The sequence below is a fragment of the Pseudomonas lundensis genome (assembly GCF_015377145.2).
Taxonomy (GTDB): domain Bacteria; phylum Pseudomonadota; class Gammaproteobacteria; order Pseudomonadales; family Pseudomonadaceae; genus Aquipseudomonas; species Aquipseudomonas lundensis.
The window spans coordinates 3,545,934-4,002,658 of sequence record NZ_CP062158.2 but is presented as its reverse complement, the minus strand read 5'-3'; the positions used below and the strand labels follow the sequence as shown (position 1 = coordinate 4,002,658).

Here is a 456,725-nt window from a genome sequence, read left to right as displayed (position 1 = left end):
CGAGGTGTAACCTTCGCCCGCCGTCAGTTCACTGCGCAGGCTGGGCAGAGCACGTTGCACATACGTGCGGGTAGCGTTCCAGTCGCTGCCGTTTTTCGAGTCATAGCGCAGGGACGCTTGTTGGCGCAGGCGCCACATGCCCAGGTTCAGGCCACTGTTGAGCGCCACATAGCTGGAGTCCGAGTCCTGGGCATGACTGGCGCTGCGGCTGACGTGGTACTGGTTGGCGCTGTAGTTGATGAACCCGATGGTGTTGCCCACGTCCAGGTTCTGCGGTGACACATAGCCGCGCGGCACCTGCAGCATCAGGCTTTGCGGCATGCTGATGTCGAGGCGCAACTGAGCGAAATCGAAATGGCTGCTGGCGCCTTTGACCGTGTCCCCGAGCAACGGGCATTGGCTGCCGGGGGTGTCGGTGATCGCCGTGGCCAGCACGCCCGCGCCTTCCAGCAGCGCCCGTGGCAGGCAAGGTTGCACATCGCCCTGCGCCACGGCGACAAACTGCACCGGCACGCGCTCGACAAAACGGTCATTGAGGTACAGGTCGACCGTGTAGTGGCCGGGATCAATGGCGTTGATGGTGTTAAAGCGCGACAGGGAGCCGCCGCCAAACATCATGTTGTCGTCGAACTGGTAGTCGTCGCTGGTGCTGGCTGAATCGGTTTGAGCCTGTGCCGTGCCCGCCGTCAATGCGCCACACAGGATCGACGACGACGCCAGCAACATGGCCCACAACCAGCGGCTATGCGGGGCGCGGGTGCGGATCCGGCAGGGGATGTATTGAGCCACGGACATGTGTAGTTCCCGAGGTTACTGAACAGGCTGGTCGGTGGTGACGTCGGCGCCGTAATCGTTCACCAGCGTCAGGCGCAGTTGATTGCCGGCGCTGGCCCCTTTGACCGGCCATTGCACCTTGGAGAAGGGCGGGACCATCACGGCCTTGGCCACGTTGACCGGCTTGCCGCCCACCAGCAGGTTGGCCTGGCGGATAACCGCGTGATAACCGCTGTTGTTTTCAGCGCTCAGGTGCTGGTTCGAGCCGCTGCCTTGCAGGGTGAAGGTCATCGACCTGGCGATGTCTTCGGGGTTGCCGCGAATGCTTTGCGGGCGATAAAAGATCTTCATCCGGCTGCTCACGGTGAGCATCAGCTTGTTGGCTTCCATGTCGTGAGCCTTGAGCGCGGGCATTTGCATGAAGTTGATGTAGAACACCGACTCACGGTCTTGCGGCAGGTCCTTGCCGGTGTACACCAGACGCACGATTTGCCCGGCCTTGGGGTTCATCCGGAAAATCTGCGGGCTGGCGATAAAAGGGGCGTCAGCGGTTTGTGGGGTCGACGCCGGGTCGCCCTTATCCACCCAGATCTGCACCAGATTGGGGTACGCGTCATGGCTGGTGAGTTGCAGGGCTTTTTCGCGAATGGCGGCGGGGTAGATCACCCGCGTGCCGCTCATGACCACACTGGCCATCGCGCTCTGGGCAAGCGTTACGCCGATCAGTAAACCGACGGACAGGGCTAAGCGTTTCAGGCAGGTCATGGCCAACTCCTTCCGAAAGGCTGGGAAAACAGAAAAGGACAAGCGAGGTGCGGACCCGCCGCTTCGCAAGGCGCGAAGACGGCAGGTCAGGGGGTTACGCTTACAGGTAGTCGAGGGCGTATTGAGCCGACGCTGAAACGGTACCGGCCGTGGCAGCGCCGGTGCTGATGTAACGCGCAGCGAAGTCGTGGCTGGTGGCGGTTTCGTCTTTTTTCAGCACCAGGCCTTCAACCGACGTCATGCCGCTCAGGGTGATCGGCGTGCCACCGCTGGCATCCAGCAACTGGATTGCAACGTTTTGCGCCGTGCCGGTGTTGCCCAGGTTGCCACCCGTGTTGACGTTGGCACCCAGGAACGTGGTGCGAATGTTCAGGTCGCCCGTGGTGGGGGCGGTGCAACCCGTCACGGCGATGGTGAAAGGCGTTTCACCGGCGAACTTGCCTGCGGTGTCCAGATCACTGGATGCCACGGTGGGCAACACCACGATCGGGCTGCCAGCGTTACCGTTGACCGACACCTGGCACGTCTGGTCAGACACCTGGCCTTTGAAAGTGATGGTGTTTTGGCTGGCGGCGAACGAGATCGCCGGGAATGCCGTCATCGCGATGAGCAGAGCAGTACGCTTCATAGTAATAATCCTGATAACTGGAGATGAGGCTCGAGCCCAACCCATTCTTCGTGGAGTCGGTCAGGAGCAGATTCAGCCAGTGCAGGTTATCGGGGGCAGGGCCGGGCTTTAATCAGACGATTCTTAAAAGGCCGTGGCGGGCGATTGAGGCGGGGGATTTGCCCCAGGCAAAAAAAATGGCTGGCCATGCGGCAAGCCATTTTTCGGTACGGGTACACGGTCTTTATCAACAGGGGTTTGACGCGACGGTCACCTCTGAGGTCCAAGGGCAAGCGATCGCCCAAACAGCGAAAAACGCTCATCCGCTCACGCCTGTCGACTTCGTGTTCACAACGGTGTGGAGAGCGAAAACGGAATGCGCAGTTCCCCGACAGGCCCAGTATCGCGGCCGCACATTTCGTCGTGCACGCAGTGCTGCACCAGCACGCACGGAAATGCCGGCACGGTGTGCAGCACCTGCCGCAGGTGGGGGATTGAGCGCAGGTGCATCGGCTGGGCCGCCTCGTCAAGCAAGGTGAACTGGCCGTGATCCAGGCGGATTCGTGCCAGATAAACACCACCTTCGAGTGACAGCAGCTCCAGCTCGCGTATTTCGCTGTTGGCCGCATGTTGGGTGAGGGTGTGCAGGTTCATGCTTCACTCCTTGCCTACCAGGGCAGGCGTTGTCCATCGTAAGCAAAGAAATGGCCGCTGTCGGCCGGAGTCAACTGGTCAATCAAGGTCAGTAATCGGGCCGCGGCAACGTCTGCGGGACGGGCGCTGTCGCCGACGCGGAAAGGATGCGACAGCCCCGAGATGACCGTGCCCGGGTGCAGGCTGAGCAAGCGGCTGTGCGGACGAGTGCGCGCCAGTTCGATGGAGGCAGTCTTGACCAGCATGTTCAGCGCGGCCTTGGAAGCACGGTAGGCGTACCAGCCACCCAAACGGTTGTCGCCAATGCTCCCGACTTTTGCCGAGAGCATCGCCATAGCGCCGCGCGGTGCGAGCAGTGGTAGAAAGTCGCGCAACACGATGGCTGGCCCCAGCGTGTTGACTTGAAACACAGCCTGCAGCGCCTCGGGTTCGAGGGCGCTGATGCTTTTTTCCGGTTTGATCCCCTCGCGATGGAGTAGGCCGGCCGCGTGTACGATCAGGTGATACGGCGCTTCGGCTGCCAGTTCGGTGGCGGCGCTGGCAATCGTTTCGGGACGTTCAAGGTCCAGCTCGGGCACGGTATGGCGCCCTATCGCACGAACCCCGGCGCAGCGCGGATCTTGCCTCAGGTGTTCGCAAAACGCCGTGCCGAGGGCGCCGCTGGCGCCGATCACCAGCGCGCGATAGCCGTCGTCGAGGGAGGTCATGGTCACGACGTGGTTCATTGGCTCACCCCGGCGCCCTGACGGCGGAAGAATATCGTCACCTGACCCACCTCAACCCCGAACTTGGACATACGGGTGCGGTTGATTAACGTGTCTTCGTCCATCAAGTACATCCAGTCGTCCATGCTCATTTCGTAGGTCGAATCATCGACCGGCAGGTTCAGGCGGTACCGCCAGTGCAACGTGTTTCCGGCGATTTGGCCGTTGGCGATACCCACCACATCCTCGGCGCGGCCGCTCCAGCGTCCCTGGCCCTCGGGTGTGAGGGTCCAGACGCGGCGTTGGCGGGTGCCGTCGCTGTAGAGGAAGCGCTCGTCGAGAATCAGGTTGTTGCCCTCGCGACGGCTGACGATATTGACCTCGAAACGCTTGACCACCTCACCGCTGCGCTTTTGAAACATCCCCCAGGCTTTGACGGGCTGGCTGAAAAACTGCTCCAGATTCAACGCCGGTTGCTGATCCGCGTACCGGGCGACATCCACACCGGTACAACTGGTGATGCTGATGGCCAGCGCCAGTAACAGCAGTAATCGTTTCATTGCCTTTCTCCCTGAAGCACGCGGCTCACGCGTGCGAAGCATCGCGCCATCGGTGCGTTCGGTGGGCAGTCCCGGTAGAGGGTTCTGCGTCGGCCTTTTGGGTCAGTATCAACCCTCATCTAAATACTTGTACAAGGTCAATCGTCTTGTATAGGTTTTATTCAAGATAGGCCGAAAAAAATCAACTGACAATCCATCGGCAATCTTTTTATGCAGAGGCGAAAACCTCACCTTGCAGAGCACGAGGCTGCCTGCGGCTCACCAGTGCGGTTGGAGAATGGGCGATAGCGTCGGGCAAGCCATTCAAGAGGGCTTCTCAGGCAGAGGGCTATTAGCGCTGATGGAGTAGCGACTGTGCTGCGTAGGTGTTTTGAATGGGGTGCGCTGGAGTGGCGGGTGTCACGTCGATTCGAGTTCCTAACGAGGGAGGAACACGTGGGATGCACGGAGGGGGAGGTATGGAGAGAGACAAGGAGAAACCCCCAGACACAAGAAGGCCCGCACTAGGCGGGCTTCTTGTACTGTTTATAGACTCATGGAGACATCTGTAAACAAGCGTTTGGTGGCTACACAGGGACTTGAACCCCGGACCCCAGCATTATGAATGCTATGCTCTAACCAACTGAGCTATGTAGCCAATGGCGCGCATTATTCCTTCGAGCAGGGCATGTGTCAAGCAAATATCTTAAAAAATTCTTTGTTCAATCAACCGCTTAAGGATTTACGGCGTTTGGATGGCAATATCCTGTTAAAAAATGGCACATTGACCGACCTGCAAGTGCGCATTCACCTGATGTACGGAAAGTCTCATGGCCCTTAGCAACGCTCAAACAACAACAACGACTGCCTCACAAACGCCTCAAACCAGCCCGTTGGTGCTACGCATTATCGGTGCAGTGGCGCTGGCGCATCTGATCAATGACTTGATTCAAGCCGTTCTGCCTTCGATCTATCCGATGCTCAAGGCCAAATATGACCTGACCTTTACCCAGATCGGCCTGATTACCCTGACCTTCCAAATGACCGCCTCGCTGTTACAGCCCTGGGTAGGTTATTACACCGATCGCCATCCCAACCCGTTGCTCTTGCCTGCGGGCATGGTGTGTACGCTGGTGGGGATTTTGATGTTGTCCCAGGTCGGCAGTTTTCCCTTGATCCTCCTGGCCGCCGCGCTGGTGGGCATCGGTTCGTCGACCTTCCACCCCGAGGCTTCACGGGTGGCGCGTCTGGCCTCAGGCGGGCGCTACGGTTTTGCACAGTCTACGTTTCAGGTGGGCGGTAATGCCGGTTCTGCGTTTGGTCCTTTGCTGGCAGCATCGATCATCATTCCATTCGGGCAAGACAATGTGGCCTGGTTTGGCCTCTTTGCGCTGTTCGCCGTTGGCTTGCTGTATGCGATCAGTCGTTGGTATCGCAGCCACTTAAACCTGTTCAAGCTCAAAGCCGGGCAAAAGGCCACCCACGGGCTGTCTAAAAATCGGGTGTTGAGCGCGTTGGTCGTGCTTGGGCTGCTGGTGTTCTCCAAATATTTCTATATGGCGAGCCTGACCAGCTACTACACGTTCTTCCTGATCGAGAAGTTCGGCGTCTCCATCGCCAATTCGCAGATGTACTTGTTCCTGTTCCTCGGTGCGGTGGCGGCCGGTACGTTTTTTGGCGGTCCGATCGGCGACCGCATCGGGCGTAAAGCCGTGATCTGGTTCTCGATTCTGGGTGTAGCGCCGTTCACTTTGCTGCTGCCCTATGCGGACTTGTTCTGGACCAGCGTGTTGAGCGTCATCATCGGCTTTGTACTGGCCTCGGCGTTCTCGGCGATTGTGGTGTATGCGCAGGAATTGGTGCCAGGCAATGTGGGCATGATTGCCGGTATCTTCTTTGGCCTGATGTTTGGTTTTGGCGGGATCGGTGCGGCGCTGTTGGGCCATCTGGCGGATATTCACGGTATCGAATACGTGTACACCTTGTGCTCATACCTGCCGCTGCTGGGTGTGCTGGCGATTTTCCTGCCGCGGACCAAAAAGGTCTGATCCGCGCAGGTAATCAGCCTCAGCGCTTAAACAGTGGGTTTGTCGTTTTGGGTGGTGAAGCCAAACGTCAGCAGGGCACTTTCAACCGTGCTCATGTGTTGTAGGCACAGTTGCCACGGCGCGGACACCGCATCGGCCACTTCATTGGGCGCCACGGGAAGCAATACCGGGCGCTGGTTGTCGCTGGCGATGGCCGCGCAGCCTGACGCCACACTGGCCAACCGTTCGTGCAATGACGCTGGAGGCGGGCCCTGTTCCTTGCGCAAGGCATCGGCAAAGGCCTCGGCGAACAGCAGCGAGCTGGCGTACAGGCGCACGGCATGGCGTTCGTAGCGGCTGGCAATGTCTTTGACTTCCCGTGATACAAAGCGCCCGCGTAACGTCCAGCGCGCCGTATTACGGGCGCTGCTGATGCCGGTTTCCAGTGCAATCAGGCTGTCATGGGCGGCCGAGAAGATCAGCACGGCATTTTTGGCTTTGTTGGCGTCGTTCTCTTCCAGTGATTGCAGGCTTTTACCGAAACCTTTCGCCAGCTTTTCCAGCAAGTCCTTTGCCGAGCTGTCGATGATCCCGATGGGGTTCGGGGTCAGCAGGATCTGACTGAACACCAGCCCGACACCCGCGCCCACCAGCACGTCCATCATGCGCACAACACCGGCGCTTTCTGGCCCCACAGCCAGCATCAGCACGGCCGAGACGCCCGCTTGAATCGGTACGACAGCGCCCAGGCCATACAGCGCTGCAATGGCGATGGCGGAAAACGTGGCAAATCCGATCCGCAGCAGGGGATAGCCATCCGGCAGCCAAAGCGCGGCTTCCCCCACGATGATCCCGGTGGCCACCCCGACCATCAGTCCTACTGCCTGTTTGCCATGGCTGGGCAGGCCGGGCGCCAGGCACACGACAGCGCTGATGGCTGCAAACACCGGGTGTTCATGCCCCAGGAAATGCACCGCCAGAATCCACGCCAGCGCGGCGGCAATGGCTGAGGCCAGCGCATCACGCCAGCCGGAAGCCCAGCGGGTTTTGATTTTTTCGACCAGCGAATCGATAGAGCGAGTCAGGAAATTGGGGCGGGCGATCATTCAGGCTCCTGAAGTTGAACAATGGTGGTAATAACCATAGACCTTCGCGCGCCGATAGCGTGCGCCACGGTGCCGGCGTCCAACTCAGAGCCAAAAAAAACCGCGCCTGAGCGCGGTTTTGTACGTGTGGTGTTTACACGTTGAAGCGGAAGTGCAGAACGTCACCGTCTTTAACGATGTAGTCCTTGCCTTCCAGGCGCCATTTGCCAGCGGTTTTGGCACCGGCTTCACCCTTGTACTGGATGAAATCGTCGTAGGCGATGACTTCGGCGCGGATAAAGCCTTTTTCGAAGTCGGTGTGAATCACGGCGGCGGCTTGCGGGGCCGTTGCGCCTACTTTTACAGTCCAGGCGCGTACTTCTTTAACACCTGCCGTGAAGTAGGTTTGCAGGTTCAGCATCTGATAACCGGCACGGATAACCCGGTTCAAGCCCGGCTCTTCGAGGCCCAGCGCTTCCAGGAACATGTCCTTTTCTTCGCCTTCTTCCAGTTCTGCGATTTCCGCTTCGATCTTGTTGCAGACCGGAACGACCAGTGCACCTTCTTCTTCGGCAATGGCCATGACCACGTCGAGGAACGGGTTGTTCTCGAAACCGTCTTCAGCGACGTTGGCGATGTACATAACCGGCTTGGTGGTCAGCAGGTGGAAGCCACGGATGATGGCTTTTTCGTCTGCCGACATGTTCTTGATCAGGCTGCGGGCTGGTTTGCCTTCGGTGAAGTGGGCGATCAACTGCTCCAGCAGAGCCTTTTGAGCCACGGCTTCTTTGTCGCCGCCTTTGGCGTTGCGCGCCACTTTCTGCAACTGCTTTTCGCAGCTGTCGAGGTCAGCGAAGATCAGTTCAAGGTCGATGATTTCGATGTCGCGTTTCGGGTCAACGCTGTTGGAAACGTGAATCACGTTTTCGTCTTCAAAGCAGCGGACTACGTGAGCGATGGCATCGGTCTCACGGATGTTGGCCAGGAACTTGTTACCCAGGCCTTCACCTTTGGAGGCGCCAGCTACCAGGCCCGCGATATCGACGAACTCCATGGTGGTCGGCAGCACCCGCTCCGGGTTCACAATGGCAGCCAGCGCGTCCAGACGCGGATCGGGCATCGGCACGATACCGGTGTTCGGTTCGATCGTGCAGAAGGGGAAGTTCTCAGCCGCAATACCGGATTTGGTCAGGGCGTTGAACAGGGTGGACTTACCGACGTTAGGCAGGCCGACGATGCCGCAATTGAATCCCATGGTGTTTTCCCCGAGGAGTAGAGTCAGGCCTTCTGGCTGTGCAGGTTTTTCATCGCACGGTTCCATTCCCCGGCGAGGATATCCGGCAGCACGCCGAGGGCAAAATCGATGCTGGCATCCAGTTTTTCCTGTTCGGCGCGCGGCGCGCGACCCAGGACAAAATTGGAGACCATGCTGGCGACGCCTGGGTGGCCAATGCCGAGCCGCAGACGGTAGAAATTATTGTTGTTCCCCAGTTGCGCGATGATGTCACGCAGCCCGTTGTGACCTCCGTGGCCGCCGCCCAGTTTGAGCTTGGCAACACCTGGCGGGAGATCGAGTTCGTCGTGGGCCACCAATATGGATTCCGGCGCAATCCGGAAAAAACCGGCAAGCGCCGCAACGGCCTGGCCGCTTCGGTTCATATAGGTGGTGGGAATCAACAGACGAACATCCTGACCTTGATGGCTGAATCGACCGGTCAGGCCAAAATACTTACGGTCTGCAACGAGGTTAACCCCGTGCGCGGACGCGAGACGCTCAACAAAAAGGGCCCCTGCGTTATGCCGGGTCTGTTCGTATTCGGTGCCTGGATTTCCCAGGCCAACGATCAGTTTTATGGCGGTCACGACAAGGGCCCTTCTATGGAGTTGTGGATAACATCGCCGCTGACAGCAGCGGCGAAAACGGACAAAAAAGCGGGTTTACATGAGTAAACTTCGCGATCTTGTCCGCTTTACTCGCTGCGTGTTAGCTCGCGATGTTCCTCAAAACTCCAGACAGAGTAATGAATTACTCTGCTTCAGCTTCTGGTGCAACACGTGGAGCGTGAACGTTGGCTACTGCCAGGTCGTTACCGTGTGCCAGTGCTACGAACTCAACGCCTTTAGGAGCGGTGATGTCCGACAGGTGAATGATCGAGCCGACTTCGGCGTTAGCCAGGTCAACTTCGATGAATTCAGGCAGGTCTTTTGGCAGGCAGGAAACTTCGATTTCAGCAACAACGTGCGAGATCTCGCCGCCTTTCTTGATCGGAGCAGCTTCACCAACGAAGTGAACTGGAACGATTGCAGTCAGCTTCTGACCGGCAACAACGCGTACGAAGTCAGCGTGCATCACGTGGCCTTTGGCCGGGTGACGCTGCAGCGCTTTGATGATTACGTTTTGCTTGGTGCCGCCAACAGTCAGTTCGATAACGTGGCTGTAAGCCGCTTCGTTTTCGAGCAGTTTGGCAACTTCTTTAGCCAGCAGGCTGATGGATTCAGGGGCTTTTTCGCCACCGTAAACGACAGCTGGAACCAGGCTTGCGAGACGACGCAGGCGGCGGCTCGCACCTTTCCCCAGGTCGGAACGCACTTCAGCATTCAGAGTAAATTCGTTCATGTTGTATCTCCAAAATAACCACATCCGGCCTAGCGTTTGCGACCAGCGCTATGGACGGTATGGGCAAAAAAGCCCCGCCCCAACAGGCTGTTGGGGCGGGGCGCTTTTCGTCAACGAGGCATTCGAGAAGGGCAGGGCCCTTATCGGAACATCGCGCTGATCGATTCTTCGTTGCTGATGCGGCGAACCGCTTCAGCCACAACCGGTGCGATATCCAGTTGACGGATACGCGAACAGGCTTGTGCGGCAGCGGACAGCGGAATGGTGTTAGTCACCACCAGCTCATCCAGCATGGAATTTTCGATATTCTCGATTGCCCGACCCGACAGCACAGGGTGTGTGCAGTAGGCGAACACTTTGGCAGCGCCATGCTCTTTCAAGGCTTTAGCCGCGTGGCACAGAGTGCCGGCGGTATCGACCATGTCATCAACCAGAATGCAGGTACGCCCTTCGACATCACCAATGATATGCATCACTTCCGAGTGATTGGCTTTCTCACGGCGTTTGTCGATGATACCCAGATCAACGCCCAGGGATTTGGCAACAGCACGTGCACGCACGACGCCGCCGATATCCGGGGACACGATCATTAGGTTTTCAAAGCGCTGATCTTCGATGTCATCCACCAAAACTGGGGAGCCATAGATGTTATCTACAGGAATATCGAAGAAACCCTGGATTTGGTCAGCATGCAAATCAACCGTGAGAACACGGTCAATGCCGACAACGGTAAGCATGTCAGCCACAACTTTTGCGCTGATAGCCACACGTGCGGAACGCGGACGGCGATCCTGACGGGCATAACCAAAGTAAGGAATAACAGCAGTAATACGAGTCGCTGAGGAGCGGCGGAAGGCATCAGCCATCACGACGAGTTCCATCAGGTTATCGTTGGTCGGAGCACAAGTCGGCTGAATGATGAAAACGTCTTTACCGCGGACATTTTCATTAATCTCAGCGGTAATCTCGCCGTCGGAAAACTTACCGACAGAAATGTCACCGAGTGGGATATGCAGCTGACGTACGACACGCCGAGCCAGATCGGGGTTAGCGTTCCCCGTAAAGACCATCATCTTGGACACGCGCAGTACCTGAAGGCTGAGGGTAACCTGGATGAGTATAAGAAATGGCAGGGGCGGCTGGATTCGAACCAACGCATGGCAGGATCAAAACCTGCTGCCTTACCGCTTGGCGACGCCCCTGTATCTGTTGCTACGAGTACCGTGTACCCGTTTCCTTTGACAGATCTTGTAGCTTGCGATGCAACATCGAAACGTTGCTTCCTTTCGCTACAAACCCTGTAAGGGTGTCTGCAAGAAGGTGCAGGACTTTATCAGCATCTGCTTCGTTTGGGAAGGCCCCAAATATACAACTTCCAGTTCCAGTTAATTTTGCTTTGGTATATTTACCTAACAAATTCAAAGCCTTACGTACATCTGGGTAAAGCTCCGTTACTACTGCTTCGCAGTCGTTTCGGCTGTTTCCCTTGGGAACGGGGCGCACTTTAATGGGCAAAGAGTTACGTGTCAACAAAGGATGCGAAAAAATTTCTGCTGTGCTTACAGAGACTTGCGGGACGAGCACGACGTACCACGGTTCTTCCGGGTATTCGGGTGACAGTTTTTCGCCAACCCCTTCGGCGAAAGCGGCATGCCCGCGAACGAAAACCGGTACATCCGCGCCCAGGTTCAACCCCAGTGCCGCCAGTTGATCCTCGCTCCAGCCCAGCCCCCACAGATGATTGAGGCCCAGTAATGTGGTGGCGGCATTCGAACTTCCGCCGCCGATTCCGCCCCCCATGGGCAAAATTTTATTGATCTGGATATCGATGCCCAGCGTGCAACCTGATTGCGCCTGAAGTTGTCGAGCCGCTTTCACGATCAGGTTGTGGTCGTGCGGCACGCCTGCAAACTCAGTGAGGAGGCGAATCTCACCGTCCTCTCGCACTGAAAACGTCATTTCATCGCCATAGTCGAGGAATTGAAACAACGTTTGCAGTTCGTGATAGCCATCTTCACGGCGGCCGAGAATGTGCAGCATCAAATTCAATTTTGCCGGGGAGGGCAAAATCAGTGGATCGTTTTGCATGTCATTGTCCCAACTGACGGGGTTGCCAATCTTTCACCACCAAGGTGACGTCCAAATCTTTCCCGTGCAGTTTTACGCGCTCAGGGAGCCAGAAGCCGTTCTGCTCGACGTAACTCAGGTATTCGATTTTCCAGCCGTCCTGTTCCAGTTGGCCCAGGCGGCTGTCTGCATTCAAGGCAACGCGGCTTTTGCTGCCCGGCGCCGGCAAGCCGCGAACCCACCAGACCAGGTGCGACACGGGCAGGCTCCAACCCAGCTGTTCGCCGAGCAACTCTTCAGGAGAAGAGGCTTCGTAGCGGCCCTGATTGGCCACTTCCAGCGTGACATTGCCCGGGCGCCCGGTCAGGCGGGCAGCGCCACGGCCTAGCGGGCCTGACAAGCGAATGTCGTAATAATCCTGGCGTTGCAGCCAGAACAACGTGGCGCTGCCGGAGTCTTTCGGGGCGCGGATGCCGACTTTGCCGTTGATCTGCCAACCGTCGAGTTGGGTCAAATGCTGTTTATGTGCTGACCACAATGTCGGGCTGCCATGGCCTTCGACCGATTCACGGGCGCCAAACATGGAACAGCCGGCCAGCAAGGCGATCAGGCTAAAGGCAATAAGGTGTCGCAGGGTGCGATAACGCATGATTTAAAGAGTCTCGGATCCGGTCAAGCGCAAAACGGTTTTGCGCAGGATAGGGCTTTCTGGGTTGTCTTTAAGGAACTTGGCCCAGATTTGCCTGGCTTCACGCTGTTTGCCATTGGCCCAAAGCACTTCGCCCAAATGCGCGGCGACTTCTTGGTCCGGGAAGCGATCCAGCGCCTGACGCAATAACCGCTCGGCTTCATTCAAATTGCCGAGGCGGTAATTGACCCAGCCCAAGCTGTCGAGCACGGCAGGGTCGTCGGGGTTGATGTCATAAGCCTGTTGAATCAGCGCTTTGGCTTCGGCGTAACGTGTTGTCCGATCTGACAGGGTGTAACCCAGCGCGTTCAATGCCATGGCATTGTCAGGTTCGCGGGCGATGATGGCGCGCAGGTCCTTCTCCAGTTGAGGCAGGTCATTGCGCTTCTCGGCGAGCATGGCGCGCGAGTAGAGCAAGTTCAGGTCATCCGGGTACTGTTTCAGCGCTTGCTGAAGGACATCCCATGCGCGGTTTGTCTGATTATTCGCACTCAGCGTTTCTGCTTCGATCAAAAACAGCTGAATGGCGTAATCGGGTTGCTCGTCGCGGGCCGCCGCCAATTTGGCAGAGGCTTCTGTGCCGCGACCGTGGCTGATCAGGATGTCGGCCTGTCGCAGTTGGGCGGGCAAGTAGTCATTGCCGGGGCCGACTTGAGCGTATTCGATCAACGCGCCTTGGGGGTCGTTGCGCTCTTCTGCGATACGCCCGAGGTTCAAGTGCGCCGCGTCGACATGGCTGTCGCGTTCGATCAGCGTTTGCAAATACCCTTCGGCTTCATCCCAGGCTTTGCCTTCGAGGCACACCAGCGCCAGAGAAAAACGCAGTTCGTCGTCTTCTGGGTATTGCTGGACCAGGCTGGCGAATTGCGCCTTCGCTTCATCCATGCGGTTTTGCTCAACCAGCGCGCGGGCGTAGGTGAGCGCCAGGCGCTTGTCTTGCGGGTATTGCTGAATGCTTTTCTTCAGTAGCGGCAGGGCTTCATCACCGCGATTGAGGCTTTGCAGAATTCTGGCACGCAACAGCACGGGGGCGACTTCACCGGCTTGCGGCGGATTGTTCTCCAGTAACTTGAGTGCGCCTTCGGCGTCTCCATCCTGCTGCATGAGCAAGGCTTTACCGAAAATCAGCTGACCGTTGTCCGGATGCCGGGCGAGCAGGCTGTTGAAACTTTTCAACATGCCGCTGCGGGTTTCGGGGTCTGATTCAGAGGCTGACAACGCTAAAAAGTCGAAGTGAGTATCGCCTTTGGCTTGCAGGACTTTTTCCATGTACACGATGGAATCGTCGTAACGGCCGTTGCGCGCCAGCTGAATGGCGGCGGCGCGTTGGGCTTCAAGGTCGTCCGGTGCGTTTTTTGCCCAGATCAGCGACGTGTCGAGTGCGGCCTGATCGGCGCCCAGGTACTCGGCGATGCGAAATGCGCGCTCGGAAATGCCCGGGTCCTGAGTATTGATGGCCTGGGTCACGTAGTTGTCCAGCGCAATGTCCAGACGATTACGTTGCCCTGCCAGTTCGGCACTCAACAGGCTGTACAGCGTGTCTTCGCTGAAAGAGCTGTAGACCTTTGGCTTTTCGGGCACAGAAGTGGTGTCTTCAACCGCGGACGATTCATCCGGCGACGTGGGAGCCAAGGCCTGGCAGCCACTGAGGAAGACAAGAGCAAGGAGCAACGCGGAGGATCTATTCATATAAGAGAAGGGCGACTTACCTGCGGTCGGGGCATCATGACACATGCGAAAGGGCAAACCTAACGGCTGCGACTATCGATATCAGGATGCAGATGATGGCTAATTGGGCGTCAACAGACCTTAACTATAGAGACAATAGTCAGCAATGGTTGTTCTGAATCTGGCGAAGTAGGACAATTGCCGGCTTCTCGTCATCATCAGCGATCTTGAATGGCCTTCCTCGCACTCGGTATTAACCACAAGACTGCTTCAGTAGACGTCCGCGAGCGCGTGGCTTTTACCCCGGAGCAGTTGGTTGAGGCCTTGCAGCAGCTCTGCCGACTGACCGACAGTCGTGAAGCTGCGATCCTCTCAACCTGCAATCGCAGTGAGCTGTATATAGAGCAAGACCAGATTTCAGCCGATACCGTCCTGAAATGGCTGGCCGATTACCATCAGCTCGACCTTGAAGAATTGAAGTCTTGCGCCTACATCCATGAAGACGATGCTGCCGTTCGTCACATGATGCGTGTGGCCGCAGGCCTCGATTCACTGGTGTTGGGCGAGCCGCAAATTCTCGGTCAGTTGAAGTCGGCGTATGCGGTGGCGCGTGAGGCGGGCACCGTCGGGCCGCTGCTGGGGCGCCTGTTTCAGGCCACGTTCAACTCGGCCAAGCAAGTGCGCACCGACACGGCCATCGGCGAAAACCCGGTTTCCGTGGCGTTTGCCGCGGTCAGCCTGGCCAAGCAGATTTTCAGTGACTTGCAGCGCAGTCAGGCATTGTTGATAGGGGCTGGCGAAACCATCACCCTGGTCGCCCGACACCTGCATGACTTGGGGGTCAAACGTATCGTGGTTGCTAACCGTACGCTGGAGCGTGCCAGTCTGTTGGCCGAACAGTTCGGCGCGCATGCCGTGTTGTTGTCGGACATTCCTCAAGAGTTGGTGCACAGCGACATCGTCATCAGCTCGACGGCCAGTCAGTTGCCTATTCTCGGTAAAGGCGCGGTTGAAAGCGCGCTGAAGCTGCGCAAGCACAAACCCATCTTCATGGTCGATATTGCTGTTCCTCGCGATATCGAGCCAGAAGTCGGCGAGTTGGACGACGTTTACCTCTACACCGTCGATGACTTGCATGAAGTAGTGGCTGAAAACCTCAAGAGCCGCCAGGGCGCTGCTCAAGCCGCCGAAGAGTTGGTCAGCATCGGCGCCGAAGAATTCATGGTGCGTTTGCGTGAGCTGGCGGCCGTGGATGTGCTCAAGGCCTACCGCCAGCAAGGCGAACGCCTGCGCGATGAAGAGCTGCAAAAAGCGTTGAAAATGCTGGCCAATGGCGGCAACCCTGAAGACGTGCTGGCCCAATTGGCGCGCGGTCTGACCAATAAATTGCTGCACGCGCCCAGCGTGCAGTTGAAAAAGCTTTCCGCCGAAGGCCGCCTCGATGCGCTGGCCATGGCACAAGAACTTTTTGCCCTCGGTGAGGGCTCATCGCATAGCTCTGCGGATAAAAAATCGTAATGAAAGCGTCATTGCTTAATAAGCTGGACATCCTCCAGGACCGTTTTGAGGAACTGACCGCATTGCTTGGCGATGGCGAAGTTATCTCCGACCAAACCAAATTCCGCGCTTATTCCAAGGAATACGCAGAAGTTGAGCCCATTGTTGGCGCGTACGGCCAGTGGCTGAAGGTTCAGGGCGACCTGGAAGGTGCTCAAGCCTTGCTCAAGGACAGCGACCCCGACATGCGTGAAATGGCTGTCGAGGAAGTGCGCGAAGCCAAAGAGCGACTGATTGAACTCGAAGGCGACCTGCAGCGCATGTTGCTGCCCAAGGACCCGAACGATGGACGCAACGTCTTCCTCGAAATCCGGGCGGGCACCGGGGGCGATGAGGCCGCGATTTTTGCAGGCGATCTGTTTCGCATGTATTCCCGTTATGCCGAACGGCGTGGCTGGAGGCTGGAAATCCTGTCGGAAAACCCCGGTGAGCATGGCGGCTATAAAGAAGTCATTGCGCGGGTTGAAGGCGAGAACGTGTACGGCAAGCTGAAGTTCGAGTCGGGCGTTCACCGTGTTCAGCGAGTCCCGGCGACTGAATCCCAAGGGCGTATTCACACCTCGGCCTGCACCGTCGCGGTATTGCCTGAGCCTGACGAACAAGAAGCGATCGAGATCAACCCGGCCGATTTGCGCGTCGACACCTACCGTTCTTCGGGCGCGGGTGGTCAGCACGTCAACAAGACCGACTCCGCCATCCGCATCACGCACTTGCCGTCGGGCATTGTGGTGGAGTGCCAGGAAGAACGCTCCCAGCATAAAAACCGTGCGCGGGCGATGTCGTGGCTTTCAGCTAAATTGAACGACCAGCAAACCAGCGCCGCCGCGAGCGCGATTGCCAGTGAACGCAAACTGTTGGTGGGGTCGGGAGATCGCTCCGAGCGCATTCGCACCTACAACTTTGCCCAAGGCCGAGTGACTGACCATCGCGTCAACCTCACGTTGTACTCACTGGATGAAGTGCTCGCAGGCGGCGTCGAAGCCGTGATCGAACCGTTGTTAGCGGAATATCAGGCTGATCAACTGACAGCCCTGGGTGAATAAATGACCATCATTGCCAGCTTGTTGCGCGCCGCCCAATTGCCCGATTCACCGACGGCGCGTCTGGATGCAGAGCTGTTGTTGGCAGCCGCTTTGGGCAAGTCGCGCAGTTACCTGCACACATGGCCCGAGAAAATTGTCAGCAGCGAAGCCGCACTGACCTTTGCCGACTTCCTGCAACGCCGCCGTGCGGGCGAACCCGTGGCCTACATTCTGGGGCAGCAAGGTTTCTGGAACCTCGATCTGGAAGTGGCCCCGCACACGTTGATCCCGCGTCCGGATACCGAACTGCTGGTGGAGACGGCCCTGCAATTGCTGCCTGCAACCCCGGCCAGCGTACTGGACCTGGGCACCGGCAGCGGCGCCATCGCCTTGGCCCTCGCCAGTGAACGTCCGGCCTGGCAGGTCACGGCCGTTGATCGCATCCTCGAAGCCGTGGCGCTGGCAGAGCGCAACCGGCAGCGCCTTGAATTGAATAATGTCACCGTGCTCAACAGCCATTGGTTCAGCGCGTTGGCCGGACACCGTTTTGATTTGATCATCAGCAACCCGCCTTACATTGCGGCCGGGGATCTGCATCTGGATGAAGGCGACGTGCGTTTCGAGCCCGAAAGTGCGCTGGTCGCCGGTGCTGACGGGCTCGATGACATTCGTGAGATTGTCGCCGCAGCCCCGCACCACCTGAATGCCGGGGGCTGGTTGATGCTTGAGCATGGTTACGATCAGGCGCCTGCCGTGCGTGACCTGTTGCAGGGCGCGGGATTCGTTGAGGTTGAAAGCCGCAAAGACCTGGGCACTCACGAACGTATTACGTTGGGTCGCCTGCCGTGCTGACCGATCAGGAACTGTTGCGCTATAGCCGACAGATCCTGTTGCAACAGGTCGATATCGCCGGGCAGTTGGCCCTCAAAAACAGCCGTGTATTGATCGTCGGCCTTGGCGGGCTGGGCTCGCCGGTGGCGTTGTACCTGGCCGCGGCGGGGGTGGGCGAGTTACACCTGGCTGACTTCGACAGCGTCGACGTCACCAACTTGCAACGCCAGATCCTGCACGACACGGCCAGTGTCGGTGAGAGCAAGGTCGACTCGGCCCTGACCCGGCTTACCGCGACCAACCCGGCGATCACCCTGATTGCCCACCGTACGGCGCTGGACGAAGACTCATTGGCCGATGCAGTCGCCGCCGTGGATCTGGTGCTCGACTGTTGCGACAACTTTGGCACCCGTGAAGCCGTGAACCGAGCGTGTGTGGCGGCGCGCAAGCCGTTGGTGAGCGGGGCTGCGATCCGCCTGGAAGGCCAGTTGTCGGTCTTCGATTCGCGCCAGCCTTCCAGCCCCTGTTACCACTGTTTATACGGGCACGGCAGCGAAGATGAATTGACCTGCAGCGAAGCCGGCGTCATCGGCCCGCTGGTGGGGTTGGTGGGCAGTTTGCAAGCCCTTGAAGCCTTGAAGCTACTGGCCGGTTTTGGTGAACCGCTGGTCGGTCGACTGCTGTTGATTGATGCCCTCGGCACGCGTTTTCGCGAGCTGCGGGTCAAGCGTGACCCGGCGTGCAGCGTGTGCGGTTCAGCCCATGAGTGAAGCACCGATTGGCGTCTTCGACTCGGGCGTCGGCGGCTTGTCAGTGCTCAACGAGATTCACGCCTTACTGCCCAATGAGTCGCTGCTGTACGTCGGTGATTGTGGGCATATTCCGTATGGCGAGAAATCCCCGGAATTTATCCGCCAGCGTTGTGCGGTGATTGCCGACTTCTTTCAGCAACAGGGCGCCAAAGCCATCGTGCTGGCCTGCAATACCGCCACGGTGGCGGGTGTGGCAGATTTGCGACAACGCTATCCGCACTGGCCAATCGTTGGCATGGAGCCTGCCGTCAAGCCTGCTGCGGCCGCGACCCGAAGTGGCGTCGTGGGGGTTCTGGCCACCACGGGCACGTTGCAGAGCGCCAAATTCGCCGCCTTGCTGGACCGGTTTGCCAATGATGTGCGCGTCATCACCCAGCCTTGCCCCGGGCTGGTGGAATTGATCGAAACCGGCGACCTGCAAAGCCAGGCCTTGCGCTCACGGTTGCAAGGCTATGTCGAGCCGCTGCTGGCTGCCGGGTGCGACACGATCATCCTGGGGTGTACCCACTATCCCTTCCTCAAGCCTCTGCTCCGTCAGATGCTCCCGCCGTCGATCTGCCTGATCGATACCGGTGCGGCTGTCGCCCGTCAATTGCAGCGTTTACTCCGTGAACGTGGGCTTTTGGCCACTGGGCCGGCTCAAGAAACCCAGTTCTGGACAAGCGCCTTACCTGAACAGATGAGAAATATCCTACCTGCACTGTGGAATAAGTCTGGCGTTGTGCGAAGCTTTGCCCTGTAGAAAAATGTGTGTCCGTTCAAATGGGTTGAACTTTCACGTTGTGATCGGATTCATAACGCCTGCCTGATGGGGCACACAACAAATGACCTATGCATACGAAAATAGGATTTTCTTATGAAGCGCTTTTTAGGCTTGGCTGCTCTCGCAGCAACGGTTCTGGGGCACAGTTACACGGCACAAGCGGCCGGTATCGAGTTTGGGGTAGGGCATACAAGCCAATCGAGCATGACCTATCGCCTGGGTTTGAAGTCCGATTGGGACAAGAGCTGGCTACAAAGTGATGTCGGTCGCCTGACCGGCTATTGGGATGGTGCTTACACGTTCTGGGATGGCAAGAAGTCATCCAGCAGTAACAGCCTGTCGTTCTCCCCTGTATTTGTGTACGAATTTGCCGGCGAAACGGTGAAGCCTTACATCGAAGCGGGGATCGGCATGGCGTTGTTCTCCAAGACCGAAGTGGAAGAGCAAAAGCTGGGCACCGCGTTCCAGTTTGAAGACCGCATTGGTGTTGGCCTGCGTTTCAACGGTGGTCATGAAGTCGGGATTCGTGCGACGCATTACTCCAACGCCGGGCTTTCCAGTACCAATGACGGGGTTGAGAGCTACGCCCTGCATTACACAATGCCGCTGTAACCTCAGCGATACGCGGTGGCAATGCCTTGACGCTCGTTGAGGCATTCAACCTCACCCATTTCGAACTCGCGGCAAATCAGCGGACGCTTTTCGTAAATGGTGCACATCATGGTGTTGCGGTCCAGGGCTGCACACCAGCCATCGTCCAGGCGCAACATCACTTCGCCTCCCCAGTCATCGGTATCGATAAAACGCTCGGGCACACCCGTGTCTGTGATCAGCATCACTTCGAGCTGGCAACAGCACGCCGCGCAGGTCGAGCACGTGACGGCGGGTTCGGTTATTTCAGTCAACGGGATGGTGGTCATAGGCGCGCAGTGTAAGGCAGTGCCGCATCAAGGTGTGAAACAGCTGACAGCTGCACCTATCCGGCCGGGTGAGAAAATTTACCTGCCAGCCATTGCAGGGTTGGGAACAACGCCCCCCAAACAACCCCCAGCCCGATCAGGGTAGGCCACAGGCCCAATGGAAACGCCACGGCGTCCAGGCGCTGCCCTGCATAGTACGAAAGCGGACCTGCCACGGCGCCCAGCACTGCGCAAAGCCAGAGCGGTTTCGCGGTCCACGCCAGGCAATGATTCAAGGTAGTGGCCAACAGGGCCCACAGCAGCATCAGCCAGAACGGGATGATCTTTCCTGGACTGTCGAATGCAAACACGCCCGCGTTCAACAGAGCGCTGTCGATGACGCTGCCCAGCACGCACACCAGCAGCACCAGGCGGATGTCAGCTTTTATCCACAGCACTTGAATAACCAAGGCCGCGCCTGCCAGCAGGAGCCAGGCGCTGTGGCCGCCCAGCACGCAGGCAAACCAGCCGACCTGAAACAGCGCGGCGTTGGCCAGCGTCTTGTTAAGCATCGAGTCGGCCCAACAGCGGTTCGAGAGTGGCGCCCGGTTTGGCCAGCAGCAATTGCGCGGTGCCAATGCTGCGCTCCAGAAAGCCGCCTTCGCAGTAGCACAAGTAAAACTCCCACAGCCTCAGGAAGTATTCGTCGTAGCCCAACTCAGTCAAACGGCCATGGGCGCGTCGAAAATTCTCGCGCCACAGGTGCAGGGTTTTGGCGTAATGCAGGCCGAAGTCTTCCATGTGCATCAAGTTCATGTCGGTGTCCTGGCCGACGATTTCGAGCATCTTCTGCACGCTGGGCAAAGCTCCGCCGGGGAAAATGTAGCGCTGGATAAAATCCACACTGCGTTTTGCCTGCTCATAGCGTTGTTCGCGGATGGTGATGGCTTGCAGCAGCATCAAGCCGTGGGGCTTGAGCAAGTGGGAACACTGTTTGAAATAGCTGGGCAAAAAGCGGTGACCGACTGCTTCGATCATTTCGATGGACACCAGCTTGTCGTACTGCCCTGTCAGATCACGGTAATCCTCAAGCAGCAATGTCACTTGATCTTGTAGGCCAAGTGCATGGATGCGCGCGAGGGTGTAGTCGTACTGCTCCTTGGACAAGGTCGTGGTGGTGACTTTGCACCCGTATTGCTGAGCGGCAAACAACGCCATGCTGCCCCAGCCCGTTCCGATTTCCAGCAAATGGTCGTCGGCAGTCAGCCCGAGTTTCTGACAGATACGCGCCAATTTATTGAGCTGCGCCTGCTCCAGCGTGTCGTCGGGCGTAAGGAACTGGGCGGCGGAATACATCATGGTCGGGTCGAGAAACTGCTCGAACATCTCATTGCCCAGATCGTAGTGCGCGGCAATGTTTTTCTGCGAACCCTTGCGCGTGTTGCGATTGATCCAGTGCAGGCCCCGAATGAATGGGCGGCTCAGACGCGCCAGTCCTCCTTCCATGGCATCCAGCACTTCCATATTGCTGACCAGCACACGGATCACTTTTGTGAGGTCCGGGGAACTCCAGTAGCCATGGATAAAGGCTTCCCCGGCGCCAATCGAACCGTTGCTGGCGATCATGCCCCACACGCTGGCGTCGTGGATGTGAACCTCCGCCACAAGCCCCGCGCCATGGTCGCCGAATGTCCGGCGCTCGCCTTTTTCGACGACGGTCAGGTGGCCGTTTTTCAACTGGGCCAATTGGCGCATCACTCCGCGGCGCAATAGCGCGCTGGTCAGATTATGGGTACTCGACGATGACGATTTGCTCACCAGGCTAGGGCTTTTCATGGCGTTGTTCCTTGTTATGCGCAGTAGCAATGCGAAAGGCGCCATCGGCGGCCTGATGGGAAAAAATCGGTGTGCGCTTGAGAAAAAGCCGCACGGCTTGCCAGTAAATTGCCACGCACGTCTTCGCTGTCATCCATGGGAACTGGCGCACATAGCGATGCAGTCCCGCGCGGTCCAGCGACGTGCGTTGCAGATTGAGGGTGGCATCAAACAGTTTTAACTCACCTTGCCAGTCGGCCATGTGTACACCGAGGCGCGCGTCGGGAGCGCTGAAGCTCATGCGGTATTGCAGATCGCGCGGCAAAAACGGCGACACATGAAAAGCCTTGGCCACGGCGACGTGCTGAAAACCGTCACCTTGCGCCGGGAGAACATAGTGATAGCGCTCGCGCCAGGGCGTATTGGTCACTTCGCACAAGACAGCAGCCAAGGTGCCGTCCGCCTCAAAGCAGTAAAAAAAACTCACCGGGTTGAATGAAAGCCCCCAACTGCGCGGTTGCGTGAGCACGCGGATTGCGCCTTGCGGGGTGTGCCCCAACGCGATACCGACTTGTTGGCGCACCGCGTCGATCAGGCGCATGCCCGTCTGGGTGTACGTTTTCAGGTAATCGGTTTCACGGAAAGAGAAGGGCGCCAGTCGGCTTTTTCCGGCCAAAGGGGAGAGGCCCAAGACCGCCTCTTGTTCATCCAGGTCGAGATAAAGCAGCCCGATGCGGTAACGAAACGCATGGGCGGTGGGCGCGAAGCGCCGGTGGGCGATCCACCCGGTATACAGGGCGCTGTTCATAAGCGATGCCCGAAGGCGTTGGTCACACGTAATGCGCTGACCACACCATCTTCATGGAAACCATTGGCCCAGTAGGCGCCGCAAAAATAGCTGTTGTTCGCGCCCAGCAGTTCTTGCCAGCGCGCTTGTGCGGCAATGCCCTGCAAGCTGTATTGCGGGTGGGCATAGGTAAAGCTGGCCAGCACTGTTAGCGGGTCGATGGCTGAAGTTTGGTTAAGACTGACGCAGAACGTGGTTTCGCTCTGAATACCTTGCAGGATGTTCATGTTGTAGGTCACGGCAGCGCGTTTTTGTACGGCTGACCCCAGGCGATAATTCCAACTGGCCCAAGCGAGTTTTCGGTCAGGCAACAGGCGCGTATCGGTGTGCAGCACAACATCGTTGTCAGCGTAGGGCAGGGCGCCGAGGATTTCCTTTTCGGCCGTTGAGGGCTGGGCCAGCAAGGCGAGGGCCTGATCGCTGTGGCAGGCAAAAATCACTTTGTCGAATCGCTCAACACCGGCTGCCGTGTGGATCAGTACGCCTTGCTCGTAGCGCTCGACCTGAGTCACTGGGCAATTAAGGTGAATTCGATCAGCAAAGCCGGCACTCAGCGGTTTGACGTAAGCACTTGAGCCTCCTTCAATCACACGCCATTGCGGGCGATTACTGACGCTGAGCAGGCCGTGGTTCTTAAAGAAACGTACGAAAAATTGCAGGGGAAACGTCAGCATGTCGGCCAGTGACATGGACCAGATGGCGGCGCCCATCGGCACGATGTAGTGCTCAATGAAACGTTCGCCATAGCCGCGCTGTTGCAAATAGTCGCCGAGCCGGGTGTCAGCAGCGATACGCTGCTCGTCCAGGTCGCGGACGGCTTCGCGGTTAAAACGCAAAATGTCGCGCAACATGCCCCAAAAAGCAGGCGACAGCAGATTGCCGCGCTGGGCAAACAAGCTGTTGAGCGTATTGCCGTTGTATTCAAGCCGCGTGTCCGTATCGTGCACGGAGAAGCTCATTTCAGTGGCGTTGGAGCGCACCCCCAGTTGGTCCATCAGTTTGATGAAATTGGGGTAGGTCCAATCGTTGAAAACGATGAATCCCGTGTCGACCGCATAGGATTGCCCGTTGACGTCAACAGTGACGGTATGGGTGTGGCCGCCGACCCAGTCGCTGGCTTCAAACACCGTGATGTCGTGGGTCTTGTGCAGTAAATAGCCGCAGGTCAGGCCTGATATGCCGCTGCCGATAATCGCGATTTTCATGGGTGTGGTTGCTCGCCATTACGCGCAAGACGTTTGCCCAGCGCCACTTGCATGCGCTTGGGCAGGCTGGACAACAGGCGCAACAGCGCGATGAAAGGGGTTGGAAAGGCGATCTCCAGCGGGCGTTTCTCCAGACGCTGGGCAATATGGCTGGCTGCTTTGTCGGCAGACCAGCGCATGGGCATCGGAAAGTCATTTTTTTCAGTCAGCGGCGTGTCCACGAAGCCCGGGCTGACGAGGGTAACGTCCATCCCTTCATGGGCAAGATCCAGCCGCAGGGATTCCAGCAAGTAACGCAGCCCCGCCTTTGACGCGCCATAGGCGCCTGCCCGTGGCAGCGCCCAATAGGTGACGGAGCTCACAACGCCCACCAGATGTGGGCGCGAGCCGGCGCGCAGCAAGGGCAGCGCCGTCTCGATGCAATAACTGGTGGCCAATAAGTTGGTGCGTACGACGCGCTCGATCAGGGCGGCATCAAAGTGGTCGACGTCGATGTATTCGCAGGTGCCCGCATTGAGAATTACGGTGTCCAGCGCTCCCCAGGTCTGGGCAATGTGCATGCCGATCTCACGCACCTGAGCGCAGTCGGTCAAATCGCCGGGGACAACCAGAACTTGTCCGGGATAGCGCTCAGACAGGGCTGTAAGCGGTTGCGGGTTTCGTGCGCTGACGGCGAGCCGGGCGCCTGTTTCAAGCAGCACCTGAGCCAGATGCGCACCGATACCGCTGCTGGCTCCTGTGAGCCAGATTCTGCGCCCGTCAGTCATGACTCATCTCCAACATGTGCCTGGTAGGAAGATTTTTGAAGGCGCTGAGCGCGCGGTCGCGGCTTTGGCTCAAGTTCACGATAGGAGCAGGGTAGTTGACTGCGCCGAACAGGCCGCCCACTGAGGCCGGGTTATGCACCTGTTTTTTATTCAAATCAGCCAATTCGGGGAGCCAGTGTTTGATGAAGGTGCCTTCGGGATCGAAGCGCTCAGACTGACTCAACGGGTTGAAAATTCTGAAGTACGGGACGGAATCGGTACCGGTGGAAGAACTCCATTGCCAGCCGCCGTTGTTGGCTGCCAGATCGCCGTCAATCAAGTGCTGCATGAAAAAGCGTTCGCCTTCGCGCCAGTCAATCAGCAAGTTTTTGGTCAGGAACATCGCCACCACCATGCGCAGACGGTTGTGCATCCAGCCGGTTTCCAGCAGTTGGCGTATGGCGGCATCAATAATCGGGAAGCCGGTGCGGCCCTGTTTCCAGGCCGCCAACTCCTGAGGGGCCTCTCGCCACGGCAGAAATTCGGTCTCGGGGCGGAAGGCGCGATGCCGTGAGACGCGGGGGTAACCGACCAGAATGTGTTTATAAAACTCGCGCCACAGCAACTCGGTGATCCAGGTGGACGCGCCGGGGCTACCGCTTTCGAACTCGCCGTTGTTGCTCATGAGTGCTGCGTGCAGGCATTGACGCGGGGAAATTACGCCCGCCGCCAAGTAGGCGGAAAGCTGGCTGGTCCCCGGCTTGGCCGGCAGGTCGCGCTCATCCTTGTAATAGTGGATGTGTTCATCAGCGAAGCGCGCCAGGCGTGTTTGGGCTTCTTGCTCTCCGGCGGGCCACAGCGCACGCAGCGCGTCATCGGGCGTGGCAAACCCGTCGACTGCAGCAGGCACCGGGTCGCTTTGGATATTCAAGGGCGCTTGAACCGCAGGGGCGGCGAGTGTCTGCGGCAGGGCCATGTGCAAACGGTTGTAACAGACTCGGCGGAATTGGCTGAACACCTGAAAGTACGAGCCCGACTGGGTGAGGATGCTGCCCGGTTGAAACAGCAGTTGGTCGAGGTAGCTGTGGAAGGCGATGCCGTGGGCTTCGAGGGTTTGAGCCACCGCCGTATCGCGGCGGGTTTCATTGATGCCGTATTCCTGATTGGTGTGCAACGCTTGAATGCCTTGCTCTTGGCACAGCGTGAGGAGCACTGAAGGGACGTCTTCCCACGTGGCGGCGGTGCGAATCAAAAGAGGAATATTGAGCTGGCGCAAACGCTCGCTCAAGGTATGCACGTTGCGCAACCAGAAGTCGACTTTGCAGGCCGCGTCATCGTGCATCAGCCATTGTTGCGGGCTGATCACATAGACCGCCAGTGTGGGGCCACGCTCTGCGGCGGCGCTCAGGGCGGAGTTGTCCATGTGACGCAGGTCGCTTCGTAGCCAAAAAAGTTGCATGTCAGTTCCTTGAGCCCATTGCAGAGCGTTACAAAAGCCCGAGTTGGTTGAGACGTAGATGCGCTTCGACGGGGTCGTTGGCCAGGCACAGCCCTGCGATCTCGGTTGTGCTAACGGACAACACGTCGTAATGAATGCGTACCGCCGGACCGGCAATCAACGTCGGGCACTCGATGCCGTTGAGTAATTTGTTCAATGCCTGGGTGTTAATGGTCTTGCTGGAGTACAGCACCACCGCACGCGGCTCCAGCCGCTCAACCGCCAGGCCCAGCTCGCCCACCGGCAAAGGCGCATCGAACATTTCAACCGGGCAATGACTGCTGCTGATCAGCAAGGCGGTGAGCCACAGCTGGGGTTCGAAGGGCAGGTCCGAGTGGTTAACCAGCAGCACCGGCTCGCCTTTGAGCGAACGGTTGTTGTGATAAATGCGCGCGCCCAGCTTGCTGCGCAGCCAGGTGTGAAAGAACACCCGCTCCAGTTGGGCGCCGAACTGCCCTTGCCAGCGCTGTTCCAGTTCATCGAGCAGCGGCATCAACAGTCGCTCGCACAAGGGGCGTGTGGGGTAGAGCGACATGACTTGGTTGAAGCAATCATCGAGGCGGCGCTCGGCCAATTCACTGATGGCTTCAATCAGGGTATGACGCCATACCTGCCAGTCGCTGCCGGGTGCTTCGTCAGACGGACCGGGTGCATCAAGCAATGGCTTGATTTGGCTGACAGCCACGCCGCGGTTAAGCCACAGCACAATCTGCTGGATCCGCTGTATATGCTCTGTGGAAAACAGCCGATGCCCCTTGGCTGTGCGATGGGGCACGATCAATCCGTAGCGACGCTCCCAGGCGCGCAAGGTCACTGCGTTGACCCCCGTAATACGCGAAACATCACGTATGGGCAGCCAACCTTGTGCCAGTGCCTGGCTGTAGTCCGTATCAGGAGTATTGGACATAATCAGGTCGTCGTTCATGGTCAGATGGCATTGCGCAGGCTGAGGTTTTCCGGGTGCGGCTGCAGGTACACCTGACGCGAGATGTAGGGGTCCGGGTGCTGACGGAAGTGATGCTTGAGCAGGGTCAGCGGCACCACTAACGGCACGATGCCCTGCAAGTATTGGCCAATGATCTGCTGGATCTCTTGCTTGTCGGCACTGCTGATGGATTGCTTGAGGTAGCCGCTCAGGTGTTGCAGCACATTGGTGTGCGTGCGGCGGGTGGCACATCGTTTGAGGGCTTTCATCAGCTCGCTGAAGTACTGCGGTGCAATAGCGCGCGGGTCTTGTTTGCCAAGGCTGCCCAGTAAATTGCCCAGGGTTTTGTACTGGACCGGATGATTTGCCATCAGTTGATATTTATACCGGGCATGGAACTCGGTCAGGCTGCGCCGTGTGATGCCTTGTTTGAGCAGCGCTTGCCAGTCCCGGTAGGCGTAGACCCGGGTCATGAAGTTCTCGCGCAATACCGGGTCATTTAAACGACCGTCTTCTTCCACCGGCAGGTTGGGGTGCGCGTCACAGAAGGCGCGGGCGTATATGCCGCGGCCACTGAGTTCGGCCGGGCGGCCACCGTCCTGATAGACCTTGACCCGCTCCAGCCCGCAGGACGGGGACTTCTGCATAAAAATGTAGCCACAGATGTCGGTGTGTTCGGCCGCCATGTCCACCCCGTAGTCATGCAGGGGGCCGGTGACGTCCAGCGCGCTGTCGACACTGCCGACGGCCAGGGGCTGTTGCGGGTTGCCAATCAGACGGATGGGTTGACGGGGAATGCCAAGACCGATGGCCACCTCGGGGCACAGCGGCACAAATTCGAAATGTTCACTCAGGGCCTGGCTGCATAGGCGCGACTCTTTATGGCCGCCGTTAAAGCGAACTTCAGCTCCCAGCAGGCAGGCGCTGATGGCGATTTTCGGTTTGTCATGAGCTGAGACGGCGCTGGCCATGTGATGAACCTCCAAGAATTACTTGTACATCTTTTGTTTGATGTACAACTTAAGGTCATCATAGGCTTGATCTTGTACAAGTCAAATAGCTTGTACAAGTATTGGGTGTTTATGGGGGTATCGCATCCCGAGTAGGCTGCCCACGCCAAGGCCGTGTAGGCAGACGCCGCACGAGGCGGCGTCCGGGGAGCGTGTCCTGCGGGGCGTTATTCCAAATGCTCAAGCAACTTGCGGGCGGCGTCCTGGCCGCTGAGCCAGGCACCTTCGACCCGGCCAGACAAACACCAGTCGCCGCAGGCATATAAGCCCAGGTCTGAGTCTGCCAAAGCGCCCCATTCATGGGCCGTGGCGGGTCGTGCATAGAGCCAGCGGTGGGCCAGCGTAAAAATCGGGGCCGGTGTGGGGAAGTGCATCAACTCGGCAAAGGCGCCGTGCAGTTGCTCAATGACCGCTTCTTTGGGCAGGTCGAGGTTTTGTCGGCTCCAGGCGCTGGTGGCATGCAGCACCCAGGTGTCGGGCTGGTTGTCACGGCCCGGTTTGCTGCTGTTGCGTGCCAGCCAGTCCAGCGGGCTGTCTTGTACAAAACAGCCATCCATTTTGGTCGCCAGAGGGGTTTCAAAGGCCAGCGCCAACGCCCACGTGGGGTCCATCTTCACGCTGGCCACCATGCTGGCCAATTTAGGGGCCACGGCCAGTAACGCCGTGGCCTGTGGCGCGGGAGTCGCGATGATCACATGGCTGAAGGGGCCATGATCCTGACCATCTGCGTCTTGCAGGTGCCAGTGTGCCTCACCCTTGATCAGGTCGGTGATCCGGCAGGAAAAGGTCACGTGGGATTTGCCCAGCAGGCCGCGGGTGATCGCACTCATGCGCGGGCTGCCGACCCAGCGGGTTTGTTCGTCGGGGGAGGGAGTCAACTGGCCATGTTTGTGGTTGTACAGATGCGGTTCCCATTCACTGGCCCAGCCTTTGGCTTGCCAGCGTTGCACTTCTTCGACGAAACGTCGATCGCGGGCAGTGAAGTACTGCGCGCCCATGTCCAGGTTGCCTGCTTCACTGCGTTTGCTGGACATACGACCACCGCTGCCCCTGCTTTTATCGAACAGGTGCACCGTATGACCTGCTGTTTGAAGGGCGTGCGCTGCTGAAAGACCGGCAATGCCGGTGCCGATGATTGCGATGGGTACAGTCATAGTGGCCTCGATTCCTGTTTGCACAGACTACGCCGACGGTAATACCTGTACAAATCTATTTATTGGTATAAGTTTTAGCGTGCTCGCTGGGTCCATCTGGCCTATTCTTATACACAGCCGACGGCGCGACGAATTGGGGCTTTCTCTAAAAATAGACCAGTGCTTGCGATAAAACTTCCTGCGAGGTTGAACAGATGCACATATTGCTGACAGGCGGTACAGGCTTGATAGGGCGCCAGCTTTGTCGTCACTGGTTGGCCCAAGGTCATCGTTTGACGGTGTGGAGCAGACGCCCCGCGCAGGTGAGTGAACTCTGTGGAACAGGCGTCAGGGGCATCGCCACGCTCGAAGAGCTGGGGCAGGACCCCGTGGATGCCGTGATCAATTTGGCGGGGGCACCGATTGCGGATCGGCCCTGGACGCGCAAGCGCAAGATGTTGCTTTGGAGCAGTCGGATCACCCTGACCGAAACCCTGCTGGCATGGCTCGAAAGCCGCGAGCAGAAGCCTTCAGTGCTGGTCTCGGGGTCGGCAGTGGGGTGGTATGGGGATGGCGGTGAGCGCGAGTTGACCGAAGACGCCGCGCCGGTCAGTGAAGATTTTGCCAGTCACCTGTGCATCGCCTGGGAAGAGACCGCGCTGCGTGCGCAGGCATTGGGGATACGTGTGGTGTTGGTGCGCACCGGGCTGGTGTTGTCAGCCGAGGGCGGCTTTTTGTCACGCCTGTTGCTGCCCTTCAAGCTGGCGCTCGGCGGGCCGATAGGCAATGGTCGGCAATGGATGCCCTGGATTCATATCCAGGACCAAATCGCCCTGATTGATTTTCTTGTGCATGAGAATGCGGCAACCGGTCCTTATAATGCCTGCGCCCCGCACCCGGTGCGTAACGCCGAGTTCGCCAAAACCCTTGGCCGCGTGCTGCATCGCCCGGCCGTGATGCCCATGCCCGCGTTTGTATTGCGCGTATTGCTGGGCGAAATGTCGCAGTTGTTATTGGGCGGGCAGCGGGCGACCCCCGCACGCTTGCTCGAAGCCGGTTTCACTTTTCAGTTCACCGATTTGCGAGCGGCACTCGATGATGTGTCCGCCCGCCTCTGAAATAGGATGTTGCATGACCGACCACGCGCTGTTGCTGGTAAACCTGGGTTCACCGGCGTCTACGTCGGTAGCGGATGTTCGCAGCTACTTGAACCAGTTTTTGATGGACCCGTACGTGATCGACTTGCCATGGCCGGTTCGACGCTTGCTGGTGTCGCTGATCCTGATCAAACGCCCCGAGCAGTCGGCGCATGCCTACGCGTCAATCTGGTGGGATGAAGGTTCACCGTTGGTGGTGCTCAGCCGTCGTTTGCAGCAGGCCATGACCCGCGAGTGGAAGCAGGGGCCGGTGGAATTGGCGATGCGCTATGGCGAGCCGTCCATTGAAACCGTGCTGACCCGGCTGGCCGCTCAGGGCATCAAGAAGGTCACCCTTGCGCCGCTCTACCCGCAATTTGCGGACAGCACCGTGACCACGGTGATTGAAGAAGCCAAGCGGGTGGTCAAGGCTAAAAAGCTGCCGATTCAGTTCTCAATCCTGCAGCCGTTTTATGACCAGCCCGAGTATCTGGAAGCGATGGTGGCCAGTGCCAAACCGCATCTGGCGCAGGAATACGACCACCTGCTGCTGAGCTTCCACGGTTTGCCCGAGCGGCACCTGCACAAGCTCGACCCGACCGGTAATCACTGTTTCAAAAATGAAGACTGCTGCCAAAACGCGTCCCCTGCGGTGATGGCTACCTGCTATCGCGCGCAATGCCTGCGTACCGCTGAGTTGTTTGCGCAGCGAATGGGCTTGCCGGACGGTAAGTGGTCGGTGGCTTTTCAGTCCCGTTTGGGGCGCGCGAAGTGGATCGAACCCTATACCGAAGCGCGACTGGATGCGCTGGCCAAAGAGGGCGTGAAGAAAATTCTGGTGATGTGCCCAGCCTTTGTCGCCGACTGCATCGAGACGCTTGAAGAGATTGGCGATCGCGGTCGCGAGCAGTTTATCGAGGCGGGGGGCGAGGAGTTGGTGCTGGTGCCGTGCCTCAATGACAGCCCTGAATGGGCGGCTGCGTTGAATACGTTATGCGAAAGGGCGCCGCTGGCGCTGTGAAATAAAAAACCCTCTCCCGAGGGGAGAGGGTTGCAGGTGACGCAGGCCGGTTTAGATAATCGGCTCGTCACCTTTTTTCTTTTTCCAACTGTCGTTACCCGGCAGGAGCAGGTTCAGCGCTATCGCCACAATGGCGCACAGCGCGATGCCCTTGAGACCGAAGTCTTCAGGGCCCATCCCGGTGCCGATCAGCACACCGCCAATACCGAACACCAACGTGACCGAAACAATCACCAGGTTGCGTGCCTCGCTCAGGTCTACCTGATGACGGATCAGGGTGTTCATCCCCACCGCCGCGATCGAGCCGAACAGCAGGCACAAAATCCCGCCCATGACCGGCACTGGAATGCTTTGCAGCAGTGCGCCGAACTTGCCGATAAATGCCAGGCTGATGGCAAAGATGGCCGCCCAGGTCATGATTTTCGGGTTGTAGTTCTTGGTCAGCATCACGGCGCCTGTCACTTCGGCGTAGGTGGTGTTGGGTGGGCCGCCCAGCAGACCAGCAGCCGTGGTGGCAATACCGTCACCGAACAGGGTGCGGTGCAGGCCGGGCTTTTTCAGGTAGTCGCGACCGGTCACGCTGCCCACGGCAATCACGCCGCCAATGTGCTCAATGGCCGGGGCCAATGCCACCGGGACGATAAACAGAATCGCCTGCCAGTTGAACTCCGGCGCCGTGAACTGCGGCAAGGCAAACCAGGGGGCTGCGGCAATTTTGGCCGTGTCGACCACGCCAAAATAGAAGGCCAGGGCAAACCCCACCAACACACCGGCAATGATCGGAACCAGACGGAAAATCCCTTTACCGAACACCGCCACGATCAGGGTGGTCAGCAAGGCTGGCATCGAGATCATCATGGCGGTCTGGTAGTGGATCAGCTCGGTGCCATCTTCAGCGCGGCCCATGGCCATGTGCGCGGCAATCGGTGCCATCGCCAGACCGATGGAGATAATCACCGGGCCAATGACCACGGGCGGGAGCAGGCGATCAATGAAACCGGTGCCCTTGAGCTTTACCGCGAAACCGAGAAAGGTGTACACGAAACCGGCTGCCATCACGCCGCCCATGGTCGCCGCCAGGCCGAATTGACCCTTGGCGAGAATGATCGGGGTAATGAAAGCGAAACTCGAAGCCAGAAAGACCGGCACCTGGCGCCGGGTCACGATCTGGAACAGCAGAGTCCCGAGACCCGCCGTGAACAGCGCAACGTTAGGGTCCAGGCCTGTAATCAAAGGCATCAACACCAACGCGCCAAAGGCCACGAAGAGCATCTGCGCGCCAGAGAGGATCTGGCGCCAGAGCGGGTCGTTGAACTCGTCCTGCATGTTATGCGTCCTTTTGCTTGGTGCCGAAGATCTTGTCGCCGGCATCGCCCAAGCCCGGAATGATGTAGCCGTGTTCGTCCAGACGGTTATCGATGGACGCTGTGTAGATGGTGACGTCCGGGTGAGCGGCTTCTACCGCAGCGATCCCTTCGGGGGCGGCAACCAGCACCATGGCGCGGATCTCTTTGCAGCCGGCTTTTTTCAGCAGGTCAATGGTTGCAACCATCGAAGAACCGGTGGCCAGCATCGGGTCGATGATCATCGCCAGACGCTCGTCGATTTCCGGTACGAGTTTTTCCAGATAAGTGTGGGCCTGCAGGGTTTCTTCGTTACGGGCAACGCCGACGGCGCTGACTTTGGCGCCCGGGATCAGGCTCAGCACACCTTCGAGCATGCCGATGCCGGCGCGCAGGATAGGCACGACGGTAATTTTCTTACCGGCGATTTTCTCAACGTGGACAGGGCCGCTCCAGCCTTCAATCTCGTAGGTTTCGAGCGTCAAATCGCTGGTGGCTTCATAGGTCAGCAACGCGCCGACTTCCTGAGCGAGCTCGCGGAAGTTCTTCGTGCTAATGTCGGCACGGCGCATAAGGCCGAGCTTGTGACGGATCAGCGGATGGCGGATCTCACGGATAGGCATAGGGAAAAGCTCCGGGGGCAGGCAAAAAAACCGGCCTAGATTAATCTAATCCGGGGTGATGTCCTATAGACATAACAGCACGTTAGTCCATAAATGCTTGATCTGAGCCATGCGGATGCGTACCTTTGCCCGCTTTTCTTGAGCAACCCCCCCTGGAGAGCGTCATGTCTGCTGATCTCGAGCATATCCGTCAAGTCATGCGAGAGGCTGACTGCCTGTACACCGAAGCTGAAGTCGAGGCGGCCATTGCCCGTGTTGGCGCGCAAATCACGGCCGACATGGCCGAGATGAATCCAGTGGTTTTTTGTGTGATGAACGGCGGGCTGATTTTTGCCGGCAAGCTGCTCACGCATTTGAAATTTCCGCTTGAGTCGTCTTACCTGCACGCCACGCGCTACCGTAATCAGACCAGCGGTGGCGATCTGTTCTGGAAGGCCAAGCCGGAAGTGTCGTTCATGGACCGCCATGTGCTGATCATCGACGACATTCTGGATGAAGGTCACACCCTGAGCGCCATTGTGGATTTCTGCAATCACGCTGGCGCACGTCAGGTGCACACGGCGGTGTTGATCGACAAAGAACACGACCGCAAGGCAAGTGCCGGGCTCAAGGCCACTTACGAAGGCCTGCCGTGCATCGACCGCTACGTATTCGGTTATGGCATGGACTACAAAGGCTACTGGCGTAACGCCGCCGGCATTTATGCCGTTAAAGGTTTGTAAACAAGGACGTTGAAACCATGACTACCCCCAGCTTTCTCGATCAGACACTGTTTAACGAACTGGCCGAGAAGGCTGCCGGTAACCCTCGTGGTCGCCAGCACCACAACCTGCATCAGATGCAGGAGCCTTGTCATCGCATGGTGGTGGGCCTGCAACCCGCCACGTACATCCCGCCCCACTGTCACCTGAGCAGCGACAAGGCTGAAACCCTGTTGGTGCTCAGGGGCAAGCTGGGGGTGCTGATTTTTGACGGCAACGGTCAGTTGCTCGAAACGCGCGTGTTGATGGCCGGGGGCGAAAGCCTCGGCGTAGACCTGCCGCCGGGAGTATTTCATGGCCTTGTGGTGCTTGAGCCTGACAGCGTGATGTTCGAGTGCAAAGCCGGACCCTATCGCCCTGTCGGGGATGGCGAACTGGCACCTTGGGCGCCTCGCGAAGGTGAGCCTGAAGTGGCCCAGTACCAGGCCTGGATGCGCGCGCAGTTCGATTGATCCGGGCAATAATGGCTTTTCAATATTAGGTGTTGCTCCTGTCCCTGGCATAAGATTCGCGGTCTGACGATTGCAATCGGAATTGCTTGGCATGCTGGCTATTTTCCTTCAGACCCTGACCATCACTGCGCCCGTATTTGCCATGCTGTTTGTGGGGGTAGTGCTCAAGCGTGTCGGCTGGATCAATGACAGCTTCATCCATACTGCGTCGGCTCTGGTGTTTAACGTCACCATGCCGGCGTTGTTGTTTCTGGGCATTGTGCACGCGGACCTTAATGCCGCCTTGCAGCCTAAAGTCTTGGGCTACTTCACGGTGGCGACCCTGGTGAGCTTCGCGTTGGCCTGGGGCTGGTCGATCTGGCGGTGCCCACGCGAAGACCGTGGCATCTACACGCAGGGCGCTTTTCGCGGCAATAACGCGGTGATCGGGCTGGCGCTGGCCGCCAGTATGTACGGCGCCTACGGCATCTCGTTGGGGGCTGTGCTCGCGGCGCTGGTGATCCTGCTGTACAACACGTTGTCGACCATCGTGCTGGCCGTGTACAGCCCGGTGATCAAATCCGACCCGTGGAGCATCTGCAAAAGCGTGTTTCGCAACCCGCTGATTATCAGTGTGCTGGCAGCCGTGCCGTTTGCTGCATTCAAGATAGTGTTGCCCGGCTGGTTGCAGGCATCCGGGGAATATCTGGCTGCGATGACCTTGCCGTTGGCGCTGATCTGTATCGGCGGCACGTTGTCACTCGCGGCCCTGCGCAAAAGTGGCGATCTGGCCTTCAGCGCCAGCTTGCTGAAGATGATTGGCCTGCCGCTCATTACCACGTGGGGCGCATGGTTGTACGGTTTTCGCGGGCCGGAACTGGGCACGCTGTTTCTGTATTTCGCCAGCCCGACTGCCGCGGCCAGTTTTGTCATGGCGCGCGCCGCCAATGGCAATCATGAACTCGCGGCTGCCATCATCGTGATCACCACGGTGATGGCGGCGGTCACGACCAATATCGGGATTTTTGTCTTGCAGTGGGGCGGCTGGATTTAAGCGTCGTAGCTGTCGATGACTTCTTGCGCTGCCCGAAACGCATCAATGGCCGCCGGAACCCCTGCGTACACCGCGCAATGCAGCAGGGCTTCGCGGATCTCCTCTACGCTGCAGCCGTTGTTCAGCGCGCCGCGCACGTGGCCTTTGAGTTCCTGAGGGCACTTGAGCGCGGTCAGGGTGGCCAGGGTGATCAGGCTGCGGGTCTTGAGGGGCAAGCCTTCTCGGTTCCACACACCGCCCCATGCGTGCTCGTTGACGAAGTCTTGCAACGGCTGCGTGAAGTCAGTGGCGTTGCCCTGGGCGCGGTCCACAAATTCATCGCCCATCACCTGGCGGCGCATTTCAAGTCCGGTCTTTTTATTATTCAAGGGAAGACTCCTTAGTGTTGTCGACGCCACGCGCGCAGGGTACTGAACAGCACATACACCAGCAGCGCCGGCAGGATAAAAAACAGCATCAGGTGTTCGAGTTTTCCGGCCAGCGGCATGCCGGTGGTGAACGACACGACATGCAGCCCGTAGACGAGATACAACCCCAGAAGCAACACGCCTTCTGCCCGCGTGACGCGGTAGCCGCTGTAGAAAATGGGCAGGCACAAGGCCGCGACCCCGAGCATGACGGGCAAGTCGAAGGCCAGGGCGTTCGGTGAAACGGACAGCGGCGCGGGGGACACCAGTGCGGTGATGCCCAGCACGCCCAGCAGGTTGAAGACGTTGCTGCCGATCACGTTGCCCACGGCAATTTCACGTTGTCCGCGAAAGGCGGCAATCAGCGAGGTGGCCAGCTCCGGCAGCGACGTGCACACGGCAACGATGGTCAGGCCGATGATGCGCTCCGACAGCCCCAGCTGCGTCGCGACATCAACCGCGGCGCCTAGCAATAGCCGACCGGCAAGCCCGAGCAGGAGCAGGGCGCAGAGCATCATCAGCACATTGCGCAGCCAGGAATGCTGGGGTTGGTCGTGACTGACATGATGATGGCTGCCATGGCGCGACTGGCGCAGCAACAGGCCCAGGTAGCCTGTCAGGCCGCACAGCAAGATTACGCCGTCCAGCCGGTCGAGTTCCGTGTTGAGGGCCAGGGCGAACACCAGTGCGCTGGCAATCACCATCAGCGGGATGTCCAGGCGTACCAGCTGGCGAGAGACGCGCAACGGGATAATCAGTGCGGAAAGCCCCAGGGTGACCAGCACGTTGAAGATGTTGCTGCCGATCACGCTGCCGACGGCAATGTCCGGGGTGTCATTGAAGGCGGCTTGCAGGCTGACGGTCATTTGCGGGGCGCTGCTGCCCAGTGCGACCACGGTCAGGCCGATCAGCAATGGGCGGACTTTGAGCGTGGCTGCCATGCTGACGGCGCAGCGCACCAGCAGTTCTGCACCGGCGACCAGCAGGCCGAGACCGCAGAGCAATTGCAGCAGGTTCCATGTCGATAACGCGTTCAAGCCCAAATCGCAGCCACTCCCTGATTAATCGCTCAAGCCCTGGATTCGGACATTGGCGGTGCCGCTGCGCAGCATACCCAACTGCCGGGCGGCCTGGCGCGAAAGATCAATCAATCGGCCACGGGTGTGAGGGCCGCGATCATTGATGCGCACCACAACCGATTTGTTATTGCTCAGATTGGTGACCAGGACGCGGCTGCCGAACGCCAGTTGGCGATGGGCGGCGCTGAGGGCGTGCTGATCGAAAGGTTCGCCGCTGGCAGTACGTTTGCCATGGTGGCGGGCGCCGTAATAAGAGGCAACGCCGGTTTTGTCATAGCCGCGCGGGTCTATGTCGTGACTGGCACAACCCGCGAGCAGGCTCAGCAGGGCGCAGGCGCCGAGTAGCTGCTTCATGGGGGGGGAATCCTCGTAAGCGTATTAACCGGTGTAGCCGCTGACGAGGTGCCAGGCTGCGACAAGGCCGGGTGAGGCCTTCCCGATAAAGGGGGCTGCTTCGCAACCCCTCGCAGCCTGAGGCCTCGTCCGTGACCACAGGTATCGTGTGTAGCCGGTGCGTTAGCCTTCGAGTTTGCTCTTGAGCAATTCGTTGACTTGTTGCGGGTTGGCTTTGCCTTTGGAGGCTTTCATGGCCTGGCCGACAAAGAAGCCGAACATTTTGCCGCGCTTGGCTTCGTCTGCCGCACGGTATTGCTCAACTTGCTCGGCGTTGGCCGCCAGCACTTCATCCAGCACTTTTTCAATCGCGCCGCTGTCGGTCACTTGCTTGAGGCCGCGTTTTTCGATGACGTCGTCTGCGCTGCCTTCGCCGTTGGCCATGGCTTCAAGCACCACTTTGGCGATCTTGCCGGAGATGGTGTTGTCCTTGATGCGCTGCAACATGCCGCCCAGTTGTTCGGCCGTAACCGGCGACTGGTCGATGTCCAGGCCTTGTTTGTTGAGCAGGCTGCCCAGCTCGACCATGACCCAGTTGGCGGCCAGTTTGGCGTCACCGCTGATGCTGACCACTTTTTCGAAGTAGTCCGCTTGCTCGCGGCTGGAAGCCAAGACGCTGGCGTCATAGGTCGACAGGCCGAACTGCGACTGGAAACGCTCGCGCTTTTGCGGCGGCAGTTCCGGCAGGGTGGCGCGAACGTCTTCGATGAACGAGTCTTCGATGACGACCGGCAGCAGGTCCGGGTCCGGGAAGTAACGGTAGTCGTTGGCTTCCTCTTTGCTGCGCATGGCGCGGGTTTCGTCTTTGTTCGGGTCGTACAGGCGGGTTTGCTGAACCACCTTGCCGCCGTCTTCGATCAGCTCGATCTGGCGTTGTACTTCGCTGTTGATCGCCTTTTCGATAAAGCGGAACGAGTTGACGTTCTTGATCTCGCAGCGGGTGCCGAACTCGGCCTGGCCCACCGGGCGAATCGACACGTTGCAGTCGCAACGCAGCGAGCCTTCGGCCATGTTGCCATCGCAGATGCCCAGGTAGCGCACCAGGGCGTGCATGGCCTTGACGTAAGCGACTGCTTCTTTGGCGCTGCGCATGTCCGGCTCGGAAACGATTTCCAGCAGCGGGGTGCCCGCGCGGTTCAGGTCGATACCGGTCGAGCCGCTGAAGTCTTCGTGCAGGCTCTTGCCGGCATCTTCTTCAAGGTGCGCACGGGTAATGCCCACCCGTTTGACCGTGCCGTCTTCCAGTGTGATGTCCAAATGACCCTTGCCGACGATCGGCAATTCCATCTGGCTGATCTGGTAGCCCTTGGGCAGGTCCGGGTAGAAATAGTTTTTACGGGCGAAGACGTTGTGCTGACCGATCTCAGCGTCCACCGCCAGGCCAAACATCACGGCCATGCGCACGGCTTCTTCGTTGAGCACCGGCAATACGCCCGGCATGCCCAGGTCAACCAGGCTGGCCTGGGTGTTCGGCTCCGAGCCAAAAGTGGTGGCGCTACCGGAGAAAATCTTCGATTGGGTGGCGAGCTGGGAGTGAATTTCCAGCCCGATCACAACTTCCCATTGCATATGTTTCTCCTCAGAAGCCGGCAGGTGAGCGCGTGTGCCAGTCAGTGTTCAACTGGTACTGGTGAGCGACGTTGAGCAGGCGACCTTCCTGGAAGTAAGGTGCCAGCAACTGCACGCCCACTGGCAAGCCGTCGACAAAACCGGCTGGCATCGACAGGCCTGGCAGGCCCGCGAGGTTGGCGGTGATGGTGTAGACGTCTTCCAGGTAGGCCGAGACCGGGTCGCTGTTTTTAGCGCCGATTTTCCAGGCCGGGTTAGGCGTGGTTGGGCCGAGGATGATGTCGACTTCATTAAAGGCAGCCATGAAGTCGTTTTTGATCAGGCGGCGGATTTTTTGCGCTTGCAGGTAGTACGCATCGTAGTAACCGGCCGACAGCGCATAGGCGCCCACCAGAATCCGGCGCTGCACTTCAGGGCCGAAGCCTTCGGCGCGCGAGCGCTTGTACAGGTCGGTGAGGTCTTTCGGGTCTTCGCAGCGATGGCCGAAGCGCACGCCGTCAAAACGCGACAGGTTGGAAGACGCTTCTGCCGGCGCGATCACGTAGTACGCAGGGATCGCGTGCTGCATGTTGGGCAGGCTGATGGGCTTGATCACGGCGCCGAGTTTTTCGAGTTCTTTGATGCTGGTGTGCACCAGCTCCGCGATGCGCGGGTCGAGGCCCTCGCTGAAGAACTCTTTCGGTACGCCAATGCGCAGGCCTTGCAGCGAAGTGTTCAGGTTGGCGCTGAAGTCCGGCACGGGCTCATCGATGCTGGTGGAATCTTGCGGGTCGAAACCGGCCATGCCTTGCAGCAGGATGGCGCAGTCTTCAGCCGTGCGCGCCAACGGGCCGCCTTGGTCGAGGCTGGAGGCGTAGGCAATCATGCCCCAGCGCGAGACGCGACCGTAGGTCGGTTTCAGGCCGGTGAGGTTGGTCAACGCGGCGGGCTGACGGATCGAACCGCCAGTGTCGGTGCCGGTAGCGGCTGGCAACAGGCGGGCGGCTACTGCGGCGGCCGACCCTCCGGACGAACCGCCGGGCACGTGCTCGAGGTTCCACGGGTTTTTGACGGCGCCGTAGTAGCTCGATTCGTTGGCCGAGCCCATCGCGAACTCGTCCATGTTGGTCTTGCCCAGGCTCACCGCGCCGGCAGCGGCCAGCTTGGACACTACCGTGGCGTCGTACGGGGCCTTGAAGTTGTCGAGCATCTTCGAGCCGCAGCTGGTGCGCACGCCGAGGGTGCAGAACAAGTCCTTGTGACCGATTGGCGCACCCAGCAGGGCGCCGGTTTCACCGTTGGCGCGACGTGCGTCGGCGGCCTTGGCCTGCTCCAGGGCGAGGTCTTCGGTGAGGGTAATAAAGCTGTTGAGCTGCGGGTCCAGTTGGGCGATTCGCGCCAGCAGGGTTTTGGTCAGCTCTTCAGACGAAAACTTTTTATCGGCGAGTCCGCGGGCGATCTCGGCCAGAGTCATTTGATGCATGCAGGCTCTTCCTTTTACTCGATGACCTTGGGAACCAGATAGAGGCCGTTTTCGACCGCTGGCGCGATGGACTGGTAAGCCTCGCGGTGATTGGTTTCAGTCACGACGTCTGCACGCAGGCGCTGGCTGGCTTCCAGGGGGTGGGCCAGCGGCTCGATACCGGTGGTGTCGACAGCCTGCATCTGGTCAATCAGCCCCAAAATGCTGTTAAGGGCTTCGGTGGTGCGTGGCAGATCGGCATCATTCAGACCCAGGCGGGCCAAATGAGCGATTTTTTCCACGTCGGAGCGTTCAAGCGCCATGGGATTCTCCAGTGGAAAACAAGACGGATGCTATCCGTGTGTTAGATTGTCGGAACACTACCGCATTTCTACGGTCATATGGCCGCGATTGTGGGGGCTGGTGCTCGGAAAAGCGGCCAATTTAACATATTGGCGCCTTGCCCAAAATCCCTGTCGTTGTTAGAGTTTGCCGCACTTTTTTACCCACGCGTTGCCTAGGGTCCCTTTCCCATGTTCAAGAAACTGCGTGGCATGTTTTCCAGCGATCTTTCCATCGACCTGGGCACTGCCAACACCCTTATTTACGTGCGCGAGCGCGGTATTGTCCTGAATGAGCCATCGGTTGTGGCTATTCGGACACACGGTAACCAGAAAAGTGTCGTTGCCGTCGGCACCGAGGCCAAGCGCATGCTGGGCCGTACACCGGGCAACATTGCAGCCATTCGTCCGATGAAGGACGGCGTGATCGCTGACTTCAGCGTGTGCGAAAAAATGCTGCAGTACTTTATCAACAAGGTTCACGAGAACAGCTTCCTGCAGCCAAGCCCTCGGGTTCTGATTTGCGTGCCGTGCAAATCGACTCAGGTTGAGCGTCGCGCCATTCGTGAGTCGGCACTGGGTGCCGGCGCCCGTGAAGTCTTCCTGATTGAAGAACCGATGGCCGCTGCCATCGGCGCCGGCTTGCCGGTTGAGGAAGCTCGCGGCTCGATGGTGGTCGATATCGGTGGCGGTACCACTGAAATCGCGCTGATCTCCCTGAACGGTGTGGTTTACGCCGAATCCGTACGGGTTGGCGGCGACCGCTTCGACGAAGCGATCATCACCTATGTGCGCCGTAACTACGGCAGCCTGATCGGTGAATCGACCGCCGAGCGCATCAAGCAGGAAATCGGCACGGCCTATCCGGGCGGTGAAGTGCGTGAAGTAGACGTGCGCGGCCGTAACCTGGCTGAAGGCGTTCCACGTGCCTTCACTCTGAACTCCAATGAAGTGCTTGAAGCCCTGCAAGAGTCGCTGGCGACCATCGTTCAGGCCGTTAAAAGCGCGCTGGAACAATCCCCGCCAGAGCTGGCGTCGGACATCGCCGAGCGTGGCCTGGTGCTGACCGGTGGTGGCGCATTGTTGCGTGACCTCGACAAGTTGCTGGCCCAGGAAACCGGTTTGCCGGTCATCGTTGCCGAAGACCCGCTGACCTGCGTTGCGCGTGGTGGTGGCCGTGCGCTGGAAATGATGGATAAGCACACCATGGATCTGCTCTCCAGCGAATAATATCGGTGGTTGCAGTTCGAGGGTTATCACCAAAAGGTAGCACTTTGCTGTGCTGCCTTTTGGCGTTTATCTTTTGTCAATCTTCATCCAGGCCGCTTGAAGCCGTATGAATACATTGAATCCTTGCCCCGGAGGAGCGGCTTATTAAACCGCTCTTTTCCAAAGGCCCCTCTTTGGGCGTGCGCCTGTTGGTGCTGGTCGTGCTATCGGTCGCGCTGATGGTGGTCGATGCCCGTTTCACGTTGCTCAAGCCGGTGCGCAGTCAAATGTCGCTGGTGCTGATGCAGACCTACTGGATTACCGATCTGCCGCAACGTCTGTTCCAGGGCGTCGCCAGTCAGTTTGGTAGCCGGACGGAGCTGGTCGCCGAGAACGAGAAGCTCAAGACTGAAAACCTTCTGCTGCAAGGGCGTATGCAAAAACTCGCCGCCCTGACCGAGCAAAACGTTCGCCTGCGCGAGTTGCTGAATTCCTCTGCGCTGGTCAACGAAAAGGTTGAAGTGGCCGAGCTGATCGGCATGGACCCCAACCCGTTTACTCATCGCATCATCATCAACAAGGGTGAGCGCGACGGCGTGGTGCTCGGTCAACCGGTGCTCGATGCCCGCGGGCTGATGGGGCAAGTGGTCGAGTTGATGCCCTACACCTCGCGGGTTTTGCTGCTGACCGACACCACCCACAGCATTCCGGTACAGGTCAACCGCAACGGGCTGCGTGCAATTGCCAGTGGCACGGGCAACCCCGAACGCCTGGAATTGCGCCATGTGGCCGACACGGCGGATATCAAAGAGGGCGACCTGCTGGTCAGCTCGGGTCTGGGGCAACGCTTCCCGGCGGGCTATCCGGTCGCAACGGTCAAGGAAGTGATTCACGACTCGGGCCAGCCATTCGCTATTGTGCGGGCCGTGCCGACAGCCGCTCTGAACCGCAGCCGTTACTTGCTGTTGGTCTTCAGCGACAGCCGCACCCCTGAAGAGCGCGCCAACGACGCGGCTCAAGCCCAGGAAGCCGAAAACAACGGCGAGCCGCAGCCCATTATTCCGGCGACTGTGCCCAAGCCCGTGCCTGCATCCGTGCCCGCCGTGGCCCCGGCGCCCGCGGTCACCACGCCAGCAACGCCTGCGCCCGCCGCCGGAGCGGTCAAAAAACCTGCGCCCGTTGCAACACCCGCCGCAGCCACGCCGCCAGCCGCTGCGCCGGCCACCACCCGGGAGAGGCAATAATGGCGGGTATCCGTTCACGTAATGGCTGGATCATCTGGCTGACGTTTGCCATTGGCGTCTTGCTCAGCGTTTCGCCAATGCCGCAGTTCATGGAAGTGTTCCGTCCGCTGTGGCTGGCGTTGTTGCTGGCTTTCTGGGCGCTGTACATGCCGCACAAGGTGGGCATGGTCACCGCGTGGTGCCTGGGCCTGGTTGAAGACGTGGTTTACGGCACGCTGCTGGGGCAGAACGCTTTGATCCTGACCCTGATCACCTTCCTCGTGCTGTCCCTGCAACAGCGCCTGCGCATGTTCCCGATGTGGCAGCAAAGCCTGGTGTTGCTGGTCATCTTTGGCCTGGCCCAGTTGGCGCAATTGTGGCTCAGCGCCTTGACCGGGAACCGTCAGCCAACCCTGGCGCTGGTGCTGCCTGCACTGGTCAGCGCCTTGTTGTGGCCTTGGGTCAGCTACGGGCTGCGCGGGCTGGTTCGACGTTTCAAAATCAATTGATGGAAGCGTGAGCCATTTCCTGGTTTGCGCACACTGACAGGGAGATGTCTCGATGACTTCGCTTTATCTGGCCTCAGGCTCACCCCGCCGACGCGAGTTACTGACTCAAATCGGCGTGCCCTTCAGCACCGTCAGTGCTGCCATCGACGAAACCCCTTTGGTCAATGAGGCCGCCACGGCGTATGTCGAGCGGCTGGCGCGCGAAAAAGCGCGTGCAGGTTATAAGCACGTCATGGTGTCGTCTCCGGGCGATGCTTTTTGCGTGTTGGGCGCTGACACCGCCGTGGTGCTGGACGGACAGATTCTTGGCAAACCCGTCGACGAAGCCGATGCCTTGGCTATGCTCATGGCGTTATCTGGCCGCGAGCATGAAGTCTTGACCGCCATTGCCCTGATTGATGCAACCCGCTGCGAAACCCGTGTGGTGCGCAGCGCAGTGCGTTTCAGAAACATCAGCACACAAGAGGCTGCGCGTTACTGGGCCAGCGGCGAACCGCTGGATAAAGCCGGTGGCTACGCGATTCAGGGGCTGGGCGCGGTATTTGTGTCCGGGCTTGAGGGCAGCTATTCCGCTGTCGTGGGCTTGCCCGTGTGCGAAACCGCAGAACTGCTGGGACATTTCGGCATACCCTGTTGGCAAACCCTTTCCGTGCGCTAACTATTGCACCCATGAAACGTGGCACTACTGTGATGACGCCTGAACGAGACCCAGCCATGAGTGAAGAGATCCTGATCAACATCACGCCGATGGAATCGCGCGTGGCGGTGGTAGAAAACGGTGTTTTGCAAGAGGTGCATGTCGAGCGCACCCAGCGCCGAGGCATTGTCGGCAACATTTATAAAGGCAAGGTCGTTCGTGTTTTGCCCGGCATGCAAGCGGCATTCGTGGACATCGGCCTGGACCGTGCGGCATTCATCCATGCTTCCGAAATCTCCCTGCGTGAAGGTCAGGCGGTCGAAAGCATCAGCTCGCTGGTTCATGAAGGCCAAAGCCTGGTGGTGCAGGTCACCAAAGACCCGATCGGCTCCAAAGGCGCACGGTTGACGACCCAATTGTCGATTCCTTCGCGTTATCTGGTGTACATGCCGCGCACGGCCCATGTCGGCATCTCCCTGAAGATCGAAGACGAAGCCGAACGGGACCGCCTCAAACAGGTGGTCAGTGATTGCGTGGCGCAGGAAGGTATCAAGGAAGCGGGCGGTTTCATCCTGCGTACAGCGGCCGAAGGCGCGGGCGCGGATGAAATCCTGATGGACATTCGCTACCTGCGTCGCCTGTGGGACCAAATCGGTGCCCAGATCAAAACCGTCGGCGCTCCGACGGTCATTTATGAAGACCTGGGCCTGGCCTTGCGTACCCTGCGCGACCTGGTCAGCCCGAAGATTGAAAAAATCCGCATCGACTCCCGCGAAACCTTCCAGAAAACCACGCAGTTCGTGGCTGAGCTGATGCCAGAAATTGCGGACCGTCTGGAGCATTACCCCGGCGAACGGCCGATCTTTGATTTGTACGGCGTTGAAAGCGAAATCCAGAAAGCCCTCGACCGCAAAGTGCCACTCAAGTCGGGCGGCTATCTGGTGGTGGACCCGGCTGAAGCCATGACCACCATTGACGTCAACACCGGCGCGTTCGTGGGGCATCGCAATCTTGAAGAAACCATCTTCAAGACCAACCTCGAAGCGGCAACGGCCATTGCGCGTCAACTGCGTCTGCGCAACCTGGGCGGCATCATCATCATCGACTTCATCGACATGGAAGACGAAGAGCACCAGCGGCAGGTGCTGCGCACGCTCGAAAAGCAACTCGAACGCGATCACGCCAAAACCAACATCATCGGCATTACCGAGTTGGGGTTGGTGCAAATGACCCGCAAGCGGACCCGTGAGAGCCTCGAACAGGTGCTCTGTGAACCCTGCGTGTGCTGCCAAGGGCGGGGCAAGTTGAAAACCCCGGAAACCATCTGCTACGAAATATTCCGTGAAATCCTGCGCGAAGCCCGTGCGTATCAAGCCGAGGGGTATCGCGTGCTGGCCAGTCAGCGCGTGGTTGACCGGTTGCTGGATGAAGAATCGGGCAATGTGGCGGAGTTGGAAGGGTTTATCGGGCGTACGATCCGCTTTCAAGTGGAAACCATGTACTCCCAGGAACAATACGACGTGGTGCTGCTCTGAAGTTGCACGGGATGTCCGGATTTAAAAAGGGGGCTGCATTCAGCCCCTTCGATCATTACTGAAGGGGCCACCTGACATGGAGCGTCTGACACGCTTTTTTGCCGCGCTGACCCGCTGGGGATTAAGTCTTTGTGCGTTATTGCTGGTGCTGACGGCGCTCTACGTCAGCCTCGGGCGAGAACTCACGCCCCTGATTGCCGAATACCGCGCCGACGTGCAAACCAAGGCCCGCGATGCCTTGGGCATGCCATTGACCATCGGCAGCCTCGAAGGGCGCTGGCGCGGCATGGCGCCGGTGCTGCTGGCACATGACGTGATGGTGGGCGAAGGTCGCAGCGCCTTGCGCCTGGATGAAGTGCAAGTGGTGCCTGATGTCTGGGGCAGCGTGCTGGCCCGCGAAGTACGTATCGCCCACGTGCAGCTCAATGGCTTGCAACTGAGTGCGCGCCAGGACAAGGACGGGCACTGGACCCTCGAAGGTTTGCCAGTCCAGGACGACAAGCCTCTGGACCCCGAGCAGTTACTCAATCAGCTGCAAAAGGTTGCGCGTCTCTCCGTGCTCGACAGCCAGTTGACCCTGGAACCGTATAAAAAAGCGCCGATGACCCTGACGTATGTCGGCCTGACCCTCGACGTGGGGTCTTCCGATCAACGCCTGGATGCGCGGTTGACCTTACCCGATGGCCAGCCGGTTGCGCTGAGTGTCAAAAGCCAGATTCGCGCCAGCCAGTGGCGTGACGGCGCGGCGCAAGCGTATGTCAGCCTGCCGCAAAGTAATTGGGCCAAATGGCTGCCGTCCAGCATGACCCAAGGCTGGACCCTCAAGACACTCAAGGCCGGTGGTGAGTTCTGGTTCAATTGGGGCAACGGTACAGTGCAAAGCGCCACCGCCCGACTTAACGCCCCCACGTTCACCGGTGCCTACGCAGACCGCAAGCCAGCCACTATCGACAACCTGGCCTTGCATGCCTGGCTGGAACGCGGCGAGCAGGGTTACAACCTGGTGCTGGATTCCCTGGCCATGAGCCTGGGCGATACGCGCTGGGAAACCCGCGCGCAAGTGCAGCAGTTCAAGGGCACAGACACAGCGCAGGAGCGCTGGCACCTGCAAGCCGATCATGTGAACCTGACCCCGATCACCCCCTTGCTGGACGCGCTGGCGCCGTGGCCGGAGGGCGTGGCCAAAGTTGTCGATCAACTCAAGGCGACTGGCACGCTGCGCAATGTGCTGGTTGATTTTCGCCCTCACGTGAGCGGCGATCAAAAGCTCAGTTTCGCGGCCAATCTGCAGCAAGTCGGTTTCAACGCCACCCACGGTGCACCTGCGGCGCGCAATGTCAGCGGCCTGATCAGCGGCGACCTGGGCAAGGGCGAGCTGCGGCTGGACAGCAAGGATTTCATGCTGCACCTGGACCCGATCTTCGCCAAACCTTGGCAGTACCAGCAGGCCAACGCCTTGCTGACCTGGACCCTGAGCAAAGACACCTTCACCCTCATCGCGCCCTACATCAAGGTGCTGGGCGAAGAGGGCAAGATCGCTGCCGACTTCCTGATCCGCATCCATCTGGACCATTCGCAGGAAGACTACATGGACCTGCGCGTCGGGCTGACCGACGGCGACGGCCGTTTCACCCCTAAATACCTGCCTGAAGTCTTGAGCCCGGCCCTGACTGAATGGCTCAGCACCGCCATCATCAAGGGTGATGTGGAGGAGGGCTTCTTCCAGTACCAGGGCTCGTTAAGCCATGATGCAGTCGCGGCCGCGCGCACCCTCAGCCTGTTTTTCAAGGTGCATGGCGCCGAGTTGGCCTTCCAGCCGGGCTGGCCCCATGTACGGAATGTATCGGGTGACGTCTTCATCGAGGACAGCGGCGTGCGGATCATGGCCAGCAAAGGCCAGTTGCTCGACACCGAGGTGCGTGATGTCGCAGTCAATATTCCCCACGTTCCCAGCGGCAAGGTCAGTCACTTGCTGTTGCAAGGGGACTTTGCAGGCGGTTTGGGCGACGGCCTGAAAATCCTTCAAGAAGCCCCCATCGGCACCGCTGACACCTTTGCCGGTTGGCAGGGTGATGGCTCGCTCACCGGGCGGGTCGACCTGGATATACCGCTTGAGCACAGCGTCGAACCGAACATCGTGGTGGATTTCAAAACCGACAAGGCGCGGCTCAAAATCAGCGAACCGGAGCTTGAACTGACGCAGCTCAAGGGTGATTTCCGCTTTGACAGTGCCAAAGGCCTGAGCGGCAAAGGCATCACCGCCCGCGCATTCGACCGGCCGGTCAACGCGCAGATTTTTGCCGACGGCAAACCGGGCCGCATCAGTACTCGCGTGGTTGCCAATGGCCAAATCGCCGTAAAAACCCTGACCAGCTGGCTGAAGTTCAACCAGCCGATTCCGGTTTCCGGCAACCTGCCCTATCAATTGCAACTGACGCTCGACGGCGCGGACAGCCAGTTGCGTGTCAATTCCAGCCTCAAAGGCGCGGCGATTGATTTGCCCGCACCGTTTGGCCTGGCAACCAATGAAAGTCGTGACAGCGTATTTCGCATGACCCTGCAGGGGGCCGAGAAGCGGTACTGGTTTGACTACGGCAACCTGGCGAGCCTGACGTTCGCCGCGCCGGACGGCAAGCTTGAGGCAGGCCGCGGCGAGTTGTACCTCGGCGCCGGAGCGGCTTCGTTGCCGACCAGCAAGGGCTTGCGTGTCCGCGGCGTACTCTCGGAACTGGACGTGGCGCCGTGGCAGGCAGTGGTGGAGCGTTATGCGGGCAAGGATGTGGGGGGCAGCGCACAGCAATTGCTCAGCAGTGCGGATTTCAAAATTGGCAAACTGATTGCCATGGGCACCCAGCTCGACCAGGTCCGCTTGCAGATGAACCGCTACCCGGCGTCGTGGGGGATGAAAATCGACAGCAAACAGGCAGTCGGCTCGGTCACGCTGCCTGATGCGAAACACGCCCCGATTGCCATCACCATGCAGATCGTTCGGCTGCCGGCGACCGACCCTAAAGCTGTGGCTGATGAGAATGCCCCTGACCCTTTGGCATCGGTTGACCCGCGTAAAATTCCGGCGATGGACATCATCATCCGCCAGCTCTACCAAGGCCCAGACCTGATCGGCGCCTGGTCGCTCAATGTGCGGCCCACCAATCGTGGCGTGTTGCTCAACAACCTCAACCTGGGGCTCAAAGGCCTGCTGCTTGAAGGTTCGGGCGGCTGGGAGGGTTTTGCTGGCGCCAGCAACAGTTGGTACAAGGGCCGCCTGGGCGGGCGGAATCTGGCGGACGTGCTGAAAAACTGGGGCTTCGCACCGAGCGTCACCAGTGACAGCTTCCGACTGGACGTCGATGGCAACTGGCCGGGTTCACCGGCGTGGATTGGCCTCAAGCGCTTCAGCGGCACACTGGACGCGTCCTTGAACAAAGGCCAGTTTGTGGAGGTCGATGGCAGCGCGCAGGTGCTGCGCATTTTTGGGCTGCTGAACTTCAACTCCATCGGTCGACGCTTGCGCCTGGACTTCTCCGACCTGTTCGGCAAAGGATTGAGTTACGACCGCGTCAAAGGTCTGCTACAAGCCAATCGCGGGGTGTACCGCGCGAACAAGCCCATCACCATGACCGGCCCTTCAAGCAACCTTGAGCTGAGCGGCACGCTGAACATGGTGACCGACCAAGTGGATGCGAATTTGCTGGTGACCTTGCCCGTGACCAATAACTTGCCGATCGCGGCTTTGCTGGTGGGCGCCCCGGCCGTCGGCGGTGCGTTGTTCCTGATCAACAAGTTGATCGGTGATCAGGTGTCGCGCTTTGCGAGTGTGCAATACAGCATCAAAGGGCCATGGCAGGATCCGAAGATCACCTTCGACAAGCCATTCGAGAAGAAGTAAGCGCGACCGAGGAGCAGGGCATGTCGTTAGCAGTGATTCAAATGGTCAGTCAAAGCGATGTGCTGGCCAACTTGGCTCAAGCCCGGCGTTTACTTGAAGACGCGGCAGCCGGTGGCGCACAACTGGTCGTGCTGCCGGAGAACTTCGCGGCCATGGGGCGCCGAGACATGGCCGCCGTGGGGCGAGCCGAGGCGTTGGGCGAAGGTCCAATCCTGCCCTGGTTGAAACAGACCGCTTGCGACCTCAAGTTATGGGTGGTGGCGGGCACTTTGCCATTGCCGCCTGCCGGTCAGCCCGATGCCAAATCCCGTGCCTGTTCGCTGTTGATCAACGCAGACGGTGAACAGGTGGCGCGCTACGACAAGCTGCACTTGTTTGACGTAGACGTGTCTGACAATCGTGGCCGGTACCGTGAGTCTGACGACTATGCTCAAGGTGAGCAGGTGGTCGTGGCAGACACGCCGGTCGGCAAGTTGGGCATGACGGTGTGTTATGACCTGCGCTTCCCCGAGCTGTACAGCGAGCTACGTGCAGCCGGTGCCGAACTGATCAGTGCACCGTCGGCCTTTACCGCTGTGACCGGGGCGGCGCATTGGGACATCCTGATCCGTGCCCGGGCCATTGAAACTCAATGTTACGTGTTGGCGGCGGCACAAGGTGGCGTACATCCGGGGCCACGTGAGACTTTCGGCCACGCGGCCATCATTGACCCCTGGGGCCGAGTGCTGGCTGAGCAGGCGCAAGGTGAGGGCGTTTTGATCGCCCCACGCGATGCAGCAGAACAAGCGGCCATCAGGGCACGCATGCCGGTGGTCAGCCACCGGCGATTTTTTTCGCAGGGCGCACAGCGACCTGCCACGCAAGGCTAATTCAGGCCCATGGGTTCGGCACTCAAAGATGCTGAAGCACGGGCCAAGACGGAGTGAATATGAGCGAGTTGTTGACCTCAGTCAGCGAACACCTGTTGGCACCGGGCGGTGTCACCCTTGAGAGCCTGCAGACCGTGCTGGGTGACCTGGCCGGGCCGGGGATCGATGCGGCGGATTTGTACTTTCAGGGCCAGATTTCCGAATCCTGGGCACTGGAAGACGGCATCGTAAAAGAAGGCAGCTTCAATTTGGATCAAGGCGTAGGTGTACGCGCCCAGTCCGGCGAGAAAACCGGATTTGCCTACAGCAACGCCATCACCCTTGAGGCATTGGGGCTGGCCGCCCGTGCAGCGCGCTCGATCTCTCGGGCCGGTCAGCACGGCACCGTTCAAGCCTTCACCACGCAGGATGTAGCGCAGTTGTATGCGCCGGACAACCCGCTGGAAGTCATCAGCCGTGCGCAAAAGGTCGAACTGCTCAAGCGCGTCGACGCCGCCACCCGCGCCCTCGACCCGCGCATTCAACAAGTCACCGTGAGCATGGCCGGGGTGTGGGAACGCATTCTGGTGGCTTCCACCGATGGTGGCCTGGCGGCAGACGTGCGGCCGTTGGTGCGCTTCAACGTGAGTGTCATCGTTGAGCAAAACGGTCGTCGTGAGCGGGGCGGACATGGCGGCGGCGGGCGTACGGATTACCGTTATTTCCTGACTGACGACCGCGCCATGGGCTATGCCCGCGAAGCCTTGCGTCAGGCGCTGGTCAACCTCGAAGCCGTACCGGCACCGGCCGGTACCCTGCCTGTCGTACTGGGTTCCGGTTGGTCGGGCGTGTTGCTGCACGAAGCCGTGGGCCATGGTCTGGAGGGGGATTTCAATCGCAAGGGCAGTTCAGCCTACAGCGGCCGCATGGGCGAGCGTGTGGCTTCGAGCTTGTGCACCATCGTCGATGACGGCACCTTGCCAGGGCGTCGCGGCTCGTTGAGCGTGGACGACGAAGGCACCCCGACCGAGTGCACGACGTTGATCGAAAACGGCGTACTCAAGGGTTACATGCAAGACAAACTGAATGCGCGCTTGATGGGCGTGGCCCGCACCGGTAACGGTCGTCGCGAATCCTATGCACATTTACCCATGCCACGCATGACCAACACCTACATGTTGGGCGGCGAAAGCGATCCGGCTGAGATCATTGCCTCGGTGAAAAAGGGCATCTACTGCGCCAATCTGGGCGGTGGTCAGGTCGACATCACCAGCGGCAAGTTCGTGTTTTCCACCAGCGAAGCGTATTTGATCGAAGACGGCAAAATCACCCGTCCGGTCAAGGGCGCGACCCTGATTGGCAACGGACCCGAAGCGATGAGCAAAGTGTCGATGGTCGGTAATGACCTGTCGCTGGACAGCGGTGTAGGGACATGTGGCAAGGACGGGCAGTCGGTGCCGGTGGGCGTCGGTCAGCCAACCTTGAAGATTGATGCAATTACAGTCGGCGGTACGGGCAGTTGACGGGCTGCGGGCGGGTTGCAGGGCAACCCGCCCGCGTACGGGACTTAACGCAAGCCGCGTTGAGTCTCGTCCAACCCACGAATGTACTTGAACAATTTGCGGCTGGAAGCCGGGGCCTTGTTATGAGCCAGTTCGTGTTTGGCCTGACGCACGATCGAACGCAATTGCTGACGATCGGCTTCGGGGAACTCGATGACAAATTTTTCCAGTACATCGTCATCGCCTTCGATCAGGCGATCACGCCAGCGCTCGAGGCCGTGGAAACGTTCGTTGTATTGGCGCGAAGAGGCATCCACTTGATCGAGCATCGCCAGAATTTCGTCGATCGGTTGATCGCGCATCAGCTTGCCGATGAACTGGATGTGCCGCTTACGGGCAATATGAGCCGTATGTTTTGAAGCATCTACCAGTGCCCGGCGCAAAGCGTCGGTCAAAGGCATTTTGTTCAGCAAGTCAGGCTTGAGCGTCGTCAGACGTTCGCCCAGATCAACCAGAGCATGAAGCTCGCGTTTGACCTGTGATTTGCTTTTTTCGCCGTCGAAGGCGTCGTCGTAAGAATCAACCATGGTGGCAGTCCGCAAAGAAACGCCGCCATGATAACCAGTCGGGGGCCGCTTGTCCGGCCCGGTCGCTCGGCGGCTCTTCCGAAAACAGAATTTGAGTGGAGAAAACCATGAGTGCAGTAGAAAGCGTCGGCCCGCAGGCCTTGCCGGCACTGCAAGAGCAGGTCGAGCACATTATTGCCGAAGCCAAGCGTCAGGGCGCCAGTGCCTGCGAAGTGGCCGTGTCGCTGGAGCAGGGCTTGTCGACTTCGGTGCGTCAGCGTGAGGTTGAGACCGTTGAGTTCAATCGCGATCAGGGCTTCGGTATCACCCTTTACGTGGGGCAGCGCAAAGGTTCGGCGAGCACTTCGGCCACCGGTCCTGATGCGATTCGCGAAACGGTTGCTGCTGCGCTGGCGATTGCCAGCCATACGTCCGAGGACGAAAGTTCCGGCTTGGCCGACCCGCAGTTAATGGCCCGGGACCTGAAGGATTTCGATCTGTTCCACACGTGGGACATCACCCCCGAGCAAGCCATCGAAAAGGCACTGGCTTGCGAAGCGGCTGCTTTTGACGCCGACAGCCGCATTAAAAACGCCGACGGCACCACACTCAGCACCCATCAAGGCTGCCGTGTGTATGGCAACAGCAACGGGTTTATTGGAGGCTCGGCCTCTACACGCCACAGCCTGAGCTGCGTGATGATCGCCGAAGGCGACGGCCAGATGCAGCGCGATTACTGGTATGACGTGAACTGTCAGGGTGAGTTGCTGGCCGACGCTGCCGTCATTGGCCGACGGGCCGCGGAGCGCGCAGCTCGTCGTCTGGGCTCGCGCCCGGTGCCGACCTGCGAAGTGCCGGTGCTGTTTAGCGCCGAGCTGGCCGGAGGGCTGTTCGGCAGCTTTTTGGGCGCCATTTCGGGCGGCAACCTGTACCGCAAATCGTCGTTCCTGCTCGATGCCATGGGCCAGCAGATTTTCCCTGAATGGCTGACCCTGGACGAACGTCCGCACTTGATGCGTGCCATGGGCAGTTCGTCTTTCGACAACGATGGCCTGGCCACTTACGCCAAACCGTTCATCAAGGACGGCGAACTGGTGTCCTACATCCTCAGCACGTATTCCGGCCGCAAATTGGGCATGCCCAGCACGGCGAACGCGGGCGGCGTGCACAACCTGTTCGTGACCCATGGCGATGAAGACCAGGCTGCCTTGATTCGCCGCATGGGCCGCGGGTTGTTTGTGACGGAATTGATGGGCAGCGGCCTGAACATGGTCACAGGCGACTACTCACGGGGCGCGGCGGGTTTCTGGGTCGAAAACGGCGAAATCCAGTTCCCGGTGCAAGAGGTGACCATCGCCGGCAACATGCGCGATATGTTCAAACAGATCGTTGCCGTGGGCAATGACCTTGAGCTGCGCAGCAATATTCGCACCGGTTCTGTGTTGATTGAGCGGATGAAAATCGGCGGCAGCTGATTTCTCAACTGTTTTAAAAAAGGCGTATCACGGTTCAAGTGATGCGCCTTTTTTTATGCAGGTGAGCCATTGCGTCAGTCACTAGGCCATCCCGCCGGCATACGTCCGCAGAGCGCATTTCCCTTATAGTGTGCTCCTAACTTGGCGAAGTGCATCAAGGGGCCACAGCTATAAAAATCGGATGTTAGTTCAGTATCAATTTTGCAAACCGGTAACATCAACGGGACGGGGAAAAAGACGAGCCACAGGCTTATCCCGCACCATTTGTGCCCCTCTCGTGGTTCGCGAGCCTGTTCAACCTGGCGAGGATCGCTTTTTGGCACAATGACCGAAGCGCCTATGCATCCGGTCAATACACTTGTCATTGCAATGCATGCAATAAATCGCTTCATGTTCAATGGCTTACTTCAATTGGTTCAATGTCGTTTTCAGCGTTCTGATCGTGACCCAATGCCCTTGGAATCAGGTTCTTGGGCAAGATGAAGGCTTGGCGTTATTCGAGCAGCTCCCTCTTCTAATCATCCGAAAAGCAATCATTGATGCGTCGCTTATCAGGAAGTGAGAAGGGTGGTTTACGCCAAGAGTTAGCAGGTTTGAGTCGGGTTGTTTGACCTGCGAGAACATGAGCTTATCCTTAAGCAAATATGAAGTTTAAATAAAATATCCTGCGTATCCGATAGGGCGTAGAGCCTGTTTGTTGGCGCAACTTAACATGTATTTGCATCTAAGTAAGTGGGTTTATTATTTAAAGAGAAATATCCACAAAGTGCGCAAGAAGTTGCGCACTACTATTCAGGGATTCAACTGACTCATTGCAGTCCGGTTTTTCGTGTTTAACCTGTGCTCGCGTTTTTGAACCTCATGGGGCCGAGTTTTGCGTGCAAACTGAGCGCCTGCGCTTCCCCGCCTTGAAAGCGTGACGGACGTTTTTGTCCGGGAGGTACCTCCTTTCGCAGGCTTGTTTTGATAATCAATATCGCTTAATAATGAATCTCATTATCGAGCGAGCCTGGATCATGAGTTCTGTGTTGCACGAAAGCCCTTATCAGGAAAGCTGGCGCTGGATGAGTCGCCAGATCCGCTGCGGGCTGGCGCCCGATGAGCCGCGCCTGATTGAGCATTATCTGGCCGAAGGCCGTTACCTGGCCTGTTGCACGTCAACGTCGTCCTGGACGATTGCCCTCACGTCGTTCCGGCTTTTGCTGGACACCGCCACCGATACGGCGCTGCCTTGGCACTGGCGCAGTATGTGCCTTGACCATGCGTGGCGACCGCTGCGTGATCTCGAAACCCAAGCCTTGTGCGGATGTCGACTCAAACGCTGGCAACGCTGTGCCTGGCAATTGGCGACCTGTGAACTTGAACCGTCCATTTCTTTAATCGAACTGATGCAAGGATTTCACGATGAGTAATACCCGTATCGAACGCGACAGCATGGGCGAACTGCACGTGCCTGAGGCCGCGCTGTATGGCGCGCAGACCCAGCGTGCGGTGGATAACTTTCCCGTCAGTCATCAGCGCATGCCGGCGCAATTCATTCGCGCCTTGATTCTGGCCAAAGCGGCAGCCGCCAAAGCCAACGTGGCGTTGGGGCAAATCTCGGACGCTCAGGGCAATGCCATTGTCGAAGCGACGCAGATCCTGCTGGCGGGCGATTTCATGGAGCACTTCCCGGTGGACATCTTCCAGACCGGTTCAGGCACCAGTTCCAACATGAACGCCAACGAAGTGATCGCCACCCTGGCCACCCGCGTGCTGGGCGAAACGATCAACCCGAACGATCACGTCAACTGCGGCCAAAGCAGCAACGACATCATCCCGACCTGCATTCACGTCAGCGCCGCCTTGGGCTTGCATGAGCGTCTTTTTCCAGCGCTGACGCATCTGGTGGAGACCATTGAACGCAAGGCTTTACAGGTCCACAGCCATGTCAAAACCGGACGCACCCACTTGATGGACGCGATGCCGGTGCGCATGAGTCAGGTGCTCAACGGCTGGGCGCAGCAGCTCAAGGCCAATATCGGGCATTTGCAGGACCTGCAACCTGCGCTGCAATCCCTGGCGCAGGGCGGTACGGCAGTCGGTACCGGGATCAACGCGCACCCGCAATTTGCCGCGCTGTTCAGTCAGCAACTGAGTGCCTTGACGCACGTGCAGTTCACGCCGGGTGAAGACCTGTTTGCCCTGATCGGCTCGCAGGACACTGCCGTCTCGGTATCGGGCCAGCTCAAGGCCACAGCCGTATCGCTGATGAAAATCGCCAACGACCTGCGCTGGATGAACTCCGGGCCGCTGGCGGGATTGGGTGAAATTGAGCTGGAGGCGTTGCAGCCGGGTTCATCGATCATGCCGGGCAAGGTCAATCCGGTGATCCCGGAAGCCACTGCCATGGTCGCTGCGCAAGTCATCGGCAATGACTCGGTGATTACGGTCGCGGGCCAGTCCGGCAACTTTGAGCTGAACGTGATGCTGCCGGTCATTGCCCAGAACCTGCTCAGTAGCATCGAGCTGTTGGCCAATGTCAGCCGCTTGCTGGCCGACAAGGCGATCGCCACGTTCAAGGTCAACGAAGCCAAGCTCAAGGAAGCGTTGTCGCGTAACCCCATTCTGGTAACGGCCCTGAACCCGATCATTGGCTATCAACAGGCCGCTGAAATCGCCAAGACCGCCTACAAACAAGGGCGCCCGGTGATTGACGTGGCGCTTGAGTTCACCGACCTGCCACGCAGCCAGCTTGAGGTTCTGCTGGACCCCGAGAAGCTGACCGCAGGCGGCGTCTAACCCCCCGACACTGCTTTGGAGGTGCACATGGAACACTGGAAACGCACGATCGAAAGAGCCAATCGCTGTTTCGCTGAAGGCGAGCTGGTGGATGCGCGCGAGCACTACTTGCAAGCGCTGGCGCTGGCTCAAGTGTTGTTTGAGCGCTGGAGTGATGCTGACCAAGCAGTGGCGGCCTGCGTGATTTCGCATCACAACCTGGCGGACGTGCATTTACGCCTTAATCAGCCGGAAGAGAGCGTTGAGTACTTATGCTCGATTCATCAGCGGTTGCTGCAAACCGTCCAGAACCCACGACTTAAGCCTGAGCTGCGAGAAGCCGCGCTGCGTCAGAGCAGTAAAACCTATGTCGAGTTATTGAATTTCATCAGTGAGCATGGCGAGTACCCGCGCTCAGACCTGTTGCTCAAGCGCAACGTTACTCAATCCAGCCACGCATTCTCAACGGTCAGCGGCCAACCTTCAGGAGTCCATTGATATGACGTACACCTTGCCTGCACTGCCTTACGCCTATGACGCACTTGAGCCACACATCGATGCGCAGACCATGGAGATCCATTACACCAAGCATCATCAGACGTACATCAACAACCTCAATGCTGCCGTAGAAGGCACGGAGTGGGCGCAATGGCCTGTGGAAAAACTGGTGGCCAGTGTGCACCAGCTCCCTGAAAACCTGCGCGCAGCGGTTATCAATCAGGGCGGCGGCCACGCTAACCACTCGTTGTTCTGGGAGGTCATGAGCCCCAGCGGGGGTGGTAAACCCGATGGCGCGTTGGCAAAGGCCATGGATGAACAGTTGGGTGGGCTGCAAGCATTTAAGGACGCGTTTACCAAGGCTGCGCTGACCCGGTTTGGCAGTGGCTGGGCGTGGTTGAGCGTGACGCCGCACAAAACTCTGGTGATTGAAAGCAGTGGCAATCAGGACAGCCCGCTGATGAGCGGCAACACCCCGATTCTGGGACTGGATGTGTGGGAGCACGCGTATTACCTGCGTTACCAGAATCGACGGCCTGAATACATCAATGCGTTTTATAACGTGATTAATTGGCCCGAAGTAGCACGCCGCTACCAAGCAGCTATGGTCTAAGGCTACTCACAAGGATTCAGGCGGATATGGGCACGCAAATTTTGGCGGTCGGCGGCGTGCGAATGTTTCGCTATGCCCTCGGTACGCTGTTGCTGTTGGCGGGCACTGCGCTGTTGGTGGCCAAAGGATTGGTCTGGCTGGACCTCGAGCCCAAAATGCTCAGAGCCCTGCAAGGCGGGGCGTTGTGTGCGCTGGGTACGGCGCTGGGTGCTGTGCCGGTACTGGTGATTCGCAACATGCCGGTGGCGGTCAGCGATACGTTGTTGGGCTTTGGTGCCGGGGTCATGCTGGCGGCCACGGCGTTTTCGCTGGTTGTGCCGGGCATTGCAGCGGCTGAAAGTCTGGGGTTGTCTGCGTGGGCATCCAGCGGGCTGGTGTGTGCGGGCATTCTGTTGGGCGCCCTGTGTTTGTTTCTGGTGGACCTGAAAGTGTCGGGTGCCGGGCCGGACGTTATTGTCAGCCGTCCGGGTGAGCCCGTCATAGCACCGCGCATTTGGCTGTTCGTCATTGCGATCGTGGCGCATAACATTCCGGAAGGTATGGCGGTGGGCGTTTCGGCGGGCGGCGGTATGCCGGACGCCGACAGCCTGGCGATGGGGATTGCGTTGCAGGATGTGCCGGAGGGGTTGGTCATTGCCTTGGTGCTGGCGGGTGCGGGCATGTCGCGGATCAGGGCGTTCTTGATTGGTGCCGCGTCCGGGCTGGTGGAGCCGGTATTCGCGATGTTGTGTGCCTGGCTGGTGAATTTGGCCGAGCTTCTATTGCCGCTGGGGCTGGCGCTGGCCGCGGGAGCGATGCTGCTTGTGGTGACGCAAGAGGTGATTCCGGAATCGCGGCGTAACGGTCACGAAAAACTGGCGAGCGTTGGGCTCTGCATCGGGTTCTGCGTGATGATGGTCATGGACACTGCGCTGGGGTAGAGCCATGCGGCGCAGTCAGGTTCGCTGTCTCGGTAGGTACGAGGCGGCGAAGGATTGCGCAGCAAGCCTGGGTCTGTGAGCTCTCAATCACGCCCTCGGCAACCTCGCGGTAGCCGTTATTCACCTTCATCAAAGAAGTTATTGATCAGGGCCACCAGTGCATCCATGGCTTCCTGCTCCTGTTCGCCTTCGGTCTTTAAATGAATGGTCGTACCTTTGCCCGCGGCAAGCATCATCATGGCCATGATGCTTTTGCCATCGACCATGGACTCCGGCGTACGGCCTGCTCGCACCTGACAAGGAAACCGACCTGCTACCCCGACGAACTTGGCAGATGCCCGAGCGTGCAAGCCCAATTTGTTGATGATTTCGATTTCCAGAGCAGGCATCGCGGGGTAGATCCTTTCAAGTAAGGTCGCGGTGGCGAACCTGGACGTTTTTCAGGGTTTCTTGCAGGCACTTGCCCAGTCGTTCGGTGAGGTATACAGAGCGGTGATGCCCGCCGGTGCAACCGATACCGATGGTCACATAAGCACGATTGCTCGCGGCAAAACGCGGCAGCCATTTAAGCAGGTAGCTGGAAATGTCCTGGAACATCTCTTCAACATCTGGCTGGGCGGCCAAATAATCGGCCACCGGTTGATCAAGCCCCGATTGCTCACGCAACTCGGGTTTCCAGTACGGGTTGGGCAGGCAGCGCACATCAAAGACCAGATCGGCATCCACCGGCATCCCGCGCTTGAAGCCAAACGACTCCACCAGAAAGGCCGTACCGGGTTCGGGTTTGTTCAGCAGGCGCAACTTGATGGTGTCGCGCAGTTGGTAGAGGTTCAGGTTGGTCGTGTTGATCGTGAGGTCTGCCAGATCAACGATGGGGCCAAGCAGTTTTGTTTCATCGCGGATGGCTTCTGCCAGCGAGCGACTGGCGCTGCTCAGCGGGTGCCTGCGGCGGGTCTCGGAGAAGCGCTTGAGCAGGGTTTCTTCGTCTGCGTCCAGGTACAACACGTCACACTGAATATGACGGTTGCGCACTTCTTCGAGCAATTGTGGAAAGCGCGATAAATGGCTGGGCAAGTTACGCGCATCAATCGAGACCGCCACCAGCGGCTGTGCGAGTTCAGTGTGAATCAACGCACGCTCGGCCAGCTCGGGAAGCAAGCCTGCGGGCAGGTTGTCGATGCAATAGAAACCGTTGTCTTCGAGGACGGCGAGGGCGGTGCTTTTACCGGAGCCGGAGCGTCCGCTGACAATGACTAAGCGCATGATTAATGACCGTTCTGTACGTCCAGAACAACCTGATACAGCGCTTCGTTGCTTTGTGCACTGCGCAGTTTTTCCCGCACGTCTTTGCGATCGAGCATGCTGGCGATCTGCCTGAGCAGTTCCAGGTGTGCATCGGTGGCCGCTTCTGGCACCAGCAATACGAACAACAGGTCGACCGGCGCGCCATCGATGGCGTCGAAATCTATAGGGGCGTCAAGGTGGAGCAGGGCGCTCACAGGCGCCTCGCAGCCTTTGAGGCGACAGTGGGGGATTGCAATGCCGTTACCAAAACCGGTTGAACCCAGTTTTTCACGGGCAATCAGACTTTCATAAACATCCTGCATGTCGAGACCAGGCACTTCTCGGCTGATCAGGTTGGCAATGTATTCAAGGGCTTTCTTTTTGCTGCCGCCCGGCACGTTCACGTGGGAACGGCCGGGGGTCAGGATGTTTTCAAGTCGAATCATGGGTATGGGGTTTTAACGACCGGTCGCGCCTTGCAGCTGGCTGAGGGTCTTTTCCTTTTGCTTTTTCAGTTGGCGATCAAGCTTGTCGGCGAGCAGGTCAATAGCGGCATACATGTCGGTATGCTCAGCATTTGCGACAACTTCCCCTGGCCCTACGGGTATGTGCAGGGTCGCTTCGATTTTGTGGAGCAGCTTTTCTACGGTAAGAATCACACTCACGTTAGTGATTTTGTCGAAGTGACGCTCCAGCCGGTCCAGTTTTTCGCCGATGTAAGTGCGCAGCGGTTCGGTCACTTCCAGATGCTGTCCACTGATGTTGACTTGCATATAGTTTCTCCTTCGATGCCATTACATAAAGCGGCAGGCTGGCAAGCCTGCCACTGAAACGCAGTGGCCCGTTGCTTACATCAAACGCTTACGCTCGCTAGACGGCGCAATCCCAAGGGATTCGCGGTACTTGGCGACCGTGCGACGGGCTACCTGAATACCTTGTGCCTCCAGTAAACCAGCGATCTTACTGTCACTCAACGGCTTTTTCTGATTTTCAGCTGCGACCAGTTTTTTGATGATCGCGCGGATCGCCGTGGACGAGCATTCACCGCCTTCGGAGGTGCTTACATGGCTGGAGAAAAAGTACTTGAGTTCATAGATACCGCGCGGGGTATGCATGAATTTCTGGGTGGTTACCCGTGAAATGGTCGATTCGTGCATGCCGACGGCTTCTGCAATGTCATGCAACACAAGCGGCTTCATGGCTTCATCGCCGTATTCCAGAAACCCGCGCTGATGTTCGACAATTTGTGTCGCCACTTTCATCAGGGTTTCGTTGCGGCTTTGCAGGCTTTTGATGAACCAGCGCGCTTCTTGCAGCTGGTTGCGCATGAAGGTGTTATCGGCACTGGTGTCGGCGCGTCGCACGAAACCCGCGTATTGGGCATTGACCCGCAGGCGCGGTACCGATTCCTGATTGAGTTCTACCAGCCAGCGTTCGTTGTCCTTGCGTACGATGACGTCCGGTACAACGTATTCAGGCTCAGTGGACTCGATTTGCGAACCTGGACGCGGATTAAGGCTTTGTACCAGCTCGATGACCTGGCGCAGCTCGTCTTCCTTGAGCTTCATGCGGCGCATCAGCTGGCTGTAGTCGCGGGCGCCCAGCAGATCGATGTGGTCCGTTACCAACCGCTTGGCGTCGTCGAGCCAAGGCGTAGTTGCAGGCAATTGGCGCAGCTGCAACAACAGGCATTCGCCCAGATTGCGTGCGCCGATGCCGGCCGGTTCGAATTGCTGGATACGGTGCAGGACGGCTTCGATTTCATCGAGCTCAATGTCCAGTTCCGGGTCAAAGGCTTCGAGAATTTCTTCGAGGGTTTCGTCGAGGTAGCCCTGCGTGTTAATGCAGTCGATGAGGGTCACGCCAATGAGCCGGTCGGTGTCCGACATGGGCGCCAGATTCAACTGCCAGAGTAAATGGCTTTGCAGGCTTTCACCGGCCGACGTGCGTGTAGTGAAATCCCACTCGTCATCGTCGTTGCTGGGCAGGCTGCTGGCACTGGTCTGGTAAACGTCTTCCCAGGCCGTATCGACGGGCAGCTCGTTGGGAATGCGATCGTTCCATTCACCTTCCTCCAGGTTATCCACAGTGGTTGCGGACTCCTGTTGATAGGAGGGTTCTTGAATTTCGCTGGCGGGTTTTTGCTCGATGTTGTCGGCCAAGGGGTCCGAATTGTCGAAGTCTTCGCCTTCTTCCTGGCGTTCGAGCATCGGGTTGGATTCCAGGGCCTCCTGGATTTCCTGTTGCAGGTCCAGGGTCGACAATTGGAGCAGGCGTATGGCTTGTTGCAGCTGAGGTGTCATTGTCAGCTGCTGGCCCATTCTCAGGACTAGCGATGGTTTCATGGCAGGGGCTTAACACCTTATTCGCCGGCGCGCATGGCGCCATCCACTACAAGGGCGCGTGAGCGCCAAACATAAGCAAATTATATGCCTGAAACCGTAGCGTTTGCCTAGAGGCGTTTACAATTCGTCAGGCTGGCCGGAGCAAAATTGAAAACACCTTCAAGGCATGTACAAGCGTAAGGGCTTACAAGCGGAACTCATTGCCCAGATACACTTCTCTCACCAATTTGTTGGCCAGAATCGTTTCAGCGTCGCCTTCAGCAATCAGTTGTCCGTCATTTACGATGTAGGCAGTTTCGCAAATATCGAGTGTTTCACGAACGTTGTGATCGGTGATCAGCACGCCAATGCCTTTGGCCTTGAGGTGGTGAATGATCTGCTTGATGTCGCCCACGGAGATGGGGTCAACACCGGCAAAGGGTTCATCGAGCAGAATGAACTTGGGGGCGGTAGCCAGTGCGCGGGCGATTTCCACCCGGCGGCGCTCGCCACCCGACAGGCTCATGCCCAGGTTGTCGCGGATGTGGTTGATGTGGAATTCCTGCAACAGGCTTTCCAGCTCCTTGCGACGACCTGCTTTGTCGAGCTCCTTGCGTGTCTCAAGAATCGCCATGATGTTATCGGCGACCGAGAGCTTGCGGAAAATGGAGGCTTCCTGCGGCAGATAACCGATACCGGCGCGTGCGCGGCCGTGCATGGGTTGGTGGCTGACATCCAGGTCGTCGATCAGCACGCGACCCTGGTCAGCCTGCACCAGGCCCACAATCATGTAAAAGCAGGTGGTCTTGCCGGCGCCGTTAGGGCCGAGCAGGCCCACGATCTGCCCGCTGTCGATCGACAGGCTGACATCGCGCACCACCTGACGGCTCTTGTAGCTTTTAGCCAAATGCTGGGCTTTAAGAGTTGCCATTACTTGGCCTTCGCGTCAGTTTTTTTCTTCGGCTGGATCACCATGTCGATGCGCGGACGAGGAGCAGTCACGCTGCTACCGTTGGCGCGACCGGCGTTGGCCACTTGCTTGACCGTGTCGTAGACGATTTTCTCGCCTTCAGTGGTGTTGCCGTCGTTGATCACTTTGGCCTTGTCGATCAGGACGATGCGGTTTTGCGGTGCATGGTACTGAATGGTCACTGCGTAGGCTTTGACCGGAACCGGGTCAGTGGCTTTTTGCAGTTGTTCGAAGTAGGCCAGATTGCCGATCGAGGTCACGACGTCAATTTCGCCAGCCGCGTTGCGGGTGATCGTGACGGTATTGCCGGTAATTTTCATCGAGCCTTGCGTGATGATGACGTCGCCCTTGTAGGTTGCGACGCCTTTCTTGTCATCCAGCTGCGCTTCGTTGGCCTGAATACGGATAGGCTGTTCGGTGTCGTTCGGCAGAGCCCAGGCGCTCACGCTTCCCAGTGCTGCGCTCAAGCTGAGCAATAAAGGGAGGGTTTTAACGAGACTCATACTGTCCTCTTACGTTGGACAGCAGGTCCATCCTGCCGTCTTTCAAATATGCTTTCATTCCCTTGGCAGTGGTCACACCGCCAGCGCCGTCGATTCTAACGGCTTGCTCGGTCTGCGCATATTGCTTCTGTGGGAATACTGTCATGCGTGAGCTGGTGATAATCAGCTCGCGGTTGCGTTCGTCGGTGCGGGCGACACGTACCGAGTCGATCAGCTCGACCTCCGTGCCGTCCGGGTTGACCTCGCCGCGCTCACTTTGAACATGCCACGGGAACGTGGTTCCGCGGTACATCTGCAGGTCCGGGTTGGTCAGCAGCGTCACTTCGGAAGCCTTGAGGTGTTCAACCTTGTCGGACGTCATTTCATATTGCAGCTTGCCGTCCGGCAAATACTGAAGGCTGTGGGCGTTGATGGCGTAATAGTCGATCGCGTGCTCATCCACCGCCACGGCAGGTTTGTCGAGGAAGCGTTCCGGGCTGATATTCCAGTAGCCCACGGCTGCAAACAGCGCCGCAATGACACCGAATAACAGGAAATTGCGAATTTTTTTACTCAGCATAGAAAGCTCTATAAGTAGGCCGCGTGAGCGGCATCCAGACGGCCTTGGGCGCGCAGGATCAGTTCGCAGAATTCACGTGCGGCGCCTTCACCGCCGCGTGCCTGGGTAATACCGTGGGCGTGCTCGCGTACGAAACTGGCGGCATTGGCCACAGCCATGCCCAGGCCTACGCGACGGATAACCGGTAAATCCGGCAGGTCGTCGCCCAGATAGGCAACCTGTTCATAGCTTAGGTTGAGTTGGCCGAGAAGCTCGTCCAATACCACCAATTTATCTTCTCGACCCTGATACAGGTGCGCGATACCCAGGTTTTGCGCGCGACGCTCAACGACCGGAGTCTTGCGACCACTGATGATTGCCGTCTGAACGCCGGCTGCCATCAGCATCTTGATGCCCTGGCCGTCGAGGGTATTGAAGGTCTTGAACTCGCTGCCGTCTTCAAGGAAGTACAGCCGGCCATCAGTCAGTACACCGTCAACGTCGAAAACGGCGAGCTTGATGGCTTTGCCGCGTTTGAGCAAATCGTTGGTCATTACATCACTCCTGCGCGCAACAAATCGTGCATGTTCAAGGCACCGACTGGGCGGTCGTCCTTGTCGACGACAACCAGCGCGCTGATTTTATGGTCTTCCATGATTTTAAGGGCCTCGGCGGCGAGCATGTCGGCGCGGGCTGTTTTGCCGTGAGGTGTCATCACCGTATCGATAGTCGCGTTGCGGATATCGATTTCGCGATCCAGCGTGCGGCGCAAGTCGCCGTCGGTGAAGATCCCGGCCAGTGTGCCGTCCGCTTCAGTGACAACGGTCATGCCCAGCCCTTTATGGGTCATCTCCATCAGGGCGTCCCTGAGCAGCGTGCCGCGTACCACTTGAGGCAGTTCATCACCCGAGTGCATGACATTTTCAACTTTAAGCAGCAAGCGGCGACCCAGTGCACCGCCAGGGTGCGAGAAGGCGAAATCCTCAGCCGTGAACCCGCGGGCTTCGAGCAAGGCAATGGCCAGCGCATCGCCCAGTACCAGCGTGGCCGTGGTCGATGACGTAGGCGCCAGGTTCAATGGGCAGGCTTCTTGGGCCACGCGGGCATCCAGGCTAACGTCGGCAGCCTTGGCCAGCGGGGACTCGGGATTGCCAGTCATGCTGATGAGCTGGATGCCGAGGCGTTTGATAAGAGGGAGCAATGTGACGATCTCGGCGGTGGAGCCCGAGTTCGACAGCGCGAGGATGATGTCGTCGCGGGTAATCATGCCCATGTCGCCGTGGCTGGCTTCGGCCGGGTGAACAAAGAAAGCCGTGGTGCCGGTGCTGGCCAGGGTGGCGGCGATTTTATTGCCGATATGCCCGGACTTGCCCATGCCGACTACGACGACTCGACCCTTGCTCGCTAGAATCATCTCGCAAGCGCGTACGAAATCAGCGTCGATCCGGGGCAGTAAATCTTCTACGGCTTCCAGTTCGAGGCGGATGGTGCGTTGTGCAGATTGAATCAGGTCGCTGGATTGGCTCATGTTTGAAGTCGGGTAGCCTGAGAAAAGGCGGCGATTATAGCGGTTCTGAGCAATTCCCTCACGTGTGTTCGTCATGCTTTGTTGTCTCATGCAACAAAGCTCTACTGGACTTTAGGATGATTTACTCATTTTTCACTGTCCTTAACCTGAATGGGCACTCCTTCGGCCTTTGGCGGTCAGTAACAGCAGTGATATAGTTCGCCGCCAGTTCGGCCCGCTCAAGGAACGCGCGCTTCCTGAAAAGAAGCTTGATGTCCGGTTAGAGGCAGAGGCTGCATCGCAAGGAGTTTAGATGAGTGCCGATAACGCCTACGCGGTCGAGCTGAAGGGAGTTTCCTTCAAGCGCGGTTCGCGCAGCATTTTCAATAACGTCGATATTCGTATCCCGCGTGGCAAAGTCACGGGGATCATGGGTCCGTCCGGCTGCGGCAAGACCACCCTGTTGCGCTTGATGGGCATGCAACTGCGTCCCAGCAACGGCGAAGTGTGGGTCAACGGCCAGAACCTGCCGACCCTGTCGCGCAGCGATCTGTTCGACGCGCGCAAGCATATGGGCGTGCTGTTTCAGAGCGGCGCCCTGTTTACCGATCTGGATGTATTCGAAAACGTTGCCTTCCCGCTGCGCGTGCATACCGAGCTGCCGGAAGAAATGATCCGCGACATCGTGCTGCTCAAGTTGCAGGCGGTCGGGTTGCGCGGAGCCATTGACCTGATGCCGGACGAGCTGTCTGGCGGTATGAAACGCCGTGTGGCGCTGGCTCGCGCCATCGCGCTGGATCCGCAAATCCTGATGTACGACGAACCGTTTGTCGGCCAGGACCCCATTGCCATGGGGGTGCTGGTGCGCCTTATCCGTCTGCTGAATGACGCATTGGGCATCACCAGTATTGTGGTTTCTCACGATTTGGCCGAAACAGCGAGCATTGCCGACTATTTATACGTAGTGGGCGATGGTCAGGTGCTGGGGCAGGGTACGCCGCAAGAGTTGATGAATGCCGATAACCCGCGCATCCGTCAGTTCATGACTGGCGATCCCGACGGTCCGGTTCCGTTTCACTTTCCGGCGTCGGACTACCGAACCGATCTTCTGGGGAAGCGCTGATGCGCAAACAATCAATGTTGGACCGCGTCGGATTGTTCGGCCGGGCCGGGATCGACATGGTCTCGGTACTGGGGCGTTCGACGATTTTCCTGTTTCACGCATTGCTGGGGCGCGGCGGAATCGGCGGCGGGTTTGGGCTGTTGCTCAAGCAACTGCATTCCGTGGGTGTCATGTCTCTGGTCATCATCGTGGTTTCCGGCGTCTTCATCGGCATGGTGCTGGCGCTGCAAGGCTTCAGCATCCTGTCCAGCTATGGCTCGGAGCAGGCGGTGGGGCAGATGGTGGCCCTGACCCTGTTGCGTGAGCTGGGGCCGGTGGTGACCGCGCTGTTGTTCGCCGGTCGGGCCGGGTCTGCACTGACCGCTGAAATCGGCAACATGAAATCGACCGAGCAACTGTCCAGCCTGGAAATGATTGGTGTCGATCCGCTGAAATACATCATTGCGCCGCGGATGTGGGCCGGGTTCATTTCTCTGCCTGTGCTGGCCATGATTTTCAGCGTGGTCGGGATTTGGGGCGGTTCGTGGGTGGCGGTGGACTGGCTGGGGGTCTATGACGGCTCCTACTGGGCCAATATGCAGAACAGCGTGACCTTCACCGGTGACGTGCTTAACGGGATCATCAAAAGCATCGTTTTTGCCTTTGTAGTGACCTGGATTGCCGTGTTTCAAGGTTATGACTGCGAGCCCACTTCAGAGGGGATCAGCCGTGCCACTACCAAGACCGTGGTGTATGCCTCATTGGCTGTACTCGGGCTGGACTTTATTTTGACCGCCTTGATGTTTGGAGATTTCTGATGCAAAACCGCACCATGGAAATCGGTGTCGGCCTGTTCCTGCTGGCTGGCATCCTGGCTTTGCTGTTGCTCGCCCTACGGGTCAGTGGACTGTCCCCGACCGCCAGCAGTGACACCTACAAGCTGTATGCCTACTTCGACAATATTGCCGGCCTGACCGTGCGCGCCAAGGTGTCCATGGCGGGCGTCACCATCGGCAAGGTGACCGCGATCGACCTGGACCGTGACAACTTCACGGCCCGCGTCACGCTGCAGATCGAAAAAGACGTGGATAACCTGCCGGTGGATTCGACAGCGTCTATTCTCACGGCAGGCCTGCTGGGTGAGAAATACATCGGTATTAGCGTGGGCGGGGAGGATGAGCTGCTCAAGAACGGCGGAACTATTCACGACACCCAGTCGTCACTGGTTCTGGAAGACCTGATCGGCAAGTTCCTGCTCAATACCGTTAGCAAAGACGCCAAATAAGGAGTGTTTCGATGATTTCTCTCTTGCGCCGTGGCCTGCTGGTTGTTTTGGCGGCCGCACTTCCTCTGATGGCGAATGCAGCACCGGGGCAATCGGCCCACGACATCGTTCAAGACACCACCACACGTTTGCTGGCTGACCTGACGGCCAACAAAGAGCAATACAAACAAAACCCGAGCAAGTTTTACGATGCCCTGAACACTATTGTCGGGCCCGCGGTGGATGTGGAAGGCATCTCCAAAAGCATCATGACCGTCAAGTACTCGCGCAAGGCAACGCCAGCACAAATGCAGCGGTTCCAGGAGAACTTCAAGCGCAGCCTCATGCAGTTCTACGGCAATGCCTTGCTGGAGTTCAAAAACCAGGGCATCACTGTTAGCCCGCCCAAGAATGAATGCAACGATTCCACCGGTGATAAGAAGTGCGATCGCACTAGCGTTGACATGATCGTTAAAGGCGATAACGGCGCGACTTACCCGTTGTCCTACACCCTTAACAAGGTGAACGGCGAGTGGAAAGTACGTAACGTGATCGTCAATGGCATCAACATCGGCAAGTTGTTCCGTGATCAATTCGCCGATGCCATGCAGAAAAACGGCAACGATCTGGATAAGACCATTGATAACTGGGCTGGCGAAGTGGCCAAGGTCAAGCAAGAGACTGACAAGGCCATCGACAAATGAGTGAGGGTGCCGTGACCCTGGCCGGTGAAAGCGAGCTGCGCCTCAGTGGCGTGCTTGACTACCAGACCGGCCCCCGCTTACGTAAGGAAGGCCAGGCGCTGATCAAAAAAGCGCTGGCCAAATCCCTTGTGGTGGATTGCTCGGCCGTCACCAAATCCAGCAGCGTCGGTTTGTCGTTGCTGCTGTGTTTTATCCGTGACGCACAAGCCCTGAACAAGCCATTGAGCATTCGTGCCATGCCTGAAGACATGCGCGAAATCGCTCAGGTTTCGGGCCTGACCGAGCTATTGGCACATCATTAATCGCCATTTATAGAGAAGCCCCCCGTCAGAGTCCTGTTCAGCGGGGTTCGCAGGCGCGGGGCTTTTTTGTATGATGGCCGACCCGCGCGCGTTGGGCGCCGATTGAGGTTGAGCATGCAGGCCGTAGAAGTGAAGAGCTTTCTTGAGGGAAAGCTGCCTGGAACCCAGGTAGAAGTTGAGGGCGAAGGCTGCAACTTTCAGCTGAACGTGATTAGTGACGAACTGGTGGCCTTGAGCCCGGTGAAACGTCAACAAAGCATCTATGCCCATTTGAACCCGTGGATCGCTGATGGCAGCATCCATGCGGTCACTATGAAATTCTTCAGCAGCGCGGCCTGGGCCGAGCGCACCTGAGCCCCCTGAGCCCATTGGCGTCGAGATTGTTATGGATAAATTGATTATTACCGGCGGTGCCCGTCTAGATGGCGAGATCCGCATTTCCGGGGCGAAAAACTCTGCCCTGCCGATTCTGGCTGCGACCCTGCTGTGCGATGGCCCGGTGACCGTGGCCAACCTGCCGCACCTGCATGACATCACCACCATGATCGAGCTCTTCGGCCGCATGGGCATTGAGCCGGTGATCGATGAGAAGCTGTCGGTCGAAATCGACCCGAACACCATCAAAACCCTGATCGCCCCGTACGAACTGGTTAAGACCATGCGTGCTTCGATCCTGGTACTGGGCCCGATGGTTGCCCGTTTCGGTGAAGCTGAAGTGGCGTTGCCTGGCGGTTGCGCCATCGGTTCGCGTCCGGTTGACCTGCACATCCGCGGCCTTGAAGCCATGGGCGCGGTGATCGACGTTGAAGGCGGCTACATCAAGGCCAAGGCGCCCGAAGGCGGCTTGCGTGGCGCCAACTTCTTCTTCGATACCGTCAGCGTGACCGGTACTGAAAACATCATGATGGCCGCAGCACTGGCCAAAGGCCGCAGCGTTCTGCAAAACGCGGCCCGTGAACCTGAAGTGGTTGACTTGGCCAACTTCCTGAACGCCATGGGCGCCAAGGTCAGCGGTGCGGGTACCGACACCATCACCATCGATGGCGTTGAGCGTCTGCACTCTGCCACTTACCGCGTGATGCCGGACCGTATCGAAACCGGTACTTACCTGGTGGCTGCTGCCGTGACCGGCGGCCGTGTGAAGGTCAAGGACACCGATCCGACCATCCTCGAAGCCGTGCTTGAGAAACTCAAGGAAGCGGGCGCCGAGATCACCACCGGCGAAGACTGGATCGAGCTGAACATGCACGGCAAGCGTCCTAAGGCCGTCAATGTGCGTACCGCTCCTTACCCGGCGTTCCCGACCGACATGCAGGCACAGTTCATCTCGTTGAACGCCATTGCTGAAGGCACCGGCGCCGTGATCGAGACCATCTTCGAAAACCGCTTCATGCACGTGTACGAACTGCACCGCATGGGCGCCAAGATCCAGGTCGAAGGCAACACGGCCATCGTGACCGGCACTGAAACACTCAAGGGCGCGCCTGTGATGGCCACCGACCTGCGTGCGTCGGCCAGCCTGGTGATTTCGGCACTGGTGGCCGAAGGCGATACCTTGATCGACCGCATTTACCACATAGACCGTGGTTACGAGTGCATCGAAGAAAAACTGCAAATGCTGGGTGCCAAAATCCGCCGCGTTCCGGGCTAGTTTTTGGTAACAGGCATCAGGGCACACGGACTGTGTCCAGCCGCCAGGTGACGTAACGGTGTTGACGCGTTACCTTACTTGGCCTCGAATCGTTCAAGTCGAGCCTGATTATCAGGCTCGACGTTTGTCCGGCGCCGATTGCGCCCGGGCATAAGTACCCTGATAAGGACTTACGTTTCCCATGCTGACCATTGCATTGTCCAAGGGCCGTATCCTTGACGACACCCTGCCGCTTCTGGCTGAAGCGGGCATCGTGCCGACCGAGAATCCGGACAAAAGCCGCAAGCTGATCATTCCGACCTCCCAGCCAGACGTACGTTTGCTGATCGTGCGCGCCACTGACGTACCCACTTACGTTGAGCATGGCGCCGCCGACCTGGGCGTTGCCGGTAAAGACGTACTGATGGAGTACGGCGGTCAGGGCCTGTATGAGCCACTGGACCTGCGCATTGCCCAGTGCAAGCTGATGACAGCCGGTGCCGTGGGTGCCGTCGAGCCTAAAGGCCGCCTGCGCGTGGCGACCAAGTTCGTCAACGTGGCCAAGCGTTATTACGCTGAACAGGGCCGTCAGGTCGACATCATCAAGCTGTATGGCTCGATGGAGCTGGCACCGCTGATCGGTCTGGCCGACAAAATCATCGACGTGGTCGATACCGGTAACACCTTGCGCGCCAATGGCCTGGAACCCCAGGACTTCATTGCCGCCATCAGCTCTCGCCTGGTGGTTAACAAGGCTTCCATGAAAATGCAGCACGCCCGCATTCAAGCCCTGATCGATACCCTGCGCAAAGCAGTGGAATCCCGACACCGCGGCTGACTCACCCGCGCGTCTCCGGGCGCGCCCATCTATCCGTGTAAAAGCCAGAAATCTCAGGTACCCGCGCGGATGGCTTGGTAGTCTTGCGGTGCCTGAGCTGTGCAATATCCTGAATTCTAAGCATTCGCCAATTACCGAGGCCCTCGCTATGACCGCTCCCACTGCAATTCGCCGTCTCAACGCTGCTGATCCGGATTTCGCGCAGCATCTGGATCATCTGCTGAGCTGGGAAAGTGTGTCTGACGACTCGGTCAACCAGCGCGTGCTCGACATCATCAAGGCCGTGCGTGAGCGTGGCGATGCGGCGCTGGTGGAATTCACCCAGCGCTTCGACGGCCTGGAAGTGGCCTCGATGGCGGATCTGATCCTGCCTCGTGAGCGCCTGGAACTGGCCTTGACCCGCATCACTGCCGAGCAGCGCGAGGCGCTGGAAAAAGCCGCCCAACGCGTGCGCAGCTACCACGAAAAGCAAAAGCAGGACTCCTGGACCTACACCGAAGCCGACGGCACGGTGCTCGGGCAAAAAGTCACGCCGCTGGACCGTGCCGGTTTGTATGTGCCGGGCGGCAAGGCGTCGTACCCGTCGTCGGTGCTGATGAACGCGATCCCGGCCAAGGTGGCCGGTGTAACCGAAGTGGTCATGGTCGTGCCGACCCCGCGGGGTGAACTCAACGAACTGGTGCTGGCTGCCGCCTGCATTGCGGGCGTGGACCGGGTATTCACCATCGGCGGCGCGCAGGCGGTTGCCGCGCTGGCTTATGGCACCGAAAGCGTCCCTAAAGTCGACAAAGTCGTCGGGCCGGGCAACATTTATGTCGCCACTGCCAAGCGCCACGTGTTTGGTCAGGTCGGTATCGACATGATCGCCGGGCCGTCGGAGATTCTGGTGGTGTGTGATGGCCAGACCGACCCGGACTGGATCGCCATGGACCTGTTTTCCCAGGCCGAGCACGACGAAGACGCCCAGGCGATTCTGGTCAGCCCCGATGCCGCGTTCCTCGACAAGGTCGCCGCCAGCATTGCCAAACTGTTGCCGACCATGGACCGCGCCGAGATCATCAACACCTCAATCAATGGCCGTGGCGCGCTGATTCTGGTGGACGACATGCAGCAGGCCATCGACGTGGCCAACCGTATCGCCCCGGAACACCTGGAGTTGTCGGTTGCCGATCCCCAGGCGTGGTTGCCGCAGATTCGCCACGCAGGTGCAATCTTCATGGGTCGTCACACCTCAGAAGCGCTGGGTGATTATTGCGCGGGCCCTAACCATGTGTTGCCGACCTCGGGCACGGCGCGTTTCTCCTCGCCGTTGGGGGTCTATGACTTCCAGAAGCGTTCATCGATCATTTTTTGCTCCGAACAAGGCGCTTCCGAGTTGGGCAAGACGGCTTCGGTCCTGGCCCGTGGCGAGTCGTTGACCGGCCACGCCCGCAGTGCCGAGTACCGGATCATTGCTGACAAAAAGGGGCAATAAGCATGAGCAAATTCTGGAGTTCTTTTGTTAAAGACCTGGTGCCTTACGTGCCGGGCGAGCAGCCGAAACTGACCCGACTGGTCAAGCTCAACACCAACGAAAACCCTTACGGCCCTTCGCCCAAAGCCCTTGCGGCCATGCAGGCCGAGCTCAATGACAACCTGCGCTTGTACCCGGACCCGAACAGCGACCTGCTCAAGCAGGCGGTGGCCAGCTATTACGGCGTGCAGCCCCGTCAGGTGTTTTTGGGCAACGGCTCGGACGAAGTGCTGGCCCATGTCTTCAATGGCTTGTTTCAGCACGACCAGCCGTTGTTGTTTCCGGACATCAGCTACAGCTTTTATCCGGTGTATTGCGGGCTGTACGGCATCGAGTTCGAGTCCGTAGCGCTGGATGCACAGTTCCAGATCCAGCCGACCGATTACGCCAGACCCAATGGCGGCATCATCTTCCCGAACCCGAATGCGCCGACGGGTTGCCTGCTGGCGCTGGAGGCTATCGAGCAGATACTCAACGCCAACCCGGACTCGGTGGTGGTGGTCGACGAAGCCTACATCGACTTTGGCGGGCAGACGGCAATCAGCCTGGTGGATCGTTACCCGAACCTGCTGGTGACCCAAACCCTGTCCAAATCCCGCTCGCTGGCAGGTCTGCGGGTAGGGCTCGCGGTAGGGCATCCCGACCTGATCGAGGCGCTGGAGCGCATCAAAAACAGCTTCAACTCCTATCCGCTGGACCGCCTGGCGATAGTCGGTGCAGCTGCGGCGTTCGAGGATCGTGACTATTTCGAGCAGACCTGCAAGGCCGTCATCGACAGCCGTGAACAGCTGGTCGGGCAACTTGAGGGGCTGGGGTTTGAGGTGCTGCCGTCAGCGGCCAACTTCATCTTCGCCCGCCACCCGGAGCACGATGCCGCGGCGCTGGCCGCCAAGTTGCGTGCACAAGGTGTGATCGTGCGCCACTTCAAGCAATTGCGGATCGACCAGTTCCTGCGCATCACCATCGGCACGCCGGAGCAGAACGCAGCGCTGATTGAGGGGTTGTCAGGCGTTTAATCAGACAGTATTGCCGCTGCCCATGACGTGAGTGTCACCAGGGCAGCGGCCGTACGAAGTGCGTTTATTCCTGCTGCGGCGGCTGTTCCTGTGGTGGACGCAAGCCCACTTCGGCCGTCAGTTTCAGCTCTTTGCCATTACGCATCACTTGAATGCTGATTTTCTCCGACGGCTTGATTCGCGCCACCTGGTTCATTGAGCGACGACCGTCGCTGGCGGGGGCGCCATCGATGCTCAGAATCACATCACCCAGCTGCAGACCCGCTTTTTGCGCCGGGCCATCACGGAAAATCCCCGCCACGACAATCCCCGGACGACCGCTCAGGCCGAACGATTCGGCCAGGTCCGGGGTCAACGGTTGCACTTCAATCCCCAACCAGCCACGAATCACTTGGCCGTGTTCGATGATCGACTTCATGACCTCCATCGCCAGATTGATCGGGATGGCAAAGCCGATACCTTGAGAGCCGCCGGATTTGGTGAAAATAGCCGTGTTGATGCCGGTCAGGTTGCCATTGGCGTCCACCAGTGCGCCGCCGGAGTTACCCGGATTGATCGCTGCATCGGTCTGGATGAAGTCTTCGTAGTTGTTCAGCCCCAGCTGGTTACGGCCGGTGGCACTGATGATGCCCATGGTCGTGGTCTGGCCGACCCCAAACGGGTTGCCGATTGCCAGTGCAATGTCACCGATGCGCAGGCTGTCGGAGCGACCAATGGTAATGGCCGGCAGGTTTTTCAGATCAATCTTGAGCACCGCCAGGTCGGTTTCCGGGTCGCTGCCGATCACTCGGGCCAGGGTTTCACGCCCGTCCTTGAGGGCCACGACGATCTGGTCGGCGTTCAGCACCACGTGGTTATTGGTGAGCAAATACCCTTCGGGGCTCATCAATACCGCCGAGCCGAGGCTCGATTCCATGCGTTTTTGCTTGGGGGCGTTGTTGCCGAAAAAGTGACGGAACTGCGGGTCTTCAAACAAGGGGCGGGCGTTGCGGTTCACCACCTTGGTGGTGTACAGGTTGGCCACGGCTGGCGCGGCGCGCACCACCGCATCGGCGTAGGTGACCGGCCCTTGCTGCGCATAATTGGTTTGCGGCGCCTGTTGCAGATTAACGTCCAGACTCGGCAGCCCGACCCATTGCGGGTAGCGCTGAATAATCAGCAAAGCGATAAGAACGCCGGCCAGCAGTGGCCAGCCAAAGAAACGCAAAGCCTTGAGCATTGAACTAAGTCCTGAAGGTTGCAGAGCCACCATGACGGCCCATAATGGCGGCCATTATACGAGGGCTGCGCGCCTCTGAACGCTATATTTAGGAGTCTTTTATGGCCGTCGCCTTGAGCACGCTGGTCGAAGAAGCAAATCGATACCTCAATTGCGCTGCAATCAGCGATTACTGCCCCAACGGCTTGCAGGTTGAGGGGCGGCCGCAAGTGCTGCGCATCGTCAGCGGTGTGACGGCCAGTCAAGCCTTGCTGGATGCGGCTGTGGAGGCCGGGGCTGATCTGGTGCTGGTGCATCACGGTTACTTCTGGAAAGGTGAAGACCCGTGCGTCACCGGCATGAAGCAGCGTCGCCTTAAAACCCTGCTCAAGCACGACATCAGCTTGTTGGCCTACCACTTGCCGCTCGACCTGCACCCGGACGTGGGCAACAACGTTCAACTGGCGCGGCAACTGGACATCACCGTTGAAGGGCCGCTGGATCCCGACAATGCCAAAGTGGTAGGGCTGGTGGGCTCGTTGGCTGAGCCCATGACGGCGCGGGACTTTGCCAGACGGGTGCAAGACGTACTGGGGCGCGAACCACTGGTGATAGAAGGCAGCCCAATGATACGGCGTGTCGGCTGGTGCACCGGAGGCGGGCAGGGTTACATCGATCAAGCCGTCCAGGCCGGCGTTGACCTGTACCTCAGCGGGGAAGCGTCCGAGCAGACCTTTCACAGCGCCCGTGAAAACGACATCAGCTTCATAGCCGCCGGGCATCACGCGACCGAGCGGTATGGCGTGCAAGCGCTGGGTGATTACCTCGCCCGACGTTTTGCGCTGGAGCACCTGTTCATCGACTGCCCCAACCCGATCTAGCCGCTCACTGACAGGCGCGGTCGCTGCAGGTTTCTGACAGCCTGCAGCGCTTTTTCAGTGGCGCTGAGCCCAAACCCCGCGATCTATTCTTAGACTTTTTCGATCTAGTTGGCGCCCTCAATATAAGAAGGTGCTGTGCTAGCATTCTCCGCTCGAACACGGCCCGCAGGCCGTTCATAAGATAGCTTTCGTGAGTAGCCATGGTCGACAAACTGACGCACCTGAAACAGCTGGAGGCGGAAAGCATCCACATCATCCGCGAGGTGGCTGCCGAGTTCGATAACCCGGTAATGCTGTACTCGATCGGTAAAGATTCCGCCGTGATGCTGCACCTTGCTCGCAAGGCTTTTTTCCCTGGCAAGCTGCCGTTTCCGGTGATGCATGTCGACACGCAGTGGAAATTCCAGGAGATGTACCGCTTCCGCGACAAGATGGTCGCCGAGCTGGGCCTGGACTTGATCACTCACGTCAACCCGGACGGTGTGGCGCAGGGCATCAACCCGTTTACCCATGGCAGTGCCAAGCACACGGACATCATGAAAACCGAGGGCCTGAAACAGGCGCTCGATAAGTACGGCTTTGATGCGGCCTTCGGTGGCGCACGCCGCGACGAAGAAAAATCCCGCGCCAAAGAGCGCGTGTACTCGTTCCGTGACAGCAAACACCGCTGGGATCCGAAGAACCAGCGGCCTGAACTGTGGAACGTCTACAACGGCAACGTTAACAAGGGCGAATCGATCCGCGTCTTCCCGTTGTCGAACTGGACCGAACTCGATATCTGGCAGTACATCTACCTCGAAGGCATTCCGATTGTGCCGCTGTACTTCGCCGCTGAGCGTGAAGTCATCGAGAAAAACGGCACCCTGATCATGATCGATGACGAGCGCATCCTTGAGCACCTGTCTGACGAAGACAAGGCGCGCATCGTCAAGAAGAAAGTCCGTTTCCGTACGCTGGGTTGCTACCCGCTGACCGGCGCGGTGGAATCGGAGGCTGAAAGCCTGACCGACATCATCCAGGAAATGCTCCTGACGCGAACTTCCGAGCGCCAGGGCCGAGTCATCGATCACGATGGCGCAGGCTCCATGGAAGATAAAAAACGTCAAGGTTATTTCTAAGGGGTTGTCATGTCGCACGTATCTGATTTGATCAGCGAGGACATCCTCGCCTACCTGGGCCAGCACGAACGCAAAGAGATGTTGCGCTTTCTGACCTGCGGCAACGTCGATGACGGCAAAAGCACCCTGATCGGGCGCTTGCTGCACGACTCCAAGATGATCTACGAAGATCACCTGGAAGCCATTACCCGCGATTCGAAAAAAAGCGGCACCACGGGCGATGACATCGACCTGGCGCTACTGGTGGATGGCCTGCAAGCCGAGCGCGAACAGGGCATTACCATTGACGTGGCCTACCGTTACTTTTCCACGGCCAAGCGCAAATTCATCATTGCCGACACCCCGGGCCATGAGCAGTACACCCGCAACATGGCCACGGGCGCATCGACCTGTGATCTGGCCATTATCTTGGTGGATGCCCGTTACGGCGTGCAAACCCAGACGCGCCGCCACAGCTTTATCGCGTCGTTGCTGGGCATCAAACACATCGTGGTCGCCATCAACAAGATGGACCTCAAAGGGTTTGACGAAGGCGTCTTCGAGTCGATCAAGGCGGACTACTTGAAGTTTGCCGAAGGCTTGAAGATGAAGCCGAGCAGCCTGCATTTTGTTCCGATGTCGGCGCTCAAGGGCGACAACGTGGTGAACAGAAGCGAGCGTTCGCCGTGGTACACCGGCCAATCGTTGATGGAAATTCTTGAAACCGTCGAGGTGGCGGCCGACCGCAACCTGACCGACCTGCGTTTCCCCGTGCAATACGTCAACCGTCCCAACCTGAACTTCCGGGGATTTGCCGGCACGCTGGCCAGCGGCATCGTGCGCAAGGGCGATGAAGTGATGGTATTGCCATCGGGCAAGAGCAGCCGGGTCAAATCCATCGTCACGTTTGAAGGTGAGTTGGAGCACGCCGGGCCGGGTCAGGCGATCACCCTGACCATGGAAGACGAGATCGATATTTCGCGTGGTGACTTGCTGGTACACGCCGACAGCGTACCGCCGGTGACTGATACCTTCGACGCCATGCTGGTGTGGATGGCCGAAGAACCCATGCTGCCGGGCAAAAAGTACGACATCAAGCGCGCGACCAGCTACGTGCCGGGCTCCATCGCGAGCATCATCAACAAGGTCGATGTCAACACACTGGAAGAAGGCCCGGCCAGCGCGTTGCAACTGAACGAAATCGGCAAGGTCAAGATCAGCCTCGACGCACCCATTGCGCTGGACGGTTACGACAGCAACCGCACCACGGGCTCGTTCATCATCATTGATCGCCTGACCAATGGCACCGTGGGCGCAGGCATGATCGTTGCCCAGCCGGTCAGCCATGGCAGCACTGGCCATCATGGCGAGCTGGCTCACGTGACGACTCAAGAGCGTGCGCAACGCTTCGGTCAGCAACCGGCGACCGTGTTGTTCAGCGGCCTGTCGGGCGCGGGTAAAAGCACGCTGGCCTATGCCGTTGAGCGCAAGTTGTTCGACATGGGGCGTGCGGTGTTTGTGCTGGATGGCCAGAACCTGCGTCATGACTTGAACAAGGGGTTGGCACAAGACCGCGCCGGACGCACAGAAAACTGGCGTCGTGCGGCCCATGTCGCGCGCCAGTTCAATGAGGCGGGTCTGCTGACGCTGGCCGCCTTTGTGGCGCCGGACGCACAAGGCCGTGATCAGGCCAAAGCGTTGATTGGCGATGATCGCCTGATCACCGTGTATGTGCAGGCGTCACCTGCCGTATGCGCCGAACGTGATCCACAAGGGTTGTACGCAGCGGGTGGTGACAACATTCCGGGTGAGTCCTTCCCGTATGACGTTCCGCTCGATGCAGACCTGGTGGTGAACACGCAGGCGCTGACGGTTGATGAAGGCGTCAAGTTGGTGCTGGACCTGTTGCGTCAACGCGGCGCGATTTAAGCCGCACTGAAAAAGCCCGCTGCCGAGGGATCGGTGGCGGGCTTTTGTCTATCTGCTTGCGAATCAGCTTTTGGGGTATTCGCGATGCAACTCGCCCAGCAGGCGGTCTTTGTCTTCCCACAATTGATTGATCCAGCTCTGAAATGCCAATTTGTACTCGGCATCCTGATCGTAGTTGCGCCCCAGAAACTCAGCCGGAATGCTCAACTCTTCAAACACCACCACGACCTCGCGCACGTTGCCGCACAGCAGATCCCAGTACCCGGGGCGCCCGCCGGGGTAGTGAATGGTCACGTTGACGATGGATTTCAGTTGCTCGCCCATGGCGTCCAGCACAAAGGCAATACCACCCGCCTTGGGTTTGAGCAGGTAGCGAAACGGTGATTGTTGCTGCCCATGCTTGGCTTCGGTGAAACGCGTGCCTTCCACGAAGTTGAAAATGCCGACCGGCTGGTTTTTAAACTTCGCACAGGTTTTGCGCGTGGTCGCCAGATCGGCGCCTTTTTTCTCGGGGTGTTTGGCCAGGTACGCTTTGGAGTAGCGTTTCATGAACGGGAAACCCAACGCCCACCACGCCAAACCAATCACCGGCACCCAGATCAACTCCTGCTTGAGGAAGAACTTCAGCGGGCGGATGCGTTTATTGAGCACGTATTGCAGCACCATGATGTCGACCCAGCTCTGGTGGTTGCTGGTCACCAGGTACGAATGCTCGTAATCGAGCCCCTCCAGCCCCTTGATCTGCCAGCGGGTCTGCCCCAGCAGGTCCATCCAGCGTTTGTTATTGCTGACCCACGCTTCGTGGATATGGCGCATCAGCCAGTCGGTGCAGCGCTGGGCGGCTGCAAAGGGCAGGCACAGTTTGAAAATGGCCACCACGAACAGCGGCGTGCAGCACACGATGGTGTTGATCGCCAGCAGCAGGGAAGCAATCACGCCGCGTAACGGCGCAGGCAGGGAGTCCAGCATTTACACATCCATAGGTCGGTTGGCGGCTTGAATCGCCGTGAGGGCGATGGTGTACACAATGTCGTCGACCTGAGCGCCGCGGGGAAGGTCGTTCACCGGTTTGCGCAGGCCTTGCAGCATGGGGCCGAGGCTGACGCAATCAGCGCTGCGTTGCACGGCTTTGTGGGTGGTGTTGCCGGTGTTGAGGTCGGGGAACACAAACACGGTGGCGCGCCCGGCAACCTGACTGTTGGGGGCGAGTTGTCGAGCCACGTCCTCATTGGCTGCGGCGTCATATTGCAACGGGCCGTCAATCAACAGGGCATGTTGCGATTCGTGCGCCAGCAGGGTGGCTTCACGGACTTTTTCGACCTCTTCACCACTGGCCGAGTCGCCACTGGAATAACTGATCATCGCCACCCGCGGTGTAATGCCGAACGCTGCCGCAGAGTCGGCACTTTGCAGGGCGATTTCGGCCAGTTCAGCCGCCGACGGGTGCGGGTTCATCACGCAGTCGCCGTAGACCAGAACCTGCTCGGGGAAAAGCATGAAGAACACCGACGACACCAGCGTGCAGCCGGGTGCGGTCTTGATCAATTGCAGGGCCGGGCGGATGGTGTTGGCAGTGGAGTGAATGACCCCGGACACCAGGCCGTCCACTTCGTCCAGCGCCAACATCATGGTGCCGATCACCACCGGGTCTTCGAGCTGCTGTTCAGCCATCGGGGCATTGAGGCTTTTGGTTTTGCGCAACGCCACCATCGGCTCGACATACCGATCGCGAATCACGTCGGGGTCAAGAATTTCCAGCCCGTCCGGCAGTTCAATTCCGTGGGCCTTGGCCACCGCCCGGACTTCGTCAGGCTTGGCCAACAACACACAACGTGCAATGCCGCGTGCCTGACAGATCGCCGCCGCCTGTACGGTTAACGGTTCGCTGCCTTCAGGCAAGACGATACGTTTGTTGGCTTGCTGAGCACGCTGGATCAGTTGATAGCGAAACACGGCAGGGGTGAGGCGCATTTCGCGCGGCGTGCCGCAACGCTGGTGCAACCATTTGGCATCCAGGTGGCTGGCCACGAAATCGGTGATGATTTCCGCACGTTCGCGGTCATCAATCGGGATTTCCTTGTTCAGGTTGTTCAGGCGGTTGGCGGTGTCATACGAACCGGTACTGACCGACAGCACGGGCAGACCCGCTTGCAGGGCGCCGCGGCACAATTCCATGAGGCGCGGGTCGGGCTGGGTGTCGCTGGTCAGCAGCAACCCGGCCAGCGGCACCCCGTTCATCGCCGCCAGGCTGACCGCCAGAATGATGTCGTCGCGATCCCCCGGGGTTACCACCAACACACCGGGCTTGAGCAATTGCAGGGTGTTGAGCACGGTGCGGGCGCACAAAATGATTTTTGACATGCGCCGGGTCTCGTAGTCCCCGGCATTCAGCACGTTGGCACCCAGCAGATCGGCCACGTCACGGGTGCGCGGCGCGTTGAGTTCGGGCTGATACGGGATGCAGCCCAGCAACTTGAAGTCACCGGTGCGCAGCAGGGGCGAGTGTTCTTTAAGGCGCGCGGCGAAGTCTTCCATGCTTTCGTCAGTGCGTACCTTGTTCAGGATCACACCGAGGACTTTCGGGTCTTTGGGGCCGCCAAACAGTTGAGCCTGCAATTCGACACGGCCCGAGAGTTCGGTCAGCACTTCATTCTCGGGCGCCGACACCAGGATCACCTCTGCATCGAGGCTCTTGGCCAAGTGCAAGTTGACCCGGGCGGCATAGCTGGCGCTGCGGGTCGGAACCATGCCTTCGACGATCAGGACGTCTTTGCCGACCGCGGCTTGCTGGTAGAGGCTGATGATTTCTTCGAGCAGTTCATCCAGTTGGCCATCGCCCAGCATCCGCTCAACGTGCGCCAACCCCAATGGCTGTGGCGGTTTCAGCCCGTGGGTGCGGGCGACCAGTTCGGTCGAGCGCTCCGGGCCGACATCGCCGGGGTGCGGCTGGGCAATTGGCTTGAAAAAGCCGACTTTCAGGCCGGCACGCTCCAGTGTGCGCACCAGCCCCAGGCTGATAGAAGTCAGGCCCACACCAAAATCAGTGGGGGCAATAAAGAAAGTTTGCATGCGAGCTTCCTGACGTGAGCAGTGCAAGGGCACGCCCGCCGAACGGGTCATGTGCCTGAATCAATTGCCAAGATTAGCGCTATCCGCCGCTTGAGCACACCAGCCACACGTAAAGGGCTGACCTATTTTTGCGTCGCGTTGTTCGGGGTCAAGCACCCAGGCCCGTGATTGCCAGGGCGGTTGATGGCGCTGGTGTTGAGTGTGGCCACAGGACAGTACGACCACCCAATGTGCCTCTTCATCCTGACGCCATCCAATGATTGTTGAACTTTTCAAAGGTGTCCGTTGGTCTTGGTTGTGTTTCGTTGTGTTCGCTTTCGAGCGTTTGCTTGGTTAAACTTGCGCCCTCAATATTTTTGCAAAAGGTCTCGCCCCATGACGATCGCCGCCAATAAGGCTGTCTCCATCGACTATACCCTGACCAACGACGCTGGTGAGGTCATCGACAGCTCCGCCGGTGGCGCGCCGCTGGTTTACCTGCAAGGCGCAGGTAACATCATTCCAGGTCTGGAAAAGGCCCTGGAAGGCAAAGCAGTCGGTGACGAGCTGGAAATTTCCGTAGAGCCTGAAGACGCGTACGGCGAGTACTCCGCCGAGCTGGTCAGCACGTTGAGCAGCAGCATGTTCGAAGGCGTTGACCAACTGGAAGTGGGCATGCAGTTCCACGCTTCGGCGCCGGACGGCCAGATGCAAATCGTGACCATCCGTGACCTGGACGGCGACGACGTGACGGTTGATGGTAACCACCCGTTGGCTGGTCAGCGTCTGAACTTCAAAGTGAAAGTTGTTGCTGTTCGTGACGCGAGCGAAGAAGAAGTTGCTCACGGCCACGTACACGGCGAAGGCGGTCATCAGCACTGATGACGGCTGCTACGCTCTGTTGAGCGAGCCAGAGAAGGGCGCCTGCGGGCGCCTTTTTTCATCTGTACAGCCTACGGCGATCGGCATCCGGAGCGATTGCCTGAACCCGATCCCGAGATTTTGGAGTCCGTCATGAGTGCTTTTCACGACCTTACCCTGGACGCCCTCGACGGCAATGAATTGCCCCTGGCCGGCCTTAAGGGCCGCGTCGTGCTGGTGGTGAACGTGGCTTCCAAGTGCGGCTTGACGCCCCAGTACGCAGCGCTGGAAAACCTCTATCAGCAATACCGCGAGCAAGGCTTCAGTGTGCTGGGCGTGCCCTGCAATCAGTTTGCCGGGCAGGAGCCGGGCACCGGGGAAGATATTCAGGCGTTCTGCAGCCTGAACTACGGGGTGACTTTCCCGATGAGTAGCAAGCTTGACGTCAATGGCCCGGAACGTCACCAGCTCTATCGCTTGCTGGCAGGCGAAGGCGCCGAGTTCCCGGGCGAGATCACCTGGAACTTCGAAAAATTCCTGATGGGCAAGGACGGTCGGGTGTTGGCGCGGTTTTCCCCGCGTACGCCACCGGATGACCCCACGGTTATTCAGGCGATTGAAAAAGCGCTGGCTTAAGGCTTTTTCACCGCGACGGGAACCGGCACCGCCTGGGTGCCGGTCTGGCCGTGACACGCGCTGTACAGCAACCCCTCAAACTGCCTGATGATGGCGGGCCAGCCCTGACGGCTGGCATGCTGGCGCGCATTCAGGCGCACCGTACGCAGGGTTTCCGGGTTTTCCAGCAGCCAACACGCGGCTTGCGTCCACGCATGTTCATCCCCGGTCATGGCCAGCACGCCGTTATAGCCCTGGCGGATGTGCAAGCCCGCAGCGGCTTCGTCATACGCCACCACGCCCAGCCCCGACGCCAGGGCTTCGAGTACGACGTTGCCAAAGGTTTCGGTCATGCTCGGAAACAAAAACACATCCCCACTGGCGTAATGCTCGGCCAGCGCCTCCCCGCACTGCATGCCACAAAAGATCGCTTCGGGTAGCGAGGCTTCAAGGTGAGCCCGTTTGGGGCCGTCTCCGACGATGATCAATTTGAAACGTCGCGAAAGGTATTGCGCTTCCAATGCCTGCAAACCCCGCTTGAGCGCGCCGAGATTCTTTTCTGGGGCCAGCCGTCCCACGTGCAGCAACGCGATGTCGTCCTCACGCAGCCCCCAGCTTTGACGCAAGGCCTGTTGGCGCCTGGACGGGTTGAAGCGTCGGCTGTCGACCCCCCGGCTGAGCAGGTGCAGACGCTCAAAGTGCCTGCGCTCCAGCTCAAGACGCTGGCTGGTGCTGGGCACCAGCGTCAGCGCACAACGGTTATGAAACCAGCGTAAATAGTGGGTCAGGGCACGCGTGATGAAACCCCAGCCGTACGGATGGGTGTACTGCTGGAAGTTGGTGTGAAAACCGCTTACCACGGCAATTCCCAAACGCCTGGCTACCCGCAACGCACACAGGCCCAACGGCCCTTCAGTGGCGATGTACACCACGTCCGGCCGCTGTAGCTGCCAGCGTTTGCTCAAGCGCCGGGCAGAGGTCATGCCCCATTGCAAGCCGGGGTAGCGAGGGATTGGCCAGCCGCGGCATAGCATCAGGTGCTCATTGCTGCGCTGCGTGCCATCCACGTGTTGCCGCGGGCGTATCAGCTCCACGTGGTGATTCAGCGCGCGTAATCCTTCATACAGATGGCCAAGGGTATGGGCCACGCCGTTGATTTCGGGTGGGAAGGTTTCAGTGATGAGGGCGATGCGAAGGGCAGTGGTCATGACTCCAGTGTCGGGCGGAGCCATGACGTCGATGTTTCACGGTGATGATGGATTTATGAATCTGTCAGCGGCTCTGGAGCGCATCTTCCCCGCGTTCACGCACCCAGAACAGCGTGGCGCCGGCCACGGCGGCGGGCATCATCAGCAGGTTGACCACCGGGATCAGCAACACCAGGTAAACAATCCCGCCAAAACTCATGCTCTGCCAGCGCTTTTCACGCAGCCAGGCCAGCATCTCGTTCCAGCCCAGCTTGTGGTTGTCCGCCGGGTAGTCAATGTATTGGATGGCCATCATCCAGATCCCGAATACCAACCACAGGGGGGCGGCGATCAAGTTCAACACCGGGATAAACGACAGGACCATCAACGCCAGGGCGCGAGGCAGGAAATACCCCAATTTGCGCATTTCACGGGCCAGCGTACGCGGCACCATGGCGATCAATTCGCCCCAACTGAAGGCGGGAAAATCATCGCTGCCGCGCACCACGACTTCGACTTTTTCAGACAAAAAACCATTGAACGGGGCGGCAATAATGTTGGCCAGCAGGGTGAAAGTAAAAAACACCATCAGCGCCACCAGCACCACGAACAACGGCCAGAGCACGTAATTGAGAAAACTCAGCCAGTCGGGCAGCGAGGGCATCAACGTATCGACCCAGAGGCTGAACTGATGGCCGGCAAAATAAATCAGGCCGACGAATAGCAGCAGGTTGATCAGCAGGGGCAATAGCACAAACACGCGCAGGCCAGGGCTAAGTACCAGCTTGAGGCCTTCGCGCAAGTACTGCGGGCCAGAAAGAACAGGGGCGGGCATAGTGGGCTCCGGGCAGTGGGAAACCGGGCGACCTTAGCGGCTTTATAGACGCCGCGAAAGCCTTGGTTCGGGATCGACAATAACTGTTACAAAGGCGCCTTGAGGACGCCGGTGATCTCATTGAGACCTGCTATGAGCTGGATTGTTAAACCGTATTTCCTTAATCTCTGCCACCTCGATACGCTGCACCCACAATTTTTCAGGATCGACGCGTTTCAGGTCTAGCCTGTACACCTTCGCGATCCCTTTTTATTCCAGCCGTTCTAGCGGCGTTCCGACCCGGTGTGATGCGGGCGGTCATAGGAGTGAGTCATGTCTGAAGTACGTCATTCGCGAGTGATTATTCTGGGTTCCGGCCCTGCCGGTTACAGCGCTGCTGTCTATGCGGCCCGCGCCAACCTCAAGCCACTGCTGATCACGGGCATGCAGGCGGGCGGTCAATTGACCACGACCACCGAAGTCGACAACTGGCCGGGTGATGTTCACGGCCTGACCGGCCCGGCTTTGATGGAGCGTATGCGCGAACACGCCGAGCGTTTCGAAACCGAGATCGTGTTCGACCACATCAACGAAGTGGACCTCAAGAACAAACCGTTCACCCTCAAAGGCGACAGCGGCACGTTCACCTGTGACGCCCTGATCATCGCCACCGGCGCCAGCGCCCGTTATCTGGGCCTGCCGTCCGAAGAGGCGTTCATGGGCAAAGGCGTTTCGGCGTGTGCGACCTGCGATGGTTTCTTCTACCGCAACAAGCCGGTCGCCGTGGTGGGCGGTGGTAACACCGCTGTGGAAGAAGCACTGTACCTGGCCAATATCGCCAGCAAGGTGACACTGATCCACCGTCGTGAAACCTTCCGCGCCGAGAAGATCCTGATCGACAAGCTCAACGCCCGTGTGGCCGAAGGTAAGATCGAACTCAAACTGAACGCGACCCTGGACGAAGTACTGGGCGACAACATGGGTGTGACCGGCGCGCGCCTGAAAAACAACGATGGCAGCTTTGATGAAATCAAGGTCGACGGCGTGTTCATCGCCATTGGCCACACCCCGAACACCGCGTTGTTCGAAGGTCAGCTGGCACTCAAGGATGGCTACATGGTTGTGCAGGGCGGCCGCGAAGGCAACGCCACCGCGACCAGCATCGAAGGTGTGTTTGCGGCCGGCGACGTGGCGGACCACGTGTACCGCCAGGCCATCACATCGGCCGGTGCGGGCTGCATGGCAGCACTGGACACCGAGCGCTACCTGGACGGCCTGCAGAACGCCGAGTTCTGATAGCCGCCTGAACGACAGGGCTCAGTGGGGCTTTAACCCCCGCTGCCCGGTTTACCTCAATGCCCGCCTCTCACGATGCGGGCATTTTTGGTTGTACACGTTAAGACCAACCGTTCATGTGTTGTCCGACGCCTGCCGCTCGGTGCGATAGACCGCAGCGAAAATCTCGGTGATGTCATGCCGCGGGTATTGCTTCATCAGGGTGCGCACCTTGGCGCTGAGTCGCACCAAGGTGTTGCTGGGCTTGGCCCGTTGCTCCACGGGTAGGGGTTGCGACCAGTCGATCATGGCCTGAGGCAGGGCGCGGCGGCCAGTTTTGTCGATGCGCTTGATTTCCCACTCGACCAGGCGATTGGGCAGGGTCCAGAAGGTCATGACGTGGTAGACGTACCAGAAAAATGCGTACACCCAGCCCACCTCTTTCTCACGCAAACGCCGGTGCAGGCCGGCCCGGGCATTGCGGAAAGTGTGCAGCCCTTCATGGAGCGGATCGTTTGGGCCTTGCAGCCCCAGCGGGTCTTGCATGGCCTTGAAGTCATCCAGTTCGTATGCCATATAAGCGCGAACGGCCTCCCAATGGGCGATGCCCAGTTGCGACCCGGCACACTGGAATTCCAGAGTGACCCATTCACCCTCATGTTCAAAACCCATGCCCATGCCGTACTGGCGAGTGGCGCCGTATTGCGTGGCGCTGTGCGACTGAATCATCCACGCGCAGAGTGATTCCCAAGGCACAAACAACGGCTCGTTATCCCCTGCGAGCGTAAAACAGACTTCGCGTCGTTGCCGATTGAAGCGGGTAGGGATGACTTCGGTGAAGTGTTTATGGGCCTTGAGCCATACGAAAAGGCACATGGCGCTTGTGAAAAGCCACATCATTACGGCTATGGGCCAGCTAAAGTAGAAAACGTCCTCTATCACTTCCCTGATCAAATCGGGAGAAAAGTCGTTCAGGACTGCCAAAAATCCGCTAATCATCGGGAAACCAAAAGCGACGAAACAGGAGTACGTAAACGGAGCTCCTAACCACAACTGATACGAGAACACACTGGGGTTACCGCCGCCAAAGTCTAAATACACATCGTTGATGTCACTGATATACGGGCAGTACGGATGGGCATCAGTAGGAAGAGGTAACGGTGCCAGGTATGTCTTGCGACCCGTCAGGAAAGGTTCGATATCACCTGCTCGCGGCGGAGTGGGTGTAGGCGAGTCTTTTTTCTCTATGTGTTTTTTGGCCATGTCCCTATTCCTTTTCACCCGGCGCTGGCCGCTCGGCGCGATACACCGCAGCGAAAATCTCGGTGATGTCATGTCGCGGGTATTGCTTTATCAAGGTGCGCACCTTGGCGCTGAGCCGCACCAAGGTGTTGCTGGGCTTGGCTCGTTGCTCCACTTGCACGGGTTGCGACCAGTCGATCAGGGCCTGAGGCAGGGCGCGGCGGCCGTTTTTGTCGATGCGCTTGATTTCCCACTCGACCAGGCGATTGGGCAGGGTCCAGAAGGTCATGACGTGGTAGACGTACCAGAAAAATGCGTACACCCAGCCCACTTCTTTCTCACGCAAACGCCGGTGCAGGCCGGCCCGGGCATTGCGGAAAGTGTGCAGTCCTTCATGGAGCGGATCGTTTGGGCCTTGCAGCCCCAGCGGGTCTTGCATGGCCTTGAGGTCATCCAGTTCGTATGCCATATAAGCGCGAACGGCCTCCCAATGGGCGATGCCCAGTTGCGACCCGGCACACTGGAATTCCAGAGTGACCCATTCACCCTCATGTTCAAAACCCATGCCCATGCCGTACTGGCGAGTGGCGCCGTATTGCGTGGCGCTATGGGACTGAATCACCCATGCGCAGAGTGATTCCCAATGTACAAACAATGGCTCGTTATCCCCTGCGAGCGTAAAACAGACTTCGCGTCGTTGCCGATTGAAGCGGGTAGGGATGACTTCGGTGAAGTGTTTATGGGATTTGAGCCAGACGTAGAGACACATGGCAGTCATGAAAAGCCACATCATTATGGCTATGGGCCAGCAAGCGAAGAAAACGTCCTCTGTGAACTCTCTGGCCAGCTCGGGAGAATCGCCGAGCAGTGCTACCACAAAGCCGCTAATCATCGGGAAACCAAAAGCGACGATACAGGCGAACGTAAATGGAGCTCCCAACCATGTTTGATACGAGAACACGTTGGGATTACCGCCCCCAAAGTCTAAATACACATCGTTGATGTCACTGATATACGGGCAGTACGGATGGGCATCAGTAGGAAGAGGTAACGGTGCCAGGTATGTCTTACGACCCGTCAGGAAAGGTTCGACATCACCTGCCCGGCGTAACGTTTCAGGCACAGAGCTCAAATGCGATTTGTTTGGGTATTCACGCATCCGGGATTTCCTTTAATGCCAAAACGTCGACAGCCAACAAGGTCAGCGCAGGGGAGGGTAACGGGTGAGCGGCTGAGGGATAGCGACCTTCCTCAAAGGGGTTAAAGTGGATAAGGTGCGAGCGCACGACCGGTTGGCCCTGTTCATCCAAAGACATCAGCTGAAGTTCAAGTAACAGTTCTTCATGCAACTTGCCGTTAATGCGTTCAGGGTGATTCGGATAACTCAGGTTTAACCTCAGCCCCGGCGTATTAGGTGCGCCCGTTTCCACACGAAACAGCCCGGCCTGTACCGGTTCACTGAGTTCTTGCGCGTACTTTCTGGGGCGTCTGCCCCCGTCCAATACCGTGATAAAACGCCGGGCCCCAACCTTTAACCCATGAGGGGGCTGCCCGCCTAATGGCGCTTGAAAGTCTTGCAGGTTTAAACCCGGCAGATTGATGGTGATCTCCCCGACTTGAGTGGCCGGGAACCAGCCTGCCAAATACGAGCGTTCCGGGCGGCGCTTGACCTGAACGAAGGGGGCTTGCAGCAACGCTTGAAGGTGACTTTGAAAGCCGGCGAGGCTGAGGTTTTTTTGTTTGTCTGTTTCCAGCCCCCACGGTGTGCTTTGTAGCCACTGGTCGTGAGCGCTGGTGTTGTAGTGGTTGTACATCCAAGTTCCTGCAAGTTCGAGCAGGGTGAATAGTCCTCCTACAAGACTGAAGCGGAAAAACACCTGGGAAAGGCGAGCTCCGGATGTTATCCAAGCGGCTGCTCGGGCTGGGCCTTTAGCTGCTCTAGATACGTCGAGTATCGAGCCAACACTGTTAAAGAGACCATACGCATTAGTGGCGCCTAACCCGCTGGCACTGATTAGCTGTATCACTGCACCGTTTTGAGCGTCTCGGTTACCGCTTCGTACGGCTTCTACCCAATTGCCATGGTAAGTCCTGTAACTAATTATTGCTGAGATAAGGCCAAAAAAATACGTCCCAGTTCCCAAGCTAGCATGCAACTTTCCCAAAGTGACTTGTAAATGACTTGCAGAGGTCATTCTTAAACTGGCTTTTAATTTATCAATTTGAGCATTCAGTGCCGTGTCAAAAATTCCTTGAGCAGCAGCAAAGCCACTTGCACCGGTTGCTGCCAGAGAGCTTAAAAATGGCATCAACTTACGATCTTCCCGTGAAACACCTAATGTCTCTTTAAGTACCTGATTCAAATTCACCATCTGCGCGAAAAACAACAACAGCGCTGCCCCGTCCCCCAGCACATTCATCACCGGCGCACGGTGAACGCCTTCTTTAAAGTTGCTCATTAAACTTGCGACTTGGCGATGGCCTTCCGGGGCGAAAACGACGGTCATGCCTGCACGCCCGGGTGCCGATCCGAAGAGCCTTACATGTTCGTCTGGCAGTTCCGGGATGGGGCTGATGCTGGCGGCCAGTCGGGCCTCTCCTTGGGTCAGTTGCCCGCGCAGGGTGGTGATTTCGTGCAGTAGCTGTTGGGATTTAAGCGAGCGGTGGCCGTCAACGCGGTTGACCTGCTGACGCTTATGCTTGAGTTTCAACAGCCTTTCGCGCTGGTCCAGCACCTCTTTCAGGGTTTCGCGCAGGCTGTCCCGCTCGGCCGGGGTGGCAAAGTGAAAGGTTGCGCCTTCCGTTTTGGCCGCCTGCAAAATGCGCAGGGTCAATGCCTGGGGCAGGTCGCGAAACAATTGGTCGAGATCCGGCATGGTGTTGCCTTTGACAATGCCGTCAAAACTGGCAACCAGGGATTCCAGCCCGCGGTTCAGGGCCGGGCTCCAGGCGTGTTGTGCGGCATGGGCCACGTTGCGCGTGCTTTCTGGTAGCTCGTCCAGCGCTGGCAGGCGACCGCGTTCCAGGGTGTCCAGACGCGCCAGTTGCTCGGGCAAGTTGTTGTACACGGCCAAGCTGCTGGCAAGTAAAAAGGCGTACTGAACCCACAACGCCGTTTGTTCGCTAATGGGCAGGGTGTAGTACAACGGGAGAACGAATTGCGGGTTGCCTTCGAGGTAGGCCAGCAATTGGTCGCACGCTTCATCGCTGCGGCAAATATCTTTCAGGCAGGCGTATTCAAGTGAGAACGCGTGATCCACTTGCCCTGCCTGTTGGGCATCGAAGTACCAGGCAGCGTTGTGAAAGGCGCCGCGGGCTATCAGAGCAACCCGGTCAGCGGTGATGCTGTCCAGCACACGGTTCCAGCGCTCAAGCCCGTCACGATGTGCCTGCAGCTCGCGATCCATGGCGGGGCGGTCGATGAGTTCGTTCACGCCTCGCTGGCCGAACCGTGCGCCAAACAGGATGTCTTGGGTATCACGGCTGCGTTGTTTACCCAGGGTTATCAACGCGTCGAAATGGGCCTCGACAAACGCAGCAGGTGCTACGCGAAAATGCGCTCGCGTGTAATAACAGCGATCGATATCTTCAACGGCTCGCACCGCGAGCAATTGTAGGTCTGGCACATACGCTTGATACAGCGCTGCCTCCATCTCAGCCTCACGCCTCAGGGCTTCAAGGTCTGCTGGAATCGATGTGTTGGGGGGCGGCGTCATCAGTCCGCCTCGATTGAGGTACTCGTGTATCGCTTTGCCCGTCACCGCGCGCTCAGGCTCAGGCAGTTTTTTGAAATCCTCCAGCAGTGCCTGGATGGCCGGGTCATCGAGGGTGGCCGCGAATGTTTGCCAGTCCGATTCGGCCAACCAGGTGAGGGACTCGATGTAACACCCCAACAGGTAATTCCGCTCGTTGTGACCCTTTTGCGCTCCACCGTTGGCCCAGTCAGTGACCCAGCCTACGACTTCATCCTGATAATTGGCCAAGTCACGTAAAACGCCCAGGGTGTCATCCAGCACTAAATAGAGAATGTCATGGTGGTATTCCGGCGCCACGCTGCTGGCCAGGGTGCCCATGGATATCTGTTGGAAGCGTCGGGGCTGTTCCCACAGATAAGGCTGGCGCTCGTGTTCAGGGGTTTTGGCCAACTGGCGCTGGCGCTCGGCAAAAGCCGCGTGTTCGGCCAACGTCGCGGTCTGGTCAAGGTGCTGCTGGTGATAGTCCACATATTCAGTGGCCACTTCGGCCAGCCATTGCTCGGCCATTTGCGGGGTGAGCAAGTGCGTACCGCCCGTTTGGCAGTTCGTCAGGCCGGGATGCACCGCTTGCATAAAATGAGTGCGTTCTTCGGCCGAGTTGAGCACTTGCTGGCATTTTCTGGCCGTCCACTGCGTCTCGGCATACGTGACATGCAAGGTGCTGTGCCTGGACACAATCAAGTGAGGCGGGCCGATTGACGTCTGCCGCTCGTCTTCTGTGACGGTTGTGCTTTTTAGCAGCAACTGCGTGAGCAGGCCGTCAAGCAACCGGTATTCGGATAGTTCGCCTGTGGCACTGTCGATCACATACAGCCAGCCGTCACGGGGCAAACGTATCCCGAGCGGGCGGCTGCTCAGGCGGTACGGCATGGACAGGGCAGTGGCCGGGTCCAGCGCCGGGTTGTCTACCAAACCGTAGCGCAGTGGCACCAGTTGCAGGGTGGGCTTGCTAAGCGGACATACGCCGAGCGCGACCTTGGCGTCCAGTCGGCTTCGGTTGATGTTGTTGGGGTTTCGGCGAGGGATGCTATTGGCCATGTCTGAGGCTCCCGCAGGTGTGACGCCCGCGACGGTTAAAAGTCAGCCTCACTCAAGACTTATGCCAGCCTCCCCGCCGCCCTTGTAAACCGGCACTTTGCGCCGCAAGCCCGGTGGATCCCGGTGTTGTATGTCCGTCAATGTGCGCAAGTTGTTGCGCAGTGCTGCGCAAGTTGTTGCCCGATACGCCAGAAGGCGTTGTCTGCGCGGGCTGTAGCCTTGAGGTGGGGGCTTATCCGAAAGTCGCTGCGCAGCTTTCTGCGCAAATTGGCCTGTTTTGGCAAAACAGCGCTGGCACGCCGTTTTCTGTCCCTGCGCCGAGCGGTAAACACCCTCATCGGTGCCAGCGAACTTTGGGTGTATCATGTCGCGCAAACGCCCCAGCCGTGACGAATTCTGCCGATGCCCGATGTAACCAGCCCTGTTTTTCCTTCCGAACTGATTGCCCGGTTTGCGGCCGTGCAGCAGCATTTTCGTCAGGTCATCGTGCCGTTGTGGCAAGGCCCCGGCTGGAATGCCGAACTGGCGTTGCCCTATGAAGCGTTGAGCGCCGCCCATCAACCCCTGGCGCCTCAGCGTTACCGCGCCATGGCCTGCGCCCGTCAGTTGTATGTGTTTGCCAGCCTGATCGGTGACCCGGCCTTCCCGGGCGCGGCCGAGCGGGCAGCGGCGCTGTTTCGCTCGTTGCAGCAGCACTTTCATGACGCCGAGCACGGGGGCTGGTTCTACAGCATCGACCCGCACGGCGCGCCGCAGGATCAGCGCAAAGACCTCTACACCCATGCGTTCATCATTTTTGCCTGTGCCCATTACTGGGCCAAGGTGCGTGAGCCGCTGGTTGAATCGGTGCTCAATGCCGCGCTACAGGTCGTGGCTGAGCGGTTCAGCGATGGCGAGGGGTTGTATGAAGCCAGCCTGGACCGGGACTGGTCGCCGCTGGGCAGCGGGCCGCTGCAAAATCCGTTGATGCACCTGGCTGAGGGGTTTCTGGCCACGCTTTCGGTGCGTGACGATGTGCCCACCCGCCGTGCATTGCTGGCGCTGGCCGAGGGCATGCAAACACGTTTTATCGCCCCCGAGCATGGCGTGATGCTGGAAAAACCTCGTGGCGCGGCAGACAACTGGTTCGAGCCCGGGCATCAATTCGAATGGTATTTCCTGCTGCACTCGTCGACGTTGCTGCGCACCACGGCGCTGCACGGCTCGCTGGATCGTGCGTTCAGTTATGCCGAACAGGTCGGGGTGGATGCGCAGACAGGCGCGGTGTGCGGCATGTTGGGCAGTGATGGCCAATTGCGAGATGGTACTCAGCGAATCTGGGCACAGGCCGAGTATGTGCGGGCGCTGACATTGCGCAAGAATTGCCTTGAGCGTCTGCCACGCCAGTTGCAGGCGTTGCAGCAGCATTTCTTGCACCACGGGGGCTGGTACGAGTGCCTGGATCCGCAAGGGCATGTCAGCCGCGCCGACATGCCGTCAACAACGCCCTATCACCTGGCCACGTGTTACAGCGGCCTGGCGCAGTACTTCGCGTCAGTCGGCCCGATTTAAGCCTTGCGCGTCAGTGGCCGGGCGGTGAACTTCACCCCGGCCAGACCGTGAGCGATCAGCGCGCGAATGTTGCCGTGATCGCTGCCCTCGGGGGTCGCCAGGACTGAGCGGTAATGTTCGCCAAACGCCAGCAAAGTCTCCTGATCGCTCAACCCTTCGAGCAACGCCAGCCCCACTGTTTTGCACGAACCCTCGTTTTGCCCGGCCGCGTTTTCCACGTCGCCGTTGGTGAATGCCTGCGGCTGGTAATCGTAGTGCTCGGCGATGAACGCCAGGGTATCGGCAAAAACGTGTTCGCCGCTGTTCAGGCTGGCGCGCAGGGTGTTCAGGTCAGTCATGCTTTTTTCCTTGGGCAAACGCCGCCGCCTGTTCGGCAGAGGCTTCTTTCTGGTACTGGGCTTTCCACTCGGCGTAGGGCATGCCGTAAACCACTTCACGGGCGTCATCGAGGCTCAGCTCGATCTGGCGCTCATCGGCCGCGGCCTTGTACCACTTGGACAGGCAATTGCGGCAAAACCCCGAAAGGTTCATCAGGTCAATGTTTTGCACGTCCTTGCGGCTGTCGAGGTGGGCGACGAGGCGGCGAAAGGCGGCGGCTTCGAGTTCAAGGCGTTGCTGGTCAGTCATGTTGGGCTCCGGGCATAAGGGCAGGCCAGCTTAGCGGCTGGCGGCCAGGGTAATCGATACCGATTCGGCAAAACGCAGGGCGTGCGGTTTGTCGACTTCGACCTCGGCATACAACACCGCCGTATTGGCCATCACCAGATCCAGTAATTCCTGGGTCAGCCGCTCCAGCAGGGCGAAGCGGTTTTCTTCAACGTGGGCAATCACCGCCTTGGTGATGGTGCGGTAGTTGAGCGCGTGATCGATGTCGTTATCGCGCACGGCTTCTTGCGCCGCGTACAGGATGGTGAGGTTGATCAACACATCCTGTTTGTTGCGGATTTCGTCTTCATTGATCCCGATGAAGGTGCGCAGGCACAGGTCTTTGACGCGAATACGGGCCATTCCTGGCTGAAGTTGTGGCATTACGGCTTGCTCCGTCCAATCAGTTGCAAGAACTCCATGCGGGTGCTCGGTTCACGAAACGCGCCGAGCATGACCGACGTGTTCATGGTGGAATTCTGTTTTTCGACGCCGCGCATCATCATGCACATGTGCTTGGCTTCAATGACCACCGCCACGCCCGCTGCCTGGGTGATGCTTTGAATGGCATCGGCGATTTCCCGCGTCAGGTTTTCCTGAATCTGCAGGCGCCTGGCGAACATATCGACGATGCGGGCGACTTTCGACAGGCCGAGCACCTTGCCGGTCGGGATATACGCCACGTGGGCCTTGCCGATGAAGGGCAGCAAGTGGTGTTCACACAACGAGTACAGCTCGATGTCGGCGACGATCACCATCTCATCGCTGTCCGAGGCGAAAAGGGCACCGTTGACGATGTCCTCAAGGCTCTGGCCATAGCCGTGACACAGATATTGCATCGCCTTGGCGGCGCGTTTCGGGGTGTCGAGCAAGCCTTCGCGGTCAGGGTTTTCACCGAGACCCACCAGGATCTCGCGGTAATGCTCAGGCAACGATGTGCTCATGAAAATACTTCCTCGCGGACGGCTTATTTAAGATGCCGACCGCCGTTAACGGTCAGGGTGGTGCCGGTGACGTAGGGGTTGTCCAGCAGATAACGCAGGCTGTGGTAGATGACCTGCGGGCCGGGTTCTATGCCCAGCGCAGATTTGGCCAGCGCCTTGGTACGGTATGCCGCGTCGTCGTCCGGGTTGAACATCAACAGCGCCGGTGCGATGCCGTTGACTTTGATGCGTGGCGCCAGTTTAGCCGCGAATGACAAGGTCAGGCTGTCGAGACCGGCTTTGGTCGCGCAATAGGCAATGTGCTTGCTGCTGCCCTTGCGCGTGACATCGTCGCTGATATGCACGATGTCCGCCGGATTAGAGCGCTCCAGCAGTTCACTGCAATGCAGGTTGATCAGGTAGGGCGCAAGCATATGGACGCTGAACATCTGCGTGAAATCACTGGTTTGTGTGTCAGTTTTTTCGGGAAGCCAGGCCGAAGCGTTATGCACGATGGCACGCAGGGTGTCGGTGTGCTGTTTGAGTTGTTCGATAAACCCGAGGATGCCGTGCTCGGTCGAAAAATCCGCCTGAAGTGCCGTTGCCCCCAGATCCCTTAGCGTCTGCACGCCGGGTTTTTCAGTGCGGTAGCTGAAGATGACGTCGTAACCGTCGGCCAATAATTGCTGCGCGCAGTGCAGGCCAATGCGCTGGCCAGCGCCCGTGATCAAAATGGGGGCAGAGTGAGAAGGCATGGCAGGCTCGGGTCAGAAGAACAGGAGAGTGCAGCGGCGTAATGGCAAAACTATACCAGCGTCCACTGGACCACGGCCATGCCCAGGCGGACTCTCCTGTTTTGAGGGGGCGACTCAGCGGCTCTGCGGGGCGGCGGCGGTGCGCAGGCTTTTCTCAGGCGTGCTGTGCAGCCAGCCCGCCAGCAGGTGGGTCGACAGCGGAATAAACCAATACACCATCAACGGCGTCAGGGCCAACGTGCTGACCAACACGCGAGTCACCAGCCCCAGCTCGCCCAGCCACGGGCTCAGCACAACGTTGAACAGCAGCGATACCGGGAAAAAGGCGAGCCATATGGCGATTGCTTGCTTCCAGCGGGGCGGACGTTGCCCGGCTGCGCCAAACCAGCCATCGATGCCTTTGACGCGGTGCTCGTGGGGATGGGCAAACAGATCGCTGCCGCGCAGCAACCAGGATTTGCGCGAAACAGAATGTTCCCACGCGTTTAGGGTTGCTTCGTCGACAAAGCGGAAAATGATTTGGAATTCGTCGTCGCCGGGCGGCGGGGCCAGTACGCCCGATCCCAGATAGCCGGGGAAGTCCGTGGCCAATTGTTCGCCTTCGTGTAGCCAGGCGATCAGTTCCTGATAACGCCCTTGGGCGACACGGCGTGCAACCATCAAGGTGACTGGGGAGGTAGACATTGTGTATCTCCATCAAACGGATGCGGCCCGGGTAGGGCAGGCATTAAGGGCAGCGCCGGGATGGTGGGCTGCAAGGCCATCAAGCAAAGATTGTTCCCAAATCCGGGTCACACGCCATTTTGAACAGCCATGAATGCGAGTTAGACTCGCTTCTTTACCGTGAACGTGGCCCATTCCATGCCCGTGATTATTGATCGTGCGCCTGCAGTCTTGCCTGCGGCCGAGCCAGACATCGAAGGTCTTTACCCGATCCGCGAGGTCGCCCGCCTGACCGGCATTAACCCGGTCACGCTGCGTGCCTGGGAGCGACGTTATGGCTTGATCGAGCCAAAACGCACCGAAAGTGGGCATCGGCTGTATTCCATGACCGATATTGAGACAGTGCGTCAGGTTCAAGGCTGGATTGAACGGGGCGTTTCTGTCAGCAAAGTCGGTGAGTTGCTGGCCCGTCGGGCCGAGCTTGACCGCGCTGAGTCCACCCCGCAGGCGGATGAATACGCGCAGTGGCAATCACGCATCAGTGAGGCGCTCAATGCCTTTGATGAGCGCGAGTTAGAGCGGCTCTACGGGCAGATTTTTTCCAGCTATCCGCCGCAGATTGTGTTCAACGATGTGTTTATGCCGCTTTGGCAGCATTTGTTGCGTCAGCAAGACGAGTTTGGTCGTACCAGCGAGTGGCTGCTGCTCGACAGTTTCCTGCGCGGCCGTGTGCTGCAACGTCTGAAGATGCAAGGCGCAACCGAGCTTGCGCAGTGTGTCGTGCTGGTGGGTTTGCCAGAGCTGTGCCATGAGCTGCAATTACTGGTGACAGGCTTGTTGCTGGCGCGCAGTGACCGGGCGATCCGCGTGTTGGCTGTCGGGCAGCCGCTGAATGAACTGTCGTTGATTTGCGAAAAGGTCAATCCCCAGGCCCTGGTCCTGTTGGGTACACGCGCGCTGAGCCCTTCGCGGATCGAGCGTTTATTGCGTGTGGTACACGGCGTGAGTTGCGCGGTGTGGCTGGCGGGCGAAGCGTGCGAGTTGGCACACGACCATTTGCTGGACTCATCCATCGGTTGTCTGGGGTGTGAACCCGGCGTGATGAGTCAACGACTGGATGCGTATCTCAAGGGTGCCTGAGGCTAGGCATGCAAGGCGGGGTGGGCGAGACGGTGCTGTTGCAGGATGAACTGGCGCAGGCGTTCTGTTTCACCTGCATCGCGCTGGCTTAGACGGTAAGCGTATTGCCCCAGCTCGGTCTTGCGCTCCAGCGTGCCGCGCACGGCAATGCGCTCATAGCCGGTGGGGCTGAACCATTGGCAAAACTGGCGCGGCGGGCGACTGTCATTGCGCACATCAATCAGCATGCCCTTGAACGACACCTCACTGACCCACAGTTGGCCACTGCGCCCGCGAATATTCTCCAATGCAACCGGTTCAGCGAGCGTGAAACGCCACGGGCGAATCAGCGGCCCCTCTTCAAAAATGCTCGGCGCCCCCAATTGCAAGTGCTGCGCATGGAATTCATCTTCAACCAGACGCAGCGGGAAACTCATTTGCTGGTTGGCGATTTGAGCCTGGAGCGTCACTTGCTCATGGGCGGCCAGGCGCGTGAGCAGATCGCGAATTTGTGCCACACCGTTGAGCGTCAGGCTCGACGACGCATCCCGCTGATTGAGCAGCGGGTTTTGATGCATGGTCTGAATGAAATCCAACTCGTCCTGAGTCAGAAGGGCATCGTGTGACATGGTGAAACTCAGAAGCGGGTCAATAAAAAGTCGTAACTGTTTACAACAGACCATCGATTCTACATTTTGTTGAGGCCGCTCGTCGCCTTGAGGGTTTGCAGTTCCTGCCGGACCGCCGCTAACTCGACTTCCAGTTGCGCTACACGCTGCTCAGCTTTCACTTGTTGAGAGACATCCTTCTGCACACCAATGAAATACGTCAGCTGATCGCTTTCGTTGAAAACCGGGGTGATCGACAGCTCGTTCCAGAAGTGCGTGCCATCTTTGCGGTAATTGCGCAGCCGCTGACGGACCGGCTCGCCACGGGCCATGGCATCGCGGATCACTTGCAGCGCGACCTGGTCCCGATCACCCGCCTGCAAAAACCGGCAGTCCTGGTACAAAACCTCGTCACTGCTGTACCCCGTGAGTGTTTCAAAGGCTTTGTTCGCGTAAATCAGGATGGTGTCGTCCCCTTCAAGCTCGGCTACCACAATGCCGTCTTGGGACGCGTCAACCATGCGTTGCAGCAAACGTGCGTTGATCATCAAGCCGCTCTTCTGAAAGTGAGTGAATGGTTTCCGGACAAATGCGCCTGCAGGCCCTATGCATTCTAAGACAAAGGTACGAGCTGTCCACGTGCCATCACCGAAACGTGGCGTCACCTGCTAATATCCCAGCCTTTTAGTCAGTGACAGGATCAGATTGATGAAAGTCGCCATCCTTTGTGGCTCGGTGTATGGCACCGCAGAAGAAGTTGCCCGTCATGCCAAACAATTGCTGACCGATGCCGGGTGCGAGGTTTTGCTCAATTCTCGCGCAACCCTGGCCGATATCCAGGCATTTGCCCCCGAAGCCTTGCTGGCGGTGACCTCGACCACCGGCATGGGCGAGCTGCCGGACAATCTGGCGCCGTTATACAGCACCATCCGTGACCAACTGCCTGCGGCCTGGCGCGGCTTGCCGGGTGGCGTGATCGCGCTCGGTGATGAAAGCTATGGCGATACCTACTGCGGCGGCGGTCAACTGATGAGCGAGTTGTTCGCGGAACTGGGATTGCGTGAAGTGCAGCCGATGTTGCGCCTGGACGCCAGCGAAACCGTAACCCCGGAAAGTGACTGCGAACCGTGGGTCGAAGCCTTCATCAAAGCACTGACCCAGTAACCGGCCGTTCGCGCAGCAGCTCCAGCCAGGCTTGCGCTGCGCGAGACAAATACGCCCCTTCGCGCCAGATGAACGCGATGTCCCATCGCAGATCTTCAGGCGCGATGAGTTTTAGCCTCACCACGCCGGGGCGAACCAGCCCGCGTGCCACCACACTGGGCAGCAACACCACGCCCTGACCGGCGGCCACCAGCGCCACCAGAAAGTCCGACTGCCCGCTGCGGCCCCCCTCCTTGGGGGTAAAACCCAATTGTTGACAGGCCTGCAGTAACCGATCGTTCAATACAAAACTGCGCTGATACAGCAAGAACGGTGTTTCAGACAGCTGCTCCAGTCGCACGCTGCCGTCTTCAGCCAGCGGATGATCGGCAGGAAGCAGTGCGTCCAGTGGCTCATCACAAAACGGTTGATAGGCAAAGGTCGGGTTTTTCGGCGTCAAACTGCCGCCCAACTCCAGCTCACCGCTCAACACGGCCTGCTCAACCACCAGGCTGCCGCCTTCGAGCAATTGCACCTGAATATTGGGATACCGGCGCCGGTATTCGGCAAACAGGCTGGCGAATAGCGCATCGCTGCCCAACAGCGGCAAGCCCAGGCGCAACTCGCCGCGGGTCAGTTGACTCAAGTCGTCCAGTTCGCTCAACAACTCTTGTTGCAGACGCAACATCCCCTCAGCCCGTTGCAATACCACCGTGCCCGCTGCGGTCAGCCGCACGTGCGAACCGAGGCGGTCAAACAGCGGCGTGCCAAGGTTGTGTTCAAGCTGCGCCACCTGCTTGCTCACTGCCGATTGGCTGATGTGCAAGGTATGGGCGGCCGGTGTAAAGCCCCCGGCGCGCGCAACTTCAACGAATGTGCGCAATTGTTTGAATTCCATTTTTCAAATTCCTTTTTGGAATGGCTGTCAGTCTAACAATTCGTTTTCGGGATGGAAGGGGTGTCTTTACACTGAAAGCCTGTTTGGGATGGACACAAAATGAAACGCTTCGATGTAAAACGCTTGGGCCGTCTAGTCAGCGAAATCGCCGTATTGCTGGCTATTTATTTTCTCGGTTGCCAGATTTCGGTGTGGTTACACCTGCCCATTCCGGGTGGGGTAGTGGGCATGGCGCTGTTGCTGCTGGCGTTTGCGCTGGGTTGGGTCAAACCGGCCGCGCTGCAACTGGGCGCGGGTGTGCTCATGGCTGAAATGCTGCTGTTTTTTATTCCGGCGTTGATGAGCCTGCTCGACTACGGCGCACTGGTACGGGACGAAGGCTGGCGAATTTTGCTGGTGATCGGGATCAGCACCTTGTTGGTGATGGTCGTCACGGCTTTCACCGTCGAGGCCGTGTGCCGCTGGAGGTTGCGCCATGAAGTTTGAATGGATGCCGATGTTCTGGCTGCTGCTGACCTTGGCGACCTATGGCTTGAGTCGCTGGTTGTATCGGCGCACAGGGCGCTACCTGCTGTCGCCGCTGATCCTTGTGCCCGCGTTGTTGCTGGCCGTGGCGGTGCCTCTGCACACGGCGTACGCCGAGTACGCCAGCAACACCCATTGGCTGATGCTCGTGCTGGGGCCGGTCACGGTGGCCTTTGCTGTACCTATCTGGCAACAGCGGCTCTTGCTGGCCAAGCACTGGGTGGCGTTGCTGCTGGGAATGCTGGCGGGGAGTGCGGCGTCCATCGCCAGCTCGTTCTGGCTGGCCAGGGCGCTGGCGCTGGACACCTCGTTGACCCTGTCGCTGGTGCCACGCTCCATCACCACGCCCTTTGCCATGCCACTGGCGCAAGATCTGGGCGGCGTACCTGAGCTGACCGCAGTCTTCGTCATGTTTACCGGCGTGTTTGGCGCCTTGCTCGGGGGCATCCTGCTTAAGTGGTTGCCGCTGCACAGCAGTTTGGCGCGCGGAGCGTTGTTCGGGATCGGTGCCCATGGCGCGGGCGTGAGCCGTGCCCGTGAGGTCGGCAGCGAAGAAGGCTCCGTCGCGGGGCTGGTCATGGTGCTGACCGGTATTCTCAATCTCTTTGCGGCACCGCTGTTGGCGATGGTGTTGTAGTCACCACGCTCATTGCCTGCCGGGCACTGCTATGCCCGCCCCTCAAATCCCGCTCATAAAAAAGGCCGCTGTAAAGACAGCGGCCAAGGAAGACGTTCGATCAAGGAGCTACAAATCAACGTCAAGGTGAACCTGGATGGCCCATGACCTGTAAGGCTTGGGACTGAATTCGGTCGGCAGAATCGTCGCGACTCAATGCCCGTGGGGCTCTGGCAGTGCGCCTGAAACCGGGGGCAAGAATACGGCGTGGGCGGAGCGGGAGTAAGTCTGCTTTCAGACAATCTCTGTTACAACTTCGGCAATAGTGAAATGCCTGATGCGGCTCTCTAGCCCGCATCTCTTGGGTCTCTTCGCGACTATCCCGTCAATAACTATGTAGTGCATAGCCCCGTGTCAGATCGCATTTAATAAGCCATCGACAGGTTTCTGCCTGCTTTCCAATTTCAGCATGAGGCTGAAGGGCGGGTAGTTATAAAAGGAGTTTTACCTTGAACACGATTGATAAAAATGCTGCTGACGTCGACTTCACCCTCAAGCCAAGCCCGGAAATCGATACGCGCGTACGTGAATTCCTGAACGCCAAGCTTGAGGCGCACGGCACAGACAGTCAGCAGGTATACATCACCACCGTCAGCAATGCCGCCGAGCCTGTCGTGACATTCAGCCAGGACCTGAATGCCCTGGGCAATGACACGCTGGAGTGGGGCAATGTTCAAATTCACGACACCGCAGTGACCGGGTGCTTCTCGAAGCATTGGGTCTATGACGAAGCTGTTCGCGTGAGCAGCCCGTCTGTCCGTGAAGTGGAAGCGCTTATGCAAGAGCTGTTGGCGCATGCCAAAGAACACTGGAACAGCTGATATTCCCTTTCATAACCCCCGAAGTTCGCTGAAAACCTGAGGTATTGACAGGGTCATGCTGTCAGAACGAACGCACTGGGGGAGGTCCTTACAGGAATGGCAACGTGAACAACGTTATTGATGACTCAAAAGATCCGCAATTGTTGAACGCCTTAAATGATCGCATCCGGACCTTTTTGAACAAGCAGCTTGAAGGGTACGGTCTGGATTGCGGCGAGGTGTACATCAACATCGTGGACGATCCGGTCACGCTTGAACTGGTCTCCAGCGAATCGCTGCTCGAAGTCGGTTTTACGTGTTTGGTGCAAGACCGTGAACCCACCTACGTCCAGGGGCTGACCCAGGCTTTCTCCAAGCCCTGGACGTTTGATGAAGCCGATCGCATCCGCAAGCCTTCGTTGTATGACATCGAAAAAATCATGCGCAAACTGCAGGATGAAGCCAAATATCAGTGGAGCAGGTAAGCCCTGAGGGTATCAGCGCTGCTGATACCCCATGCGCCAACTGATCGCCTGGCTGGCAGCCAATACACGGCTGGCAGCCGGGCCTTGTTGATCGGGATGGAACAGCGACGCCGGGCCCACCACCGTCAATACGGCGGCTACCATGCCGGTCGCATCAAACACCGGCGCCGATAAGGCATCGACGCCAGGCATCAACAAACCGTGAACCACGTGCAGGCCGCGTTCACGAATCTTCTCGCACAACTGCTCGTAGGCTTCAGGTGCTTGTAGCGGGTGCAGGTGCTCACTGCTGAGCTCCAAGGCGCGCAACTCCCGGGTTTCGCGGTCGGGCAGGAACGCATTGAACACCAGACCCGTCGACGAGCTTAAAAGCGGCAAGACCGACCCTAATTGCGTCACCACTGTGACGGCACGCACCGCCGGTTCAATGTGGACGACCGTTGCGCCCTGGTTGCCCCATACCGCCAAAAAACAGGTCTCGTTCAAGTCATCGCGCAACTCGGACAAGGGCGCTGTGGCGACCTTCACGACGTCCATGCTGTTCAGCGCGGCCAGACCGACCCGCAAGGCTTCACGCCCCAGACCATAGTGGTTGGTGGCGGGATTCTGCTCGGCAAATCCACTGGCAATCAGGGCCTGCAAATAGCGATGCACTTTGCTCGCGGGCATCTGCACGTGCTCAGCCAGACGCGACAGCGAGGTGGAGGGCGACAACTCGGCCAGTGCCTTGAGAATGTCCGTCCCGACTTCGGCGGAACGTACTTTTTGCTTGCCTGTGGTGTCGGCGCTGGGGCTGGGCTTGTCCATGGAATGGCTTACATCTCGGGATGAATGGGCGTCTTTATAGCTTGACGCTAATCGGCAATCAAATTACGTTATGCGTAATTGAATTACGATAAAAATAATGCAGTGGTGCGCGCACTGATTCAGCGCTGAGCGCAGTTAACTGCTTTCTCCACTCTGGAGGCTCCATGACCCTCGAACTGTCCTCGTCGACCCTTGAGTATCAATCCGGGTTCGGCAACGAATTTTGCAGCGAGGCACTGCCCGGCGCCTTGCCGGTTGGCCAGAACTCCCCGCAAAAAGCCCCTTACGGCCTGTACGCCGAATTGTTGTCGGGCACCGCCTTCACCATGACCCGCAGCGAAGCGCGCCGCACGTGGATGTACCGCATCCAGCCGTCGGCCAATCACCCTGCGTTCAGCAAACTTGAGCGGCAACTGGCTGGCGGCACGCTGGGCCCGGTGACACCGAACCGCTTGCGTTGGAACCCGCTACCGATCCCGGATGCGTCGACCGATTTCATCGACGGCCTGGTGGCAATGGCTGCCAACAGCACGGCAGACCAGCCTTCAGGCATCAGCATTTATAACTACTGCGCCAACAGCTCGATGCAGCGGGTGTTTTTTAACGCCGATGGCGAACTGTTGATCGTGCCTGAGCTGGGCCGCCTGCGGATTGCCACTGAGTTGGGGCGTCTGGACCTGGCGCCTCTGGAGATTGCGGTCATTCCGCGCGGCATGAAATTCCGCGTTGAGCTGCTGGATGCGCAGGCGCGCGGTTATGTCGCTGAAAACCACGGCGCGCCGTTGCGCCTCCCGGACCTGGGGCCAATCGGCAGCAATGGCCTGGCCAACCCGCGAGACTTCCTGAGCCCGGTGGCGCACTACGAAGACCGTCAGCAACCGACCCAACTGGTGCAAAAATTCCTTGGCGAACTCTGGGGCTGTGAACTGGATCATTCGCCCCTGAACGTGGTCGCTTGGCACGGTAACAACGTGCCGTACAAATACGACCTGCGCCGCTTCAATACCATTGGTACGGTCAGTTTCGACCATCCCGACCCGTCGATTTTCACGGTGTTGACCTCGCCCACCAGTGTTCCTGGCCTGGCCAACCTGGACTTCGTGATCTTCCCGCCCCGCTGGATGGTGGCTGAAAATACGTTCCGGCCACCGTGGTTTCATCGCAACCTGATGAATGAATTCATGGGCCTGATTCAGGGCAGCTACGACGCCAAGGCGCAAGGGTTCCTGCCCGGCGGCGCATCGTTGCACAGCTGCATGAGTGCCCACGGCCCGGATGGCGAAACCTGCAGCAAAGCCATTGCGGCCGACCTGCAACCGAGCAAGATCGACAACACCATGGCCTTCATGTTCGAGACCAGCCAAGTGTTGCGTGCGACCCGGTACGCCCTGGAATGCCCGCAACTGCAAACTCAATACGACGCGTGCTGGGCCTCCTTGCCCGTCACCTTCACCCCGAACCGGAGATAAGCATGACCCAGTCCACTCTTGCCCGTAGCTGGATCGCCTCTGCCAACGGGCACAGCGATTTCCCGTTGCAGAACTTGCCCTTGGGCGTGTTCAGCCTCGCCGGTTCGACACCCCGCAGCGGTGTTGCCATCGGCGACCACATTCTGGATCTGGAAGCGGGGCTGGCGGCCGGTCTGTTCGAAGGCCAGGCCAAGGTGGCTGTCGAAGCGACACTGGGCGGCACATTGAATGCCCTTTTCGCATTGGGCCGCCGTGCCCGGGTCGCGCTGCGCGAGCGCTTGATTGAACTGTTCGTTGAAGGCAGCACGCTGCGCGCAAAGATCGAAGCGCAGAGCACCAGCCTGTTACCACTGGCTGCCGATTGCACAATGCACCTGCCAGCCCGAGTCGGTGATTACACCGATTTTTACGTGGGCATCGAACATGCGAAAAACGTCGGCAAGTTGTTCCGCCCCGATAACCCGCTGTTGCCCAACTATAAATACGTACCGATTGGCTACCACGGTCGGGCGTCCACCCTCCGCGCGTCGGGCACCGAGGTGCGTCGCCCTAAAGGTCAGACCCTGCCAGCAGGCCAGACCGAGCCGAGTTTTGGCCCGTGTGCCCGTCTGGACTACGAGTTGGAGCTGGGTATCTGGATCGGCCAGGGCAATGAGATGGGAGATGCCATTCCTGTCAGTGAGGCGGGCGAGCATATTGCCGGTTTTTGTCTGCTTAACGACTGGTCGGCCCGGGACATTCAGGCGTGGGAATATCAACCGCTGGGCCCATTCCTGTCGAAAAGCTTCATTACCTCAATTTCACCCTGGGTGGTGACGGCCGAAGCGCTGGAGCCGTTCCGTCGTGCCCAGCCCCAACGCCCGGAGGGAGATCCACAGCCGCTGGCGTACCTGCTGGATGAGCAGGATCAGGCCACTGGCGCGCTCGACATCGAACTGGAAGTGCTGCTGCTGACACAGGCCATGCGCGAACAAAACCTGGCACCTCATCGCCTGGGGCTGAGCAATACCCTGAACATGTACTGGACGGCCGCGCAGTTGGTGACGCACCACAGCGTCAACGGTTGCCAACTGCAAGCCGGTGACCTGTTTGGTTCGGGCACGTTGTCGGGGCCTGAACGCTCGCAGTTGGGCAGCCTGCTGGAACTCACCGAGGGCGGAAAACACCCGGTCGAATTGGCCTCCGGCGAGGTGCGTAAATTCCTTGAAGACGGCGACGAAATCATTCTGCGTGCCCGTTGCACCCGTGATGGTTTTGCCCCGATCGGGTTTGGCGAATGCCGTGGCAAGGTGATCGCGGCGCGTTAAGGAGCGAGTCATGGAACTCTTTACTTACTATCGCTCAACGTCCTCGTATCGGGTGCGTATCGCGCTGGCGCTCAAGGGGCTGGATTATCAGTCGGTCGCGGTCAACCTGATCGCGGCCGGGGGCGGTGAACATCGCCAGCCACACTACCTGAAGCTCAACCCGCAAGGCCGTGTGCCGGCTTTGCGCACTGACGACGGCGATGTGCTGACCCAGTCCCCGGCCATCATCGAATACCTCGAAGAGCGTTATCCGCAGCCGCCGCTGCTTTCTGACAACCTGATCACCCGCGCACATGAGCGCGGCGTGGCCAGTGTGATCGGGTGCGATATTCACCCGTTGCACAACGTCAGTGTGCTCAATCAACTGCGTGCCCTGGGGCAGGGCGAAGCCCATGTCACGCAGTGGATCGGCCACTGGATTTCTTCAGGTTTGGCCACCATCGAGCAGTTGATTGGCGACAGCGGTTTTTGTTTTGGTCCGCAGCCGGGCCTGGCAGATGTGTACCTGATTCCTCAGTTGTATGCGGCCGAGCGTTTTAGCGTGTCGCTGGCAGGTTATCCACGCATCGCGCGCGTGGCGCAACTGGCCGCGCAACATCCTGCGTTCATCAACGCACACCCGTCACGGCAGCCCGATACCCCGGCTTGAGCCCAGCAACATATGCCCGAAACCGCACAGGTTGTTCGGGCTTATGCCTGCGTACTTCAACGACTTTTCAGGCGACGCCTATACTGGCGATTACCTGTCACCTCTCGAGGGCCGGAACATGTTTGCTCTCATGCAAAGCGCTCGTCTGGAGTCGCTTCATCTTAGTGTCGACCCTGTCACCGGGCTCAAAGCGGTGATTGCCATTCACAACAGTCAATTCGGGCCTGCACTGGGCGGTTGCCGTTATCTGGCTTACCCCGATGACGAAAGTGCGATCAATGATGCGATCCGCCTGGCCCAAGACATGAGCTACAAGGCGGTACTGGCCGGACTGGCAGCGGGCGGCGGCCAGTCCGTCATCATGCGCGCGCCGCATGTTGAAAGCCGTGCGGCCTTGTTTGAGGCATTCGGCCGTTGTGTCGAGCAACTGGATGGACGCTACATCACGGCCATCGACAGCGGAACGTCAACGTCCGACATGGACTGCATCGCCCAATACACCCAACACGTCACCAGCACCACTGCGGCGGGCGATCCCTCGCCTCATGCCGCGATGGGGGTGTTCGCGGGCATTCGCAGCACGGCGTCATGGCGACTGGGCAGCGATAATCTGGAAGGGTTGCGGGTAGCGATTCAGGGGTTGGGCAAGGTCGGGTTCGCGCTCGCTGAACAACTGCACGCAGCAGGCGCCGAGTTGCTGGTCAGCGACACCGACGCGGGCAAAGTGCGACTGGCGATGGAGCAATTGGGTGCGCACCCCATTGCCCCGGAAGCCTTGCTCAGCACCCCGTGCGACATACTCGCGCCCTGTGGTCTGGGCGGCGTGCTCAACTGGCACAGCGTGGCGCAATTGCGCTGTTCGGCCGTGGCGGGGTGCGCCAACAACCAGCTGACCAACTTGCAGGTGGGCGACCAACTGGAGCGCCGGGGCATTCTGTATGCACCGGACTACGTGATCAATTCGGGCGGTTTGATCTTCATGGCGTTGACCCATCAAGGGGCGCAACCTGAAGCCATCAACCAGCAACTGCTGCGCATCAGCGAGCGACTGACTGGCATTTATGCCCACGCACAAGCCGAAAAGCGCTCACCGGCAAGGGTGTCGGATGAACTGGCGAAAAAAATGTTGTACGGCGAATAACCTGTAGCGCATGCCCCGGGGCTCGATTGATTGCCCGCATGCCGGTCGGTCACAAGGTCGGGCTCTGCTCGCTGGCCAGAGCCCGGTGACGGCTGCAGGTGTTTACTCGCTGTCGGTCAGCAGCTCAGACAAGGCGTCCGGCTGGCTCTTGAAGGCCTTGGCAAAGATATCGCGATTTTTCGCCATGTAGATGCCTGCTTCTTCGACTTGCTGCTCGTTCAGGGACGGCACAGCTTTTTGCAACACTTCAGCCAGTAACTCTGCCAGCTCCAGCATTTTGTCATGACGGTCAGCTTCGGCTTTATCCATGAACAAACGCTCCAGATCTCGGCTGCTGCGGTATACCACTTCGACGGCCATTTACCACCTCATATGCCTTCACGATAAGTTGTCTTGCGATTACTGTATTTATATACAGCTAAAAGGATAAGCCAATCGCCAGCATTTGAATAGCGGCTTTTTTACTCTAGCTGCAATTGGGGTGTGAAGCGCAGGGCGGACGTGTCTAATGGCGCCCGGCCACCTTCTCATTCGCGGTGCTGGCCTTTTTTCTGCATGCAAAAAGTGTCATGAGCATCGCGGATTATCCGTTCGAGTCGTTTCAAGGAGCTGCATCGTGAGAGTGAACAAAGCCGAAAAGCTACGGCGCCAGGTCCATGAACTGGCCGAGTCGATGGGCAACCTGTTTGTCGAAACCTTCCATTATTTGGCGCTGTTCGCCATAGGCGCGGTCACGGCCTGGGCCGCTGTGATGGAATTTTTGCAAATGGTGGAGAAGGGCAATATCAGCATTGACGACATCTTGTTGCTGTTCATCTACCTCGAACTGGGCGCCATGGTCGGGATTTATTTCAAGACCAACCACATGCCGGTGCGCTTCCTGATCTACGTGGCGATCACGGCGTTGACCCGCTTGCTGATTTCCAACGTGTCGCACCACAACCCGCCAGACATGGGCGTTGTGTATTTGACGGGCGCCATTTTGTTGCTGGCGTTTGCGATCCTGGTGGTGCGATACGCGTCTTCGCAGTTCCCGTCCGTGAAGATCGAGAACCCGCATCGCAAGACCGGCGCAGGCTCGGGCGAGCACCCTGAAGTGGAGAAGGGCGAGCTGTAACGCCACGTTCGGCACACAAAAAAGGGCGGGTCTACCGAAGTAGACCCGCCCTTTTTTAGTGCGTCCTTTTGGCTAAATCAGCTGATTTTGTCGAGTTCTTTTTCTTTCTCCAAAAACTCTTCTTCCAGCAAATCGTCAGCGCTTTCTTTGGGTTCTTTTTCTTCAAACCCTTCAACCGCCAGTTTTGGCGAATGCTTGCCACGCAGTTTGCCGAACAGATGTTCCAGCGCGTTCTCCAGTTTTGCTGCAGCGCCTTCCACGGCTTGCGTCAGCGAATCGGCGTCCTGGGAAACGGAAATCGGTTGATGGCCTTTTGGCCGTGCTTCCATTTTGCAGCGTTTGTCCTTGGGACCGGACTTGCCACCATTCTCATCACTCAGATGCACTTCGACCCGAGTCAGGTCCTCCAAGTGGCGTTCGAGCGTAACCTCAACAGTTGCTTGTACCCATTCCTGAGTGCGTTTGTCGCTGTCGATGTGTTTATCGGAAAAGACGTTAATTTGCATAATGCTTCCCTTATTTCAGCTTGCTCGAGTGAGTTGTGACGGCCTCGAGTGGACAAAGGTTCATCGTCATCGCTCAGTTACAGTGTTTGAGCCGATGAGCAAATATTTCAAGCACTATTTTCAGCAAACGTTGCGCACTGTGATCGGCGTCAGTCTTTGGCAGCCATAAAGGCCCGGGCAGCCGGGCCTTTAACGATTTGAATCAAAATGCGACAGATGTCTGCAGGTACACGGTGCGCGGTTCTCCTACGTACTTGCCCTTGTTGTTGTCGTCGAACGAGCGGGTGAAATACTCGTGGTTCAGGATGTTTTTGATCCCGACGGCGACGTTGAGGTCCGCCAGTTGTGGGCCGAAGTCGTAGCCCACGCGGCTGCTGAACACCATGTAGCCAGGGATCTTTCCGGTGCTGCCGTCAGCGCTTTCTGCGCGTGTATTGGCATTGTCCGCAAACTGATCGGTCTGGTAGCTGCTGTCGAGGTTGGCTTTCCACGGCCCTTGCGTATAACCGATGCCCAAGGTGCCTTTGTTTTTGGAGGAGAAGGGCACACGATTGCCTTTGTTAGGCCCCTCTTCGCGGATAGTCGCATCCACGTAGGCATAGGTGGCATAGACATCAAACCCGCTGAGTATCGGGCTCACGCCCTCCAGCGCGTAATTGACACTCGCCTCGATGCCCTGATGCCGCGTCTTGCCCCGGGCAATGACGTTGTCGGTGGTCTGGTTGCTGTCGTACTGGTTATTGAAGTTGATGAGAAACGCGCCGATCTCCGCCCGCAGGTTGCCATTGTCATAACGGGTGCCGAGCTCCCACGTACGGGCTTTTTCCGGTTTGACCTCGCCACCGCTGACCCGGTTTGGCATCTGGCTGTATTGCACACTGCCAAACGAGCCTTCGGTGTTGGCGTAGAGATTCCAGCTGTCGTTGACGTGATACAGCACGTTCAGTGCGGGCAGCGCCGTGTTGTAGTCGCCTTTGTATTTAACGTGGGTCAGCAGGTTGGTCTGCTGCTGTTCAATCATTTCGTAGCGAATACCGGGTGTGAACGTCCATTTGCCGATGTCGATCTTGTCATCGATGAAAAACGCGTGAGCCTCGGTCTCACCCCGTGTGTCGCGGTCATTGCGGCTGTTGGTGGTCGGTAATTGATTGGCAGCAATCGGGGTGCGATAGCGCAGTTCGTGCCCGGCTTCGTTGATATAGCGATAGCCGACGCCGACTTCATGGGTGGTGTTGCCCAGATCGAACCCCTGGGAGAAGCGTGTTTCGATCCCGCGCACCCAGTACTCACGGGGTGACAGTGACAGGAAGGTGCCCTGGTCCAGATAACCGCTGCGCAGGGTTTTGGTGAAGAAGCTGTTGACCGTGAATTCGCGACGCTCTTGCTGATAGCGGTAACCGACGTTGACCAGCGTGCGACGGCCCCAGAATTTGTCGTTGGGGCGTGTCGACTGATACGGATCCGCTTTGTAGGCCGCTGTACTCAAACCGCCCGGCATGTCGGCTTCACCCTCGTAGTACTGGGCCATGGCATGCACGCTGTTGGCGTCATCGATTGAGTAATTGCCCTTGAGGATCAGGTCATCAATGCGCGTGTCGCTGTGTTCGCGCCAGTCGCCCCCGCGCGTGCCGGAGTACAGCAGCGCACCGCCCAGGCCGTTGTCGGCCGTGCCGCCCGCCAGCACGTTGCCGGTGGTCTTGAAGCCGTCGTGGCTGGACGAGGGGCTGGTCTGGGTCTGAAAGCCGGCCTTCACCGTGGGCGCGTCGGGAATGGCGCGGGTCACGAAATTGACGATCCCGCCCACGTTTTGCGGGCCGTAGCGCACTGCGCCGCCACCCCGAACCACGTCGACCGCGTCCATATTGCCCATGCTCACTGGGGCAAACGACAACTGTGGTTGCCCATAGGGCGCGAACGGCACGGGGATGCCGTCCATCAACACGGTGGAGCGGGTGGCCAGACGCGGGTTGAGGCCGCGAATGCCGAAGTTCATGGCCATGTCATGGCTGCCGGTGCCGTTGTTTTCGGGCGCGTTGACGCCCGGGATGCGGTTGAGCACGTCCCGCGCCGAGGTGGCGCCCTGGCGTTCGAAGTCTTCGCGTCGAATCACGTCCCGGGCGCCAGGGTGTTCGAACACATCGGTTTGTGCCGCCTCGCCCAACCAGTCGCCGACCACTGTGGAGGCGCCCAGCTCGATGCTTGCGGGCACTGCGGGCGTGCTTGCCGGTTGCAGGCTGAACGCACCTTCACCCTCCGCGCGGGCTTGCAGGCCAGTGCCTTCGAGCAGGGTGTGCAGCCCTTGCTCGGTGCTGAAGTCACCGTCGAGGCCACGGCTTTGCAGGCCGCTGGCAGTGGCCGAACCGAATGAAATCAGCACACCGGCTTCGCGACCAAACTGGTTCAGCGCGGCCTCCAGCGAAGCAGGGGCAATGTGATAGGTCCGGGCGTCGGCCAGCGCCTGGGGAAGTACGCCCAGGCTGAGGCTGGCGCCCAGCACCAGACGGGCCAGTGGAGAGAGACGTGAAGGCTGAACAGGCATGACGGGTTTCCGAGCAGGTCAAAAGTGAGGGGGCTTACCTGCTCTGTCACGCGAGATGTGAAATCGGCTCACGGCGGCACATAAAAATCAGCCGCTTAAACGTTGGACTCAACCGTCACCCAATAACGGGTAAATCGCTTGACCCGCACGGGCAGGCTGACGTGCAGCAGATCGAGCACGCGTTCAGTGTCGTCAATCGGGTAGGTGCCGGAAATCAGCAGGTTGGCGACTTTGGGATCGCAATGGAGCTGGCCGCGACGGTATCGGCTCAGTTCGGCGATAAAGTCTTCCAGGCGCATGTGCGCGGCCACCAAAACGCCATCGGCCCACGCGCCGCTGCCCGCGTCGAGTGCGTGTGGGGTGCTCCATGCCTGAGGGGTAAAGCTTACTTGCTGGCGCGCTTCGAGTTGCAACGGGCTGCCGGGGTAGGCCTGTGGCGCCAGTTGCACGCGTCCTTCAAACACGGCGATGTGGGTGCGGTCGCGGAATTGGCGCAGGTTGAAACGCGCCTTGTCCGGCTGCAACACACCGTGAGCCGTGTGCACGTGCAAGGGGCGCGCCTCTTGGGCGACGGTCATTTGCACCTCGCCGTCGAGCAAGCGAATCAGCCGTTGTTGTGCATCGAATCTCACGTCCACCGAACTACCGGTGTTCAGGCGGATCTGGCTGCCGTCGTGCAGGTTCACAGTGCGCCGTTGGCCGATCGGGCTGCTGTAATCGGCCAGCAGCGGGGTCAGCGGCAGTTGCTCGCGCAGGCCGTAGGTCATGGCCGACCCGGCGCCTAACAGCAGCAACAGTTTCAGGGCCTGACGCCGGGTGCGCGTTTGCGGGGCGTTCAAGGCCGCGTGGGCGAGGGGCGACGACAACCCGCGCAGGCGCTGGTTGACTCGCTGAATGTGGTCCCACGCCCGCTGGTGTTCAGCATGGGCGTCGAGCCACTGTTGCCACGCGCGCTGGCGCCGCGGGCTCAGCGCGCCGCCTTGCATTTCCACCAGCCAGCTCACGGCCTGTTCAGCGACCTGTGGCGCGATCTCTGGCGGGGTGTTGAAGACGCCGTTCATAGCGCGAAATAGCAGCGCATGGCGGCATTGTTCAAATGACGTTTGACGGTCGCAATCGAAATGCCCAGTTGCGCAGCGATGTCGGCGTAGCTGAGGCCATCGACTTGTGCGAGTAAAAAGGCACGCTTGACCGGGGACGGCAGGCCGTCGAGCAATTGGTCCAGCTCCATCAGGGTTTGCAGGATGATGGCGCGCTCTTCTTCACTGGGCGCCAGCGCTTGCGGTTGCTCGGCCAGGGCCAGCAGATAAGCACGCTCAAGGTCTTGGCGACGGTAATGATTGAACAGCACGCGCTTGGCGACCGTGGTCAAAAACGCCCGGGGCTGCGCGATGTCCGGCGTCTCCCGTGCCGTGAGCAATCGCATGAACGTGTCTTGTGCCAGGTCGGCGGCGCCTTGCGGGCAGCCGAGCTTGTGCCGCAGCCATCCCGTGAGCCAGCGGTGGTGGTCCAGATACAGGCCTTCAATGGTATTTGACTGCGACAACCACCACCCCGAGTGCACCGAGCGCGCTTTAGAGAACAAGAATTGTTCGCATTGTAGGGGTGAGCCCTTGTCTTGAGCAATCACTGACGATCGTCAGGCGGATGCGCAGGCCATCATCTGCTTTTGCATATGAGAATATTTATCATTAGTATCGCTTTCCTTTAGCCCACCTTCGACGCCCATGAATCCTCCCCAACATCAGGAAGGCCCTGACAGCGAATCGCGCCATGGACGTGCGCATTTCCTTCAGGTGTTTCTCTCCCAGCGCCCGCAAATGGAAGCCTTGGTCAGTCGTCGCGTGGGCTGTCGGGCCACCGCGGCGGATCTGGTGCAGGATTTGTTCGTGCGGTTTTGGCGTCGCCCGCTGGTGCAGGTCGAAGAATTGGGCACCTATTTATTGCGTTGCGCGGGCAATATCGCCATTGACCATTTGCGCAGCGAAGGCTCGCGCGGGCGGATCAATCAGCACTGGCAGCAAGACGCTGACACCCACGGCTGCGAGCCGCAGGCTGCGTTGGAAGCGGGCAATGATTTGCGTCAAGTCGAGGCTGCCTTGCGCGGTTTGCCGGAACGCACGCGGCATATCTTTTTGCTCAACCGCATTCATGGCCGCACCTATGCCGAGATCGCCAAGGTCATGGGCGTGTCCCAAAGCGCCGTGGAAAAACATATGATGCGCGCCCTTGAGGCCTGCAAGGCCAGCCTGCGTGAGCCGCCGACCGGGAAAGCACCGTGATGAACCGTTCGACGATTGAGGTAACGCCCGAGCAAGAGCGCACCGCGCTGGCATGGTTGAGCGTATTGCACGACCAGCCCGACAGCGGCGATCAGGCCACCTTCAGCCGCTGGCTGCACGCCGACCCCGCCCATGCCGAGGCCTACGCACAAGCCCAGGTGGTCTGGGAGTTGAGCGAAGTGGCGGGCAGCCGGTTGGCCGGAGAAGAGGCGCTGGTCATGCAGCGCTACCTGTCGGCCATGAACGTCTCGAAACGCAACCGCGTCTGGCAATGGTCCAGTGGCGTGGCCGTCGCGGCGTGCCTGCTGCTGATGCTCGGGGTATTCGCCGGGTGGCAGCCGGCGCGCTGGATCGACGACCTGGGCGCCGATTATGTCAGTGCGCCAGGCCAGGTTCGGACCCTGACACTGGCGGACCAATCCCGGGTCACGCTGGATGCCGACAGTGCCATTGCGGTGAACTTCAGCGGCGGCGAGCGCCATGTGCAATTGCGACGTGGCGTGGCGTTTTTTCAGGTCAGCCACACGGGCGAGCCTTTTGTCGTGGACGCCCAGAACGGCGAAGCGCGAGTGCTGGGCACCGAATTTGAAGTGCGCAGGCAACCGGAAGGCGCGCAAGTGACGGTGTTGTCAGGGCGCGTCGGCGTGAAGGCCGGTGCGCACGCGCCGCAGCAGATTCTCAGCGCCGACCAGCAAGTGGCGTATGACGGCGGGGTGTCGGGTGCTGTGCAGGGGGTCGACAGCAAGGCTCGGCTGGGCTGGCGATCAGGCTGGCTGACCTATTCGAAAACCCCGCTGGTGGACGTGGTGGCCGATCTCAAGCGCTACTTCCCGGGCCAGATCGTACTGTTGAATACCGAGTTGGGGCAGCGACGTATCAGCGGCAGCTTCCCCAGCCATGACCCCCAGGCCGTGCTCAATTCGCTGCAAGGTGTGCTGGGGTTTGAACAGCACACCGTGTTTGGGCGCTTGATCGTGTTGCGCTGACACGGCCCTCACGGTAGAGACCGGGGACAGCGTTTACACATGAGACCGGGGCCGGTAGCAGGTGAACCTCAGTTCACGCACATCCCGTTCCCTCTCCTTGCGCAAGAGGGGGCGGGGGAGGAGAAAACGGCGCAATTATTTTTCAGTCTGGGGGTGAGGTATACCCCGCGCCCATCCGTGTAGTGCTTGAAAATGCGAAAAATTCGCATTACGTAACAGGTCGGCACACAGGTCATGAGCATGAAGTCCCAGGCAAGGTCAGCGCATCGCGGTTCGATTACACAGGGGTTAGGCGCTTCGGCGTTGTTGATGGTCGGTCTGGCCTTAACCCCGTTGAGTGTGGCCATCGCGGCTGACACCCCGGTGCAGCACAGCGCGACGCAATTTGCGTTCAACCTGCCCGCAGAACCCTTGCCGCAAGCCTTGAATGACTTCAGCCGCGTGACCGGCCTGAGCGTGGTGTACACCGACGAAGCGCCCTATGGCCTGCAAGCGCCCGCCATCAACGGCCGCATGAGTGCCGAGCAGGCGCTGCAACAATTGCTTGCCCAGTCGGGCTTCAATGCGCGTCGCACCGACGCCAATACCTTCGCCCTTGAGCCTGCGCCCACGGCCGGGGCCTTGAATCTGGGGGCGACCAGCATCACGTCGCTGGCCATGGACGACTTCAGTTACCAGCCGCCTGCCGTGACCTCGGTCATGCGCGGGCAGGGCGACAGCATGGAGATCCCGCAAACCGTCAACGTGGTGGCCGCGCAGGTGATCCGCGACCAAGCGCCGCGCAATCTGGATGACGCGCTGAACAACATCAGCGGCATTACCCAGGGCAACACACTGGGCAGCACTCAGGACTCGGTGATGAAACGCGGGTTTGGCGACAATCGCGACGGCTCGATCATGCGCGACGGCATGCCGCTGGTGCAGGGCCGGGCGCTCAATGCCACGGCTGAGCGGGTCGAAGTGCTCAAGGGCCCGGCGTCGTTGCTGTATGGCATTCAAGACCCCGGCGGTGTGGTCAATGTGGTGAGCAAAAAGCCGCAACTGGCGCAGTTCAACGCGCTGACCGTGCGCGGCTCGACCTACGGTTCGGGCAAAAACGGCAGCGGCGGCCGTTTTGACAGCACCGGCGCACTGGGCGAGTCGGGGCTGGCGTATCGGATGATCGTTGACCACGAAGACGAAGATTACTGGCGCAATTTCGGCACTCACCGTGAAACGCTGATCGCGCCTTCGCTGGCGTGGTATGGGGACACTACGCAGGTGTTGCTGGCGTACGAGCACCGCGAATTCCTGTCGCCGTTTGACCGTGGAACGGCCGTCAACCCGGCCACCAACCACCCGTTGGACATCCCGGCCACCCGCCGTCTGGATGAACCTTTCAACAACATGGAAGGGCGCTCGGACCTGTACCGGCTGGAAGTCGACCACACCCTCAACGACAACTGGAGCGCCCATGTTGGCTACAGCTGGAACCGCGAAACCTACGACGCCAGTCAGGTGCGGGTCACGGCGGTCAATCCGAAGACCGGCACGCTGACGCGCAAAATGGACGGCACCCAAGGCGCAATCACCACCGACCGCTTTGCCACGGTCAGCCTGCAAGGCAAGGTGCAAGCGGCGGGCATGCAGCACGATCTGGTAGTCGGGCTGGACGACGAGTACCGCAAAATCTATCGCGCCGACCTGATCCGCCAGAACAGCCAGTACCCTTTCAGCTACCTCAACCCGGTGTACGGCAAGGAGGTGGCGGGCACCACCGTCAGCGCCAGCGACAGCAATCAGACCGATGTGCTGCGCAGCGACTCGCTGTTCCTGCAGGACTCGATTCACCTCACCGATCAATGGATTTTCGTCGCGGGCGGGCGCTTCCAGAAATACGACCAACTGGCAGGCAAGGGTCGCCCCTTCACCGCCAACACCGACACCGACGGCCAGACCTGGGTTCCGCGTGCCGGGCTGGTGTACCGCTACACCGATGAGCTGTCGTTTTATGGCAGCTATACCGAGTCGTTCAAACCCAACTCCACCATTGCCCCGCTGACCGGTGGCGTGGTGCTGGACTCGGCCATAGCCCCCGAACAGGCCAAGTCCTGGGAAGTGGGCGCCAAACTGGACATGCCGGGGCGCATCACGGGCACGCTGGCGCTGTATGACATCAAAAAACGCAACGTACTGGTGTCTACCACCGTGGGCGACGACACGGTGTATTCGGCGGCGGGCGAAGTCAGCTCGCGCGGGTTGGAACTGGACGTCAGTGGCCAGCTCAGCGAGCAGTGGAGCCTGATCGGCAGCTATGCCTACACCGATGCGCAAGTGACCAAGGACCCGATCTACAAGGGCATGCGCCTGCAAAACGTGGCGAAAAACAGTGGCTCGCTGTCGGCGGTGTATGACTTTGGCACGGTCGTGGGCGGCGATAAATTGCGCGTGGGGGCGGGTGCCCGGTATGTGGGCGAGCGCGCCGGGGATGCGCTCAATGACTTCGACCTGCCCGGTTACACCGTGGCCGATGCCTTCGCCACTTACGACACCCGGGTCGAAGGGCAAAAGGTCACACTGCAACTCAACCTCAAAAACCTGTTCGACCGCACCTACTACACCTCGGCAGCAAGCCGCACCTTCGTCTCCATGGGGGATTCTCGGCAAGTCTCGGTGGCCAGCACGCTGGAGTTTTGAGGCGTCAGGGCCTGAACGCCGCGCGGTATTCGCCCGGCGTCGCGCCCAGGGTTTGCCTGAACCGGTTGGTGAAGTGACTGGCGCTGGCAAAACCGCAGGCCAGTGCAATCTCGCCCAATGCCAGTGAGCTGTGGCGCAACAACTCCCGCGCCCGGTTCAGGCGTCTGGCCAAGACGTATTGATGCGGCGCCAGACCAACACTTTCGCGAAACATCCGGGCGAAGTGATAGGGCGACAACGCGCACTGCGCCGCCAGTTGGCCGATGCTCAATGGCTCGGCCAGTTGCTGCTCGATGGTCTCGACCAACTGCCGACGTTGATACGCCGCCAACCCGCCTTTCAGTGGCAAACCGTCGCGTTTGCCGACCTGACTGAGCACGGCATGATCGAGCAATTCATTGGCCAGGCTGCTGGTGAGCAGGCGCTCGCCCGGTTCGGCCCAGTTGAGTTTTAACAATTGATGAAAGCGCCCGGTCTGCTGTGCGTCGTCCAGGAACGTGAACTCGCGCAATTGCAGGGTGCGCGGTTCTTTATCCAGCAAATGAATGCAGCCCAGCGCGAATTGCTCCTGACTCACGTACACGTGGGCCAGGCGAATCGCGCCATTAATCACCCAGGCCGACGCATGCTCGGCGGGTAATACGCAGAGTTTGCCCGGCGCGCCTTTGGTGCCCGGTTGTTCCCGGCGAAACGTGCCGGTGCCGCCCGAGATGTAGCACGACAACGTGTGGTGGGTCGGGGCTTGGTAGTCGCGGGCGTCGTGATGGTTGCTCCAAAGGGCTGCGGCCATGCCGTCACCGAGCTCGGCACTGTGCTCAAGGCGAGCATTGGGCGAGCGGCTCATGGATTGAAACACTTGCAGGGTATCGAAAGCAGGCATGGTCAGTTCTCCAACGTTTTGCATCCTACTCCTGCGTGCGCGCACTGCCAGCCCTGCGCCCAACAAAAGCGCAAGAATCTGCAAGTGCGCCCACGGGCGCGGATTCACACTGAGGCCCACCTTCAGGAGCGCGCCATGAACCTATCGTTATATGTGTTGACCGTGTTGATTTGGGGCACCACCTGGATCGCCCTCAAGTTGCAACTGGGTGTGGTGGCGATTCCGGTGTCCATCGTGTATCGCTTTGGGCTGGCGGCACTGGTGCTGTTTGCGCTGTTGTTGCTCAGCCGCACATTGCAGGTCATGAACCGGCGCGGGCACCTGATTTGCCTGGCTCAGGGGCTGTGCCTGTTTTGCGTGAACTTCATGTGTTTTTTAACCGCCAGCCAATGGGTGACCACCGGTTTGATCGCGGTGGTGTTTTCCACCGCCACGCTGTGGAACGCGTTGAACGCGCGGATCTTCTTCAAGCAGAAAATCGCCCGCAACGTGCTGCTGGGCGGTGGTTTGGGGTTGACCGGACTGGGCTTTCTGTTCTGGCCCGAGGTGAGTGCACACACCGCAACCCCTGAGACGATGTTGGGCCTGGGGTTGGCCTTGCTGGGTACGATGTGTTTTTCGGCAGGCAACTTGCTGTCGAGCCTGCAACAAAAGGCCGGCCTCAAACCCCTGACCACCAACGCCTGGGGCATGCTGTATGGCGCCAGCCTGCTGGCGCTGTACTGCGTGATAAGGGGCATCCCGTTCGACATGGAATGGAACACCCGTTATATCGGCTCGTTGCTGTACCTGGTGATCCCCGGATCGGTGATCGGCTTTACCGCGTACTTGACGCTGGTGGGGCGCATGGGCCCGGAACGCGCCGCCTATTGCACGGTGCTGTTCCCGTTGGTGGCGCTCAACGTGTCGGCCTTCGCGGAGGGGTATCAGTGGACAGCACCGGCCTTGATGGGGCTGGTGCTGGTGATGCTTGGCAACGTGCTGGTGTTTCGCAAGCCCGCCCGGCCGGTGTTGCAGGCCAAAGTGGCTTGAGGCTGCCCGGCGTCAGCCTTTGAACACCTGCGGGTTGACCAGATCCTGCGGCCGCTCGCCGAGCAACGCGCTGCGCAAGTTAGCCAGCGCGCGCTGGGCCATGGCGTCGCGGGTTTCGTGGGTCGCGGAGCCGATATGGGGCAGGGTGACCGCATTCTTGAGCTGGAACAGGGGTGAGTCGCTGAGCGGCTCTTTTTCGTACACATCCAGCCCGGCCCCGCGAATCGTGCCATGTTGCAGGGCGTGGACCAGCGCGGCTTCGTCCACCACGGGGCCACGGGAAATATTCACTAAAATGGCGCTGGGTTTCATCAGCTGCAACTCACGCTGACCGATCAGGTGACGGGTCTTCTCGCTCAACGGCACCACCAGACACACGAAGTCAGCTTCGGCCAGCAACTGCTCAAGGCTGCGGTATTGCGCGCCCAGCTCGTGCTCAAGGTCGGTCTTGCGGCTGTTGCCGCTGTAGAGGATCGGCATGTTGAACCCCAAACGGCCCCGGCGTGCCACCGCCGCGCCGATATTGCCCAGGCCGACGATGCCCAGCGTTTTGCCATGCACATCGCAACCGAACAGCGCAGGCGGCACGCTGGCCTGCCATTGACCGGCCTTGGTCCAGGCGTCCAGTTCTGCGACACGCCGGGCGCTGCTCATGATCAGGGCAAAGCCCAAGTCCGCCGTGCTTTCGGTGAGCACGTCCGGGGTGTTGGTGAGCATGATTCCGCGTTCGTTGAAGTAGTCGACGTCGTAATTGTCGTAACCCACTGAGACGCTGGACACCACTTCCAGCTGCGTGGCGTTTTCCAGCTGCTGGCGGCCCAATTTGCGCCCGACGCCGATCAAACCGTGGGCGTGGGGCAGGGCCTGATTGAACTGTTCATTGATGTCGCCCAGCTTGGGGTTGGGCGCGATGACGTTGAAGTCCTGTTGCAGGCGCTCGATCATCTCGGGGGTGACGCGGCTGAAGGCGAGAACGGTTTTCTTTGTGCTGGAAAGGCTCATCGGAACAAGGCTCATCGGCTGGCGGGAATGTGAGCACGCTAACATTCATGGCCGAAGATTGCAGCGTTTCAAGCCCTTCCCGATCCTCCCTCGCGGGGGGAGAAGATCAGGAGGGGCTGGCTGCGGGTCAGCTGTACGTCGCCAACTCTGTCTGATGCGCGGTCAAAATTTCCGGCAGCGAACCGCGCAGGTATTCCACCCACGTTTTGATCTTCGCATCCAGGTACTGGCGCGACGGATAGATGGCGTACAGGTTCAGTTCCTGCGAGCGGTACTGGGGCAGCATGCGCACCAGGGTGCCGTTGCGCAGGCCGTCGATGGCCGCATACACCGGCAACACGCCCACGCCCATGCCACTGGTGATCGCGGTTTTCATCGCATCAGCCGAGTTGACCAAAAACGGTGAGGTGTTAATCAGCACCATTTCCTGGCCTTCAGGGCCGTCGAACACCCATTTATCCAGCGGTATGACCGGGCTGACCAGCCGCAGGCAGGCGTGGTTGAGCAGGTCGCTGGGTTTGGTCGCGGTGCCGTTGGCTTTCACGTAACCGGGCGAGGCACACACAATGCTGTAGGTAATGCCCAGACGCTGGGACACAAATCCCGAGTCCGGCAGCTCACTGGCCAGCACGATGGACACGTCATAGCCTTCGTTGAGCAAGTCCGGGACGCGGTTGGCCAGGGTCAGGTCGAAGGTCACGTCCGGGTGGGTCTTGCGATAGCGGGCAATGGCGTCGATCACAAAGTGCTGACCGATGCCGGTCATGGTGTGCACTTTCAATTGCCCGGCAGGGCGCGAGTGGGCGTCGCTGGCCTCGGCTTCGGCTTCTTCTACATAGGCCAGGATTTGCTCGCAGCGCAGCAAGTAGCGTTTACCGGCTTCGGTCAGGGCGATGCGCCGGGTGGTGCGGTTCAGTAAGCGGGTTTGCAGGTGGGCCTCAAGGTTCGAGACCGCGCGCGACACGTTAGCGGTAGTGGTATCCAGCATGGCGGCTGCCGCCGTAAAACTTCCGGCTTCAGCCACGCAACTGAACGCGCGCATGTTTTGCAAGGTGTCCATGGGGTGCTCTCAGAGGGCAATAAAAGGGACAACAACAACGTAGACAGCAACAAATTGTGACATGAAGTTTCAGTGTTTACCGAGGCTTATGCATTCGACCAACGGATTATCCTGATAACGGTAATAAAGATTCACAGTTATGCCAGCTTATCGTTGCGTGTGCCAACCCATAGACTTATCCGACTCAAGCCTTCTCCCCCTCATGCAGGAATTTGCAGCAGTGCCGCGTCGCATCAGCAGAGAGCTTAAAGCCCTCAGTGTTCTGGCTTTATCGTTAGCATTAAACGGCTGTATCGGTTTCGGTGGCATCGGCCCCAAAAGCCAGATGATGTCCGCCAATACCCTGGCCACGGACGAAGCGATTCAAGACGCCGCTAAAGACGCAAACTGGCCCAGGGCCCAGTGGTGGCACGCCTATGGCGACCCCCAACTGGATGCCTGGATCAGCCTCGCGGTGCAGGGCAGCCCCACCATGGCCATGGCCGCCGCCCGTGTGCGTCAGGCCAAAGCCATGGCGGGTGTGGCCGAGTCTGCCGAGTCGCTGCAAATCAATGGTGAATCGACGCTCAAACGTCATAACTGGCCGTCCGACCCCTTCTATGGGCCGGGCGCGCTGGATAACGCCACCACCTGGGACAACAACGCGGCGCTGGGCTTCAGTTTTGCCCTCGACCTGTGGGGCCGTGAAAGCAATGCCACCGAACAGGCCGTGGACATGGCGCACATGAGTGCCGCCGAAGCCCGCCAGGCCCAGCTCGAATTGCAGAACAACGTGATCCGCGCCTACATCCAGTTGTCGCTGCATTACGCCCAGCTCGACATCATCGAGTCGACCCTGCACCAGCAGGAGCAAATTCTCGACCTGGCGCAAAAACGCCTGGATGGCGGCATCGGTACACATTTTGAAGTGAGTCAGGCGCAAGCCCCGCTGCCGGAGATTCACCGTCAGATCGATGCGCAGGAAGAAGAAATTGCCTTGACCCGAAACCAGTTGGCCGCATTGGCCGGTAAAGGTCCGGGCGAGGGCGCCCGATTGAAGCGCCCGACACTGGCGTTGGGCACCGCCCTCAAATTGCCGTCTGCCTTGCCTGCCGAGTTGCTCGGCCAACGGCCTGACGTGGTCGCCAGCCGCTGGGAAGTCGCCGCTCAAGCACGCGGCATTGACGTCGCCCATGCCGGTTTTTATCCCAACGTTGATTTGGTGGGCAGCATCGGTTTCATGGCCACCGGCGGCGGGGCGCTGGAGTTCCTGACCGGTAAAAAACTCACTTACAACGTGGGCCCGGCCATCACGTTACCGATCTTCGATGGCGGCCGATTGCGCTCCGAATTGGGGGTGGCTTCAGGCGGGTATGACATGGCCGTGGCCAAGTACAACCAGACCCTGGTCACTGCGCTCAAGGGCATTTCCGATCAACTGATCAAACGTGAGTCGATGGAAAAACAGCAAGCATTCGCCGCGGAGTCGGTTGAAGCGGCGCAGAAAACCTACGACATCGCCATGGTCGCCTTCCAGCGCGGCCTGACCGACTACCTCAACGTGCTCAACGCACAAACCCTGCTGTTCAAACAGCAGCAGATTCAGCAGCAGGTTCAGGCCGCGCGCCTGAGTGCCCATGCCGAGCTGGTGACGGCGCTGGGTGGCGGCCTGGGGGCGGGCAACGACGTGCCCAAGGACGACCGCTATGTCCCGGACAAACCGCCAGCGGTGATGGCGATTTTCAACCATTGATCTTCGTCCGCCTTCCATGACTTCCAAACCCCTGATGGCTAACGCTGAGAGCCTATAGATGAACCATTTACCCGCCCCGGTACGCTGGCTGTATTCGCTGGAATGGCGCCGAGGCTTTTTTGACTGGGCACGCAGCGATGGCGTGACCTGGGTGCATATTTTCAAAGTACTGGTCGCGGCGTTTCTGACCCTGTGGCTGGCCATGCGCCTGGAGTTGCCGCAGCCGCGTACTGCGATGATCACCGTGTTCATCGTGATGCAACCGCAGAGCGGTCAGGTGTTCGCTAAAAGCTTTTATCGCTTTTTGGGCACCCTGACCGGCTCGGCCGTGATGGTGGCGCTGATCGCGCTGTTCGCGCAAAACACCGCCCTGTTTCTCGGTGCCATGGCGATCTGGGTCGGCATTTGCTCGGCCGGTGCCGCGCGCTGCCGTAACTTCCGCGCCTATGGCTTTGTACTGGCCGGGTACACCGCCGCGATGGTGGGCTTGCCCGCGCTGGCGCACCCCGATGGCGCGTTCATGGCCGCCGTGTGGCGGGTGCTGGAAATCTCGCTCGGCATCCTCTGCTCCACCGTGATCAGTGCCGCGATTTTGCCGAAAACCGCAGGCGCGGCGATGCACAACGCCTTGTACCAGCGCTTCGGTGTGTTCGCCGGATTCGTGGCCCAGGGCTTGCGCGGCCAGTCCACCCAGCAAGACTACGAATCCAGCAACGTGCGTTTCATTGGCGAAAGTGTCGGGCTCGAAGGCATGCGCAGCGTGACCGTCTTCGAAGACCCGCACATGCGCCGCCGCAGCGGTCGCCTGAGCCGCCTGAACAGCGAGTTCATGGCTATCACCACGCGCTTCAATGCGCTGCACCAATTGCTGGCCCGTCTGCGCAGCCGTGGCGTGGTGCAAGTGGTGGGTGCCATTGAGCCGGAGCTGGAGCTGCTGGCGCAGTTGCTCGACACCTACAGCGGCCGTTCGCTGACCGACAAGGACGCCGCCGTGCTGGCTGAACAACTGGCGGCGTTCAAGGCCGGTTTGCCGGAGCACGTGCGCAACCTGCGGGTCCAGTTTCTGGAAACCGACCCCAGCCCTTCGGACTTTCTGGACTTCAACACCGCTTATGAGCTGTTGTACCGGTTTGTCGACGACATGCTCAGCTACGCACTGACCCACGCTTCGCTGGCCGATCACACCCACGAGCGCGAGCGTTGGGATCAGCCGTTCATCTCGCAAACCAACTGGTGGTCGGCGGCGGCCTCGGGCATACGGGCCTCGTTCATTCTGGTGGTGCTGGGCACGTACTGGGTGATGACGGCCTGGCCCAGCGGCGCCACCATGACCCTGATTGCCGCCGCCACAGTGGGCCTGTCGGCGGCGACGCCCAACCCCAAGCGCATGGCTTTTCAAATGGCCTGCGGGACGTTCATCGGTGCGGTGGTGGGTTTTTTCGAGATGTTCTTCGTGCTGCCCCACATCGACGGTTTCCCGTTGCTGTGCCTGGTGCTGACCCCGGTGATCATGCTCGGCTCATTCCTGACATCGCGTGCCAATTACGCCGGGGTCGGGCTGGGGTTGTTGATCTTTTTCAGTACCGGCTCAGTGCCCGACAACCTGACCGTTTACAACCCGTACCAGTTCATCAACGACTACATCGCCATGGTCATCGGCATGCTGGTCTGCGCCGCTGCTGGCGCAATCATCCTGCCGCCCAACAGCCGCTGGTTATGGAGCCGTCTGGAACAAGACCTGCGCGAGCAAGTGGTGTACGCCATCAGCGGCAAGCTCAAAGGCTTGAGCTCCAGCCTCGAAAGCCGCACCCGCGACCTGATGAATCAGGCCTACGGTTTGGCCGCCGGTCAGCCGCAGGTGCAACGGACCTTGTTGCGCTGGATGTTCGTGGTGCTGGAAGTGGGCCACGCGATTATCGAATTGCGCAAAGAACAAGCGATTTTGCCGATTCACCCGGCCTACGCCGAATCTCAGCCCTGGCGCCAGGCGATCCGCGTCATGGGCCGGGCCTTGGTGCGCCTGTTTATCAGCCCCGGCGAAAGCAACCTGGAACGCGCCCTGATCGCCGTGGACCACGCCATCAGCCGGGTGCAGGCCACCGACGAACCGTTTGCCCGCAACTTCGACACCTCGGCGTTGGTCCGGGTGCAAAGCTACCTGCACTTCATTCGTACCTCACTGCTGGATCCGCAATCGCCGCTGGCCGCCTACGCGCAGCCGCAAGGACTTGAACATGCCTCGTGAAATCGCCTTCCACGGCGTCTATATGCCCACCATGACCCTGATGTTTTTTATCGCGGCGGGGTTGGCGTGGGGCTTTGACCGACTGTTTTCCGGCTACGACCTGTACCGCTTCTTCTGGCACCCGGCGCTGCTGCGCCTGAGCCTGTTTGCTTGTCTTTTTGGCGCCATGGCGCTCACTGTTTACCGTTGAGACCGATCCGATGAAAAAGTTCTTCAGCCTGCTTGCCACCTTGCTGGTTTTGGCCCTTGCAATATGGATCGGCCGAACCCTGTGGGTGCATTACATGAACACCCCCTGGACCCGCGACGGCCGCGTGCGCGCCGACATCATCAACGTCGCGGCGGACGTCAACGGTTACGTGGTCAACGTGCCGGTCAAGGACAACCAGTTGGTGAAAAAGGGCGACGTGTTGCTGGAAATCGACCCCGAGCACTACGAAATTGCCGTCAAACAGGCCCAGTCGCTGGTGGCTTCGCGCAAGGCCACGTGGGAGATGCGCAAGCTCAACGCCCATCGCCGGGCGGACATGGACAACCTGGTGATCTCAAAAGAAAACCGTGACGACGCCACCAACATCGCGGACTCGGCCCTGGCCGATTACCAGCACGCGCTGGCCCAGCTCGATGCCGCGCTGCTGAACCTCAAACGCACCCAAGTACTGGCCACGGTCGATGGTTACGTCACCAACCTGAATGTGCACCGGGGCGACTACGCCCGGGTCGGTGACCCGAAAATGGCGGTGGTCGATAAAGACTCGTTCTGGGTCTATGGCTTCTTCGAAGAAACCAAACTGCCGCACATCCGCGTGGGCGATAAAGCCGAGCTGCAAATGATGAGTGGCGAAGTGCTCAAAGGTCACGTCGAGAGCATTTCGCGCGGCATCTACGACCGGGACAACCCCGAAAGCCGCGAGCTGGTGGCCGACGTCAACCCGACATTCAACTGGGTGCGTCTGGCCCAGCGGGTGCCCGTGCGTATCCACATCGACGAAATCCCCGAGGGGTTCCTGCTCGCTGCCGGCACCACCTGTACCGTGATCGTGCAACAGGATGACGTGGACACGCATCCCGAGCACTAAGGGGCTGTGCGCCTACCACCTGTAGCCAGCGACGCGGCTTGCCATGACGCGGGAACACACCCTGAGGGTTAACCCGCGACAAACGTCTCATGCAGATGACGCCACAGCAACGTGCCGTGAGCGTCTTGCTCAAACACAGCGGTGGCCCGCCGATCGGTTCGGTTGCCGTTGTGTTCTTCCTGCACTTCGCGGTAACCGATGACCGCCCCCCCTGCGTACAAGGCGATGCCTTGAAATTCGCTGAGGCTGATGACCAGCCCCGGGCGTGCCCCGCGCAACTGTTCAAACAGGGCTTCCATGCTGCTTAAATTGAGCGTATTGCCGCTGGGCGTGATCATCGAAAACTGTGCTGAGAAGCGGGCCAGCAACGTGGGCAGTACGCCCGGTTCCAGCCCGCAAAACCAGCCTTCAATCTCGACGTGGGTTTCTTGGACCAGGTCGAAGTAGCGCGAGTAGTCAGTCATCACATTCTCTTGGGTCAGGGCGCCAGCAAGGCCAGCACGCGTGGAGTATTGAGGCGTAAAGCGGGAATGAGCGGCACCAGCGTCATGCCAGCGCCGATGGCAAAGCATAGGGCAAAGGCGTGGGACGTCGAGGTGATGCTGCTCAAGGCACTGAACAGGCCCATCATCAGCGCCGGGCCCAGCAGAAAGCTCAACTGCCGGTTGAGGTTCCAGAGCGCGCTGGCGGGTGCCATGTGTTCAGCGGGTACGTCAATGAAGGCGGTGTTCTGTGCTGTGCTGCTGCACAGGCTGCCGCCAAACCCCATCAGCGCGTAAAGCGCCATGGGCAACCAGAGGGGGCCGTCCTGCAGCTGGATCAACAAGGCGATGCCGAGTGCCTGCGCGCTCATGCCTGCCAGCAACAAAGGTTTGGGCCCCCACCGATTGAACCGGTAGCGGCTCAGGGCAATACCCAGTGCGGACGCCAGCGCCCAGGGCAGCATCAGCGCACCGGTCTGTGCCGGGCCGTAACCCAACTGATGCACATACAAAATGCTCACCAGCTGTGTGCCAATGAAAATCCCCGGAATGCACAGGTACGTCAGCATCGCGAGGCGCAGCAGCGGGCTTTTGAGCAGGTGTGCCAGGGTCGCCAGCCGCACCGGCGCAGGCCGTGCCGATTGAGTGACGGGCCGGACCCAGCACTGCGTCAGTATCAGTGCAATCAGCGCCAGCGGCAGGTTGGCATAAAACACCCAGCGCCATGACGTCGCCTCTACCACCCAGCCGCCCAGCACCGGTGACAGGGCCGGCACCATCAGGGCCACCAGCAGGATGACCGATGTCAGCCGCGCCCGCTCATGGGGGCGAAATTCGCGATACACCATGGCTTGTCCCACCGGGATCAACAAACCGCCGCCCAGCCCTTGCAGCAGGCGCCAGCCGATCAGCGTTTCAATCGAGGTCGCTTGCGCCACCCCCCAGGTCGCCGCCGTAAACACCCCCAGTGAAATCAGCAGCAGGCGCTTTTCGCCCACCACGGCTGCCAGCCACACGCTGGGCAGAATAATCAGGGTCAGGCCCAACATGTAGGCATTACCGATCCAGGCCAGTTGCGATACCGATGCCTGCAGATCCACACCGATTTGCGGGTAGGCAATCGACACGGCAAACATGTTCACCAGATCCAGCGCAAAGCTCAGCAGGTACACCGCGGCGATTTTAGTGCGATAGGCCATGACCGCCTCCTTGATCAGAGGCCGCACAGTAGGCGTCTTTTAGGGCTGGAGGAACGGGGTATGCGCTGCTAGATTGTCAAAATATTTTTGACAATAGGTGGCATTTTGCGTGGTCAGTCTTGATCGTTTCGACACTTTCAAAGCCGTGGTGGAAGCCGGTTCCCTGACCGCGGCGGCTGATTTGCTGGGGCAGACCCGGGCCGTGGTCAGCTTCACCATCAAGCGCCTGGAGGCTGAACTGGGCGTCACCTTGCTCACCCGCAACACTCGGCGGCTGGCGCTGACAGAAGCGGGCGAACGTTTTTATGTGCGCTGTTTGAGCATGCTGGAAGCGGCGCAACTGGCCATCGACGAAGCCCGTGGCGAACACACCGGGCTCAAGGGCACGCTGCGCGTGACCACCACGGTGGAATATGCGCTGGCCAGCGTGGTGCCTGCGCTGGAAGTGTTTGGCGCGTTGCACCCCGATCTCACGGTGCACCTGTCGACGTCATCGACCCACGCTGACTTGATCTCCGAGCGCTTCGATGTGGCCCTGCGCCTGGGCCGCATCCTCGACTCCAGCCACCGCGCCGTGCAATTGAGTACCTTCGAGATTTTACCGGTGGCGTCACCGGGGTTTGTGCGGACTCAGCCGCCCATCGACAGCGTGCGGGCACTGGAGCACACCCCGTGGCTGGCGCATGGTCGGGTGGGGGAATTGAATGTGACGGAGCGCAGCACGGGTGCGGTTCGGCCCTACGCGCCCGACCCCGACAAGGTGCGCCTCAAGGCCGATCACGCCTCGGTGCTGCGGGCGTTTGCACTGAGCGGGCAGGGCGTGGCGATTCTGCCCGACTGGTTGATTGACGATGACTTGCGAAGCGGCCGCTTGGTGCACGTGTTGCCGCAGTGGCAGTTCACCCCCCAAGGCGTGTATGCGTTGTACCCCGACACCCGCCACTTGCCCCTCAAGGTGCGGGCGTTTATCGACTTTATGAAAAACCGCGAGGCGGGTTCAGGCCGAAACGTTTCATAAGGATGTTTTGCAGCAGCCAGCGCGGCATCAATGCGGCCAGCAGCGGCAGGGCGCGGCTGCCGTTGCCGTAACGCAACAAGGCCGGAGGCCGGGGCTTGCGGCTGGCCTTGAAAACCACCTGCGCCAATGCCGCGACCGGGGTCGGGTTGTCTTGCGATGCCGTGGCGCGGGCGCGAATCCCCTCACGCATCGGCCACCACGGCGAATCCTCGGCGATCAACACTTCAGCGCAGGCGCTGGCGTTTTTTGCAAAGTGGGTGTCGATGGCGCCGGGCTGCACTTCCATCACCCGCACCCCCAGCGGTGCCAGCTCCATGCGCATGGCTTCGCTCAAGGCGTGTACGGCTGCTTTCGACGCGCAGTACGCCCCGGCAAACGGCGTGACCAGTACCCCTGAAACGCTGCCGATATTGACCACCAGCCCGCGGTTGCTGCGCAGCGGCTCCAGCAGGGATTGGGTCATGCCCACAATCGAGAACACATTGGTTTCAAATTGCAATTGCAGTGCCTCAACCCCGCCGTCGAGCACGGGGCCCATGGCGCCATAGCCAGCGTTGTTGATCAACACGTCCAGGCCTTGGCCGTGCTGCTTGATGCGCTTGCTCAGCCGGTCGACGTCAAGGCTGTCGTTGACATCCAGTTGCACGGCGACAAAGCCATCGGCCTTTAATTGCGCCACATCGGCCGTTTTGCGGGCCGTGGCCCACACCTCATAACCGGCGTGTTTATAGGCATCCGCCAGGGCGCGGCCAATGCCGCTGGAACAGCCAGTGATTAAAGCGAGGGGCATCAAAACGTCCTTGAGAGCGGCTAAAAAAGATCAGTTGGAAAAACTGCCTTGCAGGCGTTCAGCCCGAAATTCCAGGGTTTGCGCACGGTAACCGGCACGCAACGGCGGCAAGGGCAAGCAATCGTGCCACACCGCGCCTGCTTGCAGTTCACCCGGCCCACGGTAACGCGGGGCAGTGTAGAGGTTGTCGGCCAGGTTGACCGTATCGCCCGGCGCATAAGCCGCCACGCGCCAGCCCAGTTCAAGCAAGGGCACATCGTTGCCATTACGCAGGGTCAGGCTCAGGGGACGGTCGGCCGGGCACTGCTCGGGCGCATACACCATGCGCAGTTCCAGGCGGGCCAATTGTTGGGCTTCACGGTGATCGAGCCAGGCGACCGAAGCGGCCACAACCGCCAGCCCCGCCACGGCTGCCAGTGAAACCGGCAAGGCTTTGGACGGGTAGCGCAGCAGCAGGACCAACCAGGTGATGATCAGTAGAACGCCGATAAGCATGACGCTCGCCTCGCAGAGAGTGGAGGGACATCCTACTGAAGCTTAGGTGGGAATGGCGAATTCGGATGACACCAAGGCCGGCCCTCACCGCGCCCTCTCACAGTGGGAGAGGGGACTGAACGGGTGGAATTCAAAACCCCGGCTCGCCGGGAGGTCGAGCGCACATCTAAGCGCCCTCTCCATTAGGGAGAGGGCCGGGGTGAGGGCAGGCGGCCGGGCAAGTAACGCGCTTACTGCGCAATCGTCTTGACTGACACGCCACGTTCAACGGGCGTCGAGCGACCGTACACGTCTTCAAAACGCTCGATGTCGTCTTCACCCAAATAGCTGCCGGACTGCACTTCGATGATTTCCAGCGGGATTTTCCCCGGGTTGCGCAGGCGGTGTACCGAGGCAATCGGGATGTAGGTGGACTGGTTTTCGGTCAGCAGGAATACGTTTTCGTCACACGTCACTTCCGCCGTGCCCGACACCACAATCCAGTGTTCGGCGCGGTGGTGGTGCATTTGCAACGACAGGCAGGCCCCCGGCTTGACCGAGATGTGCTTGACCTGGAAGCGCCCGCCCATGTCCACCGAGTCGTACGACCCCCACGGACGATAAACTTCGCAGTGGTTCTGGGTTTCGCTGCGACCCTGTTCGTTCAGGGTGTTGACCATCTGTTTGACACCCTGAACCTTGTCTTTGTGGGCAATCATCATCGCGTCTTTGGTTTCCACCACCACGATGTTGTCCAGGCCGATCACCGACACCAGTTTGCCGTTGCCATGGATCATGCAGTTGGTGCTGTCCTGAATCACCACGTCGCCTTTGCTCACGTTGCCATTGGCGTCTTTCTCATTGACATCCCACAGCGACGACCAGCAGCCCACATCGCTCCAACCGGCCGTCAACGGCACGACGCAGGCGCGCTGGGTTTTTTCCATCACGGCGTAGTCAATCGAGTTGTCCGGGCAGCAGGCGAATGTGGCGTCGTCGATGTCCACGGTGTCGGCGTCTTGCTGGCTGCGTTCCAGGGTCAGCAGGCAGGTGTCGTAGATGTCCGGATCGTGTTTTTTCAGTTCTTCCAGAAAGCGGCTGGCGCGGAACATGAACATGCCGCTGTTCCAGAAATAGCCGCCACTTTTGACGAATTCGGCAGCCCGCTTGGCGTCGGGTTTTTCAACAAAGGAGGCAACACGGCTCACGCCTTCGGGCAGCAGGGCGTCGGCGGTGGACTTGATGTAGCCATAACCGGTCTCAGGTTTGAGCGCAGGAACCCCAAACAGCACCATTTCGCCGCGTTCGGCAGCCACGGTGGCCAGCGCGAGGGCGCGTTGCAGGGCTTTCTGGTCTTCCAGCACGTGGTCGGCCGGCAGCACCAGCATTAACTCGTCGCGGCCTTCGTTAATCAGCATCATCGCGGTCAGGGCAACAGCGGGCGCCGTGTTACGGCCGAACGGCTCCATCAGGATGCGTTGGGTGTCCAGCTGGCGAGCCGCCAACTGTTCGTTGACGATGAAACGGTGCTCCTTGTTGCACACCACAATCGGCGCGTCCATGCCTTCAAACACCAGGCGCTCAAGGGTTTGCTGAAACAGGGTCTGCTCGCCGGTCAGGGCCAGAAACTGCTTGGGGAATTGCTTACGCGACAAAGGCCACAGACGCGAACCGCTACCACCTGAAAGAATTACCGGAATCATGTTGTCTCTCCAAAAACTGAAATAGTTGTGTCTGATGGCGCGAGGCTCGCTCGCGCCGGCACAGAGCAAAAAATTGAATTAACGGGTAGAAACCGGGCGCTTGACCCACGTCGGCGACACGCTGCTGCCGTTGCCGGTGACGTACAGCACCGCGGCTTCACCGCGTTCCAGGGCGACAGGTTTGAGGTCGCTGACTTTCTTGTCGCCCTCAAACAGCGCGAAGCTGACTTTCACCGGATTGATTTCACGCTCGCCACGGCCCTTGGCAGCCACGGCCTTGACCACGTCTGTCTTGCCGTCAGCGGTTTTGAGCGTCAGCGCCTTGTCAGTCAGGTTCTGTACGCGGACCAGGGATTTTTGCTTGTTCTTGAACGGCGGCTCTTCGATCAGTTGCGGTTGGCCGCTGCCGGTATTGACCAGGGTGTAGTAGTGGTCGGCGCTCAGTTTGACCGGCAGGTTGTGGCTGCCGACTTTGGCGCTGTAGTCGCCTTGTGGCAGAAAGCTGAAATCGCTGCTGCCCTGTGCCGCAACGTCGTTGAGCGCGGTATTGCCGACGGTGGCGCTGACGGGCTGGTTGCTGGCGTTGAACATGCGCACAAAGCTGGAGCCCTTGGGCGCGGTCGGGCCGTAGAGGGCGGCATCGCCACCGGCCCAGGCGTGTAACGACAGCAGGCTCATGCCCGCGATCAAGGCAAATGATTTGGCGAGACGACGTGGAGCAGGTGTGAACGGCATGGTTTTAATAGTCATCAGTCGAACCTCTCTTTCAGTGTTGCGCCCGGTTGGGCGTCTCGGATTTCGGCGTGTTTTGTGCCAGTTGCGGTTGGCGTGCGCCCGCTTCTTTCAAGGTCGCGACCCACTGCGGGTCGGCATCACCGATCTCGTTGTCCACCGGCAGGTAACGCTCGGGGAACTCCCAAATCAGCACCTGTGGCGGGGTGTTCTTGAAGGCATCGCTTTTGAGGTAAGCGAGCATCGGCAGGATCGGACCGTGGCCGTCCTTGGAGTCGTTAATCACGTCGCTGCGCAGTGCCTGTTTCAGGGCGCCGACGAAGTTCCAGTTGGGGTTGGCGCTGTAGCTGGTACCCACCAGCGTGACGGGCACTTCGCTGTCAGCGAACAACGCGTCTTCGCTGTCTGCCTCGGCATTGGCCGCGCGGGTGCTGCGTTTTTCCAGCGGCTCGGAAGGCGGCATCAGGTTGCTGAACAGCGGGTCCATGGGCAGGAAGCGCTCAAGGTCGCCATTGTGCTGTTCGGTTTTTTCGGCCTCGGTCACAAACTGTTGCGGTTCACCGCTCAGGGGAAACTGGCTGCCAATCGCAGCGGCCAGTTGCTGGGCCGCGACCTGTGCGCCATCGGGTGTCCAGTGCGTATCGGTGCGCAGGAAGACTTGCGTGCCGCCTTGTTTGGCCTGTTGCAGCGGGCCCAGCAAGTCGGGGGCAATGATCTGGCTGGCCGCCAGTTGCGCATGGAAGTCACGGTACAGATCGGCGTGAATGCTGGCCGGTCGCTCGTCACCCATGTGCTCGGGGTACAGGCGCACCTTGGACGGCACCACCGCCATCACCAGCTTCACCCCGTGGGCTTTCAAGGTTTGGCGCACGCCTTCAACCAGCGCGTAGTTGTCGGCCACGTTTTGCTCGGCGTTGGGCCACGGCTTGAACTCTTCATCGCTGAACAACCAGTGGTTGCGGCCCAGCACCACGCCGGGACGGCCTTCATTGAACAGGGTGAAATCCAGCGCTGCCCACAGGTTGGTGCCCAACCGCTTGATCGGGAACTCGTCGTCATAGTGGGTCTCGACGGCTTTGCTCCAGCGACCGTTCAGCACGGTGGCGTCGTCGGTGGTGTTAAAGCCCATAAAGCTGCGCAATGAAATCAGCCCCAGGCCCAGCAGCAAGGCGCAGAAAAAGGCGACGTAGACGATGCGTAATGTTCGATTCATGGTCGGCTCCCCTTAGAACTGGAAGTACAGGAACGGCGAGAAGCTTTGCGCCGAGAGTTTGAGAATCGAGGCGATGAACAGCAGCACGATCAGGGTGCGCATCGCATAGCGCGGCCAGTCGGCCACCCAGAACGCCGGTTGCACGCTGGCTTCTGTGCCCACGGTGTAGCCCGGCAAGTGCAGGTTGCCGGGGGCGTCGCCGGGTACGGCTTTGATCAAGCCCGGTTGCGCGGTGGCCGGGCCATCGGCCTCGGTTTTGCGCGGGGCGTTGGGCGTGCTGTACAGGTCGCGCAGGCCGAAGAACGCCAGCGTCAGGTAAGCCACCACCAGCGTGGCGACTTGCAGGCCGGTGAGGTTGGCGCGGTTGAGTTCCGACAGCGACCATTCCCCGAAGCTGAACATGGCGCCGTACATGCGACCGGCCACGTGCAGGTTTTCGGCCCGGAAGATCACCCAGCCCATGACCACCAGCAGGAAGGTCAGCGCCCAGCGGATCGGGTTCAGTGCGCGCGGCGTGGTGTTGATGCCCAGCGCTTTTTCAATCGCCAGCCACATGCCGTGCCAGGCGCCCCACACGATGTAGGTGATGTTTGCGCCATGCCACAGACCGCCCAGCAACATGGTCAGGAACAGGTTGCGGTAGGTGATGAGCGTGCCTTTGCGGTTGCCGCCCAGGGTGATGTAGAGGTAGTCACGCAGCCAGGTGGAGAGGCTGATGTGCCAGCGACGCCAGAACTCGGTGATCGACTGACTGATGTACGGCTGTTTGAAGTTCTCCATGAAGCGGAAACCCATCATCAAGCCCAAACCGATGGCCATGTCGCTGTAGCCCGAAAAGTCGAAGTACAGTTGCGCGGTGTAGGCCAGCGCGCCGAGCCAGGCATCGCCGGTGGTCGGGTTTTGCAAGGCGAAGCAATGATCGGCCACCACCGCCAGCGTGTCGGCGATAAAGACTTTTTTGATGAAACCCTGCATGAACCGCGTGGCGCCCTCGCTGAACTTGTCGAGGGTGTGGGTGCGGTTGTTGAACTGGTCGGCCAGGTCGCGAAAGCGCAGCACGGGCCCGGCGATCAAGTGCGGGAAGATGGCAACAAAAGCCGCGAAATCGATCAGGTTGCGGGTGGCCGGGGTGTCGCCGCGGTACACGTCGATGATGTAGCTGATGGACTCGAAGATGTAGAACGAGATGCCGATCGGCAACAGCACGTGGGTGAGGATAAACGGGTCGAGCCCGACCGAACCCATCATCGCGTTGATGCTGTCGACGCCGAAATTGGCGTACTTGAAGTAGCCCAGAATCCCCAGGTCAATGACCACACCCAGCAACAGCCAGCGTTGCGCGGGTTTGGTGCGTACCCCGGCGGCACCGACCTTGAGGCCGATCCAGTAGTTCCAGACGGTGACCCCGATGAACAGGGCCAGAAAGTCCACTCGCCACCAGGCATAGAACACGTAGCTGGCGACCAGCAGCAACAGGTTGCGATAGCGTTGCCCGCTCAAGTAATACAGGCCGAGGAACACCGGCAAAAATAAAAACAGGAACACATTGGATGAAAAAACCATCCTGACCTCTCCGTGTGGACCAACAGTAAAGGGCTCAGCCCCCCCAAACCCCCCCGTGAAAAAATGGGGAGGGTGCATGTGTTTCGTTCAGGGGTGGGTGTCGTTCGGTCGACCCTCACCCCAACCCTCTCCCAGAGGGAGAGGGGCGCTTTCAGCCTTTTTCGTGCGCCGGGTCGTAGACCTTGGTCAGGTCCCCGCCCAGACGAAAGGTTTTGAACGGCTGCATCCCGCGCTTCATCTCAATCACCTCGGGCGCACAGGTGTAGAGCGTGCAAAACGGCTCCAGCCAGGCGAATTTGGCGTCAACCTTCAAATCGGTCATGTCCGGCGCCTTGCCGTTTTTGGCTTCAAACGCCTGCGGGTCTTTCACGCCGCTGAGCACGCGTTCGCCCAAGCGTTTGAGCGCCGCGTTGTTTTCGTTGCGCAGGTCCACGCCATTGACCAGCGCGAAACTGGCGATCATCGCCAGCGGCGGCAGGGCGTAGTTGTGGTAGGCGAGGGCGCGTTGCTGGCGCTTGAGTTCGTTGGGCAAAAAGCCTTGGGCGTCGACCTGGTTGGCGCCGACCTTGAACTCTTTCACCGACCAGTCGAACAGGTCGCGGCGATTGGTGGCGATGGACGTGGCCATCACCGACCAGGCGGCCCAGTACGAATGGTTGTTGGTTTTAGCCAGCGGCAGGTTGTCCCAGTCGCTGACCACCTGTTCGGCCATTTTGCTGAACCAGGCTTCGATTTCTTTGGCCTGCTGCGGATGCTGCGCCAGCGGTTGCGATTCGGAGAACTTCAGGCGCAGGTACGACGACGCCATGCTGCCCAAGGCCCATTTGCGCATCGACTTGCCGGTGTGGTTGAACTCTTTGCTCATCAACGCATCGGCCTGCGCCCAAGCGGTCAACCAGCCGAGGGTGCATTCCAGTTGTTCCGGGCGGCCATCACGCATGAACTGCATCACCCGCTTGCTGGTGCCGCGCTCAAGGGTGGTGATACCGGAGGTCGCGTCGCGAAATGCTTTTTCCGAGACCACGTTGAGCGTCGAGCGTGCTTTGTCCGAGCCTTCGTACTTGCTGCGAAACTCCAGCTTGTCGGTGTACGGCTTGGGCATCGCGTCGCAGTCGTTTTTGAAGTCGCCGGTTTTGAACGCTTCGACCGGGGCGTAATAGCCCTGGGGCGGGCGCAAGGGCGCGGCGGCGTGGGCAGTGCTGGCAAACATCGCCAGCCCCAGCAAGGTGGGCGCCAGCAGAGTGCGCAGGTTGATCGGTGCAGTGGGCATCAGAAACCTCATCGTCCGGCCTGCGCGTTCAACGGCGCAGAGTGGGAGAAAACGTTGCGTTTGCAGATTTTGGCGTCGACTTTCTGTGCGTCGCCCGCGTCTTCCGGGCCCTGAATCTCAATGGCCAGCAGGTTCTGGCTGGCCCAGTCTTCATCGGTACGCAGTTCAAAGGCGAAACGCCCGTCTGTGTCGGATGTGGTCGGTTTGTCGATCTTCAGATCTTCATGGCGACCGTTCATGTACCAGAGCGTGGCTTGCAGGGTTTTCACCGACGGGTCAGCGAAGCGGATGTCGATTTGGTGGTTGGCGTTGCGCAGGTCTTTGTTGGTGCTGTTGACCAACATCTGGTTCTTGCCCGGCTTGAGGGTGGCGCTGCTGCTCATCAACGCCGGTTTGCCTTCGCAACCGTTGTCGAGCAGGGCCATCATCTGGCGGTAGATGGTTTCCTGATCCAGGCGATACAGCGGCGAAAACTCCCAAATCAGCACCTTGGGCGGGGTTTTCTGAAACTCGTCACTGCCCAGGTACTGCAACATCGACCCTTCCAGACCACCGCCGGGGAAGGCCACGTTCAGCACGTCGGCGCCGATGTATTGCTCCAGGAACCCGGCAAAGTTGTAGTTCTTGCCGCTGTGGCTCGTGCCCACCAGGGTGATTTGCGGGTTGGCATCGTCGCTGAACAAGTCGCCGTCCGCCGCTTCGCCTTTGGGTTCGGTACTGAACTGGTCCATGTACTGCACGGCATAACTGGTGCCGCACAGCTGCCCGGCCATGTTGTGCAGGGTGCCGGTCTTACCCATGCGCCCGGTGATTTTGGTTTCGAATTCACGTTGCGGAATGTCGGCAAAGCCGGGAATTTTTTTCACCGTGTCGGCCACGATTTTTGCCGTGCGCTCGGCCCCGTACGGCGTCCAGTGCTGGTCACCGCGGAAGTAAAAGTCGTGGGCTTGTTGCTCATTGGTCAGGGGCGACAGGTCAGGCACGTAATAGCCCATTTTGGCGAAGCGCCCGAGCATGGCCTGGTAGTTTTTCAGCGCGGTGTCGTAGTCGAATGAGTCGCGCTCGGCCGGCATCAATTTGTTGCGATTGACCAGCCCGCGAGTCGGTTGATACACCACCACCAGCTCCACACCCTTGCTCTTGAAGGCGTCGTGCAGCTGTTGCATGCGTTTGTAACCGGCCGGTGTGGTGTCGAACTCGGTGCGCAGGTCTTCCTGGGTACGGAACAGCCAGTCGCCCTGGGCCTGGACCAGCGTGGTGAAGTTCTGCTGATAGCGCGTGGTGTAGTTTTTCGCATCGTGGGCGGCAGGGCACAGGTTGCAGCACGCCTCGGCCGTGAAGGCGGGCGCCTGAACCTCGTCGGCCTGCACACCGGCGGCTGCGCCGAGGATGGCGGCAGTCAGGCCCGACAGGCTCAAAATCTTGATCAGATGGAGGGGCATAACAGTCATCCTCAGTTGCGCAATTCGGTCTGGCGTTCAACGGGGTCGATCAACACGGCTTTTTGCTGGCGCACCATCAGGTCGAGAATTTCGTCCTGACGCTCACCCAAAATGCCGTTGAAGCTGATGCCGCTGGATTTGGTCGGTGCCAGCATCGACACCCGGTACAGCTCGATGCTCAGCGGCGAATCAATCGCCAGCGGCCCGCTGCCATTGCCGGCCAGCTCGCCGCCCACCATGATCAGCGACACTTCGGCGTCGAACGGGTCGAGCTCGATGTCGCGGTCGGTGTCGGTCAGGTCTTTGATGTGGCCGTACACGCCGGTCAGGCCATTGGCCATGGCGATGTTTTCGTACAGGCGGATGTTGACGCTGTTACGCACGCGGATGCCGTGGCGGCGGTTGTTGATGACTTTGTTGCCCCACAGCAGGTTATCGCCGCTCTCGTAGAGGGTGATGCCGTCGGTGTGGTTCTGGAAAATCTCGTTGTCAGCGATCAGGTTGTTCACGCTGTTACGGTCGATCACCAGCCCTGACAGTTTGTTGTCGTGGCTGCGGTTGTTGAAGATGAAGCTGTCGTTCACCTCGCGGGAAATGATGATCCCGTGCTTGCGCTGGGTGCCGAACACATCGTTCTCGGCAATGATCAGCCCGTGGGAGCGGTCATGGGGGTCGATGCCGTAGACGACGTTGTCGCGGTAGGTGTTGCCCTTGACCACGAAGTCGCGGGTTTCGTAGCAATAGAAGCCGTACCACATGTCCGAGAACTCGGAGCCGATAATCCAGCCGGTGGGCTCGTCGCGCTTGATGACCTTGGCCATGTTGGGTGTGTACTGGGAAATACTCACCCCGTACGACTTACTGTTGGCGTAGCCGAAACTCGCCATTTTGGTGTTGATGATGTAGGTCTCGGTGCCGCCCCAGGACAGCAGGAACGGGCGAAATTCCTTGGCATCGCGAAAGGTCGCGGGGCCATTGGCTTTTTCGCGCCAGCCGGTGACCTGGGTGTCACGCACGAACAACTGGCCGTCGTTGACCAGAAACGAACCCGCTTCCTGGGACAGGCGCAGCTCTTGGGTGCTGTTGTCGATTTCCAGAATGCCCTTGTGCCCGACCACAATCGGCAAGCGCGCCAGGTACACACCCGGTGCGGTCTCGCTGAAGTACTGCTTGGGCACGCGTCTGGCCAGATCCTTGAGGTTCACGTAGCCGTCGTCGATGAAAATCGCCTGCGGAATGCCGCCCTGGCGCACCACCCACTCGGCCATTTTGTTGTCGCCGCCGATGAAGTCTTTCAGCGCGTCTTCTTGCATCATGCGGCGCACGCTGACTTTACCGGCGGTGCTGCGCACGATTTTGGCCGCAGCCGCTTCGGCGGTGTAACCCGAGAGGTCGGGCAATGCCGGTTTCGGGATGTTCAGCGGTGCGACGGGCGCGGTGCTGACGGTGTAGGTTTTGGCGTGTTGCAGCTCTTTGGCCACGGTCGGTTTGACCGGCTCGACAGCGGCAAAGGTATTGGAACTGGCCAGCAGCAGAGCGCCGGCCAGCAGGCTGATCGCGCCGATATAAGCAGGATGATTCATGTCACGCACTCCCGTTGGCGTTGTCATCAAAAGCGCCAGATCACGTCAACGAACGCGCGGTGCATGTACGAATCCACCCCTTTGCCGTACGCATCGCCCGGCTTGAACACGCCGCCGCGAAAGCGCACCAGCGCCGAAGGTTCATCGATGGACTGGCTCAACGCGGCAGGCAACAGGCCTTGCTTGAAGTACTTGGTCACCACCAGGTCCATTTCCTGACCGAGGTCTTTTTTGCCGTCCATCATCGGCAGCGCGGTGCTGGCCAGCAGGGCGTCTGTCGGGTCTTCGTTGTTCTGCACGGCATTGATACCGCTGGCACCGATCGGCTTGTTGCCGTCGACCCGCCAGAATTTGTGGTAGACCAGCGAGGCGTCGTATTCGTCGCGCAATTGCCACGAACCGAACAGGCTGGCGCTCTGGATGTTCTGCATTTCGCCCCGGAACGCTTCACCAAAGCGGTGAACCCGCGAGCGCGTACCGGTGAAGTTGGAGCGGTTGCTCTCCAGACCGGTCTGCTGGTAGTTGGCGCTGGCGCGCGAGTAGGCGGCACCCACTTGCCAGTTCGGGTCCAGACGCAGGCGAACCCCCAGGTCGGTGGCCCAGCCATCCACGTCGTCACTGGCTTTGGCGCCAGCAAGGTTGCGGCCGTCCACGGTGGAGGTGGCGAGCTTGTCGCGCTTGCCGCTCATGCCGGTGACGCTGGCCCAGTAATTCACCGTGTGGGTGTTGCGGTAGTTGTAGGCGTCGCTGTTGGCTTCGAGGCCGAGCCAGGTCAGGTCGCCGTTCTGGGTTTTGTCCAGTGCGTCGACTTCTTCACCCTGATGCTTGAGCGAACCATCGTCATGGGTGTGATGGGCGCGCAGGCCGACCCATTGGCCGGGCGTCCACTGCGCCGAAATATCACCGAACAGGTGCAGGCGGTCTTTGTCTTGCGGGGCCAGTTCGGTCAGGTCGGTGCGGTATTCGCTGAAGCGTTCGGCCGCGCCGAGGTTGGCCTTGAGCAAGGTGGTGTCAAACGTCCAGGCCAGCGCTTCGATATTGGTGTCGCGCCATGTGCCGTCGTCATTGCGCAGACGCTGGCGACCGAACTTGAGCTGTTCGCCGGGGTAGGCGGTGAAGCCTTTGTAGCCGACCCAGAATTCGCGCAGGGCCAGGTAGCTTTTGTCCTGTTTGCGCGCATCGCTGCTGCTGTTTTGTTCGGTGTCCGATTGTTGCAGGGTGTCGGTTTCGATGATGTCGCTGGACGTCACCGCCTGGCCCATGGCGTACGCACTCCAGTTGCCGCGTTCACCGTACACCCAGGGGCGCAGGTCAAGGCCGATGCCGTTGACGTCGCCGCCACTGCGGGTGCCGAGGTCGCGGTCGTCTTCCGATTGCGCGGTGATCTTGGTTTCCAGGCCGAAGTTTTTTTCATCGGTCAGCGCCGCCAGGGTCGGGCATGACCACAGCAGGGCGAAGGTCAGGCCGATCCCGGCTTTTACAAAAGGATTCAGGGTCATAGGGCTTCCTCGCCGTTTTCTTCGGCCAGCGTCTGCACCGCCAGAGCGTTCTGGCTCAGGGTGGCGCGCAAGGCTTGTTCTTTTTGCAGCAGGCGCTGAGCCGCGGCGCGTTGATCGGCGGGCAGTTGCTCGTCGAGTTGGGCCGCCAGTTCATTGGCTTGCGGGGTGTTTTGCAGCTTGGCCAACTGGCTGAACACATAGGCGTTCATGGCGTTGGGCTGCGTGCCCTTGCCCTGGGAGAACAGCTGGGCGATGGCGAAGTCCGCGCTGTTCTGGCCGTTACGTGCCGCTTTGAGCAAATGGTCGAGGGCTTTTTGCGGGTACACCTGCCCCAGATAGCCGCGACGGTAAAGCTGGCCGAGGTAGTAATCGGCGGCCACTTCTTTGTCCACGGCGCGCTGGAAATGCGCTTCAGCTTGCTGCGCATCCGGGGTCAGCCATTTGCCGTCGTAATACAGCTTGCCCAGCAACAGTTCGGCGCGGGGTTGATCGGCGGCGCGGCCGTTGTCCAGGTATTCCTGCAACTGAGCGACGTCGCCCTGATCGGGGAAGTCGTACAGCAATTGCGCAAGGCTGACCCACGCAGCGGGGTAGGCCGGGGCAATGTTTTCCAACAGCGAACGGGCCGTCTGCGGGTCGGGTGTGCCCAGGTTCGCATCGGCCAGCACACGGGCCACGCCATCGACTTTTTGCGCCGAGGCGGTGCCCCGGTTGTAAGCGCTTTGCAGTTGCGAAATCAGCGCGGCCTGTTGCTCGGTGTTGCCTTGTTTCTGGTAGACCGTGGCCAGCTCGACGTAACAACTGTCGTTGGCGGACAAGGCTTGGCGGCAGATGGACTCGACTTCATCCAGGTGCTGGTCGTACGTGCCTTCGATGCGGTACAGCGCCACTTGGGCCAGACCGGCCTGCGGGTAGCCTTCGGCGCGCCACTGGCTGATTTGCTGCTGGGCGTCGATCCGGGGGAAGCTCTGCGGGTGCTGCAAATACAGCATCGCCAACGGCGTCAGGCTGTTGGCGTCGCCACTGGCAAACGCTTGTTGCAGCAGCGCTTGCGCCTCGTGCAACTCGGCCTCGCTGGCGCCGGGTTTGGCCGCCAGCAAACGACCCAGACGCGCCTGAGCGCGGGGCGACGTTTTGGCCGCCTCGCGGTAAGTGGCTTCGGCTTTTTTCAGCTGCTCGGCGTCGCGGCTTTCCATCCAGATATCGGCCAGACCGACCTGCGCCTCGGTGTAACCCAAGTCCGCCAGCGCCTGATAGTTGCGCTGGGCAGTGGCCGTGTCGCCATTTTTCAGGGCTTCATTGGCCAGACGCTGATCGGGCAGGCCGGAGCAGCCGGCGAGGGCCAGGGTCAGCAGGCAAAGCGTAGGGAAGGCGTTCTTCATGATTACAGACCTGCTGCCGAGGCTTTGCTGATCAGCCAGTCCGTCGACGGACCGCGGTCACTGCGTACCTCAACCGGGCGACCGGCCAGGGCGCTGTCCAGCGGGGCATCGGGCTTGATCTGTACGCGGATGTCGGAAGACAGGTCATCGCTGTTCAAGCTGGTGCTGCTGATGATTTTGCCGGTGCGCTGGTAGTCTTCACCCGCCACCTGGAAGTTCACGCGGGCACCCGGCAGCACGTCGCCAAACTGGCGATAGCTGAAGCGAGCGGCAATGTTGGCTTCGCTGGTACGCGGCACCAGTTTGAAAATCACGTCGCCTTTGCTGGCGTATTGGCCATTGGCAACCACTTGCTCGGCCACCACGCAATCACACGGCGAGGTCAGGGTGCCGGTCATTTGCTTGCCAAACAGGGTTTCGATATTGGCCGGCTGCAACTGGTTTTCGTCCAGATGGCCTTTGAGCACGTCCAGCATGCTGGTGCTGAAGGTCGCAATTGGCGCGCCATTAGCCGCCAGGTTGTCGTCTTTGACCAGGCTTTGCACGGTGCCGTCGCGGGGCATGGTGATGTTCAGGCCGGGGACGCTGACCAGCGCCGACTGGGCGTGGGTGACGAAGTACACGCCGTACACCGATTTGACGATAAAACCGAATGCCACCAACCCGACGACAAATACGCCGGCACTCAGCACCACGGCTTTCATGCGACCGAACGGGGTCATGCCGCTGCCGCCATCCTTGACCTTGCGCGCCTTGGTGAAGTTGTCGCGCTGCAAGGTGGCGAGCACTTCGCCCATGGTCACGATATCGCCGCTCAGGTGCGAGGTGATGAGGTGACGCAAGGTGGAGATGTCCTGTTGATCGAGGTTCTGGAACTGGCAACCGACGCGCCCGCTCTGGCGGTCAACGTTGCGTACCAGCAGCTCCACGTCCATCGCCAACCCCAGGTTGTCGATCACAAACTGCAAGCGGCCCTTGTGCACTTCGCCCACGGCCAAGGATTGGTTGGCGGCGTAAAAGCTCAGGCCACCGGCCGACAGGTCAATGATGCTGACTTCCATCGGTGTGCGGTCTTTGCCGAAAAAGCGCAGCTTGGCCGGGATTTTGACCCGTGCGTGCTGACGTTGGGCTTCGGATTCGTGGACAACGTTGGTGTTTACTTGAGTGTTCATAAGGTCTTGTTCCTGGTTAATTCGATCGGGTCGGGTCAGACCATCGTCAGCAGCACGGCAACAAAGATGCTGGCGGCCGAGAAGGTCATGGTCCGAGACGACCAGGTGTTGAACCAACGTTGAAAGCTGGCCAGATCACGGGTCAATTTGGTGTCCTGACGGGTCCAGGATTGTTGGTCGAGGCGGAAGAACACGTAGATCTTCACCAGCGCACCCACAATCTGGTTGTAATAAAGAATCAGCGGGTAAGCCGGGCCGATGCTGTGCCCGGAGCAGGCCAGCAACAGGGTCAAAATCAGGCGTGTGATGCCGATCCACAGCAGGTAGGCGATGAGGAACGTGATGCCGTATTTGGCGCTGGCAATCAGCGCGACGGTCAGGCCGAGCAACGAGGTCCACATCGAAATGCGCTGGTCGAACAGCACCACACTGGTGAACAGGCCGAGGCGCTTGACGCCCAGCCCCAGTGCCCGGGCGTTCTGCCGCAGGTTGTTGCCGTACCAGCGGAACATCAGTTTGCGGCTAGCCTTGATGAAGCTCTTCTCCGGCGGGTGTTCAACGGTGTGAATGGCCGCGTCCGGCACGTAGAACGTGTCGTAGCCCAGGCGCATCAGGCTGAACCAGCTGGACTTGTCGTCGCCGGTCAAAAACTTGAAACGGCCCAGACGCCAGTGCTGCAACGAGTCGCTTTCTACGTCGGCAATGAAGTCCGGGTCAGTGACCACATTGGCGCGAAAGACCGACATCCGCCCGGTCATGGTCAGCACGCGTTTGGACAGGGCCATCGAGCACATGTTGATGTGGCGCTGGGCGAAGCGCAGCTTGTGCCACTCGCTCATGATGTAACCGCCGCGCACTTCGCAGAACTCGTTGGTGGTCAGGCCGCCGACATTGCCGAACAACTGGAACCACGGCACGGTTTTGCGCACGACGCCGGGGGCGAGCACGGTGTCGCCGTCGATCACGGCCACCACGGCACGGCTGTCCGGCATGTGCCGCGAGATGGCGCGAAAACCAAAGGCCAGGCCGTCGCGCTTGCCGGTACCGGCAATGCGCACGAAGTCGAGTTTGACGCGCTCTGGCGGGTTAAGGCGCTCCCACATGCTCTTGACCAGCAGCTCGTCGGACATTTCCACCAGCGAGCACACCACTGTGGTCGGCAGGCCGCATTCGATGGCTTCGCGAATGACCGAGCTGTAGACCTGCGCCGTGGTCAGCGCGTCGATACGAAAGCTGGTCACCATCAAAAACACATGGGACGGGTCTGCCGCTTTGCCCAGCTTGCGCACTTTGCGTCGCAGGTGCGGGTACACCACATATAAAAACAGCATGCCGCGCAGGAAGTGCGTGGCACCCATTGAATAGCGCCAGATACCCACGGCGCCAATCAGGAAAATAAAGTTTTTCGACTCGGAGTCGAAGGTCGATGTCGGCAACGCCAGCGCGAGGCCCATCAACAGCGTGAGGTAAAACAGCCAACCGGCGGCTTGGAGAAGGCCGTGTTTTAGCCTGAGCATAATGAGGTTCCGTTTGAGCATGGAGGCTGTGATGCGCAGAGCGTGTAGTCGCTGGCGCAGGCTGCGATCGTTCGAAGTGTCAAAGATCGCAGCCCGTTTCACTCGTCAGCGGCTATAGCGCTGTTGTTACCAGCAAATGCCTTCGGTACGGCCGACGGTGCAGGTGGCTTTGGACATGAAGCCCACCAGGTCGATGACCTGTTTGCCCTGTGGCGCGGTTTCGGCCAGCGCACGGAACTTCTCATCGCGGTTGCCCAGGATGATCACGTCGCTGTTGTTGATCACGGAGTCGAAGTCCGAGTTGAGCAGGGACGACACGTGGGGGATTTTGGATTCGATGTAGTCTTTGTTCGAACCGTGGACGCGGGCGTATTCGACGTTGGTGTCGTAGATGCTCAGGTCAAAGCCCTTGCCGATCAGCATTTCGGCCAGTTCCACCAGCGGGCTTTCGCGCAGGTCGTCAGTACCGGCCTTGAAGCTCAGGCCCAGCAGGGCAACTTTGCGCTTGTCGTGGCTGGCGACGATGTCGAATGCGTTTTGCACTTGCGACACGTTGCTGCGCATCAGCGAGTTGAGCAGCGGCGCTTCCACGTCCAGCGAGCTGGCACGGTAGGTCAGGGCGCGCACGTCTTTTGGCAGGCACGAGCCGCCGAACGCAAAACCCGGACGCATGTAGTACTGCGACAGGTTCAGGGTTTTGTCCTGACACACCACGTCCATCACTTCGCGGCCATCGACGCCGACGGCTTTGGCGATGTTGCCGATTTCGTTGGCGAAGGTGACTTTGGTGGCGTGCCACACGTTGCAGGTGTACTTGATCATCTCGGCGACTTCGATGTCCTTGCGGATGATCGGGGCGTCGAGTTCTTCGTACAGCGATTGCAGCACGTCACCGGAGGCTTTATCGAACTCGCCGATAACAGTCATTGGAGGCTGGTCGTAGTCGGCAATCGCGGTGCTTTCGCGCAGGAATTCCGGGTTGACCGCGACGCCGAAGTCGACGCCGGCCTTTTTGCCCGAGCACTCTTCGAGGATCGGGATGACCACATTTTTCACGGTGCCCGGCAGCACGGTGCTGCGTACCACGATGGTGTGGCGCGATGTCTTGTCGCGCAGCACGGCGCCGATTTCGCGGCACACGGCTTCGATGTAATTGAGCTCCAGGTCGCCGTTTTTCTTGCTCGGGGTGCCGACACAGATCATCGACAGGTCGCTTTCGCGGATAGCCGAAGCAAAGTTGGTGGTGCCGCGCAGGCGGCCATTCTGGATGCCCTGGGCGAGCAACTCGCCAAGGCCCGGTTCAACGATGGGCGATTTGCCGAGGTTGATCAGGTCGATTTTGTCCTGAGAGATATCTACGCCGATCACTTCGTGACCACGGGCGGACAAACAACCGGCGCACACGGCGCCAACGTAACCCAAACCAAATATGCTGATGCGCATCGCAATTACCTCTGTCTTGTATAGGCCAATTAATGGCCGGACTTAAAGTGTGGGCGCACTTGGAACTACGGCACATAAAAGCCGTAACGCCGGGTGCAGGCATCGTTAAGTTTTAAGTTGTTGGAAGTTGCACCTTTAATGTGCAACTCATCACTATCAGTAAGGCATGTCAGATGATGGGGACGGCCTTGGGTGGGCGCCTGGCGCCGCGCGCTCTCTTATTTTTAGCCTTTGAAAACAAAGGGTTATAGCTATGTTTCAGTCACCTTTGTTTTGGCTTTTTAACAACCGATAACACCAGGGAGTTGGTCTTATCTGTGTAAGTGATATCTCACAAGCTCTGTAAGAATCGTTACGGGTTGTATGAGCGGAGGTATCGGACATAGTTCCGGGCCGTTCATCCCGTTTTCGACGAAATTTAACAAAATGAAAAATGATGGCACTGGTTCCATATTGATAGCACTTCAGGTTTTACCCTTTAGTTATAGGGTGTTCATCAGAGAGGATAGTTAAGTGCCACTATGGATAAATAAATTAGGTGCCACTATGAAAAAAAGTCACATCTGTCGAGTGAATTTAAGTTCATGGATATTTTAAGACGTATTTTTGGCGTCAAATATTTGGCTGTTCGGGGTGAAGTGTGAAAGGGGTCACACGCAGGTGAGCTCCCCGTTCAGGCCGGGGAGCGTCAAAAAGGCGGGGGTTATTCGGGGGCGTGGTCGCGCAAAAAGACCAGCGAGTCCGGTTTGGATTGCTCGGCGCTGTAGTAGTAACCCTGAGCATCGAACTGCTTGAGCTGTTCAGGGGTGTTGATGCGTTCCTTGATCACGAAACGGCTCATCATGCCGCGGGCTTTTTTGGCATAAAAGCTGATGATTTTGTGCTGCCCGTTTTTCAGGTCCTTGAATTCGGTGTTGATGATGCGCGCGTTCAGGGCTGATTTCTTGACCGCCGAAAAGTACTCGTTGGACGCCAGATTGAGCAGCACATCATCGCCCTGGGCGGCCAGTGCTTCGTTGAGCCACTCGCTGATGCGCGTGCCCCAGAAGGCGTACAGGTCTTTGCCCCGCGGGTTGGCCAGTTTGGTGCCCATCTCCAGGCGATACGGCATCATCAGGTCCAGCGGGCGCAGCAGCCCGTATAGCCCTGAAAGCATGCGCAGATGGGTTTGCGCGTAATCAAAATCCGCCTCGCTGAAATCCACGGCATTGAGGCCGGTGTACACATCACCCTTGAATGCCAGCAACGCTTGTTTGGCGTTTTCAGGGGTGAAAGCAGGTGTCCAGCTGCCGAAGCGCGCGGCATTCAGGCCGGACAGCTTGTCGGACAGGTGCATCAGCTCGCCAATCTGCTGCGGGCTCAGTTCGCGCAGTTGGCCAATCAACGCCTGTGAATGATCCAGGTAGTGCGGCTGGGTAAAGCGCTGGGTGGCCGGCGGCGTCTCATAGTCGAGGGTTTTAGCGGGTGAAATCACCATCAGCATGGGGTCGTCTCCTTTAAGCGTCGGGGGATTCTAGGGGGTTGGGCGGTTTGACTCCACCTATGACGCCGATAGAACGCACAGGCCGCTGATGAAAGGGGCGGGGTGGAATCTGGCAGGGTCTGCACGCGAGGACAGCGACGGAGTATCAAAAGGCATTTGGTGGGCAGCAGGTTATAGTGCGCACAGTTTTTACAGGGAGATTGATTCGTGCGCATTGCTCTTTTCTTGTCGGCCTGGCTGGTGTGCCTGAGCACGGTGGCGGCGCCCAATGAGCCCGCAACGCTGGATCGCAGCACGTGGCCAGAGCCGTTAATCAGCCCGGCCCTGTTCGATGTGGCCTCGCGGGCAGAAATCCTCAGCTTCGCCCATGCCCTGTTAACCAGTGAAGCGCTGGACGAAGCTGCGCTCAGTCAGCGTCTGGGGTTGAAGATCATCAACATGGATGCGATTGATACGGTCCGTCAGCGCCTGTGGCAACGGCTGTTGGCCAACTACAACCTTGCCCAGCAGAGCTGCGATCAGGACGCATCGTTCTGTTATTACGTCGACGGGATGGACAGCCTGCGCGAGCAAGCGGGCAAGTTCGAGATCGCTGAAGACTCGTTCTACGTGAACTGGGCCGAGCCGAGTGCCACGTTTCATCGTCACTACCTGGACGAGCTGTTACGGCTCGCCGCGCTGTTCCCGCAGACCGGCAGTGAGATCGCACTCTACGGTGAGCATGAGTTCAATGGCGAGGCGATGAATGACCGGCTGTTCATGTTGTCCTTCGACAGCGGCCCCACCCAACTGCCCGGCACCACGGACTGGCTCACCGACTACCTGCGCAAACAATCCCTGAGCGCGACGTTTTTTGTCTTGGGCAACAGCGTGCAGGCGCGGTTGAACAAACAGTCCGAGCAGCAGCTGCAGGCGCTCTACAAAGGGCAGTGCGTTGGCGTTCAGGGGTGGGAGTACCGTTCGCATAGCCATTGGAACGATTGGCAAGATTCAATCCTGCGCAGCACAGCGTTGGTCAAACGAGCCATTCCCGACAGTTACGTGCCTTTATTCCGCCCGCCCTATGGGCATCGTCGTGAAGACAGCGGGCCTTTTTTTCAATCCCAGGGGCTGCGTGTGGCGCTGTGGGATATCGATTCCCAAGACATGGCGTCCAGTTTGAGTGCCGAGCAATCGGCGCAGCGTGTGCTCAGCCTGATGTTGCTCTGGCGTCACGGGGTGATTGCCTTCCATGACACTCAAAACAAAGTGCGTACCGCGTTGCCCTGGCTGATGAAAGCCACGGCCCAGAGCGGTATTGGTTGGGAAGAGTGTGCGGCCTTCGGCCAATAGCAGAGGCCAGGGAACGCCCGCCGGTCAAGGCGGGCAGTGAACTCACAAAAGGCGCAATGCCACGTCGCTGCCAACGCGCAGGTATTCGACTTGAGCCACGAGGGCGTCTTTGACAATGGCCTCGCCGGTGTCTGTCAATTTGGCTTTTTTGGCGTCGATGACCGACAGCTGCAGCAATTGCATGGCCACATCCATCGCTTTTTGAAAGGCGGTGATGTTGTTGTGCAGGCCAAATTCGCGGATGACCGCATCCATACGCTCATCGGCATTGTCACGAAGTTGTTGGAATTCGGTGATAGACGCGCTGCCGTCCTTGTAAATCTCCAGCAGCATCTGTTCCAGGGTTTTGGAAATAGGGGTCATACAACGTCCTTTGGCTTTAGCAGTAAGTGGGCGCCGGTCTGAATCAGCCCGTGCGCAACGAAGCTTAGTGCTGCCAAAAAGAAGGGCGGGTAGGCGTCCTCGCTGCTGTGTGTAAGAGCAGTCCGGCCGTTTGGGGGGAGGATTCGAATCAGGCGTTGTGGTGCCCGAAACAGGTGAATGTGGGGCCTGAAATGAGCCAGTGCTGTTTCAGGTAATTACTAAGCCTAGTAGCGGTTTGGCATTGCGCCAAGGGCTATTCGTCTTTCTGAAAAAAATAGTGCCCGGCCGCGAAAAAGACTTTTTCTTGTCACACTTTTTGGAGTATTACGAAGACAGACCGCCGAAACCTGCCACACAGGTGGCGTCTTTCAGGACACCACGGGGCAGGTGATCAGGCCGTCATATCGAGGCGCAGCACTGTTGAGGTATTGCGTCGAATGGCTCCCACAAAGGTGACCGAGTATGGATGATCACGGACGTACGCCTTCCTCCAACCAGCCAATCCTTTATGTACTCGATACCAATGTTCTGATTCACGATCCCAACGCCCTGCTCAACTTCGAGGAACACCACGTCGCGATCCCGATGACGGTGCTCGAAGAGCTCGACAAACTCAAAACCGGCAAATTACTGGTGGCAGCGGAATGCCGTCAGGCCATCCGTTTGATTGATCAGGTGCTGGGTGTGGCTTCGCCCGAAGACGTTGAAAAGGGCGTGCCCATCGAGCGCGGCAAAAGCGGCCCCAAAGGCTTTCTGTCGATCCTGATGAACAAGCGCAGAGAACCCAATGCGCTGCTGCCTGAAACCCTTAACGACAACATCATCATCAACCAGTTGATTGATTTGCACGCCCGCTCGCCCGAGATTCAGGTGGTGCTGGTAACCAAAGACATCAACATGCGCCTCAAGGCCCGGGCCTGCGGGATTGAGTCCGAGGATTACAGCACCGATCAGTTGGTGGACGACGTGTCGATGCTGTCACGCGGCTATCACACCATGACCGGTTCGTTCTGGGACCGCGTCAGCAAGGTGGAAACCCGTCAGGGGCACGGCAGCACGTGGCACCAGGTGCAACTGATCGAAAACCTGCCCTCGGTACACATCAACGAATTCATCATCGACGAACAGGGCTTCGTGGGCTGGATCAAGGAGGTGCGCAAGGACCACCTGCTGATTCTCGACATGCACCAGGAGCCCTTGCTTCATCAGGAAGCCTGGGGCCTCAAGCCACGTGACATTTACCAGGGGCTGGCGCTGTATGCCCTGCTTGATCCGGACATCCATCTGGTCAACCTCTCGGGCGCCGCGGGTTCGGGCAAAACCATCCTCGCGCTGGCCGCAGCCATTGAGCAAACCATGGTCAGCAAGCGTTACCGGCGCATCATTTGTACCCGCAGCGTGCAAGGGCTGGACCAGGAGATCGGCTTCTTGCCCGGCACCGAGGCCGAGAAAATGGAGCCGTGGCTGGGGGCGATCACCGACAACCTGGAAGCGCTGCACATGGACGATGAAAGCACCCACGGCAGCGTGGACTACATCCTGAGCAAGGTGCCGTTGCAGTTCAAATCCCTGAACTACATCCGGGGCCGCAGCTTCCAGCAAAGCCTGATCTTGATCGACGAATGTCAAAACCTGACCCCGCATCAGATGAAAACCATCATCACCCGTGCGGGCGCGGGGTCCAAAGTGGTGTGCCTGGGCAACCTGGCGCAGATTGATACGCCTTACCTGTCGGCCACCAGTTCGGGCCTGACTTACCTGACGGAGCGTTTCAAAGACTTCCCGAACGGTGTCCATATTGCCCTGCAAGGGGTGCCTCGTTCGATACTCGCCGAGTACGCCGAATCGCACCTGTAAACCTGTCATTTCACTCCAGATCCGGGCGGCCATGAGCCGCCCTTTTTTTTGGCAAAACGTGCCTTGAAACGCCGTGGCTGAAAAAGGCCAACTGCGCAAGAAGTTGCGCACTCATTTGTGGATAAACCTGTGAATACATTGCTACAGACCATATGCCTATTGGTCTGTAGAGGAGTGCGCAAGAAGTTGCACAGTACTGCGCAACTTCTTGCGCACTTTTCCCCTGTTTTTGGCCCCAAAAACACCCTATCAAAAACCCGATTTCGCTATGTGTTTGCTTTAAAAGGAATTCCTAAAAGCTGGCACGAACCTTGATTAATCGATTCAGCGCTTGAGCGATTGTGTGGCCGCTCAAGTGCCTGTTTTCAGCAAGGAGAACCTCCATGGCGGAGCCGAATTTCATGCCCCTCACGGGCCCCCGACAGGGGCTAATTATTGCCGTTGCGAACACTGCATTTGGGTGGGGACACCCTGTCACGACGCGCGTGCAAACCGGGGCATGTTTCAAGGCGTCTGCCAACGCGCGTCGGCTGCTTTTCGGTGCCGAGGCCGGGTGTTCACCTGTGGTTGGTTGTGACCGACCTGCTGCCTGAAGGCAACCCTCGTTCATCACGGAGGTTGCCGTTCCTAACGTTGAGGTGTTCACCCGAGGAGTCATGGATGTTCAGTCCAGCCAACGAATCGCAATTTACGCTCACCATCCAGGGGCTTAAGCATGACCTGCGTGTGCTCAAGTTTCATGGACAGGAGACGATCAGTACCCCCTTTGCAATCACGGTCGAGCTTGTCAGCGAACGCTCCAATCTTGACCTTGAACGCGTGCTGCACCAGCAGGCATTTCTGGCGTTCAACCGCCATGGCAACGGGATTCACGGGCAGATTTATCGCATTGAACAAGGCGAGTCGGGCAAGCGCCTGACCCGCTACAGCCTGACGCTGGTGCCTCACCTGGCGTACCTGCGCCATCGCACCAACCAGCGGATCTTTCAACAGCGCACGGTGGCGCAGATCATTGCCTGCGTGCTTGAAGAACACGGCATTCAAAGCGATACCTATCAGTTCCAATTGAATGCCAGCTACCCGCCGCGAGCGTACTGCGTCCAGTACGACGAGTCAGACTTGCACTTCATTCAGCGGCTCTGCCACGAAGAAGGCATTCACTACCACTTCCAGCATGGCGAACAGTCCCATGTGCTGGTGTTTGGCGATGATCAGACCGTCTTCCCGCGACTGCGCCGCCCCACGGCCTACGTACAAGACAGTGGCATGGTGGCAGATGAGCCTGTTATCCGGCAGTTCAAGGTGCGGTTTGAAGCCCGCCCCAGCCGTGTCACGCGCCGCGATTACGATTTCGAAAAATCCGGTTTTGTGATCGAAGCCGACCACCGTCCCGAGGTGCAGACCCCACAGCCCGATCTGGAGGACTACGACTATCCCGGTCTGTTCGTGACGCAAGATCGCGGTAAGCCCCTGACACGACGCGCCCTTGAGCGGCACCGCGCCGACTACCTTCAGGCCGAGGGCAACAGCGATCAGCCGACGCTGGTCACGGGGCATTTTCTCTCCCTCACCGGGCACCCGCGTAAAGAATGGAACGACCTGTGGCTGCTCACTGAAATCCACCACCAGGGTTATCAGCCGCAAGTGCTGGAAGAGAGCACCTCCTGCGACCTCGAACCGGACACGGACGCGTTCGAGCAGGGCTACCGCAACACCTTCCTGGCCACGCCGTGGGATGTGTTTTACCGCCCCAAACAGGCTTACCCCAAACCCCGGGTGCTGGGCAGTCAGACCGCGTTGGTGACCGGGCCTGCGGGGGAAGAGATCTATTGCGACGCCTATGGGCGCATCAAGGTCAAGTTCCATTGGGACCGAGCAAGCCAGGGGGATGACACGTCCAGCTGTTGGCTGCGCGTGGCCTCCAGCTGGGCAGGCAGCAGCCACGGCAGCGTGACGATCCCGCGGGTCGGCATGGAAGTGCTGGTGACTTTTCTGGAAGGCGACCCCGACCAGCCTGTGGTCAGCGGCTGCCTGGCCAACAGCCGTCACCCGGTGCCTTATCCACTGCCGGCCAACAAGACCCGCACGGTATTGCGCAGCCGCAGCACCCCCCACAGCACCGGGTTCAACGAATTGCACCTTGAAGACCGCGCGGGTCAGGAACTGATCTACCTGCGCGCCCAGCGCGACATGCAACGCAAGGTCGAACACGATTGCCGCCTTGAGGTGGGCAACGAGCGGCATGAAACCATCACCGGCAACAACATCGTGGTGCTGGAAGCCGAGGACCATCGCACCGTGGCTGCGGACCGCAAGGTCGAGCTCAAGGCCAATGACTATCTGCACGTCGCCGTCAGCAGCCACACCCGCGTGGGGCAAGCGCTGGTGGCCGAAGCCGGGCAAGAAGTGCACATCAAGGCGGGCGCCAACCTGATTCTCGACGCGGGTGCGAGCCTCACCCTGAAAGCGGGCGGGGAGCACATTGTCATTGGCGGCGGGGGGATATTCAGCAGCTCCCCGATTCAAATCGGCGGTGCTCCGGCCAGCGGCACGGCTGCCGCCCCGTTGCTGCCGGGGATGCTCGGGCTCATGGCCACGCCGTCCTTGCTTGAGCACGGCCAGGACCCGACGGCGCAGGCCTCGCCAGCCCCTCAAACGCCACTGCCCCCCAAGCCCGTCTGCAAGGACTGTTTACTCGCCGCGCAGGCCAAGGGCGAAGCGTTAGTGGCGCGTTGATATTCAGGTCACCAAAACAATAAGAGAAAGGAAGGAAAAGCCATGACCACGAACGCAAAAGAATGGCTGCATCACTTGATGGGCGAAGCCCGCAGTGCCGGAATCGATCATCTGGACCTGCTGCTTAACGGCGCCGTACTGCCAGAGGCGCTGTTACCGCCGCTGCTGGCACTGAGCCCGGCGCCTGAGTGTCAGTGGCTGCTTGAGCACACCCCCGAACAGGCGCTGGCTCATCAGGGGCCGGTGTTACTGCGCATCGCCCTGGGGGATCAGGCGCACATTGCAGCGACAACGCACTTATTCACCGCCGTGCACGCGCAGTTTTGCGTGCTGGCCCTGATCAGCCGTTGGCCTTTCGACAAACTGGCCGTGCAATTGCGTGGCGCCACCCAGGCAACCTGGAACAAAGGCGCCAGCAGCGGCGTGTTGCGCTACTACGACACGCGCCTGTTCAGGCATTTTTGTGAGCAACTCGACCCTGAACAACTGGCGCCTTTCCATGGCCCGGTGTGCCGCTGGCACTGGATCGACCACGACGGCAAAAAGGCCTCGCTGTGCGGTCTGGACATCAACCCCCAGGACCACAGCGCATTGACCGGCCTGACCTTAAGCGCAGCGCAGGTCCAGCCGTTGCACGCCCTCAGCGCAGCCCTCCAGTGGCTCAAAAAAAATGACTGCACGCCTGCCCAACATGGGTTTACCAGCCATGAAGCGCTGATTCGATGCCTGACAGGCATCCACCTGAACCTCAGCCGGCAACAGTTGGAAAAACCGCAACACGAAGCCTTCATCGCCAGCGCACTGAGCGAATTCCCGCCCTTAAGCCTCACCCCCAAGAAGGCCGCCTTATGACCCGCGCAGCTTGGCTCATCGTCATCAGCGGCCTTGCACTCCAAGGCTGCACCCCGCCAAAGCCCGTGTGTCTGGGTGCCCCCATCGAGGGGTACAGCCATACCTCAGCGGCGATTAACCGGTTTTCTGTGAACAGGGGCGGCGGGCCGAACATCAGTCCTTATAGCGGCGGCGGCAAACAAAATTGCTGCGCGTCGCTGCCGGTGAAATGGCACCCCGGGCTGACGGTGGTGGTTGAGTGGGTGAAGGATCCTGATCCGCATGCTTATGTGAACTGGCCTCCTCTCGGAACTGACGGTTATCGGGCTGCTTATAAGTTGCATGCAGCGAAGTACACCCATCATCGAGCCGTTGTGCCTGTTGCGCAGTACGAGGACTTAGGAATTGTAAATGTGCATTTCCTGCCTTGTAACCAAGTAGCCGTTTCGGCTGGGACGACTTATCCGGGTCGTCCCGATTATCCGTTTCACTTCCCTCAAAAAATGCAGGAGCCCGCCACATGTCCAGAGTCCTGATTCGAGTCTTGTGGCTGATGTTGATCAGCGGCCTTGCGCTGCAAGGCTGCACCCCGCCAAAGCCCGTACGTCTGGGTGCCCCCATCGAGGGGTACAACCATACCTCAGCGGCGATTAACCGGTTTTCTGTGAACAGGGGCGGCGGGCCGAACATCAGTCCTTATAGCGGCGGTGGCAAACAGAATTGCTGCGCGTCACTGCCGGTGAAATGGCATCCCGGGCTGACGGTGGTGGTGGAGTGGGAGAAAGATCCCAGTCCGTATGACTCAGTCAATTGGCCTGATCCTCCGTTTTCGGATGCTTGGAGCAAAGCAGCCAGAGAGCATGAGGCCAAATACACCCGTCACCGAGCTGTTGTGCCTGTTGCACGGTACGAACGGTTGGGGGTTGTGAACGTGCACTTCTTGCCGTGCAACCAAGTGGCAGTTACCGCGGGGCTCATGATGCCCGGAACGCCCAAATATCCTTATCACTTCCCACAAAAAATGCAGGAGCCCGCGACATGTCCAGAATCCTGATTCGAGTCTTCTGGCTGATGTTGATAGGCGGCCTTGCACTGCAAGGCTGCACCCCGCCAAAGCCCGTACGTCTGGGTGCCCCCATCGAGGGGTACAGCCATACCTCAGCGGCGATTAACCGGTTTTCTGTGAATGGTGGCGGCGGACCAAATCTGGCGCCGTATGGCTACGGGGGTGGGCAAATGTGCTGCGCGTCATTGCCAGTGAAATGGCACCCCGGGCTGACGGTGGTGGTGGAGTGGGTGAAAGATCCTGATCCATATGCTTATGGGCGTTGGCCTGAACGGGTGTTTTCTGATGCGTGGAGTAAACGCATGGAAGAACACAAGATGCGTTACACCCATCATCGAGCCGTTGTGCCTGTTGCGCAGTACGAGGACTTAGGAATTGTAAATGTGCATTTCCTGCCTTGTAACCAAGTAGCCGTTTCGGCTGGGACGACTTATCCGGGTCGTCCTGATTATCCGTTTCACTTCCCTCAAAAAATGCAGGAGCCTGCGACATGTCCACAACCATGAATTCATCTTCCCAAAAGCCGGCTCCGGAATTTATGAGCCCCACTCCTTATTTCAAGGAAGACGGGTTGCTGCCAAAAACGCCGGGCGATGTGTTGCGCAATTACCGAGAGCAACAAGCGGCCTTTCATGGGTTTGAGCAAGCCGCGATGAGTGCTGCTTGGGCTGCCGGGCACGCATATGCGGGCGCCCCGTGCATGAAAATTGTGACGATCAGCCTGTGTTTTGACGGTACGAACAACCATGAACCGTCTGACAGCAAGGCCACACCTTTAACCACAACCAATGTGGCGCGTCTTTACCATGCAAGTTTGGGCGGCTCTGTTTATGAAGCAGAGGAGAGGGAGGGGTTTTACCGGTATTACATGCAAGGCGTTGGCACCGAGTTCAAGGATATAGGTGAATTTGAACCCAACAGTGACGGCCTGACAAAGGCGGTGGGCGGTGAGAATCGAATCAATTGGGGGATTACCCGTTTGATTGATGCGCTGAAGAAAGCGTGCGGCCAAAAACCTCTGACCATAAAAGATAGTTACAACCTTGTTAAAGATATGGGCACCAGCCTCACCGAAGATTTACTCGGCGTTTCGCTTTTCAAAAACAGCTATACCCGCCGCCAGGAAGTACTGGCGGCCCCACTGGCTGAACTTAAAAGCCAGATTGATGCGGCACACGCGTCTAAAACCATTCCTGAAATCAAGGCCGTGCGCCTGTTCGTGTATGGCTTTTCCCGTGGCGCAGCCCAGGCGCGGACGTTTGCCAACTGGCTGGAGGCCCTGACCAAGGTCGAGGTGGAGGGCCGTACGTGTTACCTGTTTGCTGGCCTGCCGATCAAGATCGTGTTCATGGGCCTGTTCGATACCGTGGCGTCGGTGGGGTTACCGTATATGGTGCCCTTTGCCGCCGGGCACATGGGCTGGGCCGATGGCAGCCTGCGCCTGAGCGATGACGAGGCCTTCCTTGAGCATTGCGTGCACATGGTGGCGGCGCATGAGCAGCGCAGTTGCTTCCCGGTGGATTCCATTCGGCGCAAAGCCAACCCGGACGACCCGATGTGCCCGTCCACTTACCGCGCCGGTACGGCGGAGTACATCTACCCCGGCATGCACTCGGATGTGGGCGGCGGTTACCCGCCCGGCGATCAGGGCAAGGCCTCTCAGGGTATAAAAGAGGTGGTGTCGCAGCTCGCTTTGCACCACATGTATGCCGAAGCCTACAAGGTTGGGGCGCCGTTACAGGCCCCTGCAAAAGTTTTTACTGAAAAGCTAAAAGGCGAACAACCTTGGTTGGTCATGAGCGACCCAACTTATCTTGAATTCGCCGTAGGCCCCACCGTCATCACCCGTTTCAACGCCTGGCTCAATGCCATGGACAACGGTCCGCTGGAGGAGGTGATGAGGCGCGAGGCGGGGTTGATCACCGGGTGGCGGATCAGCCGTTACGCCAAGGGCTGTGCCCCTCACACGCAGTCGTACAGCGATGTGATGAGGGATGGCGCGACCAAAGACATGAGCTCTGACGAGGTCAAGGCCTTCAAGGCGTTGCACGGCATGCAACTCAAGGCAGACGCGGCCGCGCTGGCGGGCGCGCCTGCTCCCGTTTTGACCGAGGTGCAGCTGGCCGAAAAAACAGCCCACGAAGCCATCAAAAAGAAGTACGAGGAACGTAGCAAGACCACGCCCGTGCAGAGGTTCAACACCAGCAAGGTGTACGAACCGTCCCTTGAATACCGGCAATTGCGCAACGCCATGGCCGATTTTCGACGCGACTACGTGCCGGAATGGAACCTAGACGCCAGCGAGTTTGTCGGCTGGGGAACGCTGTTAAACACGTTTCTCGGCGGGTTGGTCTACATGACCAATGAGCAGGATGAAGCGCAGCACTATGCCGACATGCGCAGGGATGGGGAGATCCGTTATGGGCAACTGTTCGGCCATGATGGCAAGGCGTTGAACGACAGTGTGTTGCCGATCATCCGCCTGTTCGATGAGCATGTGCATGACTCCCGCGCCTGGTTCATGAACGCGGAGTTGAATGAACGCGAGTTGTTCAGTGATTACTTCCGTTATCGCAACATCTTTTTCGACACCGAGTCCAACAACGAACTGACGTTGTTGGTGACCACTGAGCGCGTGGTGGGCGTGGCGCTGTCGGTGGCCAGCGTCGGCCTGAGCGTCAAACGCCATGACCCGCGCTTTCTGGTGGGGCTGATGATCCCGACCCTTGGCACCCCGGTGTTTCGCGGCAAAGTGGGCTTCCCGAGCATCAGCGCGTTTGACACCGTCACGCGCCGCGCCCTGCCCATGGTTGAAGGGCTGACCTCAATCCGCGCCTTCAGCAAAGACACGGCCAGCGCCGTCAAAGCCGCCCAGGCCTTGCCGCTGGCGCCGCTGCTGAGCGAAGCCACAGCCACGACCGAAGACCTGATCGCCATCCTCAAAGGCGAACCCGCCGAAATCCCCGTCCCAAGCACCGATGAACTGGCTCGCACCGCCGCCCGCAAATCCCGCTGGCCAAGCCCTGTGGAAATCGACCCCATTGAGCAGGCGATTGCCGAACTGGTCGGCGGCCACGTCTACGGCAAACCCTACTTTTTGGACATCGATTCGATTGTGTAGCGCACGTCTTTAAAACCTAACAATAAGAAATCACCTCATGACACACCTATTACGAATCTTGTTTATCAGCGGCCTTGCACTGCAAGGCTGCACCCCGTCAAAACCCGTGCGTCTGGGTGCCCCCATCGAGGGATACAGCCATACCTCGGCGGCGATTAACCGGTTTTCTGTGAATGGAGGCGGCGGACCGAATCTGGCGCCGTATGGCTACGGGGGTGGGCAAATGTGCTGCGCGTCATTGCCGGTGAAGTGGCACCCGGGACTGACGGTGGTGGTTGAGTGGGTGAAAGACCCTGATCCGTATGCTTCTGCGAATTGGCCTCCTCTCGGAACTGACGGCTATCGGGCTGCTTATAAGTTGCATGCAGCTAAGTACACCCGTCATCGAGCCGTTGTGCCTGTTGTGCAGTACGAGGACTTAGGAATTGTAAATGTGCATTTCCTGCCTTGTAACCAAGTAGCCGTTTCGGCTGGGACGACTTATCCGGGTCGTCCTGATTATCCGTTTCACTTCCCTCAAAAAATGCAGGAGCCCGCCACATGTCCAGAGTCCTGATTCGAGTCCTGTGGCTGACGTTGATCAGCGGCCTGTCGCTGCAAGGCTGCGCCCCGCCAAAGCCCGTGCGTCTGGGTGCCCCCATCGAGGGGTATAGCCATACCTCGGCGGCGATTAATTGGTTTTCTGTGAATGGTGGCGGCGGGCCGAATCTGGCGCCGTATGGCTACGGGGGTGGGCAAAATTGCTGCGCATCACTGCCGGTGAAATGGCACCCCGGGCTGACGGTGGTGGTGGAGTGGGAGAAGGATCCCAATCCGTATGACTCAGTCAATTGGCCTGATCCTCCGTTTTCGGATGCTTGGAGCAAAGCAGCCAGAGAGCATCAGGCCAAATACACCCGTCATCGAGCCGTTGTGCCTGTTGTGCAGTACGAGGACTTAGGAATTGTAAATGTGCATTTCCTGCCTTGTAACCAAGTAGCCGTTTCGGCTGGGACGACTTATCCGGGTCGTCCCGATTATCCGTTTCACTTCCCTCAAAAAATGCAGGAGCCCGCCACATGTCCAGAGTCCTGATTCGAGTCGTGTGGCTGACGTTGATCAGCGGCCTTTCGCTGCAAGGCTGCACCCCGCCAAAGCCCGTGCGTCTGGGCACACCCATCGAGGGGTATAGCCATACCTCGGCGGCGATTAATTGGTTTTCTGTGAATGGGGGCGGCGGGCCGAACATCAGTCCTTATAGCGGCGGTGGCAAACAAAATTGCTGCGCGTCATTGCCAGTTAAATGGCACCCCGGGCTGACGGTGGTGGTGGAGTGGGAGAAGGATCCTGATCCGCATGCTTACGTGAATTGGCCTCCTCTCGGAACTGACGGCTATCGAGCTGCTTATAAGTTGCATGCAGCTAAGTACACCCGCCATCGAGCCGTTGTACCTGTTGCGCCCTATGAGCGACTGGGTGCAATCGATGTGCACTTTCTTCCTTGCAATCAGGTTGCGGTTTCGGCAGTGGCGATGCTGCCAGGGCAACCCGGCTATCCGTTCAACTTCCCTCAAAAAATGCAGGAGCCCGCCACATGTCCAGAGTCCTGATTCGAGTCTTGTGGCTGATGTTGATCAGCGGCCTTTCGCTGCAAGGCTGCACCCCGCCAAAGCCCGTGCGTCTGGGTACACCCATCGAGGGGTATAGCCATACCTCGGCGGCGATTAATTGGTTTTCTGTGAATGGGGGCGGCGGGCCGAACATCAGTCCCTATAGCGGCGGCGGCAAACAAAATTGCTGCGTGTCACTGCCGGTGAAGTGGCATCCCGGGCTGACGGTGGTGGTGGAGTGGGAGAAGGATCCTGATCCATATGCTTCTGCGAATTGGCCTCCTCTCGGAACTGACGGCTATCGGGCTGCTTATAAGTTGCATGCAGCCAAGTACACCCGCCATCGAGCCGTTGTGCCTGTAGCGCCCTATGAGCGACTGGGTGCAATCGATGTTCACTTTCTTCCTTGCAATCAGGTTGCGGTTTCGGCAGTGGCGATGCTGCCTGGGCAACCTGGCTACCCGTTCAACTTTCCTCAAAAAATGCAGGAGCCTGCGACATGTCCACAACCATGAATTCATCTTCCCAAAAGCCGGCTCCGGAATTTATGAGCCCCACTCCTTATTTCAAGGAAGACGGGTTGCTGCCAAAAACGCCGGGCGATGTGTTGCGCAATTACCGAGAGCAACAAGCGGCCTTTCATGGGTTTGAGCAAGCCGCGATGAGTGCTGCTTGGGCTGCCGGGCACGCATATGCGGGCGCCCCGTGCATGAAAATTGTGACGATCAGCCTGTGTTTTGACGGTACGAACAACCATGAACCGTCTGACAGCAAGGCCACACCTTTAACCACAACCAATGTGGCGCGTCTTTACCATGCAAGTTTGGGCGGCTCTGTTTATGAAGCAGAGGAGAGGGAGGGGTTTTACCGGTATTACATGCAAGGCGTTGGCACCGAGTTCAAGGATATAGGTGAATTTGAACCCAACAGTGACGGCCTGACAAAGGCGGTGGGCGGTGAGAATCGAATCAATTGGGGGATTACCCGTTTGATTGATGCGCTGAAGAAAGCGTGCGGCCAAAAACCTCTGACCATAAAAGATAGTTACAACCTTGTTAAAGATATGGGCACCAGCCTCACCGAAGATTTACTCGGCGTTTCGCTTTTCAAAAACAGCTATACCCGCCGCCAGGAAGTACTGGCGGCCCCACTGGCTGAACTTAAAAGCCAGATTGATGCGGCACACGCGTCTAAAACCATTCCTGAAATCAAGGCCGTGCGCCTGTTCGTGTATGGCTTTTCCCGTGGCGCAGCCCAGGCGCGGACGTTTGCCAACTGGCTGGAGGCCCTGACCAAGGTCGAGGTGGAGGGCCGTACGTGTTACCTGTTTGCTGGCCTGCCGATCAAGATCGTGTTCATGGGCCTGTTCGATACCGTGGCGTCGGTGGGGTTACCGTATATGGTGCCCTTTGCCGCCGGGCACATGGGCTGGGCCGATGGCAGCCTGCGCCTGAGCGATGACGAGGCCTTCCTTGAGCATTGCGTGCACATGGTGGCGGCGCATGAGCAGCGCAGTTGCTTCCCGGTGGATTCCATTCGGCGCAAAGCCAACCCGGACGACCCGATGTGCCCGTCCACTTACCGCGCCGGTACGGCGGAGTACATCTACCCCGGCATGCACTCGGATGTGGGCGGCGGTTACCCGCCCGGCGATCAGGGCAAGGCCTCTCAGGGTATAAAAGAGGTGGTGTCGCAGCTCGCTTTGCACCACATGTATGCCGAAGCCTACAAGGTTGGGGCGCCGTTACAGGCCCCTGCAAAAGTTTTTACTGAAAAGCTAAAAGGCGAACAACCTTGGTTGGTCATGAGCGACCCAACTTATCTTGAATTCGCCGTAGGCCCCACCGTCATCACCCGTTTCAACGCCTGGCTCAATGCCATGGACAACGGTCCGCTGGAGGAGGTGATGAGGCGCGAGGCGGGGTTGATCACCGGGTGGCGGATCAGCCGTTACGCCAAGGGCTGTGCCCCTCACACGCAGTCGTACAGCGATGTGATGAGGGATGGCGCGACCAAAGACATGAGCTCTGACGAGGTCAAGGCCTTCAAGGCGTTGCACGGCATGCAACTCAAGGCAGACGCGGCCGCGCTGGCGGGCGCGCCTGCTCCCGTTTTGACCGAGGTGCAGCTGGCCGAAAAAACAGCCCACGAAGCCATCAAAAAGAAGTACGAGGAACGTAGCAAGACCACGCCCGTGCAGAGGTTCAACACCAGCAAGGTGTACGAACCGTCCCTTGAATACCGGCAATTGCGCAACGCCATGGCCGATTTTCGACGCGACTACGTGCCGGAATGGAACCTAGACGCCAGCGAGTTTGTCGGCTGGGGAACGCTGTTAAACACGTTTCTCGGCGGGTTGGTCTACATGACCAATGAGCAGGATGAAGCGCAGCACTATGCCGACATGCGCAGGGATGGGGAGATCCGTTATGGGCAACTGTTCGGCCATGATGGCAAGGCGTTGAACGACAGTGTGTTGCCGATCATCCGCCTGTTCGATGAGCATGTGCATGACTCCCGCGCCTGGTTCATGAACGCGGAGTTGAATGAACGCGAGTTGTTCAGTGATTACTTCCGTTATCGCAACATCTTTTTCGACACCGAGTCCAACAACGAACTGACGTTGTTGGTGACCACTGAGCGCGTGGTGGGCGTGGCGCTGTCGGTGGCCAGCGTCGGCCTGAGCGTCAAACGCCATGACCCGCGCTTTCTGGTGGGGCTGATGATCCCGACCCTTGGCACCCCGGTGTTTCGCGGCAAAGTGGGCTTCCCGAGCATCAGCGCGTTTGACACCGTCACGCGCCGCGCCCTGCCCATGGTTGAAGGGCTGACCTCAATCCGCGCCTTCAGCAAAGACACGGCCAGCGCCGTCAAAGCCGCCCAGGCCTTGCCGCTGGCGCCGCTGCTGAGCGAAGCCACAGCCACGACCGAAGACCTGATCGCCATCCTCAAAGGCGAACCCGCCGAAATCCCCGTCCCAAGCACCGATGAACTGGCTCGCACCGCCGCCCGCAAATCCCGCTGGCCAAGCCCTGTGGAAATCGACCCCATTGAGCAGGCGATTGCCGAAATGGTCGGCGGCCACGTCTACGGCAAACCCTACTTTTTGGACATCGATTCGATTGTGTAGCGCACGTCTTAAAACCTAAAAATAAGAAATCACCTCATGACACACCTATTACGAATCTTGTTTATCAGCGGCCTTGCACTGCAAGGCTGCACCCCGCCAAAGCCCGTACGTCTGGGTGCCCCCATCGAGGGGTACAACCATACCTCAGCGGCGATTAACCGGTTTTCTGTGAACAGGGGGGGCGGGCCAAACATTAGTCCTTATAGCGGCGGTGGCAAACAGAATTGCTGCGCGTCACTGCCGGTGAAATGGCATCCCGGGCTGACGGTGGTGGTGGAGTGGGAGAAGGATCCCAATCCGTATGACTCAGTCAATTGGCCTGATCCTCCGTTTTCGGATGCTTGGAGCAAAGCAGCCAGAGAGCATCAGGCCAAATACACCCGTCATCGAGCCGTTGTGCCTGTTGTGCAGTACGAGGACTTAGGAATTGTAAATGTGCATTTCCTGCCTTGTAACCAAGTAGCCGTTTCGGCTGGGACGACTTATCCGGGTCGTCCCGATTATCCGTTTCACTTCCCTCAAAAAATGCAGGAGCCCGCCACATGTCCAGAGTCCTGATTCGAGTCGTGTGGCTGACGTTGATCAGCGGCCTTTCGCTGCAAGGCTGCACCCCGCCAAAGCCCGTGCGTCTGGGCACACCCATCGAGGGGTATAGCCATACCTCGGCGGCGATTAATTGGTTTTCTGTGAATGGGGGCGGCGGGCCGAACATCAGTCCTTATAGCGGCGGTGGCAAACAAAATTGCTGCGCGTCATTGCCAGTTAAATGGCACCCCGGGCTGACGGTGGTGGTGGAGTGGGAGAAGGATCCTGATCCGCATGCTTACGTGAATTGGCCTCCTCTCGGAACTGACGGCTATCGAGCTGCTTATAAGTTGCATGCAGCTAAGTACACCCGCCATCGAGCCGTTGTACCTGTTGCGCCCTATGAGCGACTGGGTGCAATCGATGTGCACTTTCTTCCTTGCAATCAGGTTGCGGTTTCGGCAGTGGCGATGCTGCCAGGGCAACCCGGCTATCCGTTCAACTTCCCTCAAAAAATGCAGGAGCCCGCCACATGTCCAGAGTCCTGATTCGAGTCTTGTGGCTGATGTTGATCAGCGGCCTTTCGCTGCAAGGCTGCACCCCGCCAAAGCCCGTGCGTCTGGGTACACCCATCGAGGGGTATAGCCATACCTCGGCGGCGATTAATTGGTTTTCTGTGAATGGGGGCGGCGGGCCGAACATCAGTCCCTATAGCGGCGGCGGCAAACAAAATTGCTGCGTGTCACTGCCGGTGAAGTGGCATCCCGGGCTGACGGTGGTGGTGGAGTGGGAGAAGGATCCTGATCCATATGCTTCTGCGAATTGGCCTCCTCTCGGAACTGACGGCTATCGGGCTGCTTATAAGTTGCATGCAGCCAAGTACACCCGCCATCGAGCCGTTGTGCCTGTAGCGCCCTATGAGCGACTGGGTGCAATCGATGTTCACTTTCTTCCTTGCAATCAGGTTGCGGTTTCGGCAGTGGCGATGCTGCCTGGGCAACCTGGCTACCCGTTCAACTTTCCTCAAAAAATGCAGGAGCCTGCGACATGTCCACAACCATGAATTCATCTTCCCAAAAGCCGGCTCCGGAATTTATGAGCCCCACTCCTTATTTCAAGGAAGACGGGTTGCTGCCAAAAACGCCGGGCGATGTGTTGCGCAATTACCGAGAGCAACAAGCGGCCTTTCATGGGTTTGAGCAAGCCGCGATGAGTGCTGCTTGGGCTGCCGGGCACGCATATGCGGGCGCCCCGTGCATGAAAATTGTGACGATCAGCCTGTGTTTTGACGGTACGAACAACCATGAACCGTCTGACAGCAAGGCCACACCTTTAACCACAACCAATGTGGCGCGTCTTTACCATGCAAGTTTGGGCGGCTCTGTTTATGAAGCAGAGGAGAGGGAGGGGTTTTACCGGTATTACATGCAAGGCGTTGGCACCGAGTTCAAGGATATAGGTGAATTTGAACCCAACAGTGACGGCCTGACAAAGGCGGTGGGCGGTGAGAATCGAATCAATTGGGGGATTACCCGTTTGATTGATGCGCTGAAGAAAGCGTGCGGCCAAAAACCTCTGACCATAAAAGATAGTTACAACCTTGTTAAAGATATGGGCACCAGCCTCACCGAAGATTTACTCGGCGTTTCGCTTTTCAAAAACAGCTATACCCGCCGCCAGGAAGTACTGGCGGCCCCACTGGCTGAACTTAAAAGCCAGATTGATGCGGCACACGCGTCTAAAACCATTCCTGAAATCAAGGCCGTGCGCCTGTTCGTGTATGGCTTTTCCCGTGGCGCAGCCCAGGCGCGGACGTTTGCCAACTGGCTGGAGGCCCTGACCAAGGTCGAGGTGGAGGGCCGTACGTGTTACCTGTTTGCTGGCCTGCCGATCAAGATCGTGTTCATGGGCCTGTTCGATACCGTGGCGTCGGTGGGGTTACCGTATATGGTGCCCTTTGCCGCCGGGCACATGGGCTGGGCCGATGGCAGCCTGCGCCTGAGCGATGACGAGGCCTTCCTTGAGCATTGCGTGCACATGGTGGCGGCGCATGAGCAGCGCAGTTGCTTCCCGGTGGATTCCATTCGGCGCAAAGCCAACCCGGACGACCCGATGTGCCCGTCCACTTACCGCGCCGGTACGGCGGAGTACATCTACCCCGGCATGCACTCGGATGTGGGCGGCGGTTACCCGCCCGGCGATCAGGGCAAGGCCTCTCAGGGTATAAAAGAGGTGGTGTCGCAGCTCGCTTTGCACCACATGTATGCCGAAGCCTACAAGGTTGGGGCGCCGTTACAGGCCCCTGCAAAAGTTTTTACTGAAAAGCTAAAAGGCGAACAACCTTGGTTGGTCATGAGCGACCCAACTTATCTTGAATTCGCCGTAGGCCCCACCGTCATCACCCGTTTCAACGCCTGGCTCAATGCCATGGACAACGGTCCGCTGGAGGAGGTGATGAGGCGCGAGGCGGGGTTGATCACCGGGTGGCGGATCAGCCGTTACGCCAAGGGCTGTGCCCCTCACACGCAGTCGTACAGCGATGTGATGAGGGATGGCGCGACCAAAGACATGAGCTCTGACGAGGTCAAGGCCTTCAAGGCGTTGCACGGCATGCAACTCAAGGCAGACGCGGCCGCGCTGGCGGGCGCGCCTGCTCCCGTTTTGACCGAGGTGCAGCTGGCCGAAAAAACAGCCCACGAAGCCATCAAAAAGAAGTACGAGGAACGTAGCAAGACCACGCCCGTGCAGAGGTTCAACACCAGCAAGGTGTACGAACCGTCCCTTGAATACCGGCAATTGCGCAACGCCATGGCCGATTTTCGACGCGACTACGTGCCGGAATGGAACCTAGACGCCAGCGAGTTTGTCGGCTGGGGAACGCTGTTAAACACGTTTCTCGGCGGGTTGGTCTACATGACCAATGAGCAGGATGAAGCGCAGCACTATGCCGACATGCGCAGGGATGGGGAGATCCGTTATGGGCAACTGTTCGGCCATGATGGCAAGGCGTTGAACGACAGTGTGTTGCCGATCATCCGCCTGTTCGATGAGCATGTGCATGACTCCCGCGCCTGGTTCATGAACGCGGAGTTGAATGAACGCGAGTTGTTCAGTGATTACTTCCGTTATCGCAACATCTTTTTCGACACCGAGTCCAACAACGAACTGACGTTGTTGGTGACCACTGAGCGCGTGGTGGGCGTGGCGCTGTCGGTGGCCAGCGTCGGCCTGAGCGTCAAACGCCATGACCCGCGCTTTCTGGTGGGGCTGATGATCCCGACCCTTGGCACCCCGGTGTTTCGCGGCAAAGTGGGCTTCCCGAGCATCAGCGCGTTTGACACCGTCACGCGCCGCGCCCTGCCCATGGTTGAAGGGCTGACCTCAATCCGCGCCTTCAGCAAAGACACGGCCAGCGCCGTCAAAGCCGCCCAGGCCTTGCCGCTGGCGCCGCTGCTGAGCGAAGCCACAGCCACGACCGAAGACCTGATCGCCATCCTCAAAGGCGAACCCGCCGAAATCCCCGTCCCAAGCACCGATGAACTGGCTCGCACCGCCGCCCGCAAATCCCGCTGGCCAAGCCCTGTGGAAATCGACCCCATTGAGCAGGCGATTGCCGAAATGGTCGGCGGCCACGTCTACGGCAAACCCTACTTTTTGGACATCGATTCGATTGTGTAGCGCACGTCTTAAAACCTAAAAATAAGAAATCACCTCATGACACACCTATTACGAATCTTGTTTATCAGCGGCCTTGCACTGCAAGGCTGCACCCCGCCAAAGCCCGTACGTCTGGGTGCCCCCATCGAGGGGTACAACCATACCTCAGCGGCGATTAACCGGTTTTCTGTGAACAGGGGGGGCGGGCCAAACATTAGTCCTTATAGCGGCGGTGGCAAACAGAATTGCTGCGCGTCACTGCCGGTGAAATGGCATCCCGGGCTGACGGTGGTGGTGGAGTGGGAGAAGGATCCCAATCCGTATGACTCAGTCAATTGGCCTGATCCTCCGTTTTCGGATGCTTGGAGCAAAGCAGCCAGAGAGCATCAGGCCAAATACACCCGTCATCGAGCCGTTGTGCCTGTTGTGCAGTACGAGGACTTAGGAATTGTAAATGTGCATTTCCTGCCTTGTAACCAAGTAGCCGTTTCGGCTGGGACGACTTATCCGGGTCGTCCCGATTATCCGTTTCACTTCCCTCAAAAAATGCAGGAGCCCGCCACATGTCCAGAGTCCTGATTCGAGTCGTGTGGCTGACGTTGATCAGCGGCCTTTCGCTGCAAGGCTGCACCCCGCCAAAGCCCGTGCGTCTGGGCACACCCATCGAGGGGTATAGCCATACCTCGGCGGCGATTAATTGGTTTTCTGTGAATGGGGGCGGCGGGCCGAACATCAGTCCTTATAGCGGCGGTGGCAAACAAAATTGCTGCGCGTCATTGCCAGTTAAATGGCACCCCGGGCTGACGGTGGTGGTGGAGTGGGAGAAGGATCCTGATCCGCATGCTTATGGACGTTGGCCGGAACGGATGTTTTCTGATGAGTGGCGCAAGCGTATGGACGAGCACGAAACGCATTACACCCGTCATCGAGCCGTTGTGCCTGTTGCACGGTATGAGGAGTTGGGGCTTGTCAATGTGCACTTCTTACCTTGCAACCAAGTAGCCGTTTCAGCCGGTGCGACTTATCCGGGTCGTCCTGATTATCCGTTTCACTTCCCTCAAAAAATGCAGGAGCCCGCGACATGTCCAGAGTCCTGATTCGAGTCCTGTGGCTGATGTTGATCAGCGGCCTTGCACTGCAAGGCTGCACCCCGCCAAAGCCCGTGCGTCTGGGCACACCCATCGAGGGGTATAGCCATACCTCGGCGGCGATTAATTGGTTTTCTGTGAATGGAGGCGGCGGGCCGAATCTGGCGCCGTATGGCTACGGGGGTGGGCAAAATTGCTGCGCGTCACTGCCGGTGAAATGGCATCCCGGGCTGACGGTGGTGGTGGAGTGGGAGAAGGATCCCAATGTGTATGACTCAATCAACTGGCCAAAGCCCCGCTATTCGGATGCTTGGAGCAAAGCAGCCAGAGAGCATCAGGCCAAATACACCCGTCATCGAGCCGTTGTGCCTGTTGCACGGTATGAGGAGTTGGGGCTTGTCAATGTGCACTTCTTACCTTGCAACCAAGTAGCCGTGTCAGCCGGTACGACTTATCCGGGTCGTCCCGATTATCCGTTTCACTTCCCTCAAAAAATGCAGGAGCCCGCCACATGTCCAGAGTCCTGATTCGAGTCGTGTGGCTGACGTTGATCAGCGGCCTTTCGCTGCAAGGCTGCACCCCGCCAAAGCCCGTGCGTCTGGGCACACCCATCGAGGGGTATAGCCATACCTCGGCGGCGATTAATTGGTTTTCTGTGAATGGGGGCGGCGGGCCGAACATCAGTCCTTATAGCGGCGGTGGCAAACAAAATTGCTGCGCGTCATTGCCAGTTAAATGGCACCCCGGGCTGACGGTGGTGGTTGAGTGGGAGAAGGATCCTGATCCATATGCTTCTGCGAATTGGCCTCCTCTCGGAACTGACGGCTATCGGGCTGCTTATAAGTTGCATGCCGCCAAATACACCCGTCATCGAGCCGTTGTGCCTGTTGCACGGTACGAACGGTTGGGGGTTGTGAACGTGCACTTCTTGCCGTGCAACCAAGTGGCAGTTACCGCAGGGCTCATGATGCCCGGAACGCCCAAATATCCTTATCACTTCCCTCAAAAAATGCAGGAGCCCGCCACATGTCCAGAGTCCTGATTCGAGTCGTGTGGCTGACGTTGATCAGCGGCCTTGCACTGCAAGGCTGCACCCCGCCAAAGCCCGTGCGTCTGGGTACACCCATCGAGGGGTATAGCCATACCTCGGCGGCGATTAATTGGTTTTCTGTGAACGGTGCCGGTGGGCCGAATCTGGCGCCGTATGGCTACGGGGGTGGGCAAAATTGCTGCGCGTCACTGCCAGTTAAATGGCACCCCGGGCTGACGGTGGTGGTGGAGTGGGAGAAGGATCCCAATGTGTATGACTCAATCAACTGGCCAAAGCCCCGCTATTCGGATGCTTGGAGCAAAGCAGCCAGAGAGCATCAGGCCAAATACACCCGTCATCGAGCCGTTGTGCCTGTAGCGCCCTATGAGCGACTGGGTGCAATCGATGTTCACTTTCTTCCTTGCAATCAGGTTGCGGTTTCGGCAGTGGCGATGCTGCCAGGGCAACCCGGCTATCCGTTCAACTTCCCTCAAAAAATGCAGGAGCCTGCGACATGTCCACAACCATGAATTCATCTTCCCAAAAGCCGGCTCCGGAATTTATGAGCCCCACTCCTTATTTCAAGGAAGACGGGTTGCTGCCAAAAACGCCGGGCGATGTGTTGCGCAATTACCGAGAGCAACAAGCGGCCTTTCATGGGTTTGAGCAAGCCGCGATGAGCGCTGCTTGGGCTGCCGGACACGCGTACGCTGGCGCCCCGTGCATGAAAATTGTGACGATCAGCCTGTGTTTTGACGGTACGAACAACCATGAACCGTCTGACAGTAAGGCCACGCCTTTAACCACAACCAATGTGGCGCGTCTTTATCATGCGAGTTTGGGCGGCTCTGTTTATGAGGCAGAGGAGAGGGAGGGGTTTTACCGGTATTACATGCAAGGCGTTGGCACCGAGTTCAAGGATATAGGTGAATTTGAACCCAACAGTGACGGCCTGACAAAGGCGGTGGGCGGTGAGAACCGTATCAACTGGGGCATTACCCGAGTGATCGATGCCCTTCGAAGAGCAACAGGCTTATCGCGTCTTGAAAATATAGATGCCTACAACCTTGTTAAAGATATGGGTACCAGCCTCACCGAAGATTTACTCGGCGTTTCGCTTTTCAAAAACAGCTATACCCGCCGCCAGGAAGTACTGGCGGCCCCGCTGGCCGAACTTAAAAGCCAGATTGATGCGGCACACGCGTCTAAAACCATTCCTGAAATCAAGGCCGTGCGCCTGTTCGTGTATGGCTTTTCCCGTGGCGCAGCCCAGGCGCGGACGTTTGCCAACTGGCTGGAGGCCCTGACCAAGGTGGAGGTGGAGGGCAGCAGGTGTTACCTGTTCGCTGGTCTGCCGATCAAGATCGTGTTCATGGGCCTGTTCGATACCGTGGCGTCGGTGGGGTTACCGTATATGGTGCCCTTTGCCGCCGGGCACATGGGCTGGGCCGATGGCAGCCTGCGCCTGAGCGATGACGAGGCCTTCCTTGAGCATTGCGTGCACATGGTGGCGGCCCACGAGCAGCGCAGTTGCTTCCCGGTGGATTCCATTCGGCGCAAAGCCAACCCGGACGACCCGATGTGCCCGTCCACTTACCGCGCCGGTACGGCGGAGTACATCTACCCCGGTATGCACTCGGATGTGGGCGGCGGTTACCCGCCTGGCGATCAGGGCAAGGCATCTCAGGGCGAAAAAGAGGTGGTGTCGCAGCTCGCTTTGCACCACATGTATGCCGAGGCTTATAAAGTCGGCGCACCTCTGCAGGCTCCCCCTGAAGCGTTTAATGCAGCATTAATGAATGAACGCCCTTGGCTAGCGATGAGTGAATCAACTTCTTTTGAATTCGAGGTAGGCCCCACCGTCATCACCCGTTTCAACGCCTGGCTCAATGCCATGGACAACGGTCCGCTGGAGGAGGTGATGAGGCGCGAGGCGGGGTTGATCACCGGGTGGCGGATCAGCCGTTACGCCAAGGGCTGTGCCCCTCACACGCAGTCGTACAGCGATGTGATGAGGGATGGCGCGACCAAAGACATGAGCTCTGACGAGGTCAAGGCCTTCAAGGCGTTGCACGGCATGCAACTCAAGGCAGACGCGGCCGCGCTGGCGGGCGCGCCTGCTCCCGTTTTGACCGAGGTGCAGTTGGCTGAAAAAACAGCCCACGAAGCCATCAAAAAGAAGTACGAGGAACGTAGCAAGACCACGCCCGTGCAGAGGTTCAACACCAGCAAGGTGTACGACCCGTCCCTTGAATACCGGCAATTGCGCAACGCCATGGCCGATTTTCGACGTGACTACGTGCCGGAATGGAACCTGGACACCAGCGAGTTTGTCGGCTTCGGAACGCTGTTAAACACGTTTCTCGGCGGGTTGGTCTATATGACCAATGAGCAGGATGAAGCGCAGCACTATGCCGACATGCGCAGGGATGGGGAGATCCGTTATGGGCAACTGTTCGGCCATGATGGCAAGGCGTTGAACGACAGTGTGTTGCCGATCATCCGCCTGTTCGATGAGCATGTGCATGACTCCCGCGCCTGGTTCATGAACGCGGAGTTGAATGAGCGCGAGTTGTTCAGTGATTACTTCCGTTATCGCAACATCTTTTTCGACAACGAGTCCAACAACGAACTGACGTTGCTGGTGACCACTGAGCGCGTGGTGGGCGTGGCGCTGTCGGTGGCCAGCGTCGGCCTGAGCGTCAAACGTCATGACCCGCGCTTTTTGGTGGGGCTGATGATCCCGACCCTCGGCACCCCGGTGTTTCGCGGCAAGGTGGGCTTCCCAAGCATCAGCGCGTTTGACACCGTCACACGCCGCGCCCTGCCCATGGTTGAAGGGCTGACCTCAATCCGCGCCTTCAGCAAAGACACGGCCAGCGCCGTCAAAGCCGCCCAGGCCTTGCCGCTGGCGCCGCTGCTAAGCGAAGCCACAGCCACGACCGAAGACCTGATCGCCATCCTCAAAGGCGAACCCGCCGAAATCCCCGTCCCAAACACCGATGAACTGGCTCGCACCGCCGCCCGCAAATCCCGCTGGCCAAGCCCTGTGGAAATTGACCCCATTGAGCAGGCGATTGCCGAACTGGTCGGCGGCCACGTCTACGGCAAACCCTACTTTTTGGACATCGATTCGATTGTGTAGCGCCGGTTGAGGGCCAGCCCTGGCTGGCCCTGTTTCGCAGGGATTTACACGGTTTCAGGCTCGCCGCAGGGGGCTTTTTCAAGGGAGACCCCGTGGGTCATCGGCGCCGTGTGCCGTGTTGAGATCAGGGTGTAGATCGACGGCAGCACAAACAGCGTGAACAGCGTGCCCACGACCATCCCCACCACAATCACGATCCCCAGGCCAAAGCGGCTGCTGGCGCCCGCGCCGCTGGCGAACAGGAGCGGCACCAGGCCCACGACCATGGCGGCGGTGGTCATCAGGATCGGGCGCAGGCGGATGCGCGCCGAGCGGATGATGGCGTGGGCCGGGGAGCAGCCACTGGCCTGTTGCAGTTCGTTGGCGAACTCGACCATCAGAATCCCGTGTTTGCTGATCAGGCCAATCAACGTCACCAGGCCGATCTGTGTGTAGATGTTGAGCGTCGCCCAACCCAGCGCCAGCGGGATGAGGGCCCCGCAGATCGACAGGGGCACGGTGATCAGGATGATCAGCGGGTCGCGCAGGCTCTCATACTGTGCGGCCAGCACCATGTAAATGACGATGATGGCGAACAGGAAGGTCATCATCAGCGCGTTGCCTTCGTGGATGAACTGCCGCGAGTCCGATTGCCAGTCGTGGCTGAAGCTGGCAGGCAGTTGTGCGCTCTGATTGGCCAAAAAGGCCACCGCTTCGCCAAGGCTCACGCCTGGGGCCGGGATGCCCTGAAAGGTGGCCGAGTTTTGCTGGTTGAACTGTTTGAGGCGGTTGGGCTGGATGTCACTGTGCAGGCTGACCACGGTCGACAGTGGCACTTGCACACCGCTGTCAGTGCTGACGTAAAAGCCGTTGAGCGCGTCCGGGGTCAGGCGCTGTTTGGCTTGCGTCTGCGGGATCACGTCGTAGGAGCGGCCCTGCAAACCAAAGCGGTTGGTGTAGTTTTCACCGACCAACACCGCCAGCGTGCTGGCGATGTCTTGCAGACGAATGCCGAGGCTGTTGGCTTTGCTGCGGTCGATGCGCACTTCAGTCACCGGGTTGTTGAAGTCCAGGTCACTGTCGACCACCGCGAACAGGCCGCTGGCCCGCGCCTGTTCCTTGATGTCTTGCATGGCTTGATACAGCGCGCGGTAATCCTCGGTGCTGCGAATCACCAGTTGCACCGGCAGGCCGCCGGTCGAGGCGGGCAGGGGCGGCATCTGGAAGACGAAGATCGAGTTGCCTTCCACGGCGTCCACCTGTTGTTGCAGCTCGTTCTGGATCTGTGCGGCGCTGCGGTCGCGCTGACCCCATTCGCTGAAGTTGATCCCCGCGAAGCTGGCGGCAACCCCGTCGGTGCCGTTGATGATCCAGGTGCTGGTGGTTTCCGGGATCCGGGCCAGCAGTTCGCTCAGTTGGGCAGCGTAGCGCTCCACGAAGTCGAGGTTGGCGTGTTGCGGGGACTTGATCGCCAGCAGCAGGTTGCCCTGATCTTCGTTGGGCGCCAGTTCCTTGTCCGCGTGGCCGTATAGCAGCGGCAGGCTCAGCAGCACCAGCAGGCCGAACGCCAGTACCGCGCCGCGTGCGCGCAGCGAATGCACCAGCCCGCGCTGATACAGGCGCGACAGGCGGTGAAAGAAACCCTCGGCCAGCAGGCTCATGCGCCCTTCGCTCTGGCCGGGCGGCAGCAGTTTGGCGCACATCACCGGCGTCAGGGTCAGGGCGATCACGCCGGACACCAGCACCGCGCCCGCGAGTGTCAGGGCAAACTCCTTGAACAGCGCGCCGGTGAGGCCATTCATCAAACCGATGGGCATGTACACCGCGGCCAGGGTGATGGTCATGGCGATGACCGGCGAGGCGATTTCCCGTGCGCCAACCAATGCGGCGTCAAGCGGCGCGCGGCCTTCCTTGATGTGACGGTGAATGTTCTCGGTCACGACAATGGCGTCGTCCACCACCAGGCCGATGGCTAGCACCATGGCCAGCAAGGTCAGCAGGTTGATGCTGAACCCGAACATCGCCATCAGCGCCAGCGCCCCGAGCATCGACAGCGGGATGCTGAGGATCGGGATCAGCACGGTGCGCCACGAACCGAGGCACAGGAAGATGATGACCACCACGATCAGGATCGCTTCGAGCAGGGTTTCGAGCACTTCCAGAATCGAGGCTTCGATAAAGTGCGCGGTCTCGAACGCCAGCGCCACCTCGACACCGGGCGGCAGGGTCTTCTGGATGTCGGGGAGCAGGCGCTTGATGCCCTCGACGATCAGCAGCGGGTTGCCCTTGGGCGTGGCGTATAGGCCCAAGTGAACCGCAGGTTTGGCGTCCATCAGGGCGCTGGTTTCATAGGCGGCCGAGCCCAGTTCGATCTCGGCAATGTCGCGCAGGCGCAACAGGTGGTCGCCACGGTTGCTGATCACCATGTCGCGAAATTCATCGAGGGTGTTGAGGTCGCTGTTGACCTGGATCGAGGACACCACGTAGTGGCCCTTGATCTGCCCCGGTGCGGCCTGAAAGTTGTTGGCGCGAATCGCCTGTTCCACCTGATCGGCATTGATGCCGTGGCCCGCCATGCGCTGCGGGTCGAGCCACACGCGCATGGCCAGGCGCTGGCCACCAAACGTGTCGACCTTGGCCACCCCTTCAAGGGTGGAAAACAACGGTTGCACCACGCGGCTGAGGTAGTCGGTCAGGGCGGCGGCGGACAGGGTGTCGCTGGAAAAGCCGACGTATGCGACAGCCGTGGAGTCCCCGGCCGAACGCTCGATGACCGGGTCATAGGCCTGCTCGGGCAGGCGGTATTTGACCTGATTGACCTTGGCAATCACTTCACTCAGCGCCTTGGCCGAATCTTCGTTAAGCGCCATGCGCAGGGTAATCACACTGTGGCCCTGCACCGACGATGAACTGACGTAATCGACGCCTTCCACCGATGCCAGCGACTGGTTGATTGGCTGGGTGATGAAGCCTTGCATCAACTCGGCGGGCGCGCCGGGGTAATCGGTGCTGACGGTAATCACCGAGCTTTCCAGCAGCGGGTACTGGCGCACGGGCAGCCCCATCCAGGCTTTTAGACCGGCCAGCAGGATCATCAGGCTGACCACCAGCGCGAGCACCGGGCGGTGGACGAAAATGTCAGTGAATTTCACTTTTGCGCTCCTGCTTCGACGGCCAGCGCGGCGCTGGTCACCGGTTCGATGCTCGCGCCATCACTGAGCTTGATCTGGCCCGAGGTCACGACTTGATCGTCGGCCGACAGGCCCTTGTCGATCACCACCCGGCCATCGCGCCGCTCGCCGGTCTTGACCGACACGCGGCGTACCGTGGGCGCGCTTTTTTCATCACGGGCCGGTTGCACCACGTACACGTCTTCGCCATAGGCGCTGTAGGTGACGGCGGTTTCCGGCAGGCTCAGGGTGTTTTCCGGCATGGCCTGTGGCAGGCGCACACGGGCAAACATGCGCGGCAGTGCTGCGCCAGGCGGGTCTTGCAGGCGTGCCTGAACGCTCAGCGTGCGGGTGCGGTCCAAAAACGGGTCGACGCTGCTGACCACCGCCGTGACCGGTTGGCCGGGCAGGGCATCGAGTTCAATCAGCAAGGGGCTGCCAGTCTTAAAGTGCGCCAGGGCTTGTTCGGGCACGCTGAAATTGACGAACAGCCCTTTATTGCCGATCAGGTTGATCAGGGTGTCGCCAGGGTTCACGTATTGGCCCATGTGCACTTTGCGAATACCCAGCGTGCCGGCAAAGGGCGCACGAATGGTGCGCTGCTCGATCTGTGCCATGAGTTCCTGCAAGGCCCCGCGTGCGGTGGTGTATTCGGCCTGGGCATCGTCCAGGGCCTCGCGCGACACGGCGTTGGAGGTAATGAGTTTTTGCAGGCGTTCGAGGCGTACGCGGGCGTTGTCCACCTGACCTTGCAAGCGCACCCGTTGCCCGCGCTCGGGGGCATCGTTAAGACGCACCAGCACTTGACCACGCTCGACCCGTTGCCCGGACTCGATGGGCAGCTCGACGATACGCCCGCCGATTTCGGCCGGCACGCTGACTTCTTCCACCGCTTCGAGCTCGCCGATGGCCTCCAGGTAACGGGTGAAGGGCTGGCGACTGACCGGCGCCACGGCCACCTTGATCGGGGCCGCCACATACCCGGCCGGGGCAGGCTGTTGCCAGCGCCAGACTCCCCAGGCCACGCCGGCAAGTACGAGAGCAATCAGGGCCCAAAGGGCTGTGCGCCGGATCAGCGGACGAGTGCTTGCAGCGACGTGAGGCATGATCTTCTTCCTTAAAGAGGCAATCAGTAAATCGGCCAACAGCCCGGCGTGAGCAATTCGACGAGGTTATGGTCGGGGTCGCGGAAATACACACTGGAACCGCCTTTGGGCCATTGCGTGCGGCCTTCGATGGCCACACCGCTGTCGTCCAGTTTTTGCTGCCAGGCGGGCATGTCGTCGGCGTCGATGGCGAAGCACACGTGAATCCGGCCGTGGGCATCGTGCGGTGGGATTTCGCCGCCGCTCAGGTATTTGGTTTCAAGGGACGCCCCGCGTTTAAACAACAGAAGCGTGTTGAGGTCGCCGACGTTAAACGCGACCAGCACATCGCTTTCGACCATGACCTCCAAATGAAGGGTTTTGTAGTAAAAATCTTTTGCTGCTGTAAGATCTTTCACGTAAAGAGCGGTTTCAATTATCCGTTTGAGTTGAAGCATGGGGCGCTCCGTATCGGGAAGGTAATCCCGGATTTGTGAATGACAGGATGGTCATGGTTTTACTGCGCAATATTGATTTGAACCTGTTAGTGGTGCTCGACGCGCTGCTGACTGAAAAGCACGTCACCCGCACCGGGGCCCGGCTGCATTTGAGTCAGCCGGCCATCAGCCACTCTCTGAGCAAGTTGCGGGTGTTGCTCGACGACCCGATCCTGATCCGTCAGGGCAGCGAAGTGGTGCTCAGTGCCCTGGCGCAAAACCTGCAGGCGCCGCTCAAGGAAATCCTCAGCCAGATTGAAATCCTGCTCGGTAAGTCGATTGACTTTGTGCCCGCCAATTCTCACCGCACCTTCCGCCTGGCGATGTCTGATTACGGCGCGGCGATCGTGTTGCCCAAGCTGTTGCGGCAACTGCGCGCCGAGGCGCCGAACACCACGCTGGTCGTGACCCAGGACAGCCGCCACGGCATGCTCGAACAGATTGCCCAAGGCAAGATCGACCTGGCGTTGGGGGTGTTTCCCAACCTCAGCGCGGACATCTCCAGCGAAGTGCTGTTTGAAGAAACCTTCTCTTGTCTGCTGGATCGCAGCACCTTGCCGGCCAACGGCCAGCTGGATTTGGACAATTACCTGTTGCGCCCGCACATTTCGGTGTCGGTGGACGGTTGTTCGAACGGTGAAATCGACCGCCTGCTGCGCGACGAAGGCTTGCAGCGCCGCATCGCGGTCAGTGTCCCGCACTGGCGGACCGCCCCGAGCATGATCAGCAACACCGACCTGATCCTCACCGTGGCCACCCGCACGCTGGATAACGCGTTGCTGGATGAAGAACTGGTCAGCCTCAGCCCGCCGTTGCCGATTCCGCCGTTCCCGTTTGTGCAGCTCTGGCACAACCGTTTCGGCGAAGACCCGGCGCATAGGTGGCTGCGCGAGCAAGTGCGGCAGGTGGTCGGTCATGCAGCCCCCGTGACCTGAGCCGGGCGCAGGCGTAAACGCAAGTCCTGACCCAGTTGCGTGACATCGAACAAGGTGAAGTCCAGCGCTTGCTTGAGGTGCACCAGCTCCGGCATGTGCACCAGCGGCCGGGCCAGATCGCCCAGCAGTTTGGGTGCCATGTAGACCAACACCTCGTCCACCAGACCGGCTTTGAGAAATGCCCCGGCCAGGGTCGGACCGGCCTCGACCATTACGTCGTGCAACCCGCGCTGGCTGAGCTGGCTCAACAGTTCATGCAGGTCGAGCCCGTAGATATCGCCGTCGACGCGCAGCACTTCGGTGGTCTGATTCGCGGGCAAAGGCGTGTCGTGGCGCACCACGTGCAGGCTCGGGGCGCTGCTGTTAAACACCTGCGCACTGGCCGGGACTCGGGCGGCGCTGTCCAGCACCACGCGCAGCGGCGCGACGGCTTCGGGCGAGGAAAGCTGGCGCACCGTGAGCAGCGGGTCATCCCCCAGCACGGTGCCGCTGCCCGTGATGATGGCGGCACTGCGAGCCCGCCACTGCTGCACATCGGCACGCGACTTGGGCCCGGTGATCCATTGCGAGCGGCCATTGCTCAGCGCCGTGCGTCCGTCCAGGCTCATGCCCATTTTCAGTTGCACCCAAGGGCGCTGGCGCTGAATGCTCGACAGAAAACCGCGATTCAACTCACTCGCCGCTTCGCGCATCAGCCCCACCTTGACCTCGACCCCGGCGGCCCTCAGCGCGGCAATTCCTTGGCCATTGACCTGTTTGAACGGGTCTTCAAGGGCCACGATCACTCGGCTGACACCGCTTTCGATCAAGGCCTGATGACAGGCCCCCGTGCGGCCGATGTGGCTGCACGGCTCCAGCGTCACGTAGGCGGTGGCGCCCTTGGCCAGGGCGCCTGCCTGGCGCAAGGCGAACACCTCGGCATGCGGCCCGCCCGCCCGCCGGTGCCAACCCTCGCCCACGACGCAATTGCCGTGAGCGATCACACAGCCCACCCGAGGGTTGGGCCAGGTGGAGTGGCTGCCACGCTCAGCCAACGACAGCGCGTGTTGCATGTGCTGAAAGTCGACTTCGGTGAAATAGGTCATGACAGCAGTGGCCTGCCTGCACGCGCCGTGATCGGGTAAATGCGACCGTCGTAGGCGCTGGCCAAAAAGCCGTTGCCGTTGGCCGCCTGGGTCAGGCAGGAAATGCCGCTGGCGGTCGGCTTCTCGAACTTCTCCCAAAGGCCGGTGCGCACATCGAACAGGGCCACAGTGCCGCCATAGCTGCCGGTGGCGATCAGGTTTTGGTCCTTGGACACGGCGATGCACTTGATTGAATGGTTGTGCGGGGTTTCGAAGACTTCACTTTCACCATTGCGCCACAGGCGCAGCTTGAGGTCGCGGCCGATGCTGGCGAATCCGCCCTCAATTTGCGTGCAGCCGTTGGAGATGCGGTCGTGCGCCTTGTTCAGATAGGTGTGTTCGGTGAAGTCGTCAATCGTGAAGAACGCCGCTGCTGCGGTGGCACACACGCTGAAGATATAGGTTTCGTCAGCGGCAATGCCTTTGATGGCGTTGTCGTGCATGGCCACTTCCGTGAGGAAGACGGGCTGCTGATGATCCAGTTTGAATATCAGCGCTTCACCGGTGTACGTGCCGATGGCCGCGTGCAACTGGCCGTCTTTGATGAACGTGGTGCCGCAGTTCAGGGGCGAGCGGTGCTGGTACAGGGCCTGTCCGGTACGGGCGTCGAACACCGTGCCCATCTGGCCGCCGGTGAGTACGCTGTCGCCGAACGGCAGCAGGAAGTTGCACAGGCTGCCGGCCTGGGTGTTGGCCACGCCGTTGACGTGCAGGATGCCCGCATCCCCGATGCTGAAAATGTCATCGTTGACCAAGGCCACGGCGTTGAGGCTGATGGCTGGTTCGATGCCGTCCAGGTCCCAGATCTGGGTGCGGAAGTTCCAGGTGGCATAGCATGAGCCGAAGGTCACGAACGCAATACGGTCTGTGCCGAGCAGGGCGCAGCTGCGTGGCCAGATGATGCTGGGCAGTGAGGTTTCGGCGGTTTTTTCCAGGCGGTTCTGGCTGTTCAGGTGCCAGAGCATCACGGAGCGGTCATAGCTGAGGCTGATCAACAGACGCTGGGCGTCGTCCCAGATGATGCGCTTGATACCCGCGGTGTGAGCCGGTTGCAGGAACGTGCCCTGGGCGCTGATCAGTGAGATTTTGCCCTCGTCGTCACCGGCGAAAATGATGCCGTCGCGCGACAGGGCCACGGTGTCGGTTTCAACCCCGCCCAGGTCAATGATTTCCAGTTGTGCGCCGGTCATGGCGTCCCAGCGGCGGATCGAACCGTCGTCGCTGCTTGAAACCAGCGTGGCGCCGTCAGCGGCCCAGCACACTGAAATAACATCGGCGGTGTGGCCTTCGAGGATGCGCAGGGTGCGGCCATTGAGGTCGAACAGACGCAGCGTATGGTCGCGTGAGCAGGTGGCGATGGTTTGCCCGTCAGGCGAGAACGCGGCCATTTCGATGTCGTCATCGTGGCCGATCAGCACCGCTTTCATGCGCAGGCTCGGCACTTCCCAGACGCGCGCGGTGTAGTCACTGCTGGCGCTGACCAGCAGGGTGCCGGTGGGGTTGAACGCGCACTGGTTGGCCAGGTGGTCATGCACCACGCGCTGAATCGGGGTTTTGGTGGTGGCATCCCACAAAATGACCTGATTGTCATAACCGGCAGTGGCGACATAGAAATCTTTAAACGTGGCAATACCGCTGATCGGGCCGAAGTGCTTCATGTGTATTCATCCTGAATAGGTAAAAGTGCGTCATGCCGTGCCGTTAAAAACCGATTGTTTGCAAGGGCTGCCACAAACGATAAATAACGGGGCCCCTGCAAAGAACCGGCGGGTATTTAACGGACGGACTTATTTGAACAAGTTGATGTGGTGATTCTTTTTATTGATCTTGGCTTGTAAATAAGGCCGGTTGTGCCGGGTCAAAAACACCCCGGTCGGGATCACGTCGTCCACCTGCACGCCGTTGTTTTGCAGGGCGATTACTTTGTCCGGGTTATTGGTAATGACCCGGCAATGTTGCACCCCCAGTGCTTTCAACATATGGGCTGCTTCCGTGAAGTCGCGATCATCTTCACCAAAGTTCAAATGTTGATTGGCTTCAAAGGTATCCATGCCAGTGTCTTGCAGGCGATAGGCATCCAACTTGGCATATAAGCCAATCCCGCGGCCTTCCTGGCGCAGGTAAATCAAATAACCGCCTTCTTCGTGCATGCGCTCGATGGACTCGGACAATTGCGGGCCGCAATCACAGCGTTGGGAACTGAAGACATCTCCGGTCAGGCATTCAGAGTGCAAACGCACCAAAGGACTATTGATCGACGCCGGACCCAGTTTGATAACGATATGTTCCTTGTCGGCTTCCAGCCCCGTAAAGCTGTAAAACGTACCGGGGATACCCGATTCATTCAGGTGGATATCAACCTGGTTTCTAACGCGCAGCGGGTTCATAGAATTCCTTTCCTATTAACGGATTTTTATTAGTTGGGGTTACAGCGTTTCAGCGAGCCTGAAGCCCATGACATAGATTTCGCGCGGGTATTTGCCATGCCGACGGCAGTTGCGGGCCAGGTCGCGAAACCGTGTAAAGCTGCCGCCCCGTGCGATGCGGTGGTTGCCTACCACGGTGACCAGGTCATCGCTGATGGCGTGTCCGCCGGGGTAGGGGGCATAGTCGTCGGCCACGTATTCTTCAACGTTGCCCGCCATGTCCATGCAGCCGAAGGGCGAGGCGCCCAGGGGGAACATGCCCACTGGGGTGGTGTTGAAAATGCCCATTTCGGCGGTATTGGCGTGTTCCGGCAAAAAGCGCTCACCCCACGGAAACTCAAGGTTCTCCGGCCCCGCCGCCGCGTATTCCCATTGCGCTTCAGTGGGCAAGCGGAAGGCGCGCCCCGAGCGCAGGCTCAGCCAGGCCACGTAAGCGTCGGCGTCTTCTGCGCTCAGGCCGTAGACCGGATGGTTCGAACGTTCCACCGGGAATTGCCCAAATGCCCAGTTGGTCGGAATGCGCGGCTCCAGCGAATCTTCGAGAAAAGCTTTGTATTCCAGATTAGTGACCGGGTATTTGCCGATGGCATAGGGTTGAAGCTGCACCGTGTGGCGCGGCACTTCCTTTTCGATCCAGCTGCGGTCCAGCCCCAGCCCTTGCATCCTGTCCATGACACTGTCGACCCTGGCTTCATCCAGCCCGGTTTCAATCCAGCCACCTTCGATGCGGATCATCGGCGGGTTAAGCACATCCAGACGCGGGTCCAGGGTCTCGGCCAGGTAGCGGCCTGCCGCCAGGCGGATCGGCAGCGCGGCGTGCGGGTCTTCCACGCGCCGCGTCAGCAGGCTGGCTGGCGCTTGAGTCAATTGCTGCCACTCAGCCAGCGGCAAGGCCAGGTTGAGGCCCGGCTGGAAGTGCTCTTCGAGCCCCATTAATTGGCGGTCAGTCATGTGCGCGGTCAGCGGGCCGTCAAATACCGGCCAGTGGGGAAACGCCTTGGATGTGTTTGACACGTCGAACTCCACTACAGATGCAAAAGGTGTCAGAGGGTGCAGACCAGGCCGGTTTGCAAACAGTTGCGCTCAAAGTCACCCCAATAGCCTTCCGGGAATTTCTGGCGATTGGTTTTGGAGATCAACGGGCGTTGCCAGTGATAGTCGCTGAACCCCGCCTTGCGGATGGCCCGCTCGTAGTCTTCGTGGCTCCAGCGGTAAAAAGTGAATTCGCTGGGTGGCGTGGTGACAAATTCTGAAGGGCAGCGGAATCCACCTTCGTGAGGGTTTTCGCTTTTGACGTGTACGCCGTACTTGGTGAAGTTGCCGTCTTCAAGGCGGAAACTGGGGTCGACGGTGTAGGCAATCAGCTTGCCGCCGGGCTGCAGGTTTTGCGCAACGGCGTAGAACATCGCTTCCAATTCGGCGGGCGACTGGGCGTAGTTGAACAGCCAGGCAGCGGTCACGCGTTCAAATTGGCCCATCACCGGCATCTCGCAGACATTGGCCACGTGAAACTCAATGGCCTCGTTGTTGCGGGCCGACTCCTTGCGTGCCAGCTCGATCATCGACGGCGAGATATCAACCCCCACCACCCGCGACGCGCCCTGACGGTACAGCTCGCGGCCGAAATACCCATAACCGCAGGCCAGGTCCAAAACGGACTTGCCTTTCACATCACCCACCATATGAAAGAACGTTTCGGTTTCAACGGAACGTTGCGATGCGGTGTCGGTGAAGACTTCAAAGCGATCGCCAATGGCGTCATAAGCGGTAAAAGAACTCATTGCTCACCTATTAAGTGTGATTGCTGTTATTAAATGCCGACCCCTGATAAAGGCCGGTGGGTGAAGTTGTTGCCTTTAAACGCGTCGCGGATTAACTGCGTACCGCAATTAAAAAACCAGCCAGTACCACACTGACGCCAATGATCTTTTGCAGGTTGAGGGGTTGTTTGGGTAAGCCCACTAACCCGAAGTAATCAATAATGACCGAGATGGTCAACTGGCCAATAATCACGGCCATGATGAAGTTGAGTGCACCCAGTCGCGGCACCAATATCAGGGCGGCGGTGATATACAACACACCGGCAATACCGCCAAACCAGATCCACCAGGGACCTGCTTGCAGGGCGGCAATATTGGGGCGAGGTACTTTAAAAATCAGCATGACCACCATTACGGCAATACAACTGACCACCAAAGACACGGCAGTGGCCCATAAGGGATGTCCTAATAACACGCCCAGTTTGGCGTTAGTGCCTGCTTGCAAGGGCACTGCAAAACCCGCCAGTAAACTCAAGACAATGGATACAAATAAACTCATGGTGCGTGCCGTCCTTTTTTTTAATCTTGTACGGCGAATATAAAAACAGGGCCAATTCTTTGTTCTAATGCGCGATATTCGCGAGGTGGATCGCCTGGCTACAGGCCTTGAGCCATAAGGCATTGAGGCTGCTGGGCGATCGAGGGTGCGCATGCAGCAGAGGCGGGTTTACAATCGCCGCACTTGAAGGGAGTAACCCAGTGCTGACTCATTTGGATTCACAAGGCCGTGCCCACATGGTGGATGTCACCGACAAAGCCGTGACCTTTCGCGAGGCGGCGGCCCAGGCCGTGGTGCGCATGCGCCCCGAAACGCTGGACATGATCGTCAGTGGCGGCCACCCCAAGGGCGACGTTTTCGCCGTGGCGCGCATTGCTGGCATTCAAGCGGCCAAGAAAACCTCTGACCTGATTCCCCTGTGCCATCCGTTGATGCTGACCGGCGTCAAGGTCGAACTCAGCGCGCAGGGCTCCGATGCCGTGTTGATCGTGGCGCGCTGCAAGCTTTCCGGGCAGACCGGCGTCGAGATGGAAGCCTTGACCGCCGCCAGCGTTGCGGCACTGACCGTGTATGACATGTGCAAGGCCGTCGACCGCGGCATGACCATCGAAAGCGTGCGCGTGCTGGAGAAGCGTGGCGGCAAGAGCGGGCATTTCAAGGCCGATGCGTCATGAAGCTCAACGTCATGTATTTCGCCCGTTACCGTGAAGCCTTGGGGCGGGACAGCGAGCAGGTCGAAGGCGTTTTTTCATCCATTGCTGAGCTGCGCTCGCACCTGTTGCAACGTGGCAACGCGTGGGACGTACTGGCTGAGCCCAACCTGATGTGTGCGCGTAACCAAGACCTGTGCAAACTCGATGAACCCTTGGCAGACGGCGACGACGTTGCGTTCTTTCCGCCGGTTACGGGAGGCTGAACATGGCCATTCGCGTCCAGACAGAGGCGTTCGACCCTGGCGTTGAGGTCAACGCCCTGCATGCCGCCAACGCAGGCGTGGGCGCCGTGGTCAGCTTTGTTGGCTATGTGCGCGACTTCAACGACGGTCGCGACGTGGCGGGCATGTTTCTGGAGCATTACCCCGGCATGACTGAAAAAGCGCTGGGCAAGATCGTCATCGAGGCCGAGCAGCGTTGGCCGTTGCTCAAACTTGAAGTGCTGCACCGCGTGGGCGCCTTGCAACCGGGAGAGCCCATCGTCTTTGTGGGCGTCGCCAGCGCCCATCGGCAAGCGGCGTTCGACGCGTGTGCCTTTGTGATGGACTACCTGAAAACCCGGGCGCCGTTCTGGAAAAAGGAACACACCCCCGACGGCCCGCGCTGGGTGGAGGGACGCGCCAGCGATCACGCAGCGGCTGATCGCTGGACGTAGGGTAGGGGGGCGGTCATTCACCGGCCGATCCCGTTTCTTTTAAAACATTCCGAATCGTCTGACACGTGATTCCTAAGCTAATCCTGTAGCGTCCCGTCCTCAGTTTCTGAGGAACCAAGGATGTCCACCGTTAGCCGCCAAACCCGCTTCCATCTGACCCTCATGGGCAGCGACCAGCCCTTTTCGGTGCTGGCTTTCAAAGGCGAAGAGGCCATCAGCGAGCCGTTTTCCTTTGACATTCAACTGGTCAGTGAACGGGCCAGTCTTGACCTCGAAACCCTCTTGCACCAGCCCGCCTGGCTCTCGTTTGGCCCCGGTCACGGCATTCATGGCCAGATTGAGCGCATCACTCGCGCCAGTACCGGTAAGCGCCTGACCCATTACCGCCTGACCCTGGTCCCAAGCCTTGCGTACCTCGCGCATCGCACCAACCACCGGATTTTCCAGCACCTGAGCGTGCAGCAGATCATCCAGCAGGTGCTTGAAGAGCACGGCCTGCTCAGTGACGTCTATAGCTTTGCCGGGTTCTCGGAGTACCCGCCTCGCGACTATTGCGTGCAATACGGCGAGTCGGACCTGCACTTCATCCAGCGGCTGTGTTTTGAGGAAGGTTTTCACTATTACTTCAGGCATTCGCCCGACAGGCATGAGCTGGTATTCGGGGATAAACAACAGGCTTTTACCCCGCTCAAAGCGCCCACACCTTACGTGCCGGGCAGTGGCCTGGTTGCGCAAGGCCCTGTCGTCCATGACTTTCAGATGAGCCTGCAAGCCTGCACCAACCGCACGTTTACCCGCGATTACGACTTCGACAAAGCCGGGCGCACCCTTGAGGCAGACAGCCATTCGCCCTCCAGCATGCGCCCGTTGGAACGCTACACCTACCCCGGCCGCTTCACCCGCGATCAAGAAGGCCTGCGTCATAGCCTGCGCACGCTGGAGCGCCATCAGGCCCAACACTGCGTGGTCAGCGGCCAGAGCGATCAGCCCGCCTTGCTCAGCGGGCATTTTCTGACCCTCAGCGAGCACCCGACCCCTGCAAACAACGCGCAGTGGCTGCTGACCCGCGTGCGGCATGAAGGCCACCAGCCGCAAGTGCTGGAAGAAGCGGCGCCCGCCGCCGACGAAGGGTTTCAGGGCTATCGCAACACTTTTGAAGGAACGCCGGAGATCGGCACCTTTCGGGCCCCGACGGTGTACGAAAAGCCGCGCATTTTCGGCAGCCAGACCGCCCGCGTCACCGGCCCGGCGGGCGAAGAAATCCATTGCGACCCGTATGGCCGGGTGCGGGTCAAATTCCATTGGGACCGCAGCCTCGTCACCGATGAACGCAGCAGTTGCTGGCTACGGGTTTCGTCGAGCTGGGCGGGGGCGCGCTATGGCGGCGTCAGCGTGCCGCGGGTCGGCATGGAAGTGCTGGTGGACTTCGTCAACGGCGACCCGGACTGCCCGATCATTTCGGGGTGCCTGGCCAACAGCCTCAACCCGTTACCGCTGGACTTGCCGGCCAACAAGAGCCAAAGCGTGTTCCGCAGCCGCAGCACCCCCGGCGGCAACGGTTACAACGAACTGCGCATCGAAGACCGCCAAGGCCAGGAGCTGATCTACCTGCATGCGCAGCGTGACCTTGAGCAACACATCAAACACGACAGCCGCTTGCAGGTCGACGGTCAGCGCAGCGAAACCGTGACCGGCAACAGCATCAGCGTGCTCCAGGCCGAAGAACAGCGCACCGTCAGCGCGGACCGCAAAGTGCAGATCCTGGGCAGCGATCATCTGCACGTTGCAACCAGCGCCCATACCCGTGCCGGACAGAGCGTGCTGGCCGAAGCCGGGCAGGAAATCCACCTCAAGGCGGGCGCCATGGTGGTGCTGGAAGCGGGCGCAGCGCTGACGCTGAAGGCGGGCGGGCAGCATATCGTCATCAGTGCGGCGGGGATTTATTGCAGTTCGCCCATTCAACTGGGAGGCGTGCCAATACCGGGCACGCCCGCGATGCCAGCCATACCGAACCCTGTCGAGCCTTTGATCGCGCTGGCACCAGGCCCGCAAATCGAAGCACTGATGGCGGCCGCGCGTGGCGCCAAACCCATTTGCCCTGTCTGCGAAAAAATGCGGAGCACACCCGCATGAGCCGCGCTTACTTGTTACTCGACAGTTGCCAGATCGACAACCTTCAAGCCCGAGTGTGTGAATTGGCCCCCGGATCAAGGCCTCATTTTTTGTACCTGATGACCCAATACGCCGAGCTGGCATTTTACGGCCCTTTGTTAGTTGCCGTGCAGGCCCATAGCCCGTTGGCGCAGGCCTTCGACGCGCATTGGCAAGCCACAGCAGGCATCTGGCTTGAAAGTGATGCAGACGAAGAACGCTTGATCAAGCACTTGCGCAGCCTGATTCATGTCCGGGTGGAGGGCGATGTCAGCGTTTTATTTCGTTACTACGACCCACGAATTGCCCGTTTATGGTTGCAAGACCTGGCCGCCGGTGAGCGTGACAGGTTGATGGGCCCCGTGAGCCTGATTCGTTTGCCTGAGGGTGATTTACACCGTAAGGGCCTTGCCCGGGTGGGGGCCGAGTATGCGCATGTCCCATGGCTAACCCTGGATGCGCAACAGCTTGAGCACCTTGGCCAAGCAGGGCGAGAGGCTGTTCTGCAGCGCGTACAGGCGCACTGTCAGCAGTTTTTTCCGGCGTATTTAGATGGGCTGGATTCAGCCGGGCAGAAGCAATGGGCCAGTGCTTGCTGTTGCAGTGCCGAGCGTCAAGGGTACAGCGCAGTGGATGACGTGATGCGCTGGGTCAGTGTGTACGGCCATTTCGGTGACACCTTTCCTGATGGACCTGATCACACGGTGTATCGCCAGTTATTGGCCTCTCGTGATGGTTCACCCAAAGAGCGACTGGATAAGCTTCTGGCTGAATTTAAACGCCAGCTTGTATGCGCAGAGATTGCCTCATGAGCCACGAACAAATACTCGCCACACTCTCACGTCTGGAGGCGGCCGAGCGGGCCGCTTGTGGTCATGAATCTATCGATGTCAACAGCGTCGCGGGCCAATGCCCCGCCTACCAACCATATGTTTTTGTGCTGCCCGTTCGGTATGCGTTGAGCGAAGAGGCGTCCACACACGCGGCCGCTCAACCGGGTGTTACGCCTCAGAGCCACCCCATGGCCGCACGACTGCTACGCGAAGGGTTTGTGTATGTGTGGCAAGGCAGTGAAGGGCTAAAACGCTATGCCGTGGCAATCAACCGCTGCCTCCATGAACAACCGTTGGAGGCCGATGACACGCGGGTCGAGCGTGGCAAACTGTTTGGACTGACGCTCAGCAAACATGAGCCTGCCTGGATGCTCTACAGCGAATACCCGCTCACCCCTGAGGCGTGCCAGCAGTTAGCGGATCCACAGGCACGCGCCCAACACATGCGCGTTATTGATTTGCGCCAGCTCGCCAATGAACTTCGGACCCCCCATTGCGTGCCGCTGAATGAGGCGGATCAGCTCATGGGCGAATTAATCCCTGAAACCTATGCGCGAGCCGTGACCCTTGACCATCTGCACAACGGTAAAGCGCATAAGGCCCACGAACAGCAATGGGCGCGACGAGTGTTCGAAAACCGTCCGACGGACAACCTTACGCACAACATCACCCAATGGCTGGACGCTCAGCGCTGGAATAACGAGCGCATCCGTGTGGCGGCGAGCCACCCTGAGATGACCACCGAGCACACCGTGCCTGGTGAGTGGAGTGCGGTGCAGTGGGCGCCTTTCACTGTGCAACACGTGCTGGAGGGCGCGCATCAACAGGCTCAAGGCCTGTATGCCGTACTGGCATGCCTGGATGATGATCTGGGCGTACTGCGTGACATTAATCACGAACAGGAACAAGTCGAAAGCCGCCATGAACAATGGCAGCAGGACCACCAACTTCGCTTGAGCATTGGCGGCTTCATACGCAGCCTGATCACCGAGGACGGCGCTGAAGTGGCGGGACAGGTGAGTTATCGCTACCGCGAGCATGAGCTTGAGCTGACCCCGGAGCAGGGTGAGCAACTGCTCAAAGCGGATCGCGATCTGGAAGAACTGTTTCGCGAAGAAGCACGGTTGAATCAACGGCGCGGGCGTATTTCAAAATATTGGGCAGGTGCTGCCAGGCTGGCAGAAGTGCATGATCAAATAAAACGCACGGTAGCCTCGGTACGTGAATTCATTCCGGCTCAATTGCACACCGAAGTTGAAGCGTTGGTACGCGATTACCGAGCGTCAAAAGTGGCCAACCTGGAAAACCGTTTCGTCAGTGAAAAGGTTGAGCAGTACATTGACTTGCCGGCCATGAACACCTGGCTGGACCACACGGCCCCCAACCATTTCGCTCAGGTTCAACAGCGCCATACCCGTCTCTATGCCGACCGGGGTGTGTATTTGCTTCGGCACCATAGCGGCACGTGGTTTGTCGATTTCCACAACCCCGCTCACCTGACATGGCTTGGCCACTTGGCCATGGCCTGCCTGAGCGCGCAATGCCTGCGCAAACAAGGTGCCGAGCAATACGCCGACTACGTGCGCAGTGCCGATCAAGGCGCCTTGCGTCAGTTGTTCTACGGCTGGAGCCCGACCCTGGAGGCGGCGGTCATCGGCATTAGCCGGTCCGCAGAGTTGATGGCGGCATTGAGTCTGGAAAACCAGGCCAACGCCGAACAGGCATTGATCAAAATACTCGGCCCGCTGGGTGCGCCGATCCTTGCCAACCTCGCCGAACTTGCTCGCGAGGCTGACAGTGCGTGGAATAGCCTGATCAAACGCTTGGGGGCTGCATTGCTGTTACTGGGCGGTGAGCCCGGCACGCCGTTAAGCGGGGCGTGGTTGAGCATCATGGTTGCCGTGCGCGTGGGCAGTGAGACCGGCTTGCGCCTGATTAATCAGGGCGGACGGCAGGTGTTGCAACTGGTCGGTAAAGCGGCCGAAGACCTTATTCAGTGGGCAAAAATAACAGGCAAAGCCATCGGCACAGGGCACGTCGCCAATATCGTTAACTCACCTGCGGTACAAAAAAGTGGCGGCGTGATTGCATTGGCGGCATTGCTGCTCAATAGCTGGAATGCGGGGCGTTATCTGAGCCAGGCGCAGGTGCTGGAAGGGGTGGATCAACAGCGTCAGTACGAGACAGCGTCCGCGACGTTATATGCCGCAGCCGCGTTGGTGGCGGTGATTGATGCGCAGGTCAGGAAGGGTTTTTGGGGAGGGAGAGGCGTTGAAGTCATTTCTTTGAAGGCCGGTAGAACTTCATACATCGCCTCCGTTATGACAATGCTGGGTGGCATTCTTGGCTTTCTTTCTTCCATAGCAGCATTTATGGAATACAAAGCACTTCAAATTCAACTAGATAACATGCAGGGAAATTTAGATCCGTGGTTGAAAGTGCGGCAGACAGTATCTGCGGGATTTGCTATAGCGTCTGGCGTACAGGCGATGCTCGGTATAATACACACCTCTAAAAGCATGGTTGCAAGCTATGGGGTCGCGCTAGCACAGGCCAGTTATTTAAGATGGTTGGGACCGATTAATGTGGTATTAGCGGTCTTAGGCGTGTTTTATGTGGTTTCTTGGTTCATGCAGCGGACGCCCTTACAGAATTTTCTTGCTCATTGCTGTTGGTCAAAGTTGAGGGCGGGGAAGTGGGAAGTTATTGCGTACGAAGCCCAGGCTAAAGAGTTGATGGAGTTACAGAATATACTGTTTACGCCGCGCCTCAGTTTTGAAAACGTGTCCAGCCAAGAGTTAGTGGATAACTGGGACGGTTTTCGATATGTCTCGACAGTTGAATCTCTGACAGTGGATTTGCCAGGTGCTGGTTTTTATGGCTCGTATGTTGATATTTCTATAGTGGGTGATCCTGTTGATACGATTGCTTATAGAAACATGATTAAAAATAACGGCTCTGGCCATCTTGTCGTCCCGCCGAGACCGATGCGGGATATAGGTAAGTATTGGATTGAAACCAGTACGTGTAACTGGATACCGTATAAGGAAGGGCAGGGTATACGTTTGTCGGGACTGTTTAACCTTGTGCCTGATGTTCTTGGGACTCAACCTCGTCTGGTATCGGTGCGTATACGATACCGAACCCCCATCACTTCAATGTTGAACCTGTCAGAGTTTATTGGGGGGCAAGAAGGGCTCGCATTTACTTGCTCTCCGCTCATCGGTTTGGTGGAGGTACGCGATGCTCCAACTCCAGAATTGAATAAAGCTGAGCGTTTACGTGTGCGTATCGAAGACCATGGTAAAAGTTTAAAGCCCTTGAGTATTAGGGAATGACTCTTCCGCCAGCAGGTACAAGTCAGAAAGGTTTTTTTTCACAAAACGAATATTTGGCGCCGTTAGCAGTGCCAACCGGAGAAGTTGCGAATGACGTGCTGGGTAGTGTGTGGATAAAAAATGACGTTTATATGGATGTCGGTTTATTCGCAATAGGTCAGGCTATCGTCGTGTTATGGGTAAATATATTAATTTTTACTGCGGTTGCCTTTTTTTGGGGTGATTGGGATGTTCTTTACTTGGGCGTCATTTTGTTTGCTTATCCTATTTATCTTCTTGTCACTGTCTTGAAAAAGCCGGTGCCTTTGCCTGCTCGTTTTAATCGCCAGCGTCGAGAAGTTTGCGTTCCGATTAATGCTAGCGAATATTGGATTGTTCCGTGGGAAACCGTTGTCGCCCAAGCGACTGAGTGTTATTCAATGACTCAAGCAGGAAAATATTCAACAGGCGGGGGATTGCTCGTGGTGTTCAAAAATCCTGACCCTGAGGCGGATGAGAAAGTTAAATACTGCCGTTTTTCTTTTGCCAGTGGCAGTACCAGGGCCTCAAAAATGGTCTGGGAGTGTATGCGTAGTTACATGGAAATCGGGCCCGACGCAGTTGATACTCCACCCCAATATCATCCGTACACCAAGGGGGTATTAGCAACCTATTGGGAGCAACTGGGCGAGGCTGCCAGTCGCAAGGGCTGGCCGTTGGCATTGCTATGGGAAGGCTTTTTCGGTGTATTTGTATTTAATGTGTTGTTCATTAGCGCCGTGCACAAGCTAAAACTAAACCCCCCTCCAGAATTAACCTGGCCGGAGATTGTTGAGTGGTCTAAACCGATACCACCCGAGCAGTGGGCCAAGCGCTCGCCCGAGCTGGAGGCGGCCATTGCGCAGCGCGAAGCGGAGCTGGCATTGCGCGATTAGTCAGTGCCAGACGTGCCAGTCCGGCTCGCGAAGCAGGCGTACCGCTATCGCGAGCAAGGGGCTGGCCGGATCGATCAGGCCGTTTCGGTCGGGTCGTGGGGTTTGCGCACGGCACGTACCACAGGGCGCAGCAGTTCGGTTGGCGGGGTTTCGCAGCTGATTTTGCGGCCCAGTTTGGTTTCGATGGCGGGCAGCTGATACGAGTCGTCTTCACCGGCAAAGCTGATGGATACGCCGTCAGCACCCGCTCGGCCAGTACGGCCAATGCGGTGTACGTAGTCGTCCGGCACTTCCGGCAGGGTGAAGTTGATCACGTGGCTGATGCCGTCGATGTGAATCCCGCGGCCCGCGACGTCGGTGGCGACCAACACGCGGATTTTGCCTTCGCGGAAGCCTTCCAGGGTTTTGATGCGTTTGTGCTGGGGCACGTCGCCCGACAGTTGCGCGGCGTTGATGCCGTCACGTACCAGGCGTTCTTCGATGCGACGCACTTCGTCCTTGCGGTTGGCAAAGACGATGACGCGTTCCCAGCCGTTGTCATTCACCAGGTTGAACAACAACTTGTACTTGTCGGCCCCGGCGACGGCGTAGACGTGTTGTTCGACACGGTCGCTGGCCACGTTTTCGGATTCAATCTCCACGATGGCCGGGTCGGTGGTCCATTGCTTGGCGAGGTTCATCACGTCTTCGGTGAAGGTCGCAGAGAACAGCAAGGTCTGGCGTTCGGCTTTGGGCGGGGTCTGGCGGATGATCTGGCGCACCTGCGGGATAAAGCCCATGTCCAGCATGCGGTCGGCTTCATCGAGGACCATCACTTCAACCATGTCCAAATGCACTTCGCCGCGCTGGTTGAAGTCCAGCAGGCGACCCGGAGTGGCCACCAGAATGTCGCAGTGACGGGCTTCCAGTTGCTTGAGTTGCTTGTCGAAGTCCATGCCGCCCACGAACGTCATGACGTTGAGGTCGGTGTATTTGGTCAGGTCGGCCGCGTCTTTGGCAATTTGCACCACCAGCTCGCGGGTCGGCGCGATGATCAAGGCGCGGGGCTCACCCATGTAGCGTTCTTTGGGCGGTGGCGTTTGGGTCAGCTGGCTGATGATTGAAATCAGGAACGCCGCCGTTTTGCCGGTGCCGGTCTGTGCGCGGCCAATCGCATCGCGGCCTGAGAGGGTGTAACCCAATACGCCCGCCTGAATCGGCGTGCAATAAGGAAAGCCCAGGTCCTGGATGGCGTGCATCAGTTCGGGCGCAAGCTTGAAGTCGTGAAAGCGGGTTTTGCCTGCTTGCGGCTCGACCACGAAGTCTTCGAGTTTCCAGGGGATAACCGGCGGTTTGGGTGCCGCTTCCCGGCGAGGTTTGGCCGGTTTCGGTTTTTCGTCGCGTGCAGAAGGGGCAACGGGCTGTGCGTCGGGCGTGGTCACCGAGGCAGAAGCGGGAGCAGGCTGGGCGCTTTGTGGCGCGTCGGTTCGCGGGCCGGGGCTGCTGGAAGGTGCTGTGCAAGCTGGCGCGAGCGGCTCAGCCTCGCTTTTACCGAATATTTTTTTGAGTGCTTTGAGCACGGTCATCTCATCAGTTGGTTAAGGAGTGTACGCCGGGCAGTGTAATGCAAGTCGCGTGCTCGGCGTAGTGAACGACAGGATGTTTCGGTTTTAACCCAGGCGCGCTTTGAGCCAGACGCCTATGTCCCGGATTTCCTCAGGTAACACTTCATGGCTCATTGGGTATTCCTGCCAGGTAACGCTCACGCCGCGGCTTTTTAAATGTTCATACGCCGTACGTCCCATGGAGTTTTGGACTACATCGTCGTACTGACCGTGTAGGCACAAGGCTGGAATTCGCTGCTGGCTGGCGGACAGTTCCATCTCATCGCTGAAGGTTGGCGCGTAGGTGGAGAGGGCGATTACGCCACCCAATGCGCCCTGCCATTTCTGGTACGCGGTGTGAAACACCACCGCGCCGCCCTGGGAAAACCCGGCCAGAAAAATACGGCTGGCGTCTATCCCTTGTTCTTTCTGCTTTTCGATCAACTCAATGACCGTGCGGGCGGACTCATTGAGCTCGTCTTCACAGATCGACCGGGCCGGGCTCATGGCCTTGATGTCGTACCAGCTGGGCATGGCATAGCCGCCATTGATGGTGACTGGCCGGGTCGGTGCCTGCGGCAAAACAAAACGTGTAGTCAGGAGGCTTTCTTGCAGCGCTTCGGCCACCGGCACGAAGTCATAGCGGTCCGCGCCCAGGCCATGAAGCCAGATAACACAGGCGTCTGCGGGCTTTTTAGGGTCGAGGATAAGAGGCTCGGTCATGGTTGCTCCATCGGTGTGCAGGCGCGCCATCACGGTGCGCGGCTGAAGTGCGAGTTCGTTTAACGTTTGGCGAAAATGTCTATTGCTTGAACGATTTTTCTGAAAATAAGCGCGCATTTGTTCAGAGCGTATGAGTGGTACGCGCTTTGCTATGAGCTGTGGGCGCCACTGCGTATTTCCGGCGGTAACACTAACAGGCAACGGCCGTCGGGGGGATAGCAAAAAGCCTGAAGGTGAAGCGAGACAAGGAGTTCAGCAGCTCACGTGAGCGCTTCAGTTTGAAGGTTCGTGCGATGTACCCATCGCTCAAGACTTATGCCGCTTGACCTCATTTAAAGCCAACACGGGTCAACAGTGCCTCACAAGGGGGCGGCGGGTCTTGTTCAAACACAATAAAAGCAACACTTGGAGGTTTGAATGAAGCAGTTGAAATCCACTTTGGCCCTGGCCACAGCAGTCGTTGTCCTCGGCATGAGCGGTTTTGCCCAGGCGGGCGCAACGCTGGACAGCGTGAAGAAGAAAGGCTTTGTGCAATGCGGAGTGAGTGATGGGCTGCCCGGTTTTTCGGTGCCGGATGCGTCCGGGAAAATTCTCGGGATTGACGCGGACATTTGCCGCGCCGTGGCCGCCGCTGTGTTTGGCGACGCGACCAAGGTCAAGTTCAGCCAGTTGAATGCCAAAGAGCGGTTTACGGCGCTGCAATCGGGCGAGGTGGATGTACTGTCGCGCAACACCACCTGGACCAGCTCCCGTGACGCGGGCATGGGCATGGTGTTCGCCGGCGTGACGTACTACGACGGCGTGGGGTTTTTGGTGAATAAAAAACTGGGCGTCAACAGTGCCAAGGAACTGGACGGCGCCACCATTTGCATTCAGGCGGGCACCACCACGGAGCTTAATGTCTCTGATTACTTCCGCGCCAATAACCTCAAGTACACCCCCATCACGTTTAACACCTCTGACGAAAGCGCCAAGTCGCTGGAGAGCGGGCGCTGTGATGTGTTGACCTCCGACAAATCGCAGCTGTACGCGCAGCGCAGCAAACTGGCGACGCCGAACGATTACGTGGTGCTGCCGGAAACCATATCCAAGGAGCCCTTGGGGCCAGTGGTGCGCAAAGGCGATGAGGACTGGTTCAGCATCGTCAAATGGACCCTTTACGCCATGCTCAATGCAGAAGAAGCGGGCATCACCTCCCAGAACGTGGTCGCGGAAGCCAAATCGACGAAAAACCCGGATGTCGCGCGGCTGTTGGGTGCCGACGGTGAATACGGCAAAGACTTGAAGCTGCCCAAAGATTGGGTCGTGCAGATTGTCAGTCAGGTCGGCAACTACGGCGAAGTGTTTGAGCGCAACCTCGGCAAAAGCACCCCTCTGGCCATCGACCGCGGCCTCAATGCCTTGTGGAACAACGGTGGCATCCAATACGCACCCCCTGTGCGCTGATAGCGCTGTCACCCGGCCGCCACCTGGCCGGGTGATGTTCTGTCCATTTTTTTCAGGGGTTCAACATGCAGACTAAAGTCGGCGCACTCAAGCCCAGGCTCAGCCTGAGCGATCCACGTGTGCGTGGGTGGGTATTTCAGATCGTCACCGTGGTGCTGGTGGTCTGGCTGGGCGGGTATCTGTTCGACAATACCCAGACCAATTTGCAGCACCGGGGCATTACGTCGGGGTTTGATTTTCTGGAGCGCAGTGCCGGGTTCGGCATCGCGCAACATTTGATCGATTACACCGAGTCCGACAGTTATGCCCGTGTATTTGTCATCGGCCTGCTCAATACCTTGCTGGTTTCGGCCATTGGCGTGGTCTTGGCGACGATACTGGGTTTCATCATTGGCATCGCGCGGCTGTCACCCAACTGGATGATCAACAAGCTGGCGACGGTCTATGTCGAGGTGTTTCGCAACATTCCGCCACTGCTGCAAATCCTGTTCTGGTATTTCGCGGTGTTCCTGACCATGCCGCTGCCGCGCAACAGTCACACCATTGCAGACACCTTCTACATGAGCAGCCGCGGGCTGAACATGCCCGCCGCGATTGGCACCGAGGCGTTCTGGCCGTTTGTCATCAGTGTCGTGCTGGCAATCGCGGCGGTGGTGCTGATGGTGCGTTGGGCCAACAAGCGCTTCGAAGACACCGGGGTGCCGTTTCATAAATTCTGGGCGGCCGTGGCGCTGTTGGTGGTGATTCCGGGCATCTGCGTGTGGCTGACCGGCAGTCCGGTGCACTGGGAAATGCCGCAGCTCAAGGGCTTCAATTTCGTCGGTGGCTGGGTGCTGATCCCGGAGCTGCTGGCCCTGACCCTCGCGCTCACGGTGTACACCGCTGCGTTTATCGCTGAAATCGTGCGCTCGGGCATCCAGTCAGTCAGCCACGGCCAGACCGAGGCGGCGCATTCGCTGGGCCTGAAGTCGGGGCCGACGCTGCGCAAGGTGATCATCCCCCAGGCGTTGCGGGTGATTATTCCGCCCCTGACCAGCCAATACCTGAACCTGGTGAAAAACTCGTCACTGGCGGCGGGTATCGGTTATCCGGAGATGGTGTCGCTGTTCGCAGGGACGGTGCTCAATCAGACCGGTCAGGCGATCGAGGTCATTGCCATCACCATGAGCGTGTACCTGGCCATCAGCCTCAGCATTTCGCTGCTGATGAACCTGTACAACACGCGCATTGCGCTGATCGAACGGTGAGGGCGCGACCATGACGACTCATGTTTTCAAACCGGACTTGCCTCCACCGGGCACACGCATCGGCCTGCTGGCATGGGCACGGGCCAATCTGTTTTCCAGTGCGTTCAACACCGTGCTGACACTGCTTGCGTGTTATCTGGTGTGGCTGATCGTACCGCCATTGCTGAGCTGGGCGATTGTCGATGCCAACTGGGTGGGCACCACCCGTGAGGACTGCACCAAAGACGGCGCATGTTGGGTGTTTATCCAGCAACGCTTCGGTCAATTCATGTATGGCTACTACCCGCAGGCCTTGCGCTGGCGCGTGGACCTCAGCGTCTGGCTGGCGGTGCTGGGAGCCGCGCCGCTGTTCGTTTCGCGCTTGCGGCACAAGGCTGTCTACGGCGTGGTCTTTTTGGTGGTGTACCCGCTGCTGGCCTACGCCTTGCTGCACGGTGGTTATTGGGGCTTGAGCCCGGTGGCCACCAGCCAGTGGGGTGGCCTGATGCTGACCCTGGTGATTGCCACGGTGGGCATTGCGGGCGCGCTGCCACTGGGGATTTTGCTGGCGCTGGGGCGCCGCTCCGACATGCCCGCCATCCGCGTGCTGTGCGTGACCTTCATCGAGTTCTGGCGCGGGGTGCCGCTGATCACCGTGTTGTTCATGTCGTCAGTGATGCTGCCGCTGTTTCTGCCCGAAGGCATGAACTTCGACAAGCTGCTGCGGGCGTTGATCGGGGTGATTCTGTTCCAGTCGGCTTACGTGGCTGAAGTGGTGCGCGGCGGGTTGCAAGCGATCCCCAAGGGTCAGTACGAGGCCGCGGCGGCCATGGGCCTGGGGTACTGGCGCAGTACCGGGCTGGTGATTCTGCCGCAAGCCTTGAAGCTGGTGATCCCCGGCATCGTCAACACCTTTATTGCCCTGTTCAAGGACACCAGCCTGGTCATCATCATTGGCCTGTTTGACCTGCTCAACAGCGTCAAGCAAGCGGCTGCGGACCCCAAATGGCTAGGCATGGCGACCGAAGGGTATGTGTTCGCCGCTCTGGTGTTCTGGATTTTCTGTTTCGGCATGTCCCGCTACTCCATGCACCTGGAGCGCAAGCTGGACACCGGCCACAAGCATTAGGAGACGCGCATCATGAGTGAAGCCATCAAACAGACTGCCGAGTCGCAAGGCATCATCCAGATGCTCGGGGTGAACAAATGGTACGGCCAGTTCCATGTGCTTAAAGACATCAACCTCACGGTTCAGCCGGGGGAGCGGATCGTGCTGTGCGGCCCGTCGGGCTCTGGCAAATCCACCACCATCCGTTGCCTCAATCGCCTTGAAGAGCACCAACAGGGGCGCATCGTGGTGGATGGCGTCGAGCTGACCAATGACCTCAAACAGATCGAAAGTGTGCGCCGTGAGGTGGGCATGGTGTTTCAGCACTTCAACCTGTTCCCGCACCTGAGCATCCTGCAAAACTGCACGCTGGCCCCGATGTGGGTGCGCAAGATGCCCAAGCGTGAAGCCGAAGCAATAGCCATGCATTATCTGGAACGGGTGCGCATCCCCGAGCAGGCGCACAAGTACCCAGGGCAATTGTCCGGTGGTCAGCAGCAGCGCGTGGCGATTGCCCGGGCCTTGTGCATGAAGCCCAAGATCATGTTGTTTGACGAGCCGACGTCAGCGCTGGACCCGGAAATGGTCAAGGAGGTGCTCGACACCATGATCGGCCTGGCGCAAGACGGCATGACGATGCTCTGCGTGACCCATGAAATGGGCTTTGCCCGGACCGTGGCGAATCGGGTGATCTTCATGGATAAAGGCGAAATCGTTGAGCAAGCCGCCCCCAATGATTTCTTCGACAACCCGCAAAATGACCGGACCAAGCTGTTCCTGAACCAGATCCTGCACTAAGCCTGTAGCACTACCCGCAGGCTGCGCGCTGTTACCTCCTCAAAAGCGTGCAGCCTGCGGCCGCGACTCCCCACACTCCCGGTTTGCCCCCGGCGTCTTCGTCTGGCTAAGATGTCCCGAATCTGTTGAGGCCCGCGCCACGTACCCCAGTGGCGATCTCAATACCGACATCGGCTGCGACCTGTCATTGCCCCTGCGCCTGATGAATGCCGCGTACACGCCTGCGCCAGCAAGCGGTGTGCCTGCATCGTCAGTGGCGTCAGCGGCCCGTTGCGTCACACAGTGAATACTCACCCGCGCCGCCCGTCGGTGTTCGATCGGCACATCGAACGGCTGGCCGCTGTCAAACAACAAGACCCTCAACGGGCGATGGCACTTAGCCGGACGTTGATCAATGAACCTTGAACCGGAGCAGGCCATGACGAGCAATCCGCCACACCCTAACGACCGCCTCGAACCCGTACGCCATCTGGAAGATCTGGATCAACTGCTGATTGATGCCGAGGCGGACGACGAGGGGGTCCAGCAAGCGTCTCCCGTGGTGCTGCGCCCCTGGCTGTTGTTGCTGGGGTTGGTGTTGGTGGCGTTGAACCTGCGCCCGGCGTTGTCGAGCATGGCGCCGCTGTTGGGGGAGGTGTCAGATCAATTGGGGTTGTCGGCCGCGCAAGCAGGCTTGCTGACCACCTTGCCGGTGTTGTGCCTCGGCATTTTTGCGCCCCTGGCGCCGATCCTGGCGCGGCGATTCGGCACCGAGCGGGTGGTGCTGGGCATCTTGCTGACCCTGGGCGGCGGTATTGTGTTGCGCAGTTGCCTGGGTGAGGTCGGGCTGTTCGCCGGAAGCATTCTGGCCGGTGCCAGCATCGGGGTGATCGGTGTGCTGTTACCGGGCATCATCAAGCGGGACTTCGCCGGGCATGCGGGCACCATGACGGGGGTCTACACCATGGCACTCTGTCTCGGCGCCGCGCTGGCGGCCGGGGCGACGGTCCCCCTGAGCCATTACTTCGGCAACAGCTGGGCGTTGGGACTGGGTTTTTGGGCGCTGCCGGCGGTGCTTGCCGCCGTCTTCTGGCTGCCGCAAGTCGGCAAGCGACAGGGCGCGCATAACGTGGCGTACCGGGTGCGCGGGTTGTTACGCGACCCGCTGGCGTGGCAGGTCACGCTTTATATGGGCTTGCAGTCGTCGTTGTCCTACATCGTGTTTGGGTGGCTGCCGTCGATCCTGATCGGCCGCGGGCTGACACCGACACAGGCGGGGCTGGTGATGTCCGGTTCGGTGATCGTGCAACTGGCCACCGCCTTGACGGCGCCCTGGCTGGCCACCCGGGGTAAGGATCAACGCGTCGCCATTGTGCTGGTGATGGGCATGACCCTGGCCGGACTGTTTGGCTGCCTGTACGCCCCCCTGGACGGATTGTGGGGCTGGGCCATCGTGCTGGGCCTGGGGCAGGGCGGCACCTTCAGCCTGGCGCTGACCCTGATCGTGTTGCGTTCGCGAGACGCTCACGTGGCGGCCAACCTGTCAGGGATGGCGCAAGGCATCGGCTACACCGTGGCGTCGATGGGCCCGTTTGCCGTGGGGCTGGTTCACGAATTGACCGGTGGTTGGGACGCCCTGGGCTGGATTTTCGGCGTTGTGGGCATCGGTGCAATCATTGCCGGGCTGGGGGCAGGGCGTGCGAAATTCGTCAATGTCGTCAGCGAGAAGGTCTGAAGCCATAGAGTTTCTGCTCATGTCGGATTATCGTGCACGAATTCCACCTGCACGGACCCCGTCATGAGCCAAGCCCACCACGCGTTGATCACGCGCTTTTATCAAGCATTCCAGCAATTGGATGCTGAAACCATGGCGCAGTGTTACACCGAAGACGTGCTGTTCAGCGATCCGGTGTTCGGTGAACTGAGGGGGCAGGATGCGCGCGACATGTGGCGCATGCTCACGTCTCGGGCCAAGGACTTCACCCTCAGCTTCAACACCGTGCAGGCTGACGATCAGCAGGGCAGTGCGCACTGGGTGGCCACCTATGTGTTCAGCCAGACCGGGGCGATTGTCATCAATGACATCCAGGCACGCTTTGTGTTTCGCGACGGCAAAATCTGCGAGCACCATGACCATTTCGACCTGTGGCGCTGGTCGCGTCAGGCGCTGGGCATCAAAGGCACGCTGCTGGGATGGACGCCGCTGGTGAAAAATGCGATCCGCGCCCAGGCGAGAAAGGGGCTCAAGGCTTTTCAGGCGCGCGCTCAAGGGCTGTAACCGTGATGGCAATAACGCAATCTTGCGAAGCGACAGCGACGAGCAAGCCCTGGTTTGTGTACCTGGTGCGGGCCGCCAACGGGGCGTTGTATTGCGGTATCAGCGATGACCCGCATAAGCGGTTTGCCAAGCATCAAAGCGGCAAGGGCGCGCGCTTCTTTGCATCCAGCCCGGCGGTGGCACTGGTGTATGTCGAATCCTGGCCCGACAAGGGCGAGGCGCTGCGTCAGGAGCGGCTGATCAAAAAGCTCAGGAAGAGCGCCAAAGAGTGTCTGGTGTCGAGCCAGTGCCGGCCCTGACCACCCTGACGCCGATCACGGTTTCACTGCGTCGAGGATCGCCTCGGGCTTGAAGTCACGGATCAGCGTGCCATTCACGTCGAGGATCGGAATCCCGCGTCCGCCCAATGCTTCATAGGCTTTGCGGGCGACGGGGTCCTTGTCGATATCGAATTCGGTGTAGGGGATGCCTTTTTCGTCGAGAAAGCGGCGGGTGGCTTTGCAGTACCCGCACCACTCGGTGGCGTAGAGCACGACCCGGGCGTTGGCCCGGGTCTGCTCGGCCACAACGCCCGAGGGATTGAGCACGCGCTCAATCTTGCCCCAGTTCTGAAAGATCACCACGACCACCAGCACGAACAGGACTTTTTTCAGGATCCCGTTGAACATTATTTATTGCGCTTGAGCTGGTCGAGCAGTTGGGTCGGCAAGCCCTTGAGGATCAGCGTGCCCGCCTCTTCGTCGAACTCCACCTTGGAGCCCAGCAAGTGCGCTTCAAAACTGATCGACAGGCCCTCGGCGCGGCCAGTGAAGCGGCGGAACTGGTTAAGGGTGCGTTTGTCGGCCGGGATTTCCGGCGAGAGGCCGTAGTCCTTGTTCCGGATGTGGTCGTAAAACGCTTTTGGGCGTTCTTCGTCGATCAGTTCGGAGAGTTCTTCAAGGCCCATCGGTTCACCGATTTTGGCCTGGCTGCTGGCGTAATCGACCAGGGTTTTGGTTTTTTCGCGTGCCGACTCTTCGGGCAGGTCTTCGCTTTCCACGAAATCGCTGAAGGCTTTAAGCAGGGTGCGGGTTTCGCCCGGCCCGTCGACGCCTTCCTGGCAGCCGATGAAGTCGCGGAAATACTCGGACACTTTTTTGCCGTTCTTGCCTTTGATGAACGAGATGTACTGCTTGGACTGTTTGTTGTTCTGCCACTCGGACAGGTTGATCCGCGCCGCGAGGTGCAACTGGCCCAGGTCCAGATGGCGCGACGGGGTCACGTCCAGTTCTGCGTTCACCGCCACGCCTTCGCTGTGGTGCAGCAGGGCGATGGCCAGATAGTCGGTCATGCCCTGTTGGTAGTGGGCGAACAACACATGCCCGCCCACCGACAGGTTGGACTCTTCCATCAGTTTTTGCAGGTGCTCGACCGCCACGCGGCTGAAGGCCGTGAAGTCGGTGCCGCCGTCCAGATACTCCTTGAGCCAGCCGCTGAACGGATGCGCGCCGGATTCGGCATGGAAAAAGCCCCAGGCCTTGCCTTGTTTGGCGTTATAGCTTTCGTTGAGGTCCGCCAGCATGTTCTCGATGGCCTGCGACTCGGCCAGTTCGCTGTCGCGGGCGTGGAGAACAGCGGGCGTACCGTCGGGTTTTTTCTCAATCAGATGAACGATGCAATGACGGATCGGCATGGGCTTCTCGGCGAGTTATCAGAAGACAGGGGGCAGGCCCCGCAAAAGCGGCAAGTGTAACGCACCTGAGCCTTTGGACGGCCTTCGCACCGGGGTTTAGGGGGCTTCTGTCGGCCGGGAGGCGTTTTTTTACGGTTTTAACGCGATAAAGCTGACCAAATGGGCAGGTAGAGGCGGATATTTGGCCGTCTCTGTGCTAGTTTTGCCCCGTCTTGCGCCGGGTAACGGCGCAAAGCGCGGATTCAGCATGTGTCAGGTCGAACCAAACCCTGTTTCAGCACTCTACATCCGCGATTCGTCGTGAAAGCAAACGGGCGTGCCAGACCCTAACTATCTGGCTCGATAGCTGACTTTGCACTCTGCAAACCAAATGAATTTGATAGGGAAGGAACATCTCAATGGCTATTACTAAAGACCAACTGATCGCCGATATCGCTGAAGCTATCGACGCGCCGAAAACTACCGCGCGTAACGCTCTGGACCAACTGGCTCAGATCGTTGCTGATCAATTGGAAAATGGCGGCGAAATCACTCTGCCAGGTATTGGCAAACTGAAAGTGACCGAGCGTCCTGCCCGTACTGGCCGTAACCCTTCGACTGGCGCAGCCATCGAAATCGCTGCCAAGAAAGTGATCAAGCTCGTTGTGGCCAAAGGCCTGACTGACGCTGTAAACAAGTAAGACACTTGTTAAAAAGCCGCGCCCCGGAGTGATCCGGAGCGCGGCTTTTTTGTGCGCGCAAGTTGGGGGGTTATTTCCAGTTCTTTTCGCGCCACAGTTGCTGCTGTTCTTTGTCGTGGAAGGTCCAGGCCACAAAGCGGCTTTGCTTGTTGCCCTGAGACATGTCCACCACCTGGCTCTCGCGCACACCGGCTTTTTTCAGGGCGGTCTGGATGGCGGGCAGGTTGGACGCCTTGGACACCAGTGTGCTGAACCACAGCACCTGACGGCCCACTTGCACGCTTTCGCGGATCAGCTGCGTGACAAAGCGCTGCTCGCCGCCTTCACACCACAACTCGGCGGCCTGGCCGCCAAAGTTCAGGACCGGCAACTTGCGTTTCGGGTCTGCCTTGCCCAGTGCGCGCCATTTACGCTCGCTGCCGCGCTGTGCTTCGTCCAGTGAGGCGTGGAACGGCGGGTTGCACATGCTCAGGTCAAAGCGTTCGCTGCTTTCCAGCACATCCAGCAGGATCTTCTGCGGGTTGGGCTGCTGGCGCAGGCTGATGGCTTTGTTCAGACCATTGGATTGCACGATGGCCTTGGCCGCTTTCAGGGCGATGGTGTCAACTTCCGTGCCGAGGAACTGCCAGCGGTAATCGCTATGGCCGATCAGCGGGTACACGCAGTTGGCGCCCATGCCGATGTCCAGCACGCGCACGCTCGGGCCACGCGGAATCACGCCGTCATTGAGGGTGGCCAGCAGGTCCGCCAGAAAATGCACGTAATCGGCGCGCCCCGGGACTGGCGGGCACAGGTAGTCGGCCGGGATGTCCCAGTGGGCAATGCCGTAGAAGGCCTTGAGCAGGGCGCGGTTGAATACGCGCACGGCGTCCGGGTTGGCGAAGTCGATGCTCTCTTTGCCGTACGGGTTGATGATCACGAACTGGCCCAGTTCGGGGCACACCGAGATCAGCTGCGGGAAGTCGTAACGGCCCTGATGGCGATTGCGCGGGTGCAGGCTCGGTTTGACCCGCGGTGCGGCCGGTTTGGCTTCGCCGGGCGCCTTGGGTTTGTGGCGTGTGGCTTTGGAAGTGCGTGGGGTTGTCATGTTCAATTCATTCCACAAAAGCAATCGCGGGCAAGCCCCGAGGCTCCCTCAGGAGCATCAGGCCTTGCCCGCGATCAGGTGCGCAGCGTGTTTACAGGCTGGAAATCCGCGCGTGCTGTTCTGCCAACTTGCTCAAAGCCTGTTCGGCTTCGGCCAATTTGGCGCGTTCCTTGTCGATGACTTCGACCGGGGCCTTGTCAACGAACGCGGCGTTGGAGAGTTTCCCGCCTACGCGGGCCACTTCGCCGTGCAAACGCTGGATTTCCTTGTCCAGGCGCGCCAGTTCTGCATCCTTGTCGATCAAGCCAGCCATCGGCACCAGCACTTCCATCTCGCCCACCAGTGCGGTGGCTGACAGAGGGGCTTCGGCGCCGTCTTGCAGCACGGTGATCGATTCGAGTTTAGCCAGCTTTTTCAGCAAGGCATCGTTCTCGGCCAGACGGCGCTGGTCTTCGGCGTTGACGTTTTTCACGTACAACTGCAACGGCTTGCCGGGACCGATGTTCATTTCGCCGCGGATGTTGCGCACGCCGAGCATCAGGCCCTTGAGCCATTCGATGTCATCTTCGGCAGCCTGATCGATGCGTGCTTCGTTCGCCACCGGCCACGGTTGCAGCATGATGGTCTTGCCTTCAACGCCCGCCAGCGGCGCGATGCGCTGCCAGATTTCTTCGGTGATGAACGGCATGAACGGATGCGCCAGGCGCAACGCGACTTCCAGCACGCGCACCAGTGTGCGACGGGTACCGCGCTGACGTTCTACCGGCGCGTTTTCGTCCCACAGTACCGGCTTGGACAGTTCGAGGTACCAGTCGCAGTACTGGTTCCAGATGAACTCGTACAGGGCTTGTGCCGCGAGGTCGAAACGGAACTGGTCGAGGTGACGGGTCACTTCGGCTTCTGTGCGCTGCAACTGCGAAATGATCCAGCGATCGGCCAGCGACAATTCGTAGGCTTCGCCGTTCTGGCCGCAGTCTTCGCCCTTGTCCAGCACGTAACGGGCAGCGTTCCAGATCTTGTTGCAGAAGTTGCGGTAGCCTTCGACGCGACCCATGTCGAACTTGATGTCACGACCGGTTGAGGCCAGCGAGCAGAAGGTGAAGCGCAGGGCGTCGGTGCCGTAGCTGGCGATGCCGTCCGCGAATTCGTCGCGGGTCTGCTTCTCGATTTTCTTCAGCAGCTTGGGCTGCATCAGGCCCGTGGTGCGTTTGGCCACCAGGTCTTCGAGTTCGATACCGTCGATGATGTCCAGCGGGTCCAGTACGTTGCCTTTGGACTTGGACATCTTCTGGCCCTGGCCGTCACGCACCAGGCCGTGAACGTACACGGTCTTGAACGGCACTTGCGGGGTGCCGTCTTCGTTTTTCACCAAATGCATGGTGAGCATGATCATCCGGGCTACCCAGAAGAAAATGATGTCGAAGCCGGTGACCAGCACGTCGGTCGAGTGGAAGGTTTTCAGCGCGTCGGTTTTTTCCGGCCAGCCGAGGGTGGAGAACGTCCACAGGCCCGAGCTGAACCAGGTGTCGAGCACGTCGTTGTCCTGTTGCAGCGCAACGTCCGGGCCCAGGTTGTTTTTGGCACGGACTTCGGCTTCGTCGCGACCGACATACACCTTGCCCGACTCGTCGTACCAGGCCGGGATCCGGTGGCCCCACCACAGCTGACGGCTGATGCACCAGTCCTGGATGTCACGCATCCACGAGAAGTACATGTTTTCGTATTGCTTGGGCACGAACGCGATGCGACCGTCTTCAACCGCGGCGATGGCCGGTTCGGCCAGCGGTTTGGTGGACACGTACCACTGGTCGGTCAGCCACGGCTCGATGATCGTGCCGGAACGGTCGCCCTTCGGTACTTTCAGGGCGTGGTCGTCAACGCTGACCAGCAGGCCGGCTTCGTCAAAGTCCGCGACGATCTGCTTGCGCGCTTCGAAGCGGTCCAGACCGGCGTATTTGGCCGGCAGGGTGCCGTCAATGGTCTCGTTCAGTGTGCCGTCAAGGTTGAACACTTGAGCGGCAGGCAAGACCTTGGCGTTTTTGTCGAAGATGTTCAGCAGTGGCAGGTTGTGGCGCTTGCCGACTTCGTAGTCGTTGAAATCGTGGGCCGGGGTGATTTTCACGCAGCCGGTGCCGAATTCAGGGTCGCAGTAATCGTCAGCGATGATTGGAATGCGGCGGCCAACCAGCGGCAGTTCGACGAACTTGCCGATCAGGGCCTGGTAGCGCTCATCGTTCGGGTTCACCGCAACGGCGGCGTCACCGAGCATGGTTTCGGGACGCGTGGTCGCCACGATCAGGTAGTCGTTGCCTTCAGCGGTCTTGGCGCCGTCGGCCAACGGGTACTTGAGGTTCCACAGGAAACCTTTCTCGTCGTGGTTTTCCACTTCAAGGTCGGAAATCGCCGTGTGCAATTTGGTGTCCCAGTTGACCAGGCGCTTGCCACGGTAGATCAGGCCATCTTCGTGCAGGCGAACGAACGCTTCTTTTACGGCTTCGGACAAGCCGTCGTCCATGGTGAAGCGCTCGCGGCTCCAGTCGACGGACGAGCCCAGGCGACGGATCTGACGGCTGATGTTGCCGCCGGACTGGTCTTTCCATTCCCAGATCTTGTCGAGGAATTTCTCGCGACCCAGGTCGTGGCGGTTCAGGCCCTGGGCTTCGATTTGGCGCTCAACCAGCATTTGCGTCGCGATACCGGCGTGGTCGGTGCCCGGCTGCCACAGGGTATTACGGCCCTGCATGCGGCGGAAACGGATCAGGGCGTCCATGATCGCGTTGTTGAAACCGTGCCCCATGTGCAGGCTGCCGGTAACGTTAGGCGGCGGGATCATGATGGTGTACGGGTCGCCCGCGCCTTGCGGGGCAAAATAGTTTTCTTCTTCCCAGGTTTTGTACCAGGAAGTTTCAATGGCGTGCGGCTGGTAGGTCTTATCCATGCGCGGCGGGACCCTATTGGCATTAATTCAGGAAAGCCGGCAAGTATAGCGGGGCGGGACGCATAGGGCGAGTTGTGCGCGGCGATTACAGGTCATCAGGCGCTCAGGGATCGGGCATCAGTTTTGATGCTGGCTGATCAGGCGCTCCATGTGTGCGTCGAGGCGGCGTTTGATTTCGGATTCGATGTGCGGGGCATAGTCGTTGATGACGTCTTGCATGATCGCTTGCGCGGCCGTGCGCAGCTCTCTGTCCAGATGGACCAGCAAGGCGTCGGGGGCCTTGTCGACGGCAGGCGCACTGGCGAGCGGTGGTTGCGCGGCTGGCACGGGCGCAGGTGTGGGTTCAAAGACCTCGTCCAGCAAGGGGATCTGCGTGCCTTGTTCGCCGACCATCTCGGTCAGCAGCGGCGGTTGCAGGCCTTCGTCGTCCAGCAGTTGGCGAATGGACTCAAGATCATCGAGCAGGTGTGCAGCTTTTTTCGGCGAATTGGGGGTGTCCATCGTGTGCTCAGAGTCGTTGTAACTTGTGGTCTTGCAGAGGATAGCCCTGTTCACGGTAGAAACGGAAACTCTCCCGTGCCGCCAGTCGAACGGCGGGGTCTTCGACCACGACTTCCGCCACGCGGGCGAAACGCTTGAAGGATTCGGGGACTTTCAGGTCCAGATTGATCAGCAGGTCCTGATGGCTGGCAGGCGCATCGGCTATGCCCATGACGATCACGCCATCGGGTTCGTCTTCGGCGTGGCTATGGGGCACAAAACTCTCGCCCTTGAAGCGCCACAGGCGTTGATCGAGGTCGTCGCGCTGAGCCGCGTCGCTGCAGTGCAGGTACACCCGATGCCCGAGACGCCAGGCTTTTTCGGTGAGTTTGCAGGCGAAATCCAGCCGCGCTGCCGGGTCTGCGCTGGGCAGGATATAAAAGTCGACTTTGGTTTTTTCAGAGGTCATTGCGGTTCCTGAATCGGGGCTGCGCCGCCCTCAAGCGGCGCAGCCTGCGATCAACAGTGTCAAGCGTTGGCGCGATCGAGCAGGTATTGCGTCAGCAATGGCACGGGACGGCCGCTGGCGCCTTTGTCCTTGCCGCCACTGACCCAGGCCGTGCCCGCGATGTCCAGGTGAGCCCAGTGATAGGCCTTGGCAAAACGCGACAGGAAGCAGCCCGCGGTGATGGCGCCGGCTTTCGGGCCGCCGATGTTGGCCATGTCGGCAAACGGGCTGTCCAGTTGCTCCTGGTATTCGTCGAACAGCGGCAATGGCCATGCGCGGTCATCGGCTTGCTTGCCCGCGTCCAGCAGTTGCTCGATCAGTTCGTCGTTGTTGCCCATCAGGCCAGAGGTGTGCGCCCCGAGTGCGACCATGCAGGCGCCAGTCAGGGTGGCGATGTCGATCACCGCTTGTGGCTTGAAACGTTCGGCGTAGGTCAGGGCATCGCACAGCACCAGACGGCCTTCGGCATCGGTGTTGAGGATTTCAACGGTTTGACCGCTCATGGTGGTCACGATGTCGCCCGGACGGGCCGCGCCGCCACTGGGCATGTTTTCGGCGCAGGCCAGAATGCACACCAGATTGATCGGCAGTTTCAGTTCGAGCACGGCGCGCAGGGTGCCGAACACGCTGGCAGCACCGCCCATGTCGTACTTCATTTCATCCATGCCCGCGCCCGGCTTGAGGCTGATGCCGCCGGTGTCGAAGGTGATGCCTTTGCCCACCAGGACAAACGGTTTTTCGGATTTCTTGCCGCCCGCATAGTTCATCACGATCAGGCGGGGCGGTTGGTCGCTGCCCTGGCCAACGGCGTAGAACGCGCCCATGCCCAGGTCCTTGATTTTCTTCTCGTCGAGAATCTCGACCTTCAGGCCCTTGAACGTCTTGCCCAGGGTTTTGGCCTGTTCGGCCAGGAACGTCGGGTGGCAGATGTTCGGCGGCAGGTTGCCCAGGTCGCGGGTGAAGGACATGCCGGCAGCAATGGCTTGGGCGTGGGTCACGGCCAGCTGTACTTCCGCCTGCGCGGCCTTGATGGTCAGCAGGGTGATTTTTTTCAGGGCGCGGGGTTCGGCTTTCTGGCTTTTAAAGCGGTCGAACGTGTAATCGCCGTCTGCCAGGGTTTCGGCCAGCAGGCGCGTTTTGCCGTAGCTGTCGCGGCCCTTGACCACCAGTTCGTCGAGGGCAAAGACCGCCTCGCTGCCACCCAGGCCTTTAAGGACGCTCAGGGCGCCGCTGATGATTTTCCGGAACGGGCGGTCGCCCAATTCTTCGTCTTTACCCGTGCCCACTAGCAACACGCGCTCGGCTTTGATGTTGGGCAGGGTATGCAGCAACAGGCTTTGGCCGGTCTTGCCGGCGAGGTCGCCGCGCTTGAGGACTGCGCTGATCGCGCCGCCGGTGAGTTCGTCGAGGGCCTTGGCGGTCGGGCCGAGCTTGCGGCCTTCGCCGACGGCGACCACGAGAGTGGCCGTTTTCAACGTTTCTGGGCTAACGCTTTTTACAACCAGTTCCATGTCCGGGTCCCTGAATCAAATGGTCAACGTGCGCACAAACGCGTGGGTTTGAGTGCTTATGGATGAAACGCTTCACCTGTCTAAGCGGGGCTGCGTCTAGTCGGGCAGTTTGAACCCCGTCGGTCGCGGCTGACAACCCTTGCGTGGCCTGCAATGGCTGCTTTGTAACCTTGGGTAAGCAAGCGCAGTGACAGGCGAGGTCATTCACAGGATAATGCGCCATCTTTTTAGTCGGCCCGGCTCATCTATGATGAATGCCTGACCCACTGGTAACGCCGCTTGTTTGGCCGCCTTAGCCTGACGACCCTGGAGTGTCTGGTTTGATCGTCTTCCGTTATTTGTCCCGCGAAGTCCTGCTTACATTGAGCGCTGTCAGCGCTGTGCTGCTGGTCATCATCATGAGCGGTCGCTTCATCAAGTACCTGGCACAGGCTGCCTCTGGCGCTCTTGACCCGGGTTCCCTGTTCCTGATCATGGGCTTCCGTCTGCCGGGCTTCATGCAGCTGATTCTGCCGTTGGGGCTGTTTCTCGGTATTTTGCTGGCCTATGGCCGTCTGTACCTCGAAAGCGAAATGACCGTGCTTTCGGCCACGGGCATGAGCCAGCAGCGCCTGCTGGGCCTGACCATGATTCCGGCGGCGTTCGTGGCCCTGATCGTGGCCTGGCTGAGCCTGAGCCTGGCGCCGCAGGGTGCGAACCAGTTTCAGCTGTTGCTGAACAAGCAAGATGCACTGACCGAGTTCGACACGCTGGTGCCTGGGCGCTTCCAGGCGTTGAGCGACGGTTCGCGCGTGACCTACACCGAAGAGCTGACCAATGACCGGACCAACCTCTCGGGCGTGTTCATCTCGCAAAAAAGCCTGGGTCAGGACGCCAAGGACCGTAGCATCTCGGTGCTGGTGGCCGAAACAGGCCATCAGGAAGTCCGTCCCGATGGCAGTCGCTGGCTGATTCTCAATAATGGCTACCGCTATGACGGTAACCCGGGTCTGGCCGATTACCGCGCGATCAAGTACGACACCTATGGCGTGCTGTTGCCCAAGCCAGATGCCAGCGATGAAGTGACCGACCGCGACGCAATCCCGACCCTCGACCTGATTGGCAACCCCGAGCCGCGGGCAATTGCCGAGCTGCAATGGCGTATTTCATTGCCGCTGCTGGTGTTTATCGTGACCCTCATCGCCGTGCCGCTGTCACGCGTCAACCCGCGTCAGGGTCGCTTCCTCAAGCTGTTGCCGGCGATTCTTCTTTATATGGGTTACCTGACCATTCTGATCTCGGCCCGTGGTGCCCTGGAAAAAGGCAAGTTGTCGCCCACCCTGGGGCTGTGGTGGGTGCATGCGCTGTTCCTGGCCATTGGTCTGTTGTTGCTGTACTGGGAGCCGCTGCGCTTGAAGCTGGCTAGTCGCCGTAGCGTGAAGGAGATGACGCGTGGGTAAGCTCGACCGCTACATCGGTAGCAGCGTCTTTTTGGCGATCCTGGCTGTGCTGGGCATTATTTTGGGGCTGGCGTCGCTGTTTGCGTTTATCGACGAGACGGGCAACATCAGCGACAGCTATACCGTGATGGACGTGCTCAGCTACGTGCTGCTGACGGCACCGCGGCGCATGTATGACATGTTGCCAATGGCGGCGCTGATCGGCTGCCTGATCGGGCTGGGCAGTCTGGCCAGCAACAGCGAGCTGACCATCATGCGTGCGGCTGGGGTGTCCATCGGCCGTATCGTGTGGTCGGTCATGAAACCCATGCTGGTGCTGATGGTGGCGGGCGTGCTGGTGGGCGAATACGTGGCACCTGCCACTGAAACCATGGCGCAGGCCAATCGGGCGCTGGCGCTGGGCAGCGGTGATGCGCAAAGCTCCAAGCACGGTTTGTGGCACCGTCAGGGTGAAGAGTTCATCCACATCAACGCCGTCCAGCCGAACGGCACGCTGTTTGGCGTTACGCGCTACCGCTTTGACGACGAGCGCCACATGCTGTCGTCGAGCTTCGCCAAAAAGGCAGAGTTCGACAAAGATCACTGGCAGCTCACGGATGTGAATACCACGCTGTTCCATGACCGCAGCACTGAAGTGGTCAGCGCACCGGTGGAGCGTTGGGACGTGGCCTTGAGCCCGCAGTTGCTCAACACCGTGGTGATGGCCCCTGAGTCCCTGTCAATCAGCGGTCTGTGGAATTACATCCATTACCTGAAAGACCAGGGTTTGAACAACGGTCGTTACTGGCTGGCATTTTGGGTCAAGGTGTTGCAGCCGCTGGTCACTGCCGCGCTGGTGTTGATGGCGATTTCCTTCATTTTCGGCCCGTTGCGCTCGGTGACCCTGGGGCAGCGTGTGTTTACCGGCGTGCTGGTGGGCTTCACGTTCAAGATCGCGCAAGACCTTCTCGGGCCGTCCAGTCTGGTGTTTGGCTTCTCCCCGCTGTTTGCGGTGATATTGCCAGCCCTCATTTGCGCCCTGGCGGGCGTCTGGCTGTTGCGACGGGCGGGTTGATCGACCTGTAAAGCTCGAACCAAAAGCCTCTGTCCCGCGACAGGGGCTTTTTTGTGGGGGAGCATTGGCCTGTAAACGTGACGCTCGTCGCGATCACAGGTACAATTCCCGGCTATTTTTCGGCGGGCAGTCTGCCTGCGACTTTTTTTGAGTGTTGACCCGTGAGTGATTTGAGTCATATCCGCAATTTCTCCATCATCGCCCACATTGACCATGGCAAGTCGACGCTGGCCGATCGTTTCATCCAGATGTGCGGCGGCCTGACTGCCCGTGAAATGGAAGCCCAGGTGCTGGACTCCATGGACCTCGAGCGTGAGCGCGGGATCACCATCAAGGCCCACAGCGTTACTCTGTATTACAAGGCGCAAGACGGTAATACCTACCAGTTGAACTTCATTGACACCCCCGGCCACGTTGACTTCACCTATGAAGTCAGCCGTTCGCTGGCGGCCTGTGAAGGTGCCTTGCTGGTGGTCGATGCGGGGCAGGGCGTAGAGGCCCAGTCCGTCGCCAACTGCTACACCGCTATCGAGCAGGGCCTTGAGGTCATGCCGGTTCTGAACAAGATCGACCTGCCGCAAGCCGATCCTGATCGGGTGAAGGAAGAAATCGAGAAGATCATCGGTATCGATGCCACCGACGCCGTAACGTGCAGCGCCAAGACCGGCCTGGGCGTCGATGAAGTGCTCGAGCGTCTGGTGCACACCATTCCTGCACCGACCGGCAACATCGAAGATCCGCTGCAAGCGTTGATCATCGACTCTTGGTTCGACAACTACCTGGGCGTTGTGTCCCTGGTTCGCGTGCGCCACGGCCGTGTGAAAAAGGGCGACAAGATTCTGGTCAAGTCCACCGGCAAGATCCACCTGGTGGACAGCGTTGGTGTATTCAACCCCAAGCACACGGCGACCGCCGACCTCAAAGCCGGTGAAGTAGGTTTCATCATCGCGGGTATCAAGGACATTCACGGCGCGCCAGTGGGCGACACCCTGACCTTGAGTTCCACCCCGGATGTGGACGTCCTGCCCGGCTTCAAACGCATTCAGCCGCAGGTGTACGCCGGTCTGTTCCCGGTCAGCTCCGACGACTTCGAAGACTTCCGCGATGCGCTGCAAAAGCTCACGCTGAACGACTCGTCGCTGCAATACACCCCGGAAAGCTCCGACGCACTGGGCTTCGGCTTCCGTTGCGGCTTCCTCGGCATGCTGCACATGGAGATCATTCAGGAGCGCCTGGAGCGCGAGTACGACCTGGACCTGATCACCACCGCGCCAACCGTTATTTTCGAGTTGCTGCTCAAGACCGGTGAAACGATTTACGTCGACAACCCGTCCAAGCTGCCGGACCTGTCCATGATTGAAGACATGCGCGAGCCTATCGTGCGTGCCAACATTCTTGTGCCTCAAGAGCACCTGGGCAACGTCATTACCCTGTGCATTGAGAAGCGTGGCGTTCAACACGACATGCTGTTCCTGGGCACACAGGTACAAGTGACCTACGATTTGCCGATGAACGAAGTGGTTCTGGACTTCTTCGACCGTCTCAAATCCACCAGTCGCGGCTATGCTTCGCTCGATTACCACTTTGACCGTTACCAGTCTGCCAACCTGGTGAAGCTCGACGTGCTGATCAACGGTGAAAAGGTCGATGCACTGGCCTTGATCGTTCACCGTGACAACGCTCACTACAAAGGGCGTGCACTGACCGAAAAAATGAAAGAACTGATTCCGCGTCAGATGTTCGATGTCGCCATTCAGGCCGCCATTGGCGGGCAGATTGTGGCGCGAACCACTGTCAAGGCACTCAGAAAGAACGTACTGGCCAAATGCTACGGTGGTGACGTTAGCCGTAAGCGCAAGCTGCTGGAAAAGCAAAAGGCCGGTAAAAAACGCATGAAGCAAGTGGGTAACGTGGAAATTCCACAAGAAGCCTTCCTTGCAGTGCTCAGGTTGGATAGTTAGGTCCTATGTCACTAAATTTCCCGCTGTTGCTGGTCATTGCTGTAGCCGTCTGCGGTTTGCTGGCGCTGCTCGATCTGGTCTTCCTGGCGCCTCGCCGGCGCAAGGCTGTTGCCAACTATCAGGCCAGCGTCCAGCCGGCCGATATGCAGGTGGTCGAGAAGCTCAACAAAGAACCGCTGCTGGTTGAATACGGCAAGTCGTTTTTCCCGGTGTTGTTCATCGTGCTGGTGCTGCGTTCGTTTCTGGTTGAGCCGTTCCAGATTCCGTCCGGCTCGATGAAGCCGACGCTGGACGTGGGCGACTTCATTTTGGTGAACAAGTTTTCTTACGGGATCCGCCTGCCGGTGATCGACAAGAAAGTCATCGAAGTGGGTGATCCGCAGCGGGGCGATGTGATGGTGTTTCGCTACCCGAGCGATCCGACCGTCAACTACATCAAGCGTGTAGTGGGCCTGCCGGGCGACAAGATCCGTTACACCAGCGACAAAAAGCTCTACGTCAACGATCAATTGGTTGCCGAGACGCTGGTGGGGGCCGAGCCCGGCACGCTGGGCAGCGCACAACTGTACAAAGAGAAACTGGGCGAAGTGGAGCACATGATCCGCAAGGAAATGAGCCGCTACCGCACACCGCCTGATCATGAATGGACGGTTCCGGCCGGGCATTACTTCATGATGGGTGACAACCGCGACAATTCGAACGACAGCCGTTATTGGGATGATCCGAACATTCCCAAAGACGAGCTGGGCATGGTCCCCGACAAGAATATCGTCGGCAAGGCCTTCGCTGTTTGGATGAGCTGGCCCGAACCGAAAATGAGCCATTTGCCGAACTTCTCGCGAGTGGGTCTGATCAAGTAGCCAAAACGGCGCTGTTAATAACAGCGCCGAATGCTTTTCAGGTGGCCGTATAAATCGGCGGCCTGACGGTTCTTACAACCGCCGTGCAGCGTCAGGCACGGCGGCAACAGTATTCAGGATGTGGATTTGAACAAAGCGTTAAGTGCGACGGCGGCGAACAGCCTGTTCCCCGTCCATTTGCTATGCGATAAACGAGCATCACTGATCCCTAATATCGGTCCGGTGGTGACATTCGGCCACGAACTCAGCGTGGGTAAATCGTGAGTTTTTCATTAAATCGTTTAGAGCAGCAGCTCGGTTACACCTTCAAGGACCAGGAACTGATGGTTCTGGCCCTCACACACCGCAGCTTCGCGGGGCGCAATAACGAGCGTCTTGAGTTTCTCGGTGATGCGATCCTCAATTTTGTAGCCGGTGAAGCGCTGTTTGATCGCTTCCCGTTGGCTCGCGAAGGCCAGCTGTCGCGTTTACGTGCCCGCCTAGTCAAGGGCGAAACCCTCGCCGTACTGGCCCGTGGTTTCGAGTTGGGCGAGTACCTGCGCCTGGGCTCGGGCGAGCTGAAAAGCGGCGGGTTCCGTCGCGAGTCGATTCTGGCCGATGCCCTTGAAGCGCTGATCGGCGCCATCTACCTGGATGCGGGCATGGAAGTGGCCCGCGACCGCGTACTGGCCTGGCTGGCCAGCGAGTTCGAGACGTTGACCCTGGTCGACACCAACAAAGATCCGAAAACCCGACTGCAAGAGTTCCTGCAGTCGCGTGCCTGTGAGCTGCCGCGTTATGAAGTGGTGGATATCCAGGGCGAACCGCATTGCCGCACCTTCTTTGTAGAGTGCGAAATTGCCTTATTGAATGAAAAAAGCCGGGGTCAGGGTGTGAGCCGTCGCATTGCCGAACAGGTAGCGGCCGCTGCAGCACTGATTGCCCTTGGCGTGGAGAATGGCCATGACTGATTCAACTGCAACACGCTGTGGCTATGTCGCCATTGTTGGCCGACCAAACGTGGGTAAGTCCACGCTGCTCAACCATATCCTCGGTCAAAAGCTGGCGATCACTTCGCGCAAGCCGCAAACCACTCGTCACAACATGCTCGGCATTAAAACCGAAGGCAGTGTGCAGGCGGTTTACGTCGACACCCCGGGCATGCACAAGGGTGGCGAGAAAGCCCTGAACCGCTACATGAACAAAACCGCTTCGGCAGCGTTGAAAGACGTCGACGTGGTGATCTTTGTCGTGGACCGCACCAAGTGGACCGACGAAGACCAGATGGTACTGGAGCGCGTGCAGTACGTGACCGGCCCGCTGATCGTGGCGTTGAACAAGACCGATCGCATCGAAGACAAAGCCGAGATGATGCCGCACCTGAGCTGGCTGCAGGCGCAACTGCCGAACGCGCAGATCATCCCGATCTCGGCTCAGCACGGCCATAACCTGGACGCGCTTGAGCGTGTGATTGCCGATCACCTGCCGGAAAACGAGCATTTCTTCCCAGAAGACCAGATCACCGACCGCAGCAGCCGCTTCCTGGCCGCCGAGCTGGTCCGCGAAAAGATCATGCGCCAGATGGGTGCAGAACTGCCGTACCAGATCACCGTCGAAATCGAAGAGTTCAAGCAGCAGGGCAAAACCCTGCATATCCATGCCTTGATTCTGGTGGAGCGTGACGGCCAGAAAAAAATCATCATTGGCGACAAGGGTGAGCGCATCAAGCGTATTGGCACTGAAGCGCGCAAGGACATGGAGCTGCTATTCGACTCCAAAATCATGCTTAACCTGTGGGTGAAGGTGAAGGGTGGTTGGTCCGACGACGAGCGCGCCTTGCGTTCGTTGGGCTACGGCGACCTGTAACGGCAGCTTTTCATTCCCCCCGTTCCTGCAGGAACGGGGGGAGCAGCAGTGCTGCGTAGATGTGCTTTTACTTCCAGTCCCTCTTCCCCAAGAGGCAAGGTGAGGGCGCTTTTCGTTTTCACAGAGGCGTGCCTGCCATGTCCAGTTCCCCTCCTGCCGCGCAACTTGCCTACGTCCTGCACAGCCGCCCCTACCGTGAAACCAGTGCGCTGGTGGATTTCATCACGCCGCAAGGGCGTTTGCGGGCAGTGCTGCGCAGTGCGCGGGGCAAGGCCGGTTCGTTGGCGCGGCCTTTTGTCCCTCTGGAAATCGAGTTTCGCGGGCGCGGCGAGCTAAAAAACGTCGGGCGCATGGAGAGCGCCGGGGTGTCCACCTGGCTCAATGGCGAAGCGTTATTCAGCGGTCTTTATCTCAATGAATTGTTAGTGCGCTTGCTACCGGCTGAAGACCCGCACCCCGCGGTCTTTGATCACTACGCAGCCACCCTCCTGGCGTTGGCCGAAGGTCGACCGCTGGAACCTCTGCTACGGGCCTTCGAATGGCGCTTGCTGGATGATTTGGGGTACGGGTTTTCGCTTTCTCGGGACATTCAGGGTGAGCCGATAGCCAGTGACGGCATGTACCGTTTGCAGGTCGATGCCGGGCTGGAGCGCATTTATCTGGTACAGCCGGGGTTGTTTCACGGCGCTGAGCTACAGGCCATGGCCGAGGCTGACTGGACCACCGCGGGTGCGTTGTCGGCGGCCAAGCGTTTGATGCGCCAGGCATTGGCGGTTCACTTGGCGGGCAAGCCCCTGGCCAGTCGTGAGTTGTTTCGCAAGCCCTGAATAGACCGGTATGCTGTGCGCCGAATCTTCAACTCTTCAGGAGAGCCCTCGTGACCCAAAGCAATCGCATCCTTCTCGGCGTGAATATCGACCACGTAGCCACGCTGCGTCAGGCTCGGGGCACGCGTTACCCTGATCCGGTCAAGGCCGCGCTGGACGCTGAAGAGGCGGGCGCCGATGGCATCACCGTGCACTTGCGTGAAGACCGCCGCCACATTCAAGAGCGCGACGTGTTGTTGCTCAAGGATGTGCTGCAAACCCGCATGAATTTCGAGATGGGCGTGACCGAAGAAATGATGGCGTTTGCCGAGCGCATTCGTCCGGCGCACATCTGTCTGGTGCCTGAAACCCGTCAGGAACTGACCACGGAGGGTGGGTTGGACGTGGCGGGGCAGGAAGCCCGGATTAAATCAGCGGTTGAGCGCTTGAGCCGGATTGGCTGTGAAGTGTCGCTGTTCATCGATGCCGATGAGCGTCAGATCGAGGCATCGAAGCGAGTCGGTGCGCCGGCGATTGAATTGCACACCGGTCGTTATGCCGATGCGCAAACCCCCGCCGAGGTGGCGCAAGAACTGCAACGGGTAGCGCAAGGCGTGGCCTGTGGTCTGGCTCAAGGGCTGATCGTCAATGCCGGGCATGGCCTGCATTACCACAACGTTGAGGCCGTGGCCGCCATCAAAGGCATCAATGAGCTGAACATCGGTCATGCGTTGGTGGCGCATGCCCTGTTCGTAGGCTTCAAATCAGCCGTCTCGGAAATGAAAGCGTTGATTGTGGCAGCCGCCAGGCACTGAGGGCATTTACGCTTTCAAGCGGCGCAAACTGCGCGGTGCGGGTGCGACAGGCACTTGATCGCCGGATAAGCCGCCTCGAACCGCAGCAGCAATGAAGAGCCGCCGCTACAGCTGGGGTTCTTCTTTGGGCTTGGTCTTGTCGATGCCGGGAATGTGCAGCTTGCTGTCAGCCGCCTGGTCGCCTTCAAGCTGCGGCTGCGTGGCCCATGTCAGGATGTCGTAGTAACGACGGATGTTGGCCACAAAGTGCACGGGCTCGCCGCCGCGGGCGTAGCCATAACGGGTTTTGCTGTACCACTGCTTCTGCGCAAGGCGGGGCAGCATCTTTTTGACGTCCAGCCACTTGTTCGGGTTCAGGCCTTCTTTCTGGGCCAGTTTGCGTGCGTCTTCCAGATGCCCGCCGCCGACGTTGTAGGCTGCCAGGGCAAACCAGGTACGATCTGGCTCCTGGATGTCGTCGTCCAGCTCGCTTTTGATCAGCGCCAGGTACTTAGCGCCGCCCTGAATGCTTTGCTTGGCATCCAGCCGATTGGCCACACCCATGGCCTGCGCCGTATTCTGCGTCAGCATCATCAGCCCGCGAACACCGGTTTTTGAGGTGACAGTCGGTTGCCACAGCGATTCCTGGTAGCCCATGGCCGCCAGCAGGCGCCAGTCGATGCCTTCTTTCTTGGCGGCATCCTTGAAGAATTTTTCGTACTTGGGCAAGCGCTGCTGCAAGTGCTGGGCGAAGGTGTAGGCGCCCACATAACCCAGTACGTCCACGTGGCCGTAGTAACGGTCCTTGAGGCGTTGCAGCGTGCCGTTCTTTTCGACCTTGTCCAGATAAGCATTGATCTCGTTCAGCAGGCTGTTGTCTTCGCCTGCCATCACCGCCCAGCGCTGGCTGCGGGCGTCACCCAGATCAAACGCTACGCGCACATTGGGAAAATACACCTGGTTCATGGCCACTTCGTTGGAGTCCACCAGGGTCAGGTCGATTTGCCCCTCATCGACCATGCGCAACAGGTCGACCACTTCCACGGCGTCGGATTCGTCGTATTCAATGCCAGGGTATTGTTTCTTCAGTTCGGCAAGCTGTTCTGCGTGGGAACTGCCTTTAAGGACGGTAATACGTTTGCCTACCAGATCAGCGGCAGAGGTAGGGCGCGACTGCCCGTTGCGGTAGATGATCTGGGGCGTGACTTCGAGGTATGGGTGGGAAAACTTGGCTTGTTTGAGTCGATTCTCGCTGCTGACCAGTCCGGCAGCAGCCAGCACAGGGCCGTCAGGCTGGCCCAACTGGGTAAACATGTCATCCAGGTTGTCAGCGGTCTCGATTTTGAGTTCGACACCCAAGTCGTCGGCAAAGCGTTTGACCAGCTCGTATTCGAAGCCGGTTTCGCCGTTGCGGTCTTCAAAATAAGTGGCCGGGCTGTTACGAGTAATGACCCGCAGTACCCCGTCCTCCTTTACACGCTCCAGAGTGCTGGGTTTTTCAACGCAGGCACCGAGCATCAGGAAGAGTCCGGTTGCGAGGAGCCATTTGGCGCAGCGCGGGCGGATTGCTGATAGAGAAAACATGCGCGCAGTATACGCAAAGCAGGGCGGGTGCCATATCTCGACAATATGTAGCCATTCTGATAACAACCCCCAAAACTGCTCAAACCCTTGTGAAATGGGGGGTTGAGGGGGCTTTAAAGAGCTGAATCGACCAGCCGCACGCGCGCTGATAGCCACAAAGAATAAGGCCCTGATCGATTAACGACGTTTGGCGTGCGCTTGGTGTGCCGTTTCGGGTGCCGAGGCCAACGGTTTACGTTAGAATGCCGGGCCTCAAAGCACACCCCTCCCGAGGCTGTCCCGAAGATGTTGATCCTGCGCGGCGCTCCTGCCCTTTCTGCCTTTCGCCACAACAAACTTCTCGCACAACTGAGCCAAAAGGTTCCAGCTGTCAGCGGTTTGTACGCTGAATTCGCCCACTTCGCCGATGTTAAAGGCGAATTGACCAGCGACGAGCAACTGGTACTGGCTCGTCTCCTCAAGTACGGTCCAAGTGTGCCGGTTCAAGAGCCGAGTGGCCGACTGTTCCTGGTGTTGCCGCGGTTTGGCACCATCTCGCCCTGGTCGAGCAAGGCCAGCGACATTGCCCGTAACTGTGGCCTGGCCAAGATCCAGCGCCTGGAACGCGGCATTGCTTTCTATGTGGCCGGTCAATTCAGTGACGCCCAGGCGCAACTGATTGCCGACGCCTTGCATGACCGCATGACGCAAATCGTGTTGGGCGACCTGGAGCAGGCTGCCGGTCTGTTCAGCCATGCCGAACCCAAGCCGCTGACGGCGATTGACGTGCTGGGTGGCGGGCGTGCTGCGCTGGAGAAAGCCAACGTCGAGCTGGGCCTGGCGCTGGCAGAAGACGAAATCGACTATCTGGTCAATGCCTTCAACGGTCTGGGCCGCAACCCGCATGACATCGAACTGATGATGTTTGCCCAGGCCAACTCCGAGCATTGCCGCCACAAGATTTTCAACGCCAGTTGGGACATCGACGGCCAAAATCAGGAAAAAAGCCTGTTTGGCATGATCAAAAACACCTACGTGATGCACAGCGAAGGTGTTCTGTCGGCTTATAAAGACAACGCGTCGGTCATTGTTGGCAGCGTGGCCGGCCGCTTCTTCCCGAACCCTGATACCCGCCAGTACGGTGCGGTGCAGGAGCCGGTGCACATCTTGATGAAAGTCGAGACCCACAACCACCCGACCGCCATTGCTCCGTTCCCCGGGGCGGCCACCGGCTCGGGCGGCGAAATTCGCGACGAAGGTGCCACCGGTCGTGGCGCCAAGCCTAAGGCCGGGCTCACCGGTTTCACCGTATCCAACTTGCAAATCCCGGGCTTTGAACAGCCGTGGGAAGTGCCGTACGGCAAGCCTGAGCGCATCGTCAACGCGCTGGACATCATGATTGAAGGCCCATTGGGCGGCGCCGCGTTCAACAACGAATTCGGCCGTCCGGCACTGACCGGCTACTTCCGCACGTTCGAGCAATCGATCAGCACGCCCCATGGCGACGAAGTACGCGGTTATCACAAGCCGATCATGCTGGCGGGCGGCATGGGCAACATCCGCGCCGAACACGTTCAAAAAGGCGAAATCACGGTCGGTTCCAAGCTGATCGTGCTAGGCGGCCCGGCCATGCTTATCGGTCTGGGCGGCGGTGCTGCGTCTTCCATGGCCACCGGCGCAAGCTCAGCGGACCTGGACTTCGCATCGGTGCAGCGCGAAAACCCGGAAATGGAACGCCGTTGCCAGGAAGTGATCGACCGCTGCTGGCAGCTGGGTGACAAGAACCCGATCAGTTTCATCCATGACGTGGGTGCGGGCGGCCTGTCCAATGCGTTCCCCGAGCTGGTGAACGATGGCGACCGGGGTGGCCGTTTCGAACTGCGCAACATTCCGAACGACGAGCCGGGCATGGCCCCGCACGAAATCTGGAGCAACGAGTCTCAGGAACGTTACGTACTGGCTGTGGGCGTTGAGGACTTCGAGCGCTTCCAGGCCATCTGTGAACGCGAGCGTTGCCCGTTTGCTGTGGTCGGTGAGGCCACGGCCGAGCCGCAACTGACCGTCACCGACAGCCACTTCGGTAACAACCCGGTGGACATGCCGCTGGAAGTACTGCTCGGCAAGGCGCCCCGCATGCACCGTTCTGCCGTGCGCGAGCAGGAACTGGGCGATGATTTCGACCCGGCGACCTTGAGCATTGGCGAGTGCGTCGAGCGCGTTCTGCATCACCCGGCGGTGGCCAGCAAAAGTTTCCTGATCACCATTGGCGACCGCACCATTACCGGTCTGGTCGCGCGCGATCAAATGGTTGGCCCTTGGCAAGTGCCGGTGGCTGACGTGGCCGTCACCGCCACCAGTTTTGACGTCTACACCGGCGAAGCCATGGCCATGGGTGAGCGTACACCGCTGGCCCTGCTGGATGCGCCGGCCTCGGGCCGCATGGCCATCGGCGAGACCCTGACCAACATTGCAGCGTCGCGCATTGGCAAGCTGTCCGACATCAAAATGTCGGCCAACTGGATGTCCGCTGCCGGTCATCCGGGTGAAGACGCCCGTCTGTTCGACACCGTGAAAGCGGTCGGCATGGAGTTGTGCCCTGAGCTGGGGATTACCATCCCGGTCGGCAAAGACTCGATGTCGATGCAAACCCGCTGGAACGAAGAGGGGACCGAGAAGAGCGTGACCTCGCCGCTGTCGCTGGTGGTCACCGGTTTCGCTCCGGTGGTGGATATCCGCCAGACCCTGACCCCCGAATTGCGCATGGACAAAGGCCTGACGGACCTGATCCTGATCGACCTGGGCCGTGGCCAGAACCGCATGGGGGCGTCCATCCTGGCGCAAACCTACGGCAAGCTGGGCAAGCAGGCGCCAGACGTCGACGACGCCGAAGACCTCAAAGCCTTCTTCGCTGTGATCCAGGGCCTCAATGCCGACGGCCATTTGCTGGCTTACCACGACCGTTCCGACGGTGGCCTGATGACCAGCGTGCTGGAAATGGCCTTCGCCGGTCATTGCGGCTTGAACCTGACCCTCGATTGCCTGACGCAAAACGCCAGTGAAATCCCGGCCATCCTGTTCAACGAAGAATTGGGCGCGGTGATTCAGGTGCGTCAGGATGCGACGGCCGAAGTGCTGGCTCAGTTCAGCGTTGCAGGCCTGGGTGAGTGCGTGGCCGTGATCGGCCAGCCGCTGAACAACAGCGAAGTCACCATCAGCCTTAAGGGCGAGACGGTGTTCGAAGGTCAGCGCGGTTCCCTGCAGCGTCAGTGGGCACAAACCAGCTACCAGATCCAGCGCCTGCGTGATAACGCCGAGTGCGCTGATCAGGAATTCGACGTGCTGCTGGAAGAAGACAACCCGGGCCTGACGGTCAAGCTCGGCTTTGACGTCAACCACAACATCAGCGCGCCTTACATCAAGAAGGGCATTCGCCCGCAAGTGGCGGTACTGCGTGAGCAGGGCGTCAACGGTCAGGTTGAAATGGCCGCAGCGTTTGATCGTGCCGGTTTCAACGCCATTGACGTGCACATGAGCGACATTCTGGCCGGCCGTGTCGACCTGAACGAATTCAAAGGCATGGTGGCCTGCGGTGGCTTCTCTTACGGTGACGTACTGGGCGCCGGTGAAGGCTGGGCCAAGTCGGCACTGTTCAACACCCGTGCGCGGGATGCGTTCCAGAGCTTCTTCGAGCGTTCCGACAGCTTCTCGCTGGGCGTGTGCAACGGTTGCCAGATGATGTCCAACCTCAGCGAACTGATCCCGGGCAGCGAGTTGTGGCCGCACTTTGTGCGCAACCGCTCCGAGCAGTTCGAAGCCCGTGTCGCCATGGTGCAGGTGCAGGAGTCGAACTCGATCTTCCTGCAAGGCATGGCCGGATCGCGCATGCCAATCGCCATTGCCCACGGCGAAGGTCATGCTGAATTCGCCAGCGAAGAAGCCATGTTGCAAGCGGACTTGTCCGGTGCCGTGGCACTGCGTTTCGTCGATAACCACGGCAAAGTCACTGAAAGCTACCCGGCCAACCCGAACGGTTCGCCGCGCGGGATTACCGGTCTGACCAGCCGTGACGGTCGTGTGACCATCATGATGCCGCACCCGGAGCGTGTATTCCGCGCCGTGCAAAACTCGTGGCGCCCTGAAGAGTGGAACGAAGATGCGCCTTGGTTGCGCATGTTCCGTAACGCTCGCGTCTGGGTGGATTAAGCGCGATGTACAAGCTCAGCTTTTTCGTGCCTCCCAGCCATGTGGATGGGGTCAAGGATGCCGTGTTCGCTGCCGGTGGCGGTCGCATCGGCAACTACGACCACTGCGCCTGGCAGACCATGGGCCAGGGCCAGTTTCGTGCGCTGGACGGCAGTCAGCCGTTCATCGGGCAAACCGGCGCGGTCGAGTATGTCGGGGAATGGAAAGTTGAGCTGGTGGTGGCTGATGATCTGATCCAGGCGGTGGTGGCTGCGCTCAAGCTCAGCCACCCGTACGAAACGCCTGCCTATGAAGTGTGGCGCCTAGCGGACATCTAGCCTGGCACTGCAACAAAAAGCCCGCTGAACCGGTAACGGTCAGCGGGCTTTTTGTTGCGTGGAGCCTGGTGCTTAGGGGCGGATTTCGACCATCGTGCCGTCTTTGGTCAGGTTCCACACCTCACGCATTTCATAGTTCTTCATGGCGATGCAGCCATCGGTCCAGTCCAGGGTGTGAAACAGGTTCTCCGGGTTTTCTTCGGTGTCGGGCGTGCCGTGAATCATGATCATTGACCCCGGGCTCACCCCTTCGCGGCGGGCCTGTGCGGCATCGCTGATGTTGGGGTAGGAGATGTGCATGGCGAGGTTGAATTTCTCGCTTTTCTTGCGCCAGTCGACCCAATACAGGCCTTCCGGGGTGCGCTTGTCACCTTCACGGGTTTTCGGCCCCTTGGGTTGTTTGCCCAATGAAATGCGGTACGTGCGGATCGGTTTGCCGTTGCTGATCAACTGCAATTGGCGGGCCGACTTGAGCACCAGGATTTTTTCCACCGGGGCAGACGCGCGGGCGGGCTGCGACGAACGATGCGGTTGGATCACTTCATTTTTATCGACCGGCTTGCCGTTGATGGTGACGACAACGGCGGCTTGGCACGTAACAGCAAATGACAGGCAGAGTGCGGTAAACAACCAACGCATGGAGCGGTATCCCTAGAGGTGCAGTGGGGGTGACGAGCACTGTATTTATTGTTGAGGTTTGATCAGGCCTGCCAAGGGCGGCACGGCTTCGCTGCGCACCGGATAGACCTGCCCCGGCCGGTCAGCGAAAAAGCATTCTAAGGTACGGCTGACCGTGCGAAAAGCCAGCTCTGACCAAGGGATGTCGGCTTCGTCGAACAGGCGCACTTCAAGGCTCTCTTCACCGGCCGCAAAGTCGCGGTTGAGCAGTTCGGCGCGGTAGAAAATATGCACCTGATTGATGTGCGGTACATCGATCAAGGTATAGATGCTCAGGTTCGCGACTTCGGCACAGGCTTCTTCGCGGGTTTCGCGTTGCGCGGCCTGCTCAACGGTTTCTCCGTTTTCCATAAAACCGGCGGGCAGCGTCCAGAACCCTTTGCGCGGTTCGATCGCGCGCCTGCACAGCAAAACTTGAGTGCCCCACGTCGGAACGCACCCGGCAACGATGTTCGGGTTTTGGTAATGAATGGTCTGGCAGTGGTCGCACACGTAGCGCAGGCGCGAATCGCCCTGCGGGATGTGTTGGCTGACGGAATGGCCGCACTGGCTGCAAAATTTCATGCTGAGCTCTCTGGTGTGGCGCCTATCTTGGCGGTTCTGGCGGGGCTTGGGCAAGTGCCGCATGGCGTGCTGCGACAGTGTGGGGCTTGGGTGCTTTGGGTGATTTGGTGCATGATGCCCGATAAGTGACGGATCGAGATGACCTATGCTGGACGAGCTGCTTGGCCGCGTGAGCCGCTATACCCCGCGAACGCTGGTGACAGAGCGCAATTTCCCCGAGGCTGCGGTGTTGCTGCCCGTGACCCGCAGTGATGAGCCTGAATTGATTTTGACCCTGCGCGCCAGCGGCCTCTCAACCCATGGCGGCGAAGTGGCATTCCCCGGAGGTCGACGTGACCCCGAGGACCCGGACCTTGTGTTCACGGCCCTGCGCGAAGCTGAAGAAGAAATCGGCCTGCCGCCGGGGCTGGTCGAAGTCATTGGCCCGCTGAGCCCGTTGATCTCCCTGCACGGCATTCGTGTGACGCCCTTCGTCGGGGTTGTGCCGGACTATGTGGAATACCTGGCCAACGATGCGGAAATCGCGGCCGTGTTCAGCGTGCCCCTGGATTTCTTTCGCCAGGACCCGCGCGAACACACGCACCGTATCGACTATCAGGGCCGCAGTTGGTACGTGCCGAGTTACCGCTTCGGTGTGTACAAAATCTGGGGGCTGACCGCGATCATGATCGTTGAGTTGATGAACCTGCTCTACGACGACGTGAACATCAACCTGCACACCCCGCCAGAACGCTTTATCACCTTCTAGAACCCTGCTCACAGGGTCATGCCTGCCTTGAGGACTTTGCCATGAAATACCGTTTGGGCGACGCGTGCGTCGACACTCACCCTGACAGCTGGACCGCGCCCACTGCCACGTTGATCGGTCGCGTCCGGCTCGAAGAGGGCGCCAGCGTGTGGTTCAACGCCGTTTTACGCGGCGATAACGAGCTGATTCTCATCGGCAAGGACAGCAACGTGCAGGACGGCGCCGTGATGCACACCGACATGGGCTACCCGCTGACCCTGGGCACGGGCGTGACCATTGGTCATAACGCCATGCTGCATGGCTGCACGGTCGGCGACTACAGCCTGATCGGGATCAACGCCGTGATCCTCAACGGCGCAAAGATTGGTAAGCACTGCATCATCGGAGCCAATTCCCTGATTGGCGAAGGCAAGGTCATACCCGACGGTTCGCTGGTCATGGGGTCGCCCGGCAAAGTGGTCCGCGACCTCACTGACGAGCAGAAAGCGTTGCTGCAAGCCAGTGCGGCCCATTATGTGAAAAATGGCCAGCGGTACGCCCGCGACCTTGAAGAGCAGTCATCGTGAATGAACCGCAGCGCCCGGTGGCGTCCCCCTGCGTGAACATTTGCGCACTGGACGACGATGACGTGTGCACGGGCTGCCAACGCACCGTGGCTGAAATCACCCGTTGGAGCCGCATGACCAACGCTGAGCGTCGCGACGTGCTGGTGTTGTGCCATGAGCGGGCCACCTCCCGTGGCGTGATGTGGATGCTGAACGGCCCGGTCTGAGCGGCGTAGTCGCTGCGCCAGCGACTACAAATACAGGCATGACTCAAGTACCCTGTGCGCCTTGCCCACAGGTGTCTCCCGTTACCATGTTGTTTCTCGTCGCTTATATCGCCAGCGTTGTGCTCATCAACTACGCGTTTTCCACGGCGCCGCACCTGGACATCATCTGGTCGGCCTGGGGCGGGCTGGTATTTGTCCTGCGCGACATGGTGCAAACCCGCTTTGGTCATGGCGCCATTGCGGCCATGCTGGCCGCACTGGTGTTGTCGTACGTCACTTCAGACCCTTCCATTGCCCTGGCCAGCGCCACCGCGTTTGCCGTGTCCGAGTGCATTGACTGGCTGGTGTTCAGCCTCACCAGGCGCCCGTTGCACGACCGGCTATGGATCAGCTCCGCGCTGAGTATCCCGATCGATACCTTCATTTTCTTCGGCATGATCGATGCGTTTACCCCCGGCGTGATCCTGACCGCCATGGGCTCCAAGTTCGCGGGCGTGACCTGCGTGTGGCTAGCCATGGCCTGGCGAATGCGCAAAGCAGCGGCCCGATAAGGTCACGCGGCCCGGATCATGTAAAATGCCGGCCTTTCTCCCCCAGCAGGCGCTGGCCTGGCGAGCGCCTTCGATGATTTGTTTCCTTGAGGACCTGAAATGACCCGTATCGGAACTCCACTGTCGCCGACCGCGACCCGCGTATTGCTGTGTGGCTGCGGCGAGCTGGGTAAAGAAGTCGTCATCGAACTGCAGCGTTTGGGTGTCGAAGTGATTGCCGTTGATCGCTACGCCCATGCCCCGGCCATGCAGGTGGCGCATCGCAGTCACGTGGTCAACATGCTCGATGGTGCAGCCTTGCGGGCCGTGATCGAAGCTGAGAAGCCGCACTTCATCGTGCCGGAAATCGAAGCCATCGCGACCGCCACGCTGGTCGAGCTGGAAGCGCAAGGCTTTACCGTCATCCCGACTGCCCGCGCCACGGCGTTGACCATGAACCGTGAAGGCATCCGGCGTCTGGCCGCTGAAGAACTGGACCTGCCGACCTCGCCTTATCACTTTGCAGACACATTTGAAGACTACAGCCGTGCCGTGCAAGACCTCGGCTTCCCGTGTGTGGTCAAGCCGGTCATGAGTTCGTCGGGCAAAGGCCAGAGCCTGCTACGCAGTGCGGATGATGTGCAAAAAGCCTGGGATTACGCGCAAGAAGGCGGCCGTGCGGGGAAAGGTCGGGTCATTATCGAAGGCTTTATCGACTTTGATTACGAAATCACCTTGCTCACCGTGCGCCACATCGGCGGCACCACATTCTGTGCGCCAGTGGGGCATCGTCAGGAGAACGGCGATTATCAGGAGTCGTGGCAGCCGCAGGCCATGAGCCCGATTGCGCTGGCTGAATCCGAGCGTGTGGCCAAAGCGGTGACAGAGGCGCTGGGCGGACGCGGCTTGTTCGGCGTCGAGCTGTTCATCAAGGGCGATCAGGTCTGGTTCAGCGAAGTGTCGCCGCGCCCGCATGACACGGGGCTGGTCACGCTGATCTCTCAGGACCTGTCGCAGTTTGCGCTGCACGCCCGCGCCATCCTCGGTCTGCCGATTCCCCTGATTCGTCAGTTCGGGCCGTCAGCGTCGGCTGTGATTCTGGTGGAAGGGCAATCCACCCAGACGGCTTTTGCCAACCTGGGCGCCGCCCTGAGCGAGCCTGATACCGCGTTGCGCCTGTTCGGCAAGCCAGAAGTCAACGGTCAGCGTCGTATGGGCGTAGCCCTGGCCCGTGACGAATCGATCGAGGCCGCACGCGCCAAAGCCACACGTGCCGCCAAGGCCGTAGTCGTCGAGCTGTAAATCGGTGTGGTCGCTGCCGCACCGGGCGGCAGCGACCACAAGCTCCCAAGCCGCTTCACGCGACCTTGTTCAGGTCAGCCTCCCTCGTTTCCTTCAGGCACAGCACGGCGATCAGGCTGAGCAGCGCCGCACCTGATACGTACCCGCCGACCCAGCTCAAACCACCCATGCTGACCAGCTTTTGCGCGAAGAACGGTGCCGCAGACGCACCGACAATCCCGCCCAGGTTGTACGCGGCCGACGCGCCGGTATAGCGCACGCGGGTCGGGAACAGCTCGGGCAGCAGGGCGCCCATCGGCGCAAAGGTCACGCCCATCAAAAACAGTTCAATACACAAAAACAGCGCCACGCCCCATGTGGTGCCGTGGGTGAGCAATGGCTCCATCAAAAAACCTGACAGCAACGCCAGTACGCCACCGACGATGAGCACCGGTTTGCGTCCCCAGCGGTCGCTGGCCCAGGCAGCGAGCGGCGTGGCGGCCGCCATGAACAGCACGGCAAAGCACAGCAGGCCGAGGAAGGTTTCGCGGGTGTAGCCCAGGGTCGACACCCCGTAACTCAGGGAGAACACCGTCGAGATGTAAAACAGCGCGTAACACACCACCATCGACGCTGCGCCCAACAGCATCGGCGCCCAGTACTGGCTGAAAAGCTCGATGATCGGCATCTTCACCCGTTCGTGTTGCGCCACGGCTTTGGCGAATACGGGGGTTTCTTCAAGTTTGAGGCGCACATACAGCCCCACCATCACCAGCGCCGCGCTCAGCAGGAATGGAATTCGCCAGCCCCAGGCGCGGAACTGCTCATCGCTCAGGGTCATGGCCAGCGTCAAAAACAAACCATTGGCCGCCAGAAAGCCAATTGAGGGGCCCAGCTGCGGGAACATGCCGAACCAGGCGCGTTTGCCCTTTGGCGCGTTTTCAGTGGCCAGCAAGGCAGCGCCACCCCATTCCCCGCCCAGACCCAGGCCTTGGCCAAAACGTAGCACACACAACAGGATGGGCGCCCAAGCACCGATCGTGGCATAACCCGGCAGCACGCCAATCAGCGTGGTGCACACGCCCATCAGCAGCAGCGAGGCCACCAGTGTCGACTTGCGGCCAATGCGGTCACCGTAATGGCCGAACAGAAATGAGCCCAGCGGGCGTGCGAGAAAGGCGATGCCGAAGGTCAGAAAAGCCGACAGCATTTGTGCGGTGCCGGATGTCTGCGGAAAGAACACCGGCCCGATGACGAGCGCGGCGGCCGTCGCGTACACATAAAAGTCGTAGAACTCGATGGCGGTTCCGATAAAGCTGGCGGTGGCCACGCGGGCGGCTGAGTTGGCCGGTTTTTCGGATGAGGCTTCGCTGTAAGTGGTGCTGGAGGTCATGTGCATATCCCTGACAGTTATGTGCTCATGGCTGGCCTGCGCGGGGAGCGAGGCGAGGCTGAGCGATTGTTATGGTCGTTGGCCCCGAGGGATATCAGGGTGCAAGCGCCGCTCGGGATGGGAACGCACGCAGGTACTGCGAACAACAACCCGCCGGGGATGCGGCGCGCGGGTAGCACGCCTGTTGGCGGGGCTTGGGTAAGCGGGAGTGATTATAGGGAGCCCTGCCGGAATCGAACAAGGCCCGGCGCGGCCATCAGGCCGCGGGCTTGACGCTGTTGTGCCAGATCAGCACGCGGCTGACACGGTTGTCTTCGGTGTCGAGGATTTCCAGTCGGTAGCGGCCGATTTTCAGGCATACCGTGGTTTCCGGAATGGTTTCCAGGGCCTCGGTGACCAGTCCGTTCAGGGTTTTGGGCCCGTCGCAGGGCAGTTGCCAACCCAGGCTTTTATTCAGCTCGCGAATCGATGCCGCGCCGTCCACCACGTAACGGCCATCGGGCAGCGGCTCAATGTGCGGGTTATCGACGTTTTGCTCGTTTTCGAATTCGCCCACGATCTCTTCGAGGATGTCCTCAAGAGTCACAATGCCGAGCACTTCGCCGTATTCATCCACCACGATGCCGATACGGCGCTGCTGTTTGTGAAAATTCAGCAGCTGCAAATGCAGCGGGGTGCTTTCAGGGATGAAGTAGGGTTCGTGGCAAACGGCCAGAATCGCCTCTTTGGTCAGGCTGGCGTCCGGCAGCATGTGCTGGATGTGGCGCGTGTTGAGGATCGCTTCAACCTGATTGATGTCGTTATGGAACACCGGCAGGCGCGTGCGTTTGGTCTGGCGTAACTGCTCGATCAGGTCTTCAATCGGGTCGTCGAGGTTAAGGCCTTCGACCTCGCTGCGCGGGATCAGGATGTCATTGACGGTGATGTTATCCAGCGCGTGGATGCCGGCCAGCAAGGGCGGGCGATTATTAGGTTCGTCGTCCTCCTGGGGCAAGGCGCTGTGAGGCGAGTGGGGTTCGGCACGCTGGACCACGGATCGCGACCTGCGCGACAGCAGTCCAATACAGAAGCCCAGTCCTGCAAACACCAGGGCCAATAAGGCCAGCAGCGGCCCGGGGGGCAAGCTATCCATAATCATCGCCCGTCAAATATGCAGAATGTATTCACGAACCAGCTTGCTGCCAAAGTAGGCCAGCATCAGCAGGCAGAACCCGGCAAACGTCCAGCGGATGGCTTTGTGGCCGCGCCATCCGAGGTGATGGCGACCCCACAGCAGCACGCTGAACACGATCCAGGCCAGGCACGCCAACAGCGTTTTGTGCACCAAGTGTTGAGCAAACAGATTGCCCAGGAACAGCCAGCCCGAGATCAGCGACAGCGACAGCAACGTCCAGCCCGCCCACAAGAAACCAAACAGCAGGCTTTCCATGGTCTGCAGCGGCGGGAAGTTTTTGATCAGGCCCTTGGGGTGCTTGTGTTTGAGCTGGTGGTTTTGCAATGACAGCAGCAGCGCTTGAAACACCGCAATGGTGAACATGCCGTAAGCCAATATCGACAGCAGGATATGGGCGAGGATGCCGGGCTGTTCATTAATGACTTGCACCGTGCCGGGCGGGGCAAATTCAGACAGCAGCACGGTCAGGGCGCCCAGCGGGTATAGAAGCAGCAGCAGGTTCTCGACCGGGATGCGGGCGCAGGCGACCAGCGTGACGGCAATCACGGCGACCGCAATCAGACTGGCGGCGCTGAAAAAGTCCAGCTCCAGCCCGGCGGGGGTCATCAAATGGGTAAAAAGGCTCGCGGCGTGGGTGATGACGGCAAGGATGCCGAGCGTCACCAACAGGCGTTTGTTTGCCTTTGCGCCGTGGCGCAAGCAATTGCCTTGATAGAAAGTCGCAGCGGCGTATAGACATGCGGCGGCGAGGCTGGGGAGCAAACTCGGTGACAAGGGGAGCATAAATCCTGTTAGGCAAGCCCGAAAGGGCTGAGTTTGGCATACAACCGCCTGAACACGAAAGCCACATAAGCTGACGGTAAGGTGTCCGCCGCGATCAGTCTTCGCTATAATCCGCGACCTGCCCACGCCGCAGGCTCGCCGAGCATCAGTTTTACACGGGCTGGGCCGCAATAACCCCGGTCTACTTTGGGCCTGAAAGGATCGCGCATGTTTGAAAATTTAACCGACCGTCTCTCGCAGACGCTGCGCCATGTCACCGGCAAGGCCAAGCTGACCGAGGACAATATCAAAGACACCCTGCGCGAAGTGCGCATGGCGTTGCTGGAAGCCGACGTGGCTTTGCCAGTGGTCAAAGACTTCGTCAACGCGGTCAAAGAGCGCGCTGTCGGCACTGAAGTGTCGCGCAGCCTGACGCCGGGCCAGGCGTTTGTGAAGATCGTCCAGGCTGAACTCGAAAGCCTGATGGGCGCGGCGAACGAGGATCTGATCCTCAACGTCACGCCGCCTGCCGTGATCCTGATGGCCGGTTTGCAGGGTGCGGGTAAAACCACCACCGCCGGCAAGCTGGCGCGCTTCCTCAAAGAGCGCAAAAAGAAAACCGTCATGGTCGTGTCCGCCGACGTGTATCGTCCGGCCGCGATCAAGCAGCTGGAAACCCTGGCTGGCGAAGTGGGCGTGACCTTCTTCCCGTCCGACATCAGCCAGAAGCCGGTGGCGATTGCTCAAGCGGCTATTAATGAAGCGCGGCTCAAGTTCATTGATGTCGTGATCGTCGATACCGCCGGTCGCCTGCACATCGACGCCGACATGATGGCCGAGATTCAGGAACTGCACGCGGCGGTCAAGCCAGCAGAAACCTTGTTCGTGGTGGACGCCATGACGGGCCAGGACGCCGCCAACACGGCCAAGGCCTTTGGTGATGCCCTGCCGCTGACCGGTGTGATCCTGACCAAGGTCGATGGTGACGCCCGTGGCGGTGCCGCGTTGTCCGTGCGCGCCATCACGGGTAAACCGATCAAGTTCCTCGGCATGGGCGAGAAGAGCGATGCGCTCGACCCGTTCCACCCCGACCGTATTGCGTCACGTATTTTGGGCATGGGCGATGTGCTCAGCCTTATCGAGCAGGCCGAACAGACCCTCGATAAAGAAAAAGCCGACAAGCTGGCTAAAAAGCTCAAGAAAGGTAAAGGCTTCGACCTCGAAGATTTTCGCGATCAACTGCAACAGATGAAAAACATGGGCGGCCTCGGCGGCCTCATGGACAAGCTGCCGAACATGGGTGGCGTGAATCTGGCGCAAATGGGCAATGCCCAGGGCGCAGCAGAAAAGCAATTCAAGCAAATGGAAGCCATCATCAATTCCATGACCCCGGCCGAGCGTCGTGACCCTGAGCTGATCAGCGGTTCGCGCAAACGTCGTATTGCCATGGGTTCCGGCACGCAAGTGCAAGATATCGGTCGCTTGATCAAGCAACACAAGCAGATGCAAAAGATGATGAAGAAATTCTCTTCCAAAGGCGGCATGGCCAAAATGATGCGCGGCATGGGCTCGATGATGCCTGGCGGCGGCATGCCGAAAATGTAATTTACCTGCGCAAGCGCTCGCGTTTGCGCAGCTCGCAGCCCTGCGAGACCTCCAGCAAACCCGCACTGTGCGGGAGCTGACTTGTCGCCATTCGTGGCGGCCTTATAGCAGATCTGGATGTAACGCCACGTAGGCGCCAGAAAAAGACATTTGCAAAAGTCCGGATATTCCTTAGAATATGCGGCCTTTCGGGCACCTATGCCCGCTGTGCATTTAGATTTGCAGCACCGACTACAGGAAAGATCTACACATGCTAACAATCCGTCTTGCCCTTGGCGGCTCCAAAAAGCGCCCGTTTTACCACTTGACCGTTACCGATAGCCGTAACCCACGTGACGGTTCCCACAAGGAACAAATTGGCTTCTTCAACCCGGTTGCCCGTGGTCAGGAAGTTCGTTTCTCCGTTAAAGAAGACCGCCTCGCTTACTGGTTGAGCGTTGGTGCACAAATGTCTGAGCGCGTTGCTCAGCTTGTGAAAGTCAATGCCAAGGCTGCGGCCTGAGCAATATGAGCGTGACGCCAGAAATTGCTGATGATTTGATCGTTATCGGCAAGATTTTTTCGATTCATGGCGTTCGCGGCGAAGTGAAGGTGTATTCCTTTACGGATCCAATTGACAACCTGCTGGATTACAAGACCGCAACGCTTCGGCGTGGTGGCGATGTACGGCAGGCAGAGCTGGTCAGTGGTCGTTCCCAGAACGGCAACTTTCTGGTTGTGAAGCTCAAGGGTCTTGATGACCGTGATGAAGCAGGCCTTCTTCGCGAATTCGAAATCTGCGTGCCCCGTAACCTGTTTCCTGAACTGACCGACGGCGAGTACTACTGGTACCAGCTTGAAGGCCTCAAGGTCATCGATACACAAGGGCAACTGCTCGGAAAAATCGATCACCTGCTAGAGACTGGCTCTAACGATGTGATGTACGTCAAACCTTGCCCAGGTAGCCTGGATGACCGTGATCGCTTGTTGCCCTATACAGAGCAATGCGTGTTGAGCGTCGACCTGGCAGCCAGCGAGATGAAGGTGGATTGGGATGCGGACTTCTAAGCGTGGCTAATTTGCGCGTAGAAGTGATCAGTTTGTTTCCCGAAATGTTTTCCGCCATCAGCGACTACGGCATCACGAGTCGCGCGGTGAAACAAGGGCTCTTGCAGCTCACCTGTTGGAATCCGCGAGACTACACAACGGACCGGCATCACACTGTGGACGATCGCCCATTTGGCGGTGGTCCGGGCATGGTGATGAAGATCAAGCCTCTGGAAGATGCACTGGTTCAGGCCAGAAATGCAGCCGGAGAGGCGGCGAAGGTAATTTACCTGTCGCCCCAAGGCCGCCAGCTGAATCAGTCGGCGGTACGCGAACTGGCGAATGAGGAAGCATTAATCCTCATTGCAGGTCGTTATGAAGGCATTGACGAGCGTTTTATTGACGCTCATGTCGATGAAGAGTGGTCGATTGGCGACTATGTATTGTCTGGCGGCGAGCTGCCGGCAATGGTTCTGATTGATGCGGTTACACGACTGCTGCCTGGAGCTTTAGGGCATGCGGACTCCGCCGAGGAAGATTCCTTTACGGATGGTCTGCTGGATTGCCCGCACTACACCCGACCGGAGGTGTATGCGGATCAGCGTGTTCCCGACGTATTGCTTAGTGGCAATCATGCACACATCCGGCGTTGGCGTTTGCAGCAGTCCCTTGGGCGGACCTACGAACGACGCGCCGATCTTCTGGAAAGCCGCTCGCTTTCTGGAGAAGAGAAGAAGCTGCTCGAGGAATACATCCTCGCGCGGGACGATAGTTAACAACGTATCGATGGTAGATCCGACGATCTACCTTAGGAGCACAGCATGACTAACAAAATCATCCTTGCACTCGAAGCAGAGCAGATGACTAAAGAGATCCCTCCTTTTGCCCCGGGCGACACCATCGTCGTTCAGGTGAAAGTGAAGGAAGGCGATCGTTCGCGTCTGCAAGCTTTCGAAGGTGTAGTGATTGCCAAGCGTAACCGTGGCGTGAACAGTGCTTTCACTGTTCGTAAAATCTCCAACGGTGTTGGCGTAGAGCGTACTTTCCAGACCTACAGCCCGCAAATCGACAGCATGGCTGTGAAGCGTCGCGGTGACGTTCGTAAAGCCAAGCTGTACTACCTGCGTGACCTGTCCGGTAAAGCAGCTCGCATCAAGGAAAAACTGGCTTAAGTCCAGCTTCCCGATGCAGAAAAAAGCAGCCTTCGGGCTGCTTTTTTGTTGCCTGAGATTTATCAGACCTTTGTCCAGTTGTAGGTAGTAAAAAGCATGACACCGCGTGAGCAAGAGATTCAACGCCGTACAGAACTGTCTGTTACCCGCATCACCAAAGCCGTATTCCCTTCGACCACCAATCACCACAACACCCTGTTTGGCGGCACCGCATTGGCCTGGATGGATGAAGTGTCGTTCATCGCCGCGACCCGTTTTTGTCGCCTGCCGCTGGTGACCGTGTCCACCGACCCCATCAACTTCAATCACCCGATCGCGGCGGGCTCAATCGTTGAGCTGGTCGGGCGCGTGGTGAAAGTCGGCAACACCAGCCTCAAGGTTGAAGTGCAGGTCTACGTTGAAAGCATGAGCAGCGACGGACGTGAACTCGCGATCCAGGGCTTGTTCAGCTTCGTGGCCATCGACGACGACAAGCGGCCTGTTCCCGTATTGCCAGGGTTTGCCCAGTAACGGCGAGTGCCCCCTCTAAGCGGGCCTGATCAATGCCAGTAACGTCCAGCCTGGCTCGGGGCTCACCTCGCTTTGCGGCGTGATTACGTGTACCCAGCCTGACGTGTCCTTGGCAAACAGCAGGTTCGCTCGCTCCCCGTGGAGCGCCTGATAGTCTTGCCACGTGAACTCATTCGTCAGGTGCGTGCTGTACAACTGCGCGCCCTGATTGAACTCGCCCACCAACTGGCTGTAGGTCAGCGCCGGGTCGCCCAGTGCGCGGCCGCGATGCTCATGGCTGGCCCGGTGTTTATCCGTGCGGCGGCTCTCCTGGCTGTTGGCCAGCGCAAACAGGCGATGCGGCCCGAACTCATGACGAAAACGCATGGCGGCCAGCGCATTGAGTTCGCCTGAGGGGGACAGCCCTAGCAGATGCCCTAACCCAACCAGATCCAGGTGTGATTCGGCATGCTCCGATGCCGGGTTGCCGAAGTAGGTCGGCAGGTTTTCCATGCGGGCCGCGCGAATGTTTTCCCAGCTCGAATCCGTTAGCAGCACCCGGCTGCCCAACTGTTGCAAGGCTGTGCCGATCAGGCGGGCCGGGCCGTTGGCGCCGACAATCAAAAAGCCGCTGGGAGGCGGTTCTGCCACCTTGAGCAAGCGCGCGAGCGGGCGTGCTGTAGCGCTTTGCACCACGACAGTGCCGATGATCACGGCGAAGGTCAGAGGCACCAATAACAGCGCACCCTGGTGACCGGCTTCGTCCAGGCGAATGGCAAAAATGGCTGAAACCGCAGCGGCCACAATGCCACGCGGTGCAATCCAGGCGAGGAGGGTGCGCTCGCGCCAGTTCAGTTTTGAGCCAAATGTCGAGAGCAGTACATTCAAGGGGCGTGCAATAAATTGAATGATCAGCAGCAAAACCAGCACCGCCGGGCCCAGCCCGATCATGGCGTCCAGATCAAGGCGCGCGGCGAGCAGAATGAACAGGCCGGAGATCAGGAAAACGCTGAGGTTTTCCTTGAAGTGCAGAATATTGCGCACATCCACGCCTTTCATGTTGGCCATCCACATGCCCATCAGCGTGACAGCCAGCAGGCCGGACTCATGCATGACCTGATTGGAGGCAATGAACACGGCCAGCACTGTCGCCAACGTGCCAAGGCTTTGCAGGTATTCGGGCAGCCATTGCTTGCGCAGCACATGCCCCGAGACCCAGCCGCCCACGATGCCGAACAGGCTGCCGCACACAATCACACCGCCAAAGGTCAGCAAGCTGTGGCTCAAACCATCGCCCGTAGCACGGGCAATGATGAAGCTGTAGACGACCACGGCGAGCAGGGCGCCAATCGGGTCAATGACGATCCCTTCCCAGCGCAAAATGTTCGCAATCGACGCCTTGGGCCGCACCACGCGCAGCATCGGCACAATGACCGTCGGCCCGGTAACCAGCGTCAAAGTGCCGAACAGCAATGCCAGGAGCCAGTCAAAACCCAGTAGCCAATGCGTGGCCACGGTAATGACGGCCCAGGTCGACAGAGCACCCAAGGTGACGAGGCGGCGCACAACCGTGCCAATTTCTCGCCATTCGGACAGGTGCAGCGTCAGGCTCCCCTCAAACAGGATCAAGGCCACCGCCAACGACACCAGCGGCATCAGCAGCGGGCCAAACAGTGTTTGCGGGTTTAGCCAGCCGAGCACCGGGCCGAGCAGGATGCCCGCCAGCAATAAGAACAGGATGGCCGGCAGTTTCAGGCGCCAGGCCAGCCATTGGCAGCCCAGCGCAGCGATTCCGATGCCCCCAAACGCCAGCAGGATCTGTTGTTCATTCATAAGGAGCCCCTTGGGGGTGGGTGATGAGTGCTTTCTATTTATGCGGCGAGCCGGCTATGAAAGACTAGCGGCCACTTTCACTGTTCACTTTTTATTTGCGCGCGGCTCAGTGCCTGCGCGTTTCGAGCGCCAATGCCAGCTATCGATGACCCGCTTATTGACCGTTTTCTGGATGCCCTGTGGCTGGAAAAAGGCCTGTCCGACAACACCCGTGATGCCTATCGCAGTGATTTGGCGCTGTTCAATGGCTGGTTACGCGAGCGCGGGATCGAGCTGCCCCATGCGGGCCGAGAGCTGATCCTCGACCATTTGGCCTGGCGTCTCGATCAGCATTACAAGCCGCGATCTACGGCGCGCTTCCTGTCGGGTGCGCGTGGGTTCTATCGTTACTTGCTGCGTGAAAAATTGATTGCCGTTGACCCGACCTTGCAAGTCGACATGCCACAGTTGGGGCGGCCGTTGCCCAAGTCCTTGTCAGAAGCGGACGTTGAGGCGTTGCTGGCTGCCCCTGATTTGAGCGACGCCATCGGCCAGCGCGATCGCGCCATGCTGGAAGTGTTGTATGCATGCGGGTTGCGGGTGACCGAGCTGATCAGCCTGACGCTGGAGCAAGTCAACTTGCGTCAGGGTGTGCTGCGGGTCATGGGCAAGGGCAGCAAGGAACGCCTGGTGCCGATGGGGGAGGAGGCGATTGTCTGGGTTGAGCGCTACCTGCGCGACGCCCGGCATGAGCTATTGAACGGGCGTCCCAGTGACGTACTGTTCCCCAGCCAGCGCGGGGAGCAAATGACCCGCCAGACCTTTTGGCACCGCATCAAGCATCAGGCCACAGTGGCCGGTATCGACAAGTCGCTGTCGCCGCATACGCTGCGCCACGCTTTCGCCACGCACCTGCTCAACCACGGGGCGGACTTGCGAGTGGTGCAAATGCTACTGGGGCACAGCGACCTTTCGACTACCCAGATCTACACCCATGTGGCGCGTGCGCGTTTGCAAGACCTGCACGCCCGGCACCATCCCCGCGGCTGAGGTGCTTTGTCAGCTGTTGCATCCGCCACAGTCGGCCTTGCGGGCCAACTGTGGTAGGCTTTGCCGGTTCAGAAAACGAGCCACTAAAACCCTTTTTGCCTTGGGGTAGTGAGGTTTGGCCGTTTTGTCCGCCTTCAGGAGTTCTCATGCGCGTGACCCAACTTTTCGCCGCCGCAGCCATTGCGTTGGTCAGTACCTTTTCGTTTGCCGATACCGGCGCCGAGCAAGCCATTCGTAAAAGCCTCGAAACACTGCAACTGGATGTGCCGGTCGAAAGCATCAGTGCCAGCCCGATGGCAGGCCTGTATGAAGTCAAACTCAAAGGCAGCCGAGTGCTGTATGCCAGTGCCGATGGTCAGTTCATCGTGCAGGGCTATATGTTCCAGCTCAAGGACGGCAAGCCGGTCAACCTGACCGAAAAGGCCGAGCGCGTCAGCGTTGCCAAGCTGATCAACGGGATTCCTGCCGCAGAGACCGTGGTGTACCCGGCCGTTGGCGAAACCAAGTCGCACATCACCGTGTTTACCGACACCACCTGCCCGTACTGCCACAAGCTGCACGAAGAAGTGCCTGAGCTGAACAAAATGGGCATTGAAGTGCGCTATGTAGCGTTCCCGCGTCAGGGCTTGGGCTCGGCCGGTGATCAACAGCTGCAAGCGGTCTGGTGTTCCAAGGACAAGAAAAGCGCCATGGACAAAATGACCAATGGCAAAACGGTCGACGCGCCCAAGTGCGCCAACCCTGTGTCCAAGCAGTTCGCATTGGGCCAATCCATTGGTGTGAACGGCACGCCGGCCATTGTCCTGGCCGACGGTCAAGTGATTCCGGGCTATCAGCCAGCAGCACAGGTTGGCAAGCTGGCACTCAGTGTTAAATAATCCTGCCTCGTCACAGTAAGCCTTTGACGAGCATGCTCGGGCCGTTCAACGGCCCGGGCATTAATAGAGAACCGTGGCAGACCACGGTTGTTTTCCACGGCCGACCTTGCGTCGGCCGTTTTATGGGGAGTTCAGCGTGAATCCGGTCAAAGTAGGCATCTGTGGACTAGGGACCGTCGGTGGCGGCACCTTCAACGTACTTAAGCGTAACGCCGAGGAGATTGCCCGCCGTGCCGGGCGTGGTATCCAGGTTGCGCAAATTGCAATGCGTACGCCAAACCCGCAGTGCGACATTACCGGTACCCCCATTACCAACGATGTATTCGCTGTTGCAACCAACCCTGACATCGACATCGTGATCGAGTTGATCGGCGGTTACACCATCGCCCGGGAATTGGTGCTCAAAGCCATCGAAAACGGCAAGCATGTGGTCACGGCCAACAAGGCCCTGATTGCCGTTCATGGCAACGAAATCTTCGCCAAAGCCCAGGAAAAGGGCGTGATCGTGGCGTTCGAAGCAGCGGTCGCGGGCGGTATTCCGGTCATCAAGGCAATCCGTGAAGGCCTGTCCGCCAACCGCATCAACTGGGTTGCGGGCATCATCAACGGCACGGGCAACTTCATCCTCACCGAGATGCGCGAGAAAGGCCGGACCTTCGAAGACGTTCTGGCAGAAGCGCAAGCGCTGGGGTACGCCGAAGCCGATCCGACCTTCGACGTTGAAGGCATTGACGCCGCCCACAAGCTGACCATTCTGGCGTCTATCGCGTTCGGTATTCCGCTGCAATTCGACAAAGCCTACACCGAGGGCATCACCAAGCTGACCACCGCTGACGTGAACTACGCCGAAGCGTTGGGCTACCGCATCAAGCACCTGGGCGTCGCCCGCAGCACGGCCAGCGGCATTGAGCTGCGGGTTCACCCGACCCTGATCCCGGCCGACCGCCTGATCGCCAACGTCAACGGCGTGATGAACGCCGTGATGGTCAATGGCGACGCCGCCGGTTCGACCTTGTTCTACGGGGCTGGCGCCGGCATGGAGCCCACCGCGTCCTCGGTCGTGGCGGATCTGGTCGACGTGGTCCGCGCCATGACCTCCGACCCCGAAAACCGCGTGCCGCACCTGGCCTTCCAGCCGGACTTGCTGTCTGATCATCCGATCCTGCCGATTGAAGCATGCGAAAGCGCTTACTACTTGCGCATTCAGGCCAAGGACCATCCGGGCGTGCTGGCGCAAGTGGCCAGCATCCTGTCCGAGCGCGGTATCAACATTGAATCGATCATGCAGAAAGAAGTCGAAGAGCATGATGGCCTGGTGCCAATGATTCTGTTGACCCATCGCGTGCTTGAGCAGCACATGAACGACGCCATCACCGCGCTGGAAGCGTTGCAAGGCGTTGTCGGTTCAGTGGTCCGCATCCGCGTGGAACATCTAAATTAATGACCAGCGGTACGCTGTAGGCGTCTGCTCCCCGTTAACGTGCCATCTGGCGTTGACGTGGGGGCCATCGCCACGGCTTGCCGCTCACCTCGAAGGTTCGCCCTAATGCGCTATATCAGTACCCGCGGCCAGGCACCGGCCCTGAATTTTGAAGATGTCCTGTTGGCCGGTCTGGCCAGTGATGGCGGCCTGTATGTGCCGGAAAACCTGCCACGCTTTACCCAGGAAGAAATCGCCTCGTGGGCCGGTCTGCCATACCACGAGCTGGCATTTCGCGTGATGCGTCCGTTCGTGACGGGCAGCATCCCGGATGCCGACTTCAAAAAGATTCTCGAAGAAACCTACGGCGTGTTCTCCCACGCGGCGGTCGCGCCGCTGCGTCAGCTCAATGGCAATGAATGGGTGTTGGAGCTGTTCCACGGCCCGACCCTGGCCTTCAAGGATTTCGCCCTGCAACTGCTGGGTCGCTTGCTCGACTACGTGCTTGAAAAGCGCGGCGAGCGGGTGGTCATTGTCGGCGCTACCTCGGGAGACACCGGCTCGGCGGCGATTGAAGGCTGCAAGCACTGCGAGAACGTGGACATTTTCATCCTGCACCCCAATAACCGGGTGTCTGAAGTGCAGCGTCGCCAGATGACCACGCTGTTCGGTGACAACATCCACAACCTGGCCATCGAAGGCAACTTCGACGACTGCCAGGAAATGGTCAAGGCCAGCTTCGCGGACCAGGGCTTCCTCAAGGGCACGCGTCTGGTTGCCGTCAACTCGATCAACTGGGCGCGAATCATGGCCCAGATCGTCTACTACTTCCACGCAGCCTTGCAGTTGGGCGGGCCGCACCGTTCCGTGTCGTTCTCGGTGCCCACCGGCAACTTCGGCGACATCTTCGCCGGTTACCTGGCGCGCAACATGGGCCTGCCAATCAATCAATTGATTGTCGCCACCAACCGCAACGACATCCTGCACCGCTTCATGAGCGGCAATCAGTACGCCAAAGAAACCCTGCACGCGACCCTGTCGCCATCGATGGACATCATGGTGTCCTCGAACTTCGAACGCTTGCTGTTCGACCTGCACGGGCGTAACGGGGCGCTGGTTGCCGAGCTGATGGACACGTTCAAGCAAACCGGCCACTTCAGCGTTGAAGACGATCGCTGGACCGAAGCCCGCCGCCTGTTTGACTCGTTGGCCGTCGACGACACCCAGACCTGTGAAACCATTGCCCAGGTGTTCGCAGAGACCGGCGAAGTGCTGGATCCGCACACGGCCATCGGCGTCAAGGCTGCACGTGAGTGCCGTCGTAGCCTGGACACCCCCATGGTGATTCTGGGCACTGCTCACCCGGTCAAGTTCCCCGAGGCGGTTGAGAAGGCAGGCGTAGGAAAGGCATTGCAACTGCCAGCGCATCTTTCTGATTTGTTTGCACGAGAAGAGCGTTACACCGTTCTGGCAAATGACCTGAAAGCGGTTCAAGCCTTTGTGGGCCAGCATGGCAACCGAGGCAAAGCCTTGTAACAGGTCTTGTCCTACAGACATTGAAGCCCGTCGCCTGACGGGCTTTTTTGTTTGTGCGTGGCAAACTTGCGCCGTTCTCGCCCTCCAAGGCTGGCGAGTTGTCGGTCAAGGAAGCTGCAATGTCACGTACTTTTCAGGCATTTGGATCATGGATAAACGCCGTGCTGATTCTCGGTGTGCTGGGCTTTATGCCGTCTGCCGATGCCGCACACGGCTTACCCTTCAAGTTGCCTCCCAGCTTTGCCAGTTTTAAACCCCTGCGTCTGGACAGCGAAGAAAAACGCTGGCTGCAGGAGCGCGGCAAACTACGCGTGGGCATCACCCTCGATGGTTACGAGCCCATCGATATCACCAACGATCGAAACCGTTATCAAGGCATCAGTGCCGATTACCTGAGCATCATTCGTGACACGTTAGGGGTCCAGGTCGAGGTGCTTGGCTTTCGCAAGCGCGATCAGGCCGTAGCCGAGCTGCTGGCGGGCAAGATCGATGTATTGACCAGCGCCAGCGGGTTTGAGCGCGGGATCGAGGGCATCGAGTTCTCGCAGGATTACATGGTGGATCAACCGGTGATTGTCGGACGTGATATTGAGTCTGAATCCATCGATGACTGGTCGGGCAAAAAGATCGGCTTCCTGGACGGTTACATCGACATACCCGCCGCCCATGCGTTTTACCCTGACAGCGAAATCATCATCACCCCCACGATGCACAGCGCCATGGAAGCCCTGATAGAAGGGGACATCGATGCCTTCATCGGCAATGAGGTCATCGTCCAGGCGTTCAATAGCATTCGTCCTTATTCAAGGTTGCGCATCATCGATGACAGCGCCATACCGGTATCGGGCTTCGCCTTTGCGACGCGTCTGGCAGACCGCCAGTTGACGAGCCTGATCAATCAGGTACTCAACAGTGTGGATCAGACGCTCTCAGAACTTATTCTTTCTCGCTGGACCCAAGGCCTTGAGGGCAGCATTGCCCAGCAACACATCGACTTGCTCCCCGCCGAGCGCGAGTGGATCAAGGCTAACCCCGTGGTCACGGTGGTGAGCCAGCAATATCCGCTCTATACCTTTCGCAACGCCAGGGGCGAGTGGGAAGGCTTGAGCATTGACATCCTTGCGCGCATATCACGCATGACCGGGCTGCAATTCGTCCATGAAGAGTCGTTTTCGACCGCCCAAACGTTGGGCCTGCTCAAGAGTGGTCGAGGCCAAATGAACGCCACGCTGTCTATCAGTCCGGAGCGAAAGGAGTTTCTGAACTTCACGTACTCCTACGGCGGTGCGCCCTGGGTTTTCATCGTTCGCACCCACGACTCACGGCTCGGATCATTAGAGCAGTTGTCCGGCAAGGTGTTGGCACTTCCCGCCAGGCATGCCCTTGAAGCCATGATCCGGCGCGACCATCCGGAGATCGAAGTGCACACGGTCGCCAGTTTCGATCAGGCCAGGAGCCTGGTGGAAAAAGGCGAGGCCGACGCGACGATTCAAAGCGAGACACAGGCGTACCTGTATCCGCCGGGTCGTCTCAAGGTGGGCCGCACCGTCGAAGGCCGCTGGTCAGCCGATACGTTTTCGGTGCATGCAAAGCACCCCGAACTCTTGAGCATCCTGAACAAGGCGCTTGAAGCCATGACCATGACCGAAATCCGCACCTTGAGAAGCAAGTGGTTGGGCGGGGTAAGGAAGGCGCCGCTTGTTGAGAGCCCCCTTCATCACTCGCCATGGCTGTATGGACCAATGGCAGCTCTGCTGGTGGTGGGCCTGTTGTTGTTTTTGTGCAATCGGCGCCTGCATAACCAGATTGTGCTGGGGCATGCACGCGAAGCTCAATTACAGGAGGCTATCGAGTTTCAGCGCCGTTACCTGGACGGCATTCCCAGCCCCATTTTTGTAGTCGGTGTCAAAGGTGAAATAGTCACCTGCAACCGCAATTATGAAGAGCGTTTATCCATCAAGCTGGAGCGCATCCAGGGTTTAAACAGCCTTGAAGCGAATCTTTATCCCCCCACCCTGGCCGAGCAGTTACATCGAGAGTTGCTGGACGTTATCCGCAGCCGAAAGCCGTTTTACATAAAACGTGTCATGGAATTCAAAGCCTGCAGCACAGAGGTGTATCAGTGGACTGTCCCTTTTTATTCATCGACCGGGCAGTTAGAGGGGTTGGTGGGAGGGTGGTTTGACGGGTCGGAAGGGAGGAAGTGGGATATCCCTTGATTGGCCCCTTCGCGTTTCAAAGGTGCTGGCTTTCGTAGGAGTGTTCTTACCGTAATTCAAGATTTGTCTTATGTTCTGTTCAGTTTGAGCCTTCTACAGTGCGCTCCATTCGAGCAATCGTCCCGCAGCTGTAAAGGTTCATGATGCAAAACCTGAAAGTACTGATCCTTGAAGACAACCCTTTTCAGTTGATGACCCTGCATCAAATGTTGAATGCATGCCGCATTTTCGACGTGCTGACCGCTTCAAGCCTGGAGGCGGCACGTCACTCACTTGCGGTACGCGGTGCTATCGATATTGCCATTTGCGACCTTTACCTGGACACCACCTCGGGGCTTGACCTGATCACTGAGCTGGCCCAGCAGCGCCATGCATCGGCGTTGATCATCCAGACCTGCGCCGCGCCGCATGTTGTTGAAAAGGCCGCCAGCCGGGCGCGCCGCGAAGGCCTCAAGGTATTGGGCTCTCTGACCAAACCCGTCAGTGTGAGTCGCTTGAACCAGCTGTTGCAGGCCTACCAGGTGCCATGTTTCAACACGTTGGGCCGCTGAGGCAAATTGATTGCAGGCCTGAGGGAACCTTTTTTCCTACCGGCTTGTCAGATTTTTCATCGACGGGATCAAGCGTTTTGCTCCGATGCCTGACGCCCGTCGAGCGGATCACCTGATCCTGTTAAACCCCGAGTTGACTCCCCACTGCTCGGGGTTTTTTTTGAGCGCAATTTGTCAGCGTGGGCGCTTTGGCGGACTTGCTTGTCCATTCACGTAGTCGTCAGGGTGGCCGGGCTCCTGCCACTGAGCTTCAGCCTCACGCAACGCGTCCGGCCCCAACGTGGCCAATGCCCGGTTAATCCGGCCCAACGCTTCGTGGCCCGCAGGGGTGTCGGAGCACCCGATATAAATCGGCTGATACGTGGGCGCGCCCAAAATCCGGTAGAACAGCAGTGTTTCAAACGGCAAGCCTTGCTGCCGGGCCTTGGACTGAATCTCGGGCCAATACCCTAAAACACCTTCCAGCCGGCCGGCATGCTGCATTTGCAACAGGCTGCCCAAGGCATCATTGCCATGGTGAACAAACAGCTGGCGGTCCTCGCTATGCGCCAGCTGCTCATCGATCCACATGCCATAACTGCGCTTGGCCACCACCCCCAGCCGGACGCCTTGGGCATTGAGCAGGCGCTTAAGGTCCACCGACTGATCCGTGACATAAGGCGCGATCTTCGGCTCATCGCTTTGGCGGATCACCAGCCCGTTGCTGTGTAAGCCCATGACCGGCGCCGAGTAGGCAATCGATTGTGCGCGTGAGGGATTCCACACCAGCGCCGGGTCGCACGTCAGCGTCGGGTCCTGCAGCATTTGCATGGCACGGGCCCGATTGACCTTGACCACCACATGTTCGTATTCGGGCAGGCTGGCGATCAGTAAGGGCATGAGCTGATCAATCACCCCCTGACCTTTTTGCGGGCCCTCAAAGACGGTCAGCGGCGGTAAGTCGCGCATCAGCCACGTGAGTTTTTCGGCCCCGGAACTCATGCACGCCCAGCCCAGCATCGCCCAAGGAATGAATTGAGCCCAACGGCTTGGCCGCCATGAGCGAATCGTCATGGTGCGGTGTTCCTTCTACAGCGTTTGAAAAGGGGCCGAGCCCCTCTGCTAAATGGCACCGTCGTGTTTCAGTGCCGCAATGGCCGAGGCGTCGTAGCCCAACGCGCCCAGCACTTCATCGTTATGGGCACCCAGCTCGGGGCCCACCCACTCGGCCGACCCAGGGGTCTCGGAGAGCTTGGGCACAATGCCCGGCATTTTAAAGTCGTTGCCGTCGGGCAATTTGGCACTCAGGAACATCTCCCGCGCCAGAAACTGCGGGTCGCTGAACATGTCTTGCGCCGAGAAAATACGACTGGCCGGCACCTGCGCGGTATTCAGTTGCTCAAGCACCGTGTCCAGCGGCAGCGAGGCCACCCAGCGATCAATCACGCCATACAGTTCATCGCGTCGTGCGTCACGCCCGTCATTGCTGGCCAGCTGCGGGTCGTTTGCCAAGTCGTCACGGCCAATCAGCTGCATGAACCGTTTGAAAATCGCATCGCCGTTGGCGCCAATCTGGACGTGCTTGCCGTCCAGGCTGGTATGGATCGAAGAGGGGGTAATGCCCGGCATGATATTGCCCGTGCGTTCGCGAATAAAACCGAACACATCGAACTCCGGGACCATGCTTTCCATCATCGCGAAAATGGCTTCATACAACGCCACATCCACCACTTGGCCCTGGCCGCCATTCACCTCGCGGTGCCTCAAGGCCATCAATGCACCGATCACGCCCCACAGCGCGGCAATCGAGTCGCCAATGGAAATGCCAGTGCGCACGGGCGGGCGGTCTTCGAAGCCGGTGATGTAACGCAGCCCGCCCATCGATTCACCCACGGCCCCGAAGCCCGGCTGATCCTTCATCGGCCCGGTCTGGCCAAAGCCCGACAGGCGGACCATGACCAGCTTGGGGTTCAAGGCATGCAACACGTCCCAGCCCAGCCCGAGCTTTTCGAGCACACCGGGGCGAAAGTTCTCGATCAGGATGTCCGCGTCGGCCAACAACGCCTTGAGCACCTGAAGGCCATCGGGGTGCTTGAGGTTCAGCGTCAGGGATTTCTTGTTACGCGCCTGCACGAACCACCACAGCGACGTGCCCTCATACAGCTTGCGCCATTTGCGCAGCGGATCGCCCCCGTCCGGGGATTCAACCTTGATCACCTGAGCCCCGAATTCGGCGCAAATACGCGAAGCGAACGGCCCGGCGATCAGCGTTCCGAGTTCGACGACCTTAAGGCCCGAAAGGGGTTTGGCAGCGAGGGGCATGAGTAATCCTTGTCCGGGAGCGTGCGAGTACAGCCTTTTAACATAGGAGCGGGCGCGCAAGAAGCCGCAGAGTTCGTTGATCCTTGGCGTATCGGGTAGACTTGCCGCCTTTCTCCGTATCAAGAAGCCCGTTCATGGCCCAGCCGTCCACGACTTACAAGTTTGAACTCAACCTCACCGACCTTGATCGCGGTGTGTATGAGAGCGTAAAACAGACCATCGCCCGTCACCCTTCGGAAACCGAAGAGCGCATGACCGTGCGTTTGCTGGCGTATGCCTTCTGGTACAACGAGCAACTGTCCTTTGGACGCGGCCTGTCTGATGTAGACGAACCGGCGCTGTGGGAAAAAAGCCTGGATGACCGTGTTTTGCACTGGATCGAAGTCGGCCAGCCGGACGCCGAGCGCCTGACCTGGTGTTCGCGCCGCACCGAACGCACCAGCCTGCTGGCCTACGGCAGCCTGCGCGTCTGGGAAGGCAAAGTGATTCCGGCGATCAAAAACCTGAAAAACGTCAACGTGGCGGCCGTGCCGCAAGACGTCCTCGAAACCTTGGCCAAAGACATGCCACGGGTGATCAAGTGGGACGTGATGATCAGCGAAGGCACGATCTTCGTGACCGATGACCGCGGCCAGCACGAAGTGCAATTGCAGTGGTTGACCGGCGAACGCGGTTAATCCTCGGCCTGCTTCAATCTTTCCACCTTCAGACTCAGAGACACATCCCCCGCTTATGCGCATCGAACCTCGTCCATTGCCTGAAACCCTGCCTTTTCTGGGCGAAATGCCGACGTTGCTGACACGGTTGTACGCCGCCCGTGGCGTGCAATCACAGGCTGAACTGGACAAGCGCCTGGCGCGGTTGATCCCGTACCAGCAGCTCAAAGGTATCGAGGCCGCGGTGGATTTGCTGGTGCAGGCGCTGGACCAGCGTCAGCGCATCCTGATCGTCGGTGACTTCGACGCCGATGGCGCGACGGCCAGCACCGTCGGCATGCTGGGCCTGCGGTTACTGGGGGCGGCGCATGTCGATTACCTGGTGCCCAACCGCTTTGAATACGGCTACGGCCTGACCCCGGAAATCGTCGAAGTCGCCCTGACCCGCGAGCCGCAGTTGCTCATCACGGTCGACAACGGCATTTCCAGCGTCGAAGGGGTCGCCGCGGCGAAAAAGGCCGGGCTCAAGGTGTTGGTCACCGACCACCACTTGCCGGGCACAGAACTGCCCGCCGCCGATGCCATCGTCAACCCCAACCAGCCGGGCTGCGCGTTTCCCAGCAAGGCCTTGGCCGGGGTGGGGGTGATTTTCTATGTGCTGATCGCGCTGCGTGCGCGTTTGAACAGCCTGGGCCGATACGAACACAGCCAGGCGCCCAACATCGCTGAACTGCTGGATCTGGTGGCCTTGGGCAGTGTGGCGGACGTGGTGCCGCTGGACGCCAACAACCGGATTCTGGTGCATCAGGGCCTGGAACGGATTCGCGCCGGTCGCGCCCGGCCGGGGCTCAAGGCCATTCTGGAAGTGGCCAAGCGCGATCATACGCGCATCACCTCGACCGACCTTGGCTTCATCCTCGGCCCGCGGCTCAATGCGGCGGGGCGTCTGGACGACATGAGTCTGGGCATCGAATGCCTGCTCACCGACGACGCCAACGCCGCGCGCGCCATGGCCGCCCAACTGGACGAGATGAACCAGGACCGCAAATCCATCGAGCAAGGCATGCAGCGCGAAGCACTGGCCCAGCTCAAGGAACTCCCGGTCGACTCGATGCCGTTCGGGTTATGCCTGTTCGACCCGGACTGGCACCAAGGGGTCATCGGGATTTTGGCCTCGCGCCTCAAAGAGCGTTATTTCCGGCCCACCTTTGCGTTTGCCGATGCGGGCGACGGCCTGCTCAAAGGGTCGGGGCGCTCCGTGCCGGGCTTTCACATCCGCGACGCACTGAGCGTGGTCGCAGCGCAACACCCCGACCTGATCGCCAAATACGGCGGCCACGCCATGGCCGCCGGGCTGACCTTGCCGGTGGCGAACTTTGAACAGTTCAGCCAGGCGTTCGATGCCGAAGTGCGGCGTCAACTGCGTGAAGAAGACCTCACCGGGCGCCTGCTGTCCGATGGCAGCCTGACTGTCGAAGAGTTCCACCTTGAGCTGGCGCGTGCCTTGCGCAACGCCGGCCCCTGGGGGCAACACTTCCCCGAACCGCTGTTTCACGGGGTATTTGAGCTGGTGGAACAACGGATCGTCGGTGAACGGCACCTCAAAGTGGTGCTCAAAACCGAATGCGGCAGCGTCAAACTCGACGGCATTGCGTTCGGCATCGACCGCGACGTGTGGCCCAACCCGACCATCCGTTGGGTTGAACTGGCCTACAAGCTCGACCTCAACGAGTTCCGGGGCAACGAAACCGTGCAACTGATGATCGCCCACATCGAACCGCGCTGACCCGCCAGCGGATTTGAACCCCACCTCTTTCAGTGTTGTCGACTAATCTCTGGTAAGCGCTTGGTCGGCACACCGACGTCAAGCCGTCTGGCGTTTGCCCACTGACATGAGAGGTGACCCATGAGCCTGCTGCTCGAACCCTATACCCTGCGCCAACTGACCTTCTTGAACCGCATCGCGGTCTCGCCCATGTGCCAGTACTCCAGTGTCGACGGGTTGGCCAACGACTGGCATTTGGTCCACTTGGGCAGCCGCGCCGTGGGCGGCGCCGGGCTGATCTTCACCGAAGCCACCGCCGTCACCGCTGACGGTCGCATCACCGCTCAAGACCTTGGGCTGTGGAACGACCAACAGATCGAACCGCTGCAACGCATCACCCGTTTCATACGCGCCCAGGGCGCCGTCGCCGGTATTCAACTGGCCCACGCCGGGCGTAAGGCCAGTACCTGGCGTCCGTGGTTGGGCAAACAAGGCAGCGTCAGGGTAGAAGAGGGCGGCTGGGTGCCGGTCGGGCCATCGCCCATTGCCTTCGACCCGCGCCACACCGTGCCCACGCAACTGGACGAACGCCAGATCCAGGACGTCATCCAGGCCTTTGCCGACGCTGCCAAACGCGCGCTCGAAGCCGGGTTTTCGGTGGTTGAAGTGCATGCGGCGCACGGCTACCTGCTGCATCAATTCCTCTCGCCATTGAGCAACCAGCGCCGCGACCAATACGGCGGTTCGTTCGAAAACCGCATTCGCCTGGTGCTGCAAGTGACCGAAGCGGTGCGCGAAGTCTGGCCGCAAGAACTGCCCCTGTTCGTGCGGGTATCGGCCACCGACTGGGTAGAAGACGGCTGGAACCCCGACGAAACCGTCGAACTGGCGCGCCGCCTCAAAGCGTTGGGCGTCGACCTGATCGACGTGTCCTCGGGAGGCACCTCGGCCAATGCTGAAATTCCCGTCGGGCCGGGGTATCAGACGCGTTTTGCAGAAAGCATCCGCAAGGCATCGGGTATCGCCACCGGCACGGTCGGCATGATTACCGAACCGGCCCAGGCCGAGCACATCCTGCGCACCGGCCAGGCCGACCTGATCCTGCTGGCCCGCGAACTGCTGCGCGACCCTTACTGGCCCTTGCATGCCGATGACGACCTGGGCGGCAAACAGGCGACCTGGCCTGCGCAATACCAGCGCGCCACGCATCGCGATCAACCCATCCACGAATCCGACCTGCGCGAATGACCCCGCCCCGGCGTATTCCGCGTGTTTGCGGCGTGCGCCGGGCCACCTTCAGGTTCAATTAAGGTGGGTTTGGCAAGCTCGGTGCAACATCTGGAAGCAAACGAACTGACTGCGTTGCGTGGCCGCGAACTACTCTGTCGGCCTGCTGACTTCCCCCAACCCTGTTGCTAGAGGCTGTGTATGAATACGCGTGGATTGCTCGATCAGTTACTCAAGTCTGGCCAAGAGTTGTTGCAAAACAAAACCGGTGCTGCAAAACCCGGCGCGGGTGCTGACAAAGGCGCACTCGGTGGCTTGCTCAGTGGTTCGGGCGGGTTAGGCAGCCTGCTCTCAGGCGCGGGGGGCGGGGCACTGGCCGCTGGCGCCATGGGCCTGCTGCTGGGCAACAAAAGCGCACGCAAAATTGGCGGCAAAGCCATCACCTACGGCGGTTTGGCGGCGCTGGGCGTTCTGGCCTACAAAGCCTACGGCAACTGGCAGGCCAGCCAGGGCACCGCGCCGCAAACCGAACCGCAAACCATCGACCGCATTCCGCCTGTGCAAGTGGAACAGCACAGCCAGGCTATCCTCAAGGCGCTGGTCGCGGCGGCCAAAGCCGATGGCCACATCGACGCGCGTGAGCGTGAATTGATCGAAGGCGAGTTTGACAAAATCAGTGGCGACTCGGGTGTGCAGGCCTGGTTAAAAGACGAACTGAACAAACCGCTGGACCCGGCCGAAGTGGCACGAGCGGCAAGCACCCCAGAAATGGCGGCCGAAATGTACATCGCCAGCGTGATGCTGGTGGATGAAGAACACTTTATGGAACGTGCCTACCTGGACGAACTGGCCAAACAGCTCAAGCTGGAGCCGGGTCTCAAGGCCGAACTTGAGCGTCAGGTTCACCAGGCGGCCTAGCCGCCGTGTGCTGCACGGGCGTGACGGCGCACTACGATTTGTACGCACGCAATTGCGGGAGGTTTCGTACAGGTTTGCTGATTGATGAGGCTGTTCGGTCACGCCTATAGTTTGCGCTCGCCCCTCGGGGCGACCGGGTTTGGCGACCTGGACAGGATTTTGGATGCGTAATGGTTGTTGTATCTGGCGAAGCGTGTATTTTGCATCGCCATCCTTTATGGCTGCTGTGCGCGGGAGATCTTCGGGTCTGCCGGGTTTTCCTAGATTCTGCCGGTTCGCCAACCCGCGTACAGCAGCCACCTTTGATTTCGTTTGGCGACGGGAAGTGGGTGGCCTAATCGCAAGATCTAGGAGTTGTCTCAATGATTAAGTCCCCGTATATCCCGCTAACCGCTATCGACTGCACCATCCCCGCCTTGCTGATTGACCGAAACGCCCCGCTTGATGTGTTGCATGCCAATGCCACGGCCCGTGTGCTGGCGGTTACCCAATTGATGGAAACCTTTTCCAGCCGCGAGGTGCAGGAGGCAGATGCCGTTGACCTCAAGCATCTGGCAGCCACCGCAGCCGTGTTGCTGCGTGACGGGTGTGATCTGCTCAATGTGTTGGGGTGGCGATTGCAGCCGAGTTGAGTCTTTGCAGACGGCGTTTTTAAACGCCATTTCCCCAGCCGTTTTGCGGGAGCCACTCAAAACCTGAAAACACCTCAAAGGCCCTTTGCTGCTGCCACTCAAATGTGAGAACGCCGCAGAAGCCCCCTTGCTGCTGCCACTCAAACGTGTGAGCACCACAGAAGGTCTGTTACTGCTGCCACTCAACCTTGAGAACACCGCAGAAGGCCTTTTACTGCGGCCACTCAATCCTGAGAACACCGCAAAGGCCCCTCACAGAAGGCCGAGCGCAGGGGGTATGACGGGGGTGACGAGGCAGGATGCCGAGACAGCCGTGCTGGGCCATGGATGGCCCGTCACGGCGTGCCCCCGTCATATCGCCGGAGCGAGGGCACCGTCGAGCCTAGGCGAGGCGGCCGTATGGCAGGGCAAGGCCTTTTTGGTTCCTTTTGTGGCTGTTTGACAAAAGGGACTCGCTGTAAGAGCGAAACCTATCGTTCAGTTAGACGCTGATAACGGATATGTACGCTCTGTTCCTGTTGAAACCACGGTGTACATATCCGTTTGATGTGTGAGGGCCTTCTACGGGTTCCGCCCTTACGGCGGCTCACTTTTGGCAAACAGCCCCAAAAGTAAGCAAAAGGTCCTTGCCCTGCCATACGGCCGTCTCGCTCTGGCTCGACGGTGCCTTCACTCCGGCACTGTTGCGGGGGCACGCCGTGACGGGCCATCCATGGCCCAGCACGGCTGGCTCGGCTCCTGCCGACCCACCCCCGCAACAGCACCTGCGTTCAGCCTGCTGTGAGGGGCCTTTGCGGTGTGCCTGCAATCGCGTGGCAGCAGGGAGACTTTTCAAGATCAAGATCAAGATCAAGATCAAGATCAAGTTCACGAGCACGATCAAGATCCCTTAGGTGCTTCGCTCATCCGTTCGGGATGTAACCCTGTGTACGTTTTTTTAACTGATCCATGTGAGATCGGTCTCAAACCCCGTACGAATCCTCCCTTACCCTCGGCTATACTCCCCCTCATTTCAACGGCACCCCGAGGATCGACTGTGAAGAACTGGACGTTACGCCAACGCATCTTGGCGAGCTTTGCCGTAATCATTGCCATCATGCTGTTGATGATCGTCGCGGCGTATTCACGCTTGGTCAAAATCGAAACCAGCGAAGACAATGTCCGCACCGACTCGATCCCGGGCCTGTACCACAGCTCCATGATCCGCAGCGCGTGGGTCGACAGTTACGTGCAAACCCTGCACCTGATGAATGAAGGCGAGGGCCGTCCCCTGACCAAGGACGAACAAGCGCTCTACACCTCTTACGAAACCCGCCTGGCCAACGAACTCGCCGGCTATCGCGCCACCATCAGCGGTGACGGGGATGAGACGTTGTATGAAGAGTTTGTCGCGCTGCATAAAAAATACGACCAGTCGCTGAACACGGTTCTCGCGCTGTTTGAAAAGAACGACATGCCCCAGGCCCGCACGGTGTTGAACGCGCAATTGACCCCCGACTGGAGCGCCGGTCGGGTGCAGCTCAATAAGGTGATTCAGGACAACCAGAACGCCGCGATCCGGGCCAGTAACAACATCTCCGATGCGGTGCTGACGGCTAAGGCCAGTATGTTGATTTCGCTGGCCATTGCGGTGCTGGCGGCGGGGCTGTTGGGCTTTTTGTTGCTGCGCTCGATCATGTCGCCAATGCAGCGCATTGTCTCGATCCTTGAGGTCATGCGCTCCGGGGATTTGAGCAAGCGGCTGAACCTTGAGCGTAAAGATGAGTTCGGGGCCGTCGAAACTGGCTTCAACGACATGATGGCCGAGCTGACGGCGCTGGTGTCGCAGGCGCAGCGTTCTTCGGTGCAGGTCACCACCTCGGTGACCGAGATTGCCGCCACGTCCAAGCAGCAACAGGCCACCGCTACCGAAACCGCCGCCACCACCACGGAAATCGGCGCCACGTCTCGCGAAATCGCGGCCACGTCCCGGGATCTGGTGCGCACCATGACGGAGGTCACGTCGGCCGCCGATCAAGCGTCGATTCTGGCCGGTTCCGGCCAACAAGGGCTGGCGCGCATGGAGGACACCATGCACTCGGTCATGGGCGCCGCCGATCTGGTGAACGCCAAGTTGGCGATTCTCAATGAGAAGGCCGGCAATATTAATCAGGTGGTGGTGACCATTGTGAAGGTGGCCGATCAGACCAACCTGCTGTCGCTCAACGCCGCGATTGAGGCCGAGAAGGCCGGTGAATACGGGCGCGGGTTTGCTGTGGTCGCCACCGAGGTTCGTCGTTTAGCGGATCAGACGGCCGTGGCCACGTATGACATCGAGCAGATGGTGCGCGAGATTCAGTCGGCGGTGTCGGCCGGTGTGATGGGCATGGACAAGTTCTCCGAAGAGGTGCGCCGCGGTATGTCCGAGGTGCAGCAGGTGGGCGAGCAGTTGTCGCAGATCATCCATCAGGTGCAGGCTTTGGCGCCACGGGTGTTGATGGTCAACGAAGGCATGCAGGCCCAGGCCACCGGCGCCGAGCAGATTAACCACGCGTTGGTGCAATTGGGGGATGCCAGTAGCCAGACCGTTGAGTCCCTGCGTCAGGCCAGCTTTGCCATCGATGAATTGAGTCAGGTGGCGGTCGGGCTGCGCAGCGGCGTTTCGCGTTTTAAAGTCTGATGAGCGTGCCTCTCGCGCCGCGCGAAGCCGTCAAGGCGTCGAAGCAATGCCTGTTTCTGGTGTTTTTTATCGGCACCGAACGCTATGCCTTGCAAGCGGTGGACGTGGTGGAAGTGTTGCCGCGTTTGCCGCTCAAGCCCATTGCCCATGCACCGGCGTGGGTGGCCGGGGTGTTTGCCCATCGCGGGCAGATGGTGCCGGTGATTGATGTCAGTGCCATGACCTTCGGCCAGAGCGCCGTGGCCCGCACCAGCACGCGTTTGGTGTTGGTGCGCCATCACGGTCACTTGCTGGGCCTGGTGCTGGAGCAGGCCAGTGAAACCCTGCGCTGTGAGGTGGCAGATTTTCAGCCTTACGGGCTGGATAACCGCGAGGCGCCATATTTGGGGCCGGTGCGTAAAGACAAGGATGGCCTGTTGCAGTGGATTCGCGTGGATGATCTGTTGACGCCTGCCGTGCGCGGGTTGTTGTTTCCCGAGCAGCACATTGACTTGACCCGGCAGGCCCGCCCATGAGTGCCGATCAACGGTTTTTTGATTTTCTGAAACGGCGCATCGGGCTGGATGTGGCGTCGGTGGGCCCGGCGATTATTGAGCGGGCGGTGCGTCAGCGCTGCACCGCGCTGAACATGCAGGATCACGATGAGTATTGGCAGCGGCTCAATGCCTCGGCCGACGAGCAGCAGGCGCTGATCGAGTCGGTGATCGTGCCCGAGACCTGGTTTTTCCGTTACCCCGAATCATTTGCCACGCTGGGTCGCCTGGCCCGCGAGCGGCTGGCCGCGCAAACGGCTCCGCGGGTGCTGCGCCTGCTGAGCCTGCCGTGTTCGACCGGCGAAGAGCCGTATTCGATAGCGATGGCGATGTTTGACGCCGGGTTTGCCGCGCACCAGTTCAGGGTCGAGGCGCTGGATATCAGCCCGCTTTCGATTCAGCGCGCCCAGCGTGCGGTGTATGGCAAGAATTCGTTTCGCGGTCAGGACATCGGTTTTCGCGAGCGGCATTTCACCCTCGAAGCCGACGGGTATCACGTGTCGGCGCGGGTGCGCGAGCAGATCGAGTTTAAGGTCGGCAATGTGCTGGACCCGGCCCTGACGGCGAGTCAGCCGCCTTATGATTTTGTGTTCTGCCGCAATTTGTTGATTTATTTCGACCTCAAAACCCAACAGCAGGCGCTCGACGCCCTCACGCGTATGACGCGTCTGGACGGGGTGCTGTTCATCGGCCCGGCTGAGGGCAGTTTGCTGCACGGGCTGGGCATGCGTTCGATCAACGCCCCGCAATCCTTCGCCTTTTGTCACAGCCAAGAGCCGCCCGCCGTGTTGCCGAGGCCGGTTGAGTGTACAGCGCCGGTCAAACCTTTGCCGCTGCCGATGGCGCCGGTCAGTCGCCCGTTTGCGGCGCGCCCTCACACACCGCCCCCGCCGCCGGCTCAGGTCGCGCGTGTGCCCGACGAGGCGCCGCGCGGGGTGCTGGAGACCATTGCGCAATTGGCCAATGAAGGCAAAAGCCGTGAAGCCCGCGCCTTGTGCGAACAGGCGTTGCAGCAGCATGGGCCGCAGGCTCAGGTGTTTTATTGGCTGGGCCTGCTCAGCGATGTCGAAGGCCAGACCGCACAGGCCCAAGGCTTTTATCGCAAGGCGTTGTACCTGCAACCCCAACATGCCGAGGCGCTGGCGCATCTGGCGGCACTGCTGGCCTCGCAGGGCGATGTGGCAGGCGCTCAGCGTTTGCAGGCCCGGGCTGCGCGCAATGAGCGGGCCCTTCACAGTGAGCGCAAATCATGAACGGTCTGTCCGCCCAGAGTTTGATCCACACCGAAGCCCAGACGATTGATGATTGCTGGAACCGTATTGGCGTGTACGGCGATAAATCCTGCCCGCTGCTGCCAGCACACATTCATTGCCGTAACTGTTCGGTGTATGCGGCGGCGGCCACGCGTTTGCTCGATCGCTATGCCTTTGTGCAGGACGAGCAGGATTTTGCCGCGCCGCAGGACCTTGAGCACGCCCACGCGACCCGTTCACTGGTGGTGTTTCGCATGGGCGGCGAGTGGCTGGCGCTGGCGACCCGTTGCCTGGATGAAGTCGCGCCTTTGCAGTCGATTCACTCGCTGCCGCACCAACGCTCCCGGGCCCTGATGGGCGTGGCCAATGTGCGCGGCGCGCTGGTGCCCTGCCTGTCGCTGGTCGAGCTGCTGGGGCTGGACCCGACGGTGAGTGTCACGCCCGCGCAGCGGGTGATGCCGCGCATGCTGATTGTGGCCGCGCCCGGTGGGCCGGTGGTGGTGCCGGTGGACGAGGTCGATGGCATTCACAACATTGAAGAGCGTGTGCTCAATACCGCGTCGTTGTCGGGCGAACACGCCAGCGCCATTTTCACCCGGGGTGTCTTGCACTGGAAAACCCGCAGCCTGCGCTGGCTGGATGAAGAGCAGTTGCTCGGCGCGATTACCCGGAGCCTCACATGACCCCCGAGCAAATGCGCGACGCCTCGTTGCTGGAGTTGTTCAGTCTGGAGGCCGAAGCCCAGACCCAAGTGCTCAATGCCGGTTTGCTGGCGCTGGAGCGTAACCCGACCCAGGCCGATCAGTTGGAAGCCTGCATGCGCGCGGCCCACTCGCTCAAGGGCGCGGCGCGGATTGTCGGGGTCGAGGCCGGGGTCAGCGTGTCCCATGTCATGGAAGATTGCCTGGTCAGCGCGCAGGAAGGGCGCTTGTACCTGCAACCCGAGCACATTGATGCCTTGTTGCAGGGCACTGATTTGCTGATGCGCATTGCGACGCCGGGCAATACGGTGACCTCGGCCGACATCGAGGCCTACGTGGCCTTGATGAACCGGCTGGTCGAGCCTTCTGCCCCGACGGCACGGGTGGCGCCACCGCCGTTTGATGTGTCGCAACTGCTGCTTGCGCCTGAGCCCGTGGTGCCTGAGGCACCTGCGCCGGTCGAGCTGGCGCCGCTGCCCGAGCCGGCGGCAGAACCGGCGCGTCGCCCGCAACGCCTGACTGAAGGCGGTGAGCGGGTGTTGCGCGTCACCGCCGAGCGCCTTAACAGTCTGCTGGACTTGTCGAGCAAGTCGCTGGTGGAAACCCAGCGGCTCAAGCCTTACCTCGCCACGATGCAGCGCCTCAAACGCATGCAAAACACCAGCTTGCGGGCGTTGGACCATTTGGGCGATCAGCTCAAGGTGCTGACGCTCACCCCTGAGGCCGAAGAGGCGCTGGCCGAGGCGCGGCGTTTATTGGCCGAGTCGCAGCACGTGCTCAGTGAGCAGACCGCTCAACTGGACGAGTTTGGCTGGCAGACCAGCCAGCGCGCGCAGTTGCTGTATGACACGGCGCTGGCGTGCCGCATGCGTCCGTTCGCGGATGTGCTGGCCGGGCAAGAGCGCATGGTGCGTGATCTGGGGCGCAGCCTGGGCAAACAGATCCGTCTGGAAATTGAAGGCGAGAAAACCCAGGTGGACCGCGACGTGCTGGAAAAGCTCGAAGCGCCCCTGATGCACCTGTTGCGTAACGCGGTGGACCACGGCATTGAACCCCCTGAGCAGCGTTTGCGCGCTGGCAAGCCGGCCGAAGGGGAGATTCGCTTGCGCGCCTCGCATCAGGCCGGGCTGCTGGTGGTGGAGTTGAGCGATGACGGCGGCGGCGTTGACCTTGAGCGTTTGCGCCGCTCTATCGTGCAGCGCCAACTGTCCACCGAGGCCACGGCCGCGCAGTTGAGTGAAGAAGAACTGCTGACGTTTTTGTTCCTGCCGGGCTTCAGCCTGCGCGACACCGTGACCGAGGTGTCCGGGCGCGGTGTCGGGCTGGATGCGGTGCAGCACATGGTGCGCCTGCTGCGTGGCTCGATTGTGCTGGAGCAGGTCAGCGGGCAGGGCAGTCGTTTCCATCTGGAAGTCCCGCTCACCCTGTCGGTGGTGCGCAGCCTGGTGGTGGAAGTCGGCGGCGAAGCCTATGCCTTTCCGCTGGCGCACATCGAACGCATGCGCGATCTGGCGCCTGACGACATCGTGCAGGTCGAAGGCCGCCAGCACTTCTGGCACGAAGGGCAGCACGTGGGCCTGGTGGCCGCCAGCCAGTTGCTGCAACGTCCGCCCGGCCAGAACGATGACGACACCCTCAAGGTGGTGGTCATTCGTGAGCGCGAGGCGGTCTACGGCGTGGCGGTTGAGCGGTTTATCGGGGAGCGCACTTTAGTGGTATTGCCTCTGGACCCGCGCTTGGGCAAGGTGCAGGACATTTCGGCCGGCGCGCTGCTCGATGATGGCTCGCCGGTGCTGATTGTGGACGTCGAAGACATGCTGCGTTCGGTCGACAAGCTGCTTAACACCGGGCGTCTGGAGCGCATCGACCGGCGTAATCGGCACACCGCTGAGGTGGCGCGTAAACGCATTCTGGTGGTCGACGACTCGCTCACCGTGCGCGAGCTGCAACGCAAGTTGTTGCTCAATCGCGGTTATGAGGTGGCGGTCGCGGTGGACGGCATGGATGGCTGGAACGCGCTGCGCGCCGAGCATTTCGATTTGCTGATTACCGATATCGACATGCCGCGCATGGACGGCATCGAACTGGTCACCCTGTTGCGGCGCGACAACCGGCTGCAATCGATGCCGGTGATGGTGGTGTCTTATAAAGACCGTGAAGAAGACCGTCGGCGCGGCCTGGATGCAGGGGCCGACTATTATTTAGCGAAAGCCAGTTTCCATGACGATGCGCTGCTTGATGCAGTGGTTGAGCTCATTGGAGGAGCCCAGACATGAGAATTGCCATCGTCAACGACATGCCCCTGGCGGTAGAGGCCTTGCGCCGGGCGTTGGCATTCGAGCCCAAGCATCAGTTGGTGTGGGTGGCGGGGAACGGCGAAGAAGCCGTGCGCCTGTGCGCCGAGGACACGCCGGACCTGATCTTGATGGACCTCATCATGCCGGTCATGGATGGTGTGGAGGCCACGCGTCGGATCATGGCGCAAAGCCCGTGTGCGATTGTGATCGTCACGGTCGACCGCCAGCAAAATGTGCACCGCGTGTTTGAAGCCATGGGCTTTGGCGCGCTGGACGTGGTCGATACGCCCGCTTTGGGCGCGGGCGATGCCAAGGAGGCAGCAGCGCCGTTGTTGCGCAAGATCATGAACATTGGCTGGTTGATGGGCCAGCAGCCCCCGAAACGGGTGCATCCCGTCGAGAACCAGCCGCGCAAATCCCTGGAGCAGCGCAGGTTAGTGGCCATCGGCTCGTCGGCGGGCGGCCCCGCGGCGCTGGAAACCCTGCTCAAAGGCCTGCCGCGCTCGTTTCAGGCGGCCATTGTGCTGGTGCAGCACGTGGACCAGGTGTTCGCCGCCGGGATGGCCGAATGGCTGAGCAGCTCGTGCGGGGTGAATGTCCGGCTGGCCCGTGATGGCGAAACGCCCCAGGCCGGTACGGTCCTGTTGGCCGGGACCAATCATCACATTCGTCTGTTAAAAAACGGCACGCTGGCTTACACCGCCGAGCCGGTGAACGAAATTTATCGGCCCTCGATTGATGTGTTTTTCGAGAGTGTGGCCCGGTACTGGGACGGTGAGGCCGTGGGCGTATTGTTGACCGGCATGGGTCGCGATGGCGCGCAGGGGCTCAAACTCATGCGCCAGCAGGGGTTTCTGACCATCGCCCAAGACCAGCACAGCAGTTCGGTATACGGCATGCCCAAAGCGGCAGCGGCAATTGATGCGGCTGTTGAAATTCGACCCTTGGACACGATTGCGCCACGCTTGCTGGAGATCTTTCATACATGACTGACACAACCCGGCAGGACTGGCTTGAAGGTGGTAATTCAGGTGAACGCGCATGAATGACTTGCAGATGGACGACGTCAAAACTGACGAAAACGCCGCCATGGTATTGCTGGTGGACGATCAGGCGATGATTGGCGAAGCCGTGCGCCGGGGCTTGGCCCTTGAGCAGAACATCGACTTTCACTTTTGCGCCGACCCGCACGATGCCATTGCCCAGGCCATTCGCATCAAGCCGACGGTGATCTTGCAAGACCTGGTCATGCCGGGGCTCGATGGTTTGACGCTGGTGCGCGAATACCGCAACCACCCGGCCACCAAAGACATCCCGATCATCGTGTTGTCGACCAAAGAAGACCCGTTGATCAAGAGTGCGGCCTTTGCGGCCGGGGCCAACGACTACCTGGTGAAATTACCGGACAACATTGAGCTGGTGGCCCGCATTCGCTATCACTCGCGCTCTTACATGACCCTGTTGCAGCGCGATGCCGCTTACCGCGCGCTGCGGGTCAGCCAGCAACAACTGTTGGACACCAATCTGGTGTTGCAGCGCCTGATGAACTCTGACGGCCTGACCGGGCTGTCCAACCGCCGCCATTTCGACGAGTACCTGGAGCTGGAATGGCGCCGGGCCCTGCGTGAGCAAACCCAGCTGTCGTTATTGATGATCGACGTGGACTACTTCAAGTCTTACAACGACACCTTCGGTCATCTGGACGGTGACGAAGCCCTGCGCAAAGTGGCGGCCTCGATCCGTGATGCCAGCTGCCGGCCTTCTGACCTGCCAGCGCGTTACGGCGGGGAGGAGTTTGCGATTGTATTGCCCAACACCTCTCAGGGCGGTGCGCGGCTGGTGGCTGAAAAGCTGCGTCAAGCGGTGGCGGCGCTGAAAATCCCGCACATTTCACCGACGGATGGCAGCAGCCTGACCATCAGCATCGGCCTGTCTACCATGACCCCGCAGCACAGCGGCAACTGCCGCGACTTGATTTCGGCGGCCGATAAAGGCCTGTACCTGGCCAAAAACAACGGGCGTAATCAGGTCGGAATCGAATAAGGCTCCCGCTCTTGCGCGGCGGCTTCACGGGGGTAAGCCCGTTCGCGGTCGCACACGGGCTGTGCAAGGCGTTAATCCGGTCGCGCAGTCGTGTGCCTGTTCAGCGGCTGCACCGTGGGTATGCGTTCAGGGGCTTTTTTTCCTGAGCAGCAGCAGGCCCGTGGAGTACGCCGTTTTGTAGCGGCCCACGCAATAGTGGGCGTAGAGCTTCTGGTAGTAGTCCGTGATGGCCAGTTCGCGGATGGTTTCGTCAAACTGGTTGCGCACCTTCGCGCTCGCGCCCCAGTGCCAGTCCCGGAAGTCATTGAGGTTCTCGAATTCGACGGTTTCTTCAATGCGCTGTGAGCGGATGATTTCAAAGTCGCTCAATGTGTCCAGCAGGGCTGGGCGGCTGAGCCGGAAATCATCAAACACTACGGGCTCGCCGATACACGGGTATTGATGGCGAATCTCCATCAGCGCCCGCTCTTGAATGAAGCGCTCATCGGGCAAGTAATCGAAGTCGAACGCGCAGGATAAAAACACATGACCGCCCGGTTTGACGGCGGCCGACAGTTTGTCGATCGCCGCTTGTTCGTGGGGCATGAAGCCTTGCAGGCAACCGGCACACACCACGGCGTCGAACACCGGCAAGCGGTCAAGGTTGCACGCCAGAAAATCGCTGACGATAAAGCGCACGTTGGGCGCGGCATGCACCAGATTGGCGTAGGCGATCTTGTCTTTGGAGTGATCGATGCCGACGTATTGCTCGATATTGTTGGCGTCCACAAACAACAGGCTGTTGCCTGTGCCGCAGCCGATGTCCAGCACATTGCCCTGCGGCGTGGCGAACGACAGCAGCAGTTCGAGGCTGCGCTTTTTCACATGCCTTGAATTGCGTTGAAAGCCGTGCGGGCTGGGCCTCGGGTTGTTCATCGTCATGCTCCTGGGGGGAGGTCGCAGGATCAGCCCATACGGGGGCCAATGGGCAGGCCGTGTGTGTTCGGGGCGGTCATGTTTTAGGTATAGCGAGCCGGGTTTGATGTGCAATGCGCGGGCGCGTAGTCCATTTCCCTTAAATCGGGTAACTATTCCCAAGTAACGCTGCGATGAGGTTTGAACGGGCAGGGGGATTGAAGAGGGCGATAACGCCTGCAGGCTGCGGCAAATGGCCTGCATTCCACCGCTGGGCGGGCTGCTGTAACGGTATATTTTCGGTATACTCTTTGGCTTTGTAAAAATCGCCTACGAGTGCCGCCAGCCATGGAAATCAACCCAATCCTTAACAGCATCAAGGACCTGTCAGAGCGCTCCGAAACCATTCGGGGGTATCTTTGACTACGATCAAAAGCATGAGCGTCTGACCGAAGTCAATCGCGAGCTTGAAGATCCGAGTGTCTGGAACAACCCTTCGTACGCCCAGGAACTGGGGCGCGAGCGCTCCCTGTTGGCGCAAATTGTAGAAACCCTCGACGAGATGCACACGGGCCTGGCCGATGCCAAGGACCTGCTGCTGATGGCCGCCGAGGAAGAAGACCAGGCCGCTGTAGATGACGTGTCGGCTGAAGTCGAACGCCTGCGCGAGTCCCTTGAAAAACTCGAATTCCGCCGCATGTTCAGCGGTGAGATGGACGCCAACAACGCTTACCTGGACATTCAGGCAGGCTCTGGCGGCACCGAAGCGCAAGACTGGGCCAATATCCTGTTGCGGATGTATTTGCGTTGGGCCGACAAGCGCGGCTTCGATGCCACCATCATGGAATTGTCCGCCGGTGAAGTGGCCGGGATCAAAGGTGCGACCGTGCACATCAAGGGCGAATACGCCTTTGGCTGGCTGCGCACCGAAATCGGCGTCCATCGTCTGGTTCGCAAAAGCCCGTACGACTCGGGCAACCGTCGTCATACCTCGTTCTCGGCCGTGTTCGTTTCGCCGGAAATCGACGACAACATCGAAATCGACATCAACCCCTCGGACCTGCGGATCGACACTTACCGCTCCTCCGGTGCGGGTGGTCAGCACGTAAACACCACTGACTCGGCCGTGCGTATTACCCACGTTCCGACCAACACCGTGGTGAGCTGCCAGAACGAACGTTCCCAGCACGCAAACAAAGACACCGCGATGAAAATGTTGCGGGCGCGTCTTTACGAGCAGGAAATCCAGAAGCGCAACGCCGCTTCCCAGGCGCTGGAAGACACCAAGTCCGACATCGGCTGGGGTCACCAGATCCGCTCGTACGTACTTGACGCGTCGCGCATCAAGGATTTGCGTACCAACATCGAGCGCAGTGACTGCGACAAAGTGCTCGACGGCGACATCGACGAATACCTGGTGGCCAGCCTGAAACAAGGGCTGTAAGTCGCGCAACAAACGTAAAGTGCGCCGCTGACGCGATGCCTTGAGGGCGCGCCGAAGCCCGCTTCCCCCTGCCGCAAGGCGGGGGCAACGAACCTGTGATGGAATTTTTAAAACATGAGCGACCAACAACTCGACCCGCAAGATTTGCAACAGGAAGAAAACGCCCTGATCGCCCTGCGCAAGGAAAAACTTGCTGCCGAGCGCGCCAAAGGCAACGCCTTCCCGAACGATTTCCGTCGTGACAGCTACTGCGCCGACCTGCAGAAGAAGTACGCCGAAGCGACCAAGGAAGAGCTGGCTGAAGCCGCCATCCCGGTCAAGGTTGCGGGTCGCATCATGCTTAACCGTGGTTCGTTCATGGTGATTCAGGACATGACCGGGCGCATCCAGGTCTATGTCAATCGCAAGACCCTGCCGGAAGAAACCCTGGCCGAAGTCAAAACCTGGGACCTGGGCGACATCATCGCCGCCGAAGGCACCCTGGCCCGCTCCGGCAAAGGCGACCTGTACGTTGAAATGACCCACGTGCGCCTGCTGACCAAATCCTTGCGTCCGCTGCCCGACAAGCACCACGGCCTGACCGACACCGAGCAGCGCTATCGCCAGCGTTACGTTGACCTGATCGTCAACGAAGACGTGCGCCACACCTTCCGTGTGCGTTCGCAAGTCATCGCCCACATCCGCAACTTCCTGATGGCGCGTGACTTCCTTGAAGTTGAAACGCCGATGTTGCAGACCATTCCGGGCGGCGCGGCAGCCAAGCCGTTTGAAACCCACCACAACGCGCTCGACATGGAAATGTTCCTGCGTATCGCGCCTGAGCTGTACCTCAAGCGTCTGGTCGTGGGCGGCTTCGAGAAAGTCTTCGAAATCAACCGCAACTTCCGTAACGAAGGGGTTTCGACGCGCCACAACCCTGAATTCACCATGCTTGAGTTCTACCAGGCGTATGCCGACTACGAAGACAACATGGACCTCACCGAAGAGCTGTTCCGCGAGCTGGCGCAGCTGGTTCTGGGCAGCACTGACGTGCCGTACGGCGACAAGGTGTTCCACTTCGGCGAGCCGTTTGTGCGTCTGTCGGTGTTCGACTCGATCCTCAAGTACAACCCTGAGCTGACCGCTGACGACCTGAACGACATCGACAAGGCCCGTGCCATCGCCAAAAAGGCCGGCGCCAAGGTGCTGGGCTTCGAAGGCCTGGGCAAGCTGCAGGTGATGATTTTCGAAGAGCTGGTCGAGCACAAGCTGGAACAGCCGCACTTCATCACCCAGTACCCGTTCGAAGTGTCGCCGCTGGCCCGTCGCAACGATGAAAACCCGAACGTGACTGACCGTTTCGAGCTGTTCATCGGTGGCCGTGAAATCGCCAACGCCTACTCCGAGTTGAACGACGCGGAAGACCAGGCAGAACGCTTCATGGCACAAGTGGCCGACAAAGACGCCGGTGACGACGAAGCCATGCACTACGACGCCGACTTCGTGCGTGCGCTGGAGTACGGCATGCCGCCCACGGCCGGTGAAGGTATCGGCATCGACCGTTTGGTGATGCTGCTGACCAACTCCCCGTCGATCCGCGACGTGATCCTGTTCCCCCACATGCGCCCGCAAGCGTAACGCTGCTGACTAAAAAGCCGCCGCCAAGGGCGGCTTTTTATTGCCTGTCGAACAGGGGCTAGCCGTAACCACCCGACTTAAGGTCCTCAACAAAGGGAAACATGCGTGAACCTGCCCAAGGCTCAAACGGGTGCCGTCGACGTCGCCACGGCGGTGGCCGAGAGTGTTCAATACCAGGGCCGCAAAGCCAGTCGCCATGGCAGTGAACAGCGGCGGCAACTGATTCTGGATGCGGCCATGCGTATCGTGGTGCGCGACGGTGTACGCGGCGTCCGGCATCGGGCAGTCGCCGCCGAAGCCGGGGTGCCGCTTTCGGCCACCACGTATTACTTCAAGGACATCGATGACCTGATCAACGACACCTTTGCGCAGTACGTCGAACGCAGTGCCGCCTTTATGGCCAAGTTATGGCAAAGCACGGAAGGCAAGCTGCGCGAGCTGGTGGCGTACGGGGACGGCAGCCCGCAGTCACGTTCACAACTGGCTGACGAGATTGCCGCCATGACCGCCCACTACGTGGAGCACCAGTTGGTGACCCGTCGCGATCAGTTGCGCGCCGAGCAGGCGTTCCATCAGGCCGCGCTCCTTAACCCGCGGCTGGCGGTGCTGGTGCGCGCCCACGAGCAGATTTTTCTGCAGGGTACGTGTCAGATCTTCCAGGTGCTGGGCTCCAAACAGCCGCAGCACGATGCCAATGTCTTGACGGCGATTATCGGTCGGATGGAATATCAGGCCCTACTTAATGGCGCGCAGCCAGCAGCCGATGCACAACGGCTCGCTCTCCTTACGCGCTACATGCACTTGGTGTTGGCCGCTCTATAGAAGGATGCAGGCATGAAAGGTTGGCGCGTAATGCTGTTGGCGGTGTCGTTTTTACTGTTGAACGGGTGCCTGGTCACGTTCAAGGAAGCGCCGCTGGTGGCTCAAACGGCGCCTCAGGCCTTGCTCGGCAAATGGACCAGCAAGGACGCCTGGGGGCAAGCGCGACGCCTGAGCATCAGCGCCATCGATAAAACCCACTATCAGGCCGAGGTGTACCCCAAAGGCGAACCCAAGGCGCGTCAACGTTATCGGTTCATCGTCGCCAAACACGGCAGCCGCTGGTACGCCTCGGCCGCCATACCGGCTCGGCTGGGCGGTAATTTCACGCTGAACGGGTTTGAATTGACCGACGGCGGCGAGCTGGTGATCTACGAGCTGGACCTTGAGCAAATCCGTCAGGCCATCGGTCAGTCGGCGCTGGCCGGCGACACGGTTGAAACCGCCGAAGGCGCAGGCGTTCAGATCGACAGCCCATCGTCTACAGTCTTTGCTTATCTGGATGACCCGGCGAATTCCGACGTCTTTGTCGAAACCGCCCGCTATCAGCGCGCGGCCAAGTAACCGCCTTTTTCAAGGAGCACCGGGTGGACGATTACCAACGCACGATTCGCACATTGTCAGACCGCATCGTGCTGGCCCAGACCCCGATCCGCGTGCTGGATGCGGTGAAGTGGGACGACAGCATCCGTCAGGGCTTTCTCAAGGCCAAGGGTAAACAAATGCCGGCGGTGGATCGGGATTATTACCTGGGGCGGCCGTTGTCCTTCGATTCGGGCGCCGTGAAGCTCGAATTCCAGAACATCGAGCGCGACATCACCCGCCAGTTGGGCCAGTTCAACCCGGTCGGGCAAATCATGCGCCGCATGTGCAAGGAATACCGCATGGTGGTGCGCATGCTCGAAGCGCGCGGCACCGAAGACTTCGGGCTGATCTCGCAAGAGCTGTATGGCGCCGCGTCCGATGCGTTTCATGCGGGCGACCCGACGCTGGCCGACCTGGGGTTGATGATGTCCGATTACCTGGACAACATCGACGACCGTGGCGCGCTCAAGGACGAAGCGAAAACCCTCACCGCCAAAGACGCCGTTCATCTGTTGCAAACGCGGCTGAACAAGGTGTTTGGCGAGGCCGAAGAAACCATCCGGGTGTTTGAGTCCGACGGCATCGTCGCGGACGCGGCGGCGGGTGCCGATTACATCAAGATCCGCACCGATGCGATGTTCAACCAGCGCGACGTGCGTGCGCTTGAAGTCCACGAAGGGCTGGTGCATGTGGGCACAACGCTCAACGGCCTGAACCAGCCGATCTGTACGTTTCTGGCCAAAGGCCCGCCATCCTCGACGGTCACCCAGGAAGGCTTGGCCATCCTGATGGAGATCATCACGTTTGCTTCCTACCCCAGCCGCCTGCGCAAACTGACCAATCGTACCCGCGCCATTCATATGGTGGAGGAGGGCGCGGACTTCATGCAGGTGTATGAGTTCTTCCGTGAGCAAGGCTTTGAAATGCCTGAAAGCTATGGCAATGCGAGTCGGGTTTTCCGTGGCTCGGTGCCCAATGGCCTGCCATTTACCAAAGACTTGTCCTACCTCAAGGGCTTCATCATGGTTTACAACTACATTCAGCTGGCCGTACGTAAAGGCAAGCTGGAACAAGTGCCGCTGCTGTTTTGTGGCAAAACCACGCTGGAAGACATGCGCACCTTGCGCCAACTGGTCGACGAAGGCCTGGTGGTCGCGCCCAAGTACCTGCCGGAGCAGTTCCGTGACATGAATGCGCTGGCCGCCTGGATGTGCTTCTCCAACTTCCTCAACCACTTGAGCCTGGACCGGATCGAAGCCGATTACTCCAACATCTTGTAACCCGGTCAGCGGATTCAGGGCCGCTGGGGCCTCGACCGCGACTGCGCCGCGAGGTGCAACCTTTCACACATGGTGGCTCGTTTGATCAAAACCCTGGCTGCATGCTGCCTGCTGCTGGCACTCGGCGGATGCAGCTCCCTGTTGTTTTATCCGGAACCCGGCCAGCCGATCACACCGACGGCGGCGGGTCTGGACTATCGCGATGTGACGCTGACCGCCGCTGACGGTACACGGCTGCACGGCTGGTGGCTGCCCGCTGCGCCGGGCGTACCGCTCAAGGGCACGGTGCTGCACCTGCACGGCAACGGCGGCAACCTCGCTTACCACTTGGGCGCCACGGCCTGGCTGCCCGCGCAGGGCTATCAGGTGCTGATGATCGACTACCGCGGTTACGGATTGTCACAAGGCGCGCCCCGGTTGCCTGAGGTGTATCAGGACATCGACGCGGCGTTCGACTGGCTGCAAAAGGAGCCGTCGGTCAAAAGCCTGCCGCTGATTGTGCTGGGGCAGAGTCTGGGCGGCGCGATGGGGGTTCACTACCTGAGTGAGCACCCGCAGCAACGCCAGCGCATCACGGCGATGGTGCTCGACGGGGTGCCCGCCAGCTACCGCGAGGTGGGTCAATTTGCCCTGAGCACGTCCTGGCTGACCTGGCCTTTGCAAGTGCCGCTGTCCTGGCTGGTGCCGGACGCGGACAGCGCCTTGTATGCCATCGCGAACATGGGGCCGGTGCCGCTGTTGATCTTCCACAGCGTGGACGATCCGGTCGTGCCGCTTTCCAATGGCATCCGACTGTATCAAGCTGCGCCGCCGCCCAAGGTGTTGCAATTGACCCGTGGCGGGCATGTGCAGACCTTTGCCGACCCGACCTGGCGCGAGGTCATGCTGCGCTACCTGCAAGACCCGCAACATTTCACGGGCGTGAGGCGCCTGGGGGAAATCCCCAACTACCCCGCCCCCTCGAATTCGAAAAACGTTGAACCAGAGAGCCAACCATGAGTGAAGAACGTAACGCCATCCCGCTGATCATTACCGGTATTTGCACCATCATCGGCACCGTCGGGGCCCTGTGGTACTACGGCTACCTGCATTTCGCCAAGCCGCAAGACGCCTTGCTGCTCAACGACTTCACCATGCTCAAGACCGTCCCCGGCGAGGACTACAAAATTTCCCTGACCCCGGCCAATCAGGTCGCCCAGTGCGTGGACGGTATCATCGTGCTGTTCGACACCGAGCAAAAAGGCCTGACCGGCGTGCTGGTGAACAACAAGAAGCAAGCCGTTCACTGCATGGGCCAGGAAACCCCGAAACTGCAACAGTAACGTCGCAACGCTCCCGAACGCGCAGCAAAAAGCCCCGCCTGATCGCTCAGGCGGGGCTTTTGTTTTTACGCGTACAGACTTACTGCATCGACGAACGCGGCGCGACTGGCTGGTTGTCGTTGGAGATGGTCACTTCAACGCGACGGTTCTGGGCGCGGCCAGAGTTGGTGGCATTGCTGGCCACCGGGTATTCCTTGCCATAACCCTGAGCGACGATGCGCGAAGGCTCGACACCGGCACGTACCAGTGCGTTTTTAACCGCATTGGCGCGACGCTCGGACAGGCCCTGGTTGTAAGCCGCCGACCCTTTGCTGTCGGTGTAGCCTTCAACGATCACTTTGCGATCCGGGTTTTTGATCAGGTAGTTGGCCAGCGTGGTGATGCTGTCACGGCTGTTGGCTTTCAGGCTGGCCTGATCGAAATCAAACAGCACGTCGCCAAAGGTGACCAGCGTACCGCGCTCGGTTTGCTTGGCGTTCAGGCCACGCAGTTGCTTGATTTGTGCATCACGGGCATCCAGCAGTGCCTGGGCACGGTCGGAGCCAGCATTTTTGATCTGGTTTTCAGCGGTGCGCAACGCGATGGTTTGCTTGGCCACTTCAACGCGCTGGTTGGTCAGGTAAGCCAGTTGGTCAACCGTGGACTCGTCTTCTTTGTCCAGGTAAGCCTTCTGGGCTTTATCCAGCCACTCGCTGGCGTCTTTGGTTTCCAGCGCCGCGACTTTGGTCGCTTCAGGGTTGGTTTGCAGTGCCGAGAAGTTAGTCTTGGCATTTTCCAGGTTTACGTTTGGCTGGTGCGAGCACGCCGCCAGGCCAACGCTTAGAGCCAACAGGGCAGGGATCAGTACGGTATTGCGCATAATATTTAGTCCTTTCAATCGATGAGGAATGCTGTGTCGTCAGCCGCAGTCAAAAGAGGCGACTTACTGCAGCGGGCGCATGCCTTCCTGACGCAGTTGCTGAACGGCTTTCTGAGCATCCTGAGCGGCCTTCTCGGCTTTGGCGGCCTGGGCTTTGCGCTCTGCTACACGAGCGTCCCACTCGGCTTGTTCAGCCAGACGCTTGGCGTCCTTGTAGTTCTTGTCGTGCATGGCCAGTTCGGCTTGCTTGAGCTTGTCTTGCGCGGCCTTCATTTCAACCGGGGCGTATTCAGTGCCGCCAGCGCTCACGGCGTTGTTCACCGCCGATTGAGTCACCGCGTACTGCTCCGTCGGTGGGTTGCCTGCACAACCGGCCAGAACGAAGCTGGTACCGATTGCCAGCGCAGCCAGTTTTAGCCCGCGCAGGCGAGGTGAGGTGGTTTTGACAGTGCGGGTCATCATGGTCTTCAACTCCATTAGGTAACTCCTGAAAAACTTCAAATTCCATCACGTCAGTGGCGTCAAACAGGATTGCCTGTGATGTCACCCGGAGTGTTGATTTCCCTGCCCCGGCAGTGATGGTTACTGGGTGTGACCGAAGCGATTTTTGAATAGTTCAAAAAAAAAGGTGGCAAATTGCCTAAAAACTTGTGACTGCTCAGTCAGTTATTTCTGAGGGGCAGCACCTTTGCCAGAGCCCCGATTTAGAGCGCGCGCGAGCGGGAGCAAGGGTTTGCTCGGCCCAAGGAGCTATTAAAGTGCCATCGCGGGAGTGGTGCTGAAACGCGTCAGCCTACGACTATTTTTATCCGGCTTGCGGCTTGCCACGGATGACGCTTGCGACGCACTCTTGGGGCAGGAGCTGTCCCCGGATACCGCTGGAGAAATTGCTGATGACCGATATTGATGCACGCTTGCGCGATGACGTTCACCTGTTGGGTGAACTGTTGGGGAATACGATCCGTGACCAGTACGGCGAAGCGTTTCTCGCCAAGATCGAACGTATTCGTCAGGGCGCCAAGGACGACCGCCGTGGCACCACGGGCGAAGAGTTGAGCACGATTCTGGGGGACTTGAGCGACGATGAAGTGCTGCCGGTGGCCCGCGCCTTCAACCAGTTCTTGAACCTGGCCAATATTGCTGAACAGTACGAACTCATTCATCGCCGCGAAGAGGGGCAGCCCGAACCCTTTGAAGCCCTGGTCTTGCCCACCTTGCTCGAACGCTTGCTGGCCGAAGGGCACAGCCCTGAATCGCTGGCGCAGCAGGTCAGCACGCTGCACATCGAACTGGTGCTCACGGCGCACCCGACTGAAGTGACGCGCCGCACGCTGATTCAAAAATACGATGCGATCGCTGCGCAACTCGCCGCGCAAGATCATCGCGACCTCACCCTCAGTGAAAAATCCCACATCGAGCAGCGCCTGCAACGACTGATTGCCGAAGCGTGGCACACCGAAGAAATCCGCCGCACGCGCCCCACGCCGGTGGATGAAGCCAAGTGGGGGTTTGCGGTCATCGAGCATTCGCTGTGGCACGCCGTGCCGAACATGATGCGCAAGGCCGACGAAGCCTTGCACGCGGCCACTGGCCAGCATCTGCCGCTGGAGGCCGCGCCGATCCGTTTTGCCTCGTGGATGGGCGGGGACCGTGATGGCAACCCGAATGTCACGGCCAGTGTGACCCGCGAAGTATTACTGCTGGCGCGCTGGATGGCCGCTGATCTGTACTTGCGTGACCTCGATAAACTGGCCGCCGACTTGTCGATGCAACAGGCCACACCCGCCTTGCTGGCCGCAGCGGGGGACAGCGCCGAGCCCTATCGCGCCGTGCTCAAACAACTGCGCGATCGCCTGCGCATCACCCGTCATTGGGCCCACGGGTCGTTGGCCGCCAACCCACCGGCGCCTGAGGGCGTGCTCCAGGACAACCACGATCTGCTGGCCCCGTTGCAGCTGTGTTATCAGTCGCTGCACGCGTGCGGCATGGGCGTGATCGCAGACGGTCCGTTACTGGATTTCCTGCGCCGCGCCGTGACGTTCGGGTTGTTTCTGGTGCGCCTTGACGTGCGACAGGATGCGGCCCTGCATGCGTCAGCGATGACTGAAATCACCGATTATCTGGGGCTTGGGCGGTACGAAGACTGGGATGAAGACACGCGCCTGACGTTCCTGATTCGTGAACTGGCCAACCGTCGGCCCTTGTTGCCCAGCTATTTCAAGCCGGGCGCGCAGACCGCTGAAGTGCTGGCCACGTGCAAGGAAGTGGCCGCGGCGCCGGGGGCTTCGCTGGGCTCGTATGTGATCTCGATGGCCGGTGCGGCCTCGGACGTGCTGGCGGTGCAGTTGCTCCTTAAAGAGGCGGGTCTGGAGCGCCCGATGCGGGTGGTGCCGTTGTTCGAAACCCTGGCGGACCTGGACAATGCCGGCCCCGTCATAGAGCGGCTGTTGCTGCTACCCGGCTACCGTTCGCGGCTGCACGGCCCGCAGGAAGTGATGATCGGTTATTCCGACTCGGCCAAGGACGCGGGCACCACGGCAGCGGCCTGGGCGCAGTACCGGGCACAAGAAACACTGGTCAACATTTGCCGCGAGCAACAGGTCGAATTGCTGCTGTTCCATGGCCGTGGCGGCACGGTGGGGCGTGGCGGCGGCCCGGCCCACGCGGCGATTCTGTCGCAGCCGCCGGGCTCGGTGGCGGGTCGCTTCCGCACCACGGAGCAGGGCGAGATGATCCGCTTCAAATTTGGCCTGCCCGACATTGCCGAGCAAAACCTCAACCTGTACCTGGCCGCCGTGCTGGAAGCCACTTTGCTGCCGCCACCGTTGCCTGAACCGGGCTGGCGTGTGCTGATGGATGAACTGGCCGCCGACGGGGTGAAGGCTTATCGCGCGGTGGTGCGCGACAACCCGCAGTTCGTTGAATATTTTCGCCAGTCCACCCCGGAACAGGAACTGGGGCGTTTGCCGTTGGGCAGTCGGCCCGCCAAGCGGCGTGCGGGCGGCATTGAAAGCCTGCGGGCCATCCCGTGGATTTTCGGCTGGACACAAACGCGCCTGATGCTGCCCGCCTGGCTGGGCTGGGAAACCGCACTCAACCATGCGCTGGCGCGCGGTGAAGGCGAGCAGTTGGCGCAGATGCGCGAGCAGTGGCCGTTCTTCCGCACCCGCATTGACATGCTCGAAATGGTGCTGGCCAAGGCCGACGCCGACATTGCGCGGCTGTATGACGAGCGTCTGGTGGCGCCTGAGCTGCTGCCGTTGGGTGCGCACTTGCGCGACTTATTGTCGCAGGCGTGTGAGGTGGTATTGGGTTTGACCGGGCAGTCGCAACTCATGGCGCACAGCCCTGAAACCTTGGAATTCATACGCTTGCGTAACACCTACCTCGACCCGCTGCACCTGTTGCAGGCCGAATTGCTGGCGCGTTCGCGACGCCAGGAGGCCATGCAAGACAGCCCTCTGGAACAAGCATTGTTGGTCACTGTGGCCGGAATTGCGGCGGGCTTGCGTAACACCGGCTAGGAAAAAAGCCGGTTCAGTTAGCGTGCCCCGGTGTGTGCGGCAGAGGACCGATCTTCTGCAATGGCCTCCGGGGCGCGACACTTTATTGTGAGGTTGCGACCTGTGACACCCCGTCGCAAGGGCGTATGAGGCTCTGATTATTCCTACTTTTGCTGTCTTGTGTGGGCCGGGCCTGCTGTGTATCTTGGTCAGCCCTTGGCCATTTTGATGGCCATCACCCGATTCTGAGATTGGCCCAAAGAGGCGAGTCTGTTGTCATTTAAATAAAAAATTTGAGGAGCACATCGATGCGCGTCATTCTGCTGGGAGCTCCCGGGGCCGGTAAAGGTACTCAGGCAAAGTTCATCACTGAAAAATTTGGCATCCCGCAAATCTCCACAGGCGACATGTTGCGCGCAGCTGTGAAGGCCGGAACCGAGCTGGGCCTGATCGCCAAGAGCGTCATGGACAGCGGCGGCCTGGTCTCCGACGACCTGATCATCAACCTGGTCAAAGAGCGTATCAGCCAGCAAGACTGCAAAAACGGCTTCCTGTTCGACGGCTTCCCGCGCACCATTCCGCAAGCTGAAGCCCTGGTCAAAGCCGGTGTTGAACTGGACCACGTGCTGGAAATCGCCGTAGAAGACGAAGAAATCGTTCAGCGCATTGCGGGCCGCCGTGTTCACGAAGCGTCGGGCCGTGTGTACCACATCGTCTACAACCCGCCAAAAGTGGAAGGTAAAGACGACGTGACCGGTGAAGACCTGGTTCAGCGTAAAGACGACACCGAAGAAACCGTGCGTCATCGCCTGTCGGTCTACCACTCGCAGACCAAGCCGCTGGTGGAGTTCTATCAGAAGCTGTCCGCTGCCAACGGCAAGCCGAAGTACAGCCACGTTGAAGGTGTGGGTTCGGTTGAAGCCATCACCGCCAAGGTGCTTGCAGCACTGAGCTGATCGTCGATTTGCTCTGATACAACAGCCCGCTTGCGGGCTGTTGTTGTTTATACTGCTGCACTTTTTTAATTCTGATTCTGACGGGAACACCGATGAGCACCTTGCTGGCCCTGGATACCGCGACTGAAGCTTGCTCTGTTGCCTTGCTGCACGATGGCAAGGTCACGAGCCACTACGAGGTGATCCCGCGCCTGCATGCGCAAAAGCTGTTGCCGATGATCCAGACTTTACTGGCTGATGCGGGGGTTGAACTGTCGGCGGTCGACGCCATTGCGTTCGGTCGCGGGCCGGGTGCGTTCACCGGTGTGCGGATTGCCATTGGTGTGGTCCAGGGGCTGGCCTTCGCACTGGAACGCCCGGTGTTGCCGATTTCCAACCTCGCGGTGCTGGCACAGCGTGCCCACCGTGAGCATGGCGCTACTCAGGTCGCGGCCGCGATCGATGCGCGCATGGACGAGGTGTATTGGGGCTGCTACCGCGAAGACGCGGGTGAGATGCGCCTGGTGGGGGCTGAAGCGGTACTGGCGCCTGAAGCCGCGCAACTGCCTGAAGACGCCAGCGGTGACTGGTTTGGCGCGGGCACCGGCTGGGGCTATGCCGAGCGCCTGAACCCCACGCCGTACGCCCTCGAGGCTGGCATGTTGCCACACGCGCAAGACCTGCTGACCCTGGCCCGTTTTGCCTGGGACCGTGGCGAAGCTATCGTTGCCGACGAGGCGCAGCCGGTGTACCTGCGCGACAAAGTCGCGACCCCCAAAGCCCGCCCCTGAACGGTTCGCTCCTTTGCAGTGCGAGCGGGTGTACAGCACCCGCCCGGCCACCTCGATAGGCGCGCAGCCTATGCCCGCCCCGCCAGCATCTACACTGATTGACAGCAGGCTTTAAACCTTTTCAGGGTTTTGCAGTCTAGTGTTCACTTGGGCAATTGCTTAGTTCGGCCGGTGCCGCTAAATTGCCATCATTGCTACCGAGCTTGCAGCCATGCGTATAGACGGCTTTTCCTCACAGTCCTACCCGATCAAGCGCAAGCCGCGTAAAGGCAATGCGCTGGTTGACGAGTCGGTGGAAGACAGTGAAATCGTCTTTGAAAACGCGCCGCAACCTTCCCGTGCCTCGTCCTCGGGCGAACGTGTCAGCCAAGTGCCTGCGCGTCAGCAAGACATGATTTTTCAGCGGGTGATGAACAGAAAAGTCGCCAGCGCCCTGACCAGTTACCTGACCACCGCCGGTTTTGTTGAGTGGGACACCGAAGTGTTGGGTCTGGACCTGTACATTTGAGCCATGACCCACCCTTTACTTCCGTATTACCTCGGTTGCCCGTCCTGGAGTGATCACTCCTGGCGCGAAGGCCTGTACCCGCAGAATGCCCGGTCCTCGCAATTTCTCAGCCTGTACGCCCACGTGTTCAATGCGGTCGAAGGCAATACCACGTTCTACGCCAACCCCAAACCGAGCACTGTCGAGCGCTGGGCGCAGAGCCTGCCCGAACACTTCCGCTTTACCGCCAAGTTGCCACGTGAGATCAGCCACGGCGGTGATTTGCGCACCCAACAACCTGCCGTCGACGCCTTCTTGCAGCTCATGCGGCCCCTGGGAGCGCGTGTCGCCCCTTTGTGGCTGCAATTGCCTGCGAGCTTCGGCCCTGAGCGGCTCGCCGAGCTGGTGGGCTTTATAGACGCGCTGGAGCGGCCACTGGCCGTGGAGGTGCGTCATCCGGCGTTCTTTGACCGGGGCGACGCGGAGCGGGTGCTCAATCGGGTGTTGATGGACCGGGGCGTGGAGCGCATCTGTCTTGATTCACGCGCGCTGTTCAGTTGCACCTCCACCGACCCTGCGGTGCTTGACGCTCAATCGAAAAAGCCCCGCGTGCCGCCCCGGCCGGCAGCGTTTACCCAATGCCCGCAGGTGCGCTTTATTGGTCGCCCTGAGCTGCACGCCAACGATGAGTTTTTAGTGCCGTGGATTGAGAAGGTGGCGGGCTGGATCGAGGAGGGGCGCACGCCCTATGTGTTTCTTCATACGCCGGACAATCACTTGGCGCCTGAACTGGCGCGGCGTTTTCACGCGCAATTAAGCGAACGGTTACCGGGCTTGCCGGCATTGCCCACGCTGTATACCCCGCAAACCACCGAACAGCTGGGGCTGCTTTAAGCCGCCAGGCGCAGGTTGTTGACGATCAGCGGGCGTGCCCACGCCAGATCGAAGTCCATGGCCCGCTGTTGCTCGATCAGCGTCATGGCATCGAACGGTTCGGCGGGCTTGTCCAGCAAGTCCAGTTCGAACTCGGCAATCGGCAGGTGCAACGGACGCGGCGCGGGGGCCGGGCCCGGTTCAGGCAATGGATGACCGGCCGCCATCACGAGCGGGCGCACCCAGTGGCTGTCGAAGTCTTGTTGATGCTGTTGGGCAAACAGCTCATCCGGTGGATACGGCTTGGCAATGGGCGGCAGCAAATCCAGCTCGAATTCGGCGATCGGCAAGAACAGCGCTTCAGGCGGACGCAATTCGGTGTCTTTCACCTCGCAATGGCGCTGCGTCACGATGTTGCTTAGCAGATCGCTGCCACCGCGCGGCTCGACGTCTTCCTCCACCTCAAGCGGCTCGGTGTCGAGCGCTACACATTCGTCAGTGCCGGACTGCTCGACCAATGCCTGGGCGTAGAAGTCCTTCCACAGGTGATTGACGCTGCCTGTGACTTGCGAATTGTGACGGCCAAAATCGCCAATGGGCGCGATAAAGCCTATCGATGTGGAATGAATGTCTGACATAGCTCTCGGTCGACGCCCGGGTCTGGCAAAATGCCGGATATTTCATTTATCGGCAGCGTTTGCCGATCATTAAATTTTTGAGCGTGTTTTTAAATGAGTGAGCAAACAGCGGGCTGTCGCATCATCGTCGAGGCACTGGACGAGGGGTCTCAAGCCTTGGCCGAGCAGTGGGCCGGGCGCCTTGGCTTGCCGATGGGCCAGGAGCAGGCCGAGTTCGCCCTGCAAGTGTCGGCCCAGGGTTTGCAGTTGCAGCAGTTGGGGCCGGATGCACCCGGCCCGGTGCGGGTTGATTTCGTGGAAGGCGGCGCGGCGCACCGACGCTTGTTTGGCGGCGGCACCGGGCAAATGATCGCCAAGGCGGTGGGCATCCAGCAGGGCGTGCGGCCGCGGGTGCTGGACGCCACGGCGGGGTTGGGCAAGGACGCGTTTGTCCTGGCCAGCCTTGGCTGCGAAATGAGCCTGATCGAGCGCCAGCCCTTGATTGGTGCCTTGCTCGAAGATGGCCTGGCGCGCGGGCTGAATGACCGTGAGGTGGCGCCGATTGTGTCGCGCATGACGCTGCTCAAAGGCAACTCCATTGACGTGATGCGCAACTGGCAAGGCGAACCGCCGCAGGTGATTTACCTGGACCCCATGTTTCCGCATCGTGAGAAAACGGCATTGGTGAAGAAGGAAATGCGCCTGTTTCGCCCATTGGTGGGTGACGACAACGATGCGCCAGCCCTGCTGGAAGCCGCGTTGGCACTGGCCTCCCATCGTGTCGTGGTGAAGCGCCCGCGCAAGGCGCCCTGCATCGCAGGCCCCAAGCCGAGCCATGCGCTGGACGGCAAGTCGAGCCGTTACGATATTTACCCAAAGAAAGCCCTGAAGCCCTGAAGCCAGAGCGCTGCTGGCGAGAAGGCGTGCGTGAGGCGCTCAATCCGGGCGGTAAGCTCGCATAAACAGCGCCACCACGTCTTGCACGTGGGCTTCGGCTTCTTCTGGACTCAACGGGTCGCCGCAGCCATAGAGCACGCGAAAGTTCGGCGCGCCCTTGAGCAGGCAAAAAAAGTGCTCGGCCGCCTGATGGGGGTGGTTGAACTGCAACACGCCCAGTTGCTGGATGCGCTCCAGCAGGCCTTCCATCTCCCGCACCACACGGTGCGGTCCGGCCTCAAAGAAAATGTTCGACAGTTTTGGGTCCTGACTGCCCAGCGTCATCATCAAACGGTGCAGGTTCAGGGAGGCCTGGCTGTTAATCAGGGTATGAAATCCCCGGCCGATGTTGAGCAGCACCTGCTCGACCGGTACACCCTCAGGCAATGAAAAAAACAGGTCTGGCAGTTGTTCGGAGCAGGTGGCCTTGATCGCGGCCGAGAACAGGTTTTCCTTGTCGGTGAAATGGCTGTAGACCGTCAGTTTTGACACGCCGGCGTGGCTGGCGACCGCGTCCATGCTGGTGCTGGCAAATCCTTTGCTCAAAAAAAGACATTTGGCCGCCTCAAGGATCGCATGGCGTTTGGCCATGTCCTTGGGGCGTCCGGCGGCATTGGGCATTAAAGGATGATCAGACATTTCCGTTTATTACTGGACTGGTGAGTTTGGTATTAATAACATGCCGGCCAGTATAAATATTCCAAGCCCCATAAGCGAAAGGTCGTCTCCATGCTGCGTCATGCCTTGCCCCGCGCTGTGCCTGTCTGTCTGGTGTTTTTGTTAGCTGCGTGCGGGCATGAGGAGCCTGTTCAGGTGAGCATCAGCCCCGCCATCGTGGTGCAACCTCAGCCTTCGGCAGTGGCCACCCAGAGTTATCCCGGCGAAGTCCGTGCCCGCTTTGACCCGCAACTGGCCTTTCGTATTGGCGGCAAGGTCACTAAACGGTGGGTGGATGAAGGTGAGCGGGTCAAGGCCAACCAGTCGCTGGCCGAACTGGACCCCCAAGACGTTCGCCTGCAACTGGAAGCCACCCGCGCTCAGGTGGCGGCCGCGCAGGCCAACCTGAGCCTGGTGCGTTCGGAGCGCGACCGCTACAAAACCCTCTTGGAGCGGCAGATGGTCAGCCGCTCGCAGTTCGATAACGCAGAAAACCTCTACCGTGCGGGCGAAGCCAAGCTTCAGCAACTTAAGGCTGAACAGGATGTGGCCAGTAATCAGGCCAGCTACGCGGTGCTGCGCGCCCCGCAAGATGGCGTGATTGCCCAGCGCCAGGTGGAAGTCGGGCAAGTCGTGTCGGCCGGTCAGACCGTTTTCTCGTTGGCCGCCGACGGAGAGCGTGACGTGTTGATCAGCCTGCCCGAACAGGCGTTCGGCCGTTTCAAGATCGGGCTGCCGGTGTCGGTTGAGCTGTGGTCACAACCCGGTCAGCGTTTCAGCGGGCGGATTCGCGAACTCTCCCCCTCGGCTGACCCCAAATCCCGCACCTTTGCCGCGCGCATCGCCTTCACGGCGGGCCAAGTGCCTGCTGAGTTGGGCCAGAGTGCGCGGGTGTTCATTGCGCAGGAGGGGGTGAATGCGTTGTCCGTGCCGCTGTCAGCCTTGAGTGCGGAAAACGGCGCGACGTACGTCTGGCGTGTGGGTCAGGGCAACAAGTTGCAGCAGGTGGCGGTACGGGTTGGCCCGTATGGCCAGAGCAGTGTGCCGGTGCTGGAAGGCCTGACGCCCGCCGATTGGGTGGTGGCGGCTGGCGTGCATGTGCTGCACGATGGGCAAGAGATCCGGCCGATTGATCGCTCCAACCGAACGATCAATACCGCGGCGAAGGAGTAATACCCATGGGCTTTAACCTGTCTGCGTGGGCATTGCGCAATCGCCAGATCGTGCTGTTTTTAATGTTACTGCTGGCCATCGTTGGCGGGCTTTCCTACACCAAATTAGGCCAGAGCGAAGACCCGCCGTTCACCTTCAAGGCCATGGTTATTCGTACGCTGTGGCCAGGTGCCACGGCAGAAGAAGTGTCACGTCAGGTCACTGAGCGGATCGAAAAGAAGCTGATGGAAACCGGGGAGTACGAGCGCATCGTGTCGTTCTCGCGCCCCGGTGAGTCGCAAGTGACGTTCATGGCCCGGGACTCCATGCACTCCAACCAAATCCCCGAGCTGTGGTATCAGGTCCGCAAAAAGATCAGCGACATTCATCACAGTTTGCCGCCGGGGATTCAGGGGCCTTTTTTCAACGACGAATTCGGCACCACATTCGGCAATATCTACAGCCTGAGTGGCGAAGGGTACGACTACGCGGTGCTCAAGGACTACGCCGATCGCATCCAGATCCAGCTGCAACGGGTCAACGATGTGGGCAAGGTCGAATTACTCGGCTTGCAGGACGAAAAAATCTGGATCGAACTCTCCAACCTCAAGCTGGCCACCCTGGGGCTGCCCCTGGAGGCGGTACAAAAAGCACTCGAAGAACAAAACGCTGTCTCGACCGCCGGTTTTTTTGAGACACCGACCGAGCGTGTGCAACTGCGGGTCAGCGGTAATTTCAAAACGGTAGAAGAGATCGAGCGTTTCCCCATACGCGTGGGCGAACGCACCTTGCGCATCGAGGACGTGGCCGATGTACGCCGCGGGTTCAATGATCCACCCGCGCCGCGCATGCGCTTCATGGGGCAGGACGCGATTGGTCTGGCCGTGGCGATGAAAGACGGCGGCGACATTCTGGTGCTGGGCAAGGCGCTGGAGGCCGAGTTTTCCCGCCTCCAGAAAAAACTGCCCGCCGGCCTGCAATTGAGCAAAGTCTCGGATCAGCCGGCAGCGGTGAGCACCAGCGTCGGTGAATTCGTGCAGGTGCTGATCGAGGCGCTGGTGATTGTGTTGCTGGTGAGTTTTTTCTCGCTGGGTGTGCGCACCGGCATGGTGGTGGCGCTGGCCATTCCGCTGGTGCTGGCCATGACGTTTGCCACCATGCATTACTTCGGCATTGGCTTGCACAAGATCTCGCTGGGGGCTCTGGTACTGGCGCTGGGTTTGTTGGTGGACGACGCCATCATCGCAGTGGAAATGATGGCCATCAAAATGGAGCAGGGTTACGACCGGTTCAAGGCGGCGAGCTTTGCCTGGACCAGCACGGCCTTCCCGATGCTCACCGGTACGCTGATTACAGCGGCAGGCTTTCTGCCGATTGCCATGGCGCAGTCCAGCACCGGGGAATACACGCGTTCGATTTTTCAGGTGGTGACCATTGCGTTGCTGGCGTCGTGGATCGCGGCCGTGGTGTTCGTGCCCTACCTGGGCGCGTTGTTGCTCCCGGATCTGGCCAAGCGCCATGCCGCCCGACATGGCACGGGCGAGGGCGCTCCCGACCCCTACGGGACACCGTTTTACCAGCGGATCCGGCGCCTGGTGGAGTGGTGCGTGCGCCGCCGCAAAACCGTGATTGCCCTGACCGTGTTGCTGTTCATCGGCTCGGTGGTGCTGTTCAAGTTTGTGCCGCAGCAGTTCTTCCCGGCCTCCAGCCGTCTGGAGCTGATGGTGGACCTGAAACTGGCCGAAGGCGCATCGCTGAGCAACACCACTGAACAGGTGCAGCGCCTCGAAGCCTTGCTCAAAGACCATCCCGGCATCGTCAATTACGTGGCCTATGCGGGTACTGGCTCACCGCGCTATTACTTGCCCCTGGATCAGCAATTGCCCGCGGCCAGCTTTGCGCAATTTGTGGTGCTGGCAAAGACCATCGAAGACCGCGAGCGCTTGCGCACCTGGCTGATCGATACGCTCAACGAGCAGTTCCCGACGGTGCGCTCGCGGGTCACCCGTCTGGAAAACGGGCCGCCCGTGGGTTATCCGGTGCAGTTTCGCGTGACCGGTGAGCACATTGAAGAGGTGCGGGCGCTGGCGCGTAAAGTGGCGGCCAAGGTGCGTGAAAACCCGCATGTGGTGAACGTGCACCTGGACTGGGAAGAGCCGAGCAAGGTCGTGTACCTGAACGTCGATCAGGACCGCGCACGGGCTTTGGGTGTCAGCACTGCCCACCTGTCGCGCTTTTTGCAAAGCACGCTGTTGGGCTCGACGGTCAGCCAGTACCGCGAAGACAACGAGTTGATTGAAATCCTGTTGCGCGGCACGCCCCATGAGCGCACCGAACTTGCGTTGCTGCCGAGTCTGGCGGTGCCCACCGATAACGGCCAGAGCGTCGCCTTGTCGCAGATTGCAACGCTGGAATATGGCTTCGAGGAAGGCATCATCTGGCACCGCAACCGTCTGCCCAACGTCACCGTGCGCGCCGATATTTATGGCAAGGAACAACCGGCGACCCTGGTGCAGCAGATTCTGCCCACCCTTGAACCGGTGCGGGCTCAATTGCCGGACGGTTACTTGCTGGACGTGGGCGGCACAGTGGAGGACTCCACACGCGGCCAGAACTCGGTGAAGGCTGGGGTGCCCCTGTTTATCGTGGTGGTGTTGACCTTGCTGATGGTGCAGCTGCGCAGTTTTTCGCGCATGGCGATGGTGTTCCTGACCGCGCCGCTGGGCCTGATCGGTGTGACGCTGTTCCTGCTGGTGTTCAATCAGCCGTTCGGGTTCGTGGCGATGCTGGGGACGATTGCGCTCTCGGGGATGATCATGCGCAACTCGGTGATCCTGGTGGACCAGATCGAGCAGGACAAAGCGGCGGGGCTGGATACCTGGCAGGCGATTATCGAGGCGACGGTACGGCGGTTCCGGCCGATTGTGCTGACCGCGCTGGCGGCGGTGCTGGCGATGATTCCGCTGTCACGCAGTGTGTTCTTCGGCCCGATGGCCGTGGCGATCATGGGTGGCCTGATCGTGGCGACTGCGCTGACATTGCTGTTTTTGCCCGCCCTGTATGCGGCGTGGTTCCGGGTGAAGAAAGGCTGACCCGCCTGGCTGTGCAAACCCTGCCGTCAGGTACGGCAGGGCTTGGCGCGGGTTGATCAGTGTGCCACTTGATCGACGCGCAGACGCAGCGGCTGCAGCGTTTTGGCGTTGAGGTCCACGCTGTTGCGTTCAGTGTTGATGAACAGCAGTTGGCCGTTGTCTTCAATGCGAGCGCTGATGGCATAAGTATGGCCGGGTTTGACGCTCGCCGGGTCATAGCGCAAGTGAAACGGCAGCGGGACCTGGCCTTTGACCGGGCCGCTTTGTTTGGCCAGCGTGACTGCCGGCGCGTCGGCCAGCGACACGTCCTGCAAGCTTACTTCCAGTGTGGCGGTGGGCGGCAGGGCGATGCGTTGTAGGTAGAACACTTCGCCGTCGAGGGTGGCTTGAGGTGTGGAGTTCATTGAGCTGCAGGCTCCGAGCAGGGCCGTGAGGCTGAGGATCAGGATTTTTTTCATAAAGAGGCTTCCCTTCAGTAGGCATCAAGACGATGCGGTGAATAGGGCAAGCCTGCGTGACGCATAGGGCATCAGCACAGGCTTAACCGCGTTTTACAGGTGTTTCTCAAGCGAGAGCGGCGGGTGCTCCTGCTCATCGGCGTCTTCGGCCCGGTGCAGCGCCACTTGGCGGATCGATAGGCGAATCTCGGCAGGCAGTACGCGTTTGGCGGCGCCTTCGGCCAGCTCCCCAAGCAACGCGTGGTAGCTCAACTTGCCATTGGCATCGCGTCGCAACACGTCTTCTTCCAGCAAGGTCTGGATAAAGTGACGGAACAGGCTCTTGTCGAAAAACTCCGGGGCGTTCAGGCCGTGCAGGATCGACAGGCGCTGAGCCATCATCGTGCACAGGTCTTCCAGCTCCTCGGCGCTGAGGGTGTTTTGGCCGCTGTTAAGCAGCAGCGAAATGGCCATGTAAAAACGTTGCAGGGTTTGCGCGATGCTTTTGGACAGCAGCGTCAGCAACACAAAGTGCCGCGAACTGGGCACCGGGCGCAGGTATACGTCATTTTCGAAGCGCAACAGACCTTGCTCGACAAAGGCCTCAAGCCATTGATCGACCACGCCGTCCAGCTCGTCCAGCGACCAGCGGATAAACAGCTCCGATTGCAGGTACGGGTACAGGGCGCGGGTGTAGCGCAGGATCTGTTCGCGGGTCATGCGCGACGCGCTCTGGAAGAAACTGGCCAGCAACGACGGCAAGGCAAAGATGTGCAACACGTTGTTGCGGTAGTAGGTCATCAGGACTGCATTTTGCTCATCCAGGTACAGGATCTTGCCCAGTGCATCACTTTGTTCGGACAGCAGGTCCATGTCCTTCACGTGTTCAATCAGCGCCCGTCCGTCGCCTTCGGGCAAGGTGGTGTGCGGCGAATACGGCACGCGACGCAGCAACGCGAGGTACAGGTCCAGCACCCGCGCCATGGCGCGATCGTCCAGCGCCAGCTTGCTGGTGGAGAGCAACGCCAGCGCCACCAGATTGACCGGGTTGATCGCGGCCGCTTCGTTCAGGTGCTGCGCCACTTTCTCACCCAGACGATGGGTCGTGGCGTTCAACCAGTCAGGACGATACGTCGGCCCCAATGCTTGCTGGCGCCAGTCCGGCTGCTCGTGGTCGAGAAACTCGGCCAGTTTGATCGGCTCGCCAAAGTTGACGGCCACTTGGCCAAAACGCTGCTTGAGGGCACCGATGACTTTGAAAATGTCGAAGATTGACTCTTTCTTCTTGCTCGCCCCGCGCAATTCGCCCAGGTAAGTACGGCCTTCAAGCACACGCTCGTAACCGATGTACACCGGCACGAACACGATGGGCATGCGCGACGAGCGCAGGAAGCTGCGCAGGGTGATGGCCAGCATGCCGGTCTTGGGTTGCAGCATGCGTCCGGTGCGCGAGCGCCCGCCTTCGACGAAGTACTCCACCGGGAAGCCCTTGGTGAACAAGGTGTGCAGGTATTCGTTGAACACCGAGGTGTACAGCGGGTTGCCCTTGAACGTGCGACGCATGAAAAAAGCGCCGCCCCGGCGCAACAGGCTGCCGATGACCGGCATGTTGAGGTTGATCCCGGCCGCGATGTGCGGCGGGGTCAAGCCGTTGCGAAACAGCAGGTAGGACAGCAGCAAATAGTCGATATGGCTGCGGTGACAGGGTACGTAGATGATCTCGTGACCTTGCGCGACGTCTTGCACGCCTTCGATGTGGTTGACCTTGATCCCGTCGTAAATCTTGTTCCAGAACCAGCTCAGCACCACTTCCAGAAAGCGGATCGCGGTGTAGGTGTAGTCGGAGGCAATTTCGTTGGCGTAACGCAGCGCCTGGGCCTTGGCTTTGTCGGCCGAAATGTTTTCGCGCTGGGCTTCTTCGAGGATCGCCTGACGCACGGCCGGTTCGTTGATCAGGCCTTTGACCAGGTTGCGGCGGTGCGACAGGTCGGGGCCGATCACGGCGGTTTTCAGGTTGCGAAAGTGAACCCGCAGGATGCGCTGGGCCATGCGCACGGTGCGCTCGTGACCTTTGTTGTGGTCGACCAGCTCGCGCAAGTGAATGGGCGCAGAAAACTGCACGCGGGTCTTGCGCCCCAGAATCAGGATGCGCAGTAAACGGCGCAGACGCCCGGTAACGGCCCAGCTGTCGGCAAACAAGAGTTTCCAGGGGCTCGATTCGCTGTCAGGGGATTGGCCCCAGAACACGCTGACCGGGATGATTTGCGCGTCTTCGCCGGGGTGCAGTGTCAGGCTGTCCACGAGCCGGGTCAGGGTGGGCGGAGCGCCGCGCTTGTCCTGACGGCCCAGCCAGTCGGGCTCGGGCGTCAGGTAGAAGAACGCGGCAGGCTCGACCATCTGCCCGACGGCCACCGGCAGCACCGGGCGCGGCAGGCCGGCCTTGGTGCACTCGGCGTCGACCACGGCCAGTTCGGTAATGGAGGGCGTTTGCAGGACGTAGAACACCGGCCGGCTGCGGTCCAGATTCAGGGTGAAGGACGACTGATTAATGGTCTCCGAGCGTACCCACAGGTACAGCAAGCGACGCAAGGCGCCAAACACAAGACGGCGAAACGGGGAACGGGTCATACGGCTTCTGCATTAGTGGATTAAAACGAGTGTTTACTCGGTCGCGTAGTGTGCCGTATCTCTGGAAAATCGGCAAAAAAGCAGCGAACTAATATTGATTGAGTGTTTTTCTCGCTGACTTATACTCGGTGCTCTTTCGCCATGAAGTGTAAGACGTTTTCAGCAAACTATAAGTTCGAGCGAAAGTTCTCAACGGGCTGAATGAGCAAGCCCATTAAAAACAATAAGGGGATGCAAGTATGACGACGCGGTTAACCGGCAATGTGAAATGGTTCAACGACGCCAAAGGCTATGGCTTCATTCAGTGCGACGGTGGCGCTGATGTGTTTGTGCACTACCGCGCCATTCGTGGCGAGGGCCATCGCTCGCTGGCTGAAGGGCAGCAGGTTGAATACACCCAGGTCAAGGGTGACAAGGGGCTACAGGCCGAGGATGTGGTGGGCCTGTAATCGCCCCGTGTAGCCGCTGCTTCAGGCCGGGTTCCTAGCCGCAGGACTTGCCCCGCTGGCCTGTCCCGTCCTGCAGCAGCCGCTACGCGTTTGAGTGTTTCAGGAACCGGTTTTCCAGGTGATTTCTTCTTTACCGTCTGCGCTGATGCGAACCCAGCGGTCAGCGTCTGCTTCGCCCTGTTCTTCTGCCCAACTGCCCGGCGCGCACCGCACTTCGATGTTCAGTGCCGCAAACGCGGCCTGGGCGCAGGCGATGTCGTCTTCCCAAGGCGTTTGGTCACTGTCCAGATACAGGCTGTTCCATTTGCCGACGGCTTTGGGAATCCATGTCACAGGCACGTTGCCCGCCGTGCATTGGTACGTACCGCCTTTCTTCTTCCATTCCGAGCATTCGCCCAGAACGTCTGACAGCCAAGCTTCGACGTCTTTGTAGGTAACGTCGGAATCTTTCAGGTAAATCTCGATATCGGGCTGGCGCATGGATGTCCTCACTGCGTGTCTGAAAAATCCATTCGCGGATTAGTCGGGCCAAGGGGAGCGCCCTTGACCGTTAAGTCGGTTATTGAAGCACGAAAAAATCGTAACGCATGGAGACGGTCACGATTAACGGCTCGGGGTGTTCGATGACGCCAGTGCGACGTTCGGCACTGGCGCGCCAGCCGTGGGGCGTCATGGCCAACAAGTTGGCGCGGTCCTGAGGCTCGCTCAAGTGCAGTTCAAACGACAGTGTTTCACTGTGTTGCAACTGCATGCCTTCGGGAATCAGCGCCAGGTGCTTGTCGTCGGCGTAATCGCGCACTTCGTCGTACAGGCGCTCACGCAACTCCATCAAGTGCCCGCGGGTCGGCCCGACACGCATCAAGCCGCCGCCGGGGCTGAGCAGGCGCTTGGCTTCCAGCCAGTCCAGCGGGCTGAAGACGCTGGCCAAAAACTGACAACTGGCGTCCGCCAACGGCACGCGGGCCATGCTGGCGATCAGCCAGGTCAGCTGCGGGTTGCGTTTGCAGGCGCGTTTAACGGCCTCGCGGGAGATATCCAGCGCATAGCCATCAGCGTGAGGCAAGGCTTCAGCGATTTGCGCGGTGTAGTACCCCTCGCCACAGCCGATGTCGAGCCAGCGTTGCGGCGCGCGCTCGGCTGCCAGTTCCGCCAGCCGCTTGGCCACGGGGGCGTAATGCCCCGCGTTAAGAAAGTCGCGACGGGCTTCAACCATGGCCTGATTGTCGCCGGGGTCGCGGCTGTTTTTGTGCTGCACCGGCAGCAGGTTCAGATACCCCTGACGCGCACGGTCAAAACGATGGCCTGCCGGGCAGACCACGCCATTATCGACCGCCGTCAGCGGCTCGGAGCAAATAGGGCAGGCAAGCATCAGGCGAGCAACTTGATCAGGGTTTGGTAGTAGATTTCGGTCAGCACGTCGAGGTCGCTGGCCAGCACGCGTTCGTTGACCTGGTGGATCGTCGCGTTGACCGGCCCCAGCTCAACCACTTGCGTACCGAGGGTGGCGATAAAGCGACCGTCAGAGGTGCCGCCGCTGGTGGAGGCTTGGGTATCGCGGCCGGTCACTTGCTTGATGCTCGACGAGACGGCGTCCAGCAAGGCGCCCGGTTCGGTGAGGAACGGCAAGCCCGACAAGGCCCATTCGATGTGCCAGTCCAGGCCGTGTTTGTCGAGTATGTCAGCGACGCGCTGCTGCAACCCTTCGACCGTGGACTCGGTGGAGAACCGGAAGTTGAACACCGCGACCAGTTCGCCCGGAATCACGTTGGTCGCGCCGGTCCCCGAGTTGAGGTTGGAGATCTGGAAACTGGTCGGCGGGAAGAAGTCGTTGCCGTTGTCCCAGTGTTCGGCGGCCAGTTCGGCCAGTGCTGGCGCGGCCAGGTGAATCGGGTTTTTCGCCAGGTGCGGGTAGGCCACATGACCTTGCACGCCGCGCACCGTGAGCTTGGCGCCCAGAGAGCCGCGGCGACCGTTTTTAACCACGTCGCCCACCAGCGTCGTGCTCGACGGTTCGCCCACGATGCACCAGTCCAGACGCTCCTTGCGCGCAGCAAAACGCTCAACCACGGCTTTAGTTCCGTGGTGGGCCGGGCCTTCTTCGTCGCTGGTGATCAGAAAGGCGACCGAGCCCTTGTGGTCCGGGTAGTCCGCCACGAAGCGTTCGGCGGCCACCAGCATGGCGGCCAGGCTGCCTTTCATGTCAGCGGCGCCGCGCCCGCACAGCATGCCGTGCTCGTCGATCAGCGCATCGAACGGGTCGTTTTGCCAGGCTTGCACCGGGCCGGTCGGCACCACGTCGGTGTGACCGGCAAAGCACAGCACCGGGCCGTCATGACGACCGTGGGTGGCCCAGAAGTTGTCCACGTCTTCAATACGCATCGGTTCCAGCGTGAAGCCGGCATCACCCAGGCGCTGCATCATCAGCTTCTGGCAATCGGCGTCGATTGGCGTCACGGAAGGGCGACGGATCAGATCGCAGGCAAGTTGCAGGGTCGGCGAGAGGTCGGCGTGGGCCGTCATGGTGGTGGACTCCGAAGCTGGGCGTGTAAGGGCGCAGGTGTCATCGCGAGCATGCTCGCGCCTGCAGGGCTGGCGCCAAAGGGCGGTTATCTTAAAGCAAAACGGCGACCAGAGGCCGCCGTTTAGTGGTTGCTGTCAATTTAGGCAGCAGGCAGTTCTTCAGGCGCTTCCACCGGTTTTGGCAGAGAAGACATAAAGGCCATCACCAGCGCCGCCAGATACGGCAGCGATTGCACCAGCAGCATCACCACCCAGAAACGCATGTCGTTGCTCGGCAGGCCCTGGACGAAAAAGATCCCGACCGCGGCGCCCCAGAGCAGCAGCATGATGAACACTTCTTCCCGTGCTTCCGAGATGGCGACCCAGAAGCCGTGGTTATCAGCGTTCTTGGGTGTACGGAAAAACGGAATGCTGGTGGTGAAAAATCCGTACAGCACCGCTTTGGCGATGGTGTGCGACAGCGCCAGCCCGGCCAATGCCGCCGCAAACGCATCTTTGAGGTTGACCCCCACGGCGCGGCGGTACAGGAAGATGATTTTGCCGACCTTGAACACAAACAGCGCCAGCGGCGGAATCGCGAAAATCAGCAGCGGCGGGTCGACCCGCGTCGGCACGATAATCATCGCCGCCGACCACAGCAGTGCCCCGACGGTGAAGAAGATGTTCATGCCATCCGCCACCCACGGCAACCAGCCCGCCAGGAAGTGATAACGCTGGCCACGGGTCAACTGAGAACCCTTGCCCCAGAGCAGGCTGGCCGCGTGACGCTTGATAATCTGAATCGCGCCGTAGGCCCAGCGGAATCGCTGTTTCTTGAAGTCGATAAAGGTATCGGGCATCAGCCCTTTGCCGTAGCTGTTGTGGGAATAGGCGGCGGAATAACCCTTTTCGAACACCCGCAAGCCCAGCTCGGCATCTTCGCAAATGCACCAATCTGCCCAGCCCAGTTCTTCGAGCACCGAGCGGCGGGTCATGGTCATGGTGCCGTGCTGGATGATCGCGTCACGGTCATTACGGGTCACCATGCCGATGTGGAAGAAACCCTTGTACTCGGAATAGCAGAGTTTTTTGAAGGTGCTTTCAGTCTGGTCGCGATAGTCCTGAGGCGACTGCACGATGGCGATTTTCGGGTCCGCGAAGTGCGGCACCATGTGTTTGAGCCAGTTGCGGTCCACACAGTAATCGGAGTCGATGACCGCAATCACTTCGGCATCCGGCGCGGTATGCGGGATCAGGTAGTTCAACGCGCCACCCTTGAAGCCTGCGAGCGGGGCGACGTGGAAGAACTTGAAACGTGGGCCCAGGGTGGCGCAGTAATCGCGCACCGGCTCCCAGACCGCCGGGTCCTTGGTGTTGTTGTCGATGATCAACACTTCGAAGTCCGGGTAATCGAGGTTGGCCAGCGCGTCCAGGGTCTGTTTGACCATGGCGGGCGGCTCGTTGTAGCACGGCACGTGAATCGAGACTTTTGGTCGGTAGGCGTTGTCGCTATCGACCGGTAAAAACTCCCTGCGCCTCTTGCGAATCCACACGGCTTCCGCCAGTTCGTGGGCCTCGGTCAACAGGACGATAAACACCCCGAGGGCGCCGAGCCCCAGCAAGAAGCCTACGGTGAGGCTGAACCAGGTGCTGTATTGCTGACTGTAGTCGTAACCGATCCATACCAGCACCGACCCGCACAAAAAGGCCGTGAAGGTCAGGAAGGTGCGACCGCGCTGGCGCAATGCCGAACCATCAATCAGCAGCAATGCCAAGGACAGCAAGCCCATGACGACCGAGCCAATGGCCAGGACGCGCCATTGCGGGATCGCCACGACCGGGCCTTCGAAGTTGAATTTCTGTTGGCGAGCGGCGTTGTACACGCCCCAGTACGCGCCCACAGAGCCTTCGTCACTGGCCTTCCAGGGTTGGTCGAAGGCTTCGATCACAAAATAGTTGTAACCGCGACGGTTCAGGGTGTTGACCAGGTTACGCAAGTAAATCGCCTGATCGGCTGGGCTGGCATCCGCACCGCCGCGCATGCGGCCGTTGCTCGGCCAGCCCACTTCCGACAGCAGCAAAGGTTTTTTCGGGAACAGTTTTTTCAGGTCCCGGGCACGGTCCAGTACAAATTCGCCAGCCTTGTCCACCGGGATAAATTCCCAGTACGGCAGGATGTGCGCGGCAATCAGGTCTACGTGCTTGGCCAGTTGCGGGTATTTCTCCCAAATGTGCCATTGCTCGGACGTGGTCACGGGCACCTTGACGGCCGCGCGCACGCGATCGAGCAGCACGATCAGCTCTTCTGGCGTGATCTCTTCACGGAACAGGGCTTCGTTGCCTACTACCACGCGTACAACGCTGCGCGAATTGTTGGCCAGCTCGATGGCTTTCTGGATTTCGCGCTCATTGCGCGCTTGGTCAGGGCTGATCCAGATACCGATGGTGACGCGCAAGCCGAACTCTTCCGCCAACTTGGGGATGTCACCCAGCGTGCCGTCGACCGAATAGGTACGGATGTTGTCGGTCAGCTTGCTCATGATCTCCAGGTCGCGACGCATTTCATCGTCGGACGGGTATTGGTCTTTCTGCGGGTACTGGCCTTGCTGAAACGGCGAGTACGAAAAACCGGAGATTTGCTCGGGCCAGTTGGGCGCGGAGACCGGGCGATTGATCAGCGCCCAGAAGCCGGTGAAGAGGGCGGCAATGGCCAGAACCACCACCAGGTTGAGTCCAAATTTACGCGATGACATAACTGTTTTGGGTTCCAAAGGGTGTGGAACGAAGATCGGTCGGCACGTGCCAAACGGCGCGCATCCTACACTGGCTCTTAACGATGCGTACAGCAGGCGGCATATGGTTCGGCGTTTGGCAGCGATAGTCGACTTAAGTTCTTTCTTTATTACTTGTAGCTCTTATCTTGCGACTTAGTCGGCTATTAAAACAGGCTTGGTCGGAAGTCTCGCAGGAAATGTACTCAAGCACAGTGTGAGACCCCTATAATGCGCGCCGGTTTTTGGGGTGGTGGTTATGAGTACAGAAGATCCGCGGTTTGCCGGTGTCGCCCGGTTGTATGGTCTGGAAGGCATGGACCGTCTGCGTCGCGCCCATGTGGCAATCGTTGGTGTGGGCGGTGTCGGGTCGTGGGCTGCCGAAGCCATTGCCCGTTGTGGCGTGGGTGAAATTTCGCTGTTCGACCTCGATGACGTGTGCGTCAGCAACACCAACCGCCAACTGCATGCCTTGAGCTCGACCGTTGGTCGGGACAAGGTCGAGGTGATGGCCGAGCGCCTGCGTGAGATCAACCCGGCCTGCACAGTGCATGCTGTGGCGGACTTCGTGACCCGTGAAACCATGGCCGAGTACATCACCCCGGACATCGATTGCGTGATCGACTGCATTGACAGCGTGAATGCAAAAGCGGCGCTGATTGCCTGGTGCAAGCGCCGCAAAATCCAGATCATCACCACCGGCGGTGCGGGCGGGCAAATCGACCCTACGTTGATCCAAGTGTGCGACCTGAACCGCACCTTCAACGACCCGCTGGCCTCGAAAGTACGCTCCACGTTACGTCGCGATTATGGGTTCTCGCGCACGGTGACCCGTCACTACAGCGTGCCTTGCGTGTTTTCCACTGAACAACTGCGCTATCCCAAGCCTGATGGCAGCATTTGCCTGCAGAAAAGTTTCGTCGGGGACGGCGTGAAGCTGGACTGTGCGGGCGGCTTTGGCGCGGTGATGATGGTGACGGCGACCTTCGGCATGGTCGCGGCCACCAAGGCGGTGGACAAAATCGTGGCGGGCGTGCGTCGGCCCTCAGAAAAGCTCAAGCAACCGCCACGTGCTCAGCCAGACCCGCTCCCGTCGAGCGAGGCGGGTGAGTGCGTCAATTCAGATAAGCCGGCCGCCTGACCGTTAACCGAGCGCCAGTTCACGCATCCGCTGCAACACGGCGTTCAGGCCATTGCTGCGGGAGGCAGACAGTTGGCGGCTGAGCCCCAACTGTTCGAACCACGCCGGTAAATCCACCTGCTGGAGTTCTTCGGTCGTTAAACCATTTACCCGCGCCAGCAGTAAAGCAACCAGCCCGCGAATCAAGCGAGCATCGCTGCTGGCGGCAAACTGCCAGCGACCGTCTTTGAGCTCTCCGACCAGCCACACCAGGCTTTCACAGCCGTGCACCCGATTCGCATCGGTCCTGGCGTGCTCATCCAGTGCCGGCATGCGCTGGCCCCATTGCATCAGCAAGCGGGCGCGCTGCTCCCAGCCTGAGCACTGCTCAAAACTGTCGAGCGCTGCTTGCGCCTCTGTGGGTAAGGTCATCGCAGTAACTCCAGCGCCTGGTCTAGCGCGACGAAGAATCTCTCAAGGTCTTCAGAGTCGTTGTACAGCGCCAAGGACACGCGAATGGCGCCTGCCAAACCCATGCCTTTAAGAAGGGGCATTGCGCAATGATGGCCAGCGCGCACGGCTATGCCTTGTTCTGTGAGCAAATGCGCCAGGTCGGCGTTGTGTACGCCATCGACGACAAAGCTCACCAGGGCCAGTTGCGGCTTGCCCAGCAGGCGAACGCCCTCGCGCTGCTTCAAGCCTTCGACCAGCAGAGCGTGCAAGGCCGCTTCGTGAGCTTCAACCGCCCGCTGATCCAGGCTCGCCAGATAGCTCAAGGTCGCGCCCAGGCCGATCACGCTGGCAATCGGCGGGGTGCCCGCTTCAAAACCCAGGGGCGCCGGGCGGAAGGTTGCGTGGTGGTAGTCGGCGTCTTGCACCATCTCGCCCCCCAATTGCCAGTGCCGCAGGCGGGCCAAGGCTTCATGGCGCCCGAACAGCACGCCCAGCCCGTCCGGGCCATAGAGCTTATGACTGGAGAACACGTAGAAGTCGCACCCCAGCGCCTGCACGTCGTGGCGACCATGAACCACGCCCTGTGCGCCATCGACCACGGTCAGCGCATTCTGTGCCTTGGCCAGGGACAGCAAGGCGGGCAAGGGTTGCCAGACGCCGAGGACGTTCGACAACTGACTCACGGCCAGCAGACGGGTGCGCGGGGTGATGAGTTTGGCGGCGGCGTGCAGGTCAATGAGGCCGTCGTCGTCAAGCGGCAGAATCACCAGTTTCAGGTGTTGCCGCTGGGCCAGCTGTTGCCAGGGCAGCAGATTGGCGTGGTGTTCAAGGGCGCTGATGACGATTTCATCGCCCGCCGTAAAGTGGTGCTCCAGCCCATAGGCCAGCAGGTTGAGTGCCGAGGTGGCGCCGTGGGTGAAAACCACGGTGCCGCAGTCGCCAGCGTTGAGCCAGTGAGCGACTTTTGTGCGGCTGTGTTCGAACGCCTGAGTGGCGTGGGCGCCCGGTAAATGTTGGGCCCGGTGCACATTGGCGGCGCCACTGGCGTAGTAATGCGTCAGTGCGTCAAGCAGGGCCTGGGGTTTTTGTGTGGTAGCAGCGTTGTCCAGATAGGTCTGGTCCTGACGTTGCAAAGCGGCGATGGCCGGAAAGTCCGCACGCCAGGGAGAAGGCAAAAGCATGGTGTTCAGGGCTCAGTTGACGAGGCCGGAAGCCGGCCCCGTCAGTGGCAGACAGACGCTTAGTTGTGAGCGTGCAGGGCTTCGTTCAGCTCGATGGCCGACTTGTGGGTTTTGCATTCCACGGCGCCGGTTTCGGAGTTGCGACGGAACAGCAGGTCAGGTTGACCGGCCAGCTCGCGAGCCTTGACCACTTTGACCAGTTGGTTGTTTTCGTCCAGCAGGGCCACTTTGGTGCCAGCGGTCACGTACAGGCCCGACTCCACGGTGTTACGGTCGCCCAGCGGGATGCCGATACCGGCGTTGGCGCCGATCAGGCAGCCTTCGCCCACCTTGATCACGATGTTGCCGCCGCCCGACAGGGTGCCCATGGTCGAGCAGCCGCCGCCCAGGTCAGAGCCCTTGCCGACAAACACGCCCGCCGAGACACGGCCTTCGATCATGCCCGGGCCTTCAGTGCCTGCGTTGAAGTTGACGAAACCTTCGTGCATCACAGTGGTGCCTTCGCCGATGTAAGCACCCAGACGCAGGCGGGCTGCGTCGGCGATGCGCACGCCAGCCGGGACCACGTAGTCGGTCATTTTCGGGAATTTGTCGACCGAGAACACTTCCAGCAGTTCGCCACGCAGGCGGGCTTCGAGTTGACGCTCGGCCAGTTCGCTCAGGTCGATGGCGCCCTGGCTGGTCCAGGCCACGTTTGGCAGCAGCGGGAACACGCCCGCCAGACTCAGGCCGTGGGGCTTGACCAGACGGTGCGACAACAGGTGCAGCTTGAGGTACGCCTCGGGGGTGGACGTCAGGGCGGCGTCTTCTGCCAGCAATGTGGCAACCAGCGGCTTGTGGCTTTCAGCCAGACGGGTCAGCAGGGCAGCCTGGGCCGCGTCCACAGGTTTGGCGGCTTCGGCCATCTGTGCGGCTTGAGCCGTGGTGAAGGTGATTGCCTGATTGCCGCCGGTGTAACCCAGAATCGGAGCGATGGCTGCGATCAGCTCGGCCGACGGGTTGAGCAGGGGCTGTGCGTAGAACACTTCCAGCCATGCGCCTTGACGGTTTTGGGTGCCGACGCCGAAGGCTGCGCTGAACAGGGTAGTAGACATGCAATTACCTCTTACAAAAATAAATGGGCGGAACCGTGGCCTTTAAGCCTTTTGAGGAAGGGCCGCCGCATAAAGATCTGGCTTGAAGCCAATCAGGGTTTTGTCACCGAGATCGAGCACCGGGCGCTTGATCATCGAGGGTTGGGCGAGCATCAGTTCAACGGCTTTGGCTTGGTCGAGATCGGCTTTGTGTTCGTCGTCGAGTTTGCGAAAGGTTGTTCCGGCCCGGTTGAGCACCACTTGCCAGCCGTGTTCGTTGCACCACTGGTTCAGGTGATCGCGGTCGATGCCGCTGCTTTTGTAGTCGTGAAAATCGTAAGGCACCCCATGTTCATCCAGCCAGGTGCGAGCCTTTTTCATGGTGTCGCAGGCTTTAATGCCAAAAAGGTGCAACGTCTTGCTCGAGTCGGTCACGGAAATTGCCCCTCCTTTGGAGATGCTGAAAATGAGCGGTCGCGGATTATGCCACGACCGGCGCGCCGGATGCGCCAGCCGTAGAGGTTGCCACAGTGTTGTGACATGTCATCACGCCATTGCGACTTTTGTTCAGCGGTCAGAGTTAGTGGTTAAAGGCTACTATGGCTCTTGATGGAAAAGTGTTGCTACTTATGTTTAGTTTAAAGCCGTTCTGATTAAAGCGGCGTGTCCGGGAACCTTGCTGATATGCAAACCGCCTATACCGTCCTCATCCTGCTGATGCTGGTGGGGGTCTCGCGTCTGTTGGGGCGTTTGATTCCGTTGCCGCTGCCCTTGGTGCAAATCGCCGCGGGCGCCTTGCTGGCCTGGCCCACTCTGGGGCTGCACGTGGCGCTGGACCCCGAGCTGTTCCTGTTTCTGTTCTTGCCGCCGTTGCTGTTTTCGGATGGCTGGCGCATCCCCAAGCGCGAATTCTGGCGCCTTAAGGGGCCGATCCTGACGCTGGCCGTGGGGTTGGTGTTATTTACGGTGGTGGGCGCGGGGTACTTCATTCACTGGTTGCTGCCGACCATTCCTTTACCCGTTGCCTTCGCGCTGGCTGCCGTCCTGTCGCCGACCGACGCCGTGGCGGTCTCAGCCATTGCGCAAAACCGTTTACCGGCGCCCTTGATGCATATGTTGCAAGGGGAAGCGTTGATGAATGACGCGACGGGCCTGGTGACGTTCAAATTCGCGTTGGCGGCAGCGATCACGGGCGTTTTTTCGTTGGCCAATGCCAGTGTCACCTTCCTGTTGGTGGCCTGTGGCGGCCTGGCCATTGGTGTGGCGTTGAGCTGGGTGGTCGGGCGCATGCGCTCGTGGATGATCGCTCGCGGTTGGGACGACCCGGCAACGCACGTTGTGTTCATGTTGCTGCTGCCTTTCGCCGCCTACGTACTGGCCGAACGTCTGGGCGCGTCCGGGATTTTGTCGGCCGTGGCCGCGGGGATGATGCAGAGCTGGCTGGACCTGTTGCCGCGTCAAACCAGTACCCGTTTGCTGAACCGCAGCGTCTGGGGCTTATTGGAGTTTGCGTTTAACGGGCTGATCTTCTTGCTGTTGGGGCTGCAACTGCCTGACATCATCAAGGCGGTTGTCAGGCTGGAAACCCACCTCTGGCCCACGCTGATGTATCGCATCCTGGATGTGGTGGTGATCTTCCTGGTCTTGATCGCACTGCGCTTTATCTGGGTGCAGAGCATCTGGCGCTTGTCCGGCTTATTGCGGCGCTGGCGCGGCAAGCAAGAACTGACGATGGTGCCGACGGCCCGTTCCTGCTGGATTCTGACCGTAGGCGGTGTGCGCGGGGCAGTGACGCTGGCGGGCGTGATGTCGATTCCCTTGTTGCTCAATGAAGGGCTTGATTTCCCCGAGCGTGAGCTGCTGATCTTTATTGCGGCGGGGGTGATCTTGCTGTCGTTGATCGTGGCTTGTATTGCCTTGCCGTTATTGTTGCGCGGCATCGCCCAAAGCTCGGATGACGCGATGCGCACTGAAGTGCGTGAAGCCTGGCGCCGTACGGCGGAGGCCGCCATCCATGCGCTGGAAACCGAGGAGGTGATTGACCCAGACCATCCGCCGGACGCTGCCCAGGCGGCGTTGGCCGCAGAGCTGAAGGCGCGGATCATGTCTGAATACCGGCATCAACTTGACGTGTTCAATGATTCTGCAGAAGCGCAGGCATTGGCATCGAAGATGGATGAACTGGAAGGCCGCCTGCGCCTCAAAGCGCTCAGGGCACAGCGCCTGGAGCTCTACAGCCTGCGTCGACATCACGAAATTGGCGATGACGTGCTCGGCGAAATCCTGCGCGATCTGGACTTGAGTGAAGCCAATCTGGGGACAGTGAAGTAACGCGGTGCGTGCCGGTGTGCAGGAGCGAGCGTGCTCGCTCCTGCAGCTTCAGGGGTTATGTGCGGCGTTCAATAAATGCGCGAATCCGCCCTGCGGCTTCCACGCATTCAGCCAGGGGAGCGACCAGCGCCATGCGCACGCGGCCCGCGCCCGGGTTGAAACCATCGACTTCACGTGACAGGTACGAGCCCGGCACCACAGTCACGTGTTCTTCGGCAAACAGGTCGCGGCAGAACGCGGCGTCGTCACCTTTCACATTCGGCCACAGATAAAAGCCGCCATCCGGGCGTTGTACATCCATGACCGGGCTCAGAATCTCCAGCACCGCGTCAAACTTCTCGCGGTACAGGTCGCGGTTGGTGCGCACGTGGGCTTCATCATTCCAGGCGGCAATGCTGGCCAATTGGGTTTGAACAGGCATGGCGCAGCCGTGGTAGGTGCGGTAGAGCAAGAACGCCTTGAGGATGTCGGCATCACCGGCAACGAAGCCGGACCGCAGCCCTGGCAGGTTCGAGCGCTTGGACAGGCTGTGGAACACCACGCACCGTTTGAAATCCTCGCGGCCCAAGGCTACGCAGGCGCTGAGCAGGCCGACGGGCGGGGTGGTTTCGTCGAAATAGAGTTCGCTGTAGCACTCATCGGCAGCAATCACGAAGTCGTGTTCGTCGGCCAGCGCAATCAGCTTTTTCAGGGTTTCAAGCGGGATCAGGGCGCCGGTCGGATTGCCCGGCGAGCACAGGAACAGGATCTGGCAGCGCTGCCACGTGGCGGCCGGGACAGCGTCGAAATCGGGGTTGAAGCCGTGTTCAGCCAGGCATGGCAGGTAGTGCGGTGTGGCCCCGGCGAGAAAGGCCGCGCCTTCGTAGATTTGGTAGAACGGGTTCGGGCTGATGACCAGCGCGTCGTCGCCACGGTTGACCACGGTTTGAGTGAAGGCAAACAGCGCTTCACGGGTGCCGTTGACCGGCAGGATGTTACGCGCCGGGTCGAGCCAGCCCGCAGGTACGTTGAAACGGCGCTCGGCCCAGTGGGCAATGGACTCGCGCAGGGCCGGGATGCCCAGCGTGGTCGGGTAGACCGCCATCTGGTCGAGGTTGTCGGCCAGGGCTTTGGCCACGAAATCGGGGGAGCGGTGCTTGGGCTCGCCAATCGACAGCGCAATCGGGCGTTTGTCGGCATTGGGCTGCACGCTGCCCAGCAAAGCGCGCAATTTTTCGAACGGGTAAGGCTGCAACTGGTTCAGAGCGTTGTTCATCGGGTGCGGATCTCACTCGGCGGCGCTTAAATGCTCAGGCGCCACGGTTCTGGGGCGGAATCTTTATTGACCGTTAATTGCTCCACGATTGCTTCCTGCAGGCGTATGCACAGTTGGGGGTCAGACAAGGGTTGGTTGTTTTCATCGGTAATGAAAAAAACGTCTTCGACGCGCTCGCCCAAGGTGGCGATCTTGGCGTTTTGCAGCGACAGATCGAATTCCAGGAAGATCATGCCAATGCGGGCCAGCAGGCCGGGGCGGTCGGGTGCGCTGAGTTCGAGCACCGTTACGGGGCGTTGTGCATCGTTATGGATCGTGACCTGTGGCGCAAAGGCGAAGTGCTTGAGCTGGCGCGGCACGCGGCGCTGGATGATGGTCGGGTAGTCATCCGGGTTGCGCAGGGCTTCGGTCAGGCCCTTGCGGATCTTTTCGATGCGCTCGGGGTTGTTGCCAATCGAGTCGCCATCGTTATCGAGTACGATGTAGGTGTCGAGGGTGAACTGGCTGCTGGACGTGATGATGCGCGCGTCGTGGATGTTCAGGTTGAGCTGGTCCATTGCCGCCACTGTCACGGCGAAGAAGTCGTGCTGGTCGGGGGCGTAGATGAAAATCTGCGTGCCGCCTTCGAAGTCGCGCTGGGTGGTTTCCTTGATCAGCACCAGCGGGCCGCCGTCGGCCGGCTGTTGCAGGATGGCCTCGGTGTGCCACGCCACATCGGAGGAGGTGTGGCGCAGAAAGTAGTCATCCCCCAGCTGCGACCAGAGCTGCTCGACATCGTCCTGATCGTTGCCGTTGCGCACCAGCGTGTCGAGGGCCGCGCTTTGGGTCTGGCGGATTTGCTCTTCGCGGTCGACAGGGTTTTCCAGCCCGCGACGCAGGGCGCGCTTGGTCTCGGTATAGAGCTGGCGCAACAGGCTGGCCCGCCACGAATTCCATAGGGTCGGATTGGTCGCGTTGATGTCGGCCACGGTCAGTACATACAGGTAGTCAAGGTGGGTTTCATCGATGACTGTCTGGGCGAAATCGTGGATGACTTGCGGGTCGGACAGGTCTTTGCGTTGGGCGGTGGTCGACATCACCAAGTGGTTTTGGACCAGCCACACGATCAGGCGCGTGTCCCACTGGGGCAGTTGATGACGGATGCAAAACGCTTCGGCATCCACGGCGCCAATCTCGGAATGGTCGCCATGGCGGCCTTTGCCGATGTCGTGGTAAAGGCCTGCCAGGTAAATGAGTTCCGGTTTCGGCAGCTTGGCCATCAATTTGCTGGCCAGCGGAAATTTGTCCGACACCTGGGTGTACTGCAATTTGCGCAGGTGCTTGATCAGGTTCAGCGTGTGGGCGTCGACGGTGTAGATGTGGAACAGATCGTGCTGCATCTGGCCGACGATAAAGCCGAATTCAGGCAAATAGCGCCCGAGAATGCCGTAGCGGTTCATTCGCCGCAGGTTGCGGTGAATGCCGATTTTGCATTTGAACAACTCGATAAACAGGCTGGTGTTGCGGATGTCGTTACGGAAATCGTCGTCGATCAGGTAACGATGTTCACGCAGCAGGCGAATCGTATCGGCGCGCACGCCCTTGATTTCCGGGCGCTGGGCCATCAGCAGGAAGATTTCCAGCATGGCGAACGGTGTGCGTTTGAACACGTTGTCGCTGGTGGCTTCGATGTAGCCGTCGTGCAACTGGAAGCGCGAGTTGATCGGGGCGGGTGGCGCTTCGTCTTCGGGGGCGAGGATCACCTCTTCGAAGTGCTGGATGATCAGGTCGCTGAGCTGCGCGATGCTCATGACCACCCGGTAATACTGTTGCATGAAGTTTTCGATCAGGTGCTTGGTGTCATCACCGGTGAAGCCCAGCAGTTCAGCGATGCTGCGCTGATGGTCGAACAGCAGGCGATCTTCGGCGCGCCCGGCCAGCATGTGCAGGGCGTAGCGAACCTTCCACAAAAACTCCTGGGAGGAGGCGAGCAGGGCGTGCTCGCTCTCCACCAGAAACCCCTGTCCGGCCAGTGCGCGCAGGCTCAGGGTGCCGTATTGGCGTCGCGCTACCCACAAGATGGTCTGGATATCGCGCAGGCCGCCGGGTGAGCCTTTGACGTTGGGCTCCAGGTTGTATTCGGTGTCGTTGTATTTGTGATGCCGGGCTTTCTGTTCGGCATGCTTGGCCAGGAAGAAATCCTTGCTGGGCCACATGTGCGCGGTGCTGGTGACATCCAGCATGCGCTGGCGCAGATGTTCAGGGCCCGCCACGGTGCGGCTTTCCATCAGGTTGGTGATGATGGTCAGGTCAGCCCGGGCCTGCTCGGCACACTCGTCCACCGAGCGCACGCTTTGACCGACTTCCAGACCAATGTCCCAAAGTAATGTCAGAAAGCGCTCAATGGAGTCGCGAAAAATTTCGTGATCGGCGTTATCCAGCAGGATAAGCAGGTCAATGTCGGAGTAGGGGTGCAGCTCGCCACGGCCGTAGCCGCCCACGGCCACGAGGGCGATGTCGGCGTCGGTGCTCCAGCTGAACTGGTCCCAGGCCTGATTCAGGATGCAGTCGACGAACCAGGCGCGATCTTCGATCAGGCGACGAATGTCGCGCCCTTTGCGAAAACGGTCGTCGAGCACTTCACGTGCCTGGCGGATCGCCTTTTTGAATGCGGCAATGGGGCTGGCTTTTAAGGCCAGCTCGGCCTGGAACTGGCCACGGTCAAAAAGTTCGGGATCCACCTGCGGCATCGATTGGCTTTCCTATGGCTGGGTTGTGGCTATCTATAAAGAAGCGACTGCAAACATCAGGCCGAAACGCGGGGGATGGTGTCATCGCTGCGCAGGGTGAAAATCTCGTAGCCCGTCTCGGTGACCAACAGGGTGTGTTCCCACTGTGCCGACAGCTTGCGGTCCTTGGTGATTGCGGTCCAGCCATCACCCAGTACTTTAGTGTCTGCCTTGCCCTGGTTGATCATCGGCTCGATGGTGAAGGTCATGCCAGCTTTAAGTTCCATGCCGGTGCCGGCGCGGCCGTAATGCAGGATCTGCGGCTCTTCGTGGAATACCTTGCCGATGCCGTGGCCGCAGAACTCACGCACGACGGAAAAACCGTTCTTTTCAGCGTGCTTCTGGATGACTTCGCCGATATCACCCAGGCGGCAGCCCGGTTTGACGATTTCGATGGCTTTGTACATGCATTCCTGGGTCACTTGCGACAGGCGCTCGGCCCAGACCGGCACTTTGCCGACGTGGAACATGCGGCTGGTGTCGCCGTGGTAGCCATCCTTGATTACCGTGACGTCGATGTTCAGGGTGTCGCCGTCTTTCAGGGCCTTGTCGCCCGGAATGCCGTGGCAGACAACGTGGTTGACCGAGGTGCAGATCGACTTCGGGAAACCTTTGTAATTGAGCGGGGCCGGGATGGCCTTTTGCACATTGACAATGTAGTCGTGGCAAATGCGGTCGAGCTCTTCGGTGGTGACGCCGGGCTTGACGTGCTCGGCGATCATTTCCAGGACTTCGGCGGCCAGTTTGCCGGCGACGCGCATCTTTGCGATGTCCTCGGGGGTTTTGAGGGTGACGGTCATACAGGCTCTCTTTGCGCGTTAGCGCTCATCAACGGAATTGCAGGTGCGAAGTGACGGCTGGCGTCGCGCACCGCGAAAAAACGCGATTCTAACAGACGGTCGGCGTTAATCATGAGCCTTGCGCCATCGCTTCTCTTAATAGAAAGGGGCATTCTGGCGCTATTGCGCGGCTTGCGCAAAAGCGCGTGGAAGAAAGTCAGAATCCGTGTTTCGTTTTTTGGCCGTCTTGTGTTATAAAATGCGCCGCTTTCCGGGTATAGCCCGGTGAGCACAAACCCACACACGTGTCGACACGATGACCTGGGTGCCTTCAGCTCGAAGCTGCTGGTTGGTCATTGGGATACGTGGAGGCCTAACCCGACTTACTAAGGAACTATCATGTCCCAAGTCACTATGCGCGATATGCTGAAGGCCGGTGTGCACTTCGGTCACCAAACCCGTTACTGGAACCCGAAGATGGGTAAATACATCTTTGGCGCGCGTAACAAGATTCACATCATCAACCTTGAAAAAACCCTGCCAATGTTCAACGAAGCTCTGACTTTCGTAGAGCGTCTGGCCCAGGGCAAAAACAAGATTCTGTTCGTCGGCACCAAGCGTTCCGCTGGCAAGATCGTTGCTGAAGAAGCAGCACGTTGCGGTTCGCCGTACGTGGATCACCGCTGGTTGGGCGGCATGCTCACCAACTTCAAAACCATCCGTGCTTCCATCAAGCGTCTGCGTGACCTTGAAGTGCAGGCAGAAGACGGTACTTTCGCCAAGCTGACCAAGAAAGAGGCGCTGATGCGCACTCGCGATCTGGAAAAGCTGGATCGTAGCCTGGGTGGTATCAAGGACATGGGCGGTCTGCCAGACGCTCTGTTCGTTATCGACGTTGACCACGAGCGTATCGCGATCACCGAAGCTAACAAGTTGGGCATCCCGGTAATCGGCGTTGTCGATACCAACAGCAGCCCGGAAGGCGTTGACTACATCATCCCGGGCAACGATGACGCAATCCGCGCTATCCAGCTGTACATGGGTGCGATGGCTGACGCTGTTATCCGTGGCCGTAACCACGTTGCTGGCGGCACCGACGTTTTCGTCGAAGACGCTCCAGCTGCAGCGGTTGAAGGCTGAGTAATAAACGCCTAGCGTTTACTCAGTACGCAAAAAGGGGGCTTGGCCCCCTTTTTGCCACCTCGAAATCCATTTGTTGGACAGGCCTCTGTCGTTGCTGTATCAAATTGCGGCACACAGGGTTGCATCGAGGCAGGCTTCATACGAATTGAACGCCCGTTTGGTCGGGTGGAATGGTTGAAAACCTATCCAAGAGGAATTTTGAAATGGCAGAGATTACTGCAGCGTTGGTTAAAGAACTGCGTGAGCGTACTGGCGAAGGCATGATGGATTGCAAGAAAGCCTTGACCAAGGCTGGCGGCGACATCGAAAAAGCCATCGACGACATGCGTGCTTCGGGCGCCATCAAGGCCGCCAAAAAAGCAGGCAACGTTGCTGCTGAAGGCGCTATCGCAGTGAAAGTTGCTGACGATAACAAGTCTGCCGTTATTCTTGAAGTTAACTCGCAAACCGACTTCCTGGCTCTGCAAGAAGACTTCAAAAACTTCGTGGCTGCCAGCGTTGAAAAAGCATTCGCGGACAAACTGACCGACGCAGCTCCGCTGATCGCCGCTCAAGAATCTGCTCGTGAAGCACTGGTTGCCAAAGTAGGCGAGAACGTTAACATTCGCCGTCTGGTGCGTGTTGAAGGTGACGTGGTTGACGCTTACCTGCACGGCAACAAAATCGGTGTTGTGGTTTCGCTCAAAGGCGGCAACGCTGAGCTGGCTCGTGACATCGCCATGCACGTAGCGGCGAGCAACCCTGAGTTCCTGCTGCCTTCGGAAGTTTCTGAAGAAGCAATCGAGCGCGAAAAAGCTGTGTTCCTGCAGCTGAACGAAGAAAAAATCAAAGGCAAGCCAGAAAACATTGTTGAAAATATGGTCAAAGGCCGTATCAGCAAGTTCCTGGCAGAAGCCAGCCTGGTTGAGCAGGCGTTCGTCAAGAACCCTGAAATCAAGGTCGGTGAGCTGGCCAAGAAGGCCGGTGCAGAAATCGTTTCCTTCACTTACTTCAAAGTAGGCGAAGGCATCGAGAAGCCAGTTGACAACTTCGCTGAAGAAGTTGCTGCTCAAGTGGCTGCAGCCAACAAGCAATAAGACGGTTTCAACTGTCGACCCAAGAGGCTGCCCGCTCACGCGCGCAGCCTCTTTTCAAATGGGTGAAGGTTTTACCTCGCCCGGCGGAACCGGTGTACAAAATCGCGATCCGATGGTGCTGTTATCCGGCGCCAAGCTAGAGTAAACGCAGGCTGAAAACAGCCTCGCACAGATTTTTTATAAAACGCGGCAGGAGAGATTCGCAATGGCTCAGCAGGGCAGTGGTTATCAAGCTCGCTATAAACGCATTCTACTCAAGCTAAGCGGCGAAGCCCTGATGGGCTCTGAAGAGTTCGGGATCGACCCCAAGGTGCTCGACCGCATGGCGCTGGAAGTCGGCCAGTTGGTGGGTATCGGCGTTCAGGTAGGTTTGGTGATTGGTGGTGGCAATCTGTTCCGTGGCGCTGCATTGAGCGCTGCCGGTATGGATCGCGTTACTGGCGACCACATGGGGATGCTCGCGACCGTGATGAACGCCCTGGCGATGCGCGATGCGCTGGAACGTGCGAATATCTCCGCCATCGTAATGTCGGCCATCTCCATGGTGGGTGTGACGGATCATTACGACCGTCGCAAGGCCATGCGTCACTTGAACGCGAAGGAAGTGGTGATTTTCGCTGCGGGTACAGGCAATCCATTCTTCACAACGGATTCTGCCGCGTGCTTGCGCGCCATTGAAATCGACGCCGACGTAGTCCTCAAGGCCACCAAGGTTGACGGTGTTTACACCGCAGATCCATTCAAAGACCCGCATGCCGAGAAGTTCGATCATCTGACTTACGATGAAGTGCTGGATCGCAAGCTGGGCGTGATGGACCTGACAGCTATTTGTCTGTGCCGCGACCACCAGATGCCATTACGTGTCTTTAACATGAACAAGCCCGGCGCCCTGCTCAACATCGTTCACGGCGGCGCTGAAGGCACTCTGATCGAGGAAGGTCAACAATGATCAACGAAATCAAGAAAGACGCACAAACGCGTATGCAGAAATCGCTGGAATCGCTGAGCCATGCATTTGGTCAGATTCGTACCGGCAAGGCTCACCCAAGCATTTTGGGTAGCGTGATGGTGCCTTACTACGGTGCTGATACGCCGCTTAGTCAGGTCGCGAACGTAACCGTTAAAGATTCTCGCACCCTGCAGGTCGTGGCGTTTGAGCGCAACATGCTTCAAGCCGTGGATAAGGCGATTCAAAGCGCTGGTTTGAACCTCAATCCGACCAACCTGGGCGAATTGCTGCTGATCTCCATGCCAGCCCTGACGGAAGAAACCCGTAAAGTATTCGCCAAGCAGGCGCGTGATGCGGCTGAAGATGCGCGTATTGCGGTACGTAATATCCGTCGTGATGCGTTGAGCCAGTTGAAAGACCTGGTTAAAGAGAAAGAAATCAGTGAAGACGAAGAGCGTCGCGCAGCTGACGAGATCCAGAAGCTGACCGACAAGGCTGTCGCGGATATCGAAACGGCTACCAAGCAGAAAGAAGCGGACCTGATGGCCGTATAAGGGTCAGGGCGTTTTATGGAAAAGACCAAGCAGGCTGTGTCGTCATCCGTGCCGCGACATGTCGCGATTATCATGGATGGCAATAATCGCTGGGCGAAAAAACGCTTTATGCCGGGTGTTGCCGGGCATAAAGCGGGTGTGGACGCAGTCCGCGCCGTGATTGAGGTGTGTGCCGAGGCCAAGGTCGAAGTGCTCACCCTGTTCGCGTTTTCCAGCGAAAACTGGCAGCGTCCTGCGGCTGAAGTCAGTGCCTTGATGGATTTGTTCTTCAAGGCGCTGCGTCGTGAGGCCAAGCGTCTCAACGAAAACAACATCAGCCTGCGCATCATTGGCGATCGCTCCCGTTTTCATCCCGAGTTGCAAGCGGCGATGCGCGAAGCGGAGGCGATCACCGCAGGCAGCGGGCGCTTTGTCCTGCAAATTGCCGCCAATTATGGTGGGCAGTGGGACATCGCGCAGGCTGCGCAACGTTTGGCGCGTGAGGTTCAGGCAGGTCATTTGCAGCCTGAAGACATCACCCCGGATTTGTTGCAAACCTGTCTGGTAACAGGCGATCTGCCGTTGCCTGACCTGTGTATCCGCACAGGGGGCGAGCACCGTATCAGCAACTTCCTGCTGTGGCAGTTGGCCTATTCCGAGCTGTACTTCTCCGACCTGTTCTGGCCGGACTTCAAACACGAAGCCATGCGTCATGCATTGGCTGATTTCGCTTCTCGCCAGCGTCGCTTCGGTAAAACAAGCGAGCAGGTTGAGGCTGGAGCCCGGGTTTAATGCTTAAGCAACGCATCATCACTGCACTTATCCTGCTGCCAATCGCTTTGTGCGGCTTTTTCCTTCTTGATGGGTCTAACTTCGCGCTCTTCATCGGGCTGGTCGTCACCCTCGGGGCCTGGGAATGGGCGCGCCTTGCCGGATTTACAGCTCAAACGGCCCGTGTCGGTTTTGCCCTCGTCGTGGCCTTATTGCTGTTTGGTCTGCACCTGTTGCCTGATCTTGCCCCGTGGGTGTTGGTGGCTGCGGTGGTGTGGTGGGCGTTGGCGACGTTTCTGGTGCTCACGTTTCCTGATTCCGCATCACGCTGGTCCAGTGCTGCAGTCAAGCTGGTCATCGGCTTGCTGATTTTGCTACCGGCCTGGCAAGGGCTGGTGATGATCAAGGCGATGCCGCTGGGTAACTGGCTGATCATGGCGGTGATGGTGCTGGTGTGGGGCGCCGATATCGGCGCGTACTTTTCCGGGCGTAAATTCGGCAAGCGCAAACTGGCCCCTAAAGTCAGCCCCGGCAAAAGCTGGGAAGGCGTTTTTGGCGGTTTGTTGCTGAGCCTGCTGATCACGGCTGTTGTCGGCGTGGTGCGCGGCTGGAGTGCCTCTCAGATGGTTGCTGCCTTGGCAGGCGCTGCCGTTATCGTATTGACTTCAGTGGTGGGCGACCTCACAGAAAGCATGTTCAAGCGTCAGGCGGGCATTAAGGACAGCAGTCAGTTGCTGCCGGGGCATGGCGGCGTACTCGATCGTATCGACAGTTTGACGGCCGCCATTCCCGTGTTCGCCGTGTTGCTGTGGATGGCTGCATCATGAGCCGTCCTCAACAGATTACGGTGCTGGGCGCTACCGGCTCGATTGGCCTGAGTACGCTGGATGTGATTGCTCGCCACCCGGATCGCTATCAAGTGTTCGGGCTGAGCGGTTATAGCCGTCTCGCGCAACTGCTGGCATTGTGCATTCAGCACACGCCTCAGGTTGCAGTGGTGCCGGATGAGCGCTCCGCGCGTCAGCTGCAAGCTGATCTGCGCGCAGCGGGCCTCAACACCGAGGTGTTGGTGGGCGAACAGGGTTTATGTGATATCGCCTCCGCGCCCGCGGTGGATGCCGTCATGGCAGCCATCGTCGGTGCTGCCGGGTTGCGTCCTACCTTGTCGGCAGTCAATGCGGGCAAGAAAATTCTGTTGGCGAACAAAGAAGCGCTGGTCATGACGGGCGCCCTGTTCATGCAGGCGGTGCGGCGTAGCGGTTCGGTATTACTGCCCATTGACAGCGAGCACAACGCGATCTTTCAGTGCCTGCCGCAGGATTTCGCCCGTGGGCTGAGTCAGGTTGGCGTGCGACGGATTCTGCTGACCGCCTCTGGTGGGCCCTTCCGGGAAACCCCATTGGCTGATCTGGCGCATGTGACGCCCGATCAGGCGTGTGCTCACCCTAACTGGTCGATGGGGCGAAAGATCTCGGTCGACTCAGCGAGCATGATGAATAAAGGCCTTGAGCTGATCGAGGCGTGCTGGCTATTTGATGCCAAGCCCGCTCAGGTTGAGGTGGTGATTCATCCGCAAAGCGTCATTCACTCGCTGGTGGACTACATAGACGGGTCGGTGCTTGCGCAGTTGGGCAATCCTGACATGCGCACGCCGATTGCCAATGCGTTGGCGTGGCCTGAGCGTATCAATTCGGGTGTGGCGCCGCTGGATCTGTTTTCCGTGGCGCGTCTGGACTTCCAGCGCCCGGATGAGCAGCGCTTCCCTTGTCTGCGCCTGGCTCGTGAAGCGGCGGCGGCTGGTGACAGCGCGCCGGCCATGCTCAATGCGGCCAATGAAGTGGCGGTGGCGGCCTTCCTTGATGGGCGAATCCGCTACCCGCACATAGCGCAATTGATTGAAGACGTTTTAAACAACGAGCCAGTGGTGCCCGTTAATGAGTTAGAGGCAGTCTTTGCCGCCGATGCCAGGGCGCGAGAGTTGGCTGATCAATGGTTGAGCCGTCAGGGCTGATCAGTGCTGCTTGCCGTAACCGGACAGGATCACGGAGAAAGTAGATGAGTGCGCTTTATATGATTGTTGGCACCCTGGTTGCGTTGGGGGTGTTGGTCACTTTTCATGAATTCGGTCACTTTTGGGTGGCGCGCCGTTGTGGCGTCAAGGTTCTGCGCTTCTCTGTGGGGTTCGGCACGCCCTTGCTGCGCTGGCACGACCGTCAGGGCACTGAGTTTGTAGTGGCAGCGATCCCGTTGGGCGGCTACGTGAAAATGCTTGATGAGCGGGAAGGGGATGTGCCGGCTGAGCTGCTGGGCCAATCCTTCAATCGCAAAACCGTCGGGCAGCGCATTGCCATCGTTGCAGCGGGCCCCATTGCCAACTTCATGCTGGCGATGGCGTTTTTCTGGATTCTGGCCATGCTGGGCAGCCAGCAAGTGCGCCCGGTCATTGGCGCAGTCGAAAGCGGTAGCCTGGCAGCGCAAGCCGGTCTGGTGCCGGGGCAGGAAATCGTTTCGATTGATGGAGAGCCCACTTCGGGCTGGTCCAATGTGAATCTGCAGCTCGTGCGCCGCCTGGGCGAGAGCGGTTCGATTCACGTGGCCGTTCGTGAGGCGGGGAGCACTTCGGAGTCCACTCATGAGCTGGTTCTGCATGACTGGTTAAAAGGGGCTAACGAGCCTGACCCAATCAGTTCGCTGGGGATTCGTCCATGGCGTCCGGAGTTGCCGGCCGTACTGGCTGAGCTTGATCCTGAAGGCCCGGCCCAGGCCGCGGGTCTTAAAACCGGTGACAAACTGCTGGCCATGAACGATCAACCGGTCAAGGACTGGCAGCAGGTGGTGGATTGGGTCCGGGTACGTCCTGAGGCGAAAATCGTATTGCGCGTCGAGCGTGATGGTGTGCCGATCGACATCCCCGTGGCATTGGCGGCGCGCGGTGAAGGCAAGGCCGCAACCGGTTATCTGGGGGCTGGGGTCAAGGGTGTGGACTGGCCGCCGGAGATGATTCGCGAGGTCAGTTACGGCCCGCTCGCCGCGATCGGCGAGGGTGCCAAACGGACTTGGACGATGAGCGTATTGACGCTCGACTCACTCAAGAAAATGTTGTTCGGCGAGCTCTCGGTAAAAAACTTGAGTGGACCGATAACCATTGCTAAAGTGGCGGGCGCTTCTGCCCAGTCGGGTGTCGCGGACTTCTTGAATTTCCTGGCTTATCTGAGTATCAGTCTTGGGGTTCTGAACTTGTTGCCCATCCCGGTACTGGATGGGGGGCATTTGTTGTTTTATCTGATCGAGTGGGCGCGTGGTCGTCCCTTGTCGGATCGGGTGCAGGGTTGGGGAATGCAGATCGGTATCAGTTTGGTGGTCGGGGTGATGTTACTTGCCCTGGTCAACGACCTGGGACGTCTGTAAACGCTTCGCTGAATTGCGAATCTGCCGCATTTTGCGGCAGTTTGTTTATTGCCAGTTGGAATAAGAAAGGACTTCATGAAACGTCTGCTGCTAACTGCGGTTCTCACCGTACTGATGATCGCCGAAGTTCACGCCGAGTCCTTCACTATCTCTGATATTCGTGTCAACGGGCTGCAGCGGGTTTCCGCTGGTAGCGTGTTTGGCGCGTTGCCGCTGAACGTGGGTGAGGTAGCGGATGACCGCCGGTTGGTGGAATCCACTCGTGCGTTGTTCAAAACCGGTTTCTTTCAGGATATCCAACTGGGTCGTGATGGCAATGTGCTCGTCATTACGGTTGTCGAACGTCCTTCCGTTTCGAGCATCACCATTGACGGAAACAAGGCTATTTCCACTGATGACCTGATGAAAGGTCTTAAACAGTCGGGTCTTGCCGAAGGTGAAATCTTCCAGCGTGCCACCCTTGAGGGTGTACGTAACGAACTGCAACGTCAGTATGTTGCCCAGGGTCGTTACTCGGCGACGGTCGACACTGAAGTCGTGTCCGAACCTCGCAACCGGGTCGCCTTGAAGGTCAATATCAACGAAGGCACGGTTGCGGCTATCCAGCACATCAACGTGGTGGGTAATACCGTCTTCCCTGAAGAAGACCTCGTTGACCTGTTTGAACTGAAAACCACCAACTGGTTGTCGTTCTTCAAGAATGACGACAAGTATGCGCGTGAAAAACTGTCCGGTGACCTTGAGCGCCTGCGCTCGTATTACCTCGACCGTGGCTATATCAACATGGATATCGCCTCCACTCAGGTATCGATCACCCCGGACAAGAAAAACGTCTACATCACGGTCAACGTGAATGAAGGCGAAAAGTACAATGTGGGCGAAGTGAAGCTGAGCGGTGACCTCAAGGTTCCTGAAGATCAGATCAAGTCGCTGCTGCTGGTTCAGCCGGGCCAGGTGTTCTCCCGCAAGCTGATGACCACGACCTCCGAGCTGATCACCCGTCGTCTGGGTAACGAAGGTTATACCTTCGCCAACGTCAACGGCGTGCCTCAGCCAAACCCGGAAGACCATACCGTGGCCATCACCTTTGTGGTGGATCCGGGCAAGCGTGCTTATGTCAACCGTATCAACTTCCGCGGCAACACCAAGTCGGAAGACGAAGTGCTGCGTCGCGAAATGCGCCAGATGGAAGGTGGTTGGGCGTCGACTTACCTGATCGACCAGTCCAAGGTGCGCCTTGAGCGTCTGGGCTTCTTCAAGGAAGTGAACGTTGAAACCCCGGCCGTGCCCGGTACAGACGACCAGGTCGATGTGAACTACGCCGTAGAAGAACAGGCTTCCGGTTCGATCACCGCCAGCGTCGGCTTTGCCCAAAGCGCCGGTTTGATCCTGGGTGGTTCGATTACCCAGAACAACTTCCTGGGTACGGGTAACCGCGTCAGCGTGGGCCTGACCCGCAGTGAATACCAGAGCCGTTACAACTTCAGTTATGTGGACCCGTACTGGACCGCTGATGGCGTGAGCCTGGGTTACAACGCGTTCTACCGCACGACCGACTACAAAGACCTCGATGTTGATGTAGCAAACTACTCTGTCGACAGCCTGGGCGCCGGTATCACCATGGGGTATCCGATCAGCGATACCTCGCGCCTGACCTATGGCCTGAGCGTGCAGCAGGATGAAATCAGTACCGGCACCTACACCGTTGACGAGATCTTCGATTTCATTAACAAAGAAGGCGACAAGTTCCTGAACTTCAAGGCTTCTGCCGGCTGGTCCGAATCGACCCTGAACAAAGGTGTGTTGCCGACACGCGGCAGCTCGCAAAGCTTGACGCTTGAAACAACCATTCCGGGCAGTGATCTCCAGTTCTACAAACTGGATTACCGCGCCCAGTTGTTCCAGCCGTTGACCGACACCTACACCATGCGCCTGCACACCGAGCTGGGTTACGGTGACAGCTATGGCTCGACGTCGGGGCTGCCGTTCTACGAGAACTACTATGCAGGTGGTTTCAACTCGGTCCGTGGTTTCAAGGACAGTGCGCTGGGTCCACGCAGTACCCCGAACAAGAATGACCCGGATCAAGATCCGCTGCCGTTTGGTGGTAACGTCCTGATCCAGGGCGGGGCAGAAGTTCTGTTCCCGATGCCGTTCGTGAAAGATCAACGTTCCCTGCGCACCTCCGTGTTCTGGGATGTGGGTAATGTTTTCGACACCAACTGCAAGTCGACCACAAAAGATTGCGATATCAGCTTTAGTAATATGGCCAGCTCTGTGGGTGTTGGCGTAACGTGGGTGACCGCACTTGGCCCGTTGAGCTTCAGCTTGGCCATGCCGATCAAGAAACCGGATGACGCAGATACCCAAGTGTTCCAGTTCTCCCTCGGCCAGACTTTCTAAAAGCCTGACTTTAGATAAACAACGGATTTAGTAGGAGTGCATCGTGCGTAAGTTGACTCAATTGGTTCTCCTGGCTTCGGTTCTGGTAGCAGGTCCGGCGTTTGCCGACATGAAAATTGCCGTTCTGAACTATCAGATGGCGCTGCTGGAATCTGACGCTGCCAAGCGTTACGCCGTAGATGCCGAGAAGAAATTCGGTCCGCAACTGACCAAACTGAAGTCCCTGGAAAGCAGTGCCAAAGGCATTCAGGATCGTCTGGTCAAAGGCGGCGACAAAATGCAGCAAGGCGAGCGTGAGCGTCTGGAGCTTGAATTCAAGCAAAAGGCTCGCGATTTCCAGTTCCAGTCCAAGGAACTGAACGAAGCCAAAGCCGTTGCTGACCGTGAAATGCTGAAACAGCTGAAGCCAAAACTGGACAGCGCTGTTGAAGAAGTCATCAAGAAAGGCGCCTATGACCTGGTGTTCGAGCGTGGTGCAGTGATCGATGTCAAACCTCAATACGACATCACTCGCCAAGTCATTGAGCGCATGAATCAGCTGAAGTAATTATGACTGCGACTATAAAACTCGGCCAATTGGCCGAGTTCCTCGGTGCCACCTTGCGTGGCAGCGCGGAGAAAGAAATCACTGGGCTAGCCACTTTACAAGAGGCTGGCCCATCTCAGTTGAGCTTTCTGGCCAACCCGCAGTACCGAAAGTTCTTGGTCGATTGTCAGGCTGGAGCCGTTTTGCTCAAGTCAGCCGACGCTGAAGACTATGCCGGTGATGCTTTGGTGGTGCCGGATCCTTACCTGGCATACGCCCGTATTTCCCACCTGTTTGACCCCAAGCCCAAGGCGGTTGCCGGTGTGCATCCTTCAGCCGTGATTGCGGCGGATGCGATGGTAGACCCTGCGGCCAGCATCGGCGCCTTTGCAGTGATTGAAAGCGGTGCGCGCATTGCGGCTGGCGTGACCGTCGGGCCTCATTGCTTTATCGGTGCTCGCTGTGAAATCGGTGAGGGTGGCTGGTTGGCGCCGCGCGTGACGCTTTATCACGATGTTCGCATCGGTAAGCGTGTCGTGATTCAGTCGGGCGCCGTGCTGGGAGGCGAAGGTTTCGGTTTCGCCAACGAGAAGGGTGTCTGGCAAAAAATTGCCCAGATCGGCGGCGTGACCATTGGTGATGATGTCGAGATCGGTGTGAACACTGCCATCGACCGTGGTGCCCTGGCAGATACGGTTATTGGCAATGGGGTCAAACTCGATAACCAGATTCAGATCGCGCACAACGTGCAGGTCGGTGACCATACGGCGATGGCCGCGTGTGTCGGGATTTCAGGAAGCACTAAAATCGGCAAGCACTGCATGTTGGCCGGTGGTGTCGGTTTGGTGGGGCATATTGAGATCTGCGACAACGTTTTCCTCACCGGGATGACCATGGTGACTCACTCCATTACCGAACCGGGTGCTTACTCTTCCGGAACAGCCATGCAGCCAGCGGCTGAATGGCGCAAGAGTGCGGCACGTATTCGCCAGCTGGACGACATCGCGCGACGATTGAAACAACTGGAAAAACGCGTCGAGAAGTGACCCCTGACGGTATCGCTTCATCTGAAAGCTAATACTATTTCCATATCAAGCGCGCAGGGCCAAGGGTCTGTGTTCTTGATTTGCTAGAGGAGCGTGCCTTCGTAGCGCGCGCCCAATCTTTATTACAGGCTTCCCCACGAAATGATGGACATCAACGAGATTCGCGAATATCTGCCTCACCGTTACCCTTTCCTGCTGGTGGATCGAGTGGTGGATCTGGATGTCGAGAACAAGCGCATTCGTGCTTACAAGAATGTCAGCATCAACGAACCGTTCTTCAACGGTCACTTTCCGGCGCACCCGATCATGCCCGGCGTGTTGATCATCGAAGCCATGGCGCAAGCTGCGGGCATTCTGGGTTTCAAGATGCTGGACGTGAAACCTGCAGACGGGACGCTGTATTACTTCGTCGGTTCCGACAAACTGCGTTTCCGTCAGCCCGTGTTGCCGGGCGATCAATTGATCCTGGAAGCCAAGTTCCTGAGCTGCAAACGTTCGATCTGGAAGTTCGAGTGCCAGGCAACGGTAGATGGCAAGCCGGTATGCTCGGCTGAAATTATCTGTGCGGAACGCAAACTATGAGTTTGATTGACCCTCGCGCAATCATCGATCCGACGGCCATTCTGGCCGACGACGTCGTGGTCGGCCCTTGGTCGATCGTCGGCGCAGGTGTGGAAATCGGCGAGGGAACAGTGATTGGGCCGCATGTCATTCTTAAAGGCCCAACCAAAATCGGTAAGCACAATCGTATCTACCAGTTTTCATCAGTCGGTGAAGATACGCCCGATCTGAAGTACAAGGGTGAAGAGACACGCCTGGTGATCGGTGATCACAATGTGATTCGCGAAGGTGTGACCATCCATCGCGGCACGGTTCAGGACCGTGCCGAGACGACCCTGGGTGACCACAACCTGATTATGGCGTACGCCCACATCGGGCATGACAGCGTAATCGGCAACCATTGCATTCTGGTCAACAACGCCGCGCTGGCGGGCCATGTGCACATGGGGGACTGGGCGATCCTGTCGGGTTTCACGCTGGTGCATCAGTTCTGTCATATCGGTGCTCACAGCTTTTCAGGCATGGGCACAGCAATTGGCAAGGACGTTCCGGCCTTTGTCACGGTGTTTGGCAGCCCTGCCGAAGCCCGTAGCATGAATTTCGAGGGCATGCGCCGTCGTGGTTTTAGTGATGACGCGATTCACGCCTTGCGTCGGGCCTACAAGGTGGTTTACCGCCAGGGCCTGACGGTCGAGCAAGCACTTGCCGAACTGGCTGAACCCTCTGCGCAGTTCCCGGAAGTTGCGCTGTTTGTGGAGTCGATTCGTTCATCGACCCGCGGCATTACCCGCTGATCATGGCCAGGTTGCGTATTGCGCTGGTGGCGGGTGAGGCCTCTGGCGACATTCTGGGTTCAGGCCTGATGCGTGCGCTCAAGGCTCAGCACCCCGATATTGAATTTATCGGTGTAGGAGGCCCGCTGATGGAAGCGCAGGGCATGCGCTCTTACTTCCCGATGGAGCGTCTGTCGGTCATGGGGCTGGTTGAGGTGCTTGGCCGTTTGCGCGAGTTGCTCAAACGCCGCAAAGCGCTGATCCAGACCCTCATTGCCGAAAAGCCTGATGTGTTTATCGGCATCGATGCGCCTGATTTCACCCTCAATATCGAGCTTCAGTTACGGCGTGCTGGCATCAAGACCGTGCATTACGTCAGCCCGTCCGTGTGGGCGTGGCGGCAGAAACGCGTGCTGAAAATTCGCGAAGGTTGCGACTTGATGCTCACGTTGTTGCCGTTTGAAGCCAAATTCTACGAAGAGCATGGCGTGCCGGTGCGGTTTGTTGGCCATACGCTGGCGGACACCATTCCCCTTGAGGCCGATAAAGCCGCTGCCCGTGCCGAACTGGGGTTGCCTGACGGCCCGTTGGTCGCCTTGATGCCGGGAAGTCGTGGCGGGGAAGTGGGCAAATTGGGTGGGCTGTTCCTGGACGCTGCCCTAAAAATCCGCGAAGCCCGGCCCGACACACGTTTTGTATTGCCTTGTGCCAATGCTGCGCGCCGGGTGCAAATCGAACAGTTGCTGGCTGAGCGGGACTTGCCCTTGACCTTGCTCGACGGGCGTTCGCACCTGGCCTTGGCTGCCTGTGATGCGGTGTTGATCGCCTCGGGCACCGCCACGCTTGAGGCGTTGCTGTACAAGCGGCCGATGGTGGTGGCTTATCGCTTGTCGCGGGTTACGTTCTGGATTCTCAAGCGTCTGGTGAAAAGCCCTTACGTGTCTCTGCCCAACTTGCTGGCCCAGCGGATGCTGGTGCCCGAGTTGCTGCAAGATGCCGCCACCCCCGAGGCATTGGCCAAGACCCTGTTGCCACTGTTGGACAATGGCCAGGAGCAAACCCGGGGTTTCGACGAAATTCATCGTACGTTGCGTCTCGACGCTTCCAATCAGGCCGCCAAAGCGGTGCTTGAGCTGATTGCACACTCCAAATGAGTAAAGTGACTATGCAAATCGGATTGGACTTCAATCTGGTCGAAGACCTTGTGGCCGGTGTAGACGAAGTGGGTCGCGGCCCGTTGTGCGGCGCCGTGGTCACGGCAGCAGTGATTCTGGACCCGGCCCGGCCGATCGCCGGTCTTAATGACTCAAAAAAACTGACTGAAGCGCGTCGCGAAAAGCTGTATGACGAAATTTGCGAAAAGGCCTTGAGCTGGTGCATTGCCCGGGCTGAAGTCGAAGAGATCGACGAGCTGAATATCCTGCATGCCACTATGTTGGCCATGCAGCGCGCTGTAGAAGGGTTGAGCATCACCCCGAAACTGGCCATGATCGACGGCAATCGCTGCCCCACATTGGCCATGCCGGCCGAAGCCGTGGTCAAGGGTGACAGCAAGGTGCCAGCCATTGCGGCGGCATCGATCCTGGCCAAGGTCAGCCGTGACCGTGAAATGGCAGCCTTCGAGTTGCAATACCCGGGTTACGGTATTGGCGGGCATAAAGGCTACCCGACGGCGGTCCACCTTGAAGCCCTAGAGCGTCTGGGGCCTACGCCAATTCATCGCCGGTCCTTCGGGCCGGTGCGCCGTGCCTACGAAGCCCGTGAAGGCTTGACCGAGGTTTAGCCCCAAGGCTGATGTTTTTGCCAAGGCCCGGTACAATCCGGGCCTTGTTGTTTCCCAAAGCTAATAGACAGGATCACCATGCCGGCTTCATTCGTTCACCTGCGCCTGCACACTGAATATTCCCTGGTCGATGGCCTGGTGCGGATCAAACCGCTGATCAAAACCCTGGCGGGCATGAACATGCCTGCCGTGGCGGTGACCGATCAGAACAACATGTGTTCGTTGGTCAAATTTTATAAAGCCGCCATGGGTGGCGGCATCAAGCCGATCAGTGGCGCGGATCTGTGGCTGTCCAATAAAGACCCGGAAAACCCGTTGAGCCGCATCAGCCTGCTGGCGATGAACGGCGTGGGTTATCGCAACCTGACGGAGCTGATTTCACGAGGGTTTATTGACGGGCAGCGCAATGGCCAGGTCATCATCGAACGTGAATGGGTCGCCGAAGCCGCCGATGGGCTGATCATGTTGTCGGCCGCCAAAGAAGGCGAGATCGGTGTCGCGCTGATCAGTGGTAATACAGAGGAAGCCGAGGCGCTGGCCCGCGAATGGATGGAGGTCTTCCCGGACCGCTTTTACCTGGAAGTCCAGCGCACCCAGCGTCCCAACGATGAAGAGCATCTGCACGCTGCCGTGGCGCTGGCCGACAAAATCGGTGCGCCGCTGGTGGCGACCAACGATGTGCGCTTCCTCAAACAGCAGGATTTCGAAGCCCACGAGACCCGCGTTTGCATTGGTGAGGGCCGAGCGCTCGATGATCCGCGCCGCTCCAAGAACTACAGCGACCAGCAGTATCTGAAAAGCGCCGAAGAAATGGCTGAGCTGTTCAGCGATTTGCCGGAAGCGCTCGAAAATACCGTCGAAATTGCCAAGCGTTGCAATATCGAAGTGAAGTTGGGCAAACACTTTTTGCCTAACTTCCCGATTCCCGATGGCATGACCATCGACGAATATTTCCGCAAAGTCTCGTTTGATGGCCTTGAAGAGCGCCTCAGCGTTCTGCTGCCCAAGGACACCACCGAAGATTACGACGCCAAACGGCAGGTCTACGTCGACCGGCTGAATTTCGAACTGGACATCATCATCCAGATGGGATTCCCCGGTTACTTCCTGATCGTGATGGACTTCATCCAGTGGGCCAAGAGCAACGGCGTGCCGGTAGGGCCTGGCCGAGGGTCGGGTGCCGGTTCTCTGGTGGCCTATGTGCAGAAAATTACCGACCTCGATCCGCTGGAATATGACCTGCTGTTCGAACGATTCCTTAACCCGGAACGGGTATCGATGCCCGACTTCGACGTCGACTTCTGCATGGATGGTCGTGACCGGGTCATTGAATATGTGGCAGAAAAATACGGCCGCAACGCTGTAAGCCAGATCATTACCTTCGGTTCGATGGCGGCCAAGGCGGTTATTCGCGACGTGGCCCGTGTGCAGGGTAAGTCTTACGGCCTGGCGGATCGTTTGTCGAAGATGATTCCGTTTGAAGTCGGCATGACGCTGGAAAAGGCCTACGAGCAGGAAGAGATCTTGCGCGACTTCATCAAAGTGGATGAAGAAGCCGCCGAAATCTGGGAGATGGCACGCAAGCTCGAAGGCATCGTGCGTAACGTCGGTAAACACGCCGGTGGTGTGGTGATTGCGCCGACCAAACTGACGGACTTTTCGCCGATCTATTGCGATGAAGAGGGTGACGGCTTGGTCACCCAGTTCGACAAGGACGACGTTGAAGCCGCAGGGCTAGTGAAGTTCGACTTCCTCGGTTTGCGCACGCTGACCATCATTGACTGGGCGCTGAAAACCATCAACCGCGACCGCGCCAAGGTCGACGAGCCGCCGCTGGATATTGCGTTTATCCCGCTGGATGACAAACCGACCTACCAGTTGCTGCAAAAAGCCGAGACGACGGCGGTGTTCCAGCTTGAGTCGCGAGGCATGAAAGAGCTGATCAAAAAGCTCAAGCCCGACTGCCTGGAAGACCTGATCGCACTGGTGGCCCTGTTTCGTCCGGGGCCGCTGCAATCGGGCATGGTGGACGACTTCATCAACCGTAAGCACGGGCGCGCCGAGCTTGCTTATCCGCATTCGGATTATCAGTACGAAGGCCTGAAGCCGGTTCTGGCCCCGACCTACGGCATCATTCTGTATCAGGAACAGGTGATGCAGATTGCGCAGGTGATGGCGGGTTACACCCTCGGCGGCGCGGACATGCTGCGTCGAGCCATGGGTAAGAAAAAACCTGAAGAAATGGCCAAGCAGCGTGGCGGTTTCATTGAAGGCTGTGCCAACAACAACATTGACCCGGACCTTGCCGGTAACATTTTCGACCTGGTAGAAAAATTCGCCGGTTATGGTTTCAACAAATCTCACTCGGCGGCCTACGGGCTGGTTTCCTATCAAACCGCGTGGTTGAAAGCCCATTACCCGGCGCCTTTCATGGCGGCCGTGCTGTCGGCGGATATGCACAACACCGACAAGGTCGTGACCTTGATCGAAGAAGTGCGCACGATGAAGCTGCGTCTCGACGCGCCGGACGTGAATGCCTCCGAGTACAAGTTCACGGTGAACGACGAAGGTCGAATCATTTATGGACTTGGCGCGATCAAGGGCGTGGGTGAGGGGCCGGTGGAGGCGATTACCGAAGCGCGTCAGGATGGGCCGTTCAAGGACCTGTTCGATTTCTGCGCGCGGGTTGATCTCAAGCGCATCAACAAACGCACCCTTGACGGTTTGATCCGCAGCGGCGCGCTGGACCGTCTGGGGCCTTGCTTCCATGACGAGCCAAAAGCCTATCAGGCGAGCATTGATCAGAACCGTGCGATTTTGCTGGCGGCGCTGGAAGAGGCAATCAAGGCGGCCGAACAAACGGCGCGCACCCACGACAGCGGCCACGACGACCTGTTCGGCGGCGTGTTTGTCGAAGAAGACGCCGATGTGTATGCCAATCATCGCAAGGCCAAGGAGCTGACTCTCAAGGAACGCCTCAAGGGCGAGAAAGACACCTTGGGCCTGTACCTGACCGGCCACCCGATCGACGAGTATGAAGGCGAAATTCGCCGTTTCGCCCGGCAGCGCATTATCGATCTGAAGCCTGCCCGCGATACGCAGACTGTCGCCGGCATGATCATCGCCCTGCGGGTGATGAAGAACAAAAAAGGCGACAAGATGGGGTTCATCACGCTGGATGACCGTTCCGGCCGGATTGAAGCCTCATTGTTTGCCGAAGCGTTCCATTCAGCCCAGTCGCTGTTGCAGACCGATGCCATGGTGGTGGTGGAAGGGGAGGTCAGTAATGATGACTTTTCCGGCGGCTTGCGCCTGCGGGTCAAGCGGGTCATGAGCATGGAGGATGCGCGTACCAGTCTGGCCGAAAGCTTGCGCCTGAGGGTTCATCATGCGGCGCTCAAGGGTGATCAGTTGCGGCAGTTGGGCGAGGTGCTGAAGAAGCATCGCGGCGCCTGTCCGATCACCATGGAGTACACCGGCGGGGAGGCGAAGACCCTGTTGCAGTTTGGCGAGAACTGGAGAATCGATCCTGCAGACAGCTTGATTCAAGCCTTGCGTGACCAGTTTGGGCGAGACAACGTCTTCCTCCAATACCGTTGACGGTCAGGGGCGTGACCCGCGTCCTGATCTCGACCTGAATTTTTAATCTCGACCTGAGAGCGCCTGTCCCTTAAGGTAGGCGCGATACAGATCAACCGGCTGCCCCAGTCGGCTTGAAAGTGCCAGTCAATACTGGGCTTTCTGCCTGCTGGCATGCTTTGCCGCCGACCCAAGACGGATGCTTATGAACCCGAATTTTCTTGATTTCGAACAGCCGATTGCTGACCTGCAAGCCAAAATCGAAGAGTTGCGCCTGGTCGGTAATGACAATTCGCTGAACATCAGCGATGAAATCTCTCGCCTGCAAGACAAAAGCAAAACGCTGACTGAAGATATTTTCGGCAAGCTGACCAGCTGGCAGATCGCCCGCCTGGCCCGTCATCCGCGTCGTCCTTACACGCTGGATTACATCGACCACATCTTCACTGAGTTTGATGAACTTCACGGCGACCGTCACTTCTCGGACGATGCCGCCATTGTGGGCGGTATCGCGCGTCTGGACGATCAGCCCGTGATGGTGATTGGTCATCAGAAAGGCCGCGAAGTGCGTGAGAAAGTTCGCCGCAACTTCGGCATGCCGCGCCCTGAAGGCTACCGCAAGGCATGCCGTTTGATGGAAATGGCAGAGCGTTTCAAAATGCCGATCCTGACCTTTATCGACACGCCGGGCGCCTACCCGGGCATCGATGCTGAAGAGCGCAACCAGAGCGAAGCGATTGCCTGGAACCTGCGAGTCATGGCGCGCCTGAAGACCCCGATCATCTCCACGGTTATTGGTGAAGGTGGTTCGGGCGGTGCGTTGGCAATTGGGGTGTGCGATCAATTGAACATGCTGCAGTACTCCACTTATGCCGTGATTTCGCCTGAAGGGTGCGCGTCGATTCTGTGGAAAACCGCTGAAAAAGCGCCGGATGCCGCCGAGGCGATGGGCATTACCGCTGAGCGTCTCAAAGGCCTGGGCATCGTTGACAAAGTCATCGGCGAGCCATTGGGTGGCGCACATCGCGACCCTGCAGCCGCTTCTGCCACGATTCGCGCAGAGCTGATTTCGCAGTTGGACATGTTGAAGAGGCTGGACAACGAAACGTTGTTGCAGCGTCGTTATGACCGTTTGATGAGTTACGGTCTGTAATCAAGGCGAGACCGACAGACGCAGGGGTGAACCCGTTCGCCCCTGCAGGATTGTGCAATGTCCAACCTGACAATCCAGTTGCTCGAAGCGCTCAAGCCGTGGCGCAATGCCCCGGCCTGGCGCATTGCCCTTTCCGGCGGTCTTGACTCGACTGTCCTGCTGCACCTTCTGGCTCACCTTCGTCCAATCCATGCACTCCCCCCGCTGACTGCCCTCCATATTCACCATGGTCTACAGGCTGTAGCGGATACGTGGCCGGCTCATTGTCAGTTGCTGTGTGATGCCCTGGGCGTGCCGCTCACGGTGGTGCGCGTGCAAGTGTCCGCCGGTGCAAGTGTCGAGCGGGCAGCGCGGGAGGCGCGCTATGAGGCGTTCGAGGCGATCCTGCAGCCGCAGGAGGTGCTCTTTACGGGGCAGCATCGCGATGATCAGGCCGAAACCGTGTTGTTCCGGTTGTTGCGCGGGGCGGGTGTGCACGGGCTGTCCGGCATGCCGCGTGAGCGCAGATTGGGCCGCGGGGTAGTAGGGCGCCCGTTGCTGGATATTTCGCGTGCCGATCTTGAGGCATACGCGCACGCCCATGGTCTGCACTGGGTTGAAGATCCGTCCAATGAATACAGCGGTTTTTCCCGTAATTACTTGCGCCATGAAGTGATGCCTGTGTTGTCACGGCGTTGGCCGCAGGTGACCACAACGCTGTCGCGCGCGGCTGATCATTGTGCTGAAGCGCAAGGTTTGCTGAATGAACTCGCTGAACAGGATCTGGCACTTGCCGCGGCCGAGGCACCTTTTGCTTGGCTGGGTTTGCCCTCTCTGCAGCTTGAACCTCTCGACCGTCTGTCGGCTGCCCGTCAGCGCAACGCTTTGCGCCAGTGGCTGGCCGGTCTTACACGATTGCCTGATACCGCGCATTGGGCCGGTTGGGAGGCGTTGCGTGATGCCGGCGTCGATGCGCGGCCTGCATGGCGTCTGGCGGATGGCGAGGTGCATCGAGCGGGCGGACGGATCTGGTGGCTGTCGGGACAATGGCTGCGCCAGCCGACTGCGCCGATCACCTGGGATGAGCCGGCTCTACCCGTGTCATTGCCCGGGAACGGGTTGTTACGCATAGAGGGCGAGGTGCCCGAGGGCGCCTTGCAGGTGCGCTATCGTCAGGGCGCAGAAGTCATGTCGCTGGCAGGACGCGGTCATCGTGATCTCAAACGCTTGCTCAATGAGCGCGGGGTGCCGCCGTTTGCCCGTGGCAGATTGCCGCTTCTGTACCAAAATGAGCGCTTATTGGCTGTGGCAAACCTCGAGGGACTGGACTCTGACCCCAATGGACGCTGGCAATTGAAGTGGCTGCCAACTTCAAGCGATCAAGGTTTGAGCTGAAAGGGGCTTTCCGGTAGACTACGCTCCCTTCTTGATACAGCTTCTGTAGATTCACCGGAATTACAGAAGTTGCCGATTACCAAGCAGTCTTTGCTGGGCGATTTTAAAAAAATGTGTGGCTTGTATCGAACCGATGGTTGCCATTGGTCTGTTTCAACGCAGCAGTTTTTCGAAAGGTGCACTGTGACTAATGCTGGTGATTGGGGGCTTCGGCCTTCCTTCGCTTTCCCCGGCGGCTCTGACCGCTTTAACGCAGACTTCTAGGGTTTTTCATGACGCGCTACATCTTCGTCACGGGCGGTGTTGTTTCTTCATTGGGGAAAGGCATTGCCTCGGCTTCATTGGCAGCCATCCTGGAGGCGCGGGGACTTAAGGTCACCATGCTGAAGCTGGACCCCTACATCAACGTTGATCCGGGCACCATGAGCCCGTTCCAGCACGGTGAAGTGTTCGTCACACACGACGGCGCCGAGACCGACCTGGACTTGGGTCACTACGAGCGGTTCATCCGCACGACGATGACCCAGAACAACAACTTCACCACGGGCCGTGTCTACGAACACGTTCTGCGCAAGGAGCGCCGTGGTGATTACCTGGGGGCAACCATCCAGGTAATTCCGCACATCACTGACGAAATCAAGCGTCGAATCATCAAGGGCGCCGGCGATGCCGACGTAGCGATGGTTGAGATTGGCGGCACTGTGGGTGACATTGAGTCGCAACCGTTCCTCGAAGCTATCCGTCAGTTGCGCATCGAAGTGGGCGCCAAGCGCGCCATGCTGATGCACCTGACTCTGGTTCCGTATATCGCCACCGCTGGCGAGACGAAAACCAAACCGACCCAACACTCGGTTAAAGAATTGCGCTCCATCGGCCTGCAGCCGGACGTGCTGATCTGCCGCTCCGACCACCACGTGGATGTATCTTCGCGTCGCAAGATCGCGTTGTTCACCAACGTTGAAGAGCGCGCCGTGATTTCGCTGGAAGACGCTGACACCATCTACAAGATCCCGGGCATGCTGCACGCTCAGGGTCTGGATGACTTTGTTGTCGAGCGTTTTGGCTTGCAGTGCAACACCGCTGACCTGTCCGAGTGGGACAAGGTCGTGGATGCCAAGCTCAATCCTGAACACGAAGTCACCATCGCGATGGTCGGCAAGTACATGGAACTGCTGGACGCGTACAAGTCGCTGATCGAAGCGATGAGCCACGCGGGTATTTCCAACCGTACCAAGGTCAACCTGCGGTATATCGACTCCGAAGACATCGAAAACAAAGGCACTGAACTGCTGGAAGGCTGTGATGCCATCCTCGTACCGGGCGGCTTTGGTCTGCGCGGCGTAGAGGGCAAAATCACTGCCGTTCAATATGCTCGCGAGAACAAGGTGCCTTACCTGGGTATCTGCCTGGGCATGCAAGTGGCGGTAATCGAGTTCGCACGTAACGTATTGGGCTGGAAAGACGCCAACTCCACCGAATTCGATCGCAGCAGCGGCCACCCGGTGGTGGGTTTGATCACTGAGTGGGAAGACGCCACCGGTGCAGTCGAAACCCGTACCGAAACGTCGGATTTGGGCGGCACCATGCGTCTGGGTGCGCAGGATTGCCAGCTTGCAGCCGGTTCCAAGGTGCATGATTGCTATGCCAAGGACGTGATTGTCGAACGTCACCGTCACCGTTACGAAGTGAACAACAACCTGCTGCCTCAACTGATCGAAGCCGGCCTGAAAGTCACCGGTCGTTCCGGCGACGGTGCGTTGGTAGAAGTGGTAGAAGCGCCGGATCATCCATGGTTTGTGGCGTGCCAGTTCCACCCGGAATTCACCTCCACACCCCGTGACGGCCACCCACTGTTCAGCGGTTTCGTCAAAGCAGCATTGGCGCAACACGAGAAGAAGGCGTAATCAGCATGGCGCAAAAGATTATTCGCGTAGGCAATATCGAAATTGCCAACGACAAGCCTATGGTCTTGTTCGGTGGCATGAACGTGCTGGAAAGCCGTGATATGGCCATGCAGGTGTGCGAAGAGTACGTCCGTGTTACTGAAAAGCTCGGTATTCCTTACGTGTTCAAGGCCAGCTTCGACAAGGCCAACCGCTCATCTGTCAGCTCTTACCGTGGCCCAGGCCTGGAAGAGGGCATGCGGATTTTCCAGGACATCAAGCAAGCATTTGGTGTGCCGCTGATCACCGACGTCCACGAGCCTGCGCAAGCAGCCGTGGTCGCCGAGGTGTGCGACATCATCCAGTTGCCAGCTTTCCTGTCGCGTCAGACTGACCTGGTCGTGGCCATGGCCAAGACCGGCGCCGTGATCAACATCAAAAAAGCCCAGTTTCTCGCGCCCCAGGAAATGAAACACATCCTGAGCAAATGCGAAGAAGCGGGCAACGATCAGTTGATTCTCTGTGAGCGTGGTTCCAGCTTCGGCTACAACAACCTTGTGGTCGACATGCTGGGCTTCGGCATCATGAAGCAATTTGAGTACCCGGTTTTCTTCGACGTGACCCACGCGCTGCAAATGCCCGGTGGTCGTGCCGATTCTGCCGGCGGTCGCCGCGCCCAAGTGACTGACCTGGCCAAGGCCGGTATCAGTCAAGGCCTGGCTGGCCTGTTCCTTGAAGCACATCCGGATCCTGACAACGCCAAGTGCGACGGCCCTTGCGCCTTGCGCCTGGACAAGCTTGAGCCTTTCCTGGCTCAACTGAAGTCTCTGGATGAGTTGGTTAAGAGTTTTCCGACAATAGAAACCGCTTAACCCTCGATTCTCCGGTAAAGTACCGCACGATTTCTCGGGCCTCAGGGCCCGAGCCTTATCGTCCGCAAGGCTGCCTGTTATTCGACCCTTGCCGACGGTGACCAGATTTCCCTCAGCTGCGTCGTTTTCGTCAACTTTGGAGTATTTACAACAATGGCAAAAATCGTCGACATCAAAGGTCGTGAAGTTCTCGACTCCCGTGGCAATCCCACTGTGGAAGCGGACGTGCTTCTCGACAACGGCATCATCGGCAGCGCATGCGCGCCGTCCGGTGCTTCTACCGGTTCCCGTGAGGCATTGGAGCTGCGTGATGGCGACAAGAGCCGTTACCTGGGCAAAGGCGTGCTCAAAGCCGTTGCCAATATTAACGGCCCTATTCGTGATTTGCTGCTGGGTAAAGACCCGGTTGATCAAAAGGCGCTCGACCACGCGATGATCGCGCTGGACGGTACCGAAAACAAAGGCTCGCTGGGTGCCAACGCTATCCTCGCCGTGTCGCTGGCTGCCGCCAAGGCCGCCGCACAGGACCAGGACCTGCCGCTGTACGCGCACATTGCCAACCTGAACGGCACACCGGGTGTTTACTCGATGCCGGTTCCGATGATGAACATCATCAACGGTGGTGAGCACGCCGATAACAACGTTGACATTCAAGAGTTCATGGTTCAGCCAGTCGGCGCCAAGACTTTCTCCGATGCGTTGCGCATGGGCACCGAAATCTTTCATCACCTCAAAGCCGTGCTCAAGGCCCGTGGCCTTAACACCGCCGTGGGCGACGAAGGTGGTTTCGCACCGAATCTGGCGTCCAACGAAGATGCACTGAAAGTGATCTCCGAAGCCATTGCCAACGCCGGCTACACCTTGGGCACTGACGTGACCCTGGCACTGGACTGCGCGGCCAGCGAGTTCTACGAAGACGGCAAGTACAACCTGTCGGGCGAAGGTCAAGTCTTCAACTCCGAAGGCTTCGCTGAATACCTCAAAGGCCTGACTCAGCGTTACCCGATCATCTCCATCGAAGACGGTCTGGACGAGTCTGACTGGGATGGCTGGAAAATCCTGACCGATAAAATCGGTGAGAAAGTACAGCTGGTCGGTGACGATCTGTTCGTGACCAACACCAAGATCCTGAAAGAAGGCATCGATAAAAAGATCGCCAACTCGATCCTGATCAAGTTCAACCAGATCGGCACCCTGACTGAAACCCTGGAAGCCATCCAGATGGCCAAGGCGGCTGGTTACACGGCAGTGATCTCGCACCGTTCCGGTGAAACTGAAGACTCCACCATTGCCGACCTGGCCGTGGGCACGTCCGCTGGCCAGATCAAAACCGGCTCCCTGTGCCGTTCCGACCGTGTTTCCAAGTACAACCAGCTGCTGCGTATCGAAGAGCAGTTGGGGGCGAAAGCCAAGTACAACGGTCGTGGCGAGTTTCGCGGCTAAGCGGTAAGTGATAAAAAGACAGCAGATTGTGTCGTAACACTCGCCAGCGCGAGGGGTTTGACACTAATCTGGTGGCTACACGTACAAGCCTGGTTCGTCCAGGCTTTGTACTATTCGTGGTTTAGGTTTGTCGGCATGGCTGTCTTTTCACTGGATACCTGATATTCGATGCGCAGTCCCAATTGGTTGTTCCTTATCTTGCTCTTGCTGCTGGCTGGCCTACAGTATCGCCTGTGGGTGGGGAATGGCAGTTTGGCGCAGGTTACCGACCTGACTCAGCAAATCGCCGATCAGCGTGCTGAAAACGAAATTTTGCTTGAGCGCAACCGCGTGCTGGATGCGGAAGTGTCAGAGTTGAAAAAAGGCATGGAGACCGTTGAAGAGCGGGCTCGCCATGAATTGGGCATGGTCAAGGAGGGTGAAACCCTCTATCAGTTGGCCCAATGAACCGTTCCTCGCCGGCCTTTTGGGCCGTGATTCCTGCCGCGGGCGTGGGTGCCCGAATGGCCGCGGACCGTCCCAAGCAGTACTTGCAGCTGGGCGGACGCAGTATTCTCGAACACAGCCTTGGCTGTTTTCTCGATCACCCCGGTCTTCTGGGGCTGGTGGTCAGTGTCGCCTGCGACGATCCTTTCTGGCCGACGCTACCTTGCGCAGTTGATCCACGTGTGGTTCGGGTGGATGGCGGTCGTGAGCGTGCAGATTCGGTGCTCAACGCGCTGTTGCATTTACATGCGTTGGGGGCCAGTGACGATGACTGGGTGCTGGTGCACGATGCAGCGCGGCCCAATCTGGCCCGAGAGGATCTGGATAAACTGCTCGGTGAGTTGTCGGATGACCCGGTGGGCGGCTTGCTCGCGGTGCCGGCGCGCGACACCTTGAAGCGGGTCGATAAGCAGGGCCGCGTAGTCGAAACCGTTGATCGTCAATGCATATGGCAGGCCTATACGCCGCAGATGTTTCGTCTCGGCGCACTGCATCGTGCGCTAGCCGATAGCCTTGTCGCGGATGCCAACATCACTGATGAGTCTTCAGCCATGGAGTGGGCAGGCTTGTCGCCGCGCTTGATCGAAGGTCGTTCGGACAACATCAAGGTGACGCGTCCTGAAGACCTTGAGTGGCTGCGATTACGGTGGGTTAACCGCTAACACCGGAGCATCCTGCCTAGGCCGATGCGGCCGCGGCATAAAGGCTGCAATCCATTGCATGGCAAACATCGATCCGTTTTCCTCCCCAAAGGCGCTCAACCCCGTGCGCAAGTGAACTCACTGCTGGGCGGTTGAGTACTCTTCGCGTGTGGCCAGTGCTGCTTTCAGATAATCCACCAACTGTCTGACTTTGGGCGATAAGTTCCGCTGTTGTGGGTAAAGGGCCCAGACGGCCGTGTTGGGGGGTTGATGCGGTTCCAGCAAGGACACCAGCGCGCCGGTTTTCAAATGCTCAAGCACGTAGTAGTCGGGCAATTGACACAACCCTACGCCAAACAGCGCCGCATCCAGCACCGCCTGCCCACTGTTACAACGCCAGTTGCCTTGTACGCGCTGCGAAAATTCCCTGCCGTCTTGTTGCAACTGCCAGAGGTCCGAGCTGCCAATCAAACAATTGTGCCGGCCCAGTTCCGACACACTGTGTGGGCGTCCGTAACGTTCCAGGTAGGAAGGGGAGCCGCACAGGTACATGCGCCGTGGGGCCAGGCGAGTGGCTACCAGGCGTGAGTCCTGCAACCGGCCGAGCCGGATGGCCAGGTCCAGGCTTTCGTGCACCAGGTCCAGCGGGCGGTTACTCAGTTCAATGTCCACCCGTAACTGCGGGTACAAAGCCATAAATCGCGTGACCAGCGGCACGATAAAGCGTTCGCCATAAGCCACAGCGCACGTCATGCGCAGCAGCCCTTTGGGTTCGCTGGCCAGGTCGCCTATCGCACGTAACGCTTCTTCGCGTCCATCCTGCAAACGCTGGCAATGTTGCAGGAACGTCTGCCCGGCTTCGGTCAGTGTCACGCGCCGGGTGCTGCGGTAAAACAATCGCGTCTGCAAGCGCTCCTCCAGCCGTGCCACCTGACGGCTGATATGGGAAGACGACACCCCGAGTCGTTCGGCGGCCGCCGTGAATTGACCGCACTCTGCGACGGCAACAAATTCGTCTATACCTTCCCAGCGGTTCTCGTTCATGGAGGATTGTCCCTGCCTGGCAATAATGTTTTGCTTTTGGCCGGATTATTAATCAGCCAGCGCTGATTTACACTCCATGTCTTGTTTTTACTTTGCTGGAGACGATCGATGATCAAGTCACGTGCTGCCGTAGCCTTCGAGGCCAAAAAGCCGCTGGAAATCGTGGAAGTGGATGTTGCCATGCCCAAGGCAGGTGAAGTGCTGGTGCGGGTGGTGGCGTCGGGCGTTTGCCACACCGATGCGTACACCCTGTCGGGTGCAGACCCGGAAGGTATTTTTCCGTCGATTCTGGGCCATGAAGGCGGCGCAATCGTTGAAGCGATCGGTGAGGGCGTTACCTCGGTAGCGGTAGGCGATCACGTTATTCCGCTGTACACCCCGGAATGTCGCCAATGTAAGTTCTGCCTGTCGGGCAAGACCAACCTGTGTCAGGCGATTCGCTCCACTCAGGGCAAAGGCTTGATGCCCGATGGCACTACGCGCTTTTCCTACAAAGGTCAGCCCATTTTTCACTACATGGGAACGTCTACATTTTCTGAGTACACCGTGTTGCCAGAAATTTCGGTGGCCAAAATTTCCAAGGATGCTCCGCTGGAAAAAGTTTGCCTGCTGGGCTGCGGCGTGACCACGGGCATCGGCGCCGTGCTTAACACCGCCAAGGTCAAGCCAGGCGATACCGTCGCCATTTTCGGTCTGGGCGGGATTGGTTTGTCAGCCGTCATTGGTGCTGTGAAAGCCAAGGCTTCGCGGATTATTGCGATTGATATCAACCCGGCCAAGTTTGAAATCGCCAAGCAACTGGGCGCCACGGAGTGCGTCAACCCGAAAGACTTTGACCGTCCGATTCAGGACGTCATTGTGGATATGACGGACGGCGGCGTTGACTTCTCTTTTGAATGCATCGGCAATGTGCAGTTGATGCGTGCGGCACTGGAATGCTGCCACAAGGGCTGGGGCGAGTCGGTGATCATTGGCGTAGCAGGCGCCGGGCAAGAAATCTCGACCCGTCCGTTCCAACTGGTGACCGGTCGCGTCTGGCGTGGTTCTGCCTTTGGTGGCGTGCGCGGCCGTACAGAATTGCCGAGCTATGTCGACATGGCACAAAGCGGTGAAATCCCGCTGGATACCTTCATTACCCACACCATGGGGCTGGAAGACATCAATAAGGCATTCGACCTGATGCATGAAGGTAAAAGCATTCGTACTGTCATCCATTTCTAATCGGCAGCGGCTAGCCTCGCGCAAACGGGGCTGGCGGCCTGGAGTTGTCCATGACACTGGAAAATATAGCCTGCCAGAAGAGCTTCGGCGGCTGGCACAAGCGCTACCGGCATCGGTCTCAGGTGCTCGGTTGTGACATGGTGTTTGCCGTGTATTTGCCGCCACAAGCCGAGCAGGGCGCCACTTTGCCGGTGCTGTACTGGTTGTCGGGGCTGACGTGTACCGATGAGAACTTCATGCACAAGGCAGGGGCCATGAAACTGGCCGCTGAGCTGGGCTTGATCATTGTGGCGCCCGACACCAGCCCCCGTGGCGACGGCGTACCGGATGATCCCGACGGGGCCTGGGACTTCGGGCTGGGAGCGGGGTTTTATTTGAACGCTACTCAGCCGCCATGGGCGCAGCACTATCAGATGCACGATTACGTGGTGAACGAATTGCCCGCGTTGGTTGAAGCGCATTTCCCGGCTTCCCAGCGACGGGGCATCAGCGGCCACTCGATGGGCGGCCACGGCGCACTGGTGTGCGCACTGCGTAATCCGGGGCGTTATCAGTCCGTTTCGGCGTTGGCACCGATCAGCAATCCGATGGATTGTCCTTGGGGGCAGAAGGCGTTTTCTCATTATCTGGGCGAAGAACGTTCGCGCTGGCGTGAGTGGGATGCCAGCGCACTGTTGGCGCAGGCGCGTGAAAAGTTGCCGCTGTTGGTTGATCAGGGCGATCGGGATGACTTCCTGGCTGTCCAGCTCAAACCTGACGTGCTGCAAAAGGCGGCTGAACTGGCCGATTACCCGCTGACATTGCGTATGCAGCCTGGCTATGACCATAGCTATTTCTTTATCGCCAGCTTCATTGATGATCACTTGCGTCATCACGCCACTGCACTGGGTGCCTAATAGCGCCCAAGGCAGGTCAAAGTAGGTAGAATCACGCCCTGACTTAATCGGGGCGTTTTTTTATGCGTATTGGCCACGGCTATGATGTGCACTGTTTTGCTGAGGGCGACTTTATTACCTTGGGCGGTGTGCGAATCCCACATAAATTCGGCCTTTTGGCTCACTCTGATGGCGACGTGCTGTTGCACGCACTCAGTGATGCGTTGCTGGGGGCTGCTGCGCTGGGCGACATCGGCAAGCACTTTCCCGATACCGACCCTACCTTCAAGGGCGCTGACAGCCGAGCCCTGCTGCGTCATGTGGTTGGCCTGATCCACGCCAAAGGCTGGAAGGTCGGCAATGTCGACAACACCATCATTGCTCAGGCGCCAAAAATGGCACCGCATATCGAAACGATGCGCGCGCGGATTGCCGCGGATCTAGAGGTTGATTTGGACCAGGTAAACGTAAAAGCCACCACCACCGAAAAGCTGGGCTTTGTCGGCCGTGAGGAAGGCATTGCCGTGCATTCGATCGCGTTGTTGGTTCGCGCATGAACGAATTTGATCTGTTGGGCCCGCGCGCGTATGGCGACGCATTGGGTACGGCGGTGCTCAAGGCTACCGCTGACGATTTTCAGGTCGATGAAGTCCTGGATATTCCCCTGTCCGGGGATGGCGAGCATCTATGGCTGTGGGTGGAAAAGCGGGGTCTGAACACCGAAGAGGCCGCGCGCCGGATTGCCAAGGCCGCCGGTGTGCCACTGCGCACAGTCAGTTATGCCGGGCTTAAGGACCGTCAGGCGCTGACCCGCCAGTGGTTTAGCGTTCAGTTACCGGGCAAGGCTGATCCGGATCTGTCTTCGGCAGAAAATGACACGCTGACCATCCTCAAGACGTCGCGTCACAAGCGCAAGTTGCAGCGCGGAGCCCACGCGGCAAACGGCTTCACGTTGCGCCTGACTCAATTGTCGGGCGACAAGGACGCGTTGCAGCAACGTCTGGAGCTGATTGCCCGTCAGGGTGTTCCCAACTATTTTGGCACCCAGCGTTTTGGCTGGCAGGGCGGCAATCTTGGGGAGGCGCGTGATTACGCTGCCCGCAAGGCGTTGCCTGAACAGCGCAATGTACGGTCACGGCTGCTGTCGACCGCCCGCAGCTACCTGTTCAATCAGGTGTTGGCGGCCCGTGTGGCAGACGGCACTTGGCAGAAAGCTCAGGTGGGCGACCTTCTGGCCTTTACCGATAGCCGGAGTTTCTTCCCCGCCGGTGAGGCTGAATGCAGCGATCCGCGTCTGGCCATTCTGGATGTGCACCCGACCGGGCCGCAGTGGGGCGAAGGGGATTCTCCTGCCCAGGGCGCGCCCCATGAACTGGAACAGTCGATCGCCGAGCGTGAAGCTGATCTGCGCGATTGGCTGGTCCGAGCGGGCATGAGTCACGAGCGACGCATTCTGCGGCTGCCCATTGGCCGGTTGACGTGGCATTATCCAGAGCCTGACATTCTGCAACTGGAATTTGTACTGCCGGCCGGATGCTTCGCCACTGTTCTGGTGCGCGAACTTGTTGATCTGGTGCCGTTGGGTCAAACGGACAGCCTATGCGTATTCTGATTTCTAACGATGATGGGGTAAGTGCCCCGGGCCTTGCAGCGCTTCACGCTGCACTGGCCGATTATGCCGAGTGTGTGGTGATTGCGCCCGATCAGGACAAAAGCGGGGCCAGCAGCTCGCTGACGCTCGATCGCCCGCTGCACCCGCATACCTTGGCCAATGGTTTTGTCAGCATTAATGGCACGCCGACCGACTGCGTTCATTTAGGCATTCACGGCCTGCTGGACCCGCAGCCCGGCATGGTGGTTTCCGGGATAAACCTTGGGGCTAACCTGGGGGATGACGTGCTGTATTCGGGAACCGTTGCTGCGGCGCTGGAAGGCCGGTTTCTGCAACGCCCGTCATTCGCATTTTCGTTTGTGTCGCGTCAGCTCGATAACTTGCCGACGGCGGCCTACTTCGCTCGCAAGTTGGTGCAAGCCCATGACCAGTTGGACCTGCCGCCGCGTACCGTGCTTAACGTGAATATTCCCAACTTGCCGTTGGACAAGATTCGCGGCATTCAGCTCACGCGCCTGGGGCATCGGGCGCGTGCTGCGGCGCCGGTGCAGGTGGTCGACCCGCGCGGCAAGGCGGGTTACTGGATTGCCGCCGCGGGCGACGTGGAAGATGGCGGGCCGGGCACAGACTTTCATGCGGTCATGCAGGGTTATGTGTCGATCACGCCGTTGCAGCTTGATCGCACGTTTGGCGAGGCATTCAAATGTCTCGAGGGTTGGCTTGAGGGCTTGGGTTGATGGGGCGTGAACAGAGTGGCCTGATGCATCGCGGTATTGGCATGACTTCCGAGCGTACTCGTGAGCGGCTGATTCAGCGCCTGGTTGACGAAGGCATCGTCAATCAAAACGTGCTTGAGGTTATTCGTCGCACCCCGCGTCACCTGTTTGTGGACGAAGCGCTGGCGCACCGGGCTTACGAAGACACCGCCTTGCCGATTGGCAACAACCAGACGATTTCCCAGCCTTATATGGTGGCGCGCATGAGCGAGCTGCTGCTCGAAGACGGCCCGCTGGACAAGGTCATGGAAATCGGCACCGGCTCCGGTTATCAAACCGCCGTGTTGTCGCAGCTGGTTGAACGCATCTTCTCGGTCGAGCGCATCAAGGTGCTTCAGGACCGGGCCAAAGAGCGCTTGCAGGCGCTCAACTTGCGCAATGTGGTGTTTCGCTGGGGCGATGGCTGGGAAGGCTGGCCAGCGCTGGCGCCCTATAACGGCATTATCGTGACAGCAGTCGCTACGGATGTGCCCCAGGCCTTGCTGGATCAGTTGGCACCGGGTGGGCGCCTGGTGATTCCGGTGGGAGCGGGCGAGGTGCAGCAACTGATGTTAATCGTGCGCGAGGAGCATGGTTTTGCGCGTCGTGTGATCGGTAATGTGCGTTTTGTACCGCTTTTGAATGGCCCGTTGGCCTGACCCTCATTCATCTGCGCTGAATTATAGGGGCGGGCGGGGGTCATATAGCCCGACGCCAAGGCTCTGTTTAGCCTCACACGTGCTTTAAACGGCGTGTTTAAGTATCGGCTTTACTGTCTGTAATAGCTGCGTTGCCAGTTATACTTGCGCCACATTTCGGCCGGTACTGGCCATCTAATATTTAGCCACCATCAAAGGGAGCGGCGGGTGAGTCTCACAGTCATTGCGCAGCGTATGAGAACCAATAGCTATCACAGACTGGTGGTCGGTTTACTTCTGAGTGCCACGCTTGCCTTGTTGGCGGCCTGCTCCAGTTCACCCAAGAATGGCGTGCGTGTTGTCGACCGTAATGGTGTGGCCCAGCGTCCGGCCGTGACCACTGGGCAATACGTTGTCCGGCGGGGCGACACGCTGTTTTCCATTGCGTTTCGCTACGGATGGGACTGGAAGGCGCTGGCGGCCCGTAACAATATTGGGGCGCCCTTCACCATTGTTCCGGGACAGACCATCCGCTTTGACGGACGAGCCGGCACCCGTCCGACAGCCGTCGCGACCAGTACTGTCACGTCACCTTCATCGGGCAGTAAAACAACGGTCATCAAGCGTCAGGCCACCGCAACGAAGACCGCAGTTGCCCCGGCACCGATGCCTGCCGGTCCCGCTCCCAAAGGCTGGGGCTGGCCTGCAAACGGTATTTTGATCGGTAAATTCTCTTCAAACGGTAGTTTGAATAAAGGTATTGATATCGCCGGGGATTTGGGACAGCCTGTTTTAGCTGCGTCGGATGGCTCAGTGGTATACGCCGGGAGTGGATTGAGGGGCTACGGCGAATTAGTCATCATCAAACACAGCGATACCTACGTCAGTGCCTACGGTCACAACCGCAGGCTCTTGGTTCGGGAGGGGCAGCAGGTCAAGGTTGGACAGACAATTGCCGAAATGGGGTCAACTGGTACAGACCGGGTGAAACTTCACTTTGAAATTCGCCGCCAAGGTAAACCTGTAGATCCACTGCAATTTCTTCCACGCCGTTGATCAGTTACCAGCCCGTTCCTTGATGTAGTAAAGGAATGGGCTCCAGCATTGCCAAGGATTAGGCGAGGCTAGAGCTTGAGGTCGAACTCAACAAAGGACTATAAAATGGCTCTCAACAAAGAAGCGCCGGGGTTTGACATCGACGATGAGGTGCTCCTTATGGACCCTGATATCGTCATGGACTCGATGTCAGAAGAAGATGCTTCACCCCCTACAGTTCGTACCAAGTCCAAAACTTCATCTGCGTTAAAGCAGCATAAATACATTGATTACACCCGGGCGCTTGATGCGACTCAGTTGTACCTCAATGAAATCGGTTTTTCCCCGTTACTCTCTCCCGAAGAGGAAGTCCATTTTGCGCGTTTGTCGCAAAGCGGAGATCCGGCCGGGCGTAAGCGCATGATTGAAAGCAACTTGCGGCTGGTGGTTAAAATTGCCCGTCGCTACGTCAATCGTGGGTTTGTCGCTGCTCGACCTGATTGAAGAGGGCAACCTGGGCCTTATTCGGGCTGTCGAGAAGTTTGATCCCGAACGCGGGTTCCGTTTCTCGACCTATGCCACCTGGTGGATTCGCCAAACGATTGAACGGGCGATCATGAACCAGACCCGTACCATCCGTTTGCCGATCCATGTTGTTAAAGAACTCAACGTCTATCTGCGAGCTGCGCGTGAACTCACGCAGAAACTCGACCACGAACCCTCCCCTGAAGAAATCGCCAATCTGCTCGAAAAACCCGTTGCTGAAGTCAAGCGCATGCTCGGCCTCAACGAGCGGGTGTCCTCGGTGGATGTGTCTTTGGGGCCTGACTCCGATAAAACCCTGCTCGATACCCTGACAGATGATCGTCCTACAGATCCGTGTGAACTGTTGCAGGACGACGATTTATCCCAGAGCATCGATCAGTGGCTGTCGGAACTGACCGACAAGCAGCGCGAGGTGGTGATTCGCCGCTTCGGCTTGCGGGGTCATGAAAGCAGTACGCTTGAAGATGTAGGGCTTGAAATTGGCTTGACGCGTGAGCGTGTGCGCCAGATTCAAGTCGAAGGGCTCAAGCGCTTGCGCGAGATCCTGGAGCGTAATGGGCTTTCCAGTGAATCATTGTTCCAGTAGAGCGTGCAGTACCTGAAACCCCGGCTAAAAGCCGGGGTTTTTTATGCGCGATCAGTTATGCCTTCCTGGCGTATTGAATGGAAAACTACCGCGCCATGTGTTTTTTTCCTTCTGTCGATGGGAAAAAGTAACCAGCAACGGCATACATTTTTAATTCGCTGTTCGGAATTGGGCATTTGAAATGAGGTGCTGCGAGCGAAACTGGATATTTGTTTCGCTGTTTTGTAAGCCTTTACTTACTCTTCTTGTAAGCTAAAGGTTGAGGATGGATTAAGTGGTTAGATTTTCTTACTTGTTTTGTTTTTTAAGTTATTGATATATATAGACTTTATTTTTTGCTAGGTGCCTGGCGTGTAATAAAAATCTATATATGGTGCGCTTGCAGCAAACTTGGAAATCTCTAATATCAGAACTGTATCGACGGATCGATACATCGTTCAAGGATGGACGTTGAAGGACATCGCAGGAAGCGATTCATCAGGATGATGAAAGGGAAAAAAGGGATTAGGGAATAAATGTGGGCGGGTCAAACCGCCCCTTTTTTTACTTGGCCTACGTGCCACAGACGAATGCTTGATTTATCTCGCTTGCGTCTGAGTGTGACCCCCCTTATTTAAAACAAAACGCCCAAGGTCATTAAGGCCTTGGGCGTTTTTTATGGCGTGCGTTAAAGGCGCGTCATCTCAGCACCACTCACAGCGCCGGGTAGTCGATGTAGCCTTCCGGTCCGTGAGAGTAAAAGGTCTGCGGTTGAGGTTCATTGAGCGGGGCATCCGCCTTGAAGCGCTCAGGCAAATCCGGGTTTGCGATGTAAGGCACACCAAAAGCCACGGCGTCTGCTTTGCCAGCAGCCAGCAAGGCGTTGGCGCTGTCTTTGGTAAAGCGCTCATTAGCGATGTAAGGACCGCCAAACGCCGCTTTCAATTGCGGGCCCAGGCTGTCAGCGCCCTCTGCTTCGCGTGAGCAGATGAACGCGATACCGCGCTTGCCCAGCTCCCGTGCGACATAGCCAAAGGTTTCAGCCAGGTTCTCATCCCCCATATCGTGCAAGTCTGCACGAGGGGACAAGTGCACGCCCACACGACCCGGCCCCCAGACGCTGATAGCGGCGTCCGTGACTTCCAGCAACAGGCGGGCACGGTTTTCCACTGAGCCGCCGTACTGATCCGTGCGCTGGTTCGTGCTGCTCTGCAGGAACTGATCGAGCAGATAACCATTGGCGCCGTGAATCTCGACACCATCAAAACCAGCGGCCTTGGCGTTTTCTGCGCCTGTGCGATAGGCCTCGACAATGTCAGCGATCTCGGCTGTTTCCAGTGCGCGCGGTGTGGGGAAATCCACTTTCGGACGCAGCAGGCTGACATGGCCTTTAGCCGCGATGGCGCTTGGCGCAACTGGCGTTTCGCCGTTCAGGTAGGTGGGGTGCGAGATACGGCCCACGTGCCACAGTTGCAGGAAGATTCGGCCACCCGCCTGGTGCAACGCTTTAGTGATATTGGTCCAGCCGCGTACCTGAGCGTCTGACCAGATCCCTGGGGTGTCCGGGTAGCCAACGCCCATTGGCGTCACCGAAGTCGCTTCGCTGAGGATCAGACCGGCGCTGGCACGTTGCACGTAGTACTCAGCCATCAACGCATTCGGGACGCGGCCTTCATCGGCGCGGCAGCGGGTCAGCGGGGCCATGATGATGCGGTTGGGCAGTTCGAGCTCGCCCAGTTTGATAGGGTCGAAAAGGGTGGTCATGTCTGTAGCCTCTCGGATCAGTGTGTGGCAGTGGCCAGGTCGGGCGTCCCGCCCTGGCGAAAAGTAATCAGGGTCACCAGCAACGCCAGGACCGCCAACGCTGCGGCAGCCAGCGGCACGCTGGTCAGGCCGAAGCCATGTGCAATCACGCTGCCGCCTACCCAGGCGCCCAGTGCGTTACCGATGTTGAAGGCGCCGATGTTCAGGGTTGAAACCAGATTGGGGGCCGCTTTGCCGAAGGTCACGACGTTGACTTGCAGCGCCGGGACGGCTGCAAACGAGGCGGTAGCCCACAGGAACAAGGTGATCTCAGCCGGGATCACGGCCACGCTGGTCCAGGTCAGGACGGTCGATATCACGGCCATGGCGATGAAGACGCCCATCAGGGTGGCGGCCAGACGCTTGTCAGCCAATTTGCCGCCGATGATGTTGCCGACGGTGAGCCCGAGGCCGATCAGCAGCAAGGTCCAGGTCACGCCCCGCGGCGATACGCCAGTCACGTCACCCAGTAATGGCGCCACATAAGTGAAGAGGGTGAACATCGACGCGGCAAACAAAGCGGTCATGCTCAGGGACAACCAGATGCCAGCGCCTTTGAGTGCTCTGAGCTCGGCTCGCATGTCGAGTTTTTCTTCGTCGCGCTTGGTCGGCAAGAAGCGGATCAGGCCAATCAGCGCGATCACGCCGATGACGGTGACGGCGAAGAACGTCGAGCGCCATCCGGCGGCTTGCCCCAGCGCGGTCCCCAACGGCACGCCCAGCACGTTTGCCAGTGTCAGCCCCGTGAACATCAGCGCAACGGCGGAGGCGCGCTTGTTGGCGGGCACCAGGCCCGCCGCCACGACCGAGCCAATGCCGAAAAAAGCGCCATGGCAAAGCGCTGTGACTACACGGGCAAACATCAGCACGTTGTAATCGCTGGCCACAGCGCACAACAGGTTGCCGACGATAAAAATACCCATCAAGGCCACCAGCGCGGCTTTGCGTGGCAGCTTGGCAGTCGCCAGCGCCATGAACGGCGCGCCGATGGCCACGCCTAACGCGTAACCGGTGACCAACCAGCCAGCACCGGGAATGGAGACACCCAGGTCGGCAGCCACATCGGGCAATAAGCCCATGATGACGAACTCGGTGGTCCCGATAGCGAAGGCGCTGAGCGCCAGGATGAGAAGCGAGAGGGGCATGAAAATCCTTGTTAAAGCGTTTGGTTGAATTGTTCGAGGAAGGCCCTGATGGTGTCTTCGTTACGTTTGAAAAAGTGCCATTGGCCATGCTTCTGGCTGGTGATCAGGCCCGCGCGCTGCAAGGTCGCCAGGTGCGCTGAGACCGTCGACTGCGAGAGGCCGCAATGCTGGTCAAATTGACCGGCGCACACGCCGTGCTCGGTGGAATGCAATTGGTCAGGAAATGACTTTTCGGGATCTTTAAGCAGGTGAAGGATTTCTCGGCGTACTGGGTGTGCCAGCGCTTTTATTATTTCGTCGAGGTCGATGTTCATGGTGGCAGTGCTCAATGAAGTACAACGTTATATCGCGATGAGGCGAACTTTAAATCGTAATATCGCGATATACAAATATGATTTTGATCTGAGATCAGTACAAATCGGTATATCGGGTTATAACGATATGGAGGGTGCAGTGCTAAACTGCGCGCCATGAATTATCTCGCACATCTGCACCTTGGCGGCCAGCGCCCTGAAGAATTACTCGGTAGCCTCTATGGCGACTTTGTCAAAGGCCCGCTGCAAGGTGAATTCCGGCCGGGTATTGAGTCCGGCATCCAGTTGCACCGCAGCATTGATGCCTTCACCGACGCTCACCCCTTAGTCGGGCAGGCACTGTCGCGGTTTACCCACACGCGACGGCGGTATGCAGGCATTGTGCTCGATGTGTTTTTCGACCATTGCCTGGCCCGGGACTGGGGTCACTATGCCGATGTACCGTTGGAGCGCTTTACGTCGGGTTTTTATCGTGTGTTGGGGGCTGAGCCGCAATTGCCCGGCCGATTGGCGGCCATTGCACCGCACATGGCCGCCCACGACTGGTTGGGTTCCTATCAGGACTACCCAACGCTGGAGCGGGTGTTTGACGGGATTGCCCGCCGCTTGTCACGCCCCCAGGAACTGGCGGGCGCCATGCAGGACCTGGATGCGCTGTATCAGCCTTTAAGCGACGACTTTCAAGCGTTCTACCCCGAGCTACAGGCTTACGCCGCTCATGCGCTGAGCCGCTGAATGCGCGTTGAGTTAGCGCTGCATTAACCAGCTGGCCTGAGCTGCACCCGTAGGCCCTGTCTGTTGGGGCTGCACCAGCACGCGTTCAATGGCTTGCTGCGCGCGGAAGGCGAGGACGGCCCGTTCCTGATTCAGGCACGCAATGGGTTCGAGCAGGTGGATCTCCACCTCCGCCGTGTCGTGACTGAACAACCGCATCAAATGCGACAGCAAGTCGTCATCGCCGATGAAAGGCGCAATCGGGTCGGTCGAGCCATCACGCAGATAACGGATCGCGACCGGTTGCAGGTGCGCGCCGCTGTCGATCGCCGCTGAGAGCAGTCGGCCGTGGAAGGTGCGCACGCAGCGGCCATCTGTCGTGGTGCCCTCGGGAAACATCAACAGCGGCAAGCCCTGACTCAAATGGTGATGCATCTGTTGGCGGATCAATTGGCTGTCGCCAGCACCGCGCCGGATGAACAGACTGCCCGCCTTGGCGGCCAGCCATCCTGCGACCGGCCAGCCGCGCACATCCGCTTTGGACAAAAACGACAGTGGCGTCAATTGCCCCAACAGTGCGATGTCGGTCCATGACACATGGTTACTGACCCACAGCATCGAGGTGTCCGGCAACTGCCCGAACACATTGATGCGAAAGGGCAGGGCACGGCTCAGGCGCGCCATGAAAAACTGTGACCAGCGCTGGCGCCTGACCTGAGTGCTGTTGAGTTTCAGGCGTTCCATCACGCCAAATACGCTGGCCATGCCCAGCCCCAACCCTACGACGCACAACACGTGGATCACGCGGCCGTAACGCCGCAAGCGACCCATTACATGGCCGCCTTGAAGTGCCGGGCATAACGCGGGCACAGCTCGTCACGTTTAAGCAAAATAAACACGTCGGCCACCTGGAAGTCTTCGTCCCAGCAAGGTTCGCCGCAGATTTTCGCTCCCAGGCGCATATAGGCCTTGAGCAGCGGCGGCAGTTCGGCAATCACGTTGGCGGGCAGTTCCTGATGTGGAATCGGCTTTTTCGGCTCGGCGCGCAGGTGTTCGGTGCACAAGTAGCGTTCGCGCAAGCGCTGCATGATGGCATGGGCCTGAACGCCGCCGTCCTGCATCGGGATGCTGGCGCAGCCCATCAGGTATCGGTAGTGGCCCTGATTGAGGACTTCAGCCAGTTCGCCCCACAGCACGGCAATGGTGCCGCCATTGCGGTAGGCGGGGTCGACGCATGTTCGTCCGATTTCAAGGACAGGCCCTTGCAGGTGCGCCAGCCCGTGCAGATTGAATTCTTCTTCGCTGTAAAAATGCCCGATGCCGCGCGCGGCCGTGTGGTCCAGTAGCCGGGTGGTGGCGACCAGATGGCCGGTGTTGAGGTCGCGCACGCCGATGTGCGCACAATGCCTGTCGAAGTCGTCCTGATCCAGGCCGCCTTCTGCGCCTTTAAGCGTGGCCTTGAGTTCATCACTGAACACCCGGAAGCGCAGGGCCTGTGCCTCGCGCAACGCTTCGGGGCCGATCAGGCGTTCTGCTTGCAGGCGTCGTTCTTGAGCGGTGTCGCGAATGCGGGCGATTTGAGACATTGCGAATCTCCATGCAGGCCAGTGCCCGCCGAGGGTGACTGCCAATCGACTGAGGGGCGCAACGTCAGGCTAGGCAGGCGCAATGTCATCGCCATGACAATTGAGTGATGCTTGCGTGACAAGCGCCGCGCCGCTTTGGGCCTGATGAACTGTTTGGGCCCGCTGGCGTCCTACCCGATAAGCTAAAAAAATCCCTCGCACCGCTTGCATGTGCCCCGGCTCGGGGTAATGTTCGCCCACGTTTAATTGCCGAAGAGTTCTTATGTTCAAAGCGTGTTTGTCTTCTGTGTGCGCACTCTTGCTGACGCTGGGTGTCAGCCTGTCCGCACAGGCCAATTGGTATCTGGATGGCGAGTCGTCACGGCTGTCGTTTATCACCACGCAAAATGCCAACGTTGCCAACGTGCACCGTTTTTTGGTGTTGCACGGCAAGGTGAATAGCAAAGGGCAGGCGCAATTGAGGATTGAGATGGACTCAGTCAACAGCGCGGTGCCACTGCTCGACGAGCGCATGCGTGATGTGTTGTTCGACTTCAAGCACTTCCCGGAAGCACAGATCACCGCGCAAATAGACCTGCAACCGATTAACAACCTGGCACCCGGCGCCCAGTTTGAGCTGCGTTTGCCGGTCACGGTCAGCCTGCGGGGCAAGCAGCACACCTATGATGCTCAACTGTTGGCCACCCGCCTGGATGAGCACCGGTTTCAAGTGGTGACGCTGGAACCGTTGGTGGTGCAGGCCGAGGACTTCGGTGTGCAGCCCGAGCTTGAAACACTGCGCAAACTGGCGGGATTGTCCGCAATCAGTTTTTCAGTGCCGGTGGGTGCGGTCTTGATCTTCACGGCCCGCTGAGATGGCTGGCGCAGTGTTTCCATGGCGTGAAGCCAATCAGTTCGAATTGCTGATCGACGGTCCGCAATTCTTTGCGCGCATGATCGCGGCGATGGCCGACGCTCAGGCCCACATTGACCTGGAGCTTTATCTCGTCGAAAGCGGCGCGTGTGCCGAGGCCATTGTGGTGGCGCTGGAGCAAGCGGCCACGCGCGGTGTGCGCGTACGGTGTCTGTTCGACGGCTATGGCAGCCTGGCGTTTACCTTGGGGCTGCGTCGACGGCTGATCGATGCCGGCGTGGAGCTGCGCTTTTACAACGCCATCAGCTGGCGCAAAGGGTTGAATAACCTCTATCGCGATCACCGAAAGCTGTTGCTGGTGGATCAACGTCTGGCGGTAGTGGGCGGTACTGGCGTGACCGATGAGTTTTGGCAGCCGGGCACCAATACCTGTGACTGGCATGAAGTGATGGTCGACATTCAAGGGCCGTTGGTGTTGGACTGGCAAATGCTGTTTGACCGTCAATGGCGCGCCAATATCAGTCGTAAAGCCTGGAAACCCGCCACGCACTTCGGGTTGCCTCATTTACCGCGCGTGCCGGCGTCGGGAACAGGCATGGGCCGTGTGGCCTACGCAGACGCCCATCAGCATCGCGATATTTTGAAGTCGCTGGTCAGGGCCATTAACAGTGCAAAACAGCGTATCTGGCTGGCAACGCCTTACTTTTTGCCCACCTGGCAAGTGCGCCGGTCGCTGCGCCGGGCTGCCAACCGGGGCGTGGATGTGCGCTTGCTGCTTACTGGCCCGCGCACCGATCACCCTTCGGTCCGTTATGCCGGGCACCGTTACTACCCGCGGCTGCTCAAAGCCGGGGTGAAGATCTTTGAATATCAGCCGTGTTTTTTACACCTGAAAATGGTGCTGATCGATGACTGGGTCAGTATTGGCTCATGCAATTTTGATCACTGGAACCTGCACTTCAACCTCGAAGCCAATCTGGAGGCGCTGGACCCTGCACTGACTCGCGCTGTGGCGGCCAGTTTTGTCACCGACTTCGCGCAGAGTCAGGCCGTCAGTTTGCAGGCCTGGCAATCGCGGCCTTTGTGGCGGCGGGTCAAACAGCGGGTCTGGGGTTGGGTGGACCGGCTAGTGGTGAATCTGGTCGGGCGTCGATAGCGGTTTTATCAAGCGAGCCGCTGTTTTATTCAACACGCGGTTACATAACGTTTCAGAACGTGCAAAATCAAGCGGCCTCACGGGCACTTGGAGAGCGTGAGCGGGATTTCTGGAGCGTTTTTGCATGACACCTTCGCTGTTGTGGGCGGTACTGGCCTCGGGCTTCATTTATGGCATCACGCCGGGGCCTGGCGTATTGGCTGTATTCGGGATTGGCGCCGCGCGTGGTCGCCGCGCCGGCGCCGGTTTTTTGTGCGGGCACCTGCTGGGCGATGTGATGTGGTGCAGCACTGCTCTGATCGCCATTGTCGGCGCCCGTGAGTTCGGCAGCACGGCGTTCAACGTGCTGGGCCTGCTCAGTGGGCTCTACCTTTTTTGGCTGGGCGTGCGTGCCGTACGTGCACAGCCTAGCCGCGGGGCGCAGCAAGGCCCGGCCCGCCAGCCTTTTGCCCACGGCATTTTCTTCGGTTTGACCAATCCCAAGGCGTATCCCGTTGCCGTTGCCACGTTCACGGCCTTGCTCTCCAGCCGCGCAGAGTTGCTCACATGGACGATGCTGCCCTGGCTGATTGCTCTCAGTTTTGTGGGCGGCGCGGCGGCCTATGCCATTCTGGTCGCGATTGTGGGGGCCGGGCACGTTCGCGCGCTGTACCAGCGCCATGAATTACTGATTACGCGGTTGTGTGGCGTCATGTTCATCGGGTTTGCGATCAGCGCACTGGCGCATGCCTTGCCCGGTTTGTGGATGAGTGTTGTGTGACCTGAGCTGCAAGGAATCAGCCGGGGGGAGTGCCGCATCAAGAGGATGGAGTGTGAGGTTTTACCTTCTGGCATAGAGCTGCCCAATGGATATTAAAAGCTACCTGTCGCAATCCAGCTTCATCGATCTGTTGCTTGATGCCGTGTGCGTGGTGGACCGTCAGGGGCGGTTTATCTTTGTGAGTGCGGCCTGCGAGCGCATTTTCGGGTACACGCAGGAGGAACTGATCGGAACGTACATGATTGAGCTGGTGTTGCCCGCTGATCGCGCGCGCACGTTGCAGGCGGCTCAGGACGTCATGGGCGGCGAGCCCAAACTCAATTTTGAGAACCGATACCTGCACAAGGATGGCCGAGTCGTGCATATCCTGTGGTCTGCCCGTTGGTCCGAGACCTGGCAGATGCGCATCGCCGTTGCACGTGACATCACCGAACGCAAGCACGCCGAATCGCGGCAGCAGGCGCTGTTTGATATCTCTGAAGCGGCCCATGGCGCCGAAGACTTGATGCAGCTGTTCAAACGTGTGCACCTGCTCATCGGGCAATGGCTGCCCGCGTTGAATTTTTCGGTGGCCCTGTGGGATCAGGCGCAAGGCACGTTGAGTTTTCCTTATCACGTGGATGACCACCCGCAACAACACAGTAACGAGGCCCTTGAGTTGAGCGAGCAGGTGATACGCACCGGGCAAGCGATGCTGCACCGCTCACCGGATGCGCCTTCGAGGCTGGGTGTGCCGCTGGCCACGCATAAGGGCATTATTGGCGCGCTGCTGGTCAAGAGCTCGCTGGGCGAAGAGCGTTATACCGAGGAGCATCAGGAACTGCTGCAATATGTCTCGACGCAAGTGGCCGCCGCCATCGAGCGCAAGCAACTACACGCCCGGTTGCAGTACCTGGCGCAGTACGATCCCCTGACACAACTGTTCAATCGCGAATCACTGTATGAACGGCTCGACCGGGCACTGACCAAAGCGAGGCGAGAGTACGGGTTTGTCGGCGTGTTGTATGTCGACCTGGATCATTTCAAACAGATCAATGATCAATATGGGCACGGCATCGGCGATTGCTTGCTGCAACAGATTGCCAAACGCATGAAGCACTGCGTACGTGAAAGCGACACCGTGGCGAGGATGAGCGGGGATGAATTCGTGGTCGTGCTGGATAACCTCAAGCACCCTGACCATGCACAGATCGTGTCGGAAAAAATCCGCCAGAATCTCAGTCAGCCACTCCTGATAGAAGGCCATACCCTGCACGTGTTGCCGAGCATTGGTGTTGCGGTCTACCCCGAGAACGGAGAAGTCGCGCAGCAATTGCTACACCATGCGGATACGGTGATGTACAGCGTGAAGAAAAGTGGTCGGGCAGTGTGAGGAGTGCTGCGAAGAAATGTCGCTTTCAGAAGGCTGACAGCGCAATGAAGAAGTGGAGCGGGTGAAGGGAATCGAACCCTCGTTATCAGCTTGGGAAGCTGGAGTAATGCCATTATACGACACCCGCTCAGAGCGGCTGACTTTGTACCAGAAGTCGGCGCGGATGAGAAGGTTTAATTGTTCATTCCCTCGTTTACAGCCCGATGTGCTCACCGGATGGCGTCATTGTCAGCCCTGCCGATGAAGGGGATTGCACTGGGTTCAGGAAGTCCAGCACGACGCTTTTCGTGTGTCGACTGGCAGCCGTGTGTTCCATGTCCAGAAAGTGTCCGGTGTTGTCCACGATGGCAAATTGGCTGTTGGTAACAGGGTGTGCGAATTGTCGAGCGTCTTTTGCCGCCGTGTATTCGTCCCATTCGCCATTGATGAACAGCACGGGAATAGCAATGCGTTCAGCCGCCTTGAGCCGACTCGCGTAATCACTCGCCAGCAAATGGTCGATGTGGAAGTGCATTTGCGCGTATTCGTGATCGGCAAGGGTGCTGATGTGACGAAAATTAAAGCGTTTGAACAGGTGCGGCAAATGCTTGCCCAGTGTGTCGTTCACCAGATGGCCCAGCAGGGTGCGGTCGCCCCTGGCCAGCCCGTGACGGCCTCGTTCCAGATAATCCTGCATAGCTGTATTGATGGCGGGTGAGAACGAACTGATCACGGCTTTCTCAATACGCTGGGGTTGTTCAGCCAGGGCGGCCAGTGCAACCAGTCCGCCCCACGAAAACGACAACACGTAATGGGCGTTAAAGTGCTCGATCAACTCCAGCAACACGTGAGCTTCAAGCTCATTGGTCAGCAGGGAATGATGAGGATTGTGGGGTTTTGACTGGCCCGCGTAGGGTTGGTCGTACAGCACGACATTCAGTGCGGGGTGCAGGTTCTTGAGGGTCTGGGCAAATGAGGCCGTTGTGGACATCGACCCGTTGACCAGAATGATGGTGCGGTATGCCGATTCGGATCGGTAATGCTCGGTATGGATTCGATACTGACCTTGTATATCCAGCACGGCGATTTCAGGCTTCATGGCGTCGGACTCCAGCACATCGAACGTCGTTTAATCCGAGAGTGAACCCGGAATGTGACAGTCAATCGTGCGGGGCTTGAGCTTGCGCCAGAGGGTTGCGGTCTCAGAACAACTCGATTTCCTGCGCAGTCAGTGCCCGGTACTGGCCTGGCGCCAGGCGTTCATCGAGTACCAACGAGCCGATGCGCTCGCGGTGCAGGCGCAGCACTTTGTTGTTGAAGTGGCCGAACATGCGCTTGACCTGGTGATAGCGGCCCTCAACGATGCTCAGCCGGGCACAACGCGGGCCAAGCACGTGCAAGTGGGCGGGCTGGGTGGTGAGGTCTTCATACGCGAAATAAATGCCGTGGTTGAATGTGACGGCATACGCGTCAGTGATCACGTGCTCTGTTTCAACGTAATACACCTTGGGCAGTTTGGTTTCAGGTTGCGTGACCTGTCGTGACCAGTGCCCATCGTTGGTAATCAGCATCAACCCGCTGGTGTTGAAGTCCAGGCGCCCGGCGATATGCAGGTCGTCCTTGTCCGGCTCGTTCAGCCAGTCGAGCACAGTGGGGTGTTGTGGGTCGTGGGTGGCGCTGACACAGCCGGGCGGCTTGTGCAGCATGAAATACCGCGCGGGCTTGCCGACCTGCAGACATTGCCCGTCGCACTCAATGCGACTGAAGGCCCGCACCTCATGGTGAGGATCGCAGACGATGTGGCCATCGACTTGAACGCGCTTCTCGATCAGCAACAGGCGCACCTGTTTGCGATTGAATTGCGGCAAGTTGCTGAGGAAACGGTCTAAACGCATAGCCATCGATCACATGAAAAACCGGCGCGTAGCTTAACGGTTGGCGTCGCCAGTCGTTGCAGGAAGTTGCTCAAGCACACCGGCGCACCGTGGGCACAGACAGGCCGCATTGCGCAGTTCGGCAGGTAACGCGTCAATGACGCTCGGGTCGAGGGTGACGCTAAAACACCAGCATGCGCTCGTCGGCACATCGTCGCTGGCGAGCATCGCGCATTCATTGCTGGCGCCGCAGGCAGGGCACAGGGCGGGTGTTGGCATGGTCAATCCAATAAAACCGTGGGAGCTGGCCGCCTTTATACAACAGTTGGGCGACCGGCATGGTCATCCGCGACAGACGTGCCTGATTGCATTGACAAGGCGGGTGGGCTTTTTTAGTGTCCGCATCATTGTTTTTCGAGATGTAGCCATGACGCTGGACGACCGTATAAAACTTGAACCCCTCTGGAAGCAGGCGCTGCGCGAGGAGTTCGAAAAACCCTACATGGGCGAGCTGCGTGAGTTCCTGCGTCAGGAGCACGCTGCGGGCAAAGAAATTTATCCGCCAGGCCCCCTGATTTTCAATGCCCTGAACTCAACGCCGCTGGACAAGGTCAAGGTGGTGATTCTGGGACAGGACCCTTACCACGGCCCGGGTCAGGCCCATGGGCTGTGTTTTTCCGTGCAGCGCGGCGTGCCTGCGCCACCTTCGCTGGTCAACATCTACAAAGAACTCAAGCGCGATCTGAACATCGACATTCCTTCGCATGGTTGTTTGCAGTCATGGGCCGATCAGGGGGTGTTGCTGCTCAATACCACCATGACCGTAGAGCGCGCCAACGCAGCGTCTCACGCCAAAAAAGGCTGGGAGCACTTCACCGACCGGATAATCCAGGTGGTCAGCGAGACGCAGCCCACGTTAGTGTTTTTGCTGTGGGGGGCACATGCGCAGGGCAAACAAAAGCTGATTGATGCCACCAAACATCTGGTGCTGACCTCAGTGCATCCTTCGCCGCTCTCGGCTTATCGTGGCTTTATCGGTAACGGGCATTTCAGCCGCACCAACAAGTTTCTTGAGCAAAACGGTTTAACGCCCATCAATTGGACATTGCCTGCCGATTGATCTGCGACCACTACAGGTGTGGTCAGAGAAACGCGGCATGACACACCAGGTGTGACGCCTGGTGTGTAAGTGATAACACGTGAAAATCGCGCGAATTAAACCAGTCGCATTCGACAATTGTCGGGTGCCTCAATAACTCTTTCTACAATGGCTTTAATTGGAACGGCCCACGTCATTCCACTTTCCGGGTCTGTGATAACGGCCAGATGTTCAGTACTGGCATCCAGATCCAGTCGGCACCGTTCATCAATGATTTTGAGTTCGCCGTAGGCGCGACTGACCAACTTCTGTGCCGCCGGAACGCTCAGCGCGTAAATACTGACCAGGTAATTGACGGTTTTACAAAATAAAATCTGATCGCTTTCCGGATGCTGGGGTTGGAACTTTCGCAAGAATGTCAGCGCTGAGGCCTGTATCTGTTGCTCGTCATCCTCGACTAAATGGGCAGATGTCATGGTGTTACTCCGCACGCATTATCAACGTTCTGAATAGCAGCGCGACGCAGGTCTTTATCAACATGAGGAAGACGAACATCCGGATTGGGCATACCGCTGGGTGATAGCTCATGGGTCATTTCGAACTCAGCTCGGACTGACCATCCACAGGCTTCGGTTGTACATTGCAAATAGGCAACACGTAAAAAAATATGTCTGCCTTCGCTGGTGCGGATCCGCATTTTACTCAAGCAATGTGGGCAAACCATTTTGTAGGTGCTCATGAGTGACTCCGGTTAAACGTTGTTAAGTGCCAGTAGCAGGCACGGCGTATAGAAAAGACCACTCCTTTGATCTCGGTGGGTGAGTGTCGGAACAGGCGGCAATAAGCAGTTCCGGCATTAAGTAAGTTTTTGGTTTTCTTTTTGTAGGATTTTTTGATTAATTTTGTATGAGTTGCGTTTTTTTGAGCCTGAAGCGAGTTGTATGAGAGGTAAGTCAGTGTTGTCATTTTCGAAATATTTATAAGGTTGCAATTTTTTAATAATCTTGAAGTACTCAATGTGAGTAGATATTGAAGCAAAATCGCGCTGAGTCAAATTTGGATTATTCAAAATGAGTAACAAGAAATCAATTGAAGTACTTTTAAGGTTGAAGCAGGTCTTCGGTGTTAAAACTGACGCTGACCTTTCAGGCGCCATGGGGGTTAGCCCTCAAACATTGAGCAGTTGGAAAGGACGCTCAAAGATTCCCTATGCGCACTGCATTGATCTCGCAGAAAAGCACGATATTTCTCTTGACTGGTTGTTTAGCGGGCATGGCCCCATGTTGCTGTCTAACTGCCATCAAGTAACGTCAGGGCATGACGTTTTTAATGCAAATGAGTTTCAAATTTTACGGCTTTACCGCGCCTTAAATACGTTCAATCAAGGGCTGGCGCTAAGTGCTATACAGGATCGTCAACATGTGCAGGGTTTGACGGAACGCATAGAAATTTTGTCACAGCGTGTCGAGTAGTCTGCTCAGCCATCAGGTCACTTTCCCCCTCTAAACCGTCGTATCAGGTCGACAATGTCCGTCACCTGTATCCAGTCAGTCAGTTTTCGGCTGAGGGGGATTACCACCAATGCACATATAAAACCGCACACGCCGGGCGGTATGACGGGTAAGTAAAGTGATGCCACCGGCGAGAATAAGTAACCCACACTTGCGCTGAGTAAAAAGCTCGCCATTTTTTTGAATATATTTTTATTTTTTCGTGAGCTCGCCACCAGCCATGCCCCTAAAAAAGCTCCCCAGAACATCGGATTGTTCACCATGTTTTCCAGCACGAGCAGGCACAGTTCAAGGTATTTATTGGCTGTGTACGCTAATTCTTCAGTGGCCATGTCGGGACGCTCTTTTGTCGTAGGGCTGTGCAGGGTTCAGAACATCGTTTGACGTGCATTTCAGACGGATTAATACGTATCGCGTCGGTCAGTTTTTTGAGGTTTATAGACGTCAGATGTGTGTCAGGATGCCGAACTTTAATGCTTTTAAAACAGTGGCGTGACGGCACCGTGTTCCAAACTTTGCTCTGAGGTTGAAGAAGTGAAAGTTGATGGTGCTCTCGGCGCGGTGAAGTGTTCTGGCAATTTCTGCGGTGGTCATGCCTTTTGCACAAAGTTGCAGTATTTGCTGTTCGCGAACGGTGATTTTTGGCGTGCAGGGCGCGTGCTCATTATCCAGAATTAATGATTTATAAGACTCGTCCTGTTTCATTTCAAAGCCTGCACTGTTGAAGGAATTAGGCTTCACAGTAAATGCTGAGTCTCAGGCGCTCAATGTAATTAGGCTGTAAGAATCGGTCTTACATTGCGTGCATTTTCCTACGTAGGGCTGGCTGTTTTCGACTGTCAGGATTTAAGCCGTGTCCAGCGCCGGAACACAGGTTGCGCGAGAAACAACACAAACAGCAGGCGCATGACTTGCAGTGCCGTGACCAAAGGCACGGACAGTTGTAATACCTCGGCGGTCAGGCTCATCTCTGCGATTCCCCCTGGCATCATGCCCAGGGTCAGGGAGCGCAGGTCTAGATGCGTGAGCGCGCTTAACCCCACAGCGCATGCACTGGCGATCATCATGGTGAGCGCTGTACCAAGGAGTGTGCGGGCGATAAAAGAAGGGGCGCGGCGAAAGAACTCGCGATTAAAGTGACAGCCCAGGCCGCTGCCGATCAGCCATTGGCCTGCCTGACTGCTGCCTTCAGGAAGCCCCGTGTGTACGTCCCACACACTGCTGACGCAAGCGCTGACAAGCAGAGGGCCGAACAACCAGGGGTTGGGTTGACCCAAACGTTGCCAAGTCCAGGCCAGCATGGCACCGGCCGCAAACAGTAGCGTCAGCCAGGCGAAATCCACGGGTACGGCCTGCAAAGTCGTCGGGCCGGTGTCCAACGTGTATTTAAATGCGGCGGGTACGCATAAGACCACGGTCAATACGCGCAAACTCTGGCCCGCCGCCACACGGCTCAGAACAGCGCCGTTGCGTGCGCCGAGGTTGACCATCTCGCCCGAGCCGCCAGGCATGCTTGAGAAAAACGCAGTGGCTCGATCTTCTCCGCTGCGAAGCATGATCCATACGTTGATGATGCTCGACAGGCTCGTCAGCAGCGCACCGCACACAATCAGCCAAAAATGCGCGAGTACCTGTTCCATCACCGTTGGCGTGAAATGCAGGCCGATGCCAATCCCGATAATCCATTGGCCGCACTTTCTGCCACCGGGGATTTCGGCCAACTGCCAGGGTGTCAGGCAGCGAACCAGGATGACTGCCAGCAATGAGCCGACCATCCAGGGCAACGGCCAGCCGATCAGGTTGGCCAGATAACCGCCAGCCAGCCCGACCAGCGGCGTTGCCCCCCAGTGTTGGAAACGGCTGTCAGGCATTGGCCAGCGCACGGCGCTGAGCGCTGCGCTTGCGCCAGATTCGTACGATGGGCAGCAGTAACATCACGACCGTGAGCATCCACACGCCCAGCGTGATCGGGCTTGACCACAAGATCTCCAGCGCGCCATTGGAAATCGACAGGGCGCGGCGCAGGTTCTGTTCCATCAGGCCGCCCAAAATAAAGCCCAGGAGCACAGGCGAGAGCGGGAAGTCGAGCTTGCGCAGGATGTAACCGAAGATGCCTATGCCGATCATCAGGAACAGGTCGAAGGTGGTCGCATGCACCGCGTACACGCCGATCGCGGTAATGATGGCAATCACGGGCACCAGCGCCCAGTTCGGCACGGACAGAATGCGCGTGAAGATACGGATCATCGGGATGTTGAGGATCACCAGCATGATGTTGGCGATAAACAACGAGGCAATCAGGCCCCACACGATGTCCGGCTGTTGTTGGAACAACAGTGGACCGGGGGTGATGTTGTACAGCGAAAGGGCGCCGATCATCACCGCCGTGGTGCCTGAGCCCGGCACGCCAAGGGTCAGCATCGGCACCAGTGCGCCACACGCCGAGGCGCCGATGGCCGTTTCAGGGGCCGCCAGGCCGCGCATGTCACCCTGGCCGAATTGACCCGTCGCGCCGGCCATGCGCTTCTCGGTCATGTAGGCCACGGCACTGGCCAGCGTCGCGCCTGCGCCGGGCAGCACGCCCATGATGAAACCCAATAACCCGCAACGGATATTCACGACAAATACCGCAGACGCTTCTTTGAGGTTAAACATCATGCGGCCTGTGGCTTTGACCGCTTCCTGGCCCCGGTGGGTTTTTTCCAGCAGCAACAGAATTTCGCTGATGGAGAACAGGCCCAACACCAGGACCACGAACTGAATGCCGTCAGTCAGGTGAATGTTGTCCCCGGTGAAACGGTACACACCGCTGTTGGCATCGATACCGACACTGGACAGAAACAGGCCGATCAGCGCGGCGATAAAGGTTTTCAGGGGGCGGTCGCCCGCCATCCCGCCCAGGCACACAATTGCAAAAACCATCAGCACGAAATACTCGGCGGGCCCGAATGCAATGGCCCACTTGGCGAGCAGTGGCGCGAACAGCACCATGCCGCAGGTCGCAATAAAGGCGCCGATGAACGAGCTCCAGGCTGACAGCGAGAGTGCGACGCCCGCCAGGCCTTTGCGGGCCATCGGGTAGCCGTCCAGGGTGGTCATGACGGTTGACGCTTCGCCGGGAATGTTCAGCAGGATCGAGCTGATCCGCCCGCCGTATTCACAGCCCAGATACACCGCTGCCAGCAGGATGAGTGCGGACTCGGGCGGCAGGCCCAGTGCAAATGCAATCGGGATTAACAGCGCAACCCCGTTGATGGGCCCAAGGCCGGGTAACAATCCTACGACCGTGCCGATCAACGTCCCGCACAGCGCAGTGACCAAGTTGTAGGGGCTGAGTGCGACGCCGAAGCCCTGGCCCAAATAACCAAAAGTGTCCATATCAGTTCTCCAGAACGTCGAGCAGGCCGAGGGGCAGTGGAACGTCCATGACTTTATCGAACAGCAGATAAAGGCCGACGCTCATCACACTGATGATCACGACACTGGGCATCCAGCGACCGCCGTACAGACGGGCCATCGGAATGCCAATCAGGATGCTGCTGAGGATAAAACCCAGGGGTTCGAAGGTGCCGGCAAAGATCAGCAATAGCACGACGCACACCGCGATCTTGAGCAGGGTGTCGCGGTCCAGCTGTGGGTCTTCTTCGCTGTGCACCACGGGCGTTGGGCGCACAATCATGTAGATCAGGCCCAGCCCCATCAGGCCCAACATTAAGAGCGGGAAAGCCCGGGGGCCGACGGGCTCGTAGGAAAATGCTGCCTGATACGGCCAGGCCATCAGCGCCAGACCGACGCAGACCAGCAGCAACACCGAGGCAAAAATGCGTTGTAAGAGCATGGTTCACTCCTGCGCTGCGCGCCGGGGGTACGGCGCGCAATCAACTGTCAGCGGCGGTTACTGGATCAGGCCGAATTCTTTGGCCAGCACTTTGTAATCGCTCACCTGTTTTTTCACGTAGGTGTCCAGCTCGGGGCCGGTCATGGCGAACGGGAAGAGTTCGCGCTGATCGCGCAACGTGGCGAATTCCTCAGAGGCCAGCAACGTGTCAAAAGCGCCTTTCCACCACGCGTAGTCCTCGTCGCTGACTTTTGGACCAAGGTAAAAGCCGCGCACCACTGGCCAGACGATGTCGTAGCCTTGCTCTTTGGCCGTGGGAATATTCTTCATTTCGGGTTCATCCAGGCGGGTGTCAGAGAACACTGCGAGGATGCGCATGTCGCCGCTCTGGATGTGCGGCATGGAGTCGGAAATATCCGTACTGCCAACCTGAATGTGGCCGCCGAGCAAGGCGGTGGCAATTTCGCCGCCGCCTTCGAGCGCCACGTAACGCAAGTCGCGCGGGTTGATGCCGGCCGCCTTGGCGATCAGCGCCGTTTGCATCCAGTCCTGACTGCCTACGGTGCCACCGGAGCCGATGACCACGCTGCTGGGATCTTTTTTCAGGGCCTGCACCAGATCATCGAGGTTTTTGTAAGGTGAGTCGCTTTTAACGGCAATGGCGCCATAGCTGGTACCCACGGCGGCAAGCCAGCGCACTGCGCCCTCATCGAAACGTCCGAATTTACCCTGCGCCAGATTGAGCAATGAGCCACTGGACCAGGCCACCAGCGTGCCCGCATCTGCGGGGCGTTGCGCCACGACCGCGTTGTAGGCCACTGCCCCGACGCCACCCGGCATGTAGGTCACGCGCATGGGTTTGCTCAGCAGCTTTTCGTTCACCAGCGCGCTTTGCGCCAGTTTGCAGGTCAAGTCAAAACCTCCACCCGGTGAGGCGGGGGCGATGCATTCGGGGCGTTTGGGTTCGGCAAGCGCGTGGCCCGCCAACACAAGGCAACTGGCCGCAAGGGCAAGGGCGCGCAGTGATTGATTCATGGTGTCTCCCGGTGCGTTTTTGTTTTTAGAGAGGGGCGGGGCCGCGTCACTACAAGGCGATACCGAAACCGATGAGCAAGCTGATTTCAGTGGCATTGCGTGGCAGTGAGGGGCGAGGCAGCAGGTGTCGCAGGCGCAACCTGGCGCTGAGTGAGGCGATTTGGCGAATACGCAATAAACGGACGGGCCAGGTGGCCCAAGGCTTTAAAGCCGGCATGAGGCAGTGCTCCATTATTGTTCTTATTGGCGAAAACGCTTCAGGGCGCTTTTCGGGTCGCTACGGCATCCATAGCGAAGACAGTTGTAACTGTCCGTTTCAGGATCCTAATCGGCCAACCTTTCACCAACCTTTCAAGACTTTTTCACGCCGTTTCGTACTTCACAGCCGGGCTGGCGTCTGTACACTCCGCGCAAAGAAGGGCAGGTGCCTAGAACAATAATGAGGACGATCCGATGCGTGTGCTCTTGGTCGAAGACCAGCCGCAACTGGCCGAAAGTGTGGCTCAGGCGTTGAAAAGTACCGGCCTGACCGTGGACGTGTTGCACGATGGCGTGGCTGCCGATCTGGCGTTGGCCAGTGAAGACTATGCCGTAGCGATTCTGGATGTGGGGCTGCCGCGCATGGATGGGTTTGAGGTGCTGGCGCGTTTGCGTGCCCGTGGCAAAACCCTGCCAGTGTTGATGTTGACTGCCCGCAGTGACGTCAAGGATCGGGTACACGGCCTCAATTTGGGCGCCGATGATTATCTGGCCAAACCTTTCGAGCTGACCGAGATGGAAGCCCGCGTCAAAGCCCTGTTGCGTCGCAGTGTGTTGGGCGGCGAACGTCAGCAACGCTGCGGGGCGTTGGTGTATGACCTGGAAACCCGCCGCTTTACGCTCGGTGACGAACTGCTGACCTTGACCTCCCGCGAGCAAGCGGTGCTGGAGGCTTTGATTGCCCGGCCGGGGCGGGTCATGAGCAAGGAGCAACTGGCGGCGCAGGTGTTTGGTCTGGACGAGGACGCAAGCCCGGACGCCATCGAGATTTATGTCCATCGCTTGCGAAAAAAACTCGACGGCCAGCCCGTGGCGATCGTGACCTTTCGTGGCCTGGGCTACTTGCTGGAAAGCCGTGATGCGTAAGCTCGACAGTTTGCGCGGGCGACTGCTCTGGCACCTGACGCTGATGTTGGTGGTGTTGATGCTGGCCAGCAGTTTGAGTGCCTGGTTCAACGGCCGCGAGGCTGCTGACACCGCTTACGACCGAACCCTGCTGGCTTCGGCGCGCACCATTGCGGCGGGCTTGTCGCAGCGAGATGGCAGCCTGAGCGCCGACGTGCCCTACGTCGCGCTGGACACGTTTGCCTATGACAGCGCCGGGCGGATCTACTACCAGGTCAATGACATTCATCAGCGCCTGATTTCAGGGTACGAAAACCTGCCAGCGCCGCCGCCCGGTACGTTACGGACTGACGATTACCCGGCGCTGGCGCGTTTTTATGATGGCCAGTATCGGGGGCAAAACGTGCGCGTAGTGAGTTTGCTCAAGGCCGTCAGCGAGCCGAACATGAACGGCATGGCTGAAATTCGGGTGGCAGAAACCGACGAGGCGCGGGTTGCGATGGCGCGCAGCCTGATGGCGGACACCGTGCTTCGTCTGGGCATGCTCGGGCTGGGCGCGCTGTTGGTGGTGTGGTTTGCCGTGAGCGCTGCGTTGCGTCCGCTGGAGCGTTTGCGCACTGCGGTGGAGGAGCGTGAGCCTGATGATTTGCGCCCTTTACCGTTAGTGCCGGTGCAGCGTGAGCTGTGGCCGCTGGTGCAGGCGCTCAACCACTTTACCGAGCGTTTGCGTGGGCAGTTTGAACGTCAGGCGCAGTTTATTGCCGATGCCGCCCACGAGCTAAGAACCCCGCTGGCGGTGCTCAAGGCCCAGCTTGAACTGGGCTTGCGCGCGCATGATCCGAACGTATGGCGCACGACGTTGACACAGGCGGTGCAGGGCACGGACAGGGTGACCCACTTGGCCAATCAATTGCTGTCGTTGGCGCGGGTGGAGAACGGAGCCCGGGCGATTGCCGAAGGCGGCGCGCAGTTACTGGATCTGAGCCAATTGGCGCGTGAGCTGGGCATGGCGATGGCGCCCCTGGCGCATGCGCGTGGCGTGGCGCTGGCACTTGAAGCGGACCGGCCTGTGTGGCTGCACGGCGAGCCCACCTTGCTCAACGAGTTGCTCAGTAACCTGATGGACAATGCGCTGGCCCACACACCCGTGGGCGGCAACGTGATTTTGCGCGTGACTGAACCTGCCGTGCTGGAGGTGGAAGATGACGGTCCGGGGATTCCCCATGAAGACCGTGAACGGGTATTCGAGCGGTTTTACCGACGAAATCCCTCTGTGGCGGGTTCAGGGCTTGGGCTGGCGATTGTGGGAGAGATCTGTCGCGCCCATCTGGCACACATCACTTTGCATGATGGCGCGCAAGGCGGGTTGAAAGTACGGGTCAGTTTTGTGTACGCCCAGCGCTGAAGGGGGGTGCTGAAGGGAGTTAAAGGCGGTGTGGCTCAGATGAACATGACGCGCGCGGCGTTCAGTTCTTCCTGCAGCTTGATGCTCATGCCATCAAGGCCCAGCCTTTTGAAGGCGGGCAGGGTGCTCAGCTCAAGATTCAAGAGGGCGGAATCGCCCTGCTTAAGGCAGAAAACCGTGGCGATTTGCACCAGGTCGATGTAATCCACTGCTGCGGATTCGCGAGAAAAGTCCAGATATTGGCCCGGCAGCTTGACCAGCATTTCAGGGAACTCCCAGACGCTCAGCAGTTTGTCGCCAATCAGCGGGTGGATGTTTTCGATGACATGGTTAAGGGAAACCGGGTCCGAGAGCAGTTCGTTGTGTTCTTCGGCGTAGGTCAGGATCGGCAGCACCCCGATTTGATGCACCAACCCGCCCAGCGCTGCTTGATCCGGTTTAAGGGAGGTGCAACGGCGGCACAAGGCGTAACAAATGCCGGCGATTTCGAGGCTTTGACGCCACACATCACGCATTTTGTTTTCAACCACCTCGGAGCGGGCATGGAAGATTTGCTCCATGACCAGCCCGATCGCGAGGTTGCTGCTGTAGTTGACACCCAATCGGGTGATGGCGGTGTGCAGGTTGGTGACCTCCTGAGCGGCGCGCAGCAGCGGGCTGTTCACCACTTTGATCAGGCGCGCTGACAGCGCGGTGTCACGGCCAATCACTTTGCTCAGGTTGCTGACGCTGATGTCGGGGTTTTCGGCGGCCTTGCGAATGTTCAACGCTACTTCGGGTAGCGTGGGCAGAACCAGGTCATCTTTGGTAATGGCCTGAATCAAATCCTTTTGGACCTTATGCGCCAGGTTGCTCATTTCTGTTCTCTAGGATGCTGCGTTTCAAGGTGTTGCAATTTAGCGCTGGATTTCGCGATCACGGTCCAGTTGATAAGGCAGATCCAGAAGGGTCAATTCAGGGCCTTGCGCATCACCCAGATGCACGTCGCCGGCGTGTGCTGCTTCAGATTGCAGGACAGCCAGCAGTTCAACGCCGTGCTCACTGCGGGCGCCGATCACGACTTCGCCAATGGCGCTGCTATGAGTCGGGGCAAACAGCGGAGTTCCCGGCAATGGCACCTCATTGAGGTCGAGCGACAAGCGGTAGAGGTGGCGCTTGAGTTTGCCCAGGTATTGCATGCGCGCCACGATTTCCTGACCTGTGTAACACCCTTTCTTGAAGCTTACGCCCCCCACGGCCTGCAGGTTGATCATTTGCGGAATGAACAGCTCGCGGGTCTGTTCCATCACCTGACCAATGCCGGCGCGTATTTGCCCGAGCAACCATTCATTGAGGTTTGCCTGAGGCAAGTGGGCGTGAAGTTCACGGGTGACGCTGTCGGCCTGATCGGCGGAGGCCCAGAGTTCTGCACGATTGTGGCTGGCGCGAATCGCGATCAAGCCGTTGGCACGCACGACGCTGTCGGTGTCGGCTGGCAGGTCGAGCCCGAGCCCGGCCAGCACTGCGTCTGCACCGGAGAGGCCGAAGCGTACCCAGTTAGCGCTGTCATCGGTGAGTTTGGACTTTGAGAAGACGGCGTACTTTTTCAGGTCGGCCAACTGTGGCTCAACCAGTTCCCGCGCCATGGCCAGCAAGCAGCCGTCGGGCTGAAGCAGGATACGGAAGCTCGATTGCATGCGGCCTTTTTGCGTGCAGCGCGCGCCCAGACTGGAGCGCGTGTCGCTCAAGTAGTTGAGATTGCAGGTCAGCTGCCCTTGTAAAAACTTGCTGGCGTCAGCGCCGATCACAGCAAGAACGCCTTCGTGGGTCAGGGTGCAGAAAAAAGCAGAGTCGGCCATGGTTCATCGCAGGTCAAAAAGTCTGAAGGACATCATAGAGGGGCGATCCTCAAATGGATAGTTCGCGCAGGACCTGTGGGGGCCCGACCAAAGCCGACTGGTCTATGTTGGAGCGGCCTGTATACTTGCGCTCTATTTGAGGAGCGCTCCATGGTCGAAGATGTTGAACTCAATCGTCTCTACTGGCACAGCCGTCGCGGCATGCTTGAACTGGACGTGCTGCTGGTGCCTTTCGTTAAAGAGGTGTATGCCACCCTCAATGATGTTGACCGCGAGTGCTATCGCAGGCTGCTTGAGTGTGAAGACCAGGACATGTTTGGCTGGTTCATGGAGCGCAGCGAGTCTGAGGACCCTGAGCTGCAGCGCATGGTTCGCATGATTCTGGATCGTGTCCAGCCTAAGTAAGTATTTCGAATGCCGCTGGCGTGCTTCCGGGCACTTGCTGGCGGCGTATCTCGCAGCCCAGTCTTTGGCGCTGATCTCAATATGCCTTCTGTCGATTCCCCTCTGGGCCCGCATGCTCGGTGTTTTAGCGTGCCTGTCTCATGGGATTTGGGTGTGTCCACGGCATATTCGCTTGACTCACCCGACGGCTATTACGGGGTTGCGCCGTACGGCCGAGGGCTGGCAGCTATGGAGTCGCGCCACGGGTTGGCAAGCGGTGCAGTTGCGTCGTGACAGCATGGCGCTGCCGATGTTGGTGATTGTGCGCTTCAGCCGACGCGGGGAGCGCCGCGTGCGAGCGGTGTGCATTCCCCGCGACGCGCTGGCGCCCGATCAGCATAGGCGCTTGCGCGTACGGCTCAAGTTCAGTCGGCGTAGGTGGTTGGCACCAGAATAGTGTCCAGTGCTTCGGGCAACATGTCCGGGTAGTCCAGGGTGTAATGCAAGCCACGGGACTCCTTTCTCGCCATGGCGCTGCGGATCATCAATTCGGCGACTTGCGCCAAATTACGTAACTCGATCAGGTCGCGGCTCACTTTGTAGTTGCTGTAGAACTCGTCGATTTCATCCAGCAACAACCGCACGCGGTGTTGCGCGCGTTGCAATCGCTTGTTGGTGCGTACGATGCCCACGTAGTCCCACATAAAGCGCCGTAGCTCATCCCAGTTGTGGGCGATGATCACGTCTTCATCCGAGTCGGTGACCTGGCTGGCATCCCAACTGGGCAAGGCCACTGGAATGGCCACTTGTTGCAATTGCGAGAGGATGTTGTCAGCGGCTGCACGGCCGTATACGAAGCATTCCAGCAACGAATTGCTGGCCATTCGGTTGGCGCCGTGCAGGCCGGTGAAGCTGGTTTCGCCAATGGCATACAGGCCCGGGACGTCGGTTTGGCCATGGGCGTCAACCATCACGCCGCCGCAGGTGTAATGCGCGGCCGGGACGACCGGGATGGCCTGGCGGGTGATGTCGATGGAAAAGCCGAGGCAGCGCTCATACACCGTCGGAAAGTGGGTTTTGATGAATGTTTCGGACTGATGGCTGATGTCCAGGTAGACGCAATCAATGCCCAGGCGCTTCATCTCATGGTCAATGGCGCGGGCGACGATATCGCGAGGCGCCAGTTCACCGCGCGGATCAAAGCGGTGCATGAATCGCTCGCCATTTGGCAGTTTTAAATGCGCCCCTTCGCCGCGCAGGGCTTCAGTGATCAAAAAGCTTTTGGCTTGCGGGTGGTACAGGCAGGTAGGGTGAAACTGGTTGAACTCCAGATTCGCCACTCGGCAGCCCGAGCGCCAGGCCATGGCAATACCATCGCCACAGGCGCCATCCGGGTTGCTGGTATAGAGGTAGACCTTGGCGGCTCCGCCGGTCGCCAGAATGGTGAAGCGCGCCCCGAACGTGTCGACTTCCCCGCTGCTGCGATTGAGTACATAGGCGCCAAGGCAGCGATCGCCCTCCAGGCCCAGTCTGCGCTCGGTGATCAGGTCCACCGCTACCCGTTGTTCGAGCAGCTCAATGTTGGGCCGCTGCTGTGCCTGTTCGAGCAAGGTTTTGAAAATGGCCGCACCAGTGGCATCGGCGGCGTGGATGATGCGCCGATGACTGTGCCCGCCTTCCCGGGTGAGGTGAAACTCAAAACCGGCATGCTGCGGGTCGGCAGGTTCATCGCGGGTGAAGGGCACGCCTTGATCGATCAGCCACTGAATGGCTTCGCGGCTGTGTTCGACGGTGAAACGCACGGCGTCTTCATGACACAGCCCGCCACCGGCGTTAAGCGTGTCTTCGACATGGGATTGAACGGTGTCGGTATCATCCAGCACGGCGGCCACGCCACCTTGTGCCCAGAACGTCGAGCCATTGGCCAGATCGCCCTTACTCAGGACTGCAATGCGCAAATGGCTGGGCAGGGTAAGCGCGAGGCTCAAACCGGCAGCGCCGCTGCCAATCACCAGCACATCATGTTGAAAATGTTGGCTCATTCTTCTGACGTCCGCAAAAAAAGCGCCCACTAGTATATAGAGGGGGGGATCGGCACAATAGCCGGGCCTTTATGGCATTGTGAAACTACAGCGGGCACGAAGTGTGCCTCACTCGTGTGGGATCTGTATGCCGATTTGCAGAATTAATCTGCCAGAATCGTTCGGGCCCCAGGGGTGTAGAGCACCCTGACGATGCAGTGAAACAATGCGCGGCACCTCGCCGGAATATTGAACTTTTCCTACAGGCCAATGTTCCATAGAGGGTTGCCCATCATGAAGGGGAGCAGCGTTGGCTTTGAAGCGGAGCTTGCGGTACGGCTTCAGCAGGTAAATTCAACGACAAGATTATCGACGCAGCCGGCAAGGCCCGAGCTGCGTTTTCGTGCGTGCCAAATCCGAGTGCGCAGGAAACTTGCCAGGGGGAGAGAACTTTTGCGCAATGCCCGAGTCTATGTTTGCAAGCCTGATCACTTAGCAAAGCAATCTCCCTCTCGGTCTTATGAGGAGTATTCATGCTAACCCAGGAAGAGGATCAGCAGCTGGTCGAGCGCGTACAGCGTGGCGACAAGCGTGCATTTGATCTGCTAGTGCTGAAATACCAGCACAAAATTCTCGGGTTGATCGTGCGTTTTGTGCACGACACCCATGAAGCCCAGGACGTTGCACAAGAAGCCTTTATTAAGGCTTACCGGGCACTTGGTAATTTTCGCGGTGACAGCGCTTTCTATACCTGGCTGTACCGTATCGCCATTAACACGGCGAAAAACTACCTGGTATCACGCGGTCGACGTCCGCCTGACAGTGATGTGAGTTCTGAGGACGCTGAGTTTTACGATGGTGACCATGGCCTCAAAGATCTTGAATCGCCGGAGCGCGCATTGCTCCGTGACGAGATTGAAGGGACCGTTCATCGCACGATTCAGCTATTACCAGAAGATCTACGAACGGCGTTAACTTTACGCGAATTCGACGGTCTGAGTTACGAGGACATTGCGAGCGTCATGCAATGTCCGGTGGGTACCGTGCGCTCCCGGATTTTCCGCGCTCGGGAAGCCATCGATAAAGCCCTGCAACCTTTGTTGCAGGAAACCTGAGACAGCGGCGACAGCCAAGAGAGGAACCGCCATGAGTCGTGAAGCCCTGCAGGAATCGCTGTCCGCGGTGATGGATAACGAAGCGGACGAACTGGAACTACGTCGGGTGTTGAATGCCTTCGACGATGCGCACACACGTGATACCTGGTCGCGTTACCAGGTGGCCCGTGCGGCAATGCACAAGGATTTGATGATTCCACGGCTGGACATCGCATCGGCCGTATCGGCTGCATTGGCCGAAGAGCAAACCCCGGCCAAAGTGGCCCGTGGTCCCTGGAAGAGCATTGGCCGTCTGGCTGTTGCTGCTTCCGTGACTGTGGCAGTACTGGCAGGTGTAAGGCTTTACAACCAGGATGACATCGTGGGTGCGCAACTTGCCCAGCAAGGCAGCCAGCCAAGCATGAGCGCTCCGATGGTTAAAGGTCCTGCCGTATTGGCCAACTACAGCGAAAGCGCCGATCAGGCGACGGGTCCGATGGCTAACGGTGTACTGCAAGGCCAGTCCGGCTGGCAGGATCAGCGTTTACCCGGCTACCTGCGTCAGCATGCCCAGCAAGCCGCCATGAAAGGCACTGAAGGTGTCCTGCCATACGCTCGTGCCGCCAGCCTGGAAAACCGTTAAGACCACCATGCGCGTCCTCCCTCTGTTACCGCTGTTGCTCAGTGGCTGGTTTGCAGTACCAGCCCATGCCGATGAAGCCCGGGACTGGATTAAACGTCTCGGTCAGGCTGAGCAGCAGCAGAGCTATCAAGGCACTTTCGTCTACGAACGCAACGGTAGTTTTTCTACCCACAGCATCTGGCACTTGGTGCAGGATGGGAGCGTTCGTGAGCGCTTGCTGCAACTTGACGGCCCTGCGCAAGAGGTCGTTCGCACCAATGGTCGTACTGAATGTGTAACGGGCAAGCTGGTTTCCGGGCTCGCAGGGGTATCTGCAAGTGCGGTACGTAAACTGGATGCCGATAAAATCAGCAACTGGTACAGCGTCGCCAAGTCGGGTGATTCGCGCGTAGCAGGGCGGCCCGCTGCCATCATCTCACTGACCCCACGGGATCAGCACCGCTATGGGGTTGAGTTGTATCTGGATAACCAGACCGGTCTGCCGCTCAAGTCATTGTTACTCAATGACAAGGGACAGTTGCTGGAGCGCTTCCAGTTCACCGAACTCGATCCTCATGCGCCAGAGGTCACCTTGCTCAACCCCGGCGCTCAATGCCGTCAGATCGCTGCTCTGGAGCCCAAAGACCTTGTCGTCAAGCAAGTCAATAATTGGCACTCCGACTGGCTGCCTCCGGGTTTTGAATTGGTCAACAGCACCGTTCACCGTGATCCGAAGAGCAAATCCGAAGTCACCAGTCTCTTGTACGACGACGGTTTGACACGATTTTCTGTCTTTCTTGAGCCTCTCAATGGCGCTTCAGCCCCTGATACACGGGTCCAGCTAGGGCCTACTGCGGCGGTTTCAAGGCATCTCACCACCAATAATGGCGATATGCTCGCCACGGTGGTCGGGGAAATCCCGATCGGAACCGCTGAGCGCATTGCATTGAATATGCGCCCGGGTCAGGCCTCCACACAGGCCAAGCCATAGTGGTGCGCAGAAATGTCTGGTGAAGAATTTCATTTGCCAAACGTTTCATCTTTTTCTATAGGTCAGAGCCCTAAAGGCTCTGGCCTTGTTTGTTTTCGGGTATCCAAAATTAAGGTCTATGCTTTGACCTTGAACTTTGAATGCCAGCCGCTTAACTCTGCTTGCTATTAACGGGAGCTGTATGTCGATGCCTCGATTGAAAAATTACTTACCCATTTTTGCGGCCGTGATGATGCTAGGGCAGGCAGTCCCGGCCCTGGCAGATGCGCCGGTGGTGCAACTGCCGGACTTTACGCAATTGGTGGAACAGGCTTCCCCAGCGGTCGTCAACATCAGTACCACGCAGAAACTCCCGGAACGTCGCGTCTCCAACATGGGGCAAATGCCAGATCTGGAAGGCTTGCCGCCAGGCCTGCGTGACTTCTTCGAACGCAGTATTCCGCAGCCACCGCGCAGCGGCGGCGGGCGTCAGCGCGAGGCCCAGTCCCTGGGTTCGGGTTTCATCATTTCTCCTGACGGGTACATCCTGACCAACAATCACGTGGTGGCCGATGCGGATGAAATCATCGTTCGCCTGTCAGACCGCAGTGAAATGAAAGCGAAACTAATCGGCACTGATCCGCGCTCCGACGTGGCGCTACTCAAAATCGAAGGCAAAAACCTGCCCGTGCTTAAACTCGGCAAGTCTCAAGATTTGAAGGCTGGCCAATGGGTGGTTGCCATCGGTTCACCGTTTGGTTTCGATCACACAGTGACCCAAGGCATCATCAGCGCCATCGGCCGTAGCCTGCCGAACGAAAGCTATGTGCCGTTCATCCAGACCGACGTGCCCATCAACCCCGGTAACTCGGGCGGCCCATTGTTCAACCTGGCCGGTGAAGTGGTCGGGATCAACTCCCAGATCTACACCCGCTCAGGCGGCTTTATGGGCGTGTCGTTCGCAATCCCTATCGATGTGGCGATGGACGTGTCCAACCAGCTCAAAAGCGGTGGCAAGGTCAGCCGTGGCTGGCTGGGCGTAGTGATTCAGGAGGTCAACAAAGACCTGGCTGAATCCTTCGGTCTGGAAAAACCCGCCGGTGCGCTGGTGGCCCAGGTACTGGAAGACGGTCCGGCTGCCAAAGGCGGGCTTCAAGTGGGGGATGTGATCCTCAGCATGAACGGTCAGCCGATTGTCATGTCAGCCGATTTGCCGCATCTGGTAGGCGCACTCAAGGCCGGCAGCAAGGCAAGCCTTGAAGTCGTGCGCGACGGCAAGCGTAAAACCCTCGACCTGACCGTGGGCGCGATCCCCGATGAAGGCAAGGAAATGGATTCGCCAAGCGGCGCAGAGCGCAGCAGCAACCGTCTGGGCGTTTCTGTGGCGGACTTGAGTGACGAGCAGAAGAAAACCAACGACATCAAAGGTGGCGTGATCATCAAGGATGTTCAGGATGGCCCGGCTGCCTTGATTGGTCTGCGTCCAGGCGACGTCATCACGCACCTGAACAACCAAGCGATCAGCGATGCCAAGCAGTTCACTGAAATTGCCAAGGCATTGCCGAAAAACCGTTCGGTGTCGATGCGCGTCCTGCGTCAAGGCCGTGCCAGTTTCATTACTTTCAAACTGGCAGAGTAAGCAGTGCGCTCGCTTGGGGTGAGGGAGGTCATCTCCACCTGAGGTGAGCACTGCACAACAAAAAAGCCCGTATCAAGTGATACGGGCTTTTTTTGTGCGGCGTGTTATTTCTTTTTTTGCTTGGGAATTCTGACGAGCTGCGTGTTGGAGTACATGTCATGCCAGGTGCGTTTTTGCTTGTCGATCAATGACCAGAAAAAACCGAGCCCGAAACATAACCACGAGCCGATGGACACAATAAAACGCAACAGCGCCTGCCACAGGCTGATAGCTGTTCCGTCTGCGTTCTGAACACGAACCCCCCACACTTGCATGCCCAGGGTTTGCCCGGAGTGGGTCCAGAACTTGGCAAAGAAGCCGAACAAGACAAAAAACAGCAGTGTCGACAGCAGCGGATCGCCGTCAAGGGCACCGGCTTCAGACAAGGCACGCATTTTAGCCTCGCCGATAAAAGCCATCATGATCAGTTTGTAAAGGAACGTGGTGACGATCATCAGCGCCGTGCACAACAAAAAATCGTAGAACATGGCTGCCAGGCGGCGCCCCAGTCCAGCGGCGGGAAACGCGCCTTGAGGGCTTAACGGTTGTTTCAACATGGCAGGGTCTCTAAAAGAAAAAAGCCATCTTACGGAATTGCGCCCATAAAAAAGCCTCTGATGTCACCATCAGAGGCTTTTCTGTACGAGAACGTTAAGCTTCGGCTTGAACTTCGTCAGCCTGCATGCCTTTTTGGCCCTGCACGGCGATGAAGGTGACTTTCTGGCCTTCTTTCAGGCTCTTGAAGCCGTTGCCCTGAATGGCGCGGAAGTGCACGAACAGATCCGGTCCGCTTTCAGGCGTAATAAAACCAAAACCTTTCTCATCGTTAAACCACTTAACGGTACCGCTCTGACGTTGGGACATTTCTTAATTCCTTGACGCTAACAATTAATGACAGTCTCTTTCACCTGAAAGAGTACTGGTGCTGGGTTGCAGGAAAGTAAGAGACGTCGAACGGGTTGTAGCAAACTTAGAGCTACTGCCCAGGTCACGATTCCAGCGACCCATGCAAACACAGTGGGCAAACTCTACGACAACTTAGACGATAAAAACAAGCCCCGAAAATAAACCGTCTATCCCTGATTTTCAGAGGCCCCGGCGCTTTTTTACAGCACAGTGACGGTATAGAAAGGTTCAATTATTTTCGACATTAAGTGCACGCTTTCACTATCGAAAGTTTGCACGGTAATGGGGCAGTTGCATGACACGCGCATGGCGTAAACATGCAACTGTGTAACTTCCAGTGAAGCGTTTAACCTCTGTAATAACGCTGCGGTACAAACGGCATTTTGGACACTTTCATCGCGACTCGCTTAGCACGCACGATTGCCCATACTTCGGTGTCCATAGGCGCATGCTCCACGTCCAGATAGCCCATGGCGAGCGGGGCTCCTAGCGTCGGACCAAACCCACCGCTGCACACCTGGCCAATAACAGTGCCTTCAGCATCCACAATCTCGGCTCCTTCGCGCACGGGTGTTCGCTCTTGGGGCAGCAGGCCGACCCGTTTGCGTGCAACGCCGCCTTGTTGTTGGGCGAAGATTGTTTCTGCCCCCGGGAAGCCGCCTGCACGAGGCCCGTCTGCGCGGCGCGCCTTTGAAATGGCCCACAGCAAACTGGCTTCAATCGGTGTGGTGGCTTCATTCATGTCATGGCCGTACAGGCACAACCCGGCTTCGAGTCGCAGCGAGTCCCGCGCACCCAGGCCGATGGCCTTGACTTCGGGTTGGTCGAGCAAATGACGCGCCAGTGCTTCAGCTTGTTCGCGCGGTACTGAAATCTCAAAACCGTCCTCACCGGTATAGCCAGAGCGACTGACGTAGCAGTCCGCGCCCATCAGTTTGACCGGGGCAAACTGCATGAACGTCATCTTGGCTACATCCGGCGCCAAACGCGCCAGCACGTGGACTGCATCGGGACCTTGCAAGGCGAGCAGTGCGCGAGATTCAAACAGCGGTTCAATCTCGCAGCGATCGCCCAAGTGTTGACGCAGATGCGCGAGGTCCTGTTCCTTGCAGGCGGCGTTGACCACCAGAAACAACGTGTCATTGCCCAGATTGGCCACCATCAGGTCATCCAGAATGCCGCCTTGCTCGTTGGTAAACATGGCATAGCGCTGCATGCCCACCGGCAGGTCGAGGATATCCACCGGGACCAGCGTCTCCAGGCCTTGGGCTGCTTGCGCACCGCGCAGCCGGATCTGGCCCATGTGCGAGACATCGAACAACCCGGCGTGCTCACGGGTGTGTAAATGCTCCTTCAGTACGCCCAGCGGGTATTGCACCGGCATGTCATAGCCGGCAAACGGCACCATGCGCGCGCCTAGCTCCAGGTGAAGGGCGTGCAGCGGGGTTTTAAGCAGGGGTTCGGTAGACATTCATGACTCCTTGAAAATCAGCACTCAATAATGTTGACGGCCAGGCCGCCGCGGGCCGTCTCTTTGTATTTGCTTTTCATGTCGGCGCCGGTCTGGCGCATGGTGCGGATCACTTTATCCAGCGAAACAAAATGCTGGCCGTCGCCGCGCAGGGCCATGCGTACAGCGTTGATGGCTTTCACTGAACCCATGGCGTTGCGCTCGATACAAGGCACTTGTACCAGACCGCCAATGGGGTCGCAGGTCAGCCCCAGGTTGTGTTCCATGCCAATTTCGGCGGCGTTTTCGACTTGCTGCACCGTGCCGCCGAGCACCTCGCACAAGGCACCTGCGGCCATGGAGCACGCCACGCCGACTTCACCCTGGCAGCCCACTTCGGCCCCGGAAATCGACGCGTTTTCTTTGTACAAAATGCCGATGGCCGCCGCCGTCAGCAAAAAGCGCACCACGCCGTCTTCATTGGCGCCACCGATAAAGCGCATGTAGTAATGCAGCACCGCCGGAATAATGCCGGCCGCGCCGTTGGTCGGGGCCGTGACCACGCGGCCACCGTTGGCGTTTTCTTCGTTCACCGCCAGCGCGTACAGGTTGACCCAGTCGAGCACCGACAACGCGTCGCGCAATGAGGCTTCAGGGTGAGCGCATAACTGACGATGCAAGGCCGCCGCCCGACGTTTGACCTTCAACCCGCCAGGCAGAATGCCTTCATGTCGACAGCCCGCGCTGACGCAGTCCTGCATCACTTGCCAGATGTTCAGCAACCCGCTACGGGTCTCGGCTTCGGGTCGCCACGCCCGCTCGTTGGCCAGCATGACCTGGCTGATCGACAGGTGGTGGGTGACGCAGTGGCGCAACAGGTCTTTGGCGGTCTTGAACGGGTATGTGAGTTCGGTGCTGTCCTCGACGATCCGGTCAGCGCCCGCCGCCCCTTCGTCCACCACAAAGCCGCCCCCCACCGAGTAATACTCGCGGCTGCGGATCTGAATGCCAGCGTCGTCCAGGGCGCGAAAAATCATGCCGTTCGGGTGATAGGGAAGGGGTTTACGAATCATCGCCAGGTGCAGCTTTTCGTTGAACTCGATGCTGTGGCGGCCCAGCAGGTTGAGGTGGCCGCTGTGGCGAATCGTGGCCAGACGTTCGTCCACGGTGTCCGTATTGACGGTGTCCGGGTGTTCGCCTTCGAGCCCCAGCAGCACCGCCTTGTCACTGCCGTGACCTTTGCCGGTGGCCCCGAGCGAGCCATACAGTTCCACTTTGACGCAGGCGGTTTGTTGCAATAACGCATCACGCTGCAACCCTTCAACAAACCGCGCAGCGGCCCGCATGGGACCAACGGTGTGTGAGCTGGAAGGGCCGATGCCAATTTTGAACAGGTCGAACACGCTTAACGACATGGGGTTCTCCGGTTTCTTATAAAAGGATTGGCATAAGGTCAATGCTCCCGCCGCACCGGTTTAAATCGCTGCGGCGGGAACTGAGGGGGTGTCAGGCCTCCTGATAGCTCTCGATTGACGGGCAGGCGCAGACCAGATTGCGATCGCCGAAGACGTTGTCGACACGCCCCACTGGCGGCCAGTATTTGCCTTCGATCAACGACTCGACCGGGTACACCGCCTGTTCGCGGCTGTACGGGTGGGTCCATTCGCCGACCATTTCCGCTGCCGTGTGCGGGGCGTTTTTCAGCGGGTTGTCTTCTTTGTCCAGCGTGCCGTTTTCTACCGCGCGGATTTCTTCACGGATGCGGATCATGGCGTCGCAGAAGCGATCCAGTTCGTGTTTGGACTCACTTTCGGTAGGTTCGATCATCAGCGTGCCGGCCACCGGGAACGACATGGTTGGCGCGTGGAACCCAAAGTCGATCAGGCGCTTGGCCACGTCATCCACGCTGATCCCGCTGCTGTCTTTGAGCGGGCGCAGGTCGAGGATGCATTCGTGTGCCACCAGTCCGTTGCTGCCCGAATACAGCACGGGGTAGTGCTCTTCGAGGCGACGGGCGATGTAGTTGGCATTGAGAATGGCCATTTGCGACGCGCGCTTGAGCCCTTCGCCGCCCATCATGCGGATGTACATCCAGGTAATGGGCAGAATGCTCGCGCTGCCAAACGGCGCGGCGCACACGGCGCCCTGTGTGCGAGGCAAGCTGGCATGGCCTGGCAAGAAGGGGGTCAGGTGCGACTTGACGCCAATCGGGCCGACGCCCGGACCGCCACCGCCGTGGGGGATGCAAAAGGTCTTATGCAGGTTGAGGTGAGACACGTCGCCCCCGAACTTGCCCGGCGCGCACAAGCCCACCATCGCATTCATGTTGGCGCCGTCGATGTACACCTGACCGCCGTTGTCGTGAATGATGCCGCAGATTTCGCGGATACCTTCTTCGAACACGCCGTGGGTCGACGGGTAGGTAATCATCAGTGCCGCCAGATGTTCACGGTGCTCGATGGCCTTGGCGCGCAGGTCTTCAATGTCAACGTTGCCACGGGCGTCGCAGGCCGTAACCACCACGCGCATGCCCGCCATGTTGGCGGTTGCCGGGTTGGTGCCATGGGCCGAGGACGGGATCAGGCAAATGTCGCGGCGCTCGTCGCCACGGCTCTGGTGGTAGGCACGTATGGCCAATAGCCCGGCGTATTCGCCCTGTGAACCGGCGTTGGGTTGCAGGGAAATGGCGTCATAACCGGTGGCAGCGCACAGCATGGCCTCCAGTTCAGTCGTGAGCTGCTGGTAGCCCTGACTTTGTTCGGCCGGTGCAAACGGGTGCAGGTTGCCGAACTCGGCCCAAGTGACCGGGATCATCTCGCTGGCCGCGTTGAGTTTCATGGTGCAAGAGCCCAGCGGAATCATGGTGCGATCCAGTGCCAGATCCTTGTCTGCCAAACGACGCAGGTAGCGCATCAGTTCAGTTTCAGAGTGATAACGGTTGAACACCGGGTGGCTGAGGATTGGCGATTGGCGCAGCAGGGCAGGCGGCAGGGTGCTGCTCACGGTGGCGGCCAGCGTGTCGACGTCTGGCAGCGCTTGACCCTCGGCTGCGAGCAGGGCCCACAGCGCAGTGACATCGGACGGGCCGCAGGTTTCATCCAGCGACACCCCCAGACGCTCGTCATCCACCACGCGCAGGTTGATGTGTCTGGCGTGTGCCTTGGCATGCAGGGCCGCTGTTCTGGAGCCGGTGTGCAGGGTCAGGGTGTCGAAAAATTCGATCTGCTCGACATTGAGCCCCAGTGCAGTCAGGCCCTTGGCCAGAATGGCCGTGAGCTGATGAACGCGCCGGGCGATTTGAGTCAGGCCTTGAGGGCCATGGTAGACGGCGTACATGCTGGCCATGTTGGCCAGCAACACTTGTGCCGTGCAGATATTGCTCGTGGCCTTCTCGCGGCGGATGTGTTGCTCGCGGGTTTGCATGGCCAGACGCAGGGCAGGTTTACCGTGACGATCCACCGACACACCCACCAGGCGCCCCGGCATGTCGCGTTTGAACGCATCACGGGTGGCGAAATACGCCGCGTGCGGGCCGCCGAAGCCCAAGGGCACGCCAAAACGCTGGGCGCTCCCGATGGCCACATCGGCGCCGAATTCCCCCGGAGGGGTCAGCAGGGTCAGGGCCAGCAAGTCAGCGGCCACGGCCACCAGTGCGTGGGTGGCGTGAAAACGCTCGACCAGCTCGCGGTAGTCGAACACATCGCCGTTGCTCGCCGGGTATTGCAGCAGCGCGCCGAAGAACGGAGACAGGTCGCTCAGACCGCGCTCGTCGCCCACCACCACTTCGATGCCCAGCGGTTCGGCACGGGTGCGCAGCACGTCGAGGGTTTGCGGGTGGCAATGGCGCGAAGCAAAGAATGCGCGGCCGGATTTGTTTTTGCTCAGGCGTTTACAGAAGGTCATGGCCTCGGCCGCCGCAGTGGCTTCGTCGAGCAACGACGCGTTGGCAATCGGCAGGCCGCTGAGGTCGCTGATCAGGGTCTGGAAATTGAGCAGTGCTTCCAGGCGGCCTTGGGAAATTTCTGGTTGATAGGGGGTGTAGGCCGTGTACCACGCCGGGTTTTCCAGCAGGTTGCGCAAGATCGGCGCGGGCGTGTGGCAGTTGTAATAGCCCTGGCCGATGTAGGTCTTGCACAGCTGGTTTTTGCCGGCGATGGCTTTGATCGAGGCCAGTGCATCGGCTTCGCTTTGCCCGGCGGGCAGGTTCAGAACGCTGGTGCCCTTGATGCTTTCGGGGATCACGCTGGCGCTCAGGGCCTCTAGCGAGTCAAAACCCAGCGTGGCGAGCATGGCGTGCTCGTCGGCCTGATCCGGGCCGATGTGGCGCGCGATGAATTCGTTGGCGGTGCTCAGGTTAATGGTCATGGCGCTGTCCTCAGGCTTGGGCATTGGCTTTGATCAGGCGGTCATAGGCGTCCTGATCCAGCAACTGGCTGACGGCGTTGGCGTGCGCCGGCTTGAACCGGAAGAACCAGCCTTCGCCCAACGGATCTTCGTTGACCACTTCGGGGCTGCTGTCGAGCGCCGGGTTAACCTCCAGCACCTCACCGTCCAGCGGCATGTACACGCCGCTGGCGGCTTTGACCGACTCAACGGTGGCCGCTTCTGCGCCTTTTTCGTAAAACTGCAACTCGGGCAGTTGCACAAACACCACATCACCCAGAGCGTTTTGCGCAAACGCGGTAATGCCCACGGTCACGCTGCCATCGGCTTCGGCGCGCAGCCATTCGTGGTCTTCAGTAAAACGCAATTCGCTCATGGAAACTCCTCAAGGCCAGACTCGTCTGGTGGTCGCAGTTAAATGCTCGTGCAAGATCGAGCGCATTGAGGTTTGCTCTGCAAGATGGCTGCCACAATCAATAAACGTTTATTTATCAAGTGGTTATGGGTTTCAGGATGGAATGTGGAGGATGAGTGTGTAGCGAAATCGCTACACCGCAACCGGGTTTAAAAAAACGAAGGGGATCAAAGCCTTGCAGCACTGCGTCGGCCTTTGGCTGTAGCGAATTCGCTACACTGGAACGAAATCAATACGGCCGGGCGGTGGGCATCGACGCCACCTACATCGTGTCAACGTCGAGTAGAACGCGGGTTGTATGAAGGGGCAGGCAACCTTCAGGTCTTGTCGGGGATCCCGTATTTTCGCAGGCGGTGGGCGATGGCGGTGTGGCTGGTTTGCAGGCGGCTGGCCAGTTGGCGGGTCGAGGGGTAGCTGACGTAGAGCTTTTCCAGCAGGGCTTTTTCGAAGCCTTCAACGGCGTGCTCCAGGGTTTCGACGTCTGCGTCGCTTTGGCGTGCGACGGAGGTTCCGGCAATGTCGAGGTCGCCAATGTCGACCACGCTGCTTTCGCAGATGGCCGCGGCGCGGAAGATCACGTTTTGTAATTGGCGAACGTTCCCCGGCCAGCGGTTACCCAGCAAGGCCGGGTACGTACCGGGCGCCAGGCGACACACCGGACGCTGTATTTGAGTGCAGGCCTGCTGCATAAACGTGCGCGCCAGCAGCAGGATGTCCTGGCCCCGCTCACGCAAAGGAGGCACTTCGATGTTGAGCACGTTCAGCCGATAGAACAGGTCTTCGCGAAACGTGCCTTCGTTGACCATTTTTTCGAGGTTGCGATGAGTAGCGCTGAGGATGCGGACATTGACCTTTACTTCGCGCTCGCCGCCCACACGGCGGAAACTGCCGTCATTCAAAAACCGCAGCAATTTGGCTTGCAGGTAGGGCGACATCTCAGCGATTTCATCCAGAAACACCGTACCGTTGTTGGCCAATTCCATCAGCCCCGGCTTGCCGCCCCGTTGTGCGCCGGTAAAGGCGCCGGGGGCGTAGCCGAACAGCTCGCTTTCGGCCAGGTTTTCCGGCAATGCCGCGCAGTTGAGGGCCAAAAACGGTGCGCCGACGCGATCGCTGATGGCATGACACGCGCGGGCGACCAGTTCTTTGCCGGTGCCGGTTTCGCCCTGAATCAACAGCGGCGCATCCAGAGCGGCGACGCGTTGGGCTCGTGCCTTCAGGGTACGTATTGCGGGCGACTCACCCAGCAAGGCATCAAACCCCTCGGCGTGGTCGTGATGCAGCGCGGCCAGACGTTCACCGATGCGGCTGGGCTGATACAGGGTCAACAAAGCCCCCGCGTCGGTAATCGGCGTGGCATCGAGCATCAGCGGGTGGCCGTTGAGCGTGACTTCACGCAGGGGCAAGCGAAAGCCGTTTTCCAGCAAGGCGCTCAGCAAGTCGGGATCGGTGAACAACTCGCCAATGCTTTCGCCGGCAGGTTCGCGGCCATACAGCGAGACCAGCGCCGGATTGGCCAGCAGCACATGGCCTTCACTGTCCAGGGCCAGCACCGGATCGGTCATGGCGGCCAGCAGGGCATCGAGTTGCAGGTGCCGACGCTGCCCCGGGAGGATGTCCACCACCATCACCGACTGCACGCCCTGAACCCGGAACAGCGCTTCACGCAACTCATCGAGCACGTGCGGGCTCAAGGTCGGGGCATCGATATACACGTTGGGGGGGATCATCTCCACGGCGTCGAGATTGAGATGGCGTGCCCCCAGCAGTGCCAGCACTTCCTGGGTAATACCGACGCGGTCAATAAAGCTGACATGGATACGCATGAGAACGGGGAACACTGTAGGCCGGGAGACGGCCAGTATGCCTTGGGCGAGGCAACAGAACAAAGAGACGCGTCCTGTAGCGGCTGGCGCAGCCTGCGGCAGCGGCTACAGGCAGGATCAGTCCAGATGATCGAGGTTAATCGGGTCACCGGGTTTGTGGTTAAGCTGGGCCAGCACATCCGAAAACATCTTGTTGTAGTAACCGTGCATCGAACGGATGTCAGCGGTCTTGGGAATGCCATGTTTGACGGCAATCTGAAAGGCATCGTGGGCAAAATTGAAGGCCACGTCTTTAGGCAGCGTGAATGAATCCTTGAAATCCTTTCCGTTGATCTGACCGTGCATGTCGAACTGCATGGACTTGCCTTCCTTGGGATCCTGAACGACCTGGTAATCAATCTTGATGTCATACCCGAAATCGCCCGGTTGCAGCGGTTCGCGGTGGATATGCAGGTGACCGGGTTCGAACGAGGCCATAGGGTGACTCCTTGGGCAGGGGGTTAAAGGGCAGGCCCGAAAGCCCGCCCCGTGGTTCAGAAGTAGGTAATACCAGATTTTTCAGTGCTGACGCGAGTACCGGCTTTGCCCTGAACGATGGCCTCGATATCGGCCAGGGCGCCAATGACGGCGGTTTTGCCTGTTTTACGGGCAAACTCACAGGCCGCTTCCACTTTTGGCCCCATGGAGCCTGAGGCGAAGCCGAGTTTTTCCAGCTCGTCAGGGTGCGCCTGGGAAATGCCCTTCTGGGTTGGCTTGCCCCAGTCAATAAAGGCGGCATTGACGTCAGTGGCAATGACCAACAAGTCGCTGTCCAGTTGCTGCGCCAGCAGGGAAGAGGCCAGATCCTTATCGATCACCGCCTCAATACCTTGCAGCTTGCCGTCTTCGCCATACATGGTCGGAATGCCGCCACCGCCCGCGCAGATCACGATGGTGCCTTTTTCCAGCAGCCATTTGATCGGACGGATTTCAAAGATGCGTTTTGGTTTAGGGCTGGGCACCACGCGGCGGAACTTGTCGCCATCGGGGGCAATGTTCCAGCCTTTTTCAGCGGCCAGGCTTTTGGCTTCGGCTTCGCTGTACACCGGGCCGATCGGCTTGGTCGGGTTCTGGAAGGCCGGGTCTTTGGGGTCCACTTCCACCTGGGTCAACAACGTGGCGAAGGGCGCGTCCTGCGGCAACAGATTGCCCAGTTCCTGCTCGATCATGTAGCCGATCATGCCTTCAGTTTCAGCACCCAGCACGTCCAGCGGGTAAGGGCTGACGGCGGTGTAGGCGGCAGCTTGCAGGGACAGCAGACCCACTTGCGGGCCGTTGCCGTGGGCGACGACCAGTTCATTGCCAGTGGCGATGCGGGCGATTTGGGCAGTGGCGGTGCGGATGTTTTCGCGTTGATTCTCGGCAGTCATGGGTTGACCGCGACGCAGGAGGGCGTTACCGCCCAGTGCAACGACGATACGCATAGGTATTTCCTTAATAGAAGGGAAGTTCACAACAGCCGGGTTGTGCCGGAGCAGGCGAGTCCGCTCCGGCAGCCATGCACGTCCTTAGATATCAGCCAGGGCTGCAACCAGGATTGCCTTGATGGTGTGCATGCGGTTTTCGGCTTGTTCAAAGGCAATGTTGAAGGGAGATTCAAACACTTCCTCGGTCACTTCAATGCCGTCTTTGAGGTTTGGATGGTGCTCAGCCACATCTTTACCGACCTTGGTTTCACAGTTGTGGAACGCTGGCAGGCAGTGCATGAACTTCACACGGATATTTTCGGCGGCTTTGATCAGGTCCATGTTGACCTGGTAAGGCAGCAGCAGTTTGATGCGTTCGTTCCAGGCTTCAACCGGCTCGCCCATCGACACCCAGACGTCGGTGTGGATGAAGTCCACGCCTTTGACGGCTACTTTAGGGTCTTCGGTCAGGGTGATTTTGGCACCGCTTTCCTTGGCGAATTCCTGGCATTGCTTAACGAACGACTCTTCTGGCCACAGGGCTTTAGGGGCGGCGATGCGCACGTCCATGCCCAGTTTGGCGCCGATCAGCAGCAGCGAGTTACCCATGTTGTTGCGGGCGTCGCCCAGGTAGGCGTAGCTGATGTCGTGCAGAGGCTTGTCGCTGTGTTCGCGCATGGTCAGCACGTCAGCGATCATTTGCGTCGGGTGGAATTCAGCGGTAAGGCCGTTGAACACCGGTACGCCAGCGTACTTGGCCAGTTCTTCAACGATTTCTTGCGCAAAGCCACGGTATTCGATGGCATCAAACATGCGGCCCAGAACGCGGGCGGTGTCTTTCATGCTTTCTTTGTGGCCGATCTGCGAAGAAACCGGGTCGATGTAGGTGACGTGGGCGCCTTGGTCGTGAGCGGCCACTTCGAACGCGCAACGGGTACGGGTCGACGTTTTTTCAAAGATCAGCGCAATGTTTTTGCCTTTGAGGTGCGGCTCTTCAGTACCGGTGTACTTGGCGCGCTTGAGATCACGAGACAGGTCCAGCAGGTAGTGCAGTTCGCGTTGGGTGTGGTGCACCAAGCTGAGCAGGCTGCGGTTTTTCATGTTAAACGCCATGGGAATCTCCTGGGTTTCTGGTAACCGGCTTGCGCCGCCCGGTTCGGGGCTGGCGCAAGCATTCAAAGGGATGAATTAATAGTCAATCGGGTCGCGGATGATTGGGCAGGTCATGCAGTGACCGCCGCCACGGCCGCGTCCCAGCTCAGAGGCGCTGATGGTGATGACTTCCACACCGGCCTTGCGCAGCAGGGTGTTGGTGTAGGTGTTGCGGTCGTAACCGATCACCACGCCAGGCTCCAGTGCCACAACGTTGTTGCCGTCGTCCCACTGCTCGCGTTCTGCCGCGAAGGAGTTGCCGCCGGTCTCAACCACACGCAGGGCTTTAACGCCCAGCGCTTTGGCGACCACATCCAGGAAGCTGCTTTCTTCACGTCGAACGTCAATGCCGCCCTGTTTGCTCTCGTCCGGGTACAGCGAGAAGGCAACAATTTGGTTCACGACTTCAGGGAAGATGGTGACCAGATCGCGGTCGCAGAAGCTGAACACGGTGTCCAGGTGCATCGCGGCGCGGGATTTAGGCATACCGGCAACGATCACGCGTTCCACGGCTTTGTTCTTGAACAGGTTCTGCGCCAGTTGGCCAATGGCCTGACGCGATGTACGTTCGCCCATACCGATCAGTACCACGCCTTTGCCGATTGGCATCACGTCGCCACCTTCAAGGCTGGCGTTGCCGTGGTCCAGAGTCGGGTCGCCGTACCAGATCTGGAAGTCGGCGTTGGTGAACTCAGGGTGGAACTTGTAGATCGCGGTGGTCAGCAGGGTTTCCTGACGACGCGCTGGCCAGTACATCGGGTTCAGTGTCACGCCACCGTAGATCCAGCAGGTGGTGTCACGGGTGAACTGGGTGTTGGGCAGCGGTGGCAGGATAAAGCTGGTGTGACCGAGGAAGTCACGGAACATCTCGATGGTTTTGCCACCGAAGCTGTCTGGCAGGTCGTCGGCCGACACACCACCGATCAGGTACTCAGCCGCTTTGCGTGGCTCAAGGCTTTTGATCCAGGCTTTGACTTCGTGCACCAGACCCACACCCACCTGATTGGGGGTCACTTTGTGGTCAAGAATCCAGTCCAGTGCTTCAGGCATCGCCACGATGTCGGTCAGCAGGTTGTGCATTTCCAGTACATCGATACCGCGCTCGCGCATCTTGGTCACGAAATCGAAGTGGTCGCGCTTGGCCTGGTTGACCCACAACACGTCATCAAACAGCAGCTCGTCGCAGTTGTTTGGCGTCAGGCGCTGGTGAGCCAGGCCAGGGGAGCAAACCATCACTTTGCGCAGTTTGCCGGCTTCGGAATGTACGCCGTATTTCACTTTTTCCGTGGTCATTACAGTCAACCTCCAAAGTACATAAACAGGGACTTACAGGGTCAGGAAGCCGTCGTACAGTCCATAGGCCGCCACCAGGGCGCCGATGATGACGGCAGCAAAAATCACTTTTTCAATGCTGGTAAACACTTGCTGGCCTGTCTCGCGTTTAGCCTTGGCGAAGAAGATCGCGCCAGGTGCGTACAGCAGGGCCGATAGCAGCAGGTATTTCAGGCCGCCGGCATACAACAGCCACACGGCGTAGATCAGGGCGATGCCGCCGATGATCAGGTCTTTCTTGCGTTCTGCCAGTGCGTTCTCGTAGGTCTCGCCGCGCACCGCCAGCAGCAGGCCGTAAGCCGCCGACCAGAGGTAAGGCACGAGGATCATCGAGGTCGCCAGGTAGATCAGCGACAGGTAAGTGCTGGCCGAGAACAGGGTGATAACCAGGAACACCTGCACCATGGCGTTGGTCAGCCACAGGGCATTGACCGGTACATGGTTGGCGTTTTCCTTTTTCAGGAAGGCCGGCATGGTGTGGTCTTTGGCGGCCGAGAACATGATTTCGGCGCACAGCAGGACCCACGACAGCAGGGCACCCAGCAGCGAGATGATCAAACCGACGCTGATCAGCACCGCGCCCCAGTGACCGACCACATGCTCAAGCACGGCCGCCATCGAAGGGTTTTGCAGTTTGGCCAGTTCGGGCTGAGTCATGATGCCCAGCGACAGCACGTTCACCAGTACCAGCAACAGCAGCACGGTGATGAAGCCGATCACAGTGGCTTTACCCACGTCCGAACGTTTCTCGGCACGGGAAGAGAAGATGCTCGCGCCTTCGATACCGATGAACACCCAGACGGTGACCAGCATCATGTTGCGCACTTGGTCCATCACGCTGCCCAGATCAGGGTTTTTCAGGCCCCAGATGTCACTGGTGAAGATGTCCAGTTTGAAAGCGAAGACCGCGATCAGAATGAACAGGATCAGCGGCACAACCTTGGCCACCGTGGTCACCAGGTTGATGAACGCTGCTTCCTTGATGCCGCGCAGAACGAGGAAGTGAACGGCCCACAGCAGGACCGACGCGCCGATGATCGCGGCGGGGGTGTTGCCTTCACCAAAGATCGGGAAGAAATACCCCAGCGTACTGAACAGCAACACAAAGTAGCCGACGTTGCCCAACCAGGCACTGATCCAGTAACCCCAGGCGGATGAGAAACCCATGTAATCGCCAAAACCGGCCTTGGCATAGGCGTAGACGCCGCCGTCGAGGTCGGGTTTGCGGTTAGCGAGGGTCTGGAAGACAAAAGCGAGGGTTAGCATACCGACTGCGGTGATTGCCCAACCAATAAGTACGGCTCCAACATCGGCACTTGCTGCCATGTTTTGAGGTAGCGAAAAAATACCGCCACCAATCATTGAGCCGACTACCAGAGCAACCAACGCACCCAATCGTAGTTTTCCGGGAGTATCAGACATTTGTGTTAACTCCAATCCAGGAGAAGTGAGGCCTTAAGATAATTCCGTTGATATTTCAGCCGTTTGACTTAGATCAGGGCATTACTACATTCCATTGTGTGGCGCGTGGGAAGGTCGCAATCACGTATTATTTTGACGCTTCCTGAAAGGCCCGCTCCAGAGGACTTACAGGTTCTTAATACGCATGTGGCAACGAGGTCGTGGGGATTGAAGCTAGTCACTATTTTCAGTTTTGCAAATGTCGCTTTCATATTTCATGAACCGCGCCATGAAATAAAAACGTCATGTACACAGGGTTGTTTTTTCAGGCTTGAATAGAAAATCTTGCGATTAAAAAGAAGGGGCTTATTGCGGGGTGCTTATAGACGTTTAACCGGCGCATATATTTAGTCAGTGAACATCTGTAGCCTATTAAGCGTGTATCGAAAACAGTTCCAGACCCAATAACGAGGTGGCGATGTCGCAACAAACCCAGAAGCTTCGGCTTAATGCTTTGATCGCCCTGGTGGTCGGTTCCATGATTGGCGGCGGGATTTTTTCGCTGCCGCAAAATATTGCGGAACACGCCGCTGGCGGGGCAGTCCTGATTGGTTGGGGCATTACCGCGGTGGGGATGCTGGCGCTGGCGTTTGTGTTCCAGACCCTCGCTAACCGCAAACCGGAACTCGATTCCGGGGTCTACGCCTACGCCAAGGCCGGTTTTGGCGATTACATGGGCTTCTCCTCGGCCTGGGGCTATTGGATCAGCGCGTGGATGGGCAACGTCGGCTACTTTGTGTTGCTGTTCAGTACGCTGGGGTATTTCGTACCGGTCTTCGGTCAGGGCAACACGCCCATCGCCATTGGCTGCGCCTCACTGTTGCTGTGGGGTGTGCACTTTCTGGTGCTGCGCGGCATCAAGGAAGCGGCGTTTATCAACCAGATCACCACCGTGGCGAAAATCGTCCCGATCGTGATGTTTATCGTGTTGACCGGCGTCGCGTTTAAAGCCGACATCTTCACCCTGGACTTTTGGGGCACCGAAACCCCCAGCCTGGGCAGCGTGATGGACCAGGTGCGCAACATGATGCTGGTGACGGTATTCGTGTTTATCGGCATTGAAGGCGCCAGTGTTTATTCGGGGCGCGCCGAAAAACGCTCGGACGTGGGCAAAGCCACGGTCATCGGCTTTTTGGGGGTGCTGGCACTGTTGGTGCTGGTGAACGTGCTGTCGCTGGGCATCATGACTCAGCCGGAACTGGCCAAACTGCAAAACCCGTCCATGGCCGGCGTGCTCAAGCATGTGGTGGGGGAGTGGGGCGCCATTTTGATCAGCATCGGGTTAGCCATTTCGTTGCTGGGGGCGCTGCTCTCGTGGGCGCTGTTATGCGCCGAGATCCTGTTTGCCACGGCCAAAGACAACACCATGCCGGCGTTCCTGAAAAAGGAAAACGCCAACCATGTCCCGGTCAATGCCCTGTGGCTGACCAACAGCATGATCCAGATATTCCTGCTGATCACCCTGGTGTCGGCGGGCACGTACACCAGCCTGATCTACCTGGCGTCGTCGATGATCCTCGTGCCTTACCTGTGGTCGGCGGCTTATGCGGTGTTGTTGTGCATCAAGGGCGAGACCTACTCGCAGGCCAGCCGCTCGCGTTTCAAAGACCTGTTGGTGGGGCTGATCGCCCTGATCTATGCCATGTGGTTGCTGTATGCGGCGGGGCCCAAGTACTTGCTGCTCTCGGCGTTGCTGTATGCGCCGGGAGTGTTCTTCTTTGCCCAGGCCAAACGTGAACAGCGCGAGCCGCTGTTTGTCGCCGCGGAACGGGCGATCTTCGGAGCGGTGGTGGTGGCGGCCCTGGCGGCGGCTTATGGGCTGTATGCGGGTGAATTGACGTTATAAGCGCGCCGGATTGAATCGATGGTGCCGCCTGCTACAGCGCTGGCGGTAACCGTTCCGGCCGGGACCAGATCCACAGATTGCCCAGGCTCATGCCCGCAATGGCCAGAAACACCGGCCATTGATGCTCAAGCACATACAACATCAACCCCGCGCAGATCAGCATGCTGATGGTGGCGCTGACTTTGGCTTTGCGTTGAATGATTTTGCCGTTGCGCCAATTGCTCAGGATCGGGCCGAACAGGCGGTGGTTTTCCAGCCAGGCGCTCAGTCGCGGCGAGCTTTTGGTCGCGGCCCAGGCCGCCAGCAAAATGAACTCGGTGGTCGGCAGCCCCGGCACCACGATGGCGATCAGGCCGATGCCCAGGCTGACGTAGGCCAGCAGGCCGAAGAGGATTTGGGCTATTTTCGACGGGGATTGGGTTTGGCGGGTCATAAGCTCAAGACGCAAAAAAGAGTGCTCGGCCAGCGCGCGCCGACCGAGCAGGTCTAGCTTAAGCCAGTTCTGGCTGAGCAGCGTAGGCGTGTTCCAGTAATACGGTGAAACGCTCGAAGGCCGCTACTGCACCTTTGTCTAGATCGGCCTCTTCTTCAGCACTCAGCTCCAGGCCATCAAGGGTTTTGACGAAGCGTTTCCAGCCTTCAGCGCGGCCGCCGGCTGGCTCGCCCAAGTGACGGGCGCCGAAGGTGTCGCTCAGCTCCAGTGCCACGGCCCGTTTGATCAGGAAGGCGGCGCCCAGCTTGGAACCTTCCGACACAAAGATCCAGCCCAGCGCGTGAGCCTTGCTTGGCGCGTTTACCGCGCCTGCGACAGGAGCCGGGACTTCCGTGTCGAGGTCTGCGAGGTCAGCTTTGGCTTGCTCTGCGCGGCAACGCTCTGGCAAGTCCGGGACGATTTCTTTCAACGAAGGGTCGGTGTACAGCGCTTGCAGTTCCGATTGAAAGAGGTATTGAGCCACCACAAAGCGGGCAAAGTTTTCCCGGGTCTCAAAGGGTTTGTGGGCCTTGACCAGCGCGTCGAGTTTTTGATGAGGCTCGTGGGTGATCTGGTTCAGGCGTTGGGAACGCAGGGCAGGACGCTGTGCAGTGTCTTGAGAGGTCATGAAGATGTCCTTGAGAATGAGATGCGCTTGGTAACTAGACGTACAAGAAGACGCGTGACAGTAAAAAATCCTCACTGCGCAGCGAAAACACCGCGCAGTGAGAACGCCGGCTAGATGTCCCAGACCAGGTTGATCGCGAAGTTGCGGCCCGGCTGGGTCAGGCGGTCGAGGTTGGCCGGGTTCACGGCCGATGCTTCACCCACGCCGTCGTAGCTGCGCACGTCATCCCACAGCCAATACTTTTTGTCGGTCAGGTTGTACACGCCTGCGCTGACGGTCACGTCTTGCGTCACTTTGTAATAAGCGCTCACGTCCACAATGCCGAACCCCGGGGTTTCGAATCGCTTGCCCTGAATGTCTGGCGCTTTGAAGGCGGTGTCGTCGATGCGGTCTTTTTTCTTGACCAAGGTCCAGCTCACCAGAGCGCCGTAGTTGTTCTGGTCATAACCGAGGCCAAACACTCCCGTCAGCGGGTTCACGCTGTTGAGTGGCTGGCCGGTGTCATCGTTGCGGCCATAGGCGTAAGCAATCGACCCTTTGGTGTACAGGCCACGCGGAGCTCCGAAGGCGTCCAGTTGCAGCTGGCCTTTAAGCTCGACCCCCTTGATGGTGGCGTGCTTGATGTTGCGGCTCTGGAAGCTGTCCATGTCATAGCCGGGCGTGACGTTATCTTCATCGATAAAGTCGCGGTATTTGTTGTAGAACACCGCCACGTCAAACGAGCCTTCGTCGAAGTGGCCGCGCAGGCCGGTTTCGTAGCTTTTGCTCTTTTCCGGCTCAAGGTTGGGGTTGGGTTCGACGACGTAACCTTCCTGCAGGTTTTCGAAGCGGCCGTACAGCGCCTTGGCGGTCGGGGTGCGGAAACCTTCGGAGTACTGGCCGAACCAGGTGTAGTTATCGTTGAACGCGTAGGTCACACCCAATTTTGGCGAAAGGCGGTGCCAGGTTTTTTCATCGTCGCTGACGGGGTATTTACCGTCGGGGTTGACCGCGTTCTGGAACTCCTGGGTGATCTTGGGCTTGAGACGCGTGTAGTCGTAGCGCACGCCGGGCATGAAGGTCCATTGATTCCAGCTGATTTCGTCTTGCGCAAACAGGCTGTAGGTGTCGATGGTCGGGTCCGGGAAGTCGCTGACTTTGGCGAACACGTCGCCTTTGGCCGTGCTCAGGGCGCCGACTGCTTTACAGCCAGCACCTACCGCAAGGCACACCGCGCTGCCGGAACGCGAGCCGGTGACTTTGTCGTGTTTCAAAGTGGTGCCATAGGTCAGCAAATGGTCGGTGGGGCCGACTGCGAAGGCTTTGTCGAACTGGGCATCGAACACCCATTGCTGCTCTTTATAGCGGGTGTCGCGGGTGCGATACACATCACGGCTGAACGGGAAGTAGCGTTCTTCGGTGCTTTGGTCGGTCTTGGCCACCTGATAGTTGAGGCTCAGTTTGCCGTGGTCGGCCAGCAGGCTGTCGAGCGCGAAGGTGTTTTCAATGCCGAAACGCTCGCGGGTCACGGTGTCATTGCCGTTGCGTGACTTGTACATGCCCAGCGGTTGGCCTAGGTTGAACGGGCCGCCTACCACGCTTTTCTGGTTGATGTCGCGCTCGTCCCGGTAGTTCTCGTAGGTGAACGCCAGTCGGTCGTCATCGTTGTAGTTCCAGCCCGCCTTGGCCAATACGTTGGTGGTGTTCACGTCTTCCGGGTTGGCCGCAGTGCGCGTCAGGCCGGTGCCGCCGTGGTTGCCATAGGATTCGGTTTCGTGGCCGTCCCGGCGGCTTACATGCAGCAAGCCGTCGAACTGGTCGGCGCGGCCTGCCACGGTTGCGGACTTGAGCCAGCTGCGGTCGGCCGAGCTGTAACCGGTCTTCAGGCGTGCGCCTGCCTCCTGGCCCGGTTTGATGATGTCGTCCGGGTTGAGGGTGAAGTAGCTCACCGCGCCGCCGATGGCGTTGCTGCCATACAGCACCGAGGCCGGGCCGCGCAGGATTTCTACGCGCTTGACGATTTCCGGGTCGACGTAGTTGCGCTGGGTTTTGGCGAACGGACCGTTGAAGAACGAGTTGGGGATTTCAACGCCATCGACTTGAGTCAGGATCCGGTCACCGTCGATGCCGCGAATGTTGTAACCGCTGATGCCGCCGCGCAGACCGCCGCCGCCCACGGACACGCCCGGTTCATAGCGCACCAGTTCTTTGATGGTGTTGACGTTTTGACGGTCGAGTTGTTCACGGTCTTGCACGGTCACGGTGCTGGGCACGCTGAGGACGTCTTGTTCCTGACGTGTGGCGCTGATGGTCACTTGCTGCAGGGCGAGGGTGCCGCTGCTGGCGGAGCGTTTTTCGAGGACGATGTTATTGCTGCCCAGTTTGCGGTAGCCCAGGTTGGTGCCGATCAACAGGCGGTCGAGTGCCTTTTCTGGCGACAGAGACCCGCGCACACCCGGTGAAGACACGTTCTGCCCCAGTTCGGCCGGTAAACCGACTTGCCAGCCGGTGACGGCCGTGAAGTCGTTGAGCGCAGACACCAGCGGCTGCTGTGATATCGCGAATTTGTAATTGCCCACAGCGCGGCGTTCAGGTGGCGCATCGGTTGCGGCCATGGCCGGAACGGCGTGCGCGCCGGCCATCAGCACGGCGACGGTCAACAACGACAAGGTGCACGGGTGTTTTGGGCGGGTGCGACCGTTGGAAGAGGACCGGCTGTTGAAACGTGTGGGCATTGATAGCGCTCCGTGGTGAACGAATCTTATAGTTGCGAAGCTGACTCAAAATGCGAATCAGTTGCATTGACTACAACGAGACGTATGACCTCGTGCTATCGCGTAAAAAAAACCGGATTTAGTTGAGAATGACCAGTGCCGGGAATTCCGAGAGGCTGGACGAGGTGATGTGGGCGAGGGAACGAACGATGTCCAGAGGCTGGTCCAGACGGTAATTGCCGGTCACTGCGACGCTGGCCAGTTGCTCATTATTGTTGACGATCCAGCCGGGGTAATAGCGCCGCACTTCCTCCAGCACTTGGCTCATGGGGCAGTTTTCGAACACCAGACGTCCCTGAACCCAGGCCAGATCGGTTTGCGGGTTGAGCTTGACCGGTTGGCCAAAACCATTGGGGCCGATACTCACACTGTTCCCGGCAGACAACCGCATCTGCGTGCCCACGCTGTTCATGCGTAAATCGACATCGCCGCGCTGCACGCGCACTTGAGCCTGCCCGTTGAGGTAGCTGACGGCGAAAGCGGTGTCGCGCACGCTGACGCGAACCGGGCCGGCATCGAGCACCAGCGGGAATTCAAGATTGGCCGGGACCTCGAAAAACGCTTCACCCTGATACAACCGCGCATTGCTTTGCGCATTGACCCGGTGGCTGGAGAACGCCGAATTGGTGTTGAGCAACACTTTCGAGCCGTCTTCCAGCTCCAGGCGCTGACGCTCGCCCACGACGGTCAAATGATCGGCCTGCAAGCGCAATGGCACATTGCTGTAACTGCCCACGCCAATCACCAGCACCGCCGCAGTGGCCACGTGTTTCCAGTGACGGCCAATGCGTTGCAACACGGTGGGCGCACGGCGTGTGTTCAGGGTGTGTGCCGCGTCAATCAGCGGCTGGCCATTCCAGACGGCATGGGCTTTGGCAAACGCTTGGGCATGGGCCGGGTCTGCCTTGAGCCAGGCCTGGAACGCTGCTTTTTCGGAGGCGTCGGCACACTCCAGGGTGATCAGCCAGTCCAGCGCCTGATCCATGGCACTGTCTTGCAGAGCATCCTGCGCCAGTTCCGGCACGGCGGGGGGTGGAGTGTCCTTCACGGGTGATCCTTGGCAGTCTCAGGCACAGTGGTGTTCAACGTCTTGGAATCCTTGGCGTGAAAGCGGCCAAGTCGGATTTTTCTTACGGGGTTGTCCCGGCAAGATTACGGCCGATTGATTCGATCGGCTACCCCGACACAGATTGCCATGATTAATTTGAGTTCCTTTTGAACTGTGCTCAGGGACACGTCAAGCTCCCGTGCGATCTCCTGATAGCTGCAACCATGCAGGCGACTGAGAATGAAAATGCGCTGCTGACGTGCGCTTAGCTGGCTCAGGCTCACACTCAAACGCTCCAGTAATTGCGCGGCTTGATGGGCTTCTTCGGGGGTGCTGAGTGAGGAGGGGACGCTTTCGATGACCTCGGTCGGCACATCTTCGAGCACCGTGCGCGACTGAATACGCCGTGAGCGCAGGTGGTCCAGCGCCAGATTACGCGCAGTCTGGAACACAAACGGCTCCAGATGCTCGACCGTGCGTTCGCTCAGCGCGCGGGTGACGCGCAGGTAAGTCTCCTGCAACAGGTCCTCGGCGGTACTGGGGTTATTGACCATCCGCTGTAACGTGCGCAACAGGATCACCCGTTGCGTCAGGAAGACTTGATTGAAGTGGGACTGACTCACAGTGCTACCAGACCGATTTTGAGCGAATGATAATGCTTATCATCTGTGCGTTTGGTCAAGCGCTGTTTTTGTCTCCCGCCTTTTACGCGCGGTTTACGGCGATGTGCCTGCGGGTTTACACGCGTCCTTTCAAGTACGCGGCGTAATCTGGCACCCGGTGATCGTGAGGCTGACTCATGAGCGGGCTGCTGAGCAGGTAATCCGCGCTGCATTCATTGCACGCCACAGGGATGTTCCACACCGCCGCAACCCGCAGCAGGGCCTTGATGTCCGGGTCATGGGGTTGCGGCTCGAACGGGTCCCAGAAGAACACCAGCATGTCGACCTGTTGCTCGGCGATGCGTGCCCCCACTTGTTGGTCCCCGCCCAACGGGCCGCTGATCATGCTTTCGATCGGCAGCCCCAGGCGCTGGCTCAGCAACAGGCCGGTGGTGCCGGTGGCGCACAACTGATGCTGGCTGAGGGTGGCCTTGTGACGCTCGGCCCAGTCCAGCAAGAACCCTTTGCAGTGATCGTGCGCCACCAGGGCGATACGCTTGCGCGCCGCCAGGGTGGCCGTGGTGAAGCTGATACCGATCATCGCGTCACTCCGCGTTGCACAGCGCCAGGCAGTTATCGAGCATGCGGTTGGAGAAGCCCCACTCGTTGTCGTACCACGCCAGGACTTTGAGCATCTTGCCGCTGACTTTGGTGTGGTTGGCATCGAAAATCGACGACAGCGGGTTGTGGTTAAAATCGCTCGATACCAGCGGCAGGCTGTTATAGCCCAGCACTTTGGAATGCTGGCTGGCTTCTTTGAACAGCGCGTTGACTTCAGCCGCCGTGGTTTCGCGCTTGAGCTCGACGGTCAGGTCAACCAGCGACACGTTGATCACCGGGACGCGCACCGCCATGCCGGTCAATTTGCCCGCCAGTTCCGGCAATACCAGGCCCACGGCTTCGGCGGCGCCGGTTTTGCTCGGGATCATGTTCTGCGTGGCCGAGCGCGCGCGGTACGGGTCGCTGTGGTAAACGTCGGTCAGGTTCTGGTCATTGGTGTAGGCATGAATGGTGGTCATCAAACCGTTGGCAATGCCCAGTTCGCGGTGCAGGATTTGGGCAACCGGCGCCAGGCAGTTGGTGGTGCAGGAGGCGCTGGAAATAATTTGATGCGATTGGCGCAGGATGTCGTGGTTCACACCGTACACCACCGTGGCGTCGGCATTTTTGCCCGGCGCGGAGATAATCACCTTGCGCGCGCCAGCGCTAATATGCGCCTCGGCCTTGCTGCGCTCGGTGAAGAAACCGGTACATTCGAACACCACGTCGATCTTCAATGCAGCCCACGGCAGTTCAGCCGGGTTACGAATAGCCGTGACGGCAATGCGGTCGCCATTGACGGTCAGGCTTTCCTGATCGTGCTCAACGGTTGCATCGAAAGTGCCGTGAACGGTGTCGTACTTGAGCAGGTGTGCATTGATTGCGCTGTCACCCAGATCGTTGATTGCGACGATCTGCAGGTCCTGACGGTAGCCTTGGGTATACAGTGCGCGCAGGACGTTGCGGCCGATTCGGCCAAAACCATTGATTGCGATTCGTAGAGTCATGGAAAGCGCCTGCCATCGATTTGTTGTTGGAATTACAAGATTATTCGCATAGAAATAGAAAACAAGCCATTTTGGTGGCAATATTTTGTTTTATCTACAACGAGTGACCTGAATCAACGGGTCCAAATGATCGAAGTGCGTGTCTGGCCCCTCGATCAGCATAGGACACGCACAGGTCGCCACATCCGTTAGCCTGGAGTTCAACACATGCATCCCCGCGTTCTTGAAGTCACCGAGCGTCTTATTGCCCGCAGTCGAGCAACCCGTGAGGCATACCTGACACTCATTCGTGGCGCCGCCAGTGATGGCCCGCAACGCGGCAAGCTGCAATGTGCCAACTTCGCCCATGGCGTGGCCGGGTGTGGCACGGAAGATAAAAACAACCTGCGCTTGATGAACGCCGCCAACGTGGCGATTGTTTCGTCCTACAACGACATGCTCTCGGCGCATCAGCCTTACGAGCACTTTCCCGAGCAACTCAAAAAGGCCCTGCGTGAAATGGGCTCGGTCGGGCAGTTCGCAGGCGGCACCCCGGCCATGTGCGATGGCGTGACGCAAGGCGAAGCGGGCATGGAACTGAGCCTGCTGAGCCGCGAAGTGATCGCCCTGTCAACGGCGGTCGCGCTGTCGCACAACATGTTCGACGCGGCGCTGATGCTGGGCATTTGTGACAAGATCGTGCCGGGTCTGATGATAGGGGCGCTGCGCTTTGGCCATTTGCCGACGATCTTCGTGCCGGGCGGGCCGATGCCATCGGGCATTTCCAACAAGGAAAAGGCCGACGTGCGCCAGCGCTACGCCGAAGGCAAAGCCAGCCGCGAAGAGCTGCTCGAATCGGAGATGAAGTCCTACCACAGCCCCGGCACCTGCACGTTTTATGGCACCGCCAACACCAACCAACTATTGATGGAAGTGATGGGCCTGCATTTGCCGGGCGCCTCGTTCGTCAATCCCTACACGCCTTTGCGTGATGCGCTGACACGCGAGGCCGCGCATCAAGTCACCCGCCTGACCCGGCAAAGCGGCAACTTCATGCCTTTGGGCGAGATCGTGGACGAGCGTTCGCTGGTCAACTCCATCGTGGCGTTGCATGCCACCGGCGGTTCCACCAACCACACCTTGCACATGCCCGCCATCGCCCGGGCCGCCGGGATTCAACTGACCTGGCAAGACATGGCGGACCTTTCCGAAGTCGTGCCGACCCTGTCCCACGTCTATCCCAACGGCAAGGCCGACATCAACCACTTCCAGGCCGCTGGCGGCATGGCATTCCTGATTCGCGAGCTGCTGGAAGCCGGGTTATTGCATGAAGACGTCAACACGGTGGCGGGTCGCGGCCTGAGCCTGTATACCCGCGAACCGTTCCTGGTGGACGGCGAGCTGGTATGGCGTGATGGCCCGATTGAAAGCCTCGACGAAAGCATCTTGCGTCCGGTTGCACGCGCCTTCTCGTCCGAGGGCGGGTTGCGGGTGATGGAAGGCAACCTGGGGCGCGGGGTGATGAAAGTTTCGGCCGTGGCGCCCGAGCATCAAATTGTCGAAGCCCCGGCGCGGGTGTTTCAGGATCAACAACAACTGGCCGATGCGTTCAAGGCGGGTGAGCTGGAACACGATTTTGTCGCCGTCATGCGCTTTCAGGGGCCGCGTTCGAACGGCATGCCCGAGCTGCACAAGATGACGCCGTTTTTGGGGGTGTTGCAGGACCGCGGTTTCAAGGTCGCGTTGATTACTGACGGACGCATGTCAGGCGCTTCCGGCAAAATTCCGGCAGCGATCCACGTCAGCCCGGAAGCGGCCGTCGGTGGTCCGCTGGCCCGCGTGCAGGATGGCGACATGATTCGCGTCGACGGCGTCAAAGGTACGTTGCAACTGTTGGTGGATGAGGCAGAATTCGCCGCACGCACCCCGGCCATCGGCACCCTGAGCGACGCGGTCGGCACCGGGCGCGAGTTGTTTGCGTTTATGCGCCAGGCCTTCAGCTCGGCCGAGCAGGGCGCCAGTACCTTTACCTCGTCTCTGGAAAACCTTAAATGAAGCTTGCTCTGGTCGGTGACATCGGCGGCACCAACGCGCGGTTTGCCTTGTGGGAAAACGATCAACTGCGCGCTGTCCGCGTGCTGGCCACTGCCGACTTTGCATGCCCGGAAGATGCCATCAAGCTCTACCTGCAAGGCCTGAACTTGCCGCTGGGCGCGATCGGCGCGGTGTGCCTGTCCGTCGCCGGGCCGGTGAGCGGCGATGAATTTCGCTTTACCAATAACCACTGGCGCCTGAGCCGTTCGGCGTTTTGTCAGACGTTGCAGGTGGACAACCTGCTGCTGATCAACGACTTCAGTGCCATGGCGCTGGGCATGACGCGCCTGCAACCGGGCGACGTGCGCCAGGTGTGTGCCGGCCTGGCCGAACCGCTGCGCCCTGCGGTGGTGATCGGGCCCGGCACCGGCCTGGGCGTCGGGACTTTGCTGAGCCTGGGCGAGGCGCAGTGGATGGCCTTGCCGGGCGAGGGCGGGCACGTTGACTTGCCCATGAGTAACCCGCGTGAAGTCCTGTTGTGGCAGCACATTTACAACGAAATCGGTCACGTCAGCGCCGAATCCGTCCTGAGCGGCAGCGGCTTGCCGCGTCTTTATCGCGCGATTTGCGCGGTGGACGGGCATGCACCTGTGCTCGACAGTGACCGCGCCATCACGGCCGCTGCCCTGGCAGGCGACCCAATTGCCTTACAGGTCCTTGAGCAGTTCAGTTGCTGGCTGGGTCGAGTGGCGGGCAACAACGTCCTGACACTGGGCGCACGTGGCGGCGTCTACATTGTCGGCGGCGTGGTGCCACGCTTTGCCGACCTTTTTATGGCCAGTGGTTTTGCCCGCAGCTTTGCTGACAAAGGTTGCATGAGCGATTACCTCACTGGCATACCGGTCTGGCTGGTCACCGCGCCGTATCCGGGGTTGATGGGGGCGGGCGTGGCATTGCAACAAGCGTTCGCCTGACCGCGAAACGCCGCACTCACAAAAACAATAAGGAACACCGCTGTGAGCTCACTCGGTAAATCCATTTTGCTGGTCGACGACGATCAGGAAATCCGCGACCTGTTGGACATCTACCTGACCCGCGCCGGTTTTCAGGTGAGCACGGTGAGTGATGGCGCGGGCTTTCGCAAAGCCCTCGAACACACGCCCTGCGACTTATTGATTCTGGACGTCATGCTGCCCGACGAAGATGGCTTCAGCCTGTGTCGCTGGGTCAGGCAGCACCCCCGTTGTGCCCAGACGCCCATCATCATGCTCACTGCCAGCTCCGACGAAACCGACCGCGTGTTGGGGTTGGAGCTGGGGGCCGACGACTACCTGGGCAAACCGTTCAGCCCCCGTGAATTGCAGGCAAGGATTAAAGCGCTGCTGCGGCGAGTGCAATTTGCCAGTGCCGGTGCCGGTCACGAAATCATGGCCTTTGAAGGATGGCGCCTGAACACCGTGACCCATCGCCTGTTTCACACCGACGGCGAAGAAGTCATCCTCTCGGGGGCCGACTTTGCCTTGCTCAAATTGTTTCTCGATCACCCGCAACAAATTCTGGACCGCGACACCATCGGCAATGCCACCCGTGGCCGCGATCTGATGCCGTTGGACCGCATTGTCGACATGGCGGTCAGTCGCTTGCGCCAGCGCCTGCGCGATACCGAAAAGCCCCCGCGACTGATCCGCACCATTCGCGGCAGCGGCTATCAGTTGGCCGCCGAGGTCACGACAGGTCATGGCCATTAAGTACTGGCGCCGGCCGCGGGTGCCCCGCTCATTGCTCGGCCGCATGTTGTTGCTCACCTTGATCGCCATCTTGCTGGCGCAAACCTTGTCCAGCGTGATCTGGCTGTCGCAACTGCGGGCCACGCAACTGCAAGGACTTGTCACCAGTGCGCGCAGCCTGGCGCATTCGATGAACGCCACCGTCACCTACATGAAGTCACTGCCGCTGGCATACCGGCCGCTGGTGCTGGACCAGATGCGCAGCATGGGCGGCACGCGCTTTGTCGTCAGCCTCAATGAGCGGCCCCTGGACATGCGCGCGTTGCCACTGACCCAGCGCAAACAGGCTGTGCTTGAGGCCGTGGACCAAGTGCTGCGCCAATCCCTGGGCCCTGCTGTCGACCTGTCGGTGAAGTTTGTCAGCCCGCAAGACCTGCGGATCTTCAACGCCGGGCTGACGCTCGATGAGCTGCCGCGCTCTTGGGCGCACTTTGCCCTGACCCTGGAACCGGTCAACCCACCGGTGCTGGTGACGCAAATCCAGATGTCCCCCGGCGAGTGGCTCTATATCGCTTCCCTGTTGCCCCAGCCCTATACCAGCCTTGAGGAAGAAGGCCTGCCCGCGATGCAGTTATGGTTTATTGCGCTGAGCAGCGGGTTTTTATTGCTCTCCATCGGTGTGCTGGTGCACTGGCAAAGTCGGCCCCTTAAGCGTCTGGCCCGTGCAGCGCGGGATTTGTCACTGGGCGAGGAGCAAGTCGAGCCAGTCGAAATCGGGGGCGGCAGTGAGGTGGCTGAGGTCGGGCGAGCGTTTAATACCATGCGGGTGCGCATCAGCCGTTACCTCACCGAGCGCAGCCAGTTGTTCAGCGCGATTTCCCACGACCTGCGAACCCCGATTACCCGTTTGCGCTTGCGCGTCGAGCTACTGGAAGACGAAGCGTTGCAGCACAAATTCGGGCGAGATCTGGATGAGCTTGAACTGCTGGTCAAAGGCGCCTTGCAGTGTGTGAAAGACACGGACATCCACGAAAACATTGAGCCGGTGAACCTGAACCTGTTGCTCGAATGTTTAATCGAGCCCTATTTGCTGCCCCACGGCAATGGCCGCGTGACGGTGACCGGGCGGGCGTCGAGACCCTTTTCTGGCAAGCCCCTGGCCTTGCGCCGGTGCATGGGCAACCTGATCGACAATGCGCTCAAATACGGCAAGCACGCGCACCTGGTGATTGAAGACCACGCGCACGCGTTCGTGTTGCATGTCGACGATGACGGCCCCGGGGTTCCCGAACAGCGACTGGAGCAAGTGTTCGAGCCGCATTTCCGGTTGTCAGGGCATCAGCAAGGCTATGGCTTGGGGTTGGGCATTGCCCGCAACATTGCCCATAGCCATGGCGGAGAAGTCAGCTTGCAAAACGTGCGCGGCGGTGGCCTGCGGGTCACGTTGTCAGTACCGCGAACAGCGGATTAAAGCGGCCCCGGCGCTTGCCCGGCGCACCCTGCAACAGCAACCACACAGGCCTGTGGCTCACTTGCCGCTTGCCGCCAGATGCCGACTGATGGACAGGCTTGCCTGTTCTGGCGTGATGGGCAGTACGGGCTCCAGGCACGAACTGGCCGCGGACTCGGTTTCGGGTTCTTGAGCCTTTTTGTTCATGGCCGCCTTGATGCGATTTTCGCGAATGCGGGCGCTGGTTTGACTGAAGTGCTGCTGCAGTTTTTCCATGGCCACGTCGTAGGGTTCGTTACACAGGGTTAACTGCCGCTCGCGTTCTTGCAACGCCATCATTTTGGCCTGCTCGTCGCCATAACGGTCGATACGAAAACTTTTGCTCAAGTTGTAACCGTGAATACGGGTGGTGGCCCGCCAATATTCAATGTTGTTGGACTGGATCCGGTAAACCCCGGGATGGCCACTGGTGTTATGGGGCATCAAGCGTTGACGGTTTTCATAGCTAAAGGCCTGCGGCATCTTCAACACCCATTGATTGCGCGCCTGTTCAGCGGCCTGTAACGCGGCGTCTATACCGCCATACTCGCTCGCATCGAACACTTGAACGTGAACTTTTCCTGCACGCTGGATATCGACTTTCCAGGCATAAATCTCACCGTTCTGATGTTTGAGAGGGTAAATAAAATGCTGGTTGGGCAGAAAAGGGTTACTTCTGGACATGGCTGCTATCTCCTGATGGGTGTCGACATCCGTTCATAAGTTGTAACGATGTAGAGAAGATTCGCCGATGTATTTAATGGGTACAACGTGGGGAAGGGACTTAGGGATGCGTCCTACAGGCAAAGCGGAAATTGCTTTACACGTCTGATGGAAAAGAATCTTCTTTTTTTCAGATTCGCCAACTTGTGGAATACGGTTGCTGTTTGAGCGTGTAGCACGTGAGTGATTTGTCACTGACTTGTGACAAAGGCGCATCTCTTCGTTACGTGCGGCCTATGCCGGATGACTACACTCGTTCCAAGCGCAAGCACCAGACTTGCCCCGTCATAACAACAAGAAAGGTCTACCGATGAATGCGTTCAATCGCCTCGCCCTTGTTATTTCCCTCGCCTCGATTTTTCCCCTCCATGCTTACGCCGCCGACACCAAAGGCAACGTTGAAGTCGTGCACTGGTGGACGTCCGGTGGCGAAGCCAAAGCGGTGGATGTGCTGAAAAAGCTGGTCGAAAAAGACGGCTACACCTGGCAGGACAGCGCGGTGGCAGGGGGCGGCGGTGCCGCCGCCATGACCGTGCTCAAAACCCGTGCCGTGTCCGGTAACCCGCCGTCTGCCGCGCAGATCAAGGGGCCCGACATTCAGGACTGGGCCGCGCTCGGGTTGCTGACCCAAGTGGACGATGTGGCAAAGGCCAACAATTGGGAAGCACTGCTCCCTAAAACGGTCTCCGAGACCATGAAGTACGAAGGCCACTACGTTGCCGTACCGGTGAACATCCACCGTGTGAACTGGCTGTGGATCAACCCAGAGGTCTTCAAGAAAGCGGGCATCGAAAAGGCACCTACCACCCTCGACGAGCTGTATGCAGCAGGCGACAAGCTCAAGGCGGCCGGTTTTATTCCGTTGGCCCATGGCGGGCAACCCTGGCAGGACAGCACGGTCTTCGAGGACCTGGTGCTGAGCGTGATGGGGCCGGAGGGCTACCAAAAGGTCTTCGTCGATCAAGATGAAGCCACAATGACCGGCCCGCAGATGACCGAGGTCTTCACCCAGTTGAAAAAACTCAAGGGCTACATGGATCCGGACGGCACGGGGCAAGACTGGAACCTCGAAGCGGCCAAGGTCATTAACGGCAAGGCCGGCATGCAGATCATGGGCGACTGGGCGAAAAGTGAATGGACGGCTGCCGGTAAAACAGCCGGCACCGATTACGAGTGTGTGCCATTCCCCGGTACCGACGGCAGCTTTACCTACAACATCGACTCACTGGCGATGTTCAAACTGGCCAAGAAGAACGACACCCCTGGCAACAATGCCGCGCGTGACGATCTGGCCAAAGTCGCACTGGAGCCGGAGTTCCAGTACGTGTTCAACCAGAACAAAGGCTCGATCCCGGTTCGCAATGACCTGGACATGAGCAAGTTCGACAGCTGCGCCCAAGCCTCGGCCAAAGACTTTGCCAGCGCGGGTGAAAAAGGGCAGTTGCCCAGCATGGCCCACAACATGGCCACCTCTCTGGCGGTGCAGGGCGCCATTTTTGATGTCGTCACCAACTTCATGAGTGACAAAAACGCGGATCCGTCAAAGGCTGGCAAGCAATTGGCTTCCGCGATCAAGGCTGCCCAGTAATCCGCTGACATGAACCGCCGCACACCCGTGCGGCGTCCCCCTTAGATACCCGGCGTGTGCGGCATGTGCGAAGGCAGATGCCGGCATACCCTCTCGGGAGCAATTCGATGAGTGCCGTGGCTGTGTTGAGTAAAGCCTCGCCGTTTGATGCGCTGCAACGCTGGTTGCCCAAGTTGGTCCTGGCACCCAGCATGCTGATCGTGTTGGTCGGTTTTTATGGCTACATTTTGTGGACCTTTGTGCTGTCGTTCACCAACTCCAGCTTCATGCCCAGTTACAAATGGGTGGGCTTACAGCAATACGTGCGGTTGATGGAAAACGATCGCTGGTGGGTGGCCAGTAAAAACCTGGCGGTGTTTGGCGGTTTGTTTATTGCCATCAGCCTGGTGATCGGGGTTTTTCTGGCCGTATTGCTCGACCAGCGCATTCGCAAAGAGGGCTTCATCCGCACCATTTACCTGTACCCGATGGCGCTGTCGATGATCGTCACCGGTACGGCCTGGAAATGGCTGCTCAACCCCGGGCTCGGGCTCGACAAGATGCTCCGCGACTGGGGGTGGGAGGGGTTTCGGTTCGACTGGCTGCTGGATCAGGACCGCGTGGTGTACTGCCTGGTGATCGCTGCCGTGTGGCAAGCCTCGGGCTTTGTGATGGCGATGTTCCTGGCCGGGTTGCGTGGTGTGGATCAATCCATCATTCGCGCGGCTCAAGTCGATGGCGCAACCCTGCCGACCATCTATTTGCGCATTGTGTTGCCCAGCCTGCGTCCGGTGTTTTTCAGTGCGTTCATGATTCTGGCGCACATCGCCATCAAGAGCTTTGACCTGGTGTCCGCGATGACCGCGGGCGGGCCGGGTTATTCGTCTGATTTACCGGCCATGTTCATGTACTCCTTTACGTTCAGCCGTGGGCAAATGGGCGTCGGCTCTGCCAGCGCCATCATGATGCTGGGGGCGATTCTGGCCATTCTGGTGCCGTACCTGTACTCCGAGCTGAGGAATAAACGCCATGATTAATGCGCAGCGTTTTACCTTCAGCCGTCTGGCGATTTACGCCACGTTGATCCTCGCCGCAGCGGTGTATCTGGTGCCACTGGTGGTGATGCTGCTCACCAGTTTCAAAAGCCCGGAAGACATCCGCACTGGCAACCTGCTGAGCTGGCCGCAGGTGATCGACGGGATTGGCTGGATCAAGGCGTGGGACACCGTGGGTGGCTATTTCTGGAACTCGGTCAAAATCACCGTCCCGGCAGTGCTGATCTCCACGTTCATCGGCGCCCTGAACGGCTACGTCCTGTCGATGTGGCGCTTTCGCGGTTCGCAACTGTTTTTCGGGTTGCTGTTGTTCGGCTGCTTCCTGCCGTTCCAGACCGTATTGCTGCCTGCCTCGTTCACCATCGGCAAGCTGGGGCTGGCCAACACCACCACCGGCCTGGTGCTGGTGCACGTCGTCTACGGGCTGGCCTTCACGACGCTGTTTTTCCGCAACTACTACGTGAGCATCCCCGACGCACTGGTCAAGGCGGCGCGTCTGGACGGAGCGGGGTTCTTCACGATTTTCGGGCGCATTCTGCTCCCGATGTCGGTGCCGATCATCATGGTGTGCCTGATCTGGCAGTTCACTCAAATCTGGAACGACTTTCTGTTCGGCGTGGTGTTCGCCAGCGGCGACGCGCAACCCATCACTGTGGCGCTGAACAACCTGGTCAATACCAGCACCGGGGCCAAGGAATACAACGTCGACATGGCTGCGGCCATGATTGCCGGGCTGCCGACACTGCTGGTCTACATTTTTGCGGGCAAGTATTTCCTGCGCGGGCTGACGTCCGGCGCGGTCAAGGGGTAACGCATGGCAACGCTCGAATTACGCAATGTCAACAAAACCTATGGCAAGGGTTTGCCGGACACGCTGAAAAACATCGAACTGAAAATCGACGACGGCGAATTTTTGATTCTGGTCGGCCCGTCGGGGTGCGGCAAATCCACGTTGATGAACTGCATCGCGGGGCTGGAGAGCATCAGCGGTGGTGCGATTCTGGTGGACGACGCCGACATCAGCGGCATGAGCCCCAAGGACCGCGACATTGCGATGGTGTTTCAGTCTTACGCGCTGTACCCGACGATGAACGTGCGCGACAACATCGCCTTCGGTCTCAAGATTCGCAAAATGAGCACGGCCGCCATTGATGAAGAAGTGGCGCGGGTGGCCAAGCTGCTGCAGATCGAGCACCTGCTCAACCGTAAGCCCGGCCAACTGTCGGGCGGGCAGCAGCAGCGGGTGGCCATGGGCAGGGCGCTGGCGCGGCGACCGAAGATCTATTTGTTCGATGAGCCGTTGTCCAACCTCGACGCCAAGCTGCGGGTCGAGATGCGCACGGAAATGAAGTTGATGCACCAGCGTCTGAAAACCACCACCGTGTATGTCACCCATGACCAGATCGAAGCCATGACCCTGGGCGACAAAGTGGCGGTGATGAAAGACGGGATCATCCAACAGTTCGGCACCCCGAAACAGATCTACAACGATCCGGCCAACCTGTTTGTCGCCAGTTTTATCGGCTCGCCGCCGATGAATTTCATCCCGTTGCGTTTGCAGCGTCAGGAAGGGCGATTGGTGGCGTTGCTCGACAGCGGGCAGGCGCGTTGCGAGCTGCCGTTGGGCACCCGTGATGCAGGTCTGGAGGACCGTGACGTGATCGTCGGCATTCGCGCCGAGCAGATCGTGCTGGCGGCTAACGAGCCCAACGGGTTGCCGACCATTCGGGCTGAAGTGCAGGTGGTAGAGCCCACCGGGCCGGACACGCTGGTGTTTGTGAACCTCAATGGCAGCAAAGTGTGCTGCCGTCTGGCCCCTGATGATGCGCCTCAGGTCGGTCAAAGCCTCAACTTGCAGTTCGATCCTGCGAAAGTGCTACTGTTTGATGCGAACACAGGTGAGCGATTGGGGGCGATGAATGCGCCCCCTGCGCAGGGCCGGGCGGATAACGTGGCGCATTTCAAGGGGCGTTGAATCTGTACAGGGAGCCTGTCATCAGGTGCTTCTTGAGCGGTGCCGCGTTAAACAAAGCCAATAAGAAACCAACGAGGATCCAAGGGATGAACAACACAATGACCCGCACCCGTCTGGCCTGCCAACTGTCGGTGATGGCCGCACTCAGCCTGGGTGCAACCGGCAGTTATGCAGCCGACGCGTTCAGCGCCGACTCGAAATGGATGACCGGCGACTGGGGCGGCGAGCGGACCAAGTTGATCGAGCAGGGTATCGACATCAAGGCCGATTACGTCGGTGAGGTGGGGGCCAACCTGCACGGGGGTTACAACCATGACAAAACGGCGCGCTACAGCGATCAGTTTGGTTTGGGCGTGGCCTTGGACCTGGAAAAACTCTGGGGATGGGATAACACCCAAGCCAAGATTCAACTGACCAACCGTAATGGTGAAAACATCTCCAATGACCGCGTTGGCGATCCGCGTGCTGGCACGTTGAGTTCATCGCAGGAAGTCTACGGCCGTGGCCACATGGTGCGTCTGACCCAGCTGTGGATCCAGCACCAGTTCCTGGAAGGCAAGCTGGACGTCAAAGCGGGGTACTTTGGCGAAGGCGAAGATTTCAACACCTTCCCTTGCGACTTCCAGAACCTGGCGTTCTGCGGCTCCCAGGTGGGCAACTGGGCCACCAACATCTGGTACAACTGGCCGGTCAGTCAGGCGGCGTTGCGGGTCAAGTACAACATCACGCCAGAGCTGTATGCGCAAATCGGTGCCTACAACCAGAACCCGTCGCAACTGGAACACGGCAACGGCTTCAAGCTCAGTGGCAGCGGCACCAAAGGCACCGTGCTGCCGGTTGAATTGGTGTGGTCGCCCAAGGTCAATGAGTTGCCGGGCGAATACCGTGTCGGTTACTACAAAAGCACCGCCCCGGCGGATGACGTGAAAGTCGACCTCACCAATGATGGCCAAAGTTACCGCGTGCGTGACAGCAAACACGGTTACTGGTTTGTCGTGCAGCAACAGCTCACTCAGCACAATGGTGACCCCACCCGCGGCCTGCACGTAGCCGCCAATGCCACCTTCCATGACAAGGCCACCAACATCGTCGACAACTACCAGTCGCTGATGTTTGTGTACAAAGGCCCCTTCGATGCGCGTCCAAAGGATGACATCGGTATTGGTGCCGCCCGTATTCATGTCAACGATGACGTGAAAAAAAGCGCTGAGCTGATCAACGCATCCATCGGCGCCACTGACTACAGTGACCCGCTGTACTCGCCTCTGCGTTCCACCGAGTACAACTACGAACTCAACTACGGTTTCCACGTGACCAATTGGCTGACCGTGCGTCCAAACCTGCAGTACATCACCCATCCGGGGGGGGTGGACAAGGTGGATAACGCACTGGTCGCCGGGCTGAAAATTCAGTCGACGTTCTGATCGCGCCAAGCTTGCGCTTTATCTAGCGGGTAGCCTTGGCTATCCGCTTTTTTTCGGGTCGACCCAACCCGACGCATGATTTTTCAGGATTGCGGCACATGCACGAGCATCCGCTTCATCGCTTTTTCAAGTCCAAACGTGAACAGCCCGTCTTTCAGTGGGAGCGCTTTCAGCAGCGCGACGTGCTGGTAATCGATCACCCGCATTGTCAGGCCGTGTTCAGCCGTCAGGGCGCGCAGTTGTTGCACTTCAAGCCGACGGGGCAAAAGCCCTGGCTATGGTGCGCGGCGAAATGGCCGCAGGTGGGCGCCATTCGTGGTGGTGTACCGATCTGTTGGCCCTGGTATGGCCGTCATCCTAGCGAAAATGCCTGGCCGTCCCATGGGTGGGCGCGGTTGATTGACTGGAAGTTGCTGGACAGTCATGCCGACGAAGAAGGCGTGAGCCTGCACTGGCGTTTGCAACTGTGCGACTGGCAAGTGGACCTGCACGCCCGCTTGGGTGAAAGCATGACGCTGCGCCTGAGTACCGAACACCAGGACGACGAACCTTGCCACATGAGTCAGGCACTGCGCGCCTATTGGCGTATTGGTGACGTTGCTGAGGTAGCGCTGTCCGGGCTGGACGGGGTGGTGGGTTATGACCAGTTGAATCGTGAGCCGTGCGAACAAAAAGGCGAGTTGCGGGTGGAAGGCGGTTGCCAGCGCGTGTTTCACCACGACGGTGAAATGCAACTCAACGATCATGCCTGGCAGCGTGCGCTGAGCATTGATACAGGCGACAGCGGCAACACCGTGGTGTGGCACCCCGGCAAACGGCCGCTATTGGGCGTCAGTTGGAGTGAAGTCATGGGGTTTGTGTGTGTCGAATCCACCAGTGGTGGCACCCGGCACCAGAGCCTGGCGCCGGGTGAGCAAGCGCATTTGAGCCTGCATGCCCGGGCGGGGTTATGTCATGCCTGATGAGCCTGCGGCTCGCGCTTGGACTTGACCGGCCCGGCGCTTACTCCAGCTCATCGCCCACCGGGTAACGGCTGGCGTTGAGGCTTTCTTTGATCTTGCGCAGGTGTGGCTGGAAGTCGACGCCACGGCGCAGGGTCATGCCGGTGGCCAGCACGTCCAGCACGGTCAGCTGGATAATGCGCGACGTCATGGGCATGTAGATGTCCGTGTCTTCCGGCAGCGGAATGTTCAGGCTCAAGGTGCTGGCTTTGGCCAGGGGCGAGTTTTCAGCCGTCAAGCCCAGCACCGACGCGCCATTGGCCCGTGCAATGCGCGCCACTTCAACCAGTTCTCGGGTGCGCCCGGTGTACGAAATAATCACAAACAGCTCGCCCGTGTGGGCCACCGACGCAATCATGCGTTGCATCAACACGTCGGCGTGGGCCGTCACCGCCAAATTGAAGCGAAAAAACTTGTGCTGTGCATCCAGCGCTACCGGGGCCGAAGCACCCAGGCCGAAAAAGTGGATCTGTCGGGCCTGAATCAACAGGTCCACGGCCCGGCTGATCAGATTGGGGTCCAGCGCCTGGCACGCGCTGTCGAGGGAGGCGATGGCGCTGCCGAAAATTTTCTGGGTGTAAGCGGCGGGGTTGTCGTCCGCTTCCACGGCACGGCTGACATACGCGGCGCCGCTGGCCAGGCTTTGCGCCAGTTGCAGCTTGAGCTCGGGGTAACCGCTGACGCCGAACGAGCGGCAGAAACGGTTGACGGTCGGCTCGCTGACCGACGCAGCCTGGGCCAGCGCCGCAATGCTGAAGCGGGTCGCCTGCTGCGGGTTTTGCAGAATGACCTCGGCCACCTTACGCTCGGCCTTGTTCAGCTCTTCGAGGCGGCCTTTGATTTGTTCGAGTAGATTGCGCACGCGGTCCATTTATGTTCCTTGGGGCGTCGATGCAAAAGAGCCGCATGCGAATGCGGCGCTGAAAGGTGGCCTATCCTACTGTTGGCCCGATACCACCACTAGTAGCAATCTGCATTTAGAGAAAATGTTGTGTTTATTACTACATTTCTCCTTGAGTGATGCCTTGAAAAAAGGTATTTGTAGCTTAACTTGATAAAAGAACCAACATCATGTCTTCGATTACGGTTGAACCGTGCACCTTTGCCTTGTTTGGCGCCCTTGGCGATCTGGCGTTGCGCAAATTGTTCCCTGCTTTGTATCAACTGGATCGCGCCGGTTTGCTGCATGACAACACGCGGATTCTGGCGTTGGCCCGCGAGCCGGGCGACGCACTCACGCATCTGGCCCATATTGACAGCCAGTTGCGCCAGTACGTGGGCGACAAGGAAATCGAAGATCAAGCCATCGGCCGCTTTTTGGCCCGATTGAGCTACCTGCATGTGGACTTTCTCAAGACTGACGATTACGTGGCGCTGGCCGAACAGGCGGGTACCGCACAACGCTTGATCGCCTATTTCGCCACCCCGGCGGCGGTGTACGGGGCCATTTGCGAAAACCTGTCCCGCGTTGGCCTGACTGAAAACACCCGCGTGGTGCTTGAAAAACCGATCGGCTCGGACCTTGAATCCTCGCGCAAGGTCAATGACGCCGTGGCGCAGTTCTTCCCCGAGAACCGCATCTACCGCATCGACCATTACCTGGGCAAAGACACCGTTCAAAACCTGATCGCCCTGCGCTTTGCCAACAGCCTGTTTGAAACCCAGTGGAACCAGCGTTACATCTCCCACGTGGAAATCACCGTCGCGGAGAAGGTCGGGATCGAAGGGCGCTGGGGCTACTTTGACAAGGCCGGTCAACTGCGCGACATGATCCAGAATCACCTGTTGCAGCTGTTGTGCCTGATCGCGATGGACCCGCCTGCGGACCTCTCGGCCGACAGCATTCGCGACGAGAAGGTCAAAGTGCTCAAGGCGCTGGCGCCGATTACCCCGGAGGGTCTCACCACCCAAGTGGTGCGCGGCCAGTACATCGCCGGTTACAGCGAAGGGCAGTCGGTGCCGGGCTACCTGGAGGAAGAAAACTCCAACACCCAGAGCGACACCGAAACCTTCGTCGCGCTGCGGGCTGATATCCGCAACTGGCGTTGGGCGGGTGTGCCGTTTTACCTGCGCACCGGTAAGCGCATGCCACAAAAGCTGTCGCAGATCGTCATCCATTTCAAAGAACCTTCGCACTACATCTTCGCCCCGGAGCAGCGTCTGCAAATCGGCAACAAGCTGATCATTCGCCTGCAACCGGACGAAGGCATTTCGTTGCGCGTGATGACCAAAGATCAGGGCCTGGACAAAGGCATGCAACTGCGCAGCGGGCCATTGCAATTGAATTTTTCCGACACGTATCACAGTGCTCGGGTCCCGGACGCTTACGAGCGTCTGTTGCTGGAAGTCATGCGCGGTAACCAAAACCTGTTTGTGCGCAAAGACGAAATTGAAGCGGCATGGACATGGTGCGACCAGTTGATCGCCGGCTGGAAGAAGTCTGGCGATGCGCCCAAGCCTTACGCGGCGGGCTCCTGGGGACCGATGAGTTCCATTGCCCTGATTACCCGAGACGGGAGGTCCTGGTATGGCGATATCTGATTTGAAACTGCCTGAAGGCGTCATTGCGCACACCTTCACATCACCGGCGGTATTGGCCGATGAACTGGCCGCGGCTGTGGCCGTGCAATTGACCGACGCGATTCAACAGCAAGGCACGGCCACGCTGGTGGTGTCGGGCGGTCGCAGCCCGGTAGCGTTTTTTCACAGCCTGATCAAACAGCCTGTCGACTGGTCGCGCGTGGTGGTCAGCCTGGCCGATGAGCGCTGGGTGCCGGTTGAACACGCCGACAGCAACGCCGGCCTGCTTAAAAAACACCTGCTGCAAGGCCCGGCAGCCAAGGCCCGCTTCGTGGGGCTGTACAACGTGGCGGCCAATCTGGAAGAGGCCGCGCAGCAGGCCGATCGCCAGTTGGCCGAGTTACCGCCAATTGACGTGCTGATCCTCGGGATGGGCGATGACGGTCACACGGCCTCGCTGTTCCCTGACAGCCCGAATCTGGCCAGCGCACTGGACCTCAATAACCAGCGCCGCTGCTGGCCGATGCTGGCCCCGACCGTGCCGCATCAGCGCCTGAGCATGAGTCGCAGCCTGCTGAGCAGTGCAAAGCACACTGTGCTGTCGATTCAGGGGCCGGCCAAATTGAACACCCTTAACACGGCGTTGGCTGGCGATGATGTTGCTGCCCTGCCGATTCGAGCCTTTCTGCAACCTACGTTAGAGATTTACTGGTGCCCATGAGCCAAGGATCAGCTGCCATGCAAACAACCACCCCGAACGTTTCGATGGCTGAGAAAGTCGCCCTGATCGATGCGCTGTGTGCCAAGGCCCGGATCCTGCCGGTCATCACCATTGCGCGTAAGCAGGACATCTTGCCGCTGGCCGATGCGCTGGCCGCGGGCGGTCTCAATGCCCTTGAAGTGACCCTGCGTTCGGAGTTCGGGCTGGAGGCGATTCGCATCCTGCGCGACCAGCGCCCCGAGCTGGTGACGGGCGCTGGCACCATCCTGGACCGCCATATGCTGGCAGCAGCCGAAGAAGCCGGCTCGCAATTTATCGTCACGCCGGGCATCACCCGCGACCTGTTGCAAGCCAGTGTGGCCAGCGACATTCCACTGCTGCCGGGTATCAGCAATGCCTCGGGGATCATGGAAGGCTACGGGCTGGGGTATCGCCGTTTCAAATTGTTCCCGGCCGAGGTCAGCGGTGGCGTTGCGGCCATCAAGGCGCTGGGCGGGCCGTTCGGTGAAGTGAAGTTTTGCCCGACCGGGGGCGTCAGCCCGGCCAACATCCGCAGTTACATGGCGCTTAAAAACGTCATGTGTGTAGGCGGCAGCTGGATGCTCGACAGCGAGTGGATCAAAAACGGCGATTGGGCCCGCATCCAGGAATGCACAGCGGAGGCGCTGGCGCTGCTGGACTGAGGGTTGTTTCACGAATGTGTTGTGTGTTCTACGGTTTTTCGGTGCGCTTGGTCGGCGCACCTTTTTTTTGCCTGTGTGTTTTGCCGTGAGGCGCGATTGTTAGCCCACAGCCAGCTCACGCAACGCCCGGATCAATTGATGGATGTCATCCCGCGTCGTGGCCATGCCCACGGTGATGCGAATGCAACTGCCGCACGCCGAGCCATTACGCGCCACAGTCAATAGGTTGTAGTCCTTGAGTAGGCGCTCGACCATCGGCTGCTGATCGTCCAGGTGGGTAAAGCGCAACGAGGTGATGGCGCAATACAGGCGCGGGTCGTCGGGCGTCAGCACTTCGATACCCGGCAGCGTGCGCGCTTCACGCACCCACAGATCGCGCAGGGCCCTGAGGCGCTCGCCCTTGGCCTTGGAACCTCCCAGGTCGAGGTGTTCTTGCAGCACTTTGGGCAGGCTCAACCACGCCGGAATGTTGGGCGTCCCGTATGGGGCACGGTTGCGGATGTCCGGTTCCGGGTAGTGCTGGCTGCCCATGTCCGGCGCTATGTCGGCCAACCGCTGCGGGTCGATGTACATAAAGCCCAGCGTCAATGGCGCACCGATCCACTTGTGCAAGTTGAAACCGGCAAATGCCACGCCCATGCCCGGCAGGTCGAAGTCGATCTGCCCCAGCGCGTGGGCGCCGTCCAGAATGACATCGACCCCATGCTCTTTCGCTAATTCGATAATCGCCTGCACCGGCATCACCAGCCCTGTGCGATGGGTGACGTGGGTCAGGGCCATCAGTTTGATGCGCGGGTGTTGCGTAAAGGCTTCTCGATAGCCGTTGAGCAGGCTCTCGTACGTGGCGGGGTGGGCATGGGTGATTTCAATCATCTCCAGTCCGCGTTGCTGTGCCACCCAGCGCATGGCGTATTCGACGCTGTGGTATTCGAGGTCGCAGATCAGCAACTGGTCACCGGGCTGCAAGCCTGTGTAGTTGCGGATCAGCGACTGCAAGGCGTCCGACGCGCGGTTGGTCAGGGCAATACTGGCGGGCTCGACCTTCAGCACGTCGGCCAAGTGAGCACGGATTTCAAGGCTTTGCGTGCCGTCGAAGCGCTGACGCACGTGCACTGAGTTGCTGCGGTTAATAAAGTCGACCTGACGCTGGTAGTCCTGCGCGACGCCGCGGGTCATGCGTCCAAAGTGGCCGTTCTCAAGATTGATCGGGCCGGGGGCCACGTCGTAGCGTTGAGCGATGGCGTGCCAGAAGTGTTCGTCGCGGGCGTTGTCTTCAATCCTTGGCATAGGGGGCGCTCTGTCAATGGCGAGGTTTGGGTTTTCCGTGTTTGGCGCGCAACGGGTCAAGCAGATCGGACAGCCCGTTGTGATCGATCTCTTGCATCAAGGCCAGCAAGCCACCCAGCTCTCCATGGGGGAAACCTTCGCGGGCAAACCAGTTCAGGTACTGGCCGGGCAAGTCAGCAATGAGCCGGCCTTTGTATTTGCCGAACGGCATTTCGCGGGTTACCAGCAGTTCGAGTTTTTCGGGGTTCATGGTTCGGCCTTTTCTGGCGTGAAACGTTGATCTGGAAAATACAGGCATTCTGCATGCAGGCCAATTGACAGATCATGCAAAAAAACCGGATACAGAAGTTCATTTAATTATTAAGTCATTGTTTTTAAAGGATTTTATAAAAATTAAAAGTCTGGCACGGGCCATGCAATCTCTATTGCACGATCCTCAACCTTGTAAGGAATTGAACAATGACTGACATCAATAAAGAATCCATCAAAGTTTTGAACGATCTGATCGAAACCAGCAAAGACGGCCAGGAAGGTTTCAAAACCTGTGCAGAAGACATCAAGCACCCTGAACTCAAAGCCCTGTTTGCCAAGCGTTCCGCTGATTGCGCAACCGCCGCCGCTGAACTTCAGGCAGAAGTGCGCAAACTTGGCGGCGATCCGGAGACCAGCACCAGCGTTGCCGGTGATTTGCACCGCCGTTGGGTGGACGTGAAGTCCATGTTTACTGGTAAGGATGAAGAGGCCGTGCTGAACGAAGCCGAGCGCGGTGAAGACCATGCGCTGAAGGCTTACAAAGAAGCCCTTGAGAAAATCACCAAGCATAACCTGCTGGGTATCCGTGACCTGGTAGAGCGCCAGTATCACGGCGTACAACGCAATCACGATCAGGTGAAAGCGCTGCGCAATCAGGCGCGTGCTCAGTCTTAAGTACAGGCTGAAATGAAAAAACGCCGGTTATCCGGCGTTTTTTTATGCGTGTCATTCAGCCAATGCTGATGGCGGGCAAGGTGGGCAGGGTGACGGTCTGTTGCTTGCGCGGGGCGAGGATTTCGGCCTCACCGTCCACCACCAGTTCGTCGCGCTGATTGAATACGCGGGTGGCAATACGGACGCGAAATTTTGGCAGTTTTTCCAGGATTTCCAAGCGTACGGTCAGGGTGTCGCCAATCTTCACCGGTTTTTGGAAGCTCATTTGCTGACCGATGTAAATGGTGCCGGGGCCGGGCAACTCGCAGGCGACGGCTGCGCTGATCAGGGCGCCGCTGAACATGCCGTGCGCAATGCGCTCCTTGAACATGGTTGCCGCGGCGAACTCCGGGTCAAGGTGGACCGGGTTGTGGTCGCCGGACATGGCCGCAAACAGTTGAATGTCACGCTCTTCCACAGTTTTGCTGTAACTGGCCGTCTGGCCGACTTCGAGAGCTTCGTACGGGGTGTTGGTAACTTGAGTCATCGAGCGCATGTCCTGTGCCGGTTTTAATTGCAAGTTTTTGATTCTAATAACTTTTTTAATGATGCTGGGTGTTCATTCGCTGCGCGCGGGTCGTGGGTGAGTCAGTGCCTGTTCGAGCCAGGCAATCACGTCGGCCATCACCGCATCGCGATTGGTTTCATTAAACAGTTCGTGCCGCGCCTGGGGGTACACCTTCAGTTGTACCGACTGATTGCCCGACTGGCGCAAGGCATTGGCCAAGTCAGTGAGACGCTTGCCTGCACTGACCGGATCACATTCCCCGCCAATGATCAGTATTGGCAGGCTCGCGTCGATCTGCGACAGGTTCGCGGGTGTGCTGATTTGCTGCAAACCGCCCAACAGATCGATCCAGAACTGGTTGGTACAGCGAAACCCGCACAGCGGATCTGCCGCGTAGGCATCGACCTCGGCAGGGTCGCGGCTGAGCCAGTCATAGCGGGTGCGATTGGGCTTGAAGGCTTTGTTGAATGAACCGAACGACAGCCAGTCGATCAGCGCACTGCGCCCCGTTGGTCCCTGGCGCCAGCGTTCAAAGCGGGCAATCAGGCTGGCCGCGCGGTAGAGCATGGCCGGCTGGAAGTTCGACGCACTGAGGATCGCGCCGTGCAGGCTGGCGCTGTGGTGCAGCAAATAAGATTGAGCGACGTAACTGCCCATGCTGTGCCCCAGCAAAAACACCGGAACACCGGGATGTGCCTGATTGATGTGCTGTTGCAGGGTGGCCACGTCGCTGACCACGGCACACCAGCCGTCGTGATCGGCAAAATAGCCCGGCGTGCCGCGTTCGGCGGTCTTGCCGTGGCCACGCTGATCGTGGGCGTACAACCCAAAACCGGCACTGCACAGGGCGTCCCCCAGCCGTGCATAGCGCCCGCCATGTTCCGCCATGCCATGGGCCAGCAACACAATGGCTTTCGCTGCGCCAGCGGGCAGCCAGCGATTGACGAAAAGACCGGTGCGGTCATTTGCATCCAGCCAAAAACTGTCCGTGGTCATGGTGAGTCCTTCCTCGCGAGTCGTAGCAGTGTATAGCGCATTTGCGCGCTGGCCACTCAACCGGCGGCGTCGCAGCAAAACAATTCAAGATGTAAATGGCGAAGATCGCTGTATTTGCCTACTACTTGAGAACTGTTAACGTCCGCAGGTTCCGCTTTTTAGTGCATGAAAGAGGCGGCCAGACTGGCTCAGGTAAGAGGATAAAAACAATGCAACCTGATTTCTGGAATGACAAACGTCCCGCCGGTGTACCGCTGGACATCGATATGACGGCTTTTACGTCGGTCGTGGATGTGTTTGAACGCTCCTGCAAGAAATTCGCCGACCGGCCCGCTTTCAGCAATTTGGGGGTGACCCTCACGTATGCCGAGCTTGAGCGTCACAGTGCGGCATTTGCCGGGTATTTGCAGCAGCACACCGACCTCAAGCCGGGTGACCGCATCGCGGTGCAAATGCCCAATATCCTGCAATACCCCATCGCGGTATTCGGTGCGCTACGTGCCGGGTTAGTGGTGGTCAACACCAACCCGCTGTACACCTCCCGTGAAATGCGCCATCAGTTCCAAAGCGCCGGTATTCGTGCGCTGGTGTACTTGAACATGTTCGGCAAGCGGGTGCAGGAAGTCTTGCAAGACACCGACATCGACTACCTGATTGAAGCCAAAATGGGCGACATGATGCCCGCGGTTAAGGGCTGGGTGACTAACCTGGTGGTCGACAAAGTCAAAAAGCTGGTACCGGCCTACAACGTGGCGCAGGCGGTGTCTTTCAAAACCGTTTTGCACCGTGGCGCCGGTCAGCCGCTTCATGCCCTGAACGCGACCCTGGATGACATTGCCGTGCTGCAATACACCGGTGGCACCACCGGTTTGCCCAAAGGCGCGATGCTCACCCACGGCAATCTGGTTGCCAATATGCTGCAAGTGCGAGCGTGCCTGTCGCAGCATGACGCCCAGGGGCAGTCGATCCTGCGCGACGGACGCGAAATCATGATCGCGCCGTTGCCGCTCTACCATATCTATGCCTTCACCGCGAATTGCATGTGCATGATGGTCACCGGCAACCACAACGTACTGATTACCAACCCGCGCGACATCAAGGGGTTTGTCAAAGAGCTGAGCAACTGGCGCTTCACGGCGTTTCTGGGGCTCAACACGTTGTTCGTGGCGTTGATGGATCACCCGGATTTCAAGGCGCTGGACTTCTCCGGGCTTAAAGTCACCAACTCCGGCGGTACGGCTTTGGTCAAGGCCACGGCCGAACGGTGGGAGAAACTCACCGGTTGCCGCATCGTCGAAGGCTATGGCCTGACCGAAACGTCGCCGGTGGCCAGCGCCAACCCGTGTGGTTCGTTGGCACGGCTGGGCACGGTGGGTACGCCAGTGCCGGGCACTGCGATGAAAGTCATCAGTGACGACGGGGTCGATCTCGGGTTGGGGGAGCGAGGCGAGTTGTGCGTCAAGGGCCCGCAGGTAATGAAAGGCTACTGGCAAAATCCGCAAGCCACCGCGGAAGTACTCGACGCCGAAGGCTGGTTCAGAACCGGCGATGTGGCGGTGATTGACCCGGACGGATTCGTGCGCATCGTGGACCGCAAAAAAGACCTGATCATCGTGTCCGGTTTCAATGTGTACCCCAACGAAATCGAAGACATCGTCATGGCTCATCCGAAAGTGGCGAACTGTGCGGTCATCGGTGTCCCGGACGAGCGCACCGGGGAGGCGGTCAAATTGTTCGTGGTGGCACGTGAGGGCGGCGTCACGGTTGAAGAACTCAAGGCCTACTGCAAAGACAACTTCACCGGTTATAAAGTCCCCAAGCAAATCGTGCTGCGCGAGTCATTGCCCATGACCCCGGTGGGCAAGATTTTGCGCCGTGAGTTGCGTGATATCGCCTGATTCGTTCAACCAGGCGACAAACGCCCGTTTACGCGACGTGAACGGGCGTTTTTATTCGTCTCCATTAATAGGACCCGCGTGCCGCCTCCGCCCGGAGAGGCCCGGAATAGAAGGGGTTTGAACGATATTGAGTTTTTATTCTAATGATGACTTAGGATTGTCCTACAGTCAGGTTGGTTACTTTGAAGCCCACTTTTGGCTCTAGGCGGCCTTTGGCAAAGCTGCTACTCTCGGCGCGCTTTGTGACTTCTCGGTAAGTAAAAAGCCAGAGTTATCAATTATAAAAATCAAACAAATAATAACCGCATCAAATGCGGTGAAGAATTCGCGTCGCTGAGGAGTGGGCTTCCATGTTTGAAGGCTTTTGGAAGGATAAGTACCCAGCTGGGATTGCTGCTGAAATCAATCCGGACGAATATCCAAATATCCAGACGGTACTGAAACAATCTTGCCAACGCTTCGCCGACAAACCGGCGTTCAGCAACCTTGGCAAAACCATCACCTACGGTGAACTGTACGAATTGTCGGGTGCCTTTGCGGCCTATCTGCAACAGCACACTGACTTGCAACCCGGCGATCGCATCGCTGTTCAATTGCCTAATCTGCTGCAATACCCCATCGCTGTGTTCGGAGCCATCCGCGCCGGCTTGATCGTGGTCAACACCAACCCGCTGTACACCGCGCGGGAAATGGAACACCAATTCAATGACTCGGGCGCCAAGGCGCTGGTGTGTCTGGCGAACATGGCGCACCTGGCCGAAAAAGTCGTGCCCCAAACGTCCGTCAAATACGTATTCATCACCGAAGTGGCCGACCTGCTGTCTCCGTTCAAGCGCGTGCTGATCAACAGCGTCATCAAGTACGTGAAAAAAATGGTGCCGGCCTATCACTTGCCCAATGCCATCAAGTTCAACGATGTGCTGAGCAAAGGGCACGGCCAGCCGGTCAGGGATGCCAACCCGCCGAGCAGCGATGTGGCCGTGCTGCAATACACCGGTGGCACCACCGGCGTGGCCAAAGGCGCGATGCTGACCCATCGCAACCTGATCGCCAACATGTTGCAGTGCAAGGCGCTGATGGGCTCCAACCTCAATGAAGGTTGCGAAATCCTCATTACGCCATTGCCGCTTTACCACATCTACGCGTTCACCTTTCACTGCATGGCGATGATGCTGATCGGTAACCACAACGTGCTGATCAGCAACCCTCGTGACCTGCCGGCCATGGTCAAAGAACTGTCGAAATGGAAGTTCAGCGGTTTCGTGGGCCTGAACACCTTGTTTGTGGCGCTGTGCAACAGCGAAGCATTCCGCAAGCTGGACTTCTCCGCGCTTAAAGTCACGTTGTCGGGCGGCATGGCCTTGCAGTTGTCCGTGGCCGAACGCTGGAAAGCCGTGACTGGCTGCCCGATCTGCGAAGGCTATGGCATGACCGAAACCAGCCCGGTGGCGTCGGTCAACCCGATTCAGAACATCCAGGTCGGCACCATCGGTATTCCGGTCCCGTCGACCCTGTGCAAAGTCATCAACGATGCCGGTGAAGAGTTGCCGCTGGGTGAAGTGGGCGAACTCTGCATCAAGGGCCCGCAGGTCATGAAAGGGTACTGGGAGCGCCCTGACGCCACCGACGAAATCATGGACAGCGAAGGCTGGTTGAAGTCGGGTGACATTGCCATCATCCAGCCGGACGGCTACATGCGCATTGTCGATCGCAAGAAAGACATGATCCTGGTCTCGGGCTTCAATGTGTACCCCAACGAACTGGAAGACGTGATGGCCTCGCTGCCGGGCGTGCTGCAATCAGCGGCCATCGGCATCCCGGACGAGAAAACCGGCGAGTTGATCAAGGTCTTCATCGTGGTCAAGCCGGGCATGACGCTGACCAAGGAGCAAGTCATGGCGCACATGCGTGCCAACCTGACGGCTTACAAGGCGCCGAAAATCGTTGAATTCCGCGATTCATTGCCTACGACCAACGTGGGCAAAATCCTGCGTCGCGAGTTGCGTGACGAAGAACTGAAAAAGCTTGGCCTGAAAAAGTAACTGCCCGAATACGACAAAGCCCCGCCATGCGGGGCTTTGTCGTTTGTGCAACGGGTTATTTTTGCAAGAACTGGGCGAAGTTCACGCCCGTGCCGGTCGGGCGTACGTCCTGCAAGAACGAATCCTTGTCAGCGCTCAGTTCCAGGCTCATGGTCGGCGTGCGCTTGTGGGTGGCGCGTACCACCATGCCTTCGCGTTTCTCGCGCAGAAACGCCGTGGTCACTTTCAGGTGCAGCAGTTCATCGGTGCTCGGCGTGTGCAGCAGCAGGTGCACCCATTCGTACTGACCAACGGCCAGACGGGCCAGCGGGATGTCGAACCACCAAATATTCTTGTTGGTGTTGAGTGAGGCGAAGTGACCGTTGTTAACGCCGATCACTGCACCGCCAAGTGCCTGGTTTCTGCGAGCAATGGCCTGCTTTTTATCGAGTTTCATAACCTTCCTGTCTTTCTGGATCTTCAGCGCCTGAGCCTGAATACGTCGCGCATTCTCGGGGGTTCGCGGGCAAACATAAAGCCCAACCTGCGCCGGGCGATGAAATGACTCACAGAAAATAAATGAAACTCCTCCGTAAAGCGTCAGGTCAATCCTAATGTCGAGTTAATGACATCCGAAATTTCACTAGGAGAAATCCCATGAGCAGCACTGGCGATAAGATCAAAGGCATGGCGAACGAAGCAGTAGGCAATGTCAAACAAACGGTTGGCAAAGCCACTGATAACGACAAACTGCGCGCAGAAGGCAAAGCCCAGGAAGTGAAAGGCGAAGGCCAGCAGGCGGTGGGCAAGGCCAAGGATGCGGTCAAGAAGACCGTCGACAAAGCCTGAACAGCGCTGGATCCTGAGGGCAATTGATTTGCCTGAAGAAATAAATGACGGCCATCCAGTGATGGCCGTTTTTACACGTTGGGCGCGGACCTGTTTCCAAAGTCGCCAACTCGACTACTTTTGAGGTAAAACCCCCACCTGAAGTTGTTGTATGGCTTGTAAACCCTCTCATTGAGCGGCGAAAGGAGACGCTATGTTATTTCCGGTCTTGAATGGCCTGCCGTTGGGCAAAGTGTTGATCCGTACGGTCAAGGAATTCATTGACGATGAGATGTCGACGTACGCCTCTGCGTTGGCCTATCAAATGTTGTTTTCGTTGTTCCCGTTCATTCTGTTTCTGATCGCGCTGATCGGCTTTTTGCACCTGCCGGACTTCTTCAGCTGGCTGCGCCTGCAATCCGAACTGGTATTGCCGCCGCAGGCGCTGGAACAGGTCAACCCGGTGATCGACCAGTTACAACAGTCCAAGGGCGGTTTGCTCTCGGTGGGTATTGTGATTGCCTTGTGGACCGCCTCGGCCGGTGTGCGCCTGATGATGAGCGCCATGAACGCGGCGTATGACGTGGTAGAAGGGCGGCCTATCTGGAAGCGTTTGCCGCTGTCGATTTTTTACACCATCGGTCTTGCGGGCATGTTGCTGGCTGCCGCCGCGTTGATGGTGCTGGGCCCGCAAGTGATGAGCTGGCTGGCGGGGCAGGTCGGGCTTGAAGAATTTGTGGTGACGCTGTGGACGATCCTGCGCTGGCCGGTGATCGTGCTGCTGATGATGGTTGCCGTGGCGGTGATGTATTACGTGATGCCCGATGTCGAACAGAAGTTTCGTTTCATTACACCGGGCTCGGTATTGGCCGTGGTGGTGTGGATCGCCGCGTCGTTGGGGTTTGCCTTTTACGTCAAGACGTTCGCTGATTACAACGCCATGTACGGCAGCATCGGGGCAATCATCGTGCTGTTGTTGTATTTCTACATCTCGGCAGCCGTGCTGCTACTGGGGGCAGAAATGAACGCAGTGATCGAGCACATGTCCGCCGAAGGCAAGGACCCGGGTGAGAAAACGTTCGATGAAGCGGACGATCCCAATCCCAAGCAACATGTTTCCGGCCTTGGCCGCGACCATTCCCTTACATCCCCCTCAGATGAAGCCTGACTATGATTCGTGAAATTTTGAAAATGGGCGATGAACGTCTGCTGCAGGTCGCCAAACCTGTGCCGGATGACATGTTCGACTCGCCCGAGTTGTGGCAATTGATCGATGACATGTTGCAAACCATGGAACATGCCGGTGGCGTCGGTCTGGCTGCGCCGCAAATCGGGGTGGATCTGCAACTGGTGATTTTCGGGTTCGAACACAGTGAGCGTTACCCGGATGCCGAGGCGGTGCCGCAGACCATTCTGATCAATCCGCTTATCACGCCGTTGAGTCCGGAGGTCGAAGAGGAGTGGGAAGGGTGCTTGTCGGTGCCGGGTTTGCGCGGCGCGGTGGAGCGTTACCAACGGATCCGCTACGAGGGCTTTACGCCCAAAGGCGAACCGGTTGTGCGCGAAGCGCAAGGGTTCCACGCACGGGTGGTGCAGCATGAATGCGATCACCTGATTGGCCGCCTGTACCCGTCGCGGATCAAGGACTTCAGCAAGTTCGGTTATATCGAGGTGCTATTTCCGGAGCTGGAGCCTGGCACGCTGGAGTAAACGTCCTGCCTCTGTGGTGGCTGCCTCGTTTTTGTTGAGGCAGCGACTACAGGCCGATCCCCAGCGCGACCATCGCTTTGTTACGTTGGTAACGCACCAGCCGCTCATGCAAGGCATGGGGCAGTCGGGTATCGAGCGAGAACCCCAACCTTTCATAAAAGCCCTGCAACCCTGGGTCGCAAAACAACCAGACCGGCCCGTCGCAGGCCGACACCGCGCGATCAATCAGCGTCGCCGCGACACCTTGTTTGCGCCACTCGGGCGCGACAAACACACCCGTCAACCAATAGCCGTTTGCCACTGGTCGCAGGCACAGCCCGGCGATGATTTCTTCTTGCCGCGCCACCCACAATTGCGCGTCTTTGACCGCTTTCATTGACGACTGATGGTGGCGGTAAAACTTGTTCATCAATGGCCATAAAGGCGCATCGAGCAGGCTGTAGACAAGGGTGGTCATGTGGGAATTATCGGTGGAGAAGTCGGACGCCAGTATATACAAAGGCCTGTGGCGCATCCCGCATCGTCCGTTTGGGAACGTTTTGCAAAATGGGCGGTGCGCCGCAAATTGATGGCCTTTTGCTTGCAACCCTTCATTGGCTGGCTATGCTCATTAATTACGGGGCGCGAATAACGAATGCTTGAATCCCCCGAGGTGCGCCTGGCTCCAGCGGCATGAGCCTTGCAAGCTGATGGTTTGTTGTGTCTTGAAGCCTATGACGTATCAATAGACAGCATCTCCAGGGATTGAGCCATGTTCGATTTACATCGCAAAGCTGACTTGCTTGAAAATCAACGCCTGAGTTGTTCACTCGAGGAAATGAAGGCCAAGGTAATGGCCATCAGTCGCTCCATGGCCATCATCGAATTTGCCCCCGACGGCACTATTCTCGATGCCAACGATAATTTTTGCCGGGTCATGGGTTATCCCGTCGAAGAGCTACGCGGCAAGCATCACCGCCTATTTTGCGAAGAGCCTTACACCCGAAGCGAAGAGTACGCACGATTTTGGCGCGCGCTGGGTGAGGGCGAAGCCATGAGTGGCACTTACCTGCGACTCGATAAAAGCGGCCGTGAAGTCTGGCTTGAGGCCAGCTATATGCCGATCATTGGCGCCGACAAACAGGTCAGCAGCGTGATCAAAGTGGCGGCGGACATCACGCAACGTATCCACACCGAACATGAGAACGAAAGCATCGTGAACGCCTTGAGTCGTTCCATGGCGCTAATCGAGTTTTCGCCGGACGGTTGCGTAATCAACGCCAATCAGAACTTTCTCAACACCATGCATTATTCGTTGGCAGAGATTGTGGGCCAGCACCATGGCATGTTTTGCACGCCGAGCGAACGAGAGTCGGCGCAGTACAAGACATTTTGGGCGTCACTCAACCGCGGCGAAGTGCACTCGCGACGATTTGAGCGGCTCGATAAATATGGCCGTCAGGTGTTCCTTGAGGCCTCCTATAACCCGATCTTCGATGCCAAGGGCCGTTTATACAAAGTGGTGAAATTCGCCAGTGATATCACGGCTCAAGTCACCAACCTGCAAACAGCGGCCGAATCAGCCCATGCCACTTCGGTGCAAAACGATGCAAGTGCGCAGAAAGGTTCTGAGGTGGTTCAGCAAACGGTGCAAATCATCGAGGCCATCTCCCAGGACCTGAACGAGGCAGCGCAGAGCATCGATGCGGTCAGCAAGCAATCGGACAGCATCGGCAAGATTGTGCAAACAATTCGCAGCATCGCCGATCAGACCAACTTGCTGGCACTCAATGCGGCCATTGAAGCGGCGCGTGCCGGAGAGCATGGGCGTGGTTTTGCCGTGGTGGCCGATGAGGTCAGAAGCCTGGCCGCGCGCACCAGTGCGGCAACTGTGGAAATAGTGGAAGTGGTGCGCAAGAACCACGACTTGTCCCTTAATGCCGTCAATAGCATGCAATCGAGTCTGAGCCGAACAGGATTAGGCGTTGAACTGGCCAATGAAGCCGGGGTGGCGATTCTGGAAATTCAGCAAGGCTCCAGGCACGTGGTAGACGCTATCAGCCAGTTCAACGCCACGTTGCAGTTGCACTGACAGGTCCTTCGCATTGCCTGTCAGCGATGACAGGCAAGACTTAAACCTGCTCTTCTTGCGTGTGTCGGGCACTTTCAGCGTGTTTGAGGGCTTCTGTGTGTTGCATCAAATCGCTGATTTTGTCGTTGATCGCTTGCTGCTTTTCGGGCGGCATGGCTTTCACGTCGTCCTCGGTCAGGCCCATTCCCTTCAAAAACTGTTCGCGAATGCGCTGCGCCACAGGCGTGTCCATGTAGTCCTTGAAGGCTTGGGTGGCAGTTCCTTGGGTGGCAGCGGTTTCAGGCACGCTGGCCTGCAACAGCACGCGGGTTTTGGCGAAGGCGGCGTTGATGTTATCGGCCTGAGCATTGCCGGCCGCCGACGTCGGCGTGGCTTGAATATTGGTCAGCGGCTGGCTGTTTTGCAGTTGACCGTTGTACAGCGCGCTGGCGGCCCCTGTGACAGTGTCCAGGTCCGGGCGCTGGGTCTTCAGGAGGGTCGAGGTGTTTTGCGCAGTAACTAGCATGCGTGAGCCCTGTTCAAATCGTGGATAGCCACTTATCGAGCAATTAGCATGCCGGGCACGTTAACCCCCGTCCCGCGCGGGGCCTGGCGGTCAACGGCAAGGCCGGGCGGAGAAACCTTGCCGCCCGCTTGCCGCTTTTGGGCCGGTTAAGGATTAACTGCTTTCACGCACCATCAATTCAAACCCCATGTCTTGCACAGGATTGGCGACTCGATTACCCGCCATCAGGGTCAGCATTTGTTCTGCGGCACGACGGCCGATGGCTTCGCGAGGCGTGCGAATGCTGCTGAGCCGCGGCACCATAAACTCGGAAGAGGGCAGGTCGTTGAACCCCAGCATGGCGATTTGTTCAGGGATTTTGATCCCGAACCGTGCGGCTTCCAGCAAGGCGCCGTGGGCAAGGTCGTCATTGCCGAAGAAAATGGCATCCACCTGCGGGTGTGCGGCCATCAACTGCAAGAACAACTCGCCACCCAGCCCCACGGATGAAGGGCGTGGCGTCAGCACCTCAAGGTCCGGGTTGTAAAGGCCGACGGCTTGCAGCGCGCGCCGATAGCCTTCACCGCGCAGCAAGGTGCGTTGGTCGAGTTGCGCCCCTATATAAGCCAGGTGTTGACGGCCGCTGGAAATCAAATGGTGCGCGGCGGTCTCGCCCGCTTCCAACTGGGAGAACCCTACGCAGTTCAGTCCGGCGCCCGCGTCCAGTTCCATCATGTACACGCAGGGCACATTGCTGGACTCGATCATGCGCCGTGAGCTTTCAGAGCGATCGAACCCGGTCAGCAGCAGCCCGCGCGGCTGGTACGCCATGTAGTTGCGCAGCAGGTCTTCTTCTTCGTCACGCGAGTAATGGAAGTTGCCGATCAAGACTTCAAAACCCTTGGGCCGTAATACCGAATGGATGGCTTCGAGGGTGTCGATAAACAGCAGGTTGGACAACGACGGGACTAAAACCACCACCGAATGGCTCTGGGCCGAGGCCAGGGCGCGTGCCGCAGGGTTGACCACGTAGTTCAGGTCGGCGGCGGCCTGGCGCACTTTTTCGGCCAGTTCGGTGGCCACACTGCTGATGCCGCGCAATGCGCGCGAGGCTGTAATAGGGCTGACGCCTGCCAGTCGGGCCACTTCATTGAGGGTCGGACGGCCCGTTGTGCGGGTATTTTTATCGTTTTTGACGGAGGTCATCGCGGCTTGCCAAACAAAAAACAAGCCACTAAGGTAGCGCTGTCCACGGATGCCCGCAATTGCCTGATTGTCGGCACTCCGGTTACCCCAGCTTTGTATGTCGAGAGCGTCACCGCGTCTCCCCACAAAAATGAGAAATAGACGTCGGTAGCCCCGGCTTTGTGCTTTGCTTTCAGGTACTGAACGCACGGACAAAGACAGCGCTGTCTACGGACTGAGGTGTTTCATGAGTCAACCTATCACTGCCCTGGTCATCATGGGTGTTGCCGGCTGCGGCAAATCCAGCGTGAGCCAGGCATTGTGCCTGCTCAATGGCGCGACCCCGATTGAGGGTGACGCGTTTCACCCCGCGGCCAACATTGCCAAGATGAGTGCCGGGATCCCCCTGACCGACGACGACCGTGCCGGATGGCTGGCCAGCCTGGCAGACGAGTTGCGCCTTGCCGTTGAGCGGGGCCAGCGCCCGGTATTGACCTGCTCGGCGCTCAAGTTGCGTTATCGCGAGCGTCTGCGCAGCGCCGTCGACGGTTTGGGCTTCGTGTTCCTTGAGTTGACGCCCGAAGTGGCTGCAGATCGGGTGGCTCATCGCCCCGGGCATTTCATGCCCAAAACCCTGATTGACAGCCAGTTCGCTGCCCTTGAATCGCCGGTCAATGAACCTCTGGTGTTGACCCTGAACGCGGCCACCCATGACATCGATGAGCTGGCGTCTCAGGCCCGCGATTGGTGGCATGAACATTCGTTGCAGACAACCCCATGATTTTGCATAAAAAAGACAGCGCTATCCGACTCATCCCCGGCTGCACATTCGCGCCCGATAACAACAACAAGCCAGGAGACGCCCCATGCTAGGCATGTCCCAGAACACCTTTCTACTGCTTGACGCTGTCGTCACCATCATCGGGTTGATCGTGTTGATCACCCGGTTCAAGCTACACCCGTTTATCGCGTTGATTATTGCCTCGGCGTTCCTCGGCCTGACCTCGGGCATGCCTACGGACAAAATCATCAAGTCTTTCCAGGACGGGTTCGGTGGCGTGCTGGGCTTTGTCGGCATCATCCTCGCGCTGGGCACCATGCTCGGCAAAATGATGGCCGACTCAGGCGGGGCCGATCAGATCGCCCGCACCCTGATTCGCGCGTTCGGTAAAGAGCGCGTGCAGTGGGCGATGATGTTCGCTGCGTTCCTGGTGGGCATTCCGCTGTTTTTCGAGATCGGTTTTGTCCTGCTGATTCCGTTGGTGTTCATCGTGGCGCGCCGCACCGGCGTGTCGTTGATCAAGATCGGCATTCCGCTGCTGGCCGGTTTGTCTGCCGTCCATGGCCTGGTGCCTCCGCATCCGGGACCGTTGCTGGCCATTGGGGTCTTTGGCGCAGACATCGGTAAGACCATTCTGTATGGCCTGATCGTTGCCTTGCCGACGGCCATCATCGCGGGGCCGATCTACGGCAGCTTTATCTCCAAGTACATTCCCGGCAACCCGTCCCAGGAACTGGTGGATCAACTGGCCAGCGAGCCGGAATCCAGCAGCCTGCCGAGTTTCGGCATCACGCTGGCCACGGTGTTGCTGCCGGTGTTCCTGATGTTGCTCAAGACCTTTGCCGACGTGGCGTTGCCCGACGGTAACTTCTTCCGCGGCTGGATGGACATGATCGGCCACCCGATCACCGCGCTGTTGCTGGCCTTGCTGCTGTCGCTGTACACCTTTGGCGCGCGTCAGGGCATCGACTCCAAGCGCATCCTCAAATTACTGGACGCGAGCCTGGCGCCGACGGCGGCGATCATTTTGATCATTGGTGCTGGCGGTGGTTTCAAGCAAATGCTGGTGGCCAGCGGTGTGGGCGACGTGATCGGTCACATGGCGGTGAATGCGCAAATTTCGCCGATTCTACTGGCGTGGCTGGTGGCGGCGGTGATTCGGATTGCGACCGGTTCCGCGACCGTTGCAACCATCACCGGCGCAGGCATTGTGCTGCCGGTGGTGGACTTGATTCCGGGCGTGAACCGCGAGCTGCTGGTGCTGGCGACGGGCGCAGGTTCGTTGATCCTGTCCCATGTGAACGATGCGGGGTTCTGGCTGGTCAAGCAGTACTTCAACATGACCGTGGCTGAAACATTCAAAACTTGGACCGCGATGGAAACCATTCTGTCGGTGGTCGGTTTGATCTTCATCCTGCTGCTGTCGCTGGTGGTTTAAACCCCAGCCCCCGCCGGCGCGAATGCGTTCGCACCGGCGGGGTCTTTCAGTTGGCGCTCACGCCATCTGCACGGAACATGGCGCGAATGCCGCGCACCGCCTGACGAATTCGATCCTGATTTTCGATCAGCGCAAAGCGCACATGGTCATCGCCATATTCACCAAATCCTACGCCCGGTGAGACGCAGACTTTGGCGTCCGCCAGCAGCTTCTTGGCAAATTCCAGCGACCCCATAGACGCGTAGGCCTCAGGGATCTTGGCCCACACATACATGGACGCTTTCGGGTTTTCGACCATCCAGCCCAGCTCATGCAGCCCTTTGACCAGTACGTTACGGCGCTGGCGGTACTGCTCGGCAATGTCTTTCACGCACTGTTGGTCGCCTTCCAGGGCAGCAATGGCGGCGACTTGCAACGGTGTGAAGGTGCCGTAGTCGTGGTAGCTCTTGATGCGCGCCAGCGCGCTGACCAGTTCGGCATTGCCCACCATGAAACCAATGCGCCAGCCTGCCATGTTGTAGCTTTTTGACAGGGTGAAAAATTCCACGGCGATGTCTTTTGCCCCCGGCACTTGCATGATCGAAGGGGCCTTCCAGCCGTCGTACACGATGTCGGCGTAGGCCAGGTCGTGCACCACCAGCACGTCATATTGTTTGGCCAGCGCCACCACGCGCTCGAAGAAGTCCAGCTCAACGCACTGCGCGGTGGGATTGGACGGGAAGCCCAGAATCATCATTTTTGGCTTGGGAATCGATCCGCGGATGGCTTTTTCCAGCTCGGCGAAAAAGTCTACGCCGGGAATCAGCGGCACTGACCGCACTTGCGCGCCCGCGATGACAGCCCCGTAGATGTGGATCGGATAGCTGGGGTTGGGTACGAGCACCGTGTCGCCCTGATCCAGCGTGGCCAGCATCAAATGCGCGAGGCCTTCCTTGGAACCGATGGTGACAATGGCTTCGTCTTCAGGGTCGATGTCGACGTTGTAGCGATCGGCATACCAGCGGGAAATAGCCCGGCGCAGGCGTGGGATGCCGCGCGAAGTGGAGTAGCCATGGGTGTCTTCGCGTTGTGCGACCGTGCAGAGTTTTTCAACGATGTGCGGCGGTGTCGGGCCGTCAGGGTTGCCCATGCTGAAGTCGATAATGTCTTCGCCACGGCGCCGCGCAGCCATTTTCAGCTCGGCGGTTATGTTGAACACATACGGGGGGAGTCGATCGATGCGCGCAAAGCGGCGCGGCGAACCTTGGTCTGCCATGTTGGCCTCTGATACGTAAGCGCCCGGAACCGTCCGAGCGACGTGAACCACTGCGGTGGTCCGGGCCAAACAATAAGGTCGATGGTGGCCTTTTGTCTAGGGGCTGTCAGCGGCGATTTTCGATGAGACGCGATGATTCTGTTCTGGCATGTGAGGGCGATGCCTTTAACCCGCTTGCTGGCTCGCCAAGGGGGGGGGCAGCGCCAAGGTCAAACACCGCTCGCCCTGATACGCCTCACCCCCTTCAATCCAGCCCTGGCCCTTGTAAAAATGCAGGGCTGACGTGTTGAACGGGCTGACGGAGAGCATCAGTTGGTTGATCTCTGGCCAGTAACCGTGCAGTTGCCGGGCTAACAGGTTGAGGCAGGTTTTGCCGATCCCTTGGCCCTGAAGGCGTTTGTCGACCTGAAACGCATGCACGGTGGCGCTGCCCGGTTCGGCCCAATGCGCCAGCAGCGGTGCGCGCTTGAGTAGTAAAAATGCCACGGGCAGGTCATCGCCCAGCAGCACGAACCCTTTGATACCGGCATGTGGGGTAGCCGGCAGAGAGTACAGGGCGCATTCAATGTCGCCGCAGTAGGGGAGCTGCTCCGGATGGACGTTGATGGCACGCAGTTGCTGGCGTTGTTCAGCCGTCAGGTCATCGTAAGTGCAAAGGCGGGTAAGCATGGCGAGGTCTGTCATGGCGCAATGGAAGAGCTCACAGGTGAGCGTTAAAGCGGTGCGCCAGTGTCTACTCATCTTCGCTGCAAATACATCCTTTTTGCGGACTCAAGACCGGGAGTTTTCTGCGACCGACAAACGGGATGAGCCTGCCGATGCGTTGTTGGTAACGCCGGTAGGGATCGCCAAACAGCACCAGCAGATCTTTTTCCTCAAGTCGGCTGCCAATCACGATATACAGCGTGCAGGTCACGGCGAACACCAGTCGCCCGACGGTCATGTGCGGCGTCGCCCAGAAGGCCATCAGAAAACCGGCATACATCGGGTGTCGCACCAGTTTGTACAGCAGCGGGGTTTTGAAAGAGGTATCGGGTGCTTTTAACCGCAGAACAGTGTCCAGTGCCTGCTTGATGCCGAACAGTTCAAGGTGGCTGATCAGAAACGTAGCCACCAGTACCAGGGCCCAGCCCAGCCAATACACCCCTGTCAGCAGGGCGACGGCCAAAGGGGACTCGATGCGCCACACGGTGATGCTGACCGGTTGCCACAGCCAGATCATCAGCGCCAGCACCGCACTGCTGAACAGCACATAGGTTGCGCGTTCAATCGGCGCCGGCACGAACCTGAGCCACCAGTGTTTGAAGGCTTTGCGCGCCATACCGCTGTGTTGAATGGCGAACAGGGTAATCAGCAGCACATCGATCACGATCGCCCATGGCCAGGACACCCGGCTGACGGCGGTATCGATGCCTTTGGGCACGCCAATCGAGCTGAGAAAGCCGATGAAGTAGATAAAAACCAGCAGAAAGAACGCGTAACTCAGAAGGCTGTAGGCCAAAGCAGCAAGTTTGCCCGCGAGGGTGGAAATGGACGATTCCAAGCGTGTATTGCCGTGCATGATCGACTCCTTTCGAACAGGGCAAAGACACCACCATAGCCCAGCGTAGACGCCTCAGGCTGCCATTGGTCGTTTCGAAAAGATGCCGTGTTTAATGTACTGACCTCTCCTGCACAGGAACACACCCTCAGCGCCGTGCGCCTAACGGCAGGTGGAAAGCAAAGACGGTGCCGTGTTCTTCACAGGAGGACACTTCAATATGGCCGCCGTGCGATTGAGCGATCTGGCTGGCGATGTACAGTCCCAATCCCAGCCCGGCTTGTGGCGTGTCATTGGCGGGGCGTGAGTAGGGCTGAAACAGCTGTGCCTGGACGTGGGGCGGAATCGGGTTGCCCTGGTTGGTTACTTTCAGAGTGAAGAGGTCATCGTTCACTTGGGCCTGCACTTCGACCACCCCGTGGGTTGCGCCATGGTTGATGGCATTGGCCAGCAAGTTGGACAGCAATTGCGCCAATCGACCGCTGTCACAATGCAGCCCATCAATGGGGCCGATGTCTGCCTCAATCTGGCGCTGCGGGTGAACACTTTGGACTTCCGAGATGACATGGGTAAAAACGTCATTGAGGTCGGCAGAGTCATGCAGTGTCAATGGAATACCGGCCCCCAGGCGCCCTCGGGCAAAGTCCAGTACATCTTCAACCAGCCGTGCGGCACGTCGGCCGCTGGTCAGAATGTGCTGCACCAGATGATCGGATGCCGGGTTAGGGTGTTTGCGTAGCAGTCGTTCGGCGGCGGTGGTAATGGCGAACAGCGGGTTACGCAAGTCATGGCCCAGCACGGCAATAAACTGCTCGCGCAACTCGGCGGTTTCACGTTCCAGAAGTAGCGCGGTTTCGGTGCGTTGCTGGTGTTCTTCGGCGTCCATTTGCAACGAGATCAGTCGAGCGAACGACTCCAGCGTGGTCTGGATGGTGCTGCTTTTGAGTGTCGCGGGTTCAGGGTCCAGCGCGCAGATGGTGCCGAAAAATCTGCCGTCGGTACGGAATACCGGCACCGTGATGTAGCTTTCGAAACGGTACAACTTAGGGGTGTGATGGTTCTGGTAGTGCGGGTCTGTACTGACGTTATCGATAATGATCGGCTGATGCGACCCCATGCTTTCAAAACACAAGGTGGTGGCCAAATCCAGTTCGCCGCCGGGTTTTAACCCGAACCCGAGTTTGTCGAGCACGGCACACGCCGTCCAGCTGGTGGCGGTCACGCGGGCGATGGCCGCGAATCGCATGCCGGTCATTTCACTGATGACTTGCAACATGGCCGGCACTGCACTGATGCGATTGATCGTTGCGATGTCAGTTTCTACGCCTTGCACCATGGATCGGGGTCTCGGTTGAACGGGGTAGGGGCAATTTTAGCGAGAACTCGCTTATGCGCTACAACTGAGGCGATATTTTATAAAAAGAGTGGACGCCGACATAAAAAAACCGCGCCACTCTAGAAGAGGGCGCGGTTATTTATTAAACGCTTAACTCAGGTGTCTTGTTTATTCTTCAATACGTCGCCCGTTTTGGCGTCCAGTTCAACATCCCACTTAAGGCCCTGGGCGTCACGCATTTCAACTTCATACACCAACTTGCCGTATGAGTCATCAAGTTCGGTATCCAGAATAGTAGCCCCCTTATGTTGGGCCAGCGCCTTTGCATTCAGCGTTTCAAAAGAGGTGATTTCACCCTTCTTGAGCAATTCGGGAATGTGGTCCGGACGAACATCGGCTTGAGCCAGACCGGCAGTCAGTGTCAGGGCAGCAGTGGCAAACAATACGCTAAGTGCTTTCATGTTTAATTCCTCTTGGGTGAGCTGTTTAAGTGGGGCCAGATTAAACATCGCAACTTAACTCACCCTTAATTTCTGCCCTGAAACTGAAGAAAGCCTCAAATCGATCAGTAACCGTTCTTTTCGAGCAATTGGTTAACCGTTAACGGCGCCGGGCGTTGATAGAACTTCAGCAGCTCGGAGGCGCGGTTGGTAAAGATGCCGTCTACGCCAGATTGCATGACATGCTTGAAGTCCGCCGGTTCATCAATGGTGTACACGTGTACCAGCATGCCCTTGTCGTGGGTCGCTGTGTTCATCCAGGGCTGGACCAGGTCGAAGTAGCTCTGATCGCCACCGGCCGCCAGCGCAGCCGAAGGCCCCGTACCGATGGCCCCGTGGGCTTTGGCAAAGTCCAGCCAGCGTAGGAACTCGGCTTTATCCTTGGGTTGCTGTTTGGCGTAATAGGCGGCTTTATCTTTCTCGCCAGAGTCGGCAAAACTCACGTCGGAGTTGGGCGCCATGCCACCTTCACCGACCCATAACAGCAAGATTTTAGGGGTGTCGGGCATTTCTTTTTGCAGCAGTTCAAGGCTGCTTTTCTCAAAGGTTTGCAGGATGACGCGGCCTTTGCCCTGACCCACGCCTGGTTCGCCGCTGACCGTGGTGACAGGTTGCAGCCAGCCGCGCTTGCTCAGCGCGTTTTTAAGGTCATGTTCAAGGCCCGGGAACTGCTTGGGCTCCTTGGTCTCGATGTACAAACCGGGTGTGTGCTGAGGGCTGGCCTCGGCGATGTCGATGATTTCATCCAGGGTCAGGATTTGCAGACCCTTATAAGACGGGCGAGCGCGCTCAGGGTAGGCCGCGTTGAACCAGCTGCCCGCATCCAGGGTTTTCAGCTCGGCCATGGTGAAGGCGTTGGCCGGGCTGTCTTTGCGCTCCGGGAATTTTGTCGCGACGTCGGTGGTGCGCAACAGGCTGTTGTCATGCAAGGCAAACAACACACCGTCTTTACTGCGCTGCAGATCCATTTCCAGGTAATCGGCACCCAGGTCGCGGGCAACGGTGTACGCCGCTGCCGTGGATTCAGGGGCGTCGAATGATGCGCCGCGATGGGCGATAACGGCCGGCCGCGGGATGCCCTGAGCCTTGGCCAGTTCCGCTTGAGCCGTGTCAGACGGGCGGGCGGCGTGTGCGCCGCTCATGCCCAGCAACAGGCTGAGGAGCAGGGCGCTTTTGCCAAAAATATCCGGCATGGGGTGAGTTCCTTTCGATCGGTAAAATTAAGGGCGTCTTTTTAACAACTGACAGCCTCGGGGGCTATCGAGAACCCGACATAAATGTGCGTGAGGGGCAATTTGCTGCGCTTTTAAGGTGTGATCTGCAGTATTCTGGCGCGCAACAGCGTCCCCGGCAGAGGGAACACACCTTCATCCTTGCGTGTAAACCATCGTCCTAGAGCCTTTAGCGCTCATTAGTGAGGTTTACCATGCGCATCACGTCTGAACTGATCTGCCAGGCCGCCGATCAACTTAACGGCTTCGTTGGTTTCAATCGTAAGACAGGCCAGCACATTGTCCGTTTTAGTGAAGATTCCTTCGGGATGGACGTCGCCGACGACAACATCACCCCCACCAGCGAATTTGTCTGGCAAGCCGGGGATGCCGACACCATGACCCTCAAGCGTGAGCTGGTTCAGTTGCTGCTGGATCAAAACATCGATGATCGGCTCAACATCACCGAGCCGTTGCGCGTGTATATGCGCAGGCAGGATGTTCCTGAGATCAGTGCCGTACGACGTTGCGTTACCCCCTAGGCGGGGTCCGGAAACACCTCGGCCGCAGCCACGCTGATTTTGTTGCGGCCGGTGTTTTTGGCGATATACAGCGCTTTGTCGGCTTCGTTGAGCCACAGGGAGGCATCGTTGAAATCGGCGCGGTATGACGCCAGCCCGATGCTCAAGCTGACCCGCAACGCCGGGTCATTGTCATGCAGGTCGTTGCAGAAAACTTGGCGCAGTCGCTCCATGATGTCTTGCGCCTGCTCCAGGGTGCGGTCGGGGAGGATGACGCAAAACTCGTCCCCGCCATAACGCCCCGCCAGGTCCTCGGCCCTCAGGTTGTCCTTGAGTTGTTTGCTGAATTGGCGCAACACGCTGTCGCCGACGATATGTCCGTACGTGTCATTGATGCGCTTGAAATGGTCGATATCAATCAAGGCCAGCGTCGCGCGTGAGTTATTTTTCCGGCACTGCTCAAAGCTGAGCTGTAAGAGGTCTTTCCACGAACCGTGGTTTAACAGTCCGGTCAGGCTGTCGGTACGGCTGAGGGCACTGAGGGTGCGTTTGTGTTCGGCCAGTTTGATGGCCAGCCGATAACAGACCATGCCCACCGCAAACGGGTAGAGCGTCAGCATGGGCAAGCAGGCGTAGATCTGCAGGGGCGTGATGGTCGTGCTGAAGGCCACGCCCAATAACCCCCATGAAATCAGCACACCGGTCAGTTGGGCCGCTGCGCCACGAAGCAGCATTTTTTGGCCACCCGCTGCGACGTTATTCATGATCATCATCGACAGGATGGTCACCGTGGGTAACGGATTGAACTGCATGCTCGCGGCCCAAAACCCGCCCAACAATGAGTCGATCAGCATGTTGCGGCGCTCGGCCTGAAACGGATACGCCGAGCGTGTCGAGAGCCGCAGGGCCAAGTGTGGCCAGATGAACCCGTTGAATAGCAACAAACCCCATAGCCAGGCAGGCGGGTCGAGCGGATAAAGAGTCGCCATTACGCTAAAACAGCCGATGCCTAACCCTATGATGCGGGGCACATAGATGCGTTTGGCGAATGACAGGCCTTTGCCTCTTTTATTGTCCATGGCGTGGTCTACGAAAAAGGGTGGTTCAACGGGTGTTGGATCAGGTATATGCCGCGCGGGCTTTATGCAATTCAGATCAAGATTGTTCAAGCGTAGCTGCTGAACGTTTCTCAATGGGCATCATTTCAGGGCAGGGTAGCGGAGTGTTAAAGCAGAGGGCAGAAAAATAGCGATTGACCGTCTTTCGTGCTCAACGCGCACAGGGTGAGCTTTTGCGGTTGATGGGCCTGGTGCGTTGGATAGCTTCCGTGTCTGGCCCTGTCATCAGACGAGACTGGGTATTCCCATGCCCCCTCTTTGGTGATTCACAACGTCACGCTGGAGCTGGCCTTCCCTGGCCAGTACGCGCGGTTGGATCGGATGCCTGCCCACGCCAGGCAGCATGGCTGGCGTGGCGTTGAACCTGTATCGCCCGGTGTTACTCGATCATGGCGTAATCGCCGCGACCGATCGGGTTCGGGGTAGTGCCGCGAATGTTCTCGCCTCTGCCGGGAGCGAAACCCGGAAAGAACACCAGTCCTTCAGCCTCAAGGCGGTGAGCCAGGGCCAGCAGGGTGACGTCGCGAATGGGTTCGCCGGACTCAAAGCGTTTAATGGCCGCTACCGAAACACGGGACGCTTCGCTTAGTCGTTCAAAGCTCCAGCCCAGCATTTCGCGTGCCTGAGCGCAGTGCAACGGGGTGAATTGGTTGAGTACGATTTGCTCAAGCGTATTGCGCATCGCTGAGTTCGACATGGGGATTCTCCGGGGCTGGGTCTATGCTTGAAAAAGTACTGTGTTTTTATACAGTTGTTTCAAGCGTGGATCAAATCCATTTTTTTGATCTGTTCCCGCCGTGAGATCCCGACCCAACCCCTTGATGTGAGCCGATGTGCCCAAGCCGTGATCTGTCGAATATTTCGATTGAATTGGCGACGTTTGCCCGGCCACAAAAAAAGGCTGCCCGTGGGGGCAGCCTTTCAAGGTCAGCGTTTAACCGCGCCGGGTATCAGTCCCAGCTCAGTGCGCCGCCCGTTTGGTACTCGATCACGCGGGTCTCGAAGAAGTTTTTCTCTTTCTTCAAGTCCATGATTTCGCTCATCCACGGGAACGGGTTGGTCGTGCCCGGATACTCTTCTTTCAAGCCGATTTGCGACAGGCGGCGGTTGGCGATGAACTTGAGGTAGTCCTCCATCATCGCTGCGTTCATGCCCAATACACCGCGCGGCATGGTGTCACGGGCGTATTCGATTTCCAGCTGCGTGCCTTGCAGGATCATCTGCGAGGCTTCTTCCTTCATCTCGGCATCCCACAGGTGCGGGTTTTCGATTTTGATCTGGTTGATCACGTCGATGCCGAAGTTCAGGTGCATCGACTCATCGCGCAGGATGTACTGGAACTGCTCGGCAACCCCGGTCATCTTGTTGCGGCGGCCCATCGACAGGATCTGGGTGAAGCCGCAGTAGAAGAAGATGCCTTCCAGAACGCAGTAGTAAGCGATCAGGTTGCGCAGCAGTTCCTTGTCGGTTTCTACGGTGCCGGTTTCGAACTTCGGATCAGAGATCGAACGGGTGTACTTCAAGCCCCACGTGGCCTTTTTGGCGACCGAAGGAATCTCGTGGTACATGTTGAAGATCTCGCCTTCATCCATGGCCAGCGATTCGATGCAGTACTGATAGGCGTGGGTGTGGATCGCCTCTTCGAACGCCTGGCGCAGGATGTACTGGCGGCATTCCGGGTTGGTGATCAAACGGTACACGGCCAGGACCAGGTTGTTGGCAACCAGCGAGTCGGCGGTGGAGAAGAAGCCCAGGTTGCGCATCACGATGCGGCGTTCGTCGTCGGTCAGGCCTTCCGGGTTTTTCCAGAGGGCGATGTCGGCGGTCATGTTGACTTCTTGCGGCATCCAGTGGTTTGCGCAGCCGTCGAGGTACTTCTGCCAGGCCCAGTCGTACTTGAACGGCACGAGCTGGTTAAGGTCGGCGCGGCAGTTGATCATCATCTTTTCATCAACGGCTACACGAGCGCTGGCGCCTTCGAGCTCGGCCAGGCCTTCAGCGATATCAAGGTTGTCCAGTGCGGCCTTGGCACGCTTGATGGCCTCGGAGTCACTGGCCGTGACAGCGCGAGCCTCAAGTGCCGCAACGCCGCCGGCGGTGTCCAGGCGGTCCATGTTGGCTTCGGTTGCGTGACCGGCATTGGCGCCTTTGACGGCGACTTCGCCTTCATCTTCTTTATCGAATTCGTCCCAGCTCAGCATGACGTGTCGTCTCCTGCGTGAGGGCCTGACGCCCGTGTGATAACGCTTAATGGTTGAGTTGTCACACGGCCATTGGCCGCTTGGATCTAAGGAATGTTGCTTGCAGCAGCGGTAAGCGCACGCAAAAACATGAATGTATTCGTAGGGTTGGCCCGCTGTCGCTGAGGGGATGCAGTGGTTTGTGCATCGCAGCCTGGCCTTGGGCCGGAGCAGCGTGGGTTTATAACCCGGGAAGGGGATATATCAAGCCCTTTTGACGGCGGGAGTATACGGGTTTTGTACAGGGTATTTCAGCCAGTTTTTTTCCGCGGATGCGACGAAATGCCCTGATTTTAGGGTGGACTTGGGCGAGGCAGCGGCTGGGCGAGGGTTTGCCGCAGGCAGATTATTTTTGCGTGGGTCTTGCCGGGGTGTGTGCAGGGCGAGGTGAGGCCGGGAGGGGGGTGTTTGCCGTTCGGGGGGACTAAGCCCGGTCGAAACCGGGCGTTAAGTCACTCGCGGTGTCAGCTCAAGCGATGACCCTGGGTGCGGTCATAGCCATCTTCGGCGAAAGAGGCCGAGCGGGTGTTGTCGTAACCGTCTTCGGCAAAGGAGGCCGAGCGGGTGTTGTCGTAACCATCTTCGGCAAAAGAGGCCGAACGGGTGTTGTCATAACCGTCTTCAGCATAAGTGGCTGAATGAGTGCGGGTGTAACCGTCTGCTGCAAAGGCAGCACTTGCCAGTACCGATAGACTAAAAGCCAATATCAGCGAGCGTTTCATGTACGAGTGTCCTGAGTGGTGACTGGCGGGCATTAACGCAACACGTATATAACCTTGTGTGCCGTTAAAGTTGCGCCCTGAATAAATAAGTAGGGGTTTAACTTAAAACAGTAAGTTAGCCGTTAGAGCAGCCATTACCCATGACGCGGTACTCCAGGGTGTGCTGCATACCGTGGGAGTCTTCGTACACCATTTGTGCGGGCACTACTTCGCACACGTTAGGCACTTCAGTCATGGAAATAACTTTGGCAATGTCCAGTTCGGAAGAGTAGGAGTAGTGTTCTACGGCAGGTTGCTGGCTGGAAACCGGGGTGTTTGATTCATCCGCCATGGCGGTTAAACACACACTGCTGAGGGCCAGAACTAACAACGCTTTCATTTCAGGGTTACCTGTTTTTGGTCGAGTGGGGTCACGTAGCCCTTATGAGGCCACGTGTGAAACTTGATGAGTTAAGTGCGACTGAACGTGCCTTCGTGGGGGCTGTAACTTGCGTTAATCGCGGTGCCTTGGTTGGCGAGAGGAATTTTATGCCTGCGCCGGGCCTGCATATAGAGGGCGTTTTGATAAAGACTGTTGACAGATTCTGCAACAATCGCCGAAAACAGCAGGGTAAGGCAGTCTGGCGGCGCGGCTTTTGACGGGGAGGTGCGCTGTAAGTGGCGAGCTTGAGCCTTCTTGATAAATATGACGTTTTTTAAGCAGGTTTCTTACTACCAACGTCGAATGGAACTCACGCGGTGGCCCGGCTACAACAGGGTCATAAAACAACAACTACAAAAAAATTGAGGTGTGGAACATGAGTGCAGCTTCCCTGTATCCCGTACGCCCCGAGGTCGCAGCCAACACGCTGACCGATGAGGCGACCTACAAGGCGATGTACCAGCAATCTGTCGTCAACCCGGATGGTTTCTGGCGCGAGCAGGCCAAGCGTCTCGACTGGATCAAGCCTTTCACCACGGTCAAGCAGACCTCTTTCGACGATCACCATGTCGACATCAAATGGTTTGCCGACGGCACCCTCAACGTGTCCTATAACTGCCTGGACCGTCATCTGGCCGAGCGCGGCGATCAGGTGGCGATTATCTGGGAGGGCGATGACCCTTCCGAGCAACGCAACATTACCTACCGTGAACTGCACGAAGAAGTGTGCAAGTTGGCGAACGCCTTGCGCGGTCAGGACGTGCACCGTGGCGACGTGGTGACGATCTACATGCCGATGGTGCCCGAGGCGGTGGTGGCCATGCTGGCCTGCACCCGTATCGGTGCGATTCACTCGGTGGTGTTTGGCGGCTTCTCGCCTGAGGCGCTGGCCGGTCGCATCATCGACTGCAAATCCAAGGTGGTCATTACCGCCGACGAAGGTATTCGGGGCGGCAAGCGCACGGCGCTCAAGGCCAATGTCGACGAAGCGCTGACCAACCCAGACACCTCCAGCGTGCAAAAGATCATCGTGTTCAAGCGCACCGGCGGTGACATTGCCTGGTACAAACACCGTGACATCTGGTACCACGACCTGATGGCCGTCGCCTCAACGCACTGCGCGCCAAAAGAGATGGGCGCTGAAGAAGCGTTGTTCATCCTTTATACCTCCGGCTCCACCGGCAAGCCCAAGGGCGTACAGCACACCACCGGTGGCTACCTGCTGTATGCGGCCCTGACCCATGAGCGCGTGTTCGATTACCGCCCGGGCGAGGTGTATTGGTGCACGGCTGACGTGGGCTGGGTCACCGGTCATACCTACATTGTCTACGGGCCGCTGGCCAACGGTGCCACCACGGTGCTGTTTGAAGGGGTGCCGAACTACCCGGACATCACCCGCGTGTCGAAGATCATCGACAAGCATAAGGTCAACATCCTTTACACCGCGCCTACCGCCATTCGCGCCATGATGGCCGAGGGGCAGGCAGCCGTTAAAGATGCAGACGGCTCCAGTTTGCGTTTGCTGGGGTCGGTGGGCGAGCCGATCAACCCCGAAGCCTGGAGCTGGTACTACACGACCGTCGGCAAAGAGCGCTGCCCGATTGTCGATACCTGGTGGCAGACCGAAACCGGTGCGTGCCTGATGAGCCCGCTGCCGGGCGCGCATGCCCTCAAGCCCGGTTCGGCGGCACGGCCGTTCTTCGGAGTGGTGCCTGCGCTGGTGGATAACTTGGGCAACATCCTCGAAGGCGCCACCGAGGGCAATCTGGTGATCCTCGACTCGTGGCCGGGTCAGGCGCGCACGCTGTACGGCGATCACGACCGCTTTGTGGACACCTACTTCAAGACCTTCCGCGGCATGTACTTCACCGGTGACGGCGCGCGCCGTGACGAAGATGGCTATTACTGGATCACCGGGCGTGTGGATGACGTGCTTAACGTTTCCGGGCACCGCATGGGCACGGCTGAAATAGAAAGTGCGATGGTTGCGCACCCTAAAGTTGCCGAGGCCGCCGTCGTTGGCGTGCCGCACGACATCAAAGGGCAGGGTATTTACGTCTACGTCACGTTGAATGGCGGGGAAGAGCCCACAGACGCACTGCGTCAGGAGTTGAAAAACTGGGTCCGCAAAGAGATCGGTCCCATTGCGTCGCCGGATGTCATTCAGTGGGCGCCGGGCCTGCCCAAGACCCGTTCGGGCAAAATCATGCGCCGCATTTTGCGCAAGATCGCCACGGGTGAGTACGACGGGCTGGGGGATATCTCGACGCTGGCTGATCCGGGCGTGGTGCAGCATTTGATTGAAACCCATAAAGGCATGAAGGTCGCGTAACACCGGCTGGCATTAAACAAGCCCCGTCTGGCACTGTCAGGCGGGGCTTTTTTGTGGTTGATCCAAAGGGTGGGTGTGTAGGAACAGGCTGGCGCGCAGTAGGTTTGCTCCTGCGCAAAGCGAAGAGGTGTTACCGCGTGTGTAACCGGGTGCACGAAAACGGGGCTTTGCGAAACGCAGAGCACCGTTTTGGCGCCGCCAGTGCGGGCCAAATAAATTAGATGAAACGCTGCACTTGCCGGAATAGAAGGCTTTGCGAATAATAGGCCCGCTATTTGCAACTCATATAGGTTCTGCACCTTTTGCTCTTGCATGATTTTGAAGAGCTGTCAATGCCTGGAGTCGCCTTTCTCGGTGCATTTGTAATTAGTTGTCGCATTGAAGAAATAACGGCTTGAAGCCTGTCGTTAGAATGCCGATCACTCGCTCGTCGTTGTTGTGTTGACCTCAGCACAACGCCAGTAGGACGTGGCGCCGCATTCCCGGTTTAACCTCCGCATATTGGGCTCACGCTCACTCTGCATTTTTTGCCCTTTACCGATGGAGTCCTAAGATGAAGAAACTCGTGCTTCTTGGCGCCCTGGCACTGTCTGTGCTGTCCCTGCAGGCTTTTGCTGATGAAAAACCTCTGAAAATTGGTATCGAAGCTGCGTACCCTCCGTTTGCCTCCAAGGCCCCGGATGGCAGCATTGTCGGCTTTGACTACGACATCGGTAACGCCCTGTGCGAAGAGATGAAGGTCAAGTGCGTTTGGGTTGAGCAAGAGTTCGATGGCCTGATCCCGGCGCTAAAAGTGCGCAAGATCGACGCCATCCTGTCCTCGATGTCCATCACCGACGACCGTAAAAAATCCGTTGATTTCACCCATCGTTACTACCTCACTCCAGCACGCCTGGTGATGAAGGACGGCACTGCCGTCAGCGACAGCCTGGATGAACTCAAAGGCAAGAAAATCGGTGTGCAACGTGGTTCGATCCACGACCGTTTTGCCAAGGAAGTGCTGGCGCCTAAAGGAGCCACTGTTGTTCCTTACGGTTCGCAGAACGAAATCTACCTTGATATCCAGGCCGGTCGCCTTGATGGCACTGTTGCCGACGCCACCCTGCTGCAAGACGGTTTCCTGAAAACCGAAGCAGGTAAAGGTTACGCGTTCGTAGGCCCGCAATTCACCGACGTCAAATACTTTGGTGACGGCGTAGGCATCGCGGTACGCAAGAACGATGCGCTGAAAGACAAGATCAACACGGCCATCGACGGTATCCGTGCCAACGGCAAGTACAAGCAGATCCAGGACAAATATTTCGACTTCGATATTTACGGCGCTGACGCGAAGTAAACCATCGCAGCACCCTGTCCGAAATGGCGCAAGCAACAGGATTTCTGAAGTTTGCGCCATTTTTTCATCCAAATTTTGAGGACCTGAATCATGTTGAAAGGCTACGGGGCTGTCATCCTCGATGGTGCTTGGCTGACGCTTCAGCTCGCCTTGTCGTCCATGGCCCTGGCCATTGTTCTAGGTCTGATCGGTGTTTCTTTGCGCCTGTCGCCGGTGCGCTGGCTGGCCTGGTTGGGCGATTTGTATTCCACCGTCATTCGCGGCATTCCCGATCTGGTGCTGATCCTGCTGATCTTCTACGGCGGTCAGGACTTGCTGAACCGCGTCGCGCCCCTGTTGGGCTATGACGATTACATTGATTTGAACCCGCTGGCGGCCGGTATCGGCACCTTGGGTTTCATCTTTGGTGCGTACTTGTCCGAAACTTTTCGGGGTGCCTTTATGGCCATTCCCAAAGGGCAGGCGGAAGCCGGCATGGCGTATGGGATGAGCAGCTTTCAAGTGTTTTTCCGGGTGTTGGTGCCGCAGATGATTCGTCTCGCGATCCCGGGCTTTACCAATAACTGGCTGGTGTTGACCAAAGCCACGGCCCTGATCTCGGTGGTCGGGTTGCAAGACATGATGTTCAAGGCCAAGCAGGCGGCAGATGCCACTCGCGAACCTTTCACCTTCTTTCTGGCCGTCGCGGCGATGTACCTGGTGTTGACCAGCGTATCGCTGTTGGCGTTGCGACAACTTGAGAAGCGCTACTCGGTAGGCGTTAAGGCGGCTGATCTATGATCTTCGACTACAACGTCATTTGGGACAGCATGCCGCTGTACCTTGATGGCCTGCTGGAAACCCTCAAGTTGCTGGGTATTTCACTGTTCTTCGGCTTGCTGGCGGCCGTGCCGCTGGGGCTGATGCGCGTCTCCAAGCAGCCGCTGGTCAACTTCCCGGCCTGGCTCTACACCTATGTGATTCGCGGCACGCCGATGCTGGTGCAGTTGTTCCTGATCTACTACGGGCTGGCCCAGTTCGATGCAGTGCGCGACAGTTTCATGTGGCCGCTTTTGTCCAGCGCAACCTTCTGCGCCTGTCTGGCCTTTGCCATCAACACCAGCGCCTACACCGCCGAAATCATCGCCGGTAGCCTCAAGGCCACGCCCCACGGCGAAATTGAAGCGGCCAAGGCGATGGGCATGTCGCGCGGCAAAATGTACCGCCGCATTCTGTTGCCGTCGGCCATGCGCCGGGCGCTGCCGCAGTACAGCAACGAAGTCATCATGATGTTGCAGACCACCAGTCTGGCGTCCATCGTGACCCTGATCGACATCACGGGTGCGGCGCGTACCGTGAATGCGCAGTACTACCTGCCGTTCGAGGCCTACATCACCGCCGGTGTTTTCTACCTGTGCCTGACGTTCATTCTGGTGCGCCTGTTCAAACTGGCCGAGCGCCGCTGGCTGGGCTATATGGCCCCGCGCAAGGCCTGACCCATGGAGCGTATCGATCATCACTTGCCCTGGAGCAGCCTGGGCACCGAGCGTCATCTGTCGGTGTTTCGTTTTGGCACGGGTGAGCGCAAGGCCTACATTCAGGCCAGCTTGCACGCCGACGAACTGCCCGGCATGCGTTGCGCCTGGGAGCTGAAAAAACGCTTGAGTGCGCTAGAAGCGCAAGGGTTGTTGAACGGCGTGATCGAACTGGTGCCCGTGGCCAATCCGCTGGGGCTCGGGCAATTGCTGCAAGGCAATCACCAGGGGCGTTTCGAGTACGGCAGCGGCAAGAACTTCAACCGCGATTTTGTCGAGCTGAGTGCGCCGGTTGTGGCACGGCTTGAAGGGCGCCTTGGGGATGACCCACGCGCCAATGTTCATCTGATCCGTCAGGCCATGCGCGACGTGTTGTCAGAGCTGCCACCTGCGACCAGTCAGTTGCAAGGCATGCAGCGTGTGCTCCTGAGCCATGCCTGTGATGCCGACGTGGTACTCGACCTGCATTGCGATGCCGAAGCGGCCCTGCACATGTACGCCTTGCCCCAGCATTGGCCGCAGTGGCGCTCGCTGGCTGCGCACCTGAATGTGCGGGTTGGCCTGCTGGCTGAAGATTCGGGCGGCAGCTCTTTTGACGAAGCGTGCTCCTTGCCCTGGTTGCGTGTGCAGCGTCACTTTGGCGACGCGCCCATTCCGCTGGCCTGCATGGCCACCACGGTGGAGCTGGGCGGGCAGGCAGACACCGGTCGTGATGAAGCGCAGCGTTATGCCGAAGGGATTCTGGCGTTTCTCGCCGAGCAAGGGCTGATCGGCGGGCAATGGCCGGCTGCGCAGCATGAGGCGTGTGAAGGCATGCCTTTCGAAGGGACTGAGTTGTTGTTTGCACCGCACCCCGGTGTGGTGAGTTTTTTACGTCCGGCGGGCGCCTGGGTTGAACCAGGCGAGCCGCTGTTCGAAGTGATTGATCCTTTATCCGACCGGGTGAGCACGGTATGCGCAGGTACGGCCGGTGTGCTGTTTGCCGTTGAGCGCCTGCGATATGCCCAACCCGGTTTCTGGCTGGCCAAAGTGGCGGGGCGCGAGCCGCTGCGCCACGGGCGCTTGCTCAACGACTGACTGTTTCTGTGAGAACCGACAGCATGTACAAACTTGAAGTCCAAGACCTGCATAAACGCTATGGCAGTCATGAAGTGCTCAAAGGCGTTTCTCTGGCCGCCAAAGCGGGCGATGTGATCAGCATCATCGGTTCCAGCGGTTCCGGTAAAAGTACGTTTTTGCGCTGTATCAACCTGCTTGAGCAGCCCCACGCGGGCAAAATCCTGCTCAATGGCGAAGAGCTCAAGCTCATTGCCAACAAGGACGGCGGGCTTAAGGCCGCTGATCCCAAGCAACTGCAACGCATGCGTTCGCGGTTATCGATGGTGTTTCAGCATTTCAACCTGTGGTCGCACATGACCGCGCTGGAAAACATCATGGAAGCGCCGGTGCATGTACTGGGCATGTCCAAAACCGAAGCGCGGGAAAAAGCCGAGCACTACCTGAACAAGGTGGGCGTTTCCCATCGCAAGGAGGCTTACCCTGGCCACATGTCGGGCGGCGAGCAGCAGCGGGTGGCCATTGCCCGTGCGCTGGCGATGGAGCCGGAAGTCATGCTCTTCGACGAGCCGACCTCGGCCCTCGACCCGGAGCTGGTGGGCGATGTGCTGAAAGTGATGCAGGATCTCGCGCTTGAAGGCCGCACCATGGTGGTGGTGACTCACGAAATGGGCTTTGCCCGCGAAGTGTCTAACCAATTGGTGTTCTTGCACAAAGGGATCGTGGAAGAAAGCGGCAACCCGCGCGAAGTACTGGTCAATCCGCAATGTGAACGTTTGCAGCAGTTCCTCTCAGGTAGCCTGAAGTAACTGTGATTTCAAGACTGCCGTTGTGCACCAAAATAGGTCATGCTCCGCATCCTGCGCGGCTGGCCTAGGCTGAGTGTCTGGCGCATGTGGTTCCTCACTCTCGTTTTCGTTCCGGATAGCACGCTATGACCGCCCATCGAATTGGTTTTCTCATTTGGCCCAGCACCAAAGCCTTGACCCTGGCGCTGGCCGAAGAGGCGTTGCGTGTTGCCCAGCGCGTGCACCCGGAAGTCGTTTACGAGTTGTTGTTCCTGCAAGCCGAACCTCCGGTAGAGGGCGCGTGGCACTTACCCGGCGAGCCTTGGGCCGGCAAGCTTGAGGGCTGCCAAAAGCTCTTTCTGTTGGCCGACGAGCCGCCGGGCCCCGTGCCCTCGGCGCTGGGCACCGCCCTTAAGCAGGTGGTGCGGGCCGGGTGCGTGATCGGCGGGTTGTCGGCGGGTGTCTATCCTTTGGCGCAACTGGGGTTGTTGGACGGTTATCGTGCGGCCGTTCACTGGCGTTGGCAGGATGACTTTGCCGAGCGTTTCCCCAAGGTGATTGCCACCAGTCACCTGTTTGACTGGGACCGCGATCGCCTCAGTGCCTGTGGGGGTATGTCGGTGCTGGATCTGCTGCTTGCCGTGCTGGCCCGCGACCACGGTGCCGAGCTGGCGGGCGCGGTGTCCGAAGAGCTGGTGGTGGAGCGCATTCGTGAAGGGGGCGAGCGCCAGCGCATTCCGTTGCAGAACCGTCTGGGTTCCAGCCATCCCAAGCTGACTCAAGCGGTATTGCTGATGGAAGCCAACATTGAAGAGCCGCTGACCACCGACGAAATCGCCCAGCATGTGTGCGTGTCCCGTCGGCAGTTGGAGCGGATCTTCAAGCAGTACCTCAATCGCGTCCCTAGCCAGTACTACCTTGAGCTGCGCCTGAACAAGGCCCGGCAAATGCTGATGCAAACCAGCAAATCGATCATCCAGATCGGTTTGTCGTGTGGCTTTTCCTCCGGGCCGCACTTCTCCAGCGCCTACCGCAACTTCTTCGGCGCCACCCCCCGTGAAGACCGCAATCAGCGCCGCAGCAGCAGCCCGTTTGAGTTGTCATCGGCGCCTGCCGAGCGCGGCTGATCGCTACTCCTCAACGGGCTCAGGCTCGTTGGCGTTATCCACATCAAATTCGACGTTCATGTCGATGCCGGTTTGCGCAAAGTAAGTGCGCACCCGCTCAAGGCTTTCTTCGGACAAAGGATTGCCTTCGAGGTCGAGCGCTTGTGTGACGGAAGCGGGTGCCTCAAACAGGGTCGCGGGTAACTCGACGATCAGGTTTTCACTTAAATCAACCACTTCAAGCTGCGTGAGCCCCAGTATCGAATCGGGAAATGCCGTGAGTTCGGCATTGCTCATGTGAAGGGTGTTCAGATTCGGCATGTTGCTGAAATCGGGCGTAATGTTGAGCGGGTTGTCGTCCAGGTCGATGTATTCCAGGTGTTCCATGCCGCCCAGACGGTGCGCGGTGTCAGGGGTTAGCGTGATTTCACTGCTTTCCAGGTGCAGGTCGGTAAGGTTCTCCATCGAGAGTATCGACTCAGGCACCGCGTCCAGTGCAAACCCTTGAAGGTGTACCACGCGCAACCTCGGAAAACGCTCAAGAAACTCGCTCACCCCGGTCACCGGTCCTGCGCCTCTCAAGGACAGGTAGGTCACATGGCTGAAATCAGCGCTGATCGGCGGCATGCTGTCGGCGATTGGCCGTGTGAACGTCAGCTCATACCCATCGCGATCGGGGTCTGCGTGGTAGTTGTCGAATGCGGTTTGCCGACGCCAGCACCGTTGCAGCTCGCGGCTGAACGCGTGGCGGTCCTGAACATTGGCCCGGCGCGCGTTGGGCGGCAGCATGTCACCGGTTCGCGGGTTCACCGCGGGCGCATCGACGGTCCAGGCTTCAAGGTCATCGCGCAGGGTTTGCAGTGCTTGCCCAAGCTCGGTGAGTGCTTGATTGGCCTGGGCGCGGTCGACAGGCAGAGTCCGAATGATGCGTGCCCGTTCCCTTATATTCAGACTCGGGTACAGCTCATAGACCCGCCGGTCGATCAGGTCGGGCGTCTGTCCTGGCGCATCGGCGCCCAATAACGGATAGCCCTCGGCCTTGAGCCTCGGCAGGCTTTGCGGGTCGAGGTTCAGTGCCGTGCGCGGCGGTTCTACATGCGCGTTGACCCGGTTGCGCGGCAGCAGTGGATGCTGACGCACGGCGTTTTTCAGGTCATTGCCCTGGCCGACATGTGGAAACCCCAGTTGACGGCGCTCGGCATCCGGCAGTGCGTGCAGCAACGCGTCATACAGGTCGGCCGGGCCGTGTAATTCCTGATTCAACGCATCGCGCGCGCTGTAACCCTGCGCTGACTTGATCAGTACTTTACGCAGCGGTGCCTGCGCGTCACCGAGGCTGTCGAGCAGGGGGCCTTCAAAGTGGTCTTCACGGATTTCCAGACGCAGCTTTTTGGACCAGCCGGGCAGGGATTCAACGGTCCTCAGGATCAGCCAGGGCGTGTGCGGGCTGGCGGCCGAGTCGAGAAACAAGCCCTCGTAAGCGCGGTTGATGCGGGTTTCATGCACATACTGCTGCGCCAGGCTTTCGAGGCGTTCGGGGAGGGTGCGCTGATTGAGCAGTTGCAGAATTTCGTCCCCATGGGCATTCCAGATCAGTTCCTGTGCCGCCGAAGTTGGCAGTTCGGGGTAGGTCGTTTGTAGCCATTTGACCTCGTCACTGACGGGCCATTGCGGGGTTGAATAGCGCGAGGTGAATACCTCGAAACGCTGGCGGCGCGCCTCTTGCGCCAAGCGCAGGCGCAGGCGCCGGAGTTGAAGGGGCGAGTTTGGCAGCGGGTCACCGAATGCCGGGTCGAGCCCTAACAGGGTTTTCGCATCCGGCGCATCCAGGGCCTGGAGGACGTCGTTGAGCAGCTCGCCCTGACGCACGCGGGTGTGGCTGATGTCTATGCGTTGCGGGGCGCCGGAGCGAGGCGGGTAGTCGGCCATGACCTCGCCACTTTCGCTGATGACCCTCACGCCTTTACTGAAGGTCCAGACGTCGCGACTGGTCAGTATTTGCAGTTGGGTTTGAGCGTCGGCTCGCTGTTGCACGGCTGGGTCGTGGCTTTCCATGTCGTCGATAAAGCGCTGGAGGTCGTTGTCGATGTTGAAGCGTTGAAGGCTGTCGACGAGCAAGGCGGGCGCAGGCAGCGCATCCGCATGCAGACGGCGCAGTACAGACGGTGTGGTATCGGTGAGGGCTAGCAGGCGGGCAGCTTGAATGTCCGGGAGGTTGGCGGCGCTGGAGTTGAGGCGTTTAAACAGGCGCGCATCCTCCCAGTCAAGCGGCTGTTCCGTTTCGGCCGACCAGGCGCCCATGCCGTTGTGGCGCAAGCGGGGCGAGTAGGCGCGCAGGCGATCGGGGTGTTTGATGCGGTAGCGCGGGCTGCGAGCCTCTTGTTCGACGCGGTAGGTTTTATCTTCAAGGGTCAGGTATTGCGCATCGTCATGCAGCTGCAAGCCGAGGGCGTTGCTTGGTGCATGGGCGGGCACCGGGTCGGGGTGTTCGTAAGGTGTGAGGTCCGGTTCCCACAATCGGGTTTCACCGGTGGGCAGCGTGACGGGCTTCAAGCGAGCAATAAAGGGTGACAGTGCATCGCTGGCGATTTTGCCGCCAATGACCAGGGCGCCTGCCTGGGTCAGGCTGGAAATGACGTTGAACACGTGGTCCCAGGCTTCGAGGGTTTTTCCTTCGCTCCAGTCCTTGATGCCTTCATAGGCGTCATCCAGCACCTGCCAGGCCATTTGCAGCAACATCAATTCCCCGAGCCCCGGCACGAAAATGGCCCCGACCATTTCGAGGCCGTTGAGCGCCCATTCACCGATTTGCTTCAGGCGTTCGTGACGCTCGTGGCGTGTTTTCTGATCTTCGGCATCTGTGCTGACTGCAATCAGGGGCGCATCGGCCAGCAGTTTTCGGCGTTTCTCATAAAACAGGTGCTCGTCGAATGCCTGGAAAACATGGACGAGGGTGTACGTCAGCACCGGGTGTTCAATCGGGGTGGTGCGAACTACCTGCGGGTAGTCTTCGGGCCGTCCTTGACCCTCGGGGAGGTCAGCCGGGTCGACGGTGATGTGAAACAGCGCACGCTGCACTGCGCCGAAGAATGCTCCCAGATGCTGCTGATCGATGAAGCGGCTGAAGTACTGCTGGTAGGCGGGGTCTCGCAGTTGTTGAGCCAGCTGTGCGACGAAGTCAGCCAGCGAGGCATAGCGCTTGAGCGGGTGCTGCGGATCATCCGGTACGTACGCGACGATTTCAGCGTTGTCCGGGGTGGACGCCGGGTAGGCGCTAAAAACGAGAACCCCGCTCAGCGCGGTGCCGAGCACCGTCATGCTGTGGGGGTAAAGGGGCGCGGGCCCGCCGCTCGTCCAGCCCCTGACCTGGCCCAGGTCATTGAGTGACTCATGCAGGTTGCGGCTGATGTGCTGGTGCGCCAATGCATGGTGGGTGCAGGCCGTCAGGGCGGTTTTGACGTATTCGCGAACGGCTGTTTTCAACGCGCGCGCCTGGCTGCGGTCGGTCACGCCCAAGGCGTCGTCCAGATGCATTTTGTACTGCCGGCCGAGATCCAGTTGCCGGCACAGTGAGATAAAGCCCGCAATGGGGACTTGAGCGGTCAGTGCTTGCAGTACCTGATACTGCCCGTCAGCCGAGGGTTGGGTGATGAAGCCGGAATCGGTTGTATGGGCATCCGGTTCGGCTTCGAAAGCTTCGAAGTTGTGCAAGGCCGCGTCCAGCAGTGAAACGCGCCAGTTTTTAACCGCGCCCGTGTTAAGGCCGAAAATCGGCGTGGTCAGCGGGATGTACAAGTTGATAAAGGTGCGCTTGAGGTCCAGCGCGGGATCGACGTGGTACTGGCGCTGCAGCGCTTCGCGTAGCAAGGGCGTGGCAAATGCCTCGATGTTGTGCAGCGTGTCGAATACCTGGCGCAGGGCGTGATGGGATGCCCAGTGATTGATATGGCTCTGGTTGAGTGAAGCCTGCTGCGCATAGGGCAGTTCGGGCGGCCAATGCCGGGGGGCCGGTTTCACTTGCCTGAGGGTGTGCCGCGCCTGTTCGGGGGCTTGCGTCAGCCAGTTGGGCAACGATTGCGTGAGGTGCGCTTGATGCAGCAGCGACGGGCGCGCACGTGCGGGCGCGTCTGGAATAGCGGGGGTGGTGTCAGGCATGTGCAGGCTCATTGATCGGCAGTGAAGAGCGATCAAGATCGTCCGCGAAGGGGTTGAGGAAAAGCGCAAATACCTGCTTAAAACCGTGGGCCACGCATCGCAATTGTGCGATCGCGCGATACAGGAATAGCCCCGTCTGCGCGTTGAAGCTGTCGGGGGGCAATGCCGATGTCGGGGGAACTGTAAATCAACCCAACGTGGCGCTGCCGTTAACGGGGCCCAACGTTTAAACTGCGCCTTTGTGACGCAATATGTCGCATTGCCGAAACCCTGGGAAAATCGTGGTTGAGCGCTATAAGAAGTTGTCGCTTGGCGGCAAGGCGTGATGGTCACGTGTCCTTACAATCCCCCCATCGCTCGCCAGTTTAGGCAGGCGTTCCTCTTCAGGAGACTCCGATGTCCGTTGAGCAAGCCCCGGTGCAACGCGCCGATTTCGATCAGGTCATGGTGCCCAACTACGCACCTGCGGCCTTCATTCCTGTGCGCGGTGCGGGTTCCCGAGTGTGGGACCAGTCGGGCCGCGAGCTGATTGATTTCGCGGGTGGCATCGCCGTTAACGTATTGGGCCATGCGCATCCGGCACTGGTCGGTGCGCTGACTGAGCAGGCCAACAACCTGTGGCACGTGTCCAATGTGTTCACCAACGAGCCAGCGCTGCGCCTGGCCAAAAAACTGGTGGATTCGACCTTCGCCGAGCGCGTGTTCTTCTGCAACTCGGGCGCTGAAGCCAACGAAGCGGCTTTCAAGCTCGCACGCCGTGTGGCCCATGACCGCTTTGGTCCTGAAAAATACGAAATCATTGCCGCGCTCAACAGCTTCCACGGGCGCACCCTGTTCACCGTTAACGTGGGCGGGCAGTCAAAGTATTCCGACGGCTTCGGGCCAAAAATCACCGGCATCACCCACGTACCGTTCAATGATCTGGACGCGCTCAAAGCGGCCATTTCCGACAAGACCTGCGCCGTTGTTCTGGAACCGGTACAGGGCGAGGGTGGCGTGTTGCCTGCCGAGCAGGCTTACCTGCAAGGCGCCCGTGACCTGTGCAATCAGCACAACGCGCTGTTGGTGTTCGATGAAGTGCAAACCGGCATGGGCCGTACGGGCGAGCTGTTTGCCTATATGCACTACGGCGTGACTCCGGACATCCTCACCAGCGCCAAGAGCCTGGGCGGCGGTTTCCCGATTGCGGCCATGCTTACCACCGAGTCGCTGGCCAAGCACTTGGTGGTCGGTACGCACGGCACCACGTACGGCGGTAACCCGCTGGCGTGTGCGGTGGGCAATGCGGTGATCGACGTAATCAATACCCCTGAAGTACTGGACGGTGTGAAAGCCAAGCATGACCAGTTCAAGACCCGTCTTGAAGCCATCGGTCAGCAATACGGCCTGCTCACACAGGTGCGGGGGCTGGGCCTGCTGCTCGGCTGCGTGTTGAGCGATGCCTGGAAAGGCAAAGCCAAGGACATCTTCAATGCCGCCGAAAAGGAAGGCTTGATGATCCTGCAAGCGGGCCCGGACGTGGTGCGCTTTGCGCCGAGTCTGGTGGTGGACGAGGCCGATATCAAAGACGGTCTGGACCGCTTTGAACGAGCCGTGAAGACACTGACTCAAGCCTGATCGGCCCCCCCTGAGGGGCGCGTGCCTGCGCGCTCCCCTCAGGGTTTTCTTCGTTTCTTTCTATTTCAAGAATTAAGGAGTGACACCATGCTGGTGATGCGCCCTGCGCAAATGGCTGACCTGGGCGAGGTACAGCGTCTGGCTGCGGACAGCCCGATTGGTGTCACTTCATTGCCGGACGATGTGGAACGCCTGCGCGACAAGATCGCCGCGTCCGAGGCATCGTTCGCCGCCGAGGTGAGCTTCAATGGCGAAGAAAGTTACTTCTTCGTCCTCGAAGACACGGCCACCGGCACGTTGGTGGGCTGTTCGGCCATCGTGGCGTCGGCCGGTTACTCGGAGCCGTTCTACAGCTTCCGTAACGAGACCTTCGTTCACGCCTCCCGCGAGCTGAAGATTCACAACAAGATCCATGTGCTGTCGCAGTGCCACGACCTGACCGGTAACAGCCTGCTGACCAGTTTTTACGTGGTCCCGGAGCTGGTGGGTTCGACGTTTGCCGAACTCAATTCCCGTGGCCGCCTGCTGTTTGTCGCCAACCACCCGGAGCGCTTTGCCGACTCGGTGGTGACGGAAATCGTCGGCTACAGCGACGAAAATGGCGATTCCCCGTTCTGGGATGCCATCGGCCGCAACTTCTTCGACCTCAACTATGCCGCCGCCGAGCGTTTGTGCGGGCTGAAAAGCCGGACCTTCCTTGCCGAGCTGATGCCGCATTACCCGATCTACGTGCCGCTGCTGCCCGACACCGCGCAAGAAGCCATGGGCCAAGTGCACCCGCGGGCGCAGATCACCTTTGACATCCTGATGCGCGAAGGCTTTGAAACCGATCATTACATCGACATTTTCGACGGTGGCCCGACCCTGCATGCGCGGGTGTCGGGCATTCGTTCGATTGCGCAAAGCCGCGTGGTGCCGGTGAAAATCGGTGACGTGTGCAAAGGCGGCGGCCGCCAGTACCTGGTGGCCAATGCGCAGCTTCAGGATTACCGCGCTGTGTTGCTGGAGCTTGATTGGGCGCCGGGCAAGCCGGTCACGCTGGACATGGAAGCGGCCGAAGCCCTGGGCGTTGGCGAAGGTGCCAGCGTGCGAGTGGTTGCGGTTTAACGCTTTAGAGCGAGTTTCGCGGGGTTCGTCAGCGAGCCCTGCATGAGGAGATAGCATGATCGTTCGTCCTGTACGCAACAGCGATTTACCTGCCCTGATCGAACTGGCCCGCAGCACGGGAACCGGTCTGACCACGCTGCCCG

At 59.0% G+C, this 456,725-nt stretch carries 429 protein-coding genes, 3 tRNA genes and 6 pseudogenes (2 of these 438 cut by a window edge); 240 read left to right on the top strand and 198 right to left on the bottom strand.

What is annotated here, in order from left to right:
- The 7 genes from IF654_RS18905 to IF654_RS18875 all read right to left on the bottom strand — a co-directional run.
- Positions 1-726: the 5' portion of a fimbria/pilus outer membrane usher protein gene (locus IF654_RS18905; RefSeq protein ID WP_194862892.1), read on the bottom strand. 1,857 nt of this gene lie to the left of the window's left edge; the window shows 726 of its 2,583 coding nt (coding positions 1-726); its start codon is at positions 724-726; the stop codon falls past the left edge of the window.
- A gap of 84 nt (positions 727-810) precedes the next feature.
- Positions 811-1,539 carry a fimbrial biogenesis chaperone gene (locus tag IF654_RS18900; protein ID WP_047273307.1) on the bottom strand — a complete coding sequence of 243 codons (729 nt, stop codon included), beginning with the start codon at positions 1,537-1,539 and terminating at the stop codon, positions 811-813.
- A 100-nt stretch (positions 1,540-1,639) separates the two neighbouring features.
- On the bottom strand, positions 1,640-2,167 hold the full coding sequence (locus IF654_RS18895) for a fimbrial protein (protein WP_047273308.1): 528 nt from the start codon (positions 2,165-2,167) through the stop codon (positions 1,640-1,642).
- A 327-nt stretch (positions 2,168-2,494) separates the two neighbouring features.
- Positions 2,495-2,800: a DUF6482 family protein gene (locus IF654_RS18890; protein WP_047273309.1), complete on the bottom strand. Its 306-nt coding sequence runs from the start codon at positions 2,798-2,800 to the stop codon at positions 2,495-2,497.
- 14 nt (positions 2,801-2,814) lie between these two features.
- The gene (locus IF654_RS18885; RefSeq protein ID WP_194862150.1) at positions 2,815-3,525 is read right to left on the bottom strand and encodes an SDR family NAD(P)-dependent oxidoreductase; all 711 of its coding nucleotides are present in this window, start codon (positions 3,523-3,525) and stop codon (positions 2,815-2,817) included.
- Complete coding sequence (locus IF654_RS18880) at positions 3,522-4,064, bottom strand: DUF3833 domain-containing protein (protein ID WP_194862151.1); 543 nt, start codon at positions 4,062-4,064, stop codon at positions 3,522-3,524. The genes IF654_RS18885 and IF654_RS18880 overlap by 4 nt, the downstream gene beginning before the upstream one ends.
- A gap of 560 nt (positions 4,065-4,624) precedes the next feature.
- Positions 4,625-4,701: transfer RNA gene (locus IF654_RS18875), tRNA-Met, on the bottom strand.
- A gap of 172 nt (positions 4,702-4,873) precedes the next feature.
- On the opposite strand from IF654_RS18875, the gene IF654_RS18870 reads away from it, so the two are divergent.
- Positions 4,874-6,091, top strand: a complete 1,218-nt coding sequence (locus tag IF654_RS18870) for an MFS transporter (protein WP_047273312.1) — start codon at positions 4,874-4,876, stop codon at positions 6,089-6,091.
- 26 nt (positions 6,092-6,117) lie between these two features.
- On the opposite strand, the gene IF654_RS18865 is transcribed toward IF654_RS18870, so the two are convergent.
- The 9 genes from IF654_RS18865 to IF654_RS18825 form a co-directional block, all read right to left on the bottom strand.
- A complete protein-coding gene (locus IF654_RS18865; RefSeq protein WP_047273313.1) occupies positions 6,118-7,176 on the bottom strand; it encodes an FUSC family protein in 1,059 nt (352 codons plus the stop codon).
- Positions 7,177-7,309: 133 nt separating this feature from the next.
- Positions 7,310-8,410, bottom strand: coding sequence for a redox-regulated ATPase YchF (gene ychF, locus IF654_RS18860; protein ID WP_047273314.1), 1,101 nt, complete (start codon positions 8,408-8,410; stop codon positions 7,310-7,312).
- Positions 8,411-8,433: 23 nt separating this feature from the next.
- Positions 8,434-9,018: an aminoacyl-tRNA hydrolase gene (pth, locus tag IF654_RS18855; protein ID WP_047273315.1), complete on the bottom strand. Its 585-nt coding sequence runs from the start codon at positions 9,016-9,018 to the stop codon at positions 8,434-8,436.
- A 163-nt stretch (positions 9,019-9,181) separates the two neighbouring features.
- Complete coding sequence (locus IF654_RS18850; RefSeq protein ID WP_047273316.1) at positions 9,182-9,772, bottom strand: 50S ribosomal protein L25/general stress protein Ctc; 591 nt, start codon at positions 9,770-9,772, stop codon at positions 9,182-9,184.
- Positions 9,773-9,912: 140 nt separating this feature from the next.
- Entirely contained in the window at positions 9,913-10,854 is a 942-nt protein-coding gene (locus IF654_RS18845) for a ribose-phosphate pyrophosphokinase (protein ID WP_003208392.1), read from the bottom strand.
- A 45-nt stretch (positions 10,855-10,899) separates the two neighbouring features.
- Positions 10,900-10,974: transfer RNA gene (locus tag IF654_RS18840), tRNA-Gln, on the bottom strand.
- A gap of 10 nt (positions 10,975-10,984) precedes the next feature.
- Positions 10,985-11,860 (bottom strand): 4-(cytidine 5'-diphospho)-2-C-methyl-D-erythritol kinase, encoded by an 876-nt coding sequence (gene ispE / locus IF654_RS18835; RefSeq protein WP_047273317.1) that lies wholly within the window; start codon positions 11,858-11,860, stop codon positions 10,985-10,987.
- 1 nt (position 11,861) lies between these two features.
- A complete protein-coding gene (gene lolB, locus IF654_RS18830) occupies positions 11,862-12,488 on the bottom strand; it encodes a lipoprotein insertase outer membrane protein LolB (RefSeq protein WP_047273318.1) in 627 nt (208 codons plus the stop codon).
- Between the two features lie 3 nt (positions 12,489-12,491).
- Positions 12,492-14,216, bottom strand: a complete 1,725-nt coding sequence (locus IF654_RS18825) for a tetratricopeptide repeat protein (RefSeq protein ID WP_047273319.1) — start codon at positions 14,214-14,216, stop codon at positions 12,492-12,494.
- 210 nt (positions 14,217-14,426) lie between these two features.
- Between IF654_RS18825 and hemA the strand changes: the two genes are divergently transcribed.
- The 6 genes from hemA to IF654_RS18795 all read left to right on the top strand — a co-directional run bounded on the left by hemA (position 14,427) and on the right by IF654_RS18795 (position 19,792).
- Complete coding sequence (gene hemA / locus IF654_RS18820; protein WP_047273320.1) at positions 14,427-15,713, top strand: glutamyl-tRNA reductase; 1,287 nt, start codon at positions 14,427-14,429, stop codon at positions 15,711-15,713.
- Positions 15,713-16,795, top strand: a complete 1,083-nt coding sequence (gene prfA, locus IF654_RS18815) for a peptide chain release factor 1 (protein WP_047280025.1) — start codon at positions 15,713-15,715, stop codon at positions 16,793-16,795. The genes hemA and prfA overlap by 1 nt, the downstream gene beginning before the upstream one ends.
- Entirely contained in the window at positions 16,796-17,626 is an 831-nt protein-coding gene (gene prmC, locus IF654_RS18810; protein WP_194862152.1) for a peptide chain release factor N(5)-glutamine methyltransferase, read from the top strand.
- Positions 17,620-18,375, top strand: coding sequence for a molybdopterin-synthase adenylyltransferase MoeB (locus tag IF654_RS18805; RefSeq protein WP_083333246.1), 756 nt, complete (start codon positions 17,620-17,622; stop codon positions 18,373-18,375). Before prmC ends, IF654_RS18805 begins: the two co-directional genes overlap by 7 nt.
- On the top strand, positions 18,368-19,159 hold the full coding sequence (murI, locus tag IF654_RS18800) for a glutamate racemase (RefSeq protein ID WP_047282068.1): 792 nt from the start codon (positions 18,368-18,370) through the stop codon (positions 19,157-19,159). Before IF654_RS18805 ends, murI begins: the two co-directional genes overlap by 8 nt.
- A gap of 114 nt (positions 19,160-19,273) precedes the next feature.
- Positions 19,274-19,792, top strand: a complete 519-nt coding sequence (locus IF654_RS18795) for an acyloxyacyl hydrolase (protein ID WP_047273325.1) — start codon at positions 19,274-19,276, stop codon at positions 19,790-19,792.
- Between the two features lie 2 nt (positions 19,793-19,794).
- On the opposite strand, the gene IF654_RS18790 is transcribed toward IF654_RS18795, so the two are convergent.
- From IF654_RS18790 to IF654_RS18745, 10 genes are all read right to left on the bottom strand, one after another.
- Positions 19,795-20,100 (bottom strand): YkgJ family cysteine cluster protein, encoded by a 306-nt coding sequence (locus IF654_RS18790; RefSeq protein WP_047273326.1) that lies wholly within the window; start codon positions 20,098-20,100, stop codon positions 19,795-19,797.
- Positions 20,101-20,156: 56 nt separating this feature from the next.
- Positions 20,157-20,651: a DUF2878 domain-containing protein gene (locus IF654_RS18785; RefSeq protein ID WP_083333247.1), complete on the bottom strand. Its 495-nt coding sequence runs from the start codon at positions 20,649-20,651 to the stop codon at positions 20,157-20,159.
- Positions 20,644-21,915, bottom strand: a complete 1,272-nt coding sequence (locus IF654_RS18780) for an SAM-dependent methyltransferase (protein ID WP_047273328.1) — start codon at positions 21,913-21,915, stop codon at positions 20,644-20,646. Before IF654_RS18780 ends, IF654_RS18785 begins: the two co-directional genes overlap by 8 nt.
- Positions 21,902-22,702 carry a DUF1365 domain-containing protein gene (locus IF654_RS18775; RefSeq protein WP_047275371.1) on the bottom strand — a complete coding sequence of 267 codons (801 nt, stop codon included), beginning with the start codon at positions 22,700-22,702 and terminating at the stop codon, positions 21,902-21,904. The genes IF654_RS18780 and IF654_RS18775 overlap by 14 nt, the downstream gene beginning before the upstream one ends.
- The gene (locus IF654_RS18770) at positions 22,699-23,946 is read right to left on the bottom strand and encodes an NAD(P)/FAD-dependent oxidoreductase (RefSeq protein WP_047273330.1); all 1,248 of its coding nucleotides are present in this window, start codon (positions 23,944-23,946) and stop codon (positions 22,699-22,701) included. Before IF654_RS18770 ends, IF654_RS18775 begins: the two co-directional genes overlap by 4 nt.
- A complete protein-coding gene (locus IF654_RS18765) occupies positions 23,943-24,713 on the bottom strand; it encodes an SDR family NAD(P)-dependent oxidoreductase (RefSeq protein ID WP_094988574.1) in 771 nt (256 codons plus the stop codon). Before IF654_RS18765 ends, IF654_RS18770 begins: the two co-directional genes overlap by 4 nt.
- The gene (gene phrB, locus IF654_RS18760; protein ID WP_194862153.1) at positions 24,706-26,151 is read right to left on the bottom strand and encodes a deoxyribodipyrimidine photo-lyase; all 1,446 of its coding nucleotides are present in this window, start codon (positions 26,149-26,151) and stop codon (positions 24,706-24,708) included. The genes IF654_RS18765 and phrB overlap by 8 nt, the downstream gene beginning before the upstream one ends.
- 28 nt (positions 26,152-26,179) lie before the next feature.
- Positions 26,180-27,115, bottom strand: coding sequence for a MerR family transcriptional regulator (locus IF654_RS18755; protein WP_047273333.1), 936 nt, complete (start codon positions 27,113-27,115; stop codon positions 26,180-26,182).
- A 2-nt stretch (positions 27,116-27,117) separates the two neighbouring features.
- Positions 27,118-28,086 (bottom strand): YbgA family protein, encoded by a 969-nt coding sequence (locus IF654_RS18750; protein WP_047273334.1) that lies wholly within the window; start codon positions 28,084-28,086, stop codon positions 27,118-27,120.
- A gap of 206 nt (positions 28,087-28,292) precedes the next feature.
- Positions 28,293-29,279: an NAD(P)/FAD-dependent oxidoreductase gene (locus IF654_RS18745; protein WP_047273335.1), complete on the bottom strand. Its 987-nt coding sequence runs from the start codon at positions 29,277-29,279 to the stop codon at positions 28,293-28,295.
- A gap of 194 nt (positions 29,280-29,473) precedes the next feature.
- On the opposite strand from IF654_RS18745, the gene IF654_RS18740 reads away from it, so the two are divergent.
- The gene (locus IF654_RS18740; protein ID WP_047273336.1) at positions 29,474-30,376 is read left to right on the top strand and encodes a TIGR01777 family oxidoreductase; all 903 of its coding nucleotides are present in this window, start codon (positions 29,474-29,476) and stop codon (positions 30,374-30,376) included.
- Between the two features lie 13 nt (positions 30,377-30,389).
- Positions 30,390-31,415 (top strand): ferrochelatase, encoded by a 1,026-nt coding sequence (gene hemH / locus IF654_RS18735; protein ID WP_047282070.1) that lies wholly within the window; start codon positions 30,390-30,392, stop codon positions 31,413-31,415.
- 51 nt (positions 31,416-31,466) lie between these two features.
- On the opposite strand, the gene IF654_RS18730 is transcribed toward hemH, so the two are convergent.
- Positions 31,467-32,741 carry a uracil-xanthine permease family protein gene (locus IF654_RS18730; RefSeq protein WP_047273338.1) on the bottom strand — a complete coding sequence of 425 codons (1,275 nt, stop codon included), beginning with the start codon at positions 32,739-32,741 and terminating at the stop codon, positions 31,467-31,469.
- Position 32,742: 1 nt separating this feature from the next.
- Positions 32,743-33,381, bottom strand: a complete 639-nt coding sequence (gene upp / locus IF654_RS18725; RefSeq protein ID WP_047273339.1) for a uracil phosphoribosyltransferase — start codon at positions 33,379-33,381, stop codon at positions 32,743-32,745.
- A gap of 164 nt (positions 33,382-33,545) precedes the next feature.
- Between upp and IF654_RS18720 the strand changes: the two genes are divergently transcribed.
- From IF654_RS18720 to IF654_RS18710, 3 genes are all read left to right on the top strand, one after another.
- Positions 33,546-34,103, top strand: coding sequence for a hypoxanthine-guanine phosphoribosyltransferase (locus tag IF654_RS18720; protein WP_047273340.1), 558 nt, complete (start codon positions 33,546-33,548; stop codon positions 34,101-34,103).
- A gap of 17 nt (positions 34,104-34,120) precedes the next feature.
- Positions 34,121-34,594 (top strand): WbuC family cupin fold metalloprotein, encoded by a 474-nt coding sequence (locus tag IF654_RS18715; protein WP_094988009.1) that lies wholly within the window; start codon positions 34,121-34,123, stop codon positions 34,592-34,594.
- A gap of 91 nt (positions 34,595-34,685) precedes the next feature.
- A complete protein-coding gene (locus IF654_RS18710; protein WP_047273342.1) occupies positions 34,686-35,627 on the top strand; it encodes an AEC family transporter in 942 nt (313 codons plus the stop codon).
- Here IF654_RS18710 and IF654_RS18705 read toward each other — a convergent pair.
- The 6 genes from IF654_RS18705 to gatC all read right to left on the bottom strand — a co-directional run bounded on the left by IF654_RS18705 (position 35,624) and on the right by gatC (position 40,839).
- Positions 35,624-35,968: a carboxymuconolactone decarboxylase family protein gene (locus IF654_RS18705; RefSeq protein ID WP_094988010.1), complete on the bottom strand. Its 345-nt coding sequence runs from the start codon at positions 35,966-35,968 to the stop codon at positions 35,624-35,626. The genes IF654_RS18710 and IF654_RS18705 overlap by 4 nt on opposite strands.
- A 38-nt stretch (positions 35,969-36,006) precedes the next feature.
- Positions 36,007-37,047, bottom strand: a complete 1,041-nt coding sequence (locus tag IF654_RS18700; protein WP_047275456.1) for a calcium/sodium antiporter — start codon at positions 37,045-37,047, stop codon at positions 36,007-36,009.
- A 48-nt stretch (positions 37,048-37,095) separates the two neighbouring features.
- The gene (locus IF654_RS18695; protein WP_047273344.1) at positions 37,096-37,467 is read right to left on the bottom strand and encodes a septal ring lytic transglycosylase RlpA family protein; all 372 of its coding nucleotides are present in this window, start codon (positions 37,465-37,467) and stop codon (positions 37,096-37,098) included.
- Positions 37,468-37,629: 162 nt separating this feature from the next.
- Positions 37,630-39,075, bottom strand: coding sequence for an Asp-tRNA(Asn)/Glu-tRNA(Gln) amidotransferase subunit GatB (gene gatB, locus IF654_RS18690; RefSeq protein WP_047280035.1), 1,446 nt, complete (start codon positions 39,073-39,075; stop codon positions 37,630-37,632).
- 10 nt (positions 39,076-39,085) lie between these two features.
- Positions 39,086-40,537 carry an Asp-tRNA(Asn)/Glu-tRNA(Gln) amidotransferase subunit GatA gene (gatA, locus tag IF654_RS18685; RefSeq protein ID WP_047273346.1) on the bottom strand — a complete coding sequence of 484 codons (1,452 nt, stop codon included), beginning with the start codon at positions 40,535-40,537 and terminating at the stop codon, positions 39,086-39,088.
- A gap of 14 nt (positions 40,538-40,551) precedes the next feature.
- Positions 40,552-40,839, bottom strand: a complete 288-nt coding sequence (gene gatC, locus IF654_RS18680) for an Asp-tRNA(Asn)/Glu-tRNA(Gln) amidotransferase subunit GatC (protein WP_047273347.1) — start codon at positions 40,837-40,839, stop codon at positions 40,552-40,554.
- 210 nt (positions 40,840-41,049) lie between these two features.
- On the opposite strand from gatC, the gene mreB reads away from it, so the two are divergent.
- The 8 genes from mreB (at position 41,050) to tldD (ending at position 52,230) form a co-directional block, all read left to right on the top strand.
- Entirely contained in the window at positions 41,050-42,087 is a 1,038-nt protein-coding gene (mreB, locus tag IF654_RS18675; protein WP_002555108.1) for a rod shape-determining protein MreB, read from the top strand.
- A gap of 143 nt (positions 42,088-42,230) precedes the next feature.
- On the top strand, positions 42,231-43,310 hold the full coding sequence (mreC, locus tag IF654_RS18670; RefSeq protein ID WP_080960815.1) for a rod shape-determining protein MreC: 1,080 nt from the start codon (positions 42,231-42,233) through the stop codon (positions 43,308-43,310).
- On the top strand, positions 43,310-43,798 hold the full coding sequence (mreD, locus tag IF654_RS18665; RefSeq protein WP_047273349.1) for a rod shape-determining protein MreD: 489 nt from the start codon (positions 43,310-43,312) through the stop codon (positions 43,796-43,798). The genes mreC and mreD overlap by 1 nt, the downstream gene beginning before the upstream one ends.
- Positions 43,799-43,850: 52 nt before the next feature.
- Entirely contained in the window at positions 43,851-44,456 is a 606-nt protein-coding gene (locus IF654_RS18660) for a Maf family protein (protein ID WP_194862154.1), read from the top strand.
- A gap of 56 nt (positions 44,457-44,512) precedes the next feature.
- The gene (rng, locus tag IF654_RS18655) at positions 44,513-45,970 is read left to right on the top strand and encodes a ribonuclease G (RefSeq protein WP_047273351.1); all 1,458 of its coding nucleotides are present in this window, start codon (positions 44,513-44,515) and stop codon (positions 45,968-45,970) included.
- Between the two features lie 76 nt (positions 45,971-46,046).
- Positions 46,047-49,859, top strand: a complete 3,813-nt coding sequence (locus IF654_RS18650) for a YhdP family protein (protein ID WP_194862155.1) — start codon at positions 46,047-46,049, stop codon at positions 49,857-49,859.
- Positions 49,860-49,879: 20 nt separating this feature from the next.
- Entirely contained in the window at positions 49,880-50,728 is an 849-nt protein-coding gene (locus IF654_RS18645; protein WP_047282076.1) for a carbon-nitrogen hydrolase family protein, read from the top strand.
- A gap of 59 nt (positions 50,729-50,787) precedes the next feature.
- The gene (tldD, locus tag IF654_RS18640; RefSeq protein WP_047273354.1) at positions 50,788-52,230 is read left to right on the top strand and encodes a metalloprotease TldD; all 1,443 of its coding nucleotides are present in this window, start codon (positions 50,788-50,790) and stop codon (positions 52,228-52,230) included.
- A 44-nt stretch (positions 52,231-52,274) separates the two neighbouring features.
- Here the strand turns inward: tldD and yjgA are convergent, their stop codons facing one another.
- Positions 52,275-52,796 carry a ribosome biogenesis factor YjgA gene (gene yjgA / locus IF654_RS18635; protein WP_047273355.1) on the bottom strand — a complete coding sequence of 174 codons (522 nt, stop codon included), beginning with the start codon at positions 52,794-52,796 and terminating at the stop codon, positions 52,275-52,277.
- A 107-nt stretch (positions 52,797-52,903) separates the two neighbouring features.
- Here yjgA and pmbA point away from each other — a divergent pair, with 107 nt between their 5' ends.
- From pmbA to IF654_RS18605, 6 genes are all read left to right on the top strand, one after another.
- Positions 52,904-54,250 carry a metalloprotease PmbA gene (gene pmbA / locus IF654_RS18630; protein ID WP_047275412.1) on the top strand — a complete coding sequence of 449 codons (1,347 nt, stop codon included), beginning with the start codon at positions 52,904-52,906 and terminating at the stop codon, positions 54,248-54,250.
- Positions 54,251-55,266: 1,016 nt separating this feature from the next.
- A complete protein-coding gene (locus IF654_RS18625; RefSeq protein WP_047273459.1) occupies positions 55,267-55,662 on the top strand; it encodes a hypothetical protein in 396 nt (131 codons plus the stop codon).
- Positions 55,655-57,031: a class II fumarate hydratase gene (locus IF654_RS18620; protein ID WP_194862156.1), complete on the top strand. Its 1,377-nt coding sequence runs from the start codon at positions 55,655-55,657 to the stop codon at positions 57,029-57,031. Before IF654_RS18625 ends, IF654_RS18620 begins: the two co-directional genes overlap by 8 nt.
- A 27-nt stretch (positions 57,032-57,058) precedes the next feature.
- Complete coding sequence (locus tag IF654_RS18615) at positions 57,059-57,508, top strand: hypothetical protein (RefSeq protein ID WP_047275418.1); 450 nt, start codon at positions 57,059-57,061, stop codon at positions 57,506-57,508.
- 1 nt (position 57,509) lies between these two features.
- Entirely contained in the window at positions 57,510-58,121 is a 612-nt protein-coding gene (locus IF654_RS18610; RefSeq protein ID WP_194862157.1) for a superoxide dismutase, read from the top strand.
- A 26-nt stretch (positions 58,122-58,147) separates the two neighbouring features.
- On the top strand, positions 58,148-59,041 hold the full coding sequence (locus IF654_RS18605; RefSeq protein ID WP_047273360.1) for a ZIP family metal transporter: 894 nt from the start codon (positions 58,148-58,150) through the stop codon (positions 59,039-59,041).
- Positions 59,042-59,157: 116 nt separating this feature from the next.
- Here IF654_RS18605 and IF654_RS18600 read toward each other — a convergent pair whose 3' ends face one another.
- The 10 genes from IF654_RS18600 to IF654_RS18555 all read right to left on the bottom strand — a co-directional run bounded on the left by IF654_RS18600 (position 59,158) and on the right by IF654_RS18555 (position 66,188).
- The gene (locus IF654_RS18600) at positions 59,158-59,430 is read right to left on the bottom strand and encodes an HPr family phosphocarrier protein (RefSeq protein WP_047273361.1); all 273 of its coding nucleotides are present in this window, start codon (positions 59,428-59,430) and stop codon (positions 59,158-59,160) included.
- Positions 59,431-59,446: 16 nt separating this feature from the next.
- On the bottom strand, positions 59,447-60,304 hold the full coding sequence (gene rapZ / locus IF654_RS18595) for an RNase adapter RapZ (protein ID WP_047273362.1): 858 nt from the start codon (positions 60,302-60,304) through the stop codon (positions 59,447-59,449).
- Between the two features lie 2 nt (positions 60,305-60,306).
- Positions 60,307-60,771 carry a PTS IIA-like nitrogen regulatory protein PtsN gene (gene ptsN, locus IF654_RS18590; RefSeq protein WP_047273363.1) on the bottom strand — a complete coding sequence of 155 codons (465 nt, stop codon included), beginning with the start codon at positions 60,769-60,771 and terminating at the stop codon, positions 60,307-60,309.
- 12 nt (positions 60,772-60,783) lie between these two features.
- Entirely contained in the window at positions 60,784-61,098 is a 315-nt protein-coding gene (hpf, locus tag IF654_RS18585) for a ribosome hibernation-promoting factor, HPF/YfiA family (RefSeq protein WP_047273364.1), read from the bottom strand.
- Positions 61,099-61,173: 75 nt separating this feature from the next.
- Positions 61,174-62,670 (bottom strand): RNA polymerase factor sigma-54, encoded by a 1,497-nt coding sequence (locus IF654_RS18580; RefSeq protein ID WP_047273365.1) that lies wholly within the window; start codon positions 62,668-62,670, stop codon positions 61,174-61,176.
- A 184-nt stretch (positions 62,671-62,854) separates the two neighbouring features.
- The gene (lptB, locus tag IF654_RS18575; RefSeq protein WP_047273366.1) at positions 62,855-63,580 is read right to left on the bottom strand and encodes an LPS export ABC transporter ATP-binding protein; all 726 of its coding nucleotides are present in this window, start codon (positions 63,578-63,580) and stop codon (positions 62,855-62,857) included.
- Complete coding sequence (gene lptA / locus IF654_RS18570) at positions 63,580-64,122, bottom strand: lipopolysaccharide transport periplasmic protein LptA (RefSeq protein WP_047273367.1); 543 nt, start codon at positions 64,120-64,122, stop codon at positions 63,580-63,582. The genes lptB and lptA overlap by 1 nt, the downstream gene beginning before the upstream one ends.
- On the bottom strand, positions 64,109-64,681 hold the full coding sequence (lptC, locus tag IF654_RS18565) for an LPS export ABC transporter periplasmic protein LptC (RefSeq protein WP_047273368.1): 573 nt from the start codon (positions 64,679-64,681) through the stop codon (positions 64,109-64,111). The genes lptA and lptC overlap by 14 nt, the downstream gene beginning before the upstream one ends.
- Positions 64,682-64,689: 8 nt before the next feature.
- Positions 64,690-65,214, bottom strand: a complete 525-nt coding sequence (locus IF654_RS18560; protein ID WP_047273369.1) for a KdsC family phosphatase — start codon at positions 65,212-65,214, stop codon at positions 64,690-64,692.
- Positions 65,214-66,188 carry a KpsF/GutQ family sugar-phosphate isomerase gene (locus IF654_RS18555; RefSeq protein ID WP_047273370.1) on the bottom strand — a complete coding sequence of 325 codons (975 nt, stop codon included), beginning with the start codon at positions 66,186-66,188 and terminating at the stop codon, positions 65,214-65,216. Before IF654_RS18555 ends, IF654_RS18560 begins: the two co-directional genes overlap by 1 nt.
- Positions 66,189-66,480: 292 nt before the next feature.
- On the opposite strand from IF654_RS18555, the gene IF654_RS18550 reads away from it, so the two are divergent.
- The 10 genes from IF654_RS18550 (at position 66,481) to hisC (ending at position 74,536) form a co-directional block, all read left to right on the top strand.
- Complete coding sequence (locus tag IF654_RS18550) at positions 66,481-67,290, top strand: ATP-binding cassette domain-containing protein (RefSeq protein WP_047273371.1); 810 nt, start codon at positions 66,481-66,483, stop codon at positions 67,288-67,290.
- Positions 67,290-68,087, top strand: a complete 798-nt coding sequence (mlaE, locus tag IF654_RS18545; RefSeq protein WP_047273372.1) for a lipid asymmetry maintenance ABC transporter permease subunit MlaE — start codon at positions 67,290-67,292, stop codon at positions 68,085-68,087. The genes IF654_RS18550 and mlaE overlap by 1 nt, the downstream gene beginning before the upstream one ends.
- Positions 68,087-68,554 (top strand): outer membrane lipid asymmetry maintenance protein MlaD, encoded by a 468-nt coding sequence (mlaD, locus tag IF654_RS18540; protein WP_047273373.1) that lies wholly within the window; start codon positions 68,087-68,089, stop codon positions 68,552-68,554. Before mlaE ends, mlaD begins: the two co-directional genes overlap by 1 nt.
- Before the next feature lie 11 nt (positions 68,555-68,565).
- Positions 68,566-69,237 carry an MlaC/ttg2D family ABC transporter substrate-binding protein gene (locus IF654_RS18535; RefSeq protein WP_047273374.1) on the top strand — a complete coding sequence of 224 codons (672 nt, stop codon included), beginning with the start codon at positions 68,566-68,568 and terminating at the stop codon, positions 69,235-69,237.
- Positions 69,234-69,539 (top strand): STAS domain-containing protein, encoded by a 306-nt coding sequence (locus IF654_RS18530; RefSeq protein ID WP_047273375.1) that lies wholly within the window; start codon positions 69,234-69,236, stop codon positions 69,537-69,539. The genes IF654_RS18535 and IF654_RS18530 overlap by 4 nt, the downstream gene beginning before the upstream one ends.
- Positions 69,540-69,653: 114 nt before the next feature.
- Entirely contained in the window at positions 69,654-69,893 is a 240-nt protein-coding gene (locus IF654_RS18525; protein ID WP_003439919.1) for a BolA family protein, read from the top strand.
- A gap of 31 nt (positions 69,894-69,924) precedes the next feature.
- On the top strand, positions 69,925-71,190 hold the full coding sequence (gene murA / locus IF654_RS18520; protein WP_047273376.1) for a UDP-N-acetylglucosamine 1-carboxyvinyltransferase: 1,266 nt from the start codon (positions 69,925-69,927) through the stop codon (positions 71,188-71,190).
- Between the two features lie 181 nt (positions 71,191-71,371).
- Positions 71,372-72,007 carry an ATP phosphoribosyltransferase gene (gene hisG, locus IF654_RS18515; RefSeq protein WP_047273377.1) on the top strand — a complete coding sequence of 212 codons (636 nt, stop codon included), beginning with the start codon at positions 71,372-71,374 and terminating at the stop codon, positions 72,005-72,007.
- 148 nt (positions 72,008-72,155) lie between these two features.
- Positions 72,156-73,481, top strand: coding sequence for a histidinol dehydrogenase (hisD, locus tag IF654_RS18510; protein WP_047280037.1), 1,326 nt, complete (start codon positions 72,156-72,158; stop codon positions 73,479-73,481).
- Between the two features lie 2 nt (positions 73,482-73,483).
- Positions 73,484-74,536, top strand: coding sequence for a histidinol-phosphate transaminase (gene hisC, locus IF654_RS18505; RefSeq protein ID WP_047273379.1), 1,053 nt, complete (start codon positions 73,484-73,486; stop codon positions 74,534-74,536).
- A gap of 64 nt (positions 74,537-74,600) precedes the next feature.
- Here the strand turns inward: hisC and algW are convergent, their stop codons facing one another.
- Complete coding sequence (gene algW, locus IF654_RS18500) at positions 74,601-75,755, bottom strand: Do family serine endopeptidase AlgW (RefSeq protein WP_047273380.1); 1,155 nt, start codon at positions 75,753-75,755, stop codon at positions 74,601-74,603.
- A 101-nt stretch (positions 75,756-75,856) separates the two neighbouring features.
- Here algW and IF654_RS18495 point away from each other — a divergent pair, with 101 nt between their 5' ends.
- The 3 genes from IF654_RS18495 (at position 75,857) to cysN (ending at position 79,641) form a co-directional block, all read left to right on the top strand.
- The gene (locus tag IF654_RS18495; protein WP_047273381.1) at positions 75,857-76,615 is read left to right on the top strand and encodes a Nif3-like dinuclear metal center hexameric protein; all 759 of its coding nucleotides are present in this window, start codon (positions 75,857-75,859) and stop codon (positions 76,613-76,615) included.
- A gap of 200 nt (positions 76,616-76,815) precedes the next feature.
- A complete protein-coding gene (cysD, locus tag IF654_RS18490) occupies positions 76,816-77,733 on the top strand; it encodes a sulfate adenylyltransferase subunit CysD (protein ID WP_047273382.1) in 918 nt (305 codons plus the stop codon).
- A gap of 9 nt (positions 77,734-77,742) precedes the next feature.
- Positions 77,743-79,641, top strand: a complete 1,899-nt coding sequence (gene cysN, locus IF654_RS18485) for a sulfate adenylyltransferase subunit CysN (RefSeq protein ID WP_047273383.1) — start codon at positions 77,743-77,745, stop codon at positions 79,639-79,641.
- A 63-nt stretch (positions 79,642-79,704) separates the two neighbouring features.
- On the opposite strand, the gene IF654_RS18480 is transcribed toward cysN, so the two are convergent.
- The 3 genes and pseudogenes from IF654_RS18480 to IF654_RS18470 form a co-directional block, all read right to left on the bottom strand.
- The gene (locus IF654_RS18480; protein WP_047273384.1) at positions 79,705-80,610 is read right to left on the bottom strand and encodes an acyltransferase; all 906 of its coding nucleotides are present in this window, start codon (positions 80,608-80,610) and stop codon (positions 79,705-79,707) included.
- Positions 80,611-82,710: a phosphate acetyltransferase gene (gene pta, locus IF654_RS18475; RefSeq protein WP_047273385.1), complete on the bottom strand. Its 2,100-nt coding sequence runs from the start codon at positions 82,708-82,710 to the stop codon at positions 80,611-80,613.
- Positions 82,711-82,770: 60 nt separating this feature from the next.
- Positions 82,771-83,087 (bottom strand): annotated as a pseudogene (locus IF654_RS18470) (DUF3565 domain-containing protein).
- Between IF654_RS18470 and IF654_RS18465 the strand changes: the two are divergent.
- Both IF654_RS18465 and IF654_RS18460 read left to right on the top strand, forming a co-directional pair.
- Positions 83,086-83,571 (top strand): FKBP-type peptidyl-prolyl cis-trans isomerase, encoded by a 486-nt coding sequence (locus tag IF654_RS18465; RefSeq protein ID WP_047273386.1) that lies wholly within the window; start codon positions 83,086-83,088, stop codon positions 83,569-83,571. The pseudogene IF654_RS18470 and the gene IF654_RS18465 sit on opposite strands and share 2 nt — an antisense overlap.
- A 132-nt stretch (positions 83,572-83,703) precedes the next feature.
- Positions 83,704-84,186 (top strand): glutathione peroxidase, encoded by a 483-nt coding sequence (locus tag IF654_RS18460; protein ID WP_047273387.1) that lies wholly within the window; start codon positions 83,704-83,706, stop codon positions 84,184-84,186.
- Here IF654_RS18460 and IF654_RS18455 read toward each other — a convergent pair.
- Positions 84,183-85,397 (bottom strand): glycosyltransferase family 4 protein, encoded by a 1,215-nt coding sequence (locus IF654_RS18455; RefSeq protein ID WP_194862158.1) that lies wholly within the window; start codon positions 85,395-85,397, stop codon positions 84,183-84,185. The two genes, IF654_RS18460 and IF654_RS18455, sit on opposite strands and share 4 nt — an antisense overlap.
- Before the next feature lie 40 nt (positions 85,398-85,437).
- A complete protein-coding gene (gene cysZ / locus IF654_RS18450; protein WP_047273389.1) occupies positions 85,438-86,187 on the bottom strand; it encodes a sulfate transporter CysZ in 750 nt (249 codons plus the stop codon).
- A 312-nt stretch (positions 86,188-86,499) separates the two neighbouring features.
- Between cysZ and trxB the strand changes: the two genes are divergently transcribed.
- Positions 86,500-87,462: a thioredoxin-disulfide reductase gene (gene trxB, locus IF654_RS18445; RefSeq protein ID WP_047273390.1), complete on the top strand. Its 963-nt coding sequence runs from the start codon at positions 86,500-86,502 to the stop codon at positions 87,460-87,462.
- 114 nt (positions 87,463-87,576) lie between these two features.
- Here the strand turns inward: trxB and IF654_RS18440 are convergent, their stop codons facing one another.
- The 3 genes from IF654_RS18440 to IF654_RS18430 all read right to left on the bottom strand — a co-directional run bounded on the left by IF654_RS18440 (position 87,577) and on the right by IF654_RS18430 (position 93,476).
- Entirely contained in the window at positions 87,577-88,317 is a 741-nt protein-coding gene (locus tag IF654_RS18440; protein ID WP_230683730.1) for a hypothetical protein, read from the bottom strand.
- Positions 88,318-88,708: 391 nt separating this feature from the next.
- On the bottom strand, positions 88,709-89,461 hold the full coding sequence (locus IF654_RS18435) for a hypothetical protein (RefSeq protein ID WP_230683729.1): 753 nt from the start codon (positions 89,459-89,461) through the stop codon (positions 88,709-88,711).
- A gap of 373 nt (positions 89,462-89,834) precedes the next feature.
- Positions 89,835-93,476 (bottom strand): toxin VasX, encoded by a 3,642-nt coding sequence (locus tag IF654_RS18430; protein WP_230683728.1) that lies wholly within the window; start codon positions 93,474-93,476, stop codon positions 89,835-89,837.
- 402 nt (positions 93,477-93,878) lie between these two features.
- Here IF654_RS18430 and IF654_RS18425 point away from each other — a divergent pair, with 402 nt between their 5' ends.
- Complete coding sequence (locus tag IF654_RS18425) at positions 93,879-95,027, top strand: AGE family epimerase/isomerase (RefSeq protein WP_047273393.1); 1,149 nt, start codon at positions 93,879-93,881, stop codon at positions 95,025-95,027.
- On the opposite strand, the gene IF654_RS18420 is transcribed toward IF654_RS18425, so the two are convergent.
- The 6 genes from IF654_RS18420 to IF654_RS18395 all read right to left on the bottom strand — a co-directional run bounded on the left by IF654_RS18420 (position 95,024) and on the right by IF654_RS18395 (position 98,034).
- Positions 95,024-95,365: a HopJ type III effector protein gene (locus tag IF654_RS18420; protein WP_047275461.1), complete on the bottom strand. Its 342-nt coding sequence runs from the start codon at positions 95,363-95,365 to the stop codon at positions 95,024-95,026. The genes IF654_RS18425 and IF654_RS18420 overlap by 4 nt on opposite strands.
- Positions 95,358-95,654 carry a DUF1244 domain-containing protein gene (locus IF654_RS18415; protein ID WP_047273395.1) on the bottom strand — a complete coding sequence of 99 codons (297 nt, stop codon included), beginning with the start codon at positions 95,652-95,654 and terminating at the stop codon, positions 95,358-95,360. The genes IF654_RS18420 and IF654_RS18415 overlap by 8 nt, the downstream gene beginning before the upstream one ends.
- Before the next feature lie 30 nt (positions 95,655-95,684).
- Complete coding sequence (gene folX / locus IF654_RS18410; RefSeq protein ID WP_047273396.1) at positions 95,685-96,056, bottom strand: dihydroneopterin triphosphate 2'-epimerase; 372 nt, start codon at positions 96,054-96,056, stop codon at positions 95,685-95,687.
- On the bottom strand, positions 96,056-96,616 hold the full coding sequence (gene folE, locus IF654_RS18405) for a GTP cyclohydrolase I FolE (RefSeq protein WP_047273397.1): 561 nt from the start codon (positions 96,614-96,616) through the stop codon (positions 96,056-96,058). The genes folX and folE overlap by 1 nt, the downstream gene beginning before the upstream one ends.
- A gap of 23 nt (positions 96,617-96,639) precedes the next feature.
- Positions 96,640-97,350 (bottom strand): dihydromonapterin reductase, encoded by a 711-nt coding sequence (gene folM / locus IF654_RS18400; RefSeq protein ID WP_047273398.1) that lies wholly within the window; start codon positions 97,348-97,350, stop codon positions 96,640-96,642.
- Positions 97,351-97,464: 114 nt separating this feature from the next.
- Positions 97,465-98,034 (bottom strand): putative antibiotic biosynthesis monooxygenase, encoded by a 570-nt coding sequence (locus tag IF654_RS18395; RefSeq protein ID WP_047275463.1) that lies wholly within the window; start codon positions 98,032-98,034, stop codon positions 97,465-97,467.
- A 177-nt stretch (positions 98,035-98,211) separates the two neighbouring features.
- Between IF654_RS18395 and IF654_RS18390 the strand changes: the two genes are divergently transcribed.
- Complete coding sequence (locus IF654_RS18390; protein ID WP_194862160.1) at positions 98,212-99,153, top strand: MerR family transcriptional regulator; 942 nt, start codon at positions 98,212-98,214, stop codon at positions 99,151-99,153.
- A 2-nt stretch (positions 99,154-99,155) separates the two neighbouring features.
- Here IF654_RS18390 and IF654_RS18385 read toward each other — a convergent pair whose 3' ends face one another.
- Positions 99,156-99,761 carry a hypothetical protein gene (locus IF654_RS18385; protein ID WP_047273401.1) on the bottom strand — a complete coding sequence of 202 codons (606 nt, stop codon included), beginning with the start codon at positions 99,759-99,761 and terminating at the stop codon, positions 99,156-99,158.
- A 59-nt stretch (positions 99,762-99,820) separates the two neighbouring features.
- The gene (locus tag IF654_RS18380; protein WP_047273402.1) at positions 99,821-100,288 is read right to left on the bottom strand and encodes a PAS domain-containing protein; all 468 of its coding nucleotides are present in this window, start codon (positions 100,286-100,288) and stop codon (positions 99,821-99,823) included.
- Positions 100,289-100,448: 160 nt separating this feature from the next.
- On the opposite strand from IF654_RS18380, the gene IF654_RS18375 reads away from it, so the two are divergent.
- Positions 100,449-100,904, top strand: coding sequence for a flavodoxin (locus IF654_RS18375; protein ID WP_047273403.1), 456 nt, complete (start codon positions 100,449-100,451; stop codon positions 100,902-100,904).
- Here the strand turns inward: IF654_RS18375 and IF654_RS18370 are convergent.
- Positions 100,885-101,781 carry a LysR family transcriptional regulator gene (locus IF654_RS18370; protein WP_047273404.1) on the bottom strand — a complete coding sequence of 299 codons (897 nt, stop codon included), beginning with the start codon at positions 101,779-101,781 and terminating at the stop codon, positions 100,885-100,887. The two genes, IF654_RS18375 and IF654_RS18370, sit on opposite strands and share 20 nt — an antisense overlap.
- A 99-nt stretch (positions 101,782-101,880) precedes the next feature.
- Between IF654_RS18370 and IF654_RS18365 the strand changes: the two genes are divergently transcribed.
- From IF654_RS18365 to IF654_RS18350, 4 genes are all read left to right on the top strand, one after another.
- The gene (locus tag IF654_RS18365; RefSeq protein ID WP_047275470.1) at positions 101,881-102,267 is read left to right on the top strand and encodes a CidA/LrgA family protein; all 387 of its coding nucleotides are present in this window, start codon (positions 101,881-101,883) and stop codon (positions 102,265-102,267) included.
- Complete coding sequence (locus IF654_RS18360) at positions 102,257-102,943, top strand: LrgB family protein (RefSeq protein WP_047273406.1); 687 nt, start codon at positions 102,257-102,259, stop codon at positions 102,941-102,943. Before IF654_RS18365 ends, IF654_RS18360 begins: the two co-directional genes overlap by 11 nt.
- Before the next feature lie 488 nt (positions 102,944-103,431).
- A complete protein-coding gene (locus IF654_RS18355) occupies positions 103,432-103,803 on the top strand; it encodes a hypothetical protein (protein WP_047273407.1) in 372 nt (123 codons plus the stop codon).
- Between the two features lie 104 nt (positions 103,804-103,907).
- Complete coding sequence (locus tag IF654_RS18350) at positions 103,908-104,267, top strand: hypothetical protein (RefSeq protein WP_048375590.1); 360 nt, start codon at positions 103,908-103,910, stop codon at positions 104,265-104,267.
- 12 nt (positions 104,268-104,279) lie between these two features.
- On the opposite strand, the gene IF654_RS18345 is transcribed toward IF654_RS18350, so the two are convergent.
- Positions 104,280-105,074 carry an IclR family transcriptional regulator gene (locus IF654_RS18345; protein WP_194862161.1) on the bottom strand — a complete coding sequence of 265 codons (795 nt, stop codon included), beginning with the start codon at positions 105,072-105,074 and terminating at the stop codon, positions 104,280-104,282.
- A gap of 164 nt (positions 105,075-105,238) precedes the next feature.
- Here IF654_RS18345 and hmgA point away from each other — a divergent pair, with 164 nt between their 5' ends.
- The 4 genes from hmgA to IF654_RS18325 all read left to right on the top strand — a co-directional run bounded on the left by hmgA (position 105,239) and on the right by IF654_RS18325 (position 109,640).
- A complete protein-coding gene (gene hmgA, locus IF654_RS18340) occupies positions 105,239-106,543 on the top strand; it encodes a homogentisate 1,2-dioxygenase (RefSeq protein WP_047273410.1) in 1,305 nt (434 codons plus the stop codon).
- A 2-nt stretch (positions 106,544-106,545) separates the two neighbouring features.
- Positions 106,546-107,850 carry a fumarylacetoacetase gene (fahA, locus tag IF654_RS18335; protein WP_047282090.1) on the top strand — a complete coding sequence of 435 codons (1,305 nt, stop codon included), beginning with the start codon at positions 106,546-106,548 and terminating at the stop codon, positions 107,848-107,850.
- A gap of 10 nt (positions 107,851-107,860) precedes the next feature.
- Positions 107,861-108,499: a maleylacetoacetate isomerase gene (gene maiA, locus IF654_RS18330; RefSeq protein ID WP_047280049.1), complete on the top strand. Its 639-nt coding sequence runs from the start codon at positions 107,861-107,863 to the stop codon at positions 108,497-108,499.
- Positions 108,500-108,617: 118 nt separating this feature from the next.
- Positions 108,618-109,640, top strand: a complete 1,023-nt coding sequence (locus tag IF654_RS18325) for a Glu/Leu/Phe/Val dehydrogenase family protein (protein ID WP_047280068.1) — start codon at positions 108,618-108,620, stop codon at positions 109,638-109,640.
- 102 nt (positions 109,641-109,742) lie between these two features.
- On the opposite strand, the gene IF654_RS18320 is transcribed toward IF654_RS18325, so the two are convergent.
- Positions 109,743-110,000, bottom strand: a complete 258-nt coding sequence (locus IF654_RS18320; RefSeq protein ID WP_047273413.1) for a YebG family protein — start codon at positions 109,998-110,000, stop codon at positions 109,743-109,745.
- A 256-nt stretch (positions 110,001-110,256) separates the two neighbouring features.
- Between IF654_RS18320 and IF654_RS18315 the strand changes: the two genes are divergently transcribed.
- Positions 110,257-110,757: a phosphate-starvation-inducible protein PsiE gene (locus tag IF654_RS18315; RefSeq protein ID WP_047273414.1), complete on the top strand. Its 501-nt coding sequence runs from the start codon at positions 110,257-110,259 to the stop codon at positions 110,755-110,757.
- Positions 110,758-110,834: 77 nt separating this feature from the next.
- On the opposite strand, the gene IF654_RS18310 is transcribed toward IF654_RS18315, so the two are convergent.
- From IF654_RS18310 to IF654_RS18295, 4 genes are all read right to left on the bottom strand, one after another.
- Complete coding sequence (locus IF654_RS18310; RefSeq protein WP_047273415.1) at positions 110,835-111,263, bottom strand: HPF/RaiA family ribosome-associated protein; 429 nt, start codon at positions 111,261-111,263, stop codon at positions 110,835-110,837.
- 202 nt (positions 111,264-111,465) lie between these two features.
- The gene (gene fecA / locus IF654_RS18305) at positions 111,466-113,802 is read right to left on the bottom strand and encodes a TonB-dependent Fe(3+) dicitrate receptor FecA (RefSeq protein WP_194862162.1); all 2,337 of its coding nucleotides are present in this window, start codon (positions 113,800-113,802) and stop codon (positions 111,466-111,468) included.
- A gap of 95 nt (positions 113,803-113,897) precedes the next feature.
- Positions 113,898-114,863: a FecR domain-containing protein gene (locus IF654_RS18300; RefSeq protein WP_047273417.1), complete on the bottom strand. Its 966-nt coding sequence runs from the start codon at positions 114,861-114,863 to the stop codon at positions 113,898-113,900.
- Positions 114,860-115,348, bottom strand: a complete 489-nt coding sequence (locus tag IF654_RS18295) for a sigma-70 family RNA polymerase sigma factor (protein WP_047273461.1) — start codon at positions 115,346-115,348, stop codon at positions 114,860-114,862. The genes IF654_RS18300 and IF654_RS18295 overlap by 4 nt, the downstream gene beginning before the upstream one ends.
- Before the next feature lie 181 nt (positions 115,349-115,529).
- On the opposite strand from IF654_RS18295, the gene IF654_RS18290 reads away from it, so the two are divergent.
- The 3 genes from IF654_RS18290 (at position 115,530) to IF654_RS18280 (ending at position 119,746) form a co-directional block, all read left to right on the top strand.
- The gene (locus IF654_RS18290; RefSeq protein WP_080960300.1) at positions 115,530-116,084 is read left to right on the top strand and encodes an RNA polymerase sigma factor; all 555 of its coding nucleotides are present in this window, start codon (positions 115,530-115,532) and stop codon (positions 116,082-116,084) included.
- Positions 116,084-117,070, top strand: a complete 987-nt coding sequence (locus tag IF654_RS18285) for a FecR family protein (RefSeq protein WP_371057772.1) — start codon at positions 116,084-116,086, stop codon at positions 117,068-117,070. Before IF654_RS18290 ends, IF654_RS18285 begins: the two co-directional genes overlap by 1 nt.
- Positions 117,071-117,310: 240 nt before the next feature.
- The gene (locus IF654_RS18280; RefSeq protein WP_047273420.1) at positions 117,311-119,746 is read left to right on the top strand and encodes a TonB-dependent siderophore receptor; all 2,436 of its coding nucleotides are present in this window, start codon (positions 117,311-117,313) and stop codon (positions 119,744-119,746) included.
- Between the two features lie 4 nt (positions 119,747-119,750).
- On the opposite strand, the gene IF654_RS18275 is transcribed toward IF654_RS18280, so the two are convergent.
- The gene (locus IF654_RS18275; protein WP_047273462.1) at positions 119,751-120,626 is read right to left on the bottom strand and encodes a helix-turn-helix domain-containing protein; all 876 of its coding nucleotides are present in this window, start codon (positions 120,624-120,626) and stop codon (positions 119,751-119,753) included.
- A gap of 135 nt (positions 120,627-120,761) precedes the next feature.
- Here IF654_RS18275 and IF654_RS18270 point away from each other — a divergent pair, with 135 nt between their 5' ends.
- The gene (locus IF654_RS18270) at positions 120,762-121,658 is read left to right on the top strand and encodes a DMT family transporter (protein ID WP_047273421.1); all 897 of its coding nucleotides are present in this window, start codon (positions 120,762-120,764) and stop codon (positions 121,656-121,658) included.
- A gap of 12 nt (positions 121,659-121,670) precedes the next feature.
- Here the strand turns inward: IF654_RS18270 and IF654_RS18265 are convergent, their stop codons facing one another.
- Positions 121,671-122,660 (bottom strand): 2-hydroxyacid dehydrogenase, encoded by a 990-nt coding sequence (locus IF654_RS18265; protein ID WP_047273422.1) that lies wholly within the window; start codon positions 122,658-122,660, stop codon positions 121,671-121,673.
- 127 nt (positions 122,661-122,787) lie between these two features.
- Complete coding sequence (locus IF654_RS18260; protein WP_047273423.1) at positions 122,788-123,720, bottom strand: LysR family transcriptional regulator; 933 nt, start codon at positions 123,718-123,720, stop codon at positions 122,788-122,790.
- A 220-nt stretch (positions 123,721-123,940) separates the two neighbouring features.
- Here IF654_RS18260 and IF654_RS18255 point away from each other — a divergent pair, with 220 nt between their 5' ends.
- From IF654_RS18255 to IF654_RS18240, 4 genes are read left to right on the top strand one after another with little or no spacing between them, the layout of a single operon-like run.
- Complete coding sequence (locus IF654_RS18255) at positions 123,941-125,452, top strand: efflux transporter outer membrane subunit (protein ID WP_047273424.1); 1,512 nt, start codon at positions 123,941-123,943, stop codon at positions 125,450-125,452.
- A 58-nt stretch (positions 125,453-125,510) separates the two neighbouring features.
- Entirely contained in the window at positions 125,511-127,697 is a 2,187-nt protein-coding gene (locus IF654_RS18250; protein ID WP_047273425.1) for an FUSC family protein, read from the top strand.
- Positions 127,687-127,887: a DUF1656 domain-containing protein gene (locus IF654_RS18245; protein ID WP_016781859.1), complete on the top strand. Its 201-nt coding sequence runs from the start codon at positions 127,687-127,689 to the stop codon at positions 127,885-127,887. The genes IF654_RS18250 and IF654_RS18245 overlap by 11 nt, the downstream gene beginning before the upstream one ends.
- Before the next feature lie 10 nt (positions 127,888-127,897).
- Complete coding sequence (locus IF654_RS18240; RefSeq protein ID WP_047273426.1) at positions 127,898-128,776, top strand: efflux RND transporter periplasmic adaptor subunit; 879 nt, start codon at positions 127,898-127,900, stop codon at positions 128,774-128,776.
- Positions 128,777-128,844: 68 nt separating this feature from the next.
- Here the strand turns inward: IF654_RS18240 and IF654_RS18235 are convergent, their stop codons facing one another.
- Positions 128,845-129,240: a DUF4440 domain-containing protein gene (locus tag IF654_RS18235; RefSeq protein ID WP_094988029.1), complete on the bottom strand. Its 396-nt coding sequence runs from the start codon at positions 129,238-129,240 to the stop codon at positions 128,845-128,847.
- A gap of 14 nt (positions 129,241-129,254) precedes the next feature.
- Positions 129,255-130,457 carry an MFS transporter gene (locus IF654_RS18230; protein ID WP_094988030.1) on the bottom strand — a complete coding sequence of 401 codons (1,203 nt, stop codon included), beginning with the start codon at positions 130,455-130,457 and terminating at the stop codon, positions 129,255-129,257.
- A 109-nt stretch (positions 130,458-130,566) separates the two neighbouring features.
- Between IF654_RS18230 and IF654_RS18225 the strand changes: the two genes are divergently transcribed.
- Entirely contained in the window at positions 130,567-131,475 is a 909-nt protein-coding gene (locus IF654_RS18225; protein WP_047273429.1) for a LysR family transcriptional regulator, read from the top strand.
- On the opposite strand, the gene IF654_RS18220 is transcribed toward IF654_RS18225, so the two are convergent.
- The 15 genes from IF654_RS18220 to yaaA form a co-directional block, all read right to left on the bottom strand.
- Positions 131,432-132,265, bottom strand: a complete 834-nt coding sequence (locus IF654_RS18220) for an SDR family oxidoreductase (RefSeq protein WP_047273430.1) — start codon at positions 132,263-132,265, stop codon at positions 131,432-131,434. The genes IF654_RS18225 and IF654_RS18220 overlap by 44 nt on opposite strands.
- A gap of 30 nt (positions 132,266-132,295) precedes the next feature.
- Positions 132,296-132,760, bottom strand: a complete 465-nt coding sequence (locus IF654_RS18215) for a hypothetical protein (protein WP_047273431.1) — start codon at positions 132,758-132,760, stop codon at positions 132,296-132,298.
- 230 nt (positions 132,761-132,990) lie between these two features.
- The gene (locus tag IF654_RS18210) at positions 132,991-134,442 is read right to left on the bottom strand and encodes a mannose-1-phosphate guanylyltransferase/mannose-6-phosphate isomerase (protein WP_047273432.1); all 1,452 of its coding nucleotides are present in this window, start codon (positions 134,440-134,442) and stop codon (positions 132,991-132,993) included.
- 78 nt (positions 134,443-134,520) lie between these two features.
- On the bottom strand, positions 134,521-135,177 hold the full coding sequence (locus IF654_RS18205; RefSeq protein ID WP_047273463.1) for an alginate O-acetyltransferase AlgF: 657 nt from the start codon (positions 135,175-135,177) through the stop codon (positions 134,521-134,523).
- 31 nt (positions 135,178-135,208) lie between these two features.
- Positions 135,209-136,387, bottom strand: coding sequence for an alginate O-acetyltransferase (locus IF654_RS18200; RefSeq protein WP_194862164.1), 1,179 nt, complete (start codon positions 136,385-136,387; stop codon positions 135,209-135,211).
- 12 nt (positions 136,388-136,399) lie between these two features.
- Positions 136,400-137,950, bottom strand: a complete 1,551-nt coding sequence (locus IF654_RS18195) for an MBOAT family O-acyltransferase (protein WP_194862165.1) — start codon at positions 137,948-137,950, stop codon at positions 136,400-136,402.
- Between the two features lie 151 nt (positions 137,951-138,101).
- Positions 138,102-139,220, bottom strand: a complete 1,119-nt coding sequence (locus IF654_RS18190; RefSeq protein ID WP_047273435.1) for a mannuronate-specific alginate lyase — start codon at positions 139,218-139,220, stop codon at positions 138,102-138,104.
- An 8-nt stretch (positions 139,221-139,228) separates the two neighbouring features.
- Positions 139,229-140,662: an alginate O-acetyltransferase gene (locus IF654_RS18185; protein WP_047280062.1), complete on the bottom strand. Its 1,434-nt coding sequence runs from the start codon at positions 140,660-140,662 to the stop codon at positions 139,229-139,231.
- Between the two features lie 11 nt (positions 140,663-140,673).
- Positions 140,674-142,245, bottom strand: a complete 1,572-nt coding sequence (algG, locus tag IF654_RS18180; RefSeq protein ID WP_094988032.1) for a mannuronan 5-epimerase AlgG — start codon at positions 142,243-142,245, stop codon at positions 140,674-140,676.
- A 26-nt stretch (positions 142,246-142,271) separates the two neighbouring features.
- A complete protein-coding gene (locus tag IF654_RS18175; RefSeq protein WP_194862166.1) occupies positions 142,272-143,744 on the bottom strand; it encodes an alginate export family protein in 1,473 nt (490 codons plus the stop codon).
- Positions 143,741-145,126 carry an alginate biosynthesis TPR repeat lipoprotein AlgK gene (gene algK, locus IF654_RS18170; protein WP_099421401.1) on the bottom strand — a complete coding sequence of 462 codons (1,386 nt, stop codon included), beginning with the start codon at positions 145,124-145,126 and terminating at the stop codon, positions 143,741-143,743. The genes IF654_RS18175 and algK overlap by 4 nt, the downstream gene beginning before the upstream one ends.
- A 2-nt stretch (positions 145,127-145,128) precedes the next feature.
- Positions 145,129-146,298, bottom strand: a complete 1,170-nt coding sequence (locus IF654_RS18165; RefSeq protein ID WP_194862167.1) for an alginate biosynthesis protein Alg44 — start codon at positions 146,296-146,298, stop codon at positions 145,129-145,131.
- A 35-nt stretch (positions 146,299-146,333) separates the two neighbouring features.
- Positions 146,334-147,815, bottom strand: coding sequence for a mannuronan synthase (gene alg8, locus IF654_RS18160; RefSeq protein WP_047273441.1), 1,482 nt, complete (start codon positions 147,813-147,815; stop codon positions 146,334-146,336).
- Positions 147,816-147,941: 126 nt separating this feature from the next.
- Positions 147,942-149,258, bottom strand: coding sequence for a nucleotide sugar dehydrogenase (locus IF654_RS18155; RefSeq protein WP_047273442.1), 1,317 nt, complete (start codon positions 149,256-149,258; stop codon positions 147,942-147,944).
- A 703-nt stretch (positions 149,259-149,961) separates the two neighbouring features.
- Positions 149,962-150,741 (bottom strand): peroxide stress protein YaaA, encoded by a 780-nt coding sequence (yaaA, locus tag IF654_RS18150; protein WP_047273443.1) that lies wholly within the window; start codon positions 150,739-150,741, stop codon positions 149,962-149,964.
- Positions 150,742-150,948: 207 nt separating this feature from the next.
- Between yaaA and IF654_RS18145 the strand changes: the two genes are divergently transcribed.
- Positions 150,949-152,073, top strand: a complete 1,125-nt coding sequence (locus tag IF654_RS18145; RefSeq protein ID WP_194862168.1) for a polysaccharide deacetylase family protein — start codon at positions 150,949-150,951, stop codon at positions 152,071-152,073.
- Between the two features lie 42 nt (positions 152,074-152,115).
- Here the strand turns inward: IF654_RS18145 and IF654_RS18140 are convergent, their stop codons facing one another.
- Complete coding sequence (locus IF654_RS18140) at positions 152,116-152,436, bottom strand: hypothetical protein (protein ID WP_047280065.1); 321 nt, start codon at positions 152,434-152,436, stop codon at positions 152,116-152,118.
- A gap of 462 nt (positions 152,437-152,898) precedes the next feature.
- Here IF654_RS18140 and IF654_RS18135 point away from each other — a divergent pair, with 462 nt between their 5' ends.
- The 22 genes from IF654_RS18135 to IF654_RS18030 all read left to right on the top strand — a co-directional run bounded on the left by IF654_RS18135 (position 152,899) and on the right by IF654_RS18030 (position 176,211).
- Entirely contained in the window at positions 152,899-154,293 is a 1,395-nt protein-coding gene (locus IF654_RS18135; protein WP_047273446.1) for a PhoH family protein, read from the top strand.
- A gap of 660 nt (positions 154,294-154,953) precedes the next feature.
- On the top strand, positions 154,954-157,029 hold the full coding sequence (locus IF654_RS18130; RefSeq protein WP_194862169.1) for a type VI secretion system Vgr family protein: 2,076 nt from the start codon (positions 154,954-154,956) through the stop codon (positions 157,027-157,029).
- A 42-nt stretch (positions 157,030-157,071) separates the two neighbouring features.
- The gene (locus IF654_RS18125; protein ID WP_047273448.1) at positions 157,072-157,881 is read left to right on the top strand and encodes a DUF4123 domain-containing protein; all 810 of its coding nucleotides are present in this window, start codon (positions 157,072-157,074) and stop codon (positions 157,879-157,881) included.
- On the top strand, positions 157,878-158,396 hold the full coding sequence (locus IF654_RS18120) for a DUF3304 domain-containing protein (protein WP_194862170.1): 519 nt from the start codon (positions 157,878-157,880) through the stop codon (positions 158,394-158,396). Before IF654_RS18125 ends, IF654_RS18120 begins: the two co-directional genes overlap by 4 nt.
- Entirely contained in the window at positions 158,381-158,914 is a 534-nt protein-coding gene (locus IF654_RS18115) for a DUF3304 domain-containing protein (RefSeq protein WP_194862171.1), read from the top strand. The genes IF654_RS18120 and IF654_RS18115 overlap by 16 nt, the downstream gene beginning before the upstream one ends.
- Positions 158,899-159,432: a DUF3304 domain-containing protein gene (locus tag IF654_RS18110; protein ID WP_196325520.1), complete on the top strand. Its 534-nt coding sequence runs from the start codon at positions 158,899-158,901 to the stop codon at positions 159,430-159,432. The genes IF654_RS18115 and IF654_RS18110 overlap by 16 nt, the downstream gene beginning before the upstream one ends.
- A 32-nt stretch (positions 159,433-159,464) precedes the next feature.
- Positions 159,465-162,047: a T6SS phospholipase effector Tle1-like catalytic domain-containing protein gene (locus tag IF654_RS18105; RefSeq protein ID WP_230683727.1), complete on the top strand. Its 2,583-nt coding sequence runs from the start codon at positions 159,465-159,467 to the stop codon at positions 162,045-162,047.
- A 37-nt stretch (positions 162,048-162,084) separates the two neighbouring features.
- On the top strand, positions 162,085-162,603 hold the full coding sequence (locus IF654_RS18100; RefSeq protein ID WP_230683726.1) for a DUF3304 domain-containing protein: 519 nt from the start codon (positions 162,085-162,087) through the stop codon (positions 162,601-162,603).
- The gene (locus IF654_RS18095; protein ID WP_047281844.1) at positions 162,588-163,121 is read left to right on the top strand and encodes a DUF3304 domain-containing protein; all 534 of its coding nucleotides are present in this window, start codon (positions 162,588-162,590) and stop codon (positions 163,119-163,121) included. Before IF654_RS18100 ends, IF654_RS18095 begins: the two co-directional genes overlap by 16 nt.
- Entirely contained in the window at positions 163,106-163,636 is a 531-nt protein-coding gene (locus tag IF654_RS18090; RefSeq protein ID WP_194862173.1) for a DUF3304 domain-containing protein, read from the top strand. The genes IF654_RS18095 and IF654_RS18090 overlap by 16 nt, the downstream gene beginning before the upstream one ends.
- A complete protein-coding gene (locus IF654_RS18085) occupies positions 163,621-164,151 on the top strand; it encodes a DUF3304 domain-containing protein (protein WP_194862174.1) in 531 nt (176 codons plus the stop codon). Before IF654_RS18090 ends, IF654_RS18085 begins: the two co-directional genes overlap by 16 nt.
- Before the next feature lie 32 nt (positions 164,152-164,183).
- Positions 164,184-166,766: a T6SS phospholipase effector Tle1-like catalytic domain-containing protein gene (locus IF654_RS18080; RefSeq protein WP_230683725.1), complete on the top strand. Its 2,583-nt coding sequence runs from the start codon at positions 164,184-164,186 to the stop codon at positions 166,764-166,766.
- A gap of 36 nt (positions 166,767-166,802) precedes the next feature.
- Positions 166,803-167,324, top strand: coding sequence for a DUF3304 domain-containing protein (locus IF654_RS18075; protein WP_194862176.1), 522 nt, complete (start codon positions 166,803-166,805; stop codon positions 167,322-167,324).
- On the top strand, positions 167,309-167,839 hold the full coding sequence (locus IF654_RS18070) for a DUF3304 domain-containing protein (RefSeq protein WP_194862173.1): 531 nt from the start codon (positions 167,309-167,311) through the stop codon (positions 167,837-167,839). Before IF654_RS18075 ends, IF654_RS18070 begins: the two co-directional genes overlap by 16 nt.
- Entirely contained in the window at positions 167,824-168,354 is a 531-nt protein-coding gene (locus IF654_RS18065) for a DUF3304 domain-containing protein (RefSeq protein ID WP_194862174.1), read from the top strand. Before IF654_RS18070 ends, IF654_RS18065 begins: the two co-directional genes overlap by 16 nt.
- A gap of 32 nt (positions 168,355-168,386) precedes the next feature.
- Positions 168,387-170,969, top strand: coding sequence for a T6SS phospholipase effector Tle1-like catalytic domain-containing protein (locus IF654_RS18060; RefSeq protein WP_230683725.1), 2,583 nt, complete (start codon positions 168,387-168,389; stop codon positions 170,967-170,969).
- 36 nt (positions 170,970-171,005) lie between these two features.
- Positions 171,006-171,527, top strand: coding sequence for a DUF3304 domain-containing protein (locus tag IF654_RS18055; protein ID WP_194862176.1), 522 nt, complete (start codon positions 171,006-171,008; stop codon positions 171,525-171,527).
- Entirely contained in the window at positions 171,512-172,045 is a 534-nt protein-coding gene (locus IF654_RS18050) for a DUF3304 domain-containing protein (RefSeq protein ID WP_080960285.1), read from the top strand. The genes IF654_RS18055 and IF654_RS18050 overlap by 16 nt, the downstream gene beginning before the upstream one ends.
- On the top strand, positions 172,030-172,563 hold the full coding sequence (locus IF654_RS18045; protein WP_047281845.1) for a DUF3304 domain-containing protein: 534 nt from the start codon (positions 172,030-172,032) through the stop codon (positions 172,561-172,563). The genes IF654_RS18050 and IF654_RS18045 overlap by 16 nt, the downstream gene beginning before the upstream one ends.
- Positions 172,548-173,078 (top strand): DUF3304 domain-containing protein, encoded by a 531-nt coding sequence (locus IF654_RS18040; RefSeq protein ID WP_194862177.1) that lies wholly within the window; start codon positions 172,548-172,550, stop codon positions 173,076-173,078. Before IF654_RS18045 ends, IF654_RS18040 begins: the two co-directional genes overlap by 16 nt.
- Positions 173,063-173,596 (top strand): DUF3304 domain-containing protein, encoded by a 534-nt coding sequence (locus IF654_RS18035; protein WP_194862178.1) that lies wholly within the window; start codon positions 173,063-173,065, stop codon positions 173,594-173,596. The genes IF654_RS18040 and IF654_RS18035 overlap by 16 nt, the downstream gene beginning before the upstream one ends.
- A 32-nt stretch (positions 173,597-173,628) precedes the next feature.
- On the top strand, positions 173,629-176,211 hold the full coding sequence (locus IF654_RS18030) for a T6SS phospholipase effector Tle1-like catalytic domain-containing protein (protein WP_230683724.1): 2,583 nt from the start codon (positions 173,629-173,631) through the stop codon (positions 176,209-176,211).
- A gap of 44 nt (positions 176,212-176,255) precedes the next feature.
- Here the strand turns inward: IF654_RS18030 and IF654_RS18025 are convergent, their stop codons facing one another.
- Genes IF654_RS18025 through IF654_RS18015 form a run of 3 tightly spaced genes read right to left on the bottom strand, consistent with a single transcriptional unit; the run spans position 176,256 to position 180,903 of the window.
- The gene (locus IF654_RS18025) at positions 176,256-179,342 is read right to left on the bottom strand and encodes a MexW/MexI family multidrug efflux RND transporter permease subunit (RefSeq protein WP_230683723.1); all 3,087 of its coding nucleotides are present in this window, start codon (positions 179,340-179,342) and stop codon (positions 176,256-176,258) included.
- On the bottom strand, positions 179,339-180,466 hold the full coding sequence (locus IF654_RS18020) for an efflux RND transporter periplasmic adaptor subunit (protein ID WP_047280177.1): 1,128 nt from the start codon (positions 180,464-180,466) through the stop codon (positions 179,339-179,341). Before IF654_RS18020 ends, IF654_RS18025 begins: the two co-directional genes overlap by 4 nt.
- Positions 180,467-180,489: 23 nt before the next feature.
- On the bottom strand, positions 180,490-180,903 hold the full coding sequence (locus IF654_RS18015) for a VOC family protein (protein WP_047273466.1): 414 nt from the start codon (positions 180,901-180,903) through the stop codon (positions 180,490-180,492).
- Positions 180,904-180,950: 47 nt separating this feature from the next.
- Here IF654_RS18015 and IF654_RS18010 point away from each other — a divergent pair, with 47 nt between their 5' ends.
- A complete protein-coding gene (locus tag IF654_RS18010; RefSeq protein WP_047273467.1) occupies positions 180,951-181,877 on the top strand; it encodes a LysR family transcriptional regulator in 927 nt (308 codons plus the stop codon).
- Here the strand turns inward: IF654_RS18010 and ribD are convergent.
- The 6 genes from ribD to IF654_RS17980 all read right to left on the bottom strand — a co-directional run bounded on the left by ribD (position 181,856) and on the right by IF654_RS17980 (position 187,746).
- Entirely contained in the window at positions 181,856-182,962 is a 1,107-nt protein-coding gene (gene ribD, locus IF654_RS18005) for a bifunctional diaminohydroxyphosphoribosylaminopyrimidine deaminase/5-amino-6-(5-phosphoribosylamino)uracil reductase RibD (protein WP_047282103.1), read from the bottom strand. The genes IF654_RS18010 and ribD overlap by 22 nt on opposite strands.
- Positions 182,959-184,659: a WD40 repeat domain-containing protein gene (locus tag IF654_RS18000; protein WP_047282104.1), complete on the bottom strand. Its 1,701-nt coding sequence runs from the start codon at positions 184,657-184,659 to the stop codon at positions 182,959-182,961. The genes ribD and IF654_RS18000 overlap by 4 nt, the downstream gene beginning before the upstream one ends.
- Before the next feature lie 129 nt (positions 184,660-184,788).
- Positions 184,789-185,388 carry a GTP cyclohydrolase II gene (locus tag IF654_RS17995; RefSeq protein ID WP_047273470.1) on the bottom strand — a complete coding sequence of 200 codons (600 nt, stop codon included), beginning with the start codon at positions 185,386-185,388 and terminating at the stop codon, positions 184,789-184,791.
- A gap of 39 nt (positions 185,389-185,427) precedes the next feature.
- Positions 185,428-186,378 (bottom strand): formylglycine-generating enzyme family protein, encoded by a 951-nt coding sequence (locus IF654_RS17990; RefSeq protein ID WP_047273478.1) that lies wholly within the window; start codon positions 186,376-186,378, stop codon positions 185,428-185,430.
- Between the two features lie 92 nt (positions 186,379-186,470).
- Entirely contained in the window at positions 186,471-187,208 is a 738-nt protein-coding gene (locus IF654_RS17985; RefSeq protein WP_047279847.1) for a class I SAM-dependent methyltransferase, read from the bottom strand.
- Between the two features lie 91 nt (positions 187,209-187,299).
- Positions 187,300-187,746, bottom strand: a complete 447-nt coding sequence (locus tag IF654_RS17980; protein ID WP_047273472.1) for a DMT family transporter — start codon at positions 187,744-187,746, stop codon at positions 187,300-187,302.
- 200 nt (positions 187,747-187,946) lie between these two features.
- On the opposite strand from IF654_RS17980, the gene moaC reads away from it, so the two are divergent.
- The 7 genes from moaC (at position 187,947) to IF654_RS17945 (ending at position 196,350) form a co-directional block, all read left to right on the top strand.
- Positions 187,947-188,420 (top strand): cyclic pyranopterin monophosphate synthase MoaC, encoded by a 474-nt coding sequence (gene moaC / locus IF654_RS17975; RefSeq protein WP_047273473.1) that lies wholly within the window; start codon positions 187,947-187,949, stop codon positions 188,418-188,420.
- Complete coding sequence (locus IF654_RS17970) at positions 188,417-188,662, top strand: MoaD/ThiS family protein (protein WP_047273474.1); 246 nt, start codon at positions 188,417-188,419, stop codon at positions 188,660-188,662. The genes moaC and IF654_RS17970 overlap by 4 nt, the downstream gene beginning before the upstream one ends.
- Positions 188,663-188,664: 2 nt before the next feature.
- The gene (moaE, locus tag IF654_RS17965) at positions 188,665-189,114 is read left to right on the top strand and encodes a molybdopterin synthase catalytic subunit MoaE (RefSeq protein WP_047273475.1); all 450 of its coding nucleotides are present in this window, start codon (positions 188,665-188,667) and stop codon (positions 189,112-189,114) included.
- A gap of 120 nt (positions 189,115-189,234) precedes the next feature.
- Positions 189,235-191,247, top strand: a complete 2,013-nt coding sequence (locus IF654_RS17960; protein ID WP_194862180.1) for a type VI secretion system Vgr family protein — start codon at positions 189,235-189,237, stop codon at positions 191,245-191,247.
- Entirely contained in the window at positions 191,244-192,077 is an 834-nt protein-coding gene (locus tag IF654_RS17955) for a DUF4123 domain-containing protein (RefSeq protein WP_047277444.1), read from the top strand. The genes IF654_RS17960 and IF654_RS17955 overlap by 4 nt, the downstream gene beginning before the upstream one ends.
- Entirely contained in the window at positions 192,074-195,436 is a 3,363-nt protein-coding gene (locus IF654_RS17950; RefSeq protein ID WP_230683722.1) for a toxin VasX, read from the top strand. The genes IF654_RS17955 and IF654_RS17950 overlap by 4 nt, the downstream gene beginning before the upstream one ends.
- Complete coding sequence (locus IF654_RS17945) at positions 195,433-196,350, top strand: DUF6708 domain-containing protein (protein ID WP_047281177.1); 918 nt, start codon at positions 195,433-195,435, stop codon at positions 196,348-196,350. Before IF654_RS17950 ends, IF654_RS17945 begins: the two co-directional genes overlap by 4 nt.
- Positions 196,351-196,424: 74 nt before the next feature.
- Here IF654_RS17945 and rhlB read toward each other — a convergent pair whose 3' ends face one another.
- Together rhlB and IF654_RS17935 are read right to left on the bottom strand one after the other, a co-directional pair.
- Positions 196,425-197,915 (bottom strand): ATP-dependent RNA helicase RhlB, encoded by a 1,491-nt coding sequence (gene rhlB, locus IF654_RS17940; RefSeq protein ID WP_047277437.1) that lies wholly within the window; start codon positions 197,913-197,915, stop codon positions 196,425-196,427.
- Between the two features lie 84 nt (positions 197,916-197,999).
- The gene (locus IF654_RS17935) at positions 198,000-198,656 is read right to left on the bottom strand and encodes an alpha/beta hydrolase (RefSeq protein WP_047282109.1); all 657 of its coding nucleotides are present in this window, start codon (positions 198,654-198,656) and stop codon (positions 198,000-198,002) included.
- A 417-nt stretch (positions 198,657-199,073) separates the two neighbouring features.
- Between IF654_RS17935 and IF654_RS17930 the strand changes: the two genes are divergently transcribed.
- From IF654_RS17930 to IF654_RS17900, 7 genes are all read left to right on the top strand, one after another.
- Entirely contained in the window at positions 199,074-200,102 is a 1,029-nt protein-coding gene (locus IF654_RS17930) for an amino acid ABC transporter substrate-binding protein (protein ID WP_194862181.1), read from the top strand.
- 65 nt (positions 200,103-200,167) lie between these two features.
- Positions 200,168-201,349 carry an amino acid ABC transporter permease gene (locus tag IF654_RS17925; RefSeq protein ID WP_047278364.1) on the top strand — a complete coding sequence of 394 codons (1,182 nt, stop codon included), beginning with the start codon at positions 200,168-200,170 and terminating at the stop codon, positions 201,347-201,349.
- 10 nt (positions 201,350-201,359) lie between these two features.
- Positions 201,360-202,457 carry an amino acid ABC transporter permease gene (locus tag IF654_RS17920; protein WP_047277428.1) on the top strand — a complete coding sequence of 366 codons (1,098 nt, stop codon included), beginning with the start codon at positions 201,360-201,362 and terminating at the stop codon, positions 202,455-202,457.
- Between the two features lie 12 nt (positions 202,458-202,469).
- The gene (locus IF654_RS17915) at positions 202,470-203,234 is read left to right on the top strand and encodes an amino acid ABC transporter ATP-binding protein (protein WP_194862182.1); all 765 of its coding nucleotides are present in this window, start codon (positions 202,470-202,472) and stop codon (positions 203,232-203,234) included.
- Positions 203,235-203,628: 394 nt separating this feature from the next.
- Positions 203,629-204,948 carry a CynX/NimT family MFS transporter gene (locus IF654_RS17910; RefSeq protein ID WP_094987982.1) on the top strand — a complete coding sequence of 440 codons (1,320 nt, stop codon included), beginning with the start codon at positions 203,629-203,631 and terminating at the stop codon, positions 204,946-204,948.
- Positions 204,949-205,011: 63 nt separating this feature from the next.
- Positions 205,012-205,491: a nuclear transport factor 2 family protein gene (locus IF654_RS17905; RefSeq protein ID WP_047278358.1), complete on the top strand. Its 480-nt coding sequence runs from the start codon at positions 205,012-205,014 to the stop codon at positions 205,489-205,491.
- 5 nt (positions 205,492-205,496) lie between these two features.
- Positions 205,497-205,790, top strand: coding sequence for a GIY-YIG nuclease family protein (locus tag IF654_RS17900; RefSeq protein ID WP_048376596.1), 294 nt, complete (start codon positions 205,497-205,499; stop codon positions 205,788-205,790).
- A 15-nt stretch (positions 205,791-205,805) separates the two neighbouring features.
- On the opposite strand, the gene IF654_RS17895 is transcribed toward IF654_RS17900, so the two are convergent.
- Both IF654_RS17895 and yejK read right to left on the bottom strand, forming a co-directional pair.
- Positions 205,806-206,159, bottom strand: a complete 354-nt coding sequence (locus IF654_RS17895; RefSeq protein WP_047277416.1) for a glutaredoxin family protein — start codon at positions 206,157-206,159, stop codon at positions 205,806-205,808.
- Complete coding sequence (yejK, locus tag IF654_RS17890; RefSeq protein ID WP_047277415.1) at positions 206,159-207,163, bottom strand: nucleoid-associated protein YejK; 1,005 nt, start codon at positions 207,161-207,163, stop codon at positions 206,159-206,161. The genes IF654_RS17895 and yejK overlap by 1 nt, the downstream gene beginning before the upstream one ends.
- A 398-nt stretch (positions 207,164-207,561) precedes the next feature.
- Here yejK and IF654_RS17885 point away from each other — a divergent pair, with 398 nt between their 5' ends.
- Entirely contained in the window at positions 207,562-207,843 is a 282-nt protein-coding gene (locus IF654_RS17885) for an HU family DNA-binding protein (RefSeq protein WP_003440137.1), read from the top strand.
- A gap of 70 nt (positions 207,844-207,913) precedes the next feature.
- On the opposite strand, the gene rlmF is transcribed toward IF654_RS17885, so the two are convergent.
- The 5 genes from rlmF to IF654_RS17860 all read right to left on the bottom strand — a co-directional run bounded on the left by rlmF (position 207,914) and on the right by IF654_RS17860 (position 214,367).
- On the bottom strand, positions 207,914-208,930 hold the full coding sequence (gene rlmF / locus IF654_RS17880) for a 23S rRNA (adenine(1618)-N(6))-methyltransferase RlmF (RefSeq protein WP_047278355.1): 1,017 nt from the start codon (positions 208,928-208,930) through the stop codon (positions 207,914-207,916).
- 91 nt (positions 208,931-209,021) lie between these two features.
- Complete coding sequence (locus IF654_RS17875; RefSeq protein ID WP_194862183.1) at positions 209,022-211,868, bottom strand: valine--tRNA ligase; 2,847 nt, start codon at positions 211,866-211,868, stop codon at positions 209,022-209,024.
- A gap of 117 nt (positions 211,869-211,985) precedes the next feature.
- Entirely contained in the window at positions 211,986-212,369 is a 384-nt protein-coding gene (locus IF654_RS17870) for a DNA polymerase III subunit chi (RefSeq protein ID WP_083333285.1), read from the bottom strand.
- 7 nt (positions 212,370-212,376) lie between these two features.
- Complete coding sequence (locus tag IF654_RS17865; protein ID WP_047277408.1) at positions 212,377-212,817, bottom strand: DNA polymerase III subunit chi; 441 nt, start codon at positions 212,815-212,817, stop codon at positions 212,377-212,379.
- 59 nt (positions 212,818-212,876) lie between these two features.
- Positions 212,877-214,367, bottom strand: coding sequence for a leucyl aminopeptidase (locus IF654_RS17860; protein ID WP_047278353.1), 1,491 nt, complete (start codon positions 214,365-214,367; stop codon positions 212,877-212,879).
- A gap of 320 nt (positions 214,368-214,687) precedes the next feature.
- Between IF654_RS17860 and lptF the strand changes: the two genes are divergently transcribed.
- The 8 genes from lptF (at position 214,688) to pdxJ (ending at position 223,147) form a co-directional block, all read left to right on the top strand.
- Entirely contained in the window at positions 214,688-215,806 is a 1,119-nt protein-coding gene (gene lptF, locus IF654_RS17855; RefSeq protein ID WP_047277403.1) for an LPS export ABC transporter permease LptF, read from the top strand.
- Entirely contained in the window at positions 215,799-216,860 is a 1,062-nt protein-coding gene (gene lptG, locus IF654_RS17850; RefSeq protein WP_047277402.1) for an LPS export ABC transporter permease LptG, read from the top strand. Before lptF ends, lptG begins: the two co-directional genes overlap by 8 nt.
- Positions 216,861-217,021: 161 nt before the next feature.
- Positions 217,022-218,821: a translation elongation factor 4 gene (gene lepA, locus IF654_RS17845; RefSeq protein WP_047277399.1), complete on the top strand. Its 1,800-nt coding sequence runs from the start codon at positions 217,022-217,024 to the stop codon at positions 218,819-218,821.
- Positions 218,822-218,826: 5 nt separating this feature from the next.
- On the top strand, positions 218,827-219,681 hold the full coding sequence (gene lepB / locus IF654_RS17840) for a signal peptidase I (protein WP_047277397.1): 855 nt from the start codon (positions 218,827-218,829) through the stop codon (positions 219,679-219,681).
- Positions 219,682-219,941: 260 nt separating this feature from the next.
- Positions 219,942-220,631 (top strand): ribonuclease III, encoded by a 690-nt coding sequence (rnc, locus tag IF654_RS17835; protein ID WP_047277395.1) that lies wholly within the window; start codon positions 219,942-219,944, stop codon positions 220,629-220,631.
- The gene (gene era / locus IF654_RS17830) at positions 220,624-221,526 is read left to right on the top strand and encodes a GTPase Era (RefSeq protein ID WP_047277393.1); all 903 of its coding nucleotides are present in this window, start codon (positions 220,624-220,626) and stop codon (positions 221,524-221,526) included. Before rnc ends, era begins: the two co-directional genes overlap by 8 nt.
- A gap of 137 nt (positions 221,527-221,663) precedes the next feature.
- The gene (recO, locus tag IF654_RS17825; RefSeq protein WP_047277391.1) at positions 221,664-222,353 is read left to right on the top strand and encodes a DNA repair protein RecO; all 690 of its coding nucleotides are present in this window, start codon (positions 221,664-221,666) and stop codon (positions 222,351-222,353) included.
- Between the two features lie 50 nt (positions 222,354-222,403).
- Positions 222,404-223,147, top strand: a complete 744-nt coding sequence (gene pdxJ, locus IF654_RS17820; protein ID WP_047277389.1) for a pyridoxine 5'-phosphate synthase — start codon at positions 222,404-222,406, stop codon at positions 223,145-223,147.
- A gap of 105 nt (positions 223,148-223,252) precedes the next feature.
- On the opposite strand, the gene mltF is transcribed toward pdxJ, so the two are convergent.
- Complete coding sequence (mltF, locus tag IF654_RS17815) at positions 223,253-224,710, bottom strand: membrane-bound lytic murein transglycosylase MltF (RefSeq protein ID WP_194862184.1); 1,458 nt, start codon at positions 224,708-224,710, stop codon at positions 223,253-223,255.
- Between the two features lie 285 nt (positions 224,711-224,995).
- Here mltF and purL point away from each other — a divergent pair, with 285 nt between their 5' ends.
- The gene (gene purL / locus IF654_RS17810) at positions 224,996-228,892 is read left to right on the top strand and encodes a phosphoribosylformylglycinamidine synthase (RefSeq protein WP_047281171.1); all 3,897 of its coding nucleotides are present in this window, start codon (positions 224,996-224,998) and stop codon (positions 228,890-228,892) included.
- Positions 228,893-228,897: 5 nt separating this feature from the next.
- Positions 228,898-229,209 carry a YqfO family protein gene (locus IF654_RS17805; protein ID WP_047277383.1) on the top strand — a complete coding sequence of 104 codons (312 nt, stop codon included), beginning with the start codon at positions 228,898-228,900 and terminating at the stop codon, positions 229,207-229,209.
- A gap of 72 nt (positions 229,210-229,281) precedes the next feature.
- Here IF654_RS17805 and IF654_RS17800 read toward each other — a convergent pair whose 3' ends face one another.
- Complete coding sequence (locus IF654_RS17800; RefSeq protein WP_047277381.1) at positions 229,282-229,848, bottom strand: L,D-transpeptidase family protein; 567 nt, start codon at positions 229,846-229,848, stop codon at positions 229,282-229,284.
- 45 nt (positions 229,849-229,893) lie between these two features.
- Complete coding sequence (locus tag IF654_RS17795; RefSeq protein WP_047277380.1) at positions 229,894-230,451, bottom strand: NUDIX hydrolase; 558 nt, start codon at positions 230,449-230,451, stop codon at positions 229,894-229,896.
- Between the two features lie 145 nt (positions 230,452-230,596).
- On the opposite strand from IF654_RS17795, the gene IF654_RS17790 reads away from it, so the two are divergent.
- From IF654_RS17790 to purT, 5 genes are all read left to right on the top strand, one after another.
- Positions 230,597-231,199, top strand: a complete 603-nt coding sequence (locus tag IF654_RS17790; protein WP_047277378.1) for a CoA pyrophosphatase — start codon at positions 230,597-230,599, stop codon at positions 231,197-231,199.
- 41 nt (positions 231,200-231,240) lie between these two features.
- Positions 231,241-231,765 (top strand): gamma carbonic anhydrase family protein, encoded by a 525-nt coding sequence (locus IF654_RS17785; protein WP_047277376.1) that lies wholly within the window; start codon positions 231,241-231,243, stop codon positions 231,763-231,765.
- On the top strand, positions 231,762-231,971 hold the full coding sequence (locus IF654_RS17780; protein ID WP_047278338.1) for a DUF1289 domain-containing protein: 210 nt from the start codon (positions 231,762-231,764) through the stop codon (positions 231,969-231,971). Before IF654_RS17785 ends, IF654_RS17780 begins: the two co-directional genes overlap by 4 nt.
- 86 nt (positions 231,972-232,057) lie before the next feature.
- Positions 232,058-232,522, top strand: coding sequence for a 7-cyano-7-deazaguanine/7-aminomethyl-7-deazaguanine transporter (locus tag IF654_RS17775; RefSeq protein WP_047277372.1), 465 nt, complete (start codon positions 232,058-232,060; stop codon positions 232,520-232,522).
- Positions 232,523-232,621: 99 nt separating this feature from the next.
- The gene (gene purT / locus IF654_RS17770; RefSeq protein ID WP_047277370.1) at positions 232,622-233,803 is read left to right on the top strand and encodes a formate-dependent phosphoribosylglycinamide formyltransferase; all 1,182 of its coding nucleotides are present in this window, start codon (positions 232,622-232,624) and stop codon (positions 233,801-233,803) included.
- Between the two features lie 55 nt (positions 233,804-233,858).
- Here the strand turns inward: purT and IF654_RS17765 are convergent, their stop codons facing one another.
- The 3 genes and pseudogenes from IF654_RS17765 to IF654_RS17755 form a co-directional block, all read right to left on the bottom strand.
- Positions 233,859-235,175, bottom strand: coding sequence for an MFS transporter (locus IF654_RS17765; RefSeq protein ID WP_047282190.1), 1,317 nt, complete (start codon positions 235,173-235,175; stop codon positions 233,859-233,861).
- A 256-nt stretch (positions 235,176-235,431) separates the two neighbouring features.
- A pseudogene (locus IF654_RS17760) lies at positions 235,432-236,286 on the bottom strand (transporter associated domain-containing protein); the annotation flags it as partial.
- A 33-nt stretch (positions 236,287-236,319) separates the two neighbouring features.
- Positions 236,320-237,132 (bottom strand): cytochrome C assembly family protein, encoded by an 813-nt coding sequence (locus IF654_RS17755; protein WP_047277368.1) that lies wholly within the window; start codon positions 237,130-237,132, stop codon positions 236,320-236,322.
- Between the two features lie 207 nt (positions 237,133-237,339).
- On the opposite strand from IF654_RS17755, the gene ffh reads away from it, so the two are divergent.
- The 6 genes from ffh (at position 237,340) to IF654_RS17725 (ending at position 241,424) form a co-directional block, all read left to right on the top strand.
- Positions 237,340-238,716 carry a signal recognition particle protein gene (ffh, locus tag IF654_RS17750; RefSeq protein WP_047277366.1) on the top strand — a complete coding sequence of 459 codons (1,377 nt, stop codon included), beginning with the start codon at positions 237,340-237,342 and terminating at the stop codon, positions 238,714-238,716.
- Positions 238,717-238,966: 250 nt separating this feature from the next.
- On the top strand, positions 238,967-239,218 hold the full coding sequence (gene rpsP, locus IF654_RS17745; protein ID WP_047277364.1) for a 30S ribosomal protein S16: 252 nt from the start codon (positions 238,967-238,969) through the stop codon (positions 239,216-239,218).
- Positions 239,219-239,223: 5 nt separating this feature from the next.
- Positions 239,224-239,763, top strand: a complete 540-nt coding sequence (gene rimM / locus IF654_RS17740; RefSeq protein ID WP_194862185.1) for a ribosome maturation factor RimM — start codon at positions 239,224-239,226, stop codon at positions 239,761-239,763.
- A 2-nt stretch (positions 239,764-239,765) separates the two neighbouring features.
- On the top strand, positions 239,766-240,518 hold the full coding sequence (gene trmD, locus IF654_RS17735) for a tRNA (guanosine(37)-N1)-methyltransferase TrmD (RefSeq protein WP_047277360.1): 753 nt from the start codon (positions 239,766-239,768) through the stop codon (positions 240,516-240,518).
- A 45-nt stretch (positions 240,519-240,563) separates the two neighbouring features.
- Complete coding sequence (rplS, locus tag IF654_RS17730; RefSeq protein WP_003440273.1) at positions 240,564-240,914, top strand: 50S ribosomal protein L19; 351 nt, start codon at positions 240,564-240,566, stop codon at positions 240,912-240,914.
- 96 nt (positions 240,915-241,010) lie between these two features.
- Positions 241,011-241,424: an acyl-CoA thioesterase gene (locus tag IF654_RS17725; RefSeq protein ID WP_047277358.1), complete on the top strand. Its 414-nt coding sequence runs from the start codon at positions 241,011-241,013 to the stop codon at positions 241,422-241,424.
- Positions 241,425-241,439: 15 nt separating this feature from the next.
- Here the strand turns inward: IF654_RS17725 and IF654_RS17720 are convergent, their stop codons facing one another.
- Positions 241,440-243,236 carry a cation:proton antiporter gene (locus IF654_RS17720; RefSeq protein WP_194862186.1) on the bottom strand — a complete coding sequence of 599 codons (1,797 nt, stop codon included), beginning with the start codon at positions 243,234-243,236 and terminating at the stop codon, positions 241,440-241,442.
- 132 nt (positions 243,237-243,368) lie between these two features.
- Between IF654_RS17720 and xerD the strand changes: the two genes are divergently transcribed.
- The 6 genes from xerD (at position 243,369) to IF654_RS17690 (ending at position 250,869) form a co-directional block, all read left to right on the top strand.
- Positions 243,369-244,265, top strand: coding sequence for a site-specific tyrosine recombinase XerD (gene xerD / locus IF654_RS17715; RefSeq protein ID WP_047278332.1), 897 nt, complete (start codon positions 243,369-243,371; stop codon positions 244,263-244,265).
- A gap of 146 nt (positions 244,266-244,411) precedes the next feature.
- Positions 244,412-245,143: a DsbC family protein gene (locus IF654_RS17710; protein WP_047277353.1), complete on the top strand. Its 732-nt coding sequence runs from the start codon at positions 244,412-244,414 to the stop codon at positions 245,141-245,143.
- A gap of 136 nt (positions 245,144-245,279) precedes the next feature.
- A complete protein-coding gene (locus IF654_RS17705) occupies positions 245,280-246,584 on the top strand; it encodes a homoserine dehydrogenase (RefSeq protein WP_048376614.1) in 1,305 nt (434 codons plus the stop codon).
- A 105-nt stretch (positions 246,585-246,689) separates the two neighbouring features.
- Positions 246,690-248,099, top strand: a complete 1,410-nt coding sequence (thrC, locus tag IF654_RS17700) for a threonine synthase (RefSeq protein ID WP_047281165.1) — start codon at positions 246,690-246,692, stop codon at positions 248,097-248,099.
- A gap of 119 nt (positions 248,100-248,218) precedes the next feature.
- Positions 248,219-250,318 carry a transporter substrate-binding domain-containing protein gene (locus tag IF654_RS17695; RefSeq protein WP_194862187.1) on the top strand — a complete coding sequence of 700 codons (2,100 nt, stop codon included), beginning with the start codon at positions 248,219-248,221 and terminating at the stop codon, positions 250,316-250,318.
- A gap of 140 nt (positions 250,319-250,458) precedes the next feature.
- Positions 250,459-250,869 carry a response regulator gene (locus IF654_RS17690; RefSeq protein ID WP_047281164.1) on the top strand — a complete coding sequence of 137 codons (411 nt, stop codon included), beginning with the start codon at positions 250,459-250,461 and terminating at the stop codon, positions 250,867-250,869.
- Between the two features lie 174 nt (positions 250,870-251,043).
- Here the strand turns inward: IF654_RS17690 and IF654_RS17685 are convergent, their stop codons facing one another.
- The gene (locus IF654_RS17685; RefSeq protein ID WP_194862188.1) at positions 251,044-251,922 is read right to left on the bottom strand and encodes a TIGR02285 family protein; all 879 of its coding nucleotides are present in this window, start codon (positions 251,920-251,922) and stop codon (positions 251,044-251,046) included.
- Positions 251,923-251,970: 48 nt separating this feature from the next.
- Entirely contained in the window at positions 251,971-253,170 is a 1,200-nt protein-coding gene (locus tag IF654_RS17680; protein ID WP_083333290.1) for a CaiB/BaiF CoA transferase family protein, read from the bottom strand.
- Positions 253,171-253,304: 134 nt separating this feature from the next.
- On the opposite strand from IF654_RS17680, the gene IF654_RS17675 reads away from it, so the two are divergent.
- The 12 genes from IF654_RS17675 (at position 253,305) to IF654_RS17620 (ending at position 267,854) form a co-directional block, all read left to right on the top strand.
- Positions 253,305-253,847: a YaeQ family protein gene (locus tag IF654_RS17675; RefSeq protein ID WP_094988811.1), complete on the top strand. Its 543-nt coding sequence runs from the start codon at positions 253,305-253,307 to the stop codon at positions 253,845-253,847.
- 55 nt (positions 253,848-253,902) lie between these two features.
- The gene (gene recJ / locus IF654_RS17670) at positions 253,903-255,612 is read left to right on the top strand and encodes a single-stranded-DNA-specific exonuclease RecJ (protein WP_047277341.1); all 1,710 of its coding nucleotides are present in this window, start codon (positions 253,903-253,905) and stop codon (positions 255,610-255,612) included.
- Positions 255,613-255,732: 120 nt separating this feature from the next.
- On the top strand, positions 255,733-256,839 hold the full coding sequence (locus tag IF654_RS17665) for an NADH:flavin oxidoreductase/NADH oxidase (RefSeq protein ID WP_047277339.1): 1,107 nt from the start codon (positions 255,733-255,735) through the stop codon (positions 256,837-256,839).
- A gap of 180 nt (positions 256,840-257,019) precedes the next feature.
- Entirely contained in the window at positions 257,020-257,736 is a 717-nt protein-coding gene (locus IF654_RS17660) for a tellurite resistance TerB family protein (RefSeq protein ID WP_047278322.1), read from the top strand.
- 362 nt (positions 257,737-258,098) lie between these two features.
- On the top strand, positions 258,099-258,368 hold the full coding sequence (locus tag IF654_RS17655; protein WP_047277335.1) for a hypothetical protein: 270 nt from the start codon (positions 258,099-258,101) through the stop codon (positions 258,366-258,368).
- Positions 258,369-259,404: 1,036 nt separating this feature from the next.
- The gene (locus IF654_RS17650; RefSeq protein ID WP_047283008.1) at positions 259,405-261,027 is read left to right on the top strand and encodes a methyl-accepting chemotaxis protein; all 1,623 of its coding nucleotides are present in this window, start codon (positions 259,405-259,407) and stop codon (positions 261,025-261,027) included.
- Positions 261,027-261,542, top strand: a complete 516-nt coding sequence (locus IF654_RS17645) for a chemotaxis protein CheW (protein WP_047277286.1) — start codon at positions 261,027-261,029, stop codon at positions 261,540-261,542. Before IF654_RS17650 ends, IF654_RS17645 begins: the two co-directional genes overlap by 1 nt.
- On the top strand, positions 261,539-262,813 hold the full coding sequence (locus tag IF654_RS17640; protein ID WP_194862189.1) for a CheR family methyltransferase: 1,275 nt from the start codon (positions 261,539-261,541) through the stop codon (positions 262,811-262,813). The genes IF654_RS17645 and IF654_RS17640 overlap by 4 nt, the downstream gene beginning before the upstream one ends.
- The gene (locus IF654_RS17635; protein WP_047277282.1) at positions 262,810-263,496 is read left to right on the top strand and encodes a chemotaxis protein CheW; all 687 of its coding nucleotides are present in this window, start codon (positions 262,810-262,812) and stop codon (positions 263,494-263,496) included. Before IF654_RS17640 ends, IF654_RS17635 begins: the two co-directional genes overlap by 4 nt.
- Positions 263,493-265,790 (top strand): hybrid sensor histidine kinase/response regulator, encoded by a 2,298-nt coding sequence (locus IF654_RS17630; RefSeq protein ID WP_070415288.1) that lies wholly within the window; start codon positions 263,493-263,495, stop codon positions 265,788-265,790. The genes IF654_RS17635 and IF654_RS17630 overlap by 4 nt, the downstream gene beginning before the upstream one ends.
- A complete protein-coding gene (gene cheB / locus IF654_RS17625; protein WP_047281125.1) occupies positions 265,787-266,800 on the top strand; it encodes a chemotaxis response regulator protein-glutamate methylesterase in 1,014 nt (337 codons plus the stop codon). The genes IF654_RS17630 and cheB overlap by 4 nt, the downstream gene beginning before the upstream one ends.
- Positions 266,801-266,852: 52 nt before the next feature.
- Positions 266,853-267,854: a response regulator gene (locus tag IF654_RS17620; protein ID WP_094987993.1), complete on the top strand. Its 1,002-nt coding sequence runs from the start codon at positions 266,853-266,855 to the stop codon at positions 267,852-267,854.
- Between the two features lie 126 nt (positions 267,855-267,980).
- Here IF654_RS17620 and IF654_RS17615 read toward each other — a convergent pair whose 3' ends face one another.
- The gene (locus IF654_RS17615; RefSeq protein WP_169839339.1) at positions 267,981-268,769 is read right to left on the bottom strand and encodes a class I SAM-dependent methyltransferase; all 789 of its coding nucleotides are present in this window, start codon (positions 268,767-268,769) and stop codon (positions 267,981-267,983) included.
- A 327-nt stretch (positions 268,770-269,096) separates the two neighbouring features.
- On the opposite strand from IF654_RS17615, the gene prfB reads away from it, so the two are divergent.
- The 7 genes from prfB (at position 269,097) to IF654_RS17580 (ending at position 275,815) form a co-directional block, all read left to right on the top strand.
- Positions 269,097-270,192 (top strand): peptide chain release factor 2 gene (gene prfB, locus IF654_RS17610; RefSeq protein WP_097191388.1). Its coding sequence is split into 2 segments (ribosomal slippage): positions 269,097-269,168 and positions 269,170-270,192, totalling 1,095 coding nucleotides; the frame shifts between segments, so codons are not numbered across the junction.
- A 114-nt stretch (positions 270,193-270,306) separates the two neighbouring features.
- Positions 270,307-271,809: a lysine--tRNA ligase gene (gene lysS / locus IF654_RS17605; RefSeq protein WP_047277273.1), complete on the top strand. Its 1,503-nt coding sequence runs from the start codon at positions 270,307-270,309 to the stop codon at positions 271,807-271,809.
- Between the two features lie 105 nt (positions 271,810-271,914).
- The gene (locus tag IF654_RS17600; protein WP_047277271.1) at positions 271,915-272,631 is read left to right on the top strand and encodes a TetR/AcrR family transcriptional regulator; all 717 of its coding nucleotides are present in this window, start codon (positions 271,915-271,917) and stop codon (positions 272,629-272,631) included.
- A gap of 12 nt (positions 272,632-272,643) precedes the next feature.
- Entirely contained in the window at positions 272,644-273,192 is a 549-nt protein-coding gene (locus tag IF654_RS17595; RefSeq protein ID WP_047277269.1) for a hypothetical protein, read from the top strand.
- Positions 273,193-273,215: 23 nt separating this feature from the next.
- The gene (locus tag IF654_RS17590; protein WP_047281123.1) at positions 273,216-274,493 is read left to right on the top strand and encodes a flavohemoglobin expression-modulating QEGLA motif protein; all 1,278 of its coding nucleotides are present in this window, start codon (positions 273,216-273,218) and stop codon (positions 274,491-274,493) included.
- An 84-nt stretch (positions 274,494-274,577) separates the two neighbouring features.
- A complete protein-coding gene (locus tag IF654_RS17585) occupies positions 274,578-275,492 on the top strand; it encodes an alpha/beta hydrolase (protein WP_047281139.1) in 915 nt (304 codons plus the stop codon).
- Positions 275,489-275,815, top strand: coding sequence for a hypothetical protein (locus IF654_RS17580; protein ID WP_047277265.1), 327 nt, complete (start codon positions 275,489-275,491; stop codon positions 275,813-275,815). The genes IF654_RS17585 and IF654_RS17580 overlap by 4 nt, the downstream gene beginning before the upstream one ends.
- Positions 275,816-275,894: 79 nt before the next feature.
- Here IF654_RS17580 and IF654_RS17575 read toward each other — a convergent pair whose 3' ends face one another.
- Both IF654_RS17575 and IF654_RS17570 read right to left on the bottom strand, forming a co-directional pair.
- Positions 275,895-276,674: a lipotoxin F family OmpA-related lipoprotein LptF gene (locus IF654_RS17575; protein WP_047281122.1), complete on the bottom strand. Its 780-nt coding sequence runs from the start codon at positions 276,672-276,674 to the stop codon at positions 275,895-275,897.
- Positions 276,675-276,737: 63 nt separating this feature from the next.
- On the bottom strand, positions 276,738-277,151 hold the full coding sequence (locus tag IF654_RS17570; protein WP_047277262.1) for a DUF4398 domain-containing protein: 414 nt from the start codon (positions 277,149-277,151) through the stop codon (positions 276,738-276,740).
- A 416-nt stretch (positions 277,152-277,567) separates the two neighbouring features.
- Here IF654_RS17570 and ppc point away from each other — a divergent pair, with 416 nt between their 5' ends.
- From ppc to IF654_RS17545, 5 genes are all read left to right on the top strand, one after another.
- Entirely contained in the window at positions 277,568-280,198 is a 2,631-nt protein-coding gene (gene ppc, locus IF654_RS17565; protein WP_047283003.1) for a phosphoenolpyruvate carboxylase, read from the top strand.
- 287 nt (positions 280,199-280,485) lie between these two features.
- Positions 280,486-281,133 carry an adenylate kinase gene (gene adk / locus IF654_RS17560; RefSeq protein WP_047277258.1) on the top strand — a complete coding sequence of 216 codons (648 nt, stop codon included), beginning with the start codon at positions 280,486-280,488 and terminating at the stop codon, positions 281,131-281,133.
- Between the two features lie 92 nt (positions 281,134-281,225).
- Entirely contained in the window at positions 281,226-281,903 is a 678-nt protein-coding gene (gene tsaB, locus IF654_RS17555) for a tRNA (adenosine(37)-N6)-threonylcarbamoyltransferase complex dimerization subunit type 1 TsaB (RefSeq protein ID WP_047281119.1), read from the top strand.
- 211 nt (positions 281,904-282,114) lie between these two features.
- Positions 282,115-282,411 carry a hypothetical protein gene (locus tag IF654_RS17550; RefSeq protein WP_047277254.1) on the top strand — a complete coding sequence of 99 codons (297 nt, stop codon included), beginning with the start codon at positions 282,115-282,117 and terminating at the stop codon, positions 282,409-282,411.
- Between the two features lie 3 nt (positions 282,412-282,414).
- Positions 282,415-283,284 carry a DUF72 domain-containing protein gene (locus IF654_RS17545; protein WP_047281118.1) on the top strand — a complete coding sequence of 290 codons (870 nt, stop codon included), beginning with the start codon at positions 282,415-282,417 and terminating at the stop codon, positions 283,282-283,284.
- Here the strand turns inward: IF654_RS17545 and IF654_RS17540 are convergent.
- The gene (locus IF654_RS17540; protein ID WP_047277250.1) at positions 283,281-283,901 is read right to left on the bottom strand and encodes a hypothetical protein; all 621 of its coding nucleotides are present in this window, start codon (positions 283,899-283,901) and stop codon (positions 283,281-283,283) included. The genes IF654_RS17545 and IF654_RS17540 overlap by 4 nt on opposite strands.
- A 93-nt stretch (positions 283,902-283,994) precedes the next feature.
- Here IF654_RS17540 and IF654_RS17535 point away from each other — a divergent pair, with 93 nt between their 5' ends.
- Complete coding sequence (locus IF654_RS17535) at positions 283,995-284,777, top strand: class I SAM-dependent methyltransferase (RefSeq protein WP_047281117.1); 783 nt, start codon at positions 283,995-283,997, stop codon at positions 284,775-284,777.
- A gap of 39 nt (positions 284,778-284,816) precedes the next feature.
- Here the strand turns inward: IF654_RS17535 and IF654_RS17530 are convergent, their stop codons facing one another.
- Positions 284,817-285,455, bottom strand: a complete 639-nt coding sequence (locus IF654_RS17530; protein ID WP_047281116.1) for a TetR/AcrR family transcriptional regulator — start codon at positions 285,453-285,455, stop codon at positions 284,817-284,819.
- A 90-nt stretch (positions 285,456-285,545) separates the two neighbouring features.
- Between IF654_RS17530 and IF654_RS17525 the strand changes: the two genes are divergently transcribed.
- Together IF654_RS17525 and IF654_RS17520 are read left to right on the top strand one after the other, a co-directional pair.
- Positions 285,546-286,646, top strand: coding sequence for an efflux RND transporter periplasmic adaptor subunit (locus IF654_RS17525; RefSeq protein WP_047281115.1), 1,101 nt, complete (start codon positions 285,546-285,548; stop codon positions 286,644-286,646).
- Positions 286,647-286,651: 5 nt separating this feature from the next.
- Positions 286,652-289,717 carry an efflux RND transporter permease subunit gene (locus tag IF654_RS17520; protein ID WP_094987995.1) on the top strand — a complete coding sequence of 1,022 codons (3,066 nt, stop codon included), beginning with the start codon at positions 286,652-286,654 and terminating at the stop codon, positions 289,715-289,717.
- 56 nt (positions 289,718-289,773) lie between these two features.
- On the opposite strand, the gene IF654_RS17515 is transcribed toward IF654_RS17520, so the two are convergent.
- A complete protein-coding gene (locus tag IF654_RS17515; protein ID WP_047277239.1) occupies positions 289,774-290,175 on the bottom strand; it encodes a YbaY family lipoprotein in 402 nt (133 codons plus the stop codon).
- Between the two features lie 93 nt (positions 290,176-290,268).
- A complete protein-coding gene (gene plsB / locus IF654_RS17510) occupies positions 290,269-292,782 on the bottom strand; it encodes a glycerol-3-phosphate 1-O-acyltransferase PlsB (RefSeq protein WP_094987996.1) in 2,514 nt (837 codons plus the stop codon).
- A 239-nt stretch (positions 292,783-293,021) separates the two neighbouring features.
- Here plsB and IF654_RS17505 point away from each other — a divergent pair, with 239 nt between their 5' ends.
- Positions 293,022-293,231: a cold-shock protein gene (locus IF654_RS17505; RefSeq protein ID WP_047277236.1), complete on the top strand. Its 210-nt coding sequence runs from the start codon at positions 293,022-293,024 to the stop codon at positions 293,229-293,231.
- Between the two features lie 99 nt (positions 293,232-293,330).
- Here the strand turns inward: IF654_RS17505 and IF654_RS17500 are convergent, their stop codons facing one another.
- The 4 genes from IF654_RS17500 to IF654_RS17485 form a co-directional block, all read right to left on the bottom strand.
- Positions 293,331-293,711, bottom strand: a complete 381-nt coding sequence (locus IF654_RS17500; RefSeq protein ID WP_083333299.1) for a hypothetical protein — start codon at positions 293,709-293,711, stop codon at positions 293,331-293,333.
- Positions 293,712-293,790: 79 nt separating this feature from the next.
- The gene (locus IF654_RS17495) at positions 293,791-294,600 is read right to left on the bottom strand and encodes a putative RNA methyltransferase (RefSeq protein WP_094987997.1); all 810 of its coding nucleotides are present in this window, start codon (positions 294,598-294,600) and stop codon (positions 293,791-293,793) included.
- Positions 294,600-295,751, bottom strand: a complete 1,152-nt coding sequence (gene dapE, locus IF654_RS17490; RefSeq protein ID WP_047277230.1) for a succinyl-diaminopimelate desuccinylase — start codon at positions 295,749-295,751, stop codon at positions 294,600-294,602. Before dapE ends, IF654_RS17495 begins: the two co-directional genes overlap by 1 nt.
- Positions 295,752-295,891: 140 nt before the next feature.
- On the bottom strand, positions 295,892-298,483 hold the full coding sequence (locus IF654_RS17485) for a glycosyltransferase (RefSeq protein ID WP_047277228.1): 2,592 nt from the start codon (positions 298,481-298,483) through the stop codon (positions 295,892-295,894).
- Between the two features lie 277 nt (positions 298,484-298,760).
- Between IF654_RS17485 and tcdA the strand changes: the two are divergent.
- Positions 298,761-299,555: pseudogene (gene tcdA / locus IF654_RS17480) on the top strand (tRNA cyclic N6-threonylcarbamoyladenosine(37) synthase TcdA); the annotation flags it as partial.
- A 90-nt stretch (positions 299,556-299,645) separates the two neighbouring features.
- Here tcdA and IF654_RS17475 read toward each other — a convergent pair.
- From IF654_RS17475 to IF654_RS17460, 4 genes are read right to left on the bottom strand one after another with little or no spacing between them, the layout of a single operon-like run.
- Positions 299,646-300,053, bottom strand: a complete 408-nt coding sequence (locus IF654_RS17475; protein ID WP_194862190.1) for a SufE family protein — start codon at positions 300,051-300,053, stop codon at positions 299,646-299,648.
- Entirely contained in the window at positions 300,050-301,255 is a 1,206-nt protein-coding gene (locus IF654_RS17470) for an aminotransferase class V-fold PLP-dependent enzyme (RefSeq protein WP_047277226.1), read from the bottom strand. Before IF654_RS17470 ends, IF654_RS17475 begins: the two co-directional genes overlap by 4 nt.
- 59 nt (positions 301,256-301,314) lie before the next feature.
- Entirely contained in the window at positions 301,315-302,349 is a 1,035-nt protein-coding gene (dapD, locus tag IF654_RS17465; RefSeq protein WP_047277225.1) for a 2,3,4,5-tetrahydropyridine-2,6-dicarboxylate N-succinyltransferase, read from the bottom strand.
- Between the two features lie 42 nt (positions 302,350-302,391).
- On the bottom strand, positions 302,392-302,763 hold the full coding sequence (locus IF654_RS17460) for an ArsC family reductase (protein WP_194862191.1): 372 nt from the start codon (positions 302,761-302,763) through the stop codon (positions 302,392-302,394).
- Positions 302,764-303,012: 249 nt separating this feature from the next.
- On the opposite strand from IF654_RS17460, the gene IF654_RS17455 reads away from it, so the two are divergent.
- Positions 303,013-304,659: a Na+/H+ antiporter gene (locus IF654_RS17455; RefSeq protein WP_047277221.1), complete on the top strand. Its 1,647-nt coding sequence runs from the start codon at positions 303,013-303,015 to the stop codon at positions 304,657-304,659.
- 55 nt (positions 304,660-304,714) lie between these two features.
- On the opposite strand, the gene dapC is transcribed toward IF654_RS17455, so the two are convergent.
- The 3 genes from dapC to map are packed head-to-tail and all read right to left on the bottom strand — an operon-like array spanning position 304,715 to position 309,482.
- On the bottom strand, positions 304,715-305,914 hold the full coding sequence (gene dapC / locus IF654_RS17450; RefSeq protein WP_094988801.1) for a succinyldiaminopimelate transaminase: 1,200 nt from the start codon (positions 305,912-305,914) through the stop codon (positions 304,715-304,717).
- 26 nt (positions 305,915-305,940) lie between these two features.
- Positions 305,941-308,643 (bottom strand): [protein-PII] uridylyltransferase, encoded by a 2,703-nt coding sequence (locus IF654_RS17445; protein ID WP_047277218.1) that lies wholly within the window; start codon positions 308,641-308,643, stop codon positions 305,941-305,943.
- A gap of 56 nt (positions 308,644-308,699) precedes the next feature.
- Positions 308,700-309,482 carry a type I methionyl aminopeptidase gene (map, locus tag IF654_RS17440; protein WP_047277216.1) on the bottom strand — a complete coding sequence of 261 codons (783 nt, stop codon included), beginning with the start codon at positions 309,480-309,482 and terminating at the stop codon, positions 308,700-308,702.
- 378 nt (positions 309,483-309,860) lie between these two features.
- Between map and rpsB the strand changes: the two genes are divergently transcribed.
- The 23 genes and pseudogenes from rpsB to ispD all read left to right on the top strand — a co-directional run bounded on the left by rpsB (position 309,861) and on the right by ispD (position 335,885).
- Positions 309,861-310,601 carry a 30S ribosomal protein S2 gene (gene rpsB, locus IF654_RS17435; protein ID WP_047277214.1) on the top strand — a complete coding sequence of 247 codons (741 nt, stop codon included), beginning with the start codon at positions 309,861-309,863 and terminating at the stop codon, positions 310,599-310,601.
- A gap of 206 nt (positions 310,602-310,807) precedes the next feature.
- A complete protein-coding gene (gene tsf, locus IF654_RS17430) occupies positions 310,808-311,680 on the top strand; it encodes a translation elongation factor Ts (protein ID WP_047277212.1) in 873 nt (290 codons plus the stop codon).
- A gap of 205 nt (positions 311,681-311,885) precedes the next feature.
- Positions 311,886-312,629, top strand: coding sequence for a UMP kinase (gene pyrH, locus IF654_RS17425; RefSeq protein ID WP_047277210.1), 744 nt, complete (start codon positions 311,886-311,888; stop codon positions 312,627-312,629).
- Complete coding sequence (frr, locus tag IF654_RS17420) at positions 312,626-313,183, top strand: ribosome recycling factor (RefSeq protein WP_047277208.1); 558 nt, start codon at positions 312,626-312,628, stop codon at positions 313,181-313,183. Before pyrH ends, frr begins: the two co-directional genes overlap by 4 nt.
- A 15-nt stretch (positions 313,184-313,198) precedes the next feature.
- Positions 313,199-313,954, top strand: coding sequence for a polyprenyl diphosphate synthase (gene uppS, locus IF654_RS17415; RefSeq protein WP_047277206.1), 756 nt, complete (start codon positions 313,199-313,201; stop codon positions 313,952-313,954).
- The gene (locus IF654_RS17410) at positions 313,954-314,760 is read left to right on the top strand and encodes a phosphatidate cytidylyltransferase (RefSeq protein WP_094987999.1); all 807 of its coding nucleotides are present in this window, start codon (positions 313,954-313,956) and stop codon (positions 314,758-314,760) included. Before uppS ends, IF654_RS17410 begins: the two co-directional genes overlap by 1 nt.
- Entirely contained in the window at positions 314,757-315,944 is a 1,188-nt protein-coding gene (gene ispC / locus IF654_RS17405) for a 1-deoxy-D-xylulose-5-phosphate reductoisomerase (protein WP_094988000.1), read from the top strand. The genes IF654_RS17410 and ispC overlap by 4 nt, the downstream gene beginning before the upstream one ends.
- A 44-nt stretch (positions 315,945-315,988) precedes the next feature.
- Positions 315,989-317,341: a sigma E protease regulator RseP gene (rseP, locus tag IF654_RS17400; protein WP_094988001.1), complete on the top strand. Its 1,353-nt coding sequence runs from the start codon at positions 315,989-315,991 to the stop codon at positions 317,339-317,341.
- Positions 317,342-317,416: 75 nt separating this feature from the next.
- The gene (gene bamA, locus IF654_RS17395) at positions 317,417-319,744 is read left to right on the top strand and encodes an outer membrane protein assembly factor BamA (protein ID WP_047277198.1); all 2,328 of its coding nucleotides are present in this window, start codon (positions 317,417-317,419) and stop codon (positions 319,742-319,744) included.
- Positions 319,745-319,787: 43 nt separating this feature from the next.
- Positions 319,788-320,291: an OmpH/Skp family outer membrane protein gene (locus tag IF654_RS17390; protein WP_016781988.1), complete on the top strand. Its 504-nt coding sequence runs from the start codon at positions 319,788-319,790 to the stop codon at positions 320,289-320,291.
- Between the two features lie 2 nt (positions 320,292-320,293).
- A pseudogene (lpxD, locus tag IF654_RS17385) lies at positions 320,294-321,348 on the top strand (UDP-3-O-(3-hydroxymyristoyl)glucosamine N-acyltransferase).
- 109 nt (positions 321,349-321,457) lie between these two features.
- Positions 321,458-321,898: a 3-hydroxyacyl-ACP dehydratase FabZ gene (gene fabZ / locus IF654_RS17380; protein WP_047277196.1), complete on the top strand. Its 441-nt coding sequence runs from the start codon at positions 321,458-321,460 to the stop codon at positions 321,896-321,898.
- Positions 321,895-322,671: an acyl-ACP--UDP-N-acetylglucosamine O-acyltransferase gene (gene lpxA / locus IF654_RS17375; protein ID WP_047277194.1), complete on the top strand. Its 777-nt coding sequence runs from the start codon at positions 321,895-321,897 to the stop codon at positions 322,669-322,671. The genes fabZ and lpxA overlap by 4 nt, the downstream gene beginning before the upstream one ends.
- Positions 322,672-322,673: 2 nt before the next feature.
- The gene (lpxB, locus tag IF654_RS17370; protein ID WP_047277192.1) at positions 322,674-323,804 is read left to right on the top strand and encodes a lipid-A-disaccharide synthase; all 1,131 of its coding nucleotides are present in this window, start codon (positions 322,674-322,676) and stop codon (positions 323,802-323,804) included.
- Positions 323,805-323,815: 11 nt separating this feature from the next.
- Positions 323,816-324,433, top strand: a complete 618-nt coding sequence (gene rnhB / locus IF654_RS17365) for a ribonuclease HII (RefSeq protein ID WP_047277190.1) — start codon at positions 323,816-323,818, stop codon at positions 324,431-324,433.
- Positions 324,434-324,511: 78 nt separating this feature from the next.
- Entirely contained in the window at positions 324,512-328,033 is a 3,522-nt protein-coding gene (dnaE, locus tag IF654_RS17360) for a DNA polymerase III subunit alpha (RefSeq protein WP_047281103.1), read from the top strand.
- A gap of 184 nt (positions 328,034-328,217) precedes the next feature.
- Entirely contained in the window at positions 328,218-329,165 is a 948-nt protein-coding gene (locus tag IF654_RS17355; protein ID WP_095009062.1) for an acetyl-CoA carboxylase carboxyltransferase subunit alpha, read from the top strand.
- Positions 329,166-329,222: 57 nt separating this feature from the next.
- Positions 329,223-330,539 carry a tRNA lysidine(34) synthetase TilS gene (tilS, locus tag IF654_RS17350; protein WP_194862192.1) on the top strand — a complete coding sequence of 439 codons (1,317 nt, stop codon included), beginning with the start codon at positions 329,223-329,225 and terminating at the stop codon, positions 330,537-330,539.
- Between the two features lie 272 nt (positions 330,540-330,811).
- On the top strand, positions 330,812-332,443 hold the full coding sequence (locus tag IF654_RS17345; protein WP_047277182.1) for a CTP synthase: 1,632 nt from the start codon (positions 330,812-330,814) through the stop codon (positions 332,441-332,443).
- Positions 332,444-332,448: 5 nt separating this feature from the next.
- A complete protein-coding gene (kdsA, locus tag IF654_RS17340) occupies positions 332,449-333,294 on the top strand; it encodes a 3-deoxy-8-phosphooctulonate synthase (protein WP_047277180.1) in 846 nt (281 codons plus the stop codon).
- A 153-nt stretch (positions 333,295-333,447) separates the two neighbouring features.
- A complete protein-coding gene (eno, locus tag IF654_RS17335) occupies positions 333,448-334,737 on the top strand; it encodes a phosphopyruvate hydratase (RefSeq protein WP_047277178.1) in 1,290 nt (429 codons plus the stop codon).
- A 168-nt stretch (positions 334,738-334,905) separates the two neighbouring features.
- Positions 334,906-335,184: a cell division protein FtsB gene (gene ftsB / locus IF654_RS17330; RefSeq protein WP_047277176.1), complete on the top strand. Its 279-nt coding sequence runs from the start codon at positions 334,906-334,908 to the stop codon at positions 335,182-335,184.
- Entirely contained in the window at positions 335,181-335,885 is a 705-nt protein-coding gene (gene ispD, locus IF654_RS17325) for a 2-C-methyl-D-erythritol 4-phosphate cytidylyltransferase (RefSeq protein WP_047277174.1), read from the top strand. Before ftsB ends, ispD begins: the two co-directional genes overlap by 4 nt.
- Positions 335,886-336,002: 117 nt before the next feature.
- Here the strand turns inward: ispD and IF654_RS17320 are convergent, their stop codons facing one another.
- A complete protein-coding gene (locus IF654_RS17320; protein ID WP_194862193.1) occupies positions 336,003-336,908 on the bottom strand; it encodes a LysR family transcriptional regulator in 906 nt (301 codons plus the stop codon).
- Between the two features lie 108 nt (positions 336,909-337,016).
- Between IF654_RS17320 and IF654_RS17315 the strand changes: the two genes are divergently transcribed.
- The 8 genes and pseudogenes from IF654_RS17315 to rpoS all read left to right on the top strand — a co-directional run bounded on the left by IF654_RS17315 (position 337,017) and on the right by rpoS (position 344,176).
- The gene (locus IF654_RS17315; protein WP_047277170.1) at positions 337,017-338,129 is read left to right on the top strand and encodes an S-(hydroxymethyl)glutathione dehydrogenase/class III alcohol dehydrogenase; all 1,113 of its coding nucleotides are present in this window, start codon (positions 337,017-337,019) and stop codon (positions 338,127-338,129) included.
- Positions 338,130-338,179: 50 nt separating this feature from the next.
- Positions 338,180-339,025, top strand: a complete 846-nt coding sequence (fghA, locus tag IF654_RS17310) for an S-formylglutathione hydrolase (RefSeq protein WP_047277168.1) — start codon at positions 338,180-338,182, stop codon at positions 339,023-339,025.
- A 62-nt stretch (positions 339,026-339,087) separates the two neighbouring features.
- Positions 339,088-339,561: a 2-C-methyl-D-erythritol 2,4-cyclodiphosphate synthase gene (ispF, locus tag IF654_RS17305; RefSeq protein WP_047281100.1), complete on the top strand. Its 474-nt coding sequence runs from the start codon at positions 339,088-339,090 to the stop codon at positions 339,559-339,561.
- A complete protein-coding gene (gene truD / locus IF654_RS17300; RefSeq protein WP_047281099.1) occupies positions 339,558-340,616 on the top strand; it encodes a tRNA pseudouridine(13) synthase TruD in 1,059 nt (352 codons plus the stop codon). Before ispF ends, truD begins: the two co-directional genes overlap by 4 nt.
- The gene (surE, locus tag IF654_RS17295) at positions 340,604-341,353 is read left to right on the top strand and encodes a 5'/3'-nucleotidase SurE (RefSeq protein WP_194862194.1); all 750 of its coding nucleotides are present in this window, start codon (positions 340,604-340,606) and stop codon (positions 341,351-341,353) included. The genes truD and surE overlap by 13 nt, the downstream gene beginning before the upstream one ends.
- A gap of 41 nt (positions 341,354-341,394) precedes the next feature.
- Positions 341,395-342,030, top strand: coding sequence for a protein-L-isoaspartate(D-aspartate) O-methyltransferase (locus IF654_RS17290; protein ID WP_162199714.1), 636 nt, complete (start codon positions 341,395-341,397; stop codon positions 342,028-342,030).
- Between the two features lie 207 nt (positions 342,031-342,237).
- Positions 342,238-343,065 (top strand): peptidoglycan DD-metalloendopeptidase family protein, encoded by an 828-nt coding sequence (locus tag IF654_RS17285; RefSeq protein ID WP_047277158.1) that lies wholly within the window; start codon positions 342,238-342,240, stop codon positions 343,063-343,065.
- Between the two features lie 186 nt (positions 343,066-343,251).
- Positions 343,252-344,176 (top strand): annotated as a pseudogene (gene rpoS, locus IF654_RS17280) (RNA polymerase sigma factor RpoS).
- 693 nt (positions 344,177-344,869) lie between these two features.
- On the opposite strand, the gene IF654_RS17275 reads toward rpoS, so the two are convergent.
- Genes IF654_RS17275 through IF654_RS17265 form a run of 3 tightly spaced genes read right to left on the bottom strand, consistent with a single transcriptional unit; the run spans position 344,870 to position 347,417 of the window.
- Complete coding sequence (locus IF654_RS17275; RefSeq protein WP_047277154.1) at positions 344,870-345,919, bottom strand: alkene reductase; 1,050 nt, start codon at positions 345,917-345,919, stop codon at positions 344,870-344,872.
- A 17-nt stretch (positions 345,920-345,936) separates the two neighbouring features.
- The gene (locus IF654_RS17270; protein WP_047277153.1) at positions 345,937-347,103 is read right to left on the bottom strand and encodes an MFS transporter; all 1,167 of its coding nucleotides are present in this window, start codon (positions 347,101-347,103) and stop codon (positions 345,937-345,939) included.
- 11 nt (positions 347,104-347,114) lie between these two features.
- Positions 347,115-347,417, bottom strand: coding sequence for an ArsR/SmtB family transcription factor (locus tag IF654_RS17265; RefSeq protein ID WP_047277151.1), 303 nt, complete (start codon positions 347,415-347,417; stop codon positions 347,115-347,117).
- Between the two features lie 156 nt (positions 347,418-347,573).
- On the opposite strand from IF654_RS17265, the gene IF654_RS17260 reads away from it, so the two are divergent.
- Complete coding sequence (locus IF654_RS17260; protein ID WP_047281098.1) at positions 347,574-348,152, top strand: acyl carrier protein phosphodiesterase; 579 nt, start codon at positions 347,574-347,576, stop codon at positions 348,150-348,152.
- A gap of 12 nt (positions 348,153-348,164) precedes the next feature.
- Here the strand turns inward: IF654_RS17260 and IF654_RS17255 are convergent, their stop codons facing one another.
- Together IF654_RS17255 and olsB are read right to left on the bottom strand one after the other, a co-directional pair.
- A complete protein-coding gene (locus IF654_RS17255) occupies positions 348,165-348,962 on the bottom strand; it encodes a lysophospholipid acyltransferase family protein (RefSeq protein WP_194862195.1) in 798 nt (265 codons plus the stop codon).
- Positions 348,962-349,717 carry an L-ornithine N(alpha)-acyltransferase gene (olsB, locus tag IF654_RS17250; RefSeq protein ID WP_070412637.1) on the bottom strand — a complete coding sequence of 252 codons (756 nt, stop codon included), beginning with the start codon at positions 349,715-349,717 and terminating at the stop codon, positions 348,962-348,964. Before olsB ends, IF654_RS17255 begins: the two co-directional genes overlap by 1 nt.
- Before the next feature lie 262 nt (positions 349,718-349,979).
- Here olsB and IF654_RS17245 point away from each other — a divergent pair, with 262 nt between their 5' ends.
- From IF654_RS17245 to IF654_RS17230, 4 genes are all read left to right on the top strand, one after another.
- The gene (locus IF654_RS17245) at positions 349,980-350,570 is read left to right on the top strand and encodes a YceI family protein (RefSeq protein WP_048376323.1); all 591 of its coding nucleotides are present in this window, start codon (positions 349,980-349,982) and stop codon (positions 350,568-350,570) included.
- Between the two features lies 1 nt (position 350,571).
- Complete coding sequence (locus tag IF654_RS17240) at positions 350,572-351,726, top strand: phospholipase D-like domain-containing protein (RefSeq protein WP_169880223.1); 1,155 nt, start codon at positions 350,572-350,574, stop codon at positions 351,724-351,726.
- Between the two features lie 124 nt (positions 351,727-351,850).
- Positions 351,851-352,486: a LysE family translocator gene (locus IF654_RS17235; RefSeq protein WP_047281096.1), complete on the top strand. Its 636-nt coding sequence runs from the start codon at positions 351,851-351,853 to the stop codon at positions 352,484-352,486.
- An 85-nt stretch (positions 352,487-352,571) separates the two neighbouring features.
- A complete protein-coding gene (locus tag IF654_RS17230; RefSeq protein WP_047281095.1) occupies positions 352,572-353,858 on the top strand; it encodes a diguanylate cyclase domain-containing protein in 1,287 nt (428 codons plus the stop codon).
- Between the two features lie 53 nt (positions 353,859-353,911).
- Here the strand turns inward: IF654_RS17230 and IF654_RS17225 are convergent.
- The 4 genes from IF654_RS17225 to IF654_RS17210 all read right to left on the bottom strand — a co-directional run bounded on the left by IF654_RS17225 (position 353,912) and on the right by IF654_RS17210 (position 355,990).
- Positions 353,912-353,985 (bottom strand) — tRNA-Gly (locus tag IF654_RS17225).
- A 66-nt stretch (positions 353,986-354,051) separates the two neighbouring features.
- Positions 354,052-354,936, bottom strand: a complete 885-nt coding sequence (locus IF654_RS17220; protein WP_047282985.1) for an alpha/beta fold hydrolase — start codon at positions 354,934-354,936, stop codon at positions 354,052-354,054.
- 103 nt (positions 354,937-355,039) lie between these two features.
- Positions 355,040-355,732 carry a pseudouridine synthase gene (locus IF654_RS17215; protein WP_047282984.1) on the bottom strand — a complete coding sequence of 231 codons (693 nt, stop codon included), beginning with the start codon at positions 355,730-355,732 and terminating at the stop codon, positions 355,040-355,042.
- Positions 355,733-355,765: 33 nt separating this feature from the next.
- On the bottom strand, positions 355,766-355,990 hold the full coding sequence (locus IF654_RS17210; protein ID WP_095009056.1) for a cysteine-rich CWC family protein: 225 nt from the start codon (positions 355,988-355,990) through the stop codon (positions 355,766-355,768).
- A 148-nt stretch (positions 355,991-356,138) separates the two neighbouring features.
- Between IF654_RS17210 and ung the strand changes: the two genes are divergently transcribed.
- Positions 356,139-356,831 carry a uracil-DNA glycosylase gene (gene ung / locus IF654_RS17205; protein ID WP_047277131.1) on the top strand — a complete coding sequence of 231 codons (693 nt, stop codon included), beginning with the start codon at positions 356,139-356,141 and terminating at the stop codon, positions 356,829-356,831.
- A 95-nt stretch (positions 356,832-356,926) separates the two neighbouring features.
- On the opposite strand, the gene IF654_RS17200 is transcribed toward ung, so the two are convergent.
- Positions 356,927-357,286, bottom strand: a complete 360-nt coding sequence (locus tag IF654_RS17200; protein WP_047277129.1) for a hypothetical protein — start codon at positions 357,284-357,286, stop codon at positions 356,927-356,929.
- Positions 357,283-357,549 (bottom strand): Ogr/Delta-like zinc finger protein, encoded by a 267-nt coding sequence (locus IF654_RS17195; RefSeq protein ID WP_080960237.1) that lies wholly within the window; start codon positions 357,547-357,549, stop codon positions 357,283-357,285. The genes IF654_RS17200 and IF654_RS17195 overlap by 4 nt, the downstream gene beginning before the upstream one ends.
- A 331-nt stretch (positions 357,550-357,880) precedes the next feature.
- Here IF654_RS17195 and IF654_RS17190 point away from each other — a divergent pair, with 331 nt between their 5' ends.
- Positions 357,881-358,282, top strand: a complete 402-nt coding sequence (locus IF654_RS17190; RefSeq protein ID WP_047277128.1) for a helix-turn-helix domain-containing protein — start codon at positions 357,881-357,883, stop codon at positions 358,280-358,282.
- 17 nt (positions 358,283-358,299) lie between these two features.
- On the opposite strand, the gene IF654_RS17185 is transcribed toward IF654_RS17190, so the two are convergent.
- The 7 genes from IF654_RS17185 to IF654_RS17155 form a co-directional block, all read right to left on the bottom strand.
- Positions 358,300-358,653 carry a putative holin gene (locus IF654_RS17185; RefSeq protein WP_047277126.1) on the bottom strand — a complete coding sequence of 118 codons (354 nt, stop codon included), beginning with the start codon at positions 358,651-358,653 and terminating at the stop codon, positions 358,300-358,302.
- A gap of 112 nt (positions 358,654-358,765) precedes the next feature.
- The gene (locus IF654_RS17180) at positions 358,766-359,026 is read right to left on the bottom strand and encodes a response regulator transcription factor (RefSeq protein ID WP_052892200.1); all 261 of its coding nucleotides are present in this window, start codon (positions 359,024-359,026) and stop codon (positions 358,766-358,768) included.
- Between the two features lie 134 nt (positions 359,027-359,160).
- Positions 359,161-360,192: an AbrB family transcriptional regulator gene (locus IF654_RS17175; RefSeq protein ID WP_194862196.1), complete on the bottom strand. Its 1,032-nt coding sequence runs from the start codon at positions 360,190-360,192 to the stop codon at positions 359,161-359,163.
- Positions 360,185-361,699, bottom strand: a complete 1,515-nt coding sequence (locus tag IF654_RS17170) for a tripartite tricarboxylate transporter permease (RefSeq protein WP_047277122.1) — start codon at positions 361,697-361,699, stop codon at positions 360,185-360,187. Before IF654_RS17170 ends, IF654_RS17175 begins: the two co-directional genes overlap by 8 nt.
- 1 nt (position 361,700) lies before the next feature.
- Complete coding sequence (locus IF654_RS17165; protein WP_194862197.1) at positions 361,701-362,159, bottom strand: tripartite tricarboxylate transporter TctB family protein; 459 nt, start codon at positions 362,157-362,159, stop codon at positions 361,701-361,703.
- Positions 362,160-362,216: 57 nt separating this feature from the next.
- Positions 362,217-363,194, bottom strand: a complete 978-nt coding sequence (locus IF654_RS17160; protein ID WP_047277118.1) for a Bug family tripartite tricarboxylate transporter substrate binding protein — start codon at positions 363,192-363,194, stop codon at positions 362,217-362,219.
- A gap of 49 nt (positions 363,195-363,243) precedes the next feature.
- Positions 363,244-363,411 (bottom strand): hypothetical protein, encoded by a 168-nt coding sequence (locus tag IF654_RS17155; RefSeq protein ID WP_159434370.1) that lies wholly within the window; start codon positions 363,409-363,411, stop codon positions 363,244-363,246.
- A gap of 236 nt (positions 363,412-363,647) precedes the next feature.
- Here IF654_RS17155 and IF654_RS17150 point away from each other — a divergent pair, with 236 nt between their 5' ends.
- Positions 363,648-364,319, top strand: a complete 672-nt coding sequence (locus IF654_RS17150) for a response regulator (protein ID WP_047277116.1) — start codon at positions 363,648-363,650, stop codon at positions 364,317-364,319.
- Entirely contained in the window at positions 364,312-365,703 is a 1,392-nt protein-coding gene (locus IF654_RS17145) for a sensor histidine kinase (RefSeq protein WP_047277114.1), read from the top strand. The genes IF654_RS17150 and IF654_RS17145 overlap by 8 nt, the downstream gene beginning before the upstream one ends.
- Before the next feature lie 35 nt (positions 365,704-365,738).
- Here IF654_RS17145 and IF654_RS17140 read toward each other — a convergent pair whose 3' ends face one another.
- Both IF654_RS17140 and ygfZ read right to left on the bottom strand, forming a co-directional pair.
- On the bottom strand, positions 365,739-366,560 hold the full coding sequence (locus IF654_RS17140) for an HDOD domain-containing protein (protein WP_047277113.1): 822 nt from the start codon (positions 366,558-366,560) through the stop codon (positions 365,739-365,741).
- A gap of 39 nt (positions 366,561-366,599) precedes the next feature.
- Entirely contained in the window at positions 366,600-367,541 is a 942-nt protein-coding gene (gene ygfZ, locus IF654_RS17135; protein ID WP_194862198.1) for a CAF17-like 4Fe-4S cluster assembly/insertion protein YgfZ, read from the bottom strand.
- 150 nt (positions 367,542-367,691) lie between these two features.
- On the opposite strand from ygfZ, the gene IF654_RS17130 reads away from it, so the two are divergent.
- Together IF654_RS17130 and IF654_RS17125 are read left to right on the top strand one after the other, a co-directional pair.
- Complete coding sequence (locus tag IF654_RS17130) at positions 367,692-367,946, top strand: FAD assembly factor SdhE (protein ID WP_047277109.1); 255 nt, start codon at positions 367,692-367,694, stop codon at positions 367,944-367,946.
- Entirely contained in the window at positions 367,930-368,382 is a 453-nt protein-coding gene (locus IF654_RS17125) for a protein YgfX (protein ID WP_080960236.1), read from the top strand. Before IF654_RS17130 ends, IF654_RS17125 begins: the two co-directional genes overlap by 17 nt.
- On the opposite strand, the gene nadB is transcribed toward IF654_RS17125, so the two are convergent.
- Entirely contained in the window at positions 368,351-369,967 is a 1,617-nt protein-coding gene (gene nadB / locus IF654_RS17120; RefSeq protein WP_194862199.1) for an L-aspartate oxidase, read from the bottom strand. The two genes, IF654_RS17125 and nadB, sit on opposite strands and share 32 nt — an antisense overlap.
- A 512-nt stretch (positions 369,968-370,479) precedes the next feature.
- On the opposite strand from nadB, the gene IF654_RS17115 reads away from it, so the two are divergent.
- The 4 genes from IF654_RS17115 to IF654_RS17100 all read left to right on the top strand — a co-directional run bounded on the left by IF654_RS17115 (position 370,480) and on the right by IF654_RS17100 (position 374,271).
- Positions 370,480-371,061: an RNA polymerase sigma factor RpoE/AlgU gene (locus tag IF654_RS17115; RefSeq protein ID WP_047277106.1), complete on the top strand. Its 582-nt coding sequence runs from the start codon at positions 370,480-370,482 to the stop codon at positions 371,059-371,061.
- A gap of 31 nt (positions 371,062-371,092) precedes the next feature.
- Positions 371,093-371,683, top strand: a complete 591-nt coding sequence (locus IF654_RS17110; RefSeq protein ID WP_047277104.1) for a sigma-E factor negative regulatory protein — start codon at positions 371,093-371,095, stop codon at positions 371,681-371,683.
- Positions 371,684-371,690: 7 nt separating this feature from the next.
- Entirely contained in the window at positions 371,691-372,653 is a 963-nt protein-coding gene (locus IF654_RS17105) for a MucB/RseB C-terminal domain-containing protein (RefSeq protein ID WP_047282974.1), read from the top strand.
- Positions 372,654-372,840: 187 nt separating this feature from the next.
- Positions 372,841-374,271 (top strand): DegQ family serine endoprotease, encoded by a 1,431-nt coding sequence (locus IF654_RS17100; RefSeq protein WP_371057692.1) that lies wholly within the window; start codon positions 372,841-372,843, stop codon positions 374,269-374,271.
- Positions 374,272-374,375: 104 nt separating this feature from the next.
- Here IF654_RS17100 and IF654_RS17095 read toward each other — a convergent pair whose 3' ends face one another.
- The 12 genes from IF654_RS17095 to arcD (IF654_RS17040) form a co-directional block, all read right to left on the bottom strand.
- Positions 374,376-374,867 carry an RDD family protein gene (locus IF654_RS17095; RefSeq protein WP_047282973.1) on the bottom strand — a complete coding sequence of 164 codons (492 nt, stop codon included), beginning with the start codon at positions 374,865-374,867 and terminating at the stop codon, positions 374,376-374,378.
- Between the two features lie 94 nt (positions 374,868-374,961).
- Positions 374,962-375,174 carry a cold-shock protein gene (locus IF654_RS17090; protein WP_007977299.1) on the bottom strand — a complete coding sequence of 71 codons (213 nt, stop codon included), beginning with the start codon at positions 375,172-375,174 and terminating at the stop codon, positions 374,962-374,964.
- A gap of 388 nt (positions 375,175-375,562) precedes the next feature.
- On the bottom strand, positions 375,563-376,687 hold the full coding sequence (gene gcvT / locus IF654_RS17085) for a glycine cleavage system aminomethyltransferase GcvT (RefSeq protein WP_047282972.1): 1,125 nt from the start codon (positions 376,685-376,687) through the stop codon (positions 375,563-375,565).
- Between the two features lie 17 nt (positions 376,688-376,704).
- Positions 376,705-378,081, bottom strand: a complete 1,377-nt coding sequence (locus tag IF654_RS17080; RefSeq protein ID WP_047282971.1) for an L-serine ammonia-lyase — start codon at positions 378,079-378,081, stop codon at positions 376,705-376,707.
- Positions 378,082-378,172: 91 nt separating this feature from the next.
- Positions 378,173-381,031: an aminomethyl-transferring glycine dehydrogenase gene (gene gcvP, locus IF654_RS17075; RefSeq protein ID WP_048376440.1), complete on the bottom strand. Its 2,859-nt coding sequence runs from the start codon at positions 381,029-381,031 to the stop codon at positions 378,173-378,175.
- 10 nt (positions 381,032-381,041) lie between these two features.
- A complete protein-coding gene (gcvH, locus tag IF654_RS17070) occupies positions 381,042-381,425 on the bottom strand; it encodes a glycine cleavage system protein GcvH (protein WP_047277090.1) in 384 nt (127 codons plus the stop codon).
- Between the two features lie 356 nt (positions 381,426-381,781).
- Positions 381,782-383,290 (bottom strand): sigma-54-dependent transcriptional regulator, encoded by a 1,509-nt coding sequence (locus IF654_RS17065; protein WP_047277088.1) that lies wholly within the window; start codon positions 383,288-383,290, stop codon positions 381,782-381,784.
- A 117-nt stretch (positions 383,291-383,407) separates the two neighbouring features.
- Entirely contained in the window at positions 383,408-383,767 is a 360-nt protein-coding gene (locus IF654_RS17060) for a DUF5064 family protein (protein WP_194862200.1), read from the bottom strand.
- Positions 383,768-383,823: 56 nt separating this feature from the next.
- Positions 383,824-384,753: a carbamate kinase gene (arcC, locus tag IF654_RS17055; protein WP_047277085.1), complete on the bottom strand. Its 930-nt coding sequence runs from the start codon at positions 384,751-384,753 to the stop codon at positions 383,824-383,826.
- Positions 384,754-384,837: 84 nt separating this feature from the next.
- Complete coding sequence (locus IF654_RS17050; RefSeq protein WP_047277083.1) at positions 384,838-385,848, bottom strand: ornithine carbamoyltransferase; 1,011 nt, start codon at positions 385,846-385,848, stop codon at positions 384,838-384,840.
- Positions 385,849-385,923: 75 nt separating this feature from the next.
- Positions 385,924-387,180 carry an arginine deiminase gene (gene arcA / locus IF654_RS17045; RefSeq protein ID WP_047277081.1) on the bottom strand — a complete coding sequence of 419 codons (1,257 nt, stop codon included), beginning with the start codon at positions 387,178-387,180 and terminating at the stop codon, positions 385,924-385,926.
- A gap of 33 nt (positions 387,181-387,213) precedes the next feature.
- Positions 387,214-388,641, bottom strand: a complete 1,428-nt coding sequence (gene arcD, locus IF654_RS17040; protein WP_047277080.1) for an arginine-ornithine antiporter — start codon at positions 388,639-388,641, stop codon at positions 387,214-387,216.
- A 457-nt stretch (positions 388,642-389,098) separates the two neighbouring features.
- On the opposite strand from arcD (IF654_RS17040), the gene arcD (IF654_RS17035) reads away from it, so the two are divergent.
- Positions 389,099-390,526 carry an arginine-ornithine antiporter gene (arcD, locus tag IF654_RS17035; RefSeq protein ID WP_047277078.1) on the top strand — a complete coding sequence of 476 codons (1,428 nt, stop codon included), beginning with the start codon at positions 389,099-389,101 and terminating at the stop codon, positions 390,524-390,526.
- A 31-nt stretch (positions 390,527-390,557) separates the two neighbouring features.
- On the opposite strand, the gene IF654_RS17030 is transcribed toward arcD (IF654_RS17035), so the two are convergent.
- From IF654_RS17030 to gap, 7 genes are all read right to left on the bottom strand, one after another.
- Positions 390,558-390,959 carry a YbaN family protein gene (locus IF654_RS17030; RefSeq protein ID WP_047277076.1) on the bottom strand — a complete coding sequence of 134 codons (402 nt, stop codon included), beginning with the start codon at positions 390,957-390,959 and terminating at the stop codon, positions 390,558-390,560.
- 58 nt (positions 390,960-391,017) lie between these two features.
- Positions 391,018-391,626 carry a biliverdin-producing heme oxygenase gene (locus tag IF654_RS17025; protein WP_047281073.1) on the bottom strand — a complete coding sequence of 203 codons (609 nt, stop codon included), beginning with the start codon at positions 391,624-391,626 and terminating at the stop codon, positions 391,018-391,020.
- Positions 391,627-391,736: 110 nt separating this feature from the next.
- Complete coding sequence (locus tag IF654_RS17020; protein WP_094988060.1) at positions 391,737-394,340, bottom strand: TonB-dependent receptor; 2,604 nt, start codon at positions 394,338-394,340, stop codon at positions 391,737-391,739.
- A gap of 118 nt (positions 394,341-394,458) precedes the next feature.
- On the bottom strand, positions 394,459-395,364 hold the full coding sequence (locus IF654_RS17015; RefSeq protein ID WP_194862897.1) for a FecR family protein: 906 nt from the start codon (positions 395,362-395,364) through the stop codon (positions 394,459-394,461).
- Positions 395,365-395,531: 167 nt separating this feature from the next.
- Positions 395,532-396,050 (bottom strand): RNA polymerase sigma factor, encoded by a 519-nt coding sequence (locus tag IF654_RS17010; RefSeq protein WP_047277068.1) that lies wholly within the window; start codon positions 396,048-396,050, stop codon positions 395,532-395,534.
- Between the two features lie 115 nt (positions 396,051-396,165).
- On the bottom strand, positions 396,166-396,630 hold the full coding sequence (locus IF654_RS17005) for a methylglyoxal synthase (protein ID WP_047277066.1): 465 nt from the start codon (positions 396,628-396,630) through the stop codon (positions 396,166-396,168).
- Between the two features lie 4 nt (positions 396,631-396,634).
- Positions 396,635-397,636, bottom strand: coding sequence for a type I glyceraldehyde-3-phosphate dehydrogenase (gene gap / locus IF654_RS17000; protein WP_047281069.1), 1,002 nt, complete (start codon positions 397,634-397,636; stop codon positions 396,635-396,637).
- A gap of 207 nt (positions 397,637-397,843) precedes the next feature.
- Between gap and edd the strand changes: the two genes are divergently transcribed.
- From edd to IF654_RS16980, 4 genes are read left to right on the top strand one after another with little or no spacing between them, the layout of a single operon-like run.
- Complete coding sequence (edd, locus tag IF654_RS16995) at positions 397,844-399,670, top strand: phosphogluconate dehydratase (protein ID WP_047277063.1); 1,827 nt, start codon at positions 397,844-397,846, stop codon at positions 399,668-399,670.
- Positions 399,667-400,623: a glucokinase gene (locus IF654_RS16990; protein WP_047282966.1), complete on the top strand. Its 957-nt coding sequence runs from the start codon at positions 399,667-399,669 to the stop codon at positions 400,621-400,623. The genes edd and IF654_RS16990 overlap by 4 nt, the downstream gene beginning before the upstream one ends.
- Before the next feature lie 42 nt (positions 400,624-400,665).
- Positions 400,666-401,397, top strand: a complete 732-nt coding sequence (locus IF654_RS16985) for a response regulator (protein WP_047282965.1) — start codon at positions 400,666-400,668, stop codon at positions 401,395-401,397.
- Positions 401,387-402,847, top strand: coding sequence for an ATP-binding protein (locus IF654_RS16980; RefSeq protein WP_047277059.1), 1,461 nt, complete (start codon positions 401,387-401,389; stop codon positions 402,845-402,847). The genes IF654_RS16985 and IF654_RS16980 overlap by 11 nt, the downstream gene beginning before the upstream one ends.
- 57 nt (positions 402,848-402,904) lie before the next feature.
- On the opposite strand, the gene IF654_RS16975 is transcribed toward IF654_RS16980, so the two are convergent.
- Entirely contained in the window at positions 402,905-403,549 is a 645-nt protein-coding gene (locus IF654_RS16975) for an AP2 domain-containing protein (RefSeq protein ID WP_047281065.1), read from the bottom strand.
- Between the two features lie 349 nt (positions 403,550-403,898).
- Here IF654_RS16975 and IF654_RS16970 point away from each other — a divergent pair, with 349 nt between their 5' ends.
- The 6 genes from IF654_RS16970 (at position 403,899) to IF654_RS16945 (ending at position 410,571) form a co-directional block, all read left to right on the top strand.
- Entirely contained in the window at positions 403,899-405,176 is a 1,278-nt protein-coding gene (locus tag IF654_RS16970) for an ABC transporter substrate-binding protein (protein ID WP_194862201.1), read from the top strand.
- A 107-nt stretch (positions 405,177-405,283) separates the two neighbouring features.
- Positions 405,284-406,192 (top strand): carbohydrate ABC transporter permease, encoded by a 909-nt coding sequence (locus tag IF654_RS16965; RefSeq protein ID WP_047277054.1) that lies wholly within the window; start codon positions 405,284-405,286, stop codon positions 406,190-406,192.
- Positions 406,185-407,021 carry a carbohydrate ABC transporter permease gene (locus IF654_RS16960; protein ID WP_047277053.1) on the top strand — a complete coding sequence of 279 codons (837 nt, stop codon included), beginning with the start codon at positions 406,185-406,187 and terminating at the stop codon, positions 407,019-407,021. Before IF654_RS16965 ends, IF654_RS16960 begins: the two co-directional genes overlap by 8 nt.
- Before the next feature lie 3 nt (positions 407,022-407,024).
- Positions 407,025-408,185, top strand: coding sequence for an ABC transporter ATP-binding protein (locus IF654_RS16955; protein WP_047277051.1), 1,161 nt, complete (start codon positions 407,025-407,027; stop codon positions 408,183-408,185).
- 86 nt (positions 408,186-408,271) lie between these two features.
- Entirely contained in the window at positions 408,272-409,609 is a 1,338-nt protein-coding gene (locus IF654_RS16950; protein ID WP_047277050.1) for a carbohydrate porin, read from the top strand.
- Between the two features lie 98 nt (positions 409,610-409,707).
- Positions 409,708-410,571, top strand: a complete 864-nt coding sequence (locus IF654_RS16945; protein ID WP_047277048.1) for a D-hexose-6-phosphate mutarotase — start codon at positions 409,708-409,710, stop codon at positions 410,569-410,571.
- A gap of 40 nt (positions 410,572-410,611) precedes the next feature.
- On the opposite strand, the gene IF654_RS16940 is transcribed toward IF654_RS16945, so the two are convergent.
- Positions 410,612-411,472 (bottom strand): MurR/RpiR family transcriptional regulator, encoded by an 861-nt coding sequence (locus IF654_RS16940; RefSeq protein ID WP_169835829.1) that lies wholly within the window; start codon positions 411,470-411,472, stop codon positions 410,612-410,614.
- Between the two features lie 209 nt (positions 411,473-411,681).
- Here IF654_RS16940 and zwf point away from each other — a divergent pair, with 209 nt between their 5' ends.
- The 3 genes from zwf to IF654_RS16925 are packed head-to-tail and all read left to right on the top strand — an operon-like array spanning position 411,682 to position 414,534.
- Complete coding sequence (gene zwf / locus IF654_RS16935) at positions 411,682-413,151, top strand: glucose-6-phosphate dehydrogenase (protein WP_047277044.1); 1,470 nt, start codon at positions 411,682-411,684, stop codon at positions 413,149-413,151.
- A complete protein-coding gene (pgl, locus tag IF654_RS16930; RefSeq protein WP_047277042.1) occupies positions 413,138-413,851 on the top strand; it encodes a 6-phosphogluconolactonase in 714 nt (237 codons plus the stop codon). Before zwf ends, pgl begins: the two co-directional genes overlap by 14 nt.
- Before the next feature lie 17 nt (positions 413,852-413,868).
- Positions 413,869-414,534, top strand: coding sequence for a bifunctional 4-hydroxy-2-oxoglutarate aldolase/2-dehydro-3-deoxy-phosphogluconate aldolase (locus tag IF654_RS16925; protein ID WP_047277040.1), 666 nt, complete (start codon positions 413,869-413,871; stop codon positions 414,532-414,534).
- Between the two features lie 99 nt (positions 414,535-414,633).
- Here IF654_RS16925 and IF654_RS16920 read toward each other — a convergent pair whose 3' ends face one another.
- Both IF654_RS16920 and IF654_RS16915 read right to left on the bottom strand, forming a co-directional pair.
- The gene (locus IF654_RS16920) at positions 414,634-415,821 is read right to left on the bottom strand and encodes an aminotransferase class V-fold PLP-dependent enzyme (RefSeq protein WP_194862202.1); all 1,188 of its coding nucleotides are present in this window, start codon (positions 415,819-415,821) and stop codon (positions 414,634-414,636) included.
- Positions 415,822-415,834: 13 nt separating this feature from the next.
- The gene (locus IF654_RS16915) at positions 415,835-416,071 is read right to left on the bottom strand and encodes a DUF3820 family protein (protein ID WP_047278153.1); all 237 of its coding nucleotides are present in this window, start codon (positions 416,069-416,071) and stop codon (positions 415,835-415,837) included.
- A gap of 209 nt (positions 416,072-416,280) precedes the next feature.
- On the opposite strand from IF654_RS16915, the gene IF654_RS16910 reads away from it, so the two are divergent.
- Positions 416,281-416,748, top strand: a complete 468-nt coding sequence (locus tag IF654_RS16910; RefSeq protein WP_047277035.1) for a ferritin-like domain-containing protein — start codon at positions 416,281-416,283, stop codon at positions 416,746-416,748.
- A gap of 55 nt (positions 416,749-416,803) precedes the next feature.
- Here IF654_RS16910 and IF654_RS16905 read toward each other — a convergent pair whose 3' ends face one another.
- Both IF654_RS16905 and IF654_RS16900 read right to left on the bottom strand, forming a co-directional pair.
- Positions 416,804-417,274 (bottom strand): MaoC family dehydratase, encoded by a 471-nt coding sequence (locus IF654_RS16905; RefSeq protein ID WP_047277033.1) that lies wholly within the window; start codon positions 417,272-417,274, stop codon positions 416,804-416,806.
- A 72-nt stretch (positions 417,275-417,346) separates the two neighbouring features.
- Positions 417,347-418,291 (bottom strand): alpha/beta hydrolase, encoded by a 945-nt coding sequence (locus IF654_RS16900; RefSeq protein WP_047281060.1) that lies wholly within the window; start codon positions 418,289-418,291, stop codon positions 417,347-417,349.
- 209 nt (positions 418,292-418,500) lie between these two features.
- Between IF654_RS16900 and fadD2 the strand changes: the two genes are divergently transcribed.
- Both fadD2 and fadD1 read left to right on the top strand, forming a co-directional pair.
- Positions 418,501-420,189, top strand: a complete 1,689-nt coding sequence (fadD2, locus tag IF654_RS16895) for a long-chain-fatty-acid--CoA ligase FadD2 (protein ID WP_047281059.1) — start codon at positions 418,501-418,503, stop codon at positions 420,187-420,189.
- A 350-nt stretch (positions 420,190-420,539) separates the two neighbouring features.
- Positions 420,540-422,231, top strand: coding sequence for a long-chain-fatty-acid--CoA ligase FadD1 (fadD1, locus tag IF654_RS16890; protein WP_047277026.1), 1,692 nt, complete (start codon positions 420,540-420,542; stop codon positions 422,229-422,231).
- 55 nt (positions 422,232-422,286) lie between these two features.
- Here the strand turns inward: fadD1 and IF654_RS16885 are convergent, their stop codons facing one another.
- Complete coding sequence (locus tag IF654_RS16885) at positions 422,287-422,667, bottom strand: hypothetical protein (RefSeq protein ID WP_047277025.1); 381 nt, start codon at positions 422,665-422,667, stop codon at positions 422,287-422,289.
- Positions 422,668-422,867: 200 nt separating this feature from the next.
- On the opposite strand from IF654_RS16885, the gene IF654_RS16880 reads away from it, so the two are divergent.
- The 3 genes from IF654_RS16880 to def all read left to right on the top strand — a co-directional run bounded on the left by IF654_RS16880 (position 422,868) and on the right by def (position 424,748).
- Positions 422,868-423,059, top strand: coding sequence for a CsbD family protein (locus tag IF654_RS16880; protein WP_047277023.1), 192 nt, complete (start codon positions 422,868-422,870; stop codon positions 423,057-423,059).
- A gap of 193 nt (positions 423,060-423,252) precedes the next feature.
- On the top strand, positions 423,253-424,206 hold the full coding sequence (locus tag IF654_RS16875; RefSeq protein ID WP_047277021.1) for a YihY/virulence factor BrkB family protein: 954 nt from the start codon (positions 423,253-423,255) through the stop codon (positions 424,204-424,206).
- Between the two features lie 2 nt (positions 424,207-424,208).
- The gene (gene def / locus IF654_RS16870; RefSeq protein WP_047277019.1) at positions 424,209-424,748 is read left to right on the top strand and encodes a peptide deformylase; all 540 of its coding nucleotides are present in this window, start codon (positions 424,209-424,211) and stop codon (positions 424,746-424,748) included.
- 46 nt (positions 424,749-424,794) lie between these two features.
- Here the strand turns inward: def and IF654_RS16865 are convergent, their stop codons facing one another.
- Entirely contained in the window at positions 424,795-425,205 is a 411-nt protein-coding gene (locus IF654_RS16865; RefSeq protein ID WP_047277017.1) for a GNAT family N-acetyltransferase, read from the bottom strand.
- Between the two features lie 294 nt (positions 425,206-425,499).
- Here IF654_RS16865 and IF654_RS23335 point away from each other — a divergent pair.
- Both IF654_RS23335 and IF654_RS23330 read left to right on the top strand, forming a co-directional pair.
- Positions 425,500-426,270 (top strand): annotated as a pseudogene (locus IF654_RS23335) (PAS domain-containing protein); the annotation flags it as partial.
- Positions 426,247-426,819, top strand: coding sequence for a methyl-accepting chemotaxis protein (locus IF654_RS23330; protein ID WP_371057814.1), 573 nt, complete (start codon positions 426,247-426,249; stop codon positions 426,817-426,819). The pseudogene IF654_RS23335 and the gene IF654_RS23330, both read left to right, overlap by 24 nt.
- A gap of 40 nt (positions 426,820-426,859) precedes the next feature.
- On the opposite strand, the gene IF654_RS16855 is transcribed toward IF654_RS23330, so the two are convergent.
- Together IF654_RS16855 and gntR are read right to left on the bottom strand one after the other, a co-directional pair.
- Positions 426,860-427,324 (bottom strand): hypothetical protein, encoded by a 465-nt coding sequence (locus tag IF654_RS16855; RefSeq protein ID WP_194862203.1) that lies wholly within the window; start codon positions 427,322-427,324, stop codon positions 426,860-426,862.
- A gap of 153 nt (positions 427,325-427,477) precedes the next feature.
- Positions 427,478-428,509 carry an HTH-type transcriptional regulator GntR gene (gene gntR / locus IF654_RS16850; RefSeq protein WP_094988055.1) on the bottom strand — a complete coding sequence of 344 codons (1,032 nt, stop codon included), beginning with the start codon at positions 428,507-428,509 and terminating at the stop codon, positions 427,478-427,480.
- A gap of 226 nt (positions 428,510-428,735) precedes the next feature.
- Between gntR and IF654_RS16845 the strand changes: the two genes are divergently transcribed.
- Together IF654_RS16845 and IF654_RS16840 are read left to right on the top strand one after the other, a co-directional pair.
- Positions 428,736-429,269 carry a gluconokinase gene (locus IF654_RS16845; RefSeq protein WP_047277010.1) on the top strand — a complete coding sequence of 178 codons (534 nt, stop codon included), beginning with the start codon at positions 428,736-428,738 and terminating at the stop codon, positions 429,267-429,269.
- An 85-nt stretch (positions 429,270-429,354) separates the two neighbouring features.
- Complete coding sequence (locus IF654_RS16840; RefSeq protein WP_047277009.1) at positions 429,355-430,707, top strand: GntP family permease; 1,353 nt, start codon at positions 429,355-429,357, stop codon at positions 430,705-430,707.
- Positions 430,708-430,753: 46 nt separating this feature from the next.
- Here IF654_RS16840 and alaC read toward each other — a convergent pair whose 3' ends face one another.
- From alaC to IF654_RS16810, 6 genes are all read right to left on the bottom strand, one after another.
- Positions 430,754-431,962 (bottom strand): alanine transaminase, encoded by a 1,209-nt coding sequence (alaC, locus tag IF654_RS16835; protein WP_047277007.1) that lies wholly within the window; start codon positions 431,960-431,962, stop codon positions 430,754-430,756.
- Positions 431,963-432,127: 165 nt separating this feature from the next.
- Positions 432,128-432,631, bottom strand: a complete 504-nt coding sequence (locus IF654_RS16830; protein WP_047282957.1) for a GNAT family N-acetyltransferase — start codon at positions 432,629-432,631, stop codon at positions 432,128-432,130.
- A gap of 64 nt (positions 432,632-432,695) precedes the next feature.
- Complete coding sequence (gene mddA, locus IF654_RS16825) at positions 432,696-433,523, bottom strand: methanethiol S-methyltransferase (protein WP_194862204.1); 828 nt, start codon at positions 433,521-433,523, stop codon at positions 432,696-432,698.
- Between the two features lie 127 nt (positions 433,524-433,650).
- Positions 433,651-434,838 (bottom strand): GAF domain-containing sensor histidine kinase, encoded by a 1,188-nt coding sequence (locus IF654_RS16820; protein WP_047277002.1) that lies wholly within the window; start codon positions 434,836-434,838, stop codon positions 433,651-433,653.
- Between the two features lie 155 nt (positions 434,839-434,993).
- On the bottom strand, positions 434,994-435,299 hold the full coding sequence (locus IF654_RS16815) for a PepSY domain-containing protein (RefSeq protein WP_047277001.1): 306 nt from the start codon (positions 435,297-435,299) through the stop codon (positions 434,994-434,996).
- A 104-nt stretch (positions 435,300-435,403) separates the two neighbouring features.
- Positions 435,404-436,531 carry a glycerophosphodiester phosphodiesterase gene (locus IF654_RS16810; RefSeq protein WP_047276999.1) on the bottom strand — a complete coding sequence of 376 codons (1,128 nt, stop codon included), beginning with the start codon at positions 436,529-436,531 and terminating at the stop codon, positions 435,404-435,406.
- A 233-nt stretch (positions 436,532-436,764) separates the two neighbouring features.
- Between IF654_RS16810 and IF654_RS16805 the strand changes: the two genes are divergently transcribed.
- On the top strand, positions 436,765-437,091 hold the full coding sequence (locus IF654_RS16805) for a DUF2025 family protein (protein WP_047278132.1): 327 nt from the start codon (positions 436,765-436,767) through the stop codon (positions 437,089-437,091).
- On the opposite strand, the gene IF654_RS16800 is transcribed toward IF654_RS16805, so the two are convergent.
- From IF654_RS16800 to IF654_RS16780, 5 genes are all read right to left on the bottom strand, one after another.
- The gene (locus IF654_RS16800) at positions 437,088-438,149 is read right to left on the bottom strand and encodes a diguanylate cyclase (RefSeq protein ID WP_194862205.1); all 1,062 of its coding nucleotides are present in this window, start codon (positions 438,147-438,149) and stop codon (positions 437,088-437,090) included. The two genes, IF654_RS16805 and IF654_RS16800, sit on opposite strands and share 4 nt — an antisense overlap.
- A gap of 418 nt (positions 438,150-438,567) precedes the next feature.
- A complete protein-coding gene (locus IF654_RS16795) occupies positions 438,568-438,885 on the bottom strand; it encodes a helix-turn-helix domain-containing protein (RefSeq protein WP_047276994.1) in 318 nt (105 codons plus the stop codon).
- Between the two features lie 253 nt (positions 438,886-439,138).
- Entirely contained in the window at positions 439,139-440,389 is a 1,251-nt protein-coding gene (locus IF654_RS16790; protein ID WP_047276991.1) for a ribonucleotide-diphosphate reductase subunit beta, read from the bottom strand.
- 503 nt (positions 440,390-440,892) lie between these two features.
- Positions 440,893-441,150: a hypothetical protein gene (locus IF654_RS16785; RefSeq protein ID WP_047276990.1), complete on the bottom strand. Its 258-nt coding sequence runs from the start codon at positions 441,148-441,150 to the stop codon at positions 440,893-440,895.
- A 115-nt stretch (positions 441,151-441,265) separates the two neighbouring features.
- Complete coding sequence (locus IF654_RS16780) at positions 441,266-441,529, bottom strand: DUF2790 domain-containing protein (protein WP_047276988.1); 264 nt, start codon at positions 441,527-441,529, stop codon at positions 441,266-441,268.
- A gap of 418 nt (positions 441,530-441,947) precedes the next feature.
- On the opposite strand from IF654_RS16780, the gene acs reads away from it, so the two are divergent.
- From acs to argR, 7 genes are all read left to right on the top strand, one after another.
- Complete coding sequence (gene acs / locus IF654_RS16775) at positions 441,948-443,903, top strand: acetate--CoA ligase (RefSeq protein ID WP_047276985.1); 1,956 nt, start codon at positions 441,948-441,950, stop codon at positions 443,901-443,903.
- Between the two features lie 553 nt (positions 443,904-444,456).
- Positions 444,457-445,239, top strand: a complete 783-nt coding sequence (locus IF654_RS16770; protein ID WP_094988051.1) for an ABC transporter substrate-binding protein — start codon at positions 444,457-444,459, stop codon at positions 445,237-445,239.
- A gap of 90 nt (positions 445,240-445,329) precedes the next feature.
- Positions 445,330-446,019, top strand: a complete 690-nt coding sequence (locus tag IF654_RS16765; protein ID WP_047276980.1) for an ABC transporter permease — start codon at positions 445,330-445,332, stop codon at positions 446,017-446,019.
- Positions 446,016-446,714 (top strand): ABC transporter permease, encoded by a 699-nt coding sequence (locus tag IF654_RS16760; RefSeq protein ID WP_047276978.1) that lies wholly within the window; start codon positions 446,016-446,018, stop codon positions 446,712-446,714. The genes IF654_RS16765 and IF654_RS16760 overlap by 4 nt, the downstream gene beginning before the upstream one ends.
- Positions 446,715-446,717: 3 nt before the next feature.
- A complete protein-coding gene (locus IF654_RS16755; protein ID WP_047281050.1) occupies positions 446,718-447,830 on the top strand; it encodes a succinylglutamate desuccinylase/aspartoacylase family protein in 1,113 nt (370 codons plus the stop codon).
- A gap of 23 nt (positions 447,831-447,853) precedes the next feature.
- Positions 447,854-448,618 carry an ABC transporter ATP-binding protein gene (locus IF654_RS16750; protein WP_047276975.1) on the top strand — a complete coding sequence of 255 codons (765 nt, stop codon included), beginning with the start codon at positions 447,854-447,856 and terminating at the stop codon, positions 448,616-448,618.
- Positions 448,619-448,743: 125 nt separating this feature from the next.
- A complete protein-coding gene (gene argR, locus IF654_RS16745; RefSeq protein ID WP_047276973.1) occupies positions 448,744-449,724 on the top strand; it encodes a transcriptional regulator ArgR in 981 nt (326 codons plus the stop codon).
- Positions 449,725-449,727: 3 nt separating this feature from the next.
- Here the strand turns inward: argR and IF654_RS16740 are convergent, their stop codons facing one another.
- On the bottom strand, positions 449,728-453,858 hold the full coding sequence (locus IF654_RS16740; RefSeq protein WP_194862206.1) for a leucine-rich repeat domain-containing protein: 4,131 nt from the start codon (positions 453,856-453,858) through the stop codon (positions 449,728-449,730).
- Positions 453,859-454,254: 396 nt separating this feature from the next.
- Here IF654_RS16740 and IF654_RS16735 point away from each other — a divergent pair, with 396 nt between their 5' ends.
- From IF654_RS16735 to astA, 3 genes are all read left to right on the top strand, one after another.
- A complete protein-coding gene (locus tag IF654_RS16735; protein WP_194862207.1) occupies positions 454,255-455,475 on the top strand; it encodes an aspartate aminotransferase family protein in 1,221 nt (406 codons plus the stop codon).
- A gap of 87 nt (positions 455,476-455,562) precedes the next feature.
- A complete protein-coding gene (aruF, locus tag IF654_RS16730; RefSeq protein WP_047276967.1) occupies positions 455,563-456,582 on the top strand; it encodes an arginine/ornithine succinyltransferase subunit alpha in 1,020 nt (339 codons plus the stop codon).
- A 55-nt stretch (positions 456,583-456,637) separates the two neighbouring features.
- A protein-coding gene (astA, locus tag IF654_RS16725) for an arginine N-succinyltransferase (RefSeq protein ID WP_047276965.1) crosses the window boundary here: on the top strand, positions 456,638-456,725 show its 5' portion. 950 nt of this gene lie beyond the right edge of the window; only the first 88 of its 1,038 coding nucleotides appear in the window; it begins with the start codon at positions 456,638-456,640; its stop codon lies off the right edge, out of view.

Bases quoted from the DNA above. Each gene is read 5' to 3' on its own strand.
- IF654_RS18900 (WP_047273307.1), bottom strand. From the start codon at position 1,539: ATGACCTGCCTGAAACGCTTAGCCCTGTCCGTCGGTTTACTGATCGGC.
- IF654_RS18895 (WP_047273308.1), bottom strand. From the start codon at position 2,167: ATGAAGCGTACTGCTCTGCTCATCGCGATGACGGCATTCCCGGCGATC.
- IF654_RS18890 (WP_047273309.1), bottom strand. From the start codon at position 2,800: ATGAACCTGCACACCCTCACCCAACATGCGGCCAACAGCGAAATACGC.
- IF654_RS18885 (WP_194862150.1), bottom strand. From the start codon at position 3,525: ATGAACCACGTCGTGACCATGACCTCCCTCGACGACGGCTATCGCGCG.
- IF654_RS18880 (WP_194862151.1), bottom strand. From the start codon at position 4,064: ATGAAACGATTACTGCTGTTACTGGCGCTGGCCATCAGCATCACCAGT.
- IF654_RS18870 (WP_047273312.1), top strand. From the start codon at position 4,874: ATGGCCCTTAGCAACGCTCAAACAACAACAACGACTGCCTCACAAACG.
- IF654_RS18865 (WP_047273313.1), bottom strand. From the start codon at position 7,176: ATGATCGCCCGCCCCAATTTCCTGACTCGCTCTATCGATTCGCTGGTC.
- ychF (WP_047273314.1), bottom strand. From the start codon at position 8,410: ATGGGATTCAATTGCGGCATCGTCGGCCTGCCTAACGTCGGTAAGTCC.
- IF654_RS18850 (WP_047273316.1), bottom strand. From the start codon at position 9,772: ATGAACGAATTTACTCTGAATGCTGAAGTGCGTTCCGACCTGGGGAAA.
- ispE (WP_047273317.1), bottom strand. From the start codon at position 11,860: ATGCAAAACGATCCACTGATTTTGCCCTCCCCGGCAAAATTGAATTTG.
- lolB (WP_047273318.1), bottom strand. From the start codon at position 12,488: ATGCGTTATCGCACCCTGCGACACCTTATTGCCTTTAGCCTGATCGCC.
- IF654_RS18825 (WP_047273319.1), bottom strand. From the start codon at position 14,216: ATGAATAGATCCTCCGCGTTGCTCCTTGCTCTTGTCTTCCTCAGTGGC.
- hemA (WP_047273320.1), top strand. From the start codon at position 14,427: ATGGCCTTCCTCGCACTCGGTATTAACCACAAGACTGCTTCAGTAGAC.
- prfA (WP_047280025.1), top strand. From the start codon at position 15,713: ATGAAAGCGTCATTGCTTAATAAGCTGGACATCCTCCAGGACCGTTTT.
- prmC (WP_194862152.1), top strand. From the start codon at position 16,796: ATGACCATCATTGCCAGCTTGTTGCGCGCCGCCCAATTGCCCGATTCA.
- murI (WP_047282068.1), top strand. From the start codon at position 18,368: ATGAGTGAAGCACCGATTGGCGTCTTCGACTCGGGCGTCGGCGGCTTG.
- IF654_RS18795 (WP_047273325.1), top strand. From the start codon at position 19,274: ATGAAGCGCTTTTTAGGCTTGGCTGCTCTCGCAGCAACGGTTCTGGGG.
- IF654_RS18790 (WP_047273326.1), bottom strand. From the start codon at position 20,100: ATGACCACCATCCCGTTGACTGAAATAACCGAACCCGCCGTCACGTGC.
- IF654_RS18785 (WP_083333247.1), bottom strand. From the start codon at position 20,651: ATGCTTAACAAGACGCTGGCCAACGCCGCGCTGTTTCAGGTCGGCTGG.
- IF654_RS18780 (WP_047273328.1), bottom strand. From the start codon at position 21,915: ATGAAAAGCCCTAGCCTGGTGAGCAAATCGTCATCGTCGAGTACCCAT.
- IF654_RS18775 (WP_047275371.1), bottom strand. From the start codon at position 22,702: ATGAACAGCGCCCTGTATACCGGGTGGATCGCCCACCGGCGCTTCGCG.
- IF654_RS18770 (WP_047273330.1), bottom strand. From the start codon at position 23,946: ATGAAAATCGCGATTATCGGCAGCGGCATATCAGGCCTGACCTGCGGC.
- IF654_RS18765 (WP_094988574.1), bottom strand. From the start codon at position 24,713: ATGACTGACGGGCGCAGAATCTGGCTCACAGGAGCCAGCAGCGGTATC.
- phrB (WP_194862153.1), bottom strand. From the start codon at position 26,151: ATGCAACTTTTTTGGCTACGAAGCGACCTGCGTCACATGGACAACTCC.
- IF654_RS18755 (WP_047273333.1), bottom strand. From the start codon at position 27,115: ATGAACGACGACCTGATTATGTCCAATACTCCTGATACGGACTACAGC.
- IF654_RS18750 (WP_047273334.1), bottom strand. From the start codon at position 28,086: ATGGCCAGCGCCGTCTCAGCTCATGACAAACCGAAAATCGCCATCAGC.
- IF654_RS18745 (WP_047273335.1), bottom strand. From the start codon at position 29,279: ATGACTGTACCCATCGCAATCATCGGCACCGGCATTGCCGGTCTTTCA.
- IF654_RS18740 (WP_047273336.1), top strand. From the start codon at position 29,474: ATGCACATATTGCTGACAGGCGGTACAGGCTTGATAGGGCGCCAGCTT.
- hemH (WP_047282070.1), top strand. From the start codon at position 30,390: ATGACCGACCACGCGCTGTTGCTGGTAAACCTGGGTTCACCGGCGTCT.
- IF654_RS18730 (WP_047273338.1), bottom strand. From the start codon at position 32,741: ATGCAGGACGAGTTCAACGACCCGCTCTGGCGCCAGATCCTCTCTGGC.
- upp (WP_047273339.1), bottom strand. From the start codon at position 33,381: ATGCCTATCCGTGAGATCCGCCATCCGCTGATCCGTCACAAGCTCGGC.
- IF654_RS18720 (WP_047273340.1), top strand. From the start codon at position 33,546: ATGTCTGCTGATCTCGAGCATATCCGTCAAGTCATGCGAGAGGCTGAC.
- IF654_RS18715 (WP_094988009.1), top strand. From the start codon at position 34,121: ATGACTACCCCCAGCTTTCTCGATCAGACACTGTTTAACGAACTGGCC.
- IF654_RS18710 (WP_047273342.1), top strand. From the start codon at position 34,686: ATGCTGGCTATTTTCCTTCAGACCCTGACCATCACTGCGCCCGTATTT.
- IF654_RS18705 (WP_094988010.1), bottom strand. From the start codon at position 35,968: ATGCGCCGCCAGGTGATGGGCGATGAATTTGTGGACCGCGCCCAGGGC.
- IF654_RS18695 (WP_047273344.1), bottom strand. From the start codon at position 37,467: ATGAAGCAGCTACTCGGCGCCTGCGCCCTGCTGAGCCTGCTCGCGGGT.
- gatB (WP_047280035.1), bottom strand. From the start codon at position 39,075: ATGCAATGGGAAGTTGTGATCGGGCTGGAAATTCACTCCCAGCTCGCC.
- gatA (WP_047273346.1), bottom strand. From the start codon at position 40,537: ATGCATCAAATGACTCTGGCCGAGATCGCCCGCGGACTCGCCGATAAA.
- gatC (WP_047273347.1), bottom strand. From the start codon at position 40,839: ATGGCGCTTGAACGCTCCGACGTGGAAAAAATCGCTCATTTGGCCCGC.
- mreB (WP_002555108.1), top strand. From the start codon at position 41,050: ATGTTCAAGAAACTGCGTGGCATGTTTTCCAGCGATCTTTCCATCGAC.
- mreD (WP_047273349.1), top strand. From the start codon at position 43,310: ATGGCGGGTATCCGTTCACGTAATGGCTGGATCATCTGGCTGACGTTT.
- IF654_RS18660 (WP_194862154.1), top strand. From the start codon at position 43,851: ATGACTTCGCTTTATCTGGCCTCAGGCTCACCCCGCCGACGCGAGTTA.
- rng (WP_047273351.1), top strand. From the start codon at position 44,513: ATGAGTGAAGAGATCCTGATCAACATCACGCCGATGGAATCGCGCGTG.
- IF654_RS18650 (WP_194862155.1), top strand. From the start codon at position 46,047: ATGGAGCGTCTGACACGCTTTTTTGCCGCGCTGACCCGCTGGGGATTA.
- IF654_RS18645 (WP_047282076.1), top strand. From the start codon at position 49,880: ATGTCGTTAGCAGTGATTCAAATGGTCAGTCAAAGCGATGTGCTGGCC.
- tldD (WP_047273354.1), top strand. From the start codon at position 50,788: ATGAGCGAGTTGTTGACCTCAGTCAGCGAACACCTGTTGGCACCGGGC.
- yjgA (WP_047273355.1), bottom strand. From the start codon at position 52,796: ATGGTTGATTCTTACGACGACGCCTTCGACGGCGAAAAAAGCAAATCA.
- pmbA (WP_047275412.1), top strand. From the start codon at position 52,904: ATGAGTGCAGTAGAAAGCGTCGGCCCGCAGGCCTTGCCGGCACTGCAA.
- IF654_RS18625 (WP_047273459.1), top strand. From the start codon at position 55,267: ATGAGTTCTGTGTTGCACGAAAGCCCTTATCAGGAAAGCTGGCGCTGG.
- IF654_RS18620 (WP_194862156.1), top strand. From the start codon at position 55,655: ATGAGTAATACCCGTATCGAACGCGACAGCATGGGCGAACTGCACGTG.
- IF654_RS18615 (WP_047275418.1), top strand. From the start codon at position 57,059: ATGGAACACTGGAAACGCACGATCGAAAGAGCCAATCGCTGTTTCGCT.
- IF654_RS18610 (WP_194862157.1), top strand. From the start codon at position 57,510: ATGACGTACACCTTGCCTGCACTGCCTTACGCCTATGACGCACTTGAG.
- IF654_RS18605 (WP_047273360.1), top strand. From the start codon at position 58,148: ATGGGCACGCAAATTTTGGCGGTCGGCGGCGTGCGAATGTTTCGCTAT.
- IF654_RS18600 (WP_047273361.1), bottom strand. From the start codon at position 59,430: ATGCCTGCTCTGGAAATCGAAATCATCAACAAATTGGGCTTGCACGCT.
- rapZ (WP_047273362.1), bottom strand. From the start codon at position 60,304: ATGCGCTTAGTCATTGTCAGCGGACGCTCCGGCTCCGGTAAAAGCACC.
- ptsN (WP_047273363.1), bottom strand. From the start codon at position 60,771: ATGATTCGACTTGAAAACATCCTGACCCCCGGCCGTTCCCACGTGAAC.
- hpf (WP_047273364.1), bottom strand. From the start codon at position 61,098: ATGCAAGTCAACATCAGTGGACAGCATCTGGAAGTGACCGAACCGCTG.
- IF654_RS18580 (WP_047273365.1), bottom strand. From the start codon at position 62,670: ATGAAACCATCGCTAGTCCTGAGAATGGGCCAGCAGCTGACAATGACA.
- lptB (WP_047273366.1), bottom strand. From the start codon at position 63,580: ATGGCAACTCTTAAAGCCCAGCATTTGGCTAAAAGCTACAAGAGCCGT.
- lptA (WP_047273367.1), bottom strand. From the start codon at position 64,122: ATGAGTCTCGTTAAAACCCTCCCTTTATTGCTCAGCTTGAGCGCAGCA.
- lptC (WP_047273368.1), bottom strand. From the start codon at position 64,681: ATGCTGAGTAAAAAAATTCGCAATTTCCTGTTATTCGGTGTCATTGCG.
- IF654_RS18560 (WP_047273369.1), bottom strand. From the start codon at position 65,214: ATGACCAACGATTTGCTCAAACGCGGCAAAGCCATCAAGCTCGCCGTT.
- IF654_RS18555 (WP_047273370.1), bottom strand. From the start codon at position 66,188: ATGAGCCAATCCAGCGACCTGATTCAATCTGCACAACGCACCATCCGC.
- IF654_RS18550 (WP_047273371.1), top strand. From the start codon at position 66,481: ATGAGTGCCGATAACGCCTACGCGGTCGAGCTGAAGGGAGTTTCCTTC.
- mlaE (WP_047273372.1), top strand. From the start codon at position 67,290: ATGCGCAAACAATCAATGTTGGACCGCGTCGGATTGTTCGGCCGGGCC.
- mlaD (WP_047273373.1), top strand. From the start codon at position 68,087: ATGCAAAACCGCACCATGGAAATCGGTGTCGGCCTGTTCCTGCTGGCT.
- IF654_RS18535 (WP_047273374.1), top strand. From the start codon at position 68,566: ATGATTTCTCTCTTGCGCCGTGGCCTGCTGGTTGTTTTGGCGGCCGCA.
- IF654_RS18530 (WP_047273375.1), top strand. From the start codon at position 69,234: ATGAGTGAGGGTGCCGTGACCCTGGCCGGTGAAAGCGAGCTGCGCCTC.
- IF654_RS18525 (WP_003439919.1), top strand. From the start codon at position 69,654: ATGCAGGCCGTAGAAGTGAAGAGCTTTCTTGAGGGAAAGCTGCCTGGA.
- murA (WP_047273376.1), top strand. From the start codon at position 69,925: ATGGATAAATTGATTATTACCGGCGGTGCCCGTCTAGATGGCGAGATC.
- hisG (WP_047273377.1), top strand. From the start codon at position 71,372: ATGCTGACCATTGCATTGTCCAAGGGCCGTATCCTTGACGACACCCTG.
- hisD (WP_047280037.1), top strand. From the start codon at position 72,156: ATGACCGCTCCCACTGCAATTCGCCGTCTCAACGCTGCTGATCCGGAT.
- hisC (WP_047273379.1), top strand. From the start codon at position 73,484: ATGAGCAAATTCTGGAGTTCTTTTGTTAAAGACCTGGTGCCTTACGTG.
- algW (WP_047273380.1), bottom strand. From the start codon at position 75,755: ATGCTCAAGGCTTTGCGTTTCTTTGGCTGGCCACTGCTGGCCGGCGTT.
- IF654_RS18495 (WP_047273381.1), top strand. From the start codon at position 75,857: ATGGCCGTCGCCTTGAGCACGCTGGTCGAAGAAGCAAATCGATACCTC.
- cysD (WP_047273382.1), top strand. From the start codon at position 76,816: ATGGTCGACAAACTGACGCACCTGAAACAGCTGGAGGCGGAAAGCATC.
- cysN (WP_047273383.1), top strand. From the start codon at position 77,743: ATGTCGCACGTATCTGATTTGATCAGCGAGGACATCCTCGCCTACCTG.
- IF654_RS18480 (WP_047273384.1), bottom strand. From the start codon at position 80,610: ATGCTGGACTCCCTGCCTGCGCCGTTACGCGGCGTGATTGCTTCCCTG.
- pta (WP_047273385.1), bottom strand. From the start codon at position 82,710: ATGCAAACTTTCTTTATTGCCCCCACTGATTTTGGTGTGGGCCTGACT.
- IF654_RS18465 (WP_047273386.1), top strand. From the start codon at position 83,086: ATGACGATCGCCGCCAATAAGGCTGTCTCCATCGACTATACCCTGACC.
- IF654_RS18460 (WP_047273387.1), top strand. From the start codon at position 83,704: ATGAGTGCTTTTCACGACCTTACCCTGGACGCCCTCGACGGCAATGAA.
- IF654_RS18455 (WP_194862158.1), bottom strand. From the start codon at position 85,397: ATGGCTCCGCCCGACACTGGAGTCATGACCACTGCCCTTCGCATCGCC.
- cysZ (WP_047273389.1), bottom strand. From the start codon at position 86,187: ATGCCCGCCCCTGTTCTTTCTGGCCCGCAGTACTTGCGCGAAGGCCTC.
- trxB (WP_047273390.1), top strand. From the start codon at position 86,500: ATGTCTGAAGTACGTCATTCGCGAGTGATTATTCTGGGTTCCGGCCCT.
- IF654_RS18440 (WP_230683730.1), bottom strand. From the start codon at position 88,317: ATGTGCCTTTTCGTATGGCTCAAGGCCCATAAACACTTCACCGAAGTC.
- IF654_RS18435 (WP_230683729.1), bottom strand. From the start codon at position 89,461: ATGACTGCCATGTGTCTCTACGTCTGGCTCAAATCCCATAAACACTTC.
- IF654_RS18430 (WP_230683728.1), bottom strand. From the start codon at position 93,476: ATGGCCAATAGCATCCCTCGCCGAAACCCCAACAACATCAACCGAAGC.
- IF654_RS18425 (WP_047273393.1), top strand. From the start codon at position 93,879: ATGCCCGATGTAACCAGCCCTGTTTTTCCTTCCGAACTGATTGCCCGG.
- IF654_RS18420 (WP_047275461.1), bottom strand. From the start codon at position 95,365: ATGACTGACCTGAACACCCTGCGCGCCAGCCTGAACAGCGGCGAACAC.
- IF654_RS18415 (WP_047273395.1), bottom strand. From the start codon at position 95,654: ATGACTGACCAGCAACGCCTTGAACTCGAAGCCGCCGCCTTTCGCCGC.
- folX (WP_047273396.1), bottom strand. From the start codon at position 96,056: ATGCCACAACTTCAGCCAGGAATGGCCCGTATTCGCGTCAAAGACCTG.
- folE (WP_047273397.1), bottom strand. From the start codon at position 96,616: ATGAGCACATCGTTGCCTGAGCATTACCGCGAGATCCTGGTGGGTCTC.
- folM (WP_047273398.1), bottom strand. From the start codon at position 97,350: ATGCCTTCTCACTCTGCCCCCATTTTGATCACGGGCGCTGGCCAGCGC.
- IF654_RS18395 (WP_047275463.1), bottom strand. From the start codon at position 98,034: ATGTCTACCTCCCCAGTCACCTTGATGGTTGCACGCCGTGTCGCCCAA.
- IF654_RS18390 (WP_194862160.1), top strand. From the start codon at position 98,212: ATGCCCGTGATTATTGATCGTGCGCCTGCAGTCTTGCCTGCGGCCGAG.
- IF654_RS18385 (WP_047273401.1), bottom strand. From the start codon at position 99,761: ATGTCACACGATGCCCTTCTGACTCAGGACGAGTTGGATTTCATTCAG.
- IF654_RS18380 (WP_047273402.1), bottom strand. From the start codon at position 100,288: ATGATCAACGCACGTTTGCTGCAACGCATGGTTGACGCGTCCCAAGAC.
- IF654_RS18375 (WP_047273403.1), top strand. From the start codon at position 100,449: ATGAAAGTCGCCATCCTTTGTGGCTCGGTGTATGGCACCGCAGAAGAA.
- IF654_RS18370 (WP_047273404.1), bottom strand. From the start codon at position 101,781: ATGGAATTCAAACAATTGCGCACATTCGTTGAAGTTGCGCGCGCCGGG.
- IF654_RS18365 (WP_047275470.1), top strand. From the start codon at position 101,881: ATGAAACGCTTCGATGTAAAACGCTTGGGCCGTCTAGTCAGCGAAATC.
- IF654_RS18360 (WP_047273406.1), top strand. From the start codon at position 102,257: ATGAAGTTTGAATGGATGCCGATGTTCTGGCTGCTGCTGACCTTGGCG.
- IF654_RS18345 (WP_194862161.1), bottom strand. From the start codon at position 105,074: ATGGACAAGCCCAGCCCCAGCGCCGACACCACAGGCAAGCAAAAAGTA.
- hmgA (WP_047273410.1), top strand. From the start codon at position 105,239: ATGACCCTCGAACTGTCCTCGTCGACCCTTGAGTATCAATCCGGGTTC.
- fahA (WP_047282090.1), top strand. From the start codon at position 106,546: ATGACCCAGTCCACTCTTGCCCGTAGCTGGATCGCCTCTGCCAACGGG.
- maiA (WP_047280049.1), top strand. From the start codon at position 107,861: ATGGAACTCTTTACTTACTATCGCTCAACGTCCTCGTATCGGGTGCGT.
- IF654_RS18325 (WP_047280068.1), top strand. From the start codon at position 108,618: ATGTTTGCTCTCATGCAAAGCGCTCGTCTGGAGTCGCTTCATCTTAGT.
- IF654_RS18320 (WP_047273413.1), bottom strand. From the start codon at position 110,000: ATGGCCGTCGAAGTGGTATACCGCAGCAGCCGAGATCTGGAGCGTTTG.
- IF654_RS18310 (WP_047273415.1), bottom strand. From the start codon at position 111,263: ATGCAAATTAACGTCTTTTCCGATAAACACATCGACAGCGACAAACGC.
- fecA (WP_194862162.1), bottom strand. From the start codon at position 113,802: ATGCCTGTTCAGCCTTCACGTCTCTCTCCACTGGCCCGTCTGGTGCTG.
- IF654_RS18300 (WP_047273417.1), bottom strand. From the start codon at position 114,863: ATGAACGGCGTCTTCAACACCCCGCCAGAGATCGCGCCACAGGTCGCT.
- IF654_RS18290 (WP_080960300.1), top strand. From the start codon at position 115,530: ATGAATCCTCCCCAACATCAGGAAGGCCCTGACAGCGAATCGCGCCAT.
- IF654_RS18285 (WP_371057772.1), top strand. From the start codon at position 116,084: ATGAACCGTTCGACGATTGAGGTAACGCCCGAGCAAGAGCGCACCGCG.
- IF654_RS18280 (WP_047273420.1), top strand. From the start codon at position 117,311: ATGAAGTCCCAGGCAAGGTCAGCGCATCGCGGTTCGATTACACAGGGG.
- IF654_RS18275 (WP_047273462.1), bottom strand. From the start codon at position 120,626: ATGCCTGCTTTCGATACCCTGCAAGTGTTTCAATCCATGAGCCGCTCG.
- IF654_RS18270 (WP_047273421.1), top strand. From the start codon at position 120,762: ATGAACCTATCGTTATATGTGTTGACCGTGTTGATTTGGGGCACCACC.
- IF654_RS18265 (WP_047273422.1), bottom strand. From the start codon at position 122,660: ATGAGCCTTTCCAGCACAAAGAAAACCGTTCTCGCCTTCAGCCGCGTC.
- IF654_RS18260 (WP_047273423.1), bottom strand. From the start codon at position 123,720: ATGGACACCTTGCAAAACATGCGCGCGTTCAGTTGCGTGGCTGAAGCC.
- IF654_RS18250 (WP_047273425.1), top strand. From the start codon at position 125,511: ATGAACCATTTACCCGCCCCGGTACGCTGGCTGTATTCGCTGGAATGG.
- IF654_RS18245 (WP_016781859.1), top strand. From the start codon at position 127,687: ATGCCTCGTGAAATCGCCTTCCACGGCGTCTATATGCCCACCATGACC.
- IF654_RS18240 (WP_047273426.1), top strand. From the start codon at position 127,898: ATGAAAAAGTTCTTCAGCCTGCTTGCCACCTTGCTGGTTTTGGCCCTT.
- IF654_RS18235 (WP_094988029.1), bottom strand. From the start codon at position 129,240: ATGACTGACTACTCGCGCTACTTCGACCTGGTCCAAGAAACCCACGTC.
- IF654_RS18230 (WP_094988030.1), bottom strand. From the start codon at position 130,457: ATGGCCTATCGCACTAAAATCGCCGCGGTGTACCTGCTGAGCTTTGCG.
- IF654_RS18220 (WP_047273430.1), bottom strand. From the start codon at position 132,265: ATGCCCCTCGCTTTAATCACTGGCTGTTCCAGCGGCATTGGCCGCGCC.
- IF654_RS18215 (WP_047273431.1), bottom strand. From the start codon at position 132,760: ATGCTTATCGGCGTTCTACTGATCATCACCTGGTTGGTCCTGCTGCTG.
- IF654_RS18210 (WP_047273432.1), bottom strand. From the start codon at position 134,442: ATGATTCCGGTAATTCTTTCAGGTGGTAGCGGTTCGCGTCTGTGGCCT.
- IF654_RS18205 (WP_047273463.1), bottom strand. From the start codon at position 135,177: ATGCCGTTCACACCTGCTCCACGTCGTCTCGCCAAATCATTTGCCTTG.
- IF654_RS18200 (WP_194862164.1), bottom strand. From the start codon at position 136,387: ATGAATCGAACATTACGCATCGTCTACGTCGCCTTTTTCTGCGCCTTG.
- IF654_RS18195 (WP_194862165.1), bottom strand. From the start codon at position 137,950: ATGGTTTTTTCATCCAATGTGTTCCTGTTTTTATTTTTGCCGGTGTTC.
- IF654_RS18190 (WP_047273435.1), bottom strand. From the start codon at position 139,220: ATGCCCACTGCACCGATCAACCTGCGCACTCTGCTGGCGCCCACCTTG.
- IF654_RS18185 (WP_047280062.1), bottom strand. From the start codon at position 140,662: ATGCCCCTCCATCTGATCAAGATTTTGAGCCTGTCGGGCCTGACTGCC.
- algG (WP_094988032.1), bottom strand. From the start codon at position 142,245: ATGAATCATCCTGCTTATATCGGCGCGATCAGCCTGCTGGCCGGCGCT.
- IF654_RS18175 (WP_194862166.1), bottom strand. From the start codon at position 143,744: ATGACCCTGAATCCTTTTGTAAAAGCCGGGATCGGCCTGACCTTCGCC.
- algK (WP_099421401.1), bottom strand. From the start codon at position 145,126: ATGAAGAACGCCTTCCCTACGCTTTGCCTGCTGACCCTGGCCCTCGCC.
- IF654_RS18165 (WP_194862167.1), bottom strand. From the start codon at position 146,298: ATGAACACTCAAGTAAACACCAACGTTGTCCACGAATCCGAAGCCCAA.
- alg8 (WP_047273441.1), bottom strand. From the start codon at position 147,815: ATGCTCAGGCTAAAACACGGCCTTCTCCAAGCCGCCGGTTGGCTGTTT.
- IF654_RS18155 (WP_047273442.1), bottom strand. From the start codon at position 149,258: ATGCGCATCAGCATATTTGGTTTGGGTTACGTTGGCGCCGTGTGCGCC.
- yaaA (WP_047273443.1), bottom strand. From the start codon at position 150,741: ATGCTGATGGTGATTTCACCCGCTAAAACCCTCGACTATGAGACGCCG.
- IF654_RS18140 (WP_047280065.1), bottom strand. From the start codon at position 152,436: ATGACCCCTATTTCCAAAACCCTGGAACAGATGCTGCTGGAGATTTAC.
- IF654_RS18135 (WP_047273446.1), top strand. From the start codon at position 152,899: ATGGATGATCACGGACGTACGCCTTCCTCCAACCAGCCAATCCTTTAT.
- IF654_RS18130 (WP_194862169.1), top strand. From the start codon at position 154,954: ATGTTCAGTCCAGCCAACGAATCGCAATTTACGCTCACCATCCAGGGG.
- IF654_RS18125 (WP_047273448.1), top strand. From the start codon at position 157,072: ATGACCACGAACGCAAAAGAATGGCTGCATCACTTGATGGGCGAAGCC.
- IF654_RS18120 (WP_194862170.1), top strand. From the start codon at position 157,878: ATGACCCGCGCAGCTTGGCTCATCGTCATCAGCGGCCTTGCACTCCAA.
- IF654_RS18115 (WP_194862171.1), top strand. From the start codon at position 158,381: ATGTCCAGAGTCCTGATTCGAGTCTTGTGGCTGATGTTGATCAGCGGC.
- IF654_RS18110 (WP_196325520.1), top strand. From the start codon at position 158,899: ATGTCCAGAATCCTGATTCGAGTCTTCTGGCTGATGTTGATAGGCGGC.
- IF654_RS18105 (WP_230683727.1), top strand. From the start codon at position 159,465: ATGAGCCCCACTCCTTATTTCAAGGAAGACGGGTTGCTGCCAAAAACG.
- IF654_RS18100 (WP_230683726.1), top strand. From the start codon at position 162,085: ATGACACACCTATTACGAATCTTGTTTATCAGCGGCCTTGCACTGCAA.
- IF654_RS18095 (WP_047281844.1), top strand. From the start codon at position 162,588: ATGTCCAGAGTCCTGATTCGAGTCCTGTGGCTGACGTTGATCAGCGGC.
- IF654_RS18090 (WP_194862173.1), top strand. From the start codon at position 163,106: ATGTCCAGAGTCCTGATTCGAGTCGTGTGGCTGACGTTGATCAGCGGC.
- IF654_RS18085 (WP_194862174.1), top strand. From the start codon at position 163,621: ATGTCCAGAGTCCTGATTCGAGTCTTGTGGCTGATGTTGATCAGCGGC.
- IF654_RS18080 (WP_230683725.1), top strand. From the start codon at position 164,184: ATGAGCCCCACTCCTTATTTCAAGGAAGACGGGTTGCTGCCAAAAACG.
- IF654_RS18075 (WP_194862176.1), top strand. From the start codon at position 166,803: ATGACACACCTATTACGAATCTTGTTTATCAGCGGCCTTGCACTGCAA.
- IF654_RS18070 (WP_194862173.1), top strand. From the start codon at position 167,309: ATGTCCAGAGTCCTGATTCGAGTCGTGTGGCTGACGTTGATCAGCGGC.
- IF654_RS18065 (WP_194862174.1), top strand. From the start codon at position 167,824: ATGTCCAGAGTCCTGATTCGAGTCTTGTGGCTGATGTTGATCAGCGGC.
- IF654_RS18060 (WP_230683725.1), top strand. From the start codon at position 168,387: ATGAGCCCCACTCCTTATTTCAAGGAAGACGGGTTGCTGCCAAAAACG.
- IF654_RS18055 (WP_194862176.1), top strand. From the start codon at position 171,006: ATGACACACCTATTACGAATCTTGTTTATCAGCGGCCTTGCACTGCAA.
- IF654_RS18050 (WP_080960285.1), top strand. From the start codon at position 171,512: ATGTCCAGAGTCCTGATTCGAGTCGTGTGGCTGACGTTGATCAGCGGC.
- IF654_RS18045 (WP_047281845.1), top strand. From the start codon at position 172,030: ATGTCCAGAGTCCTGATTCGAGTCCTGTGGCTGATGTTGATCAGCGGC.
- IF654_RS18040 (WP_194862177.1), top strand. From the start codon at position 172,548: ATGTCCAGAGTCCTGATTCGAGTCGTGTGGCTGACGTTGATCAGCGGC.
- IF654_RS18035 (WP_194862178.1), top strand. From the start codon at position 173,063: ATGTCCAGAGTCCTGATTCGAGTCGTGTGGCTGACGTTGATCAGCGGC.
- IF654_RS18030 (WP_230683724.1), top strand. From the start codon at position 173,629: ATGAGCCCCACTCCTTATTTCAAGGAAGACGGGTTGCTGCCAAAAACG.
- IF654_RS18020 (WP_047280177.1), bottom strand. From the start codon at position 180,466: ATGCCTCACGTCGCTGCAAGCACTCGTCCGCTGATCCGGCGCACAGCC.
- IF654_RS18015 (WP_047273466.1), bottom strand. From the start codon at position 180,903: ATGCTTCAACTCAAACGGATAATTGAAACCGCTCTTTACGTGAAAGAT.
- IF654_RS18010 (WP_047273467.1), top strand. From the start codon at position 180,951: ATGGTCATGGTTTTACTGCGCAATATTGATTTGAACCTGTTAGTGGTG.
- ribD (WP_047282103.1), bottom strand. From the start codon at position 182,962: ATGACCTATTTCACCGAAGTCGACTTTCAGCACATGCAACACGCGCTG.
- IF654_RS18000 (WP_047282104.1), bottom strand. From the start codon at position 184,659: ATGAAGCACTTCGGCCCGATCAGCGGTATTGCCACGTTTAAAGATTTC.
- IF654_RS17995 (WP_047273470.1), bottom strand. From the start codon at position 185,388: ATGAACCCGCTGCGCGTTAGAAACCAGGTTGATATCCACCTGAATGAA.
- IF654_RS17990 (WP_047273478.1), bottom strand. From the start codon at position 186,378: ATGACTGACCGCCAATTAATGGGGCTCGAAGAGCACTTCCAGCCGGGC.
- IF654_RS17985 (WP_047279847.1), bottom strand. From the start codon at position 187,208: ATGAGTTCTTTTACCGCTTATGACGCCATTGGCGATCGCTTTGAAGTC.
- IF654_RS17980 (WP_047273472.1), bottom strand. From the start codon at position 187,746: ATGAGTTTATTTGTATCCATTGTCTTGAGTTTACTGGCGGGTTTTGCA.
- IF654_RS17970 (WP_047273474.1), top strand. From the start codon at position 188,417: ATGAAGCTCAACGTCATGTATTTCGCCCGTTACCGTGAAGCCTTGGGG.
- moaE (WP_047273475.1), top strand. From the start codon at position 188,665: ATGGCCATTCGCGTCCAGACAGAGGCGTTCGACCCTGGCGTTGAGGTC.
- IF654_RS17960 (WP_194862180.1), top strand. From the start codon at position 189,235: ATGTCCACCGTTAGCCGCCAAACCCGCTTCCATCTGACCCTCATGGGC.
- IF654_RS17955 (WP_047277444.1), top strand. From the start codon at position 191,244: ATGAGCCGCGCTTACTTGTTACTCGACAGTTGCCAGATCGACAACCTT.
- IF654_RS17950 (WP_230683722.1), top strand. From the start codon at position 192,074: ATGAGCCACGAACAAATACTCGCCACACTCTCACGTCTGGAGGCGGCC.
- IF654_RS17945 (WP_047281177.1), top strand. From the start codon at position 195,433: ATGACTCTTCCGCCAGCAGGTACAAGTCAGAAAGGTTTTTTTTCACAA.
- rhlB (WP_047277437.1), bottom strand. From the start codon at position 197,915: ATGACCGTGCTCAAAGCACTCAAAAAAATATTCGGTAAAAGCGAGGCT.
- IF654_RS17935 (WP_047282109.1), bottom strand. From the start codon at position 198,656: ATGACCGAGCCTCTTATCCTCGACCCTAAAAAGCCCGCAGACGCCTGT.
- IF654_RS17930 (WP_194862181.1), top strand. From the start codon at position 199,074: ATGAAGCAGTTGAAATCCACTTTGGCCCTGGCCACAGCAGTCGTTGTC.
- IF654_RS17925 (WP_047278364.1), top strand. From the start codon at position 200,168: ATGCAGACTAAAGTCGGCGCACTCAAGCCCAGGCTCAGCCTGAGCGAT.
- IF654_RS17920 (WP_047277428.1), top strand. From the start codon at position 201,360: ATGACGACTCATGTTTTCAAACCGGACTTGCCTCCACCGGGCACACGC.
- IF654_RS17915 (WP_194862182.1), top strand. From the start codon at position 202,470: ATGAGTGAAGCCATCAAACAGACTGCCGAGTCGCAAGGCATCATCCAG.
- IF654_RS17910 (WP_094987982.1), top strand. From the start codon at position 203,629: ATGAACCTTGAACCGGAGCAGGCCATGACGAGCAATCCGCCACACCCT.
- IF654_RS17905 (WP_047278358.1), top strand. From the start codon at position 205,012: ATGAGCCAAGCCCACCACGCGTTGATCACGCGCTTTTATCAAGCATTC.
- IF654_RS17900 (WP_048376596.1), top strand. From the start codon at position 205,497: ATGGCAATAACGCAATCTTGCGAAGCGACAGCGACGAGCAAGCCCTGG.
- IF654_RS17895 (WP_047277416.1), bottom strand. From the start codon at position 206,159: ATGTTCAACGGGATCCTGAAAAAAGTCCTGTTCGTGCTGGTGGTCGTG.
- yejK (WP_047277415.1), bottom strand. From the start codon at position 207,163: ATGCCGATCCGTCATTGCATCGTTCATCTGATTGAGAAAAAACCCGAC.
- IF654_RS17885 (WP_003440137.1), top strand. From the start codon at position 207,562: ATGGCTATTACTAAAGACCAACTGATCGCCGATATCGCTGAAGCTATC.
- rlmF (WP_047278355.1), bottom strand. From the start codon at position 208,930: ATGACAACCCCACGCACTTCCAAAGCCACACGCCACAAACCCAAGGCG.
- IF654_RS17875 (WP_194862183.1), bottom strand. From the start codon at position 211,868: ATGGATAAGACCTACCAGCCGCACGCCATTGAAACTTCCTGGTACAAA.
- IF654_RS17870 (WP_083333285.1), bottom strand. From the start codon at position 212,369: ATGGACACCCCCAATTCGCCGAAAAAAGCTGCACACCTGCTCGATGAT.
- IF654_RS17865 (WP_047277408.1), bottom strand. From the start codon at position 212,817: ATGACCTCTGAAAAAACCAAAGTCGACTTTTATATCCTGCCCAGCGCA.
- IF654_RS17860 (WP_047278353.1), bottom strand. From the start codon at position 214,367: ATGGAACTGGTTGTAAAAAGCGTTAGCCCAGAAACGTTGAAAACGGCC.
- lepB (WP_047277397.1), top strand. From the start codon at position 218,827: ATGTCACTAAATTTCCCGCTGTTGCTGGTCATTGCTGTAGCCGTCTGC.
- era (WP_047277393.1), top strand. From the start codon at position 220,624: ATGACTGATTCAACTGCAACACGCTGTGGCTATGTCGCCATTGTTGGC.
- recO (WP_047277391.1), top strand. From the start codon at position 221,664: ATGTCCAGTTCCCCTCCTGCCGCGCAACTTGCCTACGTCCTGCACAGC.
- mltF (WP_194862184.1), bottom strand. From the start codon at position 224,710: ATGTTTTCTCTATCAGCAATCCGCCCGCGCTGCGCCAAATGGCTCCTC.
- purL (WP_047281171.1), top strand. From the start codon at position 224,996: ATGTTGATCCTGCGCGGCGCTCCTGCCCTTTCTGCCTTTCGCCACAAC.
- IF654_RS17805 (WP_047277383.1), top strand. From the start codon at position 228,898: ATGTACAAGCTCAGCTTTTTCGTGCCTCCCAGCCATGTGGATGGGGTC.
- IF654_RS17800 (WP_047277381.1), bottom strand. From the start codon at position 229,848: ATGCGTTGGTTGTTTACCGCACTCTGCCTGTCATTTGCTGTTACGTGC.
- IF654_RS17795 (WP_047277380.1), bottom strand. From the start codon at position 230,451: ATGAAATTTTGCAGCCAGTGCGGCCATTCCGTCAGCCAACACATCCCG.
- IF654_RS17790 (WP_047277378.1), top strand. From the start codon at position 230,597: ATGCTGGACGAGCTGCTTGGCCGCGTGAGCCGCTATACCCCGCGAACG.
- IF654_RS17785 (WP_047277376.1), top strand. From the start codon at position 231,241: ATGAAATACCGTTTGGGCGACGCGTGCGTCGACACTCACCCTGACAGC.
- IF654_RS17775 (WP_047277372.1), top strand. From the start codon at position 232,058: ATGTTGTTTCTCGTCGCTTATATCGCCAGCGTTGTGCTCATCAACTAC.
- purT (WP_047277370.1), top strand. From the start codon at position 232,622: ATGACCCGTATCGGAACTCCACTGTCGCCGACCGCGACCCGCGTATTG.
- IF654_RS17765 (WP_047282190.1), bottom strand. From the start codon at position 235,175: ATGACCTCCAGCACCACTTACAGCGAAGCCTCATCCGAAAAACCGGCC.
- IF654_RS17755 (WP_047277368.1), bottom strand. From the start codon at position 237,132: ATGCTCCCCTTGTCACCGAGTTTGCTCCCCAGCCTCGCCGCCGCATGT.
- ffh (WP_047277366.1), top strand. From the start codon at position 237,340: ATGTTTGAAAATTTAACCGACCGTCTCTCGCAGACGCTGCGCCATGTC.
- rpsP (WP_047277364.1), top strand. From the start codon at position 238,967: ATGCTAACAATCCGTCTTGCCCTTGGCGGCTCCAAAAAGCGCCCGTTT.
- rimM (WP_194862185.1), top strand. From the start codon at position 239,224: ATGAGCGTGACGCCAGAAATTGCTGATGATTTGATCGTTATCGGCAAG.
- rplS (WP_003440273.1), top strand. From the start codon at position 240,564: ATGACTAACAAAATCATCCTTGCACTCGAAGCAGAGCAGATGACTAAA.
- IF654_RS17725 (WP_047277358.1), top strand. From the start codon at position 241,011: ATGACACCGCGTGAGCAAGAGATTCAACGCCGTACAGAACTGTCTGTT.
- IF654_RS17720 (WP_194862186.1), bottom strand. From the start codon at position 243,236: ATGAATGAACAACAGATCCTGCTGGCGTTTGGGGGCATCGGAATCGCT.
- xerD (WP_047278332.1), top strand. From the start codon at position 243,369: ATGCCAGCTATCGATGACCCGCTTATTGACCGTTTTCTGGATGCCCTG.
- IF654_RS17710 (WP_047277353.1), top strand. From the start codon at position 244,412: ATGCGCGTGACCCAACTTTTCGCCGCCGCAGCCATTGCGTTGGTCAGT.
- thrC (WP_047281165.1), top strand. From the start codon at position 246,690: ATGCGCTATATCAGTACCCGCGGCCAGGCACCGGCCCTGAATTTTGAA.
- IF654_RS17695 (WP_194862187.1), top strand. From the start codon at position 248,219: ATGTCACGTACTTTTCAGGCATTTGGATCATGGATAAACGCCGTGCTG.
- IF654_RS17690 (WP_047281164.1), top strand. From the start codon at position 250,459: ATGATGCAAAACCTGAAAGTACTGATCCTTGAAGACAACCCTTTTCAG.
- IF654_RS17685 (WP_194862188.1), bottom strand. From the start codon at position 251,922: ATGACGATTCGCTCATGGCGGCCAAGCCGTTGGGCTCAATTCATTCCT.
- IF654_RS17680 (WP_083333290.1), bottom strand. From the start codon at position 253,170: ATGCCCCTCGCTGCCAAACCCCTTTCGGGCCTTAAGGTCGTCGAACTC.
- IF654_RS17675 (WP_094988811.1), top strand. From the start codon at position 253,305: ATGGCCCAGCCGTCCACGACTTACAAGTTTGAACTCAACCTCACCGAC.
- recJ (WP_047277341.1), top strand. From the start codon at position 253,903: ATGCGCATCGAACCTCGTCCATTGCCTGAAACCCTGCCTTTTCTGGGC.
- IF654_RS17665 (WP_047277339.1), top strand. From the start codon at position 255,733: ATGAGCCTGCTGCTCGAACCCTATACCCTGCGCCAACTGACCTTCTTG.
- IF654_RS17660 (WP_047278322.1), top strand. From the start codon at position 257,020: ATGAATACGCGTGGATTGCTCGATCAGTTACTCAAGTCTGGCCAAGAG.
- IF654_RS17655 (WP_047277335.1), top strand. From the start codon at position 258,099: ATGATTAAGTCCCCGTATATCCCGCTAACCGCTATCGACTGCACCATC.
- IF654_RS17645 (WP_047277286.1), top strand. From the start codon at position 261,027: ATGAGCGTGCCTCTCGCGCCGCGCGAAGCCGTCAAGGCGTCGAAGCAA.
- IF654_RS17640 (WP_194862189.1), top strand. From the start codon at position 261,539: ATGAGTGCCGATCAACGGTTTTTTGATTTTCTGAAACGGCGCATCGGG.
- IF654_RS17635 (WP_047277282.1), top strand. From the start codon at position 262,810: ATGAACGGTCTGTCCGCCCAGAGTTTGATCCACACCGAAGCCCAGACG.
- IF654_RS17630 (WP_070415288.1), top strand. From the start codon at position 263,493: ATGACCCCCGAGCAAATGCGCGACGCCTCGTTGCTGGAGTTGTTCAGT.
- cheB (WP_047281125.1), top strand. From the start codon at position 265,787: ATGAGAATTGCCATCGTCAACGACATGCCCCTGGCGGTAGAGGCCTTG.
- IF654_RS17620 (WP_094987993.1), top strand. From the start codon at position 266,853: ATGAATGACTTGCAGATGGACGACGTCAAAACTGACGAAAACGCCGCC.
- IF654_RS17615 (WP_169839339.1), bottom strand. From the start codon at position 268,769: ATGAACAACCCGAGGCCCAGCCCGCACGGCTTTCAACGCAATTCAAGG.
- lysS (WP_047277273.1), top strand. From the start codon at position 270,307: ATGAGCGACCAACAACTCGACCCGCAAGATTTGCAACAGGAAGAAAAC.
- IF654_RS17595 (WP_047277269.1), top strand. From the start codon at position 272,644: ATGAAAGGTTGGCGCGTAATGCTGTTGGCGGTGTCGTTTTTACTGTTG.
- IF654_RS17580 (WP_047277265.1), top strand. From the start codon at position 275,489: ATGAGTGAAGAACGTAACGCCATCCCGCTGATCATTACCGGTATTTGC.
- IF654_RS17575 (WP_047281122.1), bottom strand. From the start codon at position 276,674: ATGCGCAATACCGTACTGATCCCTGCCCTGTTGGCTCTAAGCGTTGGC.
- IF654_RS17570 (WP_047277262.1), bottom strand. From the start codon at position 277,151: ATGGAGTTGAAGACCATGATGACCCGCACTGTCAAAACCACCTCACCT.
- ppc (WP_047283003.1), top strand. From the start codon at position 277,568: ATGACCGATATTGATGCACGCTTGCGCGATGACGTTCACCTGTTGGGT.
- adk (WP_047277258.1), top strand. From the start codon at position 280,486: ATGCGCGTCATTCTGCTGGGAGCTCCCGGGGCCGGTAAAGGTACTCAG.
- tsaB (WP_047281119.1), top strand. From the start codon at position 281,226: ATGAGCACCTTGCTGGCCCTGGATACCGCGACTGAAGCTTGCTCTGTT.
- IF654_RS17550 (WP_047277254.1), top strand. From the start codon at position 282,115: ATGCGTATAGACGGCTTTTCCTCACAGTCCTACCCGATCAAGCGCAAG.
- IF654_RS17545 (WP_047281118.1), top strand. From the start codon at position 282,415: ATGACCCACCCTTTACTTCCGTATTACCTCGGTTGCCCGTCCTGGAGT.
- IF654_RS17540 (WP_047277250.1), bottom strand. From the start codon at position 283,901: ATGTCAGACATTCATTCCACATCGATAGGCTTTATCGCGCCCATTGGC.
- IF654_RS17535 (WP_047281117.1), top strand. From the start codon at position 283,995: ATGAGTGAGCAAACAGCGGGCTGTCGCATCATCGTCGAGGCACTGGAC.
- IF654_RS17530 (WP_047281116.1), bottom strand. From the start codon at position 285,455: ATGTCTGATCATCCTTTAATGCCCAATGCCGCCGGACGCCCCAAGGAC.
- IF654_RS17525 (WP_047281115.1), top strand. From the start codon at position 285,546: ATGCTGCGTCATGCCTTGCCCCGCGCTGTGCCTGTCTGTCTGGTGTTT.
- IF654_RS17520 (WP_094987995.1), top strand. From the start codon at position 286,652: ATGGGCTTTAACCTGTCTGCGTGGGCATTGCGCAATCGCCAGATCGTG.
- IF654_RS17515 (WP_047277239.1), bottom strand. From the start codon at position 290,175: ATGAAAAAAATCCTGATCCTCAGCCTCACGGCCCTGCTCGGAGCCTGC.
- plsB (WP_094987996.1), bottom strand. From the start codon at position 292,782: ATGACCCGTTCCCCGTTTCGCCGTCTTGTGTTTGGCGCCTTGCGTCGC.
- IF654_RS17505 (WP_047277236.1), top strand. From the start codon at position 293,022: ATGACGACGCGGTTAACCGGCAATGTGAAATGGTTCAACGACGCCAAA.
- IF654_RS17500 (WP_083333299.1), bottom strand. From the start codon at position 293,711: ATGCGCCAGCCCGATATCGAGATTTACCTGAAAGATTCCGACGTTACC.
- IF654_RS17495 (WP_094987997.1), bottom strand. From the start codon at position 294,600: ATGCTTGCCTGCCCTATTTGCTCCGAGCCGCTGACGGCGGTCGATAAT.
- dapE (WP_047277230.1), bottom strand. From the start codon at position 295,751: ATGACGGCCCACGCCGACCTCTCGCCGACCCTGCAACTTGCCTGCGAT.
- IF654_RS17485 (WP_047277228.1), bottom strand. From the start codon at position 298,483: ATGTCATCGCGTAAATTTGGACTCAACCTGGTGGTGGTTCTGGCCATT.
- IF654_RS17475 (WP_194862190.1), bottom strand. From the start codon at position 300,053: ATGACCTTACCCACAGAGGCGCAAGCAGCGCTCGACAGTTTTGAGCAG.
- IF654_RS17470 (WP_047277226.1), bottom strand. From the start codon at position 301,255: ATGCTTTTGCCTTCTCCCTGGCGTGCGGACTTTCCGGCCATCGCCGCT.
- dapD (WP_047277225.1), bottom strand. From the start codon at position 302,349: ATGTCTACTACCCTGTTCAGCGCAGCCTTCGGCGTCGGCACCCAAAAC.
- IF654_RS17455 (WP_047277221.1), top strand. From the start codon at position 303,013: ATGCAAACCGCCTATACCGTCCTCATCCTGCTGATGCTGGTGGGGGTC.
- dapC (WP_094988801.1), bottom strand. From the start codon at position 305,914: ATGAACAACGCTCTGAACCAGTTGCAGCCTTACCCGTTCGAAAAATTG.
- IF654_RS17445 (WP_047277218.1), bottom strand. From the start codon at position 308,643: ATGCCGCAGGTGGATCCCGAACTTTTTGACCGTGGCCAGTTCCAGGCC.
- map (WP_047277216.1), bottom strand. From the start codon at position 309,482: ATGACCGTCACCCTCAAAACCCCCGAGGACATCGCAAAGATGCGCGTC.
- rpsB (WP_047277214.1), top strand. From the start codon at position 309,861: ATGTCCCAAGTCACTATGCGCGATATGCTGAAGGCCGGTGTGCACTTC.
- tsf (WP_047277212.1), top strand. From the start codon at position 310,808: ATGGCAGAGATTACTGCAGCGTTGGTTAAAGAACTGCGTGAGCGTACT.
- pyrH (WP_047277210.1), top strand. From the start codon at position 311,886: ATGGCTCAGCAGGGCAGTGGTTATCAAGCTCGCTATAAACGCATTCTA.
- frr (WP_047277208.1), top strand. From the start codon at position 312,626: ATGATCAACGAAATCAAGAAAGACGCACAAACGCGTATGCAGAAATCG.
- uppS (WP_047277206.1), top strand. From the start codon at position 313,199: ATGGAAAAGACCAAGCAGGCTGTGTCGTCATCCGTGCCGCGACATGTC.
- IF654_RS17410 (WP_094987999.1), top strand. From the start codon at position 313,954: ATGCTTAAGCAACGCATCATCACTGCACTTATCCTGCTGCCAATCGCT.
- ispC (WP_094988000.1), top strand. From the start codon at position 314,757: ATGAGCCGTCCTCAACAGATTACGGTGCTGGGCGCTACCGGCTCGATT.
- rseP (WP_094988001.1), top strand. From the start codon at position 315,989: ATGAGTGCGCTTTATATGATTGTTGGCACCCTGGTTGCGTTGGGGGTG.
- bamA (WP_047277198.1), top strand. From the start codon at position 317,417: ATGAAACGTCTGCTGCTAACTGCGGTTCTCACCGTACTGATGATCGCC.
- fabZ (WP_047277196.1), top strand. From the start codon at position 321,458: ATGATGGACATCAACGAGATTCGCGAATATCTGCCTCACCGTTACCCT.
- lpxA (WP_047277194.1), top strand. From the start codon at position 321,895: ATGAGTTTGATTGACCCTCGCGCAATCATCGATCCGACGGCCATTCTG.
- lpxB (WP_047277192.1), top strand. From the start codon at position 322,674: ATGGCCAGGTTGCGTATTGCGCTGGTGGCGGGTGAGGCCTCTGGCGAC.
- rnhB (WP_047277190.1), top strand. From the start codon at position 323,816: ATGCAAATCGGATTGGACTTCAATCTGGTCGAAGACCTTGTGGCCGGT.
- dnaE (WP_047281103.1), top strand. From the start codon at position 324,512: ATGCCGGCTTCATTCGTTCACCTGCGCCTGCACACTGAATATTCCCTG.
- IF654_RS17355 (WP_095009062.1), top strand. From the start codon at position 328,218: ATGAACCCGAATTTTCTTGATTTCGAACAGCCGATTGCTGACCTGCAA.
- tilS (WP_194862192.1), top strand. From the start codon at position 329,223: ATGTCCAACCTGACAATCCAGTTGCTCGAAGCGCTCAAGCCGTGGCGC.
- IF654_RS17345 (WP_047277182.1), top strand. From the start codon at position 330,812: ATGACGCGCTACATCTTCGTCACGGGCGGTGTTGTTTCTTCATTGGGG.
- kdsA (WP_047277180.1), top strand. From the start codon at position 332,449: ATGGCGCAAAAGATTATTCGCGTAGGCAATATCGAAATTGCCAACGAC.
- eno (WP_047277178.1), top strand. From the start codon at position 333,448: ATGGCAAAAATCGTCGACATCAAAGGTCGTGAAGTTCTCGACTCCCGT.
- ftsB (WP_047277176.1), top strand. From the start codon at position 334,906: ATGCGCAGTCCCAATTGGTTGTTCCTTATCTTGCTCTTGCTGCTGGCT.
- ispD (WP_047277174.1), top strand. From the start codon at position 335,181: ATGAACCGTTCCTCGCCGGCCTTTTGGGCCGTGATTCCTGCCGCGGGC.
- IF654_RS17320 (WP_194862193.1), bottom strand. From the start codon at position 336,908: ATGAACGAGAACCGCTGGGAAGGTATAGACGAATTTGTTGCCGTCGCA.
- IF654_RS17315 (WP_047277170.1), top strand. From the start codon at position 337,017: ATGATCAAGTCACGTGCTGCCGTAGCCTTCGAGGCCAAAAAGCCGCTG.
- fghA (WP_047277168.1), top strand. From the start codon at position 338,180: ATGACACTGGAAAATATAGCCTGCCAGAAGAGCTTCGGCGGCTGGCAC.
- ispF (WP_047281100.1), top strand. From the start codon at position 339,088: ATGCGTATTGGCCACGGCTATGATGTGCACTGTTTTGCTGAGGGCGAC.
- truD (WP_047281099.1), top strand. From the start codon at position 339,558: ATGAACGAATTTGATCTGTTGGGCCCGCGCGCGTATGGCGACGCATTG.
- surE (WP_194862194.1), top strand. From the start codon at position 340,604: ATGCGTATTCTGATTTCTAACGATGATGGGGTAAGTGCCCCGGGCCTT.
- IF654_RS17290 (WP_162199714.1), top strand. From the start codon at position 341,395: ATGACTTCCGAGCGTACTCGTGAGCGGCTGATTCAGCGCCTGGTTGAC.
- IF654_RS17275 (WP_047277154.1), bottom strand. From the start codon at position 345,919: ATGACCACCCTTTTCGACCCTATCAAACTGGGCGAGCTCGAACTGCCC.
- IF654_RS17270 (WP_047277153.1), bottom strand. From the start codon at position 347,103: ATGCCCCTCTCGCTTCTCATCCTGGCGCTCAGCGCCTTCGCTATCGGG.
- IF654_RS17265 (WP_047277151.1), bottom strand. From the start codon at position 347,417: ATGAACATCGACCTCGACGAAATAATAAAAGCGCTGGCACACCCAGTA.
- IF654_RS17260 (WP_047281098.1), top strand. From the start codon at position 347,574: ATGAATTATCTCGCACATCTGCACCTTGGCGGCCAGCGCCCTGAAGAA.
- IF654_RS17255 (WP_194862195.1), bottom strand. From the start codon at position 348,962: ATGGGTCGCTTGCGGCGTTACGGCCGCGTGATCCACGTGTTGTGCGTC.
- olsB (WP_070412637.1), bottom strand. From the start codon at position 349,717: ATGTCTCAAATCGCCCGCATTCGCGACACCGCTCAAGAACGACGCCTG.
- IF654_RS17245 (WP_048376323.1), top strand. From the start codon at position 349,980: ATGTTCAAAGCGTGTTTGTCTTCTGTGTGCGCACTCTTGCTGACGCTG.
- IF654_RS17240 (WP_169880223.1), top strand. From the start codon at position 350,572: ATGGCTGGCGCAGTGTTTCCATGGCGTGAAGCCAATCAGTTCGAATTG.
- IF654_RS17235 (WP_047281096.1), top strand. From the start codon at position 351,851: ATGACACCTTCGCTGTTGTGGGCGGTACTGGCCTCGGGCTTCATTTAT.
- IF654_RS17230 (WP_047281095.1), top strand. From the start codon at position 352,572: ATGGATATTAAAAGCTACCTGTCGCAATCCAGCTTCATCGATCTGTTG.
- IF654_RS17220 (WP_047282985.1), bottom strand. From the start codon at position 354,936: ATGAAGCCTGAAATCGCCGTGCTGGATATACAAGGTCAGTATCGAATC.
- IF654_RS17215 (WP_047282984.1), bottom strand. From the start codon at position 355,732: ATGCGTTTAGACCGTTTCCTCAGCAACTTGCCGCAATTCAATCGCAAA.
- IF654_RS17210 (WP_095009056.1), bottom strand. From the start codon at position 355,990: ATGCCAACACCCGCCCTGTGCCCTGCCTGCGGCGCCAGCAATGAATGC.
- ung (WP_047277131.1), top strand. From the start codon at position 356,139: ATGACGCTGGACGACCGTATAAAACTTGAACCCCTCTGGAAGCAGGCG.
- IF654_RS17200 (WP_047277129.1), bottom strand. From the start codon at position 357,286: ATGACATCTGCCCATTTAGTCGAGGATGACGAGCAACAGATACAGGCC.
- IF654_RS17195 (WP_080960237.1), bottom strand. From the start codon at position 357,549: ATGAGCACCTACAAAATGGTTTGCCCACATTGCTTGAGTAAAATGCGG.
- IF654_RS17190 (WP_047277128.1), top strand. From the start codon at position 357,881: ATGAGTAACAAGAAATCAATTGAAGTACTTTTAAGGTTGAAGCAGGTC.
- IF654_RS17185 (WP_047277126.1), bottom strand. From the start codon at position 358,653: ATGGCCACTGAAGAATTAGCGTACACAGCCAATAAATACCTTGAACTG.
- IF654_RS17180 (WP_052892200.1), bottom strand. From the start codon at position 359,026: ATGAAACAGGACGAGTCTTATAAATCATTAATTCTGGATAATGAGCAC.
- IF654_RS17175 (WP_194862196.1), bottom strand. From the start codon at position 360,192: ATGCCTGACAGCCGTTTCCAACACTGGGGGGCAACGCCGCTGGTCGGG.
- IF654_RS17170 (WP_047277122.1), bottom strand. From the start codon at position 361,699: ATGGACACTTTTGGTTATTTGGGCCAGGGCTTCGGCGTCGCACTCAGC.
- IF654_RS17165 (WP_194862197.1), bottom strand. From the start codon at position 362,159: ATGCTCTTACAACGCATTTTTGCCTCGGTGTTGCTGCTGGTCTGCGTC.
- IF654_RS17160 (WP_047277118.1), bottom strand. From the start codon at position 363,194: ATGAATCAATCACTGCGCGCCCTTGCCCTTGCGGCCAGTTGCCTTGTG.
- IF654_RS17155 (WP_159434370.1), bottom strand. From the start codon at position 363,411: ATGCCGGCTTTAAAGCCTTGGGCCACCTGGCCCGTCCGTTTATTGCGT.
- IF654_RS17150 (WP_047277116.1), top strand. From the start codon at position 363,648: ATGCGTGTGCTCTTGGTCGAAGACCAGCCGCAACTGGCCGAAAGTGTG.
- IF654_RS17145 (WP_047277114.1), top strand. From the start codon at position 364,312: ATGCGTAAGCTCGACAGTTTGCGCGGGCGACTGCTCTGGCACCTGACG.
- IF654_RS17140 (WP_047277113.1), bottom strand. From the start codon at position 366,560: ATGAGCAACCTGGCGCATAAGGTCCAAAAGGATTTGATTCAGGCCATT.
- ygfZ (WP_194862198.1), bottom strand. From the start codon at position 367,541: ATGGCCGACTCTGCTTTTTTCTGCACCCTGACCCACGAAGGCGTTCTT.
- IF654_RS17130 (WP_047277109.1), top strand. From the start codon at position 367,692: ATGGTCGAAGATGTTGAACTCAATCGTCTCTACTGGCACAGCCGTCGC.
- nadB (WP_194862199.1), bottom strand. From the start codon at position 369,967: ATGAGCCAACATTTTCAACATGATGTGCTGGTGATTGGCAGCGGCGCT.
- IF654_RS17115 (WP_047277106.1), top strand. From the start codon at position 370,480: ATGCTAACCCAGGAAGAGGATCAGCAGCTGGTCGAGCGCGTACAGCGT.
- IF654_RS17110 (WP_047277104.1), top strand. From the start codon at position 371,093: ATGAGTCGTGAAGCCCTGCAGGAATCGCTGTCCGCGGTGATGGATAAC.
- IF654_RS17105 (WP_047282974.1), top strand. From the start codon at position 371,691: ATGCGCGTCCTCCCTCTGTTACCGCTGTTGCTCAGTGGCTGGTTTGCA.
- IF654_RS17100 (WP_371057692.1), top strand. From the start codon at position 372,841: ATGCCTCGATTGAAAAATTACTTACCCATTTTTGCGGCCGTGATGATG.
- IF654_RS17095 (WP_047282973.1), bottom strand. From the start codon at position 374,867: ATGTTGAAACAACCGTTAAGCCCTCAAGGCGCGTTTCCCGCCGCTGGA.
- IF654_RS17090 (WP_007977299.1), bottom strand. From the start codon at position 375,174: ATGTCCCAACGTCAGAGCGGTACCGTTAAGTGGTTTAACGATGAGAAA.
- gcvT (WP_047282972.1), bottom strand. From the start codon at position 376,687: ATGTCTACCGAACCCCTGCTTAAAACCCCGCTGCACGCCCTTCACCTG.
- IF654_RS17080 (WP_047282971.1), bottom strand. From the start codon at position 378,081: ATGTCGTTAAGCGTGTTCGACCTGTTCAAAATTGGCATCGGCCCTTCC.
- gcvP (WP_048376440.1), bottom strand. From the start codon at position 381,031: ATGACCATTAACCTGAGCACCGCCAACGAATTCATCGCGCGCCACATC.
- gcvH (WP_047277090.1), bottom strand. From the start codon at position 381,425: ATGAGCGAATTGCGTTTTACTGAAGACCACGAATGGCTGCGCGCCGAA.
- IF654_RS17065 (WP_047277088.1), bottom strand. From the start codon at position 383,290: ATGCGTATCCATGTCAGCTTTATTGACCGCGTCGGTATTACCCAGGAA.
- IF654_RS17060 (WP_194862200.1), bottom strand. From the start codon at position 383,767: ATGGCCTCGTTCGAACCCGGTCACCTGCATATCCACCGCGAACCGCTG.
- arcC (WP_047277085.1), bottom strand. From the start codon at position 384,753: ATGCGTATCGTCGTTGCACTGGGCGGTAACGCCCTCCTGCGTCGCGGT.
- IF654_RS17050 (WP_047277083.1), bottom strand. From the start codon at position 385,848: ATGGCGTTTAACATGAAAAACCGCAGCCTGCTCAGCTTGGTGCACCAC.
- arcA (WP_047277081.1), bottom strand. From the start codon at position 387,180: ATGACCACGGAAAAAGTGAAATACGGCGTACATTCCGAAGCCGGCAAA.
- arcD (WP_047277080.1), bottom strand. From the start codon at position 388,641: ATGTCTGATACTCCCGGAAAACTACGATTGGGTGCGTTGGTTGCTCTG.
- arcD (WP_047277078.1), top strand. From the start codon at position 389,099: ATGTCGCAACAAACCCAGAAGCTTCGGCTTAATGCTTTGATCGCCCTG.
- IF654_RS17030 (WP_047277076.1), bottom strand. From the start codon at position 390,959: ATGACCCGCCAAACCCAATCCCCGTCGAAAATAGCCCAAATCCTCTTC.
- IF654_RS17025 (WP_047281073.1), bottom strand. From the start codon at position 391,626: ATGACCTCTCAAGACACTGCACAGCGTCCTGCCCTGCGTTCCCAACGC.
- IF654_RS17020 (WP_094988060.1), bottom strand. From the start codon at position 394,340: ATGCCCACACGTTTCAACAGCCGGTCCTCTTCCAACGGTCGCACCCGC.
- IF654_RS17015 (WP_194862897.1), bottom strand. From the start codon at position 395,364: ATGGATCAGGCGCTGGACTGGCTGATCACCCTGGAGTGTGCCGACGCC.
- IF654_RS17005 (WP_047277066.1), bottom strand. From the start codon at position 396,630: ATGATCGGTATCAGCTTCACCACGGCCACCCTGGCGGCGCGCAAGCGT.
- gap (WP_047281069.1), bottom strand. From the start codon at position 397,636: ATGACTCTACGAATCGCAATCAATGGTTTTGGCCGAATCGGCCGCAAC.
- edd (WP_047277063.1), top strand. From the start codon at position 397,844: ATGCATCCCCGCGTTCTTGAAGTCACCGAGCGTCTTATTGCCCGCAGT.
- IF654_RS16990 (WP_047282966.1), top strand. From the start codon at position 399,667: ATGAAGCTTGCTCTGGTCGGTGACATCGGCGGCACCAACGCGCGGTTT.
- IF654_RS16980 (WP_047277059.1), top strand. From the start codon at position 401,387: ATGGCCATTAAGTACTGGCGCCGGCCGCGGGTGCCCCGCTCATTGCTC.
- IF654_RS16975 (WP_047281065.1), bottom strand. From the start codon at position 403,549: ATGTCCAGAAGTAACCCTTTTCTGCCCAACCAGCATTTTATTTACCCT.
- IF654_RS16970 (WP_194862201.1), top strand. From the start codon at position 403,899: ATGAATGCGTTCAATCGCCTCGCCCTTGTTATTTCCCTCGCCTCGATT.
- IF654_RS16965 (WP_047277054.1), top strand. From the start codon at position 405,284: ATGAGTGCCGTGGCTGTGTTGAGTAAAGCCTCGCCGTTTGATGCGCTG.
- IF654_RS16960 (WP_047277053.1), top strand. From the start codon at position 406,185: ATGATTAATGCGCAGCGTTTTACCTTCAGCCGTCTGGCGATTTACGCC.
- IF654_RS16955 (WP_047277051.1), top strand. From the start codon at position 407,025: ATGGCAACGCTCGAATTACGCAATGTCAACAAAACCTATGGCAAGGGT.
- IF654_RS16950 (WP_047277050.1), top strand. From the start codon at position 408,272: ATGAACAACACAATGACCCGCACCCGTCTGGCCTGCCAACTGTCGGTG.
- IF654_RS16945 (WP_047277048.1), top strand. From the start codon at position 409,708: ATGCACGAGCATCCGCTTCATCGCTTTTTCAAGTCCAAACGTGAACAG.
- zwf (WP_047277044.1), top strand. From the start codon at position 411,682: ATGTCTTCGATTACGGTTGAACCGTGCACCTTTGCCTTGTTTGGCGCC.
- pgl (WP_047277042.1), top strand. From the start codon at position 413,138: ATGGCGATATCTGATTTGAAACTGCCTGAAGGCGTCATTGCGCACACC.
- IF654_RS16925 (WP_047277040.1), top strand. From the start codon at position 413,869: ATGCAAACAACCACCCCGAACGTTTCGATGGCTGAGAAAGTCGCCCTG.
- IF654_RS16920 (WP_194862202.1), bottom strand. From the start codon at position 415,821: ATGCCAAGGATTGAAGACAACGCCCGCGACGAACACTTCTGGCACGCC.
- IF654_RS16915 (WP_047278153.1), bottom strand. From the start codon at position 416,071: ATGAACCCCGAAAAACTCGAACTGCTGGTAACCCGCGAAATGCCGTTC.
- IF654_RS16910 (WP_047277035.1), top strand. From the start codon at position 416,281: ATGACTGACATCAATAAAGAATCCATCAAAGTTTTGAACGATCTGATC.
- IF654_RS16905 (WP_047277033.1), bottom strand. From the start codon at position 417,274: ATGACTCAAGTTACCAACACCCCGTACGAAGCTCTCGAAGTCGGCCAG.
- IF654_RS16900 (WP_047281060.1), bottom strand. From the start codon at position 418,291: ATGACCACGGACAGTTTTTGGCTGGATGCAAATGACCGCACCGGTCTT.
- fadD2 (WP_047281059.1), top strand. From the start codon at position 418,501: ATGCAACCTGATTTCTGGAATGACAAACGTCCCGCCGGTGTACCGCTG.
- fadD1 (WP_047277026.1), top strand. From the start codon at position 420,540: ATGTTTGAAGGCTTTTGGAAGGATAAGTACCCAGCTGGGATTGCTGCT.
- IF654_RS16885 (WP_047277025.1), bottom strand. From the start codon at position 422,667: ATGAAACTCGATAAAAAGCAGGCCATTGCTCGCAGAAACCAGGCACTT.
- IF654_RS16880 (WP_047277023.1), top strand. From the start codon at position 422,868: ATGAGCAGCACTGGCGATAAGATCAAAGGCATGGCGAACGAAGCAGTA.
- IF654_RS16875 (WP_047277021.1), top strand. From the start codon at position 423,253: ATGTTATTTCCGGTCTTGAATGGCCTGCCGTTGGGCAAAGTGTTGATC.
- def (WP_047277019.1), top strand. From the start codon at position 424,209: ATGATTCGTGAAATTTTGAAAATGGGCGATGAACGTCTGCTGCAGGTC.
- IF654_RS16865 (WP_047277017.1), bottom strand. From the start codon at position 425,205: ATGACCACCCTTGTCTACAGCCTGCTCGATGCGCCTTTATGGCCATTG.
- IF654_RS16855 (WP_194862203.1), bottom strand. From the start codon at position 427,324: ATGCTAGTTACTGCGCAAAACACCTCGACCCTCCTGAAGACCCAGCGC.
- gntR (WP_094988055.1), bottom strand. From the start codon at position 428,509: ATGACCTCCGTCAAAAACGATAAAAATACCCGCACAACGGGCCGTCCG.
- IF654_RS16845 (WP_047277010.1), top strand. From the start codon at position 428,736: ATGAGTCAACCTATCACTGCCCTGGTCATCATGGGTGTTGCCGGCTGC.
- IF654_RS16840 (WP_047277009.1), top strand. From the start codon at position 429,355: ATGCTAGGCATGTCCCAGAACACCTTTCTACTGCTTGACGCTGTCGTC.
- alaC (WP_047277007.1), bottom strand. From the start codon at position 431,962: ATGGCAGACCAAGGTTCGCCGCGCCGCTTTGCGCGCATCGATCGACTC.
- IF654_RS16830 (WP_047282957.1), bottom strand. From the start codon at position 432,631: ATGCTTACCCGCCTTTGCACTTACGATGACCTGACGGCTGAACAACGC.
- mddA (WP_194862204.1), bottom strand. From the start codon at position 433,523: ATGCACGGCAATACACGCTTGGAATCGTCCATTTCCACCCTCGCGGGC.
- IF654_RS16820 (WP_047277002.1), bottom strand. From the start codon at position 434,838: ATGGTGCAAGGCGTAGAAACTGACATCGCAACGATCAATCGCATCAGT.
- IF654_RS16815 (WP_047277001.1), bottom strand. From the start codon at position 435,299: ATGAAAGCACTTAGCGTATTGTTTGCCACTGCTGCCCTGACACTGACT.
- IF654_RS16810 (WP_047276999.1), bottom strand. From the start codon at position 436,531: ATGCCGGATATTTTTGGCAAAAGCGCCCTGCTCCTCAGCCTGTTGCTG.
- IF654_RS16805 (WP_047278132.1), top strand. From the start codon at position 436,765: ATGCGCATCACGTCTGAACTGATCTGCCAGGCCGCCGATCAACTTAAC.
- IF654_RS16800 (WP_194862205.1), bottom strand. From the start codon at position 438,149: ATGGACAATAAAAGAGGCAAAGGCCTGTCATTCGCCAAACGCATCTAT.
- IF654_RS16795 (WP_047276994.1), bottom strand. From the start codon at position 438,885: ATGTCGAACTCAGCGATGCGCAATACGCTTGAGCAAATCGTACTCAAC.
- IF654_RS16790 (WP_047276991.1), bottom strand. From the start codon at position 440,389: ATGCTGAGCTGGGACGAATTCGATAAAGAAGATGAAGGCGAAGTCGCC.
- IF654_RS16785 (WP_047276990.1), bottom strand. From the start codon at position 441,150: ATGAAACGCTCGCTGATATTGGCTTTTAGTCTATCGGTACTGGCAAGT.
- IF654_RS16780 (WP_047276988.1), bottom strand. From the start codon at position 441,529: ATGAAAGCGTTGTTAGTTCTGGCCCTCAGCAGTGTGTGTTTAACCGCC.
- acs (WP_047276985.1), top strand. From the start codon at position 441,948: ATGAGTGCAGCTTCCCTGTATCCCGTACGCCCCGAGGTCGCAGCCAAC.
- IF654_RS16770 (WP_094988051.1), top strand. From the start codon at position 444,457: ATGAAGAAACTCGTGCTTCTTGGCGCCCTGGCACTGTCTGTGCTGTCC.
- IF654_RS16765 (WP_047276980.1), top strand. From the start codon at position 445,330: ATGTTGAAAGGCTACGGGGCTGTCATCCTCGATGGTGCTTGGCTGACG.
- IF654_RS16760 (WP_047276978.1), top strand. From the start codon at position 446,016: ATGATCTTCGACTACAACGTCATTTGGGACAGCATGCCGCTGTACCTT.
- IF654_RS16755 (WP_047281050.1), top strand. From the start codon at position 446,718: ATGGAGCGTATCGATCATCACTTGCCCTGGAGCAGCCTGGGCACCGAG.
- IF654_RS16750 (WP_047276975.1), top strand. From the start codon at position 447,854: ATGTACAAACTTGAAGTCCAAGACCTGCATAAACGCTATGGCAGTCAT.
- argR (WP_047276973.1), top strand. From the start codon at position 448,744: ATGACCGCCCATCGAATTGGTTTTCTCATTTGGCCCAGCACCAAAGCC.
- IF654_RS16740 (WP_194862206.1), bottom strand. From the start codon at position 453,858: ATGCCTGACACCACCCCCGCTATTCCAGACGCGCCCGCACGTGCGCGC.
- IF654_RS16735 (WP_194862207.1), top strand. From the start codon at position 454,255: ATGTCCGTTGAGCAAGCCCCGGTGCAACGCGCCGATTTCGATCAGGTC.
- aruF (WP_047276967.1), top strand. From the start codon at position 455,563: ATGCTGGTGATGCGCCCTGCGCAAATGGCTGACCTGGGCGAGGTACAG.